The sequence below is a fragment of the Pseudomonas sp. W3I7 genome (assembly GCF_030816095.1).
Classification (GTDB): Bacteria; Pseudomonadota; Gammaproteobacteria; order Pseudomonadales; family Pseudomonadaceae; genus Aquipseudomonas; species Aquipseudomonas salomonii.
In genome coordinates this window covers 1,029,975-1,489,186 of sequence record NZ_JAUSXP010000001.1, presented here as the reverse complement: position 1 = coordinate 1,489,186, position 459,212 = coordinate 1,029,975, and the positions used below count along the sequence as shown (strand labels likewise).

Sequence of the window (459,212 nt, the reverse complement as noted above, 5' to 3'; positions counted from 1 at the left end):
GGACAAAAACGGCGGGCAGGAAAAAAGAAAAACAGACAGCCAAGCATCGCCCACCGTGATGCTGTTGGATGATCCAGGCCGGTCTCCGGGCTCATAAGTGGCGCTCTGCTTATAGCGCGAGCAGGCCAACGGCGCGCCTTCCCATATCACGCGGATACAGTGGCAAAAGGCACCGTTTTGACTCATTTACCGTTGCGGGGGCAGCGCCGGAATTGCGGCTGCGCTGTGTACAAGCGCGCTCACTCACCGGCTTCCCTGTTTCACTCTGTCGGCACAATGGCCACAGAGCACCTGGAACAAGCCGCGAAGGTTAGTGGGTTGGGGGTGGAGCGTCAATTAAAGCTGGCCTTGCACTTGAACCATCCGACTGCCGCGCTTCTCTACCTTTACAGGTATTAAGGAGAAAACCATGCACAAAACCAGACTCGCCTTACTGATCATGCTGGCAGGCACCCTCGCCGCCTGCGGTGAAAGCTCTACCTTGCAGGTCTCGGACGGCACCGGGCCATCGCCCAAACTGCCGGAGCCGAACAAAACCCTGATCCCCACCGTCAACATCGCTCCGGCGGTCGGCTGGCCGGAAGGCGTCAAGCCGACAGCCGCCGCCGGCACACAGGTGGCAGCGTTTGCCGAAGGCCTGGATCACCCGCGCTGGCTCTACGTGTTGCCCAATGGTGATGTGCTGGTCGCCGAAACCAATTCGCCGCCCAAGCCGGACGACGCCACCGGCATTCGTGGTTGGGTGATGGAGAAAGTCATGGGCCGCGCCGGCGCGGGCGTGCCAAGCCCGAACCGCATCACACTGCTGCGCGATGCCGACCATGATGGCGTGGCCGAGACGCGCACGGTGTTTCTGGAGAACCTCAATTCGCCGTTTGGCATGACGCTGGTGGGTAACGACCTGTACGTCGCCGATTCGGACAAACTGCTGCGCTTCCCTTATCAGCCGGGTGAAACCGCGATCAAGGCAGCCGGCACCAAGGTGGTGGACCTGCCGGGCGGCAGCATCAACCACCACTGGACCAAAAACGTGGTGGCCAGCAAGGACGGCAGCAAGTTGTATGTGAGTGTCGGCTCCAACAGTAACGTCGGCGAAAACGGCCTGGACGCGGAACAAGGCCGCGCAGCGATCTGGGAAGTTGACCGCGCCACGGGCCAGCACCGGATTTTTGCCTCCGGCCTGCGCAACCCCAACGGCATGGCCTGGGAACCGCAGAGCGGCAAGCTGTGGACGGCGGTCAACGAGCGCGATGAGATCGGCAGCGACCTGGTGCCGGACTACATCACCTCGGTGAAAGACGGCGCGTTTTATGGCTGGCCCTTCAGCTATTACGGCCAGCATGTGGACGTGCGTGTCTCGCCGCAAAACCTCGACCTGGTCGCCAAGGCCATCGCCCCGGACTATGCCGTGGGGCCGCACACTGCGTCATTGGGGCTGACGTTTGCCGAGGGCAGCAAACTCCCGGCGCAGTTCAGCAACGGCGCATTTATCGGCCAGCATGGTTCGTGGAACCGCAAGCCGCACAGTGGCTACAAGGTGATTTTCGTGCCGTTCGAGGGTGGGCAACCCAAGGGGCAGCCGGTGGATGTGCTGACCGGGTTTCTCAATAAAGACGAGAAAGCCATGGGCCGGCCGGTGGGCGTGGTGATTGATCAGCAGGGGGATTTGCTGGTGGCCGATGATGTGGGGAATAAGGTGTGGCGGGTGTCGGCGGCTAAGTAACTGCCTTGTAGGGGCTCATGTGGGAGCTGGCTCCCACAATTAAACCTGTGCAGCCTATGGATTACGCGCCAGGCTCGCCGGCAACACGCGCTTGGCGCTCAGGTAGGCATTTTGCCAATAGGCCTTGGACAAGGTGTCCAACTTCACCGTACCGCCCGTTTGCGGCGCGTGTACGAATCGCCCTTCACCCACGTAGATACCTGCGTGGCTGACTCGCGAGCCGCCGCCGGTGGCGAAGAAGATCAGGTCGCCGGTTTGCAGGTTGTTTTCGCTCACATCCTGAGCGCGCATCACGATCAGTTCGCGGGTAGTGCGCGGCAGGCTGATGCCGGCGGCGTCACGGTAGACAAAGCCGATCAGGCCACTGCAATCAAACCCGGAGTCCGGCGTATTGCCGCCCCAACGGTAAGGGGTGCCGACCAGGCCCAGCGCACGAAAGAGCACGTCTTCGGCTGCCGGCGAGAAATTTTGGGTGGAATAGTTGAACACCGGCTTGGGCTTGACCGCGACAGGCGCTGGCGGCGGTGGACGGCTTGCGCAGGCGCTGAGGAGCGCGGCACATACCAGCAAAATGAGGCGTGCTGAGGTCGACATGGGCAGAACAATCCTGATCTGGATGCGGCTTTCGCTGCCGAACGCTGAAAACCAGAACGCGCAAGCAAAGCTCGCGCGAACGGATTACAACAATGTCCAGGGATTCTAGCGCTTACACGTCAAACTTCAAGTATCACTTTAACTTTACTTACTAGCGGTAACCGTAGTCGGGGCCATGGCGAGTGCGCGCTTGGCTTCGATGAAGGTTTTGCTCCAGTAGCTGTCGCCCAGGTTGTCGACTCGAACACCGCCACTGCGACGGCTGCTGGAGTGGATAAACTGGTTATCGCCCAAGTAGATACCGGCGTGGCTTACACGACCGCGACCTGCCGTACTAAAGAAAAGCAGATCACCGGGCTTGAGGTTGTTGCGTGCGACCAACGGTGCGTCCACGTTGATCATTTCGCGTGTCGAGCGTGGCAGGTTCATGCCGGCTTCTTCACGGAACAGGTAGCCGATAAAGCCGCTGCAGTCGAAACCGGCTTCAGAGGTACCGCCGAAACGGTAACGGGTACCGATCAGGGACATGCCGCGTTCGAGGATGCTGTCGGCCAGAACGGGAAGCTGGTAAGGCTTGCTGCCGGCGAAGTTGGCCAGTTCTTTCTCGGTTGCCTGCTCTTCTTTATAAAGAGCTTCCTGATAGACAGTGGAAGACTGCGCTGCAACGAACTTTGCCTGATTTTGAACCTGTGGTTTTTGCTGCTCAGCCACGTTTTGAGTGTGGGTGGCGCAACCAAACAACAGGGTAACGAGTGCGAGAGGCACGAGGGGTGCGAAGCGATTTAGCATGGGCACGACCGTGGCTGATGTGTAAAGAAGTCGAGACTATGCCTTCTATCACATCGATTTGCAAATTCAATCGTGATCTATGTGACTTCTTGTTTGGACTATGACATCTAAGCCCTTAACACCCTATTGATGCCTGTTGCGTGGCCAAACCGGCCCAAACGCAGGTTTTCTGACGCCTGGAAGTTGCCGAAAAGCTTGCTGGACAAGGGCTGGCTACCAGCCGAGGGTTTCCTTGAGAAACGGAATGGTCAGCTTGCGCTGGGCCTGCAGCGAGGCTTGATCGAGCTGTTCGAGCAAATCGAACAACGCGCTCATGCTGCGGGTGCCACGGGTGAGGATAAAGTGCCCGACTTCGTCGGTGAGGTGCAAACCACGACGCGATGCGCGCAATTGCAGGGCACGCAGCTTGTCTTCATCGGAGAGTGGGCGCATCTGGAAGATCAGCGCCAGGGTCAGGCGTGACTTGAGGTCAGCCAGTTTCACCGGCAGCTCACGCGGCGAGGTAGAGGCGGCAATCAACAGGCGCCGGCCGCTGTCACGCAGGCGGTTGAACAGGTGAAACAGCGCCTCTTCCCAATCTGCCTTGCCGGCGATGGCCTGCAGGTCATCCAGGCACACCAGTTCGTATTGCTCAAGGTGGTCGAAGATGCCGATGCCACGGTCCATCAGCTCAGCCAGCGGCAAATAAACTGCCGGCTCGCCCATCTGCTCGAAGCGCAGGCAGGCTGCCTGCAACAGGTGGGTACGCCCCACGCCGTGTTTGCCCCACAGATAGATCAGGCTTTCAGTCCACCCGGCGTCGGCTTCGCAGAGCCGCTCGACATAGCCGAGTGCAGCGGCATTGGCGCCTGGGTAGTAATTGATAAAGGTGGCGTCGTCACGCAGACGCACACCCAAGGGCAGCTGAATCGGTTTCATGCTGACTGAACGGCTCCAAACGAACCGTTAGTGGCCTCTGTGTAAAGTTTGCAAAGTTTATACCCGTGAAGCCGGGCGCACAATGCAGCAGACCACAAGCAAAATCAAAGGTTTGCGTTAACTTGTGGCGATTTGCGCAAATTGTTTGACACCCTGCCCCAGAAACAACAAACCCGGCTTAGGCCGGGTTTGTTGCGAAACGGTTACAAATCCGGGTCTTCAACCCCGGTATACGCATCCGAATCCTTATACAGATCATGCACGTGGCGCACCAACACCATGATCACCGCCGCCACGGGCAGCGCCAGCAAGATGCCGGTAAAACCAAACAGCTCACCGCCCGCGAGGATCGCAAAGATCACCGCCACCGGGTGCAAGCCAATCCGGTCGCCCACCAACAGCGGCGTCAGCACCATGCCTTCCAGTGCCTGGCCGACCATGAACACCGCGACGATCCCAAGCATCGGGTACAGGTCGCCGCCAAACTGGAACAACCCGGCCACCAACGCCGCACCGATACCAATCACAAAGCCCATGTACGGCACGATGGCCGCCAAGCCTGCGATCAAGCCGATCAACAACCCCAGCTCCAAACCAATCGCCATCAGACCCGCGGCATAGATGATCCCCAGCGCCAGCATCACCAGCAGCTGGCCGCGTACGAACGCGCCGAGCACCTCGTGGCACTCTTGCGCCAGGGACACGATGCGCTCTTCGTTGTTGCGTGGCAGCAGGCTGCGGATCTTGGCCATCATGATGTCCCAATCACGCAGCAGGTAGAACGCCACCACCGGGATCAACACCAAATTGGTCAACCAGCCGATCAATGCAAGGCTGGAGGCCGTGGCCTGGCTGAGCACCACACCGACAATATCGGTGGTCTGGCCCATATGTTCACTGATCGCGGCCTTGACCTTGTCGAACTTCCAGAAACCATCTGCCAGCCCCAGCTTGGCCTGAGCCCACGGCATCGCCGTGTGCTGCAACCAGTCGAGCATTTGCGGCGCCAGTTCATAGAGGCGAAACAGCTGCTTGGCCAGCATCGGCACCAACACCAGCACCAAGGCGGTGATAATCAGCGTGAACAGTGCAAACACCGCGACCACGCCCAAGGTTCGCGACAAACCAGCTTTCTCCAGGCGATCCACCACCGGATCGAACAGATAAGCGAGCAGCAACGCGACCAGGAACGGCGTCAGGATCGAATGCAGCAAAAACACAAAAACGCACAGCAGGACAACCCCACCAAGCCACACCCAACGACGCGTATCCGCCATAAACCACTCCATCTATCATTTGCTTCCTTCTATCTATATAGAAGGAAGATCACCTACCAACGAAAACGTAACTGCGCCTGAGGCGCCGGGGCCGCCGGCGGCTGCGCGCCATCGGTTACCGAAGGTTGAACCGGCGCTTCGCCCGCAGGCACTTCCTGCAACTTGGCCAGGCTCAACTGAGTGCGCAACTGATCGGCACTGCCGTTGACCCGATACACAATGCGATTGCCGTCCACCCACTGCGGCTGAGCGCCAAAGGGTTCAAGCAGATGGCCCAAAGCGGCATAGCGCTCCAGATTCATGCCCTGCACTTCGAGCAGCTGTTCGGTGCTCACACCTGGCTTGACGGCAAAGCGCGGTGCCAGTTTTTGGCTGACCGCCAACATCACGGCATCGGCCACCGCGCCAGTGTCAGCGCCCTGGGCGGTGCCCTGCTCGCTCTTATCGCCCAACCACAGGCGCCATTTGGCCTGCCACTGGTTGCCTTCCTGGCGCGCGTGCACGGCCAGCAAGGCGTCGGCGCCGTAGCGTTCGGAAGCGGCGCGCAAGGGCGTGGCGTCGGCACTTTCCAAATTCGGTGCCGTGGCGACGACTTGCTCATCCAGATCACCCAGCGGCAAACGCAACGGCAAGCCGCGGTGTTGCGCGGCACGGCGCAGTGCACCGGCTATCGCCTGGCCATCACCGACCAGGCTGCTGCCGTCAGTGGAATCGTTGAGCCACCAGCCGAGGATCGACGGCCGATTGCTGCCCCAGATCGACAGGCCCGCTTCACGCAGGGCGCGATCGGTGCTCACGGGGTCGAAGTCTACTTGCAGGCTTTCCGGCGGGCCGGCGTCGTAGCCGTATTGGCTGATGATTTGCTGCGGGTCTTTGCGGATCGCCGCCAGGCCTGGGCCTTCGGCGGCTTTGGCATCGCCGGTCAGGCGGATCACCAGGGTTTGCACGGCGCGCTGGGTGGCCTGGTCACGCTCTTGGGGCGACTGGCTGGCAACCGGTTCAAGTACTTGATAGAGGCCATTGAGGGTTTCGGCATGACTCGCCAGGCTGACTAACGACAAGCAGCCTACAAAGAAGACATTACACAGACGCATGGAAGATTCCCGAACGACAAATTTAGCGGCTGGAACAGACCGCGTGAACTCGGCTTGGCAAGGCTGTGACCACAGCAGCCGGTAAAACATTCACAGGGTCATGGCAGTTTTTGTACTGTCATAACGATAGCGGGTTAAAGGCTATACCTTAATACACGCCATTACCGGCTCGATGAGCATTTTTTTAACCGGCTTTTTTAACCTATATGGCCCTGCCCGTCGGCCCGAGGATGGCCGCTGCCCCTCAAGCCTGATAAAATCGCGCGCCTTCGCAGACCGTCAGCGGCTGGGCCTTTTATCAAAAGCGCCTGCCGGCTCGGTCGTTACCCAGAAATCCCCCCTAAAGGCCTGGATCATGAGCAAGCAACCCTCCCTGAGCTACAAGGACGCCGGTGTAGACATCGACGCCGGTGAAGCATTGGTCGAACGCATCAAGAGCGTCGCCAAGCGCACTGCGCGCCCCGAAGTCATGGGCGGCCTGGGCGGTTTTGGCGCCCTCTGCGAAATCCCGGCCGGCTACAAGCAGCCTGTGCTGGTGTCCGGCACCGACGGCGTGGGCACCAAGCTGCGCCTGGCGCTGAACCTGAACAAGCACGACACCATCGGTATCGACCTGGTTGCCATGTGCGTCAACGACCTGGTGGTGTGTGGCGCAGAGCCGCTGTTCTTCCTCGACTACTACGCCACCGGCAAGCTGAACGTGGACACCGCGGCTCAAGTGGTCACCGGCATCGGCGCCGGCTGCGAACTGTCGGGTTGCTCCCTGGTCGGCGGCGAAACCGCTGAAATGCCGGGCATGTACGAAGGCGAAGACTACGACCTGGCCGGTTTCTGCGTCGGTGTGGTCGAAAAAGCTGACATCATCGACGGTTCCAAAGTCGCAGCCGGTGACGCCCTGCTCGCCCTGCCATCGTCCGGCCCGCACTCCAACGGCTACTCGCTGATCCGCAAGATCATCGAAGTGTCCGGCGCCGACATCGAGAACACCCAGCTCGACGGCCAACCGCTGACCAACCTGCTGATGGCCCCGACCCGCATCTACGTGAAGCCTTTGCTCAAGCTGATCAAAGACACCGGCGCCGTCAAAGCCATGGCCCACATCACCGGCGGTGGCCTGCTGGACAACATCCCGCGCGTGCTGCCAAAAGGCGCACAGGCGATTGTCGACGTGGCAAGCTGGACCCGTCCTGCCGTTTTCGACTGGCTGCAAGCGCAAGGCAACGTCAACGAAACCGAAATGCACCGCGTGCTGAACTGCGGCGTGGGCATGGTCATCTGCGTGGCGCAAGAACACGTTGAAACCGCGCTGAACGTACTGCGTGAAGCGGGCGAGCAACCTTGGGTTATCGGCCAGATCGCTACCGCTCCAGAAGGCGCGGCCCAGGTTGAACTGAAGAACCTCAAGGCTCACTGATGCCTGAGACCTGTGATGTCGTGGTGCTGCTCTCCGGCACCGGCAGTAACTTGCAGGCCCTGATCGACAGCACGCGCACCGGCGATAGCCCGGTGCGCATTGCTGCGGTGATCTCCAACCGCAGCGACGCCTACGGCCTGCAACGCGCCAGGGACGCGGGTATCGACACCCGCTCGCTGGATCACAAGGCTTTCGAAGGTCGCGAGGCCTTCGACAGCGCCTTGATCGAACTGATCGACGCCTTCAATCCCAAACTCGTGGTGCTTGCCGGTTTCATGCGCATCCTCAGCGCCGATTTCGTGCGGCACTACCAGGGGCGCCTGCTCAATATCCACCCGTCCCTGCTACCCAAATACAAAGGGTTACACACGCACCAACGCGCTCTCGAGGCCGGCGACACGGAGCATGGCTGCAGCGTGCACTTTGTCACCGAGGAACTCGATGGCGGGCCTCTGGTCGTACAGGCAGTGGTTCCGGTAGAGTCTGCAGATTCGGCGCAGACACTTGCGCAACGGGTTCACACCCAGGAACACAGGATTTACCCGCTGGCTGTTCGCTGGTTTGCCGAGGGACGATTGATTCTCGGCGAACAGGGTGCATTACTGGACGGTCAGTTACTCGCGGCCAGCGGCCACTTGATTCGAACCTAGGAGATTTTATGCGTCGCGCCCTGCTCTTCGCTTTTGCGCTGTTCGCCTTGCCCGCCGTGCAAGCGGCAGACCTTCACCCTTTCTCCGCCAGCTACACCGCCGACTGGAAACAGTTGCCCATGAGCGGTTCGGCCGAACGCAGCCTGGTCAAGAATGACAACGGCTCGTGGACCTTGAATTTCAAGGCGTCCATGATGATCGCCAGCCTCACCGAGACCAGTGTGATCCGTCTTGACAAAGATGCCCTGCAGCCCGTGAGCTACAGCTTCGAGCGTGGCGGCCTGGGCAAGTCGAAGAAGATCAACCTGGACTTCGACCAGACGGCCAAGAAAGTCACCGGTTTTGAGAACAAAGACCCGGTCAACGTCGCCCTGCAAAGCGGCATGCTCGACAAGTCGACCTATCAGCTGGCGTTGCAACGCGATGTGGCGGCCGGCAAGAAGAGCATGAGCTACATCGTCGTTGAAGGCACCGACACCGACACCTACGACTTCCGCGTGATCGGCCCGGAAAAGGTCCAGACCAAGGTCGGCGCCATTGATGCGATCAAGGTTGAACGTGTACGCGACCCGACTCAAAGCAAGCGCATCACCCAGATGTGGTTTGCCAAGGACCTGGGCGGTATTTTGGTAGCCTTGCGCCAAGTGGAAACCGACGGCAAGGAATACAACATCATGCTGTTGGACGGTACCGTTGATGGCCAGGCTATCAAAGGTAGCTGATACCGTGATGTGATTTAAAAGAGCCTCGCGGAACGCGGGGCTTTTTTTCGCCTGCTGTTTTTTGTTAAGGCAGCTACCGCCATCGCAGGCAAGCCAGCTCCCCCCCTGGAATGCATTTCAAGGGTGGGAGCTGGCTTGCCTGCGATGAGGTCGACACGGTCAGCACAAGGCTTTAGGCCTCACTCGAACATGAAACTTTTGTCATAAAACTCAGCACCCTGCGACGTAATGTCGCGATTTGCGTGGCCTGCAGCACTGTTGCGTTTCCTGCAATAAATAGTTGCGCGCAAAATCGGTTTACTTAGCAAGCTAACAAAACATATAAAAGAGGCCTGCGACGACTTGCCGCAGATCAACCAGAGATTGGAGCAAGCAGATGACTGTAAAAGTAACTGAACGCGACGATGCACACATGTCTCACGAAGCACTGGGCCATGGGATTCACATCTGGGATGTACATCAACAAGACCAACTGGTCGGCATGTTCCACAATGAGAACGAAGCCCACAATTATAAAAACGAGCTCGAATCTCTAGAGATGAAACGCCAAGCGCAAGGCTCCTGAAACTCTGAAATCTGGTAGCCACCCAGCCCCACACAGCAGCTGGTGTGCCTGCACACAAAAACCCCGCCTTTGAGCGGGGTTTTTCGTTTCTCACCTGCGTCGTTTTCCTGTGTTCTGCCACGACCGCGTGAAAACAGACACCTCCTACAAAGCCTCAGGCCGCGTATTACAAGCCATCTCAAAGACACTGAACTAGCCTGACTTAGACGCTTCAAGCCCTGACTGCAGACCTGCATGGTTGCTCTGTCCGTCTTCGAACCGCCCTCCTTTCACCCCCTGAATAATCGTTTCCGCAAAAAGCGTAACAACAAATAGACATTTGGTAATGATTCTCGATAGTATCCGTTCGCTTTTCACTCAGCCCCACGGATAAGGAGTTCGAATTAATGCACGGACACGTCGCCACACCGGAAAAACTACTGCTTGAACGCTGGGGTGAAGCACTCTCCACTCGCCAATTCCAGGCTAAGCACGTCACGCTTGATGCCCTGATCGATACCCTTGCACCCGCCGCCGAACGCAGCTTCCAGCGCTTGATCCAGGCCTTGTTCCGTGAAGGTCTGCTCAACCCCGCCACGCGCACCTATGACGAACACACTCGTTGCTGGCTGGAGCTACCCGACCACACCCGCCTACGCTTTGATCACCTGCGCCCGGGCCGCATGGCCAGCTGGGATTTGCGCGGCTCGGTGAGTGTCCTGCGCGCAGGCCAGCCAGAACAGAAAATCCGATTCCCCTCACAGTTGCTGACATTACTCAACAGCAGCCTGGAATCACCTGCCGCCCCCGACGTCCTAAGCCGCCTCAACAGCGAGATAGATGACAGCGTTGTCAACGATACGCTGTGCCTCGCTTTCCACGAGCAGTGGACCCTCGAGCTGCACGCCGCAATGGCCCCCGCGCATCAAAAAAACTTGCTCAGCTTCCTCAAGAACAACCCAAGCGTTTCCAACCCGACATCAGTACTTGAGCAGTGGGGCACCCTGGGCCATCCATGGCACCCCAACTACAAGACAAAGCTGGGCCTGGGAACAGAGCAGGTGATTGAATTCTCGCCGGAGTTCGAAGCGCGCTTCCCGGTTTTGCTCTGCGCGCTGCACCGCCAGTTCGCCCATGTCGAAAGCCTGGCCGGTACTGCAGATTACTGGCAGTGGTGGCAAAACCACTTCCCGCAGGCGGCCGGCCAATTGACGGCGCACCTGACCGCTCAAGGCCTTGAGGCCGGCGACTACCTGCCAATGCCCGCTCACCCTTGGCAGGCTCGCCAAGAGCTGCCGCAACTGTTCGCCAATGAAATCGGCGACCGGCTGCTGGTGCTGACCGACATCGTCGCGTTCACCGCCCACCCCACCATGTCGTTCAGGACCGTGTTGCCCGAAGGCCGGTGCGACGCGCCAATGGTTAAACTTCCAGTATCGCTGCGCTTGACCAGCGTGCAGCGCACCGTGTCGCCACGCTCCGCGCGCATGGGCCCACGGATCAGCCATTTGCTGCAAACCATCCTGGCACGCGAGCCACACATTCAAAAAATCCTGAGCATCGTGCCCGAACGACTCGGCGTGCATTTCCAACCACAACCTGCCAATGACGAACACTCGCGGCACCTGGCCGTCCTGTACCGGGACAACCCGCAGAGCCTGCTTGAACCGGGCGAAATGGCCATTCCGGTAGGCAGCCTGTTTGCCATCGATCAGCATGGGCAACCCCTGCTCAAGCAGTGGGTACGCCTGAGCAAAGGCACCGACGACGCGCAGGCCATGCAGGCGTTTTTTAAAGACTATGCATCCATCGCAGTGCCGGCGCTGTTGGGCATGTACCTGCGTTATGGCGTGGCCTTCGAGGCCCATCAGCAGAACTCCTTTATGGTCATGGGCACCGACGGGCAAGCAAGCCGTCTGTTGCTGCGTGATTTCGGTGATATCCGCATCGACCGCAAGACCTTGCACGCCCACGGCCTGGACATCGAACTGCACGACCCGAAGATGACCTTGTACGACGATGCCGGTTTCGTGCGCGACAAGTTGCTGCACACGGTGTTCATGTGCCACTTGGGCGAACTGGTATTGCTCAGTGCGCGCCACTTCGATATTCCGGAGGGGCGGCTGTGGGACGAACTGTCAGCCCAGGTCCGCGAGTGTTTCGATGATCTGCGCAGCCAGGTCGAGCCCCAGCGTTGGCAGACCGAGCGTGCCGCGCTGCTGGAGCAGGACTGGCCAGCCAAGTCGTTTATGCGCATGCGCCTGATGGAAAGCCACGCCGATATCGTCGGCCGCCTGCCGAACCCGCTGAGCACTGCCGCCAATGTCGACTAACAGCACGGCACTGCGCCTGTTGGTGGTGATTCAGCTGGTGTCGATGGGCGCCATGGAAATGAGCGGCCCCTTCTGGCCGTTGCAGATCCAGAAGCTGCTGGGCGTTGCCAACGCGCAGTACACCGGCCTGCTGTCATCGCTGGTGTATGCCGGGCCGATGATGGCGGCGATGATCCTCACGCCAATGTGGGGGCGCCTGGGTGATCGTACCGGCCACAAGCCGATGATCATTCGCGCGCTGCTGGCCCTGGCGGTATGCCAGGCGCTGGCCGCTGTCACCACCGATCCGTGGCTGCTGGTGGCCATTCGCGTGGCGCAAGGTGCGCTGGCCGGCTTTATTGCCGCCGCCCAAGCCTATGCGCTGGCGTACTGCGCCGAAGGTGGGCGCGGGCACATTCTGGCGCGACTGCAATCGGCCACCGCCGTGGGCTCGCTGGCCGGGCCGGTGCTGGGTGGCTGGCTGATGGATATTTCCGGCTTCGCATTGCTGTGCTACAGCGCCACGGCGGTTTGCCTGCTGTGCGCGCTGATCAGCCTGTTTCTACCCAGCGATGCGCCGCGCTCAAGACCGGCACGTGCCTCAACGCCTACGGCACTGCCCAAAGGCTGGCTCGGCGCAATGCTCGCCATCATCGTGCTGATCCAGGCAGCCAAGATGATGCCCCAACCGTTTTATGCCCTGTACGTCGCCGATGTTCTGCACGCCCCTGCCTGGCTGATCGGCGCCAGCTACGCCGCCAGTGCACTGACGCTCGCGCTGTCCGCGCCGCTGTGGGGCCGCCTGTTTGACCGACACCCGGCGGCGCATACGCTGCGCATCATCGAATGGGTCACCTGGCTTTGCGCCTTGACGCTGGCCTTCACGGCGATGGCCGGCGAATGGCTGGGGTTCCTCGCCAGCCGGCTGCTGTGGGGCGTGTGGCAAGGCGCGCTGCTGCCGGTCGCCTACACGTTGATCGCCAACACCGTCGCTCCCAGCCAGCAGGGGTTTGCCTTGGGCCTGGGCAATAGCGCCGCAAAAGGTGGCGCGTTGTGCGGCGCACTGCTGGGTGGCGTCGGCATGGCAATGGTGGGCTTGGCGCACAGCTTTTGGCTGGTGGCACTGACCTATGCCTTGGCGGCCCTGGGTATCCGCGCCATCCGTTCGTTCACCCGAACACCTGAGACTTCCGATTTTTCTGTCAATACTTCTAATAACTCAAAGGCAAGATCATGAACAAATCACAATGGGCCGTGCTGCTGCCCCTGCTCGGTTCGATAAGCGCGCCGGCCTGGGCCGATCAACCTGAAGACGCGCCAGCGGCGGCTACCAACCTGCAATTGCAGGCGACGGTCGTTTCAGCCACTCGCAGTGAAACCAGCATTGCCGCGATCCCAGGCTCGGTGCAGGTTATCGACGAAGCACAGATCCGCCAGCAGACAGCAGCAGGACGCCGGGTTGCCGATATCCTCGGGCAACTGGTCCCGGGCATAGCGCCCTCCAGCGGTGGCATGAGCAACTTCGGCCAGACGCTGCGCGGGCGCAACACGCTGATCCTGATTGATGGCGTGTCCCAGAACGCCACGCGTGACAACTTCCGCCAGCTCAACAGCGTGGCACCGGAAAGCATCGAGCGCATCGAAGTGATATCCGGCGCCAGCAGCGTCTACGGCGCCGGCGCGTCAGGCGGCATCATCAACATCATCACCAAGCGCAACAAAGGCGAAGACCTGGCCTTCAGCAGCAAGATAGGCATGACCGCCGGCAACAACTTCAGCCATAAAGGGTTCTCCTACGAAGCCTTCCAGAGTGCCACCGGCCGCAAGGGCCCGGTGGACTGGTACGTGTCGGGCAATACGGTGCAACGCAACGACCAGTTTGACGGTAACGGCAAACGCATTCCCCAGGACACGTCCCAGGGCAGCAACATGGACACTGACACCTACGACCTGCAAGGTCGCTTCGGCTACGAGCTGGACGACGACAAGAAGATCAGCCTGTCGCTGCAAGACTATAAAGATGAACAGGACACCCGCTACACCAAGAACCCACGCATCACCAGCACTGCGGTCGCGGTAAAAGGCCTGGACCTGGATGACCAACCGTTCACCCATAACCAGGCGGTCAACCTCAATTACGCCGACAAGGACTTCTACGGCCAGGGCTTGCAGGTCGAAAGTTACTGGCGGCGTGCCGACGCACTGTTCTTCCCCGACCTGTCTCGCGGCCGTGCCGGGGTGTCCGACAACAACAGTGTGCAAGACGTCTATGGTGTGCGGGCAGCGATCGATACACAAATGCCGGACATCGGCCCGGCGACCGGCAACCTGGTCTGGGGCGCCGACTATGACCATGAAACCTCGCGCCAACGCGGCGACCAATACCGGGTCAATGGCCTGAGCTATACCAAGACCGGCACCACCTTCGAGATGGGCCCGGACATCGCAACCACCACCAAAGCCATTTTTGGTCAGCTGTCCTACGATATCGATGACTGGACCTTACGTGGCGGCATACGTCGTGAGTGGATTGAAAGCGAAGTGTCCGACAGTATTGCCTACGGCGAGATCGTGCAGACCGGCAACCGCGCCACACTGCCGGGCGGCACCCTCAAATACGATGACACGCTCTACAACCTGGGTGCGGTGTACCACCTGAATGAAAACCAGGATGTGTTCGTCAATTTCAGCCAGGGGTTTTCCCTGCCGGATATCCAGCGCTTCCTGCGTGACGTCAACAGCAAGTACGACATCCAGGACCTGAACGCCCAAGCCCTCAAGGTCGACAGCTACGAGCTGGGCTGGCGTGGCAACTGGGACAAGTGGCTGGCCAACGTCACCGCCTATGAAAACACCTCGGACGTCACCCAGTTCTATGATGCCAATGACCGTGTGTTGCGCCTGATCAACCAGAAAGAGCGCGTGCGCGGCATCGAAACCAGCCTGACCTACAACGTCACCGATCAATGGTCGGTAGGCGGCACTTATGCCTACGCCAAAGGCGAGACCCAGCAAAACGGCAAATGGATCGACCTGCCCGCCACGCGTATCTCGCCTGCCAAGACCACCGCCTTTGTCGGCTATGACCGTGGCGACTACAGCCTGCGCCTGCAAGGCATGCAACTGGCCGACTATGACGCCGCGTCCAAAGACAACAACGGCCGCGATATCAAAGGTTATACGCTGGTTGATCTGCTCGGTTCGGTCAGGTTGCCAGTCGGTCGCCTGGAAGGCGCGATCTACAACCTCAGTAACCGCAATTACCAGAACATGTTTGCCCAGGCCAACGCCCGTGCGCCGTACCCGAACGCTGAAGGGCGTACCTTCAGCGTGAGTTATGCAGTGGATTGGTGATCGGCTGAAACTGCAGGTTAAAAACACAAACCCCGCCTTTTGAGCGGGGTTTGTTGTTTTTAACGCCTTACCACATCAGATCATCCGGGATCTGGTAGGCGGCGTATGGATCATCCTCATCCGGCACCTGGCTTTCGGTGAGGATATTGAGCTGCACGATACGCTCCGGTGCGCGCTCCTGAATCTTCAGCGCCGCTTCACGCGGGATCACCTCGTAGCCGCCACCGTGGTGCACGATCGCCAGGGAGCCGTTGCTCAGCTTGTTGCGCATCAGCGTGTTAACCGACAGGCGCTTGACCTTCTTGTCATCCACGAAGTTGTAGTAGTCCTCGGTGGTCAGCTTGGGCAGGCGCGAGGTCTCGATCAATTGTTTGACCTGGGCCGTGCGCGCCTTGGCCTCGGCTTTTTCCTGCTGCTGGCGGTTCAGTTCCTGGTCGCGCTTGACCTTTTCGGCGTGCGCTTCGGCGGCCAAACGCGCCTGCGTGTCATCGGCCTCGATCTGGCCTTTGTGGACCAGACGCTGCTGTTTCTGTTTGTCTTTGCCGACCTGCTTGGCCTGCTTTTGGTTGACCAGACCTGCTTTGAGCAACTGGTCGCGAAGGGAAAGGCTCATGGTGCTTACTCACTTAGGCAACTGCTCAACCGCAGCTGGACACATTCTTTTCCTGGCGTTTGGCTTCGCCCCACAGGGCGTCCAACTCTTCGAGGGTGCAATCTTCTATGGGTTTGTGCGTGTCGCGCAATGCCTGTTCGATAAATCGGAAACGTCGCTCGAACTTGGCGTTGGCACCACGCAGCGCGGTTTCCGGGTCGACCTTGAGGTGACGGGCCAGGTTAACCGCCGCAAACAGCAGGTCGCCGACTTCATCAGCGATCGCCACCGAGTCGTTATCGGCCATGGCTTCGAGCACTTCATCCAGCTCTTCACGCACGTTATCGACCACCGGCAAGGCAGACGGCCAGTCGAAACCGACCTGGCTGGCGCGCTTTTGCAATTTGGCGGCGCGGGATAATGCGGGCAGGGCCGTGGGTACGTCATCGAGCAGGGACAGTTGCTCGGGTGCGTCGGATTTTTCTGCGCGCTCCTCGGCCTTGATCTGCTCCCAGCGTTCTTTAACCTGCTCTTCGCTCAACTGGGGAATATCCAGCGGCGCATACAGGTCACCAGTGGGGAACACGTGGGGATGGCGACGGATCAGCTTGCGCGTGATGCTGTCGATCACGCCGGCAAATTCAAAGCGCCCTTCTTCCCGCGCCAACTGGCTGTAGTACACCACCTGGAACAACAGGTCGCCCAACTCGCCTTGCAAGTGATCAAAGTCGCCGCGCTCGATGGCATCGGCAACTTCGTAGGCTTCTTCAAGGGTGTGCGGCACGATGGTCGCGTAGGTTTGCTTGATGTCCCACGGGCACCCGTATTGCGGGTCGCGTAGGCGGTTCATCAGGTGCAGCAGGTCTTCAAGTGAATACATCGGTCAATCTCTGCCCATTTTCTGGAACCACTGAAGATCTAATGTGGGAGCTGGCTTGCCTGCGATAGCCTCGCCTCGGTCTATCAAACAGACCGAGGCGAGGCTATCGCGGGCAAGCCCGACTCCCACACAAAGCAGTCCACACAGGTTTTCAAACCGTGTCATGGCGTGCGATTACGCCGGGTCTCGATGATATTCGGCAACTGGGAAATCCGCCCCAGCAACCGCCCCAGCGCGTCCAACCCCGGGATCTCGATGGTCAGGGACATCAACGCGGTGTTGTCCTCTTTGTTCGAGCGGGTGTTGACCGCCAGCACGTTGATGCGCTCGTTGAGCAGCACTTGCGACACGTCACGCAGCAAACCGGAACGGTCGTAGGCACGGATGATGATGTCCACCGGATACGTGAGCACCGGCACCGGGCCCCAGCTGACCTGGATGATGCGCTCGGGTTCGCGCCCGCCCAGTTGCAGCACCGAGGCACAATCCTGGCGGTGAATGCTCACGCCACGCCCCTGGGTGATGTAGCCGACGATGGCGTCGCCCGGCAATGGCTGGCAGCAGCCGGCCATTTGCGTCATCAGGTTGCCCACGCCCTGGATCTGGATATCGCCGCGCTTGCCGGGCTTGTAGCCGGTGGCTTTGCGTGGAATCAGTTCCAACTGCTCGCTGCCGCGCTCCGGCTCGACCAGTTGCTGGGCCAGATTGACCAATTGCGCCAGGCGCAAGTCGCCAGCACCGAGGGCGGCGAACATGTCTTCGGCGATCTTCATGTTGGCTTTTTCGGCCAGCTTGTCGAAGTCCACCTGTGGCAGGCCCAGGCGCGCCAATTCGCGTTCAAGCAAGGTCTTGCCGGCTGCAACGTTCTGGTCGCGCGCCTGCAATTTGAACCAATGAACGATCTTCGCCCGCGCCCGCGACGTGGTGATGTAGCCCAGGTTCGGGTTCAGCCAGTCGCGGCTCGGCGTACCGTGCTTGCTGGTGATGATCTCGACCTGTTCACCGGTTTGCAGGCTGTAGTTGAGCGGCACGATGCGCCCGTTGATTTTGGCGCCCCGGCAGTTGTGGCCGATTTCGGTGTGCACGCGGTAGGCGAAGTCCAACGGCGTGGCGCCCTTGGGCAGGTCGATGGCATGGCCGTCGGGGGTGAAGATATAGACCCGGTCGGGCTCGATATCCACCCGCAGCTGTTCGGCCAGGCCGCCGATATCGCCCAGCTCTTCGTGCCATTCCAGCACTTGGCGCAGCCAGGAGATCTTCTCTTCGTACTGGTTGGACCCGGCTTTGACGTCGGTGCCCTTGTAACGCCAGTGCGCGCAAACCCCAAGCTCCGCCTCCTCGTGCATGGCGTGGGTGCGGATCTGCACTTCCAGCACCTTGCCCTCGGGACCGATCACTGCAGTGTGCAGCGAGCGATAGCCGTTTTCCTTGGGGTTGGCGATGTAGTCGTCGAACTCCTTGGGAATGTGCCGCCACAGGGTGTGCACGATGCCCAGCGCGGTGTAGCAGTCGCGCATTTCCGGCACCAGCACGCGCACGGCGCGCACGTCGTAGATCTGGCTGAAGGCCAGGCCCTTGCGCTGCATTTTGCGCCAGATGGAATAGATATGCTTGGCGCGGCCGCTGATGTCGGCATCGACGCCGGTGGCCTGCAACTCGGAACGCAACTGGCCCATCACATCGGTGATAAAGCGCTCGCGGTCGAGCCGCCGCTCGTGCAGCAGCGTGGCAATCTGTTTGTATTGATCGGGTTCGAGGTAGCGGAAGGACAAGTCCTCCAGCTCCCACTTGATATGGCCGATGCCCAGGCGGTGCGCCAGCGGCGCATAGATGTCGAACACCTCGCGGGCCACGCGGTTGCGCTTTTCGTCATCGGCAGTCTTGACCGCACGGATCGCGCAGGTACGTTCGGCCAGCTTGATCAGCGCGACGCGCACGTCGTCGACCATGGCCACCAGCATTTTGCGCAGGTTTTCGACCTGGCCCTGAGTGCCCAGCACCATGGACTGGCGCGGGCTGAGGCTGGCGCTGATGGCGGCCATGCGCAGCACGCCGTCGATCAGCTTGGCCACCACCGCGCCGAAACGCTGGCTGACCGTCGGCAACGGGATATGCCCTTCACGCACGCCGCGATATAGCACGGCGGCGATCAGCGAATCCTGGTCCAGCTTGAGATCGGCGAGGATCTCGGCGATTTCCAACCCGGTGCGAAAGCTTGAAGTGCCTTCGGCCCACAGGTTCTTGGCCGCATTGTCTTGCTGTTCAGACTCACGAGCGAACTCGCAGGCTGCTTTCAAGGCTTCACGGTCCAGTGCCGGGTCGACACTGACGGCATGATCCAGCCATGCCTCGAGATTGATACTGCCGTCGGTGTTGATCGGCTGGTGTGCTCTCACCTGTACCATCTTGCTTACCTTCCCTACGACGCACCTTGGATGCGCCAAAAATCATCGCTGACCTGCTGCGTAACCCTAGCGGTGCAACCATTAGGCTAGGTACCACTCCCTGACAGGTCACGGCCCAGGAGACGACAGGCCAGTCGGATTAAACGGGCATCCTAGCCCGCTTCAAATAACGCCATGGCCTCGACATGCGCTGTCTGCGGAAACATGTCGAGGATCCCGGCACGTTTTAGCCGGTAGCCTTGCTTGACCAACTCAACCGTGTCCCGCGCCAGCGTGGCCGGGTTGCAGGACACATACACCAGACGCTTGGCTCCCAGGGTGGCGAGCTTGCGCACAACCTCCAGGGCACCGTCACGGGGTGGGTCCAAGAGTACCGCAGAAAAGCCCTGTTTGGCCCATTCCGCGTCGCTCAAAGGCTGGGACAGATCGGCCTGAAAAAACTGCACATTATGCAAATTGTTGCTGAGGGCGTTCAGCGCCGCACGCTCGACCATGGCTTGCACGCCTTCTACCGCCACCACTTCGCGCACCTGTTTGGCCAGCGGCAGGGCAAAGTTGCCCAGCCCGCAAAACAGGTCCAGCACCCGATCTTCGAGCTGTGGCGCCAACCATTTCAGGGCCTGGGCAACCATCGCATCGTTGACGCCTGCGTTGACCTGGACAAAATCTCCCGGACGGTAAGCCAGTTCCAGATCCCACGCCGCCAGTCTAAAACCAAGCGCCTGACCCGGTTCTACCGGCTCCGGCTGGCCCTCGCCATGCAGCCACAACTGGGCTTGATGGAAGGTGCAAAATTCGTTCAATACCTGCAGGTCCGCTTCGGACAACGGCGCCATATGCCGCAGCAATACGGCAATCGACGAACCACTGAACAACTCCACATGCCCCAACGCCTGAGGCTTGCTCAGGCGGCGCAGCATGTTCGGCAAACGCTGCATGATCGGTTGCAAGGCTTGTACCAGCACCGGGCAATCATCAATGGCGACGATATCCTGGCTGGCCACCGCGCGAAAACCCACCTCAAGCTGTTTGGCCCGGGCATCCCAGCGCACGGCCACACGGGCGCGGCGACGGTAGCCCAATTCCGGCCCGCTCAACGGTGCCGCCCACTCTTGCGGTTCGACACCGGCCACGCGGGACAGTTGCTCGGCGAGCATGCGCTGTTTCAGGGCAAGTTGTTCGTCATGGGGCAAGTGCTGCACGCTGCAACCGCCGCAGCGGCCGAAGTGCGCGCACGGTGCCGGGCGACGCAGCTCGCTGGCCTTGAACACACGCTCGGTGCGGGCCTCGACGATTTTTCCGTGGGCGCCCAACACCCGCGCTTCGACTTCTTCGCCGGCGAGCGCGCCATTGACGAACCAGGTGCGGCCTTCAAAAAACACAATGCCGCGGCCATCGTTGGCCAGGCGCTCGATGGTCAGGCGTTGTTTCTTGCCCACCGGAATCTGCGGGGCGCGGCTGCCGCCCGTCGGCTGAAAGCGCAGGCCTCTCTCGTGCTTGGCCATCAGTTGGGTTCGTCGAAGATGCCGGTCGACAGGTAGCGGTCGCCTCGGTCACAGATGATCGCGACGATCACCGCGTTTTCAACTTCTTTGGACAAGCGCAACATACCGGCCACAGCGCCACCGGAGGACACGCCGCAGAAAATGCCTTCTTCGCGCGCCAGACGGCGAGTGGTGTCTTCGGCTTCACGCTGGGCCATGTCGATGATGCGGTCTACACGCGTCGCGTTGTAGATCTTCGGCAGGTACTCTTCAGGCCAACGACGGATACCGGGAATGGCCGCGCCTTCCATCGGTTGCAGGCCGACGATCTGGATCGCCGGGTTCTGCTCCTTGAGGTAGCGCGAATTGCCCATGATGGTGCCGGTGGTGCCCATGGAGCTGACGAAATGGGTGATGGAGCCGTTGGTCTGGCGCCAGATTTCCGGGCCGGTGCTGGTGTAATGCGCCTCGGGGTTATCGCCGTTGGCGAACTGGTCCAGCACCACGCCACGGCCTTCGGCGGCCATGCGCTCGGCGAGGTCGCGCGCACCTTCCATGCCCTCTTCCTGGGTGACCAGGATAAGTTGGGCGCCATAGGCGGTCATCGCCGCCTTGCGCTCGGCACTGCCGTTGTCGGGCATGATCAGCACCATCTTGTAACCCTTGATCGCCGCGGCCATGGCCAGGGCGATACCGGTGTTACCCGAGGTGGCTTCGATCAGGGTGTCACCGGGCTTGATCTGCCCGCGCAACTCGGCGCGGGTGATCATCGACAACGCAGGGCGGTCCTTGACGGAACCGGCCGGGTTGTTGCCTTCGAGCTTGAGCAACAGGGTATTGCTGGTTTCACCCGCCATGCGTTGCAAGCGGACCAGGGGTGTGTTGCCGACGCAATCGGCGATTGTAGGGTACTGCAAGGTCATGGCGTATTCGCAATCCAGACTGCGGGGGCGAACATCATACCGGGAAAGGCCGGCGGGCCATATCACGCAAAGTGCGGTGCTTATGGCTTAAAGGCATAAGAAGTGAGTTACCCGTTCACGAAAGCGGTCCATTCCTCGAGGGTCAATTCTCTAATCAAGTCAGCCTCGGCGTTGCTCGCCGGCACAACAAGGCTTTTTGCGTAGTTGTTGTACGCATCTTCGCTCATGCTGCCAGTTCCCACTTTTTCGTCCGCCTTCTCCAACGCAAGCTGGTATGGCTTGAGCGCTGCGTCAAAACGCTGCGGATACTTATGCTTCAGAAACCCCACCCAATACTCCTCACTTGCGAGTCGCTCAGGCTCATTGAGGGGCAGCTCCTCACGCATAATACGTTGACGCAGTTCATTCACGGACCTGGCATTGGGTACTGCCATAGCCGCGTCAAACCGCCCGGGCAATGCCAGAGGCAAGTCCAGGCTGGAGGCCAATGCGATCCGATACGCCAGGATCTGCATGCAGAGCTCTGGAGCGGATAACTGCGCAAATTCCCGTAACAGGTGATAGGCGATGGAGCTCATCCTGCGCAGAGCCCGAAAATAATTCACAAAATCCGCGCCTGCGACGTCAACGTTTCCAGCCAGCATCTTCACCGGCAGCATCGCCAGTTCGATGTCATTGAGGCACAACAACCAGCCATCAATACCACCGTTCATGTAATTCAAGGGCGTCCGAAAAAGGATCTGCTGCAAGTCCCGGTTGTGATTTGCACCTTCAATCACCTGCCAGACTCGCTGCGTAACGTCCTGGCGCAGGGCTTGATGCTCCGGCGCAATCAACAGCGGATGCGAAGACAGGTTCCACAACAAATTAAAAAAACGATCTGCCATCTGCTCACCCACCAACAACGCCCACTCAGCCCGCCACAAAGCCACTTGATTCAAAGGGACCGACGTCAGCCAACGTTCAATCGAAGGGAGCGGCAAGGCACCGTCGTGCCACAGGCCAAAATCAATATTCTGATAACCCGGCCGCGTCCGATATTGGCTGAGCAGCCGCAAGCTGGCCTGAGAAAGAGCATTGCCATGCAGGTTCATCGCGCGCAGCACGTTTTCATTGATGTAGAGATCAGCATCGGTCAAGACCCCGAATCGGTTATCGCGCAGGTCGAAGGTGCGCAGTTGTTCGAGCGTCACTGCACCCAGGGGCAGCACATCAAGCCTGGCATCTCTGAGTATCAGTTGTCTGAGCAGTTTGAGGGGATACAACTTTAACCTTTGGCCAAACCCGATCGGATTGTAGGACAGATCGAGTACCGTCAAGCCGGTCAATTCCTGAAGACTCATGACATCCGAAATATTGGGTTTGATACGGTTATGGGACAACGTAAGTCGATGCAGATACATCAGTTGCCCCAAACCTCGCGGCAAATTATTCAGCCGGTTACCGTCAAGCTGAAGCACACGCAACGCGGGGAAACACCGCAGGAATTTGGCCGGCAAATCTTGCAGCTGATTGTTCCTGACACTCAATTTCACCACATGGCCAAAATGCGCACTCAACTCGGGCAGGCCGTTGAGAGACAAGCCGTCGAGGTACAACTCGAATGGCACACCTCGAGGAGAGTCTTCTTTGCGCCAGCACTTCAGAATGCGCTCGGAGGCTTCAAGTTGCGCCTTCAGGTTCGCGGGTTCGCCCAACAAACACCAACGCTCAAGGCGGGCCTTCAAGGTGTCTTGTTCCTTGAACAAATAAGTGATTAAGTCCTCGCGCTCCTGGAAGGAATCACTCACGTCCTGGAGTATCTCGGCGGCCTCGGTATCGGACTTTGTCGGAAATAACTGGCGAAACCGGGCTACTTGTCCACGGTTCACGCCGCCTGACCTGCCCTCGCCGCTCAGCGGATAACCCACTCGCCCGTCGGCCACGCGCCTGGGTGGGTTGTGCCAAGTGGGCCAGCCAATGTTGAGCACGTTGTCCGCCAATACCTCATTGCCTCCCAAGCGCTGACCAATTTCCTGCACCAGCTCTTCGACGCCGGACGCATGGGTGTAGCCAAATGCCTGACGTTCCAGGGCCGGCAGCGCGCCTAACAGAACAGGCAGGAGATGCCCAGGCACTCCCACTGGTTGCCGACTGCCATCCGTTTGTGGGATATACGCCTGGTAATGACCCGCCACTGGCTCCAGTACGCGTTTGAGAGGCCCAGCGGTGGGGCCGATACTGTCGATCAGCACTGCGCGCTCCCACACCTCAACCCGCAAATGGGAGGGCCACCCGGATATATCCGGCAATGTGTGCAGGATTAACTTCGCACTGTCTTCATTCATCGCCGCTGGCAGATACACACCCTCCACAGCCCTGGCTCTGCGCAACGCTTTGAGATACCAGCGGATATAAGGCGTAAGGCTCAAGGGTACGCGGCCGGCCTCCAGGCTCTGCCTCTCATCAGCCGAGGCTTGACGCGTCAGGCTCTCGGCAACTGTCGCAGACACGCTGGGAAAATCACGCTGCAGCACCTGCGCCAAAGGCTCGGACGACTGCTCACTCTTATGACACAACGCCTTGAAAAAAAGCCGCTCCATCTGTGGCTTGTCCTTGATCACCCTGGATTCCAGCAGCGCGACTTGATCGGCACGAGACGCCCCCGTCACCCCGGCCAATGCGTCGGCAGCCTCAGGCCCGACCTCACCGAGCAGCTCGTCGTAAAAGTCCCGCCCGACCTCAACACCCGATTTGACCCGCTGATGAATCGTGAAACGCTCAACCGTCTCGCGCAGGATGACCGGGGGGCGCTCGTTACGCACATGCACCCGGCGCAGGATGGCCGGCGTCACGCCACTGATCTGCTGGACCTGCACGATGGCATCCGGCGTCAATTCACGCACCCAAGGCCCGAGACGCTGAAACGGTTTCTGCCCGTCCCAGGTCAGCGGGTTCTCCCATTCATGCCGCCAGGCGCCCGCGCCGTTGTGAGTCAGCACCGGCGCATAGGCAAGTTCCAGGGACGGGTGCTGAATACGCCAGGGGCCAAGCCCCTGCTCCTGGGCGACCTTGAAATACTCGCCGTCGATAAACAGGTAGCGATCGGCACCCAGGCTGTAGAGGCCGAGCGCGTCAGGCTCGGGCACAATATTTGACGTCTCGACCACGCTGGCGTATCGCCCGATCTCACGGCGTGACGGATAAAACCTGCCATCGGGCCTAAGGTGGTTGAGCAAGGTCCGGGCCACTGCGTGACGGAACTGAGAGGCGGCGCTCTGCGCGTCCCACTTCAACCGTAGCAGGTCGTTTTCAGAAATCTGGCTCACGACCGTTTGGTATAAATCATTGGTTTCGGTCGCCCTTGGGTTGGGCGATTGAGCGTCATACAGTGAGAACTGTCCGCGCCCGTGGTCGATCACGACAATGGTTTTGTCCAGCGGTCCTCGCGAAACATAAGGTATCGCTTGCGCTTGAGGGCTGATGACCAGTACCTGGCCGGTCAGGTCACGCAGTGCCCCGGCGGCAAACTCCGTGGCCCAGCCCTGAGTTTTTTGACTGAAGCGCCGAGGATGGAGTACGCCGTCAACCATGGCTTCTGCGCGTGCCCTCTGACCGGCAGAGCGTAGCGCGGTGTAAAGCGCTTCGGGTTGAAATTGCGAGTGCAGGAGTTGCGTCTGCTGATGTTCCGACAACGGGTGTTGGCGCACTACCTCCAGCAAGCGTGCGCGGCTCAATCGCGGGTGCAATCTGTGAAGCTGCTCGATCACCGCGTGCGCAGGGGTATCGTCGGCCACACTGTCAGGCAGTAATCGAAGCACTGACTGAGACACGGTCGGGGCCGTAGAGCGACTGGCATTGGCATATTCCGTGAGCGCCTCAAACAGATCCAATCGCAACGCGTCGGCCTTGCCGGCCAGTTGTTCGGCCAACGTCGACTCGCCCGATAAAAAAACCTCGGGGAGCAAATCGATAATGGCCTGAGGCAAACTCAGGGTAATCCGTCGTGGCGTTGAATGAGCAAACAGATCGCCTTCCAACGCGGTTACCGTGACCACCGCCCTGGTCTTATGATCCGCTCGTTTGCTGTAGCGCCGCACTTGCACACCTTGCGGATTTTGAATGCTCAAGGCAGTGCTTTTCGGCCAATCCTTATGCTGGGTGAGCAGCGGAGCGAGAATCTCAACGGCCCCCACCGCCTCGGGACGTCTGGCGTCGGCCCCCTGGGCTGCCCAGTCGATCAGTTGGTCGACGTTAAACCGATGCACCGCCTCAACCAGCGATGCCGAGGGCGGTGCGCCATCCCAGACCTGGTCCAGGTCGGCTCTCGAGCTGTTGCTGAGGGTGACGATCCGCTCCAGCTTTTGTGGCGGCACATCTGTAGCGCCCAGCATTTTTTCCAGCAGTTGGCCGTCAGTCTGGCGCTCGCGCTCGGCGGCGGTCAGCGGTTTGCTTTGCTGGGCCAGCCGCTCATACAACGCTTGATGCCGGCGCCTGACAGTCGGGGCCAAACGTGCGTGCAGGAACCTGCTGCTGAGCAAGTCAGCGACATCCATCGCCGCTTGCACCAAGTCGCCACGGCCATCCTTCTGCAGCCCCTGGAAAAGTGTCTGCCCTATTGAAGTGAACATGGCGAACGCTCTCAACCGCCCCAGACCTTTCAAAGGCCCTGGCACCGCGATCAACAGCAGCTTGATGATTTCACCGAACAGCGTCTGGGAAAACTCAAGCAAGGTGGCCATGATGCCCGGCGTTTCATGCGCCAATACCTTGAGGTTGGCTCGGCAACGCTCGATGTAAAAACGATAGAGGCTGACGGTAGGTGCGTTGTTAACGCTCTCGCGCCTGTAGCCGATGTTGTTGACCTGGGTAAGCTCGCGTGCACGCCCGAACAACCGGTGCAAGAACTGCGCAAATGCATTGAGCTCCTCCGGCCGGCTCTCTTTCGCTGGCCTGGCGCTCAAGCGCGCGTAGTCTGACAACGACATGGACTGATACAACCACCCCATTTCCTTTCGCGCATGAAACGCCTTGAAGCCGACGTAAAACTCTTCGGCCGCCTCCGAAAATTTGTCGTAGTGCCTGAAGGCACCTCCAGGCCGGTTGGGGAAATAGCTGAATGCACCTTTGCAGCCTTTGACGGAAAAAATCACATAGGGAATGCTCAGGTAGTCGCCTCTTGGCGGGTCCGTGTAGACGCCAAGCAGGCCATACCGAACGGTCCCGTTGGTATTGTTCGGGCCATGGGGAATGAACATTTTCACTTCTTCAGTGGCCTCCCAAGGCGACTCCCCTGACAACGCACTCACCACAGCCTGGTACTTTTCCCGGTCAACGCGGCTTAGTTCAGTAGTCCTCAAGGCCTCTATCAGCGCGAATTCAAGCTCCGCGGTTGCCAGCGCCATTACCTGCCCACCCAATAGCGTGGAGCTCTGCAGCGCGCTATCGAGGCGCTTGCGCAACAGGGCGCCAAGATTGAGGTCGCGCACCAAGTCGATAAAATCCCCCGCGCTGATTCCGACATTCGAATCCAGGTAGCTGGCCTCCTTCAGGCTGACATGCCCCGGAAAACCCCAACCCGACAAACCGCTGTAGTTCATGCACGCGGCCTCCCACAGCGTGACGCTGGACAGCCCCGGGCTGTCTACGCGGTCATCCGCAGCGCGGGGAAGCCTCAGAGGCGGGTTGTTTGGCGTCGATGTATCAGCCGGTTTCACGTAACGGGTATGGATACGGGCGACCTTGGGGTCGACCTCTTTACCGGCGAGTTTTTTCAGCGCTGCCGTCAGCGTCGACAACGAGGTGGCTTCAAGCTCGGCACCGAGTTGATCAATGGCCGCTTCGAAAGTGGTTTGTGCGCGGATGCAGGCCTTTTGCAAACGGACGTAGTCTTGTTGCTGTTGCACATCGAGGCAGCCGTAAAAGCGCTCGAGGGTCTTTCGCAAAGGCATCAGGACGCGCGTCATGGACCACTCGGCGCCAGACATCAGCGGCCCTAGCGCTTGTTGTTCCTCGATATACGCAGATAACGTATCTGGGGCTGGGGGTGTCACGTCAGGCTCTGTCATGTTTCCCCTCGGGGAGTGTGATAAATGACGAGCCTATTCAATGGCGCTTACGCCGGGCGGTAGCTATGTAGCCTCTACGTGATTACGCTGGTAGACCGCCTCCCCCATCGCCGCAATCTGGCCTTCGATCAATGCATCGAAAGGCTTGAGCAACGCATCGAATGAAGCCGGGGCTTCGAGTACCTGCAACGCTTGCACGATCGCTTCCACCGTCGACAACGCCCCTGGGCCGGGTGCCTTGCGCAACCGATAACGCGAGACGCGTTCGCCCGCCAGGGTCACGCGCGGCAAAGCCGCCAACAGCGGGTTGAGGTGCAGCAGCTTGCGCGCCTTGCGCCAAGTGCCATCGGGCACCACCAGTAACAGCGGTTGAGCGCTCGGCGTGTAGGTTTGCAACGGCTCAGCATCGTCCGCCGGGAACAGCAGGCGTGCCTGATAACCCGCCGGGCTCAATAGCGTGGCCAGGTCGTCAAACACCTCGCCCACCACCAACTGCGCATTGTTCAAGCCCAGTGCCGCCAACCGCGCGGTATTGAGCGCGTGATTGACCTCACTCGGGTGCTGCAACAGCAAAATGCGGGTACGGCTGTCGAGGCTGGGGATCAGCGCGCACAGACAGTGAGTGGCGGGCCGCAGGCAGCGAGGGCATTGGGGTCTGGACATGGTTTATCAGGCCTGGTTGAGCTGGGCTTTGAGCAGATCGCGGAAAGTCTGGATCAGCGGTTCGCGGCTGCGACCACGGCGCATGATCATCGAGAACGGCGCCTGGTAGCCGAAGGTTGCCGGCAGCAAGACGCGCAGGTCGCCCTTGTCGGCCCAGGCCTGGGCGTAGTGCTCGGGCAGGTAACCGATGTAGGCACCGGACAGCACCAGGATCAACTGGGCTTCCATACTTTCCACGGTGGCCGCACTGTGTTTGAAACCATGCCGCGCCAGTTCGGCCTGGCTCCAATAGCCTCGGCCGACCATGCGCTGCTGGGTGATCACCTGCTCGGGGATGCGCCGTTCGTTGAACAACGGGTGGCGTGTACTGCAATACAACCAGTGCTGTTCGCGGTAGAGCGGCATGTAGATCAGCCCGCTCATGCGGTTGGAGAACGCGCCGATGGCCAGGTCCAGGCGGTTGTCCTGCACGCCCAGTTGCAGCTCGTAAGGGCTCATCACCGACAGATGCAGATGCACGGCCGGGTGTTCGAGGCTGTAGGCACCGATCACTTCGGCGAATGGCAAGGCCTTGTCGCTGACGGTGGAGTCCAGCACGCCCAGCTTGAGCGTGCCGCGCAGTTCGCCTTTGAGGGCGGCGGCGTATTGCTCGAAGCCTTCGAGCTCACCTAAAAGACGCAAGGTTTCCTGATGGAACAGCTCGCCCTTGCTGGTCAGGCTGAAACCGCCCCGGCCGCGATGGCACAGCACCAGGCCCAAGGCCGATTCGAGTTGGCTCATGTAGGTGCTGATGGCCGACGTCGACAGGTTGAGTTCGTGCTGGGCATTGGCAAAACCCTGGTGCCGCACGACGCTGACGAAGATGCGCAGGAGTTTCAGGTCGGGCAAGGCGTTGGCCATTTGTTCTCCGCGGAACACAAAAATCCTGTGGGAGCTGGCTTGCCTGCGATAGCACCAGTGAATTCAACGCCGCCATCGCAGGCAAGCCAGCTCCCACATTTGTGGCCGAGTTTAACCCAAGCATTAGTTTAGAAAAATCTGAACTAAGTATTTGCCTCTGCCGATTCTTCCCGCCACGGGCTTTTCGCAGAATCGGCCGCTAATAAACAAAACAACGATGAGGCACTCCCGTGGACAAGATTTTCCACCAACCACTGGGCGGCAACGAAATGCCGCGCTTCGCCGGCATCGCCACCATGATGCGACTTCCCCACCTGCAAACAGCCAAGGGCCTGGACGCTGCTTTTGTCGGTGTGCCGCTGGATATCGGCACCTCGCTGCGCGCCGGCACCCGCTTCGGGCCGCGTGAAATCCGCGCCGAATCGGTGATGATCCGCCCTTACAACATGGCCACCGGCGCCGCACCGTTCGACTCACTGTCGGTTGCCGACATTGGCGATGTGGCGATCAACACCTTCAACCTGCTCGACGCCGTGCGCATCATCGAAGAAGCCTACGACGAGATCCTTGAGCACGACGTGATCCCGATGACCCTGGGCGGTGACCACACCATCACCCTGCCGATCCTGCGCGCCATCCACAAAAAGCACGGCAAGGTCGGGCTGGTGCACATCGATGCCCACGCTGACGTCAACGACCATATGTTCGGTGAGAAAATCGCCCACGGCACCACTTTCCGCCGCGCGGTGGAAGAGGGTTTGCTCGATTGCGACCGCGTCGTACAGATTGGCCTGCGCGCCCAGGGCTACACCGCCGAAGACTTCAACTGGAGCCGCAAACAGGGCTTCCGTGTGGTCCAGGCTGAAGAATGCTGGCACCACTCCCTCGCACCGCTGATGGCCGAAGTGCGGGAAAAAGTCGGCGGCGGCCCGGTGTACCTGAGCTTTGATATCGACGGCATTGACCCAGCCTGGGCGCCCGGCACCGGCACCCCGGAAATCGGCGGGCTGACCACTATCCAGGCGATCGAGATCATCCGTGGTTGCCAGGGCCTCGACCTGGTTGGTTGCGATCTGGTAGAAGTTTCGCCGCCTTACGACACCACCGGTAACACCTCGCTGCTCGGCGCCAACCTGTTGTACGAGATGCTCTGCGTACTGCCCGGCGTGGCGCACCGCTGATGAGCGCCCATGAGGTATTGAAAGCCGCCGCCAAGCTGGTGGCGGCTTTCGCCGCGAACGACCGCGAGGCTTACTTTGGCGCGTTCACGGCCGATGCCAGCTTCGTGTTCTACACCCTGCCCCAGCCACTGCTCAATCGCGATGCCTACCAGGCGTTGTGGGACAGCTGGCGCGCGGACGAGGGGTTTGAGGTGCTGTCCTGCAGCTCAAGCAATGCCGTGATCAGCCTGCAAGGTGACGTGGCGATTTTTATTCATGACGTGGCCACCGAGCTGCGCATGAACGGGGAGCAATTTTTTAGCCAGGAGCGCGAGACCATTGTCTTCAAACGGCAAGCGTCTCACCTAGAACAACAAGGCCTGTGGCTGGCCTGTCACGAACATTTGTCCGCTATGCCGGAAGGGCTGCCGCCCCCTTAGCCAATGTGATCGGAGCTGATCATGAATAATAAAAACAACGAAAACAGTATTCGCAAAATAGAAACCAACGGGGTCGAACAGATCCCGGACCACGAACGTACCGCCGGGCCCAAGGATCTGTTTCGCCTGATCTTCGGCGGTGCCAATACCTTTGCCACCGCCGTACTGGGCTCGTTTCCGGTGCTGTTCGGCTTGTCGTTCCAGGCCGGCGTCTGGGCGATTGTGCTGGGGGTGCTGGTGGGCGCGCTGATCCTGGCGCCCATGGGCCTGTTCGGGCCGATCAATGGCACCAACAACGCCGTGTCTTCCTCCGGTGCGCACTTTGGTGTGCATGGGCGCATTGTCGGCTCGTTTCTGTCGCTGCTGACGGCGATTGCCTTCTTCTCACTGTCGGTGTGGAGTTCGGGTGATGCGCTGGTCGGTGGTGCGAAACGTCTGGTTGGCCTGCCGGAAACCGACCTGACGCTGGGTTTGGCTTACGGCCTGTTTGCCCTGCTGGTACTGACCGTGTGCATCTACGGCTTTCGCTTCATGCTGTGGGTCAACCGCATTGCGGTGTGGGCGGCGAGCCTGCTGTTTCTGCTGGGCATCTTCGCGTTCGCACCGGCGTTCGACAGCCATTTCGCCGGCAGCGTCGCCTTGGGCCAGGCTGGCTTCTGGGCGGCCTTCATCGGCTCGGCACTGGTGGCCATGAGCAACCCGATTTCCTTCGGCGCGTTCCTGGGTGACTGGTCGCGCTACATCCCGCGTGAAACGCCGAAAATGCGCATCATGCTGGCGGTGGTGCTGGCGCAGATCGCTACCTTGATTCCATTCCTGTTCGGCCTGGCCACCGCGACCATCGTGGCGATCAAGGCGCCGGACTACATCGCGGCCAACAACTATGTCGGCGGTTTGCTGGCCGTATCACCGAGCTGGTTCTTCCTGCCGGTGTGCCTGATCGCGGTGATCGGCGGCATGTCTACCGGCACCACCTCGCTGTATGGCACCGGGCTGGACATGTCCAGCGTGTTCCCGCGCTTGCTGTCGCGGGTCAAGGCCACGTTGCTGATCGGGGTGATGTCGATTGCCTTCATCTTTATCGGACGTTTCGCCGCCAACCTGGTGCAGAGCGTATCGACCTTCGCTGTGCTGATCATCACCTGCACCACGCCATGGATGGTGATGATGATCATCGGCCTGATCGTGCGCCGCGGCTTCTACTGCCCGGACGACTTGCAGGTGTTCACTCGCGGTGAAACCGGCGGGCGCTACTGGTTCAGCCACGGCTGGAACTGGCGCGGCCTGGGCGCCTGGATCCCGAGCGCAGTGGTGGGCCTGTGCTTCGTCAACCTGCCGGGGCAATTTGTCGGGCCGCTGGGCAACCTGGCCGAGGGCATTGATATCAGCCTGCCAGTGACACTGGGGCTGGCGTCGGTGGTGTACCTGACCTTGCTTCGTGTGTTTCCCGAACCGGCTGCGGTTTATGGCCCGGCCGTTGTGGCGAGGGAGCTTGCTCCCGCTGGGATGCTTGCTCCCGCTGGGGTGCTTGCTCCCGCTGGGGTGCGGAGCTGCTCCCAAAAAGCCGGCTCCAGCTTCGCTGTCGAACGGGAGCAAGCTCCCTCGCCACAGCAAGCGCCCTCGCCACAGCAAGCTACCTCGCCACAGCAAGCGCCCTTCCAGCAGAAAGCTTCTCAATAGCCAAAAAAAATAATCGGAGACTCGCCGTCATGGCTTTGGATTTATTCGTCGTACTCATCTACGCCGCCGGCATGCTCGTGCTCGGCTATTACGGCATGCGTCGCGCCAAGACCCACGAAGACTATTTGGTGGCCGGTCGTAACCTGGGCCCGTCGCTGTACATGGGTACCATGGCCGCCACGGTATTGGGCGGTGCATCCACCGTCGGCACCGTGCGCCTGGGTTATGTGCATGGCATTTCCGGCTTCTGGCTGTGCGCCGCACTGGGCGCGGGGATCATTGCGCTGAACCTGTTTCTGGCCAAGCCGCTGCTCAAGTTGAAGATTTTCACCGTCACCCAGGTGCTGGAAAAACGCTACAACCCCATGGCCCGCCAAGCGAGTGCGGTGATTATGCTGGCCTACGCGCTGATGATCGGCGTGACCTCGATCCTGGCCATCGGCACCGTGCTGCAAGTGCTGTTCGGCCTGCCGTTCTGGGTGTCGGTGCTGCTCGGCGGTGGCGTGGTGGTGGTGTACTCGACCATCGGCGGCATGTGGTCGCTGACCCTGACCGACATCGTGCAATTCGTGATCAAGACCGTCGGCCTGATGTTTATCCTGCTGCCGATCTGCCTGTACCGCGTCGGCGGCTGGGATCAACTGGTGGCGAAGCTGCCGGCGTCGAACTTCAGCTTCACCGAAATCGGCTGGGACACGATCATCACCTACTTCATGATCTACTTCTTCGGCATCCTGATCGGCCAGGACATCTGGCAACGCGTGTTCACCGCCCGTGACGAAAAGGTCGCCCAGTACGCAGGCACGTTCGCCGGTTTCTACTGCATCCTCTACGGCCTGGCCTGCGCCCTGATCGGCATGGCCGCGCATGTGCTGCTGCCGAACCTGGAAAACGTCAACAACGCCTTCGCCGCCATCGTCAAAGCCTCGCTGCCCGACGGCATTCGCGGCCTGGTGATCGCCGCCGCACTGGCCGCGATGATGTCCACCGCCAGCGCCGGCCTGCTCGCCGCGTCCACTGTATTGACCGAAGACCTGTTGCCACGCCTGCGCGGCGGCAAGCAATCGAGCCTGAACATCAACCGTCTGTTTACGATGCTCACCGGTATCGCCGTACTGGGTATCGCGCTGGTGGTCAACGACGTGATCAGCGCCCTGACCCTGGCCTACAACCTGTTGGTGGGCGGCATGCTGATCCCGCTGATGGGCGCGATTTTCTGGAAACGCGCCACCACCTCCGGCGCCATTGCCTCTATGACCTTGGGCTTTGTGACGGCGCTGGTGTTTATGTTCAAGGACGGCCTGGACGCAAACACGCCGATCTACTACAGCCTGGCGGTTGGGCTGGTGAGTTTTGTAGTGGTGAGCTTGTTGTCACCCCGGCCAGAGGCTTCGGTGGCCAGGGCCATTTGACAGGTAACAGGATTTAGAGCGGTTTCTTCAGCGGGCGCGACGTCGGATGTCGCGCCCGTTTTTTTACCTTGCACAAAACAACTGTGGGAGCGGGCTTGCCCGCGATAGCGGTGTGTCAGTCAAGTATTTATCGACTGATACACCGCTATCGCGGGCAAGCCCGCTCCCACATTATAAAACCTGCTGCGACCAGCGCTTAGCGGCGACGCGGACGACGCTGCTCGTCATCTGTGCGAATCGGTATCGGCTGCAGTGGCGGTTCAATCAGGCCCAGCGCAACGCCGAGGTCGTGGAGCCAGTTTTGAATTTTCTCTTTCATGGTTGCCCCCTTTGAGGGTAATGCGGCTAGGCGGGAGTTCTGTCGCCTTTTCCTACAGTGATAGTAGCTCTAAGTCTTACGTAATGCTTGAACGAAACCACAACGAACTATTACAGGATTGATCCGAATCCTGACGGATCGTTCAAGCAATCGCGCGCGTGTCTTGCAGGAAATCGGCCTTGCCCTCTTGTTGCAGATCGATCCATGCATTGAGGTTAGCGCCGAGCATGCCCTTGCGCCACATCAACCAGGTGGTGGCAGTGGCAAAAGGCCCGGTCAACGGATGAACGGACACGCTGTCCTTGCCTGGCAGGCTGTCGAGCATCGATTCTGACATCAATGCCACGCCGGAACCGGCGATCACGCAGGCGAGCATGCCTTGGTAAGACTCAATCTCGATGGCGCGCCCCATGGCCACACGCTCGTGGGAAAACCAGGTTTCCAGGCGCGCGCGGTAGGCGCAACTGCGTCGGAAGGTGAACACCGAACGGCCGGCGACATCCTGGGGACCACGCACGGGCGGGTGATCCGCCTCGCAAATGATCACCAGGCGCTCTTCGCACAGGGGCACGCCGTCCAGCGTCGCGATCGTTATCGGGCCATCCACAAAGGCCGCGTCCAGACGCCCGGTGATCAAGCCCTCTAGCAACTCGCCGCTGGGCGCCGATTGCACCTGGAGGTTCACCATCGGATAGGCCTTGTGATAGCGCGCCAGCAATTTGGGCAAATGCACGGCGGCCGTGCTGTACATGCTGCCCAGCACAAAATCGCCCGCCGGCTGCCCTCCTTGCACCGCTCCGTGGGCTTCATCATGCAGCGCCAGCAGACGGGTGCTGTAGTCCAGCAGTACTTTGCCCGCAGGAGAAAGCTGCAAGCGCTGGCGTTCGCGCACGAACAGCTCGACGCCAAGTTGCTCCTCCATCTGCTTGAGCCGTGTCGACAGGTTCGAGGGCACGCGATGCAGGCGCTCAGCCGCGCGGGTGATGGAGCCCTCTTCCGCCACGGCCTGGAAGATGCGCAATTGACTGAACTCCATACCTTTCTCCAAAACTGAACAAGTTACTCACTATTATTCATTTTTACAGAAAGTCAATCCACTTTAGCCTACGGTCATTCGCTACCCCGTAGGAAACCTGCACATGTCACCGCTGATTCGCTTAACCGCCAGCTTTATCGCCCTGATGATGGCCATGGGCATTGGGCGCTTCGCCCTCACCCCGCAGATGCCGCATTTGCTCAGCGAGGGGCAGATTGACATGACTGGCGCCGGCCTGATTGCCGCCGCCAACTACCTGGGCTATTTCGTCGGCGCGGTGGACTCGATCTTCGCCCGCAGCCATCACCACATAAAAGCGCGTTTGTATGGCGGGCTGTGGCTGTGCGTGCTGCTGACCCTGGGGTCGTACTGGGCGCATGGGTTCTGGCCGCATTTGCTGCTGCGCTTTGGCACCGGCGTGGCGAGCGCCTGGGCGCTGGTGATGATCACGAGTCTGAGCCAGCCGCTGGCGATCGCCGCCGGGCGTCCACGTTTGGGGGCCTTGGTGTTTGCCGGGCCGGGCTTGGGGATTCTGCTGACCGGGTTGCTGGCACTGGGCTCCAATCTACTGGGCGAAGACTCTGCGACCTTGTGGCTGGTGTATGGCGTGGTGGCATTGGTGATGTTACTGGCCATCCTGCCCTTTTTACCGAAACCGACCGTGACGGTGGCCCATGCCACCCGCGCGGGCAGCAACGCCAGCATCGCGCACCTGGGCTGGATTTACTTCTTGTACGGCTTGGGCTACATCATCCCTGCAACCTTCTTGTCGCAGATGGCCAGCGCGCAGTTCAAAGGCGCCTGGCAAGCCGACCTGTTCTGGCCGTGCTTTGGCTTGGCGGCGGCGCTGGGTGTAGTGGTGGCGAGCCTGCGTCGCAAGGACCCGAACACCACTCGCAGGTGGTTGATGACGACCTTGTGGCTGCAAGCGGCCGGGGTATTCGCCTGCCTGCTGGGCAATGGCTGGGGCCTGGCGCTGGGTGTGTTGCTGTGTGGTGCGCCGTTCCTGGCGTGCATGCAACTGGTGATGGCGCGTTTGCGCGAGGTGGCGCCCCACGGCTACCAGCGCAGCACCGGGCTGCTCACCGCCAGTTTTGCTATCGGCCAATTGTGCGGCCCATTACTGGCCTCGGTGAGCAGCCACGTGAGCGGTGGCCTGCAACCGGCCTTGATCATTGCCGGTTGCGGCTTGGTGGTGGCAGGTGCGGTGTTGGTCAACCGGCAACCAGCGACGTTGGCGCCCGAACCTGCGCACGCCGTGCCAGTACCAGGAAAAACAGCCCTCCCAGGAAACACCCGGTGAACCAGGCGAAATTGGCCATGCCCTGCAACGCGGGCGTGAAGGTGATCGCGACGCCCACCAGCGTCGCCGGCACCAAGGCTTTGACGGCTGTCCAGTTCACGCCGCCGTCGTAGTAATAACGCCCGCTCGGGCTGTCGTCGAACAGGGCATCCACGTCGATTTTCTGCTTTTTGATCAGGTAGAAATCCACGATCAAAATCCCGAACAGCGGCCCGATAAACGCGGCGAGGATATCCAGGGTGTAGTGGATCATCAGCGGGTTGTTGAACAGGTTCCACGGCGTGATAAAGATCGAGGCCACGGCGGCGATCATCCCACCGGCGCGCCAACTGATTTTGCTCGGCGCGACGTTGGCGAAATCAAACGCCGGTGACACGAAGTTGGCGACAATGTTGATGCCAATTGTGGCGGTCACGAAGGCAAAGGCGCCGAGCAGCACGGCCATGCTGTTGTCGATGCGTGAAACCGTGGCGATGGGGTCATGCAACATTTCGCCAAACACCGGCAAGGTGCCCGAAACGATGACGACGGTCACCAGCGAGAACGCCAGGAAGTTAACCGGCAGCCCCCAGAAATTGCCGCGTCGCACGTCGTGCATGCTGCGGCAATAGCGGCTGAAATCGCCGAAATTGAGCGTAGGCCCGGAGAAGTACGACACCACCAGCGCCGTCGCCACAATCACTTGGCCAAACGCCTGCCAGCCCGACAAGGATTTTTCCGCCAGGGTGAAACTGATGTTCGCCCAACCTGCCTTCCACACGATCCAGCCGGCCAGGGCAAACATCACCGCATAAACCACTGGCCCGGCCCAGTCGATAAAGCGGCGGATGGACTCCATGCCCGCCCAGAATACGGCTGCCTGCAATGTCCATAAGCTGAGGAAGCCAAACCAGCCCAGGTAGGACAGGCCCGCAAAGTGCGGCTCTGCATACACCGCCATCTGTGGGAAAAAGCGCAGCACTACGATAATCAAGGCACTCGACGCCAGGTACGTCTGGATCCCGTACCAGGCCACGGCGATCAAACCGCGAATCACCGCCGGAATATTCGCCCCAAACACGCCAAATGCCAGCCGGCAGATGACCGGGTATGGCACCGCCGCTTGCTGGCTCGGCTTGGCCACCAGGTTGGCAATCAATTGCACGATGCAAATGCCGGCGAGCAAAGCGATCAACACCTGCCAACTGGCCAGCCCAAGGGCAAACAGGCTGGCGGCGAACACGTAACCGCCGACGCTGTGCACGTCGCTCATCCAGAAGGCGAAAATGTTGTACCAGGTCCACTTTTGCGGCAGCGGCCCGAGGTCCTGGTTGTACAGGCGCGGGCTGTAGCCTTTGGGCAATTGTTCGGTCATCGCTTGGCTCCTCGAAATACCGGCCTGCGCTGCCGTAACGGTGTGCATACGGGAGGCGGCGTGGTTTGTATACGAGGCATTCAGCAGAATGCGTGCCAATGGCACACAATCTCGCTAAAACGGCGTTCCAAAGGCGTTGGTAAGGGCCTATAGGCGGGGGTTGTGCTCAGCAACGGTGCAGGTCAATCCTGTACACAATCAACGCTGCACCCGATGTGCACACAGATAGCCGACACTGCAGCAGACCGCCGTGAGGAAGGTACCCCAGGCCATGTCCATCAGCGCCAACCCGGCTGACCAGCCTTGCAGCGTGGCCCAGTTGCTCAGGTCATAGGTGCCGTAGGCCACGAGGCCGAGCAGAGCGCCAAGGCGTGCTGCTCGTTGCCAACTGCCGCTGGGCAGGACCACGAACACCACGCAGCCGAGAACATACAGCAGATAAAACAGTACGGCGGGGAGCCAGCGGGGCTGATCAAGCATCAGCGCGCCGAGCAGGGATTTGTAGGTGGGGCCCATGAGGACGCCGAGCCAGAGGCCGTCGAGCACCAGAAACGCGAGTAAGGTGCCGAGGTAAGCGAAGCATAGTTTGCGGGTCATGGTTGCAGCCTCTGTAGGCGCCGAGCGGCACCTACAGAAGAGCAAAACGCGATCAGCTTAGTTCAATGCGATCGGCGTGAATCACAATCTGGCCCTGCTTGTAGAGCGCACCAATGGCCTTCTTGAAGTTGCCTTTGCTGACACCGAACAAATTACTGATCACCGCCGGGTCGCTCTTGTCGCTGACCGGCAGGCTGCCGTTGTTTTCACGCAACTTGGCGAGGATCTTCGAGTTGAGGCTGGAGGCCGCTTCCTGGCCGACCGGCTGCAGGCTCAGGCTGATGTTGCCATCGGCGCGGATCTCTTTGATAAAGCCTTTCTCTTCCTTGCCCGGGCGCAGGAACTTGAACACTTCGTTCTTGTGGATCAGGCCCCAATGCTTGTTGTTGATGATCGCCTTGAAGCCCATGTCGGTGGCTTCGGCCACCAGCAGGTCGACTTCCTGGCCCACCTGGTAGTTGGCAGGCGTCTTATCCAGGTAGCGGTCAAGTCGCGCGGTGGCGGTGATGCGTTTGGTGTGCTTGTCGAGGTAGACGTGCACCACGCAGTATTCACCGGCGGTCAACTGGCGTTTTTCTTCCGAATACGGCAGCAACAGGTCTTTTGGCAAACCCCAGTCGAGGAATACGCCGATGCTGTTGACTTCGACGACTTTCAAACTGGCGAATTCGCCGACTTGAACTTTCGGCTTTTCAGTCGTCGCGATAAGTTTGTCATCGCTGTCCAGATAAATGAAAACGTTAAGCCAGTCTTCATCTTCACTGGGAATATCTTTGGGGATATACCGATTAGGCAAGAGGATTTCGCCATCTTGCGCACCATCCAGGTACAAACCAAAGTTAGTGTGTTTAACCACTTGCAAGCTGTTGTAGCGCCCGACTAAAGCCATTTCCAGATACCTTCGTTACGTGGGCGGCATTCTACCCGAGTTGCGCCCGCCACGCGCGTGCGCCTGAAAAATCGCCGGCCAACGTGGCGTGGTAATGGCACCGCCCCGCTCGTCTGATCAATCGATCGAATTTTGCCGGTGGCCGGCAGCCGAACAAACCCTGTGGTTTCGAGTTAAAACAGTAAGTTAGCGGTTTATTTAAAGGTCAAACTTTGGCCGATTACAGCGGCTCACGTAATTCCCAGGGGATATTTGCCAAGCAATTGTCAAGTATTTCCTGTACGATGCCTGGCCAAGTTAATTTTCTACAGGTTAGTGGCCGCCATGCGCGTAAAAGCATCCAATAGCAAAGCAAAGCCAGCTCCCGCCGTTGAAACCAGCGAATCGATCAACAGCCAAATTGCTGCTTTCCTCAAGTCCGGTGGCGAAATCCAGCAAATTGCCAAGGGCGTGAGCGGCCAGACTTTCGGCCCGTCCAAGCAGATCAGCCTGGGCAAAAAGTAATACCCGCGCGTCGCATCTAGCTCCTAAGCGTCTTGCCTTCCAAGGCGCCAGGACTAGAGTCTGAAACACCCTCCTGCTCCATCTCCTGATGCGCTAATCGACGAACGGGGCTCACCGCGAAGCATTCGCCGGTATGCTTGCACCCGTCTAGCACGGGCATCTGTCCGATTTTTTCGTAACTGCTCCTCGCTTTTCATGGAGTGAAGCATGCTCAAGCCCTGCTTGTTTCTAATCGCTGCCCTTACGGCAAGCCCTCTTGCACACGCGCAGATTTTTCAGCGTGAACTGGGTGACTTCGACCTCAAATTGGGCACCACGCCCAGCCGCAGTATGGCCCAGGGTTTGGTCAAGCCCACCTCGCCGGGCAGCGATTCCTTCCACGGCGGCCTGGACCTGAGCCACGACAGCGGCCTGTATTTCGGCCAGTTTTCGCCCAATATGGGCCTGTCCTCGGCCAACAACCTCGAAGTCGACTCCTACATGGGCTTCAAGCGCCCCTTCGACCAGACCCTGGGCTACGAAGTGGGCATGATCCACTACAGCTACCCCAAGCTCAGCCCGCTCGACAGCCAGGAGTTCTACGGCGGCTTGAACCTGCTGGGCAATCGCTTCGGCGTGTCCTTCAGCAACGATCCGGATCGCCAGGACAGCACGCTGTTTGCCGACCTCGGCGGTACGCAGCCGTTCGGCATCGGCGTCAGCATGAAATACACCACCCACCAACTCGGCACGCCGGCGGCGGTAGAAGGCGGCACCATCAGCAGCTTCAGCGACTGGTCGGTGCAGTTCTCCCGCGCCTGGAAAGGCGTGGACCTGGACCTGATCTATAGCGGTTCCAGCCTCAGTGGCGGCGATTGCTCGGCCTACTCCGGACACAATTCGCAATGCGACGGCCTGTTGACCTTAAAGGCCGCACGGTCGTTTTATTGATGGGCTGAACTGTCGCGCCTCGCGCAGGTTCAGATACATGAACCCTCACTGCGCAAGGACACGCCCATGCTGCGTCGGCTCAAATTACTGGTGGTATTACTGACGTTGAGCCTGGTGCTCGCCGGCTGCAATCGCGTGGGCCTGGCCTACCGCAACCTTGATGTGATCATCCCCTGGACCCTCAACGACTACCTGGACATGAACGCCGGGCAAAAGAGCTGGTTCAATGACACCCTCAAGGAACACCTGGCCTGGCACTGCACCACTCAACTGCCGGGCTACCTGGACTGGCTTGATCGCCTGCAACAGATGGTCGACAACAACCAGATCACCGACGCCGCGCTGCAAGCGCGCACCGTCGAAGCCAAACAAGCCATCGCCGAGGTTGCGCGCGAGATCACGCCGTCAGCCACCCAGTTGCTGCAGGGCCTGGATGATCAGCAAGTCAAAGACATGGGTGAGGCGCTGGCCAAAGACCTGCGCAAGCGCCAGAACGAATACCTCAAACCGCCACTGGCTCAGCAGATCAAAGAGCGCGCCGAGCGCATGAGCAAACGCCTGGATGCGTGGATGGGGCCGTTGAGTCCCAGCCAGCAGAACCGAGTGACGGCGTGGTCAATCGCGCTGGGTGCACAGAATCAGGAATGGATCGGTAATCGCGCCCATTGGCAGGCGCAATTTATCGACGCCTTGCAGCAGCGTCACAGCGCTGACTTCCCACAGAAAATCCAACAGCTGCTGGTCGACCGCGAGAGCCTGTGGACCCCGCAATATCGCGCCGCCTATGCACAGACCGAAGCCGCGGCGCGCGGCCTGATCATCGACCTGATGGCCGAAAGCACGGCGCAGCAGCGCCAGACACTCACACAAAAAATCGGCAAGGTTCGCAGTGACTTCCAGGCCCTCAAATGCCTCAAGGCCGCCTCGATTTAAAAATGTGGGAGCGGGCTTGCTCGCGAATGCGGTGAATCAGTCGATGAATCTATTGACTGACACACTGTATTCGCGAGCAAGCCCGCTCCCACATTTTGGTTTGGGGTGTGCTCTTTCAGGCAATCTGCGCCTTGGAAGCCACCTCGGCGAACGTCGCCGGGTCCAGCGCGTCGGCCTGCTCGTCCAGCACTTGGCGCGGGTGGTCATTGCCCGGGATTGAGCTGTCGATCAGGGCCAGCAGCTGCGCGCCCAGCGCCGTGAGGATGAAGTTCTCACCATTGCCGCCCTCTTCTTCCGGGCGCGATTCAATGAAACCACGCTTGAACAACAGAGCTTCGTAATCGGCGGCGGTCTTTTTCAACGCGTCCAGATTACCGGTGGATTCCCCCGCCGTGGCCTTCTCGGCCGCTTCCTGCTCGGCGTATTTGCGCGGCGCAAAGCTGCCTTCACCGTTCTGCACTTCATGCAGCAGTCGCTCGATCAGATCCCAGTTGTAAGTCGTCATCCTGATTCCTCCTGCGGGCAGATTAAAAAGTGGCCCGTTAGAGGTAATGACACGACCGAGCACTGGCCGTTCACCCGAATAGACGAGCGTCATTTCTCTGAACTTTCCAGACGTTCGCCCCCTCAACTGAACACTACTGCCAAGGAGGTCCGACCATGAAAACCCTGATGAAACTGGCCATCGCCGCCACCCTGCTGAGCGCCCTGCCTGCCTGGGCCTGCACGCCGGAAGAGGCCACGGCCAAACGCGAACAACTGGCCAAGGAAGTGACCCGGCTGACCCAGCAAAATCCGGCCAAGGCCAAGGAAATCAACGATGAGCTGCAGAAAATGGACCTGGAAACCGCCAGCGCGGACCTGCCGGACAAGTGCCAACTGATCGACCAGCGCCTCAAGGAGCTGGATGAGGCGGCCGAAAAGGCGAAAAACTGAGGGCATAAAAAAACCGGACAGCGTCCGGTTTTTTCATATCTGCGGCCTTATTCGGCAGCTGGTGCTTCTGGCTTGCGGCGCTTGAGCGGCGCCATGCCGTCCTTGCTGACGAGCGACAGGTTGTCGGTCTTCGGCCGGTTGGCGATCTTGCGCTTGGTCGGCGACTTGGCGCCGGTTTTCTTCTTGTCGCCCTTGGCGTCGGTCTTTTTCTTCTTCACGCCAACGGCTTTGCCCGACGCCTTGACCTTCTTCGGCCCGGTGTAGGTGCCTTTGACTTCCTTGATGGTGCGGCGCTCGAACGACTGCTTGAGGTAGCGCTCGATACTCGACATCAGGTTCCAGTCGCCGTGGCAGATCAGCGAGATGGCCAGGCCATCGTTGCCGGCACGCCCGGTCCGGCCGATACGGTGTACGTACTCGTCGCCGCTGCGCGGCATGTCGAAGTTGATGACCATGTCCAGGCCATCCACGTCCAGGCCTCGGGCGGCAACGTCGGTGGCGACCAGGATCTTCACGCCGCCGGCCTTGAGGCGGTCGATGGCCAGCTTGCGGTCCTTCTGATCTTTCTCGCCGTGCAGCACGAACGCCTTGTATTCCTGAGCCACCAGACGACCGTAGATGCGGTCGGCTGCTGCACGGGTGTTGGTGAAGACGATGGCCTTCTGATAGGTCTCGTTGGCCAGCAACCAGTTCAGGATCTGTTCTTTGTGTACGTTGTGGTCGGCCATCACGATCTGCTGACGCGTGGTCGCGTTCAGGTCGCTGACGTTGTTGACCTGCAAGTGCTCAGGGTTGTTCAGCACCTTGGCAACCATGTCGCGCAAGGTCGAACCGCCGGTGGTGGCAGAGAACAGCATGGTCTGCTGACGGTTGACGCACTCGGCCACAAGGCGCTGCACGTCGTCGGCAAAGCCCATGTCGAGCATTCGGTCGGCTTCGTCGAGCACCAGCACTTCGACTTCCTTGAGGTCGAGGTTGCCGGCGTTGAGCTGCTCGATCATCCGGCCTGGAGTGCCGATCAGGATGTCGGGCACCTTGCGCAACATGGCGGCCTGGACCTTGAAGTCTTCACCGCCGGTGATGATGCCGGACTTGATGAAGGTGAACTGCGAAAAGCGCTCCACCTCCTTCAAGGTCTGCTGGGCCAGCTCGCGGGTCGGCAGCAGGATCAGGGTCTTGATGCTCACGCGGACTTTGGCCGGGCCAATCAGGCGGTTCAGCACCGGCAAGACGAAAGCGGCGGTTTTACCGCTGCCGGTTTGCGCCGTCACCCGCAGGTCACGCCCTTGGAGCGCGAGCGGGATGGCCGCTGCTTGCACAGGCGTAGGCTCGACAAATTTAAGCTCGGCCACGGCTTTGAGCAGGCGTTCGTGCAGGGCGAATTGGGAAAACACGGGTGCTACCTCGAAGAAATACAAAATATCAGCTGCATAGGGTAACGGTTTCGGGCGCTCAAACCGAGTTTCTTTACGCGAACGGCGCGAATCAGCTGCTTTTTTGTCAGCAGATTTGTCCACAAAACCAACTTTGTTGCACATAAATGCTCTAATCGGCCCGTGTTGTCTTACAGAAGAATCGGTTTTACCCATGGATATCAAACAGCTCTGGCTTAACGTCCAAGACCTTTGGGGCGCTCTCGATGAACACCCACTGCTGCATTCCAGCCTGGGTTTGCTGATATTGCTGGTAGTCGCCTTATTGGTCGGACGGGTAGCGCGCTACCTCATCCTCCACGCCATCAAACTGCTCGGCCGGCAACCGGCGCTGCACTGGCTCAATGACCTGCGGCACAACAAAGTCTTTCACCGCCTGGCGCAGATGACGCCCTCCCTGGTGATCCAGTTCGGCCTGTACCTGGTGCCCGACCTGAGCAAGACCGCCACCTTGTTTATCGGCAACGTCGCGCTGGCGTTCACCATCCTGTTCATGACGCTGGCCGTAAGTGCACTGCTCAACGCCTTGCTGGATATCTACGCACGCACCGAACATGCCCGCACCCGCTCGATCAAGGGCTACGTGCAATTGGCAAAGATGGTGCTGTTCGTGTTTGCCGCGATCATCATCGTCGCCACCTTGATCGACCGTTCGCCGCTGTTGCTGCTCTCCGGTTTGGGTGCCATGTCGGCCGTGATTTTGTTGGTGTACAAGGACACCCTGCTGTCGTTTGTGGCCAGCGTGCAGCTGACCAGTAACGACATGCTGCGGGTCGGCGACTGGATCGAGATGCCCCAGGTCGGCGCCGACGGTGACGTGGTGGATATCACCCTGCACACGGTCAAGGTGCAGAACTTCGACAAAACCATCGTCTCGATCCCGACCTGGCGCCTGATGTCGGAGTCGTTCAAGAACTGGCGCGGCATGCAGGCGTCCGGCGGGCGCCGTATCAAGCGCAGCCTGTATATCGACGCCAGCGGCGTGCGCTTTTTGCGCGACGACGAAGAAGTGCGCATGACCCAGGTACACCTGCTCACCGACTACATCAGCCGCAAGCAGGCCGAGCTCAAGGCCTGGAACGAAGCCCAGGGCCACAGCGCGCAACTGTCGGCCAACCGCCGCCGCATGACCAACCTCGGCACCTTCCGCGCCTACGCCCTGGCCTACTTGAAAAGCCACCCGGATATTCAACCCAACATGACCTGCATGGTGCGCCAGATGCAAACCACCGCGCAGGGCGTGCCGCTGGAGATCTACTGTTTCACCCGCACCACGGCGTGGGCCGATTACGAGCGCATCCAGGGCGATATCTTCGATTATTTGCTGGCGGTGTTGCCGGAGTTTGGCTTGAGCCTGTATCAGCAGCCGAGTGGCAATGATTTGCGCGCGGGGATGGTGCCGGCGGTGTTGGGGGCCAGCCATTTGCCAGCCCTGGAAAACGAATCTGCCTGATGCCATCAACCCCCTGTGGGAGAAGGCTTGCCCTAATGTCAGTCAGTTAAGACATAGCCGGTAATTGTGGCGAGGGCGCTTGCTCCCGTTGGACTGCGTAGCAGTCCCATGTATTTAAAGCAAAGAGCAGGGGCCGCTTCGCGCTGGAGCGCCAGCCCGGCCCAGCGGGAGCAAGCGCCCTCGCCACAGGTTACTGGTTGTCAGTTCCAGCTCTTAACTGGCTGGCATTAGCGCAAGCCCACACTAAGGTCAGCGTTAGGCCGCTTGCTGACGCACACCCAAGCGACTGATCCACACCGCCCCCAGAATCACCAATCCACCCAACGCCAAGCGCCCCAGCGGCTCGTGCTGATTCCAGATCAGCAGGTTCAGCAGCAACCCCACCGGCACATGCAGGTTGTTCATCACTGCCAATGTGCCGCCGTTGACCAGGCAGGCGCCTTTGTTCCACCAGTACATGCCCAGCGCCGTGCTGACCAGCCCGAGAAACAGCAGCACGCCCCATTGCAGCGGCGCTTCGGGCAGGAAGTTGGTTTTGCCGAACAGCAGGAATGCCGGCAGCACCACGATCAAGGCGCCCACGTAGAAGTAGCCAAAGCGCCGGTAGTGCGGCAAATCGCTCGGATAACGCGCCACCAAATGCTTGTACATCACCTGCCCGGCGGCGTAGGTGAAGTTGGCCAGTTGCAGCAGCAAGAAGCCCATCAGAAAGTTCGGCGTGATCTGGTCGAAGCGAATCACGGCCGCGCCGCCCACGGCCACCAGCGCAGCAACCAATGCCCACGGGTTGAAACGGCGGTTAAGCGCATCTTCAATCAGGGTCACGTGCAACGGCGTGAGGATGGTAAACAGCAATACTTCCGGCACCGTAAGTACACGAAAGCTCAAGTACAGGCACACATACGTCACGCCGAACTGCAGCGCGCCGATCAGCAACATGCCGCGCATGAAGGGTGGTGCCACCGAACGCCAACGGGTCAGCGGGATGAAGATCAGCCCGGCCAATACCACGCGCACCAGCACGGCGAAGTAGCTGTCGACGTGACCGGCGAGGTATTCGCCGATCAAGCTGAAGGAAAATGCCTGAATCAGGGTAACAACCAGTAAGTAGCCCATGCGCGCCTCGTTTCGAATGGGCGGGACATTAAAGGTTTTCGGCGTTTACTGAAACTCAAGGCAAAAAAAACCCGACCTCGCTATAGCGGCAGTCGGGCAGGAGCACTCAGGAGCAACAAGTGCAAAGGGAGGTTCGATACGCGTACTTGAAGGGTTTGCGTGGAGCGATATAAACACCACACGATTATGTGACGATTAAAGCGTTAAGCGACCTGTGCCAGCAGCGCTTTGGCATGGTTGATGCCCTTCTCCTGGAAGTCACCGCTCAGGTTCACACCTTCGGCATGAATGAAAGTGACGTCATGAATCCCGATAAACGCCATGACCTGGCGCAGGTACGGTTCCTGGTGATCGGAGGTGGCGCCGGTGTGGATGCCACCGCGGGCGGTCAACACAATGGCGCGCTTGCCGGTCAGCAAACCCTGCGGGCCGGTGGCGGTGTACTTGAAGGTCACACCGGCGCGCAGCACGTGGTCCAGCCAGGCTTTGAGGGTGCTGGGAATGGCGAAGTTGTACATCGGCGCGGCCATCACCAGCACATCGGCGGCGAGCAACTCGTCAGTCAGTTCGTTGGAGCGGTCCAGGGACGCCTGTTCGATGCCGCTGCGCTGGTCGGCAGGTTTCATCCAACCGCCGAGCAGGTTGGCGTCCAGGTGCGGGACCGGGTGGAGGGCCACATCACGCACAGTGATCTGATCCGCCGGGTGGGCGGCCTGCCATTGGCTGATGAACTGTTGAGTCAGCTGGCGGGAGATCGAATCCTGCTGGCGAGCGCTGCTTTCGATGATCAGAACATTGGACATGGCAGGGTAGGCTCCATCTGTAAATGCTGTAAGGCGATGGAGTGAAGATTAAACAGAGCCAATTCGATAAAAAAGCGTAAAAAACTGCTATAACCCATCTATAAATTTGTTTATAAGCGGAGTATTGCTGTGGGCATGCTCCGCTGCCGCGTTATTTTGGGGCGCACGCCAGGGCGATACGCATCTTGATAATCGAGCGGGTGAATTTGACCGTGGTGTTGGTGCTCTTACCTGCCGGCACCGTGACCGTTCGGCGACGCGGCGATTCCGGGCCGTTGGTGAAGGTTACCGAGCACACCGCGTCATTGGTGCCGTAGTTATTCAGCTGTATCGAACTGATGTCGTTGGCGACGTCGGACGCCGTGTAGTCAATGCTCACGCCCTCGATCTTTTTAGTCACGTCGGTGGGATAGGCAAACGCGCTCATCGGCAGCAGCGCCAGCAACACACAACAGAATTTTCTCATTCGGCAGTCTCCAATAAGGACCGCCAGCTTAGGACAAGAGGAGCTCATCTTGAAAGCGCCCCGCGTTACCCTCGATCAATGGCGCACGCTGCAGGCCGTGGTCGACCACGGTGGCTTCGCCCAGGCGGCTGAAGCACTGCACCGTTCGCAGTCCTCGGTGAGCTACACCGTGGCCCGCATGCAAGACCAGCTTGGCGTGCCATTGCTGCGCATCGACGGGCGCAAGGCCGTGCTCACCGAGGCTGGTGAAGTGCTGTTGCGCCGTTCGCGGCAACTGGTCAAAAACGCCAGCCAACTGGAAGACCTCGCCCACCATATGGAACAGGGCTGGGAAGCCGAAGTACGCCTGGTGGTGGACGCCGCCTACCCGAATGCGCGCCTGGTGCGGGCCCTCACCGCCTTTATGCCGCAAAGCCGTGGCTGCCGCGTGCGCCTGCGTGAAGAAGTGCTGTCGGGGGTTGAAGAGCTGTTGATAGATGGCATGGCTGACCTGGCCATCAGCAGTTTCATCATTCCGGGCTACCTGGGCACCGAAATGAGCGACGTGGAATTTATTGCCGTGGCCCATCCCGACCACTCGTTGCATCGCCTGAACCGCGACTTGAGCTTCCAGGACCTGGAGAGCCAGATGCAAGTGGTGATCCGTGACTCCGGTCGCCAACAGCCGCGCGATGTCGGCTGGCTTGGCGCCGAACAGCGCTGGACCGTCGGCAGCTTGCCCACCGCCGCCACCTTCGTCAGCAGCGGCCTGGGCTTCGCCTGGCTGCCCCGACACTTGATCGAACGCGAACTCAAGGATGGCCTGCTCAAGCAGCTGCCATTGGAAAAGGGTGGCAGCCGCAACCCGACGTTCTACCTGTACTCGAACAAAGACAAACCCCTGGGGCCGGCCACGCAGATTCTTATCGATTTGTTGCGCACCTTTGACACCGCTCCCCTGGACGCACCTTTCGCCGCTCCCCAGCAAGCCTGAAACGGAGTTCACCCATGGCCTGGTTCGACCACGAAGGCTGCAGCCTGCATTACGAGGAATACGGCCACGGCACCCCGCTGATCCTGATCCACGGCCTGGGTTCCAGCAGCCAGGATTGGGAATTGCAGATTCCGGTGCTCGCCCGGCATTACCGCCTGATCGTGGTGGATGTACGCGGTCACGGGCGCTCCGACAAACCCCGCGAACGCTACAGCATCCAGGGTTTTACCTTCGATCTGCTGGCGTTGATCGAACACCTGAACCTGCCGCCCGCCCATGTCGTGGGCTTGTCCATGGGCGGCATGATCGCGTTCCAGCTGGCCGTGGACGAGCCCGCGCGGGTCACGAGCCTGTGCATCGTCAACAGCGCACCGGAGGTCAAGGTGCGCAGCGCCGATGATTACTGGCAATGGGCCAAGCGCTGGAGCCTGGCGCGCGTGCTCAGCCTGGCCACCATCGGCAAGGCCCTGGGCGATCGGCTGTTCCCAAAACCCGAGCAAGCCGACCTGCGGCGCAAAATGGCCGAACGCTGGGCAAAAAACGACAAACGTGCTTATCTCGCCAGCTTCGATGCGATTGTCGGCTGGGGCGTACAGGAACAACTTTCCCGAATTACCTGTCCTACCCTGGTCATCAGCGCCGACCACGACTACACCCCCGTGGCGCAGAAAGAAAACTATGTAAAACTGCTGCCCGATGCGCGGCTGGTGGTGATCAAGGATTCCCGCCATGCCACGCCCTTGGACCAACCCGAAGTCTTTAACGCTACCTTGCTCGATTTTCTAAAGACAGTCGAAACCACTACCCAGGATCACTGACCCATGCTGAAAAAAATCGCCTTCTTTGCCGGCTCCTTTCTGTTCGCCGCCAACGTGATGGCCGCCACGGCCGTTGCACCGGCCAAACCTGCGGCACCGGCCAAGTCCAGCGCGCCCCACGTCCTGATCACCACCACCAACGGCGACATCGAAATCGAACTGGACCCGGTCAAGGCGCCGATCAGCACCAAGAACTTCCTGGCCTATGTCGACAAAGGCTTCTACACCAACACGATTTTCCACCGCGTGATCCCAGGCTTCATGGTCCAGGGCGGCGGTTTCACCGCGCAGATGTCGCAGAAGCCGACCGAAGCGCCGATCAAGAACGAAGCCAGCAACGGCCTGCATAATGTGCGCGGCACCTTGTCGATGGCACGCACCAATGATCCAAATTCGGCCACCAGCCAATTCTTCATCAACGTGGCCGACAATGCCTTCCTCGACCCGGGCCGCGATGCGGGTTATGCCGTGTTCGCCAAAGTGGTCAAGGGCATGGACGTCGTCGACGTTATCGTCAACTCGCAAACCACTACCAAGCAAGGCATGCAAAACGTGCCAATCGATCCTGTTGTGATCAAGTCGGCCAAGCGCATCGACTGAGGTCCGCAGCAAGCTCCGCACGCGGCCCACAACGCCGCGTGCGCATTTGAAAGGAGAGCCCGCAACGCGGGCGTCAGACTGAATGCTCTATCGTCGCTTTGAACAACTGATCGACATCTTCCGCGACGCTCCCAGCGCCGCCCCTCCTGATAAAGTCCTGCCTTTCTACCTCTACTACCTGCGCCAGGTGTGGCCAAGCTTTGCCGCCTTGCTGGTGGTCGGCCTGATCGGTGCGTTGATCGAAGTGGCGCTCTTCAGCTACCTGAGCCGCATTATCGATTTGGCCCAAGGCACACCGCCCGCGAATTTTTTCCAGATTCACAGTGCCGAACTGATCTGGATGGCCGTGGTGGCCCTGCTGCTGCGTCCGATCTTCAACGGCCTGCATGACTTGCTGGTACACCAGACCATCAACCCCGGCATGACCAGCCTGATCCGCTGGCAGAACCATAGCTACGTACTCAAGCAGAGCCTGAATTTTTTCCAGAACGATTTCGCCGGGCGTATCGCCCAGCGCATCATGCAAACCGGCAACTCCCTGCGCGATTCGGCAGTGGCGACGGCGGAGGCCATCTGGCACGTGTCGATCTACGCCATCAGCGCGCTGGTGCTGTTTGCCGAGGCGGACTGGCGCCTGATGATCCCGCTGATCACCTGGATCATTCTCTACAGCCTGGCGCTGCGTTACTTCGTGCCCCGCGTGAAAGAACGCTCGGTGATCTCCTCCGAAGCGCGCTCCAAACTGATGGGCCGCATTGTCGACGGCTACACCAACATCACCACCTTGAAGCTGTTCGCCCATACGCAAAATGAGCAGGAGTACGCCAAGGAAGCGATCATCGAGCAGACCGAAAAAACCCAGTTGGCCGCGCGCGTGCTCACCAGCATGGACGTGGTGATCTGCACCTTGAACGGCGTGCTGATCGTCACCACCACTGGCCTGGCCTTGTGGCTGTGGACGCAGTCGCTGATTTCCGTAGGCGCCATCGCCCTCGCCACTGGCCTGGTGATCCGTATCGTCAACATGTCCGGCTGGATCATGTGGGTGGTCAACGGCATCTTCGAAAATATCGGCATGGTGCAGGATGGTTTGAAAACCATCGCGGCGCCGCTGGCGGTGACCGACCGCGAAAACGCGCCGCGCCTGCAAGTGCCCCATGGCGAAGTACGTTTCGAGCAGGTGGATTTCCACTATGGCAAGCAGAGCGGGATCATTGGCGGCTTGAACCTTCAGATCAAGGCCGGTGAGAAAATCGGCCTGATCGGCCCCTCCGGTGCGGGTAAATCTACCCTGGTCAACCTGCTGCTACGCCTGTACGACCTGCAAGGCGGGCGCATCCTCATCGACGACCAGAACATCGCCGAAGTCGCCCAGGAGTCCTTGCGGGCACAGATCGGCATGATCACCCAGGACACCTCGCTGCTGCATCGTTCGATCCGTGACAACTTGCTGTACGGCAAGCCGGATGCCAGCGATGAAGAACTCAGCGCCGCCATCCACAAAGCCCGCGCCGATGAGTTCATCCCGCTGTTGTCGGATGCCGAAGGCCGCACCGGGCTGGATGCACACGTGGGCGAGCGCGGGGTGAAACTCTCCGGCGGGCAACGCCAGCGCATTGCCATTGCGCGAGTACTGCTCAAGGACGCGCCGATTCTGGTCATGGACGAAGCGACGTCGGCGCTGGATTCGGAAGTGGAAGCGGCGATCCAGGAAAGCCTGGAAACGCTGATGCAAGGCAAGACCGTGATCGCGATTGCGCACCGCTTGTCGACCATTGCCCGCATGGACCGCCTGGTAGTGCTGGAAAAAGGCCAGATCGCCGAGACCGGCAGCCATGCCGAACTGCTGGCCCATGGTGGCTTGTATGCCAGGTTGTGGCAGCACCAGACGGGTGGGTTCGTCGGCATCGACTGACCATAGCCGGGATAAACACACATCAAAATGTGGGAGCGGGCTTGCTCGCGAAGGCGGTGCATCAGCCAACCTATTTGGTGACTGACACTCCGCCTTCGCGAGCAAGCCCGCTCCCACACTCGATCAGCGCCAGGCATCCCAACCCACGGGCCCCTGGCGCTTTTTTATGGCCTGGATTTGTATCAAAAGCGTGCTGTAATCAGTGCAGTGCCCAGAAGGGCGCTGAAGTAAATCTGCAGGGAGCATCATTGATTTACTGATTCGGTAGAGCTATCTATCAAGGACGTGTCGCATGTCTTTGTTCAAACGTTCAATCACAGAGGGGTTAGGTACGTTTTGGCTGGTGTTAGGCGGTTGCGGGAGTGCGGTGTTGGCCGCAGCGTTTCCCGCCGTCGGGATCGGGTTGCTCGGTGTGGCCCTGGCCTTCGGGCTGACGGTACTGACCATGGCGTTTGCCATCGGGCATCTCAGCGGGTGCCACCTCAACCCGGCAGTGTCAGTGGGGCTGGTCGTGGGCGGGCGGTTTCCGGCCAGGGAGTTACCGGCCTACATCGTCGCGCAGGTAATCGGCGCCACCGTCGCTGCTGCACTGTTGTACTTCATTGCCAGCGGTAAACCGGGCTTTGAGCTAGCCGGCGGCCTGGCCTCCAACGGCTACGGCGAGCATTCGCCAGGGGGCTACTCGATGGCTGCGGGGGTTGTCTGTGAGCTGGTGATGACAGCGATGTTCGTGCTGATCATTCTCGGCGCCACCGACCGTCGTGCCCCGCCGGGTCTTGCACCTATCGCCATCGGCCTGGCCCTGACCTTGATCCACTTGATCTCCATTCCCGTGACCAACACTTCGGTCAACCCGGCCCGCAGTACCGGCCCGGCATTGATCGTCGGCGGGTGGGCGATCCAGCAGTTGTGGATGTTCTGGCTGGCACCGATCCTCGGCGCTGTAATCGGTGGTGTGACCTATCGATGGCTGGGCAAGGAGCAGCCGGCCTGAGGCAAACGGGTTCAGCCCTGCCGATAAGGCAGGGCTGCCCTCGCCTCTTCGGCATACGCCAGAATCCCAACCCGCTCGCGTTCCAGGAAGTCTTCGACGGCATTCTTCAAACCGGGATGGCGCAGGTAGTGCCACGACCGTGTGATCACTGGCTCAAACCCGCGAATCAACTTGTGTTCGCCCTGGGCGCCGGCGTCGAAACGTTGCAGGCCGTGGGCGATGGCGTAGTCCATGCCCTGGTAGAAGCAGGTTTCAAAATGCAGGCGGTCGAACTCGGCCAGGCAGCCCCAGTAACGGCCGTAGAAACTGTCGCCACCGATCAGGCTGAAGGCCATGGCCACCGGGCGTGTGCCTTGTTTGGCCAGCACCACGCGAATCGCCTCGGGCATGCGCTCGGCCAGCAGGCTGAAAAAGGCGCGGGTCAGGTAAGGTGCCTGGCGACGCACCGCGTAGGTGTTGGCGTAGCAGGCGTAGACAAAATCCCACTGCGCCTCGCTTAACTCATGGCCTTGCAACCATTCAAAATCGATGCCCTGCCCGGCCACTTGCTCGCGTTCTTTGCGCATCTGTTTGCGCTTGCGTGAACTCAAGGCATCGAGAAAGTCCTGGAAGTCGCGATAACCGCGATTTTGCCAGTGAAACTGGCAGCCCAGGCGCTGCAACCAACCCGCCTGCCCAGCCAGTGCAGCATCGGCCAACGGGTCGGTGAAGTTGATATGGGCACTGGAGAGCCCTTCGATTTCCAGATAACCGGGCAGGCTACCCAGCAGTTCAAACCCGTCCTCGGCATTCCTGGCCAGCAAGCGCGGGCCACTCACCGGACTGAACGGCACCGCCGTCAGCAACTTGGGGTAGTACTCGATGCCCGCGCGCGCACAAGCGTCTGCCCAGCCGTGATCAAACACGTACTCGCCATAGGAGTGCCATTTGCGGTAGCTGGGCAGGGCCGCCACCAGGCGTTCGCCTTCCCAATGCAGCAAATGCTCGGGCTGCCAACCGGACTGCGGGCCCAGGCTGGCGCTGTCTTCCAGCGCACTCAGAAAGGCATGCCGCACAAAGGGTTGGGCCTGCGGCACCAGGGCATCCCAGACGTGCGGGGCGATTGCAGACAGCTTGTCCAGGCGTTGCAGCGGCATCGGCATCCTCTCTGTTTCTTGGCGTGAAAGCCTGGCGAGTATCGCCTATCGCGGCGCCAGGCACACCTCGAAACGAGCGGGACAAACCTCGAAACAATTAGTTCCAGATTAAATAATTTGTCATCTAGGTGAAATCACTTAGCCACTACTCCGTCATAAACGATCGTGATACTGACGCCTGTTTTTAGAGCGCCTGGTTCTACCAGGCGGCTATTTTCCGTCCGTCATCGGTCGGTTGTGTCCTGGATGGTTTGCCATCCCTCCTCACTTTCGGAGATTGATATGCGTCTTGCTTCCACTAAAACTGCGGCGGCCCTGTGTGGCGGCCTGTTGCTGGCCCTGAGCGTTCCGGCCAGCGCTGCAGTCGACGCTAAATTGCTCGACATGCTCAAGGCCAACGGCCAGATCACCGCTGCGCAGTACACTGAACTGCAAACGGAATTAGCCAAGGACCAGAAAGAAAAGCAGATCGCACAGCAAGCTCAACAAGAGACCAACGAGCAGATCGCGGCCACCGCGAAAAAAACCAACGACCTCAGCGTCTTCGATCAGAAGCTGGCCTGGGCCGCGCGTACCCAGCTCAAGGGTGATGTGCGCTTCCGTCAGGAAACCGTGAAGATCCAGGGCGAATCCAACAACGGCGGCCGCGACAAAGACCGTCAGCGCATCCGTGCCCGCCTGGGCGCCTACACCGAGATCAACTCCCAGGTCGACACCGGCATCCGCGTGGCCACCGGCAGCAGCGACGATGCGCGCTCCACCAACCAGGACCAGGACAACTACTTCGACAAGAAGTCGATCTGGCTGGACCTGGGCTACATCGACTACCACCCGGACCAGATCAAGAACCTGCACGTGATCGGCGGCAAGATGCTGCAACCGTGGGTGAACATGGGCGACGTGATCTGGGATAGCGACATCAACCCTGAAGGCCTGGCCGTCACCTACAAGTACCCATTGGGCGGCAGCGCCGAGCTGTTCGGCAGCCTGGGTAACTACAACCTCAAGGACAACGTGGACGGCGACGGCGTGCAATTTCGCCATGACCTGCGCCTGACGTCCGGCCAGCTGGGCACGCGCTTCTCGCTCACCGACAACCTTAAAATGACCCTGGGCGGCAGCGTCTACGCCTACCAGAACGACAAGGACAGCCGCTGCACAACCACCACCACGCCATGCGCGCTGGCGGTCAACGGCAACTCGGCCAACAACGAATTCCGCCTGTATGAAGGCTTTGCCCAAGCCGACATCGGCGGCCTGGCCGTGCCTTTGGCGTTCTACGGCCAGTACGTGAAAAACAACGATGCAGTGACCGACCAGGACACCGCCTGGTTGATCGGTGCCAAATCCAAGGTGTTCGGTTTCAACCTGGACTACAACTACCGCGATACTCAGCGTGATGCAGTGGTTGGCGCGTTCACCGATTCGGACTTCGCCAACGGCACCACCGGGTCGCGCGGTCACAAGCTCAAAGTCAGCTACGACATCGACAAGAACTTCGCCCTCGGCGCCACGTACTTCCTGACCAAGGCTGACTACGCCAGCCGCACGCAGCGTGATGCCAACACCAACACCCTGCAGCTGGATGCTGAAGCCAAGTTCTAAATGTGTGTGCAATAACCCTTGGGCCAGGACGGCCCGAGGGGGTTTAACAGCCTTGCGTGGGTGGGTCGATCCCCATCATCCGTTCGACTCACCCACGCGAGCCTGGCTCTTTCCCGCCGTTACTGATCCTTGAGCCTTTCGGCCACCAGCCGATCAGCCAGTGCATCAACATCCTTTACCGGCTCCTGCGGCATGATCTTCAACGTCGCCTGCATCAGGCGCATCTGACGAATAAATCGCCGGCAGTTGGGGCAGAACATCAAGTGATGACGCACCAGCAAACGCTCTCGAAAGGTCAATTGCCCATCGAGGTAGTCACTGGACCGCGCCACTTGTTCCTTACAGGTCAACATTCACCCGTTTCCTCAAAATGCTCCACCGTGGCGAAGACTTTAAGCCGTGCTCGATGCAACAGCACACGGACATTGGAGAGCGAGAGGGTCAGAAGATTACAAATCTCCTCCAACTCCAGGCCTTGGCGTTCACGCAGCACCAGCACGCTGCTTTGCAGCTCCGACAAACTCAGGATTGTATGCTCCAGGCACTTGCGCAGCTCATCCTCGGTCAGCAAGGCTTCCGGGGTGTCCTGGTGCCAGGCGTAAGGGTGCTACAGCCCAGTGGCCGTCGTCGGGGACGAAGCGGTCATCACCAATGGTGCCGTGGGGCGAAGGCAAATCATCGAGCAATACTTCCCGGCGATTCTGTTTGTAGCGGCCCTTGGCGGAGTTGGCGGTGATGGTCAGCAACCAGGTCTTGAGGCTGGAGCGCCCTTCGAACTTGGCCAGGTTACGCACCACCGACAGCCAGGCGTCTTGCACCACTTCATCGGCGTGGCGCTGGCCGACAATGGCATAGGCAACCGCGCGCATGGCGCTCTGGTAGGTGGTGACCAGTTCCTTGTAGGCCCGCTGCTCGCCCTTGAGCAGCCGTTCAAGCAGGTGCGCGTCGTCGGCTGCTGCCATTGTTTACCTCAAATCACCTTGGAATTCGGTCGATGTGGGCGCTGGCTTGCCTGCGATGCAGGCACCTCGGTGGATCAGTCACACCACAGTGATGCCATCGCAGGCAAGCCAGCTCCCACAGGATCAGCGCTTGCGCAGGATCACGCTGCCAATCGAGTAACCCGCGCCGAACGAGCTGAGCACTGCAACCGAGCCCTTGGGCAGATCGTCCTGGTAGGTGTGAAACGCAATCACCGAACCTGCCGAGCTGGTATTGGCGTAAGTATCAAGGATCACCGGCGCTTCCTCCACCGAGGCTTCGCGGCCCAGCAGTTTCTTCACAATCAGGTGGTTCATGCTCAGGTTGGCCTGGTGCAGCCAGAAGCGCTTCACGTCGGTCACGTTCAGCTGGTTTTCTTCAAGGTGTACACCGATCAACTCGGCAACCATCGGGCAGACATCCCGGAAGACTTTGCGGCCTTCCTGCACGAACAGTTTGTCCGGCGCGCCGATGCCTTCTTCGGCGGTACGGTTGAGGAAACCGAAGTTGTTGCGGATGTTATTGGAGAACTTGGTCAGCAGCTTGGTGCTGACCACGTCGAACTGGTGCTCGGAGGTCGCCAGATCAGCGCGCTCGAGGATCACCGCCGTGGCCGCATCACCGAAGATGAAATGGCTGTCACGGTCGCGGAAATTCAAGTGGCCGGTGCAGACTTCCGGGTTGACCATCAGGATCGCCCGGGCCTGGCCCAGCTGGATGCTGTTGGCGGCGTTCTGGATGCCGAAGGTGGCCGAGGAACACGCCACGTTCATGTCAAAACCGAAACCTGCGATGCCCAGGGCTTCCTGGACTTCAATGGCGATGGCCGGGTAGGCGCGTTGCAGGTTGGAGCAGGCGACGATTACGCCATCAATGTCGGCGGCGGTCTTGCCGGCGCGTTGCAGGGCTTGTTCGGCGGCACCGATGGCCATCTGGCAGAGTACCGACCACTCGTCGTTGCTGCGCTCGGGCAAGCGCGGGGCCATGCGTTGCGGGTCAAGGATGCCGTCCTTGTCCATCACAAAGCGGCTCTTGATGCCCGAAGCCTTCTCGATAAAGGCCGCGCTGGACTCGGTCAGCGCCTGCACCTCACCGCGCTCGATGGCCGCGGCGTTATCGCTGTTGAACTGTTGCACGTAAGCATTGAAAGACTGCACCAGCTCTTCGTTGGAGATGCTGTTGGCCGGCGTGTACAGGCCAGTGCCGCTGATGACGACGTTATGCACGGTCGTTCCTCTAAATCTGTCAGGCAGAGAAGAAATTGGTACCGTCGTACCAAACTTTAAGGCGTTCGATGCCTTCCAGCGAGCATCAAACTGGCAACGCTTTATCCCATCGCGCCACAGCGTTTCGCGGCGTTACCGGTCTTTATGACTGCGAAGTTTGCCACAACCTCGCGCATTTGGCGCCATCCCCAGGATTAACCCCCGCAATCCACTGTGGGAGCTGGCTTGCCTGCGATGCAGACACTGCGGTGTATCAGCCAAACGGTGGTGATGCCATCGCAGGCAAGCCAGCTCCCACAGGGATTGGGCGTTGCCTGGAGGATCGAGGAAGAACTCAGGCTTCGACCAGGCTCCACTGCTTGCTCAAACGCTTATCGGAAATCGGCACCTTGGTGCCCAACTGCTGAGCAAACAGTGACACCCGGTATTCTTCCAGCCACCAGCGATAGAGTTCGAGCTGCGGGTCGCGCTTGCCTTCCTGGGCGTGTTTGTTCAGGCGGTTCTGGTACTGCGCCCACAAGCCACCCAGCTCAGTGCTCCACACGCGATCTTTTTGCACCTGGCTCGGCAGTTTCTCCAGGCGCAGTTCGATGGCTTTGAGAAAGCGTGGCAATTCCTTGAACCAATGCGCCGGGGTTTCGCGCACAAAACCTTGATACACCAGGTTGCTGAGCTGCTGTTTGATGTCGTTCAACGCCACGGCCTGGGCCAGGTCGATCTTGCCTTTGAAGCGTTTGTGCAAACCATGCCAGAGTTTCAGCACGTCCAGGGTCAAGCGCGCCAGGCGCTCGGCGTGCTCGGCCCAACTGCCGCGCTTGCGTTCGGCCAACGCAGCCAGACCGGCACCGTCACGCGGCAGGCTGGCTTCACCTTCGAGCACGCAGGTGTCGAGGCTGGCCAATAGAATGTCTTCCACCAGTGCATCAATGCGCCCCAGCTCGCGGTACATCAGGCCCAATTCGGTCAAACCGGGCAGTTTGCCCCGCAGGAATTTTGCCGGTTCCGCCAGTTGCTGCATCAGCAAGCGCTGCAAGGCGCGACGGTGCTGGAACTCGGCTTCGGCGGCAGTGGAAAAACGCCCTTCCTTGACCGTGCCGTTTTCTTCGACCAGGGCCGGGTAGACCGTCATCGAGAGGCCGGCAATCTTTTGCTGGGTCTTTTCCGCCACGGCGGCAAACACCTTGGCTTCCACCGGCTGCTGGCTTTTTGCAGTTTGCGGCACCGCCAATGCGGCCTGGCTGGCTTCGGCGAAACGCGCGGTCAGCTCGGCCAGATCGCGGCCTTCGCCCAGGAACTTGCCCTGGCCATCGACCACTTCAAGGTTCATCTTCAGGTGGCTTTCCACCTGCTGCGCCGCCTCGGCCCAGGCCTCATCGCTGACCCGCGCGCCGGTCATGCGCAGCAATTCGCGGCCCAGTGCCTGGGGCAGCGAGCCCTGACCAAATTCGATACGTTGCAGGGCGGCCTTGACGAAATCCGGCACCGGCACAAAGTTCTTGCGCAGCGCCTTGGGCAGGTTGCGCACCAGCGCGATGCACTTGGCTTCGATCACACCCGGCACCAGCCACTCCAGACGCTCCGGCGGCAATGCCGGCAACAATGGCGCCGGTACGCGCAGGGTTACGCCGTCGCGGGGGTGGTTGGGTTCAAAGTGGTAACTCAGGGCCAGTTCCAGGTCGCCCAAATGCAGCGTGTCCGGGTAATGCGCGGCGGTGACTTCACTGGCCTCGCGGGCCAGCACGTCTTCTTCACGCATGATCAGCAGTTGCGGATCTTTCTGGCTGTTGACCTTGTACCAGCTGTCGAACGTGGCGGTCTGGTGGATCTCTGCCGGCAAGCGCGCGTCATAGAAGGCGTACAGGGTTTCTTCATCCGCCAGAATGTCACGACGCCGGGCCTTGGCCTCCAGCTCATCGAGCTGTTCCAGCAGTTGCTGGTTGGCCGTGAGGCACTTGGCGCGGGATTGAATCTCGCCGCGTACCAAACCTTCACGAATAAACAACTCGCGGGACACCACCGGGTCAATGGGCCCGTAATGCACCGGCCGGCGCCCGACCACAATCAGCCCGAACAGGGTGATCTGCTCAAACGCCACCACTTGGCCGCGCTTCTTTTCCCAGTGCGGCTCGAAGTGGTTTTTCTTGATCAGGTGCCCGGCCAGCGGCTCGATCCAGTCGGCATCGATCTTGGCGACCATGCGCGCATACAGTTTGGTGGTTTCCACCAGTTCGGCGGCCATCAGCCATTGCGGACGCTTTTTGCCGATGCCCGAAGACGGGTGAATCCAGAAGCGCCGCTGCCGTGCGCCGAGGTAATCGCCGTCTTCGGTCTTCTGGCCGATCTGGCTGAGCAGGCCGGACAGCACCGCCTTGTGCAGTTTCGCAAAATCGGCCGGCTCCTTGTTGACCGTCAGCTGCATGTCGCGGCAGATCAGGCTCAACTGGCGATGGGAGTCACGCCACTCGCGCAGGCGCAGGTAATTCAGGAAATTCTTGCGGCACCAGTTACGCAACGGGCTGGCGGTCAGTGCCTGGCGCTGTTCTTCAAAGCCACGCCACAGATTGACCAGCCCGGCGAAGTCCGAATCGGCATCCTTCCATTGCGCGTGGGCCTGGTCGGCGGCTTGCTGGCGCTCCGGCGGACGCTCGCGCGGGTCCTGGATCGACATGGCGCTGGCCACAATCAACACGTCCTGCAAACTGCCAAGCTTGGCCGCTTCGAGCAGCATGCGGCCCATGCGCGGGTCCACCGGCAGGCGCGCCAATTGGCGGCCCAGCGGCGTAAGCTGGCTGTTGCGGTCCACCGCCGAGAGTTCTTGCAGCAGGTTGAAACCGTCGCTGATCGCCTTGCCATCCGGCGGCTCGATAAACGGGAAGTCGGTGATTTCGCCCAGGCGCAGGTGCAGCATCTGCAGGATCACCGCAGCGAGGTTGGTGCGCAGGATCTCCGGGTCGGTAAATTCCGGGCGGCCGATAAAATCTTCTTCGCTGTACAAGCGAATGCAAATGCCCGGCTCGACCCGGCCGCAGCGGCCTTTGCGCTGGTTGGCACTGGCCTGGGAAATCGCCTCGATCGGCAGGCGCTGCACTTTGGCGCGGTAGCTGTAGCGGCTGATGCGCGCGGTGCCGCTGTCGATCACATAGCGAATGCCCGGCACCGTCAGCGAGGTTTCCGCGACGTTGGTGGCCAGCACCACGCGGCGGCCTGGGTGGGACTGGAAGATGCGCTGCTGTTCGGCCGGCGACAGACGCGCGTACAGCGGCAGAATTTCAGTGTGCTTGAGCTGGGCCTTGCGCAGCATGTCGGCGGCGTCGCGAATCTCGCGTTCGCCGGGCAAAAACACCAGCACATCGCCGGGGCTGCGACGTTCGCTGCGCTCATAAGCGGCAATTTCGTCGAGGGTGGCGAGAATCGCCTGGTCGACGGTCAAGTCATCCTCGACGCGGTTGCCCTCCTCGTCCTGCTCCAGCGTCAGCGGGCGGTACCAGGTGTCGACCGGGAAGGTACGACCCGAGACCTCGACAATCGGCGCATCGTCGAAGTGCTTGGAAAAGCGCTCCAGGTCGATGGTCGCCGAGGTGATGATGACTTTAAGGTCCGGGCGACGCGGCAACAGGGTTTTCAGGTAACCGAGCAGGAAGTCGATGTTCAGGCTGCGTTCGTGGGCTTCGTCGACGATGATGGTGTCGTAGCGCTCGAGGTAACGGTCGTTCTGGGTTTCGGCCAGCAAAATACCGTCGGTCATCAGCTTGATCAGGGTGTTGGAGTCACTCTGATCTTCGAAACGCACCTGATAGCCGACCAGCGCCCCCAAGGGCGTAGCAAGCTCTTCGGCAACCCGGCTGGCGACGCTGCGCGCGGCAATCCGGCGTGGCTGGGTGTGGCCGATCAGGCCGTACTGGCCGCGACCGATTTCCAGGCAGATCTTCGGCAACTGGGTGGTTTTACCCGAGCCGGTTTCGCCGGCAATGATCAGCACCTGATGCTTGAGCAACGCTTCTTTGATCTCGTCGCGCTTGGCGGCAATCGGCAGGCTGTCGTCATAGCGAATCACCGGCAGGCTGGCGCGCCGCGCGGTGACCTGGGCGCAGGACGCTTGCATACGCGTAACCCACTGCGCCAGCTTCTCCTCGTCAGGCTTCTTGCGCAGCTCAAGCAACTGGCGCCGCAAGCGGTGGCGGTCGGCGAGCATGGCGTGATCGAGGTTCTTGAGCAGTTGGTCGATAGCGGGCGCTTGGTCAGTCATCAGGTACTTTGCAGGTCGTCTATTTATGCACGGCCGGCAAGTGTGGCAGAAAAGCGCCTCATCTGGCAGACGGCTAAGTAAACCGGATCAAATGTGAGAGCGGGCTTGCCCGCGAATGCGGTGCATCAGTTGACCATTAAGGTGACTGGCACACCGCATTCGCGAGCAAGCCCGCTCCCACAGGAGTATTCGTTTACAGCGGGTCTTTGCGCCGATACGGAAACACATCAATCACCTTGCCGGCGCGAATCGCTTCCTGCAGGCCTTTCCAGTAGTCGGCGTTGTACAACTCGCCATGCAACTCGTCGAACAGCTTGCGCTGGCCGGCATCGGCGAACAGGAACGGCGGGAACTCTTCCGGGAACACGTCCAGCGGGCCGATGGAGTACCAGGGCTCCGAGGCCATTTCATCTTCGGGCGTGCGCGGTGCGGGGATATGGCGGAAGTTGGCTTCGGTGAGAAAGCAGATCTCGTCATAGTCATAGAACACCACACGACCGTGACGGGTGACGCCGAAGTTCTTCAGCAGCATGTCGCCGGGGAAGATGTTCGCCGCCGCCAGTTGCTTGATGGCCAGGCCATAGTCTTCCAGGGCTTCGCGCACCTGGGCGGGGTTGGCGTTGTCCAGGTAGAGGTTGAGCGGGGTCATGCGCCGCTCGGTCCAGCAATGGCGAATCAGTACCGTATCGCCCTCCACCTGCACCGTGCCGGCGGCGACTTCAAGTAACTCGGCCAGGCATTCGGGCTCGAATTTGCTCAAGGGAAAACGGAAGTCGGCAAACTCCTGGGTGTCGGCCATGCGCCCCACCCGATCAACGCTTTTAACCAGCCGGTACTTCTCGATCACCGTGGCGCGGTTGACGTTTTTCGACGGCGAAAAGCGGTCCTTGATAATCTTGAATACGGTGTTGAAACCCGGCAGCGTGAACACGCTCATGACCATGCCGCGCACGCCGGGCGCCATGATGAATTGATCATCGGTGGTGGCCAGGTGGTTGATCAACGCGCGGTAGAACTCGGATTTGCCGTGCTTGTAGAAACCGATCGAGGTGTACAGCTCGGCAATATGCTTGCCGGGCAGGATGCGCTTGAGAAAGCCGATAAACTCCGCCGGCACCGGCACATCGACCATGAAGTAAGAGCGCGTGAAGGAAAAGATGATCGACACATCGGCTTCGTCGGTGATCAGCGCATCGATCTGGATGCCGCGCCCTTCGCGGTGCAGCAACGGGATCACCAGTGGCCACTGCTCGTCGCGGGTAAAAATGCGCCCGACCAGGTAGGCACCTTTATTACGGTAAAGCACCGATGAAAACAGCTCGATACTCAGCTGCGGGTCTTTGCACACCCAATCCGGCAGATTTTCGCGCAGCTGCGCCTGGAGGCGGCGCAGGTCGCCGTCGAGGTCGGCGTAGGCTTCGCTGAAGCGGTAATCGGCGAAGATCTGCGCCAGCGTCGCCGCCAGGTCGCCCGCAGGTTGATAGGTGCGGGTTTGCGCCGCACGCGCCCGGCGCAGGCTCGGCCGCGTGGTGTGGATGAACATGCAGCCGTCGCTGATCAGGTCATGGCTGAACAGCCCGCAGAAGATCGAGTTGTACCAGGTCTCGGACAGCTCATCGTCAAAACGCAGATCGATCAGGCCGATGTACGCGCTTTTGACCAATGGCCACTCGTCCACTGCCAGCAACGCCGCCTCATCGAAGTGGGCACGCAGACGCGCCGTGACTTCAGCGACCTTCTCTTCATACAAATTGATCCGCGCCGCCGATGCCGCCTGCCCTTGTTGCCACTGAGCCTTTTCGAAGCGCTCGCGAGCGCCGTCGGTGATCTGGCGAAAGTGCTCACGGTAATCGTCGAAGCCATCGAGGATCATGCGGGCAATGGCAGGGGCGGAAGACGACATGCGGGAAACCTCGAACGGGTATCTGGATGCCTGAGCTTAGCCAGTGAATCGAGGCAGGAGAAGGATGATTTGCACAGCCTGACTGTACAACATCATGCATTTTGTACATTTAGTTTCAGTTTTTAATAAGTAGACCACTCGGTCAATAAGTGCACCAAAAAGTCACCTCACTCACCGCTACAGGCTTGGAACTGCGTGGCCCTGCCCTCGCCGAGCGCAAAGCGTACCCACCTGCGAATTCATAACTGATGTAACAACCTCGACACCGCTTAGGGGAAACCCCGATTACTACCTTGATGGCACTTTGATATACAGCGCGCCCTTTCCCAACCGAACAAGGTCTGAAGACCGACCCGGGAACCGGTTCAAATCGCCTAAGGAGCACTGAGATGTCATTGAGGAATATGCCGATCGGTCTGCGCGCCAGCCTGAGTTTCGGGGTGTTGGCCAGCATGCTGGTGATCGTCGGAATGTTTGGCCTGGGGCAGATGGCCAAGCTGCGCGAAAGCGCGTTGGTGATGGAAGAGTCGTGGATGCCGAGCATCGAGAATATCCACGACGCTGCAGCCTGCATCGCCAGCATCCGCCTGGAGTCGATGCGCATGGCGACCACCGACGAATCAAGGATCCGCGACAACAGCAAAAGCCTGATCGCCCGCCAGCGCAACGAACTCAACACCCTGCTTGAGCACCACACCGAGCTGCTCAGCGGCGACGAAGAGCGCGCCATGCTCAAGCAACTCAACAGCGATGTGAGCACCTACAACAGCATCGTCAGCCAGATGATGGCGCTGGTCGACAAGGACCAGCAGCAAGACGCCATCGACCTGCTCAACACACGCATCGGCCCACAGGGCACGGTCTTGAATAAAAGCCTGGAGGACATGATTACCTTCAATCAAAAAGGCGTGGAAGCCGCAGCGGACGCGGCGGCGCAGATGTACACCCGCGCGCAGTGGGTGGTCGGCCTGATCATCCTGTGTGCACTGATCGCGACCTTGTTGCTCGCCTGGCTGCTGACCCGCAGCATCACCGCCCCGCTGGGCCAGGCCCTGGCCGTGGCGCGCACCATTGCCGGTGGTGATCTGAGCCAGCCCATCGTGGTCAAAGGCAGCGACGAACCGGCGCAATTGCTGACGGCCCTGGCCACCATGCAGGATCAGTTGCGCACCACCATTCATGGCATCAGCGAGTCGGCCCAGCAACTGGCGTCCGCAGCCGAAGAGATGAGTTCGGTGATGGAGCAGAGCACCCGTGGCCTGCAAGCGCAGAACGATGAGATCGAACAGGCCGCCACCGCCGTCAACGAGATGAGCGCGGCGGTGGACGAAGTAGCGGCCAATGCAGTGTCCAGCGCCGAGGCGTCCACGGCCTCCGACGAAGACAGCAAGCACGGTCATTACCAGATCAGCGAAACCATCAGCTCGATCCAGAGCCTGGTAGACGAAGTGCTCGGTGCGTCCAACAAGGCCGAAGGCCTGGCGGTGCAGGCCCAGGACATCAGTAAAGTGCTGGAAGTGATCCGCGGCATCGCCGGGCAAACCAACCTGCTGGCGCTCAATGCCGCCATCGAAGCCGCCCGTGCAGGCGAAGCCGGGCGCGGGTTTGCAGTGGTGGCCGACGAAGTACGCTCGCTGGCACAACGCACCCAGGACTCCACCGAGGAAATCGAGCAGATGATCAACGGCATCCAGCAAGGCACCCAAGGCACTGTCGAAGCGCTTAACAGCAGCGCCGAGCACGCCGGCCAGACCTTACAACGGGCCAACAGCGCCGGCAGCGCGCTGGAAAAAATCACCGCAGCCATCTCGCAGATCAGTGAACGTAACCTGGTGATCGCCAGCGCCGCCGAGCAACAGGCGCTGGTGGCCCGCGACGTCGACCGCAGCCTGGTGAACATTCGCGACCTGTCGACCCAGACCGCCGCCGGTGCCACCCAGACCTCGGCGGCCAGCCAGGAGCTATCACGCCTGGCGGTGGACCTCAACGGCATGGTCACGCGGTTTGTCCTGTAATTAGCGATTGTGTCGCGCAGGCCACTGGGCAACACTCGCCGCCTTATTGATGTAGGAGTGTTCCGTGAGACCTGTCGACACCCTGTACCTGTTGGGGCTGGCTGCCATTTGGGGCGCCAGCTTCCTGTTCATGCGCATCATTGCGCCGGAAATCGGCACGGTACCGACGGCGTTTTTTCGCGTGTCAATCGCCGCCGCCGGGTTGCTGGTGATCCTAACGATGATGCGCGTGAACTGGGACTTCCAGGGCAAGTTCAAGACCGTGCTGCTGCTCGGCGTGATCAACTCCGGGATTCCCGCGACTATGTATTCCGTGGCCGCCCAGGTGCTGCCGGCGGGTTACTCGGCGATCTTCAACGCCACCACGCCGTTGATGGGCGTGTTGATTGGCGGGCTGTTCTTCAGTGAGCGCCTGACGCCTTCCAAAATCGCAGGTGTGTGTTTGGGCCTGTTTGGCGTAGGAATCCTGACCCGTGCCGGGCCGGTAGCCTTTGATATGGACCTGTTGATGGGCGCACTGGCCTGTCTGCTGGCCACCACGTGCTACGGCTTTGCCGGTTTCCTTGCGCGGCGCTGGCTCGATCAGCGTGGCGGCCTGGACAGCCGGCTTGCGGCATTGGGCAGCATGCTCGGCGCTACCCTGTTCTTGCTGCCGCTCTTTGCCTACAGCGCCATCAGCCATCCACCGGCGAGCTGGGGTGGCTGGCAGGTGTGGTCGTCATTGCTGGGGTTGGGGCTGGTGTGTACGGCGTTTGCCTACATCCTGTACTTCCGCTTGCTGTCGTCGATTGGGCCGGTGAAGTCAATGACCGTGACCTTTATGATTCCGCCGTTTGGCGTGTTGTGGGGCGCGTTGCTGCTCGATGAACCGTTGTCGATGGCCCATCTGTATGGCGGGGTGTTGATTGCGGGCGCCCTTTGGCTGGTGCTGCGACCAGGGAAATTATCGACCCGCTAGGCGCCCGTCATCATTTGGTCACGCAGTAAACGCTTGAAGTTTTGGCCGTAGCCATTCTTACAGGGTGACGTGGAGGTTTCGCACACCATGTCGTCGCTATTTGCAAAATACAAACAAAACACATAACAAAAAAATACAAATAATGTATTTTACGCAGCACAATTGGACAGAATCGCAAAATGCGACAAAGGTCATCATGCCCAATCAAGACTTTTTCGGCTTGGATGCCCCCGTTGTATGGGATACGCACTCGGCTTATCAACACCTTCATGCGCTCGAACAAGCGGACACCAAACGCACGGCCGAACGCCGCCTGCACGAATTGGGCTTGCTGCCCGCCGAACTCACGGTGCACACCCTTGAAGATGAGTGGGGACGCCCGCCGACCCCTGTCGTGCTGGCCTGGGATATAGAAAGGGCGCGGGCCAAGCGCAAGCTGGTGATCTTCGCGCAATTGTTCCGTACACCGGACGGCCAAGACTGTTTGCACGCCAATGACGCCAGGGGCGCACGCTACTGGCTGCCGCTCGGGCCGGTGCCGCTCAATTCCCAGGCCCTGGCCAATGCCCTGCAGCGCTTGCAAACCCACATTGGCAAATACATCGTCGTGTTTCCCAGCGGACGTCTCACTGCCATGTGCAGGCAAGTCAGCCCACCGGCCAGCGTCGAACTCGGGCTGCTCAGTTATGCCCCGGTACTCGACGAAAGCCCATTGCGCACGCCGCATTCCCCGGCAAAGTCGCTCACGCCTCATCTCAAGCGACTTGAGTCAGAGAGCGTGCAAATCATCCGCGAAGCGGTGGCCGAATCCGAAAACCCAGCCATGCTGTATTCGATGGGCAAAGACAGCGCGGTCATGCTCCACCTGGCCCGCAAAGCCTTTTACCCTTCGGTGCCGCCCTTCCCGCTCTTGCACGTCGATACGCGCTGGAAGTTTCAGGAGATGTACATGTTCCGCGATTTCATGGCGCGTGAAAGCGGCATGGACCTGCTGGTGCATATCAACCCCGAAGCGATCAGCAAGAACATCAACCCCTTTGACCACGGCTCGGCGCTGCACACCGACCTGACCAAGACCGAAGGCCTCAAGCAAGCCCTGGATAAGTACAAATTTGACCTGGTGTTTGGTGGCGCACGCCGCGATGAAGAGAAATCCCGCGCCAAGGAGCGCGTGTTTTCCTTCCGCAGCAAAAGCCATCAATGGGATCCAAAAAACCAGCGTCCCGAGGTATGGAACCTCTACAACACCCATAAAAATCCTGGCGAGAGCATTCGCGTTTTTCCGCTGTCCAACTGGACAGAACTCGATATCTGGCAATACATCCACCAGGAAAACATCCCATTGGTCCCACTCTATTTCGCAAAACAAAGGCCTGTCGTTATCCGTAATGGCGTGGCACTTATGGTGAATGATTCACGCATGAAGTTGCTCCCGGACGAGAAAATTGAAGCGCGCAATGTGCGTTTTCGCACCCTGGGCTGCTACCCACTGACCGGCGCGGTGGAGTCAAACGCCGTCACCGCCGCCGATGTCATCCTTGAATTGCTGGGCTCCACCCGCTCCGAGCGACAAGGCCGAGCGATTGACAGTGACAGCGCGTCAAGCATGGAGAAGAAGAAAAAGGAGGGCTATTTCTGATGGCACTCGAACCTACTGCGCTCGCCACTGATGCAACGATCGAAGCCTTTCTGGCGCAACAGGGTAACCAGGACCTGCTGCGTTTCATCACTTGCGGCAGCGTCGACGATGGCAAAAGCACACTGATCGGCCGCTTGCTGTGGGATGCACGGCAACTCACCGACGATCAGCTGGCGGCGCTGCACGCCGACTCGAAAAAACATGGCACCCAGGGCAAGGATCTCGACTTTGCACTCTTGGTCGATGGCCTGTCCGCCGAGCGTGAACAGGGCATCACTATTGACGTGGCCTACCGTTTTTTCTCCACCGCCAAACGCAAGTTCATCGTCGCCGACACCCCAGGCCACGAGCAGTACACACGCAATATGGTCACGGGTGCATCGACCGCCGATGTCGCGGTGATCCTGATCGATGCCCGCCAGGGCGTGCTGACGCAAACCCGCAGGCACGCCTACCTGGTGTCGTTGATGGGCATTCGCCAGGTGGTCGTGGCCGTGAACAAGATGGATCTGGTCGGGTTCGACGAGGGCGTTTTTCGCCAGATTACCGAGGAGTTCCGCGAGTTTTCGCAAAGCCTGGGGTTCGAGAAGATCATTCCGATCCCTCTCAGCGCGCTCAAGGGTGACAACATCACCCAACGCTCCACCCACACGCCTTGGTACAACGGCCCGACCCTGATGGGCTGCCTGGAAACCCTTGAGATTGCTACGCCTGCGTCCGAGCGCCTGGTATTTCCGGTGCAATGGGTGAATCGTCCGGATGCCTCGTTTCGAGGGTTCAGCGGCTGTGTGGCAGAAGGTCAGGTCAGCGTCGGCGATGAGGTGCGCGCAAGCCTCTCGGGCCACACCGCTACGGTCACCGACATTATCGGCATGAACGGCTCCACCCAGTGCGCCACTGCCACCGACGCCGTTACGCTGACACTGAGCAAGGAAATCGACGTCTCACGCGGTGACATACTGTCCCTGAGCCACAGCCCGCTGGAGGTTACCGACCAGTTTGAAGCCGTGCTGATCTGGATGAACGAAGACGCGGGGCTCAACGGCCGCAGCTACGACATCAAACTGGCGACGCAATGGGCATCGGCTTCAATCACCAACATAAAATATCGCATCGACACCAACACCCTTGCCCGTGATGCCAGCCGCCATCTGTCCCTGAATGACATCAGTGTCTGCACCCTGGCAACCAGCAAACCCTTGGTATTTGACAGCTATCAACAGTCCAGAACCCTGGGAAGCTTCATTCTGGTGGATCGCGTTACCCACGCAACCGTTGCGGCAGGGCTGATCAACCACAGCCTGCGGCGGGCGCAGAACGTGCACCGGCAGGCCCTTTCGATTACCCGTGAAGACCGGGAAAAGCTCAACGGCCACCCAGGCAAAGTCATCTGGTTTACCGGGCTGTCGGGGTCGGGCAAATCAACGCTGGCCAACGCACTGGAATTGGAACTGCATGCCCAAGGCTATCGCACCTATATTCTCGATGGCGATAACGTACGCCAGGGCCTGAACAGAGACCTGGGCTTTACCGATGCGGACCGCGTGGAAAATATCCGGCGTATCGCCGAAGTGGCCAAACTGATGATGGATGCCGGGCTTATCGTCTTGACGGCCTTTATCTCGCCGTTCAGGAGAGAGCGGCAAATGGCGAAAGAACTGATTGGTGAGGAGCGGTTTGTAGAGGTGTACGTCAGTACAACCCTTGAAGTGTGTGAAGAGCGGGATGTGAAAGGGTTGTATAAAAAGGCCAGGGCCGGGCAACTGCCGAACCTGTCAGGGGTGGGCAGCCCTTATGAAGCGCCCGTCGAAGCGCAGCTTGAAATCGATACGGCGCATACCGACCTCGCATTGGCACTTGAACGGCTGCAGGACATCATCAAGTAATCAATGTGACACCCTACGGCAACACCTACCTTGTTGGCGACAGGGTAGGTGTTTTTCCCGGTCATTAATGCAGCTATCCATTAATGACGAATGCTCACAACCCGCTCAACGCCGAGTTGTGTGTGCAGCTCAAGCCGAATTCAATCAGGCTTTTTTGGCCTGGATCTTGAATTTGGTTGGGGACGTGCAGTTGTAGCGGAAGTTGCCTTCCTGCTGGATTACTTTGATCGAGTAGGTACCCGCGTCCAGCTTGCTGATGTCGATCTTGCCGACGAAGCCGGAGTTCGCCAGGTCAGGCTTGGAGAACGCCTTGGCTACGTCCGGACGCGGAACGCGTGCAACCGGCGAAGTCAGCACAACGTCGTTCTTGGCGTTGATGATCTGCAGCGTCACGTCTTTTGGAATGGTGCTGGCTACAGCGTTGTATGCCCAGCCCCATGGCTCGAACGGAACATTGGACATGACTTCACTACCGTTGACCGGGCTGTCCAGCGAGCACGAATCATTCGCCGCAACATCTTTCATCTTGTCTGCATCGCAGCCAGCAAGAAGACCCAGTAAAGCAACAGCCGGTAGCAGATAGAGAGAACGCATAAATATTCCTTTTTAAGTTACTATTTTCAAACAATTAAGACTTGAAAAGCTTCAAACAGAGGCTTTTCAAACCCGCGATTTTATTGCCAATCACTGCCAGAAATTTCGGGCGCAGCACATCGACTTCCTGCATCTTGCGATGATACCAACCGGCATCGATCTTGTAGTCCCTTGCCAGCACTTCCCGATGCTCATCGGCGCTGAGAAGCCGATTGAGTTCGAGAATACCGACCATCTCGTATGCCTTGCCCAAGGCTCTGTTTGGCACGAAAAAAAGCAGTGCTTTCTCGATATCCAAGTGCTTGTCACCCGGAACGTCAGGATATCTCAGCAAGTCAGAAAAACCATCCTTGAGATGTTGAGTTCCGACGTGCTGGAAAAAACCACTGGCAATCAAATAATGCTCATTCATCGTGCGCACAGCGTTGGCCACCGTTTGACTGCTGGCGCTTTGCCCTGGTAGCACGCGGAAGTTGATCAGTTCGCGCTCAGAGATGTGAATAGGGAAGCGTTTGACCAGTCGGACCCACATATCAAAGTCAGGCAGCTGTCGAAGGTTATTATCGTAGACACCCACCTGATCAAAACATTCACGCCGAATAAGCATGGTCGGATGGCAAATGCAGTTGCCCCGATCGAAGAAAAAGCGCAACCACTCGCCCTGGGAACGGTTCGGCTGATCAAATACCGATCCAAAGGTCAAACGCCCCTTGCTGATGACTTCGCCACGCTTGTCAATGAAACGGGCACGGCCAAAGGTTGCCCCTAACTGAGGGTTCTCAAGCAATATCTGCAGTTGATAGATCAGCTTGTCGTCATCACACCAGGCATCATCCGAGTTGATCAGCGCGATGTATTGCCCCTGCGAACGCGCAATCAACTCATTGGTTACCGCGCAGGCGCCGCGATTTTCTTCATAGGGGAAAAAACGGATTCTAGGGTCGACAATCGACTCGACGACCTTAGGAGTGCCATCGGTGGAACCGTCGTCGGCAATCAAGAATTCCAGTTCGACCCCGCGCTGCTTCAATACACTGGCAATCGCTTCTTTCACGTATTCAGCGTGATTGAAGGTTGCCATTATCACGCTGATCAGAGGCCCGCTCATACACCTCCACCGCGGCGGATGAGTCTCAGGAAGACTTTTTTAACCACTGGCGGCGTCAAGGCGTTGAACAGCATGACCACAACAGGCGGCAGGAACTGCTCAACGTTGGCTGCACACCAGGCAACCGCACGCGCAACGGTACCCAGTGAATGGCCACGTCGCGACATCACAATCGCCTTGCGCAAATGGCGCTGCAGTTTGACAAAGCTGGTATGAAACAGCTGATGGGTCAGTTGGTCATAAGCGGGAATCAAGCTCAGTTGCAGCTCCAATTGCCCGGCATGGGCGACGTGGGACCACGCCCCGCCTGAATGCACGCGATACACCGACATCGGCTCTTCGATAAACCCGATCAGGCTGCTTCTGGCCACGCAAATATTGACGATCCAGTCATACGACTTGATATCGAACAATGCTTGCGGCAGTGCGTCCAAGGCGGACTTTCTATACAGACAGGTCGAAAAGTTACCGACCAGGTTGTCCGCAATCAGATCACGCGCACTTAACAACCGATAACCGTCGCCGCGCTCGACCCGGCTGACGAAGCTGGCGTCCTCTTCATTAAAAACGAAGTAATTGACCGAGCACAGGCCACATTCCCCATGTGCATCAAGAAACCGGGCCTGGCGCGTCAACTTATACGGGCTGCTCCAGTAATCATCACCTTCGAGCACCGCCACATAGGTAGCGGAGCACGCCGAAAAACCGCGCTGATAATTCCTGGTAATCCCAAGGTTAGCCGACGGCGCCAGGTACTTGAAGGTAAACCGCGCGTCGCGCCCCTCATAACGCTGGACACAGGCCAACGTCGAATCCGATGAAGCATCGTCCGCGATAACCAGTTCAATAGCGCCGCAGAAGTCCTGGCTGAACAGCGAATCCAGCGCCCGCTCGATATACCGCTCATGATTATAGGTAACCAGCAGCACCGATAATTCGAAGCGCGAACTTGCGTCTGACATTACTTCACCAACAGCCGGGCCGGGTTACCCACTACCGTGGTGTAGGGTTCAACGTCTTTGACCACAACCGCGCCCATGCCCACAACCGCTCCCGCTCCAATCTTCAAGGGAGCCCCATGCCTGCCTTGTTTGATCAGTGCACCGGCGCCTACGTAAGCATGATCACCAATTGTGACATTGCCGTTGCACTTCACGCCCGGCCCGAACGTGACAAAATCGCCAATCACACAGTCATGGGAAATGTTGCACTGGTTGTTGGCCTGAAAAAAACGACCAATCTTTACATTCGAAGTAATGATCGTTTGCTCGGAGATCATCACCCCTTCACCGATCTCATTGCTGTCCAACAAGATTGCACTGCCGGCAATTAATGAGAACGGCTGTATATCGTTCGCCAGACACGCGTCAGCAATCCGCTGACGAGCCTCGGAGTTGCCAATCGCGATGTTGAATCGCTTGACCCCCTCGAGCGCGAAGAAGGCCTCCAGACTGATCGCCCGGTACCCATTGATCTGGGTTGGCGCCTCTAAATTTTCCACAACGAATAACAATTCAGCGTTCAATTCGGCGGGCGTGCCCTTGATCATTGATCGCAGCATCGGCATGACTTCCCTGCCATGCCCGCCTGCACCAATAAGACCAAAAAATGTTTTCATAATGCTCTCTGAACGATTATTCGCTGTTTCGACAGGAACGTGCCGATGCACCCTCCTGCCAGTCCACCTTCAACCCGCTGGCCTACGCACTGATACGCTGTAATTCTCTGCGCAAACGGCGCACTACCCGCTTTAAAAAGTAGATAACACGGCTCTGACCCGACGGGCTTGCAAGTGTCCCGCCTACCGAAGCCGGCGCTGGGGCAGCAGCATGATGGGCAGCCATCAGGAAATGCCCGAACCCGGTTTGTCCGGTTATGCGGTAGAAATCAAACACCGAGAACATGTACTCATCGCGCAGCACACGCTCGAACTCCGGGTCCGCACACCGTTTGATAAACAAGGACAAGGCCGCGGCTTTGCCCGATGCTTGAACGAATGCGCTGTCCAACAGCAGAAAGAACTTCTCGGCTTCCAGTCTGGCCGGGGTCAGCGACACACCTTTGAGGCGAAAGTATTCAGAAAACCCGTCGATAAAGACGTGATCCGGCAGCGACTCGAAGAAGGAGGCAAATATCTCGACCAGTTCGGTCAAGTTTCGCGCCGAGTTTTCCGGCGACACTGCACTGGTATTGTTGCCATCGCGAAGATGCGCAACCAGGTTCTCCTGGATCACATGAATCGGGAACTGTTTAACCAGCCGAATCCACATATCGAAGTCCGGCAGCTGCCTTAACCCAGGGTTGTAATAGCCGAGGGTCTCGAACACTTCCTTGCGCGCCAGCATGCTTGGGTGGCAAATACAGTTGCCCTTCAAGAAGAAGTGCTTGAGCCACTCACCCTGCGTGCGGTTAGGCTGCCTGAAGACATCGTTCCAGATCGCCTCAGGGCCGGAAATCTCCTGCCCCGTGCCGTCCACCAGGTCGGCCCAGGTAAAGCACGCGCCCAACTCAGGCTGAGCGTCCAGGATCGCAACCTGCTTGCTGAGCTTGGACGGGTACCAGGCATCATCGGAATTGAGCAGCGCTACATACCGACCGCGTGCCTGCTGGATCAGGAACACCAGGTTCCCCACAGGCCCGAGGTTTCGTTCCTGCCGGAACGTGCGAATACGCGGATCCGTGAAGCTGGAAATCACTTCCCAGCTATTGTCCGGCGAGCAATCATCGGAGATCAGCAATTCAAAGTTCGAAAAGCTCTGGCCCAGGACACTGTCGATGGCCTTGCTGATATGTTTTGCGTGGTTATAAGACGGCACCACAACGCTGACCAATGGCATCTCGTCAGCGCCCGGTACTGCATCCACTTGCTTAAGAGACATGGCGAGCCTTCCAAAGGCGATACACTTTTTTGAGCGGTTCAGGGCAGTACTTGCGCAGCGTACCCAATCTGCCACGGGGGGCCGACGCTACCGGTAAGGAAGCCACTTGCTGCACACCCTCGTTCGCCGGCACGACGTTTTGCATGCCCAGCGGCAACGGGTCGACACTCACCGACGAAATCACCGGATTGCGAATGACCTCACGCAGTATTTCGATGCGCGGGGCAAGCTGTGCGTCATAGCTGTAAAGCGCACGGACACGGTCGATGCCCGCCTCGCCGACCGCTTTCAAGGCGGCAGGATCGGCATGGTACTTCTCAACCAGCCCAACGATATCCCACAGGTCGTACTTGATCAGTACGATATCTTCGCCGTCGGTGAACCGCCCCTTGGCGGAGTTGAACTCGTCAAAGGCGAAAATCGCGGTACCGCGCAGCGCAGCTTCAGTGCAGCTGGCCGTTGGGAAACCATCGAAAGAGCCGGGGAAGATTTTGCCGCTGATGTTCGGCGACATGATGATGTCCATGTCCTGGAAGAAGCCATCAAACTCATCCGGGTTCAGCGAGCCATGGAACTTGATCCGGTCACTGAACAAGCTGACGTCGATGACCGTCTTGTTAAACGGGCCGACCACGTGGAAGAAGATGTTGTCATAGCGCTGGCACAGAATACTCGCCGTGTTGATAAAGACGTCGTAACCCTTGTCTTCACCGTAGGTCGTGTATTTATGCGCCATGAAGCAGATGTCCAGACGCTCCTTGCCGAACCCCCAACGGTTTTTCTCCAGGCGCGGTCGCTCGCCGACGGGTTCAGGCATCACCACGCCGAAAATCATCTCGATCTTGTCAGCCGGGCACAGGTGCTTTTCAGTGATGTAGTTATAAATCACTTGCTGGGTAACGATGACTTTCTGGAAGCAAGGCGAATCAAAGATGCGCTTGAGCTTCTTGTCACATTCGATGCTGTTCAGGGCAAAACCGGCGCCCGGATACAGGGTGAAGACGAACGGAATATTCAGCGCTTCAGCATGCGGCAACAACGAAAAAGCGTTGGAGATGAAGTTGGCGTACAGCACCTTGCCGATGGTCAATGGGAACGACTCATCCGCGACCATGACCCGATTGCCCAGCTCCGGGTAGCTGTGCTGGTAATCGCGAACCACGCTGTTGATCGACGCGTTTTCAAGCACGTGCAAGGTAGCGCCGGTGGTCAGTACCAGCGAACGCTTGAACGCCTTCAAGTAGGCGGTGAACTCGACATGGCGGAAACCGCTACGACGCGAGGGGAACACATCATCGACAACAATCAAGTCAAGCTTTTCAAAGCTGTCGGAGTAGTTGCCGTTTACCCACGCATACAGCTTCCAGTTGTACTTCTGGTAGCCTTCGTTGTAGTTGAAGTCGATAAAGGCGTTGTATTCATCGATCAGGCCGAGCAGCGCAGTGGCCTTGTCCAGTTCTTTACGCGCACTCCACTCGCCACCGATATGCTGACGGTAAACCGACAGCGGCTGCTTGAGGTGCGCAATACTGCCAAACTGCGCGCAGTACGTATTGAAGAACCAATCCACTGTATAAATATCAAATATTTCTGCAGGGATAACGTCCAGAATCGGGCCGCGATAGAAGCACGCGGTAAAGTTGCCGATGACATTGTTTTCGGCCAGTTCCAGGCCGCTGATCGTGTCACTCGCCAGCTGCTTGTGTTCCGAAAAAATCTCGCGCGAAGAGCCATCAGACACACACAGCTCGATCGAGTTGAACGACATGACCGATTCCGGGTGCTTCGCCAGGAAATCAATATGCTGTTGAATACGCGTGTCTGAGGTCCAGAAATCGTCGCCTTCACAGAACGTCAGGTAGTCACAGCCCTTGGCCAGGTTCACCGAGGTCGCCAGGTTCGCTACAACGCCAACGTTCTTGGTGTTGGCATGGAACTCAATGGAGATACGGTCGTTTTGCTGGTTCTCGATGGTGGAACGAACCACCTGGGCAGTGTTATCCGGCGACACATCGTCAATCACGATAATGCGCATACGGAACGCGCCTTTCTGGCGCAGTACCGAGTTGATGCACTCTGCAATGTAAGCTTCATGCTTGTAAGTCAGGACCACCACGGTCACCAACGGCAGGTGCTCAGGGCCTTTGGCAATCAAGCAGCTTTTCTGAAAATGCAGCTTTCTGAGAAACAGATCAACTTGATAGCGCGCACTGCGAACGGAACGCTCACCTTCCTGTTTCGCGAAGATCGAAAAACCGGGCGTGGTCAGAATCGGCTCAAATGCCTGCTGCAGGCTGTTCAGCACTTCAGGCGCGGCGCCTTTGGACTCAACACAGACAAGCCCTCTGCCCGACAGCAGTTCGAAGAGCTTGGCCACCGAGGCGTCAGCCTGCTGCACGAGGACGGCATCCAGCAACAGCAGGTCGATTTTTTTGCCGCGAAGTGAATACTGCTTGGCAATGAACCGGGCCGACACCGCAGCGTCGGCCCCTTTCAACACGAGTGGCTGCTCGAGACCGAACTCCTGCATGAGAAAATTCAGCAAACCGAGCTTATCCTCGTCGCTGAAATAATCACGTTTAAAGACTTCAGTACCACTCACGTTCGTGTCCCCGCCTGCGTATTCACTAGTATTGACAGCCATTTCAAATGTCCCTATTTATACAAAACTGCCGGTCACGACAGGTCTTGTTTTACCAGCCGGCAGATCATGTCCACCTCTTCCAAAGAAAGGGTGTGATACAGCGGCAAGCAAAGAATTCTGCGAGAAATATCTTCTGCGACGCTGGCGCTCTGCCCGTGTACATACGGCAGTTTTGTCAGCGACGGGTAGAAGTAACGACGCGGGTAAATGCTGTTCAGGTTGAGAAATTCAACCAGTTTCAAGAGCACCGCTTCGCTTTGAAACACCACCGGGAAATACGCGTGGTTATATTCAGTCTTCGGCAGGATCTTCTGGAAAGTGACAGGCAGCCCTTCCAGGTTTTGCACATAACGCTCACACAGTTGGCGGCGCACCTTCAAGATATCGGGGACATGCTTGATGTTGCACAGGCCCATCGCCGCATGAAACTCGGAGTTCTTGCCGTTGATACCCACATCGCCGAAATCAGTCGCCGAGGAGTGGCCGAAGTTTCGCATCATGGCCATGCGCTTGGAGACGTCTGCGTGCGGGCTGATGACGGCACCGCCTTCCACTGTATGGAAGAGCTTGGTGGAGTGGAAACTGCACGTCGACACGTCACCGTAGGCCAGCAAGGATTTGCCTTTGTGCTGTGTACCAAAAGCGTGCGCCGCATCGTAGATCACTTTCAAGTTATGCTTTTTGGCAATAACCGCAATCGCTTCGACGTCACACGGGTTACCAAACACATGCGTGGCAAGGATCGCTGTGGTCTTTTCGGTAATGGCCTGTTCGATCAGGGTCACGTCGATGTTCAGCGTGTCCCGGCAGATATCGACCATGACCGGCTCGCAATGCTCCCAGACAATGCTGGAAGTGGTCGCAACATAACTGAACGGCGTAGTGATGATTTCGCCTTGAAGTTCAAGCGCACGGATTGCAATCTGCAGCGCGACGGTGCCATTGCTCAAAAACAGCAGATTATCAACCGACAGGCATTCTTTGAGCTTGATTTCCAGCTCGTTCAGCAAAGGGCCGTTGTTCGTTAACCACTCGCGAGACCATATGCCTGCCAGATAGCTCTGATAGTCGGCGTACGGCGGCATAAAGGGTTTGGTGACTGTAATATTCATGAAGTTCTCAAGCGAAAATTAATAACATCTCATTTAGAGAGACGTTTTCTTAGGATTCCATACCACGAACTCTCAAATTCATTAAGACGGCCTTCCAAATCCTCGATCAATAGTTTTTGATCGGTGATTTCCTGAACGAGTTGGGAATTCGTATTAGCACTGACAACAGCATCGAACATCAGTTGTTCGATTTTTTCCGCCTGTTGCGTGCTCGTTGAATTCAACGCGTCAACAGAAGCAGTCAGTTGTTGAATCAAACGCTCTCGGGTAGCGAGGTGTTTTTCCGCAACTTCAGACTGTTGTCTCTGTTCGGCCAGCGATTGTTCAAGCACATTGATGCGCTCGCCACGATCTGCACTGTCTTTTTTCAAAGCCTCATTGGCTTCGCCTGCCTGCTCAAGCAAGCGTTCACGTGCCTGCAACGCTTGCTCAAGTATCACCCGCTGCTCTGCATGAGCAGCCAGGGCCTGCTCAACCTGCAGTACCTGATGTGTACGGTTATCAATTTCTTGCTTCAAACCGTCGATCGTCTGCCTAAGCTCGCTCAGCTCGTGTTCCTGAGCCTCCCGGCTGTGCTGCATAGCTTCTACTTGCTCAGCCTGGGCGGCAAGTGTTTGCTGCAGTGTCTCGTTCAATTCAGCGCCGGTTGCATACTCCTGCTCCAGCGAGTGGAATTTTTCACCCAACTCGTCTATCAAGTTGCCGCGGGCTTGCCACTCATCTTTGATAAACGCCGCGTGCTCGGTGTGGCCGGCGAGCGTCCTTTCCAAGGCGTAAATCGTCTCCAGACGCTCGGCATTGTCCTGTTCCAGGCGATGAATGGTACTGCCCAGATGCTCCAGCAACTCACCGCGAGCAGCCCAGTCCTTCTCGACCAGGCTGGCATTGCCGATATGCTGAGCGTAATCAGCCACCGTTTGCTCAAGCTTTTGAATATGCTGGGACTTTTCCTGATTGTCCTGCTCCAGCGCATTGAGGCTGTACTCACGCAGGTGGAAGTTCTCCGGCCCCTCTTCATCTGGACCACCGACCGGGTAACCGTAACGAGACAACCAATGGGCGATCTCTGGCGGCAGGCTCTTGTCAAAAGCACTGTCATTTTTGCGCCAGGCTTCAACGTTGTCCGAAAACACGGTTTTGGTCTTTTGTTTACGCCATGCCGAATAGGCCTGGGACGATACTTGCCCCATATCGAACTTGCAGAACTGGTCGTAATCAATGAACCCCTGAGGGTCCAGCATCGTCGGGTCAAAGTCGACGCCGAGGAATGTGCAAATTCTTTTCAGCTCTGCTGTCGTATCCGACACCAGGCTTTCATATTTAACTTCGAGGTAATTCGAAGGTTTCACGAAGAATTGCGCATCCAACGCGATTTTCTTGATTTCCCGCTGCCACCTTGAAAGGTTCAAACGCGCCGAGCGGTGCCACCAGGTAGTCCGCGAAAACGACAGTGCGACATCACGCCCATCACGGACAACATGAATGAACTTTGCAGTGGGAAACAAACTTGTGACTAAATCCAGGCGTTGCCCGTACCACGGCGTCTGCTCGATAAGCCAGCGTTTACCGTGGCTTCGAGCGACGGCCGCGTAAAAGGCGGTGACAAACTCGCGCAGTGAGCGCTTGGGTGTCGTGCCTTGACGGCAGAAGCCGGGGTAGTCAAAAAACTGATCAAGGTTATGCGGGCAGCCGCGCTCAATGATCGAGATCAATTGATCGCTGCCGAGCCCCTGCTTCTTGGCGAGCAGGTACTCTTCATACAGCCGGTTGCCGTTGCCGGAGTATTCGAACAGCAACTGGATTTCCGGCGGCACGCACAGCGCCGGGTTGCTGTTCAGCATCTGGGCCAGCCAGGTGGTGCCGCAGCGCCCGGTGCCGATGATAAAGGCCTGTTTGATTTTCTCGCTCACTGCAGTTCCTCAAGCCTCAACTCTGCGAACTGATGGACTTGGGACCACACCCGGGCCTTCTCCCAACGCGCAACGCGGAAGACCACGGCATCATTGATCAAGTCAATGAACTCTGCCGATTCGTTATCCACAATCGGCGAAGAAATGTTGATCCGCAACGAGTAATAGCCTTCCTGCAAAGGCATCGTGAACACATATTCAGCGACGTATTTGCTGCCCGGCTTGGTCAGCAGGTAAGGCTGATCAACATGCTGGAACCCACAGCCGGTAATGTTGTTTTTCTTTTCGTCAAAGACACTGACATTCAAGGTAATGGATTTCTCGGCGTAAGCCTCGAAATTTACCCTGATCTTGACCTGCTGGTTGAAATCCAGAAAGGTCGTGGGCTCATCGTCCATATCCAGCAATTCGACAGCGCGGGCCTTGACCTCGCCCGTACCGTAGCGGAACTGAGCGACGCGTGCTTCGAACGCGTGGTCGATCTGGAAGGCCTTCTGCTCAACCATTGGCAGCCCTAGCGGCGGCTCAACCGCCTGGGCCCCCTCAGTCCCCTCAGTCGATTCAGCAAACGACTTGGACACGCGCGCAAACTTGCGGTGTTCCGCGTTCATTTCCTCGCGCATCGAGCGAACATACAACTCGGTCACATCGGCCGATGGCCCCACGGCAACCACTTTACCGCCGTCCAGGTACACGCAGCGCGAACACAGGCTTTTAACCGTGCCCACATCGTGGCTCACAAACAGAATGGTGGCCCCACGCTCTTTGATCTGCGTCAGCGCGGTCATGCACTTGGCCTGGAAATTCATATCACCGACGGAAAGCGCTTCGTCGACAATCATGATTTCAGGGTCAGACATGATGTTGCAGGCAAAGGCCAGCCGCACGAACATGCCGCTGGAGTAGGTTTTTACCGGCTGTTCAAGGAACGCACCAATGTCGGCAAAGGCCGCAATTTCATCAAAACGGTCTTCGATTTCCTGACGGCTAAGCCCCAGGATCGCGCCGTTCATATAGACGTTTTCGCGCCCGGTGAACTCCGGGTTGAACCCGGAGCCGAGCTCCAGCAAGGCTGCGATGCGGCCATTGGTCTGAATGGATCCCGCCGTCTGGCTGAGCGTTCCGCAAATCACCTGCAACAGCGTGGACTTACCACTGCCGTTGCGGCCGATGATGCCTACCGTCTCGCCCTTTTTGATCTCGAAAGACACGTCCCGCAACGACCAGAACTCGTTGAAATACTGCTTTCTCTGCAGACCGAAAGCCCCTTGAAGACGGGGGTAGAGCGACTGCTTCAAACGGTCATGGGGCTTAGCGTAAATCTGATAGCACTTGCTAAGATTTTGTACGGTGATCGCGTTATCAGAGGACATCTGCAAACCCTTTGCGAGTTTTCTGGAACCAAGCAAAACCCAGCCAAGCAATAAAGAGGGAGCTGACAAAGTAAATGGCAAGGAACTGCAGATCAGGCACCACACCCCAGAACAGCACGTCGCGCCCGCCTTCTACCACGGAGGTCAGAGGGTTGAGCAGCAGCAGGATCTGAAACCGCTCTGGCAGCGCACTTGCCGGATAAAAGATCGGTGACAGAAACATGGTCACGGTGGTCAGGATGGCGACGAACTGCGTGACATCGCGCAGATAGACCCCCAAAGAGGCCAGGAACCAGGTCAGACCCATGATCAGAAACAGCAACGGCAGCACGACGATTGGCAGCAACAGCACGGTCAAATGCGGCACACCGAACAGGAACACATAGGCCGTCAGCCACACCAGCACACTCACGGCGGCATGGAACAGTGCGCAGCCCAACGACACCCAGGGCAGCACCTCAAGCGGAAACACCACTTTCTTGACGTAGTTGACGTTCGCCAGAATGAGCGCCGGGCCTTTGTTGATGCATTCGGCAAAAATATTGAAGACGATCAAACCCACAAACAGGACCATGCCGAATTCCGACATCGAAGTACTGCCCGAGCTCCAGCGGGCCTTGAAGACCACGCTGAAGACAAAGGTGTAGACCGCCAACATCAGGATTGGCGTGATGAACGACCAGAGCACGCCCATGATCGAACCCCGATAGCGCCCTAACACATCGCGCTGAATCAGGGTCCGGATCAATTGACGGTTGCGCCAGAGGCTCCCCACCATCTCCCGGGGAGACACAGAAAAATTCTGCATCAGTCAAACACCTCGGCAGCCGAGAGCAACTGCCCTTTGGTGTCTTTTTCCGAAAGTGTCGGGGTGCCGTCGATCGGCCACTCGATTGCCAAGCTCGGATCATCCCAAGCAATGCAACGCTCATGAGTCGGAGCGTAGTAATCCGTGCTCTTGTAAAGCAGCTCCGCAGACTCGCTCAGCACCACAAACCCGTGGGCAAAACCTTCCGGAATCCATAGCTGGCGTTTGTTTTCGGCGCTCAGCACTTCACCCACCCACTGCCCGAACGTCGGGGAGCCTTTGCGGATATCGACAGCCACATCAAAGATCTCGCCCGACACCAACACGCACCAACTTACCTTGCGGCTGACGGACTTGGTAATGAAGACCACGCAATACGTTTCTCACAGAGCGAGAGTGATTATCTTGAACAAACTTGACCGAGCGGCCGATGGCGCTCTCAAACTGCTCTTGATTGAAACTCTCAAAAAAGAACCCACGCTCGTCGCCGAACACTCTGGGCTCGATTAGAACGACGTCTGATATCGCTAGCTCTGTGTGCTTCATTAATAAATCTTCTCGGTCAGCAGACGTTTCAGGTATTGGCCATAACCATTTTTGAGCAACGGTGCGGCCAGGCGCTCCAGTTGCTCGGCATCGATCCAGTTCTGACGGAAGGCGATCTCTTCAGGGCAGGCTACTTTCAGGCCCTGACGGTGCTCCAGGGTGGCAATGAAGCTGCTGGCTTCGAGCAGGGAATCGTGAGTGCCGGTGTCCAGCCACGCGTAACCGCGACCCATGATCTCGACCGACAGCTTGCCGCGCTCCATGTAGATGCGGTTCAGGTCGGTGATTTCCAGCTCGCCACGCGGCGACGGCTTGATGCTCTTGGCAATCTCGACCACGTCGCGGTCATAGAAGTACAGGCCGGTTACCGCGTAGTTCGACTTGGGCTTGAGCGGCTTCTCTTCCAGGCTGATGGCCTTGCCCTGGGCATCGAACTCGACAACGCCGTAACGCTCCGGGTCGTTGACGTGGTAGGCAAATACGCTGGCACCCTCTTCGCGCGTCATGGCACTGGAAAGCAATTGGTTGAAGTGGTGGCCGTGGTAAATGTTGTCACCCAGCACCAGCGCCGACAGGTCGTTGCCGATAAAGTCTTCGCCGATGATGAACGCCTGCGCCAGGCCATCCGGGGAGGCCTGCACCGCGTAGGAAATATTCAAGCCCCAGTTGCTGCCGTCACCCAGCAGTTGCTCGAAGCGCGGGGTGTCCTGCGGCGTGGAGATGATCAGGATGTCGCGAATCCCCGCCAGCATCAGCGTGGTCAGCGGATAGTAGATCATCGGCTTGTCGTAGACCGGCAGCAATTGCTTGGAAATCGCCAGGGTCGCAGGATGCAGACGGGTGCCTGAACCGCCGGCCAAAATAATGCCTTTACGTTTTTGCATGTTTATTTCTCTAGAATTTCTACGAGCATCCGTGCCACGCCGTCCTGCCATTGAGGCAAGCGCAGTGAGAAGGCATTCTGCAGTTTTTGAGTGTTGAGTCGGGAATTGCCAGGGCGCTGGGCGGGCGTGGGGTACGCGGCGGTGGTGATCGCGCCCACATTGGCCGGTTCGACCTTGAGCTGCACGCCGGCCGCTTGCGCCTGTTCCAGCACGAAACGGGCATATCGGTGCCAGGTGGTCTCGCCCGCTGCTGCCAGGTGATAAATCCCGCTCAGTTGCGGGTTCGAACCCAGGGTGCGGATCGCGTGGGCGGTGATGTCGGCCAGCAGGTCGGCGCCGGTGGGCGTGCCAAACTGGTCGTCAATCACGTTCAGGCTGTCGCGCTCGCGGGCCAGGCGCAGCATGGTCTTGGCGAAGTTGTTACCGCGCGCGGCATAGACCCAGCTGGTACGGAAGATCAGGTGCGCACAGCCGCTGGCCTGGATGGCCTGCTCGCCTTGCAGCTTGGTCGAACCGTACACGCTCAGCGGGCCGACCGGGTCGCTTTCCAGCCACGGCGTGTCGCCGGTGCCGGCGAACACGTAGTCGGTGGAATAGTGCACCAGCAACGCATTCAGCTTCAGCGCTTCGGCGGCCAGCACTGCCGGGGCTTCTGCGTTCACACGCAGGGCCTGGGCAGGCTCGCTTTCGGCCTTGTCGACGGCAGTGTAGGCGGCGGCATTGACGATCACGTCAGGCGCAAAGCGCTGCACGGTGGCGGCCAGGCCTTGCAGGTCGTTGAGGTCGCCGCAGTAGTCCTGGCTTTTGGAGTCGAGCGCCAGCACTTGGCCCAAAGGGGCCAAGCTGCGTTGGAGTTCCCATCCCACTTGGCCATTTTTGCCAAGCAGAAGGATCTTCATGCCGTACGCTCGGCGTAGTTCTTTTCAACCCACTCGCGGTACGAGCCGGATTGGATATTGCTGACCCAACCCTGGTTATCCAAGTACCACTCGACGGTCTTACGAATACCGGTTTCGAAGGTCTCAGCCGGCTTCCAGCCCAACTCACGCTCCAGTTTGCGCGCGTCGATGGCATAGCGGCGGTCATGGCCCGGGCGATCGGTCACGTAAGCGATCTGATCGCTGTAAGGCTTACCGTCCGCTTGAGGGCGCAGTTCGTCGAGCAATGCACACACCGTGTGAACGATATCCAGGTTCGGCTTCTCGTTCCAGCCACCGACGTTGTAGACCTCGCCCACAGTACCGGCTTCCAGTACACGACGGATGGCGCTGCAGTGGTCTTTTACGTACAGCCAGTCACGAATTTGCTGACCATCGCCGTACACCGGCAGCGCTTTGCCCGCCAGCGCGTTGACGATCATCAGCGGAATCAGTTTTTCCGGGAAATGGTAAGGACCATAGTTATTCGAGCAGTTGGTCGTCAGCACCGGCAGACCATAGGTATGGTGATAGGCGCGGACCAAATGGTCGCTCGCGGCCTTGCTCGCCGAGTAAGGGCTGTTAGGCTCGTACTGGTGAGTTTCGGTGAACGCAGGGTCGTCCTTGGCCAGGGAGCCGTAGACTTCGTCAGTCGACACGTGCAGGAAACGGAAAGACTGCTGCGCTTCGCTTTCCAGGCCTTTCCAGTAGGCACGTACCGCTTCCAGCAGACGGAAAGTACCGACGACGTTAGTCTCGATAAAGTCTTCCGGGCCATGGATAGAACGGTCGACGTGCGACTCGGCAGCGAAGTTCAAGATCGCGCGCGGCTGGTGCTCTGCGAGCAAGCGCTGGACCAGTTGGGTATCGGCGATATCGCCCTGTACGAACACATGGCGCTTGTCACCCTCGATCGAGCTGAGGTTCTCCAGATTGCCGGCATACGTCAGCTTATCCAGGTTAATGACCGGCTCATCTGTCTGAGCTACCCAGTCCAATACAAAGTTTGCACCGATAAAGCCCGCACCGCCGGTTACTAAGATAGTCATTGAGTCAGATCTTTTTCAGTAGTGTTGCAAAAATTAGCCCGAGGTTCCCCATGAACGTCTGCCGATATAAACCGGCAGACCAGAACCCCAGCACTCGTCTAAATAACGTTTGACTGCGTGCACCTTTAAAGCGCGCAAGCGTCGTTCGATGTTCTTCACAAAGACGATGCTCCATGGCTTCGAGGGCACGAATGTTCTGTTCGTTCCACTCGTAAAAACGTCCTTGAAAGATCATCCGCAGCCGAACCAGGCGTGCTGCCCAGCTGGAGTTGCTGCCAATCAGATTTTCATCATGCTGGCGGTACTGCATTCTAGGCTCGGGATCGTAGTGAACGATACCTCCCGCGCCCGTAACGAGTTGATACGCCCACCAATCATGAGAGGGGACGACGACATCCGCACCCGCCTCCATGATCAGCTTGCGAGCGGCCTGATTGAACACCATGGTATTGCCGCCCGCAATGCTCTGAACGAGTGCGTTCGAGAAGTGCGGAGGCAAGGAAAACCGCGGTGAAAAACCCAGTGCAACGCCCGAGTCACTGACCAGCTGCGTGCGGCCACAGTAAAGGGCCGGCACATCCGAAGGCTGGCTCTGCAGCCACTCAACGGCCACCTGCAGTTTATCTTCGTTCCAGATATCGTCCTGATCACACCAGGCAAAATAATCGGCCTGGATGTCGGCGCGACACGTCAACGAAAGAAAATTGGCAACAAAGCCCTTTTGCGGGCCACGCACCACGCTTAAGCGGTCGCTGCCCCAGCGATTGCAGTACTGCTGAAAGATCGCCGAGGAGCCATCTTTGGAGCCGTCATCCGAAATGACTAACGTCCAGCCACGGTAGCTCTGCCGCTCAATGGAGTCGAGCTGATCCGCAAGGAACGCCTCCCCATTGTACGAGCACATCAAAACCGCAACATTTGCCAGGCAAACGTCGTTCGGCAGAGCATTGGAAAGGCTACGCGATGTGAAAATAGACACGATATCCCTTTGAGATGTACTACATATCCTGCAGGGAGGTAGGATATTGGCCGCAATAAGGTCGGAATTATTACAGTATTGGACTGTAAGAGCAATCTTACTTGTGACCGACGGTCAAGCATGCTGAACCTGCCACAGCGCTCTAAGATGGGGCCTTGCACCGCCAGCCCGCCACTTGCATTTTTGCCGTGCCAACCGACGGTTTCAGGCCGGCTGCGGACAACGCTGATACGCCCAAGTTCCAACGCCGCCAACTAGCCCGACGAACGACTGCGCACCACTGCGTCCGGCAGCGCGCACCGCCCAACTCACTGCGCAGTCATCAGCGCGAAAGGTATAGTTCATATTCAGTTATGATGCGTCGACAACTTCGAGTATGCGTACCAACTGATCTATATCAACGAACGCTCAATAGCGGCAGTTACGTGCTGGATGACGTACCGGAACCACTTCATTATTGCGCTCATAACAACCCTTCGGTCGACGCTACACAACTCAAAAGAGTATTAGAACTACTTTGTCAAATAAAATATGAGCCGCGTTGAAACTGGAGCTGGAATGATTACCAAGACCCTCGCGATTATCGGCGCAGGCTTCTGCGGTTCGACGCTGGCTGTGCATTTGCTGCGCCACCCGCCGGTCACACCGCTGAAAATCCTGCTGATCAGCCGGCCAGGCAGCATGGCTCGGGGTATCGCCTACAGCACGCAGGCCCGCGCGCACGTGCTTAACGTGCCGGCAGGCAGGATGAATGCACTGGCCGGTGAAGACGATAGCTTTTATGACTACGTAAAACGCACCCACCCCAACGCCACTCCCGCACTCTTTGCCGAGCGACGCCTTTACGGTGATTACTTGCAGGCATTGCTGCAACAGGCGTCCGACAACGCGGCGCCAGGTTGTGAAGTGCAGGAGGTTATTGGGGAAGTGGTCAAGATAATCCCTGAGCCAAATACTCAGGGTGGCCTGCTGTTGATGGATAACGGCGAACATTTTCGCGCCGACGCCATCGTTTTGAGCATTGGCAGCTGTGCACGCCAGGCGCCTTCCATTGCTCCCGAATATCGACCGTTCTACGAAAGCCCAGGCTATGTACACGACCCATGGCAGCCTGGCGCACTCGATCGTATCGGCACAAACGACCCGGTCTTCCTGATCGGTAGCGGGCTGACGATGCTGGATGTGGTACTCGACCTGCGCGACCGTGGGCACACCGGTTCTATTCAAGCCGTGTCACGCCGTGGCCTGCTGCCACAGCCCCACCGCGAACTGAACGCGCACCCCGACTACGACGAAGGGCTGGCAAAGCACATGCTCAGCGATTGCAGGGTGCGTCACTATGTACGCGCAGTGCGTGATGCGATTCGCCAGCATGCGCAAGCGGGCGGAGACTGGCGAGATATCATCGGCGGGCTGAGATCTGCCACCCGGCAACTGTGGCACGCCTTGCCACTTAATGAACGCCTGCGTTTCCTGCGACATGTACGCCCCTACTGGGATGCCCATCGCCATCGTTGCGCCCCACAGCCGGGGGCACGCATGCAGGAGGAACTGGCCAGTGGCAAACTCAAGCTGATGGCCGGTCGCATCGTCGGCTACACCTCGAACCCCGGCAGCGTGAGCGTTTGCGTACGCCGTCGTGGTACCCGCGTCGAAGAACAGCTGGAAGTCAAAGCCGTGATCAATTGCACGACGCCAGCACTGGACCTGCGTCAATTGGACGACCCGTTGCTCAAGTCCCTGCGGGCTGATGGCCTGCTGGTGCCTGACGCGCTCGGCACCGGTATGGCTATCGCACCGTCCGGCGCGCTGCTTGATTGCCATGCAGCACCGTCAGACTGGCTGTATTACGTCGGCCCCTTCCTCCAGGCGCGCGACTGGGAGGCCACCGCTGTCCCGGAATTGCGCGAGTACGTGAAGCAGATGGCACAGACGTTGGCCACGCCCCTCAGCCGAGCATGAATCGCACGCTGACGGGGCTCGTTTTGGCGAGCCCCGTCAGCGCCGACTCAATGGTCAGTGCCCGGCTCAGCTTCGGCGAAACACAAACCCCAACCCGACAATGATCAACCCCATCCCCAGCACGCTCAACAGCGCAAGCCGATTGCCGAAGATCAGGTAGTCCATCACTGCCGTCACGGCCGGTACCAGGTAAAACAGGCTGGTGACATTCACCAGATTGCCACGCGCGATCAGTCGATACAGCAGCAGCGTCGCCAGCACGGACACCACCAGACCCATCCACAGCACTGGCAGATAAAAGCTGGCGCTTTGCTCAAAGTGGAACGGCTGGAACGGCACAAACACCGCGCACAGCAGCAGCCCTGCCACGTACTGCACCGGCAGCGTGCCCAAGGGGTTGTCGGTGATACGTTTTTGCATGATCGAACCGAGCGTCATGCTGGCCAGCGCCAGCAAGCCGAACAGCATCCCGGCCAGGGACATACCCGACAGCCCGATGCCCTGATAGACCACCATGATCAACCCCGCCAACCCCAGCCCCAGGCCGAACAACCGGCTGAGCGAGCGCTGACGCTCCATCAGCACCACCGTGAGGATCGGCTGCACGCCCATGATGGTGGCCATCATCCCTGGCGTGACTTTGAGGTCCAGCGCCAGCAGGTAGAAAATCTGATACGCCCCCAACAACACCAGGCCGGTCGCCGCCGCGTACAGCATGGGTTTGCCGGGGCGCGGCAGTTTCAGCTTGAGGATCGGCACCAGGATCACCAAGCCCGCCAGGGCGATGGCAAAACGGATCAATAAGAAGGCAAAGGGTGAAGCATGGGCCAGGCCCCACTTGGAGAAAATCGCCCCGCTGCTCCACAGCAGGACAAACAGACTCGTCGAGGCCGCCGCGGCCACGGATTGTTTCGAAAAAACAGACATAGTTACCACCTGTCATCAGGCAAAAAAAGCCGATTCAGCAGACGCTGAGATTCAATGGTTTTTTTTCAGGCGGGCAGACGGGAACAGCGATTCGCTGAGCAGCCCGAAATGCCAACACCCGGCGGTGATACGACTGCGTACACCGGCGTGCTACTGACAGGTGGGGGATAGTGACTGATCTGCGCAGGCTGCTTGCTCCCACACGGCGCGACCACAGCGTTGACCGCTGAATCGACTACCGCTATGCGCTGGGAAGCTGGCATGTGCTGATCTTTTTGAAGGGATAAAGACGCAGGAACTATAACCAGCCGCCAACCGTTTTTGCAATCACTTCACCCAAGCGTTTTGCGTGGCAGAGTTTTCATGCCGGCAACGAAAGTCGCTCGTTATAATGCTGGCCGGTTTTTCTTCAAGGATTTCACATGTTTGCTCTGCCCTGGCTGTACCTCGTGCTGCTTTCCATTGGCTATGTACTGGCCTTGACCTACGGGCAACTGGGCATGCTGGCGGCGGTCTCTGTGGTCATGCTGCTGATCGCGGGTTACGCCGTGCGCCAGCAACGTAACCCGTGGGCGCGTTACCTCGGGCACGGCTTGTTTATCGTACTGGCACTGGGCCTGGCGATGCATTGGTTGCCAGGCTTCTATAACGGCCGTGGCATCGCACCTCAACGCTTTACGCCTGATTCGGTGCCCTTCTCGATGTACCTCAACCAGGACAAACCGTTGATCGGCTTCTGGCTGTTGCTGGCCTGCCCCTGGATCGTGGCACGCAGGTCATTGCGCCTGTCGATCTGCGTCACGGCGTTGGCCTTGACCTTGACGGCAGTCGCGGCGTTGGGCGGCGCAATGTTGCTGGGGATGATCAGTTGGGCGCCCAAATGGCCGGAACAGGCGTGGCTGTGGGTGTTGAACAACCTGCTGCTGGTGACCCTGGTTGAAGAGGCGTTGTTTCGTGGCTACATCCAGGGCGGCCTGAGCGAGCGCTTCAAACACCTGCCTTACGGCGAGAATGTGGCACTGCTGCTGGCCTCGCTGTTATTCGGTTTGGTGCACCTGGGCGCGGGTTGGCATTGGGTATTGCTGGCCAGCATCGCCGGGGTCGGTTATGGCCTGGCTTATCGCTTTGGCGGGTTGGGCGCGGCAATCGCCACGCACTTCGGGCTGAACCTGCTTCACTTCGGGCTGTTTACCTACCCGATGCTGGCCGGCTGATTATTGCAAAAATAAGTTAAATAAAAGCCCGCAAGCGCCGATAACCCCTGAAAGCCTTGCGGATTGAACAACCATGCGTAATAACCAACCCGTTACCCAGCGCGAACGTACCTTCCCCGCTCAGCAACGGTTGATCTCCACCACGGATGCCAAAGGGGTCATTACCTACTGCAACGACGCCTTTGTCGAAATCAGTGGGTTCACCCGCGACGAACTGGTCCGAGCACCGCACAACCTCGTGCGTCACCCGGATGTTCCGGCGGCTGTGTTCGCGCACATGTGGTCCACGCTCAAACAAGGCTTGCCATGGATGGGCATCGTCAAGAACCGCTGCAAGACCGGCGATCACTACTGGGTTAACGCCTATGTGACACCGGTCTTCGATGGCAACCAGGTGATCGGCTACGAATCGGTGCGCATCAAGCCCACCGCCGAGCAGATCCGCCGGGCCGAAGCGCTCTATCAACGCATCAACCAGGGCAAGTCGGCCGTTCCGCAGCGCGACAAGTGGCTGCCGGTGTTGCAGGACTGGCTGCCGTTTATCCTGGTCAGCCAGTTGAGCTTCATGATCGGTGCATCGCTCAACTCCCACTGGGGCTTTGCCCTGGCGGCGGGCCTGTCGGTGCCACTGGGTCTGTTGGGGCTGAGCTGGCAACAGCGCGGCCTGAAGCGTTTGCTGCGTTTGGCCGAACAGACCACCTCCGACCCGCTGATCGCGCAGATGTACACCGACAGCCGGGGCGCGCAGGCGCGACTGGAGATGTCGATTCTCAGCCAGGAAGCGCGTCTGAAGACCTGTCTGACCCGTTTGCAAGACACGGCCGAGCACCTCAACGACCAAGCGGCGCGGTCCAACACCCTGGCGCATAACAGCTCCAGTGGCCTGGAACGCCAACGCGTGGAAACCGAGCAGGTGGCCACGGCGGTCAACCAGATGGCAGCGACCACTCAGGAAGTCGCCAGCCATGTACAGCGCACGGCGGACGCCACCCAGGAAGCCAATCGCCTGACCGGTCGCGGCCGCGACATCGCCGGGGAAACCCGCGAGGCGATCCAGCGCCTGTCGGTGGCCGTGGGCGAGACGGGTGTGACCGTCACCCAACTGGCCAAGGACAGCGATGAAATCGGCGGCGTGGTCGATGTGATCAAAGGCATTGCCGACCAGACCAACCTGCTGGCACTGAACGCGGCCATTGAAGCGGCGCGCGCCGGTGAGATGGGCCGAGGTTTTGCGGTGGTGGCTGACGAAGTTCGCCAACTGGCGCAGCGCACCGCCGAGTCCACCGGGCAGATCCATACGCTGATCGCCAAGCTGCAACACACCGCAGCGGCGGCCGTACAAACCATGGACGCCGGGCATCGCCAGGCTGAAGAAGGTGTGGCGCGGGTGATGGAGGCGGATCAGGCGCTGGTGGGCATCAGTGAGGCGGTGGCCAATATCACCGACATGACCACGCAGATTGCCGCCGCGACCGAAGAGCAAAGCGCAGTGGCCGAAGAGATCAGCCGTAACATCAGCACGATTGCGCTGTTGGCGGACCAGACCTCGGAGCAGGCGATGAACTCGGCGCAGTTGAGTGAAGAGCTGACGCATACAGCCACTACCCAGTATTCGCTGGTAGAGCGTTTTAACCGGTAAATCGCTATCGCAGGCAAGCCAGCTCCCACATTTGAAGGTATTCACAATTCAAAATGTGGGAGCTGGCTTGCCTGCGATGGGGCCCTAACAGGCGCCCAAAAACTCAGCCACTTTCACCGCAGCCGCCTCCAAATGCTGCTCATGACTAAAGCCCGAAGCCTTTAACGGCTTCAAATCATGATCCCCCGCCACCAGCCACATCACGTCGATGCTCGGCGATAACACATACCCCTCCACCGCCGCCCGATTACCCAGCGCATCGCGCTCGCCCTGCACAATCAACGTCGGCACCTTCAACCCGGCCAGATGTTCGACCCGAGGTTTTTCCGGCTTGCCCACCGCATAAAACGGATAACCCAAACACACCAGCCCGTCAGCCCCCAGCTCATCGGCCAACAAACTGGCCATGCGCCCACCCATGGACTTGCCGCCAACCGCCAGCTTCCCAGCGACATGACGTCGCACCTCGGCATACACCTCACGCCAGCATTCGAGCAGTTTCGGCGCCGGGTTCGGCGGGCGTTTACCGCCGTCCACGCGGCGTTGAGCCATGTACGGGAACTCGAAGCGCAACACGTTCACACCATGCCCGGCAAGGCGTGCAGCCATGTCGTTCATGAAGGACGAGTCCATCGGTGCACCGGCGCCGTGGGCAAGGATCAGCGTCACAGGGTTGCGTGCGATAGCCACGGTCGCGGCATCCCACAACCAGCCTCGCTCGCGCACACACTGCGCCCATTGATCCCCGTCAATACTGGCCTTGTGCTCTTTGCCCATGCTTGCCTCGCTTTTTAGTCTGCCTATAACTCCAGCCCAAGTGCCGCATTTGCTTGGGTTGAACCGTGGATGGGGAACCATGAACACTACTTTAAGTACCGCCTACAACTACAAGGTGGTCCGCCAATTCGCCATTATGACGGTGGTGTGGGGCATCGTCGGCATGGGGCTCGGGGTTTTTCTCGCCGCCCAATTGGTTTGGCCTGCACTCAATTTCGATTTGCCCTGGACCAGCTTCGGAAGACTGCGTCCATTGCATACAAACGCAGTCATTTTCGCCTTTGGTGGCTGCGCGCTGTTCGCCAGCTCGTTCTACTCGGTGCAGCGTACCTGCCAGACGCAGCTGTTCGCGCCAAAAATCGCCGCGTTCTGCTTCTGGGGCTGGCAGTTGGTCATCCTCCTGGCCGCGATCAGCTTGCCGCTGGGTTACACCAGCTCCAAGGAATACGCCGAGCTGGAATGGCCGATCGACATCCTCATCACCATTGTCTGGGTGGCCTACGCCATCGTGTTCTTCGGCACGGTGATGAAGCGCAACACCAAGCACATCTACGTGGGCAACTGGTTCTTCGGTGCGTTCATCATCACCGTGGCCATCCTGCATATCGTCAACAACCTGGAAATCCCGGTCAGCCTGACCAAGTCCTACTCCCTCTACGGCGGTGCGACGGATGCCATGGTGCAATGGTGGTATGGGCATAACGCGGTAGGCTTTTTCCTCACCGCAGGCTTCCTGGGGATGATGTATTACTTCGTGCCCAAGCAGGCCGAACGTCCGGTGTATTCCTATCGTTTGTCCATCGTGCACTTCTGGGCGCTGATCACCCTGTACATCTGGGCCGGCCCCCACCACTTGCACTACACCGCGTTGCCGGACTGGGCACAGTCGCTGGGCATGGTGATGTCGCTGGTACTGCTGGCACCCAGCTGGGGCGGCATGATCAACGGCATGATGACCCTCTCGGGCGCCTGGCATAAGTTGCGCAGCGACCCGATTCTGCGCTTCCTCGTGGTCTCCCTGGCCTTCTACGGCATGTCGACCTTCGAAGGGCCGATGATGGCCATCAAGACGGTCAACGCCCTCTCCCACTACACCGACTGGACCATCGGCCACGTACACGCCGGCGCCCTCGGCTGGGTGGCGATGATTTCCATCGGCGCGCTGTACCACATGATCCCGAAAATCTTCGGCCGCGAGCAGATGTACAGCCTTGGCCTGATCAACGCGCACTTCTGGCTGGCCACCATCGGCACCGTGCTCTACATCGCTTCGATGTGGGTCAACGGCATTGCCCAGGGCCTGATGTGGCGTGCGGTCAACGAAGACGGCACCTTGACCTACTCCTTCGTCGAAACCCTGGTGGCCAGCCACCCTGGCTTCATCGTGCGGTTGGTGGGCGGTGCGATCTTCCTCAGCGGCATGTTGCTGATGGCTTACAACACCTGGCGCACCGTGCGCTCGGCGCAACCTGCCGAAGTCACCGCTGCGGCGCAGATGGCCTGAGGAGTCGATGATGAAACACGAAACGATTGAAAAGAACGTCGGCCTGTTGATGCTGCTGATGGTGCTTGCCGTGAGCATCGGCGGCCTGACCCAGATCGTCCCGCTGTTCTTCCAGGACGTCACCAACAAACCGGTGGAAGGCATGAAGCCCTACACCGCACTGCAACTGGAAGGGCGCGATATCTACATCCGCGAAGGCTGTGTGCAGTGCCACTCGCAGATGATCCGCCCGTTCCGCGCCGAAACCGAGCGCTACGGCCACTACTCGGTAGCCGGCGAAAGCGTGTGGGACCACCCGTTCCTGTGGGGTTCCAAGCGCACCGGGCCGGACCTGGCACGCGTCGGCGCACGCTACTCGGACGACTGGCACCGCGCGCACTTGTATAACCCGCGCAACGTGGTACCGGAGTCAAAAATGCCGGCCTACCCGTGGCTGGTCACCGCGCAGGTCGACAGCAGCCACACCGAGACCAAGTTGAAAGTGATGCGCACCCTCGGCGTGCCGTACACCGACGACGACATCAGTGGCGCCGTCGCCAGCCTCAAGGGCAAGACCGAGATGGACGCGCTGGTTTCGTACCTGCAAGTGCTCGGCACTGCCATCAAGAGCAAGAGGTGAGCCATGGGATTTGAATTCGATGCGGGCACCATCCGCGGCCTTGGCACGCTGGTGGTCGCCATCGCCTTTATCGGCCTGTCGCTGTGGGTGTTCAACAACCGGCGCAACGCGGACTTCGAGCAGGCCCGCCTGCTGCCGTTTGCCGATGAACCTTCCCTATCCGACGCTCAAGAAGAGCCTGCAACAAGGAGCACCCAGCCATGACTACCTTTTGGAGTACATGGATCTGCGTATTGACCCTCGGCAGCCTGATCGGGCTGACCTGGCTGTTGGTCGGCACCCGCAAGGGCGAAACCAAAGGCAGCGTGGACCAGACCATGGGCCATGCCTTCGACGGCATCGAGGAATACGACAACCCGCTGCCCCAGTGGTGGTTCATGCTGTTCGCCGGCACCCTGGTGTTTGCGGTCGGCTACCTGATCCTCTACCCGGGCCTGGGCAACTGGAAAGGCGTGTTGCCGGGCTATGAAGACGGCTGGACCCAGACCAAGGAATGGGACAAGGAAATGGCCAGGGCGGACGCCAAGTTCGGGCCGATCTTCGCCAAATTCTCGGCCATGCCGGTGGAAGAAGTGGCCAAAGACCCGCAGGCGCTGAAAATGGGCGGGCGCCTGTTCGCCTCCAACTGCGCGGTGTGCCACGGTTCGGACGCCAAGGGCGCGTATGGTTTCCCGAACCTGGCGGACAACCTCTGGCGCTGGGGCGGCTCGGCTGAAGCGATCAAGGCCACGATCATGAACGGGCGCCATGCGGCGATGCCGGCCTGGGGTGAAATCCTCGGTGAGGACGGCGTGAAGAACGTGGCTGCCTATGTGCGGCATGACTTGGCCAAGCTGCCATTACCGGCCGACAGCACCGCCGACCTGGTGGCCGGCCAGGCCGCGTTCAACACCACCTGCGTGGCGTGCCATGGCCCACAAGGCCACGGCATGGAGCCCATGGGCGCGCCGAACCTGACCGAGCCTGCCGGTTTTATCTACGGCACCAGCCTGGCCCAGTTGCAGCAGACCATCCGCCACGGTCGCCAAGGGCAGATGCCGGCGCAGGAGGTACTGCAAGGCAATGACAAGGTGCATCTGCTGGCGGCCTATGTGTACAGCTTGTCCCACACCGCTGATGGCGCAACGCCAGAAAGCCAACCTGAGTAACTGCTGAATGCCTCCCCCTGATCAGGGGAGGCCCGCTTAACTGTGGCGAGGGAGCTTGCTCCCGCTGGGCTGCGAAGCGGCCCCAAAATCCTGGGAGCGCTACGCACTCCAGCGCGAGCAAGCTCCCTCGCCACAGGTTCAGCGTTCGCTCTCGAAATTACGCGACCAAGTGTCGCACCCTTCCCAAGTCCAACTTTCCCCCCCTCACTTTCGGGTCTACGCTTGTTCCCACAGTGGACCAATCCTGGCCTACGCGACGGTATCCGTTGCGCCCCTGAAAATTCCTGTCCACTTGATCAGCTTTCCATTTCCGATTTTGTCCCTACGCAAAACATGGAAAGGGCGCAGAATCTGGCTCGGAACGCATTGATACAGGTCAGTCATTGCGTTGCAATGGCCCCTCGCTTTCTACATACTTGCGGCCGATTTTACCTATAAAAAAACCTAAACCGTGGAACCTTAGAATGAGCACAGCAATCAGTCCGACTGCTTATAACTATAAGGTAGTCCGCCAGTTCGCCATCATGACGGTGGTCTGGGGGATCCTTGGCATGGGGCTCGGGGTGTTTATCGCCTCGCAACTGGTATGGCCGGAATTGAATTTCGGTTTGCCATGGACGACCTTCGGCCGCCTGCGCCCGCTGCACACCAACCTGGTGATTTTTGCCTTCGGTGGTTGTGCGCTATTTGCCACCTCCTACTATGTCGTGCAGCGAACCTGCCAGACGCGACTGATCTCCGATGGCCTCGCCGCCTTCACCTTCTGGGGCTGGCAAGCCGTAATCCTCGGCGCCATCATCACCCTGCCGCTGGGCTACACCACCACCAAGGAATACGCCGAGCTGGAATGGCCGATCGCGATTTTGCTCGCCATCGTCTGGGTGACCTACGCCGTGGTGTTCTTCGGCACCATCGTCAAGCGCAAGACCAAGCACATCTATGTGGGCAACTGGTTCTACGGCGCCTTCATCCTGGTGACGGCGATGCTGCACATCGTCAACCACGCGTCCTTGCCGGTGAGCTGGTTCAAGTCTTACTCGGCCTATGCCGGGGCGACCGACGCAATGATCCAGTGGTGGTACGGCCACAACGCCGTGGGATTCTTCCTCACCACCGGTTTCCTGGGGATGATGTACTACTTCGTGCCCAAGCAGGCCGAACGCCCGATCTACTCGTATCGCCTGTCCATCGTGCACTTCTGGGCACTGATCACCCTGTACATCTGGGCCGGTCCCCACCACCTGCACTACACCGCACTGCCGGACTGGGCGCAGTCGTTGGGCATGGCCATGTCGATCATCCTGCTGGCCCCAAGCTGGGGCGGCATGATCAACGGCATGATGACGCTGTCGGGCGCCTGGCATAAATTGCGCACCGACCCGATCCTGCGCTTTTTGGTGGTATCGCTGGCGTTCTACGGCATGTCGACCTTCGAAGGGCCGATGATGGCCATCAAGACGGTCAACTCGCTGTCCCACTACACCGACTGGACCATCGGCCACGTACACGCCGGCGCCCTCGGTTGGGTAGCGATGATCTCCATCGGCGCGCTGTACCACATGATCCCCAAACTGTTCGGCCGTGTGCAGATGCACAGTGTCGGGCTGATCAACGCGCACTTCTGGCTGGCCACCATCGGCACCGTGCTCTACATCGCGTCGATGTGGGTCAACGGCATCACCCAGGGCCTGATGTGGCGCGCCATCAACGATGACGGCACCCTCACCTACTCCTTCGTCGAAGCGCTGCAAGCCAGCCATCCGGGTTACATCGTGCGCGCCCTGGGCGGCGCATTCTTTGCCTCCGGCATGTTCCTGATGGCCTACAACGTCTGGCGCACTGTGCGTGCTTCCGACCCGGTAGAAGCCGAAGCCGCCGCCAAGATCGCCGTTGTGGGAGCTCACTGATGAAGCATGAAGTAGTCGAGAAGAATATCGGCCTGCTGGCCTTCTTCATGGTCATCGCCGTGAGTATCGGCGGCCTGACCCAGATCGTTCCGTTGTTTTTCCAGGACGTGACCAACAAGCCGGTCGAAGGCATGAAGCCGCGTACCGCCCTTGAAGTCGAAGGCCGCGACGTCTACATCGCCAACGGCTGTGTGGGTTGCCACTCGCAGATGATCCGCCCGTTCCGTGCAGAAACCGAACGCTACGGCCACTACTCGGTAGCCGGTGAAAGCGTGTGGGACCACCCGTTCCTGTGGGGCTCCAAACGTACCGGCCCGGACCTGGCCCGTGTCGGCGGGCGTTACTCCGATGACTGGCAGCGCGCGCACTTGTACAACCCGCGCAACGTGGTGCCTGAGTCGAAAATGCCGGCGTACCCGTTCCTGGTGGAAAACAAGCTCGACGGCAAGGACACCGCCAAGAAGCTCGAAGTCTTGCGCACCCTGGGCGTGCCCTACACCGATGAAGACATCGCCGGTGCAGCCGCTGCCGTGAAGGGCAAGACCGAAATGGACGCACTGGTGGCCTACCTGCAAGGCCTTGGCACCATCATCAAAAGCAAACGGTGATCTTCATGGATATCGGGATGATTCGTGGCCTGGGCACCGTTGTGGTGATGGTGGCCTTTGTCGGCCTGGCGCTGTGGGTGTTCAGCCCGCGCCGCAAGTCGGAGTTTGACGACGCGACCATGCTGCCCTTTGCAGATGATCCCGAGGCCATCAAGCACGTCGAGCAAGCTTCTAGGAGTAACAAAGAATGACTACGTTCTGGAGTCTGTACGTCACAGTCCTCAGTCTGGGTACCATTTTCGCCCTGACCTGGCTGCTGCTGTCGACCCGCAAGGGCCAGCGCACCGAGCAGACGGACGAGACCGTCGGCCACTCGTTCGACGGCATCGAGGAGTACGACAACCCGCTGCCAAAATGGTGGTTCATGCTGTTTGTCGGCACCATCATCTTCGCCCTTGGCTACCTGGCGCTGTACCCCGGCCTGGGCAACTGGAAAGGCCTGTTGCCGGGCTACAACTACCTCGACAACGACAAGCAAACCCCTTTCGCCAACGGCCAGACCGGCTGGACCGGCGTGCACGAATGGGAAAAGGAGATGGCCAAGTCGGACGCCAAGTTCGGCCCGATCTTCGCCAAATTCGCCGCGATGCCGATTGAAGAAGTCGCCAAAGACCCGCAAGCCTTGAAGATGGGCGGCCGTTTGTTCGCCTCCAACTGCTCGGTGTGCCACGGCTCCGACGCCAAGGGCGCCTATGGTTTCCCCAACCTGACCGACGCCGATTGGCGCTGGGGTGGCGAGCCGGCTACCATCAAGGAAACCATCATGAAAGGCCGCCACGCGGTGATGCCGGCCTGGGCCGACGTTATCGGCGAACAAGGCGTGGCCGACGTGGCGGGCTTTGTGGTGACGAACCTCGATGGCCGCAAACTCCCGGAAGGCACCAAGGCCGATGTGGCCAACGGCGCGAAACTCTTCGCCGCCAACTGCGTGGCCTGCCACGGCCCGGCCGGTAAAGGCACCCCAGCAATGGGCGCGCCGGACCTGACCCACCCGGGTGCATTCATCTACGGTTCAAGCTTCGCGCAATTGCAGCAGACCATCCGTTATGGCCGTCAAGGCCAGATGCCGGCGCAGGAGTTGCTGCAAGGCAATGACAAGGTGCACTTGCTGGCAGCGTATGTTTACAGTTTGTCCCATGGGGATAAGCCCGCCGACCCCGAGTAAGCCTGCGAAACATCAAAAGCCCCGCTTCTCGAAAGAGAGCGGGGCTTTTTTGTGCAGCATGGCAATAAACACTCACTACCTGTCAATACAGTTAACTTTTTAAATCGTGGTGCGACGCCCCAGGATGAGCCATTCCCTCAATACGGTCTGGGAGATCAAGTTTTCAAATCCAGACCCACCTAACCCATCCAGTATCTTACTGACCAGCGACGTACGCGCTAGCAGCTCGCTGGCAAACTTTCTGTCTTCGTTCGTGTACCTACTCTGGCTACTTGAATTTTTGACCCGTTCAAGCGACTGCCGTGTCACGACATTTTCCACTTCCCCCGAATCGAACTCATGGGGCTGGGAGAAGGTTCTGAAGTTGTTCAACAAATGCCGCGTAAGTTCGATATTCGACTGCCGGCTAAATTGCCCATTACTCATCTGAACATAACGAGTGACACTCGCCTGGGGAATCTTGCCATCATGCCCAATCTGGTCCATGAGGCCCTGGTTTTCCAGGAGCGCGCGAGCGAATGCCGAAGTATCAGCACTGACACCTTGTTGTGGGCTGCCGCCGGCCAATCGTTGGAGCGATGCGCGAGTAATGTTGCCGGGCGATGCCGGGTCGACAAACGTGGAAAAGTGACTATTCAAATAAGTCGCCATACCCACATTGCTAAGGGCCTTGAAAGGATTTTGTGGCGCAGCCGCGGGCGCTGCCGCAGCGACTGATAACTGGCCGTTCCCAAGGTTTGAAGTTGTTACAACAGAACTTACATTCATAGCGACTTCCTCAACTTACATCATTATTAAAGGCCCTTCGGACGACCTTATAAAAGAAAGTCTCCCGCCACGCCCCCTCCAGACTCCAAATCAAATCCGGCGGTTAATATGTGGTCATCGCAAGAAAGCCGTTCCTACAAGAAACCTTTCAATGTATGTAAAAAAATACCGTTTCGCTCACAAGAATTGGCAATATCTCACCAGCAGACTTATTTCCTTTGTACGTAAGAAAAAGCCACCAATGCGCAGGAGAGCGCTCAAAATCAGGCTGTGTGAAAACGCAGCCTGAATAAAGGCTCGGTTTTCATCACCGATCGCGGCACGCCTGCCCAGGGACTGCCAAGCATTGAGGACCACCAGAAACTGGCAAGCCAGTGGCACTGCGTTGTGCCCATTTGCCTGTACCCGACCAATCTAATGAAAGTAACCCCCTGATTGCCGCAACTGCGCGGGCCCCGGGCTCACGGTGGTGACGCGCAACGTCAGTGACTTCAAGCCCAGCGGTGTTCCACTGATAATCCATGGGACGAATGACCTGCCTGGGGGAAAAAACAGTCCATACTTCCCAAGTCAATTGATCCAGATCACATATACCATCAATTGATTTACCCCAACGCGACCAAAGGTCGCACCCGTTGAGCAGCATCGCAGGCGTATCATTACGCCACTGCAACAGCCTATTTTTGACCCCGGTTGGCACGTACTGACCGAGGCAAATCTCCACCGCCGTGGGATGCAATGATGAGCAACCAAATACCGGTACATGACGTTACCCCGCCTGCCAAAACCGTCGACCTCTACGCTTCGCGTGAGAAGATCTACACCCGCGCCTTCACCGGTTTGTTCCGCAACTTGCGTATGCTCGGCGGCGCCGGTTTGTTCCTGCTCTATTTCGGCACCGTGTGGCTGAACTGGGGCGGTCATCAAGCTGTGTGGTGGAACCTGCCGGAGCGTAAGTTCTTTATTTTTGGCGCGACCTTCTGGCCTCAGGATTTCATCCTGCTCTCAGGCATCCTGATCGTTGCCGCGTTCGGCCTGTTCTTTATCACCGTGTACGCCGGGCGCGTGTGGTGTGGTTATACCTGCCCGCAAAGCGTATGGACATGGATCTTCATGTGGTGCGAGAAGGTCACCGAAGGCGACCGCAATCAGCGCATCAAGCTCGACAAGGCGCCCATGGGCGCGAACAAATTCCTGCGTAAATTCAGCAAGCACACGCTGTGGCTGTTGATCGGCTTTGCCACCGGCATGACCTTCGTCGGCTACTTCTCGCCCATTCGCGAACTGGTGTTCGACTTCTTCACCGGCCAGGCCGATGGCTGGTCGTATTTCTGGGTCGGTTTCTTCACCCTGGCCACCTACGGAAACGCCGGCTGGCTGCGCGAACAGGTGTGCATCTACATGTGCCCGTATGCGCGCTTCCAGAGCGTTATGTTCGACAAAGACACCTTGATCGTGTCCTACGACCCGCGCCGTGGCGAAGTACGTGGCCCACGTAAAAAAGGGGTCGACTACAAAGCCCAGGGCCTGGGCGATTGCATCGATTGCACGATGTGCGTGCAGGTGTGCCCCACCGGCATCGACATCCGCGACGGCCTGCAAATCGAATGCATCGGTTGCGCCGCCTGTATCGACGCCTGCGACAACATCATGGACAAAATGGACTACCCACGCGGCCTGATCAGCTACACCACCGAGCACAACCTGTCCGGGCAGAAAACCCATAAGCTGCGCCCGCGCCTGATCGGTTACGCGTTGGTGCTGCTGGCGATGATCGGCCTGTTGGCCGGTGCATTTTTCATGCGCTCGCTGGTGGGCTTCGACGTCAGCAAAGACCGCGTGCTCTACCGCGAAAACGCCGAAGGCCGCATCGAAAACGTCTACAGCCTGAAGATCATGAACAAGGACCAGCGCGACCACACCTACGTGCTCGACGCTTCGGGCCTGCCCGACCTCAAGCTGCAAGGCCGGCGCGAGATCAAGGTCGCCGCCGGGGAAATTTTCAGCATGCCGGTAGAGCTGTCCAGCGCCCCTGAGCAACTGCCGTCGAGCACCAACGAGGTGAAATTCATCCTCAGGGATGCCGATGACGACAGCGTCCACATTGAAGCCAAGAGCCGATTCATCGGCCCACAAGTCCGCTAATTAAAAGAGAGCACAACAATGCCCGCAGCTACTGCCGCAAGCCCTTGGTACAAGCACCTCTGGCCCTGGATCATCATTGGGATCCTGGCCTGCTCGGTGACCTTGACCTTGTCCATGGTGACCATTGCGGTGAAGAACCCGGACAACCTGGTCAACGACAACTACTACGAGGCCGGCAAAGGCATCAACCGCTCCCTGGACCGTGAGCGGCTGGCCCAGACCCTGCAATTGCGCGGCAAGCTGCACCTGGACGAACTCACCGGTGAAGTCGAACTGCAACTCACCGGCTACAGCAACCCCAATACCCTTGAGCTGAACCTGATTTCCCCGACCCAGCCGCAGAAGGATCGCAAGATCAACCTGACCCGCAGCGACAGCGAACCCGGCCGCTACATCGGCCAGGTCACCGACAAGGTAGAGGGCCGGCGCTTTGTGGAATTGCTCGGCGTAGAGGGCGACAAGACCTGGCGCCTGTTCGAAGAAGAAGAGGTCAGCCACGACAAGGACTTGCTGTTGGGTGACGAACCGTTGCAGGGTGCCGAAGACCTGAAAAAGTAAAACCCTTGCGCTTCGCGCATCGCGGGCAAGCCCGCTCCCACAGTGGATCGCGGTCTCCTGTGGGAGCCGGGCTTGCCCGCGATGAGGCCCACCCAGCCGATATAGATTTCACACCATGACCAGCCCAACCCCCTGCTTCCACTGCGCCCTGCCCGTCCCGCCCGGCAGCCGGTTTACCGCCGACATCCTCGGCGAGCGCCGCGAACTCTGCTGCCCAGGCTGCCAGGCAGTGGCCGAGGCGATTGTGGCCGGCGGGCTGGAAAGCTATTACCAACACCGCAGCGAAGCCTCGGCCAACCCGGAGGCGCTGCCGGTGCAACTGGTCGACGAGCTGGCGCTGTACGACCGCGCCGACGTGCAAAAACCCTTTGTGCGTCACGAGGGCGATCTGGCCGAAGCCACCCTGTTGATGGAAGGCATCAGCTGCGCCGCCTGTGGCTGGCTGATCGAGAAACACCTGCGCAGCCTGCCCGCGGTGGCCGAGGCGCGACTGAACCTGTCCAACCACCGCCTGCACGTGCGCTGGGCCGACGGCCAATTGCCGCTGAGCCAGGTGCTCAGCGAGCTGCGCCATATCGGCTATGCCGCCCACCCTTACCAGGCCGATCGCGCCGCCGAGCAATTGGCCAGCGAAAACCGCCGAGCCTTGCGCCAACTGGGCGTGGCGGGGCTGCTGTGGTTTCAGGCGATGATGGCGACCATGGCCACCTGGCCGGAATTCAATATCGACCTGAGCCCGGAGTTGCACGTGATCCTGCGCTGGGTGGCGATGTTTCTGACCACGCCCATCGTGTTCTACAGCTGTGCGCCGTTCTTCAAAGGTGCACTGCGCGACCTGCGCACGCGCCATCTGACCATGGATGTGTCAGTGTCCCTGGCGATTGGCGGCGCGTACCTGGCGGGCATCTGGACCGCCATTACCGGCACTGGCGAGCTGTACTTCGACGCGGTGGGCATGTTCGCGCTGTTCCTGCTCGCCGGGCGCTATCTGGAGCGTCGGGCACGGGAACGCACCGCCGCCGCCACCGCACAACTGGTCAACCTGTTGCCTGCTTCATGCTTACGGCTTAAAGGCGACGGTCAGAGCGAGCGCATCCTGCTCAGCGAATTGGCCGTGGGCGACCGCGTGCTGGTGCATCCCGGCGCCGTGCTGCCGGCCGATGGCGTGATTCTCGACGGCCAGTCGAGCATTGACGAGTCGCTGCTCACCGGCGAATACCTGCCGCAGCCGCGCAACGTCGGCGATGCGGTCACCGCCGGCACACTCAACGTCGAAGGGGCGCTGACCGTCGAGGTGCGCGCCCTGGGGCATGACACCCGCTTGTCTGCCATTGTGCGCCTGCTGGAACGTGCCCAAGCCGAGAAGCCGCGCCTGGCGCAAATCGCTGATCGCGCTGCGCAATGGTTTCTGCTGTGCTCGCTGATCGCGGCCGCGCTGATCGGCCTGCTGTGGTGGGAGTTGGACGCATCACGTGCGTTCTGGATTGTGCTGGCGATGCTCGTGGCAACCTGCCCTTGCGCGTTGTCCCTGGCCACACCGACCGCGCTCACCGCCGCCACCGGCACACTGCACAAACTCGGGTTGCTGCTGACCCGCGGCCATGTGCTGGAAGGCCTGAACCAGATCGACACAGTGATTTTCGACAAGACCGGCACCCTCACCGAAGGCCGCCTGGCCCTGCGTGCCATCCGCCCTTTAGGCTCGCTGAACAGCGATGATTGCCTGGGCCTTGCCGCCGCGCTGGAAAACCGCTCCGAGCACCCGATTGCCCGCGCATTCGGGCGTGCGCCGCTGGCTGCCGAGGAAGTCCTGAGCTTTCCCGGCCTGGGCCTGGAAGGTCGCGTGGGCGAGCGTCAATTGCGCATCGGCCAACCGGGTTTTGTATGCCAATTGAGCGGCTGCGCGATTCCCGCCTCGCCGGACGAAGCGGGCCAATGGTTGCTGCTGGGCGATCATGAAGGCGCCCTCGCCTGGTTCGTGCTCGATGACCGCCTGCGCAGCGATGCGCCCGCCCTGCTGGCCGCGTGCAAAGCGCGAGGCTGGCGCACGCTGCTCTTGTCGGGCGACAGCTCGCCGATGGTTGCCAGTGTGGCGCTGGAGCTGGGGATCGACGAGGCCAAAGGCGGCTTGCGCCCCGACGACAAACTGCAGGTGCTGCAACAGCTGCACAAGCAAGGCCGCAAGGTGCTGATGCTCGGCGACGGCGTCAACGATGTGCCCGTGCTCGCCGCCGCCGATATCAGCGTGGCGATGGGCTCGGCCACCGACCTGGCAAAAACCAGCGCCGATGCCGTGCTGCTGTCCAACCGCCTCGACGCGCTGGTGCAGGCGTTTACCCTGGCGCGACGTACACGGCGGGTAATCATCGAAAACCTGCTGTGGGCCGGGCTGTACAATGGCCTTATGCTGCCGTTTGCCGCCCTCGGCTGGATCACGCCGATCTGGGCCGCGATCGGCATGTCGCTCAGCTCGTTGACCGTGGTGCTCAACGCCTTGCGCCTGACTCGCCTGCCGAGCCCGCAAGTAAACAGTGCCACCCTAGTAACCCGTCCGCTGCCGGCTTGAGCCGCGTGGGCCTGGAGTACCGATGCCAGCTCTTTACGTGATGATTCCGGCGGCGCTGCTGTTAGTCGGCGTGGCCATTTACATTTTCTTCTGGGCGGTGGACAGCGGTCAGTACGACGACCTCGACGGCCCGGCCCACAGCGTGCTATTCGACGACCAGGACCCAAACCACCTGGCGGGCGTCGACGAAGCCAACCGGGCCGAACAACCGCCCAAAGACCCGCCCCATGCTTGAGCTGGCGCCACTGCTGGTTTCGGCCTTGATCCTCGGGCTCCTGGGCGGCGGCCACTGCCTGGGCATGTGCGGAGGGCTGATGGGCGCGCTGACCCTGGCAATCCCCAAGGAACAACGCAGCCGCCGTTTTCGCCTGCTGCTCGCCTACAACCTGGGGCGCATCCTCAGCTACGCCGTCGCCGGGTTACTGATCGGCCTGGCCGGCTGGGCAGTGGCCAACAGCCCGGCGGCGATGTTCATGCGCGTGCTCGCCGGGCTGCTGTTGATCAGCATGGGCTTGTACCTGGCGGGCTGGTGGAGCGGCCTCACCCGCATCGAAAGCCTGGGGCGCGGCCTGTGGCGCTCTATACAGCCGGTCGCCAACCGTTTGCTGCCGGTGTCCAGCCTGCCACGCGCACTGCTGCTGGGCGCGCTGTGGGGCTGGTTGCCATGCGGTTTGGTCTACAGCACGCTGCTATGGGCGGCGAGCCAGGGTAATGCGCTGGACAGTGCACTGCTGATGCTGGCCTTCGGGCTTGGAACTTGGCCCGTACTACTGGCCACTGGCTTGGCGGCAGAACGTGTCACCGCGCTGCTGCGCAAACGGAGCGTGCGCGTGGCCGGTGGCGTGCTGGTGATTGTGTTTGGGGTATGGACGCTGCCAGGCCCGCATCAACATTGGCTAATGGGCCATTAAATCGCCATGTGGCATAGCGCCGCTCCCCGTTGATGCAAATCAAGATGGCACCTGCGACGCGCCCCTAGACTCGGCCCACTAGCCAATCCGGGGGACCGCCCGCATGCTCGACGCCATTCGTTGGGACACAGATCTGATTCACCGCTACGACTTGGCGGGGCCGCGCTACACGTCCTACCCCACCGCTGTACAATTCGACAGCCAGGTCGGCACTTTCGACCTGCTCCACGCCCTGCGCGACAGCCGCAAGGCCGTACGGCCCTTGTCGCTGTATGTGCATGTGCCGTTTTGCGCAAACATCTGCTATTACTGCGCCTGCAACAAGGTCATCACCAAGGACCGTGGCCGTGCCCAGGCCTACCTGCAACGCCTGGAGCAGGAAATCCAGCTGGTGGCTTGCCACCTCGACCCGAAACAGCCCGTGGAGCAACTGCACTTCGGCGGTGGCACCCCAACCTTTCTCAGCCACGACGAACTGCGCCAGGTGATGACCCGCCTGCGCCAGCACTTCAACTTGCTCGATGATGATTCCGGTGACTATGGCATCGAGATCGACCCGCGCGAAGCTGACTGGGCGACCATGGGGTTGCTGCGCGAACTGGGCTTCAACCGCGTAAGCATCGGCCTGCAGGACCTGGACCCCGAGGTGCAGCGTGCGGTCAACCGCCTGCAAAGCCTGGAAGAAACCCGTGCAGTGATCGATGCGGCGCGCACCCTGCAATTTCGCTCGATCAATATCGACCTGATCTACGGCCTGCCCAAGCAAACGCCGCTGAATTTTGCGCGCACCGTCGAAGAGGTGATCAACCTGCAACCGGATCGCCTGTCGGTGTTCAACTATGCGCACCTGCCCGAGCGCTTTATGCCGCAGCGGCGCATCAACACCGACGAGTTGCCCTCGCCGGCAGAAAAGCTGCTGATGCTGCAAACCACCATCGAACAGTTGACCCGTGCCGGCTACCGTTACATCGGCATGGACCACTTTGCCCTGCCGGATGACGAACTGGCCGTGGCTCAGGAAGAAGGCACGCTGCAGCGTAACTTCCAGGGCTACACCACCCACGGGCATTGCGATTTGATTGGGCTGGGGGTTTCAGCAATCAGCCAGATCGGCGACCTGTATTGCCAGAACAGCAGTGACCTCAATCACTACCAGAACGCCCTCGCCGGGGCGCAACTGGCCACCAGCCGTGGCCTGGTCTGCACCACGGATGATCGTTTGCGCCGGGAAGTGATTCAGCAGTTGATCTGCAATTTCAGCCTGGCATTCGAGCGGATCGAACAGGCTTTCAACATCGATTTTCGCGGCTATTTCGACGAACTATGGCCACAGCTGGAGACAATGGCCGCCGACGGCCTGATTGAACTGGATGCCCACGGCATTCGCGTTTTACCGGCCGGGCGCTTGCTGGTGCGCTCGGTGTGCATGGTGTTCGATGCCTACCTGGAGCACCAGAACAGGCAGCGATTCTCGCGGGTGATCTAAACGGCTTTATTTCGCCATCAGGCTCATGGCTTCCATCTGAGCTTCAGGCGACTCATCTTTCAGCGATTTGGCCAGTTGTGTTTGGGCGGTCATTAAACCGGCCTGTATCGTCGCCACGTCGCCCTGCAAACCCGCCACTTTGGCTTGGCGTGCTTCTGGGGTCAACGTGGTGTCATTCATGGCTGCCGAGAGCTGAGCCATCTTTTCGGCAAGCTGCTTTTTCAACTCGCGGATCATCTTCAGCAACTGTTTGATGTTGTCTTTCAGATTGCTTTCATCAATATCGCTATTGGAGGATTTCTCAGCCGAAGCCATGCCCATCCCCGCGCCGGAAATGACCACCTTCACGCCTTCAGCCGCATTAGGTTCAGCGGGCTTGGCCTCGATGGCAGCCTTGGGCGCGGCGTCTTTATCCTTGGCCGCATCGGTGGCCTTCCAGACCGATACCGCTGCAACGTTGATTGATGGGTTTGAGACAGTGCTGACTGACATGATTCGAGCTCCAGCTCATAGAGAGACACCTGTGTATCGGCACCGATACAAAGAGCTTTATACCGTTGCTGCTTTTTTGTACACGCTGGCCTCAGCTACCCTCGGTGCGTTACCCTTACGTCTTATGTGTGTTTTCCCACAAGGATTTAAGAAATGTCCGAGCCAGTCAAACTGCGCGCTCACAGCCAGGCTCACTGCAAGGATTGCAGCCTGGCCCCCCTCTGCCTGCCACTTTCGTTGAATTTGGAAGACATGGAAGCGCTGGACGAAATCGTTAAACGCGGTCGCCCGCTGAAAAAAGGCGAGTTTCTGTTTCGCCAGGGTGACAAATTCGATTCTGTCTATGCAGTACGTTCCGGCGCGCTGAAGACCTTCAGCCTGAGCGACGGCGGCGAGGAGCAGATCACCGGCTTCCACCTGCCCAGCGAACTGGTCGGGTTGTCTGGCATGGACACCGAGATTCACCCGGTATCGGCCCAGGCCCTGGAGACGACCTCGGTGTGCGAAATCCCTTTCGAGCGCCTGGATGAATTGGCCCTGCAACTGCCGCAACTGCGCCGCCAGTTGATGCGGGTGATGAGCCGCGAGATCCGTGACGACCAACAGATGATGTTGCTGCTGTCGAAGAAAACCGCCGACGAGCGCATTGCCACGTTTTTGGTCAACCTGTCGGCGCGCTTCCGTGCCCGTGGGTTCTCGGCCAACCAGTTCCGCCTGAGCATGTCGCGCAATGAAATCGGCAATTACCTGGGCCTGGCGGTGGAAACCGTGTCCCGCGTGTTTACCCGTTTCCAGCAAAACGAGCTGATTGCCGCCGAAGGCAAGGAAGTGCATATCCTCGACCCGATCCAGCTCTGCGCGCTGGCCGGGGGCTCGCTGGAAGTCTGAAGCGCACGCTTGCGGCCGCGCCAATCGGCAAGGCCGCAGGTATACTTCGAGTCCGTTTTCCGCTCCCAGGACTCTTCGACGATGACTTTCGATTCGTTCGACATCAAATCCCTGATCCGCCCCGTCATCGACTTCCCCAAGCCTGGGGTGATCTTTCGTGACATTACCCCGCTGTTCCAATCGCCCCGCGCCCTGCGCCTGGTCGCCGACAGCTTTGCCCAGCGTTATGTCGAGGCCGACTTCACCCACATCGGTGCGATGGATGCCCGTGGCTTCCTGATCGGCTCGATCATCGCCTACCAGTTGAACAAACCGCTGATCCTGTTCCGCAAACAGGGCAAGCTGCCGGCTGACGTGCTGGCCGAGGGTTACCAGACCGAATACGGCGAGGCCTTCCTCGAAGTGCACGCCGACAGCCTGTGCGACGGCGACTCGGTGCTGATGTTCGATGACCTGATCGCCACCGGCGGCACCTTGATTGCCGCGGCAAACCTGGTGCGGCGTATGGGCGCGAAAATCTTCGAAGCGGCGGCGATCATTGACCTGCCGGAGCTGGGTGGCTCGCAACGCCTGCAGGATATGGGCATTGCGACGTTTTGCCTGACGCAGTTTGGGTTGACCGAAGTTTAAAAGTTGCCTGGACCGGCGCTATCGCAGGCAAGCCAGCTCCCACACTGGAATGCGATCACCTGTGGGAGCTGGCTCGCCTGCGATAGCGCCCCAAAAAACACCACCGATCAAAGCCCCATCTGCTTGCTGATGATCTCGTTCATCACCTCACGCGTGCCCCCGCCAATCGACAGAATGCGGTTATCCCGAAACAGCCGCTCCACCAGGCTGCCTCGCATATACCCCTGCCCCCCCAGAATCTGCACCGCGTCATAGGTCACCCGATCCGCCGTATCAGTGGCCAGGTTTTTGGCCATGGAAATCTCCTTGATCACACTCTTGCCGGCCGCCATCTTCGCCGCCTGGCGGTAGGTGAACTCGCGGGAGACTTCCACTGCGGTGGCCATTTCCGCCAGCCGATGCTTGAGCACCTGGAATTTGCCGATGGGTTTGCCGAAGGCTTCGCGCTGGCTCGCCCACTTGAGGCTTTCTTCCAGGGCCAACTGCGCGGTCATGTTCGCCATCAGCGCCAGCGCCAGGCGTTCGCTCTGAAAGTTGCCCATGATGCAGGCAAAGCCCATGTTCTCGACGCCGATCAAGTTGCCTGCGGGTACTCGGCAATCGTCGAAGAACAGCTCAGCCGTGTCTGACGCCCACCAGCCCATTTTCTTCAACGGTTGGCCGACGGTGAAACCTGGCGTGTGTTTTTCGATCAGCAACAGGCTGATGCCGCCGAAGCCCGGCCCGCCGGTGCGTACGGCGACCGTATAGAAGTCGGCGCGGATGCCGCTGGTGATAAAGGTTTTGCTGCCGCTGACGCGATAAAAGTCGCCCTCTCGAACAGCGCGGGTTTGCAAGTTGGCCACATCGGAGCCGCCACCGGGTTCGGTGACGGCCAGGGCGATGATCTTTTCACCGGCCAGCACTTGAGGCGCAACCCGCTCACGTACCTCGGGCCGAGCCCATTTGACGACAGGCGGCAGGCCGATATCCAGCGAGCCCAGGCCTGCGACCACGCCACCCGAACCGCAACGCATCAACTCTTCGCTGGCGGCGACCTTGGCGAACACGTCGCCTTCGTGGCTGCCGCCCAGGCTTTCGGGGTAGCCGATGCCCAGGATCCCCGCCGCGCCCGCCTTGAGGTACAGCTCGCGGGGGAAGCCCTCGGCCTCCTCCCATTGTTCGATGCCCGGCAACATCTCGCGCTCGACAAAGCGGCGCACGCTGTCGCGGACCAATTGGTGGCTGGGGTCGAAGTAGTCCTGATAGGCAGACATCGGCAAGCTCCACGGTGAGGTGGAGAGAACTTACCAAGCGCTTGCTTGGTTATCAAGACAGCGCTAACAACACAAAACTACGGTGGGAGCGGGCTTGCTCGCGAATGCGGAGTGCCAGTCACAGATTTATTAACTGACCCACCGCATTCGCGAGCAAGCCCGCTCCCACATTTGAACAGTGTGGTTATTTAAAGCGCGATCGGTTTACGACCGGCAAACGAATGCGCCAACGTGCCGCCATCCACCAATTCCAGCTCGCCGCCCAACGGCACGCCATGGGCGATACGCGAGGTGATCAAGCCTTTGTTGGTCAGCAATTGGGCGATGTAATGCGCGGTCGCCTCGCCTTCCACCGTCGGGTTGGTCGCCAGGATCACCTCGGTAAACGTGCCCTGTTCTTCAATGCGTGTCACCAGTTGCGGGATGCCGATGGCTTCCGGCCCCAGGCCGTCCAGCGGCGAAAGATGCCCCTTGAGCACGAAGTAGCGCCCGCGATAGCCAGTCTGTTCAACGGCGTACACGTCCATCGGCCCCTCCACCACACACAGCAGCGTGTCGTCGCGGCGCGGGTCGGCGCATTGCGGGCACAGATCTTCTTCGGTCAAGGTGCGGCACTGGCGGCAGTGACCCACGCCGGTCATGGCCTGGCTCAAGGCCTGGGCCAACCGCGTGCCGCCGCTGCGATCACGCTCCAGCAGTTGCAGCGCCATACGCTGGGCGGTTTTCTGGCCCACGCCCGGCAAAGTGCGCAGGGCGTCGATCAGTTGGCGAATCAGGGGGCTGAAGCTCATGGGCGAAGGGTCCGACAAAACAACGAGACGCGGTTTATACCCGCGCCTCGGATTAGCGTCAAATGCTCAATCCTGCGCGACACGCACCACCAACTTGCCGAAGTTGCGCCCCTCGAGCAAACCGATAAAGGCTTCGGGTGCCTGTTCCAGGCCATCGACCACGTCTTCGCGGAACTTGATCTTGCCGTCGCGCACCCATGGCGCCATGGCGCTGAGGAATTCCGGCTGGCGATCGCCATAGTCATCGAACACGATAAAGCCCTGGATGCGCACGCGCTTGGTCAACAAGGTGCGTTGCAGTGCCGGCAGCCGATCAGGGCCGCTGGGCGCTTCATGGGCGTTGTAGCCGGCGATCAAGCCGCACAGCGGAATGCGCGCCTTGGGGTTGAGCAGCGGCAGCACGGCGTCGAAGACTTTGCCGCCAACGTTTTCAAAGTAGATGTCCACACCGTTGAAACAGGCCAGCGCCAGCTGTTGGGCAAAATCGGCGCTCTTGTGGTCGATACAGGCGTCAAAACCCAGCTCGTCGACCACATAACGGCACTTGTCCGCACCGCCGGCAATCCCCACCACGCGCAAGCCTTTGAGCTTGGCGACCTGCCCGACCACCGAGCCCACCGCACCGGAGGCAGCTGCCACCACCAGGGTTTCCCCGGCCTTGGGCTGGCCGATATCCATCAGGCCCATGTACGCGGTCATGCCGGGCATGCCCAAGACGCCCAGTGCCATCGAGGGGCTGGCCAGGCCATTGGGCACCGGGATCAGGGTGTGCCCGTCGCAGATGCTATGGCTCTGCCAGCCGGTGGACCCCACTACCAGGTCACCGACACCGAACTTCGGGTTACGCGATTGTTCCACACGGCTGACGGCACCACCGGTCATCACTTCGTCGATTTCCACCGGAGCTGCGTAGGACGGCGCGTCACTCATGCGTCCACGCATGTAGGGGTCGAGGGACAGGTACAGGGTTTTGAGCAGCACTTGGCCATCGGCCAATTCCGGCAGGTTCACGCGTTCCAGGCGAAAGTTTTCCGGGGTCGGCGCGCCTTGCGGGCGCGAGACCAGGACAATGCGTTGGTTAAGAATGGGTTCTTGAGGCATGAGGGGCTCCTTTAACGAATCTTTCGGTATAGGGTGCAGACCCTGCGTGCCGCGCCAGGGTTCGATCGGATTAGCACAAACAAAAATGCCAGGCGCGATGCCTGGCATTTGAGTCTAGCTAACGCTGCACAATCAGAACGGCAGCTTCATGCCCGGCGGCAGTTGCATGCCGGCAGTCACGCCACCCATTTTTTCCTGGCTGTTGGCTTCGATCTTGCGCACGGCGTCGTTGACGGCCGCGGCGAACAGCGCTTCGAGCATTTCCAGGTCATCTTCGCCCACACCTGGCAACACGCTTGGGTCGATGCTTACGCGCTTGATGTCGTGACGACCGGTCATCACCACACTGACCATATCGCCACCAGCCTTACCGGTGACTTCGGCGTTGGCCAGTTCTTCCTGCATCTTGGCCATCTTTTCCTGCATCTGCTGCGCCTGCTTCATCAGGCCGGCCATGCCACCTTTCATCATGGGAATCACCTCAAAGTACGTGGATCAATCAATTAGTAGCCCGGTTTTATGACGCCTGGGGCACCGGGGCTTCGACAGGTTCAATAGTATCGTGACGCACCACCGCACCGAACTGTTGCATCAACTGCTGGATGAGCGGATCGCCATGGATCGAGTCTTCGGCCTCACGCTGACGGTTGATGCGCTTACGGGTCGCCGCCTGGGCCGGGGTTTCCTGCTCCGGCTTGATCAGTTCGATGGCGACGGTCAGCGTGCGTTCATGGTACTGGTTCAGCGCATCGTTGAGTCGGCGTTGCTGGGTCGCGTTGAACAGGGCGCTGTGGGCCGGGTCCAGGTGCAACAGCCAGTGGTCGCCCTCGATGGAAATCAAGGTGCAGTTGGCGGCGATGCTGCCGGTCATGCCGGAGATTGGCAATTTAGGAAACAATTCCAACCATTGCAACGCCAGGCCGGTGGCCGGGGCGGCAGCGGGTTCCGCTTCGGGCTCGGGGGCCGGCTCGGCGGTGTGCTCGCTGGCCAAGTCGTCCAGATAGCTGTAGGCCGAATCCATGTCCGGCTCAATGTAATCTTCGTCCAGCGGCGGCTCGTCATCAAGGTCGATGCCCGGCGTGGCAGCGTCCACCTGCGCGACAGTCGGCTCGGGGGCCGGTGCCGACACACATTCCGGCGCGTCCGGCACCGCGCTGTCCGGGGTCGGCGTGGGCATCGGCGTCAACGCGGGCTGCTCGCCGGCGGTTTCCAGCACGGGCTCCACGGCAGGCACTTGCTCGACTTCAGGTTCAGGCTCAGGTTCAGCTTCTGTGTCGACCGGATCGTTCCAGGGCAGGTCAACCACGGGCGCAGGAGCAGGTTCAGGCTCAACCACCGGCGCGGGCTCGATCACCGGCGCGGCAACCACAGGCTCGGCCGCCGGCGCAGGCGCAACCGGCGCAGGTTCAGGTGCAGCCACTACTGGCGCGACTACCGCCGCGCCAGCCACTGGTTTGGCGGAATCAACTGTGGCCTGGCTGATCCCCACTGGCTTTAGCGGCTGTCTCGGTGCATCTGCCGAGTCGGCGGGCCGGAAGGCCAGCATCCGCAGCAAGACCATTTCAAAGCCGCCGCGCGGGTCTGGCGCCAGAGGCAGATCCCGGCGACCGATCAGGCCCATCTGGTAATAAAACTGTACGTCTTCGGCCGGCAACGCCTGGGCCAGCGCCAACACGCGGTCGCGGTCGCCATGGCCGTTGTCGACACCTTCGGGCAACGCCTGGGCGATGGCCACGCGGTGCAGCACATTGAGGATTTCCGAGAGCACGCCGTTCCAGTCCGGGCCTTGCTCCGACAAGTGGCGCACGGCTTCGAGCAACGCCTTGGCGTCACCTTCGATCAGCGCATGCAGCACGTCGAACACCTGGCCGTGGTCCAGCGTGCCAAGCATGGCGCGCACATCCGCGGCCATGACCTTGCCTTCACCAAAGGCGATGGCCTGGTCGGTGAGGCTCATGGCATCACGCATCGAGCCATCGGCAGCGCGGCCAAGCAGCCACAACGCGTCGTCTTCGAACGGTACGTTCTCGACGCCGAGCACATGGGTCAAATGCTCGACCACGCGCTCAGGCGTCATGTTTTTCAGGGAAAACTGCAGGCACCGCGACAAAATCGTTGCAGGAAGTTTCTGCGGGTCGGTGGTGGCCAGGATGAACTTAACGTAGGGCGGCGGCTCTTCCAGGGTTTTCAACAGCGCGTTGAAGGAATGGCTGGAGAGCATGTGCACTTCGTCGATCAGGTAGACCTTGAAGCGCCCACGGCTCGGCGCGTACTGCACATTGTCGAGCAGCTCGCGAGTGTCTTCGACCTTGGTGCGGCTCGCGGCGTCGATCTCGATCAGGTCGACAAAACGCCCCTCGTCGATCTCGCGGCATACCGAGCAGGTGCCGCAGGGTGTCGACGTGATGCCGGTCTCACAGTTCAGGCACTTGGCAATAATGCGCGCGATAGTGGTCTTGCCGACCCCGCGTGTACCGGTGAACAGGTAGGCGTGGTGCAGCCGTTGGCTGTCCAAGGCATTGATCAGAGCCTTGAGCACATGGGTCTGGCCGACCATTTCGCGGAACGAGCGCGGACGCCATTTACGTGCAAGAACCTGATAACTCATCGAAAACCGTCGCAACTGGGAAGCGGAAGCCGGTAATGCTAGCGGAGCAAGGGGGAAATTGCATCCGGCACGCTCGTCTAATCTGACTAAGCTTGCCTGACTGGCCCCTCAAAGGCCTGAACCCGGAGAGTGTATGCGCGTAGTCCTGGGCGCTTTATGGATGATTTCCGTTGCTTGCCTGGCGGCGCCCGCACCGTTGCGTTTTGCGGTTTCCGACAGCTGGGCAATGCCCATGGCCCAGTTGGAAGGTGACCGGCCCACCCAGGGCATTTTGTATGACTTGATGTTGAGCCTGGCCACCCAGGTCGGGCGCCCTGCCGAGTTCCACGTGCTGGCCCGGGCGCGACTCGCCGGCGCCATGGCACGTGCAGAGGTCGATGTGCGTTGCTATGTCGCCCAGGATTGGCTCGACAACCTGTCCGGCGACTACACCTGGAGCGTGCCTTTGATGGTGCAGCGCAATGTATTGGTCAGCGCCCACGCGCCGCCTGTACTGATGGCCAAGTTGGCACCCCAGGCCATTGGCACGGTGCTCAACTACCGCTACGCCGTGCTCGAACCGCTGTTCGCCAGCGGCCAACTGACCCGCGACGATTCGCGCAGCGAGGAGTTGGTGCTGCACAAGCTGGTGGCCGCGCGCTTCGAGTACGCCGTGATCAACGAATGGACCCTGGACCGTTTCAACCTGAAAGTGCCCCCAAGCCTGCGGCTGCACAACGTCGCGGTGATCGAAGAGCAAAACCTGGGCTGCATCGTGCGCAATGACCCGAACGTGCCGGTGCAGCGGATCTTGCGCACGCTGCTGCGGATGAAAATGTCGGGCGAGATCGACGACCTGATCAAACTCTACACCGGGGAAAATGCGCGGCCGCTGCGCACTCCTGACAAGAACTGACAGTGCCGCGCCATAGACTGGGCTCCCTTAACCGTCCGTTCTCAAGGAGCCTGCATGCACACCGTCGCCCATTACTTCCTGCTCTACGTCGACAGCCCGGCCACCAGCGCCAACTTCTATAGCCGCCTGCTGGGCAAGCCGCCCGTGGAGCTGAACCCGACGTTCGCCCTGTTCATTCTCGACAACGGCGTCAAGCTGGGGCTGTGGTCGCGTCATACCGTGGAGCCTGCGGCCCACCTCACCGGCGGCGGCGGTGAGGTCGGTTTTTCGCTGCCGGACCCAGCCGCCGTGGACGCCCTGCACGCTCAGTGGGTAGAACGCGACGCGACCATCGTCCAGTCACCGACCCACCTGGACTTCGGCTACACCTTTGTCGCCGAGGACCTCGACGGCCACCGGCTGCGCGCGTTCAGCCTGAGCGATTGAGCGCCAGCGCCCTTCAAGGCTGATGGCGGCGACACTGGCCAGCACGATCACCGCGCCCAGTATCACTTGCAGGGCAATGTGCTCGCCCAGCAGGGTCGAAGCCATCAGCATGGCCACCGGCGGTATCAGGTACATCGCCACCGAGGCGCGGCTGACGTCCACGTGTTTGAGTACGTAACCCCAGGCCAGGTACGCCAGGGCGCTGGGGAAAACCCCCAACACCAGCACCGACAGGTTCTCCGGCAACGGCGCCTGGGCCACAGCGGCCGGCAAGCCCGGCAGGTTCACGCACAGCATCAAGGTGCCCGCCCACACCATGTAGCACGCCATGGTCAGTGGGCTGTAGCGATGGGCGTAGTGCTTCTGGATGGCGAAATACACGCTCCACGACACGGCAGCCAGCAGGATCAGCAAGCCGCGCGGGTCGATGTCACCGACGCCATGATCGCCCCAGATCACCACCAGCACACCGAACAAGCCGAGCAACACGCAGCCCCAACGCCAGGCGCTGACCCGTTCTTTCAAACAGAAAAACGCGATCGCCACACTGAACAGCGGCGCCGACTGCGCCAGCACACTCGATGCTGCCGCCGTCACCCACTGTTGCCCGTAGTTGAGGCTGGTGTGGTGCAGGAACACGCCGAAAAAACCCAACACCAGCAACCACGGCAAATCCCGCACACGCGGCCGGCCGATGCCTGCCGCCAGGGCGATGCCGCCCATGAACACCGAGGCGATCAGAAATCTTAGCAGCGCCAATTGGCCTGGGCTGTAGCTGTGCAGCCCCATGTGCACGCCAATCGGCGAATAAGCCCAACAGAGAATCACGCCAGCGATGACTAGCGTAAGCTTTACGGGTGACGGGGCATTCATCGACGGCATCCAGAGACTGAGAGGGAATACCGTCAGTCTTGAGCCGCGCAAGGCGCAGGACAATTAAGCGTTTCTGACTTCTGAAATCATTGGAACTGAGCAATGGAACTGGCCCAACTGAAAATGGTGCGCGCCGTGGCCCAAACCGGCAGCGTGGCCCAGGCCGCGCTGCAATTGCACTGCGTGCCATCCAACATCACCACGCGCATCAAGCAGCTGGAAAGCGAGTTGGGCACGCCGCTGTTTATTCGCGCAGGCCGTGGGCTGGCCATCAGTGCCGCCGGGGAAATCTTCCTCGATTACTGTGAGCGCATCCTGGCCCTGGTGGATGAATCCAAGCGCGCAGTGGATGCCAACGCGATTCCACGCGGCACCTTGCGCATCGGCGCGGTGGAATCCAGCGCCAGCGGCCGCCTGCCGCCGCTGCTGGCCGAATACCACCGGCGCTACCCGGATGTCAGCCTGGAGTTGGTCACCGGCGCCTGGGCGCAACTGCTCGACGACCTGCAACACCACCGCCTCGATGTGGCGTTGGTGGCCTCGGGCGGCAAGCGTGCCAAGCTCGAACACAGCGTGGTCTACAGCGAACGCCTGGTGCTGATCGCTAGCGCGTCCAGCGCGCCGATCAACAGTGCCGAAGACTTGGCGGGCCGCACCTTGCTGGTGTGGCCGCCCGGTTGTCCGTATCGCGCGGCGCTGGAGAACTGGATCAAACCGCACGCCTTCAAACCAAGCATCGCCAGCTATGCCAGTTGGGGCACCATCATTGGTTGCGTCAGTGCAGGGATTGGCGTGGCGTTGGCGCCGGAAGGCATCCTGGCCCGCTATGAGCAGGCCAATCAACTGGCGTCCTACCGATTTGATGAGCTGCAGGCCGTGGACAACCTGCTGTTCTGGCACACGGACACCCAGCGCCACCTGGCGCGGGATGCGTTTGCCGGGCTGCTGCGGGAGACGTTTGGCTAGTCGGCTTGCGGCGCAGCCAAGCGTGCGTACTGGTTTTGGCTGATCCAGCCGGTGTAGGTATGGTCTTTGGCATTGGTGAATTCGACCTCGGCCCAACCGTCCTTGAACGCCAGCACGCCGACCACATCGTCCTTGACGATATACGCGCGCTTGGCGGCTTCAGCGCCTGGTTTTTTCAGCAGGTAAGCCTTGTCGGCCGTCACGGTCACCAGGCCGATCCATTGCTTGCTGGCGGTTTGGGTCAGGTCCAGGCCGGTGGCGATTTCCGGCATCAGCACGCTGATGCAGCCGGGATGCTCGCGCCCCTGTTCTACCGTCAAGGTCACGCCGTCGGAGGACGCTGCCACGCTGCCGGGGTAAGCCTTGTCGAGCCAGGTGGTGAGCGCTTCAGGCTGGCCTTGCAGGTAGAACGTGCAGCTGCGGGTCACGCCCTCGCCCAGCTCTTCTGCGTAGTAGCCTTCGACCTGATGCTCAGGCGTGACCGCCAGCATCAGCCCTTCGTATTTGCCGGAATGCAGCTCGGCGGCACCTGCCAACGTTGGCGCCAAGGCGCAAAACGACAACACGCTCATCGCTAGAAAACGGCTCATCTTATTTTTTCCCTTCCAATGCTTCGTAGGCCTTTTTGATACGGCTGTCGTAGTCGCCGTAATCCTTGCCGTTATAGTTACGCGCCATGGCCACGTAGTCTTTATCTTTCATGGCCTTGATCAGGGCCGGGCTCTGGCTGCAAAAACCGATAAACGCTTTTAATTGGTTACCGGCATTGATCTTCAGGGCGGCGACGAATTCAAACACTGTCTTGTAACCGCAGGAGGTGTAGTTGAACCCCATTATTTGAAACATGCCCCAGGACGCCGACATCAATGCCGCCTCCTGATCCAGCGCAAACGCGGTAGCCATGGTCTCCCAGGCCTTGGTCTGGTCCTTGTTATTGACCTGCCACTGCGGTCCGGCCTTTCTCACGTAGATATACGACAGCAGCGGGTGCGCCTGGTCGTAGATGTGCTTGGTGTACTTGCGAAACAAGTGGCCTTCAAAGGCAATCACCGGCAACTTGGCCGGCCCGAACCCGGAACGCCCGCCGGATTCGACCGTAGCGAACGCCTTGATGATATTCACCGAAATGCCGCTGCCCAACTGGGTGGCAGCGCTCTGAAAGTCGGTATCGGTCAGCGTCATGCCGCCATCGCACGTGGCCTGGAGCATCAACTGCCGGTTGCGCCGCTCGGCTTCGATCATGGCGCGCATGCGCTCCAGGTACACATTGACTGTGGCCTGGACCGCATCGCCGCCGTTATTGCCAAACGCGTTGAGAAAGCTGGGAATGCGCATCGCCGGGAAGGCTTTTACCGGCACTTTCACCGCTTCTTCGATCAGGCTGTTGAAGGTTCGGCCGGTGGGGTCGATCACGCCATCGGGGTGCGCATATTTGAGATGCCGGAACTGATACTGGCTGATGCACTGCACCAATTGCCCATCGCACTTACCGTTTTCGGCCAGCGCAAAGCCCATCTTGGGAATGATCAAATTGAATAAATACTGAATGCACTGAACATCGGCGGGCAAATTGCGCGCTTTACCCGGCGCGCCCACTGAAGCACTGATAAGACGTGGCAACCCTGGCAGGCTTTTCATCACAGACATCCCTGTTAGTTAAGGAAGTGATAGCACTTCAATATCAGCGCTGCACACTTGTCATAACACACTTGTCATAACTTGAAACAAGTGGCTGGCGGAAACTAACAAGATGGTTTTGGCTTGTCCAGTGGGCCACCTCAACGGTGTGAGGCAGCCAGCAGGTGCGGCTATTTTTTTTGTTCCAGCGCCTCGAAGGCTTTTCGGATGCGCCGGTCGTAGTCGCCATAGTCTTCGCCGTTGTAATGACGCGCCATGCCGATGAAGTCCTTGTTCCTCATGGCTTTGAGCAACGCAGGGGTTTTGCGGCAAAACCCGACGAACGCCATCAATTGTTGGCCGGCATTGAGTTTCTGTGCGGTAACAAACTCGAACACGCTTTTGTAACCACACAGGGCAAAGTTGAACCCCATGATCTGAAACATGCCGTAGGACGCCGACATCAACGCTGCCTTCTGGTCCAGCGTGAACGCAGCGACCAGTGTCTGCCAGGCCTTGGCTTGATCCTTGTTATTGGCCCGCCATTGCGGCCCGGCCTTTTCCAGATAGGGGTAGGACAAAAAGGGATAGGCCCTGTCGTACTTATGTTGAGTGTACTTGCGGAAGATATGACCCTCGAAGGCGATAACCGGCAACCTGGCCGGCCCGAACCCGGAACGCCCACCGGACTCGACCGTCGCGAACGCCTTGATCAGATTCACTGAAATACCGGTGCCCAGCACTGCGGCCGCGTTCTGAAAGTCAGCCTCGGTCAGGGCGATTTGACCGTCACAGGTGGGCCTGCTGATTAACGGCGGGTCGGCAGGGGCAACGGCATGGGCTTTGGCTGCATCGTCGACCAGGCTCTTGAACGTGCGACCGCCTGGGTCAATCACACCATCAGGTTTGCTGACCTTCAGGCGATTCGCCTGGTAGTCACTGATGCGCTGCAACAACAGCGGGCCGCACTTGCCGTCTTCCACCAAGGGCACTGCGGGCTCAATCAGATTAAACAGGTGCTGAATGCATCGGACATCGGCAGGCAGGTTCTGCGCCTTGCCCGGGGTGCCGACTGAAGCACTGATAATGGCGGGTAAAACTGGAAGGCTGGACATGGCAATCATCCTTGTTGATCAAAGGAGTGCCATCACTTCTTTACTACTCCAGCACCGGGTCGCTTACAAGAATGACGCTAGCAGGCCGATGAAGGTTTTCAAGCACAAAGCCGTCATCGCTGCGCAAAAATGCCAGATGAACGAGTAAAAGAGAGTTTGATTTGATACAGGGAGGGTCGTAGCAAGGTCGTAGCAAGAGAAGAGCGTTATGGAGGCAACCCCACCAGCCACACCCCGGCACACAATGTTCCCGCTGTGGCTGCTGCCTTCCGGCTCTGACCAGGTTCACGGGTAATCGTTGCGGGGGGACCGATGGGGTCACCATAACGACGCTGGCCTCTCGGCAAGCCGCGCCATTGTACCGATCTCATCGGAAGTTACAACCATTGGTTCCGGATTAAAAATATCAAGGGGCTCAAGCACTTGTCCTCAACCTCGATAACCTGCCAGAACCCTGTGGGAGCCGGGCTTGCCCGCGATTGCGGTGTATCAGTTGAGGCATTGGTTGACTGACACAGCGCAATCGCAGGCAAGCCAGCTCCCACATCGAGCAAATTACTGTGCTTGCACTACTTCATCGGCCCTGCCGCCCTCCTCCTGAATCACCAAGTGAATGAAGTGCAGCTTGGCGATCACCGCCGGCGGCAACACAAAGGGGTAAAAATCCGGTTGCCCCATGCTGCGTGACAGTTCGTTGAGCATGCCGGCCAGTTCGATCCAGGCGTTGACGAACGACAGGAAGGCCGGGCCGCCAGGGTGTTCGGCGTCGTAGAGTGTGGTCAGCGGGAACGGCTGGTAATCCAGGTCCATCTCGCGGGCGCTCATGCCAAAGCCCAGCGCGGTATCGACGGCGTCCATCATGTGCAGGTAGTGAGCCCAGGTTTCGGCCCAGTCTTCCCAAGGGTGCATGGTCGCGTAGGCGCTGACGCAGGTTTGCTGCCAGTCGGGGCGCGGGCCGTTTTGGTAATGCTGGTCGAGTGCCTCGGCGTAACTGGCGCGTTCATCGCCGAACAGGCTACGAAACGGTTCAAGCCAATGGCTGTTGGCGATCAGCCGGTCCCAGTAATAATGGCCGACTTCGTGGCGAAAATGGCCAAGTAACGTGCGATACGGCTCGCGCATTTGCACACGGACTTTCTCGCGGTGGGCGTCGTCGGCTTCCTTGATATCGAGGGTGATCAGGCCGTTGGCGTGGCCGGTGGTGGGTGCGTTGCCTTCCAGGTCGATGCCGACGAAATCGAAGGCCAGGCCGCTGTCTTCGTCAACACTTTTGGGCACCACTTGCAGGCCCAGGCTGATCAGTTGCGCCACCAACCGGCGCTTGGCGGTTTCGACTTTGCGCCAGCGTTCGGGGTTTTCCGGGATCGACAGGTCAGGGATGGTGCGGTTTAGGCTACAAGCCACGCACAGCGGCGCGGTGCTGTGGGCCGGAATCAGCCAGTTGCAGGCGGCTGGGGTGTCGAGGTTGGCGCAGCGACGGAAGGCGCCGGCGTCGAGATTATCGTCCTGTAGCCATGTGCCAGCGACTGGGCCGGGCTGTAGCGACGACAGCCGGCTTTGCTGGGGTTGATAGCCCAACAGCGCAGAACAGGCCAAGCACTGGCTGTTGCGAAAGAACAGCGACTGGCCGCAGCGGCATTGCCACACCTTGCTGCTGCGCGAGGATCCGGCCACGAACGGTGCGGCGATGCGCGTACTGAGTTGCTCGAAGTAACGGAACATGGCGATCTCTCCCTGGGTGACCAAGACTAGATCATTTCCGGATTGAAATCGTTCCAATGGCCTCGGGGCTGCTACGCAGCCCAACGCGGGACAAGCCCGCTCGCCACAACAAGCTCCCTCGCCACAAAAGCTGTCAGACGCTGATGTTGTGTTTGGCCAGGAAGGCGACGAAGGCCTCTTCGTCCAGCACCTCAAGGCCCAGCTCGGTGGCCTTGGCCAGCTTGGAACCCGCGCCCGGCCCGGCGACCACGCAGTGGGTCTTGGCCGAGACGGAACCGGCCACTTTGGCGCCCAGGCTTTCGAGCTTGTCCTTGGCCACATCTCGGCTCATCAGCTCCAGGGAGCCGGTCAGCACCCAGGTATGCCCCGCTTCCGGCAAGCCTTCGACGACCTTCTTCTCGCTCTGCCAATGCATCCCGAAGTCTTTGAGCTGCCGCTCGATGGCCAGGGCATGGTTGGCATTGTCCGGGTTATCAAAAAACTCGCGTACCGCCTTGGCCTGCTTCTCGGGCAGCGCCTGGCGCATGTCCAGCCAGTCGGCCTTGATCACGCCTTCGAGGCTTATAAACTTGTCGGCAAGCTTTTGCGCAGCGCCAGGACCTACGCTGGGTACGTGCAGCTTGTCGAGCAAGCCGCCCAGGGTGGTGCTGGCGGCGAATTCAGCGCTCAGGTCGCCCTGATCCTGCAATTGCAGGCCGCACTCATCCGGCGACAGCAGCGCGCCAATCACGTCCTGGTTATGGCTGTCTTCAAAGAAGCTGTGAATCTCGTGGGCCACTTCCAGGCCCACGTCCGGCAAGTACGTCAGCACTTCGGGCAAGGCCTGCTGCACGCGCTCCAGGGACGCCAGCGAGCGCGCGAGTACCTTGGCGGTCTCCTCGCCCACATCCGGAATACCCAAGGCGTAGATAAACCGCGCCAGGGTCGGGGTCTTGCTGTTTTCGATAGCGGTGATCAGCTTTTTGCTGGAAATATCGGCAAAGCCTTCCAGGTCGATGATCTGCTCGTATGTGAGCTTGTAGAGGTCCGCCGGCGAGCCGATAAGCTTTTCATCCACCAACTGCTCGATGGTTTTGTCGCCCAGGCCGTCAATGTCCATGGCGCGGCGCGACACAAAATGGATGATCGCCTGCTTGAGCTGCGCGCCACAGGCCAGGCGCCCGACGCAGCGGTACACCGCGCCTTCGCTGACGGTTTCCTTGCCCTTGCTGCGTTTGACCAGTTGCGTACGCTCCACATGGGAGCCGCACACCGGGCAGCTTTCGGGGATTTGCACGGCGCGGGCGTTTTCCGGACGGCGCTCGGTGACCACCGAGACGACTTGCGGGATCACATCACCGGCACGGCGAATGATCACGGTGTCACCGATCATCAGGCCCAGGCGCGCGACTTCGTCCATGTTGTGCAACGTGGCATTGGACACGGTGACTCCGGCGACCTTGACCGGCTTCAAGCGCGCCACCGGCGTTACCGCGCCGGTGCGGCCGACCTGGAATTCCACGTCGAGCAGTTCGGTCAGCTCTTCCATGGCCGGGAATTTATGCGCGATGGCCCAGCGTGGTTCACGGGCGCGGAAGCCCAACTCCCTCTGGGAAGCAATGCTGTTGACCTTGAACACCACGCCGTCGATTTCATACGGCAGGCTGTTACGCCGCTCGCCGATATCGCGGTAATACGCCAGGCAATCCTGAATGCCCTTGGCCAGCTTCAGCTCATGGCTAATCGGCATGCCCCACTTCTGCAGTTGCTGCAAGTTGCCGATATGGGTGTCGCTGATGTCGGTAGTCACGCCATAGCAGCAGAATTCCAGCGGACGGCTGGCGGTGATCTTCGAGTCCAACTGACGCAGGCTGCCGGCGGCGGCATTACGCGGGTTGGCGAAGGTCTTGCCGCCCACTTCCAGCTGCGAGGCGTTCAGGCGCTCGAAGCCGGCCTTGGACATGAACACTTCGCCGCGCACTTCCAGAGTTGCCGGCCAGCCGCTGCCGTGCAGTTTCAACGGGATATTGCGCACGGTGCGCACATTGACGCTGATGTCTTCACCGGTGGTGCCATCACCGCGCGTGGCGCCGCGTACCAGCTCGCCGTCCTGATACAGCAGGCTGACCGCCAGGCCGTCCAGCTTGGGCTCGCAGCTGTATTCCACCGCCGCGCCACCGCCAAACAGATCGCCCACCGGCAGGTCGAGACCTTCGGTCACCCGGCGATCAAATTCGAGCATGGTGGTTTCATCGAAGGCGTTGCCCAGGCTGAGCATCGGAATCTCGTGCTTGACCTGGGTGAACGCCGACAGCGCCGCACTGCCGACCCGCTGCGTCGGTGAATCACGCGTCACCAATTCCGGGTGCTCGGCTTCCAGAGCCTTGAGCTCATGGAATAACCGGTCGTACTCGGCGTCGGGAATGCTTGGCTCGTCGAGAACGTGGTAACGGTAGTTGTGCTGATCCAGTTCAGCGCGCAGTTCGAGGATGCGGGTGTGGGCGGCGGTCATGGGTGTTCTCTCATAAAGCAAAAGAGCAGCCGAAGCTGCTCAATATGTTAGTGCGCTTATTCTACTGACAACGCTGAAGACCAATCCTCAGCGTTTCTGTGTCAGGGCGCGACGCTCGAACTCGACGATGCGCTGACGGTAATGCTCGATGGTCTGGGCAGTCAGAACGCTGCGTTGGTCGTCCTTGAGCTCGCCGTTGAGTTCCTGGGACAGCTTGCGGGCCGCGGCCACCATCACGTCAAACGCTTGTTTCGGGTGACGCGGGCCTGGCAGACCAAGGAAGAAGCTCACCGCCGGCGTGCTGAACAGGTCGATATCGTCCAGGTCGAAGGTGCCCGGCTTGACCGCGTTGGCCATGGAGAACAGCACTTCGCCGTTACCGGCCATGCTTTCGTGGCGGTGGAAAATATCCATCTCGCCAAAACGCAGGCCGCTTTCGAGAATGTTCTGCAAGAGTGCCGGGCCTTTGAAGCCGGCGGCATCGCGGCAGATCACACTGATCACCAACACCTCTTCGGCGGCCGGCTGATCGTTTACCGACTGGCGCGCTGCAGGCTTGCCGACGTTTTCATCGGGGAAGTCATCATCACGGCTGCTGAAGCTCGGGCCTTCGTCGACGTCGAGGTTCAGGTCGCCCTGATGCGGCTCGGCCACAGCGGCACTGGCGCGCTTGCCACGCTTGGACGACGGCTCGCGGGCTTCACGCACCGGCGCACTCATCGACGGCAAGTCGTGCTCGTCCAGTTGTGGTTCTTTATGGGTATCCAGCACACGGGGCGGCCCCAGCAGCTCGGCGCTGCCGTCGTCGTCGGGCAAGTTGGACAGGTTACGGTCCAGACGGAATTTGAGCTTGCCCTTGCCACCGCGCATGCGGCGCCAGCCATCAAAAAGAATACCGGCAATGACAATAATGCCGATGACGATCAGCCACTCGCGCAGACCGATTTCCATGTAATCCCGTGCCTCTAATAAAAAATGCTGAAAAATAAGGGGTTTAGCAACGTCCAAACCGCTTTAAAACGTGGCGCCAACTCTATGTTCTGACTGACGTTTTGCCCACGCATACGAGGAATTGACAATAAACTAGCACGACCTTCGATAACTTTACACAGTTGGCGCGAAATGTGTCGATTTGCCATCTTTCAGCGACCTGAAAGATCTCTTACACCAGCCGCCAACTGTGAGCTTCGAGTCGCAAGCTATAAGCCTCAAGTACATACGGCTTGTAGCTGACAACTAGCGACTCGCCACTAGGCGTCCACCATCGCCATCGCTTCTTCGACATCCACCGCCACCAATCGCGAACAACCCGGCTCGTGCATCGTCACGCCCATCAACTGATCGGCCATTTCCATGGCGATCTTGTTGTGGGTGATGTAGATGAACTGCACGGTCTGGGACATCTCTTTAACCAACCGAGCGTAGCGTCCAACGTTAGCGTCATCCAGCGGCGCGTCAACTTCGTCGAGCATGCAAAACGGCGCCGGGTTCAACTTGAAGATCGCAAATACCAGGGCCAATGCGGTCAGGGCCTTTTCGCCACCGGACAACAAATGGATGGTGCTGTTCTTCTTGCCTGGCGGCCGCGCCATGATCGTCACCCCTGTATCGAGTAGATCTTCGCCCGTCAGTTCCAAGTAGGCGCTGCCTCCACCGAAAACTTTCGGGAATAACGCCTGTAAACCGCCATTAATCTGATCAAAGGTATCTTTGAAGCGGTTACGGGTTTCCTTGTCGATCTTGCGAATCACGTTTTCCAGGGTGTCCAGCGCTTCGACCAGGTCGGCGTCCTGAGCGTCCAGGTAACGTTTACGCTCAGACTGTTGCTGGTATTCGTCGATGGCTGCGAGGTTGATCGCGCCGAGGCGCTGGATACGCGCGGCGATGCGCTCAAGTTCTTCTTCGGCGTCTTTTTCGTTGGCCTGGGCGGTCAAGGTGGTGAGCACGCCGTGCAGGTCGTAGCCGTCTTCCAACAACTGGTCTTGCAGGGTCTTGCGGCGCACGGTCAGGGCTTGCCACTCCATGCGCTGTTGTTCGAGCTGGCCGCGAATCAGCTGGGATTGCTGCTCGGCCTGAGTCCGGCGTTTCTCGGCGTCGCGCAGTTCGCGGTCGGCGTCTTCCAGGGCGATTTGCGCGGTCTTGAGTTCTTCGTCGACGGTCATGCGCTTGTCGAGCAACTCTTCGAGCTTGAGGCGCAATTCTTCCAGCGGCGCTTCGCCCTCCTCCAGGTTGAGGCTCAGTTGCTCACGCTTTTCGGTCAGGCGTTCAGACTGCATCTCCAGACGCTCAAGGGCCTGGCGCGTGGAGGTGTGCTGGGCCTGCAACGAGCCCAGGCGCACCGCCAACTGATGGGCGTGATCTTTGTGCTGACGGGCTTCCTGGCGCACGCGGTCGAGGCGTTCACGCAGGCTGTCGCGCTGGGCCAGCAGCAGTTCGCGCTGCTCGGTATCCAGCGCCATGCTGTCGAGGGCTTCCTGCAAGTGCAGGCGCGCTTCGCCGATCTGTTCGTGTTCGAGGGCGCGTTGCTCGCCCATCTCGGCCACTTCTTCGTCAAGGCGGGTGCGGCGCAGGGTCAGTTGCTCGGCCTTGGCCTTGCTCGCCGACAGCTGGGCTTTCAGTTCGCCTTGCTGGCGCGCTTCGTCCTGCAACAGGCGGCGCAGGTGTTCGCGGCCGGTCTCTTGCTGGCGCTGGGTGGCACGCAGGGTTTGCAGTTCGGTTTCCAGGCTTTCAAGGGTGGCCTCGCGCTCTTCGCGTTCGGCGCCCAGGTTGACGATCTCCTGGCCACGGGCCAATACGCCGCTCTCGGCCTCACTGGCACGACGCACGCGCAGGAAGTGCCGGCCAATCCAGTAACCATCCCGGCTGATCAGGCTTTCGCCGGCGCCCAATTGGCCACGCTGGGCCAGGGCCTGTTCCAGTGATTCAACCGGTTTGACCTGGCCCAGCCACGGCGCCAGATCAACCGCCGCCTCAACCTTGTCGAGCAAACTGCCCGGCACTCGCGTGCCATCGGCTGCGGGGCTGAGCAAACGCAAATCGCCCTGAGCAAAACCGGCCAGGTCGAAACCGCCAAAATCATCCACCAAAACGGCTTGCAGGTCGGCGCCCAACACGGTCTCGACCGCCAGCTCCCAACCCGCTTCAACTTTTAAGCCTTCGGCCAGGCGCGGACGCTCAGCCAGGTGCTGGTCACGCAGCCATTCGGCGGTGCCGGTGCCTGGGTCCAGCGCGGCCTGCTGCAAGGCTTCAAGCGACGCCAAGCGCCCGTTGAGACGCTGCAAATCGCCCTGGGCCTGCTGCTGGGCCTGGGTCGCCTGTTGCAGTTGCTGACGCAATTGCTCCAGGCGCTCCACTTGTTGTTCTTCGCTGGCCTCGAGTTCTTCCAGGGTCATTTCACTTTCGGCCAGCTGCTCGCTCAGCGCCATGATCGCCGCATCTTCCGGGTCGGCGGCGAGCAACGCGCGCTCCTCCTGCATGCGGCGCTGGCGTTCGGCGAGGCGCTCCATGCTGGTTTCCAGTTGCTGGATGCGCGATTGCTGCACCTCAGCCTGGCGGCGCGGCTCGGCGGATTTCAGGTTGAATGTGTCCCACTGCTCCTGCCAGCCGTGCATGGTGGTTTCGGCTTCTTCCAGGGCGGCGGCGGCCTCTTCGGCGGCGGCGCTGGTGATTTCCTGCTCGGGCGTGAGCATGTCCAGCTCTTCGCCCAACGTCAGCAGCAACGTGCGGTCGTGGCCCAGGTGCGACTCGGTTTCCAGCCGCGCGCGTTCGGCCTCTTTCAAATCATCCTGCAACTGGCGCAGGCGCTGCTGGCCGTGCTGGATGCTCTGCTCGACCCGGGCGATATCGCCGCCTACCGAGTAGAACCGCCCCTGCACTAAATTGAAGCGCTCGGACAGGTCATGGTGACCGTCACGCAAGCGCTCGATGCTGGCGTCGGCATTACGCTGCTCGGCCACCAGTGCTTCAAAGCTGATTTCCTGGGTGCCGATGATCGCTTCGCGCTGGCCGACCTGATCATTGAGCGCCTGCCAGCGCAGGGCCGAGAGCTGCGCCTTGAGCTGGCGCTCCTCGCCCTTGTATTCCTGGTACTTCTCGGCGGCCTGGGCCTGACGGTGCAGGCGTTCCAGTTGACGCTCCAGCTCTTCACGCAGGTCGGTCAAGCGGGCGAGGTTTTCGTGGGTACGGCGGATACGGTTTTCGGTCTCGCGGCGGCGCTCCTTGTACTTGGAGATGCCGGCCGCTTCTTCGATAAAGTTACGCAGGTCTTCGGGCTTGGCTTCGATCAGCTTGGAGATCATGCCCTGCTCGATGATCGAGTAGCTGCGCGGACCTAAGCCTGTGCCGAGGAAAATATCGGTGATATCGCGTCGACGGCATTTGGTGCCGTTGAGGAAGTAACTGTTCTGGCTGTCGCGCGTCACTTTGCGGCGAATCGAGATTTCCGCGTAGGCCGCATATTCGCCGATCAAGGTGCCATCGGAGTTATCGAACACCAGTTCGATGCTGGCCTGGCTCACCGGCTTGCGGCTGGTGGAGCCATTGAAGATGACGTCGGTCATCGACTCGCCACGCAGGTTTTTTGCCGAGCTCTCGCCCATCACCCAACGTACGGCGTCGATGATGTTCGACTTGCCGCAACCATTGGGCCCGACCACCGCCGCCATGTTACTGGGGAAGTTCACCGTGGTCGGGTCGACGAAGGATTTGAACCCCGCCAGTTTGATGCACTTGAGCCGCACGCTTAGGCGCCTGCCAACGCAGCGATGACCAGCGAGCTGCTGCGCTCGCAGTAGGCCGACAGCACCTGGCGGATCTGCGGCAGGTCACGGGCGAGCACCGCCGCGAGCAGTTGCTCGAACAGCGCCAGGTACTCACTCATCTCCGCCTTGCGCTGATCCAGGGCCAGGTAATAGGCACGGTTCATCGCCGGCTGCAGGTTTTCGACGGTTTCCTGCAAATACGGGTTGTTGGCGAAGGGGTACGCGGCGCGCATCACACTGAAGCTTTCTTCGACGAAGGAACGTATGTCCTCACGCTCGAAACTGGTGATCAGGCGTTGCTGGATCTGCAGAAACGGCGCCATGTCGGCCTGAACCTTCCAGCCCTCAGCCACCGAATTGCCGAGCAGGATGTACAACTCGCCCATCAGCGTGCACAGGCTCTGCACCTTGTGCGCGGTAAGTTCGGTGACGTGGGCGCCACGGCGCGGCAGGATCGCGATCAGGTGGCGACGCTCGAGGATCAGCAAAGCTTCACGCACGGAGCCACGGCTGACATTCAATGCCAGCGTGACTTTCTGTTCCTGGATCCGCTCCCCAGGCTTGAGATCGCCGCGAATGATACGTTCGGCGAGGTGGTGAGCAATTTGCTCGGCGAGACTGTCCGGCGCCTTGAACGTCATGTTTTCCCTTCAAAATCTGCTATCGGTACAAGCGCGGCAGTGTAGCGCATTGGCTGGCTGATGGCGCTACGCCCACAGGCGCGAATTTGGCATGAAATAAGCAACGCTGAAAAGCCAAAAGCCAGCAAAAACACCGGTTCCAGAAGACTGGACCATAATTGAAAGTGTTGCGATCGCAATTTCTTGACCTTCTGGTCAGAAAATCGTTGACCGAAAAGTCAGACATGACTAGATTCGGCGCAAAGCGGTTAACAACAATAATGAGTCTGCGAGGCCTTCCGTGATCCAGTTTTTACTTAACCAGGAACTCCGTAGCGAGCACGCCCTGGACCCCAACCTGACCGTGCTCAACTATTTGCGCGAGCATTTGGGCAAATCCGGTACCAAGGAAGGCTGCGCCAGCGGCGATTGTGGTGCATGCACCGTGGTAGTCGGCGAATTGCACACCGACAATCAAGGCGCGGAGCAGATCCGCTATCGCAGCCTCAATTCCTGCCTGACGTTTGTGTCGTCATTGCACGGCAAACAACTGATCAGCGTCGAAGACCTCAAGCATCAAGGCCAACTGCACAGCGTGCAACAGGCCATGGTCGAGTGCCACGGCTCGCAATGCGGCTTTTGCACCCCAGGCTTTGTGATGTCGCTGTTTGCCCTGCAAAAGAACAGCGACGCCCCCGACAGCCAGAAAGCCCATGAAGCGCTGGCCGGCAACCTGTGCCGTTGCACCGGTTACCGCCCGATTCTGGCCGCCGCCGAACAGGCCTGCTGCAACAAGCCGGCGGATCAGTTCGACAGCCGCCAGGCCGAGACCATCGCCCGGCTCAAAGCCATCGCGCCCACGCAAACCGGTGAACTCAACAGCGGTGACAAACGCTGCCTGGTGCCGCTCACCGTGGCCGACCTGGCCGACCTCTACGACGCCTACCCGCAGGCGCGTTTGCTGGCGGGGGGCACTGATCTGGCGCTGGAAGTCACGCAGTTTCACCGCGTGCTGCCGGTGATGATCTACGTCGGCAACATCGAAGAGATGAAGCGCATCGAGTCGTTCGACGACCGCCTGGAAATCGGCGCAGCCACACCGCTGTCCGATTGCTACGGCGCGTTGCACCACGAATACCCGGACTTCGGCGATTTGCTGCACCGCTTCGCCTCGCTGCAAATCCGCAATCAGGGCACCCTGGGCGGCAATATCGGCAACGCCTCGCCCATCGGCGATTCGCCGCCACTGCTGATCGCCCTCGGCGCGCAAATCGTGCTGTGCAAGGGCAACACCCGTCGCACTTTGGCGCTGGAAGATTACTTTATCGACTACCGCGTCACAGCGCGCCAGGACAGCGAGTTTATCGAGAAGATCATCGTGCCCAAGGGCCACGCGCTGTTCCGTGCCTACAAGGTTTCCAAACGCCTGGACGACGATATTTCCGCCGTGTGCGCAGCGTTCAACCTGAAGATCGACAACGGTGTGATCACCGACGCACGCGTGGCGTTCGGTGGCATGGCGGCCACGCCCAAGCGCGCGAACAGCGGCGAAGCCGTGCTGGTCGGCGCCACCTGGAACGCCGCCACGGTGGAGAAAGCCTGCGCCGCCCTCGCCCAGGATTTCACCCCGCTGTCGGACTTCCGCGCCAGCAAGGAATACCGCCTGCTCAGCGCGCAGAACCTGCTGCGCAAATACTTCATCGAATTGCAAACACCGCACATCGAGACTCGGGTGACCGCTTATGTCTAACCATCACGCCGTCGTTAAAACCCAGGCCGAACTCGCCGAGCTGTTTGCCCAGGACCTGACCACCGGAGTCGGCCGCAGCGTCAAGCATGACAGCGCCGCCAAGCACGTCAGCGGTGAAGCGCAGTACATCGATGATCGCCTCGAATTTCCTAACCAGTTGCACCTGTATGCGCGCATGTCCGACCGCGCCCACGCACGCATCATCAGCATCGACACCGCGCCCTGCTACGCCTTTGACGGCGTGCGCATCGCCATCACCCACGAAGATGTGCCGGGCCTCAAAGACATCGGCCCGCTGATGCCCGGCGACCCGTTGCTGGCCATCGATACCGTGCAGTTCGTCGGCCAAGTGGTGTTGGCCGTGGCCGCCCGCGACCTGGAGACCGCACGCCAAGCGGCCATGGCGGCGGTGATCGAATACGAAGACCTGGAACCGGTGCTGGATGTGGTCGAGGCCTTTCGCAACAAGCACTTTGTGCTCGACAGCCACACCCACCAACGCGGTGATTCGGCGGGCGCACTGGCCACCGCGAAAAACCGTATCCAGGGCACCCTGCATATCGGCGGCCAGGAACACTTCTACCTGGAAACCCAGATTTCCTCGGTAATGCCCACCGAAGACGGCGGCATGATCGTCTACTGCTCCACGCAAAACCCCACCGAGGTGCAAAAGCTGGTGGCCGAAGTACTCGACGTGTCGATGAATAAAATCGTCGTGGATATGCGCCGCATGGGCGGTGGTTTTGGCGGCAAGGAAACCCAGGCCGCCAGCCCCGCGTGCCTGTGCGCAGTGGTCGCGCGCCTGACCGGCCAGCCGACCAAGATGCGCCTGCCGCGTGTCGAAGACATGCTGATGACCGGCAAGCGCCACCCGTTCTATATCGAATACGACGTGGGCTTTGACGACAACGGCCGCCTGCACGGCATCAATCTGGACCTGGCGGGTAACTGCGGCTGTTCGCCGGACCTGTCCAACTCAATTGTCGACCGCGCGATGTTCCACTCCGACAACTCGTATTACCTGGGCGACGCCACCGTCAACGGCCACCGCTGCAAGACCAACACCGCGTCCAACACCGCGTATCGCGGCTTTGGCGGCCCGCAAGGCATGGTCGCCATCGAGGAAGTCATGGACGCCATTGCGCGCCATCTGGCGCTGGACCCGTTGGCGGTGCGCAAGGTCAATTACTACGGCAAGACCGAGCGCAACGTCACCCATTACTACCAGACCGTCGAGCACAACATGCTCGAAGAAATGACCGCCGAGCTTGAAGCCAGCAGCCAGTACGCCGAGCGTCGCGAAGCGATCCGCCTGTACAACGCCCACAGCCCGATTCTGAAAAAAGGCCTGGCGCTGACGCCGGTGAAATTCGGCATTTCGTTTACCGCCAGTTTCCTCAACCAGGCCGGTGCGCTGATCCACATTTACACCGACGGCAGCATCCACCTGAACCACGGCGGCACCGAGATGGGCCAGGGCTTGAACATCAAGGTCGCGCAGGTGGTGGCTGAAATATTCCAGGTCGAGATCGACCGCGTGCAAATCACCGCCACCAACACCGACAAGGTGCCCAACACCTCGCCAACCGCCGCCTCCAGCGGTGCCGACTTGAACGGCAAGGCCGCGCAGAACGCTGCCGAAACCATCAAGCAACGCCTGGTGGAATTTGCCGCGCGCAAGTACGACGTGAGCGAAGCGGACGTGGAGTTCCACAATGGCCACGTGCGCGTGCGCGATCAGATCCTGACCTTTGAGGCGCTGATCCAGCAGGCGTATTTCGCTCAGGTTTCGCTGTCGAGCACCGGCTTTTACAAGACCCCGAAAATCTTTTACGACCGCAGCCAGGCGCGTGGTCGGCCGTTCTACTACTTCGCGTTCGGCGCGGCCTGCTGCGAAGTGATCGTCGACACCCTCACCGGCGAATACAAAATGTTGCGCACCGACATCCTTCACGATGTGGGCGCCTCGCTGAACCCGGCCATCGACATCGGCCAGGTCGAAGGCGGCTTTATCCAGGGCATGGGCTGGCTGACCATGGAAGAGCTGGTGTGGAACAACAAGGGCAAGCTGATGACCAACGGCCCGGCCAGCTACAAGATCCCGGCCGTGGCGGACATGCCGCTGAATTTGCGTGTGAAGCTGGTGGAAAACCGCAAAAACCCGGAAGACACGGTGTTCCATTCCAAGGCCGTGGGCGAGCCGCCATTTATGCTCGGGATTGCTTCGTGGTGTGCGATCAAGGATGCCGTGGCGAGTTTGGGTGACTATCGCCATCAGCCGAAGATTGACGCGCCGGCGACGCCGGAGCGGGTGTTGTGGGGCTGTGAGCAGATGCGGCAGTTGAGCGCTGCGAAAGCCGTTGAGACTGAAACCGAGATGGCTTCGCTTTAGGACCGAGGTGGTGCCATCGCAGGCAAGCCAGTTCCCACATTTTGATCGATGAATGCCTTCAAATGTGGGAGCTGGCTTGCCTGCGATAGCGGCCTGATTGACAACAGCAATGTTGAGGTAGACATGAACAACTGGATCAGCGCCCTCGCCGACCTGCAGAACCAGGGTGAACCCTGCGTGCTGGTGACCATCATCGAAGAGCTCGGCTCCACGCCGCGCAATGCCGGCTCAAAAATGGTGATCAGCACCGCGCACACCTTCGACACCATCGGCGGCGGGCACCTGGAATACAAAGCCATGCAGATCGCCCGCGACATGCTGGGGCGTGGCCAGCAGAACACCCATCTGGAGCGCTTCAGCCTCGGCGCCAGCCTGGGCCAGTGCTGCGGCGGCGTGACGGTGTTGCTGTTCGAACCCATGGGCCAGGTGCAGGCGCAGATCGCGGTATTTGGCGCCGGCCATGTCGGCCGCGCCCTGGTGCCGTTATTGGCGAGCCTGCCGTGCCGGGTGCGCTGGATTGATTCGCGAGATCAAGAGTTTCCGGAACATATCCCTCAGGGCGTGCGTAAAATCATCAGCGAAGAGCCGGTGGACGAAATTGCCGACCTGCCGGTGGGCAGTTACTGCATCGTGATGACCCACAATCACGCGTTGGACCTGGAACTGACTGCCGCGCTGCTCAAGCGCAATGACTTCGCCTATTTCGGCCTGATCGGTTCAAAAACCAAACGGGTCAAGTTCGAACACCGCCTGCGTGATCGCGGCTTCGACACCGCGCACCTGCAACGCATGCGCTGCCCCATGGGCCTCACCGAGGTGAAGGGCAAACTGCCGGTGGAGATCGCCATCTCCATCGCCGGCGAAATCATCGCCACCTATAACGCGAATTTCGGCCAGCACAGTGCGAGCGCCGAACCTGTTGCCAAACTGCTGCCGGCCTCGCGTCGCAGCCAAGCTATCTAAAACATTGAGATCACCATGCCTTTGACTCGCAAAGCCTACCGTGCCGCCATTTTGCACAGCATCGCCGACCCCGCCGAAGTGGGGATCGAAGCCTCCTATGAGTATTTCGAAGACGGCCTGCTGGTGATCGATAACGGCCAGATCAGCGCCCTGGGCCACGCCAGCGATTTGCTGCCAACGCTGCCGGCCGACATCGACGTGACCCATTATCAGGATGCGCTGATCACGCCCGGCCTGATCGACACCCACATTCACCTGCCGCAAACCGGCATGGTCGGTGCCTATGGCGAGCAATTGCTGGATTGGCTCAACACCTACACCTTCCCGTGTGAAAGCCAGTTCGCCGACAAGGCCCACGCCGAGGAAGTCGCGGGTATCTTTATCAAGGAACTGTTGCGCAATGGCACCACCACGGCGTTGGTGTTCGGCAGTGTGCACCCGCAGTCGGTGAACGCGTTCTTTGAAGCCGCCGAGAAACTCGACCTGCGCATGATCGCCGGCAAAGTGATGATGGACCGCAACGCGCCGGACTACCTGACCGACACCGCCGAATCCGGCTACCAGGAAAGCAAGGCGCTGATCGAACGCTGGCACGGCAAGGGCCGTTTGCACTATGCCGTCACGCCACGTTTTGCGCCGACCAGCACTGCGGAACAACTGGCGCTGGCCGGGCAACTGCTGGGCGAATACCCGGACCTGTACATGCAGACGCACATCAGCGAGAACAAGCAGGAAGTCGAGTGGGTAAAAGAGCTGTTCCCGGAGCGCAACGGCTACCTGGACGTGTACGACCACTACAAACTGCTGGGCGAGCGCTCGGTGTTTGCCCACGGCGTACACCTGTGTGATGACGAGTGCGCACGGTTGGCCGAGACCGGTTCGGCCGTGGCGTTCTGCCCGACCTCGAACTTGTTTCTTGGCAGTGGCTTGTTCAACTTGCCGATGGCCGAGAAGCACAAGCTGAATGTGGGCCTGGGCACTGACGTGGGCGGCGGCACCAGCTTCTCGCTGCTGCAAACCCTGAATGAAGCCTACAAGGTCATGCAACTGCAGGGCGCGCGTTTGAGCCCGTTCAAGTCGCTGTACCTGGCCACCTTGGGCGGTGCGCGGGCACTGCGCCTGGAAGACAAGATCGGCACGTTGCAGCCGGGCACGGATGCGGACTTTTTGGTGCTGGACTACAACGCTACGCCGCTGCTCAGCTATCGCTTGAAGCAGGCCAATAACATTGCCGAGACGTTGTTTGTGTTGATGACGCTGGGGGATGACCGGACGATTCTACAGACCTACGCGGCCGGCAACCTGGTGCATCAACGCTGATCTGAGCCACACCATAAAACAAATGTGGGAGCCAGCTCCCACACAAGCCCAGCGCCCACCTACTGTTCGGGGTGAGTCAGCAATTACAGTTTGACTGAAGAACGCCCTGGCTTCTTGGTCTGCAGCAAATGCGAGAACACCGCGTGCAAATCATCCGACGCGCTTTCCTCGTCGAGGTTGAGCTTGCTGTCGATGTGATCCATGTGATGCATCATCAAATTCACCGCCAGCGTTGCGTCGCGTGCTTCGATCGCATCGATCAGCTGGGTGTGCTCATCGTAGGAACAGTGCGAGCGGTTGCCGCTTTCGTACTGGGCGATGATCAACGAGGTTTGCGACACCAGGCTGCGCTGGAAGCTGATCAGCGGCGCATTCTTTGCGGCTTCGGCGAGCTTCAGGTGGAATTCGCCGGAGAGGCGGATACCGGCACCGCGATCACCCCGTGAGAAGCTGTCGCGCTCATCGTTGACCATCTGGCGCAGTTCGGCCAATTGCTCGGCGGTGGCGTGCTGCACCGCAAGCTCAGTGATCGCGCGCTCCACCAGCCGCCGGGCAAGAAATACCTGACGGGCTTCTTCTACACTTGGGCTTGCCACCACCGCACCGCGATTGGGCCGCAGCAGTACCACGCCTTCATGGGCCAGGCGCGAGAGCGCGCGACGGATGATGGTGCGGCTGACGCCGAAGATTTCGCCCAGTGCTTCTTCACTCAATTTGGTACCGGGCGCCAGGCGTTGTTCGAGGATCGCCTCGAAGATATGCGCGTAGACGATATCGTCCTGGGTTCCGCTGCGACCGGCCTTGCCGGCTCGCGGTTGTTTCTTGAGAGGTTGCAACTGTTCGTTCATGGGCACTCGGGTTTGGAGAACGGCGGCGAATTAACGGTAATACGTCAACAGCGTGTTGCTGGCAAGTATCACCTAAAAACAGGGCACATTGTACACAACCCAATGCGCCAACACACTGTACGGCTATTTGCGGTGGCGGCTGTATTGCAATGAGTGGTTACGTTTGAGTTTAGGCTTGAATTCGCTTTTTCCCAGGTAAAAGGAACACCTCTCCATGACCGACGCCACCCAAGCGCCTTTGCGCCCGTTGGCCGACACTTCTGCGTCGGCCGTCGCCGCCGGCTTCATCGCCATGATGACCGGCTACACCAGCTCCCTGGTGCTGATGTTCCAGGCCGGCCAGGCCGCCGGCTTGACCACCGCGCAGATTTCTTCGTGGATCTGGGCGATCTCCATCGGCATGGCGGTGTGCAGCATCGGCCTGTCGTTGCGCTATCGCACGCCGATCACCATCGCCTGGTCCACGCCCGGCGCCGCGCTGCTGATCACCAGCCTGGGCGGCGTGAGCTACGGCGAGGCCATTGGCGCCTACATCACCTGCGCCGTGCTGGTGACGCTGTGCGGGCTGACCGGCAGCTTTGAAAAACTGGTCAAGCGCATTCCCGCCTCGTTGGCAGCTGCCTTGCTCGCGGGGATTCTGTTCAAGATCGGCAGCGAGATATTCGTCGCCGCGCAACATCGCACCGGGTTGGTGCTGGGGATGTTTTTCACTTATCTGGTGATCAAGCGCCTGTCGCCGCGTTATGCCGTGCTGGCCGCGCTGGTGATCGGCACCCTGTTGTCAGGGCTGATGGGCTTGCTGGACTTCAGCGGTTTTCATCTGGAAGTGGCCACACCGGTGTGGACCACGCCACACTTCTCGCTGGCGGCCACGATCAGCATCGGCATCCCTTTGTTCGTGGTGGCGATGACCTCACAGAACATGCCCGGCGTCGCCGTGCTGCGCGCCGACGGCTACACCGTGCCCGCCTCGCCGCTGATCACCGCCACCGGCCTGGCCTCGCTGGTACTGGCGCCGTTCGGCTCCCACGGCATCAACCTGGCCGCGATCAGCGCGGCGATCTGCACCGGGCCGCACGCCCATGAAGACCGCAACAAGCGCTACACCGCCGCCGTGTGGTGCGGGGTGTTCTACGGGATTGCCGGGGTGTTCGGCGCAACCTTGGCGGCGTTGTTCGCTGCACTGCCCAAGGAACTGGTGCTGTCGATTGCGGCTCTGGCGCTGTTTGGCTCGATCATCAATGGCTTGAGTATCGCCATGAATGAGCCGAAGGAACGGGAAGCGGCGCTGATCACCTTTATGGTCACCGCGTCTGGCTTGACGCTGTTTTCCATCGGCTCGGCGTTCTGGGGGATTGTGGCGGGGGTGTTGACGCTGCTGATTCTGAACTGGCGCAAGGCATAAAAAAACGGCGACCCTAAGGTCGCCGTTTTTTTAGTATCACTTAGCCGCGTTGATCGGCTTTTCCGGATACCACACGTCCAGCAACAGGCTGACTTCAGCGCTTTTCAGCTCGCTGCGGCCTTTGAGCCAGCTTTCGACAGCTACGCGTTGCTCTTCGTTGACCGAGCCACGCTTCTGCAGGCAAACCAGACCGAAGTCATCGCCGCCGACATAGCCCAGACCGTTGGCTTCCATGGCTTCTTTGATGAATGCTTCGAGGAAAGCATCGGTAGCTTCTTCACTCAGGTCTTCTTTGAAGTCCAGGTTCAGTTCGAAACCCAGCTCTTGAAATTCATCAACGCACAGTTTTTTGCGCAGACGCTGGGAACGGTTAGTCGCCATTGGAACAATCCTCTTAAGTAATAACGGCCGGCACTTTAGCAGTTTAAGCCGACCTTTGCCCGACTCTATGGGACGGGCGGCCATTGGTCTGCAAAAAAACCCGAAATACCCGCTATCGTTCAGCTACAACTGGATGCACCTTGGGGCATAATGCCGACACTTTCGTGACCAATGAGGGATTTTCTTCCATACCCCTCACCTTTTTCACCCTTCTCAGCAGTAGGGTTTTATTCCTTATGATCAACTCTTTTCGTTCAGTACTCCTTGCCGGTTTTCTTCTACCTCTGGCCTTTTCCGTCACCGCCGCGCCGATCAACAACACCCTGCCGCCGAATGTTCAGCAGGCGCTGCAGAAAGCCAAGATACCCAATACTTCGCTGTCGTTGGTGATGCTGCCCCTCACCGGGCCTGGCACGCCGACCGTGTTCAACGCGGATGTTTCGGTAAACCCGGCCTCCACCATGAAGCTGGTCACCACCTACGCAGCCCTGGAAATGCTCGGCCCCAACCACCAGTGGAAGACCGAGTTCTACACCGACGGCACCCTCAGCGGTGGCGTGTTGCGCGGCAACCTCTACCTCAAGGGCGGCGGTGACCCCAAGCTGAATATGGAAAAACTCTGGCTGCTGATGCGTGACCTGCGCGCCAATGGCGTGCAGCAAGTCACCGGCGACCTGGTGCTGGACCGCAGTTTCTTCAACCAGCCGCAATTGCCTGAATTCAATGACGACGGCAACGACGAGAACAAGCCGTTCCTGGTCAAGCCGGACGCCCTGCTGGTCAACCTCAAGGCCCTGCGCTTTGTCACTCGTAATGACTCGGGCCGGGTGATCGTGTCGGTCGAGCCGCCGATTGCGAGTATTCGCATCGACAACCAAGTCAAAGTCTCCAACGCCAAGCAATGCACCGGGGACGTGCGCTACAGCCCGGTCACCGCGGCCGATGGCAGCGTCACCGTGACGGTCAGCGGCCAGTTGGGTGATGGCTGCAGCTCGCAGACTTACCTGTCGCTGCTCGACCACGCCACCTACACCGCCGGCGCCGTGCGTGCGATCTGGCAGGAGTTGGGCGGCACCATCCAGGGCCGTGATATCCAGGCACCGGTGCCCAAAGACGCTAAAGTGCTGGCCCGTGCGTTCTCGCCGGACCTGGCGGAAATCATCCGCGACATCAACAAATACAGTAACAACACCATGGCCCAGCAGTTGTTCCTGAGCCTGGGCGCGCAGTTCCGTAACGACGCCGATGGCGACGATGCCAAGGCCGCGCAACGCGTGGTGCGTCAGTGGCTGGCGAAAAAAGGCATCACCGCGCCGCACCTGGTGATGGAGAACGGCTCCGGCCTGTCCCGTGCCGAACGCGTCAGCGCCCGCGAAATGGCGGCCATGCTGCAAGCGGCGTGGAAAGGCCCGTACGCGGCGGAATACATCAGTTCGCTGCCGATTGCCGGCACCGACGGCACCATGCGCAAACGCCTGAAAACCACGGCCCTGCGCGGTGAGGCTCACGTCAAGACCGGCACCTTGAACACCGTGCGCGCCATTGCCGGGTTCAGCCGCGATAACAACGGTAATAGCTGGGTGGTGGTAGCAATCCTCAACGACTCGAAGCCATGGGGTGCTTCGTCGGTGCTCGATCAGGTGCTGCTGGACCTGTATCGCCAGCCGAAGCTGACAGCCGCAGCGCCCGTGCTCTAAAGGCCACACAGAGCAAATGTGGGAGCTGGCTTGCCTGCGATAGCATCAACTCGGTGTACCTGATGTACCGAGGTGCCTGCATCGCAGCGGTGCGACGATTCGACAAGCCAGCTCCCACCTTCAGGCGCGCAAACGCTCGGCCTCCACCCGGTCGCGGCCCGCCTGCTTGGCCACATACACCGCCGAGTCTGCGCGCAGCAGCAGCCCGTCAATCCCTTCATCGATCCGCCAGCTGGCCACACCGAAGCTGGCGGTCACCACGCCCACCGCCTCCATCGGTTCGGTGCGCAGCGACTGCCACAACTCCATCGCCAGGTGATAAGCCTGCTCGGCATCGGTATGCGGGCACAGCACCACAAACTCTTCGCCGCCCAAACGACAAAACACATCCGTGCGGCGCAGGCGCCGGCCAATGCGTTTGCACACTTCCTGCAACACCCCATCGCCCACCGCATGCCCGTGCTGATCATTGATGCGCTTGAAGTGATCAATATCGAGCATGATCAACGACAATGTGCCCGTGGTTCGGTTGAGCCGGAGCATCTCGGTCTTGAGGCGATCCTGAAAATAACGGCGGTTATGAATGCCCGTCAGCGAGTCGGTAATCGACAGCGCGCGCAGCTCCTCTTCGACCCGCTTCAGATCGGAGATATCCGACACGTAGCCATGCCACAACGTGCCACCGCCGGTTAACTCCTCCGGCGTGGCTTCGCCACGAATCCAGCGCAGGCCGCGTTGCGGCAACACCACCCGATACTCTTCGCGCCAATGGCTCAACTGCAGCGCCGACAGCCGGATCGACAGACGCACCCGTTCCACGTCTTGCGGATGAATGCGTTCGAACACCTTGTCCGCGTTTTGCTGCAATACGCCCGTGTCGATTTCATAGATATCGCGCATACCATCGCTGGCATAGATGAAACGCCCTTTCCCCTTGGGTTCAAGGGTGAACTGAAAGATCCCGCCAGGCACGTGGGCACTGAGTTTTTTCAGTAGACGGTCGCGCGCAGCCAACGCCTCGTAGGCGCGTTTCTGTTCGGTCACATCCAGGTAGATCGCCAAGTGCCCGATCCACAGGCCGTAGTCGTCCAGCAACACGGTGGTGAGCATATTCACCGTCAGGTAGCTGCCATCCTCGCGCAATATTGTCCACTCGCGCGCCTCGTGCAGGTTGTCCGGGCTTTCCACCAGCATCGCCTGGCTCGCCGGAATACGCTTGCCCAGGGCCACACTCAAACTGGCCGCGCGCGCTTCGAGTTCATGGGTCAGATGCAGGCTTTCCAGGGTCAGTCGCCCCACCACCGCCTCGGATTTGAACCCGAGCATTTTCTCGGCACCGGCATTGAAGGTGTTGATCACACCCCGCAGGTCAGTGGCAATGATCGCAACATGGGTGGCGGCGTTCAGCACACTGCGCAATTGCCCGTGGGCGGCGCGAAGCTCCTGCTCACGCAGGTGCAACTGCTGCGTGCGCTGCTCCACCAGCTTGAGCGCACGCTGGCGCTGGCTGACCAACACATACAGCAACGCACTGAGCAGCAGGCTGAGGAGCACGCCCATGGCCAGGATGGTGTGCATCGACGAGTGATTGGCCTGGTCGAACACCTGGCTGGCGCGAATGCTCAAGGCATACACATGGTCGCCGAGGGTGAGGCGGCGCGTGGCGACAAGGCCGCTGTCGCCCACCGCGTTGCTGGACGCGTACAGCACACGCTGCTGCGTGTCGGAGGTGTCGACGATCTGCATCACCAGGTTGTCGCGGCCGGGCTTGGGCAAACCATCGGCGACCAGTTGGCGCATGCTGATCACTGCCATCACATAACCATGGGGCTCGGTGTCGGCGGGTTTACTCACGGGCGCCACCAGCAAAACGCCGGCAGCATAAGCCGGTTCTACGCCCACCAACTGCATGGGCTGGGACACCGCAGGCCGGCCGCTGCTTTGCACCCGCTCAAGCACCGAACGGCGCAGGGGCTGGGCCAACAGGTCGAACCCCAAGGGTGACCCCAGCAAGCTTTGGGTCTGGCTATACAACACCGGCACATACTCGTCGCGCTCGGGCGCAGGCGCCAGTTCACCCGCAGCGTTCAACTCTCGAATGGCGAAAGGTGTACCCCGCTGACGCGAGATTTCCTGTTCAAAAGCACTGCGCTGTTCGCGAAATATACGCGGCGCCCAGGCATAGGCGCGGGCGCGCAGAAGCAAAGGCTTGGCGAAACCATCGAACTCGGCGCGGGACACGTCACTGGAATTGACGAAGAAACGCTGCAGGCTGGCCAGGCGTTGCTCCTGGTCTTCGAAACGCTCCTGAAGGCGGATGTAGCGCTCGTTGACCAACAACTGGAAACGCTGGCGCACTTGCTGCTGGTAGAGGTCGGCGGCCGCCCAGGCGACGATGACCGTCAGCGCCACACCTGCCAATAACACCACCAATGCCACCAGCCAAGCCGACGCCTGCTCACTGATAAAGCCTAGTATTTTCGGGCGAACGGCTTGCATCGGCATAGGCAACACTCACAACGCCAGCGTGCGGGGGGGTGTCACTTTGGCTAGGCGTTAAGTTATAGCCATGAGGCCGGCGTTTGACCAGTGCAAAAAAGCCGCAAGCCCGGAATAGTCCGGGCTTGCGGCTTTTTGGTGCAGCTTGAGTGTGGCGATCAGCGCGCGGTGATTTTCCACGCCCGGTGAATCTTCGCGTTACGTGCGAAATCCGGGTCCAGGGTCTTGTCGCTGATTTCCTCGACCGCGTAGCGCTCGCTGAGGTTGTCCTCCAGCACGAACTTGCGGAAGTTGTTCGAGAAGTACAGCACGCCGCCAGGCGCCAGGCGCGCCATGGCCAGGTCGAGCAACTGCACGTGGTCACGCTGCACGTCGAAGATGCCTTCCATGCGCTTGGAGTTGGAGAAGGTCGGCGGGTCGATGAAGATCAGGTCGAACTCATCACGGCTCGCCTCCAGCCAGGCCATCACGTCACCCTGCTCCAGGCGGTTCTTGTCAGAGAAACCGTTAAGGGAGAAGTTGCGACGCGCCCAGTCCAGGTAAGTCTTGGACAAGTCGACGCTGGTGGTGCTGCGCGCGCCGCCCTTGGCTGCGTGCACACTCGCGGTGGCGGTATAGCAATACAGGTTGAGGAAACGCTTGCCGGCCGCTTCCTTCTGGATGCGCATGCGCATCGGGCGGTGGTCGAGGAACAGGCCGGTGTCCAGGTAGTCGGTGAGGTTGACCAGCAGCTTAACGCCGCCTTCGCTGACCTCGGTGAACTTGCCTTGGGCGCTTTGACGTTCGTACTGTTTGGTGCCGCTCTGACGTTCGCGACGCTTGACCACCACGCGGCTCTTGTCGACGTTCAGCGCCTGGGGAATCGCGGCCAGCGCATCGAACATACGCGCAGAAGCTTTTTCCGGGTCGATGGATTTAGGCGCTGCATATTCCTGCACATGCACCCAATCGTGGTACAGGTCGATGGCCATGGAGTATTCCGGCATATCGGCGTCGTACACACGGTAGCAGTCCACGCCTTCGCGCTTGGCCCACTTGCCCAGTTGCTTGAGGTTCTTTTGCAGGCGGTTGGCGAACATCTGCCCGCCTTCGCTGAGGCGCGCCTGCTCAACCACCGGGGCGGGAGCCGGCTTGATCGGGTTGCCGTTCTTGTTGTACTGGCGCTCGACCGGCTCGGTCGGGGCTTGATCGTAAGCGGCTTGCTCACGCTCGGCCTGACGCTGTTCCGGGGTGCGACGCTCGCCAGTGACGAACTGGTCCGGGTTGACCTTGATCAGCAGCAACTTGCACGGCAACGCGCCGTTCCAGAACGAATACTGTTTGTGGCTGCGGATGCCCATGCGCTTGCCCAGGTCCGGCGCGCCGGTGAACACCGCCGCTTCCCAGCCCATGCACGCCTGGCGCAAGCGCTCACCAAGGTTCTGGTAGAGGTACAACAGGCTGGCTTCGTCACCCAGGCGCTCGCCGTAGGGCGGGTTGCAGATCACCAGGCCTTTCTGGTTCTGGTCCGGGCGCGGCTCGAAAGTACCGACTTCGCCCTGGTACACCTTGATCCAGTGGCTTAAGCCTGCGCGTTCGATGTTGTTACGCGCGGGTTGGATCAGGCGCGGGTCGGCTTCGTAGCCACGTACCCACAATGGCGGTTTGTTCATGCCGATGGCAGCACGCTCGCTGGCCTCGGTGTGCAGCTTCTTCCACAGCGCCGGCACGTGACCGAGCCAGGTGGTGAAGCCCCACAATTCACGATTCAGGTTGGGCGCCATGTCGGCGGCGATCATTGCGCCTTCCACCAGGAAGGTGCCCACGCCACACATCGGGTCCGTCAGCGCGCCACCTTCGGCCGCAATGCGCGGCCAGCCGGCGCGGATCAGGATCGCGGCGGCCAGGTTTTCCTTCAGCGGTGCGGCGCCCTGCTGCAGGCGATAACCGCGCTGGTGCAGGCTGTGGCCGGACAGGTCAAGGGAAAGGATCGCTTCGCCACGGTCCAGACGCAGGTGAATGCGCAGGTCCGGGTTGATCTTGTCGATGGACGGACGTTCGCCGGTCGGGGTGCGCAGTTTGTCGACAATCGCATCCTTGACCTTCAGCGCGCCGAAGTGGGTGTTGTCGATGCCCGAGCCGTGGCCACTGAATTCAACGGCCAGGGTGCCATCCGGGACCATGTGGTCAGCCCATTCGATATCCAGCACGCCGTGATACAGGTCTTCGGCGTCCTTCATCGGGAAGCGCTTGAGTACCAGCAGCACGCGGTTGGCCAGGCGCGACCAGAGGCACAGGCGGTAGGCGGTTTCCATGTCGGCCATGCCGCGCACGGCCGAGGTGTGCTCGCGCGCGTCTTCAAGGCCAAGCCCGACGGCTTCCTCGATCAGCAGGCCTTCGAGGCCCTTGGGGCAGGTGAGGAAGAGTTCAAAACGGTCCGACATGGGGCATTCCAGGCTTTTCAGCAATAAATGAACGGGCGACGCATCGCCGGCTCGGTTTTCAATCAAGCACTTTTCTTGAAGAGTGCTCGCGTGGCACGAATGTGCCGTTCCCACCCCGGCTGCCGGGCGTTTGAGCCTTAATTGCCGGGGCAGATAAATAAATCATCGCAACAAAAAGAAATATTCCGACCCTTCGTCGAATAATAACCGACTGCAACGGGTGGGCATTCTCACTAAAGGATTAAACCCATCCTCTATGCAGGGCACATCATAGCTGGGTTTGCCTATTAAATGGGGCGAAAAGCCATCCCAGCTTATGGCTATAGCATCGTTATCGTTACGTGCTTATGACAAAACGATCATTGAATCCATGTGACCTATTGGTTAGAACTCAACACAGGTTGGCGCCGTAACGACGCCGACACCTAGGCTCGCCACGCCGGCAGCGAGCCCACCAACGGCAGGAAAACCCTGCCCGGCCCCACACGGGGCCGAAGGATATCTAGACAGTCAACAAGTGAGGGAAACACCCTATGAGAAGACTTAAGCGTGATCCGTTGGAAAGAGCATTTTTACGCGGATATCAATATGGCGTTCATGGTAAATCCCGTGAGCTTTGCCCATTTACTCTACCGTCGGTACGCCAAGCCTGGATCAACGGCTGGCGAGAAGGACGCGGCGACAACTGGGACGGTATGACTGGCACTGCGGGAATCCACAGACTCAACGAACTTCACGCCGTCGGCTGACACGGGGCACTTAATCCGACAACCACCTTGAAGAATTTGTAACGACTTAACCACGCACGTCCTATCCGGGCGGCGGGCTTCGGCCCAGGGGGCTCCTTTTGGAGCCCTTTTTAATGCTCGGAAATTGGCTGATCTACTGATCGTTCCTACGCTCTGCGTTGGAATGATCTATGAGCGCAACGCCGCGATGGCATCCACCGACTCGCGAATCAACGCCGGGCCTTTGTAGATAAAGCCGGAATAGAGCTGCACCAGGCTTGCGCCGGCGGCGATTTTCTCGGCGGCGTGCTTGCCTTCGGTGATGCCGCCAACGGCAATGATCGGCAAACGCCCCGCCAGCTCGGCCGCCAGCACCTTGACGATATGGGTACTCTGGTCCCGTACCGGGGCGCCCGACAGCCCGCCCGCTTCGTCACCATGCGCCAGCCCTTCAACGCCGACGCGGCTTAAGGTGGTGTTGGTAGCGATCACCGCATCCATACCCGAATCCACCAGGGCCTGGGCGACCAGCACGGTCTCTTCATCGCTCATGTCCGGGGCAATCTTGATGGCCAACGGCACACGCTTGCCATGGCGCACGGCCAGGTCTTCCTGGCGCTGGCGCAAGGCTTCGAGCAATTGCTTGAGGGAATCGCCAAACTGCAGGCTGCGCAGGCCCGGTGTGTTGGGCGAACTGACGTTGACCGTGACATAGCTGGCGTGGGCGTAGACCTTGTCCAGGCAGGTCAGGTAATCATCCACAGCGCGCTCGACCGGCGTGTCGAAGTTCTTGCCGATATTGATGCCGAGAATGCCTTTGTACTTCGCGGCTTGAACCCGCGCCAGCAAATGATCAACCCCCAGATTGTTGAAGCCCATGCGGTTGATGATGGCCTCGGCTTCGGGCAAACGGAAGATGCGTGGCTTCGGGTTACCCGGCTGCGGACGGGGCGTCACGGTGCCGATCTCGACAAAGCCGAACCCCAGCTGCGCAAAGCCGTCGATGGCTGCGCCGTTCTTGTCCAGGCCGGCAGCCAACCCGACCGGGTTGGGGAAATCGAGCCCCATCACCGACACCGGCATTTTTGCCGGCGCCTTGCATACCAGGCCATTGAGCCCCAGGCGACCACCGGCACCGATCAGGTCCAGGGACAGATCGTGGGAGGTTTCCGGGGAGAGTTTGAACAACAGCTGGCGGGCCAGGGTATACATGGGCGGGCTAGACTCGGATGGCGGCGAAAGGTGGCGCGATTATAGCCGGGGTGGCACGCCGGGTGCGAGGCGTGCCGTCCATTCGTCACTGGCGTTGTGCGACCAACGCTTCGTACTGCGCCCAGATTTTTTCTGCATAACGCAGGCGCAATGCCTCGCGCCCAGGTGCCGGCCCGGCATTATAGGAACCCACGGCTGTCCAGTTGTAACCGAAGCGCTGGATGAAGTCGGCCAGGATCGAAGCGCCCACTTCGACCGATAAACAAGGGTCGCTCAGCAACCGTTCTTCGGTAATCCCCTGCTTGGCCAGACGCGGCAAGTGCATGCTATTGATTTGCATCAGGCCTATATCCCGCGAGCCATCACTATTGCTCTGGTTCATCGCGCCGCCGCGTGCGCCCGACTCCACGACAGCGATGGCCTGCAACAGCTCCGGCTCGATGTCGTAGCGACGGGCAACGTCATCCCAACAACTGGCCCAGGCCTGATGACTGCCCATCAGCAGGCTCAACAGCACGCCCTTGCCCAGACGCCTAATCATGTTGCACCTGGCCACAGGCTGAACAGACGCGCTGCAAACGCCCCGCCCCTGAGTGGTGTCGGACGGTGACGGCACAGGTAAAGCGATAACCCCTGCCGTATATGGTCTTAATAAAGCCCTTGTCTTTCCTCAAGTGCTTGCGCAATTCGTAGATACAACGGGTGAGTGACTCCTCCGCGACTTCGCCACGGGACCAGGCCTGCTCAAGTAAACGATCCTTGGTCATCAGCACACCATCGGATGCCAGCAGCAACCGCAGCACCTGCCACTCCTTGGGCGGCAGCTGAATATCCACACCCTCGCCCGTCAAACGGCCATCTGCATGCAAGGTCCACCCGGCAAAAAACCATGCGACCGTCAGCCCTTCATCCACGAGGGTCATATTCACCTCTGCACCTGACTACTGACATTGAATTCCTTGTTTCCAGAAACGGCCGATACGCCAACCCCGCGACTATAAAAAGCTGGCCTTGGAACAACGTTAGGAAAAAACCCATGTAATCGAGGTTTTCGGTGGGCATTGCGTAGGACTTTTCACCATCGCCGACAGCAAACGTTCTGGAATACGTCGATTGGCGCTCAAAAGGGCTAATGGGTTTCCGGGGCTTCACGGCTTTCACGCATGAATGCACGTTGCACACGCTCATATTGGCGTTGTGTCAGCGGTGGTGGCCCAACGGCACCGGCCAGCATGCGCGGTTCGGCCCCTACCGCGCGGGCCTGGATCACAAACAACCGAACGGCGGCCCGTCGGCTTTGACCCGCGCCGCCCTCACGTGGAAAACCACCCAGCCACAGGCGCCTGCCTTGGGGCACCCGCACCACCGTGCTGATCCCCACTCGCCCCACAGCGCCGGCCGAGCCTGGCTCGAGCTTGCTGTCCAATTGACGGCCATCCTCAAGCGTCAATTGCATTTCAATCTGATTGGCCGCCGCAAAGCGTGGTAGCACGCTGGCTTCGGTGCCATACCCAATGGGCTGCCACTCGCCACTGTCAGCGCCAGGCTTGGGCAGGTAAAAGGTATGGTTGTCGTGGAAAACCGCCGGCACATTCTCCTGGGTAAGGATCACCGGGAACGCAGTGACCTTGGCTTTACGCCGACGCTCAAGCACACCAAGCTGAGCCATCAAACGATTGTCGTCCAAAGGTTCCAATACCCGCGTCACGGTGGCCCCGGTGCTGGCTTCCTGAGCGAACGCTGCCCCCATCCTGTCGAACTCGCTGCGGTCCACATCGACCTGCCAAAGCGCTACTTCAATCGGCCGCTTGGGCTTGTCCAGTTCCGCTACCAGCTCTTCGATCGCCTTGACCTGAGCAGGCTTGCCTTTGATCAATAAACTGTTGGAGTCAGGATAAGCCATCACCAAAAGGCTCTTGTCGGCCAGTAACCCCGGAGGACGCTGCGTGGCATCCTGCTGCTCGATGGCCAGCAGCTTTTCGATCATCGTGGCCATGCCCGGTACATTGACCTTGTCATCGCCCATGACGTACTGACGGTCGGCCACGTGGGTGTTGAACACCTGAACCACACCGAAAGCCTGTTTGCCCACACGCACTTCGGTGCGCGGCCTGTCCATCAATTGGGCCAGGTGCAGCACCTGGTCGACATAATTAGGTGGCCCGGACACATAGAACGTGCGCGCGCCGCTCTCTCTGAGTGGGTAACGTGATTCATCCAGCCCCGAACGGCGCATGAACCCGCGTAACCTGTCGACCGGAATGTGCCGCAGCACCACCGCCGAGCTTTTCGCTTCGCCGGCGTCATACAGATAAAATGCCTGCCCGTCGCTGTACCAGATCAGGCCCTGCTGCTCGGCCACTGTCGTCAGGGTTTGCTGCGCCGCTTCCAGATCGAAAGTGCCAGAAAGGCGTTTACGCGCTACTTCACGGCTGACAACCACAGGCAACCCCAAGGGCAACGACAACGCGGTGAAAAAGGTATGCAGGCTTTCATCCCGTGCCTGATAGCTTTCCCCCCAAGCGGGAACGCTGGCCCACAGCACGGCACAGCACAGCAGCCAGCGGCACAGGCGGGCGCTGCTCATCGGTGGTCACTCATCAGGGTCGGTGAATCGATAGGCACCTTGGGTGTTCCTGGCAGTCGGGCGCAAAGAAGCGGCCATACTGAAAGGCACTCGAGTTTCAATCTTGATGGAAAGGTGACGGCAGGCCCCATCCGCCGCCCCGTGGCATGTGCCTTGCTACGGACTCTGCATCAGAGCCCGCGCCAACGTCGGAGCAGGCTTACAGACAAAGGCGTCGTTACCCGGCAATGGCTTGTACTGCCATGCGAAGGAGCGATGCTTTTTTTTTGACAGAATAGGTAGATGTTAATGAACGACTCGGTCGGCAACAGCCCGGTGAACATCCCACTGGCGTGGGTCAACGGCAGTGACGCCCCGGAAAAGAGCAGCCTGGACCTGGGTTTCATGGCGCTCACCGACTGCGCTTCGCTGGTGGTCGCCGCCACCCAGGGGTTTGCCCAACCTTACGGGTTGACGCTGAACCTCAAGCGCCAATCCTCCTGGGCCGGCCTGCGCGACAAACTGGTCAGCGGTGAACTGGACGCCGCCCACAGCCTGTATGGGTTGATCTATGCCGTGCACCTGGGCATCGGCGGGGTAGCGCCCACCGACATGGCCGTGCTGATGGGCCTCAACCAGAATGGCCAGAGCATCAACCTGTCCCACGGCTTGCAACAGCAGGGCGTGACCACTCCTGAGGCACTCGACCGCCATGTGCACCAAAGCCGGACAAAGCTGACGTTCGCCCAGACATTTCCCACCGGCACCCACGCCATGTGGCTGTATTACTGGCTGGCGAGCCAAGGCATTCACCCTTTGCAAGATGTCGACAGTGTGGTGGTGCCGCCGCCGCAGATGATCGCGCACCTGCAAGCCGGGCGCATCGACGGTTTTTGCGTCGGTGAGCCTTGGTGCGCCAAGGCGGTCCAGCAAAACCAGGGGTTCACCCTGGCCACTACCCAGTCGATCTGGCCGAATCACCCAGAAAAAGTACTCGGCTGCACCCAGGCGTTCGTCGATCAATACCCGAACACCGCCCGCGTACTGGTCATGGCGATCCTCGAGGCCAGCCGTTTCATTGAACAAAGCCAGGAAAACCGCCGCTCCACCGCACAACTGCTCAGCGCCCGCGAGTACCTCGATGCGCCGCTCGACTGCATCGAACCCCGCTTGCTCGGAAATTATGACGACGGCCTCGGCAACCAGTGGCAAGACCCGCACGCCCTGCGTTTTTTCGCCGATGGCGAGGTGAACCTGCCCTACCTCTGCGATGGCATGTGGTTCATGACCCAGTTTCGCCGCTGGGGCCTGCTGCGCGAAGACCCGGACTACCTGGGCGTGGCCCGCCAGGTGCAGCAACTGGACCTGTATCGCCAAGCAGCCGCCGCGGTTGGCGTCCCGGCCAACGCCCAAGACATGCGCAGCAGCCAGTTGATCGACGGCAAGATCTGGGACGGCTCCGACCCCGCCGCCTACGCCCGCAGCTTCCGCCTGCATGCCCTGGCGGACCTTACCAACCGCCAGGCACTGCGCTGACAGGACCACGACTATGTTACGAATCCTGTTGATCAATGACACCCCGCGCAAGGTCGGGCGCCTCAAAGCCGCCTTGACCGAAGCCGGTTTCGAGGTGATCGATGAGTCCGGCTTGACCATCGACCTGCCGGCGCGCGTCGAAACGGTGCGCCCGGACGTGATCCTGATCGATACCGAGTCACCTGGCCGCGATGTGATGGAGCAAGTGGTGCTGGTCAGCCGCGACCAGCCGCGCCCAATCGTGATGTTCACCGATGAGCACGACCCAAATGTGATGCGCCAGGCCATCAAGTCCGGGGTCAGCGCCTACATCGTCGAAGGCATTCAGGCCCAGCGCCTGCAGCCGATCCTCGACGTCGCCATGGCCCGCTTTGAAAGCGACCAGGCCTTGCGCGCCCAGCTCCAGGCCCGTGACCAACAGTTGGCCGAGCGCAAGCGCATCGAGTTGGCCAAGGGCATGCTGATGAAAATGAAGCACTGCAATGAGGAAGAGGCCTACACCCTGATGCGCCGCCAGGCCATGAGCCGCCAGCAGAAACTGATCCAGGTGGCCGAGCAGATCATCGCCATGAGCGAGCTGCTCGGCTGAACTGGCGCAGCTCTTGCTAAGCATTCAACACAGGTAGCCAACGGCGGTTGCCCCTTCTACGACAAAGACGTCGCCCATCCGGTTTGCACTCGCGAACTCGATGGCGGCGTTTTTTTTCGTTTTGGCCCCGGCGATTGGGGCCAACAGGCCTTCTGACAAGACCCCCAACCGTTGAGGTGCGTGATGAAATCAAGCTTCTGGAAATCCGGGCACACCCCGACCCTGTTTGCCGCGTTCCTGTATTTCGACCTGAGCTTCATGGTCTGGTACCTGCTGGGGCCCCTGGCGGTGCAGATTGCCGCCGACCTGCACCTGACCACCCAGCAACGCGGCCTGGTAGTGGCCACGCCAATCCTGGCAGGCGCGGTGCTGCGCTTTTTGATGGGCATGCTGGCCGACAAGCTGTCACCCAAGACCGCCGGGCTGATAGGCCAGGTGATTGTGATTGCCGCGCTGTTCGGCGCCTGGAAACTCGGCATCCATAGCTACGAACAAGCCCTGTTGCTGGGCGTGTTCCTGGGCATGGCCGGTGCTTCCTTTGCCGTTGCGCTGCCCTTGGCCTCCCAGTGGTACCCCGCCGAGCACCAGGGCAAAGCCATGGGCATCGCCGGCGCCGGCAACTCCGGCACCGTGTTTGCCGCGTTGCTGGCGCCGGTGCTGGCCGCCGCATTTGGCTGGAGCAATGTGTTCGGCTTCGCGCTGATCCCACTGGTGCTGACACTGATCGTGTTCGCCTGGTTGGCGCGCAATGCGCCCGAGCGCCCGAAAGCCAAATCCATGGCCGACTACTTCAAGGCCCTGGGCGACCGCGACAGCTGGTGGTTCATGTTCTTCTACAGCGTGACGTTCGGCGGCTTTATCGGCCTGGCCAGCGCCCTGCCCGGCTACTTCAACGACCAGTACGGCCTGAGCCCGGTGACCGCCGGTTACTACACCGCAGCCTGTGTATTTGGCGGCAGCTTGATGCGCCCATTGGGCGGCGCGCTGGCCGACCGCTTCGGCGGGATTCGCACCCTGCTCGGCATGTACGGCGTGGCAGCGATCTGCATCGCCGCTGTGGGTTTCAACCTGCCCAGTTCCTACGCTGCACTGGCGCTTTTCGTCTGCACCATGCTCGGCCTTGGCGCAGGTAATGGCGCGGTGTTCCAGCTGGTGCCCCAGCGTTTTCGCCGCGAGATTGGCGTAATGACCGGCCTGATCGGCATGGCGGGCGGCATCGGCGGCTTTGCCCTGGCGGCAGGCATGGGCGCAATCAAACAAAGCACCGGCAGTTATCAGCTGGCCTTGTGGTTGTTTGCCAGCCTGGGCGTGTTGGCCTGGTTCGGCCTGCACGGCGTCAAGCGTCGCTGGAGAACGACGTGGGGCTCGGCCGCCGTGACCGCCGCACGCGTCTGATGAGCCTGCAACTGAGCGTTGCCCACGCCAGCGCCATCGGCCCGCGCGCACAAAACCAGGACGCTCTGCGGGTGGTCACGCCCATGCCGGAACTGGCCGCGAGCAAGGGTTATCTGTGCGCCATCGCTGATGGTGTCAGCCAATGCGCCGACGGTGGCCTGGCCGCCCGTTCGACCTTGCAGGCGCTGGCCCTGGACTACTACGCCACGCCGCAAACCTGGGGCGTGGCCCAGGCCCTGGAGCGCTTGTTACTGGCGCAGAACCGCTGGTTGCAGGCCAACGGCGGTGGCCAGCCGTTGCTGACCACCCTCAGCGCCCTGGTGTTTCGCGGCCAACGCTTCACCCTGGCGCATGTAGGAGATTGCCGGGTGTATCGCTGGCTGGATGGCGAGCTGCAGCGCATAACGCAAGACCATGTGTGGGAGCAACCGGGCATGCAGCATGTGCTCAAGCGTGCCCTCGGCCTGGATCAACACCTGGTATTGGATTTTCTCGACGGTGAGCTGCGCGAAGGCGAATGCTTCCTGCTGCTCAGCGATGGCGTGTGGGCCACGTTGGCTGACCACAGCATCAGCGCGATCCTGCGCGAACAAACCGATCTCGACGCGGCGGTGAACACGCTAGTGAATGCCGCGCACCTGGCCGCCAGCCAGGACAATGCCAGCGCGCTGCTGGTGCGTATCGACCAGCTCGGCGCCGCGACCCTGGGCGATGCGCTGGTGCAGTTGCAGCAATGGCCGCTGCCACCGCTCCTGAAGGCCGGGCAACGCTTTGAAGGCTGGCAGGTTGAAAGCGTGCTGGCGCAAAGCCGACAGTCGTTGCTGTACCGCGTGCGCGATGCCCAGCAGCAAGCTTGGCTGTTGAAAACCTTGCCGCTCAACCGCGACGATGACAACGACGCCGGCCAGGCCTTGCTGTCGGAAGAATGGTTTCTGCGCCGGGTGGCGGGCCGCGCATTTCCTGAAGTGCATGCAGCCAGTGGGCGTCAGCATTTGTACTACGTGATGCGTGAATATTCAGGGCGGACCCTCGCCCAGCTGTTCCAGCAACAAGGCCCGCTGCCCCTGGCGCAGTGGCAGTCCATTGCCGAGCGTTTGCTGCGGGCAGTGGGCCTGCTGCATCGACGGCAGATCCTGCACCGTGACATCAAGCCGGAAAACCTGCTGCAGGGCGATGATGGCGAGTTACGTGTGCTGGATTTCGGCCTGGCTTACTGCCCGGGGCTTTCCGAGGACCGCGCCCATTTGCTGCCGGGCACCCCAAGTTTTATCGCGCCCGAAGCCTTCAGTGGCGAACGTCCTACGCCGCAACAGGATTTATACAGTGTCGGTGTCACGCTCTATTACCTGCTGACCGGGCATTACCCCTACGGAGAAATCGAAGCTTTCCAGCGGCCACGTTTCACCCAGCCCGTCAGCGCCAGTCGTTACCGCCCCGATTTACCCGACTGGTTGCCCTTGAGCCTGGAACGCGCTGTGGCCGTACAGCCCGCAGAGCGTTATGAAACCGCCGAGGAATGGTTGCTGGTGCTGGAACAGGCCGACCGCCGTGAATTGAGCGTACGACCCAAACCCTTGCTGGAGCGCGAGCCGCTCAAGGTCTGGCAAACCCTGGCGACCGCCTCGCTGTTGATCAATCTGGTGCTGCTGTACTGGCTGCTGCACCACTAGGGGGCGATTTCCCAAACAGTATCGATGGCAATCCCAATAAAGCGGGCGCCAGGCGACTTGGCACAACCGCTGCATTAGCTTCATCAACAACGCACATATAGCCGCCCCTTCAACGTCGAAGGGGCGAGTTTCCCGAGAGAACGGGACCGGACAAAGGTGTCCTCGCCAGGTAACTGGTGGGGGCGCCTTTTTTGTTTGCGCACGATTTGTCGAGCCATTGCGGAGAACGACATGAAAAAACTCAAATTGGTGATGATCGGCAACGGCATGGCCGGGGTTCGCACCCTTGAAGAATTGCTCAAGCTGAGCAGCGACCTGTACGACATCACGGTGTTCGGCGCCGAGCCCCACACCAACTACAACCGCATCCTGCTGTCACCGGTGCTGGCCGGCGAGCAGACCTTCGAAGAGATCGTGCTCAACGACCTCGACTGGTACCTGGACAACCACATCAAGCTGTTGCTCAACCGCAAAGTGGTGCAGATCGACCGCGTAAGACGCATCGTCATCGCTGAGGACGGCAGCGAGGCCGAGTACGATCGCCTGTTGATTGCCACCGGCTCGACGCCTTTTATCCTGCCAATCCCCGGCAATACCTTGCAGGGCGTGATCGGCTACCGCGACATCGCCGACACCCAGGCCATGATCGACACCGCCAAAACCCACAAGCACGCGGTGGTCATCGGCGGTGGCCTGCTCGGCCTGGAAGCCGCCAACGGCCTGATGTTGCGCGGCATGCACGTGACCGTGGTGCACATCGGCGAATGGCTGCTGGAGCGCCAACTGGACAAGACCAGCGGCCAGTTGCTGCAAACCGAACTGGAAAGCCGTGGCCTGGTGTTTCGCCTGTGCGAGCAAACCCAGGCCCTGCACGACGCCGGCAATGGTCGCGTCGGCTCGGTGCAGTTCAAGAATGGCGACATCATCCCCGCCGACCTGGTGGTGATGGCCGCCGGCATCCGCCCCAACACCGAACTGGCAGAGAAATCCGGCATTCCCTGCAACCGCGGGATCCTGGTCAATGACACGCTGCAAACCTACGACCCGCGCATCTATGCCATCGGCGAGTGCGCCAGCCACCGTGGGATCGCCTACGGCCTGGTGGCGCCGCTGTTCGAACAGGCCAAGGTCTGCGCCAATCACCTGGCCCAACTGGGCTTTGCCACTTACAAGGGCTCGGTGACCTCGACCAAACTGAAGGTCACCGGCATCGACCTGTTTTCGGCCGGAGACTTCATGGGTGGCGAAGGCACTGAGACCATCACCCTCTCCGACCCGATTGGCGGCGTGTACAAGAAGCTGGTGATCAAGGACGACATCCTGGTCGGCGCGTGCCTGTACGGCGATACCGCCGACGGTGGTTGGTATTTCCGCCAGATCCGTGAGAACCACGCCATTGGCGAGATCCGTGATCACCTGATGTTTGGCGAAAATGCTTTAGGCGATGTCGGCCACCAAGGCCAGGACAAAGCCATGAGCATGGCCGACAGCGCTGAAGTCTGCGGCTGCAACGGCGTGTGCAAAGGCACCATCGTCAAGGCGATCCAGGAACACGGGTTGTTCAGCGTTGACGATGTGAAGAAGCACACCAAAGCCGCCAGCTCCTGCGGATCCTGCGCCGGGCTGGTGGAACAGATCCTGATCAACACCGTGGGCGGCGCCGCCGACGTCAAACCCAAAAGCGAAAAAGCCATCTGCGGCTGCAGCGACCTCAACCATGGGCAAATCCGCCAGGCCATCCGCGACCAGCACCTGCTGACCATCGCCGGCACCATGAGCTACCTTAACTGGCGCACCCCCAACGGCTGCGCGACCTGCCGTCCGGCCCTGAACTATTACCTGATCTCCACCTGGCCCGGCGAGGCCAAGGACGACCCGCAATCGCGCCTGATCAACGAGCGCGCCCACGCCAATATTCAGAAAGACGGCACCTACTCCGTAGTCCCACGGATGTGGGGCGGTGTGACCAATCCGTCGGAGCTGCGGCGCATTGCCGACGTGGCCGACAAGTACAACGTGCCGATGGTCAAGGTCACCGGCGGCCAGCGCATCGACCTGCTGGGCATCAAGAAACAGGATTTGCCCGGTGTGTGGAAGGACCTCGACATGCCCTCCGGCCACGCCTATGGCAAATCCATCCGCACCGTGAAGACCTGCGTGGGCAGCGAGTTCTGCCGCTTCGGCACGCAGAACTCCACACAGTTGGGCATCGAGCTGGAGCACGACCTGTTCAATATGTGGTCGCCCCACAAGGTCAAGCTGGCGGTGTCCGGGTGCCCACGCAACTGCTCGGAAGCGGGCATCAAGGACGTCGGCATTATCGGCGTCGACTCCGGCTGGGAGATGTACATCGGCGGCAACGGCGGGATCAAGACTGAAGTCGCGGAGTTCTTCGTCAAGCTCAAAACCGCCGAGGAAGTGCGCGAATACAACGGCGCGTTCCTGCAGCTGTATCGCGAAGAGGCTTTCTACCTCGAGCGTACCGTGCATTACCTGCAACGGGTGGGCATGGAGCACATCAAAAAAGCCGTACTGGAAGACCCGGCCCGGCGCCAAGCCCTCAACGAACGCCTGCAATTCTCGCTGTCATTCGAACAAGACCCGTGGAAAGAACGCCTGGAACAGCCGCTGCTGAAAAAGGAATTCGAGGTCATCCCCGTCAAGCAGTTGGAGGTGTCGGTATGAACTGGCTGGATATCTGCGCCCTCGATGAGATCAACGCCCTGGGCTCGCGCATCATCAATGGGCCAAAAGGCGATATTGCGATTTTTCGTACCAGTGACGATGAAGTTTTCGCACTCGATGACCGCTGCCCACACAAAGGCGGGCCGCTGTCCCAAGGCTTGATCTACGGCAAACGTGTGGCCTGCCCGCTGCACAACTGGCAGATCGACCTGGCGTCGGGCGAAGCCCAGGCGCCGGACATCGGCTGCGCCCATCATCACCCCGCCCGTGTGGAAAACGGCCGGGTGATGCTGGCCCTGCGGGACGCCGGTTGATGAACCGCCAGACCACCGCGTCCACCTGCTGTTATTGCGGAGTGGGTTGCGGCGTGCTGATTGAACATGACGGCACGCAGATCCTGGGTGTGCAAGGCGACCCAAGCCACCCGGCAAACTTCGGCAAGTTGTGCAGCAAGGGCGCCAGCCTGCACTTGACCGGCGACCTGGCGGCCCGCGCCCTGTACCCGGAACTGCGCCTGGGCAAAGGCCTGGCCCGTGCCCGCACCGACTGGGACAGCGCCCTGGACCACGCGGCCAACGTGTTCGCCGACACCCTTGCCGAACATGGGCCGGACAGCGTGGCGTTTTACATCTCCGGCCAATTGCTGACCGAGGACTACTACAGCTTCAACAAGCTGGCCCGCGCACTGGTGGGCACCAACAATATCGATAGCAATTCGCGGCTGTGCATGTCTTCGGCGGTGGTCGGCTACAAACGCAGCCTGGGTGCGGATGCGCCGCCATGCAGCTATGAGGACCTGGAGTCGAGTGACTGCGTGATGATCGTCGGCAGCAACATGGCCTACGCCCATCCGGTACTGTTCCGACGCCTCGAGGAAGCCAAGGCACGGCGCCCGCAAATGAAAGTGCTGGTGATCGACCCACGGCGCACGGATACCTGCGATTTGGCCGACTTGCACCTGGCGATCCTGCCGGGCACCGATGTGGCGCTGTTCCATGGGATCTTGCACCTGTTGCTGTGGGAAGACTGGATCGACCGCGACTTTATCCAGGCACATACCGATGGCTTGCTCGAGTTGAAGCGACTGGTGCATGACTACACGCCGCAGATGGTCACGCAGTTGTGCGGCATCAGCGTTGAGCAGTTGCGCCTGTGTGCAGAGTGGGTCGGCACCTCCAGCAGTTTTCTCTCGCTGTGGTGCATGGGGCTTAACCAGTCCACCGCCGGCAGTGCCAAAAACAGTGCGCTGATCAACCTGCACCTGGCCACCGGCACTATTGGTCGGCCGGGTTGCGGGCCGTTTTCCCTGACCGGCCAACCGAATGCCATGGGCGGGCGCGAAACCGGCAGTTTGTCGAACCTGCTGCCGGGGCATCGCGAGGCGGCCAACCCTGAGCACAGGGCGCAAGTCGCGGCTTATTGGGGCGTCGAAACGTTGCCAGCGCCTACCGGGCTCACGGCTATCGAACTGTTCGAACAGATCCAGGCCGGCAAGATCAAGGCCGTGTGGATTGCCTGCACCAACCCCGCGCAATCCTTGCCGGACCAGAACAGCGTGCGTGCGGCATTAGCGGCGTGCCCATTCGTGGTATTGCAGGAGGCTTTTCGCACTACCGAAACCGCCGCCTACGCCGACCTGCTGTTACCCGCCGCCAGTTGGGGCGAGAAGGAAGGCACGGTGACCAATTCCGAACGGCGGATTTCCCACGTACGCCGCGCCATTGCCCCACCTGGGGAAGCACGGCCGGACTGGGCGATTACCGTGGATTTCGCACAGCGCCTGGAGCAACGCTTGCGTCCGGGGTTGCCGAGCTTGTTCGCCTTCGAGCAACCGGCGCAGATCTTTGATGAATACAAGGTGCTCACCCGCCACCGCGACCTTGACCTGTCGGGTATCAGCCATGCCCTGCTCGACCGGCTCGGCCCGCAGCAATGGCCATTTCCAGAGGGCGCACACGCCGGCACGCCGCGCTTGTACACCAAGGGTGTGTTCCCGACAGACAGCGGCCGCGCGCACTTTATCGCCGAGCCTTACCGCGCCGCCAAAGAACAACGTGATGCACGCTTCCCACTGACCCTGATCACCGGGCGCCTGCGCGATCAATGGCACGGCATGAGCCGCACCGGCACGGCCGCGCAATTGTTCGGGCATGTCAATGAAGCCTTGCTGAGCCTGCACCCGGATGAGCTGCGTCGGCATCGTTTCAAAGAGGGCGACCTGGTCAGCCTGAAAAGCCGTCGCGGCAGTGTGATTGTCGCCGTCAGCAGTGATGACAGCGTGCGCCCAGGCCAGGCGTTTCTGCCCATGCATTGGGGCGATCGTTTTCTCAAGGGCGGTGTTAATGCCCTTACCCAGCCGGCGTTTGACCCCTTGTCCAAACAGCCCGAACTCAAACACAGCGGCGTGCGCCTGGAGGCTGTGCAACTACCTTGGCAGTTGTTCGCGTTGATCGAAGGAAATGTGCAGCAACACTTTGACGCCTTACGCCCGCTGTGTGAGGGCTTTGCCTACGTCAGCTTGAGCCTCGCCGGGCGTGAACGGCCGGCTCTTCTGGTGCGCGCAGCCCATACCGAAGCGCCCGACTTGCAACTGTTAACCCGTATCGACGAACTGCTGGGCCTCAATGACGGCCCGGTCATGGCCTATGACGATCCGCGCCGTTCGATTGGCAAGCGGGTAAAAATCGAAAAAGGCCGCATTACCGCGCTGCGCCTGGCCGGCGAAACCCTGGCGCGGCATTGGCTGCAGAGTTTGTGGCTGGAAGGCCGTGCCGACGATCAACTTCGGCGCTGGTTACTTGCGCCGCTCAGTGCACCACCGGGAGGCGCAGCGGCCAGCAGCAAAATTGTGTGTAACTGCAAGAACGTCAGCGAAAGCGCGGTATGCGCCGGTATTGGCCGTGGCCTCGACCTGGCCGGGCTTAAACGGGAACTGGGGTGCGGCACGCAATGCGGCTCCTGCGTTCCGGAAATCAAACGTCTTTTGGCCAGCACGTCGCTGCCAATCGCAATCAGTGTGTGAGGGGATAAACATGAGCGCAAAAGTCTGGCTGGTAGGCGCAGGCCCCGGTGACCCGGAGCTGTTAACCCTCAAGGCGGTACGCGCCCTGCACGCGGCCGATGTGGTGCTGATCGATGACTTGGTCAACGCTAGGGTGCTGGAACACTGCCCGGACGCCCGGGTAGTCACCGTGGGCAAGCGCGGCGGCTGCCGTTCGACACCCCAGGATTTTATCCAGCGCCTGATGTTGCGCTATGCGCGCCAAGGCAAATGCGTGGTGCGACTCAAAGGCGGCGACCCATGTATCTTCGGCCGGGGCGGCGAAGAGGCGATGTGGTTGCGCGAACACGGGATAGAGGTGGAATTGGTCAACGGGATTACCGCGGGCCTGGCGGGTGCAACGAACTGCGATATTCCCCTGACGCTGCGCGGGGTCAGTCGCGGCGTGACGCTGGTCACTGCGCATACCCAGGATGACAGTCGCCTGAACTGGCGCGCCTTGGCCGAGGGCGGGACGACATTGGTGGTGTATATGGGCGTGGCGAAGCTGGAGGAGATTCGTCAGCAATTGCTGGAGGGCGCAATGGCAGCGGATATGCCGGTGGCGATGATCGAGAACGCCTCATTGCCTCAGCAACGCGAGTGCCGCAGCACTCTGGCGCACATGCACACCGATGCACAGGTATTTGCTCTGAAAAGCCCGGCGATCCTGGTGATCGGCAGCGTTGCTGGCGCAGCGCAAGCCGCCTGCATCGCCGTTCCAGCGAGCGCCTGAGGCAAATTTCAGGCAAAAAAAAGCCCGGCCTAAGCCGGGCTTTTTTCTACCACTCAGTAATTACTGAGCTTGAGCTTCAACCGACGCTTCTACACGACGGTTAACAGCGCGACCAGCTTCAGTTGCGTTGTCAGCAACTGGGCGGGATTCGCCGTAACCTACCGCGGTGATGCGGCTAGGAGCAACGCCGTCTTTAACCAGGACTTGCTTAACAGCGTCAGCACGACGCTGGGACAGCTTCTGGTTGTAAGCGTCTGGACCGATGGAGTCAGTGTGACCAGCAACTTCTACGTTGGTAGCTGGGTACTGAGCCATGAAGTCGGCCAGGTTTTTCACGTCGCCGTAGCTGTTAGTCTTAACAACCGCCTTGTCGAAGTCGAACTTAACGTCCAGCTCAACACGAACAACCTGAGCAACTGGAGCTTCTGGCTCTGGAGTTGGCTCTGGAGCTGGTGCTGGAGTAGGAGCTGGAGCGACTGCGCCGGCGTTGCCGCCGAAGTTCACACCCAGGCCAACCAGTGCGGAGTAGTCCCACTTGCCGTTGTCGATGCCGTAGTCAGCTTCAACGCCAGCACGAGCGAACAGGTTGTTGGTGAAGTAGTACTTCACGCCAGCGCCAGCGATTGCCTGAGTGGTCTGGTCACGACCTTTGTGGCCATCAGCTTCAACGTTGGTACGGCTCTGGTGACCGAAACCACCTTCTACGTATGGACGCAGGGAATCAACACCAGCCTGACCGAAGTGGTACTGAGCAGTTACGCTGCCAGTGTCACCTTTGATCTTCTGGGAACCAGTACCGTCGTTCGAACGGGTGTGGTTGGTGGTGTCGTAGTTCAGGTTGATCGACACGTCGTCGGTCAAGAAGTAACCGATGCTAGCGCCAGGGTTGAAGCCGTCTTCGATGTGCTTGACGCTATCGTTGAACTGCTTCTTGTAGAACAGCTGGCCTTCAACTGCGCCTTGGCCTTGTGCCAGAGCGCCGAAAGAAGTGGCAGCAATAAGAGAACCAATGGCAAAGCCCAAGGTGTTTTTCAGTTTCATCCGTTAAATCCCCATCTGGTGATTGTAAAGCAGTCCCACAAACCGGGGGACAACTCGGCGACAAGTCTAACAGAACTTGCCTACACGTAAGAGATATTTGCCACGCACTAAGTTTCAGTCTCGCCCGCAAATTTCTCACGTAATTTATCAAGAGCACGCTTGTAACGCATTTTTGTAGCACTCAAACCCATGTGCATGATGTCAGCAATTTCCTGAAACTCCAGCTCTGCGACAAATCGTAGCACCAAAATTTCCCGGTCAATCGGATTCACATGCACCAACCAGCGATCAAGTCCGGCCTTTTCCTCGGGTACCGGCGCCTTTTCTTCAGACGCTTCCTCAAGGGGGTCCAGACTCAAAGCGTCCATCAAGCGACGCTTTCGCCGTTCCTTACGATACTGCGTGATGCACTCGTTGTACGTGATGCTATAGAGCCATGTCTTGAACTTCGATTTTCCCTCAAAGTTCTTCAGGCCGTATAGCACCTTGAGCATCACTTCCTGACAGACATCATCCGCATCTCTATCGTTCCCCAAATACCTTGAACAAACGTTGAACAGAGTGCGTTGATATCTGCGCATCAATTCTTCGTACGCGCGTGTTATGTGAAACAGCTCCGTGTGCGAGCGCGCGACCAACTCCTCATCAGAGAGCTCACGGGGGTCATAGCGCGTGGACAGCGTTTGGGCTTTATTCAAAACAAGTCGTGCCGACAGTCAGGTCAATGTCCGCTACAGCCCGGTCACCCGGGTTTGCGGCGGCGTACATTAGCAGGATTTGCCGGGTTAGCGGCTACTGACCTGCTGCTCGAGGAGAATCCGATTGGACAGCGATACCAGCTCACCGTCATCGGTCAGCACCGTCGTCTTGACCGTGCCGATCTCCTCGATTTGCCCTTCGACCTCGCCCACACGCACCTGTTGCCCAACCTGATACAGCTCACGCACATAGATTCCCGCAAGAATCTGACCGGCAATTTCCCGGCTTCCCAACCCCATGGCCAGTGCAACGGCCAGACCAACGGTAATCAAAACAATCACAATCACGTGGTTTAGAAGGTCGGTTTTGACCTCCAACTGGCTGATCGCGACGGAAATACTGATGATGATCACCAGTCCCTGGGCGATTCGCCCCAGGCCCGCAGCATAGTCCAACCCCACGCCTTCAGCGGCCCCGCGCACCAGCCCGTTGGCCAGTTGCGCCAGCAAAACACCTACCAGCAACACCAGCGCGCCGCCGAAAACCTTCGGCAAATACAGCGCCAGCATGTCGAGCGTAGCTGAAACTCGCTCAAGTCCAAGGGATTGAGCCGCAGAAACCAGAAAAATAAGCAGAACAAACCAATAAACGATCTTCCCGATGAGGGTGGAGATCGGTACTTGCAACCCGGCGCGGCCCAGCAGCTTAGTCAGGCCCGTGCCTGCCATCAAGCGGTCCAGCCCCAATTTTGCGAGCAATTTGGACAGCAGGGTATCGAGCAACTTGGCCACGACAAAGCCCAGCAACACCAGAACCAGAGCACCAAACAGGTTGGGAATGAAATTCGCCACCTTGGTCCACAATGCGGTCATCGCGGTGACCAGGCTCTGGGTCCAGAGATCAAGTTCCATATTCAATCAGCCTTATCAGCAGTGCGAGCAAGAGGTTTACGACGCGAAACCGGCGATACGTGGGCCGAACCATTGTTCAGGGCCATCATCAACGCCGGCAACCAACGACCCAGCAGCCCGAACAGGTCCCCCGCCCCTACCTGACGGTTGGCGGTTTTCAACACGCGGCCCAGGCAGGCATCGTCATCACGGTTGGATGGCGAAGCATTGAGCATGTCACGCAAAGACTGTTCGAACGGATCGTGCATAAAGACCTCTCGCAAGTGAGTTAAAAGACGAGGGTTAAATTCTTGGGGTCACATATGCCCCTGTTTGTGTTCAGGTCATATTCAGGTCAAACCCAGCGCAATCGTCGAAATAACCACCATTGTCCGAGCGCTACCGAGACCATCAACAAGCAGGCGATCACAAATCCATAGGGGCTGGCGGAGAACGGAATCCCGCCCACATTTATGCCCAGCAAACCGGTCAGAAAACTCATCGGCAGGAAGATCCCGGTGATAATCCCGAAGCGGTACATCGTGCGATTCATGCGCACGCTCAAGCGCCGGTCTTCGGCCTCAAGCACCAGCCCCACGCGCTCCCGGGTCAGTTCGAGCTCTTCCAGGTAGCGGGTCAGGCTGTTGTTCAATTCGTTCCAGTAGTCAGCATCGTCGTCACAAAACCACGGCAATTTGATCCGCGTCAGCTGGGCAAAAATATCCCGCTGCGGGGCCAGAAAACGCTTCAATCCGGCAGCCCGTCGGCGGATCTGCAAGACGTTGCCGTGCTCTGGGGTATACCGTTCGTCGGCATCGAGTTTTTCTTCCTCTAAATCGACGACTTCGGACAAATCGGTGACCAGATCCTGCACTTTATTGGTCAGGTACTGCGCCATATAAAGGATGAGTTCAGAGGCGGTTTTTGGCCCTTTGCCCTCCGCCAGTTGCACCAGCAGCTCGTCGGTAGCCCGCAATGGGCGCAGGCGCAGGGAAATCACGCGACTGGCGGCCGCAAAAATACGCACCGAGACCATGTCTTCCGGTTCGGCGCCCGGATTGAGGTTGACCCCGCGCAGAAACAGCAGCAATTCGCTGTCCGGCAGCGGCAACAGGCGCGGTCGAGTGTTCTCCTCCAGCAACAGGTCGCAGGCGAATTCGCTCAGACCGCTGGATTTACGCAACCAGGTCTGGGTCTGTGGATGGCTGCGATCCCAATGCAGCCACAGGCTTTCCTGGGGCTGCAGCTGTAAATCGTCGAGCTCAGTCCGGGCAATCGAACGCGCACCGCCTTTACCGTCCAGCACCAGAGCATGCACCAGCCCCCATTGCGCGTTTTCTTCCTCGAACATCCTCACCCCTTTCGGCTACCGCGGTTTATTCAGGCATTTTCAACGGGCTTGGCGAAACGATCACGCCATTATTGTCGGCATAGATGTACTCGCCCGGGCGGAAGGTCACGCCGGCAAACGTCACTACCACGTTAAGGTCGCCAATGCCGCGCTTGTCGGTCTTCATCGGGTGAGGCGCCAACGCCTGCACACCCAGGTCAGTCTGGGCGAGGACATCGACATCACGCACGCAACCGTAGATCACCAGCCCTTCCCAGCCATTTTTTGCAGCTTTCTCGGCGATCATGTCGCCCAGCAGCGCGCGACGCAGGGAGCCCCCGCCGTCGACCACCAGCACCTTGCCGGCGCCTGGTTGGTCGGCTTGTTCCTTGACCAGCGAGTTGTCTTCGAAGCACTTGATGGTGACGATTTCACCGCCAAAGGAGTCTCGGCCACCGAAATTACTGAACATCGGCTCAACTACCTGCACCAGCTCCGGGTAGGCGTCGCACAGATCGGGCGTCACGTAATGGATCATCGGGAAACTCCTGTCATCAAGGAAGAGGTCGAACATCCCACGGTGTACATCAGAAAAACGCGTCACAACGGTCGAACTTTAAGTGCGCTCTCGTCAGTCGCGGCCATGATCAGACTCACACCGTCGCAACGCAATAGCGACTGCACGACTGAATATGACCAGAAACGTTTGCCGCGTCATATCTTAGCCGCAACCTCGCGCGAGTGAAACGCCCCTGGCAGAGCGGCTGCGTCAAACCATTGCGATGACCTGCGGCTCTGCCGCGAATAACGGTGTCAGCGGGTCTTTCAACCACTGCGCCACCAACGGCCACACTTCAGCCTGCGCGGCCTTGCTGACCAGCATCTCGACGTGCCCGAAATCCCCGCTGAAGCCTTGCTTGCGCCCCAGGCACAGGTATTGGCGGTGCTCAGAGCCCACTTGTTCAAATAATTTGCGACAAGCCCAGTCCGGGTCCTGTTGATCGCCGGCAGCGCTGACCGCCAGCAGCGGCACGTCGACATCGGCCAGGCCTTTCCACCAGTCCTGCTTGCCATCGCCAAAACGACCGAACAGGCCATTCCAGCGCATCGCTTCGATCATCACGCCCGCCGGCTCATCCTCGGGGCCGCGTTTGAGCCGTACGCCGGATACTTCACCAAAACGTTTCAAGAGCAACCGGCCGGTCCACTCCAGCGGCGGAATCTTCAACGGCCAGTGGGTGCGGCTGACCTGGCAACCAAACAGCGCCACCGACGCCACGGCTGGCGCGCCAAGGTGCTGACCGCCCAGGGCCGCTGCCAAGGCGGTGCCGCCCAGGGAGTGGCCGATCCAGCGCGGGATTTGTGCGCTTTGCTCACGGACAAATGCGCCGATCGCCGGCAAATCGTAACGCGCGTAATCGGCGACGCGATTTCTGGCGTAGTCCTGATTGCGCTTGGACAGGCCATGGCCACGCATTTCCGGGATCCATACATCAAATCCCTGACGCGCCAGGTAAGCACCCAGTCCGATACCTTTGGGCGAATACCAGAAGCGCCGATTGGAAAAACTGCCGTGCAATAAAATAACCGGCGTGCCCCGGTTTTCCGGGACATCCGCCAGGCCCAAACGGGTCACAGCCAGCTCGACGGTGCCGTCGGGGCTGTTACCGGGTTTGAGGCGGTACACATCTTCACTCAGGTCGCCACGACGTTCAGCACTGATCAAGGCGACGGGAAATAGGTTGCTGCTGCTTTGCATAATGTTCTTGCACAAAAAAGGGCGGCGTCCGGATGGAGTTCCGCCCTGTACAGATAAGAATGCCGGTCACCCAGGCTGGGGGACCGGCACTTTTGACGTGACGACCTTAGGCGGACGCTTGGCCTTCCGCCAGGAAGAACCAGGTTTCCAGCACGGAGTCGGGGTTCAAGGAAACGCTTTCGATACCCTGTTCCATCAGCCATTTGGCCAGGTCCGGGTGGTCGGAAGGGCCTTGGCCGCAGATGCCGATGTACTTGCCGGCCTTGTTACAGGCCTGGATGGCGTTGGCCAGCAGCTTCTTGACCGCAGGGTTACGCTCATCAAACAGGTGCGCGATGATCCCCGAGTCACGGTCCAGGCCCAGGGTCAGCTGGGTCAGGTCGTTGGAGCCGATGGAGAAGCCGTCGAAGAACTCCAGGAATTCTTCGGCCAGGATGGCGTTGGACGGCAGTTCGCACATCATGATCACGCGCAGGCCGTTTTCGCCGCGAGTCAGGCCGTTTTCAGCCAGCAGGTCGACGACCTGGCTCGCTTCGCCCAGGGTCCGTACAAACGGCACCATGATCTCGACGTTGGTCAGGCCCATCTCGTTGCGCACGCGCTTGAGGGCACGGCATTCCAGCTCGAAGCAGTCGCGGAAGGCTTCGCTGATGTAACGCGAAGCGCCACGGAAGCCCAGCATCGGGTTTTCTTCTTCGGGCTCGTAGAGCTTGCCGCCGATCAGGTTGGCGTACTCGTTGGACTTGAAGTCCGACAGGCGCACGATGACCTTTTTCGGGTAGAACGCCGCCGCCAGGGTGCTGATGCCTTCCACCAGCTTCTCGACGTAGAAACCCACTGGGTCGTTGTAGCCGGCGATGCGTTTGTCGACGCTTTCCTTGATCTCCAGCGGCAGGCCGTCGTAGTTCAGCAGGGCCTTGGGGTGCACGCCGATCATGCGGTTGATGATGAACTCGAGACGGGCCAGGCCCACACCAGCGTTCGGCAACTGTGCGAAATCGAAGGCGCGGTCGGGGTTACCGACGTTCATCATGATCTTGAACGGCAGGTCCGGCATGGCATCGATGGAGTTTTGCTTGATGTCGAAGCCCAGCTCACCTTCAAAGATGAAGCCGGTATCGCCTTCGGCGCAGGACACAGTCACGCCCTGGCCGTCTTTCAACAGTTGGGTGGCGTTGCCGCAACCCACAACTGCCGGGATCCCCAGTTCGCGGGCAATGATCGCTGCGTGGCAGGTACGCCCGCCACGGTTGGTGACGATGGCGCTGGCGCGTTTCATCACCGGCTCCCAGTCCGGGTCGGTCATGTCGGAGACCAGCACGTCGCCGGGCTGGACTTTGTCCATTTCGGACACGTCCTTGATGATCCGCACCTTGCCGGCGCCGATGCGCTGGCCGATGGCGCGGCCTTCCACCAGCACGGTGCCGGTTTCTTTCAACAGGTAGCGTTCCATCACGTTGGCCGAAGTGCGGCTCTTCACGGTTTCCGGGCGCGCTTGCACGATGTACAGCTTGCCGTCGTCACCGTCCTTGGCCCACTCGATGTCCATCGGGCACTTGTAGTGCTTTTCGATGATCATCGCTTGTTTGGCCAGTTCGCTGACTTCAGCGTCGGTCAGGCAGAAACGCGCGCGTTCGGCCTTGTCGACTTCAACGGTTTTCACCGAGCGACCGGCCTTGGCCTCGTCGCCGTAGATCATCTTGATGGCTTTGCTGCCCAGGTTACGGCGCAGGATGGCCGGGCGGCCGGCCTCAAGGGTGTGTTTGTGGACGTAGAACTCGTCCGGGTTGACCGCGCCTTGTACGACGGTTTCACCCAGGCCGTAGGCGCCGGTGATAAACACCACGTCACGGAAACCGGATTCGGTGTCCAGGGTAAACATCACGCCGGCGGTGCCGGTTTCCGAACGCACCATGCGCTGCACACCGGCAGACAGGGCCACCAGCTTGTGGTCGAAACCCTGGTGTACGCGGTAGGAAATAGCGCGGTCATTGAACAGCGAGGCAAACACTTCCTTGGCGGCGCGAATCACGTTTTCAACGCCGCGGATGTTCAGGAAGGTTTCCTGCTGGCCGGCAAAGGAGGCGTCCGGCAGGTCTTCGGCGGTGGCCGAGGAGCGCACGGCAACCGCCATGTCCGGGTTGCCGGCCGACAGTGCAGCAAAGGCGGTACGGATTTCTTCGTTGAGCTTCTCGGGGAACTCGGCGTCCATGATCCATTGGCGGATCTGGCTGCCGGTTTTCGCCAGGGCGTTGACGTCATCGACGTCCAGAGCGTCCAGCGCGGCGTGGATCTGGGCGTTGAGGCCGCTCAGCTCGAGGAAGTCGCGGTAAGCCTGGGCCGTGGTGGCGAAACCACCGGGCACCGAGACGCCAGCGCCTGCAAGATTACTGATCATCTCGCCGAGGGATGCGTTCTTGCCCCCCACATGCTCTACATCCTGGACGCCGAGCTTATCGAGGGAAACTACGTACTCTACCAAGGTGATCTCTCCACTTTCTGTGTTGGAAAAGCTCAGGACGCCGGCGGCTCAGTAGGAGCAAACGCCAGCGCTTGTGGCCTGGACCTGGAAAATAAGTGAGAATGCGGCCCACTGCGGGACGGCAAAATCGCGCCTATCATATCCAAGATTCGCCATCAGCTTAAGGCCCAGGGCTCAAATGAAACGATCTGCTTTCTTTATTTCCGACGGCACCGGCATTACAGCCGAAACATTGGGCCAGAGCCTGCTCGCGCAGTTCGAAAACATTACCTTCGCCAAATTCACGCGGCCGTATATAGACAGCGTGGATAAAGCGCGGGCCATGGTACAACAAATCAATCTGGCGGCCGAAAAAGACGGTTTTCGCCCGATCATTTTCGACACCATCGTCAACCAGGACATTCGTGAGATCCTGGCAACCTCCAATGGTTTCATGATCGACATCTTCTCCACGTTCCTGGCGCCATTGGAACAGGAGCTGAGTGAACATTCCTCTTATTCCGTGGGCAAGTCCCATTCCATTGGCCATAACTCCAACTATATGGAGCGTATCGAGGCGGTGAACTTCGCCCTCGACAACGATGACGGCGCTCGCACCCACTACTATGACAAGGCCGACCTGATCCTGGTGGGCGTGTCTCGCTGCGGAAAGACCCCGACCTGCCTGTACATGGCCATGCAATTCGGTATCCGCGCGGCCAACTACCCGCTCACCGAAGACGACATGGAGCACCTGACGCTGCCCGCCGCCCTGCGTGCGCATTCCCACAAGCTGTTCGGCCTGACCATCGACCCGGACCGCCTCACCGCCATCCGCAACGAGCGCAAGCCCAACAGCCGCTACTCCAGCTACGCCCAGTGCGAATTCGAAGTGCGCGAAGTGGAAAATCTGTTCCGTCGCGAGAATATTGCGCACATCAATTCCACGCATTTTTCGGTGGAAGAGATTTCGGCGAAGATTCTGGTGGAGAAAGGTGTGGAACGCCGCTTCAAATAGTGGGCGCCTGCACGGGCGCCATCGCAGGCAAGCCAGCTCCCACAAGGGAATGCATTCCAAATGGGGGAGATTCTGGTGGAGACCTGAACTGGCCCCAGCAAGCCAGCTCCCACAGGGGAGTGCATTCCAAATGTGGGAGCTGGCTTGCCTGCGATGAACGATAACGCGGTAAACCTGCCTACAGCTGAAACCTGTCACCGCCCTGCCCCAGCGCGGTGGCGAGCGCGTCAAAGCCCTCACGCAGCAACTGATCGTCACCTGACGTATTACAGATACTCGCCCGAATAAACTGCGGCACCGCCGTCTGCCCTACGGCAAACGCCTCTGCGGTGGCGATCAGGTAATTATTCTGCTTGAGCTCTGCCTCGATTTCCGACGCACGCCAGGGCTCCGGCACTTCAATCCAGAAGTGTGGGCTGTTGAGGTGAGTGCGGTATTCCAGACCCACCAGCAGATCACGCACCAGGGCCTTGCGCCGGCTGATCTCGTTGATTTGCTGGCGCAGCAGGTATTCCGCCGTGCCGTTTTCGATCCACTGTGTCGCCAGCTCCAGCGTCACCGGCGTGGCCATCCAGCAGGTCGAGCGCAAGGCCGCCGAAATCCGGCTGACCAATGCCGGTGGCGCATGCACATACCCCACGCGCAAACCGGCAGACACCGCCTTGCTCAGGCTGCTGATCAAAATCGTACGCTCGGGCGCGAAGAAACTCAGCGGCGGCGGGCGATCTTCCACCAACACGCCGTGGGCTTCGTCTTCCAGAATCAGCAGATTATGCTCGCGGCACACCTTGGCCAGCGCTTCCCGGCGCGCGACCGACAGCACGGCCGTGGTCGGGTTCTGGATCGTCGGGGTGCAGTACAACGCCGAAACCCGGTGATTACGACAGACTTCATCCAGCGCACCCGGCAGCACGCCTTCGTCGTCCATCTCCAGGCCGATCAGCCGTACACCGAGCATGCGTGCGGCGGTGATAAGCCCTGGGTAAGTCAGTTGCTCAGTGACCACCGTATCCCCCGCCCGCAGCAACGCCATCATGGCGCAGAGCAGGCCATGCTGGCCGCCATTGACGCAGATGACCTGCTCGGGAATCGGATGAAAATCGCGCTGCACCAGCCATTGCGCACCGGCCTCGCGGTAGCGCGGCAGACCGGCGTCCGGCGTGTAGGCGCTGATGTCCTGGAGGAACTTGGCGTTGGTCGACAAGGTTTGGAAGCTTTGGGCCAGGAACACCGTTTCTTGCCCTGGAATGTGCATGTTGCGGCTCATGTCGAAGTACTGGCGCGGCTCTTCGCTGACGTTACGAAAGCCTTCATCACGCTGACGCTCCATCCCACGCTTGCGCACGAAGGTGCCGTCACCGACACGCGCCACCACTAACCCCAGTCGCTCCAGCTCGCCGTAGGCGCGGCTGATGGTGCCGATGGTCACGCCGAGATTATCGGAAAGAACCCGATGGGGCGGCAGTTTGCGTCCCGGTTCAATCAAGCCTTCAAGGATGCCCCGCTCCATCACATCGGACAGGCGTTTGTACTTCACGCCCTGACCGCTGGCCAACCCCTCACGCATAATTGACACCATGTCAATATTTGTTTTGACAGCCATCATTCGCCCTAATAGTGTGCTTTTACGGGTTCAATCACCGGATGAAACAACTTAATACACAGTCAATATAGAGTTCAATTCCGGCTCAGGGAAGCAATAAACGATGCCAATGTCCGCCGTTCTTGAAAACACTACAAAAACAAAAAATCAGAAACAGTGGTTGGCTGGTCTGGTCACCAGCGTGATGTTTCTTATCGTGTGCCTGAGTTGGGGCACCACCTGGCTGGGCATCAAGATCGCCGTCGAAAGCGTGCCGCCGCTGACGTCTGCCGGGCTGCGCTTTCTGATCGCGTTCCCGCTGTTCCTGTGTTTTGCCCTGGTGCGCCGCGAGCCGATCCTGTTCCCGCGTGAAAGCCGCTGGTTCTTCGTATTTGTGACCCTGTCGTATTTCAGCGTTCCCTATTACTTGCTCAACTACGGCGAAATGCATGTGTCGTCCGGCCTCACCGCGCTGCTGTTCAGCTGCATGCCGGTGTTCATCCTGATTTTCTCCGCGCTGTTTTTGCGCGAACGCATCTACTTTTCCCAGGTGGTCGGCATCGGCATCGGTTTCGGCAGCCTCTACATGATCATCAAGAGCCAGGGCCTGCACCTGGACCACGCCGAATTCTTCGGCGTGCTGGCGATTCTGACCGCCGCGATCATGCATGCCTTGTGCTACGTCATCACCAAGCAAAAAGGCAGCGCCATCAGCGTGATTACCTACAACACACTGCCCATCGGTATCGCCGGGCTGATGCTGTTCGTGGCCGGCCTGTGGTTTGAAACACCGACCTTCGAAAACATCACCCTGCGCTCCTGGAGTGCGCTGTTCTACCTGGGGCTGGTGGCGTCGGTGGGCGGGTTTATTGTGTATTTCATGTTGCTCAAACGTTTGAGCCCGATCATTTTGTCGTTCGTGTTCATTATTTTCCCGGTGTTCGCGGTGATCATCGGCGCCTGGTACGAAGGCGTAGAAATTTCCCGTGACCTGATGCTGTACTCGGCCATCCTGCTGGCGGGTTTTGCGATCACCAAGTTGCCGGTTGAAAAACTCCTGGCCAAAAAAAATTGACCCTTAAACCACAACGACAACAACGCGAGAGAAACATGGAAGTCCTCCGCCCCACCGCTCTGGAACAGATTTATGCCCACGCCAGCCGCAGCTACCCGGACGAATGCTGCGGTTTTGTCTTCGCCGATGGCAGTGTGTACCTGGGCAACAATATCCAGAATGAGCTGCACCACAAGAACCCCGAGATGTACCCGCGCAGCGCGGCCAATGGCTATACCTTTTCGGTGGCCGACACCCTGCTGCTGAACAAGGCGTTTCGCAGCGACAACCCGGTGGTGGTGATCTACCACTCCCACCCGGACGTCGGCGCCTATTTCAGTGATGAAGACCAGGACAAGGCACTGTTCCTGGGTGAGCCGATCCACCCCGTCAGCTACCTGGTGGTGGACGTGCGCCAGGGCCAGGCCCTGGGCTCAAAGCTGTTTGCCTGGGATGGCAAGCAATTCGCCCTTAAACCCTTCAACGACCTGCACACGGAGTTGTCCATGAACGCTGTCTCTTTCCCCGATATCCTGGTTCGCGTGGCCAAGCTGCCGGAATCGACCCTTGAGGGCACTGGATCGACATTGCGCGAAGTCATTGAAAACCTCTGCAGCAGCCACCCACAGCTGCGCTCGCACCTGTTCCACGAAAACAACAACCAGCTCAAGGAACACTTCCTGTTCACCGCCGAGGAAGCATTGATCGGCGCCGATGAACCCTTGCCGAAAAAGGCCAGGATCGAAGTGCTGCTGGCCACCTCCGGCGGTATGGACGTCGACGCACTGAGCAACGAAGAAGTCCAGCGCTACGTGCGCCACATCACCCTGCCCGGCGTTGGCCGTGAAGGCCAGTTGAACCTGAAAAAAGCCAAGGTGCTGATCATCGGCACCGGCGGCCTGGGCTCGCCCATCAGCCTGTACCTCGCGGCAGCCGGCATCGGCACCCTGGGCCTGGTGGATTTCGACGTGGTCGAGAGCAGCAACCTGCAACGCCAGATCGTGCACGGCAACAGCACCCTCGGCATGCCCAAGGTCGAGTCAGCCAAGCGGCGGCTGCAAGACCTCAACAGCCATATCCAGATCAATGCCCACAACACCGCCCTCAACGCCGACAATGCACTGGAGTTGGTCGGCGCGTATGACCTGGTGATCGACGGCACTGATAATTTCGACACCCGCTACCTGGTCAACGATGCCTGCGTGCAATTGGGCAAGCCGTTGGTGTACGGCGCCATCTACCGTTTCGATGGGCAGATCAGCGTGCTCAACTACAAAGGCGGGCCGTGCTACCGCTGCCTGTTTCCTTCAGCACCGCCGGCCGAATTGGCACCCAATTGCAGCGCCGGTGGCGTGATCGGTGTGCTGCCGGGTGTAGTCGGAATGATCCAGGCCACCGAAGCGATCAAATTACTCATCGGCATCGGCGAACCGCTGTCGGGCCGCCTGATGCGCTTCGACGCGCTGGCCATGAAGTTCAGCGAGATCCGCTTCAAACGCCGCGCCGACTGCCCATGCTGCTCAGACCTGCGCCACAGCGAAAACGTCGCGCCAGCCGTGTGCGCGGATGCCGTCCCGAGCCAGCCCGCGTTGGCCGAAGAGCGCTACATCAAACCGCGCGTGCTCAAGCAACTGCTCGAACACCCACGCAGCGCCGACGTGTTGCTGGATGTGCGCGACGCCAGCGAGCTGGAAGTGTGCAAGTTGCCGGGCGTGGTGCATATACCCCTGGCCGAACTGGACGGGCAATTGGGCAGCCTGAGCCGCGACAATACCCATTACCTGATCTGCTACGCCGGAACCCGCGCCGAGCAAGCGGCCAGCACCTTGCTGGCCGCCGGCTTTGCCAATACCAAGGTCCTGCAGGGCGGCATGAAACATTGGGTTCGCGACGTCGAACCCGACATGCCTTTGTACTGATCCGGGGGCTGAGCGATGTTGCATAACTCCATTCTCGACGTGATCGGCCATACGCCGATCGTGCGCCTGGCGCAGTTTTCCGAAGACCTCGGCATCGAGGTTTATGCCAAGCTCGAATCCCTCAACCCTGGCGGCAGCCACAAGGCGCGTATCGCCCTGGGCATGATCCTCGACGCAGAACGCCGCGGCGTGCTGATTCGCGATTCCGGGCAAACCATCATCGAGCCCAGCGGCGGCAATACCGGCATTGGCCTGGTGATGGCCGGCAATGTGCTGGGCTACAAAGTGGTGCTGGTGATCCCTGACAACTACAGCCCCGAAAAGCAGAAACTGCTGCGCTTGTACGGCGCCAAGGTGGTGTTGTCGGACAGCCGCCTCGGGAACAATTCCCACGGCGAAAAGTGCATGGAACTGCAGTTGGAAAACCCCAATTTCGTGATGCTCAACCAGCAGCGCAACGGCGCCAACCCGCAGACCCACCGCGACACCACCGCACCGGAAATCCTCCGCGCCTTCGGTGAACAGCGCGTGGACTATTTCGTCAGCGGCATCGGCACCGGTGGCCATATCACCGGCATCGGCGAAACCCTCAAGGCGGCCTGGCCTGCGATGCGCGTCATGGGTGTGGAACCGGAGGAGTGCGACCTGCTCAAGGACCAGCACGCGCCGCACCATATCCAGGGCCTGTCGATCGGCTTGATCCCGAGCATTCTTAACGTGGGTGTCATTGACGGCATGCTCAAGGTCTCGCGCCTGGCGTGCATCGACATGATGAAACGCATCATGCGCACCGACGCCATCAGCCTGGGTTTGTCTTCGGCCGCCAACATGGTAGCCATCGCCCAACTCGCCCCCGAACTCCCGCCCGAAACGGTGGTGTTGACCATGGTCTACGACAATGCCGACAGCTACCTGCCCAATTTCGAATAACCGGTTTTCCAACCATCAAGACTGTGGGGGTGCCTCCATGGGGGGCTTTATCGACATGCAACAGCTGCACGATGAGTTGCTGACCCACCTCATCCAGACTCTGACGCCGGCGCAGATGAAGCAGTTGGAACCGCATTTGGCGCCATTGATCCAGAATGCCGCACAGGCCGTGGCAGAGGACTTGATTGCCTATGCCTACCGCGACCCGGCGTCCCGTGGGCGGGGCGAGCTGATCCTGGAGTCCTACGCCTCGTTCAAGGCGGTGTTGTTCTACCGGCTGGCACACTTGGTGTGGAATTTTCCCGACCAGGCCAATGGTCTGTTCTCACGCATGGCCCTCAAGCTCAGCAACCAGGGCAAAATCCTCTCCGGCGCCGAAATCCACCCTGCAGCCCGGATCGGCCGGCGCTTTGTGCTGGACCACGGTTTCGGCACCGTAATCGGCGAAACCTGCGAGATCGGCAACGATTGCTACATCCTCTGCGGCGTGACCCTCGGTGCCCGAGGCATTGCCAACAACCCGGACGGCAAACGCCACCCGCGCCTGGGCAATAACGTCGAGGTCGGCTCCGGCGCGCGCGTACTGGGCTATGTGCAAATTGGCGACAACGTGTTTATCAGCCCTTCGTGTGTGATCACCCAGGATGTGCCGGCGGGCACCAAGGTCAAGGTGGTCAACCAGATCCAGTTACAAAAGAACGCCGAATCGGATCACAGCAATTACCTGGGGGCTTTCGCGCTGGATGAGCGTTTGCACGTGGTCGGCGAAGTCAGCGCCAGCCACAAGGTCACGGTGCTGGATGCCGACTTTCACCCTTTGCACGGGCTGATGCTGGAGCCCACGGTAAAGGAGCGTCATCACTTGCAGTTTCGCCTGCGTCGCCTGGACACCGGCGACCATCTGCCACGCTTGCCGCTGAACCTGAAAGTCTGTGGCCCCGAATTTGAGATCACCCTGCTCTCCCCGCCTGGCTTGAGCGCAATGGTGCGTCACCTGCTGCAAGCCAGCCCACTGATCGTCGGAGGTTGAACATGTCCGTGCATACCATGGAAACCCTGGCGCTGTTTGACAGCGCGCCCTACCAGAACGCTTTCAGCGCCCGGGTGATTGCCGTCAGCGAACAGGGCATTGCCCTGGAACACACGCTGTTCTACCCCACCGGCGGCGGGCAGCCGGGCGATACCGGGCACCTGACCCTGGCCGATGGTACGCGGGTCAACGTGACCGGCACCGTGCGCGACCCGGTGTTGCGCTCGATCATCTGGCACCAGGTTGAACACTGCCCCGAGCCATTGACGGCCGGCGTACAGGTGGATGCCGGCCTGGATTGGGAGCGGCGTTACCAGCACATGAAAATGCACACTTGCCTGCACCTGCTGTGCTCGATCATTGATGCGCCGGTCACCGGCTGCAGCATCAGCGCAGACAAAGGCCGCCTGGACTTCGACTTGCCGGAAATGACCCTCGACAAGGACAGCATCACCCGCGACCTCAATGCCTTGATCGAACAAGCCCATGCAGTGAAAACCCTGTCGATGCCCGCTTCGGAATACTCGACCCTGCTGCAGATCACCCGCACCCAGGCGGTGGCGCCCCCGGTCATCCAGGGCTCAGTGAGGGTAATAGAAATCGCCGGGATCGATATCCAGCCATGCGGTGGCACCCATGTGATCAACACCGAAGAAATCGGCCGGGTGTACTGCGAAAAAATCGAGAAAAAGAGCAAGCACAACCGCCGGGTGATCCTGCGGTTTGAGGGATGAATTACCCGAGTCAGCTAAGCGTGGGCGCTGTAGACCACGCTTGCCGACGTAAAGCTAAGCCCTACTGCTTCGCCTCATTGAGGTGTTTTTTCAACACCTGAACCTGTTCTTCAAGCATTGAAATTTGTGTGCTGTAGTAGGACTTCATCTCAGCAATACCCGCTTCGATATTAGCGTTGTCCACCCTGAACTGCTCAGCGGTGGGCACCGACTGCGTGGGTGACTCGTTGGTCGGATCTGCCGGGGTATCGCTGGTGGTCATAGTGGACTTATTCGCCGGCGCCGTTGGCGTCTGGATCTCAGGTTTGGTCACCTTCTTGACGTGCTCAATCATACTTTTAAGCTCCTTGGCCAACGCTTCAAAGGCCTCCGTCATCTGCTGCATCAGCCTGTTGATATCTGCGCGCAACTGCGTATTCAGCTTGAGTGGCTCCTCAAGATCTTGATTCTGGGCAACTTCAGGTGTCTGAGCGTCTTGACCAACAGGGTTAAGCGTCTCTTGAGATGTTTGAGGCAGTTCGACGGGGGCCTCGTCTGCGCCTTTGCGTGGAGCACTCAGTTGCTCACGCAGTTCGACAATTTCGTTTTTGAGTTTGACGATTTTCTCCTGGCATTCGGTGATAAACGCCTTGAAGTCGATCAGGAGCTGGTTATTTTTACCCACCAATTCCAGGGTCTCGTTCTGTGGCCCGACCTTTTGCGATTGCGGCGGGTTAACGAGGGCGTTGTGGCTCGATAACTGACCGCGCTGCTCTGGCGTCATGGGGGGCCGAGGAGCTGCAGCATCGCCCTGTGTGCCGACACCACTTGAGGTATCGGCCTTGCTTTCCTGACGGGGCGGCTTCGAATGCTGAGACGCTTCGTAGCCCACAGGGTAATTCGTTTGTGGCGGGGTATTTACGCTAATCATAAGATGCTTTCTCAAATCCAGATAATGCTGAGGGGTGGGTTGGCAGAGACTTGCTGCGGCAAGCGATCTGACCCATTGATTGGCATTTATCTGAAAGCGGTTCCTGGAATACAGGATGTGTGGGTAGCTAATTGTGTCGGCAGCGCTATCAGCCTTTTCCTGAAGGTTGATCAGCGCACGCAAAACGGATGCCCAAGCCGCAGTTCGTACAGGAAACTGACAGCAAATTTATGCGCTTGTAACATTCAGAAACGTACAATCCCGCCAGCAACGTCGCGTTGCCCCTGACTCACGAACACAGCGCCCGCCCTCCTCGGTGGGTCATTCGTGCAGCAGCTGAGCTCACCCCCACTACGCCCCTGAACCTGAACGCTGCAGGACTGAATGCCTATGAACAAAGTGTTCCGCGATTACCTGCCGGCATCCACCCTGCGCTTGCTGCCCAACCGCTGGGACCTGGTCGCGCTGCCGCTGGTGATCGGCTTTCTGCTGTTTTTCTCCCTCACGGCCCGGGAAACCTGGGCGCCCATCGCCACGTTGCAGAGTGAAGTCATTTCCCTGGACCCGGCCAACCTGCCGGAATACGCGATGCGCACCACGATGCGCATGCTCGCGGCCATGGTCGCGGCGCTGGTGTTCACCTTGCTGTACGGCACCCTGGCGGCCAAAAGCCGGCGCGCTGAAAAGCTGCTGGTGCCGGTGCTCGATATCCTGCAATCGGTGCCGGTGCTCGGCTACATCTCATTCACGGTGACGTTCTTCCTGCTGCTGTTCCCCGGGCGCGTACTCGGCGCCGAGCTCGCGGCGATCTTTGCGATCTTCACCAGCCAGGCCTGGAACATGACGTTCAGCTTCTATCAGTCGCTGCGCATGCTGCCCCACGACTTGGTGGAGGTGTCGACCAACCTGCGGCTTTCCGGCTGGCAGAAATTCTGGAAGCTCGACGTGCCATTCGCCATGCCGGGGCTGGTGTGGAACATGATGATGAGCATGTCCGGCGGCTGGTTCTTCGTGGTGGCTTCCGAAGCCATCACCGTCGGCGACAAGACCATCACCCTGCCGGGCGTAGGTTCGTACCTGGCCTTGGCGATCGCTCAGAAAGACCTGCACGCCGTGGGTTACGTGATTTTGGCGATGATTGTGGTGATCCTGCTGTACGACCAGTTGCTGTTCCGCCCACTGGTGGCCTGGGCTGACAAGTTCCGCATGGAAACCACCGCGTCCCAGGGCGCGGCGCCACAATCCTGGCTGTTGAACCTGATCCAGCGCACGCGCATCGTGCAGCGCATCCTGCGCCCCATCACCCGTGCCTTCAGCCGGATCGGCAACCAACGCTTCAGCCTGGCGGGTGGCGCGTTCAAGGCGTTGCCGGCCGAAACACCGGCGGCGTCAAAAGTGATCGACTGGGTGTGGGGCACGCTGATTGCGCTGCTGGCCGCGTATGCGCTGTACCACATCGTGCAATACGTCGGCACCGAAGTGACCTTCGCCGAAGTCGGCCATGTCTTTGTACTGGGCCTGATCACCTTGCTGCGGGTGGCCGGGCTGATCCTGATCGCCTCGCTGATCTGGGTGCCGTTGGGCGTGATGATCGGCTTGCGCCCTGCGCTGGCGGAAAAAATCCAGCCGTTGGCGCAGTTTCTCGCGGCCTTTCCGGCGAACCTGTTGTTCCCGGTGTTTGTGATCGTGATCCTGCACTACAACCTCAACCCGGATATCTGGCTGAGCCCGCTGATCGTGCTGGGCACCCAGTGGTACATCCTGTTCAACGTGATTGCCGGCGCCAGTGCCTTCCCCAATGACTTCAAGGAAGCCGCCGCCAATTTCCGTATTCGCGGCTGGCTGTGGTGGCGCAAGGTGATGCTGCCGGGGATCTTCCCCTATTACGTCACCGGCGCCATTACCGCCTCGGGCGGTGCCTGGAACGCCAGCATCGTGTCCGAGTACGTGTCCTGGGGCCAGGACAACGTGGTCGCCCATGGGCTGGGCGCCTACATCGCGCAAACCACCGCCGCCGGCGACTTTCCGAAAATTGCCCTGGGCGTGGTGGTGATGTCGATTTTCGTGGTGGCGTTCAACCGCGCGGTCTGGCGGCCGATGTACGCCATCGCTGAAAACAAACTTCGTCTGAATTGATGGGATTCGCTGTGATGACTACCTACACCGAAAACACTGCCGATACCCCGCAAATCTACTCGCTGAAAAACGTCAACCGGGTGTTCGGCAAAGGTAAAGACGAGCTGCAAGTGCTCAGCGGCGTCGACCTGAGCCTGCACGAAGGCGAGATCGTCGGCATGCTCGGCCGCTCCGGCTCGGGCAAATCCACCTTGCTGCGCATTATCGCCGGGCTGATCCAGCCGTCCTCCGGCGAAGTCCGCTACAACGGCGCGCCGCTCAACGGCCCGGCCGAAGGCGTGGCCATGGTGTTCCAGACCTTTGCGCTGTTCCCCTGGCTGACCGTGCTGGAAAACGTCGAAGCCGGCCTGCAAGCCTTGCAAGTCGAGCGCAAGGAAACCCGTCGGCGCGCCCTGGCGGCCATCGACTTGATCGGCCTCGACGGCTTTGAAAACGCCTACCCGCGCGAGCTGTCCGGCGGTATGCGCCAGCGCGTGGGGTTTGCCCGTGGCCTGGTGGTCAACCCGACATTGTTGCTGATGGACGAGCCCTTCTCGGCCCTCGACGTGCTCACCGCCGAAACCCTGCGTACCGACCTGCTGGACTTGTGGAGCGGCAAGCAGCTGCCGATCAAGTCGATCCTGATCGTGACCCACAACATTGAAGAAGCGGTGTTGATGTGCGACCGCATCCTGGTGCTGTCATCCAACCCCGGCCGCGTGGTCGCCGAGATCAAAGTGCCGTTCGCGCACCCGCGCAACCGCCTGGACCCGACGTTCCGGCAAATGGTCGACGACATCTACGCGCTGATGACCGACCGACGCAGCGCCGATGCCAGCCGTGGCATACCCGAGCTGAAAATGGGCAGCCTGCTGCCGGAGGTGTCCACCAACCTGATGGCCGGCCTGATTGAAACCCTGGCCGCCGAGCCTTACAACGGCCACGCCGGTTTGCCGACCGTGGCCGAACGGCGCTTGCTGGAAGTCGATGACCTGTTCCCGGTGGCCGAGATGCTCGAGCATTTGGGCTTCGCTGAACTCAAGGGCGCCGACATCACCCTCACCGACGCCGGCAAGCTGTTCGCCGACTACGGCACCCAGGAACGCAAAACCCTGTTCGCCGAGCATTTGATCAAACACGTGCCGCTGGCCGCGCGGATTCATCAGGTGTTGCTTGAGCGCAGCGGGCACCGCGCGCCACGGGTGCGTTTCGAGCAGGAGCTGGAAGACTCGATGACCGAAGCGTTCGTGGAAAAAACCCTCGAAAGCGTGATTGCGTGGGGGCGTTATGCGGAGATTTTTTCGTATGACGACCATACCGAGACGTTTAGCCTGGATGATGTGGAAGGCAGTATGTAACAAACCAAGTGTGGGAGCCGCTTTTGTGGGAGCTGGCTTGCCTGCGATGCAGACAACTCGGTCTTTCAGCTACACCGAGGTGATGCTATCGCAGGCAAGCCAGCTCCCACACAAGCCAGCCCTCACACAAGCCAGCCCCCACATTGGTTTTTGGGCGCTTGTCAGATCACAAACAGGTCCACAAACCGATTCACCGGCGTGGCCTCAAGCCGCGCCTGATCCTTGCACAACGCAAAAATCTCGCCACTGCGCTGCGCGGTAAACCGCGTGGCCAGGTTGGCTTTGAACTTGTCCTCCAGCAACGGAATGCCATCCACCCGACGGCGGCGATGCCCAATCGGGTATTCCACCGCGACCTGCTCGGTGTGGGTACCGTCTTTGAAAAACACCTGCACGGCATTGGCAATGGAGCGCTTGTCGGCCTCCAGGTATTCGCGGCTGTAGCGCAGGTCCTCAACGATCTCCATCTTTTCGCGCAGCTCATCGATGATCGGGTGCGCCGCGTGGAATTCATCCTCGTACTGCTCGGCCACCAGATTGCCGAACGCCAACGGTACCGCAGTCATGTATTGCAGGCAGTGGTCGCGGTCGGCGGCATTGGCCAGTTTCCCGACTTTGGAAATGATGCGAATCGCCGACTCGTGGGTGGTGATCACGATGCGTTCGATTTCATGCAGACGATCCTTGACCAGCGGGTGCAAGGTCACCGCCGCTTCACAGGCCGTTTGCGCATGGAACTCGGCCGGGAAGCTGATCTTGAACAACACGTTTTCCATCACATAGGTGCCATAAGGCTGGGGCAGGCTGAACCCACGCTTGTCCTCAGGCTTGAGTGCGAGGTCTTTGTTGGTGTGGCTGAACAGCACGTCATAAAAACCCCATTGCGGCGCGCTCAGCACACCGGGGATGCCCATCTCTCCGCGCAGTGCGATATCGGCCAGGCGCACGCCACGGCTCGATGCATCCCCGGCCGCCCAGGATTTGCGCGAACCGGCATTGGGTGCGTGGCGATAGGTGCGCAGCGCCTGCCCATCGACAAAGGCGTGGGACAACGCCGACAGCAGCTGTTCACGGTTGGCGCCCATCAGCTTGGCGGTGACCGCCGTGGAGGCGACTTTCACCAGCAACACATGATCGAGGCCGACGCGGTTGAAGGCGTTTTCGAGGGCAATCACGCCCTGGATTTCGTGGGCCATGATCATCGCTTCCAGCACTGCACGCACGGTCAGTGGTGCGTCGCCGTTGGCCACACGTTTTTGCGACACGTGATCGGCCACGGCGAGGATACCGCCGAGGTTATCCGAAGGGTGGCCCCATTCGGCGGCAAGCCAAGTGTCGTTGTAATCGAGCCAGCGCACGATGCAGCCAATGTCCCAGGCGGCCTTGACCGGGTCCAGGCGCAATGAGGTACCCGGCACACGCGCGCCGAACGGCACGACGGTGCCCTCGACAATCGGCCCCAGGTGCTTGGTGCACTCGGGGAAGCGCAGGGCCAGCAGGCCGCAGCCGAGGGTGTCCATCAGGCAGTTGCGGGCGGTGTCCAGGGCGTCCCGGGAATCGATGCGGTAGTTGAGGACATAGTCGGCAATGTCCTGCAGGACCTGGTCGTAGTCGGGGCGGTTATTCTGGTCGACGTTGGCGCTCATGGCAGTACTCCAAAGTGGGTTGGGGTTAGTCCTCGGGCTCACGGTTGATCATGTTAAGGCCGGTCTGGTTGCCCGCCTTGGTAGTGCGGATAGTGTTGAACCCCTGTGGGAGCGGGCTTGCTCGCGAATGCGGTGTGTCATCTACACATAAGGTGACTGATACACCGCATTCGCGAGCAAGCCCGCTCCCACACAAGCCCACTCCCCAAAAGGGATTGTGTGGGTCTTTAGAACGCGTCGCCGGGGACGCGCACGAAACCTTCCATCAGCACCCGTGCGCTGCGGCTCATGATGGCTTTTTTCACCACCCATTCGCCGTTTACCTGGGTGGCCTCGGCGCCCACGCGCAAAGTGCCGGACGGGTGCCCGAACCGCACCGCGTTGCGCTCCACACCACCGGCCGCGAGGTTGACCAGGGTGCCGGAAATCGCCGCCGCCGTGCCAATCGCCACCGCCGCCGTGCCCATCATCGCGTGGTGCAGCTTGCCCATGGACAGTGCGCGTACCAGCAAATCCACATCACCGGCCTTGATTGCCTTGCCACTGGACGCCACGTAATCCAAAGGTCTGGCCACAAACGCGACCTTCGGCGTGTGCTGGCGCTGGGCGGCTTCGTCCAGGTGTTTGATCAGGCCCATGCGCAACGCGCCATAGGCCCGCACGGTCTCGAACATCGCCAGTGCTTTCGGGTCGCTGTTGACCGCACCTTGCAGCTCGGTGCCGGTGTAGCCGAGGTCTTCGGCGTTGATGAAAATGGTCGGGATGCCGGCGTTGATCAGCGTCGCCTTGAAGGTGCCGACACCCGGCACTTCCAGGTCGTCGATCAGGTTGCCGGTGGGAAACATCGAGCCACCGCCGCCCTCTTCTTCCGCTGCCGGGTCCATGAACTCCAGCTGCACTTCGGCGGCCGGGAAGGTCACGCCGTCGAGCTCAAAGTCACCGGTTTCCTGCACCGCGCCGTCGGTGATCGGCACGTGAGCGATGATGGTCTTGCCGATATTGGCCTGCCACACCCGCACCACCGCCACACCGTTGTGCGGCACGCGGGCCGGGTCAACCAGACCGGCGCTAATGGCAAACGAACCCACCGCCGCCGAGAGGTTGCCGCAGTTGCCGCTCCAGTCGACAAACGGCTTGTCAATGGAGACCTGGCCAAACAGATAGTCCACGTCGTGATCGGCGCGGGTGCTTTTGGCCAGGATCACGGTTTTGCTGGTGCTGGAGGTTGCACCGCCCATGCCGTCGATTTGCTTGTCGTAAGGATCGGGGCTGCCGATGACCCGCAACAGCAAGGCATCGCGAGCAGCACCCGGCACCTGCGCCGATTCGGGCAGGTCCTTGAGGCTGAAAAACACGCCCTTGCTGGTACCGCCACGCATGTAGGTGGCGGGGATCTTGATTTGCGCTGCATGTGCCATGCTTATCCCCTTAAGCGGTCGCCGCCGATTCCAGGAAGTCCTGGGCGAAACGTTGCAACACGCCGCCCGCCTCGTAGATCGACACTTCTTCGGCGGTGTCCAGGCGGCATGTCACCGGCACTTCGACACGTTCGCCATTCTTGCGGTTGATCACCAGCGTCAGTTGCGCACGCGGGGTGCGTTGGCCGACCACGTCATAGGTTTCGCTGCCGTCGATCTTCAGTGTGTGGCGGTCGGTGCCCGGTAAAAACTCCAGCGGCAACACGCCCATGCCCACCAGGTTGGTGCGGTGGATGCGCTCGAACCCTTCGGCGGCAATCGCCTCCACCCCGGCCAGGCGCACGCCCTTGGCCGCCCAGTCGCGGGACGAGCCCTGGCCGTAGTCGGCGCCGGCGATGATGATCAGCGGTTGCTTGCGCTCCATGTAGGTTTCGATGGCTTCCCACATCCGCGTGACCTGGCCTTCGGGCTCGATGCGCGCCAGGGAACCCTGCTTGACCTTGCCGTTTTCCACGACCATTTCGTTGAACAGTTTCGGGTTGGCGAAGGTCGCGCGCTGGGCGGTCAAGTGGTCGCCGCGGTGAGTTGCATAGGAGTTGAAGTCGACTTCCGGCAGGCCCATTTTCGCCAGGTATTCACCCGCTGCGCTGTCGAGCATGATCGCGTTGGACGGCGACAGGTGGTCGGTGGTGATGTTGTCCGGCAGTACCGCCAGCGGGCGCATGCCCTTGAGCGGCCGCGCACCGGCCAACGCTCCTTCCCAGTACGGTGGGCGACGGATATAGGTACTTTGCGGGCGCCAGTCGTACAGCGGCGCGACTTTGGGGCCGGTGTCTTCGTGGATCGCGAACATCGGGATATAGACGGCGCGGAACTGCTCCGGCTTGACCGAGGCCTTGACCACGGCGTCGATTTCTTCGTCGCTCGGCCAGATGTCTTTCAGGCGGATTTCCTTGCCGTCGGCATCCAGGCCCAGCACGTCCTTTTCGATGTCGAAACGGATGGTACCGGCAATCGCATAGGCCACTACCAGCGGCGGCGACGCCAGGAAGGCTTGCTTGGCATATGGGTGAATACGCCCGTCGAAGTTGCGGTTACCCGACAAAACGGCCGTGGCGTACAGGTCGCGGTCGATGATTTCTTGCTGGATCAGCGGGTCGAGCGCGCCGGACATGCCGTTGCACGTCGTGCAAGCAAACGCCACCACGCCGAAGCCGAGCTTGTCCAGCTCATGGCCCAGGCCGGCTTCTTCCAGGTACATGGCCACGGTTTTCGAGCCCGGCGCCAGCGAGGATTTGACCCACGGTTTGCGCGTGAGCCCAAGCTGGTTGGCATTACGCGCGAGCAAGCCTGCGGCAATCACGTTGCGCGGGTTGCTGGTGTTGGTGCAGCTGGTAATGGCGGCGATGATCACCGCGCCGTCGGGCATTTGCCCCGGCACTTCGTCCCACTGACCGGAGATGCCTTTGGACGCCAGATCGCTGGTCGCCACGCGTGCATGCGGGTTGCTCGGGCCGGCCATGTTGCGCACGACGCTGGACAGGTCGAAGGTCAGGCCACGCTCGTATTGCGCGCCCTTGAGGTCATCGGCCCACAGACCGGTGTGGCGGGCGTATTGCTCGACCAGCGTGACTTGTTCGTCTTCACGGCCGGTGAGTTTCAGGTAGGCAATGGTTTGCTGGTCGATGTAGAACATCGCGGCGGTAGCGCCGTATTCCGGGGCCATGTTGGAGATGGTCGCGCGGTCGCCCAAGGTGAGTGCCGAAGCGCCTTCGCCGAAGAACTCCAGCCAGGCACCCACGACTTTCTGTTTGCGCAGGAACTCGGTCAGCGCCAGCACCATGTCGGTGGCGGTGATGCCCGGTTGCAGCTTGCCCGTCAGCTCCACGCCGACGCTTTCCGGCAGGCGCATCCACGAGGCGCGGCCGAGCATTACGCTCTCGGCTTCAAGGCCGCCGACGCCGATGGCGATCACGCCCAGGGCATCCACATGGGGCGTGTGGCTGTCGGTGCCGACACAGGTGTCGGGGAAGGCCACGCCATCGCGCACCTGGATCACCGGAGACATTTTCTCCAGGTTGATCTGGTGCATGATGCCGTTGCCCGGCGGGATCACGTCGACGTTCTTGAAGGCCTTTTTGGTCCACTCGATAAAGTGAAATCGGTCTTCGTTGCGACGGTCTTCGATGGCGCGGTTTTTCTCGAAGGCCTGCGGGTCAAAACCACCGGCTTCGACGGCCAGGGAGTGGTCGACGATCAGTTGGGTCGGTACCACCGGGTTGACCTGCGCCGGGTCACCGCCTTGCAGGGCGATCGCGTCGCGCAGGCCGGCGAGGTCGACCAGCGCGGTCTGGCCGAGGATGTCATGGCACACCACACGCGCCGGGAACCACGGGAAGTCGAGGTCGCGCTTGCGTTCGATCAGTTGGCTCAGGGACGCGTTGAGGGTGGCCGGGTCGCAGCGGCGTACCAGGTTTTCGGCGAGTACGCGCGAGGTGTACGGCAAGGTGGCGTAGGCGCCGGGGGTGATTGCCTCGACAGCCGCGCGGGCGTCGAAGAAATCCAGGCGGCTGCCGGGCAGCGGTTTGCGAAATTCAGTGTTCATCGTCAGGACTCGGTCACGGTAGGTTCACAAGGTGCCGGCTGACTCCGAGGTGGAATGCGATCAAAATGTGGGAGCGGGCTTGCTCGCGAAAGCGGTGGAACAGTCGCCGGATGTGTTGAATGACACACCGCATTCGCGAGCAAGCCCGCTCCCACATTTTGCTTCGGTTATCACTTCAGAATCGCCGGTGTCCTAATTCAGCGACGTTCGATTGGCACGAACTTGCGCTGTTCTACGCCGATGTACTCGGCGCTTGGGCGGATGATGCGGTTATTGGCGCGCTGCTCGAACACATGCGCAGCCCAGCCGGTCAGGCGCGAGCACACGAAGATCGGCGTGAACAGCTTGGTCGGGATGCCCATGAAGTGGTACGCCGAGGCATGGTAGAAGTCGGCGTTGGGGAACAACTTCTTCTGCTCCCACATGGTCTTGTCGATAGCCTCCGAGACCGGGAACAACACCTTGTCGCCCACCTCATCGGCGAGTTTTTTCGCCCAGCCCTTGATCACTTCATTGCGCGGGTCGCTGTCTTTGTAGATCGCGTGGCCAAACCCCATGATTTTGTCTTTGCGCGCCAGCATGCCGAGGGTGCCTTCGACGGCTTCTTCGGCCGAGCCGAAACGCTCGATCATCTCCATCGCCGCTTCGTTGGCGCCGCCATGCAACGGGCCGCGCAGCGAGCCGATGGCGGCGGTCACGCAGGAATACAAATCGGACAGGGTTGAAGCACACACGCGCGCGGTGAAGGTCGAGGCGTTGAATTCGTGCTCGGCGTAGAGGATCAGCGACACGTTCATGACTTTTTCATGCAGCGCGCTGGGCTTCTTGCCATGCAGCAGGTGCAGGAAGTGGCCGCCGATGCTTGGCTCGTCGGTCACGCAGTCAATCTTCTTGCCGTCGTGGCTGAAGCGATACCAGTAGCACATGATCGCCGGGAAAGCGGCCAGCAGGCGGTCGGTGACATCGTGCTGGGCGCTGAAGTCTTTCTCGGGCTCGATATTGCCCAGGAACGAGCAACCGGTGCGCATCACGTCCATCGGGTGGGCGTCGGCGGGGATGCGTTCCAGCACTTCCTTAAGCGCTTCCGGCAGGTCGCGCAGTTTGCTGAGTTTGGCGCTGTAAGCGGCCAATTCGGTTTTGCTCGGCAATTGGCCGTAGAGCAGCAGGTAGGCGACTTCTTCAAATTGCGCATCGGCGGCCAGTTCGCGCACGTCGTAGCCGCGATAGGTCAAGCCGGCACCGGCCTGGCCGACGGTGGACAGTGCAGTCTGCCCGGCCACCTGGCCACGCAGGCCGGCGCCACTCAGTACTTTTGCTTCAGCCATGGTTCTTCTCCAATTTTGTAGTTATTCAGGGAGGCGCGTTCGTTACTTTTTCGCGGCGAACAGCGCGTCGAGCTTCTGCTCGAAGGTGTGGTAGTCGATGCGATCGTAAAGCTCCATGCGGGTTTGCATGGTGTCGATCACTTTCTGTTGCGTACCGTCGCGACGGATCGCGGTGTAGACGTTCTCGGCGGCCTTGTTCATGGCGCGGAAAGCCGAGAGCGGGTACAGCACGATGGAAACATCGGCAGATTTCAGTTGATCGACTGTATAAAGAGGGGTTGCACCGAACTCGGTAATGTTAGCCAGGATCGGGGCCTTTACCTTTGACGCGAAGAGCTTGTACATCTCAAGCTCCGTGATGGCTTCCGGGAACACCATGTCGGCGCCGGCTTCGATGCAGGCGGCGGCACGCTCCAGCGCCGACTCCAAGCCTTCAACCGCCAGCGCGTCGGTGCGCGCCATGATCACGAAGCTGTCGTCGGTGCGTGCGTCCACGGCGGCCTTGATGCGGTCGACCATTTCCTGTTGGGACACGATTTCTTTGTTCGGGCGATGCCCGCAACGCTTGGCGCCGACCTGATCTTCGATGTGGATGGCGGCGGCGCCGAACTTGATCATCGACTTGACAGTGCGCGCCACGTTGAACGCCGAGGAGCCGAAACCGGTGTCGACGTCGACCAGCAACGGCAGGTCGCACACGTCGGTGATGCGGCGTACGTCGGTGAGTACGTCATCCAGGCCGGTGATGCCCAAGTCCGGCACGCCCAGGGAACCGGCGGCAACGCCCCCGCCTGACAGATAAATCGCCTTGAAACCGGCGCGCTTGGCCAACAGGGCGTGGTTGGCGTTGATCGCACCGACCACCTGCAAGGGCTGTTCACTGGCGACGGCGTCACGAAAACGCTGGCCTGGAGTGGTTTTATTGTTGGAACTCATGACTCACCTCGTGATGAAGGAGCGCCGTCCGGGAAGTGACGGGCAATATTGCGTTTGGAAGCGCCGATATGGCGGCGCATCAACAACTCGGCCAGTTCACCGTCGCGATCGGCAATCGCGTCAAGAATGCGGTGATGCTCGGCAAAAGCCTGGCGTGGACGATTAGGGGTGGCGGAGAACTGGATGCGGTACATGCGCACCAACTGGTACAGCTCGCCGCAGAGCATTTGGGTAAGGGTGCGGTTACCGGCGCCTTGAATTATCCGGTAATGAAAATCGAAGTCGCCCTCTTGTTGGTAGTAGCCCAGGCCTGCCTGGAACGCTTCGTCGCGCTCATGGGTGTGCAACACCTGGCGCAGCTCTTCGATTTCCGCGTCGGTCATGCGCTCGGCCGCCAGGCGGCAAGCCATGCCCTCCAGGGATTCGCGGATTTCATACAGCTCGATCAGCTCGGCATGGCTCAAGGACACCACTCTTGCGCCGACGTGAGGCACGCGCACCAGCAGGCGCTGGCCTTCGAGCCGGTGGATAGCCTCACGCAACGGGCCACGGCTGATGCCGTAGGTGCGCGCCAACTCCGGTTCGGAGATTTTGCTGCCGGGAGCGATCTCACCTTTGACGATGGCGGCCTGGATACGCCGGAAAACGTTCTCGGACATGGTCTGGGAATCGTCTTGCGCCACCACCGGCGTTTCCAGTTGATCCAGCATATTGTCGACACCTTTAAAAGCAATGCCGCAAAAACTAGCCAATCAAGCCCTGTTAGTCAAAGAATAAATACACATTGTCGACAATCGTCTAATAACCCTTGCCGCACCTTCACGGGGCATGGCCGCCTGCCAGCGCTGGCGCCAGAAAAGCATCATGTTAGAATGCCCGCCGCTTTTGCCTGACATCACTTGATGAAACGGCGCACGAGGGAGTTTGCGCAGCAATGCCAGTCGCCTTGAATTGAACATCGCACTGCACCGCGTCAGGATCTATGAGACTCAAGCCCTTCCTTCTTATTTGCCTACTGTGCATACCTGGCCTTGGCGTTGCCGCCGAGAAGACCGTGTATGGCCTGAATGAATACGCCAAATTGGCCGGCATCGACCTGGAAGTGGCCGCCAAACTCGATACCGGCGCCAAGACCGCCTCGTTGAGCGCCCGCGATATCAAGCGCTTCAAGCGCAACGGCGAATCCTGGGTACGCTTTTATCTCGCCATCGACACCGCCCATTCCCACCCCATCGAACGCCCACTGGCACGCGTGAGCAAGATCAAGCGTCGCGCCGGTGACTACGACCCCGATGAGGACAAGAACTACACCGCCCGCCCAGTGATTGCCCTGGATATCTGCATGGGCACCGCTTTACGCAGCATCGAAGTGAACTTGACTGACCGCAGCGCCTTCCAATACCCGCTGCTGATCGGCTCCGAAGCGTTGAAACGCTTTGATGCGCTGGTCGACCCCAGTCTTAAATACGCAGCGGGCAAACCCGCCTGCGCCGCCGACGCTCATACCGCCGAGTAAACCGAATGCGCTCTTTGACCCTGCACCTGAGAATCCTCATCACCATCCTGGTGGTATTGGGTATTTCGGTCACCGCTTACCAGATTTTCGTGCTGGGGATCCCCGTCACCGAAGACGCCACCGACGACTTGTGGAACATCGACGCCAAGGTCGAATTCGTCGCCAACCCCAAGGACCCGGTAAAAATCTCGATGTTCGTGCCGCCCCTGAGCCGCGACTTCGTCAGCCTTAACGAGAGTTTTATTTCCAATAACTACGGCGTGAGCGTCAACCGCGCCGACGGCAACCGCAAGGTCACCTGGTCGGCGCGCCGCGCCAAGGGCAACCAGACGTTGTATTACCGCCTGGTGTTGACCAAGCGTTACAGCGGCGAAAAGGTCAAGGTCAAAGGCCCGACCTTCCGCGACAGCATTGCCGTCGAAGGCCCGGAAAAAATCGCCGCCGAAGCCCTGCTGGCGCCGATCCGCCAGCATTCGGCCGACGTCGAGACCTTTATCACCGAAGCGATCAAGCGCACCAACAACCTCAACGACGACAATGTAAAGCTGCTGCTGGCGGGCGACCCGTCCACGCCGCACAAAGCCAAGATCGTCGAACTGTTGCTGTCCATCGCCCATGTGCCGGTGGAAAAAGTCCACACTATCCGGCTCGTCGCCGACCAGCCGCAAACCCCGGAACTGTGGCTGCGCAGCTTCAACGGCAATGATTGGCTGTACTTCAACCCGGAAAACGGCGAGCAGGGCCTGCCTGCCGACCGCCTGCTGTGGTGGACCGGTGATGAAAACCTGATTTCGGTGGAGGGCGGCAAGAAAGCCATGGTGACCTTCAGCCTGAACAACAGCGAGATGAACGCGATTCGCCTGGCCAAGCTGACCGACGAAAACACCGACGCCAATTTCCTCGAATACTCGTTGTACGGCTTGCCGCTGCAAACCCAGCAGACCTTCATGATCATGGTGATGATCCCCATCGGCGTGCTGGTGATTCTGATCCTGCGCAACCTGATCGGCCTGCAAACCCTGGGCACCTTCACTCCGGTGCTGATCGCCCTGGCGTTTCGCGAGACGCAGTTGGGCTTCGGCATTGCGCTGTTCACCATCATCACCGCGCTGGGCCTGTCGCTCAGATCGTATCTGGAGCATTTGAAGTTGCAGATGCTGCCAAGGCTCTCGGTGGTGCTGACCTTTGTGGTGGTGCTGATTGCGGCCATCAGCCTGTTCAGCCACAAGCTGGGCCTGGAACGCGGGCTGTCGGTGGCGCTGTTTCCGATGGTGATTCTGACCATGACCATCGAGCGTCTGTCGATCACCTGGGAAGAACGCGGCGCCAACCATGCATTGAAAGTGGCCGTGGGCACACTGTTCGCCGCGGCCCTGGCGCACATCATCATGAGCGTGCCGGAGCTGGTTTACTTTGTGTTCACCTTCCCGGCGATCCTGTTGATCCTGGTGGGTTTCATGCTGGCCATGGGTCGCTATCGCGGCTATCGCCTCACCGAGCTGGTGCGTTTCAAGGCCTTCCTCAAGGCTGACTCGTAATGTTCGGCTTCTGGAAAACCTGGAAGGCCCTCGAAGCGCGAGGGATCATGGGCATCAACCGGCGTAACGCCGACTACGTGCTCAAGTACAACAAGCGCAGCCTGTACCCGATCGTGGATGACAAGATCATCACCAAGGAACGGGCGATTGCGGCGGGCATCCATGTGCCCGAGATGTACGGGGTCATTTCCACCGAGAAGGAAATCGACAAGCTCGACGAAATCATCGGCGGGCGCAGCGACTTCGTGATCAAACCGGCCCAGGGCGCCGGCGGTGATGGCATCCTGGTGGTGGCCGACCGGTTTGAAGGGCGCTACCGCACGGTGTCCGGCAAGATCATCAGCCATGAAGAAATCGAGCACCAGATCTCCAGCATCCTCACCGGTTTGTATTCCCTGGGTGGCCACCGCGACCGCGCACTGATCGAATACCGCGTGGTGCCCGACCAGATCTTCAAGAGCATCAGCTACGAAGGCGTGCCGGATATCCGCATTATCGTGCTGATGGGCTACCCGGTGATGGCTATGCTGCGCCTGCCGACCCGCCAGTCCGGCGGCAAGGCCAACCTGCACCAGGGCGCGATTGGCGTGGGCGTAGACCTCGCCACCGGCCTGACCCTGCGCGGCACCTGGCTGAACAACATCATTACCAAACACCCCGACACCACCAACGCGGTGGATGGCGTGCAGCTGCCCAACTGGGACGGGTTCATGAAGCTCGCGGCCGGCTGCTACGAGCTGTGCGGGCTGGGCTATATCGGCGTGGACATGGTGCTGGACCAGGAAAAAGGCCCGTTGATCCTGGAGCTGAATGCGCGGCCGGGGCTGAATATCCAGATCGCCAATGACTGCGGTTTAACCTTGCGTACCCACGCGGTGGAAGCGCGACTGGACGAACTCAAAGCGGCTGGGGTGACGGAAACTGCGGAAGAACGCGTGACGTTTGTGCAGGAAATGTTTGGGCATATTCCTGCGGTAGAAGGCTGATGGCCTCATCGCAGGCAAGCCAGCTCCCACATGAGAACACGATCAACCAGTGGGAGCTGGCTTGCCTGCGATAGCTTTCTGACAAGCAAGACCTCTATCCAGCTATCACCGACATCCCTCTAGGACCAAACTCTTCAGGGGACTACAATCGCCCACCCCCACGCCAACAGCTGATCCACCCCGCAATGTCGACCTGCTCCGTACACCCGCTGCCCTACCTGGCCAACCCCGCCGACTACTTTGCGGCGATTCGTCATGCCCCTGGCGCCGTGCTGCTCGACAGTGGCCGCCCGGCTGCCGAACGCGGGCGTTATGACCTGCTCAGCGCCTGGCCGCAAGCGACATTGACGGTAGCGCCTGACGAAAGTGGCGGTGATTTCCTGCAACGCTTAAGGACAAACCTGACGCAGTTGGGCGAAGCGGAGCTGCCGGCAGGTTATGCGCTGCCCTTTGCTGGCGGCCTGATTGGCTACTTGAGTTACGACTTTGGCCGGCACCTGGAGCACCTGCCTGATTGGGCCGTGGATGACCTGCACCTGCCGGATGCGCGCTTCGGGCTGTATGCCTGGGCGCTGATCAGCGATCACCAGGTGCAGACCAGCCAGTTGGTATTCCACCCCGCGTTGGCCGACAGCGAACGGCTACGGTTGCTCGACCTGTTTGGGCAACCAACGGCTGAGTCATCTGGCAGCTTCAAGCTGAACGGTCCCATGGCGCCGGACCTCACGCCCGAGGCCTACCGACAGGCCATCGTGCGTATCCAGGCCTACATCCAGGCGGGCGACTGCTACCAGGTCAACTTTGCGCAACGTTTTCGCGCGCCCTGTGCCGGTGATCCCTGGGTGGCGTATTGCGCGCTGCGAGAGGCCTGCCCTACACCGTTTTCCGGGTTTCAGAGCCTGCCGGATGACGGCGCGGTGCTCAGTCTGTCGCCGGAACGCTTCGTGCAGATCAGCGAACGCCAGGTGGAGACCCGCCCGATCAAAGGCACCCGCCCGCGGGGTCTGACGCCCGAAGAGGATGCCGCCAACGCCGCCGAACTCCTGGCCAGCCCCAAGGATCGCGCCGAAAACCTGATGATTGTCGACCTGCTGCGCAACGACCTCGGCCGCACGTGCCGCACCGGCTCGGTGAAGGTGCCGGAGTTGTTCAGCCTGGAAAGCTACCCCAATGTGCACCACTTGGTGAGCAGCGTGACCGGGGTGCTGGCCGACGACAAAGACGCCCTCGACCTGATCGCCGGCAGCTTCCCTGGCGGCTCCATCACCGGCGCGCCGAAGATCCGCGCGATGCAGATCATCGATGAGCTGGAGCCGACCCGACGCGGGTTGTACTGCGGCTCGCTGGTGTATCTGGATGTACGCGGCGAGATGGACAGTTCCATCGCCATCCGCAGTCTGCTGGTCAAGGATGGGCACGTGAACTGCTGGGGCGGCGGCGGAATTGTCGCGGACTCGCAGTGGGAGGCGGAGTATCAAGAGTCACTGACCAAAGTACGGGTCTTGTTACACACGTTGGAAAACCTGTAGCACCCCGCCTTTCCTGGCGCTCGTACGCGGCGCGCAGCGACAGAAAAAACCTGAATCAGAACGGCTGTGGACGGAGCATGAGCGGGCGGATAGCGTCCGGCTCAGACCGTCCACCCGCCACCTGTGAAGGATCACATGAAGCGCATGCCTATTCGTCAGAAATTAATTCCGAGATTGCATCTCACACTAACCCCACCTAATATCTCCCAAATTGGGAGGGTACAGCGATGCGGATAATAGCCCTCTCTACCTTAAGGACATTCTGGGAAAGCCATCCCGCTTATACCGATGCCAAAACACCGCTGGTCGAACTGTATCGCCATATGGAGAAGACCACTTACCCTACGCCACAGGCTCTCAAGGCAGCGCTTAGAACGGCGAGCATTATCAAGGGCGGCAGGGTTGTTTTTAACGTGGGCGGCAACAAGTATCGAGTGATCATGGCGATCGACTATCAACGACAACTGGGGTTCGTGCGCTTCGTGGGAACCCATGTGCAGTACGACCAGATCAACGCGGAGACCGTGTGATGAACATCAAACCGATTCATTCCCAGGAAGACCTGACTGCCGCCCTTGCGCGTGTGGAGCAGCTTTGGGGCGCGGACATCGGCTCGCCTGAGGGTGACGAGCTGGAAATTCTCGCCGTGCTTATCGAAAAATACGAGGCGGAACACTTTCCCATGCCACCTTCGGACCCGGTGGAGGCGATCAGATTCCGCATGGAGCAATTAGGCATGACAGCCCGTGATCTGGAGCCCTTCATTGGCACCAGTGGGCGGGTGTCAGAGGTGCTGAACCACAAACGCAAGCTGAGCCTGTCGATGATCAAGCGGCTGCATGATGGCTTGAGCATTCCCTATGAGCGGTTACTGGCCGGGGGTTAGTCAACGGCCGCAAGGGCCTCATCGCAGGCAAGCCAGCGCCCACAGACTGACCGCATTCAGGTGGGAGCTGGCTTGCCTGCGATGGGGCCATCAACAGCGCTGGGTGTATTACAGGCTCAACTGCCGATTCGATGCCTTGATAAACTCTTTCTTCAAGTCCTCAAAGGTGTGCACCGCCGGGAACTGCGGGAACTCGCGAATCACATTTTCCGGCGCATGAAACAGAATCCCACGGTCAGCTTCACCCAACATCGTGGTGTCGTTGTAGGAATCTCCAGCGGCGATCACGCGGTAGTAAAGGGTCTTGAACGCCAGCACGGACTGGCGCTTAGGGTCTTTCTGACGCAGTTGATAGCTCACCACTCGATCATTCTCATCAGTGATCAGGCGGTGGCACAACAAGGTCGGGAAACCCAGCTGGCGCATCAATGGCTGGGAAAATTCGTAGAAGGTGTCCGACAGAATCACCACCTGGAAGCGTTCGCGCAGCCAGTTGACGAACTCGATGGCACCGTCCAGCGGCTTGAGGGTGGCGATCACTTCCTGGATATCGGCAAGTTTGAGCCCATGCTCGTCAAGAATGCGCAGACGCTGCTTCATAAGCACGTCGTAGTCGGGAATGTCACGGGTGGTGGCCCGCAGGGATTCAATACCGGTTTTTTCGGCGAAGGCGATCCAGATTTCAGGGACCAGCACGCCTTCCAGGTCGAGACAGGCAATTTCCACAAGACACTCCTATTGGATGTTATTAGTTGAGCGAGCAAAAGGACTGCCGAACTCTAGCGATTCAAGCGCGGCGCCGCAACGCAGAGCGGATTTTGATACCATCGCTCCCCTATAGAGCGCTCAGCGCCACTGACCTGTAGGAACCGTCCTGATGAACCAAGCCTTCGATGTCGCTGAACTCGCCGCGACTTATGCCAACAAATCCGCCCAGGAGATTCTCAAGCTGGCATTCAGCCAGTTCGGTGATGACCTGTGGATTTCCTTCAGCGGTGCCGAGGATGTGGTGCTGGTCGATATGGCTTGGAAGCTGAACAAGAACGTCAAGGTGTTCAGCCTCGACACCGGCCGCCTGCACCCGGAGACCTACCGGTTTATCGAGCAGGTGCGCGACTTCTACAAGATCGACATCGAGCTGATTTCGCCGGACCAGAGCAAGCTGGAACCCTTCGTCAAGGAAAAGGGCCTGTTCAGTTTCTATAAGGACGGTCATGGCGAATGCTGCGGCGTGCGCAAGATCGAGCCGCTGCGGCGCAAACTGTCCGACGTAAGCGCCTGGGCCACCGGCCAACGCCGCGACCAGAGCCCCGGCACCCGCAGCCAGGTGGCGGCGCTGGAGATCGATACGGCGTTTTCGACTCCGGAACGTACGTTGTACAAATTCAACCCGCTGGCGCAGATGACCAGTGAGGAAGTCTGGGGTTACATCCGCATGCTGGAGCTGCCCTACAACAGCCTGCATGAGCGCGGGTTTATCAGCATCGGCTGCGAGCCCTGCACCCGCCCGGTATTGCCTAACCAGCACGAGCGCGAAGGGCGTTGGTGGTGGGAAGAGGCCACGCAGAAGGAATGTGGCCTGCATGCTGGGAATATCATCAGCAAGGCTTGAGATATAACGCGGTAAAAAAGTGTGGGAGCGGGCTTGCTCGCGAAGGCGGTGGATCAGTCACTTATAAGTCGACTGACACACCGCCTTCGCGAGCAAGCCCGCTCCCACATTTTGTTTTTGGCAGTCCATAGAAATGTACACACCAATGTAACCATAAGTGCCATTTATGTGTGCAATCCGTATTCTCCCGCACCAAAACGTAACACTCACTTCCTAACGCCGCTTCCCGCTTAAATAAAGCGCCTCCCCACAAAAAATAAATACCTGTTCAATCGGTCAATTTATATTGCTTTTAATTCAGCTAGTTATTTATCAAACCGATAAAAACGAAATTAACCCTGATTTTCATAGATCCAAAACTGGCACACATGTGGCTTAAGGTGAATGACTCTTTGTATACAATAAATACAAAACATACATACACTTTGCCATCTGCAGTGTTCCTGCAGATGCGCCGGAGCCTGCCGGAATGCGTACAAGCCTCTCGAATGACATCGCACTGGATCTGCCCTCCTCCGCCCTGAACCCCGAGGCGGCAAGCCCCGGCCCATTGGTGCTCAGCCCGCGCCTGCACAACAAGGACCTGGCGCCCACCAAAGCCGAAGGCCGACGCTGGGGGCGTTACAGCATCTTCGCGTTGTGGACCAACGACGTGCACAACATCGCCAACTATTCATTTGCCATTGGCTTGTATGCGCTGGGCCTCGGCGGCTGGCAGATTCTGTTGTCCCTGGGGATCGGCGCAGCGCTGGTGTACTTCTTCATGAACTTGTCGGGGTTTATGGGCCAGAAAACCGGCGTGCCGTTTCCGGTGATCAGCCGTATCAGTTTCGGCATCCATGGTGCGCAGATCCCGGCGTTGATCCGGGCGGTGATTGCGATTGCCTGGTTTGGTATTCAGACCTACCTCGCCTCGGTGGTTTTCCGTGTGCTGCTGTCGGCGATTCATCCAGGATTTGCCGATTATGACCACAACTCGATTCTCGGGCTGTCGACTCTGGGCTGGGCGTGTTTTATAACGATCTGGTTTGTGCAGTTGGCGATCCTGGCCTACGGCATGGAAATGGTGCGCCGCTATGAAGCCTTCGCCGGGCCGGTGATTCTGGTGACTGTGGCGTCGCTGGCCGGCTGGATGTACTTCCAGGTTGGCGGCAATATCGCCTGGTCGATCCGCGAGCCTTTGAGCGGCGGCGAGATGTGGCGCAACATCTTTGCCGGTGGCGCGCTGTGGCTGAGCATCTACGGCACGCTGATCCTCAATTTCTGCGATTTCGCCCGCTCCTCGCCCTGCCGCAAGACCATCCTGGTCGGCAACTTCTGGGGCTTGCCGGTGAATATCCTGGTGTTTGCCGCGATCACCGTGTTGCTCTGCGGCGGGCAATTCCAGCTCAATGGCCGGGTGATCGAAAGCCCGACCGAAATCATCGCGGCCATCCCCAATACCTTCTTCCTCATGCTCGGCTGCCTCGCGTTCCTGATCGTTACCGTGGCGGTGAACATCATGGCCAACTTTGTCGCGCCGGCCTTTGTGCTCAGCAACCTGGCGCCCAAGTACCTGAACTTCCGGCGGGCCGGGCTGATCAGCGCCACTGTGGCGGTGCTGATCCTGCCGTGGAACCTCTACAACAGCCCGCTGGTGATCGTGTATTTCCTCTCCGGGCTGGGTGCGCTGCTGGGGCCGCTGTATGGGGTGATCATGGTCGATTATTGGTTGATCCGTAAAAGCCAGGTGGATGTACTGCAACTGTATAGCGAAGACCCGAATGGCGTTTATTACTACAGCCGCGGGGTCAATTTACGCGCGGTAGCGGCGTTTATTCCGGCGGCAGTCATCGCGATTCTGCTGGCGCTGTTGCCGGGTTTTGCCAGTGTGGCACCGTTTTCCTGGCTGTTTGGCGCCGGTATTGCAGGGCTGTTGTACTTGCTGATTGCCAAGCGCCAAGGGTTCTACGCCGATGTCAGCGGCGAAAGCATTGCAGTCGATAACGTCAGTCATTAATCAAGGACATTCCATGCGCATCCTCGTGGTCAACGTCAACACCACCGCATCCATCACCGACACCATCGCCCAGCAGGCGCGGGCCGTGGCTTCACCGGGCACCGAGATTATCGGGCTCACCCCGTTCTTCGGTGCGGAATCAGTCGAGGGCAACTTTGAAAGCTACCTGGCCGCCATCGCCGTGATGGACCGGGTGATGGCCTACGATCAACCGTTCGATGCGGTGATCCAGGCCGGCTACGGCGAACATGGCCGTGAAGGCTTGCAGGAATTGCTCAACGTGCCGGTGGTGGACATCACCGAAGCGGCGGCCAGCACGGCGATGTTTCTGGGGCATGCCTATTCGGTGGTGACTACCCTGGACCGCACCGTGCCGTTGATCGAAGACCGCCTTAAGCTCGCGGGTCTCTATCAACGCTGCGCCTCGGTGCGCGCCAGCGGCATGGCGGTGCTGGAGCTGGAAGAAGACCCGCTGGCCGCCATGGAAGCCATCGTGCGCGAGGCGGAGCTGGCCATCCGCGACGACAAGGCCGAAGTGATCTGCCTGGGCTGCGGCGGCATGGCCGGGCTGGATGAGCAGATTCGCCAGCGTACCGGCGTGCCGGTGGTGGATGGCGTCACGGCGGCGGTGACCATTGCCGAATCGCTGGTGCGTCTGGGGTTGTCGACGTCGAAGATCAGGACTTATGCAACGCCCCGGCCGAAGAAAGTGATCGGCTGGCCAGGTCGGTAGACCGAGGCGTCTGCATCGCGGGCAAGCCCGGCTCCCACAGTTGCTCGCATTCCTCTGTGGGAGCCGGGCTTGCCCGCGATGGCCGCGACTCGGTAGAGGGGTCGTGATCAAATCGCGCTGAATGCTTGCCCCAGTTTCTGCTCGGCAAACTGCTCGATGATGAAGTCCACAAACGCCCGGGTTTTGCCGGGCAGCAGTTTGTGTTCGGCGTAGTAGAGGGAGATGTTGCCATCGTCGACGTACCAGTCGGGCAGTACGCGTACCAACTTGCCGCTCGCCAGCCAAGGCACGGCAAACGGCATGCTCACCAGCGCGATGCCCAACCCTTGGTCCGCCGCGACGCAGGCCGCCTGGGAATCGCTCATGGTCATGCGCGCCTTGAGGTTCAGCGGGGCGTGCCCGCCGTGGCGACCGGTCAGTTGCCAGGAACGCACGCGGCCGGTTTGTGGCGAACGAATCAGAATGCCTTCGCAGTGCTCAAGGTCTTCGGGCTGCAACACCCTCGCGCGTGCCGCCAGATAATCCGGTGAGGCCACCAGCACCCGATGCGCCGGCGCGAGCTTACGCGCGACCACGCCCTGAGGCAGTTCAAACCCACCGCCCAATGCGGCGTCGAACCCTTGGCCAATCAGATCAACCTGGCGATTATCAAAATGCCAGTCGGGGCTGATATCGGGGAAGCGCTTCAGAAACTCGCCCAGCAACGGCACGATGTATAAACAGCCGACCACCGTGCCCATGCTGACTTTCAAGGTTCCCACCGGCCGCCCTTCAGCGCTGGCAAGGTTAGCCACGGCGTTCTGGATGGTGGTGAGGCTGGCGCTGACTTCTTCGAGGAACAGCTTGCCGGCTTCGGTCAGCGTCAGCCGCCGGGTACTGCGCTGAAACAGCCGAACCCCCAGGCGCGCTTCCAGCTTGGCGACGCTTTTACCGACTGCCGCCGGGGTCAAACTCAAATGCCGGGCCGCTTCGGCGAAGCTGCCACCTTCGGCGCTGCGCACGAAACATTCGATACTGCCAAAGCTCTCCATGTCGACCACTCTAAACTTTTGGTTTACACAGACTATAGCAATCACGGTCTACCGACGTGGCTGGGTGAGGCCGATACTCGGTCCATCAACTACTTGGAGATCGACATGACCACACACACCCTCAGCGGCAAAGTTGCATTGATCCAGGGCGGTTCTCGCGGCATTGGCGCTGCCATCGTCAAACGCCTGGCAGCGCAAGGTGCGGCCGTCGCCTTTACCTACGTCAGTTCGGCCGCGAAGGCCGAAGAACTGCAAAACAGCGTGATCAGTGCAGGCGGCAAAGCCTTGGCCATTCAGGCCGACAGCGCCGATGCCACAGCGATTCGCAACGCCGTCAACGCTACCGTCGAAGCCTTTGGGCGCGTGGATATCCTGGTGAACAACGCCGGTGTGCTCGCCATCGCGCCACTGGAAGACTTCAAGCTGGAAGACTTCGACCAGACCCTGGCGATCAATGTGCGCAGTGTATTTATCGCCACTCAGGAGGCGGCCAAACACATGGGCGACGGCGGCCGCGTGATCAATATCGGCAGCACCAATGCCGAGCGCATGCCGTTTGGCGGTGGCGGGCCGTATGCGATGAGCAAGGCGGCGCTGGTGGGGCTGACCAAGGGCCTGGCACGGGATCTGGGGCCGCGTGGCATCACCATCAACAATGTGCAGCCTGGGCCGGTGGATACCGATATGAACCCGGCGGACAGTGAGTTTGCGGCGAGTTTGATTGGGTTGATGGCGGTTGGGCGGTATGGGCAGGTCGAAGAGATTGCCAGCTTCGTGGCTTACCTGGCCGGCCCGGAGGCGGGCTACATCACGGGTGCGAGCCTGACCATCGATGGTGGTTTCAGCGCTTAAAACTTCTGTAACACTGCAAAACCAAATGTGGGAGCTGGCTTGTCGGGTCGCCGCATCGCTGCGATGGCGATCTTGAGGACGCTATCGCAGACAAGCCAGCTCCCACATTTTTTTGAGCGTATTTTGCTCAGGCCATTGGCGGCAAGCCGTAGGCCGCCAGGTCAAAGTCCGCCAGCTTGCGGATGATCTGGTCGGCATGCTGGTACTTACTGTCGGCCATGGCTTCATCGGGCACGGCGATGGCGGTCATGTGGGCGGCCTTGGCGGCAGTCACGCCAAACGGCGAATCTTCGAACACCAGGCAATCTTCGGGCGCTACACCCAAGCGGCGGGCGGCAGTGAGGAAGATATCCGGTGCGGGTTTGGCAGCACCAACCTCCGGGTCATCCGCTGTGACGATAGTGCCGAACAAGCCAAACCACTCACGGTGCAACGTAGTCTTGTGGCCAAACGAATTACGCGAGGAACTGGTGCCCACGGCAATCGGAATATTGTGCGCCTTCAAATGCCGCACCAGCGCTTCAGCACCGGGCATGCCCAGGGCCTTGGGGAAACGCTCGCTCATCAAAGGCTCGCGAATCTCCAGAAATTCCGCCGGGGTGATCGGCAAGTCCAGCGCCTTCACCACATAGTCAGCCAGGTCCTGGGCGCCCCGGCCGATGATGTGCTGCTTGATGCCCCAATCGTAGGTGCGGCCGTAGCGTTCGGCGATGATCTGTGTGACTTCGGTGTAGATGCCTTCAGTGTCCAGCAACAACCCGTCCATATCGAAAATCACGGCCTTGATCGGACCGACTGGAGTACGCGGTACATTCATCGCAACAGAACCTTGGGGAAGGACTAAAAGGTTTCAGCACAATAGCGGCCTACAGCGTAGGTAAGCAACCTTGGCGGCCCTTCACCCTGCGGCGCTGTTCAGGGTGCCCACAGTGCGCTGTACTTGTATGACTTCAACCGCAGCAACCCGCCAAAAAAACTGTGCGTGTTCATTGATTACCTGCAAGCTCAACGCCAGCCCTGATAAAAGCGAACCTCTTCATGCTCTATCGCATTGCCGCCGACAGCCTGGTGCTGTTCCACCTGTGTTTTATCCTGTTCGTGCTGTTTGGCGGGTTACTGGCGCTCAAGTGGCGGCCAGTGATGTGGCTGCACCTGCCCGCCGCAGCCTGGGGCGTGGCAGTGGAAGTGTTCCACCTGCCCTGCCCGCTGACCCGCTGGGAAAACCTGTTGCGCCACCTCGCCGGGCAGGACGGTTATGGCGGCGGCTTTATCGAGCATTACATCCTTACGCTGATCTACCCGGCCGGGCTGACCCCAGAGATTCAACTGGGGCTGGGTGCCCTGGTGCTGCTAGTGAATATCGCCGTGTATGTGCGCTTGATCAGACAGCGTCAGGCAAACAACCCAGACCGAGCAATGTAGCTTCCACCGCCTGTTCCAGCGGCGTGTGCGGCTCGCGCCCCAAAGCCGCGACCAAACGCGTGTTATCCAGACGCAATGGGGTTTGCCACAGGTAATGCATCTCCTGCATCTCGCGAAGGGTGACGACAAAGGGCGCGGCCACTTTCAGCAACCACCATGGGAAACGACCTACGCGTGGTTGCTGGCCCGTCCTGCGCAGCACCACCTGCTGGATCGCCCGGGCCATCTGCGTGCCGTCAGTGTCCATATGCCCGGCCATGTGAAAGCGCGCAAAAGCCTCCAGGGTTGACCGGCGTTCAAGCAGCTCGACCATGGTGCGCGCCACGTCCGGCAAATAAGCCCATTGATGGGCCACACCCGGTGCGCCCGGATAGCTCACGGCGTGTACCGGTTTGCCGGGCTTGATCAAGCCTTGGGCAAACCAGTTATTGGCCAGCCGAGCGCCGAAAAAATCCCCGGCGCGCACAATCAGCACACGGGCGCCACGGCGGCACGCCTGTTCCAGACGCTGCTCCAGTTGTACGCGGATAGCCCCCTTGCGTGTTCGCGGGTGCTGCGGCGAATCCTCATACAGCACCGGAAACACATCCGGCCCGAAGTTGTAGACCGTGCCCGGCAACACAATCGTCGCGCCCTCGGCGATGGCCGCCGCAATGCTGTTGTCGATCATCGGCATGACCAGCTCAGCCCAATTGCGATAACCCGGTGGGTTGACGGCATGCACGATCACCGCACAACCACGGGCGGCGGCGCGTACCTCATCACGGTTGAGCGCGTCGCCCTCGATCCAGGAAAAATCGGCATTCGCCCGGCGGGCCTTGCCCACATCGCGCGTCAGCGCACACACTTCCCAGCCTAACGCGTGCAACTGCCGCGCCACTTCACCGCCGATCCCGCCGGTTGCACCCAGCACCAAAACCTTGCTCATCACCTTCTCCTACACGGGTTGGTGAAGCCATTGTGTGCGCAGCCTTGCTATAGATAAATTGCCGAAGACCATCCAGCCGCTATACATTTATGCATGGCATCGACAATTGGATGGGAGCTCTACCGGTCGTTCCTCGGCGTACTCAAGGAGGGATCGTTATCGGGTGCCGCGCGGCAGCTCGGTATCACACAGCCTACGGTGGGCCGGCACATCGCTGCGCTGGAAGCCGAGCTGGGCGTGGTGCTATTCACCCGCTCGCCCGCCGGGTTGCTGCCGACGGCGGTGGCCCACACCTTGCGCGCCCATGCCGACACCATGGAGCGCACCGCCGCCGCCCTGGAGCGCACCGCGTCTGCCCACGGCGAGGAAGTGCGCGGCGTGGTGCGGGTGTCAGCCAGCGAAGTGGTCGGCGTGGAAGTACTGCCGCCGATCATCACCCAACTGCGCCGCCAACACCCACGCCTGCGGGTTGAGCTGGTGCTGAGCAACCGCCTCAGCGACCTGCTGCAACTGGAAGCCGACATCGCCGTGCGCATGGTTCGACCCAGCCAGGAGCAACTGCTGGCGCAGCGTATCGGTCTGATTGAGGTCGGCTTGCACGCCCGCGACGATTACCTGCAACTGCATGGCATTCCTCTGCACATGCAGGATCTGGTCAACCATTGCGTCATCGGTTTCGACCAGGAAAACGCGTTTATCCGCAGCCTGGCCATCAAGGGCTTTGAACGCAGCGCCTTCGCCATCAGCAGCGACAGCGACCTGGCGCAACTGGCGCTGATCCGCGCCGGTGCCGGTATCGGCGGTTGCCAGGTGCAACTGGCCCAGCGCGACCCGCGTTTGCGCCGCGTGCTGCCCGAGGGCTTTGCGCTCAAATTGGACACCTGGGTGACCATGCACGAAGACCTGCGCAACAGCCCGCGCTGCCGCGTGACATTCGATGCGCTGGTGCAGGGTTTGCAGCGTTACGTACAGGCTTGAGACAGCTTCACTGGTAAAGAATCAGACTCCCTCAGTCCCTTCATAGACGCCCCCATGTCCGAAGCCTTCGAAGTCCCCAGCCCCCACGAAAAACACATTGAACACACCACCGAACATGCGCACGGGCGCGGTGACAACTTTGCCAGCCGCATCGCCGTAATGACCGCGTTGATGGCCACCCTCGGCGCCATGCTCAGCTACCAGGCCGGCTCCACCGAAAGCGAAGCGGCGATGGATAAAAACAACGCCGCCATCATCAAGACCGAAGCCGCCAACCAGTGGAACTACTACCAGGCCAAATCCAGCCGGCAGAACCTGGCGGAGCTGGCCACGCACATTCCGGGTGTGGATGCGGCGCATTACAAGGACGAGATCGAGCGCTACAAGGGCCAGAAGGAAGAGGTGCGCAAACAGGCCGAGAAGCTTGAGGCGACATCCAAGGAATGGGACCAGAAATCCGAAGAGGCGCTGCACCAGCATCACCGCTGGGCGCAGGCGATGACCGCGATTCAGATCGCGATTTCGTTGGCGGCGATTACGTTGCTGACGCGCAAGGAGTGGCTCAAGCGCCTGTCCTACACCGCCGGCGGAGTGGCGGTGGTACTGGGTAGCCTGGCGTGGCTGCATTTCTGACAGCATGTGGGAGCTGGCTTGCCTGCGATGGCGGTGGGCCAGGCAACATCAATGTTTACTGAACCACCGCCATCGCAGCGGTGCGACGATTCGACAAGCCAGCTCCCACATTTGATCTCTGGTGTTTTTGAGATTGGGCTGTGCCACTGCATCGCTCTATAGTAAAACGCACAACGACCAGCACAGCCTGACTGCGAGGGAACAGCCGGTGACCGCACAACCCAAAGAAGCCGTGGGCGCCGCCTACAGCATCGATGCCATGGGCTGGCGCTTGAACCTCGACATCAAGGGCCACCGTATCAGCGACTTCCCCCACGCCATCCATCGCGGCGGCGACCTCGGCGATTTCGAGCATTACCCGAATGCCGGGCTGTGGATTCTGGAAATCCAGATCGCCCACCCGAGCAAGCCCTACGGCGCTTTTTACGAAGACCTACTCGTTTAAGGAACATCCATGGAACGCTCCACCCAATTTCCCGAGCTGCTGTTTTCCTACGGCACCTTGCAGGACAAGGCCGTGCAACTCGCCAACTTCGGCCGGGAACTGGTCGGCCAGCACGAGCTCGGCTATGCGCAAAGCTGGGTAGAGGCGGCAGCGGATGCGTATGAGGTGTCGGACTATAAGCGCGTGTCCGTGGCGCTGGCTTCGGGGCTGACGGCTTGGGTTTACGTGCAAGCTCAATAACGCGCCTGCCGTCGTAGCATGGGCCACCTGGCGAGGGCGGCCCATGAACCCAAGCATTGCCATGCGCATGCGCCGGGTGGGTCAGTCGCTGTCGTCAAGCAAGTTATTCAATGCAACGGCCCGTAACTCGCGAACCTTATTGATACTTTTGTCCGGCGAAGACCTCACCACATCCCGGGGATCATTGATGCGCACCCGCCCGTAACCATCGATGATGAACTGCAAGTCCTCAATATGTACGTGGTGAGCTTTGAGCTTGTTGATTATAAAATCGCAGTCCTTTTGAACGTTGGTATTAAACTTCTCATCGCTCGGAAGGCTCTGGCGGTTATGAATCACATCCTCAGAATCCAGCGCATGGTGAATATAGTCTTTGGTAAGGCCCACTTGGCCGTTATAGGCAACCAACGCATGCGCATCGACCACTGGAAAACCCAGGTCTTTAAGCTGCTTGGTCAGTTGCATTTCTTTTTCTGCATAATCACTCGCAGGGATGTTTCCCGTCGTACCGGGGCGAATCAGGCAGACACATTGCCTGGCATCCTGCTGAGAGTGATAAACGTCTTTTTGGCTACCGGTTCCAAGCTTCACACCTAACGACGCGATAGCATTGAATTTAGATGCGCTCACGTCGGCACTGTGACCCAGGCCATCAGAGCGGGATACTGCATTAGCGTTTACTTGCAACACGTTAACCACCTTGCTCATCATTTTGATTGGTCAGACTTGGGATGGAACGCATCGAAGTCTGAAAGAGTGAGTGAACAGGTGGCTAAGTCGGTTCCCTTTTTTCATGCGCTGCTTGGGCAGCTACAGTGAAGGGCGATCAGCGCATGTCCGTGGCATTTGCTTCGGGCTCAGGGTTTGGGCATACACCTAGGCCTGAAAATGAAACATCCGGGTAATTGATTTCAATCTGCCAATGTAGGAATTAAAGTAGCCCCCCCTCGAGAATTGAATCCCGAGGGTCAGTCCATGGAGTTTCACAGTGAAGTACGTCAGTAAAGTAGTAGCAGCAGCTGTTCTCGGTTTCACCCTCGCAGGCTGCACCGGCACCGCCATCAAATCCCCGCAGTACGACAGCAGCCAATACACCGTTTTGGGCCACAGTGAAGGCAGCGCCACCGGCGTGATGTTGCTCGGCGTCATCCCGATCGGCCAGAACAGCCGCTTCGTGCGCGCCCAGGATGCCGCCATCAAGGCCAAAGGCGGCGACGCGCTGATCAACACTCAAGTGCAGGAAAAATGGTTCTGGGCCTGGGTACTGAACGGTTACACCACCAAGATTTCGGGTGATGTGATCAAGCTGAAGACCGCGCAGTAAGTCTCAAGTTGTCAGGGCGCTGACCCTGGCAAGCGACGTATCATGGGTCAACCTTTCGAGGATGGCCCATGAACCTCAGCATCGTTTACGCACTCGCCGCCGCCGCCCTGTTCGGCGCCAGCACCCCGCTCGCCAAAAGCCTCGGCCTGAACCTTTCGCCCGTACTGCTCGCCGGCCTGCTCTACCTCGGCAGCGGCCTCGGCCTGGCCTGCGTGCGCCTTATCCGTGATCGCGGCTGGAAACCCAGCGGGCTGACTCGCCCGGAATGGCCCTGGCTGCTCGGCGCCATCGCCTTCGGCGGCATCCTCGGCCCGGTTGCCTTGATGTTCGGCCTGACCCGCACCGCCGGCGCGACCGCCTCCCTGATGCTCAACCTTGAATCGGTGCTGACCGCCGTGATCGCCTGGCTGGTGTTCAGAGAAAACGCCGACCGCCGCATCGTGCTCGGCATGCTCGCGATCGTGCTGGGCGGCGTGGTGTTGTCATGGTCTGACGGCGGCAGCGCCAGCCACGACTGGACCGGGCCGTTTGCCGTGGCGCTGGCGTGCGTGTGCTGGGGGATTGATAACAACCTGACGCGCAAAGTCTCGGCCTCAGACGCGCTGTTTATCGCCGGTGCCAAAGGGTTGATAGCCGGGCTGGTGAATTGCAGCCTGGCGCTTTACCTCGGCGCGCAGATTCCAGAAATGGCACAGCTGGCGCCCATCTTGCTAGTTGGTTTTTTGGGATATGGCATCAGCCTGGTCATGTTCGTGCTGGCGTTACGCGGGCTGGGCAGTGCGCGCACGGGCGCTTACTTCTCGACGGCGCCATTCCTCGGCGCGGCTGTTGCCCTGCTGATGTTTGGGGAATCGGTAACGGTGGCGTTCTGGATTGCATCAGCGCTGATGGCCGTGGGCGTGTGGCTGCACCTGACGGAGCGGCATGCCCATGAGCATCTGCATGAAGCGACGGAACATGGGCATCGGCATGTGCATGATGAACATCATCAGCATGAGCACGGGTTTGAGTGGGACCCGGCGCAGCCGCACAGTCATGTGCATGTTCATAGTGTGATGCGGCATAGCCATGCGCATTTTCCGGATGTGCATCATCGGCATCGGCATTGAGGGCCTGACAACAGAAGTCTGCCGGATGACGTTTTGGGAAAGGGGCGAAAGACAGTCGCCCTTTCCCATGGAGGACTAGTCGCTAATAAAAAACCAGCTGATGATAAGACCGAAAGCGGCGAGACAGGTAACCAGTGTAGGTATGACCATCCAGTACTTCAGGTGCCTCGGTATTTTTTCAACATCCTCAACCAGTACCATGCCCCTCCATTCAATGACTTTTGGCATAAGAATGACGGTGGCCATGGCGTAGACGCGTTGGGGCCTTCCTTCAAAGGGGGCATTACGAAAAGTGTGCCTGCACCCGACTATAAAGCTGCTGTATTGCATATAACGTTCAGCAGCATCGAGTTTTTTGAACATGGCAGAAAAGACGATCGGAAAACTCAGTAGTAGGAGGACACCTGAGCTCAAAGCAAAATATTCCAAGTACATTCAATCCTCCATGGACGTATAGAGAAATTTACCAATAAATTCTCCGACAATGCTTCCTGTCTTGCCCAAGGCGAGTCCTCCTGCGGCGCCACCGACAATGGCGCATGCCAACCCCCCAGCACCTGCTGTAGGTATGCCAAATACAATTGCGCAGGCACCGGTGCTGGCAAGAACGCCAACTGACCCGCCTGCGGCTGCACCACCAACGCCCAGCACCAACTTGCCTCCTTCAACATATTTCGCCTGCGTACACTCTTGCTCACGCCCCGTGGAACACGCCTCCGTTATCTCCAGCGCCGTCGCCCCAACATCCAGCGCTATGCCAATGTAAGTCCCCTTCTTCAATATTTGCGAGGCCTTGGCTAAACGTTTAACCCTTTCCTCATACCCACGAATGTCTCCATGGTGCCAATAGCTTTTACTGGAAATCCCCAACATCTTTTTAATCGAACCTTCGTTTCTCAATCCCGTACCAAAGCGCGCCATGCCCGAGATTTGGCTATCCAACGTGGCAAACAGCGCTCTTCGCTTAACCAAAAACTCCTCCCTTGCCCCCGTGGTGCCTTTGCTCAAGTACTGCTTATGCAAACTCTCGATTTCGATAAGGGTCTTCTCAACTTGCGCCAAATGCTTGCTCCATGCGCTGCTGGCACTGCCGATGCCAAGGGACGAATAGGTCAAGATGGCCTGCAACTGATCATAGTTTTTGATCAGAAATTGGTCAGTTGCGGAGTGCGCCAACAGGGCGAGCTTTATATTTTGCGCCGAGCGCATCAGCTGTGCCTCTTCAGCGGTGCAAGCGGCGGTTCGACTATCCCCGATGATCACCAATTGCCCCGGCAACACCACCGTGTTGCGGATGTGCTGGTTGAGGGTGTCGAACTTGGTGTGTGTATACGGATCAAGCGCCAGGCTTAGTTTAAGCAATAGATAAGGCTGGGGATGTTCATTGATAAATGCGTAGGGTCCCTGCATGCGTGCACCTCCAAGTGGCTGAGGCGCAGGACTATAAGAAAGCGTAACGGCGCAGGTAAGACGTGCAGAGGGGTGGTTTTAATGTTTCAGAAATGGACTACTTTAATTCAGGTATGTGCCTACGCATGCGCGCGTCTACTGATCATGTGTACACATCGCACAGGATGGTAGCTTTTCAACAAAATGAATTAGAGCGGCTCAATTGACCGCCCTTTTTTGCGTAATACCGGCACCTTCAGGCGTAGTGCCCTTTGTAACCTTTATGCTCGTACTCCCAGCCCTTGCACGCCAGCCCCACGTGCTTGGGAATCAAAGCAGCACCGCTGCTATATGCGGTGATGGTCCTGCGAGAGAACCCCAACTCCACAGCTGCTGCGGAAAGGGACAGGTTGTTACTGAGCATCCACTGCCGGAAATCCTGTGTCAGCATCACCTCACCGGATTGCTCCAATGCTAGACGGTGCAGCGTGACAGCTGACAGCTCGATGTCGTTACCCCATGTCACATCAAACCCCCACTCACCGACTTGTACTTGGCCGAATCGAGCCAAATCCAGAAGAGGTTTGAGGACCGGAAAGGCATTTATATGATCGAGAAGATCAACGGTATGCCGCTTGCCGTTATTCCATTCGATCTGTAAGGCATGCTTGCCGGCAACTGGTTGCACAGCAGAGATGCGAAGCTTGCTGGTCATAAGCCAGTTCCTCCGGTTTTGTTCATCCCATACGCGCTTGAGATCCGCGATATGAGCTTTTGCCCAAAGCAGGTCGTCGGAATGGATTTTTATTTTTAGCTTCGTTCACTGTGAAGGGTCGCCATGGAGACGGACGCTAGAGAAAAAATTTCCCTAGCACAATTGTAATTTCAAACGTTTACTCAAATTGCCACTCTCGAGGTCGCAGGGTTCGTAGGTAGGACTGCCCATGCCCAGCAATCCAGGCAACGTCCTACAGACCGTTCAGAAGCGTCGGCCTCGCACTTCAAAATCGTCGAGCCTATAGTCACTCGGTCGCCCACATGGCGGCCGGGTTTGGCGACTCGATGATAAGACGGAATGTAAACGACGTTATTTCAGGCGACTGCCATTTTTGGCTGTAGACCATGAAAGCTCCGTCGTTATTATCTTTGTCTCAATGGACTTAACGCATGAACCAATACATAGCCCTCACCAGCAACGACAGCGCCACCCCCGCCCTTTTTGTCGATACCACCGTCCCTCTGGAAATCCTCCTCGACGCCGCGAGTTTTCGGCTGCGTGCCGTCACCCAGGTCCTTGAGAACCTTGCACTGCGTAGCGAGATCAGCAGTGATGCCGTTGTTCTTAGTGATTTTGCCTTGCTGTGTTCAATCCCGTTGCGCGACGGCTGCGATTTGCTGGACGTCTTAGGCAGGCGCATGGATGTGCCTTGCGCATGATTTAAAAAAGACACGTTTTCAAACGCCAGAAACTATAAAACCCCTGACTTCTCACGAAACCAGGGGTTTTGTTGTCACAGGGGTGCTTGAAGAATAAAAAAACTGTCTCCCGTTTCGCTTTTTCGATTCCTCAGTGCGCTTGCTAGCGCAGCCCTGTCTGGCGAGGTGTATTCCCAGGCATGTTCCCAAACGGCTCTTTTTCAAACGCCAAAAACCACAAACCCCCGACTTTCACTAGGAAAATCAGGGGTTTGTGTTTGTAGAATGTGGCGGTGAAGGAGAGATTCGAAACTACCCGCAAAGTCACTTTCATTATGCAAGTGCCCGGTTTACGCGGGCTGCAGCGATGCTCTCACTCTAAAAAATCGGCTTTCTCAGTCCCATGGTGGTCCCATGGGCTTTGCACCAAGTTAGTGCACTAGGATTGGAAGGGGGTAAAAAACGGGGTGTCGCCCGATTTATGTTGAGGCATGGGAAAAAGGTAATATTGGTAATAAGCTTGATAAATCAGGATAAAACCCTTTAATTTCAATAGCTTGATAGACATTTAGAAAGGTAATAATTTGGTAATTTATAGGTTAGGTCATTACCTTTTCATCGGGTAATTACTGACAGGCTCAATCCCCAACAAAACCGGGGACTTGGACGAATATTACCTTCACCATTACCAAATATTACCCCTCAAGGTAATGCGTCAAACCCACGAACTACGCGGGCTGTGGCGGATTTAATGCCTTTCCTAACCAAAATTACCTTTTTCCCAGCCCTGGTTCCAAAATCGCCATCTGTTTGGCGAGTCCTTCAGCTTGGGGCTAGTCTGAGAGCTCACAATAGGAACCCCTTGTATGGCGCATGAATATTCGCTCTCAGATGTACTTGAAAGGATGTATGAAAATCAGTTGGCACTTGAAGCCGCTGTGATGGAACTCACGCTACGCCTGGAACAACATGGCTCCGTAGAAGTGGGTGACAACGTGCGTGGTGCCTTAGAGGCAATCGGTGAGAACGCGGGGCATATCAAGCAAGGTTTGGCCAGATTGAGAAGGCCAGGCGCCAGCTAATGAATCGAGACAAATTGTGAAATGCCACAATCTCGGCAAACCCAAAAGATTCATGGCTTATGACAGCTTTCGACCTCATGGACGGCAGCCACGGCCGGCGAGAAAAAAGACCTATCTCGTTTTGGAAAATACCCTTACTCCTGTATTTTTCTGTACACATACCAATGAATCCTGGGCCTCCAGCCCTGCCCCGTCCGTGATCGTCAGCTGCACCTCCGTGCAGTCGCCCTGCACTTCTCTTCAAAACTTTGCAATCTGTGAAACTGCCGGCACCCTGAAGAGCCCCCCGGCCCGTCTGGGCTGCCGGTTCGTTTGCACTACATCTGGATTTGCACAAAAAAAGGACGCAAACCCCGTCGGCGGGAGGGGGATAAGTGCTTTTTAGCTGGTTTTTTCTTTCTTCACTCAAATTACTGATCGGCAATTGAGCCAACGATCGCCCAGCTAGCGATAGCCGGCGCGATCCGTTCATGGCCCCTACCAAATCATGCTCACAGCACCACATAACGCATAATGTGGATCCAATAAAAATATCAAAAAGCCATCACCCAAAACCTATAGACCCATGCTAGAGTGCGTTTGAAGGCGTTTTTTGACATTTTTTGTCAAAAAAATCAGTCTAAAAGCGAGGAGAACCATGTTAATTCAATTTAGTGTCAAAAACTGGCGTTCTGTTAGGGATGAGCAGACCTTAACTATGGTTAAGGCAAAAGGAGTTGAGCTAGGTGAGGCTAATAGTTTTAACCCGGAAGTTTCTTCAGTAGGTGAATTATTACGAACTGCGGTTATTTATGGCGCTAATGCTGCTGGAAAGACAAACTTAATCAGCGCACTTCGTGCCATGAAGGATATCGTCTTAGATTCTGCTAAAGCGCAACCTGGCGACGAGCTTCCACTGACTCCATTTTTATTGGATGAGGAAACCGAGGATAAACCTTCTGAGTTTGAAGTTTTTTTTGTAGCCAAAGGTATCAAATTTCAATATGGATTTTCTGCTACTAAAAAACAGATTTTTGAGGAATGGTTAATTGCATATCCAAATGCTCGCCCCCAACGCTGGTTTTCACGCGTTTGGGATGAGGCTACCGGTGACTTCGACTGGTCATTTGGAGCGGCCTTCCTTGGACAGAAACAAACATGGGTTGAATCTACTCGTCCCAATGCGTTGTTTTTATCTACCGCAACGCAGTTAAACAGCCAACAGTTAAAACCTGTACTTGGGTGGTTCAAAGTAACTTTGCGCCTTGGAAGAGTATCCGGCTGGAGCCCTTCTTATACCGCCTCACTATGCGAGAAAGAGGAGTCCCGAGGAAAAATTCTGGCCTTCTTAAAGGCAGCAGATCTCGATATTAAGGAGATCGACATTAAAGCAGAACTGGCATCTCTAAAACACTTTCCGGATTCCTTCCCGGAAGAGATGAAAAAGCAGATGTTAGAAAACATGAAAGACACCCAAATTTACAACATCAAGACTATTCACGAAGGAAAACAAGGACAGTCTATCGAGTTTGATTTCGAGAATGAGTCGGACGGTACAAAAAAACTTTTTTCATTTGCTGGCCCTTGGCTTGACGTACTATCGAAGGGTAGAGTTCTTTTGGTAGACGAACTGCATGACAACCTTCACCCAAAGCTTGTAAGCTTCTTGGTAGGCCTATTTCATAGTAAAGAAACAAACCCGAACAATGCTCAGCTCATTTTTACAACCCATGAAACGTCAATCTTGAATCAAGATGTATTTCGAAGAGATCAGATCTGGTTCTGCGAGAAAGATCGCGATCAGGCTACAAGGCTATATCCCCTAAGTGATTTCAGCCCTAGAAAAGGCAGGGAAGACTTGGAAGCGGCATATCTTGCCGGCCGATATGGGGCTTTGCCTTACGTGCGAGCGATTAAGGCCATGGAGTTCAATTGAAATGGGGAGCGATGACTTACATCATAAGCGCAAAGCAAAACAAGCTAAGGACTTAGAGCGTCGCAGAGCACAACGCAAACGCTATGATAAAGTTCTAATTGTTTGTGAAGGCAGCAAAACAGAACCTCTCTACTTTGAGGAGCTAAAAGATCATTACGAATTAGATACAGCTAATATTAAAATCAGTGGAGACTGTGGTTCTGATCCATTAAGCGTAGTAGAGCACGGCGAGGAACTTTATCAGAACGAAATCAAGAACTGCAATGAGCCGTTTGATAAAGTATATTGCGTCTTTGATAAAGACACTCATCACACCTACAATCAAGCACTACTTAAAATCGCGACCCTTAAACCGGCGGGCACTTTCTTTGCAACCACGTCGGTTCCTTGTTTTGAGGTGTGGCTGCTATTGCATTTTCGATACTCAGCAGCGTCAATTACGGCTTCAGGAAATAAATCTGCTGGAGATCGCGCACTTAGCGAACTCACCAGATACATGCCCAATTACAAAAAGGGTGCTGAGGGAACATTTCTGGAACTATTCAATAAATTAACATTAGCTAAAACGCACGCGGAAAGGCTCAATCAACAATCACAAGCTTCAGGGACCGATAATCCAACCACAACGATTGTTGAGCTTGTAGAGTACCTACAAGCTATAAAAGATTAAGTGACTTGCGACATCGGAAGTGGAAAATTTCGATTTTTCACTTACTCCCTTGAGGAAAGCCTCAATCATAATATAACCGGATGCAATTTTGCGCGTAGGTCATAACAAACTTCCGCGCCATTATTAAATATGGCCACATCGACCTGACTTGGTTTCTGAGTAGGCAGATGAGTATGCAGCGCTAACTGCCTACTCAGCTGCTGTACTGTTTCAATTAATATACAAAGAATCTGCAGCACATTAACTTCCTCAGACCCTAGCCAAGTTTTCGGAGCAACTAGCGCTTGGTTGACACCTGCAACACTCTTACGCAGCCCCTGGATCCTTTCCTCCATGTCCCCACCTACCGTGGCGTTGTGCTTCTGCCCCACCACCAGGTTCAAGTCCCGCCCGGTCGCTTGGTGCAGATCATCCACCGCCGCCAGGCTCGCAGATCCGCCCGACAGCAGTTTGAGCGCGCCCAGAGCTTCAAGCGTCTTGATGCCCCCTACCGACTCGGTTGAATGATCCTCTACCGTCCTGATGTCGCTCTGGAACCGCTCGGTGTTGCCCATCGCCTCCACTTCCCGCTCGATCGCCTTGTCCAGGATCTTGCCGTCAGTCTGGCGCAGCCAATTGCCGTCGGCGTCGACACGTTGCTGACAGGCCTCGCTGTGCTGCCATACCTGGTCCCCCTTCGGTACGCTGGGCATGCTCAGGCTGTGGGGCAGAATCGTTTGGATATAGGGCTTGTGTGGCAAGCCGTAGGCGAAGCACACCACAACCTGGGTGCCTTCCTGGGGGAATGCGTAGATGCCCATTTCCTCGCCACCGGTGGGCAGCGGCAACGGCACGCCGGCAAGGATCGGCAGCTTGGTGTCTGGCTCGCCTTCCGGCCCCAGGACCTCGATGTCGACGGCATAGCGCGGCCGGAAATCGTCACAGATGCCGGCGCCGGCCGGGGCATCGGCTACGGCGACAACACGGGCAAAGCGTGGCAGGTGGTAACCGCCGGTAAGTTCGGGGAATTGTCGTTCTACGCTGCGGCGGATTGCGTCGTCCATCGGATGGCCATCTGATTGTCGATGAGCGCCACACTGGTGATGCGCTCGCCGTGGTTGATTGTTGCACCTGGTCGCAACCCGGGAAGGGCCGCAATCATCGCGCTTTGGTTGCCTTGGTAGTCGTCGAACAGCTCCACCGGGAGCTGCAGCGACGAGCGAAGGCCGAAGAAGCTGTCGGCCCAACTGCCCACGAATACTTCCCCGTCGCCCTGCTGCTGCCAGATAAAGTCGGGGATGTTGAAAACCCGTGCCAGGCTGTCCATGGCCTGATAGCCGGCAGCCAAGCTGTAGAAAAACGGCGCCTTCACGCCGGCATACGGCCGGTCCGGTACGCGAAAGCGCAAACCGGTGTGCTGGCCGATCTCGACCAGGACCGCGCGCAGGTCGACGTGTCGCAGATTCAGCGGCAATGGGTTGGCCAGGACCGCGGCAAGCTCCCGGCAGAAAAGCACCTGCTGGCCACTGCTGGCGGTAGTGGAGCGTTCAACGTAGCCAATGAAGTGTCGCTGCAGCGTGCTGTCGTTGTAGCCGATATCGAGCGTCACCAGCCCCTTGACCGGTGCAGTAGCCTGAATGGTGAACGTCGCCCGGCCAGGGCTTTTCGCATCCAGCCGAACTTCGTTTTTGACCAAGACATACGGTTTCCCGTTGATGGCCAATTCCTTGTGCAGCTTCATTCCTTTTTGCTCCCGCCAAGCCAGGTATCAACTTTTTTCAACGTTGCTTCAAATCCGGTCAGTTCCTCGGGCCCATCAGGTGAATCGCCACCGGCGCCGCCAACTGCCCCGCCAGGGCCAGACTGTGCGGTAACCGCGTTGCCCGATCGCCGCCCCTCGACCTTCTCAGGGTTGGACAGTTTTTCAGCCAAGGTGAACTGAATCAGCCAAGCGCGCAGGTTGTCGTCTTCCCGGGCGCTCACGCCCTCGGTGAAAGTCACCTGGCGCATGCCGAACGCGGCAGCAGTGTCGTTGACGATTCGGTAGGTCTTGAGCTGGCCACCGCCGGCGGTCGCTTCCACCAGGCGCATCAGGTCGCGCAGTTGCACCTGGTCAACGAAAGGAATCATCAGGCTGACGGTCAGGGTCTTGGGCTTGAAGCCTTTGTGCCCCTTGTCGGTGTTGCTGGTCTGGCCTGACAGGTCGTCGCTCTCGATACGCAAATTGCCGGTGACCTTGAGGTTTTTCCCGCGCACCTGTTGCCCGTCAAGTAGCAGAGTCATAGGCCCACCAGTTCGCGGACGAAGCTCAAACCCTTTTCAGATCCCACCAGGAGCGCGCCCGCGCACAGCACCCATTCATGCCCCGGGGCATCGCCCGTCAACAGCGCCTCGCGTAGCTCGGTGGCGTTGCCAGGGCCGATCATGCGGGCACACATGCTGCTGTCCGGGTTGCCATGGGCCAATAGCGCTTTCAGGTCGGCCAGTTGCTGATCCCGGCCCTTTTGCTGGGCGGCTTTGCGGCTGGCCAGCGCGGCAAGGTCAGCCATCGGCGAGCTGTCAGCGGCGTAACCCTCCAAAACGGCAAGCTGGCCGGCCATGGATTGCTGCGCGGCCTTTACTACGGTGCAGCGCTCCAGGGGCAGCGCCTGCCAACGCGGCAAAGTGCCGGCGGCGGGGATCTCCCACTTTTCAGTCTCCAGCTTCGATAAGTGCCGTGCGCGTCGTTCAGTCCGCACCAGGTCAGGCATCGGCAACAAGGCGTTAAAGCGTGCCAAGCTCGCTGCCAACTGATCAAAGCGCGTCGATAGGAACATCACGCACAGGGCGAACTGGGGGCCGTCCGGCCGGCCGGTGTCACTCACATCCACCAGTTTGCCGGCCAGCTGCTGCAGCAAGTTTGGCGCGGAAAGAAAACGCTGGTAGCCACTTCCCTGACCAATGCCGCTTTGAAAAGGCGTCACAACCAAACAGGTCGGAACCTCGCCCATTTGGTCAGCGAGTGCAGCTCGACCGGCCGCTATCGCGCCCTGGGCGGCATCACCCACTGGCCCTGGGCTTGTTGAGGTTTTCCCACTGAGGTCAGCCAGGCGCTTAGCTGTGCTGGCCAGCTCGCCGCCGGCAAGTCCTTGGGCCGCTGAAAGCTGCCCCATCCACTGCGTAGCCTCCGCAGGCCAACGCATGGTTACCGGCGCCCAATCACTGATCATTTTTCAGAACCGCGCTCAACCATTGTGGGGCATCGGGCCGGCTAGACTCCGCCGGATACCGTTTTGCCTTGGGCCACTCCCTTACCGCCTGACGCCAGGTCAGCAGAGCCGTGAACTGTTCAGCCGTAATGGGGGCAGTCCCGCCCAAGTCCCGGGCGTCGCGGTATTGAGCAACGAGCGTTTCCGTATTCTGCAAACTTGTTTCAGCCCAAAGCCGGGCAAGTACAAGCGGATCTGACTCGACAACAACATCTTCCGCATATTTTGAAAACTTCCCACCCTCATCCAGGTAAGCGCGAACAGCTTGATATAACGGGGCGTTATAGTCCTGGGTAACATGACAACGATTGCCAGCAACGGTGACAACAAAAGTTTTATCAGCTTTAACTGAGACGTTACTGAACGTCACCATTACCTCTGCTGGCGGGACCACTGGTGACTCAGCGACAGGAACGACTAGCTCATCTGTGTCAAATTCTTTTACTTCAATCACGGTGCATATCTCCACGCGAAGCCGTAAATAGTTGCTCCGCCACTAAATGAAATTACGGTCCCACCAGGTGCATGACCACTTTTACCAATAACACCCTGACCCGCCGCGTAGTAATGCATGAGCGAATAACACCATGAGCCGCCAGGTGGGAGCTGTACTGACGTACCGGTTACTCCGACAGGCATAAAGTTACTACTGTCCGGTCGGTAGAAGTTCATCTCCCCCCATTGCAGCCCCATGTCGGAAGTATCAACCTGAACACGCATACCACGGCCTTGCCCATCCCAGCCGTATTTAATCTTGTTAGAGGCTTGGCCGGCACCGCCGCCCTGTTCGACAGGGGTAAATTCAAGCTGTGTCTGTAAGTAGTAAACCTGCCCATTCTCTTTATGACGCAAGTACGGATAAATAGGATTCCCACTGGCAAATCCGACCGTGGAAACTGAGTCGCCCACTGTTCTCAGTAAAAGCTGTTGATTCGTTTGCTCAACTGTATAGGCATTAGTAATTCCATATGCGGCAAGCGTACTACCTTTGTTTGCCTTATCATCAGGGTTAAAATTATGAGAAGACCAGACAACACCGAGATCCAAACCGTCAACGGTAGCTTTTAGCCCCACGGAACTCCACCCAATGCTAATAGCGTTGTCCAGCTGCCCTATTCCGCCACCTTGCCGCACGGGCGTAAACCCCAGCCTTGTTTGCAAGTATTGAACAAGCCCGTCTGACTCTCGGCGAAAGTATGGGAGCTTCGCGTCATTCCCGGCAAAGCCAGCGCTAGTTATTCCGTCCCTAATAACTCGGTAGTTGATCTGTTGATTTGTCTGATCGATTGTGTAGGCATCGGTAATCCCATAGCCCGCAAGAGTACCTGCTTTATCCGCCTTAGAACTTGGAGTAAAGTTGTTTTCAGTCCAGATACGCCCCAAGTCGATATCATCGACGCTCGCCTTTAAACCGATCGAAGACCAGCCGATACAAACTCTGTTGTAGGTCTGACCAGCCCCACCACCCTGCTTTACAAAGCCGTTGGCCACCTCTCCTCGGGTGTAGGCGTCAGTGATACCGTATCCAGCCAATGTGTTCGGGTTAGTGCCTGCGAACACAATACCTTTGGCGTTAACTGCGACTTTTGTATAGGGACCAGGCGTCACCCCGCTGTCAGCCAGCGTCAGCGCAATTTCCGGGTCCGCCGTGCCGTCAAACGTCGCGCTACCTGTCGCCGCGCCACTAAATTTAAACGTGCGCGCCGTGGCCAGCTTCAACGCTTTGCCGGCCGCTGTTGTGCCGGACACCAAAGCGTTGATGCTGGCGGAGAGGTTGTGTCGCACCCTCTGGACCATGTGCGTGGTAGCCAGTACCCAAGGGTCATCAGACTCAGGTTCAGTACTGATGGCGTTCGGAATTTGCCCCAGCCCCACGTCAGCCTTTGTCGTGGATCGAGCGCGCAAGCCCGGATAATCGCCAGTACGAGCGGCCAGGTGCTTGATCAGTTCGCCGGCGATCGGCTCAACGGCTCGCAGATCGCTGATCGAGGCCGTTGTTGGCAGCTCTGCAATGGGCACCAGGTAATGCCGTACACCTGCGCTGTCGGTGTAGTCCTGCTTGTCCCAACCAAATACAACCTGGAACGTACCGACCACATCACTCAATTCGCGCTGCAGGCGTACGTCAAGCCAGGCCACGTTCGGGATTGAAGGAACAGCAACAGCTTGCGCGCCTTTTAGCTCCAGCCGAACACCTTCAACATAGGCAATACCGGGTTTCAGGCTGTACGCATTGCCTACTTTTTGCAGTTCAAGCGCACTGCCGTGGAAGCAAGCGCGCCCGAAAACGTCGCGATTGCTCAAGCGCTCGCGCTCATCAATGCCGCTCAGTCGTACAGTAAAGTCATGCTGCCAGGTGCTGGCATCGATCTTGATCCCGGTCAGCGCCTGGGCACCGTCGAACACCACCAAAAAGTTACGCGTGACGTTGTTGCCGATCTGACGCGGCGGGATGTTCCGGCGCTTTTGCTGTACCGGCAAATACGCCACGGCCAGCAACACGTTTTCAGTGGTTTCAAGGCCAATCCAGTTGAAGTCAAAGTCCCCAATATCGCTACCCAGCATCAGGCTATAGACCACCTGGTTCGGGTTCACGAAACCTTTCTGGGTAACGTCATAGGTGCCGACGATTTGCGCCGGCACTGGCTTGCCCGCTGTTCGATCCACACCGGCATTCGGGTCAAGTCCTGGCACGTTGGCCAGGACAAATCGGGCAACGCTTAGCGATTGTTGTGCGCCGAGTTTCTGCGCGATCAGGCTTTCACCTGCAAGGGTAATGCTGGCTCCCATGGGGGCTCCTACAGGCTGGCAACCAGCGTTTGCTGGTCGTCGTTGAAGTCCACCGCGACGATGCGCAGTGATACGGGGGTGATGGTCACGAAGTCATAGCGCCGGCAGGTGCGGCCGTACTGTTGAATCAGTACTCGCATCAGCTCGGGGTTTTGCGACAGTTGGGAATCGGAGAGGCGCAACAGCACTACGTCCCAATCCCGATCGGGCAGCCGCTCGTTGATCTCGACATAGCCAACGCCCAGTCGCTGCAGGATGCGTTTGAGCCCGGCCGTGCTGCCGGCATCGACCGCGTTTATGAAGGCGAACTTCACCCGCAGCCGGTAGAGGCTTTCCGGCTCGTCTTTGAAACGGCTGATATCGCGCTGCCAGGCCAGCAGATCGAGGACGGTCAGGTGGCAGGTGTCCGCGTCCATCTGCAGGAGCGGCCACTGCAGCCAACCTTCGACCTTTTCCCACCAGGACTGGGCGGCGGCTTTCAACTTGGCCAACTGCGGGCCGTCCAGCCAGAAAGGCAAACTTAGCTTGATCATGCCGGCACCACCTGCAGGGTTTTGATCCTGGGAATGCTCAGCTCTGACACGATGTCGGCATTGTCAAAATGTAGCGACTCGATGCCGGCGAACTGCTGGTGAAGCTCTTCGCCCAAGCGGCTGAACGAAAACCGCGACTGGGGATAGGTCAGCGTCGGCTGATAGTCGCCCGTGCCGCTCTCGCGAAAGGCCGCCCGGATGAACTGCCCAATTTCCGCCTGCAGCTTTTCGCGCTGCTCGACGGTCAGCAACGATCGTGGCCACCAGGTGAGGCTTAGCGCGTGCTGTGTCTCAGGCATGACCATCACCAGCAGGTCATCACCGTGGCCATGGTTGCCCTGGTCGCGGATATGCGCGTTGATTTGCTCCAGGTAAGTGGCCGCCGGCACATCCGCATCAAACAGCACATAGGCATTGGCGCTGCCCGGGCCACGTGGCGCGCCGTGCAGGAAATACACGCCATCTGGCCGCACGCCTGGAAAGGCTGAAATCATGGCGCGGTATACGGAGTCGGTGTGCCACTGGTTGACCGCCGAGAACTGGTTGCGTGTGCGCAAACGCAGCTGATCGTCCGGTTCAGGATCTGCACCTGGTGCAATCAGCCAGCCGTCCGCGTTCACCACCTGGGCAATGCCGGCAATCGGGACGGGCAGAATGGCGTAGTAACCTGGGGCCAGGTTGTACCCGCTGCCCACTTCCTGGGCTTCTACCGGGACTTCCAGCTGCAGCACGCCGTCCGCGAAGGTCACGGCCTGGGTGGTGATCAGTTGGTAAATATGGCCGTTGATCGCAGCCGATTGCACCAGGACGCCGGCGGGCAGCTCCAGCACGCCACCGGCGACATCGCGGGTAAACAGCAGCACGCCTTTGGCCTTGGTCGCCCCTTTGCGCTCGACGTTGACCGCCCAGGCCAGCATGTCCAGCCACTTGCCCACAGCGGTTTTAACAAAGAAGTTGGGCAGGACGGTGCCGCTGACAAAGTTGATCAGCCACAACACCGGTTTGGTCACCAGCGCGGTGATCAGCCGCCAGAACGGCGAGTAGGCGCTGGTGTTGCTCAGCTTGCTACCTTGCGCGGCAACTTCGCTTTCCCAGGCCTTGCGCAAGCCGTCCTCAGTCACCGGAATGCCGCTGTCTGCCAGCGCCTGTTTAAAATCTACGTCGCTCACAACGTCACCTCGATATCGCCAAATTTCAGCGTTTTCGCCGTGACCAGGTAGCGGCCAGACTCCACTTGTTTAATCAACGCCGTGCCCGGCACCAGGCGCGCGTCGGCCTCTACCAGCAGTTCCAGTTGTTGGATGCAGTCGCGCTGACGCAGACGGCTGCGCTCGGCCACCAGCGTGACCAGCAACCCGCTCTCGCGGATCATGTGCGCGATGTCCTGAGCGATGCTGGCCCGGTCCTCGATCAGCAGCGGCTGACGCGATGGGTCCAGTACCAGGTCGTTGTCCATGATCAACAGGTCGATGTATTCGCTCATCCGCCCACCGCCATGGCCAACATGCCTTCCAGTTCGAGCGGATTCATTTGCTTGGCGGTGTGAATGTTGACGTTCTCCACATGAGTGCCCTTGTTCTGGGTTTGATTGTTGTTCTGGATGCTGGCCAGGAAGCCGCCCCGGGGCACGGCGTCAGGCCGTTTCGGAGACAGGCTTGATACCGATCCGTTGATGCGCTGCTGGCTTTGCTCAGCCTTTTCCGTTGGAGCGGGAGCGGTGACCAGGGGCGGCGTCTGCAGCAGCTGCGGGACAGTCAGCTGCGGCCCGATCGGCGCCGGCGTTTGCACCGGTGGCACTGCCACCAGCTTGGGCAACGTGCGCGGCAATTCCTTGGGCGTGTGGGGTTGTGCCACCGGTGCCAGGACCTGGGGCGGAAGCCGCGCCGGCGGCTGCAACGCTGCAGGTGCGGCCATGGCCGGGGCTGGGGCCAATACCAGTGCCGGTGCCTTTGCCGGGGGCTGCAACGCTTCCAGCGTCGGCATCACCGGCGCCGGTGCTTTTGGCGTAGGAGCCAGCACCAGGGGTGGTGCCTGGATCGGTTGCTGGGGTGCGCTCACCAGTTGCGGCAACAACGGCGCTTCCACTTGCGGGGCACTGATGGTGGGTAGCTCTGGCGCCGCCGGCATGTCCCCGAACGCCGCTTCAATGTTCACGCCGGGGATCTTGTTCAACATCTCGATCAAGCCATTGATAGCGCTTTTAAAGACGTTGACGATGGCGTCCCACGCGGCGCTGGCCATATTCGACCAACCGCCCATCGAGTCGAACCACGCCGACAGCGCAGCCAGTTGCCCGCTAACCCACTGGAACGCCTCGCTGTTGAGTAGCGCGCTGGTCCAGTCGTCCCAATAGATGATCGCGGCCGCCACGGCCGCGACCAGGGCCACAATGCCGATCACTATCCAGGCCACCGGGTTGGCCAGCAAAGCGGTGTTGACCAGCCAGATCGCGCCCTGCCAAAGCAGCATCGCGCCTTTGACCAGGCCCATCCAAGCGACCATCAGCACCAGGCCGGCCACAAACCCCACCACCATGACGGTGTGGTACAGGAACATGGCGATGCTGCGGTAACCCGACCAGGTGAGGGCATTCCACACCACAACGGCTCCCAGCCATGCCATTTTCGAAAGCCCCACGGTCAGTGTGAGCAACGACATGGCGGCGGTAATCGCCAGGAACGACAGGGTTACAATTCCAATAAGGCGGGTAATGTTGGGGAACAACTGGGTCCAGCGGGTCAACGTGCTGGCAATCCCTACCAGGCGCTCCATCAGCGGGGTAAGGATCGGAATCAACGCCTGGCCAAACGCGATACGCAGCGCCTCTACAGCGGCCCCGAACTGCTGCCACGGGTCCACCATGTTCTTGGCCATGCGTTCGGCGTTTTCTAAACCACGCACATTGCCCAGCCGTTCCATCCCGTTTTTCAGGCGCTCGGTGTCGCCCATCAGGCTGGTGATCAAGCGCGCCGCTTCACCGCCGAACGCATCGCGCAGTTGTTTACCGTTCGCCTCAATCGACAGATCGCCAAACTTACCTTTCAGCTTGTCCAGGATGTCCATCATCGGCAGCAACTTGCCCTGCTGATCCACGAACTTCATGCCGAGTTTTTCAGAGGCCGCGCTGACGTTTTCAAAGAACGATTTGTAGAGGCCGCCGGCCTCCCCGCCGTCCATGGTGCTGCCCAGCGTGCCCAGCACGGCCATTTGCTCAGCCAGGCTTACGCCGGCGGTGCTAGCCAGGCCACCGGCAGCCTTGAACGCCTCGCCGATCTGCTCACCACTTGTGCGAAACAACTGCACAGCCGTAGCGGTCTGACCCACCAGGGTCTCGACCCACTGGCCCTTCCCCATGGCGTCGGCCTGGCCTTTGAACAGGTTGTACATCGTGCCGACGTAGGTGCCCATGGTCGCCGCATCAGACTTGGTGGCCTTGGCCAACACGTTGCTGGCATTGGTGAAGGTAGCCAACTGGCTGCCGACCATCCCCTTAATGGCGCCCTCGATCTGATACGCCGAGGCGACAAAATCCCGGGCGTTCTCTCCGTACGCCACGGAAAACTCCAAGGACTTGCGGTTTAGCGAGTTCAGCGCATCTTCGGCCACGTTCAGCGATCGGACTTCGCCTAGGGCGCGGTTCATTTCCAGCGCAGGTTCCATGGATTGGGTGATACCGACATAGGCGCCCGTGATGCCAGCCAGACCAAAACCCATAGTCTTGATGTGCTTTTCGCTCTGTTCGGCCAAGTCGGAAAACCCGGTTTTGACCTTGCCCAGCGGGGCGGTAACCTTATCGGTCAGGCTCAAGATGAAAGCCAGGCGGGCGCTTTTGTCAGCCATCAGTCGTTATCCGTTGAGTGCGTATGCGATGCCGTTAGCAATGGCGATTTCCATGCGGCGCCAATGCTCGTCCTCCAGCCACTTGGCCGTGCCCATGACTTCGGCGGTGGGCTCGGCACTTGGTAGCCAGCGGCCGGCCAAGGCCACCAGTTGGCCCAGGCCGTTTTCGGTCAGTCGTTCGGCGTGGTCGAGGGCTTTTTTACGGTGATTTCAACGTCCGGGCCGTACTCTTCCAGGAGCGCGCCCGCCAGCTGCATGACCAGCACCGGATTGCCCAACAGGGACTTGAGGGTGGCGCGCTCTTCCTGCTTAACGGTTGTCACCAGCAGGTTGTTGGCCGGCGAAACCTTGTTGGCCTGAGTAACGGCGTTGAAGTACTTCGTCACGTCCTGCGGGGTCAGTGCGAAGGTGAATTCTTTGTCGCCTACTTCCAGGGTGATATCGCGTGTATCGGTCATGGTGTTGCTCCGTTCAGGGTTAGAAAGTGGGTGAATCAGCGCAGGCAAACCCTGCGCACGTGGTCCTGCAGGCCAAGGATCATTTGCCGGCTGAGGGCGAGCTGATCTCTGAGGGTGAAATAATCTTGTCGAGCGTCTGCTGTGAGTTCGGCGGCGGCGCCATCATCCAAGCCGCCGGCGCCGTTCTCTGATTCGGCTGGGGCGCTGCAGGTGGCGTTGAGGCGCAACCGCTTACGGCCAGCAGCAACATCGAGACGCAGAACATCGTTTTCAGCACGTTCATCGTTCAGTTCCTGGGTACGTTTGAGGTCGATAGCGTCACGTTCAGCCAGCATTTCGCCGCTGATGCGGGCCGCTTCGCGAAGGCCGCTCACTTCGCCCTGCGCGGCGTCACGCTCAGCACGTGCGGTGTCGCGCTGGCCCTGCAGCAGGTCAAAGCCGAACCAGGCCAACAGGCACAGCAGCAGGATGAAAGAGCCCTCGCGCATCACAGACCCGCCTGACACAGAGCGGCTTCCGCCAATCGGCGGGCGTGCAGGCCTGGCACAAACACCTTCTTACCTTGGCCGGTCGTCACAAAGGCCCACACCGGAGTCCTGCCATCAGGCGCCCAGGCAAGCGCCTGGCAGCCCTCTTTAATCCGGCCGGTATTGATCAGGCCCACGGCACGACTGGCGCACGTGCTGGCCGTGCCGAAGTTGTGGCCATGGCTGCTCAGGGCGTCGAACGTGTCCTGGCCCACGTCCTGGTTGGTAACGCAGTCGGCCAGTTGCAATTGGCCTTTGCTGATCACCAGCTGCTCCACCTCGTTGCAGCGTGCATCCGACCAATAGTCACCAACTACCACCGGATAGGGGCTGGTATGGCGTGTGATGCCTTTGCATACGGTTGGCAGCCCACGGGCCAACTTGTCGGCATAAACCGTGTTCTGGCCGTTGCCTTCCCAAGTGCCCAGGAACAACACCAGCGCGGAGCTGCAGAGCGTGATAGCGCCGGCGGCGATCTTGCCGCGCAGGCTCATGGCCTCACCTTCCAGTCGCGCAACATCTGGCGATACTTAGGAACCAACAGCAGGATCTGCAGCACCATGTAAACGGCAGTCAGCATGTAGGCGACAGCCGACCAGTCGACGGCCCCTGTCGCGCCAGTGGCGGCTACACCGATCGCAGGTGACGCTTTCGCCAGTGCAATGGCGGTGTCCTGGGCCGCCTGATTAGTGCTCATCGCTGCACTCCTTTTTCGAAAAAAGACTGGCACGGGACACAGCGGGTTTTGCCGCCGAGCGCCTGGCGCGCTGCCGGTATCTCGTTATCACAGTCCTGGCAGTGAGTAAGGCTTGGGCCCGCTGACTCACGCCGGGCCTGGGCCAACTGGGCGTTGATAGCCTGGTCCCGCTGACGTTGTTCCAGGGCTTGGGCGCGATCGAACGGGCATACCATCAGCTAATGCCCTCGATCTCGGTGGAGTCCAGGTAAGGCACGCCGTTGATGCGGATAAAGTCCGGGCTGGTCACCTCGAACGGCACCTTGTGCTTGGTCTTCTCGCCGCCCTTCGGATCAATGCTCAGCAGGCTGGAAATCTTCAACTTGCAGCCGAACGCCTCGATGCGCAGCTCGTCGTCGCCAGCCTTGGCGAAAAACACCACGTCGAACGCATCCAGTTTGCGGAAGCTGCCGGCAGTGCGCGCCGCTTCGACCACCAGGTTAAAGTTGGTCGAGTCCAGCTCAACTTCACCAGCCGCCGCCACGTCGCCGTCGACGTAGCCATCAGGCACGCCCCGGGTTTGCGCAGTCTTGCTGTTGTCGGTGATATCCAGGGTGCAGCTCTCAACGTGTACCTGCAGATCGCCCAGGTTCACGTCAAAGTTCTTGCCGCCAATACGTGACATGGGGGGTTACTCCGAATCGTCGTTGGAAAGATCCAGGGCGATGTTCGCCGTGAGGTCTTTCGGGCAGTTGTGGGGCTTGAGCTTGATGTACGCCTCGACGGCGGTTTTGCTCTTCCAGGTCAGCACGATGTCGCCGTCTTTCGGCGTCTCGATCTCTCCCGGGAACACTTGGCCGGCGAACTTGACCGACTTGGCCATCTGGCGCAGTGGCGCCATCAGCGCGTTGACGTTCACGGCCATGCTGTTGGGGGTGTTGTTCAAGCGACGATCAGCCACACGACGGATCAGCAGCGGCCGCACCTGGCGCGCCGCCTTGTCCGTCAGGCGCAGATATTCGATTACCTGGTAGTCGCTGCCTGGGGTGTCCAGCATATTGCCGTCGCCCCAATAAACACCCGGATAGTCCGGGTAGGTCTGGGAAACAGAAAAGCGGGACTTGTCCAACTCGGCGCGGATTGCGGACGGCAGCGGCACGCCATCTTTATCGACCGGCACACTGCCGAGACCGGTTACGGCACCGGTGGCCACACGCATTGGGCTGTCGGCAATACTCACGGCAGCGTTGGCCAAGCGACCGGCCAACACGCCCAGGTCATTGCCGTGCAGCTGCGGCACCACCATCACACGCGGCGCGGCCACGTTGGCGGTAATCGCCTTTTGCTCGGCCACATATTCCGACCAGGACTGCAGCACTGTCGGGCTGGCAGTTGCGGCCATGACAAACAAGCGGCGGCCGTAGACGTTATTAACCAGCACAGCCGCGTCGTGCATGGCCGTCAGGTCGTCGCCCTTGGTCACAGGCTGTGTGATAACGACCGCCTCGACCGAAAAGCCCTGCTGCTGGCAAGTCTCCAAAGAGGCGCGCCAGTCGGTATCGGCCAGGATCGGTGCCGCCAGACAGGCCCAGCGATCGCCGCCGTTCAATCGTGCGGCGGTGATCTGGGTTTTCAGGTCGCTTGCAGCAGTACCCAGGGCGGCATCGAGGTCGCTTTCGGTATTGAGCGGCACCAGTTTGCCGATGTTTTTGGGAGCGGTTTTCGGGCCTGGCCCGATGTATAGGAAATAGCGCTCGATCTCAGTCACGGCGCCTTGGCCCAGATTGAGATTGTTAACGCTGACTTTGCCAAGTGCCATGCTGTGCCTCGTTAGCGGGGTGAATTAAGGATTTGTTCGAAGACCTGGTTAACCAGCTCGCGGGTTTCGCCGTTGGTTTCCACGCCGAGGAACTGGCGTTTTGGCAAGGTGATGTCCCAGCTTTGCGCGCCCGTTTTCTCTGTTAGTTCGTCGTTCAAGATGCGGATCAGCAAGCCGGCCTTGGCGTAGTTCACATGCTCTTGAATCCATGCCACCGACGGCCTGGCCAGCGCCTTTTTGCCCTTCTGGCGAACACGGAAGCCCAGCCGGCGCAGGCGCTTGGCCTGTTTGTCGGTGCATGCAATACCGGGCGGGACTTTGTTCCAGCGCCGCATCTGCGCAGCGGTACGTCGCTCGCTGACGCCGTTGTGCTGCTGGGCAGCGACCCAACGGGTCAAGGCGTTTTTCCAGCCCAGCTCGGCTTCATCCGAACTCACGCGGGTGACCTGCAGCAGCTTGGCCAGGCCGGCTTCCATCTTCTTTTTGCCTTTGGCGCTGCCCTTGCGTTCAGCGAACGGGGTGCCGTCGGTGTTCTTCTGCTCGCGCACACGCTTACGGCTCATCGTCCGCACGCGTGTGGTCACTCTGTTCAGCAATCGCCGGCGCAGCTGCGGAGGCAGTTCAAGCAACGCCAACTGGGCGTCGACGTCGAGCAAGCCCCTAATATCGAGGTCGAGAGGGTTAGCGGCCATTGCTGCCCACCTCGCCATGCTCGGCAACCCACAGATCGAACGGCACGAATGCCCAAGTCTTGCCGAACGCCTCGATCTCGCCGTCAGGGTCCTGAGCCAGGTATTGCGGCTCGACGAACTCCAGGGACAGGTCCACGTCGAAGCTGTCCTGGTCGAGGGGTTCAACGGCAAACAGTGGTGCCGGCAGTTCGTGGCGGTCCCGATCGGGATCGTGGGTTTCCAGCCAACTGCCCACCAGCGCCATCAGCCTGGCCGGGTTGCCGGTGAAACGCTCCAGGGAGAACACCGCGCGATAACGCATGTCAGCCATGTGCAGGCCGTCGCGGTCAGGCTTCCAGATCAGCTCAAGGCTGACCTGTTCGGTCCAGCTGTCGAACTGCTCAGGCTCCACCAGGTTGCGGGCCATCAGATAGGCAGTCAGCGCCTGCAGCTGGATCACAACAGCGCCGCCGTGATGCGGCCACGGCCCTGCAGGGCACGCACGGCTTGCTGGCTGAAAGCCAGGAAGGTTTCGGCACGCTCGGGCGCTTCCTTACCGGTGTTCTCAGCGTTTTCACGCCGGGTGACGGTGGCGAACTGCGGCAGCAAGTTGCCCTTAGCGCGGCAGTACACGGCGCGCTTGTACAGCTTCACCTGGAAGGAACGTTCCGGCAGCAGCGTGGAATCTGCGGATTCGACACGCGCAACGCCGTTGGCTTGCCAGCGGGATTTGCACTTGGCCAAGTCCGTATTGACCTCGACCATGGCGGTGTTCAAGGCGTCGGCCAGCAGCTCTAACAGGTACTCCGCCGGCAGGCGTTGTTCCTTTTGGAATTCGGACACAGAGAGGTCTGGCCAGAAGCCGTCGTTCTCAATCGTCAGTTCCACAAAGGTGGTGGGTTTCCCGGAAAAGCTCATTGCTGGCCGCTCAAATAGGGCGGGAAGCCTGTTTTCAGTAGGACGGTCCATAAATGGGCGGCTCACTTCCACAGGTTCCCGCTGGGGGGGGGTAGTCGGTTATTCGGAAGCCGGGTTAGCGGCCGCTTGTTTTGCCAGGGCCTTGCGGACCTTTTCGATACGGGTGTCGTTGCCGGCCTGGGCGTACAGTTCCGTCGAACGCTCCAGGTGCTTGAGTGCTACCTCAAAATTCCCGGCCTCCATGGCACGCATACCGATCAACTTGTGATACTTGCTCGGGATCTGCTCCGTCAGTTGCCATGCACCGTCAACCAGGGGCAGCAGGTCGGAGAGGTAAGGCTCTGGGCTGCGATTGGCTTTGTATTCGGCGTAGGCCCACTCGCACACAGCGTCGGCGACGAAGGTCTGGATATCGCGCCGCTTGAAGCGCTCCGGCATCTGCTGGCCCTGCTCGATCAGGAAGTCGGCCAGCTCCAGGGCGTCTTCGAACTGGGCGGTGTCGAACAGCCAGACCATGACCTGCACCGCAACACGGTTGGGGAAGTTCAGACCCGATTCGCAGTAGCGTTGGACGTATTCCTGGTACTTGGGTAGCAGCTCTTCACGCTTGAGCGCCTGGCGTCCGGCCAGGCCGTTGATAGCGCTAATTCGCGCCAGGTCCTGATCCAATGCCGCTTCCTGCAACAGCAGGTGTTTACGCGCATTGGCGGGACTGCTCAGCGCATCAGCCGGGGAGTAGGCCATGCCTGCCGTAGCGGCGAGTGCCGCCACTGCAGTGCTGCCCAAGGCGATAGTGCGGCGCTTGTGCGCCAGGGCCAGGCTCACGCGACCACCAGCTCAACGTTTTCAGTGAACGCGATCTTTTCAAGCTGCTCGATCACGTAGCCTTCGTTGCGGCTGTTGTAGTCCTCGACGCGGGAGCGTTTTGGGTTCTCGATCGTCTGCTTACGCCAGCTGGTGTCCTGGAAGTAAATCGACAGGTTGTCCCAACTGGTGACCAGCACGGCGTTGACCGGGAAGTTCGGCACGCTGTACGCCGGCAGGCCGCCGTAAGTCGCAATGACCTGCGCATTTTCGATGCGCTCTTTTTCGGTCGGGGTGTCGCCCTGCTTGGTGTACAGCTTGGCCTTGTCAGCGGCGAGCAAATCGGTGCCGATGATCGCAACCAGGTCGCCGTCTTCGCGCAGAATCTCGTCCACCATCTGCTTGGTGTCGTGCACCAGGGCATCAAGGTTGGCGTAGTCGCCACTGGCGCCGAGCGTGACCTTGCCAGCAGTGGTTCCCTCTTTCAGAACCTGCTGCGGGGCCTGCTCACGCAGTTGCTGCAGCCAGCCCTTGTTCACGTCCTGCAGCTTGGGGAATTTCGCCAAGTCGGTCTGCGTGGCGGCGTGGGTACCATGGAAACCGATAACGATTCGGTCCTGCGCGATACGCTTCTGCACTGCAGCGGAATAACGCTCTTTGAAGTCCGTAAACTTCGCCCAGGCGTCGATTTTGGCGTACGGAAGACCAACGTCCGACTGGGTATCAGCCAGTTCGTATTGGGTGTTATCCAGCGCCGATGCGTCCTTGGCTTCGCGATCGGTGGTCTTGGTGTTAGTGCGGCCAGTGACCGGACCGTTCACGCCGATGAAGACCTTTTCACCCTTGATCTCACTCACCGGAACGACGTTGATACGCTCCAGGAAATCAGCCTTGGCGGTGATCGCGTCGTTCAGTTCCTGGGCAATCGTCGGGTCCACACTGAACATGCGGCTCGATCGCTCGACGCCGTACGCTTCGGCCATCGCTTCCTGCAGCTCGGCATATTGTTTGGCGCCACGGGCGCTTAATGGCTGGGCCATATCAGAGCACCCGCTTTTTGGTGGTGGTCACCGGGCCGGCGTTGCGGGGCAACTGGCGACCGGTCGAGGTGTTCTGCAGTGCGGAGAACTGCTTTTGCAGCTTCTCCAACTGAACCAGAACGGCCTTGTTCGACCCACCGCTACGGCGGAACTCACGTTCCTCCTCGGCGGTTGTGACGATATCGTCCACGGCCGCGCTCACGTCGTCGATGGGTGCTTGGTCTGGTTCTGGCGCATCAGCGGCGGCGGGTTCAATCACAGCCTGAATGCCGGCAGCGACGACAAGCAGCTGCTCCAGCAGAGCCTTGAGGGCCGTTGCGGTAGCTTCATCCATTGGGGTTTTGCTCTCAGTTGGGGTGGTGGGTTCGGCGGGCTCGGCATTCGTGGCAAAGCGCTTGAATAGGCCAGTGAGCAAGCCGATCAGCTTGCCGACCTCGCTCTGCGGTTCGGCTTCAAAGGAGCCCAGCTCGACGGAGGCGGCATAGAAGGAGTTTTGGTGGGTCTGCTTGGAAAAATAGAGTTCCTGGGTGCCCAGGCTGGCGGGCTCATCGGTGACGCCAAGACCTGTCAGGTAGGCTTTTCCGCTGCCGGCGAAGTTCGGGGTGATCTCGATGCTGGAAAAGAGCTTTTGGCCCTGATCATTCAGCTGCAGTAGGCGATCATTGGGCTTGAGCTGTGCCTCCAAGGCGATTTGCCCAGGCTCAAGGTCTTCGCCCTCTTCCACCAGGCGCACCGCAAAGACGGTACCGTGGGAACCGCTCCACCGTTCGTGGTCGCACCAGATCACCGCCGTGTATTTCGATGGTTTGTAGGTTTCAGCGATATCGCGCAGTTCCTGGGGAAGGATCTCGCGACCATCGGCGGTGGTGCCGCTGGTGGCGACACGTTTCCAGTACGAAACAAGGGAACGGGGCATGGGCGATAACTGCGCTCAATCGTTGAATGAGCCGCCACGATAGGGAGCCGCCAAGCCCCAAACAAACGGTTCAAATGCGCGTTTCTCCTATATTCGACATATAGGTGGATCACGGAATTTAACCCCGCGTTTCCAGCGTTTTCGCCGCATAGACTGCGGCCCATGTACTACTCGACCGAAGTCAAAGAAGCCGCCAAACGCCTGTTTCTGCGCCGCTATAAGGCCAAGGAAATTCAGGCGCAGCTCAACCTGCCCAACATCCGCATCGTCTACTACTGGATACGCCAGGGCGGTTGGGAAGACATGCTGTCGGATGAAGAGCCGCTGACTGCCGTCGGCCGTCGAATCACCCTCCTCCTGGACAAAGCCGGTAGCCTGACCAAGGACGAACTCAACGAGCTGGACCGGCTGACCACCGTGCGCGAGCGTCTATTAAAGCAAGCGGCCAAACCGCTGCCAGCGCAGATCGGGGAAACTGCCAACGAGCCACAGAAAGGCCGTCAGCGGCTGCGTGGCGAACGCTCGGCCGGGGGGGATAGCGGCGGAAAGAAACGCGAAAAGAAAGCCAAGAACGACATCAGCGGGCTAACCGAAGTCGACTTCCTGGATAAGTTCATCAGCAAGATGTACCGCTATCAGCAGGAGCTGTTCGCAGCCAAGCAAAACCCGCTGACGTGCCGAATCCGCAATATCCTGAAAAGCCGCCAGGTGGGCCTGACGTACTACTTCGCCGGCGAAGCCTTCATGGACGCGGTGCTGACGGGTGACAACCAAGTATTCCTGTCAGCCAGCCGCTCGCAGTCGGAAATCTTCCGCAGCTACATCATCCAGTTTGCCAAGCAGTGGTTTGACATCGAGCTGACCGGCAACCCGATTACGCTCAGCAACGGCGCCGAGCTACGTTTCCTGTCGACCAACAGCAGCACCGCCCAGGGCTACCATGGCCACGTCTACGTCGATGAGTATTTCTGGATACGTGACTTCGACAAACTCAGCACCGTGGCCAGTGCCATGGGCACCCACAAGAAGTGGCGTAAAACCTACTTTTCGACGCCCAGCGCGGTGTCGCACCAGGCGTACCCGTTCTGGTCGGGCGAGGAATTCCGCAACAGCAAGCGCGGCAAGAAGGCCGGCGGCACCTGGCCCACCGAGGCGTCCTACACACAGGGCGCGCTGTGCCCGGATGGCCAATGGCGCAAGACAATCACCCTGGACGATGCCATCGCCGGAGGCTGCGATTTGTTCGACCTCGAGCAACTGCAGCTGGAGTACGACGAGGACAAATTTCAGCAACTGTTCTACTGCAAGTTCATCGACAGCAGCCAGAGCGCCTTCGGGCTCAAGGATCTGGAGCGATGCTATTCCGACCTGTCGTTGTGGGAGGACTACAACCCGGATCTGGATCGGCCCTTCGGCAACAGCCCGGTATGGCTTGGATACGATCCGAGCCGCACCCGCGACGACGCAACGTGTGTGGTGGTCGCCCCGCCACTGGAACCCGGGGCGAAATTCCGCATTCTGGAAAAGCACAGCTGGCGGGGGCATTCGTTCACATACCAGGCCGCTCAGGTCAAAAAGCTCACCGAGCGTTTCAACGTGCAACACATCGGTATCGATATCACCGGTGTGGGATACGGCGTGTTCGACCTGGTGCGCGACTTTTACGCGAAGGCCACGCCGATCCACTACAGCCTTGAGACTAAAAACACACTGGTACTCAAGGCCCAAGACACGATCCAAGGCAGTCGCATTGAGTGGGACGCCGGATGGACCGATATCGCCCAGGCATTCCTGACCATCAAACGCGGCACCACCACCAGCGGCCAGGTGACCTACAGCGCTTCGCGCACGGACGCCACCGGCCACGCCGACATCGCCTGGGCCGTCATGCACGCCCTGGCCAATGAACCCCTAAACTACAACAAGCGGCGCCGCAGCCGCTACGTCACGAGCGGAACCAATGCCCAAGCCACGACGCAGAAAATCCCAGGCCAACCAGCAGGCGCAACAGCCACAGCCCATGCGGGCGTTCACGTTCGGGGAACCCGAACAGGTGCTGTCCGGCAACATCGGCGAATACCTGGGGGTGTTTCTCAGCGACGACGGCGAAATCTACAAGCCACCGGTGTCTCGGGCGGGCCTGGCCAAGCTGCTACGCGCCAACGCACACCACGGCGCCATTCCCAAGTTCAAGCGCAACCTGCTGTTGCGTGAGTTCATCCCATCAGAGGGCTGCAGCACGCAGACGATGGGCCGGGCAAGTTTGGACTACATGGTGTTTGGCGAGGCCTATTTTTACCGCGATACCAACGCCTTTGGCGAAGTGCTGGAGATGCAGCACCTGCCGGCGATCAACATGCGGGTGAAGGTCGACGGCGGATTCAGGGTGCTGCTGCCAGACAGCAAATACATGGACTTCGACCAGGACGAAATCGAACACGTCCTAGACTACGACGTGGAACAGAACATCTACGGCGTGCCCGACTACCTGGGCGGTCTGCAGGCGCTGTTACTCAACGAAGCCGCGACCCTATTCCGCCGGCGTTATTACAGCAACGGCGCACACGCGGGATACATTTTCTACACCAACGACCCGGACCTGACCGAAGAAGACGAAGAAAACCTGCGCGCCCAGATCAGCGCTAGTAAGGGCGTGGGCAACTTCCGCTCGATGTTCGTCAACATCCCCAACGGCAAGGAAAACGCGATTCAGATCATTCCCGTGGGGGACTTCCAAGCCAAGGACGAGCTTGAGAAGGTCAAGAACATCACCCGCAACGACGTGATCGCCGCCTGGCGGATGAACCCAGCTTTGGCCGGGATCATCCCGGAAAACAACGGCGGGTTTGGGGATATCGAAAAGATCGATCGCGTTTACACCAGCAACGAGATTAGGCCGATCTGTCAGCTGTTCAGCCAGCTCAATGAGGTACTTCGACGGGACAGGCGCATCAACTGGAAAAAGATCGATAACGGAGGGGAAACCTCTACCTGACGCCTCAAAGATAGAGAAATATACTGCACTACGTGCGAACATAGTGGCAATAAGCTGCACCCTGGGGAGGGGATATGAGAGTTACTTGCAAATGCGGACACAAAGGGCGAATTGCATCACGCGAGGTACTTTCAGCCGACTTTGCGAAACTTTACTGCCAGTGCCTCGATGCGAAGTGTGGGCACACCTGGGTTGCGAATCTCACGTTTTCTCATACGCTTAGCCCCTCCGCTCAGACGTTCGACAGGCTGTTGATGGATCGGCTGAGAGATATGCCCAGGGCCCAACAGCGGGAGCTGTTTGAAAAGCTCGGATCGCAGGCCGTCGCATGACGCGCGCCGCCGACAATCGAGTGCCGGCGGCGCTGGATTCAGTCTTCGTCGGAATGATCCGGGTTGCTTATCAGCGCTTCGGTCAGTCTGCTCAACTGCTCTTTGTCGCGAGGGCTCAACTGACGATACAACCCAATCAGACGTCGCTCAATGTGCGAAAGCTCATACCGCGCAGATGCCGCAATTTCAACGTAAACAACATCCGCGTTTGTGCGATCCAACATGCTTACCACTCCATAAAATCCATTGCTGTAGCAATGATATGGGGGCAAGCCGCTAGTAAGACGCGAGCAGAGGGGTTAGCTCACTCATTTGGCAGCATCGTCAGCCATGGCCTGAATAAACCGCCGAATCGCTCTTTGATCATCCGCAGGGATACTGCGGTATTGCTGAACAATTCTGTCCTCAATCTCATTCAGCGAATCAAGGGCCAGGGTGCTACGCCGTCCAGTGAGGATGTAGGGCACATCGAATTCGAACTGGACCGCCACCTTACTCAGGTAGGACGCCGTAGCATCGCTAGATCCCGCCTCGTAGTTCGCCTGTGTGCGCTTTGCAATCCCAAGTGCTTCCGCGACCTGGTTCTGTGTCATGCCGCTTCGCTTCCGTTCTTCTTGCAGCCGAGAACCGATATCTTCAGAAAGATGCACTTTTTTTCATCCTTACTATTTACAAGTGCACCTAAGTGCATCATTGTGCATCTCACACCACATGAAATTGCACGGATCTGCACTATGCCGAACACCAGCGTTACCGAGCAAGCCCGTTATCAAGCACGGGAAGCATTAGAAAAACGGGGCCAGTCAGCCAAAGACTTCGCAGCCCAACATCAACTCAACCCCAGCACCGTCTATGCGGTACTGAGCGGGCAAAGCCAATGCCGTCGCGGGGAGGCTCATCGCGCAGCCGTATTACTCGGAATCAAAGACGGCGTGATCGAACAGTAATGGCCAAGCCCCTGAGGGAACAGCAGAAGATGAAAAGTCAGGTTCTGAAAACACGCCGTGAAGTCGTCAGTGCAATTATCTGCACCTTCGAAGGTGGCCGCGAACGCGCCGCCGCTCGCATCGGCCTACCACTTAAGAAGTTCGATAACCACGCTTACGAGAACAACAACTGCCGACCGCTGACGGACCTGCAGATCTTTCAACTGGAGCAGGTCACAGGAACCCAGCACCTGGCCAACTACGTTGCAGCGATGTACGGCGGCATGTTCGTGCCGGTCATCCAACCGGAGAACCTGGACAACGTTGAGATGTATGCGCGGGCCGTACAGACGTCGGCCAAACAGGGCACGGTCGATCAGGTTATCGCTCAGGCGATCGAGGACGGCGTAATCACCGAAGAAGAGGCCGAGCTGATCCTCAATGCGCACGTCTTGCACATAGCCGCGCGCACTGCCGAAATCCATGCCGCCATCGATCTCTACCGCGCTAAGTCAGGGAAAGGCCAATGAGCACTCAAACCAATGCTTTGGACTACCAACAGTGCGTGCAGAACGCTGCACTGGCATTCCTTAATCGCCACCAAGCCGAACACCTGGGCGACTCGTCGGCACTACTTAAGCGGGCAGTTATTCATCTGGTGGAGAACCTCGACGTGGCCGAACCGGTTGCAACAAAACTGACCGACCTTGCCCACATCGAGTTGCTGGACCTGCCAAAGCGCCAACGCTCCGCAAACTCGTAACACCCAACCCAACCAATCGCCGGCCCCACGTCCCGTGGGTTTGGGTGAGCTGCGCCCGAAATTGAGGTTTAACGATGGCAAACGCCGTAACTGTCACCACACAACTGCCCCCAGCCGAGGCCGAAGCGTTGCTGGCCAACCTGCGTGAACAGTATCGCTTGAGCCTTAACGAACACTGGTACGCCGACCAATTCCGCCTTGTTACGGCCGGTCTGCGCCACGGCGCGATTCTCGCCCACATCCCGGTCATGGCTGCGCAAAAACGCCTCATGGCAGCCCTGTCCCACAGCCTCAAAGCAGTGAAGTAACCCATGAAAGAAGACCTACGTCACGACGTGCTGCAACGCCTTCAGGCCGACTTCGGGCTCAAGCACCGCACGGGTACCGACTACATGCGCGGCGGCACCTGCCCGAAGTGCAAAAAGAAAGAACTGTATTCCCGCTTTGATACGCCATGGATGGTGATTTGTGGTCGCCCCGAAAAGTGTGGTCACACCCTGCACGTAAAAGAGCTGTATGACGATCTGTTCGAAGACTGGAGTAAACGTGCCCCGGCAACGGACCAGCACCCCAACGCCACGGCACGCGCTTACCTTGAGTACGCCCGGGGTTTTCGGTTTGAGCTGATCCACGGCTGGTTCTCCCAGGAAACGTTCTACTCCGCTGAACACAACGCTGGCAGCGCAACGGTGCGCTTCGCCCTGGAAAAAGGCGGTTGGTGGGAACGTCTGATCGATCAGCCGCACCGCTTCGGCAAGATGAAAGCGCGCTTCAAGTCCAAGGGCAGCTATTGCGGCGTCTGGTGGTGCCCGCCCTGCGTCGACCTTCTTGAAGCCAAGGAAATCTGGATTGTCGAAGGGATCTTCGATGCCATCGCTTTGGTGCACAACGACATCGCGGCTGTCTCGGCCATGTCCTCTAATGCGTTCCCAGGGGATTCGCTTAAAGCGTTGGTCAAGATCCGCGATGGAGGGATGTTGCCCAAGCTGGTTTGGGCGCTTGATAACGAACCCAGCGCCAACGCATACACCCGGCGCTGGGTACGCGAAGCCCGTGCTCTGGGCTTTGTTTGTGAGTCTGCGCAGATCCCGCAACGTGACGGCCGCAAGTCAGACTGGAACGACCTTCATCAGCGTTGGGGCTTCATCCAGGACGATACCAAGCGCGCCGAACAGATCGCTACTGACCTCAAGCAAGCCCGCCACCAGGGCGCCCTGCTGCTGGCCGAGAGCGCAGCGGAAAAGGCCTTGTTGATGTACGACTGGAACAAGCGCGGGGAATTTCACCTGGGCTTCGGTAGCCGCCTGTACTGGTTCAAGTTGGACATGGAGAAATTCAACCGGGCCATGTCCGACATCGAGGACAGCGAGAATCACGACGACCAGTTGCTTAACCAGGCGCAGCAACGCGAAAAAGCGCTGCAGCAGTCCGGCAGTGTTGTGGAGATTGCCAACTGCTACCCACAAGCCCTGTACTTCCAGCGTAACGAGGTAACGGACGAATCCTGGTACTACCTGCGCGTGGACTTCCCGCACGACTCCGAAAGCGTGAAAAACACCTTCACCAGCGGCCAGCTGTCGGCCGCAAGCGAATTCAAAAAGCGGCTGCTCGGCATGGCGGCGGGCGCAATGTTTACCGGCAGTGGCCAGCAGCTCGACAAGCTCATGAAGGACCAACTGTTCGGTATCAAAACCGTCTCAACCATCGACTACGTGGGCTACAGCAAGGAATACGCCTGCTACGTCTACGGTGATATCGCGATCAAGGACGGCACCACCTACAAGGTCAACAGCGAAGACTATTTCGAGTTCGGCAAGCTGCGCCTAAAAACGCTGCAGAAAGGTGTCCCCATCAAGCTGCAGCGCGAAGCAAAGGGCTTTGATGAAAAGTGGGTGCAGTTGCTGTGGACCTGTTTCGGTGCCCAGGGCTTTGTCGCCCTGGTGTTCTTCTTCGGCTCGCTGTTCTGCGAACAGATCCGCGCTCGCTACCAGTCCTTCCCGTTCCTGGAAGCTACGGGTGAAGCCGGCGCCGGCAAAACAACCCTGCTGAACCTCCTTTGGAAACTCCTCGGCCGTGAAGGCTATGAGGGCTTCGACCCAATGAAATCGACAAAGGCCGGACGCTCTCGTCTGATGGGCCAAGTGTCCGGCATGCCGGTTGTTTTCCTGGAAGCCGACCGCCACAGCGATGATCGGGCACACGCTAAAACCTTCGAATGGGACGAGCTGAAAGACTTCTACGGCGGCGGCACACTGGCTACAAAGGGCGTCAAGACAGCGGGCAACGAAACGTATGAACCGCCATTCCGGGGAACGATCGCAATCAGCCAGAACGCGGCCGTGGTCGCCCACGAAGCGATCATGACGCGCATCGTAAAACTGCACTTCGTACGCCCCAGCGTCACGCCGGAAAGCCGCGCTGCAGCTGATCAGTTAAACGCTTTGGACGGCGGCACCCTCAGCCACTTCCTATTACGGGCTGTAGGCAAAGAGTCCGCGGTGCTTGAGCTGTTCGCCAAGCGTATGCCCGAACACGAAGCGAAGCTGCGTCGCCTGCATACCCAATGTTTTGCCTGCGGCACCGCCTATACCAGCGATCAGGGCAACTGCAGCAGTTGCGGTTATGACTTGCGCGGGTACATCCGTGTCGAGCGCATCAGCAAGAACCACGCGCAGTTGCTCTCGTTGCTGGATTGCCTGCGTCTGGTGCTGAAACTGAGTGATCCCCAGGTCGCTGCCACCCAGCGCCAGATCGTGCGGATGGCCATCGAACGCCAGGCTTCGATCAGTTCCGACCATTCGGCCGTGGCCGAGTTTTGGGAGGTCTACGACTACCTCGAATCCTTGAGCGAAGACCCGGTGGTCGACCACAGCAGTGACCCCACCGTGATCGCTATCAACCTCAACGAATTCTGCGAGCGCGCCACCGAACACAAACAGAAGTTGGCCGACGTGGCCACGTTGCGCGATCTGCTCAAAGAGTCCCGTTCCCGCAAGTTTCTAGACAGCAACAAGGCGGTACATAGCGCTGTGCGTGCTGCCTTCAACAACCGCAACCCGTGTTCACAACCCCGGCCGACGACAGTTAAGTGCTGGACATTCAAGGCGTAAAGGAGAGTAAGACCGATGCAAATCCAAGTGTTTCTGGGCAGTGCCAGCGACGGCAAAGCCAGCAAGCTCCAGTCAGTTCAGGACCGTTTGGACTTCACGGGAGAAAGCGCGCCGATCATCCAGGCCGGGGCATATGGAGAGGATGGTTTGCTGGAGATTTTGGAGGTGCGCGCAGCCGGTGGCCAACGCGAAATACTGGTGGACGACTGCAGCCGGCAACAGATTTTGAGGGTGCTGGAATGGCAATCATGCAGTGAACATGAGCCGAAGTTTGATGGCCTGGTGATCCACCTGGCCCGCAAGGACTGATCTTTAAAAAACAGTGCCGAGGAGTTGCAGCTCCTCGACACCCGACCGCAACAGAGGGCTATACCATGCAAGCACAGAACCTAAGCAGCAGCGCCGCGAAGGCTACCACACCAGCCCGGCACCTGGTGGCCACCGCGATTATCGGGGCGGCCGTCATTGGCTACCTGGTGCACAAAACCCCTGAATCACGCACCCGCCTCGAAAGCCTCAGTCAGATGGCCAGCACTCTGGGCGAACTGAGCGAAACGGATGCGGCTGTCGTCGCGCATCTGCTCGCTAACTCCGCATCCCGAGGGACGGCGCGCCATGCCTAAGCAAGCCCATGCAACACGCGCACGACGCTTTCCCTGGAACATCGACTACACCAGCGTTTGCGACCTGTGCGGTCGGTGGCGCGCCCAGGGCAACCACGAGCAATGCAGCCGGCAACGCCAACGGCTGAATGCCCATCTACGCACCTACAAGCCCAAGTCATAGGCCGCGTCCACCAGAAGATGCGCTTCCAGATACTTGGCCCGGAAACGGGCCTTTTTTTTTCCGATCGTCAGACTGTCGATACACAAGCACAGCATTAGGGGTTTACATGAGTGGGGTCGAAGCTCGCGGGAAATCCGTGAGAATCTATTTTCAATACAACGGGGAGAAATGCCGGGAAGCAATCCCGGGAGGTAATACGCCTGCCATCGTGGCCCAGGGAAAGCGCCTGGTCGAAATCATCGAATACGAAATCCAGGCCGGCACGTTCGACTATGCCCGGCACTTCCCCAACTCGGCCAAACTGGTCGAAAACACTTTCGGGCACTACCTGGACCTATGGTTAAAGATCAAAGCCAATAGTGTGGCGGCGTCGAGCTATCGGGGTTACGCCAATAAGGCAGAAGTTCACGTGCGGCCGCGCTGGGGAAAGGTTCAGATCGAGAACATCGATCACCTGGACCTGCAGGAGTGGATTCAGGGAACCCTGTCTAAAACGCTCAAAAACAAAACCATCCGCGACATCATCAGCAACGTACGCCAAGTGTTTAGGTTGTATCGCACCAGGATGAAAGTCGCGCACGACCCGACCGAGGGTTTGATGGTGCGGCTGCCAGATCCCGAGGCACCGGACCCTTTCACTCGGGCTGAAATCAAACAGATCCTGGAAACCCACACCAGCCGCACGCAAGAGCTGTTAATGGTTCAGTTCATGATATGGGCCGGCCCCCGGGTATCCGAGACCATCGCCCTGGCTTGGGAGGATGTCGACCTAGAGCAAGGCACCGTGACCTTCCGCAGGTCGAAGGTGCGCGGGGCCTACCGGGTGACGAAAACCCGACGATCGACGCGCAAGGTTCGCCTACTACCCCCTGCCTGGGACGCGCTGCAGAAGATCGATGCGCTGAATAGAAATCGGAAGGCGGAAACGGTTGATATCGTTGAGCGGGACAACAAGACGGTGCGAAAACACAAACTGCATTTTGTCTTTCTGAATACGAAAAGCGGCCTGCCGCATGCAAACGATTTTGTTGTTCGCGACAGGTTCTTCAAGGCTCATTTACTCGCCGCCGGGATTCGCTATCGTGGGCCTGGCCAATGCCGCCACACGTACGCCAGTCAACTACTGACCACCGGTGTTGCGTCGATAGACTGGATAGCCGAACAGATGGGGCATACCAACGGTAATATGATCCGTCAACACTATGGAACATGGATCAATGAGGATGGGCCCGACGTTGTTGGAATACTGCAACTGGCACTAAAATTATAGAGTGTGGGGCCGCTCCGGTGGCGCCACCTAAAAATGCCCCATACCAAAAAAATCAACAAACGCATACTTATTGATTTTTCACATCAATGTGAGAGTAAATTTTTTCACATAATTCAATCAGCTCCGCAGACAGATCCCAGCCCACTTCGCTCATAACCTGAATGGCCTGATGGCAGAATTTGACCTTATCATTAATTGTTCCGCTTTCATCAGCAAAAACGCGGCGCACCATCTTCCCCTTACCTTTGAGCCCAAGCGCTTGGTCTAAATGAAACCCAATTCCTTGTTTCGACACAACCAAATTCACTTTTAATATTCCTGAAAGAGCCTCAACGTCTAACCCCTCCTTAGTTTTTAATATTTTCCTTCCAAATATTTTTTTCGCACTTTCAAGCAATACGTTGGCAGGCAAGAGATTTTCAATTTCCTTACCCGGAAGCAGATGAAAACGATCTTGCAACTCCAAAGTTAACTTCTGAGCCCTCTCAGACTTACTCAAAATATCCCCATCAGCTATCAGGAATGCATCTGAGCATAATCTTGATGCTTTCAAACGGTCGGTAGTATCATCATCATCATCAAAGCCCCAATGCCCCAATGTTCCACCCTGATACTCAACAAAAACGTAATGATAGTTCTCCAAAAAACCTTCAAATCGAGTTTTTTTATCACCTATACATTTTGAATCCAAGTACTTCTTCATAATTACTTTCAGGTATTTTCTATCAGTAATCCCTTCCACCCAGATAGTGGAATTAGCAAGATAAACCGAAGAGGCCCGCACACCAAGATCGGCTAAGATATCTCGATCCTTCGTACACTCCTGTATATAAAAATCACTACCATCCTCGCCACCTCTCTTTGCTACCCGATGAATCAAAACATCTTCACAGCTTTCAGCTAAGTCGAGCAGGTGATTTGAGTGCGTAGTTGCAACATACTGATGATTTGTGTGATTCAATAAAAAAAGGGCTAGCTTTCTAAGCAGGCCTGGGTGCAAACAGGATTCGGGCTCTTCCACAAAGAAAATTGAATTTTCTTGTTCCAAATAAGCAGCAGACGTAATAATAATTACTTGCTGGAGGCCATCTCCTATATCAAAAATAGAAAACTGCGCATCATCACCGATTTTAACAGCAACTGTATCCTTACCATACTGAGGAATAAGAGTAATATCAGCCCCACCAAAAAACTCGTCACCTAGTATCTTTTCGTACTCACGCACTCTGTTTCGTTCATCAGGCTGACCAAGCAAAAATTTCGCCAGCAGACTGTATAAATCAAAACCCGTAATTACATTAAGCCCATCGATGCCAGAAAAATAATCCCGTCGCGTCCGTTCAAGAAATAAATCCTTACCATCGTCAAGCGGCCTCATACCTCTCAATATCGGAATGTAATGCTTCTTGATATTCAAAAACTGATTATTCAAATCAGCCAACCCACCAATTATACTTGATACATCTTCATCCTGAAGACACCCCCTTATATAATTAAACTCTCGCAAACCTTGCCCACCACTAACTCTAAGATTAGAGTTTGAAGCCTGCTGCAAAAGTTTCACCAAACCTGAAACTGCCGCGCATACATCTTCAACACCCTTGCACTTTCCGTTATAAACCTCCAAAAACTCTCGACAGTTAAAGTCCACTATATTGGTAGGGCAATTTTTAATTACAGATATTATCTCATCAATTCCACTGACCGCAGACCGAGTAATTATACCCGCTCCAATGCTCATATGTTTCGTCTGAGACGAGAATAGCGCCCTTAATAGCCTACTTTTACCACTATTATTGGGACCCACGATTAAATTTAATTTTCTCAAATTAATCCATTTCTCACCCGACGTAACATTAGAATAACCACCGAGTTTTTTCGACCACATCTTTTCCATATACATTAAGGCAAAACTCCATTCACCATTTAAAAATCTATATAACCGCATTAAGATCTTAAGTTATTGATCCAGAAACTATTGAACCCCACACAAAACCTCATACATAAACTCTAATAAGGAGGCGTTTGACGTAAATTGATGTCATCGTGCCACCCGGCGATCATAGTGTGGGTTTAATCGATTGAATAGCGGAATAATGGGGCATCTGAACACGGGCATTTCCATAAGCTTTATGTGGCCTAGGTCATAACGCGAGATCTGATCTCGTGCGACCTTCACGGTCGCGCTCGGGCTATAGAACTTAAGCGATCATAGCTACGCGATTTAAGCCCTGATTTCGAGCTCCGCGTAGCCCAGCAAAGGTAGAACTGATCTGTAGCGCCCCCATAGATCAGTGAAGACGATGCACCTTTTAGCCAATGCGCATCAGCGATAGAAATTTAGTATCTGTCCCAGATCTGTCCCATATTGCTTTTTTTCAGACACAGAAAACCGAAAACCCCCGACTTTCTCTAGGAAAATCAGGGGTTTGCGGTTTCAAAATGTGGCGGTGAAGGAGAGATTCGAACTCTCGATACAATTTCTTGTATACACACTTTCCAGGCGTGCTCCTTAAGCCACTCGGACACTTCACCGTATCTCGTCAAACCAGTTCAGTCTGTCGAGGCGCGCTAATGTAGTCGAAAGCCTTTCTGATGGCAAAGGTTTTTTTCAGAATTTTCATGTGCTTAGACGGTTATGCCGTGACTCGCCCGGTGAGGGGCGGTGAATCTGCCATTCTTGGGCATCGGTGGCGGGCGTCTGGCGCGGCGGCTGCGCCCTGCTGCGGGCCGTCTACCCTTGGGAATGCGGGAAAAGTCTGACTGTGTAGTCAGTCACGGCGCTTTACCGGGGCGGGCGTGGTGGGTAACGTTTGCGCATGCGCTTCTATTAACAGCCTATCTATAACAATTCCTACAAGGAACCGCGTCATGAGTGAGTTGATTACCTACCACTTCGAAGACGGTATCGCGACCCTGACCTTGAGCAACGGCAAGGTAAACGCCATTTCTCCGGCAGTGGTTGCTGAGTTCAACACTGCGCTGGATCAGGCCGAGAAGGATCGGGCGGTGGTGATCATCACCGGCACGCCGGGGATTCTGTCGGGTGGTTATGATTTGAAGGTGATGACGGCCGGGCCTAAAGAAGCCATCGGTTTGGTGACGTCGGGCTCGACCTTGGCGCGGCGCCTGTTGTCGCACCCGTTCCCGGTGATTGTGGCGTGCCCTGGGCATGCGGTGGCCAAGGGTGCGTTCCTGCTGTTGTCGGCCGATTACCGAATTGGTGTGGAAGGCCCGTTCAGCATTGGCCTGAACGAAGTGGCGATCGGCATGACCATGCACCACGCCGGTATCGAGTTGGCGCGGGATCGTCTGCGTAAATCTGCGTTTCATCGTTCGGTAATCAATGCCGAGATGTTTGACCCGCAGGGCGCTTTGGGTGCGGGCTTCCTGGATAAGGTGGTGGCGCCAGAAGAGTTGCACGCAGCGGCCCTGGAAGCGGCGCGGCAGTTGAAGAAGATCAACATGAATGCCCACAAACACACAAAGCTGAAGGTGCGTAAGGCACTGCTGGAAGCCTTGGATGATGCAATTATTCAGGATCAGGGCCACAACCTGGGCTGATGCCCTGTAGCTGAGTAGCTATAGGCAACATCTGTTCTGAGCGGGCTGTTGTGGCGAGCGGGCTTGCCCCGCGTTGGGCTGCGCAGCGGCCCTTTCTCCTGAAAGAACTCGGTGCCTGGTTTTGGGGCTGCTTCGCAGCCCAACGCGGGGCAAGCCCGCTCGCCACAGAATAGGTGGCCGCCGTCAATAATTGTGTAGATACCTACAGCTGATGAGCTAAAGCCCGACCTTGAGTCGGGCTTTTTCTTACGAATAAGTCCGAAACGTCTTTAGCCGCTCTAGTTGGGCTATGTCGGCATACGTTGAAACATGTGCTTAAACATCGCCTATCTCCTAGGTCTGTAGGGGCAATTGCCGAATACAGTGCACATCCGTACACTGCGCCACCTTTTGTCCCGATGGGCTGTGTCGATGCTTTTTCTGTTACGTATGTTGTTGATGGGCCTGCACTTTATGGTCGCCGGGTTATTGGGCGTGCTTTTGGGTGCGTGCCGGCCGTTCAACCCGGACAACAGCCGCCTGTGTGCTCGCCTCTATGCGTTGCCTGCCATGCGTATTCTGGGCTTGCGCCTGAAGGCCGATGTCGACTCGCTGCGTAACAAGCCCGGCACCTGTGTGGTCATCGCCAACCATCAGTCCAACTATGACCTGTTTATATTCGGCAATGTGGTGCCCCATCGCACCGTGTGTATCGCCAAAAAGAGTCTGAAGTGGGTGCCACTGTTCGGCCAATTGTTCTGGCTGGCGGGCAATGTGTTGATTGACCGCGGCAATGCGCACAAGGCGCGCCGGGCGATGCTCACCACCACACAGACCTTGCAGCATGAGGACACCTCGATTTGGGTGTTCGCCGAGGGCACGCGCAACCTGGGTAACGGCTTGCTGCCGTTCAAGAAAGGCGCGTTCCATATGGCGATTGCGGCCGGTGTGCCGATCGTTCAGGTGTGTGCCAGCACTTACGTCAAGCATATGCAGCTCAATCGCTGGAACAGCGGTGATGTGCTCATACGCTCGTTGCCGCCGATTCCTACCTGTGGGCTGACTTCGGATGACATCCCGGCGTTGATGCAGACGTGTCAGGCGCAGATGGAGGCATGCATTGCCGAGATGGACCGTGCACTGCAAACCGCTTGGGCACCTGCGCCTTTGTGATTGATGGGGGGCTTCGCCCCCAGCGCAAGCAAGCTTGCTCGCCACAAAAAGCCGACCTCTGCACCGCAACAAGGGAACGCCATTCAGGCTAAGCTGCCCAACACCTGTCCTCCTAATAAGAAGTGATCAGCACCATGGGTAGAGTTGTTGCGGCAGCCGTTTACAGCGCCGGTAAGAAAGTCACGGATATCACCCTTGATGAAGGCGCCGCCTGGGCCGCCAAACCCGACCATTTTGTATGGATCGGCCTGGAAGAACCCAGCGCTCTGGAGCTGGCCAACCTGCAGCGTCAGTTCAACCTGCATGAACTGGCCATCGAAGACGCCCTGGAAAAACACAGCCGCCCCAAGCTTGAAACCTTCGGCGATGCGCTGTTTATCGTCACCTATTCACCGGTGCGCGAGAACGGCAAGCTGGAGTTTATCGAAACCCATATTTTTGCCGGCAACGGCTACATCATCACCGCCCGCAACGGCCACTCGGCGTCCTACGGTTTTGTGCGCCAGCGCTGTGAGGCGCGGCCATTGTTACTGGAGCACGGGGAAGATTTCGTACTCTATGCGCTGCTGGATTTCGTCACCGAAAACTACCAGCCGGTGAGCGAAGCGATCCACGCCGAAATTGATGAGCTGGAGCGCAACGTGCTGTGCAGTTCCCTGAGCGAGCGCGATATCCAGAACCTGCACGGCCTGCGCCGCGATGTGCTGCGGCTCAAGCGGTATGTAGCACCGATGGTGGAGATCAGCCAGGAGCTGCAGAAGCTGAGTTTCCCGTTTATCGACAAGAATATGCGCCCGTATTTTCGCGATGTGCAGATCCACGTGACGCGGCAGATGGAAGACCTCACCACCCTGCGCGACATCGCCAGCCAGACCATCGAAATCGGTGTGTTGCTGGAGGCTTCACGGCAAAGCGTGGTGCAGCGCAAGTTCGCCGCGTGGGCGGCGATTCTGGCGTTCCCCACGGCGGTGGCGGGGATTTACGGGATGAACTTCCAGAACATGCCCGAGCTGCAATGGCACTACGGCTATTTTGCGGTGCTCGGGTTTATCGCGGTGGGCTGCACCAGTTTGTGGGCCAGCTTTAAACGCTCGGGCTGGCTTTAAACCCCAGCCTCTGGCTTGTGGGCAACAAAGCGCATCATCCATTCCGCCACGGTGGCGCCATGGTGGTCACGCGCCAGGCTGGCCACGCCGTGGGTGTAGACCTTTTCGCCCAGAGTTGTCTGAAGAATCTCCAGCAGCTCGCGGGAATAGTCGTGGATAAATTCCGGATGGCCCTGGAAGCACAGCACCTGGTCTTCGATGTGGTACGCGGCATACGGGCAAAAATCGCTGGAGGCGATCACGGTGGCGTTGGCCGGCAACGTGGTGACCTGGTCCTGATGGCTGATCAGCAAGGTCAGTTCTTCCACCACCGGGCTCATCCACGGCGCTTTCGCGTTGAGCTTGTAGTCGTGGATGCCCATGCCCCAGCCTTGGCTGGCGCGCTCGGTCTTGCCACCCAGCAGCAGCGCGAGTAGCTGGTGACCGAAGCACACGCCCAGCAGCTTGTCGCCACGCTCGTAGCGCTCGAGCACGTAGGTTTTGAGGGTCTGGATCCACGGGTCGGTGCCGAAGGAGTCGGCCTTGCTGCCGGTGATCAGGTAGGCGTCAAACACCTCGTCAGCAGGCGGGTATTCGCCCTGCACCACGTTGTAGATGACAAATTCGGCGGCAATCGGTTGCTTGGAGAACAGGCGCTTGAACATCTGCCCGTACCCTTGGTATTGATCGATCAAGCCCGGACGCAGGATATCGGTTTCCAGGATACAGACGCGTAGCGACATAAAAAATACCTGACACGGTGATGGGAATAATGCACAGCCCAGAGCCTGCCTTGAAATGTGCCTGCAAAGCAAGTCTCCTGTGGGAGGGCGGTGTGCCAGTCGACATCAGCCTTATCTGACCCACCGTCTTCGCGAGCAAGCCCGCTCCCACATTTTGATCACCGGAAGGCTTCGTCCCGTGCAGCCTTATCAAGCAACAACGCTGGCGGCGAGAACCGCTCCCCGTATTGCTCGGCCAGGTAGCGCGCCCGGGCAATAAAGTCGTTCAGGCCATACTGGTTGATGAACTGCAACGCACCGCCACTCCACGCGGCAAAACCTATGCCGAAGATCGACCCGACGTTGGCATCCGCCGTGGACAGCAACACGCCCTCCTCCACGCACCGCACGGTTTCAATCGCCTGGATAAACAGTAAACGGTCGCGCACATCCTGCGCTGAGATCTGTTTGCCGGCTTGTTCAAAGCGGGTTTTCAGCTCGGGCCACAGATGCTTGTGCCCGCCCGCGGGGTAGTCGTAAAAACCGCCGCCTGCCGCCTTGCCCGTGCGCTTGTATTCATTCACCAACAGATCGATCACGGCCGTGGCCGGATGAGTCGGCAGCGCTTTGCCTTCGGCTTGCAGATCCTTCGCCGTCTGCTGTCGGATATGGCTCATCAAGCTGAGGGATACTTCATCCGACACCGCCAACGGCCCCACCGGCATACCGGCCTTGCGCGCCTCGGTTTCGATCATCGGCGCGGCCACGCCTTCGCCGAGCATGGCGATGCCTTCGTTGGTGAAGGTGCCGAACACCCGCGAGGTAAAGAAGCCGCGGCTGTCGTTGACCACGATCGGGGTTTTCTTGATTTGCAGGACGAAATCAAAACCTCGGGCCAGGGTTTCGTCGCGGGTGTGGGCGCCCTTGATGATTTCTACCAGCGGCATCTTGTCGACGGGGCTGAAGAAATGCAGGCCAATGAATTGGCCTTGATCGGGCACCGCTTTCGCCAGGCCAGTGATGGGCAAAGTGGAGGTGTTGGAGGCGATCACAGCCTCGCTGCCGACCACGCTTTGCGCCGCCGCCGTGACCTTGGCTTTGAGATCCCGGTCTTCATATACGGCTTCGATAATCAGGTCGCAACCGGCCAGGTCGGTATCGGAGGCCGTAGGATGAATCCGCGCCAAGGTGCTTTCCCGCTGTTCGGCGGTCAATTGCCCACGGCTGACTTTCTTGTCCAGCAGCGCCACCGAATGCGCCTTGCCCTTCTCGGCCGCCGCCAGGTTGATGTCCTTAAGCACCACCTCGACGCCCGCACAGGCACTCACATAAGCAATGCCTGCGCCCATCATCCCGGCGCCCAGCACGCCCACCTTGCGCGTGACATAAGGTGCAAAACCTTTGGGCCGTGAGCTGCCGGCGTTGATTTCATTGAGCTGGAACCAGAAGGTGCCAATCATGTTTTTCGCCACTTGCCCGGTGACCAACTCGGTGAAGTAGCGGGTTTCGATCAGGTGCGCGGTGTCGAAATCCACTTGGGCACCTTCCACAGCCGCACAGAGAATTTTCTCCGGCGCGGGAAAGCAGCCATTGGTTTTACTGCGCAAAATCGACGGGGCGATGGCCAGCATTTGTGCAACTTTCGGGTTTGACGGCGTGCCGCCGGGGATCTGGTACCCCTTGTTGTCCCAGGGTTGTTTGGCCTCGGGGTTGGCCAAAATCCAGGCACGAGATTTGGCCAGCAGTTCATCGCGATCTGCCGCCAGCTCATTGATCAAACCCGCCTGCAACGCCTGCTGCGGCCGCACTTTTTTACCTTCCAGCAAATACGGCAAAGCCTTCTCCAGCCCGAGCATGCGCACCATGCGCACGACCCCGCCGCCGCCCGGTAACAGGCCCAGGGTGACTTCCGGCAGGCCAAGCTGGGTGGATTGGTCATCCAGCGCCACGCGGTAATGACACGCCAGGCAAATCTCCCAGCCGCCGCCCAGCGCGGCGCCATTGATCGCAGCCACCACCGGTTTGCCAAGAGTTTCCAGGCGCCGCAGTTGCGCCTTCAACACCAGCACGCTGTCGTGGAAATCCCTGGCGTGGGCTCTGTCGACTTTGATCAGTTCATTGAGGTCGCCACCGGCAAAGAAAGTCTTCTTCGCTGAGGTGATAACGACGCCGGCGATGTCGGGCTTTTCCGCCTCAAGGCGTGTGACGATGGCCGCCATGGCCTCGCGATACACGCCGTTCATGGTGTTGGCGCTCTGGCCGGGCATGTCGAGGGTCAGCACCACAATCTGGTCCTGGCCTTTTTCGTAACGAATGGCTTCGGTCATGACAAATTCCTTGGGCTCAGAGGCGTTCGATGATGGTGGCGATGCCCATGCCACCGCCGACACACAGGGTGACCAGGCCATAGCGCTGCTGGCGTGCTTCCAGCTCGTCGAGCAGGGTGCCGAGGATCGCGCAACCGGTGGCGCCCAACGGGTGGCCCATGGCAATGGAGCCGCCGTTGACGTTGACTCGGGCGGCGTCGATGCCCATGTCTTTGATGAACTTGAGAACCACGGATGCAAACGCTTCGTTGACTTCGAACAGGTCGATGTCTTCAACGCGCAAACCGGCTTTGGCCAAGGCCTTGCGCGTCGCCGGTGCGGGGCCGGTGAGCATGATGGTCGGGTCGGTGCTGGTGACTGCCGTGGCGACGATGCGCGCACGTGGTTGCAGCCCCAGCTCGCGGCCCTTGGCCTCGGAGCCGATCAGCATCAACGCGGCGCCGTCAACAATGCCGGAGCTGTTGCCCGGCGTGTGTACATGGTGGATACGCTCCACATGGCTGTAGACCCGCAACGCGGTGGCGTCGAAGCCCATCTGGCCCATCATTTCGAAGCTTGGCTTGAGCTTGCCGAGGCCTTCGAGGGTGGAGTCGCTCCGGATAAATTCGTCGTGGTCCAGCAGCACAATGCCGTTCTGGTCCTGCACCGCGATCAGCGACTTGTTGAAGGAACCGTCTTCACGAGCCCTGGCCGCTTTCTGCTGGGACTGTAGGGCGAAGGTGTCGACGTCCTGGCGGGTGAAGCCTTCCAGTGTGGCGATCAGGTCCGCGCCGATGCCCTGAGGCGTGAAGTGGCTGTGCAGATTGGTCTGCGGGTCGAGTACCCAGGCGCCGCCGTCGCTGCCCATGGGCACGCGGGACATGGACTCGACACCGCCGACCACCACCAGGTCTTCAAAGCCCGAGCGCACTTTCATTGCGCCAAGGTTCACCGCTTCGAGGCCCGAGGCGCAGAAGCGATTGATCTGCACGCCAGCGACGCAGATGTCCCAGTCGGCCACCAGCGCGGCGGTCTTGGCAATGTCGGCGCCCTGGTCACCCACCGGGGTGACGCAGCCGAGGACGATGTCATCCACCTGGCGCGTGTCGAGGTCGCTGCGTTGCGCCAGCGCCGTCAGCAGGCCCGCCACCAGGTTTACCGGTTTGACGCTGTGCAGGGCACCATCGGCCTTGCCTTTGCCACGGGGCGTACGTATCGCATCAAAGATCAAAGCTTGGGTCATGACATCCTCGAGCAGCCAGTGCGTGTGTGCCTACCTTCAGGCCCGATTGACACGGTTTCAATGACGGATGCGCTCATTGCTTTTGACCCCCTCGCTCGGACGAACGGTAGGTAGCTATGGAAAACCGCTGATTAATCGTTTTAGCTGTCTAGCCCTAGGGTTGGCGCCAAGATGGCAATAAGCCTCATGCCGTTTTTAGCGCAAATAATGATTAGCTGATATGAAATGGATCTAAGCCGCGAAGAACGAGGGCTCTAAGGTTGAATCAGTAGGAAGCTGCTGCCGGGTTTTGCTGGAGCAGTTGTAAGAAAAGTGCAACGTCACATCGCGATACTGAAATACATCGGCACGCATTTGACGCTCAGGAATAACAACAAAAGGCAGTCAGCCATGTTTAAACATTCGAAAGTACGTCAGGCGGGACTTATTCTGTTCGCCACCACACTGATTCTGATCTTGCCCAATTTAACCAAGGTTATCGGGTGACGATTCAGCCTCCGGGTTCCGTGCACACACAGCCTCAGGACTGCAGTTTTTGGCAGCACCTGCCGGGACATTGCGCATAGCGGTCCTGTTGCAGGGGCTGTCTTTTTGCGCGCCGATTTCCGGTATTGTGGGCGCAACCGCCACTTCGAACCGGGCTCTCCCTTGAAACCGATCCTAGCCTTCCTCGCCTTGCTGTTGGCCCTGCCGGCAACCGCCGCGCAATTGACCATCGAACTCGACCACACCCGCAAGACCTGGCAGACCGCCGACCTGCTCAAGCACCCGGATGCGCAGACGGTGCAGATCGTCGATGACGTTTCCTACAAGCGCACTATGACCTATCGCGCCGTGCCGCTGGCCTCTCTGCTACCGGGTCTGAAGCCTGCGAACCATCTGCAAGCCGTGGCCCTGGATGGGTTTGCCGCCGAACTCACCGCTGCGCCGTTGCTGGAGAAACACGGCGCCCGCGCCTGGCTGGCAGTCGAAGATCCGGCCCAGCCATGGCCTGCGCTGGCAGACGGCAAACCGAGTGCCGGGCCGTTCTACTTGGTATGGACCCACCCGCAAGCCGGGCATATCAGCCCTGAACAGTGGCCGTTCCAGGTGTCGGCGATCAAGCAATTGAAGACGGTGGCGGAGCGTTTTCCGGCCTTGTTGCCTGACCCGAAGTTGGCCGCGAATGACCCGGTCAACCAGGGCTTTGCGCTGTTCCAGAAGAATTGCCTGGCATGTCACCGTCTCAATGGCGCCGGTGATGCGCAGGTGGGGCCGGACCTGAATATCCCCTACAACCCCACCGAGTATTTCAGCGGGGATTTTCTCAAGCGCTACATTCGCGACCCGCAGAGCTTGCGGCATTGGCCACAGGCGAAGATGCCGGCGTTTACCGCCAGTGTGTTGCCGGACGGCGAGTTGGATATGCTGGTGGGGTACTTGAAGCATATGGCGGGGCGTAAACAGCAACCCTGAGCCCATCACACATCCAATGTGGGAGCTGGCTTGCCTGCGATAGCGGTGGGTCAGCTACACCTGTGCTGGCTGGCAGACCGCTATCGCAGGCAAGCCAGCTCCCACACTGAAAGTGCTGTGCCTATTGTTGCTGCACCAAAACCACCGGCGTCGGCGCCACGAACACCTTGGCATGCATCTGCTCATGCCCGCCGCCTCTGCGCATGCCGCGCACCGGGCAGGCGTCGAGGTAATCCAACCCCACCGCCAGTTTCAAATGCCGCTCCGGTCGGGCCAGTTGGTTGGTCACGTCAAAGCTGTACCAGGCGTCATCCAGCCAGGCTTCGGCCCAGGCGTGGCTGGCCAGGTGCGTACTGTCTTCGGTGTACAAATACCCCGACACATAACGCGCCGGAATCCCCAGGCTGCGTGCGCAGGCCAGGAACGCGTGGGTGTGGTCCTGGCACACGCCCGCCCGACCGGCAAAGGCTTGGGCGGCGCAGGTGTCGACTTCGGTGGCGCCCGGCGTGTAGACCATGGATTGGTTGAGCGCGTGCATCAGGTCGATCAACGCGCTGCGGTCGCGACGTTGCCGGCAGTGCTGTTGCGCAAACCCAAGCAATGCCTCATCGGGTTCTGTCAGGCGCGTGCTGCGCAGGAACGGAAACGCTGACTGGCTCTCGTGTTCCGCCTCGCGCAACTCGTCGATGTCCACCTGGCCACGGGCGCCAATGATGATCGCATCGTGGGGCTCATCCAGGGTCAACACGTGCAGAATATTGCCGAACGGGTCGACTTGCGCGCGCACCGGGCGCGGCAAGTCCAGCTGCCAACTGATCACCTGCTGGCGCTCGCTGTCGTGGGGCGTAAGGCGCAGGTACTGAATGCTGGCGCGCACCTGGTCTTCGTAGTGGTAGGTGGTTTCGTGGCTGATGGAGAGTCTCATGCGGCCTCCAGGTAGGAACTGTAGATGGCGTCGCCCAACTGGCGCACCAAGGGGATGAAGTCGGTCAGCCAGGCGTGCAGGCCTTCCTCGAGGATTTCGTCAATCGCAGTAAAACGCAGGCGCGCGTCCATCTCAGCGGCCAAGCGCTGGGCTGGTCGGCCGTTGATGCCCGGCAGGCTGGCGAGGATCTGGTCGATCTCTTCGCTGCACGCCCTTAACGAGCGCGGGACGTCGGCGCGTAGCAAGAGTAATTCAGCCACTTGCCGGGCGCCGGGCGCGTCGCGATAGATCTCGGTGTAGGCCTCGAACGACGACAAGGCGCGCAGCAAGGCGCTCCACTGATAGTAGGCATGGGCCGTGCCGTCGGTGACGGCGGCGGCTTGGTCGCCGGCCATTTCGTAGCGCGCATCAAGCAGCCGCAAGGTGTTGTCGGCACGCTCGATGAAGGTGCCCAGGCGAATAAAGCGAAACGCGTCGTTACGCATGATGGTGCCGTAGGTGGCGCCGCGGAACAGGTGCGAGCGCTCCTTGACCCATTCACAAAACCGGCTCATGCCGTAACGGCTCAGGCCTTGCCGGGCAATATCGCGAATATCCAGCCAGGTGGCGTTGATGTTTTCCCACATGTCAGCGGTAATTCGCCCACGTACCGCATGGGCGCTGGCCCGCGCGGCACCGAGGCAGCTGTAGATGCTCGCCGGGTTGGCCGCATCCAGTGCAAAAAAGTGCAGCAGGCGCTCGGCGTGCAACTCGCCGTGACGCGCGTGGTAATCGTCCAGAGTGCCGGTGATCAGCAGCGGCATGGCCAGTTCGTGCAGGCCATCACCGCGCCCGTCCTGGGGCATCAGCGACAGCGAATAGCTGACATCGAGCATGCGCGCGAGGTTTTCCGCGCGCTCCAGATAGCGCGACATCCAGTACAAATCCGAGGCAGTTCTACTCAACATGGTTCAATCCTCGACCACCCAGGTGTCTTTGGTGCCGCCGCCCTGGGACGAGTTGACCACCAGCGAGCCTTCGCGCAGCGCCACACGGGTCAGGCCGCCGGGGACCACGCGGGTTTCCTTGCCGGACAACACGAATGGGCGCAGGTCGATATGCCGTGGCGCGATGCCGTTTTCAACAAAGGTCGGGCAGGTGGATAAACACAGGGTCGGCTGGGCGATATAGGCGTGGGGCTTGGCCTTGATGCGTGCGCGGAAGGCTTCGATTTCCGCCGCCGTGGCCGCCGGCCCTACCAGCATGCCGTAACCGCCGGAGCCTTGGGTTTCCTTGACCACCAGGTCCGGCAGGTTGGCCAGCACGTGGGACAATTCATCGGGCTTGCGGCATTGAAAGGTCGGCACGTTCTGCAGAATGGGCTCTTCATCCAGGTAAAAACGGATCATCTCGGTGACGAACGGGTACACCGATTTGTCATCCGCTACCCCGGTGCCGATCGCATTGGCCAGCACCACATTGCCCGAGCGGTAAGCGGCCAGCAGGCCGGGCACGCCGAGCATCGAGTCGGGGTTGAAGGCCAGCGGGTCGAGGAACGCGTCGTCGAGGCGACGGTAGATCACGTCCACCGCCTTGGGGCCGTCGGTGGTGCGCATGAACACACGGTCATCACGCACGAACAGGTCGGCGCCCTCCACCAGTTCCACGCCCATCTCACGCGCCAAAAAGGCATGCTCGAAAAACGCACTGTTAAAACGCCCCGGCGTCAGCACCACCACGCTGGGGTTATCCAGTGGGCTTGAGCTTTTCAGAGTGTCGAGCAGCAGGTTGGGGTAGTGATCGATGGGCGCAATGCGCTGGGCCGCAAACAGTTCGGGGAACAGGCGCATCATCATCTTGCGGTCTTCGAGCATGTAGCTCACACCGCTCGGCGTGCGCAAATTGTCTTCCAGCACGTAGTACGTGCCGTCGCCGTCACGTACGAGGTCGACACCGGAGATGTGCGAATACAGATCGCGGTGCAGGTTCAAGCCCTGCATGGCCAGTTGGTATTGGTCATTGGCCAGCACTTGTTCGGCGGGGATGATGCCGGCCTTGATGATGCGCTGCTCGTGGTACAGGTCGGCCAGGAACAGGTTCAGCGCCTTGACCCGTTGAATGCAGCCACGCTCGACCATCCGCCATTCGCTGGAGGGAATGCTGCGCGGGATGGTGTCAAACGGAATCAGGCGCTCGGTGCCCTGCTCGTCCCCGTAAAGGGTGAAGGTGATGCCGGCGCGGTGGAACAGCAAATCGGCTTCACGCCGACGTTGCGCCAGCAATTCTGCCGGCGTGTCGGCCAACCAGCGGGCGAACTCGCGGTAATGGGGCCGGACCTGCCCTGCCCCGTCGTACATTTCATCGTAATAAGTGCGGGTCATGCCGTACTCCTTGTCACTTGGACGCAAGCAGTGTTGCAAGGCCCGCGCCATCGGCATAAACACTTAAAAATCAGTGAGTTGAATAAACAACGGATTCCGCTCGCACCTTCCTGGTGCACAGAATGCCCGCCGTCGCGCCCCGCGCTTCATCACAATGCGGGTTTTGACTATCAACAGCATAGTCAGAGTTGATTTCACTGCCCGCCCCGCCTTGCGGATAATCACCTCCATCGGCTGAACAGGACGCGTCCTGCTGCTTCAGCGAACCGCTCTTCCCTTTGGGCCACCCTGTTTGGGTGGCTTTTTTTTGCTGCAAGAAAAGTGAGGTACAGGGTTAGGCGATTTCATACAGCACACACAAAATCGGCCGACCCGAAGGTCAGCCGATACGTTGCTTTACTCATAACAATTGCACTACATGGGTAACCCACGCACCTCCTGCTTGACGCCCCATCCTTCGATGATGCCGCCCAGCGGTTCCACCACCGCTTCAAAGTCTTGCTCGAAGTCTCCTATGCCGTCGTAGGTTGCGAACATGATTTTGCTCAGTTCCAGGTACCAGGCGCCGTCATCGCGCGCGCTGACCTGGGCATTCAGGGATTCCCCGCGAAAGCGACCCGCAGCCCTGCGCGCACGTTCCTCATCCGGGAAAATGGCGTAGAACTCGATGGGGTGAAAACGCGAGAAGTCGAACCCGCCTTCTTTCATCCGGCGCAGTACGTTGGTGCTGATGTCTTCTTGATAGGCTGTGCTCATGAAACGTCCTCCTCAAACTGATGGATAGACTTTCCGTGCTTCCCGAAGCCCGCGCCCTACTGACGCGGGTACTACGGCAATAACAACACCGAGGGAAAACAAGCATGTAGCTGACAAGACCAGACCTTAGCGATTCATTCGCTGATCTCAATTGCAGAGTAGCGCGAAGCTATCACCTCCACCAGAGGGGTTTCGTGGTCCTACAGGAAATGTTCAGGCGGCGGGTGAGATGTCGAGGATCTGGATGCTGTTCTGATCTTTGAGGATCTTGACCGTAGGCTCGGGCTTGCGGCCCTCCAGGTCATTGAGGTCAAGTTCGGCGGCCACGGGCACCAGCTTGTTGCGGATCATGTGCGCCGCGTCTTCGAGGCTGGGCTTTTGCGCGCAGGCGAACTGCTCCACGGTCTTTACACCGTGATCATCTACGAAGGTAATCTGCCACGTTTGCATCGGTGCCTCCTCGATAAAGCCCCTGTGTGGGCTCACATCTATCTGGACCTTGAGCGGTCGGCAAACGTTCCACTCAAGGCCTGAGGCACCGGATCAACCGCACTTATTTTTCAGCGTGTTCTTTCAAGGCTTTCAAGGTGTTAAACGGTGCGTCGACCACGAACTTGTTGGCCAGCCACGAGGGCACGCTGCCGCCTGGCTCGGTGTGCACCTGATAGGTGACTTCGGTCTGGTTATCGCCTTTTGGCACCAGTTTCCAGTAACCGTCTACCTGGGCTACACGCACGTAACCTTTGACTTCGGGCTGGTAGGTCGGCACTTCCAGCAGCTTGCGCGTCACGGTGCCGTCGGCGGCCTTGGAGGTGGTGATCTCCAGGATCGAGTCGCGGTCGGTCACCGGGAACGGCGCCTTGAACTGGGTGTAGGTCCAGCTCTTGTCACCTTCGGTCTTGAGCAGTTTTTGCGATTTGCATTCGTGAATCCAGGCGCAGGCGCCGGTCACGTCTTCCTGCAGGGCCTGGATCTTGGCGATGGGGGCTTTGATCACGGTGACGCCGCGATAAGCCTTGTACTTGGAGCCGGCGACTTCGCTCAAGGACACTTTGATACCGTCTTCGTCCTTGGCGACTTGCCAATCTTCAGCCTGGGCAGTGGCAGCAAACAACACCGTAAAACCGCACACCACAGCCAATCGTTTCAGCGAACCCATTGTGTATTCCTTATTTTTGAAGTTCCGATAGTAAAGCCCATCAAGCCGCCGTCATCTGCTCCCACCAGCCGATCAAACGGATCGCATCGGCCTGATCGTTGCCGCACACCTCAAGGTCTGCCTTGAAATCACTGCACACCGCCGGCCGCTCCGGTTGCCCGAACAGCTGGCATAGCTGTTCGACCGACAGGTGCAGGCAACGTTCTCCCGCCGGTTTGCCATTGGGCATTCCCGGTAATGGCGAACTGATGGAGGGGGCAATGCAGCATGCGCCACAGCCTTCACGGCATTTCATGACCAGCAGGTCCTCGACGACTCAATAGGGATGGCCGGGCTAGAGTACGCCCTTAAACAGCCGTTTTAAAATGGTCTAACAGGGGTTTTTCGCACAAAACAAAAGTGACCGACCAGTCTGCGACAGATGGTCGAAGGCGTACGTCACCTAAGCGCGCAATTTTATTGCTTGAACTCGAAATCCAGCGCCGCGCCTTCGATGTCGCGGCGCTCTTCGTTACGCAGTTGCAACTGCATCTGGTTGCTGAGCAGGCGGCCATTGATCTGGAACGCGCTGTTGTCGGTAGGTTTTTCCGCAAACATCGGCGGCAACAGCGGCACGCTCTTGGGTTTAGGCATGGTGCCGATGGGTTGCAAGTGCCTGACCATTTCGGTTGGCAGGGACAGGTCCAACTGTGCCGGTGGCAGTTTGGTCTGGGCCACTTCGTGGGCAGATTTGGATTTGCTCGCCATCGGTGCACGTTTTTTCACGACGGCGGTTTTTTTCTTGGCCGCCGGGGCTTTTTTAGCCGACGCCGGTTTCTTCGCGGGAGCCTTCTGCTCAGTGCTGGCGGTGGGCTTGCTTTGAGTCACGGGGGCTGCCGCCAGGACGGTGCCGACGTTACACAGGCTTAACAGGACAATCACCACAACAGCGCGAAAAATAGAGGTCATATTGCCTACAGCATTAACGGCAGAAGGCCATATGCTCGCTTGTTGAGCGCGGCATGACAAGCCTGGTGATCAGCCAGTCAATGTAAGTGTCCCCTTTTCGCGCCTCAGCCCAGGTTCAAAAACCGGCCGCGGTTTCCTGGCACAGCTGGCTGGCCAACATCCCCAACGTCATCAGCGCCCGCTCTGCCTCGCGGTTCCACGGCGTGCCGCAGTTAAGCCGAATACAGTGGTTGAACTGTTCCGTATTACTGAAGATGACGCCCGGTGCGATGCTGATGCCCTGCTGCAGTGCGCGCACGTGCAGTTCCTGGGTATTGACCCTTCCCGGCAAACTGACCCACAGGATAAAGCCACCGGTCGGGCGGGTCATCTGCGTGCCTTCGGGGAAATACTGCTGCACCGCCAGCTGGAATGCGCTGAGGTTCTTGCGGTATTCCTGGCGGATGTAGCGCAGATGCCGGTCGTAGCCACCGTTTTCCAGGTACGCCGCCACACCCATCTGGGTGACGCTGCACGCCGAGTGGGTGCTGAACATCTGCAGCCGCTGGATTTCCTGCTGGTACTTGCCGGCAATCATCCAGCCGATGCGCACGCCAGGCGACAGGGTCTTGGAGAAACTCGAGCAGTAGATCACCCGGTCCAGGCGGTCATAGGCTTTAAGGGCCTTGGTACGACCCAGCTCGAACATCAGCTCGCCGTAGATATCGTCCTCGACGATCTGGATATCGAAATCCGAAGCCAGGCGCAGCAACTGTTTCTGCCGCTCCTCGGGCATGGTCGCGCCCAGCGGGTTGCTCAGGCGCGTGGTCAGCACCAAGGCTTTGATCGACCATTGGTTGGCCGCCAGTTGCAGCGCCTCAAGGCTCATGCCCGTCGCCGGGTCGCTGGGGATCTCGATAACCTTGAGGCCCAGCAGGTCGGCCAGTTGCAGCAAGCCGTAATAGGTCGGCGACTCAGCGGCGATCAAGTCGCCTGGACGCGTCAGCACACGCAACGACATCTGCAACGCATCAACACACCCGTGGGTGATCACCACTTCGGACGGGTCCACCACCACGCCGGCATCACGCATGCGAATCGCCACCTGGCGGCGCAGCGGCTCGAAACCGGGGCTGAACATGTAGCTGAAGGCCCGCGGGCTCTGGAAACGCGTGACCTTGGCCAGTTGCTGATGCAACGCGCGCACCGGCAAGTAGTCGACACTCGGCACCGCCGCGCCCAGCGGGAACACCCCTTCGCGGCGCGACTCGACCAATACCTGCTGGATAATGCTGCTGCGGGTGACCAACCCAGGGCGCTCAACCCGGGCGATATCCGGCGTCGGCGCCGTCAGTGCAGGCGTCTGGTGCACGTAATAACCCGACTGCGGCCGTGCACGAATCAGCCCCTGGTCTTCCAGGTTGGCGTAGGCCTGCAACACCGTGGCGTGGCTGACGTTGAGCTGTGAACTCATCTTGCGCACCGAGGGCACACGCTCGCCGGGTTGATAGACACCGCGCCGGATGTCCTCAGCCAGTTGCTGGGCGATACGTTGGTAAAGCAACAGATTGGTCATGACGCAGCACTCGATTTCACGGGTATTTTATTTTTGTGTGAAACATACCGGCACAGTTTAGAAGTGTACGGGGACAGTTGCCACAATAGTCGAGCGCGGGCGGCAGTGATAGAGAAAACTACAGGGTATAAGTCGGGCAAAAATGTGGGAGCGGGCTTGCTCGCGAATACGGTGGGTCAGCCAGCACATGCATTGACTGACTCGCCGCATTCGCGAGCAAGCCAGCTCCCACATTTTGATCTGCGTCAGGCGTTATTAGCGAGCGGCGCCCAGTTGGCCTTTCTCGTCGGAGAACACAATTTCCACCCGACGGTTCTGCGCGCGGCCGCGCTCTGAGGCGTTGGCCTCTACCGGGTACTGGTCACCGTAGCCCTCGACCTGGATGCGTTTTTCATCAATGCCCAGGTCCATCAGCACATCAGCCACCGATTGCGCACGGTCGCGGGACAGCTTGAGGTTTTCCTGCTCGCCGCCGGTGTTGTCGGTATAACCCTCGATGCGCACCACGCGCTTGGGGTTCAACTGCAGGAACTGCACGATCTTGAGCACGGTGCGGTTGGCCGAGTTTTGCAGCTCGGCGTCACCGGTGTCGAACAACACATCGCCCAACGTCATGACCAGGCCGCGATTGGTCTGGGTGGTGGTGAGGCTGGCGATTTGCTCTTCGAGCCACTTGCCTTGCTGCTGCACGCTGGCCAACTTGCTCTCACGCAAGGCCAATTGCAGGCGCTGGCGTTCCAGTTCGAGCTTGATGCCGCGCTCGGCGTTGAGCCCCTGCTCGGTGTGTTCGCGGGCGATTTCACTGTAGCGCTGGCTCAGGTAGGCGTAATGCACCACGTCGGGGCCGCTGCCCCAATAGCTGGACAAGCGATCGGCGCGGGCCAGGGACTCACCGGCACGAATCACGTCCTTGGGCGCAAAGCGCAGCACATTCGCGTCTTCCTTGACCTTCTGGAAGTCGTTGCCGGCCTGTTGCAGCGCTTGCTCGCTGTTGGGATGGCTGGCGCAACCGCCCAACGCCGCGCTAGCCAGCAGCAACGCACAGCTCAAACCACGGATCAGCGGGCTCATTGGGCTTCTCCCAGCTGCAATTGTTTGCGCAGTCGGGCGATGCGGGTGTTGAGCACGTTCAACTGTTCCTGGCTTTTGCGCGTCAATACCCGCGCTTCAGCCAGACGCGCGTCCAGCTCGGCCTGTTCGGCCTGCATGCGCGCATCCTTATAAGATTGGTCGGCCATGTCGGCCCGCGCTTTGGCGAACTTGTCTTCAGCCAGTTTCAGTTCAGGCGATTCATCGGTGCTGGCACCCACGGCATTGGCCTGTTCCAAGGCCTGCTGGGTGAGGCGTATTTGTTCATTCGGCGCAGGATCAGCTGCACATCCCGCCAGAGCGACAACGGCGAGGGCCGCGAAAAGAGGTCGAAGAGTCACTGAAAATCCTTACTTTGCTGGGGTGCCGACGGGTTGCTGCAATTGCGCTTTCCAGCGTTCGAGGTTGCGCTGCAAGGCGGCTTGCGCGACACCGGACGCGGGCAATTCTGTCATCTTTTTCGCCAGCTGTCCGCGCAGCCACGGATCGTTGCAGGCGGAGTTGTGGGAAATCGCCAGGTACAGGCCGGGCTGATCGACGGGTATTTCGCGGGCGACCAGGTCGTTGCTCATGCCCAGCGTCTGGGCCATGGCCATGCCCGAGTAACGCCCGGCCAGCACGTAGTCGACTTCACCCAACAGCAGTTTCTGGAACGCCGGAGTCAAGCTGGGCAGACGCTGCAGGCTCAGCTGCTGGCCGGCGAAGGTGTCGAAACCAGCGCTCAAGCGCGCACGCTCGGAGACCGCGCCTTTATGCCCGTGCAAGTCTTCAGCGCGGGTGTAGACCAGCGGCGAATCCTTGCGCGTCCATACCAGGTAGTCGATCTGCACCAACGCCGGGTGGATGTAATCGAGGGTTTCCAGCTCGCCGAGGTTCAGCGGCGCATCGGCGAGAATGTCCATGCGCCCACTGCGCACTTCATCCAGGGCCAGCGAACGTTTGCCGCCGTAGAGCAGGTCGATTTTAACGCCCAGGTCCTTGCCGACTTGTTGCAGTACATCGGCAGTGGCGCCGATCAGGTGCGTTGGGTCTTGAGGGTCGCGCCACAGCAACGGCGGCGCGTCCGGGCTGCCGGTGATCACCAGGCGATCACACTTGCCGGCGGCTGACGCAAGGCCGGGCAATAGCGACAAAACCAGCAATACGCGACGCAGATCCATGGCGCTTTCTCCGATATTCAAAAAAGCCGGGCAAAAAAAACCCGGTCACAAGACCGGGCTCTTTATAAGTGAAGCGGCTGGATTAGACCAGCTTCTCCAACTCGGGTACGGCTTCGAACAAGTCTGCCACCAGGCCGTAATCAGCCACCTGGAAGATTGGCGCTTCTTCGTCCTTGTTGATCGCAACGATCACTTTGGAGTCTTTCATACCGGCCAAGTGCTGGATCGCGCCGGAGATACCGACGGCGATGTACAGCTGTGGCGCAACGATTTTGCCGGTCTGGCCGACCTGCATGTCGTTGGGTACGAAACCTGCGTCGACGGCCGCGCGGGAAGCGCCGACCGCAGCGCCCAGCTTGTCGGCCAGGGCGTACAGGTGCTTGAAGTTGTCACCGTTCTGCATGCCACGACCGCCGGAAACGACGATTTTGGCAGCGGTCAGCTCAGGGCGATCCGACTTGGCCAGCTCTTCGCCAACAAAGCTGGAGGTGCCAGCGTCGTGGGCAGCGGAGACGGCTTCAACGGCAGCCGAACCACCTTCAGCGGCAACCGGATCGAAACCGGTGGCACGCACGGTGATGACTTTTACCGAAGCGTTGGACTGTACGGTGGCAATGGCGTTACCGGCGTAGATCGGGCGCTTGAAGGTGTCAGCGCTTTCGACCGAGATGATCTCGGAGATCTGGTCAACGTCCAGCTGCGCAGCAACGCGTGGCAGGATGTTTTTGCCGTTGGAAGTGGCGGCGGCCAGGATGTGGCTGTAGCCAGCGCCCAGCTCTGCAACCAGCGGGGCAACGTTTTCCGGCAACTGATGCGCGTAAGCAGCATTGTCAGCGTTCAGGACTTTGCTCACGCCCGCGATTTTCGCAGCGGCTTCAGCCACGGCGCCAGCGCCCTGACCTGCGACCAGCACGTGAATGTCGCCACCGATTTTGGCGGCAGCGGCCACGGTGTTCAGGGTAGCCGGAGCCAGCACCTTGTTGTCGTGTTCGGCGATTACGAGGATAGCCATGATCAGATCACCTTCGCTTCGTTTTTCAGTTTCTCGACCAATTCAGCCACCGACTTGACCTTGATGCCCGCGCTGCGTGCAGCCGGTGCTTCAACCTTGACGGTCTTGTTGGTAGAGGCGGTGGAAACGCCCAAAGCTTCTGGAGTCACCGACTCAAGCGGCTTCTTCTTGGCTTTCATGATGTTGGGCAGGGACGCGTAGCGCGGCTCGTTCAAACGCAGGTCGGTGGTGACGATGGCCGGCAGTTTCAACGAAACGGTCTGTGCGCCGCCGTCGATTTCACGGGTCACAGCGACGCTGTCGCCGCTCACTTCGACTTTGGAAGCGAAGGTGCCCTGGCCGTAACCGGTCAGCGCAGCCAGCATCTGGCCAGTCTGGTTGTTGTCGCTGTCGATGGCCTGTTTGCCGAGGATCAGCAGCTGAGGCTGTTCCTTGTCGACAACGGCTTTGAGCAACTTGGCAACGGCCAGGGAAGTCAGCTCTTCAGCCGACTCAACCAGGATGGCGCGGTCGGCGCCCAGGGCCAGGGCGGTACGCAGCTGCTCTTGAGCAGTGGTCGGGCCGATGGAAACCACCACGATTTCAGTCGCCACGCCTTTCTCTTTCAGGCGTACAGCTTCTTCCACAGCGATTTCGCAGAAAGGGTTCATCGACATTTTGACGTTAGCAAGGTCGACGCCGGAATTGTCCGCCTTGACGCGAACTTTCACGTTGTAATCGACAACGCGTTTGACAGCTACAAGAACCTTCATGGATTCCTCGTTACTCTCCGGTGAAAAGAAAGTCGCCTAGGCGAACCTGGCGGTTGATGCTCATCGGCACACAAGGGCACCTCCAAAAACGTCGGCGGATGACCTTGCTCACGGGAAATGATGACCGTTCGTCAGGGGTGACTGAGAGGTCATTCTTTATCGCAGCGTGTAAACTGCGCGCCATCGCTTGGGCGCGCGTCACCTGTCGTGCTTTTGGACGTGCTCTTGAAACCTGCTGTCTGCCTACGGTAAGCGCAAAACCGACCGTATATTGACCGGAACGCCTATTCTGGTCAATACGCCAAAATAGCCAGTCATAAGCCGCGTTGCTTTGATTTACCTAGCCTGCAAGCAATTCAAACAAACGTTTGTATTGGACGCTGCTAGTGGTGTAGATATAATGCGCCACCTAGAGAGAAAGGTGGGTCTTGCCGTTGTTGCAAGACGACACCGAACCTCCACCCATTAGAAAAAAAAGCCTGTTGAGCCTTGAGTAGGAGATAGCCTGTGGAACGCGAATACATGGAATTCGACGTGGTCATCGTCGGCGCTGGCCCGGCAGGCCTGTCTGCCGCCTGCCGACTGAAGCAGAAGGCCGCCGAAGCCGGTAAAGAAATCAGCGTCTGCGTGGTCGAGAAAGGCTCCGAAGTCGGCGCCCACATCCTCTCCGGTGCCGTGTTTGAACCACGCGCCCTGAACGAACTGTTCCCGGACTGGAAAGCACTCGGCGCCCCGCTCAATACCCCGGTAGTGCGCGATGACATCTATGTACTGCGCAGCCCCGACGCCTCCACCAAGGTGCCTGACTTCTTTGTGCCCAAGACCATGCACAACGAAGGCAACTACATCATCTCCCTGGGCAACCTGTGCCGCTGGCTGGCCCAGCAGGCCGAGAACCTGGGCGTGGAAGTCTACCCAGGCTTCGCCGCCCAGGAAGCGCTGTTCGACGAGAACGGCGTGGTGCGCGGGATCATCACCGGTGACCTCGGCGTCGACCGCGAAGGCCAACCGAAAGAAGGCGTCTACACCCCAGGCATGGAGCTGCGTGGCAAATACACGCTGTTCGCCGAAGGTTGCCGTGGCCACATCGGCAAGCAACTGATCCAGCGCTTCAACCTGGACAGCGACGCCGACGCCCAGCACTACGGCATCGGCCTCAAGGAAATCTGGGAAATTGACCCAGCCAAGCACCAGCCAGGCCTGGTGGTACACACCGCGGGTTGGCCGCTGGACATCATGAGCGCCGAGAACACCGGCGGCTCGTTCCTCTATCACTTGGAAAACAACCAGGTGGTCGTCGGCCTGATCGTCGACCTGTCCTACAGCAACACTTTCCTGTCGCCGTTCGATGAGTTTCAGCGCCTCAAGCACCACCCGGTGCTGGCCCAGTACCTGGAAGGCGGCAAGCGCATCAGCTACGGCGCGCGTGCCATCTGCAAAGGCGGCCTGAACTCGCTGCCGAAGATGGTCTTCAAGGGCGGCGCACTGATCGGTTGCGATCTGGGCACCCTGAACTTCGCCAAGATCAAAGGCAGCCACACCGCGATGAAGTCCGGCATGCTCGCCGCCGACGCCGTGGCCGACCGTCTGTTCGCCGAATCCGAAGGCGGTGACGAACTGACCGCTTACGTCGACAGCTTCAAGTCCAGCTGGCTCTATGAAGAGCTGTTCGCCAGCCGCAACTTCGGCCCGGCAATGCACAAGTTCGGCCCGATCATCGGCGCCGGCTTCAACTGGTTCGACCAGAACATCCTCGGCGGCAAAATGCCGTTCACCTTGCACGACACCAAGCCGGACTACGCCTGCCTGAAGCTCGCCAAGGACAGCAAGAAGATCGACTACCCCAAACCCGACGGCAAGCTGAGCTTCGACAAGCTGAGCTCGGTGTTCATCTCCGGTACCAACCACGAAGAAGAGCAGCCGTGCCACTTGAAGCTAAAAGACCCGAGCATCCCGATCGGCACCAACCTGCCGCTTTACGATGAGCCGGCGCAGCGCTACTGCCCGGCCGGCGTGTATGAAGTGATCACCAAGGAAGACGGCGAGAAGCGCTTCCAGATCAACGCCCAGAACTGCGTGCACTGCAAGACCTGTGACATCAAGGACCCTTCGCAGAACATCACGTGGGTGACGCCGGAAGGCGCGGGTGGGCCGACTTACCCGAATATGTAAGGCAGTTGCTTGAAAAATGAGGCCCCCACACGGGGCCTTTTTTATGAGCAGGAAAAGACCAATCGACTCGGTCAAATGTGGGAGCGGGCTTGCTCGCGAATGCGGTATATCAGTCACAGATATTTTGGCTGAACCACCGCATTCGCGAGCAAGCCCGCTCCCACATTTAGATTGTGTGTTGCCTGAAATAACTACGCCGCCCGCTCTTCACCGGGGTTACGCAAGAAGTAACGCTTATATTCCCGACTGAACTGCGACGTACTCTGGTACCCCACGTTGTGCGCCGCCTGCGCCACGCCCAAGCCCTCCACCAGCAGCAACTGCTGCGCCTTCAACAGCCGCAAGCGCTTCAAATACTGCACCGGCGACAACAGCGTGCAACGCTTGAAATGCTCGTGAAAGGTCGACGCACTCATATGCGCATACCCGGCCAATGTCTCAATGTTCAGCGGCTCGGCGTAATGGGCATGCAGGTGATGCAACGAGGTGGCAATACGTGAGAATTGCCCTTGTTGTTCCACCAAGGCACGCAGCACGTCCGCCTGTGGCCCGCGCAAGGCGGTAAACAACACTTCCCGGACCCGCGCCGGGCCCATGATCCGGCTTTCCAGCGGATCGTGCAGGCACTGCAGCAGCCGCTCGACGCTGCCGCGCATTGCATCATCGAGCATCACCGAACTCATGGATTCCAACGTCTGCGCCGTCGGCGGCGGCCCGGCCTGCATGCCCATGGCCATGACCAATTCACCCAGCACCACGCGATCAATCCCCACGGTGACCCCGTACAGCGGCGCGTCGGGCGCCATGGCAAAGGTCTCGCATTCGAACGGCACCGGCATCGCCTGGATCAGGTAATGCCCGGCGCCATACTCCAGTGTGCGCGGGCCCAGATAGGCGACTTTGCTGCCCTGGGCCACAAACATCAGGCTCGGCTCATAGATCTGCGGGCCGCGTGCCACGTCGCAACTGGCGCGCAATACCTTCACGCCGGGCAGGTTCGTCGGGGAGAAACCGTCGCAGGGCGTGAGGTCCTCAATCAAGGCAACCAGCGTGGCATTGGCATCGAGATGGCGGGTCAACAACATGGCAAAAAACTTCGTTAAAAAGGGATAAGAGCATCATCGCAGGTCTGAGCGCACATGAATCCAAACACAGGGCACTCCCGGACGAATAGGCATGAGGTTCGGAGCAATCGCCATAGCCGCATCCCGGCCCTGTGCGGAAAATGCGCCACCTCCCTAGTCAATTCTTTTGCGAGGTTTCTGCATGTACACCGCCATCGGTTATGCCGCCCAGTCGGCCACCACTCCCCTCGCCCCTATGTCTTTCGAACGCCGCAGCCCGCGCGCCGACGATGTAGCCATCGAGATTCTCTACTGCGGCGTGTGCCACTCCGACATCCACCAGGCACGCAACGAATGGGGCATCGCCGTGTACCCGCTGATGCCGGGCCACGAGATCGTCGGCAAAGTCACCGCCGTCGGCGCCAGCGTGACCGCGCACAAAGTCGGCGACCTGGTGGGCGTAGGCTGCATGGTTGATTCGTGCCGCCACTGCGACGCCTGCCATGCGGACCTTGAGCAATACTGCCTCGAAGGCCCGACCATGACCTACGCCACCCCGGACCGGGTAGATGGCAGCAACACCATGGGCGGCTACTCCGACAGCATCGTGGTCAGCGAACACTTTGTGGTGAAGATCCCGGCCAAGCTCGACCTGGCCAGCGCCGCGCCGATCCTGTGCGCAGGCATCACCACCTACTCGCCGCTCAAGCACTACGGCGTCAAGGCGGGCGACAAAGTCGGCGTGCTGGGCATGGGCGGCCTGGGCCACATGGGCATCAAGTTCGCCAAGGCCATGGGCGCGCAAGTGACGCTGTTCACCCGCTCCGCGAGCAAGGCTGAAGAAGGCCGTCGCCAAGGCGCCGACCACGTGATCGTGTCCACCGATGCCGAGCAGATGAAAGCCGCCGCTGGCAGCTTTGACTTCCTGCTGGACACCATTCCGGTGCAGCACGACCTGAACCCCTACCTCGACGTGCTGCGCTTTGACGGCGTGCATATCCTGGTCGGTTTGATCGAGCCGGTCGACCCGCCGGTGAACGCCGCCAAACTGGTGCTGGGCCGTAAAGTGCTGGCCGGCTCCTTGATCGGTGGCATTGCCGAAACCCAGGAAGTGCTGGATTTCTGCGCCGAGCATGGCATCACCTGCGACATCGAGATGCTCGATATCCGCCAGATCAACGAGGCTTACACCCGCATGATCGCCGGTGATGTGAAGTACCGCTTTGTCATCGACATGGCGACCTTGAAGGCCTGATCAGGCCTTCGCGCCCAACTCCGCTGACAGCCGCGCTGCGACCTGTTTGATCACAGGAATCAGCTCGGCCATCTTTTCCAGCGGCATGTAGGGCACGGTACTGGCGATGCTGATGCCGGCGACGATTCGCCGGCTGGCATCGCGCACCGGTGCCGCCACACAACGGATCGACGGTTCGTTGTCTTCCAGGTCGAACGCATACCCGCCCACCACGTATTCGCGCATGCGCTGCTCGAACTGCGCCCAGGATTGCTCCGGGTGCGACGGCCATTGCTGGCTCTTGCCCTCGGCGGGCAGGCTGGCTTCATACAGGCGTTGCCACTCCTGCACAGAGTCATCCAGCAACATTGCCTTGCCCACGCCGGTGCGCGCCAACGGCATGCGATGGCCGACTCGCGAGCGCATTTCCGGGCCGTAGCGGCCGGGGTTCTTGTGCAGGTAGAGCACGTCGTCGTATTCACGAATCGCCAAGTGGATGGTGTCGCCGGTCAATGCCGACAGCTCATCCAGATACGGCACCGCCAGGGTCACCAGCGGCAGTTCGTCACGGGCCTGAAAACCCAGTTCGATCAGCTTCGGCCCGAGCAGATAACCCACTTGCGGCACCACACGCAGGTAACGCTCCTCCACCAGGCAGCTGGCCAGGCGGTGGGTGGTGCTGCGGGTGGTGCCGATGCGCTTGGCGATCTCTTTCAAGTCGCGCGCACCCGCCGCCACCGCTTGCACCACGCCCAGGCCACGCAGCAGGGTCTGGGTGCCGGTGGGGGCGGCGTCTTTGACGGGGTTGTGGGCGTTTTCCTGCATATCGGGCCTATAAGTATGAAAGCGAGCGCATTATGGCAAATACCGCCCTGCTGAACAGAGGAGATCCACTGTGGGAGCTGGCTTGCCTGCGATAGCGGTGCATCAGCCTACAAATAATTAGCTGACCCACCGCTATCGCAGGCAAGCCAGCTCCCACATTTTGATCCTCATAAGGCCGGAGATTAACGTTGCTTCATGCGGTCGATGATGACCGCCAAGAGCAGGATCGAACCCCGAATCACATACTGGTAAAAAGTGTCGATGTTCTTCAGGTTCATCGCGTTCTCGATGATGGCCAGAATCAACACCCCGGCAATCACATGACGGATCATGCCGATACCACCACTCAACGACACACCGCCCAGTACACACGCCGAGATTACCGTCAGCTCAAAGCCCTGGCCGATCATCGGTTGGCCCGAGGTCATGCGTGAGGCGAGGATCACTCCGGCCAGTGCGCCGATCAAGCCGTGCACGGCAAAGATGATGATCTTGGTGCGGTCGACATTCACCCCGGCCAGCAACGCCGCTTCCTGGTTGCCGCCGATGGCCATGGTGTTGCGCCCATAGGTGGTGTAGTTGAGCAGCCAGCCGAAGAACACAAAGCACAACACGGTGATGATGATCGGCACCGGCACGCCCATCAGTTGGCCGTTGCCGAACACGAAGAAGCGTTCGTCCATCACACCGACGGCTTTGCCGTTGGAGAAGATATAGGCCAGCCCGCGCACGATCTGCATGGTCGCCAAGGTGGTGATCAAGGCGTTGATGCGCAACTTGGCGATGACGATGCCGTTGATCAGCCCTACCACCAGGCCCATGGCCAGGGCCGCCGACACGCCGAGCACCACGCTGTCGGTGTCGCGGATCACAATCCCTGCGACCACGCCGGCACAGGCAATCACCGAACCCACCGACAAGTCGAAGTGCCCCGAGGCCAGGCAGAACAGCATGGTGCACGCCGCAATGCCCACCGTCGAAATCGCCAGGCCCAGGCCGCGCATGTTCAGAGGTGACAGGAAGTTGTCGATAAACAACGCGCTGAGCACAAAGATGCTCAACGCGGCGAGCAGCATCACCCAGTCATCGAGAAATTTGCGTTGGTTGAAGCCCGGCCAAAAGCCCTTTGCAGTTTTTACCTGTGACATACCTATACCCTCGAATTCTTCAAGCCCGCGAACGCGGGAGAGCCAGTTGCAACAGCTTCGCTTCATCCGCCTGGTCGCGGGTCAACTCGCCAGTCAGCGCGCCTTCACTCATCACCAGGATGCGATCAGAGATGCCCATCACTTCCATCAGGTCGCTCGACACCACAATCACCGCAATGCCACTGGCCGCTAGGTTATGGATGATCTGGTAGATCTCCGACTTGGCGCCGATGTCGATGCCGCGTGTGGGCTCATCCAGCAGCAACACTTTCATCGGCATCGACAGCCAGCGGCCAAGAATGGCCTTCTGTTGATTGCCGCCGGACAGGTACATGATTTTCTGTTCGGCGTTCGGCGTTTTGACTTTCATGGCCGTGATTTGCTTGTCGGCATTGCCCTTCTCCCAGCCTTCACGCAACAGCCAGCCAAAGGTGGAATGCGCGCCACGCGCACTGATGTTGATGTTCTCGGCCACGCTGGACAGCGGGATGATGCCTTCCTTTTTACGGTCCTCCGGGCACAGCAGTACGCCGGCGGCGATGGCATCGCGTGGTGAATGCAGTTGCAGGGTTTGCCCCAACAACTCCAGCTGCCCGGCCGTTGCGCGTTCCAGGCCACTGAGCAAACGAAACAGCTCGGTACGCCCGGCGCCCACCAACCCGAAAAGGCCGAGAATCTCGCCCTTGTGCGCCTGCAGGCTGACCGCTTCGCGCAAGCCAGGCCCAAGCAACCCCTTGACCGTGAGTGCCACCTCCCCGCGCTCACGCGGGCGATAGTCATAGATATCCTGAATATCGCGCCCGACCATGCAGGTCACCAGCTGGTCGTGCGTCAGTGTGGCCATGTCGTCAAAAGTGCGCACATAACGGCCGTCCTTGAACACCGTCACCGCATCGCAAATACGGAACACTTCTTCCATGCGGTGCGACACATACAGCACCACTTTGCCCTCATCGCGCAGGCGGGTGATGATCGCCATCAAGCGGTCGATTTCCCGCGCCGACAAGCTGCTGGTGGGTTCGTCAAAAGCAATCACATGGGCACCACGGGACAACGCCTTGGCGATTTCCACCAGTTGACGCTGGCCCAGCGACAAGCGCCCGAGCTTCTCTTGGGGATCGATTTCATCGGCCAGGCCTTTAAGGCACGCCAACGCCTGCTTGCGCAGCTGGCCGCCGTTGACCACGCCGAAACGTGACGGCAAATGCCCGAGAAACAGGTTCTCGGCCACGGTCATTTCCGGCACCAGATGCAGCTCCTGGTGAATCACCGCCACGCCGTTGGCGATGCTGTCGGCAGCGTTCTTGAATGCCATGACCTGCTCGCCGATCTGCACCGTGCCGCTGCTGGGCGTGTAGGCACCGCCGAGAATCTTGAGCAGCGTGGACTTGCCCGCGCCGTTCTCACCCATCAGCGCGTGCACCGAGTGCGGCCGCGCTTCAAAGCTGATCTGCGCCAGCGCCTTGACCCCGGGAAACTCCTTGCCGATGCCGTTGAAACGCAACGCCGCGCCGGTCATTTCCACAGTCCGATTTTGCTCAACTCTTCCTTGAAGTTGGCGCGGGTGATCAGGGTTACGTTATCCAGGGCGGTGAACTTGGCAGGCTCGGTGCCTTTGGTGACCCACTCGAACATCGCCGTGGCGGTTTTGTAGCCGGATGCATCGGGGCTGAGCAGCATTGAGCCGTAGAAGCCGGTGTCGGTTTTCTTCAACTCTTCAATCGCATCAGTGCCGTTGATGCCGACGCCAATCACATTGGCCGCCTTGAAACCGGCGCTTTCGGTGGCGCGCACGCCGCCCAGCACGGTGCTGTCGTTCATGCCGCCGATGATCAGGTTTTTCGCGGTGCCCGGCAGCTTTACCAGCGCCGAGTTGGTGGCGTCCATGCTGCCTGGCACGTCGAGGGTTTTCTGTGCGCTGAACAGGATGTGGTCAGCGGGCAAGCCGGCAGCCTTGAGGCCTTCGACCGAACCGTCGGTGCGTTTCTTGCCGGTTTCCAGCTCGTCAAAGGTGTTGATGACGGCGTAGGTGTCCTTCCAGTCCCAGTTGCGCTGCTTGGCTTCGGCGGCCATGGCCTCGCCTTGTTTCTGGCCGATCTTGTAGGCATCAAGGCCCACATAAGGCACGTCCTCCATAGGCTTGCCCTTGGCATCGACAAACCGGTCATCCACCGCCAGCACTTTCAAGCCGTTGAGTTTGGCCTTGGCCATGATCGCAGGGCCGAGGGACACGTCCGGCGGGCAGATCACAAACCCCTTCGCGCCGTTGGCGGCGAGGGTGTCGATGGCGGACAAGGTTTTCTCGCCGTCGGGCACGGCGATCTTGATCACGGTGAAGCCCTGGTCCTTACCGGCCTTTTCGGCAAAGGCCCATTCGGTCTGGAACCAGGGCTCTTCGGCCTGCTTGACCAGGAAGCCGATCTTCACTTCTTCGGCCGCTGCAAAACCGCTGAAGGCTACCGCCAGCGCCACGGCGCCTAACGTCTTCTTGAACATGAACCACCTCTCTTGATTGTTGTTAGTTGTGGTACATCACGGAACGCCCGCCATCGATCATCAGGCAGGTTGCGTTGATAAAGGGCGCCTCGTCGGTGGCCAGGAACAGCGCCGTCATCGCCACCTCGACCGGTTGGCCGATGCGCTTGGGCGGGTGCAAATCGAAAGCGCGCTGGCGCTCGGCATGCGGGTCAGGGAAACCGTTCCAGTAATCGACGTTGAGCTGGGTTTCGATATAGCCCGGCGCGATGGCATTCACGCGGATGCCTTTGGGCGCGTATTCGATGCCCAGGGCGCGGGTCAAGCCGAGCAGGCCATGCTTGGCAACCGGATAGGGAAAGCAGCCGGGAATAATGTGGCTGGAATGGGTGGAGGCGATGTTGATGATGTTGCCGATGCCCTGCTCGATCATGTGCGGCAGCACAGTGCGGCAGCCGAACCAGGCGCCGTCGAGGTCGATGGCGAAGCAGCGGCGCCAGTCTTCGTCGGTCATCTGCAGCGGGTCACGGAACACGTTGACGCCCGCGCAGTTGATCAACACATCCACGCGACCAAAACGCTCGATGGCCACATTGACCAGCGCCTGCCATTGCTCTTTGGAGGTGATATCGACGCCCTGCGCAACGATTTCAGCGCCGCGTTCGCGCCAGTGGGCGGCGACATGCTCGACCTTTTCGGCCTGGATATCCGCAATCACCAGCCGTGCCTGCTGGGCCTGGAAGCAGGCGACGATCGCCTCGCCTATGCCTTGGGCGGCGCCGGTGATGATCACCACTTTGTTTTTCAGCCGCTCGCCATAGGTGGGTTCGGGCACGGCGGGTAATGACAACGGTTGGGGCTGCATCGCTTCACCTGTTTTATTTTTGGTAGTGAGTGCTGATGCCGCCGACTATAAACCCATCTTTTGAAATATCTCAATATATAAATTTGCATCCCATATAGTGAGACTTAACACAAAAAAAGTGGGAGCTGGCTCCCACAGTTGATCTCCAATGCTTTCAGCCCTGGGCAAAGTCGCGCAGTGCATTACCTTCCATGCGATAGCGCACCCACTCTTCCTGCGGCTGGGCGCCGATGGACTTGTAGAAGGCAATCGCCGGCTCGTTCCAGTCCAGCACGCTCCACTCGAAACGCCCGCAACCATTGTCGCAGGCGATCCTGGCCAGGTGGCGCAGGAGCTTCTTGCCCGCCCCGCCGCCGCGTTGCTCGGGGTTGATGTAGAGGTCTTCAAGGTACAGGCAGTTGCTGCCCAGCCAGGTGGAGTAACTGAAGAAGAACACCGCAAAGCCAATCGGCAGGCCATCCCGTGAGCAGATCAGGCCATGGGCGGTGGCGCCCTCGCTGAACAGGCTGCGCTCGATATCCACCACACTGGCGATCACTTCATGGCGGGCTTTCTCGTATTCGGCCAGCTCGGTGATGAAGGTCAGGATCTGCGCAGCATCGCTGGGCACGGCAGGGCGAATCTCGATGGTCATGGGCGGGCCTTGGGCAATGTCAAAGGCCACATACTAAGGCGCTTTGATGACTGATTGCAGTGCAATTTGATTACTCCGGCCACGCGTAAAGCAAGCACCACCAACCACAGAACAAACCCGGCGTGTGCGCATGGTAAACAGTTGGGCATAACGCTAATAACTGCACGCCAATAACCGCAAGGTCGCCCTATGCCCTCCACCGCTGCCGTGAATACCAAACTGTTCGCCCTGTTCTGCCTCGCCAGCTTCTTGCTGTCACTGTCCTACGGCTCGACGTTTTTGCTGTCGCTGCTGATTCATTCGCGCGGCGGCAATGAACACGACGCCGGCAGCGTAATCTCCATGGCGATGCTCAGCACGTTCGTGGCGGTGCTGTTCTGTGGGCACTTGGCCGATGCCGTCGGTGCGGCGCGCGCCATTGCGGGCATGGGCGTATTGCTGGTGGTGGCGTGCCTGGGGTTTGCCCTGACACCCGGGTTTGGCCTGGGGTTGATGCTGTTCGGTCTGTCCCTGGGGTTGGGCTGGGGCGTGTTCTACACCTTGGGGCCGATCATCGTGACGCTGCTGGTGCAACCGGCGCAGCGGGCCAAATATTTTGCGCTGCTGTCGGGCAGTATGTTGAGCGGGATCGGTGCCGGGCCCTTGCTCGGCCGCGCTGCCGGCGCGCTGGGCCTGCCGCTGACAGCGGCCTTCTATATTGCCGGAGTGGCCAGCCTGGTCGGCGTGCTGCTGTTCTGGCGAATGGGCGCCCACCTCAAACACCACGCGAATGCGCCCACTTCGAAGATTTCCTGGGCGTCGAGCCGCCGCGTGCTGTCATCCAAAGCCGCGTTTGCGATCCTGATGGTTGGCTTGGGCGGCTGTGTGTTTGGTGGGCTTTCATCGTTTCAGACCAGCTATGCCGCTGCGCATGGGTTGGACTATTCGCTGTTCTTCGGCGGCTTCCTGAGCGCCGCCATTACCAGCCGGCTATTGATCGCGGGCTACGTGGTCAAGCGCGATGCGTACTGGGCCGCCTGCGTGCTGTCCGGGATCATGCTCGGCTCGATCGCGCTGTTTGCGTTTGGCGTGAGTGGCAACCTCAGTTACCTGTTGGCAGCCGCCACGCTGGGCGTGGGTTATGGCCTGACGTATTCGGTGATCAATGGGCTGGTGGCCAATGAAGCGCCGCCCGGTACGACGTCACAAGCCTTGCTGCTGTTCAGCCTGGCGTACTTTGTCGGGGTGTTCGGCTTTCCGCTGCTGGCGGGCAAGCTCATCGTCGATTACGGCTTGCCGACGCTGCTGGCAAGTGTGCTGGGCGTGGCCCTGTTCAACTGGTTGATCACGGTGGCGCGATTGATCTGGCGCCAGCGTTCGGCACACAAAATCTTACAGGTGAGTTAAGACCGTTCGTCGCCATCAAGGCACGAACCGCAAACCGGGGCGGACCAATAAGGGGTAAGGACATTAATCATATGGAGACACCCCTCATGAAGAATTCCAAGTTTGCTGCCCTCGCCCTCACCGGCCTGCTGTCCGCCGCTTCGTTGAGTGCAGTTGCCGCCACTTCGTCCACCGGCCCGACCAACCCGGCTACCCAAGAGTCCCAGGACTCGATGGGCACAGGGGTGGAAACCAACGGTGGCGCGGTTATCGATAATGGCGCAGACCCTCGCACCAAAGGCGCCGACACCCAGCGCCAGGCACCGGCTGCCGTTGGTAACGGCAAAATGGGTCCAGGCGTCAATAGTCCAGGCGTTAACAATGAACCCAAAATCAACAAAGGCGATGACAGCAACATCCCGGGCGCTCCGAAACAGCCTGCGCCTTGATGCATCGATAGCCGCACCGACACCCGATCATTTCCCAGTGAAGAGGTACGCATGAACGTCGATAGAAACCTTGAAAAAGAAGTCCTCACCCGCCTGCTGCACGCCCACCCCAACGGCCTGGGCAAGGAGGTGCTGGATAACTACCGCGGCGAAAAAGAGGTCGCCAGTGTGCTGGCGTTTTTGCAGGACCGCGGGTTTATCAAGGATGGGCATGTGACCACCGACGACGCCGGTGAATACGCGTTGAACCTGCCGATCAAGCTGACCGCCTCGGGTGTGGATGAGGCGCGTAAGCTGGAAGGTCAAAGCACTGAGTAATCCATTTCTGGTCTGGCCCTGAAACTTGGGCCAGAAGGAGTTTTAGCGATGCCTCGTGGAAGCAAAGCCAAATACACCGCAGAACAGAAACGCAAGGCCGCTCATATCGAAAACAGTTATGAGCACAAGGGATTACCCAAGGAAGAAGCCGAAGCCCGAGCTTGGGCCACCGTCAACAAGCAGTCTGGTGGTGGTGAAAAACCCGGTGGATCAGGCCGTAGCCAGCCGCCGGAGAAGCAAGCCAAGGCACGCAGTGAGTCAGCCAAAAGGGCTGCTTCGAGCCGTGAAGGTCATTCACGCAACAGCAAGGCTTCATTGGGTACGCAAACCAAGGAAAGCTTGCTGAAGGAAGCGCGGGCCAAGGATATTCCAGGCAGGTCGAGCATGCGTAAGGATCAACTGGTCGAAGCGCTGCGCAAGGCTGGATGACGACGGTCTTCCAGATACAAAAACCCAATGTGGGAGCGGGCTTGCCCGCGATGGCGGTGTGTCGGCAGCCGATGTAGTAGCTGGCGCACCGCTATCGCAGGCAAGCCAGCTCCCACATTTTTATTCGGGTTTATTCAGCCAGCAATGCGTCGACTTCGGCACTGCCAGGCGACGTCGCCGGCCCCCAGCGCGTGACCGCCAACGCCGCCGCCGCGTTGGCTCGACGCGCCGCGACTGCGGGGGTTAATCCCTCGGCCAACCCGGCCAGGAACACCCCGGCATGGGCATCGCCCGCGCCGTTGCTGTCCACCGCCTGCACCTTGAAACCCGGTACATGCTCGGCCTTGCCGTGGCGACTCACCCAGCAGCCATTCGGCCCATCACGCACTACCAATAATGCTTCGGCCGGCAGGTGACGATTGAGTTCGCGCAGCGCTTCGGCCAGCGTACTGGCGCCGCTGAACGCCAGGGCTTCCGGGCCATTGCTGGTCCAGATATCGATACGCGGCAGCAAGGCAACCATCAAGGCCGAATCCGGCGCCTTGACCAACGGCCCCGGATCGAACACCACGGTGATCTCCCGTGGCAGCACCAGCAACCACTCGAGCAGCGCCTGGGCCTTGCCTTCGAGCAACAGGCTGTAGCCGCTGACGTAGACATAGTCGTCTGCGCGCGGCACCACGCCTGCCAGGTCCTCGGCGCTCAAATCCCCTTCAGCGCCGATATGCGAAATGAACGTGCGCTCGGTGCTGGCTTCGGTGAGCGACACGCACAAACCGGTGTCCTTGCCCTCGCTGGCCGCCTGGGCCATCTCCACGCCTTCGGCCTGCATGGCCGCGCGTGCCAGATCGCCGAAACGCCCGCTGCCATGGCGGCCAAGGTAAACCACCGGCAAACCATTACGCCGGGCGGCAGCCATCACGTTGAAGCCCCCGCCGGCTTCGAAACTGGCGGATTTTGCCAGCACGTCGCCGCCGGTTGCAGGCAGTGTATCGAGGGCCATGACCAGGTCGACGATGACCTGGCCGGTATGCAGCAGTCTAGACATTAGCGCGCTCTACCAAAGCCGGACGACGGTCAGCTGCGCCGCCCAGTACCGCATAAATCCCGCCGGCCACCAGGAAGGTGACGATCCAGCCGAGGCCGTTGTGGCCCAGCCAGGAGTCGGACAAAGGCCCGGCGAACCAGATGTTCTCGGCGGTGGTGCCGATGGTGGTGAAGCTGAAACCCAGCACGATCGCCACGGCCCAGGCGCCGAATGCACGCCATTCCACACCGCCGCGATACCAGTAGGCGCTGCTCGGGCTTACGTCCAGCAGGTCTTTGGGGCTGTAGTAGTGACGGTGAATCAGGTCGACCACAAAGATCCCCACCCAAGCGGTGATGGGCACGGCCAGCAGTGAGATGAAGGTGATGAACGGGCCGTAGAAACTGTCCGCAATCAACATGAAGTAGATGGAGCCGGCGAAGATCGCCACGATGTCGACGATCACGGCATGCACGCGTTTGACCTTAAGGCCCAACGTCAGCGTAGTGAGGCCCGCCGAGTACACCGAGAGATTGTTGGAGAGCAGCAGCCCGCCGAACGCAGTGATCAAGTACGGCACTGCCATCCAGGTCGGCAGCATGTCGCGGATCGCGATGATCGGGTCGGTGGCCGACGCCAGGTCATTGTTGCCCACCGACAGCAGGCCGCCGAGGGTGATCAACAACACCAGCGGAATGCCCGCACCAAACGCGGCAGACGCCACCAGACGCACGGCCTTGACGCTGCGGTGCTGGTAGCGCGACATGTCGGCACCGGCGTTGGCCCAGCCAATACCGGTACCGGCGGCCATGGTGCCGACACCGATGATCATGGCGCTCAGTGGCGCCGGAGTGGCGTTGAACACCGCGCTCCAGTCGATGGTGGCACAGAGGAAGCCGCCCACCAGGATATTCAACGCGCCGAACACGTAGGTAGCCCACTTCTGGATCACCAGCAAGGTGGCGTGGCCTAGGCCGGATACGGACAAGGTCAGCAGCACGAAAATGGCGATAAAGATCAGCGTGAGCACCGGTGCGCTTTTGGCTTCGACCGGCGAGCCGAACAGGATCGAACACAACGACAGCAGCACAAAGGCAGCGGTGGTGGTGTTGACGGTTTCCCAGCCCAGCCGCGACATCAGCGAGACCAGCGTGGGGCCGATATTGCCGCGCACACCGAAGATGGCGCGCGACAGCGTCAGGCTCGGCGCACGGCCGCGACGGCCGGCAATCGAGATGATGCCCACCACGGCAAAGGAGCCGGCGGCGCCGAGGATCGCCACAATGATCGCCTGCCAGATCGCCAGGCCACGGAACGCCACCAGGGTCGCGCCGAGCGGCAAGCCAAGGATGCTGATGTTAGCCGCGAACCACACCCAGAACAGTTGCAGCGGATGCCCATTGCACTCGCCTTCGGGGACCGGTTCGATGCCGCGTGTTTCCAATTGCCCGGCGCTTTGGCCGGAAGAAGTGCTGCTCATGAGGGGTGCTCCTGGTGCCTGTATTGTTGTGGTTGTGGCAGATAGTCAAAGCTTTAATCGGTCGTCCTGACTCAAACACGATTTAATGTGGGAGCTGGCTTGCCTGCGATAGCGGTCTTTCAGTGAGTGCATCAGTGGCTGGCACACCGTTATCGCAGGCAAGCCAGCTCCCACATGTTTGCTTAGTGGTGTTCAGCGCAATGGCAGCAGCCCTTGAACCAACGCCTGCAAATCCAGGCCATTGACCTGCTTGACCTGCTCAATCATCGCCTCAGGCCAGCACTGCATGCCCAGGCACGCGCCCAACATCGCGCCCAGCATGGCGGCAATGGTGTCGGTGTCGCCGCCAAGGCTGGCCGCCAGGCACAGCGCCTCAAAAGCATTCATGTCGCCCACCGCCACTTGCTGGGCGAGGGCAAAGGACACCACGACCGACTCTTGGGAGGCGACGGAGGTGCCGATCAGTTCGTAAAGCAGGTCGGCAAACAGGGCTTTATCGCCGCTGCCGACGCTCAAGGTGCGCGCCCAACTGATGCGTGTGGAAATCCGCCCACCGGCAACCCAGTGGCCATGGCCTTCGGCCTGCTGCGCGAGCTGGGTGCCGATGTTCAGGGCCTCGCCCAAATCCACACCGTTGATACCCGCCGAAACCACCGCAGCAACTGCCGCCGCGCTGGAGATACCCAGGTTGGTGTTATGGGTGACCTGGCAGGCCTGGATCACCGCCTGGATAAACCGCGCCGGGTCGCTGACGTCGGCGGCAATGCCGACCGGCGTAATGCGCATCGCGGCGCCATTGGTGGTGCCGTAGCGCCCGGATTCTTCCGGGGTGTGGCCGGCGAGGATCATGTCGATCGCACGTTTGGTCGATGGCCCCAGCAAGTCCTGGGAGCCTTTGGCGCGCATCGCCGCTTCCCAGTCGATCAGGCGCTGGGCGAGCACCGTGGGTTCGATTTTGCCCTGGCCTTGCACCAGCAACTCACCCACCAGAATCGCCTGCTCGGTGTCATCGGTGATGGAGCCTGCCGGCATGTTCGGCGCGATGGGTTGGTCGGCGTCGGCGTCTTCCAGAGCGGTGATGGCCCCGAAGCGCTGCTGCACCTGCTCGCGGCTCAACGACTGGGTGGGCATGCCCAATGCATCGCCCAGGGCCAGGCCGTAGAAGGCACCGAGGGCGCGATTTTGCGCGTTCATTTCGAAGCTCCAAACTGCAGGTGCAGGCGAAAGTGCAAAGGGTCGAGCAGGCTTTCGACATGCTCCATGAGACGCTCGCGGCGATCGTAGGTAGTGCGCGTGGCTTTGAGAAACACCGTACCGGCTGGGCGGCCTAGCAACTCGGCGTCTTCATCGCTGAGAGGCTCGGCACCGATCCATTGATCGCCTTCGGCACCCACGTAACCGTAGGCGGCCAGGGTGATGGTGAGGGAATTATCAATCAGGCCAACGCGCGGCAAGCTTTCCAGGCCGCCGGTGGCGGGCATCAACGAACGCTCGAGGGACACGGCGGTGCCATCGGGGGTGCGCCGACGTCGGTCGAGGGCGATAAATTGGTCGCTGCCAAAACGGCTGAGCAGGTCCGGTCGTGTCACGGCTTCCAGGCGCAGGGTGTCGGTGATGACCAATGCGCCAGTATCGGCCAGCGCCTGTGCCCAACCGCTGCGTTGGTCGAGCACCATGCCGTCAAAGGTGACGATGGAGCCGACCCCGCTCTGCGTGGCGATGTAGTTGCGCCGTTTGAGCTCAGCCAGGGCTTCGCGCAAGGTGCCACGGCTGACCGCAAACTCCTCGGCCAGTTGATGCTCGCCCGGCAAAAGGAAACCGTCGGCCATCACTCCACCTTCGATACGGCGGATGAGCTCGTCGACGACGCGTTTTTTCTTATCAAATCGGACATGTCTAATCATGTACAAATTGATAACCGAAAGCGCCCGATCTCAGCAAGCAAAATTATTTCAGGGTGATGAAAAAATCGGCCTCAGGGCTCCAGACCAATACGGAAAAACTCCCCGCCGCTCCATACGCCAAGCCAGTTCTGACCGTTGATCGGACGGCTGACCGCCAACTCGACCAATTGGTAAAACACATTGCGATGCACAAGGGCTTCGAGGTTGGTGCGCACTCGCAGGTAAGGCGCGGGTTCTTGGGTGATCGGGTCGATCACCACGCGCAAGGGGTGTTCAAGGCCCGCTTCAATGTCCTCGTCGACATTGGTGGTAAAGCGCAGCACCTGGCTTTCGCCCTGCCCTTCGACTTCCAGCGTTACCGCGACAAAAGGCGCATCATCGACGCTGATACCGACCTTTTCCACGGGAGTCACCAGAAAATAATCATCGCCATCGCGGCGAATGATGTTGGAGAACAGCTTGACCATCGGCTTACGCCCGATCGGCGTGCCCTGGTAAAACCAGGTGCCGTCACGGGCGATGCGCATGTCGATGTTGCCGCACAAATCCGGGTTCCACAGGTGTACCGGCGCCGGCCCTTTGCCCTTGGGCAGTTGGGCCAATAGATCATTGGCCTTGGCGGAATCGGTCATAGGGTTCTCCTCTGGATGTTTACTGATCACCCATCCCCAACAGGCCGCGGGCGTATTGGGCCAGCGGGCGGGCAATCAAGTCTTCTGGCTTGGTGTCGTGGAACGTCAGTAAACCGCCACGACTGCGAATGCGTGCAGTATCAATCAAATACTGGGTGCTGGTCTCGATCAACATGATCTGAATCACGCCGTTGTCCAGGCCAACACGATCCAACGCTTGCTGGTCGGTCCACTCATCGGCATTGCCGATTCGGTCATCGGCTGCCGCAAAGCGGCAATACAGCAGGTAGTGAGCGCCCGCGGCACGGGCTTCGGCCATGGCCTGTTCGAGGCCTTCCGGCTTACGGGCGCGACGTACCATAGGGAAATATTCGACAAAGCCGTTGAAGGCCTCCTCGGCCACCACGTTGGGACGTGGATAGGCGCTGCCGGGCGGCACAAAGGCGCCCTGGGCGATAAACACAAAGGAATCCGGCTGTATGCGCACCGAGGCAGTACGGCGGGTATCACTGTGGTCCAGCAGCCCGGCGTCGCTCATCTGATAGCGGGTGCCTTCGGCCATATCGCTGACGGTCATGCAGCCACTCAGCGCCACTGACGCCAGCAACAAAACCAGACTACGCATCCTAATCCTCCAGAAGCCGGTGACGGAAAACCGGCGAATGGGCACTTAATGCAGAATCCGCGCCATTCAAGAAGGGTGCATAACCAAATGTGGGAGCTGGCTTGCCTGCGATGCAGACACCTCGGTCCTTCAGCAAGACTGAGGTGATGCTATCGCAGGCAAGCCAGCTCCCACAAAAAGCCTGCTCCCACATTCGATTGTGTACGGTGTTAGCCGCCGATGATCTTCATGACCGTGGCGCCGCCGGAGAAGGCCACTTCCTGCTTGTCGCCCAGGGCCTTCATCAACAGCCCTTGCAAGGCCGGCAGTGCCTGATGGCGCGGTTGGTCCAGCAGGTCGCCCACATAGTGGCGGTTGCTCGACGACAAACAGCCATGTAACCAACCGGTCGACGACAAGCGCAGGCGCGAGCAGGTGCGGCAGAACGGCACGCTTTCATTCGCGATTACGCCAAAGAAGCCTTTGCCCGGCACTTCGTAGCGCACTGCCGTGGCATCAATCGGCGCGTTGGCTTGCAGGTATTCGTGATGCTCGCCGATCAGGCTGAGCAGTTGTTGCAGGCTGACGAACTGCTGCAAAAACGCGTTGGAGTCCTTGGCCAGGTGGCCCATGCGCATCAGTTCGATAAAGCGCAGCTCGTAGCCACGCTCCAGGCAGTAGTCGAGCAGTGGCATCACCTGGTCGAGGTTCTGCCCGCGCAACGGCACCATATTGACTTTGATCTTGATGCCAGCAGCGCGGGCCTGGTCCATGCCATCGAGCACGGTGGCCAGGTCGCCACCACGGGCGATGCTGCGGAAGGCGTCAGCATCCAGGGTATCGAGGGACACGTTGATGCGCCGAATACCCGCGTCGACCAGCAGTGGCAACTTGCGCGTAAGCAGTTGGCCATTTGTGGTCAGGCTGATATCACTCAGGCCCATGCCGCCCACGGCGCCCATGAAGGCTTCCAGCTTGGGGCTGACCAACGGTTCACCGCCGGTGATGCGCAAGCGCTCGATGCCGGCCGCTTCGATCAGGTAGGCAACGCCGCGCGCCATGGCCTCGGCCGAGAGTTCGTCCTGGGCAGCCACCAGCCGCTTGCCGTTGGGCACGCAGTAGGTACACGCGTAATTGCAGGCTGAGGTCAGGCTGATCCGCAAATTGCGAAATCGCCTGCCTTGACGATCAACGATCATGGAACACTCCGGCAGAGGATGGTTCAGGCGCGCTAAAAGCTGACTGAAAAATCAGCTTTAAGCAAGCGTCCTTGCCTGAGTATATTCCTGGGGTACTGCAAGCGGCAGCAAAATCATTGCGCCATCACTGTCGGGAATGGCTTAAACAGCAGGAGCGTCGCTGCCCTTGGGCTCAGCACTCGGCAGCTCAGTGCTGTGCTTGCGCTTGTTGCCCATGCGCACGCCGATGTCCATCAGGAACTGGAAGAAGCCTTCCTGATCTTCCAGCACATTGCTCCAGAACGGCGAGTGGTACAGCGCAACAGCGCCATGTACCAACGCCCAGGCGGCGCAATAGTGGAAATACGGCGGCACGTCTTCGAGCTTGCCTTCGCTGATGCGGCCCTTGATCAGCAGGGTGAGGCGCTCGAAGTTCGAGGCGCGGATCTTGTGCAGCTCCTCGACCATTTCCGGCACTTGATGGCCCTTGACCACCTTTTCTTCCAGGCGGTCGAACAGGCGGTAGCGCTGCGGGTCACGCATGCGGAACTCGAAATAGGCGCGTGACAGCGCCTCCTTGTCCTTGTCCACATCAGCCGAATGCAACAGCTCGTTCAAATCGCGCTCGTAGTCGAGCATCAGCCGCAGGTAGATCTCGGCCTTGGATTTGAAGTGTTTATAGATCGTGCCTTTGCCGATACCCACGGCATCCGCAATCATCTCGACGGTGACGCTGTCTTCACCTTGTTCGAGGAATAACTTGAGTGCAGTGTCGAGAATTTCCTGCTCACGGCGGCGAAACTCACGGACCTTACGGGGTTCTTTGTGCATGAGGAAGAGGTCTGCAGAGGTCGGAATTAGGGAGGGTTACGAGGGCCACGACTTCATGGCGATACGATTTACCCGATGCGAGGGATTATCCCGACTGAACGGTCGTTGGGCAACGCCTATGTGAACCCATGGCGCACTTTAGTTTCAGCGCGTCAACGAATGGATGGATTTCAGTCAGAAACAATACATCACAATGGCAGCCGTGCTTGCGCTCAATGAGAACTCAAGCGAAGCGCGCGTATTCCAAATCTGTTTAAAAAACGACCAATCGCCACTGGACTGAATCGGATACTGATCAATACTTGAATTGTCGGCGCGACATCTCCCCCAAGTGACGCGTCGACCTGGGTACCGACGGACTGTGTGCCCTTGTTTTACTCCTAATGGTCTTAGCCCGGATTCACCCCCCCAGAACCCGGGTTTTTTTTGCCTGCGATTTGACCGCCTCAGCCAGCCACGTGGGCCAGCGGGAACAGACGCTTGAAGTTCTCGGTGGTCTGCTCGGCAAAGCGCTCATAGGATTCACCGCGCAGCATCGCCAGGTAATCGGCCACATCACGCACGTATTCCGGCAGGTTCGGCTTACCGCGATGGGGGATCGGCGCCAGGTAAGGCGAATCGGTTTCCACCAGCAGGCGGTCGGCCGGCACCTGACGCGCCACGTCGCGCAAGGCGTCGGCGTTGCGGAAGGTAACGATACCCGACAGGGAGATATAGAAGCCCAGGTCCAGCGCGGCCTTGGCCATGTCCCAGTCTTCGGTAAAGCAGTGCAGCACACCGGCCTGGGGCAAGGCCGCTTCGCGCAACAGTGTGAGGGTGTCAGCGCGGGCGCCTCGGGTGTGGACGATCACGGGTTTGCCGGTCTGCCGGGCGGCTTGCAGGTGCAGGCGGAAGGAGGCTTGCTGCAACTCGGCGGCTTCAGGCTCGTAGTGGTAATCCAGGCCGGTTTCGCCAATCGCCACCACGCGTGGGTGATTGAGCTCAGCCAACAGCCAATCCAGGGCCGGCGCTTCACCCGGTTTGAGGTCCAGCGGGTGGATGCCGACCGAACAATCGACATCGGCATAGCGATCAGCCAAGGCTTTGACGTCGGCGGCGTTGTCGGCGCTCACGCCGATGCACAGGAAGTGCCCTACCCCACGCTGGCGTGCCGCTTCCAGGGCAGCATCGAGGGAGCCGCCGTGCTGGGCAAGGTCGAGGCGATCAAGGTGGCAGTGGGAATCTACGAGCATAGGAAAGTACAACTTAATTCATGGGAAGTGTCTGGCCGACGATACACCCGTCGGCCACGAAAATTAACGCCGGCCGAGCAAGCCAACCCATTGCACCAGCAGTGCTTCGAGCAACAGCACGCGGTTGAGGTTGGCTTTGCCGAGGACTTTCTGGCGCTGGGCCAGGATCCAGTCCTGGATGTTCAATACCTTGTCCTGCGCACTTTTTTGCGCCAGGTACTGCACCACTTTGCGCATATCCGGCAGGCCCAGGCCGTTTTCGTCCTGGGTCAACTGGTAGCGCAGGATCAGGCTCGACCAGTCGCAGAACCAGTCGAACAGCAGCAGCAACGGAATATCCTTCCAGGCGCCTTCGGCCAGTTGCGTGGCGGATTGTTCCTGTTTGAGGAGCTTCTTGACGCCGTCCACCACCAGCGCCCTTTGCTCACGCACGCCTTGGGCCTGCAGCTTCACCGCCGCCAAGGGTGAACCGGCAGCCAGGGTAAGCAACTCGACCCGTTCGTCGGCGGAACATTCCGGCAGCGCCTGCGCCAGCCATTGCAGGCTCATGGCCTCGCTCGGCAGCGGACAGGCCTGCTGCACGCAACGGCTGCGGATAGTCGGCAGCAAACGGCTGGACTGATGGCTGACCAGCAACAGCACGGTGTCGCCCGACGGCTCTTCCAGGCTCTTGAGCAAAGCGTTGGCGGCGTTGATGTTCATCGCCTCCACCGGCTCGATCAGTACCACCTTGCGCCCGCCCATCTGCGCGGTCTGCACCACAAAGCTGACAAGGTCACGTACCTGGTCGACCTTGATCGCCTTGTCGGCCTCTTCAGGTTCGAGCAGGTAGTTGTCGGGGTGGCTGCCGGCCTTGAGCAACAGGCAGGATTTGCACTCGCCGCAGGCCTCCAGGTTGACCGGTTGCTTGCACAGCAGACTGGCCATCAGGCGCTCAGCCAGGGCGCGCTTGCCGATACCGATGGGGCCGTGCAACAAATAGGCATGGGCATGCTGGGCACGCCCGGCCAATTGCTGCCATAGGCTGTCCTGCCACGGGTAGGCTTCAGCCACGGGCGCGCTCCAGGAGTTTGGGCAGCAGAGCATCGATGGCCTGCTGTACCTGCACCAGTGGCTGGGCTGCGTTCAATAAGGAGTAACGCGCAGGCTCAGCCTTGGCACGCTGCAGGAACGCGCTACGGACCGCATTGAAGAATGTCGAACCTTCCAGCTCGAACCGATCCAATCGGCCACGGGCACTGGCGCGGGCCATACCGACTTCCACCGGCAGGTCGAACAGCAGGGTCAAGTCGGGGCGCAAGTCGCCTTGGACGAAGGCTTCCAGGCTGGCGATGCGCTCAACGGACAAGCCGCGCCCGCCTCCTTGGTAAGCATAAGTGGAATCGGTAAAACGGTCGCAAATCACCACCGCGCCCCGTGCCAGCGCCGGGCGAATCACTTCGGCCAAATGCTGGGCACGGGCAGCAAACACCAGCAGCAGCTCAGTGTCCGGATTCATTTGCTCTTCACCTGGAGCCAGCAACACTTCACGGATGCGCTCGGCCAGCGGCGTACCGCCGGGCTCGCGGGTCAGCACCACCTCGATGCCTTCAGCGCGCAGACGCTCGGCCAGGTAATCGCGGTTGGTGCTTTTGCCGGCGCCTTCCGGGCCTTCCAGGGTAATAAACAAGCCAGTCACAGGCGGTCCTTAGTCAGAGTCATTGCGGGCTTTGCGGCGCGGCGGTGTCCGGCGCAGGTTCGGCGGGTTTTTCAACCGGTGCGGCATCGGTCGCTGGCGTCGCATCTTCCGGCGGTTTTACCGCCGGTGCCGGGCTGGAGCGATAATCGGCGCGGCGCTTGAGTTGGAACTCACGCACGGCGGCATTATGCGCATCCAGGTCATCGGAGAAAATATGGCTGCCATCGCCTCGGGCGACAAAGTACAGGCTACTGCCGGCCACCGGGTTCAACGCCGCATGGATCGCCTCGCGGCCGACCATGGCGATTGGCGTCGGCGGCAGGCCAGCAATCATGTAGGTGTTATAGGGATTGGCTTCCTTGAGGTGCGCGCGGGTCAACTTGCCGGTGTAGCGCTCGCCCAGGCCGTAGATCACCGTGGGGTCGGTCTGCAGCAGCATGCCGATTTTCAAACGACGCACGAACACTCCGGCGATCTGCCCGCGCTCTTGCGGCACACCGGTTTCCTTTTCTACCAGGGAGGCCATGATCAGCGCCTGGTAAGGGTCGGTGTACGGCGCATCGGCGGCGCGCTGGCTCCATTCCTGGGCCAGTACCTCGTCCAGGCGGTTGTAGGCTTTTTTCAGGAATTCGACATCGGTCATGCCGCGCACGAAGCGATAGGTGTCAGGAAAGAACCGCCCTTCGGGAAATACCCCAGGGTGGCCGAGCTTATCCATCACTTCGCCGTCGCTCAGGCCCGACAGGGTCTGCACGATCTTTTCGTGTTTGGCCAACGCTGAACGCACCTGGCGGAAGTTCCAGCCTTCCACCAATGTCAGGCTGTATTGCACCACTTCGCCGCGCTGCCACAGGCCGATCAGGCCTTCGGCCGTCAGGCCTGGGGTCATGCGGTATTCGCCGCTGTGCAGCGGCTGACCGTCGAGGTTGAAGCGCCAATAAAGGCGCAACCAGAAGGCGCCATCCAGCACGCCTTCGGTTTCAAGGCGATTGAAGGTGCCCGTCGGGGTCGCCCCGGCGGGAACATCGAGCAATTGTTCCTGGGTCAGATTCAGGGGCTGCTTCAGCGCAGAGTCGAGCTTCCAGGCCGAAAAGCCCAGTAGCAAGCCTGCCGAGACCAGGCCGATCTGCAGCAGTAAAACCAGTTTTCGTATCAACTCAAATTTCCAATAGCGCGCGAACAATGCCCTGCAGTTTACGGGTGAGCAGCCCAACCGACCAGCTCATCCCGGCGCAACCACGTACGGGCCAAATGCCATAAACGCTGTTGCACACGAAAACTTCGTCGGCCTGTTGCAACTGGTCCATGCTGATGTCGGCCACGGCCACCGGGACGCCCAGGGTTTGCGCCTGGGCCAGAATCTCCGCACGCATGACGCCGGCAACCCCGCAACGATTCAGATCAGCGGTTAGTAACAAGCCATTGCGCACCAGGAACAGATTGCTGAACACGCCTTCGATGACGCGACCGGACCTATCCAGCATCAAGCCCTCGGCATGTTCGGTATCCTGCCATTCGGCGCGAGCGATCACTTGTTCAAGACGATTAAGGTGCTTGAGACCCGCCAGCAACGGCTGCTCGGCCAAGCGAGTGGCGCACGCAAACAGGCGGATGCCATCGGTTGCATGGGCCAGAGGATAAGCAGCGGGCGGATTGCCCTGCAAGATACGGCGCACGGGGACGCCAGGGTTGATGCCATAGCCGCGCAGGCTGTCGCCACGGGTGAGGATCAATTTGAGTACGCCATTGCCCATGGCAGCGGCGTAAGCCAGCACTTCGCTGCGGATCAGGGTTTGATCCGCAATCAAGGCGAGGCGCCTGCACCCCTCTTCAAGGCGTTGCAGGTGACGGTCGAGCAGCACCGGCTGCCCGGCCTTGACGGCGATGGTCTCAAACAGGCCATCGCCGTACGCCAGGCCACGATCTTTCAGGGGCACGCTGCCCGCTGGCTGACCGTCGACCCAGCTGTGCATCACTCGGCGAACCGGCGGAACACCAGGGAACCGTTGGTGCCACCGAAACCGAACGAGTTGGAGATCACCACGTCGATCGGCATCGGTTGCGCTTCGTGAGGCACGAAGTTGAGGTCGCAGCCCTCGTCCGGCTCATCAAGGTTGATGGTCGGCGGAGCGACCTGATCCTTGATGGCCATGACGCTGAAGATCGCCTCGACCGCGCCCGCCGCACCCAACAGGTGGCCGGTCATGGACTTGGTGGAACTGACCGCCAGCTTGTAGGCGTGCTCACCGAACACCGACTTGATGGCTTCGGCTTCCGCCAGGTCGCCCGTCGGGGTCGATGTGCCGTGGGCATTGATGTACTGCACCTGGTTGGCATTGACCTTCGCATCGCGCAAGGCGTTGGTGATGCAACGTGCAGCACCGGCACCGTCGGACGGCGGCGAGGTCATGTGGTACGCGTCACCGCTCATGCCGAAGCCGATCAGCTCGGCGTAGATAGTGGCACCGCGCGCCTTGGCGTGCTCCAACTCTTCCAGCACCAGGGCACCCGCGCCGTCAGCCAGCACAAAGCCGTCACGGCCCTTGTCCCACGGACGGCTGGCACGGGTCGGCTCGTCATTGCGCGTCGACAGCGCACGGGATGCGCCGAAACCGCCCATGCCGAGGCCGCAGGCAGCCATTTCGGCGCCACCGGCGATCATCACGTCGGCTTCGTCATAGGCGATATTACGCGCCGCCATGCCGATGCAATGCGTGCCGGTGGTGCACGCCGTGGCAATGGCGTAGTTGGGGCCCTGTGCGCCCAGATGGATCGACAGGAAACCGGAAATCATATTGATGATCGAGCCCGGCACGAAGAACGGCGAAATTCGACGGGGGCCGGAATCGTGCAGCGTGCGGCTGGTTTCTTCGATATTGGTCAAACCGCCAATACCCGAACCCATGGCCACGCCGATGCGCTCACGGTTGGCGTCGGTGACTTCCAGGCCGGCATTACGCACCGCCTGAAAACCGGCTGCCAGGCCGTATTGAATGAACAGGTCGAGCTTGCGGGATTCTTTGACCGAGAGATATTCCTCGACATTGAAGCCCTTTACCGAGCCGCCAAAACGGGTGGAATAGGCAGAAAGGTCCGTGTGTTCGATCAGACCAATACCACTGTGGCCAGCCAGAATGCCCTGCCAACTGCTCGGCACATCTGTACCCAGTGGCGACAACATACCCATACCGGTGACTACGACGCGTCTACGCGACACAGCACTCTCCTTTTTCTAATGACGACACTTTGCTTCGCAGCTTATTTTTCATCACCGCTTAAAGAAAAAACCGCACGCCGTTACAGCAGTGCGGTTTTTCCCTGACAGCAAGCGACGACTACAAACTATTACGCCTGGTGGGCAGTAACGTAGTCGATAGCAGCTTGAACAGTAGTGATTTTTTCAGCTTCTTCGTCCGGGATTTCGGTCTCGAATTCCTCTTCCAGAGCCATCACCAGCTCAACGGTGTCAAGGGAATCGGCACCCAGGTCTTCAACGAAGGAAGCGGAGTTGGTCACTTCTTCTTCTTTAACGCCCAGTTGCTCGGCAACGATTTTCTTGACGCGCTCTTCGATGGTGCTCATACCTTGTTTAACTCCTAATGGACAAATTCAGGCAGCTGGCCAGTGGGTAAGTGTATAGAAAGCCTTTTCAGCTTTTCAACTGAAAGCTTCACCCTCGTACCCGACCGGCCACCTGCCTATAAATTAAGTTGCAGCTTTATAACGGATTTTAGACAGCTCGTATGACATTTTTTTGAAGCGATCCGTCACAATTTAACTCATGTACATCCCGCCGTTCACCGGGATTGTAGCCCCAGTCACGTATGCCGCACCGTCGGATGCCAGGAAAGTGACCACATTTGCGATCTCTTGAGCCTGGCCCAAACGGCCCAGCGGAATCTGGGTCAGCAACGCTTCACGCTGTGCTTCCGGCAGTTCGCGGGTCATATCGGTGTCGATGAACCCTGGGGCCACCGAGTTGACCGTAATCGAACGCGAACCGACTTCACGGGCCAATGCACGGCTGAAACCCTCCAGACCGGCCTTGGCCGCTGCATAGTTTACTTGGCCTGCGTTGCCCATGGCACCCACTACGGAGCCAATATTGATAATTCGGCCCCAACGCGCCTTGGTCATGCCGCGCAAAACACCCTTGGACAGGCGAAACAGACTGTTCAAGTTGGTATCGACCACGTCGTACCACTCGTCGTCTTTCATGCGCATCATCAGGTTGTCACGGGTGATACCGGCGTTGTTCACCAGAATAGCCGGTGCGCCGAACTGTGCAGTGATCTCAGCCAGCACAGCAGCAACAGACTCGTCGCTGGTCACATTCAGCTCAAGACCGGTGCCCTGCACGCCGTTTTCCTTCAAGGTCGCAGCAATACGCTCAGCGCCCGAAGCGGAAGTGGCGGTGCCGATCACAACGGCGCCTTGACGGCCCAGTTCCAGGGCGATCGCCTGGCCAATGCCACGGCTTGCGCCAGTAACCAGTGCAACTTTACCTTGCAGACTCATGCAGGCTTCTCCTAAAGGGTTTCAGGCCAGTGCCGCGCGCGCGGCAGCGAAGGCATCCGGGGTATTGAGGTTGGCAGTCGACACGCCGTCGGCGCAGCGCTTGTTCAGGCCGGCCAGGACTTTGCCGGGGCCGCACTCGACCAACTCAGTGGCACCATTGGCAGCTAGGGTCTGTACCGACTCAACCCAGCGTACCGGCTTGTAAAGCTGCTCCAGCAGGTCGCGCTTGAGGGTATCGAGGTCGGCGGCAACGGCCGCGCTGACGTTCTGCACCAGCGGGATCTGCGGCGCCTGCCAATTGATGGCGGCGATGGACTCGGCAAAACGCTCGGCAGCCGGGCGCATCAGCTCGCAGTGCGACGGCACGCTCACCGGCAACGGCAAGGCGCGCTTGGCACCAAGGGCCTTGCAGCCCTCAATGGCACGCTCGACAGCGGCCTTGGCGCCGGCGATGACCACCTGGCCAGGGGAATTGAAGTTCACCGCGCTGACCACTTCGCCCTGAGCCGCTTCGGCGCAGGCCTGGATCACCACAGCGTCGTCCAGGCCGAGGATAGCGGCCATGCCGCCCTGCCCGGCTGGAACAGCCTCTTGCATCAGCTGACCACGGCGCTCGACCAGCTTGACCGCTTCAGCGAGGGTCAGGCTACCGGCGGCCACCAAGGCGCTGTACTCGCCCAGGCTGTGACCGGCCACATAAGCCGGGCGCGCGCCGCCCTCGGCCAGCCACAAGCGCCACAGGGCAATCGAGGCGGTCAGGATCGCCGGCTGGGTTTTGTCGGTTTGATTGAGTTGCTCTTCCGGCCCCTGCTGGGTCAGTGCCCACAGGTCGTAACCCAGGGCATCGGAAGCTTCCTTGAAGGTTTCCAGGATCAGCGGATGTTGCGCGCCCAGCTCGGCCAACATGCCGAGGGACTGCGAACCCTGCCCTGGAAAGACGAATGCGAGGGATGTAGACATGTAACAAGCCCCTAATGATCTGGTCGTCAAAAATGCTCGCACCGACGGTGGGCGCGAACGAAACTGACAGATTGGATGGTCAATTGAACTGGCCGGTCACATTTAAGCACTCCCGGGCCGATTCGCCTAAGGCAACAGATCCTCAAGACGCCCGTGCAAACGTTGCGGCAGGTTTTCCTGGATCTCGATCAACGCTCGCGCAATCGCACTTTGAAAGCCCTGCACACCGGCCGAGCCGTGGCTTTTTACCACAATGCCCTGCAGCCCCAGAAAACTCGCGCCATTATGCCGTGCTGGCGCAAGGTCAGCCTGCAGGCGGCGCATCAACGGTAACGCCAGCGCGCCGACCATGCGTGAGGCCAGGTTCTGCTTGAACAAGGCTTCGATACGCGTGGCGATCATGGTCGCCAGGCCTTCGCTGGACTTGAGCAGGATATTGCCGACAAACCCGTCGCACACCACCACATCCGCCTCGCCCCGGTACAAGCCGTCACCTTCGACAAAACCGATGTAGTTCAAGCCCCGCGCACCTTGCAACAAGGTGGCAGCCAGCTTGACCTGCTGGTTGCCCTTGATGTCCTCGGTGCCGATATTGAGCAACGCCACGCGTGGCCGGGCCACACCCAACGCCTCAGCGGCCACAGAGCCCATCACGGCGAACTGGAGCAGGTGCTCGGCACTGCAATCGACGTTTGCACCCAGGTCCAGAAGTTGGCAATAGCCTTTTTGCGTCGGAATCGCCGCAACCATGGCCGGCCGATCAATACCCGGCAACGTCTTGAGCACATGGCGCGACAACGCCATCAACGCCCCGGTATTGCCGGCACTGACACAGGCTTGCACCTTGCCATCACGCAACAACTCAAGGGCCACCCGCATTGAAGAGTCGGGCTTGCCACGCAAGGCTGCCGCGGGCTTTTCATCCATGCCGATGGTTTCGCTGGCCGCAGTAACGGTCAGGCGCGCGCGATCCACCGCCGGATGGCTGGCAATCAGTTCTTCAAGTAGGGAATGTTGACCGACGAGGGTCAGGTGCAGCGAGGGCGTAGCGGACAGGCTGGCAATGCAAGCCTGAACAATGCTGCGGGGACCGAAGTCCCCGCCCATTGCGTCAATCGCGATGACTTGAGCAGACAAGTGATTACTCGTCAGCGCCCTTGTCGATCACTTTACGGCCACGGTATACGCCTTCTGGCGATACGTGGTGACGCAGGTGAATTTCACCGGTGGTTTTTTCTACGGACAGAGTGCTTGCCGTCAGGGCATCGTGCGAACGACGCATGTCACGGGCAGAGCGGGATTTTTTGTTCTGCTGAACAGCCATAATTGATTAACTCCTAAACGTTTGGGTCACGCTTTAACTGCGCCAATACACTGAACGGGTTGGACCGCGTTACCTCGTCCTCGCTCGGCTCGGCCTCGTCATCAAGGCCCTCCGGCTGCTGGCATTCTTCCGGATGATGAGCAGGCACAATGGGCAAGGCGAGCAAAAGCTCCTCCTCGATCAGTGCATGCAGATCCAATGGATCTTCGCCCAGTTCCAGCACGTCATAACCTTTCGGCAACGACTGGGTATTCGCACCCTCTTTCACCACAGCATAACTGCATTCGCTGTGGATCGGCAGGGTGACCAGCTCAAGACAACGCTGGCAAACCATTTTGACTTCGGTGTCGATAAAGCTGTGGATTACCACAGACTTACGTTCATCTCGTTCAAAAACGAATTTAGCCTGCACCGTACCGACAGTGTCGGAAAGCGGGTCGCAGAGTCTCTCCAAATCGGCCAGCAGCACTTCACCTTGAAGGGTGGTGCCACGATCAGCCAATTTGCGCGGGTCAACGTGAGGTGGAATCGGGTCATTCAACATAGGCGCAGCATTATAGGGATGCACCCAGCCATGTCAAAGGAAATTCAGCCCTGTGCGTCAGCGGGTCGCCCCGCTAGAATCGGCGGCTGCCTCGAGGAGACACCCATGCTGCCTTTATTACTCGCTTCCAGCTCGGTTTATCGCCGGGAATTGCTGGCCCGCCTGCACCTACCGTTCATCTGCAGCTCGCCGGATATCGACGAAAGCCATCGCGCAAATGAATCGGCCATTGAGCTGGTCAAGCGCCTGGCGCAAGCGAAAGCCCGCGCCCTCGCCGCCAGCTATCCAGGGCATTTGATTATCGGCTCCGATCAGGTGGCCGCACTCGATGGCCGCATTATCGGCAAACCCCACACCTTTGAAAACGCCCGCGAGCAATTACTGGCCGCCAGCGGCAAACGGGTGAGTTTTTTAACCGGCCTGGCGCTGCTCAACAGTGAGACGGGGCATTGCCAGGTAGATTGTGTGCCGTTTACCGTGCAGATGCGCGCATTGGACGTGGAACGCATTGAGCGTTATCTGCGCATCGAGCAGCCTTATGACTGCGCAGGCAGCTTCAAGGCCGAAGGGCTGGGTGTGAGCCTGTTTCAGAGCACCGAAGGGCCGGATGCGACCAGCCTGGTCGGCCTGCCGCTGATTCGACTGGTGGACATGCTGCTGGCTGAAGGCGTGCAAATCCCCTAGGCCCCACCCCAAAACCAAATATGGGAGCGGGCTTGCTCGCGAAAGCGGAGTGTCAGCCAACATATCTGTCACTGACCCACCGTATTCGCGAGCAAGCCCGCCCCCACATTTCGATCTACATCAGGGCCGAAATATCAGCGCAGTGTCGGGCCCTGGAAGCCCATGTAGTAGGCCAGCTTCTCCGCCACACTGGCACCCAGCTTCTTGGAGAAGCGATCAAACGGCGATTCCTGAACAGTGAAGTCCACCAGTTCCTTCTCGCCAATCACATCGCGCGCCACCGAGCTGGCACTGCCCAGGCCATCGATCAAACCCAACGGCAATGCCTGCTCACCGGACCATACCAGGCCGGAGAACAGCTCAGGATGGTCCTTGTCCTTCAGACGATCGCCACGCCCCTGTTTAACGCTGGCAATGAACTGACGATGGGTGGTGTCGAGCACGCCCTGCCAGAACTGGGTTTCATCAGCCTTTTGTGGCTGGAACGGATCGAGGAACGACTTGTGCTCACCCGAGGTGTAAGTGCGACGCTCCACCCCCAACTTCTCCATGGTGCCGACAAAGCCGTAACCAGCCGCCGTCACACCAATGGAACCCACGAGACTGGCCTTGTCGGCATAGATCTGGTCAGCGGCGCTGGCGATGTAATAGGCACCCGAGGCGCCCAGGTCGGAAATTACCGCGTACAGCTTGATGTCCGGGTGCAGGCCGCGCAGGCGGCGAATCTCGTCATACACATAGCCAGACTGCACAGGGCTGCCGCCCGGGCTGTTGATGCGCAGGATCACGCCCTTGACCTTGGGGTCTTCGAACGCTGCACGCAGGCCACCGACGATATTATCGGCGCTGGCGGACTCCTTGTCGGCAATCACCCCGCGCACGTCGATCAAGGCGGTGTAGTTGTTGCCACGGGTCGCGCTTTTTTCCATGTCCATCAGCGGGCTGAACAACGCCAGCATGGCGATAAGCCAGATAAACGTCAGCAACTTGAAGAAAATCCCCCAGCGACGCGCACGGCGTTGCTCCTGGACACTGGCCAGCAGGGTCTTCTCCAACAGCTTCCAGCTTTTATCATCACCGCTTTCGGCCTTTTCGGGCGCTTTCCACTCGTCACTCATGCCATTAACCCCAGCAAAGACTTATCAGGCCCGGCTGAGCCAGGCTTGCAGTTCAGAAAAATGATCAATCGTCAGCCTGGGCTCGTATGCCTGCAAGGCTTCGGCAGCCTGGGCACCGTAGCTGACCGCCACGCTGTCCATGCCGGCATTGCGCGCCATCATCAGGTCGAACGAAGCGTCACCCACCATCAACGCCTGACGCGGCGCTACGCCGCAATGCGCCAGGATCTGCTCCAGCATCAGAGGGTGAGGTTTGCTGGCGGTTTCATCCGCTGCACGGGTGATATCGAAATAATCTTCAAACCCGTGGGCCTTGAGCACCCGATCCAGCCCGCGACGGGCCTTGCCGGTAGCCACGGCCAAGTGATAACCCTCGGCGCGAAACGCCTCCAGAGATTGCCTTACGCCGTCAAACAGCGGCGAAGGCGTGGCCTCCAGCCCTATGTAGTGATCGGCGTAATGGTCACGAAAAGTCACCAGCTCTGCGTCGCTGATCCGGGGGTACAAGGTACGGATCGCCTCGGGCAGGCCCAGGCCGATAATGCCTTTTACCGCCAGATCCGTGCACAACTCGAAGCCCGAACGGGTCGACGCCGCGTGCATCGAGTCGACGATGCGCCCCAATGGAATTGCACAGCGTGCCGTCCCAATCAAAAATCAGCAGCTCGTAGTCAGGGTGCGACACTCAAACGCTCCACGGTCTTGGCCCACATCTCATCGACCGGCGCCTGCAACTTCAACTCGCCGCCATCGGGCAGCGGCACGGTGAGCATGTAGGCGTGCAGGAACAGGCGTTTGCCGCCCAGGTCACGAATTTCCTTGGAGAAATCCTCATCGCCGTACTTGGTGTCGCCGGCGATGCAGTGGCCCGCGTGCAAGGTGTGCACACGAATCTGGTGGGTACGCCCGGTCACCGGCTTGGCCTCGACCATAGTGGCGAAGTCACCGAAGCGGCGCAGCACCTTGAACAGGGTCAGGGCTTCTTTGCCCTCCTCGTCCACTTCGACCATGCGCTCGCCGGAGCGCAGGTTGCTCTTCTGCAACGGCGCACGCACGCTCTTGATGGAGCTTGCCCAGTTGCCACGCACCAGTGCCATGTAGCGCTTGTCCACGCCATCGCCACGCAAGGCGGTGTGCAGGTGACGCAACATGCTGCGTTTTTTGGCGATCATCAGCAGGCCGGAGGTGTCGCGGTCCAAGCGGTGGACCAGTTCCAGCTCCTTGGCATCGGGTCGCAACTGACGAAAGGCTTCGATCACCCCGAACGTCAGGCCACTGCCGCCGTGAACCGCAATGCCGCAAGGCTTGTTGATCACGATCAGCTTGTTGTCTTCGTAGACAATCGACGCTTCGAGGCGCTGCAACAGGCCCTGGGCCAATGGCACCGGCTCGTCACGCTCAGGCACGCGCACCGGCGGCACACGGACGATATCGCCCGCCTGCAGCTTGTACTCGGGCTTGATCCGGCCTTTGTTCACGCGCACTTCACCTTTACGCAAGATGCGGTAAATCAAGGTCTTGGGCACGCCTTTGAGCCTGGCCAGGAGAAAATTGTCGATGCGTTGGCCGGCATATTCCGGCGAGACCTCGAGCAGCTGGACGCTGGGGGTCTGGGGGGCGGTAGTCGTCATGGCGGCGATGATAACAATTTTTTATGGAATTGAAGCACTTAATCATTGCTGCTATAGTCGCGAACGCCGCCAAAAGCGGCCTGGACAGAGGACTTGCGGCAAACTGCCGGCCCTGACCATCGCAATTCATCAGGACGCGAGGCCGTCCTACGGGGCTTTCGCCACCTTGGAAGGCTCAGGATTGTAACAAGCGCAGGTGACATGAGGCCTGAAGCGAGTGCAGAAAGCAGAGTGAATACTCGCGTTTTGCGCCGATATTTACGGCCAGTTCACAAAGTGCAGTCAGTCTTGAGCCAGACCACGGCGAATGCTTCGGAAACAACGCCTGTTAAGAGCTGAGTGAGAGCGCAGTCGCCCACACCTAGTCTTGTTTAGCCATGAGCGTGGACTCCCCATTGGAGTACACGGTAAATGCCAACCCGCTGCGGATTCTGCGCGCGGCAGCACCCGAATTATCAGGGATACGTGTAGGGTGGAGATGCACAACCGTCGGACCGTGTAGCATTAGGCTTATAAGACGCTTCATCTCGTCCACAGTCGCCGGTTGATTCCTCCTCCTGACCTTAGCTTTTGTTGAAGTGGTGCCTTTGTCACCACCGCTAACAAGCAGGACGCGTCCGTCGCGATACCGGCCCAATTGGCTCGTTATTGCTGGACACTGGAGTGGCCAACCACTCTTGACGCACCTGACACCGACCGTGAGAAGTCGTGTGTGCCGAACGCCGTTTCCGGCAGCCCGGAAACCGACGGTACAACATGAAAAGAATGCTGATTAACGCAACTCAACCCGAAGAGTTGCGTGTTGCACTGGTAGATGGCCAACGCCTCTATGACCTGGATATCGAATCCGGTGCGCGCGAGCAAAAGAAGGCCAACATCTATAAAGGCCGTATTACTCGCATCGAACCAAGCCTTGAGGCTGCCTTTGTCGATTTCGGCTCCGAGCGCCACGGCTTCCTGCCCCTCAAAGAAATCTCCCGCGAATACTTCAAGAAAGCCCCCGAAGGCCGCGTGAACATCAAGGACGTCCTGAGCGAAGGCCAGGAAGTCATCGTTCAGGTCGAAAAAGAAGAACGTGGCAACAAAGGCGCAGCCCTGACCACCTTCATCTCCCTGGCCGGCCGTTACCTGGTGCTGATGCCGAACAACCCGCGTGCCGGCGGCATTTCCCGTCGCATCGAAGGCGAAGAACGCAACGAACTGCGTGAAGCGCTGAACGGCCTGATCGCCCCTGCCGACATGGGCCTGATCGTGCGCACTGCAGGCTTGGGCCGCAGCAGCGAAGAAATGCAGTGGGACCTCGATTACCTGCTGCAACTGTGGACCGCCATCAAAGAAGCCTCCCTGGATCGTTCCGCGCCGTTCCTGATCTACCAGGAAAGCAACGTGATCATCCGCGCCATCCGCGATTACCTGCGCCAGGACATCGGCGAAGTGCTGATCGACAGCGTTGAAGCCCAGGACGAAGCCCTGACCTTCATTCGCCAGGTGATGCCGCAATACGCCAGCAAGATCAAGCTGTACGAAGACAGCGTTCCGCTGTTCAATCGTTTCCAGATCGAAAGCCAGATCGAGACCGCCTTCCAGCGCGTGGTCGAACTGCCTTCCGGCGGCTCCATCGTGATCGACCCGACCGAAGCCCTGGTGTCCATCGACATCAACTCGGCACGTGCCACCAAAGGCAGCGACATCGAAGAAACCGCCCTGCAGACCAACCTGGAAGCGGCTGAAGAAATCGCCCGCCAGCTGCGCCTGCGTGACATCGGCGGCCTGATCGTGATCGACTTCATCGACATGACCCCCGCCAAGAACCAACGCGCCGTGGAAGAAAAAGTCCGCGAATGCCTGGAAGCTGACCGTGCCCGCGTCCAAGTGGGTCGTATCTCGCGCTTCGGCCTGCTGGAAATGTCCCGTCAGCGCCTGCGTCCTTCCCTGGGCGAGAGCAGCGGCATCGTCTGCCCGCGTTGCAACGGCACCGGCATCATCCGTGACGTTGAATCGCTGTCCCTGGCGATCCTGCGCCTGATCGAAGAAGAAGCCCTCAAAGACCGCACCGCCGAAGTCCGCGCGCAAGTGCCGATCCCGGTAGCCGCGTTCCTGCTTAACGAAAAACGCAACTCGATCACCAAGATCGAACTGCGCACCCGTGCCCGCATCGTCATCCTGCCGAACGATCACCTCGAGACGCCGCACTTCGAAGTGCAACGCCTGCGCGATGACAGCCCGGAAGCCCACAGCGGCCAGTCCAGCTACGAAATCGCTGCTGCCGCTGCCGAAGTGGAAGAAGTCCAGCCAGCCGCTGCCACCCGTACTCTGGTTCGCCAGGAAGCCGCCGTGAAGACCGCACCGGCGCGTGCCAACGCACCGGTCCCGGCTGAAGTTGCTGCACCGGTTGCCGCACCGGCGGCCATGCCCGAGCCAAGCCTGTTCAAAGGCCTGGTGAAGTCGCTGGTCAGCCTGTTCGCCAGCAAAGAAGAGCCTGCTGCGCCGGTTGTGGTTGAAAAGCCTGCTACCGAACGCCCGGCCCGTAACGAAGAACGTCGCAACGGCCGTCAACAGAGCCGTAACCGCAACGGTCGCCGTGACGAGGAGCGCAAGCCGCGCGAAGAACGTGCACCGCGTGAAGAACGCGCGCCACGTGAAGAGCGTGCACCTCGTGAGGAACGTGCACCTCGCGAAGCCCGCGAAGAGACCCCAACCGTAGCCCGTGAAGAACGTGCACCGCGCGAAGAGCGCGCACCCCGTACTCCGCGTGCCCCGCGTGAAGACCGCAAGCCACGTGGCGAGCGTGAAGAACGTGTGCGTGAACTGCGCGAGCCGCTGGACGCCGCACCGGCAGTAGCTGCCGTCGCTGCCGAAGCCGCCAGCGAAGAACGCCCGGCCCGCCAGCCGCGTGAAGAACGCGCCCCACGTGAAGAGCGCCAGCCGCGCCCACCGCGTGAAGAGCGTCAACCACGTGCCGAGCAAGCCGCTGCCACCAGCGAAGAAGAAGTGCTGACCGGTGAAGAGCACCTGCAGGAAGACGGTCAGGACAACGCCGAAGGCGATCGTCCACGCCGCCGCTCCCGTGGCCAGCGTCGTCGCAGCAACCGTCGTGAGCGTCAGCGTGATGCCAACGGCAATGTGATCGAAGGCTCGGAAGAGACCGGCGAGAACAGCGAAGCGGCCACCGCAGAGCCAACCAGCGCCGAACTGGCTGCCGGCCTGGCGGTGACCGCCGCCGTAGCCAGCAGCGTGATCAGCGCACCGGCTGAAGCCCAGGCGCATGAGCAAGCTGAACGCGCTACTGCTGCTGTTGAAGAAACAGCGGCTGTAGAAGCGCCGGTTGCCGAGACCCCAGTGGTTGAAGCGCCGGTTGTTGAAACGCCAGTCGTCGAAGCCACTACCCCGATCGAAGCCCCAGTGGTTCCGGAAGTGGAAGTCGCCTCGCCAGTACGCGAAGTGCGTGAAGTGCGTGAAGTGCGCGACGTTCAGCCAGAAGTCGAAGTGGCTGCTGTCGAGCCTGCACCGGTAGCCGAGCCTCAGCCAGTGGTTGAAGCCCCGGTTGTCGAAGAAGCTGCCCCGGCAGTGCGTGAAGTTCGCGAAGAACAGACCGCCTTCCAGTGGACTGCCGAACCAACTGCACCGGTTGAAGCGCCAGCACCTGCCCCTGTGGTAGAAGAAGCGCCTGCACCGGCTGCCGAAGTGGTTGCCGAGCCAGCCCCAGTGGTTGAGCCTGCACCCGTGATTGAAGCGCCCGTAGTTGTTGAAGCACCAGTGGTTGCCGAAGTCGCAGCGCCCGTGGTTGAAGCCGCGCCTGCCAGTGCCCTGACCGAAAACGGCCGTGCGCCGAACGACCCACGTGAAGTGCGTCGTCGTCGCAAGGAAGCTGAAGCCGCCGCTGCTGCAGCCGCTGCCGCACCGGCTGCCGAAGCGGTCGAGGCACCAGCCCCTGCCGCAGAAACAGTGGTTGAACATGCCCCACAGGCACTGGAAGCAGAGCACGAGCCTAAACCTCTCGTCTGATCGCCAGCGCTACTAAAAAGCCCCGTCAGGTAACCCTGGCGGGGCTTTTTTTTGGCTACTGCTCTGCAAGCATAAATAATGCACGCAAGGGTTGATCACGCTACTGAGCGACAGGCACTACTCATTCACAGGCACCAAGTCGAAACGATTGACCTGGTATTGAAAGAGCAAACAATCCGGGCCCGCTCTACACCCACTGAAGTGCTCTAGCCGCGCAGGCAGCCAATAATAAGAGCCTGGGGGATAGTCAACTGTTTTGCCGTCGATAATTGCGTAGAACGTCCCCTGAAGCACCACTGTCGGCAGCGCTTGCGTGTGACGATGGTAAGGATTATCTCTGCCACCGGGAAACCTTACGAAGGCCTCATAAGGCCCATTGCCCAAGAGATCGCCTTTCACATTGGCATAATAAATCCCCTGACTACCCGGAACCTCCTTCCACACAAGAGCAGAGACGGGCTCAGAAATAGGGTCGTTCGGTTCTGGGGGCGGAATATAAGCCCATGCCGCCGTAGAGAGCGTGAGGGTTGCGACAGCTACTTTAATTTTTGTCATAAAGGCACTCACCGTAAATTAATTACGCCTCAGCCTAAACGGGGAAATACTGCCACTTCAGACCCTGGACAGTCAGACAATAAAAGCTTTCCGCCTCTGAACTGACGGCAGGAAGTATGACTAATAACAGACCTTGTCAGCGACCCTCTTCATTAGTCACCTGGAAGTCTAGAAGAGCAAAAAACAAACGCCACTGTCGATCACATCCCGTAGTGCAACAACGTGGGTACATCGACATCCCACAGGATCCCTGGGTCATCGACGGCAACTTCTCGCAGGCCCGCGTTGGCAAACAGCGGTTTGGCCCCACGGTCTCCGGTCAGCGCCATCAAAGCAGGGCCGAACGAACGTCCAAACGCGACGGGATGCCCATACTGACCGCAATGTACAGGCACCCTGATGTCAGCCTCCTCCAGCGCGTCGATCACGTGCTCAATACTGGAAGGCAAGATAAACGGCATGTCTCCCAGCACTATCAGCCACCCCTCAGCCATAGCGCTGGCCACGACGGCTGCCGCAATACTGTCGCCCATGCCGGATGAATGCAGCAACAACACCTCACACCCGTAGAGCTGCGCCAGGCGAATCACTTCAAGCCGCTCTGGCGTGGTCACCACCCACCGCGCTGCGACACGTTCAGGCAAGGTCATCAGCACCTGCTCGATGACCGGCCGCGTCACGCCATCGCGCCCCACGCAACGGGCCAGTAACTTATCCTGATCAACGCCAGCTTCAGCACGAAAGCGGCTGCCCTGCCCCGCTGCCAGCACAATCGCCGTGACCATTACTCAGCCGCCACCGGCAGCGGTTTCTTCTGCACCGGCGCCACGCCATTTTTGATCGCGACAATTTCCGCCATCAGTGACAGGGCAATTTCCGCCGGTGTGTGGCTACCGATATGCAGACCGATCGGCCCATGCAGACGCGCGATCGCCTGCGCCGACAACCCCAGCGCCGCCAGGGTTTCCCGGCGCTTCTGCGTATTGACCCGCGAACCGAGGGCGCCAATGTAGAACGCCGATGAGTTCAGCGCCGTCAGCAGTGCCATATCGTCCAATCGAGGGTCGTGCGTCAGGCAGACGATGGCTGTGCGCTCATCCGTCTTGATATTCAGCACCGCCTCATCCGGCATGCCGGGCACGAAGCGGCCATGCTGCTCTTCCCAGCCGTAGACGAATTCTTCGCGCGGGTCGCAGATCAGCACTTCGAAATCCAGCAGGCGCGCCATTTCAGCCACGTAGCGCGACAGTTGCCCGGCGCCGATCAGCAGCAAACGCCAACGCGGGCCGTAGATGGCCCGCAGGCGCTCGCCATCAAAGGTCACGACATCGGTCTTGGCCGCGCCGCTCAAGGTGACCTTGCCACTGCTCAGGTCCAGCTCACGCGCGACAATCTGATGGTCTTCACAGCGCGCCAGCAACTGCGAGACCCAGCCGAATTCATCCACGCGTTCCTCAGTCAGGCGTAACGTGCCGCCGCACGGCAGGCCAAAACGCGCCGCCTCATCGCGGGTGACGCCGTAGGTCACCAACTGCACCGGCGGGCCGCCCTCCGGCAAGCGGCCATCCTGCAAGCGCGCGATCAAGTCGTCCTCGATGCAACCGCCCGACACCGAGCCGATCACCACGCCATCGCCACGCAAGGCCAGCATTGCCCCTGGCGGGCGCGGCGCGCTGCCCCAGGTCTGTACCACGCTGTACAACACCACTCGGTGCCCGGCACGGCGCCATTCGAGCACGCTGCGCAGGACATTCAGATCCACACTGTCCATCAGGTCTCCTACAGCGGATAAAGTATTCACTTACTGTAAAGCAAGCAAAACCCCAAGCGCCACGTCAGAAACGCAAACGCCCCGAACCAGTCGGGGCGTTTGCAGGCTTTGGGTGTTGTTCACACCCTGGGCAATTTACTTGATAGCAGGCGCAGGGCCTTCGGCCACGCCCAGGTCATCTTCCGGACGGGTATCGGAGATACCGGTGCCGCCGGATGCCAACTCGCTGTGCAGTTTGTCGGTGTCCAGTTCTTTAACCCACTTGGCCACAACGATGGTGGCAACCGCGTTACCCACCAGGTTGGTCAGTGCGCGGGCTTCGGACATGAAGCGGTCGATACCCAGGATCAGCGCCAGACCGGCAACCGGCAGGTGGCCTACGGCCGACAGGGTGGCAGCCAGCACGATGAAGCCCGAACCGGTCACGCCTGCAGCGCCTTTGGAGGACAGCAGCAGCACCAGCAGCAGGGTGATCTGGTGGGTGATGTCCATGTGGGTGTCAGTCGCCTGGGCGATGAACACGGCAGCCATGGTCAGGTAGATCGAAGTACCGTCGAGGTTGAAGGAGTAGCCGGTCGGGATCACCAGGCCTACTACGGATTTCTTCGCGCCCAGACGCTCCATCTTGATCAGCATGCGTGGCAGTGCGGATTCGGAGGAGGAAGTACCCAATACGATCAACAGCTCTTCACGGATGTAGCGAACCAGCTTCAACACGCTGAAACCGTGGGCGCGGCAGATGGCGCCCAGCACCACCACCACAAACAGGATGCAAGTGATGTAGAAGCAGATCATCAGCTGGCCCAACTGCACCAGAGAACCTACACCGTAGGCGCCGATGGTGAACGCCATGGCGCCCAGGGCACCGATTGGCGCGAGCTTCATGATCATGTTGATGATGTTGAACATCACATGGGCGAAGCGATCGATGAAGTCCAGCACCGGCTTGCCGTAGGCACCCAGGCGATGCAGGGCGAAACCGAAGATCACCGAGAACATCAGCACTTGCAGGATGTCGCCGTTGGCGAAAGCGCCGACGATGGTGTTCGGGATCACATTGAGGATAAAGCCAACCACGCTCTGGTCTGCACCGGCGGTCACGTAGGCCGCGACTTTAGAGGCGTCCAGGGTCGCCACGTCGATGTGCATGCCGGCGCCCGGTTGCACCACGTTGACAACGATCAGGCCGATCAGCAGGGCGATGGTGGAAACAACTTCGAAGTACAGCAGCGCGTAGCCGCCGGTTTTGCCCACCGATTTCATGCTTTGCATGCCGGCGATGCCGCTGACAACGGTGCAGAAGATGATCGGGGCAATGACCATTTTGATCAGCTTGATAAAGCCGTCACCCAGTGGCTTGAGGGCCACGCCGGTCTGCGGGTAGAAGTGACCGAGCAAAATACCGATAACGATTGCGACGATCACCTGGAAATACAGGGATTTGTAGATTGGCTGACGAGTCGTCATTGCAAAGTTCCTCAATCGCACCGTGTGGCAAAGATCCGCCATTGCCCACGACACTTGAATTGCGAACCCTCCTGCACTGGAGGGATTTGTTGTTTGCGAGGCCTGTAGGAACATTCCTGCGCTGCAATCCTTATCGCAAACGCCGTGCCACTTTGCACAAATCGCCTGAAGGCCTTTAGACATCAGGGCTCAGGACCAACACCACGCCCTCGCCACTGTGGATGAGGTGGCGGAATTCCGCCCACTCACCCCATCTCGTCCTACAATTTGGCGGATATCCGCCTTGTCGCCCCACCCGGTGATGGCTAACATCCGCCACTCCATGGACGAGGCCCTAACATGCGTGAACGTACCATCGCCAGTCACTACGCCCGCGCCGCTCTGGGCGGTGCGCGCCGCGCGGGCTACGACTATTCGGGCGTGCTGCTGCAAGTGGGCATCACCCCGGAACTGCTGAGCGAACCCCGCGCCCGCATCGCCCCCGAGCAATTTACCCGGTTGTTGCAAATGCTGTGGCTGGGGCTGGACGACGAATACCTGGGGTTTGCCGAAGGCCCGAGCAAGCGCGGCACCTTCGCCATGATGTGCCACGCCCTGATTCACTGCCGCACCCTGGAGAAGGCTCTGGAACGCGGCTTATTATTTTATAGCCTATTCCCGCAGGGTCCGCGCTGGCAGCTGACCAGAGAGGGCGACTTGGCCCGCTTGAGCCTGGACGATTCGCAGCTGTGGGACCCGGACCACTTTCTCAGCGAGTGCCTGCTGGTGATCTGGCATCGCCTGGGCAGTTGGTTGATCGGCCAGCGTATCCGGCTGCAGCAGGCCACGTTCAGCTACCCGATGCCGGCCCATGCGGGCGAATACGACCTGCTGTTCCCCTGCCCTCAGGTATTTGGCGCACCGAACAGTAGCCTGGTGTTTCCCGCTCGATACCTGAGCCTGCCGTTGTTACAGGACGAGCGCACCCTCAAGCACTTTCTCGAGCGCTCGCCCGCAGACCTGTTGTCGCGGCCTGATGAAGGCGACAGTTTAAGCAGCCAGCTGCGCCGCCTGCTCAGCCGCGACCGCACGCCCTGGCCCGACCTGGAGGCCGTCGCCCAGCATCTGCACATCAGCCCGCAAACCCTGCGCCGGCATTTGCGCGAGGAAGGCACCAGCTTTCAGGCGCTCAAGGATGAGTTGCGGCGGGACATCGCCATTTATCATTTGGGGCGGGCGGATTTGTCGTTGCAGGAGATTGCCGAGCAGTTGGGGTTTTCGGAACCGTCGGCGTTTCATCGGGCGTTCAAGAAGTGGACGGGGCTGACGCCGGGGGCTTACCGCGCGCAGGAGAGTTAGAGGTGCAGTGCCTGGGCAGGCCTCATCGCGGGCAAGCCCGGCTCCCACAGTTGATCGGGTTCACACCATCAAAAAGGTGGGAGCTGGCTTGCCTGCGATGGGGCCTGTAAGGGCAATAAAGATCAAGCCGCCGGAAAGTGAATCTTGAACGCCGCGCCACCCAACGGCGAATCTCCAAGGGTCAGCCGCGCGCTGTAGCTTTCAATGATGTCCTTGACCACCGCCAAGCCGATACCCTGCCCCGGATGCTGACGGTCCAGCCGCTCGCCCCTTTGCAGAATCCGCGCACGCTGATCGGGCGGCACGCCAGGGCCGTCATCTTCGATGCACAGCTCAGTGCCTTCAAAGTTCTCCGTCAGGCTGATGCGCACTTCACTCAGGCACAGGCGATAAGCGTTTTCCAGCAGGTTGCCGAGCATTTCAAGCAATGCGCCCTTCTCGATCGGCACATCACACTCGGGCGGCAGCTCAAAGGTCACGGTCACGCGCTTGTCGCGGTAAACCTTGTCCAGCGTGTCACACAGGCTTTGCAACACCGGTTCCAGGCGCACCTGGTGACGCACCAGGCCACTTTTACGCAGGCTGGCGCGCTGCAATTGGTAGCCGATCTGCTGGCTCATGCGTTCGATCTGCGATTGCAGCACCCAGGCCTGGCCTCGCTCCTCCGGGCGCTGGGCCATGTCTTCGCTCACGCCCTGCAACACTGCCAGCGGGGTTTTCAGGCTGTGGGCCAGGTCGTCGAGGGAATCGCGGTAGCGTGCCCGTTGCTCGCGCTCGCTGTGCAGCAAACGGTTGAGCGAGCCGGTCAGGCGTAGCAGTTCGCGCGGGTGTTCTTCGGTGAGGCTTTCGCGGGTGCCGCCTTCGATCTGGTCAAGTTCCTGGCTCAGGCGGCGCAAGGCTTGCAGGCCCCAGGTCAGGCCCAGCCACAACAGCGTCAGCAATACCAGCAAGGCCGCGCCGAAACCCAGGTAGAGGTTTTCCTGCAGGCCTTCGAGGGTCAGTTGGTACTCACGCACCGGTTGCAGCGCGACGATACTGAACGCCGCGCTCTTGCCGCCCAGCAGCTTGACCTCGACGTCATACACGAAGAACTCCTGGCCATTGGCTTCGCGAATCCGCGCAAACTCATTACCGCGCCCGTCGTAGCGCGGCTTGTAGTTGATGTTTTCTTCCTGGGTCGCCCGCGAGCGCCAGACCAGATGGCCTTCACGGTCGTAGATGTAACCGAGCAGGCGGCTGTCAGTGAGGTTGAAGCGTTCGTCCGGCAACTGCGCCGGCATCAACAGACGGTTGTTTTCCACCCGCGCGGCGGAAATCAGCGTAGTCACATCCGAGGCCAGGCGCTGCTCGATGGAATCCTGCAGCGCCAGGCTGAACGCGCCTTGCATGGCGGGCAACAAGCCCAGCATAAACAGCACGGCCAGGGTGGTGGCCGCGAGCATCAAGCGCACACGTAGCGAGCGAATCAACGGCAGCGCTCATTGAACAGGTAGCCCAGGCCACGCACCGTGTCGATCGGCTTGAACCCGGCCGGGCCTTCCAGCTTGCGGCGCAGGCGACCCACCAGCACTTCGATCACGTTCGGATCACGCTCGTCGTCATCGGGGTAGAGCTGTTCCATCAGGCGGTCTTTGGCGACCACCTGCTGATGGTGACGCATCAGGTATTCGAGAATCCGGTACTCGTAGGCCGTCAGCGCCAGCGGCTGCTCATCCAGCGAGGCTTGCTTGCGGTTGAGGTCCAGCAGCAACGGCCCGGCGACGATGGTCGACTGGGTGAACCCGCTGGAGCGGCGCAGCAAGGCGTTCATCCGCGCCTCCAGTTCTTCGAACTGGAACGGCTTGACCACGTAATCGTCGGCACCGGCGGCCAGGCCTTCGACCTTGTCCTGCCAGTTGCCGCGCGCGGTGAGAATCAGGATCGGAAAGGTCTTGGCCTGGCTGCGCAGTTGGCGGATCAGGTCCAGGCCGCCCATGCCGGGCAGGCCCAGGTCGATAATCGCCAGGTCATGGTTGAATTGGCCGGTCTGGTACAGGGCTTCCTCGGCATTGACCACGGCTTCGACCACATGGCCGCTGTCGGTCAGGCGGGTGAACAGGTGATGGCGCAGCAGCGCCTCATCTTCCACGACCAGCAATTTCATAGAGCTCTCCAAGGCAATTCAACTGTCCGACAGGGGGATATCATAGCGGCCCTGCAAGTCTTGCGGGCGCAGTTTAATGCCATTGTATTGGCCCGTCAGGTGTTCGTAGCCGGTACGGTAGGCTGGTTGCGGCGTGGTCATGCCCAAAGACTGGCCCCACGGCGCGGCCTGGTCGCCCACCTCTTCGAAGCTCACACGCTGGATCAGGTTGCTGGATTTCCTGGTTTTCTCGCTGCCGAAACCGGCAAAAGCACCGTCCGAAGCCTGAACTCCAGCAGTGGCACCGAGCATGCTTAAGGCCAGAATCAGCTTTTTGATCGCAGTCATGGGGCTTACCTCTACGCGTTTTGGCTGTTAAAGCCAGACTACGCAGTCGCCCCTGAACTCCCCCTGAACGGGCTCTGAACCTGGCCTGAACCGCTGCGGGCTATGCACTGGCGCGCCAACTGACGCAAAATACCGCGCATGACGCCTCTACCCGCTTGCTGCACCCCACTCGATGCCCATTGGCCACTGCCCATCCCGCTGCCGGGCACGGTGTTCTTGAGCACGCGATTCGACCCGGCCTTGTTGCTCGCCGATGACTTCCAGCGCAGCGCCGTGCCGCCGCCGGCCAGCATCCAGCGCTCGGTGGCCAAACGCCAGGCGGAGTTCCTCGCCGGTCGCCTGTGCGCCCGTGCAGCGTTGCAACAGCTTGACCAACTGGACTGCGTGCCGGCCATTGGCGACGACCGTGCGCCGGTGTGGCCTGGGCATATCAGCGGCTCCATCACCCATAGCACCGGGCATGCAGCGGCCATTGTCGGGCACAAGGCGCAATGGCGCGGGCTGGGGATGGACCTGGAGAACCTGCTGTCATCGGAGCGAGCGGAGCGTTTGGCTGGGGAGATTCTGACGCCCGACGAACTGCAGCGCATGGCACTGGGGCCACGCGAGCAGGTTGCCCTGCTGGTGACGCTGACGTTTTCGGTCAAAGAGAGCCTGTTCAAGGCGCTCTACCCGATTGTGCAGAAGCGCTTCTACTTTGAGCATGCCGAAGTGCTTGACTGGTCGCAGGCTGGGCGCGTGCGGTTGCGGTTGCTGACGGATCTGTCTGCTGAGTGGTGTTATGGCAAGGAGTTGGAGGGGCAGTTTGCGGTGGACGGGGAGCAGTTGTTGAGTCTGGTGGCCGTCAGCGCCTGATAGATCGCTATCGCGGGCAAGCCCGGCTCCCACCTTTGATGTGCGAATACATTCAAAATGTGGGAGCTGGCTTGCCTGCGATGGCGGTCTTAAGTCTTGTCCTGATCCCTGGGCCAACTCAGACTAAAACACGCCCCGCCCAGGTTGTTGCTCTTGCTGATCAACGCCCGCCCGCCGTGCCAATAGATAATCCGCCGCACAATCGACAAACCCAGACCATGCCCACCTGAAGCTCGCGTGCGACTGTCGTCCAGTCGCAAAAATGGCGTGAAGATCCGCTCCCAGGCGCTTTCCGGCACACCCGGCCCGTCATCCTCCACATCAATGCGGCAGCGCACCTGACCCACTTGATAACTGATCAACACCTGGCTTTGGGCATGGCGCATGGCATTGCCCACCAAATTTTGCAGGGCGCGGTGCAGGTAGCGCGGTTCGGCGTCGACCCAGGCGTCATCCCAATGTGCCGAGGACAGGCAGATACCCCGGGCAACACTGACCTGCGGGCGCAGTGGCGATAATTCGCCGATCACCTGATCGAGCAACGCATCGAGGTCGACCCGCTGGAAGTTCAGCTCCGGCGCGCCTTGCTCCAGACGGGCGTAGGTGAGCATCTCGTCGACCAGGCCGTCGAGGTCCTGGATATCGCTGTCCATGCCTTCCATGTATTTACGCCGCGCTTCTGGGGTGGCGGCGTCGCCGATCATCTCCAGGCCAAAGCGCAGGCGCGCCACCGGGGTGCGCAACTCGTGGGAAACCGCGCGCACCAGCTCGCGCTGGATCGCCAGCAATTGCTGCAAGTGCTCGGCCATGCCATTAAAGGCGGCGGCCAAACGCCCTACCGAATCGGCGCCGCGGGCGGGTACACGCACTTCCAGGTTGCCTTTGGCAATGCGCGTGGCCGCTGCTTCCAGGCCTTTGAGGCGCCGTTCGAGCTGACGCACCAAGAGGTACACGATCAACCCGATCAGCGTGAGGCTGATCAACGCGATCAGGATCAGCCACTGCGGCGGGTACGGGTTCATTTGATACAGCGGGCCGATTTCCAGCACCCACGGCGTGCCGACCATGCCGGCGAATACGCGGATGGAGTCGCCGCCCTTGCCCAGGGCCATCACCGTATCGCCTTCCGCGACGCGGCGGCGCTGGTCGTCATCCATGTCCGCCTGATCCAGCGTCATCAGGTGCATCTCGAAGCCAAAGCCCTTGGCCTCTTTTATATCCGCCAGGCGTTGCGGCTGCTCGGCCACCGGGAAGCGCACCAGTTCGTCAGCCAGCAGGTAAATCGTCGCACGCGCCAGCTGCTCGCTGATCTGCTGCACTTCACCGGTGAGCACAAGCTGCGACTGTTCGCTGACCAGGCGCAGCACGCGCGCGGCATGTGGGCCGGTCTGCTCCACCAGCACCTGGCCACGTTGCAGGCGATTGCGCTGGGTCAGGTCCAACTGCGCGTCCGCCAACGGCCGCAGTTCCAGGGGAATGCCGAGCAAGCGCTCCCACACCGCCAGGGCGCGCTGGCGCTCGATTGCGCTCATCGGTTGCAGGTTGTCGCCCATCAGCGCGAAGGTGCCGTGGGCCAGGCGCTCACGGTACTGGCCGCTGCGCACCTCATTAAGCAGGTGCAGGGCCAGCACGCCGAGCAACGCCACCAGGACCAGCGCCGCGCACATGCCGCCGTAGATACGCAGGAAGATCGAGTTCACAGCGGCAGGTCGGCGGCAGCTTCGGGGACGAACAAGTAGCCTTTGCTGCGAATGGTCTTGATCAGCCGTGGGTGAATCGGGTCGTCGCCGATCTTGGGCCGAATACGCGAGATGCGCACATCAATGGAGCGGTCCTGGCCGTCGTAGCCAATCCCGCGCAAGGCAATAAAGATTTCTTCGCGGGACAGGATGCGCCCGGCATTCGCCACCAGCAGCCACAACAGGTCGAACTCGGCGCTGGTCAGCTCGATGCTGCCCTCGTGCAGCCAGGCTTCGCGCAGGGCGTTGTCCACCACCAACGGGCCGAACTGCAGGCGCCGCTGGTTTTCCACGGCGGCAGGTATTGCCGGCTCGCTGCGCCGCAACAACGCCTGGATACGCGCGAGCAACAAGCGCGGGCGCACGGGTTTGCACACGTAGTCGTCGGCGCCCATGTCCAGGCCCTGCACCTGGTCCATATCGTCGGTGCGCGCGGTCAGCATCAGGATCACGCCGTCGTAGCGCTCGCGGACTTTGCGGCAGATGCTCAGGCCGTCCTCGCCGGGCAGCATCAGGTCGAGGATCACCAAGTCCGGTTGTTCGGCGATGATGCGCGCCGCCGCCTGGGCACCGTCGCTCTCCACGGACACCTGCAAGCCGTTGCTCTCCAGGTAATCACGGGTCAACTCGGCCAATCGCTCGTCGTCTTCGACGATCAATATCTGCCAGGCTTCTTGCTCCATGCGCTACCTCGCTTCTCATTATTGTCATGTGCGGGAAGCACAATGTGGCCGCTCTATAGGGGCCGATTGTAGCCATGGGCCAGCCCTCCAGTACACGCCTGGAAATCCATTCGGTGATCGCGTTTTTTTGTGATAGGGTTCGCGCCCTCAAAAATCCAACCGGCGGTTTTTGCCTTGGAATATTCGGTGACAAACGGCGTAATCCAGCAACACTGCGGCCTACACGGGCGTTCCACGTTTCATACACATTTTACCCACAGCGTTATCCACAGGTAGTGCGTTGCTAAGCCCCCCAAAACGCATTATCTTGTACCTCGGCGCTAAAAAAACCCTACATGTAGGGTTTTAAGCGAAAAACCAAACACAAATCAGACAAGAAACTCAAGCGCTTTCTTGCTCCTGTTTGGTTGAACCAAAGCATTTTTTAAAAGCCCAAACCGCGCACGCGGATGGCAACCGTTTTCCCCGCCCAATTGGCAGAAAACGGTACGGGTGTTGCAGTGCTTGGAGAGAGCCACTGTCACCCGGCAGGAATACGGCCAAGGGCTCTTTCAGGCCCCGAACCGAAGACTTCGGCATGGAAGCGGCGCGATGAGCTCCCTTCCTCCTGTCCCGAAGTTGTTATGCCAGGCCCAGGCCTGTTGTAAGTGCTTCAGGACGGAACGGTGGGCACCTTGATGGTGCCCAAATAAATATAGAATGTGGAGACAACCCCCCATGCAAACCGACACAACTCGCGAGAACCCGCAGGGCTCCGTGCCGCAGGCCGCTGATTCGAACCTGGATCTGTCCGCCACCGCACCTGGCCAACTGCGCGTGATCAAGCGTAACGGCACTGTCGTTCCTTACACCGATGACAAAATCACCGTCGCCATCACCAAAGCGTTTCTTGCAGTTGAAGGCGGCACCGCTGCTGCCTCGTCGCGCATCCACGACACCGTTGCCCGCCTGACCGAACAGGTTACCGCGACCTTCAAGCGTCGCATGCCGTCGGGCGGCACCATCCACATCGAAGAAATCCAGGACCAGGTTGAACTGGCCCTGATGCGTGCCGGCGAGCAGAAAGTAGCCCGCGACTACGTGATCTACCGTGACTCCCGCGCCAAGGAACGCGCCGTGCGCACTCCGGCTGAAGAAGCCGCCGTACAAGCTCACCCGTCGATCCGCATTACCCTGGCTGACGGCAGCTTCGCTCCGCTGGACCTGGGCCGCCTGAACACCATCATCACCGAGGCCTGCGAAGGCCTGGAAGAAGTCGACGGTGACCTGATCCAGCGCGAAACCCTGAAGAACCTGTACGACGGCGTAGCCCTGACCGACGTCAACACCGCCCTGGTGATGACCGCCCGTACCCTGGTCGAGCGTGAGCCGAACTACTCGTTCGTGACCGCGCGCCTGCTGATGGACACCCTGCGTGCCGAAGGCCTGGGCTTCCTGGGCGTGGCCGACAGCGCCACCCACCACGAGATGGCTGACCTGTACGCCAAGGCCCTGCCGGCCTACATCGCCAAGGGTATCGAATTCGAATTGCTGAACCCGATCCTGGCCACCTTCGACCTGGAAAAACTCGGCAAGGCAATCAACCACGAGCGCGACCAGCAGTTCACCTACCTGGGCCTGCAAACCCTGTACGACCGTTACTTCATCCACAAGGACGGTGTGCGCTTCGAACTGCCGCAAGTGTTCTTCATGCGCGTGGCCATGGGCCTGGCGATTGAAGAGAAGCACAAAGAAGACCGTGCCATCGAGTTCTACAACCTGTTGTCGTCCTTCGACTACATGTCGTCGACCCCGACCCTGTTCAATGCCGGCACCCTGCGTCCACAACTGTCGAGCTGCTACCTGACCACCGTGCCGGATGACCTGTCGGGCATCTACCACGCGATCCACGACAACGCCATGCTGTCCAAATTCGCTGGCGGCCTGGGCAACGACTGGACCCCGGTGCGTGCCTTGGGTTCGTACATCAAGGGCACCAACGGCAAATCCCAGGGCGTTGTACCGTTCCTGAAAGTGGTCAACGACACCGCCGTTGCGGTCAACCAGGGCGGCAAGCGCAAAGGCGCTGTGTGTGCCTACCTGGAAACCTGGCACATGGACATTGAAGAGTTCATCGAGCTGCGCAAGAACACCGGCGATGACCGTCGTCGTACCCACGACATGAACACCGCCAACTGGATCCCTGACCTGTTCATGAAGCGTGTCTTCGATGACGGCCCGTGGACCCTGTTCTCGCCATCCGAAGTGCCGGACCTGCACGACCTGACCGGCAAGGCCTTCGAAGAGCGTTACGAGTACTACGAAGCCCTGTCCCAGTACCCAGGCAAGATCAAGCTGTTCAAGACCATCCAGGCCAAAGACCTGTGGCGCAAAATGCTGTCCATGCTGTTTGAAACCGGCCACCCATGGCTGACCTTCAAAGACCCGTGCAACCTGCGCAGCCCGCAGCAGCACGTGGGCGTGGTCCACAGTTCGAACCTGTGCACCGAGATCACCTTGAACACCAACAAGGACGAGATCGCCGTTTGCAACCTGGGTTCGATCAACCTGCCGAACCACATCGTCAACGGCAAGCTGGACACCGCCAAGCTGGAACGCACCGTCAACACCGCCGTTCGCATGCTCGATAACGTGATCGACATCAACTACTACTCGGTGCCACAGGCGCAGAACTCCAACTTCAAGCACCGTCCGGTCGGCCTTGGCATCATGGGCTTCCAGGACGCCTTGTACCTGCAGCACATTCCGTACGGTTCGGACGCTGCGGTCGAGTTCGCCGACAAGTCCATGGAAGCGGTCAGCTACTACGCGATCCAGGCTTCCTGCGACCTGGCCGACGAACGCGGCGCCTACGAGACGTTCCAGGGTTCGCTGTGGTCCAAAGGCATTCTGCCGCTGGACTCGCAACAGATCCTGATCGAGCAGCGTGGCCAGAAGTACATCGACGTTGACCTGAACGAAACCCTCGACTGGGCACCGGTACGTGCCCGTGTGCAGAAAGGTATTCGTAACTCCAACATCATGGCCATCGCACCGACCGCGACCATCGCCAACATCACTGGCGTGTCGCAGTCGATCGAACCGACTTACCAGAACCTGTACGTGAAATCGAACCTGTCGGGCGAATTCACCGTGATCAACCCGTACCTGGTTCGCGACCTCAAGGCTCGCGGCCTGTGGGACTCGGTCATGATCAACGACCTGAAGTACTACGACGGTTCGGTGCAGCAGATCGAGCGCATCCCGCAAGAACTCAAAGAGCTCTACGCGACGGCCTTCGAAGTGGACACCAAGTGGATCGTTGACGCCGCCAGCCGTCGTCAGAAGTGGATCGACCAGGCGCAGTCGCTGAACCTGTACATCGCCGGCGCCTCGGGCAAGAAGCTTGACGTGACCTACCGCATGGCCTGGTACCGTGGCCTGAAAACCACTTACTACCTCCGTGCCCTGGCCGCGACCAGCACCGAGAAGTCGACCATCAACACCGGTAAGCTCAACGCTGTTTCCAGCGGCAACCACGGTGATGATTCGGTGCTGGCTGCTCCAGCCGGCCCGGCGCCAGTGCCAAAGGCTTGCGCGATTGATGAGCCGGATTGCGAAGCTTGCCAATAAGCTGAGCGAGTCCTGGGCTTGAACGCCCAGGATGTAAAAAACCGATAAACCTGGCTGCATTTGGGTTTATCGGTTTTTTTTTGCTACGTGAATGCGTAGGCGCTACCTTCCTGGGGCCTGCCGCCGCGTCCCCCCCACAATTCTACGCGCCCGCCAATCACCGCCATTGAATGGCCTCCATACGCCACAACCCCGAGCTTGCCACTTGCCAGCTCGGAGCTCGAAGACTCCCTGTAGAGGCCCCTCAGCCCAAGCCGATCCATCGCCTCCCAAGCCGCTTCGCCATTGTTCAAACTTTGCATTGCATGAGCGAAACTCTGTTTTGCAGCATTGGGGTTATCATCTACACCATTGCCCTCTATTTGTGCCCGCTTGGCGCTCGCGGCAAACATGAAGTTTGCGTCGGTAAGCATGCCCGGATTATCCCCCTTGAACTGCGCGTAAGCGGCTGCGTGCCTTAACTCGCCCTTAGATAAAGTAAGCTCGAAACCGTCTCGCATTTTCACGTAGTAACCATCTCCCGTCTCTCTCACCTCCTTGAAGACGTCCGTAGGTTTTTGACCAAACTTCATCATCGCGCCCTTTATCGCCGACACGGTGACACAATTGCCGTCAGGGCCCTGGCTGAAGCCACTCCAGATATTGTCCGGTTTTTTTCCTGGGTTGCTTGCATCCGGCTTGTAGTTGAAATGCTTGGAGCCCTCGGTAATCGGCAGATTACTCATGGGCTCGCTACCGCCGAAATCCTTCGGACTAACCCCGCCACCACCACCACCACCACCACCACCGCCACCGCCACCATCTGACGGCTCATCCGGGAACAAATCCGGAAACAACCTCTTCAACAGCGCGAGCAAATCGCTGGAGGCGTCCCTCTTCAACGCCTCAAGGATCTCCTTGAACTTCTCCTCCCCCAGCTCCTTGCGTTTTTCATTGAGCTTGTCCCGCAAGTCCCGGGCGGTTTGGTTTTTATTGCCCTTTTCGGCCTCATCCAACTGTTTGAGCATCTGGGCGACGGTTTTTTTATCGGCCTCTGCGTCATCCTTTTTTTCCTCTGCACGGCTTACGCCCCCCAGGTTTTGCCCCACACCGCCCACGTCATAACGCACACCTCCAGCCCCATGGCCAGACACCGACAGATCCCACATACCCAACCCCCGTAAGAACCCACACCTTTAAGCCCGATAAGTGGAAAAAACGGCGTGGTCGGTTCCAACAAAGGCCTGTCGGCTGGCAATCGCGCGCAAAGTGGGAATTGTTTCCGGTCAAAAAACACGCAAAAAAAAGCCCCTCGCAGGAGGGGCTTTTGTTCGCAACAGCGTCAGGTCATCTGAATGATGGTCTGCATGATGGTGCTTTGGGTGGAGATGGTCTTGGCGTTCGCCTGGTAGTTGCTCTGGGCCTTGATCAGGTCCACCAGCTCGTTGGTCAGGTTGACGTTGGAGTTTTCCAGGGACTTGGACACGATCGACCCCAAGGTGCCGGATTGCGGGGAGTCGTAACCCGGCTGGCCCGAGGCGAAGGTCTCTTTCCAGGTGGTGCCACCCGACGGCTGCAGGCCCTGTTCGTTATTGAAGCTGGCCAGGGAGAGCTGGCCAATGGACTTGCTCTGCTGGTTGCTGAAAGTGGCGAACAGCACGCCGTTACCGTCGATGTTCAGGCCGGTGATCTGGCCGGTGGCGTAGCCATCGGTGACCGGAGGGTTACGGTAGGTGGCCGAGTTGTACTGGGTGATGTTGCCCATGTTGATGGCAATCCCGCCAGGGTTGGCATTCGCGCCGTTTTGGGTCCACACACCATTGGTCACGGTACCCGGCACCCAGCCGGTCAGCTGCAAGGTGGTGCTGGAGGTGGTGCCGGTCACAATCCCGGTGAGTTTGCCGGCGCCGTCAAAGCTCAACGTCGATGCCACCGGTGGCGTCGAGCCTGTGCCGGTAGGTGCCGAACCGTCAGGGTTACGGCCGTCGATCAGGGTGTAGGACTTCCAGGTGTTGGAGTCGGTTTTGACCAGGTACTGCACCATCGGGTGCGCGTTACCCTGAGTGTCATACAACGTGGTGTTGTACTGGGTGCTGAACGAGCTGGACTCGGTTGGATCGAACGGGTGGGCCGTCTGGTCGATGACCGGCGACGAGGAGTTCAGGTTACTGGTGGAGTCCACTTTGGTGGACGCCTTGGGCGGCAGGTTCGACAGGTTCAATTGCAGGTCGGTCAGCGCGCCTTTGACGATGTTGCCATCAGCATCCGCTGCGTAGCCTTGCAGGCGCGAGGTGCCGGTGTTGTTGGTGATATAGCCGTCTTTGTCCGCACGGAAGGTGCCGCTGCGGGTGTATTCCAGCGAACCGTCACTGCCCTTCTGCACGAAGAAACCGCCGCCCTGGATCGCCATGTCCAGCAAGCCGCCAGTGTTGTTGACGTCACCCTGGGTGAACTGCTGGGACACTGCCGCCAGGTTCACGCCGCTGCCGACACTGTTCTGGCCGGTGCCCAGCTTGGACGCTGCATAGATGTCGGAAAATTCCGCACGGGACGCTTTGAAACCGGTGGTCGCAACGTTGGCAATGTTATTGCCGGTCACGTCCAGTTGTTTGTTGGCCGCATAGAGGCCGCTAAGGCCGATGTTAAAAGACATGTTTCTCTCCTTCTGCCGTATTTAGCCGGCTCTATGTACCGATAGTCTGAATTTGCGACAGCTTGACGCTGCCCATGCCGCCTGCAAGGTTGAGCAGCATTTCGCCGCCGGTCTTGCTCAACGTCACGCTCGTGACCGTTGCCGGCAGCGACGTCAACAGGGCAACCGAGTCGCCTTTGTCATTCTTGGTGCTGGCCGCGAAGGTGTAAGTGCCGGCGGGGGCGACTTCGCCTTTGTCGTTCTTGCCATCCCAGATAAAGCTTGAATCGCCGGCGCTTTGGGCGCCCATGTCGATGGTGCGCACCACGTTGCCGTCTTTGTCGGTGATTTTCACCGAGACGTTGCCCGTCGCTGCCGTCACTGCCACCGAGCCGGTCATGCTTTTGCTGGTATCCACCATGGCCTTGTCGGTCTGGGTGATGATCGAACGCCCGACCAGCGACGACGCCTGCAGCGCTTGGGAAGAGCTGAAGTTACTGGAGATCGCATTCACCGAGTCGTTCAGGGTGTTGATGCCTTCCAGGCTGCTGAATTGCGCCAACTGCGCCACGAAGGCGCCGTTGTCTTGAGGCGACAGCGGGTTCTGGTTTTTCAGCTGGGTGACCAGCAATTGCAGGAACGCGTCCTTGCCCAGCGCCTGGTTGCCCGTGGCCGCCTTGGCGGCACCATCAAGGCCGCTGTTATCTGTAGCAGTCTTGACCTTGGAGTTGAACAGGTCCTGAACCGCCGAGTTGGGTGTAGAAGTGGTATCAACAATGGCCATTATTTGGCGCCCCTTATCACTGACCCAGGGTCAGGACCTTCTGCATCATGGTTTTGGCGGTGTTCATCATTTCCGCGTTGGTCTGGAACGAGCGGCTGGCGGAAATCATGTCGGCCATTTCCTCGACCACGTTGACGTTGGGGTAGTACACATAGCCCTTTTCGTTCGCGGCGGGGTGGTTCGGCTCGTAGCGGGCTTCCAGGTTGCTCTGGTCCTCGACCACACCGAGCACCTGCACACCTTGGCCGGCCGCATCCTGATTCTGGAACAGCGAATCACCGCTGCCGCTCTGGCCGGCCTGGCCACCCTGGAACATGGTGGCGAACACCGGGTGACGGGCGCGGTAGGTCTGGTCAATGCTCGAAGACACGGTCTCGGCGTTGGCGATGTTACTGGCGACGGTGTTCAAACGCGTGGTCTGCGCGCTCATGCCACTGCCGGCAATATTGAAAACACTGGCGAGGGACATGGCTTACTCTCCGCGCAGGGCTGACATCAACCCTTTGAATTTGCTGTTAAGCAGGGTGAAGCTGGCCTGAAAGTTCACCGAGTTTTCGGCGTAGGCCGATTGCTCCAGCTGGGCGTCGACGGTGTTCTGGTCGATCGATGGCTGCATCGGCGTGCGATACAGCAGCGACTCATCACCATTGCCCAGGCCTTGCGCTTCGATATGACGGCTGTTGGTCATGTTCAAGGCGAAGGTGCCGTTTTTAGTCTTGTCCTGCTGCGCGGCGAGCACAGCGGAAAAGTCCAGGTCCCGAGCCTTGTAGTTCGGGGTGTCGGCGTTGGCAATGTTATTGGCCAGGACTTCGGCACGCTGGGCGCGGAAGCCCAGGGCTTGTTCGTGGATACCGAGCGCTTTATCGAAGCTGATGCTCATGGCGGAAACCTTTAGGCTGACCTGCTGTTCGTATCTGGGTTATAGCAAGGCCCATGCCAATTCGCTGCACGCCCGTAAATCAAGGGGTTGCGCGGGGTTTGCCGGCGGCAATGCCAGAAAAGCGGCAATGGGCTTCCGCGTGGCGCCAGTAAAGCGGCAATGGCGGTTGCCGCTTTTACACCCGGAGGCAATCCTTCAACAGGCCGGCCGGGCGCGGCGGCTACCTTGACCGTTCGTCTGCACTGTCATTTCTGACAGTTGTCGCCGCTGCCGCTCTGCGTGCCTCATTGCTGCTAATCCCTACATGCGTAAAAGCAGAGGCACACCATGCTGACTATTCCTCCCCTCAGATTCGTGCTGCAAGACAGAACACAACCTATTCCCAACCTGAATACCAGCCTGGTTGTGGGTGACATAGTTGAGTTGCTCTGTGATTTCGCCGTCGAACGCTCGGACTTCATCAATGTGAACATGATCAGTCGTGTCGTCGGCGGCTCTTACAATCTGAGCTTCGAAGTGGGAGCTGACGCCAAGTCACTCAAGATGTACCTGCCAAAAAACGTTGTGGTTGCCAACTCAGGCAATAATGTTCAGTTACTGATGCGCATCCGGCGCGGCATGTCCTACCCCGCACCAGACGCAACCGTGTCCATCGACGCAGGCGGCATTGTTGTGCCCACCCCGGGTTTTGTTTGGGATTTCAGCGATGGCACTGCCCAAGGGTGGACCCCCCAATCGGTTTATGCGGGCAATCAGTTGGCGGTGCAAAACAGAAGCCTGGTCTTTAATGTGCGCAGCAACCGCCCGGGGGTGATCAGCTCCCACATCATTTCCCACCCAGTGCTGGTGAGCGCAGGGCGTACCTATACATTCAGTTTTGACGCCATAGGTGGTGCGGCCACCAGCGATGGCTCGATCCTCTACATGACCGTTAATGGCAGCCCGCTCACTAAAAAAGTCAATGTAGAAAACCTTACTCAAGCTAATCCGCAAACCGGAAGCGGGGAATACACAGCCACCACGACCGGCTCCGTGCAACTGGGTATTTTCAACCAGGCGGTCCCCACCGGGCCTCACCTCATTTCTCTAGGCAATATTAAAATGACCCCCGGCCCTGGGCTAAGCTAGCGAAACAACGATAATCCTGCGCACATAAAAAACGGGAAGCCTTTGCGGGGCTTCCCGTTTTTTTATGCTCAAGCCACCGTCACTTGGCCTGATAAATGATGCCAGGGCTGCATTGCACCATCTGGTAATGGTCCGGTAGCCCGTTGAGCGCTTCGGACGCTCCCAGGAACAAATAACCACCACGCTTGAGCGTACCGTGAATGCGCAGCAGGATGTCCTTCTTCACCTCTGCCGAGAAGTAGATCAGCACATTGCGGCAGAACACCATGTCGAACTTGCCGAGGCTGGCATAGCTGTCGAGCAGGTTGAACGAGCGAAATTCCACGCGGCTCTTGATCGGCGCCTTGACCGCCCAGCGCCCGGCCCCTTTGGGGTCGAAGAAGCGTTGCAGGCGCTCCTGGGACAAACCACGGCCCAGGGCCAGGCTGTCGTACTCGCCGGTTTTGCAGTTGGTGAGCATGGTGCCGGACAAATCGGTGGCGACAATTTGCGCGCCGGCCTTCAATTGGCCCATGTTCGTGCGCTCGAACTCATCGATCGACATCGAGATCGAGTACGGTTCCTGCCCCGAAGAACAAGCGGCCGACCAGATGCGCAGGCGCTGGCCGGGGCTGGCCTTGATGGCCTCCGGCAGCACTTTGTTCTTGAGCACTTCAAAGGGGTAGGTATCACGAAACCACAAGGTTTCGTTGGTGGTCATGGCATCTACCACCATTTCCTTAAGCCCACTGCGCGGTTGGCCCTGGATGCGCTGCACCAACTCGCCCAGGGACTTGATGCCCTGCTGCTCCATCAGTTTGTTGAGACGGCTGGATACCAGGTACTGCTTGTTTTCACCGAGCAATATGCCACAGGCTTTTTCCAGGAAGACCCGGAACTGTTCGAAATCCAAATTACCCGTAGACAATGATACCGCCTCTTAAATCGTGTGACCGCCAGGAGGAAATCCCCCTAGCCGTGATCTGCAGCCTTGATCCGGTCGACTACCCGGGATGCCAGGTCATCAGGGCGGAATTTGGCCAGGAAGTCATCGGCACCGACTTTCTTGACCATCGCCTGATTGAATACGCCCGACAAGGAAGTATGCAGGATGATATGCAATTTTTGCATGCGTGGGTCGTTACGTATCTCGGCCGTGAGCGTGTAGCCGTCCATTTCCGGCATTTCAATGTCGGAGATCATCATCAGGAACTCTTCTTCCGGCTTCTTGCCTTCGTCCACCAGCTTGCGCAGGTAATCCAAAGCCTGGCGACCATCGTTCAAGGCCACCACTTCCACGCCGACGGTTTGCAGGCAACGGCTGACCTGCTTGCGCGCCACCGAGGAGTCATCCACCGTCAGCACACGCAGTGACACTGCCTTGTGCGCGGTTTCGGCGTCTACCACGCCAACCGAGATGGTTTCCGAGGTGGGGGCGACTTCGGCGAGGATCTTTTCCACGTCGATGATTTCGACCAATTGGTTGTCGACCCGCGTCACCGCCGTGAGGTAGTGATCGCGCCCGGTGCCCTTGGGCGGCGGATGGATCTCCTCCCAGTTCATGTTGACGATGCGTTCCACCGAGCGCACCAGGAAACCCTGGGTCTTGGTGTTGTATTCGGTGATGATCACAAAGGGGCTTTCGCGGTCCTGCAACCCCGAGGACCCGGTGGCCATGGCCAGGTCGAGAATCGGAATGGTCGCGCCTCGGATATTCGCTACGCCGCAGACCACCGGGCTGGATTTGGGCAATATGGTCAGCTTGGGGCACTGCAGCACTTCCCGCACTTTAAACACATTGATGCCGTACAGCTGCTTGCCGTCCAGGCGAAAAAGCAACAGTTCCAGGCGATTCTGCCCTACCAGCTGTGTGCGCTGGTTTACTGAGTCCATTACTCCTGCCATGCCTTGACTCCTACGCTAAAACCTTTGGCTATACCTACAAGGGCAACGACGCTCACCCAACACTAAACGGCACGGGCTTTGCTATTTATTGGTCTATGAACCTTAAAACGACAGTTTTCCGACGCATCCCACGGTATCGCAGATTGCTCTGCGCAACGCTGGCTTTGCTTGCCTTGGGCTCGGGCACCACGGCTCGCGCAGATAATGTCACCTTGCCTGATCTCCTTATCGGCGTCACCCAAGGCTTTCTTGAGTTCACTGTAGAAGATTATCTGGCGACCACCCAAACGCCGGGGCGTTACGAAATCCAGGTCAACCAACTGGACCCGCGCCTGCGCATGCCCATGTGCGACAAGGAATTGACGGCCAGCCTCGAAAGCCCGGCCCAGCCCATCGGCCGCGTGACGGTAAAAGTGCGCTGCGAGGGCGCCTCACCCTGGACCGTGTTTGTGCCGGCGCAGGTCAAACTGTTCCGCGACGTAGTGGTCGTCACGCGCCCGCTCAAACGTACCGGCATCATTGGTTTTGAAGACGTGGCCCTGCGTGAACGCGACATCAGCCAGATCAACCAGGGCTACCTCACCGCTGTGGACCAAGCCATCGGGCAAAAACTGACCCGACCAATGGTCGCCGACCAGGTCATTACGCTGGTGCATCTGGAACAGGCTGAGGTGATTCGCAAGGGCGACCAGGTGGTGATTTCCGCCAGCAGCGGTGGGCTGACGGTAAAAATGCCGGGAGAGGCGTTGTCCAACGGCGGGATGAGCGAGCAGATCCGGGTCAAGAACCTCAATTCCAACCGTGTGATCAAGGCACAGGTGACGGCGCCGGGCCAGGTCGAGGTGGCACTATAGATCACTGGTGTGAAACGCCAGGTTTTCCTACACTGTGCGTGGGATGTCGACCTGTACAGGTTTATTGTCAATCGGGCCTAAAGTTTGTCCGGGTATGGCCGAAAACATGGCAAGCGTCCAAATACCCAGAGGTTTTTTTAACATGGTCATTGATTTCAGTCGTTTAAATAACACCCAGGCTTTGCCGGGCAATACGCGCACCAGCGGGGCAAAGGACGGCGTAGAAGCCAAGTCCCAGCCAGCACCTGCCGCCAAGGCAGAACAGGCCAGCGCCAGCCAGAGCGGGGAATCGGTACACCTGAGCAATGAGGCTCAACAGTTGCAGAAGGTCACTGACTCGTTGCGCGATCAAACCCGTTGTCAATAAAGCCCGCGTGGCCGAATTGAAGCAGGCAATCGCTGATGGCAGCTATAAAGTCGACAGCAACCGTGTAGCCAGCAAGCTGCTTAACTTCGAAGCCGAGCGCTAGGCAAAGGCCTGCGCAGGGCTTGTGGACGCTTAAAACCCAAGGCCAGCCATGCACCACGACGAACATTTGCTTGAACTGATCATTGATGATCTGGCGCCGACGCAACTTTTGCTCGAGCTGCTCAAAGAAGAATCCCTGGCCCTCTATGGCCGGGATATGCGCTTGCTGGAGGAAATCCTGGCGCGCAAACAGTCGCTGATCGTGCTGCTGGAGCAGCATGGCAAGAAGCGCAGCGAAATTCTCATCAGCCTCGGCCTGCCGGCTGATCATGATGGCCTGGCACAACTGGCCAGCCACTCCTCGGTAGGCGATCAGTTGCTGGCGCAGAGCACCGCACTCAATCAATTGCTGGCCCAGTGCCAGGAAGCCAACCTGCTCAACGGCCAGTCGATCCAGCTGCAGCAGGCTACGACCGCCAACCAGTTGCGCATACTCCACGGCGGAGAGCCTCCGGCGCTGTACAACGCCCAGGGTTCCACCTCGCGCCTGGTCAAGCCAAGCACCCGCAGCCAAGCCTGACACCGGTTTACAGCGCGCCCTATCCAAGGCGCGCTACATACTGGCAAAATGCCGGTTCTTGCGTGTAGTCGTATTTTGCCTGGAGATGGAAGAACCGTGTTCAACGCCCTTAATGCGGAAGATGCTCCGCAGCCACCCAAGGTGCTCACCACGCCTCTGGAAATCGCCAGCACGTTGCGGATGCTGCAAGAAAGCCATGACCCGCTGATCATCACTTTTCATGAACGCAGCCAGCGGTTCCAAAGCTATCTGGTGGATATTGATCGGGACAGCAAAACGCTCGCCCTCGACGAAATGATCCCCCGCGACGGAGAACGCTACCTTGAGAGTGGCGAACCGTTTCGCATTGAAGGTTTCCATGATGGCGTGCGAATCGCCTGGGAAAGCAACGGCACGCTGACCATCAGTGAAAAAGGCGGCCACCGCATCTACACCGGCAGCATGCCCGACGAAGTGGTCTACCATCAGCGTCGCAATGCCTTTCGCGCCGCATTGAAGCTGGCCCAACTGGTCAGCATCGAGCTGGGTGGCGAAAAGCTCAAGGCACCGATCAGCGGCAAGCTGCTGGACATCTCCGCCACCGGATGCAAGCTGCGTTTTGAAGGCGACATCACCGATCGCCTGCAACTGGGCCAGGTTTATGACCGCTTTATCGCCGCCCTGCCCTTCGGCAGCATGACCACCTCGGTGGAACTGCGTTACCTGCACTTCGAAGACAAGATCAACACCACCTTCGCCGGCGTGCGCTTTCACAACATGAGCGGCTTGGTACAGCGCCAGGTTGAACGTTTTGTGTACCAGCTGCAGCGCGAAGCGCGGCGCTTTGACAAGGACGACGACTTTTAAACCTTAAAGGTCGCGTCAATAAAAACGGGCAGACCCTGATGGGATCTGCCCGTTTTTGCTTTCAGGGGCGTGCCCTGCTCAAGTCATGAGGATGCTCGTCCGGCCCCAGAGGCTCCGGCGGCCCTTCAAAAGCGGGTTCATCCGCGGGTTGTTGCGGGTCAGTTTCGGTTTCAGGTTCCGGGTCAGGCACGATGCTCTGCATTTGCTCCTGCACCACCGCCTCATCCACCCGCGGGTCGAGGCACGCCACCAGCGGCGAGCTGGACATACTGTCAGGCATCGCCACGTGATGCAGCGGCGCATCGTCCACCTGATGCAGGTTGGTTACCGCCTTCGGCCGGATCCGCCACACAAGGATCAATGCACACAGGCTGAAAAACGCATACAGCATGTGGCTGCCGAACAGCTTCATCACCACACCCGCCAACAGCGGCCCGACACTCGCGCCGATGCCGTAGGTCACCAGCAACATGGCCGTCAGCGACACGCGGCGATCACCTTCCACATGGTCATTGGAGAACGCCACCGCCAAGGGATACAGGCAGAACTGCACCAGGGAACACAAGAAGCCGGCCACGAACAGGACTTCCAGCGGCACCCGGGTCATTACGGCCAACGGCAACGCCGCCACCGCCAGGCACAAGGCAAAGCAGCGAATCAGCAAGGCGCGGTCATAGCGGTCCGACAACCAGCCCAATGGCCACTGCACCAACAGACCGGCAAAAATGCAGCTCCCCATAAACAGACCGACCTGCTCGGTGCTCAAGCCTTGCTGCGAAGCATACAGCGGCGCCAGGCCGTAGAACGAGCCGACGATCAGCCCCGCGCCCAGCACCGTGCTCAGCGACTGCGGCACACGTTTGATAAAGAAGCGCGGCTCCATGGGCGCCGGGTGCAGCGGCGCCGGGTGAATGCGTCGGGTCATGGCCACCGGCACCAGGCACAAGGCAAAGCACAACGCCACCAGCATGAGCAACTCAAGGCCAAGCTCAGGGTGCATGACCAGGATCAACTGACCCAGCACCAGCCCGAGATAAGACGCGATCATGTAACCGCTGAACACCACGCCACGCTGCTTGGCGTCCGCCTGCTCATTGAGCCAGCTTTCGATGACCATGTACTGGCACATCATCCCCAGGCCCACGATCATCCGCAGCACAATCCAGGCCGGCAGCCAGTTGATAAGGCCATGGCCTAACACCGCCGCGCCGACAATCCCGGCACAGGTGGCATACGCGCGAATGTGGCCGACGCGGGCGATTAGCCGATGGCCGATCTTGCCGCCCAGCACCAGGCCGAAGTAGTTGGCCGCCATCAAGGCACCCACCCACAGGCTGTCGACGTGGTCGGCTGCCAGACGCAAGGCAAGGTAAGTGCTGAGCAGGCCGGACCCGATCAACATCATCAAGGAGGCGAAATAAAGGGCTCGAAAAGATTTCCAGATCTGGCGCATCGGCGTTCCGAGCGGCTCCTTGAAGTGAGGGACAGGGCTATCAGCATGATAGTCCGGGGTTGCCGGGAGCGGACAGAAGCAGCGGGCCGTTTTCCGGGGAATATTTTTGCTTAATCGTTCAGACGCTGCCTGGTCGCATGCAAGGTACATATGCACCGTACAAAAGTACGCGAAACACACGGCGCCCCTGCTGTGAACCCTGACAGGCGGCAAGGTTCGACCGGTGTTACCGGCGCGCACAAAAAAGCCCTGCCAGGACAACCTGTGCAGGGCTTTTGAAGATGGTGTCCCAGGGCCGGTTCGAACGGCCAACCTTCCCCTTAGGAGGGGGATGCTCTATCCAATTGAGCTACTGGGACAAATGACAGCCATCGGGCACGGGGCACTGCGACGGACGGCGTGCATGTTAACGGCCAAGGTGGGTTTTGTCATGTCGTCCGTGGGCTTTTTGAGTGTAGGCCGATCCTTGTTCCGCCGATGCGCGCTTTGCCCTGCAACCACGGGGCCCGAACCCTGTCGTGCAAAATGCACTCCCCCAAAATGCCATCATTGCAAATTGCAACCTGGCGATGCTTTCGAGTAGACTCAAGACATTGATTTTATTGAAATAATAGATTGGCACGGGACCTGCAATACTTCTCCTACAACCCCATTCAGCCACGGCGTTTAGCGGAGAACATGACCATGAACAGTGCCCTTCTGTTAGCCCTCAACACCATAGCCCTGGCTGCACTGGTGATGTTTCATTTCCAATCGACCGGCGATAATGATCCTGCGCAGATCAGCCAGGCCGTGCCGCACCACCTGCAACAACGCCCGCAATTGGCGGTGATGACGCCCAACGCGCAATCACCGGTACGCCTGACCCAAGGCACCCAGACTGCACCGGCATCCGAACATTGGGTTTTCTAAGGAAGCCATTCATGAGCAAATCCGCCTGGCTGTTTTTGTGCCTGACTATCGCCACTGGCGTTCTGGGCCTGGGCGCTACTTCTGAAGATGGGCAAACCGCTGCAACTGTTGCTGTGGGCGTGTTCACAAGCCTGCTCCTGGTGACGCTTTTCATGGGTCGCAAAATCAAATTCGATCCAGTTTTGCGCTGACCCCTGCGCCGCACCTTCCCCCTTCGACCTTATGTCGCCCCGCCCTCGCAAATCGGCAAATTGCCACTAGTCTTAAAGATAAGGGCAAAAGGCCACTTTGCTTTAGGATGTGCGGCCTCATCCCCTGTGCTGGCCTGGACTTACGGGAAGTTCCATTGCGGAATGACCCGTTTGAAAGTTTTCCAACCAGTCCGCAAAAATACAAATGAGTGCTGGCATTAAGCCTCTAGGCAGTTCAATATTTGTCACAGAATTGACGCCAAGGAACTGTCAAATCTGAGGCATGATGCGGCCTCTTTGCAATTCGGGTTGAACTTTGGTCGTGAGCCTTGTCTTAACACTCATCTTGCGGCCAATTCCAAAAACCGCTCCCCTGAACTAACCGGTTAAATATATGCGCCCATTGAAACAGGCAATTTATTCCAGCCGTACGGCTGACAAGTTCGTCGTACGTCTGCCAGACGGAATGCGGGAACGCATTGCCGAGGTGGCTCGCAATCATCACCGCAGCATGAACTCCGAAATCATCGCGCGCCTGGAACAGAGCCTTATTCAGGAAGGTGCGTTGGGCGAAGAGTTGAGCATGCGCCTGGACAGCCCTGAGCTGTCACTGCACGAACGCGAACTGCTGCAGCGTTTTCGTCAGCTCTCCCATCGCCAGCAAAATGCTCTCGTCTCGCTTATCGCGCACGACGTTGAGGCGGCCGCAGAAGCCAATTGATCTGCAACTGAAAGCCGAAGCCAGCACTATGCTGGCTTTTTTTTGCGTGAAATTTGAGGGGTACGGCAGAGAGCATTGTGGGAGCTGGCTTGCTCGCGAATGCGGTGGATCAGTTCGCAGACATTTCGACTGCTACACCGCATTCGCGAGCAAGCCCGCTCCCACAAGCGATCAGAGCAGAAAGATCGTCGCCAGGCCCAGGAAGATGAAGAAGCCACCGCTGTCGGTCATGGCTGTGATCATCACACTGGCACCCATGGCCGGGTCACGCCCAAGGCGCGCCAGCGTCATGGGGATCAACACGCCCATCAGCGCCGCCAACAGCAGGTTGAGGGTCATGGCTGCCGTCATCACCACGCCCAGTGACCAACTGCCATACAGCAAGTAAGCCACCACACCAATCACGCCGCCCCACACCAAACCGTTGATCAGGCCCACGGCCAACTCTTTGCGCAACAGGCGCGAGGAATTGGCCGTACTGACCTGGTCCAGCGCCATGGCACGCACAATCATGGTGATGGTCTGGTTACCGGAGTTGCCCCCAATACCCGCCACGATCGGCATCAACGCCGCAAGGGCGACAAGCTTCTCGATGGAGCCTTCGAACAGCCCGATCACGCGCGAAGCAATGAACGCCGTGATCAGGTTGATCGCCAGCCACGCCCAACGGTTATGCAGGGAGCGCCAGACTGACGCAAAAATATCTTCCTCTTCACGCAGACCCGCCATGTTGAGGACTTCGGTTTCACTCTCTTCACGAATCAGGTCGACCATTTCATCGATAGTCAAACGGCCAATCAGCTTGCCGTTCTTGTCGACCACCGGCGCGGAGATCAAGTCATAACGCTCAAAAGCCTGGGCGGCCTCGTAGGCGTCTTCATCCGGGTGAAAACTCACCGTATCGCTGGCCATCAGATCCGCTACTTTCTTGTCCGGATCATTGACCAGCAGACGCTTGATCGGCAACACGCCCTTGAGAATGCCTTCGTAATCGACCACGAACAATTTGTCAGTATGGCCCGGCAGCTCTTTGAGGCGACGCAGGTAACGCAAGACCACTTCCAGGCTGACGTCTTCGCGGATGGTGACCATCTCGAAGTCCATCAGTGCGCCAACCTGATCCTCGTCATAAGACAACGCAGAGCGCACACGCTCGCGCTGTTGGCTGTCGAGGGCCTCCATCAATTCATGGACAACATCACGCGGCAGCTCAGGCGCCAGGTCAGCCAGTTCGTCGGCGTCCATCTCCTTGGCGGCGGCCAGGAGCTCGTGATCATCCATGTCGGCGATCAGGGTTTCACGGACCGAGTCGGATACTTCCAGGAGGATGTCGCCGTCGCGGTCGGCCTTGACCAGCTGCCACAGGGTCAGTCGATCATCCAGCGGCAAGGCTTCAAGAATATAAGCGACGTCGGCAGAGTGCAGGTCATCGAGCTTGCGCTGCAGCTCAACGAGGTTTTGCCGGTGAACCAGGTTTTCGACGCGGTCGTGGTGCGGACCTTCCTGGCGATGCGTAAGGTCTTCGACCACGCGCTGACGCTGCAGCAGCTCGATGACTTGAGCCAGGCGATCCTGCAGGCTGTCTTGTGTTTTCTTTACTTCTACTTCGGTCATAGGCGAACTCCACTCCCAGCAGCGGGGCACGCCGGAAGGATCAATCAGTCAATTCATGATTGGTAAAGCGGGGTACTGAGCAACTACTGGGTAAGTCCATGGAGGTATTCCACAAGCCCCGGCGGGGGCTGACGGGCGCAATGATACACGCTGCGCACGCTTTTAACGTTAAAAAACTGGAAAGAACAAGCGCTTGCGAGCCAAAGCTGAGCATCGGCTGCATCTATGAACTGCGACGACACAGCCCGGAAGGAAAACACATGAGGCAGGAAGAAAGAGCTGAAATCCTACACAAACCCCAGACGGCAAAAAGCCCGCACTAGGCGGGCTTTTTGTTTGTATGGTGCACTCGACAGGATTCGAACCTGTGACCGCTCGGTTCGTAGCCGAGTACTCTATCCAGCTGAGCTACGAGTGCAGATTGTGTTTTTAGACCAGATCACAACTGGTTGAAGCCAAGTCACCTGCATCGCTGCAACTGACTCTTAAATGGTGCACTCGACAGGATTCGAACCTGTGACCGCTCGGTTCGTAGCCGAGTACTCTATCCAGCTGAGCTACGAGTGCATTTGTTGCCGCGCATTATAGGCCGTTCAATCTCTATGTAAAGCTATTTTTTCGTTTAATTTCAACAACTTAGCGAAAAAACCAGATTGCAACGTACTAAGCAAATAATGGCGGAGAACGGGGGATTCGAACCCCCGACACCCTTTTGAGGTGTACTCCCTTAGCAGGGGAGCGCCTTCGGCCACTCGGCCAGCTCTCCGCAACACGGGGCGTATATTAACCACGTTCATCCCCGTTTGCAAACATAAAAAACGATAAAAATTAAAGGCTTGGTTCTTCGTCCTTCTCTTTCTTGATCCGCAGGTAGATTTCCTCGCGGTGGACCGCTACCTCTTTCGGAGCGTTAACCCCGATACGCACTTGATTGCCTTTGACGCCGAGCACAGTCACGGTGATTTCGCCATCACCGATAATCAGGCTTTCTGCGCAACGACGAGTCAGAATCAGCATACCTTTCACCTCACGCATTTCAGTTCAGGAACAACAGTCTGCAAAAAAAAGGCGTTCGACCCATGACCTGACGGCCATAGCCCTAACGGCCTAAGTATTGTCGAGCGCACGCAAAAGACCATGCGCCCCACAAAAAAATGAAAGGCGCGGTAAACCGCGCCTTCCTGGCATTGCCTTACTCGCCTTGTCGCGCCGGCGCGTCCAGCTCAAAAGCGGTGTGCAGCGCGCGTACAGCCAGCTCCAGGTACTTCTCCTCAATCACCACCGAGACTTTGATTTCCGAGGTGGAGATCATCTGGATGTTGATGCTTTCCTTGGCCAGCGCCTCGAACATGCGGCTGGCAACGCCGGCATGGGAACGCATGCCCACGCCCACGATCGACACCTTGGCAATCTTGGTGTCGCCGACCACTTCACGGGCGCCAATCTCGCTCGCAGTGTTCTGCAGGATACGCTCGGCTGCATCGTACTCGTTGCGGTGCACGGTGAAGGTGAAATCGGTGGTGTTATCGTGCGAAACGTTCTGCACGATCATGTCGACTTCAATGTTCGCGCCGCTGATAGGGCCGAGGATCTTGAAGGCCACGCCCGGGGTGTCTGGCACGCCACGGATCGTCAGCTTGGCTTCATCGCGGTTGAAAGCGATGCCGGAAATGATCGGCTGTTCCATGGATTCCTCTTCATCAATAGTAATGAGGGTGCCCGGACCCTCTTTGAAGCTGTGCAATACGCGCAGCGGAACGTTGTACTTGCCGGCGAACTCCACCGCGCGGATCTGCAACACCTTGGAACCGAGGCTGGCCATTTCCAGCATCTCTTCAAAGGTGATCTTGTCCAGGCGCTGGGCCACGGACACCACACGTGGGTCGGTGGTGTACACGCCGTCCACGTCAGTATAGATCTGGCATTCATCGGCCTTGAGCGCCGCTGCCAGTGCCACACCGGTGGTATCCGAACCGCCACGCCCGAGGGTCGTGATGTTGCCCTGCTCGTCCACACCCTGGAAGCCTGCTACAACTACCACGCGGCCGGCTTTCAGATCTGTGCGGATTTTCTGATCATCGATCTGCAGGATGCGAGCCTTGGTATGCGCGCTGTCGGTGAGGATGCGCACCTGGCTGCCCGTGTAGGACACCGCCGGCACGCCACGCTTGTTCAGCGCCATGGCCAGCAAGGCGATGGTCACCTGCTCGCCGGTGGACACGATCACATCCAGCTCACGCGGCAGCGGCTGTTGATCACCACTGATTGCCTTGGCCAGATCGATCAGGCGATTGGTCTCGCCGCTCATGGCCGACAGCACCACCACCAGGTCATCGCCGGCGTCGCGGAATTTCTTAACCTTGTCGGCGACCTGCTCGATTCTTTCGACGGAACCGACCGAAGTGCCTCCAAATTTCTGTACGATCAAAGCCATTTCTAAGCCGCCTCAGCCCGTAAAGGGGCGCCCAATAAACAAATCTTCCAGCACCCAAACGAGCCCATGACTAGACCATGGGCCCGTTAACAGTGCCTTAAATGCCGGCCTCGACAAACGGCACGGTCAGGGCCAGGGCCGCGTCCAGGGAGCCTGCGTCTACACCACCGCCTTGCGCCATGTCCGGACGACCACCGCCCTTCCCGCCCACTGCCGCAGCGGCTTGCTTCATTAAATCACCGGCCTTGAGTTGGCCAGTCAGGTCTTTGGTTACACCGGCAACCAGAACGACCTTTTCCTCATGGACACCGCCGAGCAGGATCACTGCGCGGCCGAGCTTGTTCTTCAACTGATCGACCAAGGCCAACAGCGCCTTGCCGTCCTGGCCGTCCAGGCGCACAGCCAGCACTTTCACGCCCTTGACGTCCAGCGCGGAGGCCGACAGATCGTCGCCCGCTGCGCTCGCCGCCTTGGCCTGCAACTGCTCCAGCTGTTTTTCCAGTGCGCGGTTGCGCTCCAGTACGGCCGACAGCTTGTCGATCAGGTTGTCACGGCTGCCCTTGACCAGGCCGGCCGCTTCCTTGAGTTGTTCTTCCGCCGCATTGAGGTAGGCCAGGGCCGCAGCACCGGTGACCGCTTCAATACGACGCACACCGGAGGCCACACCGCCTTCGCTGATGATTTTCAGCAGGCCGATATCGCCGGTACGGTTGGCGTGGATACCGCCACACAGTTCCACCGAGAAGCTGCCGCCCATGCTCAGTACGCGCACTTCGTCGCCGTACTTCTCGCCAAACAGCGCCATGGCGCCTTTCTTCCTGGCGGTTTCGATGTCGGTTTCTTCGGTTTCAACCGGGGTGTTCTTGCGAATCTCGGCGTTGACGATGTCTTCCAGTGCCTTGATCTGCTCAGGCTTGATCGCTTCAAAGTGGCTGAAGTCGAAACGCAAGCGCTGGCTGTCCACCAACGAACCCTTCTGCTGCACGTGCTCACCCAATACCTGGCGCAACGCAGCGTGCAGCAAGTGAGTGGCGGAATGGTTCAAAGCAGTTGCATGCCGCAGGTCGGCATCGACTTGTGTGTCAACCGGCGCACCGACCGTCAGGTTGCCCAACACCAGCACACCGTGGTGCAGGAACGCGCCGCCGGTCTTGGTGGTATCACGCACTTCAAAACGCCCGGAGGTCGAACTGAGGAAACCGCAGTCACCCACCTGGCCACCGGATTCGGCGTAGAACGGCGTCTGGTCCAGCACGACTACCGCTTCTTCGCCTTCGCTCAATACGTCGACCGACTTGCCGTCTTTGTAGATGGCCACGATCTTGGCCGCGCCCACGGTCGCCGCGTAGCCGGTGAACTCGGTGGGTACGTCAACCTTGACCAAGGTGTTGTAGTCCAGGCCAAAGGAGCTGGCGGAACGGGCACGCACACGCTGGGCTTCCATCTCACGCTCAAAACCCGCCTCATCGACGGTCAGCTCGCGCTCACGGGCGATATCGGCGGTCAGGTCCATCGGGAAACCGTAGGTGTCATACAGCTTGAACACCACGTCGCCCGGCACCACGGTACCTTTAAGCTCAGCCAGGTCTTGCTCGAGGATCTTCAGGCCGTGCTCCAGGGTCTTGGAGAACTGCTCCTCTTCAGCCTTGAGCACGCGCTCGATGTTGGCTTGCTGCTGCTTGAGTTCCGGGAAGGCATCGCCCATCTCGGCGACCAGCGCGGCCACGATCTTGTAGAAGAAGCTGCCGGTGGCGCCCAGCTTGTTACCGTGACGGCAGGCGCGACGGATAATACGGCGCAGCACATAGCCACGGCCTTCGTTGGACGGCAGCACACCGTCGGCGATCAGGAAGCCGCAGGAACGGATGTGGTCCGACACCACCTTGAGCGAAGACTGGTTGTCATTGGCGCAGCCAATGGCGGCAGCCGAGGCGCTCAGCAGGTGGGTGAACAGGTCGATTTCGTAGTTGGAATGCACGTGCTGCATCACCGCACTGATCCGCTCCAGGCCCATGCCGGTGTCCACCGACGGCGCCGGCAGCGGATGCAACACGCCATCGGCGGTGCGGTTGAACTGCATGAAGACGTTGTTCCAGATCTCGATGTAACGGTCGCCGTCTTCTTCCGGCGAGCCCGGTGGGCCGCCCCAGATGTCGGCGCCGTGATCGTAGAAAATCTCGGTGCATGGGCCACATGGGCCGGTATCGCCCATGGTCCAGAAGTTGTCGGACGCGTAAGGCGCGCCCTTGTTGTCGCCGATGCGAATCATGCGCTCGGCTGGCACACCAATTTGCTGGGTCCAGATGTCGTAGGCTTCGTCGTCGGTCGCGTAGACCGTAACCCAGAGCTTTTCCTTGGGCAGCTTCAACACGCCGGTCAGGAAGGTCCAGGCGAAGGTAATCGCATCTTTCTTGAAATAGTCGCCGAAGCTGAAGTTACCCAGCATCTCGAAGAAGGTGTGGTGACGGGCGGTGTAGCCGACGTTTTCCAGGTCGCTGTTCTTGCCGCCGGCGCGTACGCACTTCTGGCTGCTGGTGGCGCGGGTGTAGGCGCGCTTTTCCTGGCCCAGGAAGCAGTCCTTGAACTGGTTCATCCCCGCGTTGGTGAACAGCAGGGTTGGGTCATTGCCTGGGATCAAGGAGCTGGAGGCTACACGGGTGTGGCCTTGCTCTTCGAAGAAGCGAAGGAAGGCTTCACGGATTTCTGCGCTTTTCATTAGGTTCTTCCACGGAGTCTGCGGCCAAAGGCCAGTGCGCAACATCATCAGACGGAGCGACGGCAAAGGGCCGCATTATATCGGCCCTTTGCCGGTGGTACAGCGTGTTTATGTGATAGAAACAGTCAATTAGACGGTCTGCACGATCATTTTCGGGAAAACTCGACAAATGTCTGCACCACGCGCTCCATCTGCGCCCGGCTGACATCCAGGTGAGTGACCATGCGCAGACGTGGCGCGGCGCTCAACTTGATCCCGCGTTCGGCGGCAAAGGCCTTCAGCGCCTGGGCCTGATCGCCAATCTGCACGTACACCATATTGGTTTGTACCGGCTCCACCTCAAAGCCGGCGTCGCGCAGCGCATCCCCCAGCCATTGGGCGTTGGCATGGTCATCCGCCAGACGCTGCACCTGATGATCCAGGGCATACAAGCCCGCCGCCGCCAGCGAGCCGGCCTGGCGCATGCCGCCACCGACCATCTTGCGCAGGCGCCGCGCCTTGGTGATCAACGCCGTGGAGCCGCACAGCACCGAGCCGATCGGCGCGCCGAGGCCTTTGGACAGACACACCGATACCGAGTCGAAATGCTGGGCAATCTCTCGCGCATCCACGCCGAGCTTGACCGCCGCGTTGTAGAGTCGCGCGCCGTCCAAGTGCAACGCCAGGCCGTGTTCACGGGTAAACGCCCGCGCGTTGGCCAGGTACGCCAGCGGCAGCACCTTGCCCTGCATGGTGTTCTCCAACGCCAACAGGCGGGTGCGGGCAAAGTGGAAGTCATCCGGCTTGATCGCCGCCAGTACGTGGTCCAGTTCCAGCGAACCGTCGGCTTGCACCTCCAGCGGCTGCGGCTGGATCGAGCCGAGTACCGCCGCGCCACCGCCTTCGTATTTGTAGGTGTGGGCCTGCTGGCCGACGATGTATTCCTCGCCGCGCTCACAGTGAGCCATCAAGGCGAGCAGGTTGCTCATGGTGCCCGTTGGCACAAACAACGCCGCAGCGAAGCCCAGGCGCTTGGCCAGCTCGGCCTCCAGGAGGTTGACGCTCGGGTCTTCACCGTAGACATCATCACCGCTGACGGCAGTGGCCATCGCATCGAGCATGCCGGCAGTGGGTTGGGTCACGGTGTCGCTGCGCAGGTCTATGACGGTCATACGCGGGCCTCTGAACAGGGTTGTCGAATTGATGATTACTGCGGGCAAAGCCACGCAATATCAAGCCCCACGTGCATTCAATCGAATACCAACCAAACAAACCGATATAGGTTATCGATACGGCGATCGTGCAGTTTCTGAAAAACCATGTTAAAAACTCTCCGCCGCCAGGGTTCTGGTGGCAACGTTCTCAGGGCGGGGTGCAATTCCCCACCGGCGGTAATTGCACGCAATGTGCATAGCCCGCGAGCGCTTGGCGCCTCGAACTGCTCACGCAGGACGGCGACAAGGTCAGCAGACCCGGTGTGATCCCGGGGCCGACGGTCATAGTCCGGATGAAGAGAGAACGGGATTGGCACCCAAGGGCCGCGCGCTGAACTCATGCCTGCTTGACGCCGCTGTTCGTACCCTTGAAATCCCATTCGATTCATAACGCCCTGTTTTTTTCTTAAACAGGAGTCAGAACATGCAACCCACCGCAATCGACAGCAAAAGCAAAAACCACCACGGCGAGCGCGTCGCGTTTATCCAGGCCTGCTGGCACAAGGATATTGTCGACCAATCGCGCAAAGGCTTCCTCGCCGAAATGATCGCCCAGGGCTACCAGGAATCGGACATCGATTTCTTCGAAGTCGGCGGCGCCTTTGAAATGCCTCTGCACGCCAAGCTGCTGGCCAAGACCGGCCGTTACGCCGGCATCGTCGCCGCCGCGCTGGTGGTGGACGGTGGCATCTACCGTCACGAATTCGTCGCCCAATCGGTGGTCAGCGGCCTGATGCAGGTTCAGCTGGAAACCGAAGTGCCGGTATTCTCCGTGTCCCTGACCCCGCACCACTTCCACGCGGGCAGCGAGCACCACACCTTCTTCTATGAGCACTTCGTGCACAAAGGCCAGGAAGCCGCGCGCACCTGCGCCGACACCCTGCACAAGGTGCGTGCGATCCGTCGCAGCGAGCCGCGTGCTGTAGCGGTCTAAGCAACAATACAAAACCAATGTGGGAGCGGGCTTGCTCGCGAAAGCGCAGTGTCAGTCAATACATAAATGACTGACAGACCGCCTTCGCGAGCAAGCCCGCTCCCACATTTGGATCCCTGCAAGCCTTAAGATTTAAGCCAACCCAGCATCCGTGGTCGGCACAATCAATATCCCCGCTCGCAAACCATTCTTGACCTTCGGGTTCGGGAAAATGATACGCGCACCCTCCTCCTCGATCACCCAGCGGGTCTTGGCCACGTCCTCGGCCAACAGGTAACCCTTGGCCAACGGCGAGAAGTTTTCCACCTCCGCCGGCAGGTGCAGCACGAAGGCATCACTGTGCTTGATCACTTCGCGGGAGACGGCAAACAGTTGCAGGCCATCGAGGCTCTCGGTTTCGGGTTCATTGCCCTCGATGATCTGCTTGAGGCGCGTTTCCAGGCGTGACACATCCACGCCCTGGTTTTGCCCGAACGGCCGGGCCTTGCCCAATTCCAGGGTAAAGGCCTCAGCGTCCAGTTGCTCGTAGGTAAACGCGGTGAAGGTGATCGAGGTTTTGTTCTGCAGCAACACTGCCTGCATACCGGCAGCGTTCAGGCGCGCCAGCTCATGGCGCGAATGCTGGCGCCCTTCTTTCCACGGGTACAGCGCGAACTGTTCGATCTTCGAACCGCGAATGGCCGTGTGCAGGTCGTAATGCAGGCGCGAACGGCCTGGCTGGCTGAAGAAGCTGCGAGCCAACTGCTCAAGCTCGGCAGCGCGCATGGCCTCCGGGCCGATGTTTTGTTCGTGACGGCCATTGAACAGCCGGTTGACGTCCAGCTCCAGGTAACGCTCGCCGCGGCGCATGGCCTCGGGGTTACCGAACAGGAACAAAATACGATGGCGGGGTTTGATCTCCCCACGGGCGATGCCATGCAACAGGCGGTCGAGCAATTCGATCGGCGCGGTTTCGTTGCCATGGATGCCGGACGACAGCAGCAGGTCGCCGCCGCTGTCCAATGCCAGCGGAGGGCGCACTTCAAGCGCGCCTTCGCTGAGCCAGCGCATCTGCACGCCGTCGACAGTCAGTTGAATTTTTTGCGCCGGTTCACGACCGGCGAGGGTCAGTTCAAGCAGTTTGCCGAGGGCTAGCATAAGCAGCTTCCTTAGTGGTTGCAGCCAGGGCCGTGAACGTGATCGTCGTCATCACCTTCAACGTCGGCCGGTTCCATTTCCAATTGCAGGCTCATCAGGTTGGTGGCCAGCGGGCGCATCAGCAGGTTGGCGTATTCGGCGTCACCCTCTTCCACGTCCACGCCGATCAGCAGCTGGCCACGGCCGTCGTGCTGGATCCAGATTTCCTTGCCCTGCCACACCACGGCGACGCGGGTGCAGGAGGTTTCCAGCTGGGTGCCGTCGGTGTCTTCAAGGATCAGTTTCAGGGTGTCGGTGGTCATAAATTGTTCTCAGCATAGGGTGTAAAAAGAGGCAGATTTAATTGATCTGGAAAGGATAAACCGAGCCCAGTTTAAGGATTTGCGTCAGTTCATCCAGTGCCGTCCGGCACTCAAGCAGCAATTGCGGGTCAGCCAGGTCGCTTTCACGCAGGCTGTCGCGGTAGTGCTTGTCGACCCATTGGGTCAGGGTTTCGTACAACGGCGCGGTCATGATAACGCCTGGGTTCACCGCCGCCAGTTCCGTTTCATTCAAGGCCACGCGCAAGCGCAGGCACGCCGGGCCACCGCCGTTCTGCATGCTTTGCTTGAGGTCGAACACTTTCACTTCGCGGATCAGCCCACCGGAGGCGGTCAGGCCTTGCAGGTACTGCCAGACACGCTCGTTGGCGCGGCATTCTTCCGGCACGATCAGCAGCATCGAGCCGTCGGCGCGGGTCAGCAACTGGCTGTTGAACAGGTAGGAACGCACCGCGTCCTCGACGCTGACCTGGGCACGCGGCACACACACCGACTGGAAGTTGCCCCCCAGCTTGCCCAACTTGCCTTGCAGTTCGGCGAGCATCTGCTCGGTATTGAGGAACGCGTCCTCGTGATAGAACAGCACTTCGCCGTTGCCCACCGCGATCACGTCATTGTGGAACACACCGGCATCGATCACCGCCGGGTTCTGCTGGCCGTACACCACGCCGTCATCTTTCAAACCGTGCAGGCGTGCAACCGCCTGGGACGCTTCAAGGGTCTGGCGCGCCGGGTATTTTTGTGGGGCCGGGTAACGGGTGTCGAACGCACTGCGGCCGAACACGAAAAACTCAACCCCGGCCTCGCCGTATTCACGGCAAAAACGCGTGTGGTTGGCGGCGCCCTCATCGCCGAACTGCGCCACCGCCGGCAACGCGGCGTGATGGGCGAAGTGCTTGCCATCGGCAAACATCGCCCCCAGCACACGGCTGGTGGTCGGGTGCTCGATGCTGCGGTGGTATTTGCAGTTGAGGTTGGCGGCGGTGAAATGCACGCGGCCATCCGCGGTGTCGGCACTCGGGCTGACCGTGGCGGCGTTGGCCACCCACATGCTCGACGCCGAGCAGCTGGCCACCAGCAACGGCATGGCGTGCTTGGCGGCTTGCTGGATCACTTGGGCGTCAGTGCCGCCAAAACCGAGGTTGCGCAAGGCCGCCACATCCGGGCGCTCTTGCGGCGCCAGCACGCCTTGCACAAAGCCCATGTCCATCAGGGCCTTCATTTTCTGCAGGCCCTGCAACGCCGCTTCCTTGGGGTTCGAAGACTGCTGGCTGTTGCTCTGGGACGCGACGTTGCCGTAGGACAAACCGCCGTAGTTATGGGTCGGCCCCACTAGACCGTCAAAATTGACTTCACAGGATTTCATCGGCGAGGCTCCACGAACATCTGTTTTTATAGGCATCAAATTACTTGAACACACCACAAATCAACTGTGGGAGCGGGCTTGTGTGGGAGCGGGCTTGCTCGCGAAAGCGGTGGTTCAGTCGCCAGATGTATTGACTGACACACCGTATTCGCGAGCAAGCCCGCTCCCACATGGGCCGCACCCACATTTAGATTAGCGTTACCCCTGGCGTCAGCGTTGCCGGGACCACCAAACTCGGGGTCTCCAGCGACGCCACCGGGTACGCGCAATAATCCGCCGCGTAATAGGCGCTGGCGCGGTGGTTGCCCGAGGCGCCCACACCGCCGAACGGCGCAGTACTGGCAGCGCCGGTCAGCTGTTTGTTCCAGTTGACGATACCGGCACGGCTTTCCAGCCAGAACTGCTGGTAGCGCGCTTCGGAATCCGACAACAAACCCGCCGCCAGGCCATATTGAGTGTTGTTGGCCTCGGCAATCGCCCCGGCAAAATCAGCGTAGCGGATCACTTGCAGCAAGGGGCCGAACAGTTCTTCATCCTCGCGCTCGCTCACGCCAGTCACGTCGATGATGCCCGGCGTCAGCAACGCGGCCTGCGCCTGCGGCTGAGTCATTTCCAGCAGGGCCACAGCGCCATTGGCCAGCATCCGCTCCTGGGCGTCCATCAAGGCTTTGGCTGCGCCGAGGGAAATCACCGAGCCCATGAACGGCGCCGGCTGTTGATCGAATGCACCGACTGCAATCGTCGCGCTGACCGCCACCAGACGCGCCAGCAACGCATCGCCCCAGGCGCCTTGCGGCACCAGCAAACGACGGGCACAGGTGCAACGCTGGCCAGCCGAAATAAACGCCGACTGAATAATGGTGTAGACCGCTGCGTCCACGTCGGCCACTTCGTCGACCACCAGTGGGTTGTTGCCGCCCATTTCCAGGGCCAGGATCTTGTCCGGGCGCCCGGAGAACTGCTGGTGCAGCTGATTGCCGGTACGGCTGGAGCCGGTGAAGAACAACCCGTCAATGCCTGGGTTGGCCGCCAGGGCCATACCGGTTTCCCGCGCGCCTTGCAGCAGGTTCAACACGCCCGCCGGCAAACCGGCTTCGACCCAGCATTGCACGGTCAGCTCGGCGACTTTGGGGGTCAGCTCGCTCGGTTTGAACAGCACCGTGTTACCCGCCAGCAAGGCCGGGACGATATGCCCGTTCGGCAAATGGCCAGGGAAGTTGTACGGGCCGAACACCGCCACCACACCGTGGGGCTTGTGACGCAATACGGCCGTGGCATCGCCTAATGGGCCGCTCTTCTCGCCGGTACGCTCGCGGTAGCTTTGCACCGAGATGGCAATCTTGTTGGCCATGCTGGTGACTTCGGTGGCCGACTCCCACAGGGGCTTGCCGGTTTCTTCACCGATGCAACGGGCGATTTCATCGGCGCGGCTTTTCAAGGTGGCGGCGAAGGTTTCCAGCACGCTGATGCGTTCTTCCAGCGGGCGGCGCGCCCAGCCTGGAAACGCCTGGCGCGCGGCTTGCACGGCCGACTCAACCTGCTCGGCGGTGGCGCCGTTGCCAGTCCACAACACCTGCTGGGTCACCGGGTTGCGCGACTCAAACAGTTCACCCTGGCCAGCCAGCCAGCTACCTGCGATATACAACGAATTCATTATTTCGACTCCCGAGCAGCAGACAACGCAACAGCGCGCACTTGATCACCCACCACCAGTTGCAGGCGTTTGGCGGTGTGCGGATCGACCACCAAAGTGCCTGCCGCCAGCCGGGCCGGAGCGGCGGTAATACGGCACTCCTCGCGCTTGCGGTTATGGATCAGGAACGGCGTGGCGTCGTCCCCCGGCGTGCCGATGGCCAACACCAGCGATTGGCTGTCACGCACCGCACGGATTTTGCTGGTTTCACACTCCACCGCCGGGCCGGCGTCGAAAATATCGACATAGCCCTGGTAGCTGAAGCCTTCACTCTTGAGCATGCTCAATGCAGGCTCGGTGTCCGGGTGGACCTTGCCGATCACATTGCGCGCGTCTTCCGACAGGAAGCAGCTGTACAGCGGAAACTTGGGCATCAGCTCAGCGATAAACGCCTTGTTGCCCACGCCGGTGAGGTAATCCGCCTGGCTGAACTCCATCTTGAAGAAGTGCCGGCCCAGGCTCTCCCAGAACGGCGAGCGCCCGGCATCGTTGGACACGCCACGCATCTCGGCAATGATCTTGTTGCCGAACAGCTGCGGGAACTCGGCGATAAACAGCATGCGCGCCTTGGCCAGCATGCGGCCGTTAAGGCCGGTGCGGTAATCGGCGTGCAGGAACAACGAGCACAATTCGGAATTGCCGGTGAGGTCGTTGGCCAGGAACAGCGTCGGAATCTCGCGGTAAATGTTCAGTTCCTGGGAGGCGCTGACGGTCAGGCCGACCCGGAAGTTGTACCAGGGCTCACGCAAGCCGACGGCACCGGCAATGGCAGAAATACCCACCACACGGCCTTCGTCGTTTTCCAGCACGAACAGGTAGTCGGCATCGCCCCGCCCGGCTTCGCCACGGAAGGTTTTTTCCGCCCAGCCCACCCGGTGGGTCAGGCGCTCTTCGTTGGCCGGCAAGGTGGTGAGGCCGGTGCCGGTGCTGCGCGCCAGATCAATCAGGGCCGGTAAATCGCTGCTGCGTACGGGACGAACGATCATGCTATCTCCTCAGACGGGCCGCTGTTACCAGCCACCCGCGAAACTCAGTCTTAAACAGCCACCAGGCGCACACTCGCGCCTTCGCCGACGCCCAACGCTTCGGCCGCTTCCAGGTCCAGGGTCACTGGCTTGCCCGGCGCGTAGTCCAGCTCCAGCATCACCGCACGGTAATCCTGCAACTGCGCGTTGCTCACCAGGTACTGGCGACCGACACCCTTGACCATCTCGCCGATTTTTACCGGCACCACACGGCTCTGGGCGATCGAGCGAATGCCCGAGACCCGTGCGTGCAACGTCGGGCCACCGTCGAAGATGTCGATGTAGTGGTCGGTCTCGAAGCCTTCGCGCATGAGAATGTCGAAGGTGATCTGCGCACGCGGGTGCACTTGGCCCATGGCTTCCTGGGCTTCGTCCGGCAACAGCGGCACGTAGATCGGGTAATGCGGCATCAGCTCGGCGAGGAAGGTGCGGCTTTTAAGCCCGCACAGGCGCTCGGCGGCAGCGTAGTTGAGGTCGAAGAAGTTGCGGCCGATGGCGTCCCAGAACGGCGAGTCACCGTTCTCGTCGCTGTAGCCGACGATTTCGGTCACCACCGAGTCGGCAAAGCGCTCGGGGTGGCTGGCGACGAACAGCAGGCGGCCACGGGAATTGAGTTCCGACCACGGCGAACCGACCAGCGCAGGCTGCACGTAGAAACTGGTGAGCAGGCTGTTGCCGGTGAGGTCGTGGCACTGGGAAAGCACGTGGATCTTGTTGTGGATCTTCAGCTCGCGGGAAGCGTGCACGAAGGTCTCGTTACGGAAGCTGTAGAACGGCTCCGAGTAACCGGCCGAGGCGACGATGGCCGAACAGCCGGCAAGCTTGCCGGTCTCGGTGTCTTCGAGCACGAAGAAATAGCTTTCTTCACCGTTGAAACTCACCTCGGCCGCGAAGGACGCTTCGCTGGCGGCGATCTTGTCGCTCAGGCGTTCAACATCGTCCGGCAAGGAGGTGACACCAATCGGGCTGTCCGCAGCCAGACGCTGTACCTCGCCCAGATCAGCCATTTGCGCGGGGCGCATCACCAGCATGGTGTCACTCCTTAACTCGAAAAACTCACAGAGGGAAAAATGCCGGACAGGTTTTGAATCAACACAGCGTGTAAGTGGGCTTGTGTGGCGAGGGAGCTTGCTCCCGCTGGGCTGCGCAGCGGCCCCAAGATGTTGGGAGCGCTTCGCACCCCAGCGGGAGCAAGCTCCCTCGCCACACAAGCAGGTCCCACATTTGATCCGGTCCGGCCTTTAGAATTTTTGTTCGGCACCCGGATCGCCAGGCACCGAACGGTCCATCACGCTTGCGTCAGCGTCTTCACAGCACGTTCGAAGCGGTCCAGGCCTTCGTTGATGTCCGCCTCTTCCACCACCAGACTCGGGGCGAAACGCACCACGTCAGGGCCGGCTTGCAGGATCATCAGGTTTTCTTTTTCGGCCGCGTTGAACACGTCCTTGGCTTTGCCTTTGAATGCATCGCTCAGCACACAACCGATCAGCAGGCCCATGCCGCGCACTTCGGTGAAAATGCCATATTGCTTACCGATCTGTTCCAGGCGCGCCTTGAACAGGTCGTGCCTGGCATTCACGCCAGCCAGCACTTCTGGGGTGTTGATCACGTCGATCACCGCTTCAGCCACCGCACACGCCAGCGGGTTGCCGCCGTAAGTGGTGCCGTGGGTGCCGACCACCAGGTGCTTGGCCAGGTCTTCACGGGTCAGCATGGCTGCGATCGGGAAACCACCGCCCAGGCTCTTGGCGCTGGTGAGGATGTCCGGCGTCACGCCGTAATGCTGGTAGGCGAACAGGTGGCCGCTGCGGCCCATGCCGGTTTGCACTTCGTCGAACACCAGCAGCGCGTTATTGGCGTCGCACAGTTCGCGGGCGCCTTGCAGGTAAGCCAGCTCGGCTGGCAATACGCCGCCTTCGCCCTGGATCGGCTCCAGCACCACGGCGCAGGTCTTGTCCGACACGGCGGCTTTGAGCGCAGCCAGGTCGTTATAAGGCACGTGGGTGATGCCGGTGATTTTAGGCCCGAAACCATCGGAGTACTTGGACTGGCCACCGACGTTGACGGTGAACAGGGTACGGCCGTGGAAGCTGTTCAGCGCGGCGATGATCTCGTACTTCTCGGTGCCGAAACGGTCGAACGCGACACGACGGGCCAGCTTGAATGCGGCCTCGTTGGCTTCGGCGCCGGAGTTGCAGAAGAACACGCGCTCGGCAAAGGTGGCATCGATCAGCTTGTGCGCCAGGCGCAGGGCCGGCTCATTGGTGAACACGTTGGAGACGTGCCACAGCTTGTTGGCCTGTTCGGTCAGTGCACCGACCAGCGCCGGGTGGGCATGGCCCAATACGTTAACCGCGATGCCGCCGGCAAAGTCGATCAGCTCGCGACCGGCCTGGTCCCACACGCGCGAACCTGCGCCACGCACGGGGATAAAGGCGGCAGGTGCGTAGTTAGGCACCATCACCTGGTCGAAATCGGCACGTTGCACCGGGGCTTGCTCAACGGACATCGGAGTCTCCTGAAGAGGAACGCCTGCCTGGAACTGGCGGGCGATGCAGGGATTGTAAGGACAGTTTTCAGTGCGGCCTTGCCGCCAAGCGACAACTTCTTATAGCGCCAACCCGCGTTTTTGGCGGGTTTACGCCAATGCGACAAATAGCGTCGCAATGGCGCAGTTTAAACGCTGCGTCGCTTCAGAGGCAGGGGCGTTGCCGGTTGATTTTAGCCGGTTGCATTAACTATCTGCCTCCCTGGCGCCGATCAGGCTTGCTGTGATGTCGGGGACGCCACTCACTGAAGGATCAGCCCCGTGACCACCCTGACTCAAACCACGCTCATCCCACACCTCACCCGCGCCGCCGAGAGGGTGCCCGCCGGGGTTCACACCCGCCTGCCGCAATGGTTGGGCAACGCCTCAAGCGCACGGCGCGAGACCTTGAAAAGCACCCCGCTTGAATTTGCCGATTGGCAGGCCGACACCCGCCGCCAGCAACAAGCGCCCCTGCAGCAAGCCATGGCCGAGCACTGGGCCGCGCAAAATCAGCTCGACAGCGCCCTGGCGGCGCTGCAGACGCCGCAAGCGTTCGCGGCGCCCTTGCTGCAACAGGAACTCAAGTCGCGCTTTGGCCTTGAGCTGGATGTCAGCGCCACTTACCTGCGCCTCTACGCACCCTTGACGATACCGTTGTTCCCTGTGGACTCGGGAGGCGTCAAGGCCTGGACCGTGTCGCTGGTGGACGCAGCGCTGCACAATTTCGACGCCGCCGAAGGCGAAAAAGCCGCTTACACCACCGACTCCACCTTCGTCACCCAACCCTCAGCCGCTGGGCAATTCGACACCCTGCCCGCTGTCACCGAAAAAATCAGCATCGCGCAATTCGTCGGACTGTGCCGCGAGCTGGACATCGGCGCGCAGTACCAACGCTACCTCAAAGGCTTTTTCGGCTTCCAGAACACCACGCTGCAGGCATCGCTGCGCAGCAAGGTGATCGCCAATCTCAAAGCCGAGGCGCAAACCTGCGTGCACATGGCGCGCCTGAAAAAAGACGCGAACGAATCGACGCTGCGCACACTCCAGGCACAACTGGACGGCATCAGCGGCTTGACACTCCAGGGCAAGATCCTGCTCAACCACGACCTGAGCCTGATGGGCGCACCGCTGACCGGCATCGTCCTGTTCGCCGCCGACCTGGAACTGCACCAGAGCGCAGTGCCCATGGTGGCGTACATTCCGGGCGACCCACTGGCGCCCCTCAAGTATTACGCCGATGGCACCGCGTTCATGCGCGACCTGGCCGACAAGCTGCGCGACACCGACTACCAGGCGTTTTTCAGCCGCTTCGTCAACCATGAACAGCGTGGCTACTTCTTTGCAGACCTCAACAGCCGACTGTCCAAGGTCGTCTGGCACTCGCCGCAGCCCGGCGACCCGCGCCCCATCTGGCGCGATGAACCTGTGACCCGCCCCAACCTGCAGTTTTATGCGACAAAAATCACCGGTGGGCTTTACGAACACCTCTACGAGGCCAAGCTCGACAAGCTGCTCAATGACGCGCGGGTGATCGCCGTCCCCACCGCAGACGCCGACAGCAAGGCACGCTGGCAACGCTGGGACGCTGTGCAGAAGGTCGCTAAGGCCATTTTCGAAGTCGCCGCCTTTATCGTGACCCCTTTTCTGCCGCCCCTGGGCGCGCTGATGCTGGGCTACACCGCCTACCAACTGCTCGACGACGCATTCGAGGGCATCGTCGATTGGGCCGAAGGGCTCAAGCGCGAGGCCTTCGGGCACTTGATGTCGATCCTCGAGCAAATGGTGCAACTGGGCCTGTTCGCAACCGGCGCACCGATTGCCGAAGGGTTGCTGCGACCGGCACTGCCCGCACAGCTGTGGAGCTTTTTTGACGCGCTCACCCCGGTCACAACCGACGGCAAGACCCGCCTGTGGAGGCCCGACCTGGCGCCCTACGCCCATGACATTCAACTGCCGCCTGAATCGCGCCCCAATAACGAGGGGCTGCATGCCCATGCGGACAAACAGGTGCTGGCCCTCAATGGGCAACACTTCTCCATCCAGCAGGAATCGGGCAGCGCCTTTCTTGCCCATCCCAGCCGTGCACACGCGTATCGCCCGCCCATCAACAGCAATGGCCAGGGCGCCTGGCTGACAGCGGCAGATCGCCCGTTGACCTGGGATCGCAGCACCTTGCTGCGTCGACTCGGCCCACCCGCTGACACCCTCAGTGAGGCGCGGCTGGAGTGGGCGCATCGCATCAGCGGCTCCGAGGATGCCGCCCTGCGCAAGCTGCATATGGACCGTCAGCCCACGCCGCCACTGCTGGCTGACACCCTCAAGCGCGTCGCTATTGACCAGCAGCTGCAAGACTTTATCGACCAGATGAGCAGCGACGACCCTGTGCAGTACCAAAAAGCCGACCCTCAAACCCAACTGTGGCTGCTGAGCCAGACGGGCCTTTGGCCCGAGACCAAGACCTTGCGCTTTCTCAACGCCAAAGGTGAGACCGTCTGGGAGCATAAAGGCCAGGAAAACTCGGCGGTGGCGCAAGTCCATGAAGCCCAGATGAAAAACGGTGACTTGCTCAAAACCCTGCTGGAAACCCTGGACGAATCGGAACGCAAAACCCTGCTTGAGGAAGCCTTCGGTACGCCTGCCGCCCACCTGTCTGTGCGCGCGGCCAAACTGCGTAAACAACTGGCACGCCAAGCCCAGGCCAAGCGCGCTTCATTGTTTGACTCGCGCTACCGAGGGCTGGAAACCACCGATGACCCGCGCCAGCAAAAACTCATCGACAATGCGCCCGGCCTGCCCACCAGTGCGGCGCGCGAGGTGCTGTTCGGCGCCAGCGGCCAAGACTTGCTGGCCATGGATCAAGGCAACCTGCCAGCGCACCTGGCGGAGCGTGCACGCTGGGCCGCGCACCAGGCCAGGATCAGCCGAGCGTACGAAGGCTTGTACATGGATGCCCTGGAAAGCAGCGACACACAACGACTCGCGCTGCACTCGCTGGAAAAACTGCCGGGCTGGTCGCCACAGGTGTGCCTTGAAGTGCGCGACTTCAGCCGCACCGGTACGGTACGGGACACCATCGGCCCGCTGCAGGCACCAATCCAGCGCACCTTGGTGCGCACGATCGACGGTGATTATGTGCCCGAAGACGGCAAGGGCACCCTGTTCGGCGAAACCGACCTCTATACCGCCGTGCTCCAGGCACTGCCCGACGCGCAACGCAACGCGCTGGGTATCCACATTGGCCAAGGCCCACTGCTGAAACAGACCTTGCGTCAGTACGCGCTGGCCCGTGAGCCGCTGGGGGAGCTGCTGGCAGCAACGCCTGTGCGCAAGCCCTTTTACGACCCCAGGCTGATGCGCCTGCCCGGCGGCATGGAGGGTTACAACGCCAGCGCCGCTGATCACAGCAGCACCCCTGAGGCGCTGTTATTACATGATCTGTACCCCAGCCTCGACCCGGCAGAAGTGAACTATGTACTGAGCGTCATGCGAACCCACCCCGGCTCGCCCCTGCAGACGCTGCACTATTTGAAAAATGAATACTCACAGCTGGAAACCGACCTGGCGACCTGGCGCTCCAACCTGTCCCAAACGTTCCTCAACACCGACGTACCGCTTTTTTCCTCAACGGTTGCCGAAGAGAAACTCCATCGCTGGATCTGGACCCACCAACTGCTCCGTGCCTGGCGACACGAGATCCCGCAGGACAGCGAATTTGCCCCTGGCCGCCACTTGCAACTCAACGCGCCCTTGTACGGCGAACTGCCCACCATCAACGCCAACTTCGATCACATCGCCCACCTGAGCTTGAAGGGTTATCACACCACCCAGGGCGCTCCCGCCTTTTTGGCCCACTTTCCCAATCTGCGCATTCTGGAGATGAGCGATATAGCGCTCAATACGCTGCCTCCCGAGGTCATGGCGTACCCCCAACTCAATCGTCTGACGCTGAGCAATTGCAACCTCAACCTGACCACACAGACCCGCGCACAACTGGCCACTTTGAGCCAATTGAGAAGCCTGGACCTTTCCCGCAACTTCCAGCTGTCACTTTCCCCCAACCTTGGGCAAATGCCTGAGCTGCAGACGCTGAACCTCAGCCAGACGCACATTTCACTATTCCCCGAACACCTTATCAATCGCCCTCAGCTCACGAGCGCCGACCTCAGCGGCAACTACCTGAGCAGGCTGCCGGAGGCCCTGTTCAGCCTGCCCGCCGAACGAGCCAGAGCGTTTGACTTGTCGGGCAATCCCCTTTCACGCGCCACCCTGGAAAAGATCAAACGCTATTGCCAGAGAACCGGCGAACACTTCGGCGCAGACGCCAACCCCTTCGAGCGCCGCCTGGTCAATGAGCTTTACCCCACCTTCACTGACGACGAGGCCAATAATTTTATTTTCAGGTTACCCGGTGGGCTGGATGACTCAATGCCCGCACTCGTGCGCTTGAAAGCCGACTACGAACGACTGCAAACAGACGTGCAGGCGTGGGCACTGGATATACCTGACCGCTACCCGTTCATAGACACGCCCATGGACGAAGGCGTGCGAGCACAACAGCAACTGCTTCGCCACCGGCTCAAGGCCTTGCTGGAAAAAAGCTGGCGACGGGAGACCCGCCTGGATTCAAGCCAGGAGTCGCCGACCACCGACCATGAAATGGCGGTAAAACTACCGTTATTCGGCGATTTACCGGTGCTGAATGTGGACTTTAAACATGTGACAAAGCTGGAGTTGAGAGGAGAGCAAGCCACCTCAATCCCCGAAGGCTTTCTTGTGCGTTTCCCCAACCTGGCAACCCTGCACATCCATCGTTATGCCCTGCCGGACATTCCTGCCGATGTGTTCAAGCTGCCCAAGCTCAAGACACTGATCATGTCCCATAGCCGTATGCAGTTGACGGCAACCAGCGCCGACGCCTTGAGCGACCTGCAAAACCTTGAGTACCTGGACCTCAGTGGCAACCCCTTGGGCATCACGCCCGACGTCAGCAAGATGTCCGGGTTAACCAGCCTGTTCATCGAAAATGCCGGCCTTACCGAGGTGCCCAACGGGACGTTCAACCTGCCATCCCTCGATCAACTGGACCTGAGAAACAACCGGATAACCGAGCTTCCCACCGACCTGCTTGAGGTGGAGCCGGACCGGGCCAAAAGTTTTGTTCTCGGCGGCAACACGTTCTCGCCTGAAACGATCACCCTGCTGGTGCCGTATTACAACCGCACCGCCGTGGACTTTGGCATCCCGGAGGTCAGGCAACGCGCGCAACTCAGCCCAACGTCGTCAACCGACGCATCAGAAGAAGAAACCGAACAATAAAGGCCACTCAACCGCGCTCGGACGGCACCGACGACAATTCAAACGGGCTGCTGCTGCGCCGCTGGTTGCGGTCTTCACGCGGAGTGGCGCCAAAGAAGTTGCGGTAGGCGCTGGAGAAGTGCGGCCCCGAGGAGAAGCCGCACGACAAGCCGATCTGGATGATCGACTTGCTGGTTTGCATCAGCATCTGGCGCGCCTTGTTCAGGCGCAGTTCCAGGTAATACTGGCTGGGAACGCGGTTGAGGTATTGCTTGAAGATGCGCTCGAGTTGTCGTCGTGACACGCACACATGCTGGGCGATTTCGTCGGTGGTCAGCGGCTCTTCGATATTGGCTTCCATCAGCAGCACGGCCTGGGTCAGCTTCGGATGGCTGGAACCCAGGCGGTTTTGCAGGGGGATGCGCTGGCGCTCGCCGCCTTCGCGGATGCGCTCCACCACCAGTTCTTCGGAGACCGCACCCGCCAGTTCGGCGCCGTGATCACGGGCCAACACCGCCAGCAACAGGTCGAGTACCGACATGCCGCCACAGGCCGTCAGGCGGTCGCGGTCCCAGTCGAACAGGTGGCTGGTGGCGATCACCTTGGGGAAACGCTCGGCGAAGTCATCCTGCCAGCGCCAATGCACGGCGGCGCGGTAGCCATCGAGCAGACCCAACTGAGCCAAGGGATACACGCCCGCCGACAAGCCACCAATCACACAGCCAGCCCGCACAAGCTGCTTGAGCGCGCTGCTGAGCTGGGAGGCGATGACGGTCGGCGGTTCGTCCGCCAGCAGGAACAGCTTCTGGAAACCTTCGAGCTTGCCGGCCCAGGGCTCGCCCGGCAATTGCCAGTCGCCCTCGGTGCGCGGTTCGGCCTGCAAAAACGACAGTTCGTACACCACGTCCGGATGCACCCGCTGAGCAACGCGCAAAGCCTCCTCAGCCAGCGCAAGCGTCAGTGCTTTTGTGCTGGGCCAAATCAGGAAACCAATTTTATGGGCGGTCATGGAGTGCTATCCGAAACGAAGAACGGTGATGAAGACAAGGGCCAATGCTAGCCCGGAAACCAACACAAATCTCAAACCATATGAGATCTAATGTGGGAGCTGGCTTGCCTGCGATGGCGGCGTGTCTGTGCCAGAGAGGCAAACTGACCCACCGCTATCGCAGGCAAGCCAGCTCCCACAGGGGATCGAGGCCAACCTTAAAGCTGCGCAGCATGCACTAACTCGGTGCATAAAAGCAGTCTTGATTATTTCAAGCTACCCGAAAGGAACTGCTGCAACCGCTCGGACTGCGGGTTCACCAGCACTTCACGCGGGTTACCCCGTTCTTCAACGATGCCTTTGTGCAAAAACACCAACTGATTCGACACTTCACGGGCAAAGCCCATTTCGTGGGTCACCACCACCATGGTGCGGCCTTCCTGGGCCAGGTCCTGCATCACCTTGAGCACTTCGCCCACCAGCTCCGGGTCGAGGGCCGAGGTGGGTTCGTCGAACAGCATCACCTCCGGTTCCATCGCCAGGGCACGGGCAATGGCCACGCGCTGCTGCTCACCACCGGACATGTGGCCGGGGAACGCATCCTTACGATGGCCCACGCCGACCTTGGCCAGGTAATGCTCGGCCTTCTCACGCGCGTCTTTTTTCGACATGCCCAGCACATGCACCGGCGCTTCCATCACGTTTTCCAGCGCGGTCATGTGCGACCACAGGTTGAAATGCTGGAACACCATGGACAGGCGCGAACGCATGCGCTGCAATTGTTTAGGGTCGGCGGCCTTCATGGCGCCGTCCTTGTTGGCCACCAGTTTCAGCTCTTCGTTATTGAGCAGAATCTTGCCGGCGTGGGGTTGCTCCAGCAGGTTGATGCAGCGCAAAAAGGTACTTTTGCCCGAACCACTGGAACCGATGATGCTGATCACATCACCGGCCGCGGCGGCCAGGGACACGCCTTTGAGCACTTCATGACTGCCATAGCGTTTATGCAGGTCTTGGACTTCAAGTTTGTACATGCGGTCGGTTCTCACAAAAACAGGTGGTCAGTCGTTGAGCAAGCGCCCGTGACGCAGCGCTTCGCGCCCCGCCACCTTGGCCAGCCAGAAACCCGCTTGGGCATAACGTAGCCGTTCAACGGCAAACAACACCCCGGACGTCCCCGCGCAGACAATGCTGACGCGGTCGGTCAGAGGGTCAATCACTTCAAAAATCTCATCGCCCGCTTCTACCCGGTCACCGGCTTTACGCAGGTAACTGATCACACCGGCATGGGGCGCAAACAGCAACTCGGTGCCTTCGAAGGGCAGGCCTTCGCACGCGTCGTATTGCGGCGCCGGCCATTGGCCGGTGATCAAGCCCTGCTCGGCCAGGAACGCAAGGATGCCCTCGGCGTGGAAAATCGCTTCATCACGGCCGGTGTCGGCCTGGCCGCCCAATTCCAGGGTAGTCGCCAGGCACGCCAGCGGAACCTGTGCCTCGGGGAACGCCTGCGACAGACGCAACCACGGCAGCGAGCAGGCCTCATCAAACGAACTGCCGCCGGAGTCTTCCGCCAGCAGGCCGACTTTCACATTCAAATGCGCCGACAACGAGCGCCACTGCGGCCAGTGCTGGGGCAACGCATACATGTGCAACGCGGCTTCGGCGTCGCAATGCAGGTCAAGGACGATATCGGCGGTGCAGGCGTGGCTCAGCAAGATGCGCTGCATGCCTTGCAGCTGGCTGCTCGGCGCGGGCAGTGCGTTGAGTGCGTCGGTCATCGCCTGGCGGATCATGCGCACATTGGCGTGCGGGTCATCGCCCAGCTTGCCCTTGAGCAACTCGGCAACCGGCGCGCTCAGCTCGACGAAATCACGGTTGAAGTTCTTGCCGCTGCCGACTTCGAAACGCCCCTGGTGGCTGCCTTGCAGCAACTGGCCCAGGCCCATCGGGTTGGCCACCGGCACCAGCTCGATCACGCCGTTAAGCGCGCCTTGCTGTTCCAGTTCGGTGAGGCGCTTTTTCAGCTCCCACGCCGCGCGCATGCCCGGCAATTCGTCGGCGTGCAGGCTGGCCTGGATGTAGGCCTTGCGCTCGCCACTGCCGAAACGAAATACGCTCAGTTGGCGTTCACACCCCAGGTGGCCCCAGGGCAACAGGTGATCGATACGTTCCATATCAGTGCTTCCGTGGAGCCAGGTAGCTCAGCCAGCGGCGCTCGGCCAACTTGAACAGGCGCACCAGGATAAAGGTCAGGCACAGGTAGAACACGCCGGCGGTGATATAGGCTTCGAACGGCAAGTAGTACTGGGCGTTCACGGTGCGTGCAGCACCGGTGATGTCGATCAAGGTGACGATGGACGCCAGGCTGGTGGTTTGCAGCATCATGATCACTTCGTTGCTGTACTGCGGCAGCGCCCGGCGCAGGGCCGACGGCAGCAGGATGCGGCGGTACAGCTTGTAGCGCGACATGCCCATGGCCTTGGCCGCTTCGATCTCACCGTTCGGCGTGGCCTTGAGGCTGCCGGCGATGATTTCGGCGGTGTAGGCGCTGGTGTTGATCGCAAACGCCAGGCACGCGCAGAACGTGGCGCTCGACAGCAGCGGCCACAGGAAGCTTTCGCGCACGGCTTCGAATTGCGCCAGGCCGTAGTAAATCAAAAACAGCTGCACCAGCATCGGCGTGCCGCGGATCACGTAGGTGTAGAGCCAGGCCGCACCGTTGATGACCGGCTGCTTGGACACGCGCATCAAGCCCAGGGGCAAGGCAGCAAGCAGGCCGAAGAACAGCGAGATGGCCAGCAGTTTCAGGGTGGTTACCAGGCCGCCAAGGTACAGCGGCATGGCTTCCCAGATGACGTTGTAGTCGAAGATCATAGATCAGCCGCCCTTACGCCTACCGAGTAGCGCTTCTCGAGATAACGCAGGGCCAGCAACGACACGCTGGTGATCACCAGGTACATCGCCGCCACTGCGAGGAAGAAGGTAAAAGGCTCACGGGTGGCGTCTGCCGCCTGTTTGGCCTTGAACATCATGTCTTGCAGGCCCACCACCGAGATCAGCGCGGTAGCCTTGGTGAGTACCAGCCAGTTGTTGGTGAACCCAGGGATCGCCAGCCGAATCATCTGCGGCACCATCACCCGGAAAAACACCTGGAAACTGCTCATGCCATACGCAAGGCCGGCCTCGGCCTGGCCCTTGGGAATGGCCATGAAGGCGCCACGGAAAGTTTCCGAGAGGTAGGCGCCAAAGATGAAACCCAGGGTGCCGATACCGGCGGCCAAGGGGTTCAAGTCGATATAGTCGTCATAGCCAAGCATCGGCGCGACGCGGTTTAACAAGTCCTGGCCGCCGTAGAAAATCAGCAGAATCAGCACCAGGTCGGGGATCCCGCGGATCACCGTGGAGTACAAGTCACCCAGCCAAGCCAACCAGCGCACCGGCGACAGGCGTAACGCGACCCCGATCAGACCCAGAACAATGGCCAAGGCCATGGACGACAAGGCGAGCTGAAGCGTCAACCATGCGCCATCGAGGATGACAGCCCCGTAGCCGTTCAACATGATTCAGGTCCTCGAAAAGGGGGATGAAAAAATGGCGCAAACTTCAGAATCTTCTGTTGCTTGCGCCATTCTGGACAGACAGCTGCGACGAGTTACTTAGGGTCAGCGCCGTAAATATCGAAGTCGAAGTATTTGTCCTGGATTTTCTTGTATTCGCCGTTGGCACGGATCGCGGCAATCGCAGCGTTGATCTTGTCCAGCTCGGCCTTGTCGCCTTTACGCACAGCGATACCGATGCCGTCACCGAAGTACTTGGCGTCGGTGAACTGTGGGCCCACGAACGCGTAGCCTTTACCGGCCGGGGTTTTCAGGAAGCCGTCTTGCAGCAGGGTAGCGTCAGCCACGGTGCCATCGAGGCGACCGGCTTCCACGTCCAGGTAGATTTCGTTCTGCGAGCTGTAAGGCACAACCGTGACGCCTTTAGGGGCCAGGACTTCCTTGGCGAAACGATCATGGATCGAACCGCGTTGCACGCCGATTTTCTTGCCTTTGAGTTCATCCAGGCTGTCGCTGACGGTGGTGCCTTCCTTCATCACCAGCTGCGCTGGGCTCAGGTAGTAGCGGTTGGTGAAGTCCACGGACTTCTTGCGGTCTTCAGTGATGGACATGGACGACAGGATCGCGTCGATCTTGCGCACTTTGAGCGCAGGGATCAGGCCGTCGAATTCCTGCTCGACCCATACGCACTTGACCTTCATCTCGGCGCACAGCGCGTTACCGATGTCGTAGTCAAAACCGACGATGCTGCCATCCGGCGCCTTCGAGGCAAACGGAGGGTAAGCCGCTTCGATACCAATTTTCAGAGGCTTTTCATCAGCGAAGGCCTGCATGGACAGCACGGACAGCGCCAGGGCGCCCAACAGCACAAGTTTCTTCATCTTGGGACTCCATCGGTATAGGGCAAAAAGCAGAATGAGCCGTGGCCCACGATGCGACTTAAGTGAAACCGAATAGCGGTGCTGCGTCCTACCCCGAATTGATACAGGAGACGACGAGCGAGTGATCGGCATTCTAACGACAGGCCGGAAGCCGATATTTCCTCAATGCGACAACAATTTACAGAAGCACCGAGAAAGCGGTTCCAGCACATTGACAGCCTCTGAATTTTATGCAGAGACAAAAGATATTAAACCTGTTGATGCTGCAAATTGCGGGCCTATTATTCGCAAACCCTTCTAGCACGGCAAGTCTGGCGTTTAATCTTATTTGTGAGGGTGTCTAAAACGCGGGTTTTCGGGGCGCGGGCGTAGCACATTGCCTCAGGATTGGGCGTGGGGTTACACATTTAGGCTGGACGGTAACATTCAGAAACCTCCTACGAAAGAAACCGATATTTATTGGCTTGGTGGTGATGCCGGGCCGTCAGACACCACCTTCATCCGCCCTGAAATACATTCAAAATGTGGGAGCGGGCTTGCTCGCGAATGCGGTGGATCAGTGAGCAGATAGGTAGCTGACCGACCGCATTCGCGAGCAAGCCCGCTCCCACAGGGGATTTCCATCGTCTTCGAGACCCACAAAAAAGCCCCACCCGGCTCACGCCGAACGGGGCTTTATCTGACCCAGCCCGCCTTACGCGACGTTCATGGTCTTGTGCGTCTCAATCAAATGCGCCACTACACCTGGGTCGGCCAGGGTGGAGATATCCCCCAACCCGTCATACTCGGCCGTGGCAATCTTGCGCAGAATCCGGCGCATGATTTTCCCCGAACGTGTCTTCGGCAAGCCCGGCGCCCACTGGATCACATCCGGCGAGGCAATCGGCCCGATCTCTTTGCGCACCCAGTTTTTCAGTTCCAGGCGCAGCGCTTCGTTTGGCTCTTCACCATTCTTGAGCGTGACATACACATAGATGCCCTGCCCCTTGATGTCATGGGGCACACCGACCACCGCCGCTTCGGCGACTTTCGGGTGCGCAACCATCGCGCTTTCAATCTCGGCAGTGCCCATACGGTGGCCGGACACGTTCAACACGTCGTCCACCCGCCCGGTGATCCACCAGTAGCCGTCTTCATCACGGCGCGCACCGTCGCCGGTGAAATACATGCCACGGAAGGTCTTGAAGTAGGTGTCGACAAAACGGTCATGGTCGCCATACAGCGTGCGCGCCTGGCCCGGCCACGAATCGAGGATCACCAGGTTGCCTTCGGCAGCGCCCTCGATGATGTTACCGAGGTTGTCCACCAGCGCCGGCACCACACCGAAGAACGGGCGTGCCGCCGAACCCGGCTTGAGTGCGTGGGCACCCGGCAGCGGGCTCATCAAGGTGGCGCCGGTTTCGGTTTGCCACCAGGTGTCGACGATCGGGCAACGGGATTGGCCGACGTTCTTGTAGTACCAGTCCCAGGCTTCCGGGTTGATCGGCTCACCCACCGAACCGAGCAAGCGCAGGCTGCTGCCATCCACACCTTCACAAGCAGCGGTGCCCGAAGCCATCATCGCGCGGATCGCAGTCGGTGCGGTGTAGAGGATATTGACCTTGTGCTTGTCGACGATCTTGCCCACCCGCGTGATATCCGGGTAGTTCGGCACGCCTTCAAACAGCAGCGTGGTCGCGCCATTGGCCAGCGGGCCGTAGACGATATAGGTGTGGCCGGTGACCCAGCCGACGTCGGCGGTGCACCAGTAGATTTCGCCCGGGCGATAGTCGAACACACGCTCGTGGGTCAGGGCGGCGTACAGCAAGTAGCCGCCGGTGGTGTGCTGCACGCCTTTAGGCTTGCCGGTGGAGCCCGAGGTGTAAAGGATGAACAGCGCTTCTTCGGCGCCCATCTCTTTTGGCGCACACACAGTGCCCGCCACTTTCATCAGGTCTTCGTACCAGATGTCGCGATGCTGGTTCCACTTGATGTGGCCATTGGTGCGCTTGCACACGATGACTTTCTGGATGCTGCTGGTTTCCGGGTTGGTCAGCGCGTCGTCGACGTTGGCCTTCAGCGGAATCTTCTTACCGGCGCGAATGCCTTCGTCGGCGGTGATCACCACCTTCGACTTACAGTCGATGATGCGACCGGCCAGGGCTTCCGGTGAAAAACCGCCAAATACCACGGAGTGAATCGCACCGATGCGGGTACAGGCCAACATGGCGACCACGGCTTCGGGGATCATCGGCATATAGATAGTCACCACGTCGCCGCGATGCACATCCTGGCCGCGCAGGGCGTTGGCGAACTTGCAGACTTCTTCATGCAGCTCGCGGTAGGTGATGGTGCGGCTTTCGGAAGGGTCATCACCCTCCCAAATGATCGCCGCCTGATCACCACGCTCGGCGAGGTGGCGGTCCAGGCAGTTGTAGGAAACGTTGAGGGTGCCGTCGGCGAACCATTTGATGTCGACATGGTGGTCGTCGAAAGAGGTCTGCTTGACCGCAGTGAAAGGCTTGACCCAGTCAAGGCGCTTGGCTTGCTCGCGCCAGAAGCCATCGGGGTTGACCACCGACTGCTGGTACATGGCCTTGTAGGTCGCCTCGTCGGTCAGCGTGTTGGCTGCTACTTCGGGGCGAACGGGGTACAGGGAAGCCGCACTCATCTTTCTTACCTCGGTGACATAGTTGTTGTTGTATGGCCCCTGTTGTAGCCGGGGCGCCCCCATAGAACCATTCGACGATGGTAGTAACAAGCCCCTACAAATTGCCCTGCTATGCCCTTTCAGGGCTCTGGCCCACGGCCTGCGCGGCTTTGGCGCCGGATGAAAAAACCTTTACCACGGGATTGTTACAAAAACCGCCAATAGTGTTTATCAAAAGCACGGGTATATGAATATAAGCCGCAGGCCTAAAATCAACTCCGCCAACAAGGCAACGTGATTAACACCGTAACAGCCCCCACCAAGGCAACGTTAATCCGAACTTCCCAATTTTATAGTTACACACGTGGCCTCATAAGGGCCCCGTGACCCCTTTCGCCCTGAAGAAGGTAAATACAGAAATGAAAGCGTTAGTAGTTTTGGCCCTCAGCAGCTTGTGCGCCACCGCCGCCCTGGCCGACGAAGCCCCGACTGAGCTGGCCGGACAGAACCCACCAATAGTTGAAGACTACACTTACAGCACACACTTGGATGTGGCCAAAGTATTGTCCATGAGCAACATCCCGGATGTCTGCAACGTTGTACCGGTACAAATGGAATATGAAGACTCACAAGGTCAGCGGCATATTCTTAATTATCAAGTGATGGGCAATGGTTGCTCTAACGGGTAATAACTTTTTCAGAAAGATTTAAACCCGGATCTTGGTCGCCGCAAGAAATCGTTCTTGCGGCCAAGAACCGCCCTCTGGCCCACCGCCACCCCAATGTGGGAGCTGGCTTGCCTGCGATGGCGATCCCAGCCAAACACACCCCCTACAGCCCTCCTCAATTACCCCTCCCACAGCCCTACAAAAACTATCCCACCGCCCGTCAAAAAATTCCTACCCCAGCAAAGCCTTGCAAACACACGCTCTGGCCGAAAACCACAGCATTTTGGCCCTGCATCGTGACCATCCGCCGCAACACAAAGCCGATTTTTTCCCTATAATGCGCGGGTAAATCGGGCCTGCAATATCCCTTTACACTGGGATGAAGAGCCAGACCTGGGGCCTCCGCGCGAGCCTGCATCTGTTGCTGCGCACCTCAAGCCTCAAGCAGAACCCGTAACCCTATTCCGTTTAATTGCCTGCGCGAGCTGTTGCAACAAACGATTCCTTAAGATCCACCGCGGCCTCTGGGCCGTGTGAACACCCAACCATCCGGTTTCACACGGGCACCTTTGAGCCCTCACGCAGGAGACGACACGTCATGCTGAGCTGGGACGAATTCGACAAAGAAGAAGAAGGCGAAGTAGCCGCCAAAGGCGCCAACGCCGGCCACGCCACCGAAGCCAACATGGACCGCCTCGACGGTGCTGGCGCCGCCGCCGCCATCGAAGCCCGCGCCGTCACCGCCAGTGACTCCGCCGCCATCGTGCGCGCCAAGGCCGCCCTGGACAAACTCGACGTCGCCGAAGGCCTCGCCGAACTCGAAGGCTCCGCCGCCCGCGTCGCCGTCGACGAAAAGCGCATGATCAACTGCCGCGCCGACCTCAACCAACTCGTACCCTTCAAGTACGACTGGGCCTGGCAAAAGTACCTCGACGGCTGCGCCAACCACTGGATGCCGCAAGAGGTCAACATGACCGCCGACATCGCCCTGTGGAAAAACCCCGAAGGCCTGACCGACGACGAACGCCGCATCGTCATGCGCAACCTCGGCTTCTTCTCCACCGCCGACTCCCTGGTTGCCAACAACCTGGTACTGGCCGTGTACCGCCTGATCACCAACCCGGAGTGCCGCCAATACATCCTGCGCCAGGCCTTCGAAGAAGCGATCCACACCCACGCCTACCAGTACTGCATCGAATCGCTGGCCATGGATGAAGGCGAGATCTTCAACATGTACCACGAGATTCCATCGGTCGCTAAGAAAGCGGCTTGGGGCCTGAAGTACACCCGTTCGATCTCCGATCCGAAGTTCGAAACCGGCACCGTCGAAACCGACAAAGAACTGCTGCGCAACCTGGTCGCCTACTACTGCGTCCTGGAAGGCATCTTCTTCTACTGCGGCTTCACCCAGATCCTGTCCATGGGCCGTCGCAACAAAATGACCGGCGTGGCCGAGCAGTTCCAGTACATCCTGCGGGATGAGTCGATGCACCTGAACTTTGGTATCGACGTGATCAACCAGATCAAAATCGAAAACCCGCACTTGTGGGATGCCGAGATGAAGGAAGAAGCGACTCAGATGATTCTGCAGGGGACGCAGCTGGAGATTGAATATGCGCGCGATACCATGCCGCGCGGTGTTCTCGGCATGAATGCGGCGATGATGGAGGATTATCTGAAGTTTATTGCTAACCGTCGTTTGTCGCAGATTGGTCTTAAAGAAGAATACCCAGGGACGACTAACCCGTTCCCGTGGATGAGCGAGATCATGGACTTGAAGAAAGAGAAGAATTTCTTTGAGACTCGTGTGATCGAGTACCAGACCGGCGGCGCGCTGAGCTGGGATTGATTCCTAAGCCTCGCAACATTAAGAAGCCCTGAATTGTTCAGGGCTTTTTTATGCCCCTTGATCTGTATAGGAGCCGTCTTACACCAAAATCATCCATAGAAAGGTTGATACGAATTTGGATGCTAAGTAGCCTCGTCTACCGGTGCCTAAGAAACGCCCAACGTAGCTGCTAGCCTCACTCACACAGTCAAGAAATCGCATGGCTAATCATGCGGATTGAATACTGTATCGAGGCCAAGCAAGTTGGAGCTTCTTAAAACCCGCTCTCTACGTTGGGGTTCCCACCCTTCTTTAAATCACGTAGAGGTCATAGGAAGTGTCTAGCCAATATCTACTCAACTTGCCTAACGCTGAAGGTATGCTCACATCCGAGCTTTCAATCGCCTTAGTTTTTACTCGTCATAATCTTCAATTACATGCCCTCCTTCTAGAGGGCCAAGCGTGGTTCTGTGCCCGTGACCTTGGACGTTTGATGGGGTGGTTCTTAGATGAGCGCACGACTCGCAAGCTCGATGAAGACCAACGAAGAACCGTCAAGCTGCTATTTCATGGTCAACCGGAAGAAATGCTGATGATTAGCGAATCCGGTGCTTACGCGTTGTTGGTCTACCACTACACACCAGGAAATCGCCTGCTACGTAGCTGGCTCACTCATGAAGTGGTTCCAACGTTGAGGGACGAGCACCAGCCACGATCGGTGGAGCGACCGTTGCTGAGCATGCTGGACTGGCCGGAGATGTCGTTGAACCTGCTGCATTGGCAAGATGAAGGCTGGATAAGGCTTCGGGATATGCCGTATCTACTGGTTAACCGGACGTACCGGAGGGAATCCGTAAAGACTCCATGGTGGCGAAAGCTCACCCAAGTTTTCCGAATAAAGCAGCGAATGTACTGACGCAAGCGAGCGGTAAGTCCCACCTACTCGTAGGAAATTTCGTAGACGCAATAAAGGCTACTCAGTATCGTCCGAGGGTTTTCTACCCTCGGCGGCTGTATGGATATTGCGAAAGACAAAACGGACTGGAGCGACTCGGAATTGGCAGCGGCGGTCGAGGCGTACCTGAAGATGTTGGCCTGGGAGAAAAACGGCCAGCCTTTTAACAAAGCCCTCGAAAACCGCCTCCTGCGCGAAGGCCCGGTGGCAGGCCGTGCGAAGGGTTCCATTGAATTTCGCATGCAAAACATCTCCACCGTGCTTGTGCGTATGGGCTGGGACCGTATCGAAGGCTATAAGCCTGCAAAGAACGTGGGTACGGGCGTGGAGCAACGCATCCGCCAAGCGCTTGCCGCGCAGGGTGTATTCGAATCCGAAGACGCAGCCCAAACGGCAGATGAGCAAACGCTTATCCGCCGCGCATCCAAACTGCAGCAGCAACCTTTTCAAAAGCTACCGGATGGCATCGCCAACCCGCAGAAAGTGTCGACCATCAGCACCACCTTTGTCCGCGATCCAAAGGTACGCGCCTGGGTACTAAAAGAAGCCAACGGCATCTGCGAAGGCTGCGGCTCTAACGCACCTTTCGAGGTCGATGGTTCGCCATTTCTTGAAGTACATCACGTCAAGCACCTCGCCCAGAAGGGTTCGGATCGCACGACCAATGCTGTAGCCTTGTGCCCCAATTGCCATCAGCGTTGTCACCGGTCGAGTGATCGGGAGGCTTTCACTGAAGGGCTTTACTCCAAAGTCGGAAGATTGGCACGGGAGTAAACTCCAGTGGTCACACCTGATGAACGCTCAAAAAATACTAGATAGGACCGAGGCCAACCCGTGAACCCAGACATGCTCGAAGCCGGCCCCATCGACGCCAAAGTACTCTCCGTCTTTGACTTCGACGGCACCCTCACCCACCACGACAGTTTCGTGCCCTTCCTCAAATTCGCCTTCGGCCCCGGCGAGTTTTACGGCCGGATGGTCAAACTCGCCGTGCCGGGGCTGCGCTTTTTGCTGCAGCAGATCAGCCGGGATGAGTTGAAGGCGCAGTTGATCCGCACCTTTATGACGGGCGTGGAGAAGGCGTGGGTGCAGCAGCAGGCTGAGGCGTATTGCCAGCGCTATTGGACCAAGTTAATGCGCCCCAAGGGCTTGCAGTCGGTGGAAGATGAGGTGAAGTCCGGGGCGGTGGTGACGCTGTGTTCGGCGTCGCCGGCGTTGGTGTTGCAGCCGTTTGCGAATCGGCTGGGGATCAAGTTGATCGGCACTGAGCTTGAGGTGGTCGACGGGGTGTTGACGGGCAAGCTCACGGGGAATAATTGCCGCTGTGAGAACAAGGTGCTGCGCCTTGAGGCGGTGTATGGGGATTTGGGCGAGTATCGGCTACGGGCCTGGGGCGATACGCGTGGCGATCGGGAGTTGTTGGCGGCGGCGCAGGATGCGCATTTTCGGCATTTTCATTCGAAGAAGAAGCAGGGCAAGTTGCAGCGGTGATGTGGGTGGGTGGGGTCGGCGGGGAAACCGAGTCGATCCCATCGCTGCCTCGCTGGGGCTCGAGAGCTCCCACAGATTGATTGGCGTTAGGCTGGTTAGCGCACTTAGCATGGGTGCCAAGAGGTCAGCTCATACCCAGTCTTCTACCCGCAAGCCTGGCACGCGATCGAACTCGCGTCGATTATTCGTGACCAAAATCAGACCCTGCGAACGGGCATGCCCGGCGATCATCTGGTCATAGGGACCTATCGGAGTACCCGCTCTAGCCAGCTCTGCGCGAAGCTGACCTGTATGTATCGCGGCGTCCTGGTCGTATTTTAATACCTCCAGGCGCGCAGCAAACCCTTCTACGTCGGCTAGGTTTCGCTCCGGGTTAGCCGACTTTTCGGCACCGTAAATCAACTCCATCAGGGTCACTGTACTAATGCCCAATTGGCCATGGTGCCTTTTGAAGGTTTCGCGCACCTGTTGGGGTTTGTTTTTGATGGTGAAGATGCAAATGTTGGTATCCAGCATGAACTTGAGCATTAAAAAGATTCCCGCTCTTGTTCCGCTGGTTGCTCGCGGTCTGTCATGAAGTCAGGCGTGACGCCCTCGCCATCAAACCAGCTGTCCCATGACTCACCTGCGGGAGTAATGATTCTGGCTCTTCCAATAGAGATGACATCTACGCGCTTTACGTCGTCCGGCATGGCAGCAGCTTTTGGCAAACGTACCGCTTGGCTGCGGTTGCTTTGGAATACAGAACCTTGGTCCATGATGGCCTACCTCTAGTGATCATTTAATATCGCAACGCTACACCACAGCCTGGATATGTCAACGGGATATACATTTCGTTACGGGTCGAACCGCTGGTCATACCCTGCATTCACGAAAACGCCAAAGAGCATTTGAATTTGATAAAAAATTCACTCTTCGCACCAAAAACGTTAATGGCTTACTGAGAGGTGATGCAGGTAAATGGGTTCGGCAGGTTGACCGAGGCGATCCCTTCGCAGCCTCGCTGGGGCTCGACAGCTCCCACATTTGAGCTTTGTTGAGGCTTAGGCTGGCGTCTTCAGGTCCACACCAAGCGCTGTTGCAAACGCTTTTACCATCGGGCTTCTCGGCGCGTTGTGGCGCAGGATCAGGTTAAATGCCGTGCTCAGGTGGACTTGTTCCGGGCACAGCACACGCAAGCGCCCTTCCCTTACCAGCGACGCGGCGTAGTGTTCCGGCAAAAACCCTAAGAAGCGGCCAGTGAGGACCAGGATGGCGACGGCTTCCACCTGTGAGGCCGAGGCGGACTGGCTGTCGTAGGTGACGAAGTTGGCTTTGTCGCGGTGGATCGCGTACCGGTGGTTGACCACTTCGTATTGGCGCAGCACGTCGGGGGTGATGTCGCTCGCGTTGAACAGCGGGTGTCCTACGGCGCAGTAGGCGTGGGCTTTTTCTTCGTAGAGGGGGAAGTAGTCGAATTCTTCACGGCGCTGGTACACCGGGACGATGCCGACGATCAGGCGGCCTTCCACCACGCCGCGTTCAACTTCGTCGAGTTGCGAGGCATGCAGGCGCAATCTAATTTTCGGCGACTCGCTGTGTAATTTCCCCAGCGCGGTTATTAGCGGGGAATTAACGTCGGACACGGTGTTATCAATAACGCCGACACTAAGGTCGCCAATCAGCTCGTTTTGCGCCGAACTAAGCTTGTCGCGAAAACTGTCTACCGAGGTAAATAACTCGATGGACGCTTGATACACCAACTTGCCTTCTTCGGTCAGGCCGAACCCTTCGCGGCCCCGTGTGCACAGGCGCATGCCGATGCGAATTTCAAGGTCGGAGATCTGTTTGCTGATGGCCGCCAGGCCCACATTCAGCTCGTTTTGCGCGGCGCTGAAGCCGCCGGCTTCGACCACGGCCATGAACACGCGCAGCAGTTTGAAGTCCAGCCCGCTCAGTTGCAGGGGAGGTCGTGTACCGGGTTTGGGCGGTATGTTTCCAGAAGTGGAAAGTGGGGTTTCCATAATACGCGTTGACCTCAAGTGCCATATTCAACAGGCTTCAACCCAATCCTTGAACATAGCCAGGCGGCGATAATGAACATAAACATCCGCCCTTGGCAACCTTGAATACGGCGCGTCAGACGCTGGTTCAGTCTAGTTGAAATCTTATTTTTACTGCCTCCGACTCTTCTAAAAACAAGCGTGAGGAATACCGATGTCCCAGCCCACCGATCGCCTTTGGGGCGCTCGTTTCAAGACCGGTCCGTCTGCTGCCTTGGCGGCGTTGTCCCGCTGCCCCGAGCGCTATTTCCGCCTGACGCCCTACGACCTGGCCGGCTCCCGCGCCCATGCCCGTGAATTGCAGCGCGCCGGTTTGCTGGATGAGTCGGAGACCTTGCGCACCCTCGAAGCCCTGGACCGTATCGGTGACGATTTCGCCGTCGGGCGCCTGCATCCGACCCTGGATGACGAGGACGTACACACCTTTATCGAACGCGTCTTGACCGAGCGCCTGGGCGCCTTGGGCGGCAAGTTGCGCGCCGGGCGTTCGCGTAACGACCAAACGGCCAACGACCTGCGCCTGTTCCTGCGCGACCATGCGCGCACCATTACCAGCGAGGTGCTGGGTTTGCAGCAGGCGCTGGTGGAGCAGGCCGAGCAACACATCGACAGCATTTGCCCAGGCTTCACCCATTTGCAGCAGGCGCAACCGATTGTGTTTGCCCATCACTTGCTCGCCCATGCGCAGTCGATGTTGCGTGATGTGCAGCGTCTTGTGGATTGGGATGCGCGCACGGCGTTGTCGCCGTTGGGTGCGGCGGCGATGGCCGGTTCTGCCATTGCACGCCAGCCGGAGCATTCGGCCAAGGAAATGGGCTACACCGGGCCGTGCGAAAACTCCATCGATGCTGTCGCCAGCCGTGACCATGTGGCGGAGTTTCTATTCGTGGCGGGCATGCTCGGGGTAAATATTTCGCGGCTGTCGGAGGAGTTTTGCCTGTGGTCGTCGCGCCAGTTTCGCTGGGTGGTGCTGGACGATGCTTACGCCACCGGCAGCTCGATCATGCCGCAGAAAAAGAACCCGGACATTGCCGAATTGGCGCGGGGCAAGGCTGGACGTTTGATTGGCAACCTGACCGGGTTGATGTCGACGCTCAAATCCTTGCCGCTGTCGTACAACCGCGATTTGAGTGAAGACAAACACAGCGTGTTGGACAGCGTCGACACCTTGCTGCTGGTGCTGCCGGCGATGGCCGGGATGGTGGCGACCATGCAGGTGCAGGTTGAAGAACTGCGACGCCAGGCACCGATGGGCTTCACCTTGGCGACCGAGGTGGCGGATTGGTTGGCCACTCGCGGTGTGCCGTTTAAAGAGGCGCATGAGATTACCGGCGCGTTGGTGCAGGCCTGTGAGCAGCATGAAATTGAGCTGTGGGAAGCCTCGCCGGCAATGTTGGCGCAGGTGGATGCTCGGTTGTTGCCGCAGGTGCGTGAGTGCCTGACATTGGAGGCGGCGATTGCGGCGCGCAGTGGTTGGGGTGGCACGGCGCCGGAGCGGGTTCGGGAGCAGATTGGGCGGTTGAAGCTGGCGTTGGCTGAGCAGCAGAAGTGGGTTGAGGGTTATCAGGGGTTTCGGATTTAAGCCTGGGCTTTTTTGGTGAGTTTGCTGGCGCTTTCACAGGCAAGCCAGCTCCCACATTTGGACCGTGTTTTAACAGTTGGATCGAGTACAGCAGTGGAGTAACAGCATGAACCAAACCCCGGCGGAGCGCTTGGAAGCCGAGCGCAAGTTGTCCGAGAACCAGTTCGATATCACCCAGTACGAGCACGTGCCGCGGCGGTATTACGGACGGATGTTTTTTGCCACGTTGATCGTGATCGCCCTGGCCGCATTGTTGCGCGCATTTGCCAATGGGCAGATCGAATGGTCCTACATCGGCCAGTTCCTCACGTCTGAAGCCATCCTCTGGGGCCTGGTCAACACCATCGTCATGTCGATCCTGGCGATGGCGCTGGGCGTGGTGATCGGGGTGATCACGGCGATCATGCGCATGTCGGCCAACCCGATCCTGCGTTATGTGGCTATCACTTACACCTGGCTGTTCCGGGGCACGCCGCTGATTCTGCAACTGCTGTTGTGGTTCAACCTGGCGCTGATTTTCCCGGTGATCGCAATTCCCGGCGTGTTCAGCATCGACACCGTTGACCTGATGACCCCGTTTGTAGCCGCCCTGCTCGGCCTCAGCATCAACCAGGGCGCGTACACCGCCGAAGTGGTGCGCGCCGGTTTGCTCTCGGTCGACACGGGCCAGTATGAAGCCGCCAAGTCCATCGGCATGCCGAGCTTGCAAGCACTGCGTAGGATCATTCTGCCGCAGGCCATGCGGGTGATCATTCCACCTGTAGGCAACGAGTTCATCAGCATGGTGAAAATGACCAGCCTGGCGAGTGTGATCCAGTACTCGGAGCTGCTGCACAACGCACAAAACATCTACTACGCCAACGCGCGGGTCATGGAGCTGCTGATTGTGGCCGGTATCTGGTACCTGGCGGTGGTGACTGTTCTTTCATTTGGTCAAAGCCGCCTCGAGCGTCGTTTTGCCCGCGGCGCCGGCAAGCGTTCGTAAGTTTGGGTTGAGGAGATTTGCCCCATGAGAAGCATCGTCAAGGCCGTCAACCTGAACAAGTATTACGACCAGTATCACGCGCTGCGCGACATCAATATCGAGGTCGAGCAAGGCGAAGTGATGTGCATCATCGGCCCGTCCGGTTCGGGCAAAAGCACGCTGCTGCGTTGCGTCAACCAGCTGGAAAAAATCGACAAGGGCGGCCTGTGGGTCGACGGCGAGCTGGTCGGTTACCGAGTGGTCGGCAACAAACTGCATGAGATGAATGAATCGCAGATTGCCCGCCAGCGCCTGGCCACCGGCATGGTGTTCCAGCGTTTCAATTTGTTCCCGCATATGACCGTGTTGCAGAACATCATCGAAGGCCCGGTGCAGGTGCTCAAGCGCTCGCCCAAGGAAGCCATCGAAGACGCGCTGGAGTTGCTGGCCCGCGTGGGTCTGGCGGACAAGCGCAATGCCTACCCGGTGGAATTGTCTGGCGGCCAGCAACAGCGTGTGGCTATTGCCCGTGCATTGGCGATGCGCCCCAAGTTGATGCTGTTTGACGAACCCACGTCAGCCCTCGACCCGGAGCTGGTAGGCGAAGTGCTGTCGGTGATGCGCGACTTGGCCACCACCGGCATGACCATGATCGTGGTCACCCATGAGCTGGGCTTCGCCCGCGAAGTCTCCAACCGCATGGTGTTTATGGATGCCGGCCAGATTGTGGAAGCCGGCAGCCCTGAAGAAATTCTAATAAGCCCACAAAACCCGCGTACCCAAAGCTTTATTTCTGCCGTTCGCACTTAACTAAAAAACTAACGAGAACGCCCCCATGAAAAAATTGTTTATCCCCACGTTGCTCGCAGGCCTGATGGCCTCCACGTTTGTGTTCGCGGCATTGCCGGCGGCAATCAAGGACAAGGGTGAGATCAGCGCGGCCATCGTGCCGAACTACCCGCCGATGGATTTCAAGGACACCGCCACCAACAAGCTCACGGGCCTGGATTTCGACCTGGGCAATGCCCTGGCCGAGCGCCTGGGCGTGAAGATCAAGTGGCAGGAAACCGGCTTCGAGCAGATGCTCAGCGGCCTGACCACCAAGCGCGTCGACATTGTGCTGTCGGGCATGAGCGACACCGCCGAACGCCAGAAGTCCGTGACCTTCATCGACTACTTCACCAGCGGCCCGCAGTTGTACACCCTGGCCAAGCGTGAAGACCTTAAGGAGTTGACTGACCTGTGCGGTAAAAAAGTCGGCACCAGCCGCCGTACTACCTGGCCGTCGGAAATTGCCGCGTGGAGCAAGGCAAACTGCGAAGCAGCCGGTAAGCCAGCCATCGTGGTGATCGGCACCGAAGGCTCGGCAGATGCGCGGGCGCAGTTGCAGCAGAACCGTCTGGATGCGGCGATGCAGGGCAGCGAGACGATTCCTTATTTGATGTCGCTGGATAAGGGCAAGTACAAGCCGGTCGGGCTGGCGATTTCCAAGCAGTTCACGGGGCTGGGGATTGAGAAGAGCAACACTGAGTTGGTCACGGCGATCAGTGAGGCGTTGCAGGGCATGATAGATGATGGCACGTACGGCAAGATCCTGAAGAAGTGGGATCTGGAGCAGGGTGCGTTGGAAAAAATCTCCATCAATGCCGGCCAGTAAATACACGATCTAAAAATGTGGGAGCTGGCTTGCCTGCGATGGCGGTGGGCCAGTGAACAATATTCAAGCTGACCCACCGCCATCGCAGGCAAGCCAGCTCCCACATTAGCTCTGTGTTCACAGTTGAGCTGTTTTCACAGTTGATCTGTGTTGTCTTGACGCAATAACAAGGACGCTCGCCCCCATCGTGGCCACCTACTCCCTGGTAATCCGCCGCCTGATGATCTGCTCGGTGACCATTGTGGTCAGCCGCGCCATGACCAGCCCCTTGCTGGCCTTGCTCTTGAGTACCCGACTGGGCCTCAACCAGCAGGACATCGGCCTGTTGATGGGCATTGCCGTGTTTATCGCCACGTTGCTGGGCCTGTATGGCGGCTACATCATCGACCGCCTGGAAAAGCGCAAGCTGTTGATCCTCGCCATGCTCTCCAGCTCCATCGGTTTTCTGTTGCTGACGTTTGCCAGCAACCTCTATCTCACCACCCTGACCCTGGTGATTACCGAAGCCGCCTCGGCGCTGTTCCTGATTGGCTCCAAAGCCATCATCAGCGAGAACCTGCCGGTGGGTGATCGCGCCAAGGTGTTTTCCCTGCGTTACACCCTGACCAACGTCGGCTACGCCACTGGGCCGATGATCGGCGTAGTGATTGCAGGGCATATGCCACTGGCGCCGTTTGTGATCGCCAGCGCCATTGCGTTTGGCAGCCTGTTCCTGATGATCGGCATCCCACCGACCCAACGCGATGACAGCCACAAACCCTTGAGCTTCCTCAGCACCCTGCGCACTTTGCGCAGTGACCGCACGCTGATCCTGTTCACCAGTGGCAGCCTGTTGAGCACCATTGTCCACGGGCGCTACACCCTGTATCTGTCGCAGTTTCTGCTGGTGGCCTACAAACCTGCCGAGGCGCTGAAGATTCTGTCGGCAGTGCTGGCCTGCAACGCCATCACCGTGATTGTGATGCAGTACCAGATTGGCCGGTTTCTCAAGCGCGAACAGTTGCGCTACTGGATCGTGCTGGGCACGTTGCTGTTCATTGCCGGGCTGGTCGGTTTCAGCCAGGCTCACAGCCTGCTCACGTGGTGCCTGGCGATGTTCGTGTTTACCCTGGGCGAGATGATCATTTACCCGTCGGAATTCCTGTTTATCGACACCATCGCCCCCGACGCATTGCGCGGCAGTTACTACGGCGCACAAAACCTGGCGGCGTTTGGCGGAGCGATGAGCCCGGTGATTTGCGGCTATTTGCTGATCAACGCTGCGCCGACCAGCATGTTCTATGCGTTGGGTGCATTGACGGCTATCGGTGGAAGCCTGTGTTTCTTAAGCGGACGACGTGTCGCTGGCACGCCGCTTATCTAATGTGGGAGCTGGGTTGCCTGCTCCCACATTTTGCTCTCAGTAATGTCTGATATTTGCGTAGTATCCAGCTATTCATCTCACGGACCCGAGCCCCATGAAATTCGACACGGCCTACAGCCTGAGTCTCGACGACAAGCTGTCGATCTACGACGTTCGAGACCTGAATTTCGACGAAACCGCCGACTTCGACTCCGACAAGGACAGCTTCCTGTGCCCCAACGATGACTGCCGCGCAGCATTCGAAACGGGCAATACGCTGAGCACCTTCAACGCGAAAAACGTCAACTATCAGCGCACGCCCCACTTCAAAAACAAAACCAGCACCCGGCATATCGACGGCTGCCGCTATGCCAGCACGCATAAGACGGCAACGGGTGAAAGCGACGACGAGCGCGAGGACAACTTCCCATCGGAATTTGTACTGACCCGGCGTCAGTACCAGCGCAACACTGCACTTGTCGGCAGCGAGGGAAGCGTCCCACAAGATTCAGCGAAGGCGCCTTCGACAAGTACCCGTTCATCCCACGTCACCAGTGACACAACCCCGGACAAAACCAGCGTCTTCGCACACCCGGTCGAGTGCTATGTGTCGAATATCGACGACAAGGACAAGCTCAAGTCCATGCCGCTGAAGATTGGCGAGCACTCTGCTACCTACTGGACGTTCTTCAAGAAGATCGAATACCTGCAGGACAACAAAGGCCTGATCTACTGGGGCAAGATCAAAGCGATCAAGGATTACACCAGCAGCTTTCGTATCGACTTCGAAAAAAAGGTGTGGCTCGACAAAAAACCTTATTCAGTCAATGTCTACCTGAGCAAAAAACTCATCGAGAACTACCGCAAGCGCACGGCGTTCCTGGAGCAGATCAAGGCGGCAGCCAGTAGTGAACGGGCTTTGTATTGTTTCTTTTACGGCGTGACGCCGGCGCTCAAACAGGTGCCCAGCAAGAAGAACCCCGAGCAGACATTCGGGGTGTTCAGCGCCAATATCGAGAACCTGGACCACTTGATCATTCGTGAGGCACCGGGGTTGGAGTAATGGCTCGCTTGGCAGCCATCAAAAAAATCCAGTTGATGAACGGCGCAAACAACTGTACAAAAACACAGTATAGTTTGCCTTCCCCCGTCGAACCTGGAGAAACCCCATGTCCTCTCTGGCAATGAGCTCTTTCGTAGAACAGCAGATCGTCCTGCACCAATTCACCGCCAAACACAGCGCACAGGCCCGCGTGATGCTGGGCTGGAGCCGTGAAGACCTGGCCCGTCAGGCCGGTTTGGCGGTGGAGGTGGTTCAGCGCTTTGAAAGCCTGGGTGAGGTGGAGGATCAAGCTCGGTTAGCCCTCGCGTTCCGGCTGGAGGCTGAAGGCCTGGTGTTTTTTCCAGGGTTTGCGCCGGGCTGGGGGATGAGCGCACGCAGGTTTGAGGCCGCCCCAGCCGAGCCCGCCGCACCGGGCCTCATCTCGCGGTTGATGGGCTCAGCAGCGGCATCAAATGACTCACCAACGCCTCAGCCGAATGGTGCGTAGAGTCCAACCGGATCACCGGGCAGGTCAGCGGTTTCAACCAGCTTTCATGCCGGCGCAGGCTGCGTAGGCTGTGGTTGCCGCCATCGTAACGAGCGGCCCAGGCCAGGAATGCGACGCTGTTGGCGTGGCGGCTGCCGCCTTCCAGAATCTGCTCGCCGTAGCGTTGCACTTCGCGCAGTTGCAAGCGTTTGAGCCGTACGAGTGGGTCCAGGCGCAGGAACACCACATGGGTGAACTGCGCGATCATGGCATCGCCCCAGCCACAGAGTGAACCGGAAAGTACCCAGCCCTCAAGGCCGGCACTCTGTTCCTGCAACAGGCGGATGCGTTCACCCTTGGGCCGGGCGACCGTGAAAGGCTCTGATGTTTGTTGCCAGTAGAAATAGTCGGAGTCGAAATAGGCGACGCCCAGGCGTTTGGCCAGGGCCTGGCCCAGGGTTGAAGTACCAGCGCCAGCAGCGCCGAGAATGTGAACTTTGTAAGCCATGCATGCCCTCCTTGGCATTGAGTGTAATCGCTCGGACGTGCACTGCGCCGTGAGCCGTTAAAACCCAGGTCTTGTGCCCGCCTGGGCCGCCTGCTCGTACCCATAAGCCACCGCCAACAGGGTGGGTTCGGCCCAGCGGGTGCCGAAGAAGTAGGCGCCGGTCGGCAAGCCCTCCTCAGTTGTCCCCGAAGGCACGGTGAGCCCAGGGTAACCTGCGGCGGCAACCCCGAAATAGCTGTTGGTTTCGAAGTCCGACACCATGGCATCCAGGTTTTGCGCTTTGATCGGGTCGTCGATGGTGCTGCGAAAATCCTGGATAAGCGCCTCCCACAGCGTCTTGCGTTGTTGCGGTGTGAGGTGGGAGGCGTTGACGTCCTCAAGTACCGGCTGGTGATCCGATTCCGTTCCATCACGGTCCTGGTTGAAGGCGATCAACTCTGCCAGTGATTTGACCGGCAGGCCGGGACGCTTGGCCAAGTAGGCATTGAATGCTTCTTTCACGTCCGAGAGCAGCAACTCGTCATAACGTGAAGCATCTGCCAGCCGCAAGTTGATCGGCACCAGAATGGCACCCTGCTCACGGAGCACTTCCAGTGTCTTGTCAAATTGCACACTGTTTTTCACCGTCAAGCTTCCACCGTTGGCCGTAAACGTCGCAGGATAGCCAATACGTTTACCCTTCAATACACCTGGCACCAGCAGTGCGGTGTAGTCGATACCTTGCGGCGCCCCTTGGCTTTCGGGGTCGCGTGGGTCATGGCCCGACATGGCATTGAGCATCAATGCCACGTCATACACCGAGCGCGCCATGGGGCCAGGTGTGTCTTGCCGTGGGCTGGCGGGAATAATCCCATTGCGATCCAGCAGGCCGACGCTGGGTTTGAGCCCCACCACCCCGTTGAGCGCCGCCGGCACGATGATCGAACCATTGGTTTCCGCACCGACCGCCAAGGGTGCCAACCCGGCCGCTATCGCTGCGGCAGAGCCTGAGCTGGAGCCGCCGACGTCGGCCTGCGGGTGGTGAGGGTTACGTGTTTGCCCGCCCCGACTACTCCAGCCATCGGGGCCACCGCGAAAGCCTGCCAGTTCGGTCATATTGGTTTTACCCAGGATCACCGCACCTTGCTTGATCAGGTAATCCACAAGCGGGGCATTCCTGTCGGCCGCCATCCCCACCAGCCCGAAGGCACCTGCACTGGTTTGCATACCTGTGGTTTCGATGGTGTCTTTGAGCAAAACGGGGATGCCATGCAGCGGGCCGCGCACCTTGCCACTCGCGCGTTCACGGTCCAGCTCGCGCGCGGCCTCGAGTGCCTCAGGGTTGAGTTCGATGACAGAGCGCAATTGAGGGTCGAGCGTGCGGATGCGCTCTTGCAGGAAATTCACCAGATCGACCGACGTGAGCCCCTGCGGCCGAGCCATGTGTTCGCCCAATTCGAGAACGCTGGCGTATTCAACCCCTGGCGCCACGGGTTTCGGCGCTGCCGGTTCCTCAGCCAGGGGCTGCGCCGACACGGTTTGCGCGGCCTGTCGGATGATCGAATACACGCCGTAAGCAACCGTCATAAAGGTCTCTCCTGAGTTCAAAAATCATGCGGGATAAAGTCCGCCATTCTAAGAACCCCAGTTGCTCAAGACCTTCAGGCAACCTCCACGCACATCGTAGGAGCGTTCTGTACACTCCGTGGCTGTTACGCGCGCCCTGGCGCGCAGGCGCTGATCTGGCGAAAGGCACGCACCAATAGCGGCAATGCATCACGCGACCACTGCGCGCCGTAAAACCACAGCGTCGCCCCGTCCCCCAAGGGTTCGCAAAGTGAGGGATAGCCGCTGACGCAAGCACGGTGAAAGGCGACGCTCTCGCTGTCAGACACCAGCGCATCCAAGCGATGTGCAGTCACCAGCTCATCTATTTCATTGCTTTGCAGGGTAAATTGCAGGGAGTGGTCTTCGCGACGCGCGTCCACCGGCACCAGTTGCGCACCGGCCTGGCGCAGGATGTCGAAGGCTGCGCACAAGGCTTCGCTGTGCGCGACGCCTTCGCGGTGCTCACCCTTCACATAGCGGTCAGCAAAGCCGATACGCCAGCCCGATAGCAACTGGCTAGCCGCGAAGCGGGTGTTATTCAGCACCAGGGGCACTTCCACCATCACTGGCCCAGTGGGGTCGATACCGCTTAAAGCCGTGAGTGATAACGCGGGATCGCGCGCGGGTTTTGCCGGCAGTGCCGGCGCGTTATAGCCGGGAATGGGCGCAACGCCCACCGCGTGCGCGGCGCCGAACACAATACCTGCGGGGCTCAGGTTCTCGGGTTTGGCAGGGGCGGGCTCGGACTTCACACAGCCCCCGTCCCCGGCCACAAGCAAGGAAAGCTCCGGGCGACACAGGCTGCCCAACCGCCAATGTTCCCTACAGTTTTTTTCCATCAATACCCGATCCCCGACAATTAATTGCGCGGGATCATCGCACCCTTATCTGGCGTTTGTCGCAGCCCTGAAACACCCTGAAAATCCTTTTCCAGTCTGCAATGCTTCAACCCGCGGCGTGTTCTTTTACACCTTGAGTTTCCACCTCCAGCCACCACGCATGCCCGCGCTCCGGCTGGTTCAGGCTGAACGCCTGCCCCATCGCCGGCGTGGTGATCGACACATTGCGCTCCCAGGCCAGGGCCATGATGCGGTCGAACGGTTCGTGCCAGGCGTGGAAGGCCAGGTCGAAGGTGCCGTTGTGGATCGGCAGCAACCAACGGCCTTTGAGGTCGATGTGCGCTTGCAGGGTTTGCTCAGGCTGCATATGCACATGGGGCCAGTCGACGTTGTAAGCACCTGTTTCCATCAGCGTCAGATCAAACGGGCCGTATTGTTCGCCGATGCGTTTGAAACCGTCGAAATAACCGGTGTCACCGCTGAAAAAGATCCGCCGCGCGCCGTCGATCATCACCCAGGAACACCACAAGGTCTGGTTGCCATCAAACAGGCCACGCCCGGAAAAATGCTGGGCCGGTGTAGCAATAAAACGGATGCCCTCGACCTCGGTGCCTGCCCACCAATCCAGTTGCCGGACTTTGCTGGCATCCACACCCCACTTGACCAGCGTGTCGCCCACGCCCAGCGGCGCGAGAAAATAGCGGGTCTTGTCGGCCAGTTGGATCACCGCGTTGCGGTCAAGGTGGTCGTAGTGATTGTGGGACAGGATCACCGCTTCCAGTGGCGGCAACTCTTCAAGACTGATAGGCGGCTGATGAAAGCGCTTTGGCCCGGCCCAACTGAAAGGCGAGGCACGTTCGGCAAACACCGGGTCGGTGACCCAGAACTTGCCGCGCATTTTCAGCAGCACGGTGGAATGCCCCAGGCGATACACACTGTGATCGGGCGCCGCCAACAGTTGCTCACGCGTCAGCGGTTGCACCGGGATCTTGCCTACCGGGCGCGTGCTACGTGGTTTGTTGAACAGCATGTTCCAGAAAATGCGCAAGGTTTTGCCAAAGCCACCGTGCTGCACCGGAGCATCGTTGCTGAAATGCCCTGGCGCTTGCTCGGCAGACTTTGGCGCAGCAGGCGCGGGGTCGAGACGGGTTGAAATCGTGGCCATTGCAGAGTGGCTCCAGGGTCGGCTCATAAAATACACCGTGCAGACCAATTACACTGCACAGTGTAGTTTCTAGATTGCAACAAAACCCTGAGCAAGTAAACTACCGAGTGTAATTTCCTTTTAGAGCCGACCATGACTGTACCTCTGCGCCTCACCGACCGTAAACGCGAAGCCATTGTGGCAGCCGCTATCGCCGAGTTTCGCGCGAATGGGTTCGAGGTCACCAGCATGGACAAAATCGCCGCCACCGCCAGCGTTTCCAAGCGCACGGTGTACAACCACTTCCCCAGCAAGGAAGAGTTGTTTGCCGAAATCCTCCACCAGTTATGGGCCAGCAGCGTTGCCCAACTGGACGTGAGCTACGCCAGCGACCGCCCACTGCGCGAGCAATTGCGCGGGCTACTGGAGGCCAAGATGTTGATGATGTCGGACGCCAACTTCCTCGACCTGGCCCGTGTGGCGATCGCCGCCACCATCCATTCGCCGGATCGCGCCCAAGACATGGTCAACCGCCTGAGCAAGCGCGAAGAAGGCTTCACCCAGTGGGTGCGCGCTGCGCAGGAAGACGGCCGGCTGTCCTGCACCGACCCCGCTTTCGCCGCCCACCAGATACAAAGCCTGCTCAAGGCCTTCGCGTTCTGGCCGCAGATCACCCTGGGCCAACCTGTGCTGGACGCCGCCTGCCAGGCCAGCGTAATCGAGTCGGCCATCGACCTGTTCCTGGCCGGTTACGAAGTGCGCGCACCTGGGCCGCAATAAACCCTGTTGCAGGCGCGACATTCCAGGTCGCTTTTGGCGTATTCCCACGCGGTGCTGCGCAAATGGCCTGGAAGGACACTGATTATTCCTACGCGAATAACTGACAATATTCACCGTTAATATCCGATCAACGGTTCTACCCGCTGACGCACGCTGTCGTACCCGCAAAACAGAGCTGACCCGGAACACTATGGAAAACAGACGAGGCAAAGGGCTTTCATTTGCCAGACGTATCTACAAGCCAAGGATCATCGGCCTGGGTATCGGTTGTATCAGTGTGGCCGGCGCCCTTTACCCCCTGGCGATGCCGGGCTGGGTGTGGGCGTTCATGCTGTTCAATGGCTTTGCCTGGGCGCATGTGGCGTATCAGCTTTCAGCCCGATCACAATTTCCCTATCAGGCGGAACAGCGCAACCTGCTCTATGACTCGTTGTTCGGCGGCTTCTGGGCCGCCGCCACCCAGTTCACGCCTCTGACGGCCGTGACCGTGCTGTCGATGATGACCATGAACAATGTCGCCGCTGGCGGCAAGCGCCTGTTTCTGCGCGGGCTGCTGGCGCAAGCGGCGGGTATCGCGGTGGCATGGGGCCTGTTCGGGGTCAAGTTCAACCCCAATGTCAGCCTCAGCCAGGTCTACACCTGCCTGCCGATGCTGACGCTCTACCCGATGGCCATTGGTATGGTCTGCTATCAGTTGGCAATCAAGCTCTCGGAACACAAACGCGCCCTCAGCGCCCTGAGCCGTATCGACAGCCTCACCGGCCTGCTCAACCATGGCTCGTGGAAAGACCTGCTCCACCTCAAGTTCCATAAGTGCCAGCAGCAAGGCAGCCACGCCACCATCGCGCTGATCGACATCGACCACTTCAAGCGGATCAATGACACCTACGGCCATATCGTCGGTGATGCGGTGTTGCGCCAACTCAGCCAGGAATTACGCCGGCACCTGCGGGAAAACGACTTGGCCGGCCGCTATGGCGGCGATGAGTTCTGTGTGATTTTGCCGCAAATGCCGCTGGAAGAAGCCGCGCAAGTCATGGAACGCATGCGCGAAACGTTCGGCAACTATCGCAATACCCAGATCCCGGAGCTGCGCGTGAGCCTGAGCATTGGCCTGGCCGATTTTCAACGGTTGTTCAGCGATGCCGCGATGTGGCTCAACGCGGCGGACCGCGCGCTGTACACCGCCAAGGAAACCGGGCGTAACCGGGTGAATGTCAGCGATTACGTGGTCGCCCACTCCGCCTGAGTTGTCTGATAACACCTCGTCTGAATCTTCCGCCCGCGCCTCGCAGCGATAGCATAATGCCGCCACTGGTCGCCTGCCCAATAATGGTCCTGCCCTAACGGCGAACTTCTTGGCAGGCTGATCACTCTGAACCCCTTGTTCCGCCCCCTCTGTCAGCATCAGGAAGCTGACAATGAGCAAGTCAACCGTAAGGCCCAGGGCCATACGGGGTCAGGCGCCTATTCATGGATACCTCTGACGCGTGCTTCCCCGAGCCCTCGAACATGCTATTTAACGCCCATAAAAAAACCATCAGTACCCTGCAACACACCAATGCCCAGCAGGCCAGCCTTCTCGACGCGATTGAGCGCTCCATGGCCGTGATTGAATTCGACCTGCAAGGCAGCGTGCTGCGCGCCAATGACAACTTCCTCAAGACTATGGACTACCGCGCCGAGCAGATCCTGGGGCAGCCACATCGGATGTTTTGCACACCCGCATTCGCCCGCAGCGCCGAGTACAACCAGTTGTGGACGCAACTGCGCAACGGCCAATTCCAGTCCGGTACCTTTGAGCGGGTGGCCGGCAATGGCCAGTCAGTGTGGCTGGAAGCCAGCTACAACCCGGTGCGCGACGAGGCCGGCCAAGTGGTCAAAGTGGTGAAGTACGCCATGGACGTCACCCCACGCCTGCAGGCCGAAAGCGAAGCCAACGCCAAACTGGGCGCCATTGACCGCGCCATGGCAGTCATCGAGTTCAACCTCGACGGCACCATCATCACGGCCAATGACAATTTCCTGCAGCGCATGGGCTACAGCCTGGCGCAGATCCAGGGCAAACATCACCGCCTGTTCTGCACGCCGGAGCTGGCCAACAGCACGGCGTATAGCGATTTCTGGAAACGCCTGAACCAGGGTGAACTGTTCAACGGCCAGTTCGAGCGTGTCGATAAACACGGCCAGATCCTGTGGCTCGAAGCCAACTACAACCCGGTATACGACGCCAGCGGGCGCCTGTGCAAAGTGGTCAAGTTCGCCTCGGACGTCACCGCCAGGGTGCAACAGCATGCTGCCGACGCTGCAAGCGCGGCCCAGGCTTATCATATTTCCCTGAACACCCGGGATGTGGCGGAAAAAGGCGCTGACGTGATTCAGCAAACTGCCAGCGGCATGCGCGAAATTGCCGCCGACATCGACACCTCCTCGCAACTGATCGCCAAGCTGGGTGAGCGTTCGCAGCAGATCACCGCCATCGTCAACACCATTCGCGGCATCGCCGACCAGACCAACCTGCTGGCACTCAACGCCGCCATCGAGGCGGCACGCGCGGGCGAGCAAGGCCGTGGTTTTGCCGTGGTGGCTGACGAAGTGCGGCAACTGGCAGCCCGCACCAGCGGCTCGACGGCGGAAATCTCCAGCATGATCGCGATGATCCAGGACGAAACCCGCCAAGCCATCGAGAGCATGGACAGCACCCGCGACCGCGCGGCGCTCGGGGTCGACCTGGCCAACCGTGCGGGCACGGTGATCCTGCAGATTCGCCAAGGCACCACCGAGGCGGTGCAGGCGGTGAGCGCGTTTGCCAACGAGCGCGGCAACAACTGACCGGTTCTTCATGTGTCTGTCGGGGGGCCCGGTCTATAGTGCTAGCTTGTCTTAACGCTTAGGATTCGAGCCCGCCATGACCCCCGACAAGCCAGAAGCCGTACCTGTCGATCACCTGCGCTTCCACCGCGGCCACGCCCATCTGGCGCCGACCTTTGGCAACGACACCTTTGCCCTCAAGGCCGAAGCCTTCGCACGCTTCTTTGGCACGCCGACCTTTCTCGGCGCGCAAACCGCGATCGTGGTGTTGTGGGTGGTGCTGAACATCACCGGCGTCACGCACTTTGACGTGTACCCGTTCATCCTGCTCAACCTGGCATTCAGCCTGCAGTCAGCCTACGCCGCGCCGCTGATCCTGCTGGCCCAGACACGCCAGGCCGCCCGCGACAAAGCCCAGTCCGACGCGGATGCGCAGCACCGCGAAGCCCTGGCCACCGCCAATACCGAACGCCAGGCCCAGGCCGCGCAAACCACCAAACAGTTGCTGGAGTTGCTGGAGCAGAACACCCGGCTGACGGAAATGACCAAGCAACTGACCGAGCGTATCGAGACGTTGACGTGCGAAATGCACGAGCAGTTTGTGCGAAAAACCTGAAGGCAGACCAAAGAACCCTTGTGGCGAGGGAGCTTGCTCCCGCTGGACTGCGTAGCACGCCCGCTCTTTAAAACCAAAAGCAGGGCCGCTGCGCGCCCCAGCGGGAGCAAGCTCCCTCGCCACAGGTAACCGGTTCATCCTTGGCTGATAGCCCGGCTCAAGGCAACCGAATATGCCGCCCCAACTCATCAAACAAGGTCACCACCGAGCGCAGTGCCCGGCAGTCCGGGCGAGTCAGCAACCACAGCGCGGTCTCACGCCCTGCCAGCGCGGGGCCGAGTGGTTGCAAACCGTCCTCCAACAGAAAGTCCGGCAGTGCCGCCACACCCAACCCTGCCCGCACCAGCTCGGCGACCGACAACATGCTGTTACAGCGATAACTGGGGCGCACGCCCGGCAGGTGTTCACGCCGCCAAGCCACGGTGGAGTGATCGGGCAAGAAGTCATCCGGCGCGATCCACGCCAGTTCGGCCAACTCACGCCCCTGGTTTTGGCGGGCATAACCGACGCTGGCGCACACCTGATAAGCCACGCTGCCCAGGCGGCGCCCCACCAAGTGCTCCGGCGGCGTCTTGGTCAGGCGCAGGGCAATGTCCGCGTCGCGGCGGCTGAGGTTGGCAAAATCATTGGATGTGCTCAATTCCAGGGTCAGCGCCGGGTAAGCCGGCATGAACTGCGCCAACGCCGGCAACAGCAAACCCTGCAACACCGAGTCGGTGCAGGTCAGGCGCACGGTGCCGCTGATCACTTCACCGCCCTGCTCCACCCCGATGCGCGCGGCTTCCAGCGCCTGCTCGGCCTGTTCGGCCTGCTGCGCCAGGTGGCTGGCCAAACTGGTGGGCAGGTAGCCGGCGCGGCTTTTTTCGAACAGGGTTTGGCCCATGGCCGCCTCCAGCCGGCGCACGGCACGGAACACCGTGGACACATCCACCCGCAGCAGCGCCGCCGCCCGCGCCAAGGTGCCGCCACGCACCAGGGCGAGAATCAGCGACAGGTCCGGGTAATCGAGTTGATAGTGCGTGGCTGCATTGAGCATGTGGGCAAACGCCAATGTTGATTGCGTGAGCGCCAATCTATAGTGCACCTCAGGACACCACAAGCCATGGGATGTACACGATGAAAACCAACCCCCTGCACCTCGCCCTGATCGGTGATTACAACCCTGACGTAACGGCCCACCAGGCCATCCCCGTGGCACTGCAACAGGCTGCCGACACCTTGGGGCTGAGCGTGCAGTTGCACTGGCTGGCGACCGACTCGATCACCCCGGCCACCGAGCTGCAGGCCTTTGACGGCTTCTGGTGCGTGCCCGCCAGCCCCTACCGTGATGCCGACGGCGCCCTGCGGGCGATTCGTTTTGCCCGCGAGCAAAAACGCCCATTCCTGGGCACCTGCGGTGGTTTTCAACACGCGGTCATCGAATATGCCCGCAACGTGCTCGGCTGGACGGATGCGGAGCATGGCGAACTGGCGCCCGACGCCCGGCGCGCGGTTATCACGCCGCTTGCGTGTTCCCTGGTCGAGGCCACCGGCAGCATCCGCCTGGCGCCCGACACACGCATCGCCCAGGCCTACGCCAGCCTGGACACCCACGAAGGTTACCGTTGCAGCTACGGCATCAACCCCGCGTTCGCCCATGCGTTGCTCGAAGGCGACCTGATCCCCAGCGGCCACGATTCGGCGGGCGATCTGCGCGCTGTCGAACTGCTGGACCACCCGTTTTTCGTCGCCACCTTGTTTCAGCCCGAACGCGCGGCACTTAAAGGGCTTACGCCGCCACTGGCGGTTGCCCTGCTCAACGCCTGCCAGGCGCAATCGCTATGATCGCCAACACGCCCGCCCCACCCTATTACGCAGTGATTTTCAGCTCGCTGCGTACCGAAGGCGATCAAGGCTATGGCCAGGCCGCCACGCGCATGCTGGAACTGGCGCGCGAGCAACCGGGGTTTCTGGGTGTTGAGTCAGCCCGGGAAGACGGCTTGGGCATTACCGTTTCCTACTGGGCAAGCGAAGCGGCGATTTTGGCCTGGAAGCAACAAGCCGAACACAGCCAAGTGCGCGAGCAAGGCCGTGCCCATTGGTATTCGGCGTTTCATACGCGCGTGTGTAAGGTCGAGCGGGCTTACACCTTCCAGCGTTGAAACACAGCCTCAAGTCCCCTGCAAAACCCTGTGGGGGCTGGCTTGCCTGAGATAACTATTGGCATCTACACAAATATTGGCGTCTGTGGTGTTGGGCTGTTTTATCTTGGGGGCATATCCGTTATTTAGGTCACGGCGGCTTATGGTTCCGCTCTTACAGCGGGTCACTTTTGGCAAACGCCCCAAAAGTAACCAAAAGGTCTGTGCCCCACCACTCGGTGCCTCGCCTAGGCTCGGCATGCCCGCACTCCGGCTTGAATCCGTGGGCCGCCGCGATGGGCCATCCTTGGCCCAGCGCGGCTAACCCGGCGTCCTGCCGGGTTACCCACGGATTCAAGCCTGCGTTCGGCCATCGTGGTTGACGGGGCGCCTCAGATCAAAAGCAAGATCAAAAGCAGAGCACGGCGGCCTGAAAGCCGACCTGAGTGGTTGAATCAAAAGCCAGATCAAGTGCAAAGCAACAGCCTATCTACCTGATGCAACACAGTCTAAATGTGGGAGCGGGCTTGCTCGCGAATGCGGTGGGTCAGTCAATTCATCTGTCACTGACCTACCGCATTCGCGAGCAAGCCCGCTCCCACAGTTGACCGCATGCATTTTTGAATATGAGGTCGGCTGCGGATTTGCATGCACTGAAGAGCTGCTTCTCTGTGGTAGCTGGCTTGCCTGCGATGCAGACACCTCGGTACATCAGGTACACCCAGGTGATGCCATCGCAGGCAAGCCAGCTTCCACCTTTGACCGAGTATGGCTCTGCTGTTGCTGTTGCTCTGGCCCTTACATCCTTTTCGATGACGAAGTCAGCGGTCTTTTGATCTGCGCTTTTGATCTTGATCTTGATCTGAAATCGCCCCGTCAAACACGATGGCCGGAATCTGACAGGGATTTGGGGGGTAAACCGGCAGGGATGCCGGTTTAGCCGCCCCGCGCCATGGATGGCGCGTGGCGGCGGCCCCCCAAATCACTGTCGGATTGCGGGCATGCCGAGCCATAGCGAGGCACCGAGTGTTGGGGCGAGGACCTTTTGGTTACTTTTGCGTCCTTGCAAAAGTGACCCGCTGTAAGAGCGGAACCAATGTGAGCCGTTACCGCAGCAACGGATATGTACACCACCAACAAGCCAGCTCCCACAGGTTGATCTCCACCTGCCTGGACCTAACTCACCAAACTGCGCAACGCACTGATCTGCGGGATCTCCACCCGGCGCATATACACGCGCAACGGCTCGGTGATGTTGATACGGTCATCGATATTCTGGTCCAGCAGCAACTGCAGGCGCTCGCGCGACAGGGTCATGGTGTGGTCGGCGGCCGGCAGCCAGACGAATTCGGCAGTGGGAATGATGCCGTCATCGGCCACGTCCATGCCAAAGGCGTCTTCGCTGAAACGCACGATGTAGTGGCCGGTTTTGCGGTTCAGGCCGACAAAACCCTGGAGTTGGTCGGCGGCCTGGCAGATAAGCTCGGAAGTGATGCGCATGGTAAACCTCACTGAAAAGTCCCACAGGGACTGGAAAGATGGTTTACACGCGTGGCAGAAATTACTGCCCTCTGACGGGGCAGCTTCGGCCAAGAATACTGCAACGCAGCACAAAAAAACCCACAAAAATGCCTCGTGAGTACCTTAATGTCGGTTTGGTGATAGCGCCTTTCGCAATCAATTGTTAAAAAGGACGCCTTCTCAAAGTTACCTCCACGAAAGGACTTCGCATATGCCTGTTACGTTTACCAAGAGCGCCCTGCTGCTCGCTCTGATGCTCGGCCTTGGTCAGGCACAGGCTGCCGACCCGATCAGCCCGGCTGAATTGGCGACAAACGAAGGCATTCCGTACCCGGCTGTCATTGCTCACCGTGGCGCATCCTACGATGCCCCCGAATCCACCGCCGCTTCCTACAAGCTCGCCCGCGACCTGGGTGCCGACTACCTGGAAATGGACCTGCAACGCAGTAAAGACGGCGTGCTGTTCGCTTTGCACGACAACAACCTGCAACGCACCACCGACGTGGCCACCAAGTTCCCCGAGCGTAAAGACGCCCCGGCCAACGAGTTCACCTGGGCCGAACTGCGCACCCTGGACGCCGGCAGCTGGTTCAACGCCGCCTACCCGGACCGCGCCCGCCCGGCGTTTGTCGGCCTGAAAATCCAGAGCCTGGACGAGATCATCAAGATCGCCGAAGGCAACCCGCAGCACAAACCTGGCCTGTACATCGAGACCAAGGAGCCCAAGCAGTTCCCGGGCATCGAAGCCGATCTGAAAAACAAGCTGCTGGATAAAGGCTGGTTGAGCTCCGCCGGTTCCAAGCTGGGCAAGAGCAACACCGGCGTGGGCCAGGGAAGAGGCCGCGTGGTGCTGCAGACGTTTGAAAAAGACAGCTTGAAAGAGCTGCAAAAAGAAATGCCCAACACCCCGAAAATCCTGCTGTTGTGGGTCGGCCCAGGTAGCATCGAGCCGAAATCGGCACAAACCTTCGCCGAATCCGGCGAAACCACCAAGGCCGCCTACTACGCCAAGCAAGAGCCAAAAGACGCCGCCGAGTTCGAAAAATGGGTGGACGAAGCCAAGAGCCTCGGCGCCATCGGCACCGGCCCTTCGGCCGAGCTGACCAACCATGGCGACCAGAGCTACACCGACCTGGTCAAGCCTGAGATGAACAAGCTGACCCACGACAAGGGCCTGCTGGTGCACGTCTACACCGTCGATGAGCCGGTGGACTTCGAAAAAGTCATGAAGGCCGGCGTGGACGGCATCTTCACCAACCGCGCCGCCGAACTGCTGAAGTTCTACAAGCGCTGGCCTTCGTCGAGCGTGCAGGACCTGCTCAAGGACAACGGCTACTGAGTGAAACCCGAATGGTCAGGTCGCCTGTGGTTGGGGCATGACTACGGCCTGATCTTTGGCGAGCTGGGGCGTACCGCGCCCCATGCGCACTATGCCCATCAGCTGGTGTTCTGCCCCGGCAAGCCGGTCACGGTGAGCCTTGATGGCCGTGTCACCACGGCCCATCGCCTGTTTATCCCCTCGCAACACCCCCACGCCATTCTCGCCAGCGACGGTAACGTGCTGATGCTGTATGCCGAACCCGCCGCCTTTGCCGCCCCGACCCTGGAACGTCTGCTGCTCGACGCGCAGCCGTGCCTCGAGACGCTGCAATCGCAACTGGGCCAGCTACCCCGGCGAGCCCTCATTGACCCGCGCGTGGAAAGGGCACTGTCGGCCCTGGATCAACAGCTTGCCGGCAAGGTTTCAGCCCAGGCATTGGCCGAAACCGCGCACCTGTCATTGAGCCAGTTGGAGCGCCTGTTCACGCATCAGTTGGGCGTGCCCGTGCGCCGCCTGGTCTTATGGCGGCGCTTGCGGGTAGCGCTGCAATTGGCCCTCGGCGGCAGCCCGTTGACCGAGGCCGCCCACGCGGCGGGGTTTGCCGACTCGGCGCACTTTTCGCGCACCATGAAGCAGTTGTTTGGCGTGACGGCCGGCGTGTCATTGCGTCAGCTGGACGTGCGGCTGCTAACGTAGCGCGCCCGGCAACTTTGGTTCTTGGCTCAGACGCGTCGGCATGAACGGGTCACGTAACTGCGCCGCATACGCCACCGGAAAGTCCGGCCGGCTGCCAATGCCCAGGTCGCCAGGGCCCATGTGATAGTGCTCACGATAAAACGCCGTGCCCAACAGCCAGTCCCACAGGTTGAAGAACAAACCGAAATTCACATCCCCGGCGCGCCCGTACTTCATGTGATGGAAGCGATGCACCGGCGCCCAGGCAAATACCCAACGCAATGGCCCTAGACGCATATCGACGTTGGAGTGCTGCAACAACAGCTGGATCGCAATCGCCAGGGCCAGCAATTGCGCAACCTCCACGGGAATGCCCAAGAGCACCAGCGGCAACAAGCCGGCCGTCGCCTCCAGCATCTGATGCAAAGGGTGCTTCATCAGCCCATTGAACCCATACAGCCGTTGCACACTGTGGTGCACCGCATGCAGGCGCCAGAGCGGCGCCATACGGTGGCTGGCGTAATGCATCAGGGTAATGCCGGCATCGGCCAACACGATCGACACCAGCAGTTGCGCCCACACCGGCCAGTCGCGCGGCCAAATGCCTTCGAACGCCAGTAGGGCCGTGAGCCCTGGCAAAATCAACAGGCCCATGGCGTTGAGGCTCTCGTTGACCAACGCGTGAAGCGTATCCCGGCGCCGGTCCCCGAGGCTGCGATTCCATTGCGGCTGATAGGGCAGCCATTGCTCCATCACAAATGACACGGCGACGGCTGTCGCAAACACCACCACCAGCCAACCGGGCTTCCATAGCCCCCAGGCTAAAAAACCCACCAGAAATACAGGCGCATAAAGCCAAGCCACTAAACGTTTCATCCGAGTCTCCCTTGCAGTGAGCCCCCAGCATGAAACCCTCCACTCCCAGCGAATTGAACAAACGGCGCAACCGTTTGAAATAATTAAGGGTGAGTTAAGTTGCGCTGGATAACCTGAGGCCACTTAAACAGCTCACCGAAGAAGGACACACACTATGAAAACCCTGACCGCCCTGTTCGCCGCCACCGCCCTGACCCTGACTGCCGGCTTGGCCCAGGCCGATGTTCGCCCCGACCAAATTGAAGGTTTGCTCAAGTCCGGCGCTGTGATGCCGTTCGAAAAACTCAACGCCGCCGCCTTGGCCAAACACGCCGGCGCGACCATTAACGACACCGAGCTGGACCACAACAACGCCGGTGTTCTGGTCTACGAAGTTGACCTGACCGACACCGCAGGCAAGAAGTATGAAGTGAAGCTCGACGCCAAGACCGGGGCCGTACTGGAAGACAAGCAGGACACATGATTATTTGATCGCAAAAAAACCGCGCCACCTCAGGGTGGCGCGGTTTTTTTATGCCTGTTCATCCGCCAATCGCAGAAAAGGTCTGCAAATAGTTAATGAAATTACACCTACAAAGCGCAAGGTCGCTAGAATTCCCACTATTGACCTGAGCCGAACGCTCACCACCTTCCGTATCGAGATCGCTGCATGGGGCACAAAGCCGCCGACATCGCCACCATTGGCCGCATCAGCGCGGTACCCGCGATGCTCCAAGTCATCAGTGACATGACCGGCCTGCGCTTTGCCGCCGTAGCCCGGGTGACCGACGACACCTGGACCGCCTGCGCCGTGCTCGACCAACTGGAGTTCGGCCTGGGCGTTGGCGGCGAACTCGACCTGACCACCACCATTTGCCATGAAATTCGTGGCTCCCACGTATCGGTGGTGATCGACAAAGCCAGCGAAGATCCGCTTTACCACGACCACCACACCCCGCGCATTTACCACTTTGAGAGTTACATCTCAGTGCCGGTATTTCGCACCGACGGGCGTTTCTTCGGCACCCTCTGCGCCCTCGACCCCAACCCGGCACCGCTGCGCAGCAGCAGTATTCAATCGACCATGGAGTCGTTTGCCCGCGTATTGTCGTTGCAGATTGAAGCCGAGGAAGCCTTGCAGCAGACCGAAGCGCAATTGCAGGAAGAACGCAGCACCGCCGAGTTGCGCGAGCAATTTATCGCCGTGCTGGGGCATGACCTGCGCAACCCGCTGTTCGCGATCAATTTCGGCGCCGAGCGCTTGCTGCGCAAACACCCGGACCCCGCGACCGACACGCTGATACGCCATATCCTCACCAGTGGCCGGCGCGCCGCGCAACTGGTCGAGGATGTGCTGGACTTCGCCCGTGGCCGCATGGGCAGTGGCATCCCGTTGCACCTCAAAGACTGCCAGGACCTGCAAGCCGCTTTGCAGCATGTGGTGTCCGAAGTGCAAAGTGTTCACCCGCAGCGGCTGATCCAGGCCGATATCGGCGACCTGCGTGGCGTGTATGGTGACCGCGATCGACTGGCGCAATTGCTCTCCAACCTGGTGGCCAACGCCATTCACCACGGCAGCCATGACGGTGCGGTACAGGTCACGGCGCAGATCGAGCAAGACCACTTCACCTTGGCCGTCAAAAACCCCGGGCAGATCGACGCACTCGCCCTGCCACGGCTCTTTGAGCCCTACGCGCGACCGCTTAAAGACGCACCGCAAGCCGGCCTGGGCCTGGGTTTATATATCGTCAAACAGATTGCCGATGCCCACGGCGGGCAGCTTAAGGTGTCCTCCTGCGAGCAAACCGGCACTCAGTTCACCTTCAGCTTGAAAATACGCTGAGCAAGTTTTCAAACTGTCACAAAATCGTCATCCCGCCTTGCAATGATTCGCCCACGCGAACCTGTGAAACGTCCTACAGGCGCTTTCTCTGCGAGCCGCCATGAACCACAGCATCGACCACAGCCACCAGGATCCTGATCTGTTTGGCTTGCTTTACGGTTTTCGTTTTCGGCCCGGTGACAAGGGCGAGCAGATTGATTCAGCGACCGCGCTGGCCGCGTTAAAAGCACCACAAGACCCGGATGAGTTCCTGTGGCTGCACCTGAACCTGGCCCACGCCGCCTGCGAACGCTGGATGCAGGCCAACCTGTCATTGCCCGACGAGTTTTTCGAAGCGCTGCACGAAGGCTCGCGCTCCACGCGTATCGAACACGTCGACTCGGCCTTGCTGGCGGTGGTCAACGACGTGGTGTTCAACTTCAGCAGCATGGTTTCGTCGGATATCTCCACGCTGTGGGTGTGCGCACGCAGCCGTTTGCTGGTGAGCGCACGCCTGCAACCGTTGCACTCGGTGGATAAATTGCGCTCATCGGTAAAGGCCGGTGAACGCTTCCGTTCGCCGCTGGAGCTGCTGGTGCATCTGTTGCGCGACCAAGGCGAAGTGCTCACGCAGATCGTGCGTAAAACCAGCATCAGCGTCGACCATATCGAAGACCAGTTACTGTCCTCACGCCTGTCCACCAACCGCGCCGAACTGGGTGCGGCGCGCCGGGTGCTGGTGCGCCTGCAACGCCTGCTGGCACTGGAGCCGGGCTCGCTGCTGCGCCTGCTCAACCGCCCGCCGCAGTGGCTGCAGAAAGAAGACGTGAAGGAGTTGCGCAAATCCACCGAGGAGTTTGCGCTGATCATCAACGACCTCACGGCCCTGGGCGAACGCATCAAGCTGTTGCAGGAAGAAATCGCCGCCAACCTCAACGAACAAAGCAACCGCACGCTGTTTACCCTCACGGTGGTGACGGTACTGGCGTTGCCGATCAATATCATCGCCGGTTTTTTCGGCATGAACGTGGGCGGCGTGCCGCTTTCCACCGACCCGGAAGGGTTCTGGATCCTGGTGGCGCTGGTGGCGACGTTTACCTTGATTGCCGGGCGCTGGGCGTTCCGTAAGCGCAAAGACTATTGAACTGAAACACAGTCAAAATGTGGGAGCGGGCTTGCTCGCGAATGCGGTGGATCAGTTAAAAATAAGCTGACTGACACACCGCATTCGCGAGCAAGCCCGCTCCCACATTGGTTTTGCGGCATTTATTGGACCAGCGGCAAACTGAATCCCATAAACACTGACCTGCCGCAGCATCTCTGTAACATTCTGCAATGATCATCTAGACCATCCTCCCCACACTGGATGCTCCGGCATGGCCACCCCTTCCCTGACCGCTTCCGACGTCGTCTCACCCGCAGACCCCAAACCCCGGCTGGATAAAAAACCCGGCCTGCTCACGGTGATCATGTTCTTCGCCGTGCTCGCCATGGGCTTGTTGTTCACCGCCTACAGCCTGATGCACGACATGCACGAACTCGGCACGGTGGTTACCACCTGGACGCCGTTCCTGCTGTTGGGCGTGGCGCTGTTGATCGCCCTGGGCTTTGAGTTCGTCAATGGTTTCCACGACACCGCCAACGCCGTGGCGACGGTGATCTACACCAACTCGCTGCCGCCGCATTTTGCGGTGGTGTGGTCGGGCTTTTTCAACTTCCTCGGCGTGCTGCTCTCCAGCGGCGCGGTGGCGTTCGGCATCATTGCCTTGCTGCCGGTCGAACTGATTTTGCAGGTCGGTTCCTCGGCCGGCTTCGCGATGATCTTTGCGCTGCTGATCGCGGCGATCCTGTGGAACCTCGGCACCTGGTGGCTGGGCCTGCCGGCCTCGTCGTCGCACACCTTGATCGGCTCGATCATCGGCGTCGGCGTTGCCAATGCCCTGATGCACGGGCGTGATGGCACCAGCGGTGTGGACTGGAGCCAGGCCACCAAGATCGGTTATGCCCTGCTGCTGTCGCCGCTGATCGGTTTTGCGTTTGCCGCCCTGCTGTTGCTGGCCTTGCGCGCCTTTGTCAAAAACCGCTCGCTGTACAAGGCGCCCAAGGGCGACACCCCGCCGCCGTGGTGGATTCGCGGCGCGTTGATCGCCACCTGCACCGGTGTGTCGTTCGCCCACGGCTCCAACGACGGGCAAAAAGGCATGGGCCTGATCATGCTGATCCTGGTGGGTACGCTGCCGATGGCGTACGCGCTGAACCGCACCATGCCCGCCGACCAGTCCCTGCAATTTGCGGCAGTGGCGGAAGTCACTCAGGCCGCGCTGGTCAAGTCGGCGCCGCAACCGGCCCCGGCCGATTCACGCGCGGTCCTCTCGACCTACGTGCGCACCAAGGAAGCGACCCCGGAACTGGTGCCTGCACTCGCCGCCATCACCGGCCATATCGGCGCAGAAGTAAAAGGCTACGGCTCCCTCGCCGCCGTGCCGGCCGAAGCCGTCGGTAACGTGCGAAACGACATGTACCTGACCAGCGAAAGCATTCGCTTGATGGACAAGGGCAAGGTCGGCAACTTCGACGCCGACACCCAAGGCAAGCTCAAACTGTTCAAAGACCAGATCGACGCGTCCACGCGCTTTATCCCGCTGTGGGTGAAAATCGCCGTGGCCATCGCGCTCGGGCTGGGCACCATGGTCGGCTGGAAGCGCATCGTGGTCACGGTGGGCGAGAAGATCGGCAAGACGCACCTGACTTACGCCCAAGGCGCTTCGGCCGAGACGGTGGCGATGCTGACCATCGGTGCCGCGGATATGTTCGGGCTACCGGTGTCGACTACCCATGTGTTGTCGTCGGGTGTGGCAGGCACCATGGTGGCCAATGGCGGTGGCTTGCAGATGAAGACCATCCGCAATCTGCTGATGGCCTGGGTGCTGACGTTGCCGGCGGCGATTTTGCTGTCGGGCAGCCTGTACTGGCTGTTCACCCAACTGTTCTGACCTCGGTGGGAGCTGGCTTGCCTGCGATGGCATCACCTCGGTTCAACTGACAGACCGAGGCGCTTGCATCGCAGGCAAGCCAGCTCCCACACAAACCTGTTTCCACATGGGTTTTAGGGTGTGTCAGTGATTGAACAGCCCAGCCATGGCCTTCAAGCGCTTTTTGTAGATCCGCCGCGCCTCCAATGCTTCTTCCAATGTCACCGCCACAAACCCCGCCCGCTGGTTCGGCTGCATCTGCCCGATCAAGTCCAGGTCGGCACTGATCACTGTGCCGATCATCGCGTAGCCGCCACCCGACACCGCATCGCGGTGCAGCACAATCGGTTCCAACCCCGCTGGCACCTGGATCGAACCGATCGGGTAGCAACTGTCGACGATATTCGAGGGATCCGAGCCCGCGCCAAACGGTTGTTCGCGCGCCTGAAAACTCAAGGCACTCCCGCCCTTGAAGCGATAGCCGATGCGATCGGCCTCGGAGCCGACCGTCCACGGCTCGGCGAAAAAGCTGCTTTTTGCCGCCTCCGTCAGGCGCTCGTAATACAGCCCTGGCACCACGCGCAAGGTCACATCACCACCGACCGAACGGCGTAAGGCCATCGGTAAACTATCGCCCGCGCGGCCTGTTCCACTGGCGTCACCGATCGGCAGTTCATCGCCTTCCTGCAAGCGCCGCCCTTCAAACCCGCCGAGCGCGCCAAGGGTGTACGTCGAGCGGCTGCCGAGCACCAGCGGCACGTCGATGCCACCGGCCACCGCCAGGTACGTGCGCGCACCGGCCTTGGGAAACTCAAAGCGCAGCACCTGCCCGGCGCGGACCTGAAAGGCGGTGTCTTGATGCACCACTTCGCCGTCCAGACGCGGCGACATCAGCGCACCACTGAGCGCCACCAATGCGTCCTGGCGAAACTCCAGTTCCGGGCCGATCAGCGTGCACTCCAGGCCCGCAGCACCGGCTGGGTTGCCGACCAAATGGTTGGCCGCACTCAACGCGTACTGGTCCAGGGCGCCCGAAGGCGGAATGCCCAGGTGGTAATAACCTTCACGGCCCAGGTCCTGCACGGAGGTGGCGAGGCCGGGTTTGAGCACCTTGATCATGCCAGCGCCTCCTGCAGGGTTTTCGGGTAGCCGATGGGGTCGGCGAGAAACGCATCCAGGGAAAATTCCACCGGGCGGATACGCAGGTCGAAACGCCCTGCCTCCACGTCGGCCACCGCCAGGTCGTAGGCGTCGCGATCAATCGATTTGAATTGCACGATGTCACCGGGGCGGAAGAACACCATGTGTTCCTTGAGGTACGCCAACTGCTGCGCCGGGTCGTAGATCGGCGCCGGGGTTACGCCAAACATCTGGTAGCCACCCGCGCCGCGTACCGAATAAATGCAACCGAAACAGCCGCCATGGCCGAGGGTCAGTTTGGGCGTGTCGGTGCGTGGGCGCAGGTATTTGGGCACCTGCAATTGCCGCTCGCGCTCGACCATCTGGAACATGAACGGCAGGCCCGCAACAAAGCCGACCATCGACACAAACCACGGCGCGCCACTGTGGGCGGCGATAAACGCGTCCACATCGGCCAGGCCGTTGATGCGTGCAGCGTATTCCAGGTCGGTGCCGCTGGGGTCTTGATGGCGGTCGCGAAAGCGCATCAGGGTTTCATGGGTCCAGGGGTCGTTGTAGAGCACCGGGATTTCGATGATGCGCGTGTGCAAGGTGCGTTCGGCAACCGCCTGGGCTTCGGCGCTTTGCACCGCGTCAAGCAGCACATGCGGCGCGATACGGTCGGGGTCGAAGCGAATCTGGAACGATGCATTGGCCAGGCACACATCCAGCACGCCCTCCAACGCCAGGCGCTCCACGGCGCGGGTCACGGCCATGCCTTTGAAAAAGGCTTCCAGGGACATGCTGTCGCTGACCTCGGCAAACAGGTGCTCATCACCGCCGAAGCTGTAGCGGATGGGGGTGGTTTCAGCCATGTCTGTTCCTCTTGGAATCATTGTAGAAAGGCAGGCAAAAAGTGCTGTTGCGATATTTTTATTGGGGTGCTTATTGAGGTGATCTGACTTCAATCCCAGCCTGGTCCAGGGCTTCGCGGGTGGCTTCCACCAATTCCAGTGCGCCGGGCGTGTCGCTGTGCAGGCAGATGGAATCGAATTCGATCAACAGGTCTTCGCCTTCTACGGTTCGCACCCGGCCCGTCTGACAAGCACGCAGCACACGCGCCGCAACGGTTGCAGGGTCAAGTGCGCGCACATTACGGGTAAACACAATGGACCCGCTCAAATCGTACTCACGGTCAGCGTAAAACTCGCGCACCACCGGTTGCCCAAGCTCCTTGGCCACGCGCCAGATCACCGAGTTGGGCATGCAATACAGCAACAGCGTCGGCTCGATAATTTGCAGGTTCTGCACCAGCAGCCGCGCGGCTTCTTCATCGCGGGCCAGGTGCATATAGAGCGCGCCGTGGGGCTTTATATGTTGCAAGACCAAACCTTGGGCGCGCGCGATTTCGCGCAGGGCGCCGAGTTGGTAGAGGATGTCGTCCACCAGTTCCTGGGCCGGTGCATTGATGTGCCGACGGCCGAAACCCACCAGGTCACGAAAGCCCGGATGCGCGCCGATGCCCACGCCCAGTTGCTTGGCGCGTTCGACGGTGCGGCGCATGGTGCCGGGGTCGCCGGCGTGGAAGCCGGTGGCGATATTGGCTGAGCTGATATAGGCCATCAGGTCAAAGTCGACCCCATCGCCGATGGTCCAGGGGCCGAAGCCTTCGCCCATGTCCGAATTGAAATCCACTGCCTGCATCGAGGTCGCTCCGCCAAAAGAAGATGACTGAAAGTAGGCTGGGGCTTGACCCCTTGGGAAGATCTATTATCAGATGGCCCATCTTCTGAAAAACCGATAAAGCCATGTCCCTGACCTTGCGCCAAGTCCGCTACTTCGTCGCCACTGCCGAAATCGGCCAGATTTCCCAGGCGGCCATTCACCTGAACATCTCCCAGTCGGCGGTGACCACCGCCATCAAGGAGTTGGAAGCGATGCTCGGCGTGCAGTTGTTCGTGCGCTCGGCCCAAGGCATGAACCTCACTGACGCCGGGCGGCATTTTCTCAACCGCGCCTATGTGATCGTGCGCAGTGTGGACGACGCCCTTAACAGCCCGCTGCCCGACTACCGCGCCAGCGGCGTATTGCGTGTAGCGGCCAGCTATACGGTGCTCGGTTACTTCCTGCCGCATCACCTGCAACGCATGCAACACTGGCACCCGGACGTGACCATCGACGTCTTCGAGCAGGAACGCCAGGCCATCGAACACGGCCTGCTCGACGGCCAGTTCGACATGGCCGTGGTGCTCACCGCCAACCTGACTCACGCGGATATCGTCTCGGAAATCCTGTTCAACTCCGAACGCCGACTGTGGCTGCCCAGCCATCACCCGTTGTGCGAACGCGGTGCCGTGAGCCTGGCGGACGTGGCGCAAGAGCCTTACATCCTGCTGACCGTCGACGAAGCCGAGCACAGTGCCATGCGCTACTGGGAACAAGCCGGGCAAACGCCCAACGTGCGGCTGCGCACCAGTTCGGTGGAGGCGGTGCGCAGCATGGTCGCCAATGGCAGCGGCGTGGCGATTTTGTCGGACCTGGTGCACCGGCCGTGGTCGCTGGAAGGCAAACGCATCGAAACCCTGACCGTCACCGACCCGGTCACGCCCATGAGCGTCGGCCTGGCCTGGCACCGCGAGCGCGCATTTACCCCGGCGATGCAGGCGTTTCGTGACTACTTCCACGACGCTTTCCTGGCGCCGCAGCAGTTGTCGGCGCGGCGTTAAATATGGGCCTGCAAGGTCGCCGCCAGCCACTCCATGAACACCCGCACCCGCAACGGCAAATGCCGCTGGCCGGCGTAGAGCATGGAGACGTCCAAGGGCGGCGCGAGGTAGTCCGCCAACACCGAAACCAACTCGCCACTGGCCAATAAATCGCGAACGCCGAGCAGCGGCACCTGGATAATCCCCAAACCGCCGAGACACGCCGCCTGGTAGGCATCGGTGCTGCTGACGGTCACGCGCCCGGCCATGGCCAGGCGCTGCACCTTGTTGCCCTGCAGGTATTCGAACCCGGCCGAGCGCGCACCGAGCGGGCGCACGTAATGCACCAGTTGATGCTGCGCGAGGTCGGCAAGGGTTGCGGGCACGCCATAGCGTTGCAGGTACGCAGGGCTTACGCAGTTGACCATCGGCATGCTGCAGACCTTGCGTGCAACCACACTTTGGTCGGGCTGCGCGCCCACGCGCACCACGCAATCAAAGCCTTCAGCAATCACGTCCACCTGGCGATCCGAACTGCTGATTTCCATCTCCACCAGCGGGTGGCGCGCCATAAACGAAGGGAGCTGCGGCATCACCAGGCCGCGCGCCATGGCATTGGGCATGTCCACCCGAATGCGCCCGGCCAATTGCGCTTCGTCCTGGCGAAACAGGCCTTCGAGCTCTTCCATGTGCGCGAGCAAATCCTTGCTGCGCTCATACAGCACGCGGCCGTCCTGGGTGGCTTGCACGGTGCGCGTGGTGCGCTGCAACAGGCGCGCGCCCAGCAACGCTTCCAGCGCCTGCACATGCTCGGACACGGTGGAGCGCGGCAGGCCCAGGCTCTCGCCGGCCTGGGTGAAACTCGACAGCTCGGTAACGCGCAAAAAGGTGCGCAGCAGCTCAAGTTTGTTCATGGGATTGTTCGCTTTATCCGGCCAGTGATTCCGATATCAACCTGTTTATCACGTTATGGGCGGACAAATACACTCAGTCCCACTGATCACCCCTGAGGACTACCCCATGACTCGTAAAATCGCACTCATCACCGGCGCCAGCCGTGGCCTTGGCAAAAGCGCCGCTTTGCACCTTGCCGCACAAGGCGTGGACATCATCGGCACCTACCACAGCGCCGCAACCGAAGCCCAAGCAGTAGTGGCACAGGTTGAAGCGCTGGGTGGCCGCGCCGCCATGCTGCAACTGGATGTCAGCCAGAGCGGCAGCTTCGAAGCTTTTGTCGGGCAAATCGCTACGGTGCTCAAGGACGTTTTCGCCCAGCAACATTTCAATTTCCTGATCAACAACGCGGGCATCGGCGCTCACGCAAGCTTTGCTGAAACCACCGAAGAGCAATTCGACAAGCTGGTGGCCATTCACTTCAAAGCGCCGTTTTTCCTCACCCAGAAACTGCTGCCGCTGATCAGCGATGGCGGGCGCATCATCAACATCTCCAGCGGCCTGGCGCGGTTCAGCCTGCCGGGTTACGCCGCCTATGCGTCGATGAAAGGCGCCGTGGAAGTGCTGTCGCGTTATCAGGCCAAAGAACTCGGCCCGCGTGGCATCACCGTCAACACCCTGGCACCCGGCGCGATTGCCACCGATTTCAGCGGCGGCGCAGTGCGCGATAACCCACAGGTGAATGCGATGGTGGCCGACAACACTGCCCTGGGCCGTGCCGGTTTGCCGGACGATATTGGCGGCGCGATTTCGATTCTGCTGGCCGATGGCAGCAACTGGATCACCGGGCAGCGCATCGAAGCCTCGGGCGGCATGTTTCTGTAAGCATTCTGCGCTAGCATCAATGCCTTCAGATCACTGACGGGCAATCACCGATGAGTTTTGATCCAGGCTTGGCCGGCGGTATGGGCGTATTGGCCGCCGTGGTCGACAGCGGCAGCTTTGCCCGCGCCGCCAACAGCCTGGAGATGACGCCTTCGGGGGTTAGCCGGGCGATTTCCCGTCTGGAAAAGCGCCTCGGCATTCGCCTGTTCGACCGCACCACCCGCTCGGTGCAATTGACCGACGAGGGGCGACGTTTCTACCAGGAAATCGCCCCGCTGTTGGCCGGGCTGGAGGAAGCCGCCGATTCGGCGGCCGACAGCGCCCTCACCGTGCGTGGGCGTTTGCGGGTCAACATCGACCCGTATTTTTCGCGGCTGGTCCTTGGCCCGGTACTCGGCGACTTCATGCGCCAATACCCGCAACTGCAACTCGACCTGCACACCCGCGACCAACTCGGTGACCTGGTGGCCGACGGCTTTGACTTGGCCATTCGCTTCGGCATTCCACAGTCCTCTTCGCTGATCGCCCGCAAGCTGATGGAAGTGCGCGTGCTCACGGTGGCCTCCCCCGCTTACCTTGAGCAATACGGCCGGCCCACGATGCCGCAAGACCTGGAAACCGGGCACATGTGCCTGGATTTTCGCGACTCGCAAACCGGTCGCCCGTTTGCCTGGGAATTCCACCGGCCCGGCGAGCAAGTGATGGTGCGCACCAACGGTCGCTTGGTGGTCAATGACGCCAGCACCTTGTACAGCGTGTGTGAACACGGGCATGCCGTGGCGCAGATGCTCGACCTCGGCCTGGCGTCGGCGATCAAGGCCGGCAGCCTGGTGGAGCTGTTTCCCGACTGGCCGGACGAGCGTTTCCCGTTGTACGCCTACTACCCGTCGCGGCACTTGCCCGCCGCCAAGGTGCGGGCATTTCTGGAGTTTGTCGCCTCGCTCAAGCTTGGCTAGGCACACGTGGCTGTACGAATTTTTCCCGCAGCACGTCATAACCCCAGTGGTACACATAGGTGTACGGCAGGAAGAACAACAGCACGCCGATGTCGAGGATGAAGGCTTCCAACAGGCTGATCTTCATCAACGCGGCGATCAACGGCACCGCCAGGATGATCAGGCCGCCTTCGAACAACAGCGCATGCACGATGCGGGTCCAGCCGCCGTCGGTCCATTGCAGGCGGGCTTTGAGGCGGTCGAACAGGCTGTTGAAGATGACGTTCCAGCTCAGCGCCAACAAGCTGATGCCCAGGGTTACCGCGCCCATTTCCAGGGCCGGCCTACCGGTGATCCAGACCAGCAGCGGTGTACAGATCAACAAGGCCAGCCCTTCAAAACCAATGGCCTGGCACACACGTTCAGTAATCGACTTGGTAGGGTTCATGACCCGGCTCCTTGAGTGACGATGGTTGCCATGGTTACCCTTTGACTCGATACTTCATAACTAATAACCATCGATAAAGGCGATAGTCATGGCCTCCAATGAAGTGCTGCAGGCGTTTGTGCAGGCGGCTACCCAAGGCTCGTTTTCGGCGGCGGCGCGCAAGCTGGGTAAAAGCCAGTCCACCGTCAGCGCGGCCGTGGCGAGCCTGGAGATTGACCTGGATGTGGTGCTGTTTGACCGCAGCAGCCGCAAGCCGACGCTCACGCCCGCTGGGCATGTATTGTTGCTGCGCGCCGAGCAGGTGCTGGAGGCCAGCAGCCGCCTGGAGTTGGCGGCGAGCCAGTTGTCACAGGGTTTGGAACCCAAGCTGACCATCGCCATGTCCGATACTTACCAGTCCGACCGGTTTGAGGTCGCCCTCAAGGCCTTTGAGCAGCGCCACCCGGACCTTGAGCTGGAATGCCTGATCGCCGAATGCGAAGACCTGATCGCCCTGGTGCAAAGCGGCCGGGCGCAGATTGCGTTTATCGAAAAACAAGACACTTACCCGCCCGACCTGACCGGCGCGCCGGTCGAAGAACGTACCGAAATTGCCCTGTTCGCGGCGCCTACACACCCGTTGGCCAAACTGAAGAACATCCCCGCGCAAACCTTGCAGCAACACCGTGAACTGCGCCTGGCCAGCATCATCAACCCGACCGAAACCCGCCCCAGCGGGCGGGTATGGTCGGCGCCCAGTTACTTGATGCTGATGGAGATGGCGCAGCTGGGGTTTGGCTGGGCACCGATTCCGCGCTGGTTGGTGGAGCGTTTTGGCGGCGACCACCTGGTCGAACTCAAGGCCCGCAGTTGGCCGCGCTCGGTGGCGGTGGATGCGCTGTGGTCACGGCACCATCCGCCGGGGCCGGCGGGGAGTTGGTTGCTGGGCAAGATGTTGGAGTGATGACCTCCAAACAATGAAGATCAAAACTGTGGGAGCGGGCTTGCTCGCGAATGCGGAGTGTCAGTAGATACATCTGGCACTGAAACACCGCATTCGCGAGCAAGCCCGCTCCCACAGTTTGCCCTGCGCCTATCCGGGAGATTTGAGTTCGGCCAGGCGCCTCTCTATAAAGCGTTTTTCCGGGGTTTGCTGGGTCAGTGAGAGGGCTTTTTCATAGGCTTCCCGCGCCTCTTCCACCCGCCCCAACTGCCGGCAAAACTCCCCACGCGCCGAGTGCGCCAGGTGGTAATCCAGCAACTCCCCGCGCTGCAAAATGCCCTCCACCAATTGCAACCCCGCCAACGGCCCCTGCCCCATTGCCACCGCCACCGCCCGGTTCAGCTCGATCACCGGCGACGGCACTTCGCGCAGCAACACATCGTAAAGCCCGACAATTTGCAGCCAGTCCGTGCCCTCAGCCTCGGGCGCTTCGGCATGCACCGCCGCAATCGCTGCTTGCAGGCAATACGGGCCAAAACGCCGTGTGTTCAATGCCTGCTCCACCAGTGCGCAGCCCTCAGCAATCAAGGACGCGTCCCACACTGCGCGGTTCTGTTCATGCAACAACACCAACTCACCGTCGGCCGAGGTGCGCGTTGCTCGGCGCGACTCGTGCAGCAGCATCAGCGCCAGCAGGCCCATGACTTCCGGCTCTGGCAGCAACTCCAGCAGCAGGCGCCCCAAACGAATGGCTTCGCGGGTCAGGTCTTCGCGGGTGAGGTCGGCGCCCATGGACGCCGAATAGCCCTCGTTGAATACCAGGTAAACCACGCGCAACACGCTGTCCAGTCGCTCGGGCAACTGGTCCAGCGATGGCACCTGGTAGGGGATTTTGGCTTCGCGGATCTTGCCCTTGGCGCGCACGATGCGCTGGGCGATGGTGGTGGGCGTGGCCAGAAAGGCGCGGGCGATTTCTTCGGTGGTGAGGTCGCAGATCTCACGCAAAGTCAGCGCCGCCTGGGCGTCGGGCGCCAGCGCCGGGTGGCAGCAGGTGAAGATCAGGCGCAGGCGGTCGTCTTCCACGTCTTCCTCACTCCAGTCAGCCGCTTCCAGCGTGTCGGCCTGCTCCTGTAATAACGGGGTGAAACGTGCCTGACGGCGCAGGCGGTCGATGGCTTTGAAGCGGCCGGTGGAGACCAGCCAGGCGCGTGGATTGTCCGGCACACCGTCTTGCGGCCAGCGCTGCATGGCAATTAAAAACGCCTCGTGCAGCGCCTCTTCAGCCAAGTCGAAATCACCCAGCAAGCGAATCAGCGTCGCCAGTACGCGGCGTGATTCGCTGCGGTAAATCGCCTCGACCTGCGGGGTCAATCCGGCATGCCCTGGGTCACCAGCGTCACCAGGCGGTCGAGGCTCTGGCCCCAGCCGTCATGGAAACCCATGGCTTCGTGGGCCTGCTTGTCGGCTTCGCTCCAATGCCTGGCGCGGGCGGTGTAGCGGGTTTTGCCGTCGACGGCTTCGAAGGTCACTTCGGCGGTCATGAACGGCTTGCCCGACGGGACCCAGCCAGGCGCATAGGCATCGGTAAACACCAGCCGGCTCGGCGCCTCGATTTCCAGGAACACGCCAGAGGTCGGGTACTCGGCGCCATCCGGCGCGCGCATCAAGGTGCGAAACAGGCCGCCGACCCACAGGTGCATTTCGCACTCAGGCGTGGTCATGCCGTGTGGCCCCCACCATTGCTGCAACAGCTCGGGCGTGGTCCAGGCGCGAAACACCTTGCTTGGCGGTGCGTCGATCAGACGGCTGATGGACAGTTCAAATTCAGCGGGTTGGGTATTCATGGGTAAACCTCCTTTCTTGTGGTTGTTGTGTTCAGAGATTCAATTGACGCACCGGGCGCACCTCCACACTGCCGACTCGCGCCGCCGGTATGCCGCCAGCGACCTGGAGCGCTTCGTTCAGGTCCTTGGCCTCGATCAGGTAAAACCCGGCGAGCTGCTCCTTGGTTTCGGCAAACGGCCCGTCGGTGATCGACAGCTTGCCATTGCGCATACGCACCGTGGTGGCGGTGCTCACCGACTCCAGCGGCTCGGCGGCGAGCATCCGACCGCTGGCCTGGACGGCCTCGGCGTAGGCAAAACACTCCGGGTCTGCCGGGCTGTCGGGCGAGGTGTGCAACACCTCTTCGTTGCTGTAGATCAGGCAGAGGTATTTCATGGCGCTCTCCGTTTTCGGACTACTGACTATAGTTCGTGGCGGTCAAGGTTTCAGGTCGAACAATGCCGTGCCGCTTTCCATGTCGAACGGCGCCGACCAGTGCTCATGCACCACCTTCCACTGCCCGTTGATGCGCTGGTAGCCGGCGGTCACGCGCATCCAGCACGCCTTCACCACGCCATCCGGCCCGGCGCCACCGCAGTGCGCCAGCCAGTGGGCAAACGCGCTGTCGGGTGCTTCGACGATATGCAGCTCATGGAACTCGAAAATGCCCGGGCCGGGGCAATGCTTCATGCATTCATCCCAATGGGCGCGGTAGGCGGCTTTACCTTTGAATTGCAATGCGGTGACGGCGTCGAACGAAACGATATCGTCAGCGTAATAGCTGACAATTTTGTCGATATCACGATCAAGTACGGCTTGTTTCCATTGCTCGATCAGGGTGTTGATTGCGGTGCTCATGGCGATACTCCTGGGGGTTGGAAATCACAAAGGACACCCTTAGTCGAACGGCCTCAGCGCAAATCGACAGGCCGCTGAAAAATAAATTCGCCTGCGGCAAACCCGCTAGAATCCCCACCTCTTTGTAGGATTTCGGATGCGCCCTCGATGGAAACCCGCCTCGTCGCCTATGAGACGCTGAGCCTTGTGCAAAAACAGCAGCTCGACACCCTGCAAGTGCACCCCGAGCAGCTGGCGTATTCCGGCGATATCTACTGCGCGCTCAACAGCCTGCTGGTCAACCCCACGCCCGGCGCGATCAAAGGCTTTGCGCTACTGGCCGACGAAATGCCCGTGGCCTTCCTGCTGCTCAAACGCCCGCCCTGCCTGCCCCATTGGGCCGATGAACACAGTGCCACGCTGCACGCGTTGCAGGTGGACCGGCATCAGCAAGGGCGCGGGTTTGGCAAAGCGTGCTTGCAAGCATTGCCGGCGGCGGCCCTGCAGGCGTGGCCGCAGATCAAGGCGCTGGAGTTGTCGGTGGACACCGACAATGTGGCGGCGATGGGGTTGTATCTGGCGGCTGGGTGGGTGGACAGCGGGGAGGCGTATAAGGGGCGGGTTGGGTATGAGCGTAGGTTGAGTTGGGTGTTTGGTCGGGATGGCATTGACAGCTAAAAATGTTACGTATATATGACTTAACCAATTAAAAGTAATGAATACGTGACATGGACACTTCGATTATCACCCAACGCTTAGGCCAACAAGTTCGCTCCATGCGCCTCAATCGTGGCTATAAACAAGCGGACCTGGCGAAACTTGCGGGCGTTACCCGGCAAAAACTGATCGAAATCGAGAAGGGCAGCCTCTCTGTTTCCATGAATGCCTATGCTCGCGTGATTGCCGCCCTGGGCAGTGAGGTCAAATTAGTGCCCGTGACCCTGCCGACGCTTGAAGAGTTAGAGGACTTGTTCAATGAATAGCCCCGCTCTTAGCGTTCATACGCCTCAAGGCGATAGCGGCAGCGTAAGGGTGGGCGCTGATGATTACCTGTTTCGCTACGATGCTAAGGCACAGGCCCAAAGCGCTGTCAGCCTTACCATGCCCGTGCGCGCAGAAGAATATCGCCGCCGCGAATTGCATCCAATCTTTCAAATGAATTTGCCCGAAGGCTACGTACTGGAACAGTTGCGTAACCGACTGGCTAAAACGGTAAAAGTGGACCCGATGCTGTTGCTGGCCTTATCAGGTAGCAGTGCGCCGAACAGAAGTACACCAAGAGCTATGCCGCCATCGCCAAGGCTGTGCGGGCGTTTTGCTCACCGGAAAACCAACGCAGCTCGTTGAACCAATTGTTCGATAGCGTTGCCCTGAGTTGCATCGTGGGAAATGGCGATGCTCACCTGAAAAACTTCGGTGTGCTCTACGGTGACCCGATTAAATTTGATGCACGCCTGGCCCCCGCTTACGACATTGTGAATACCACCGCGTATATCCCTGAAGACACACTCGCGCTGGACCTGTCCGGTAACAAATCAATGTTTGCCTCACGTTTGGGCATTCTTGAGTTTGCAAAAACCTGCGAGATCGAAAAACCTGAGGCGCGTATTCAGGCGCTGCTTCAAACCCTTGAAGTCGTACTCAAGCGCGAAGACGATTACTGTCGGTTAGCGCCCGATGTTGCAAAAGCCATTCGACAATCCGCCCAGAACTACCAGCGTAGCTTTGGTAGCTGAGAGCCCCTGTATTCATCCAAGGACTAGGTGACGCCCATGCTGACAACCCTCGAACAACTCGAAACCCTCTACGGCCTCCCCCACGAACGGGCGGTGCGCAAGGAGATCGCGTTTCTCAACGAGGATTACCAGGCCATGGTGCGGGCGTCGCCCCTGGTGGTGGTGAGTTCAGCCGGGCCGGAGGGCATTGATGGCTCGCCACGCGGTGATGTGCCAGGGTTTGTGCGGATTGTGGATGAGCGCACCCTGGCGATCCCGGATCGGCCGGGCAATAACCGGGTCGATACGTTGCGCAATCTGCTGCAAGACCCACGGATTGCCTTGCTGTTCATCATCCCGGGCATTGGCGAGACGTTGCGCGTGAATGGCCGCGCGCAGATTTCCATCGAGCCCGAGCTGCTGGAGAGTTTTGCGGTGAATGGCAAACCGGCGCGTTCGGTGATTCTGGTGCAGGTGGAGTCGGCGTTTTTCCACTGCTCCAAAGCCTTTGTGCGCTCGGATTGCTGGAACCCCGAGAAGCACCTGGACCGCTCGGCACTGCCGTCGGCCGGGGCGTTTCACAAGCGGCTCAATGCTGGGCAGTTTGATGCCGAGGCCTATGACCGAGAGATGCCGGAGCGGGTCAAAAACACGCTGTATTGATACTTCTGGCGGCGCCGTCTTGTCGGCGCCGCCAGTGCGCCGTCAGCCTTTTTCGCCAACCGGCAGCCAGATCTCCACCGTCCCCGTGCCCTTGCGCGCGTCGAAGTCAGCGCTGTAGCGTTCGAAATCCGCGCCCATCACCTTGTAGCCCGAGTGCGGTAACCACTCGAACATGATGCGCTCATAGGTTTGCTCAAGTGCCTGCACCGGCCCGTCATGCGGGAACACGGCATAGTTGAGCGGCGCAATTTCGATAGATTCAAAGTTGCTCGGCACGTCGCTTTTAGTTGGCACTTCAACCCCGGCCATGTAGTCGAATTCGCCATGCTTGGGATTATGGCAAACGCCATAGGTCACGCCCCCAATACGTTGTTTGATGTCTTTGATGCAGGTGTCGAACAATTCCCACAGCTTTGGGATATCACCCACTGTGGCCTTCGAATAACGCCCTTGCACCCCAGCGATTACCAAGGCTTTACCGGCTTCCATGCGTGGCGCTAACGGTTGTTTTGTCTGCTGATCCATACGAACAGTCTCCTTCTTATGAGGGAACAAACCCGCGTCGAGTATAGGGGCATATCCACGCTTCACTCCAAGTAGAAATTTTTCCTACGCATCTGGACAACTGGCCATCATCGACCGTATTGTCTGCCCCGCAGGCCACCGCAGTGGCCGACGTCGCTCGGACGGTTCCGGGCGCTTACGTACCTCGAGGCAACAATGGCAGACCAAGGTTCGCCGCGCCGCTTTGCGCGCATAGATCGACTCCCCCCTTACGTTTTTAATATCACTGCCGAGCTGAAGATGGCTGCGCGTCGGCGCGGCGAAGACATCATCGACTTGAGCATGGGTAACCCTGACGGCGCCACGCCTCCACACATCGTGGAAAAAATGGTCACCGTCGCCCAGCGTGAAGACACCCACGGTTACTCCACCTCCAAAGGCATTCCGCGTCTGCGCCGGGCGATTTCGCGTTGGTACAAAGACCGCTACGCAGTGGATATCGATCCGGAAACCGAAGCCATCGTAACCATCGGTTCCAAGGAAGGCCTGGCGCATTTGATGCTGGCCACCCTCGACCAAGGCGACACCGTGCTGGTGCCCAACCCGAGCTACCCGATTCACATCTACGGTGCCGTGATTGCCGGCGCCCAGGTGCGTTCGGTGCCGCTGGTGCCGGGCGTGGATTTCTTCGACGAGCTGGAACGGGCGATTCGTGGCTCGATCCCCAAGCCGAAGATGATGATCCTCGGCTTCCCGTCCAACCCCACCGCGCAGTGCGTGGAACTGGACTTCTTCGAACGCGTGATCGCCCTGGCCAAACAGTACGACGTACTGGTGGTGCACGACCTGGCCTACGCCGACATCGTCTACGACGGCTGGAAAGCCCCCTCGATCATGCAAGTGCCAGGCGCCAAGGACATTGCGGTGGAATTTTTCACCCTGTCCAAGAGCTACAACATGGCCGGCTGGCGCATTGGTTTTATGGTCGGTAACTCGGAACTGGTCAACGCCCTGGCGCGGATCAAGAGTTACCACGACTACGGCACCTTCACCCCGTTGCAAGTGGCGGCAATTGCGGCGCTGGAAGGCGATCAGCAGTGCGTGAAAGACATTGCCGAACAGTATCGCCAACGTCGTAACGTGCTGGTCAAAGGCCTGCATGAGCTGGGTTGGATGGTGGAAAACCCCAAGGCATCGATGTACGTCTGGGCCAAGATCCCTGAGCAGTATGCCGCCATGGGTTCGCTGGAGTTTGCCAAGAAACTGCTGCTGGACGCCAAGGTGTGTGTGTCGCCGGGGATTGGCTTTGGTGAGTATGGCGATGATCACGTGCGCTTTGCGCTGATCGAGAACCAGGACCGGATTCGTCAGGCGGTACGCGGGATTCGCGGGATGTTCCGGGCGGATGGCTTAGTCACTAAAGCCTGACCCTGAACGACCTGAAGAAACCGAATCAATGTGGGAGCTGGCTTGCCTGCGATGGCGGTGTTGGATCCACCATCGCCATCGCAGGCAAGCCAGCTCCCACATTTGATTGGGTTACCACATAGGTTTTGTGGTGCGCCTGTTACACCACCAACGACAGCAACATGATAAAGATCAGCGCCACCACCGACAGAATGGTTTCCATCGCCGTCCAGGTCTTGAACGTCTCGACCACGGTCATATTGAAGTACTGCTTCACCAGCCAGAACCCCGCATCGTTGACGTGAGACAACACCAACGAACCCGCCCCCGTCGCCAACACCAGCAGTTCACGGTTAACCCCTGGAATCATGCCCACCACCGGCACCACAATGCCTGCGCCGGTAATGGTCGCGACCGTCGCGGAACCTGTGGCCACACGAATCACCGCCGCCACCAGCCACGCCAGCAAAATCGGGTTGATCTGCGCGTTCACTGCCATATGGCCGATCACGTCACCCACGCCGCTGGTCACCAGCATCTGCTTGAAACCACCACCGGCGCCGATGATCAGGATGATCGCGGCGGTCGGCGCAAGGCTGGCGTCGAGCAGCTTGAGAATTTGCTTGGAATGAATGCCCTGGCGATGGCCAAAGGTGTACAGCGACAGCAGCAATGCCAGCAGCAACGCGGTGATCGGGTGACCGATCATGTCCATCCAGTTGCGGATGGCGTGGCCGTCCGGCAGCGCGACGTCGGCGAAGGTTTTGAGCAGCATCAGGAACACCGGCAGCAGCACGGTGATCAGGGTGATGCTGAAGCTCGGCAGGCTTTTGGATTCCGGCTCACGGGCCAGTTGGTCGACCAGTTCCTGGGACGGGTTGCCCGGAATGTACTTGGCGATAAACGTACCGAAGATCGGACCGGCGATGATGGCGGTCGGCAGTGCGACGATCAGGCCGTACAGGATGGTCTTGCCAATATCGGCACCAAACACGCCGATGGCCAGCAGCGGGCCAGGGTGCGGCGGCACCAGGCCGTGTACCGCCGACAGGCCGGCGAGCAGCGGGATGCCGATCTTGATCAGCGATACGCCGGTACGGCGCGCGACGATAAACACCAGCGGAATCAGCAGTACAAAGCCAATTTCGAAGAACAGCGGAATGCCCACCAGAAACGCGGCGAACATCATGGCCCACTGGACTTTCTCTTTGCCGAAGGCGCGGATCAGCGTCTGCGCGATCTGATCGGCACCGCCGGATTCGGCCATCATCTTGCCGAGCATCGTGCCCAGCGCGAGGATGATGCCGACAAAACCGAGCACGCCGCCAAAACCGTCCTGGAACGCCTTGATGATCTTGTCCACGGGCATGCCCGAGGTCAGGCCGAGGAAGCCGGCCGCGATGATCAGTGCAATGAACGGGTGCACCTTGAACTGGGTGATCAGAACGATCAACCCGATGATTGTGACCACTGCGTCTAGCAGCAGGTAGGACTCGTGGGACATGCCAAACATGGGGGGTTTCTCCTGTTTGTTGTTGTTATTAAAGCCGGTGTTGAATCTTTCGCCGGGGGTAGCGCTACCTTTCCGGCAAAAAATTAATGAGTAGGTTCAAAGCCGTGTTGCAGCCACCAGGCATTGGTTTGCTCGGCCAAGTCCTCGACGCTGTCTTCGCTGGCGTTGAGCGCCAGGGTCAGCGGCTCGCCCACGGGCGATTCAAGGGTGGCGAACTGGCTGTCTATGAGGCTTGCCGGCATAAAATGGCCGGGGCGATGGGACACGCGGTCGGCGGCCACGGCGCGGGTCAGCTCCAGGAACACAAAGCCCAGGCCCGGCGCGGCTTCGCGCAGGTGGTCGCGGTATTTCTTTTTCAGCGCTGAACAGGTGAGCACCGGATGCTCGCCGGCTTTGAGCGAGCGGCGCAGTTCATCGCAGAGGATGTCGAGCCAGCCGGCGCGGTCGTCGTCGTTGAGGGGGTGGCCGGCGCTCATCTTTTCGATGTTGGCGGCAGGGTGAAAGCTGTCGCCTTCAATGGCGGTGGCGCCGTTCAGGCGGCACAGGGCTTCGCTGACGCTGGACTTGCCACAGCCGGAAACACCCATGATGACCAGGGCGGTAACAGGTTGACTCATGAAACACCTCAGGACGCAGATAGCGCTACCTTTGCACGCTGTAAGGCTAGTGCAAAAACAGGCTTTTCCCGCGCCGACTTGTCATTTTTATGGAGTGACGCGTGCATCCTCTCCAACCGTTTGAACAGGATCAGGCAACCCAACGTTCAAGTATTTGCAGCTGTTTGGAGACAGCGCTACCTTAGTGCCTCGATTTTTGTTTGGCAACAACCTGATGACCTCCAAGAACGATAAAAAATTACGCACCACCGGTCGCCCGACCCTCAATGAAGTAGCGCGTCTGGCGGGCGTCAGCCCGATTACCGCCTCCCGCGCACTGCGTGGCGTCAGCACAGTTGCTACCGAGTTGGTGGAAAAAGTGCAACGGGCAGCCGCCGAACTCAACTACGTCGTCAACCCCGCCGCCCGCGCCCTGGCCTCGGCGCAAAGCCATTCGGTGGTGGTCATCGTGCCGTCGCTGTCCAACCTGTTGTTTATCGAAACCCTCGAAGCCATCCACGCAGTGCTGCGGCCCAAGGGCTTTGAAGTGCTGATCGGCAACTCGCACTATTCGCGTGATGAAGAAGAAAATCTGCTGCGCAACTATATGGCTTACCAGCCACGCGGTTTGCTGCTGACCGGGTTTGACCGCACCGAAAGCGCACGGCGGATGGTCGAGGCCAGTAATGTGCCCTGTGTGTACATGATGGATCTGGACCCGAACGCGGGCGTGAATTGCGTGGGGTTTTCGCAATTGAGCGCAGGCGAAACGGCGGCAGCGCATTTGCTCTCCCGTGGGCGCAAGCGCCTGGCGTATATCGGCGCGCAGTTGGACCAACGCACGTTGCTGCGCGGTGAAGGGTTCCGCCGCGCCCTGCAACAAGCCGGTCTGTACGACCCGGCGCTGGAACTGCTGACACCGCGTCCCTCCTCCGTGGGCTTGGGTGGTGAGTTGTTTTTGCAGTTGCTGGCGGCGCATCCGGATGTGGATGCGATTTTCTTCGGTAACGACGACCTGGCCCAGGGCGCGCTGCTGGAGGCCATGCGCCACGGCATCAATGTTCCGGAGCGCGTGGCGGTGCTGGGCTTTAACGATTTGCCGGCATCGTCTTTTATGGTGCCGCGTTTGAGCAGCATCAGCACGCCACGGGAAGCGATCGGGCGGCGCTCGGCGGAGCATTTGTTGACGATCATGGCGGGCAACAAGATTGCCAAGCCGGTGGTGGACATGGGGTTTGCGTTGCAGGTGCGCGAGAGCACTTAACCTTTCAAGGCCTAAACACAATCCAACTGTGGGAGCTGGCTTGCCTGCGATGGCGGTAGACCTGTCGGCACATCGTTGCCTGACACACCGCTATCGCAGTTCAAGCCAGCTCCCACATGAGATGTGGGACGCCTGTAGGACGAGGCTGACATTGCCGTAAGCGCCTTGCCCGGTTGCCTACGCTTACGTCAGAATCCGCCGGCTTGTGCGCTTGGGGGGTGGAAACTAAGGTGGGTCGGTCACTGAATTTCTCGGTGATCGGGTTTAGTAGCCCGAACTTCCCAACACAATATGCACAAGCCAATTATGGCGGCTGTGCGTAGGGCGCCTTCGGGCGCGCCGGGTTTGTGTGGGATTACCGGTCTACTAACCTGCGCACAGCTGCCACCCAACTTGTTTAGTAGCGATGCGGGTGTTGGCACAAACCAGGTACTTCAACCATGCAAAGCGTCAATCCCCCAACTACGCTCTTCACCCTCACACCCGACATACCCCTCGAATCCCTACTGATCAACAGCTACGAAACCGTGTGCTCCGTCAGCACCTTGTTGCTCGACCTGTCCAATGACCTCAGCGGCAAACACCGCGACGTGGCACTCGCCATTCATCAACTGAGCGAGTTGTCAGTGCTGATGGTAGGCAAAGCCATGGACCAGCAGACACTCCGGGCCTAAAGCCTAACTCGGTTAACCCTGTGGGAGCTGGCTTGCCTGCGATGGCGGTAGACCTGTCGGCACATCATTGCCTGACACACCGCTATCGCAGGCAAGCCAGCTCCCACATTTTTTTACCGTGCTCGCTTGAGATGTAGGAAGGCTGTAGGACGCGGCTGACATTGCCGTAAGCGCCTTGCCCGGTTGCCTACGCTTACGTCAGAATCCGCCGGCTTGTGCGCTTGGGGGGTGGTCTCTAAGGTTGATCGGTCACTGAATTTCTCGGTGATCGGGTTTAGTAGCCCTACTTCTGGACACTCTTAGTGCACAAGCCTCATCTGAGTTTGATGGCGGCTGTGCGTAGGGCACCTTCGGGTGCGCCGGCTTTGAGTGTCCACCGGTCTACTAACCTGCGTACAGCTGCCACCCTTCGTTTAGTAGCGATCCGGCGGCGGCTTATTCCAGGATGCTCAAATGATCAAAAAAACTGAAAAACCGCCAACTACGCTCTTCACCCTCACACCCGACACACCCATCGAATCCCTACTGATCAACAGCTACGAAACCGTGTGTTCCGTCAGCACCCTGTTGCTCGACCTGTCCAATGACCTCAGCGGCAAACACCGCGACGTGGCACTCGCCATTCATCAACTGAGCGAGTTGTCAGTGCTGATGGTAGGCAAAGCCATGGACCAGCAGACACTCCGAGCCTAAAGCCTTACTCGGTTAACCCTGTGGGAGCTGGCTTGCCTGCGATGGCGGTAGACCTGTCGGCACATCATTGCCTGACACACCGCTATCGCAGGCAAGCCCGCTCCCACATGTTGCCCGTGCCCACTTAAGCTATCGCCGTAAAGTCCTGCCCCTGCTAGATTGACCACTCGCCATCGTCAGGGAAGCACCATGGGACACTCACTGAAAATCCTCGGCCGCACATCCTCCATCAACGTGCGCAAAGTGCTCTGGACCTGCCAGGAACTGGGCATCGACTACGTGCGCGAAGACTGGGGCATCGGCTTCAAGCCCACCCAGTCAGCCGAATTCCTGGCCCTGAACCCCAACGCCCAGGTACCTGTGCTCATCGACGACCACGGCGTGTTGTGGGAATCCAACACCATCTGCCGCTACCTGATCGGCCTGTACCAACGCACCGACCTGCTACCCGCCGAACCCGCGCCACGTGCGCGAGTCGAGCAATGGGTAGACTGGCAAGCCGTGGAACTCAACCGCGCCTGGGGCGATGCCTTCACCGCGCTGGTGCGCAACAACCCCGACAACCTCGACGCGGCGCAGATTGCCGCCGCCGTGCAGGTGTGGAATGACAAGATGGGCCTGCTGGAACAGCAGCTGGCCAAAACCTGCGCCTATGTGGCCGGCGATGAATTCACCCTTGCCGATATTCTTATCGGCCTCTCGGTGCACCGCTGGCAGAACACGCCCATGCAGCGCCCGCCCTACCCTGCCATTGCGGCGTATTACCAACGCCTGAGCCAACGCCAGGGCTTCAAGACTTTCGCCCTCGACGGCCATAACTAAAACAAGGACTCCACCGTGAACGGACTCAACATACTGCTTACCGGCGCCTGCGGCAGAATCGGCAAGACGTTTTTCGAAGCCTCGAAAGACCGCTACCGCTTCACCCTCACGGACCGCATCGCGCCGGCGTTTGACCTGGGCGAGCACCGTTTCATCCACGCCGACCTGAGTGACAAAGCCAGCCTGGCCGCGCTGCTCGACGGCATCGACGTGGTGGTGCACCTGTCGGGCATCCCCAACGCCAACGCGTCATTCGACGAGGTGCTGCCGAACAATATCCTCGCCACCACTTACCTGTTCGAAGCCGCCGTAGCCGCCGGCGTGAAACGCCTGGTGTTCGCCAGCAGCGCACAAACCATTGAAGGCTACCCGGTGGACCGGCAGATCACGCCGGGCATGCAGGTGATGCCCGCCAACCTGTACGGCGTGAGCAAATGCTATGGCGAGGCGCTGTGCGGCTACTACGCGGCCAAGACGCCGCTGTCGACCATTGCCCTGCGCATCGGCGCCTTTGAATTCCCCGAAACCCACGACCTCAACAACGCCCGCGACCTCAGCGCCTGGCTCAGCCCACGGGACGCGGTGCAATTGCTGCAACGCTCGGTGGAAGCAGAAGGCGTGAAGCACCTGATCGCCCATGGCATTTCCAATAACCGTTTCAAGCGCCTGGACCTCGGCGAAACCACGCGGGTGTTGGGTTACCATCCGGTCGACGATGCATTCCAGGCATTTGAAATCCCGATTACTTATTGAGTTCTGCCCATGCCCGCACTCTCCACCGCCGACGGCATCGACCCGATCCGCGCTGCCCACATCAGCGCGCGCATTGACCGCCTGCCCGCCGTCGCCACCGTCTGGCGCCTGGTGGCGCTGCTGTCGATCGGTGGTTTTTTCGAGCTGTATGACCTGTTCCAGACCGCCTATATCAGCCCCGGTTTGATCAGCGACGGGATCTTCCACACCGGCAGCGAAGGCGTGTTCGGCTTCTCGGACCAGGCCGCGTTCGCCTCGGCGACCTTTCTGGGCCTGTTCCTCGGCGCCAGCCTGCTCAGCCCCATCGCCGACCGTTTCGGGCGCCGGGCGATCTTTACCTTTGCGCTTGTCTGGTACACCGTGGCCACGGTGTTGATGGGCATTCAAACCTCGGCACTGGGCATCATCGGCATGCGTTTTCTGGTGGGTATTGGCCTGGGGATCGAGCTGGTGACCATCGATGCCTACCTGTCGGAACTGGTGCCCAAGCGCATGCGCAGTTCGGCGTTTGCCTTCGCGTTTTTTATCCAGTTTCTGTCGGTGCCGGCGGTGGCGTTGATGTCGTGGTGGCTGGTGCCCCAGGCGCCGTTCGGGGTGTCCGGCTGGCGCTGGGTGGTGCTCAGCAGTGCAGTGTTTGCGCTGTTTATCTGGCAACTGCGCAAGCGCCTGCCGGAATCACCGCGCTGGCTTGCGCAAAAAGGCCGCTTTGATGAGGCCGGGCAAATCATGGACAGCCTGGAGGCGCGCTGCCAAAAGGATCACGGCAAACCGCTGGATGAACCCGAACCGCAAGCCGTCAGCGTGCAAGGCAGCGGCCGTTTCGCCGATATCTGGCAACCGCCGTACCGCCGCCGTGCGTTGATGCTGATTGTGTTTCATGTGTTCCAGGCCATCGGCTTTTTCGGCTTCGGCAATTGGTTGCCGGCATTGCTGTCGGGCCAGGGCGTGAGCGTGACCCACAGCCTGATGTACGCCTTTATCATCACCCTCGCCTACCCGCTGGGGCCGTTGCTGTTTGTAAAAGTGGCCAACCGCTTTGAAAACAAATGGCAGATCGTCGGCTCAGCCATGGGCGCAATGATCTTCGGCAGCCTGTTTGCCCTGCAAACCACGGCGGTGGGGCTGGTGATCTGCGGCGTGATGATCACCTTCTGCAACGCCTGGCTGAGCTTCAGTTATCACTCGTATCAAAGTGAACTGTTCCCGACCAATATCCGCGCGCGGGCGGTGGGGTTCTGCTATTCGTTCAGCCGCTTGTCCACGGTGTTCAGCAGCTTGTTGATCGGCTTTATCCTGGAGCACCTGGGTACGCCAGGCGTGCTGGCGTTTATTGCCAGCAGCATGTTGATTGTGATGATCACCATCAGCTGGTTCGGGCCACGCACACGCAATTTGGCGCTGGAGAATATTGCGCACTGACGCGTAACACACTGGTCGGATAGACGCCTGAACCTGTGAAATGTGACAGTAGACGGTTTGTTTTATAAGTCACTAAATGGCCTTACTGACTTTGCCGGATGCAGGGTCGATAAGGAGTTCACAATGACCACAGGTACTTTTAACGTCACAAAATCGATTTACGGCGCCTTTACTGCGTCCACTTTAGAGTTTTATGACAGCAGAGAAACACTCACCATCGGAGCATGGCATCCTAAATTAGCTGATAAAAAAGTAAATATTGAGCTCGCCGTAAAATCTATACCTGGCCACTCGAACGGTGCGTTCAAAGGAGACGGTAAGGTTCCCTTATCGCATTTCGGCATACACAAAGATGGCACTTCAATCTTTTACTCTTCAGCCACCGGCAGCTATGAAGTGACTTATGACAAAGCAAAGCAGCACGTAAAGGGCAAGGCTCATTTCCAATCGCGCGAATTGGACGAACAGGGCAAGCCGATCGAGTTTGCCTTCGATTTCGACCTCGCGGGCTTCAGCTCATAAAACTGCCTGCCAACTGGCTCCCTGACGGCTAAACGTAGCCGCGCAGCGGACAATGTTTGCCGCAGCCGCCACGCCATCCCCAACAAAATCGGGGGTGGCGCACTCGGCATGCTATTTGCTGCACCTGACGCACCGAACACATCCCAGGTGAGCAATCATGCTGATCAACAACAACACCCAAGCCGTGTCGACCGTGCAACAGCTCAAGCGGCCCGACATGGACCCGGCCAACGCGGCCGCCAGCACGCTGTACAGCGGCGCCCTGCAAGCGGCGCAGCAGAGCGTAACCGTACCGGCCGCGCAAAAGGATTTGGACAAGGCCAACGACCGCATCGACGAAGCCTTCGCCAAGACCCGCGTGCAGTTGCAAGCCACCGCTGCCGCCCCAACGGCCTCGACGGATGTGCCGGCAGCCGGTTCGGGCACCAGCACCGCACGTGCTGACTTCACCGATTACATGAACAAATCCCCGGCCGAACGCATCCGCGAGCAGTTGCTCAAGGAACAGGGTTTGACCGAGGCGCAAGTGCAGGCAATGCCGCAGGAAAAACAGGACGCGATTGCCAAGCAAGTGGCTGAGCGTGTGAAGCAGCAGCAAGAGCAGCAGGTCGCGGCGAAAGCCACTGATCCGGCGCAGGCGGTTAAAGAAACCCTGGCGGCGATCTGACAGACACCGCTGGATAAATGTGGGAGCCAGCTCCCACATGGATCGTGCTCACTGCGCTACAGCGCTTTGCCGGGCTGATCCGTCGGGGCGCTGAAGATCTGCTCCATCTGCGTGGAAAAAGGCACTTCGAGATTAAGCGTCTTGACCACAATCGGCGACTCAAACCATTTGGCATACAGCGTCTTGGCGTCCCCGGACGCCATTAAGGCAGCCAGGGTCTTGTCCACGGTACGTTTTAACGCGGGGTTATTTTTCGGCATGATCAACCCCAGGTGTTCCACCACCAGCACATCTTTCAAAAACTGATAACGCGCAGGTTCGGCGGCACTTGCCATCAGCGGCGCCACTACCACTTCATCGAACACCAGACTGTCGGCTTGGCTATCAACCAACATGTTGAAGCCCTCAGTCAGGTTTTTGGCATGTACCTTTTTAAGGGTCCACCCTTCGCGCTTTTCAAGTTGTTGAACCACCTCGCCAACGGTGGTGCCATCAACAATCACCACGGATCGACCATTGAGGTCCTTCAAGCTATCCAACTTTTCACCGACCCTGGAAACCACTTTAATCGAGGCCGCGAAGGTTGAAACGCTGAAATCAACCTGCTTCTGGCGCTCCAGTGTGTTGGTGGTAGAGCCACACTCGAGGTCTACCGCACCGCTGCTGACGGCAGTGAGACGGTCTTTGAAACTCAAGGGTTTGAAGCTCAAGGCCAGTTGATCAAGCTTGAGGTTTTTCTTCACGTCATCGGCAATGCGCCGACACAGGTCGATGGAGTAACCCACCGGTTCACCCGCGCCGGTCTGATAGGAAAAAGGCAGCGCTTCCGCCGGATACCCAATGACCATTTGTTTCTTATCGCGGATTTTTTCCAGAACGGCATCGTTTGCCAGCGCGCTGGCCGACAGCATGCATAACGACAGGAATAAGGCGCCTTGCAACTTCATAGTTCGTCTCACGCATTGAATAACCTGCGCTCTTATACCGACGCCGTTGAAGCTGCTCTGTAGGGCAAATCTGCGCTCGCTGGCGAACCTGTCTCGACAGCAAGCGCGATGATGTCTATTGCAGTTGCAACGTCGAGTTGAATTGGCTGATGGCATCCACCACATGCCGTGAGCCTTCCTGAATCTCCAGGATCACCTGCCCCGCCTCATTCGCCAATTCCACACCCAGCCCGGTGCGGCTCAGGCTCGACTGCATGCTCGACACCGCGCTCAACGACAGGTCGTGGTTCTTGCGCACCACATCCACGATCTCCACCGTCGCCTGACTGGTGCGTGCGGCCAGGCTGCGCACTTCATCGGCCACCACCGCAAAACCACGCCCGTGCTCGCCGGCCCGCGCCGCTTCAATGGCGGCGTTAAGCGCGAGCATATTGGTCTGTTCGGCGATGCTGCGGATGGTCTGCACGATGGAGCCGATGATGTCCGATTGCTTGCTCACCGCATCGATACTCTGGGCCGCCTGGTTCAAGTCGCTGGAAATCTCTTCAATGATCTGTACGGTTTGCTGCACCACCTCCGAGCCTTTGCGCGCGCAGGCGTCGTTTTGCACCGAGGTGGCATGCGCCGAATCGGCGGCGGTGCGCAGGGTGGAGACCTGGTCGGTGATGTCGCTGGCGAACTTCACCACTTTGTAAAGGCGCCCGTTGGTGTCGAAAATCGGGTTGTAGGACGCTTCCAGAAACAGGGTCTTGCCGTATTTATTCTTGCGCTCGAAGCGATGGGAGTGATATTCCCCCCGGTTGAGCGAGGCCCAGAATGCCTTGTAGGCCGGCGATTCAACCTCGGCACGGTGGCAGAACATGCTGTGGTGCTGGCCGATGATTTCTTCCCGTGAGTACTGCACGGTGCGCAGGAAGTTGTCATTGGCGTTGAGGATCTGGCCCTGCGGGGTGAACTCGATCACCGCCATGGAACGGCTGATGGCGTCGATCAGGCTCTGGTTCTCATGCTCATGGTGGACCCGCGCAGAAATATCCGAGGCCACTTTGATCACGCTCTGCACCTGATTGCTACTGTCGAGCACCGGCATATAACTGGCTTCCAACCACACTTCTTCGCCACGCTTGTTCAGGCGCATGAAGGTGCCGCTGAGGGCTTCGCCGCGCGCCAGGTCGCGCCATAGCTGGGTGTAGGCCTCGGTATGGGTGTAGGCCTCTTCGCAGAAAATACGGTGATGTTTGCCACGGATCTCTTCCACGTTGTAGCCCATGGCTGTGCAGAAGTTGTGGTTGGCATCGAGGATCACGCCATTGCGGTCGAACTCGATCATCGCCATGGAACGGCTGATGGCGGCGAGTTTGGCGTTGGCTTCGGTGAGGGCGCAGGAGAAACGCTCGATTTCTTGCAGGTCGGATTTGTGATGGCGGTTGAACATGGTCAGATCACCCTTGATTCCCGGCGCCCGAAAGGCGCATTCCTTTTATTTTTTGGACAGTGCTGGCAAACCTTCATGGGGAAATAACCATCCGAAACGCTTTATATGCCAAACGTCATCAATGGTTCTGGGTGAGCATAGACAGGGCTTCGCGCTATGCAAGGCCACTAGTCAGCCAGCATTTTCAACAATGCATGCGCAGCCGCGCACAGCGGGCGGGTAGTTGAGGCAACCAACGCAAATTCACGATACAGCGGGACGGTCAGCGGCATCACGCGCAAGCCATTACGCTTTACCGGCAGCGCCATTTCAGGCACCAGCGTAACGCCGACGCCTTCGCGCACCAGGCTGTAGGCGCTGCTCCATTCGCGTACTTCCACGCGAATATCGCGCAGCGCCAGCCCCGCAGCGCTGGCCAAGCTGCGGGCACTGGCGGTGCAACCGCCGGTGGCAAGCACGAAGGGTTGTTCCAGCAGCTCCTCGAACGACACGCCGGCGTTGGCCGGGCGCTGCGCCAAGGGATGATGGGTCGGCAACACGGCCATCCAGCAATCTCGCCCCAATACGGTGGCGTTGCGCTCGGGCTTGGGGTTGAGCACCACGCCCAGGTCGATCAGGCCGGCGTCGAGCAAGGTGAGCACTTCGCTGTCCGTGACATCCAGCGCGGTCACTTCAATACCGGGGTTCAACTGACGAAAACGCTGCAGCAGCGGCGTCAGAAAAGCCGCCATCACCATCGGGAAACTGGCGATACGAATACTCCCACGCAGCAGCGGCCGAGCGTCGTCGACCGTGCTACGAATCGCCTGCAACGCCCCCATCATCACCCGCGCGTGTTCGATCACACTCAACCCGAGCGCGGTGGGCAAGGTCTTGCGCGGCTCACGCGTGAACAATTGCGCCCCCAAGGTCGCTTCCATGTTGGCCATGGCCTGGCTGGCCGCGGACTGGGTCATGCCCACCTGCTCGGCAGCCGCCGTAATGCTGCCGTGATCGGCCACGGCCACCAGCAAGCGCCAGTGCATCAGGTTCATCATGGCAGTAGCTGTCCTTATGGATGGGGTCTGAAGGTTTAATTTTACGCAAGGTGCCATGCCCGCGAGACTGGCGCAAATTCAACCGAGTAGCCCCACATGAAAACTGTATTTTTCCCCGAATGCCTGTTCCCTCGCCCCCCACATCGTGCTGCGCGAACTGGCGCTGCCGTTCGACTTGGTGCGCGTCGATAACCAGGCCAAAACCACTGCCGATGGCGAAGACTTCCTGCAAATAAACCCCAAGGGCTATGTGGCGGCGCTGCAACTGGATAACGGCCAGGTACTCACCGAAGCCAGTGCGATTGTGCAATACCTGGCCGACCTGAAACCCGCCGCCCAGTTGGCCCCGGCCAATGGCAGCTGGGAGCGTGTGCGTTTGCAGGAATGGCTGAATTTCATCGCCAGCGAGATTCACGGCGGGCTGGGGATTTTCTTCAACCCGGCGATTCAAGGCGAAGTGCGAGCCACGTTTGTGGCCAAGTTGTTCAAGCGCTTTGCGTTTCTGGTGCAGACGCTGGAGCGTCAGGATTATTTGCTGGGCGAGCAGTACTCGGTAGCGGATGCGTATTTGTTTGTGCTGCTGCGCTGGGCGGCGGTTCATGACATTGATCTGCAGCCGTGGCCGGCGCTGACGGCGTTTATGCAACGCGTTGGCGCACGGCCTGCGGTGACTGCGGCGCTGGCTGCTGAAAATCCATGACCTGAAATGCACTCCACTGTGGGAGCTGGCTTGCCTGCGATGGCGGTGTGTCAGGCAATGATGTGCTGTCTGGACTATCGCCTTCGCAGGCAAGCCAGCTCCCACATTTTGATCTTCATTGGTGTAGAGAAAGGGTTTCAGGTGGCCATCGAGGATGAAAGTGCTCAGTGCCAACACATCCACCGACCCCGAACGATCCTGATCCAGAAACGCCACCTGACTGCGCACCGACGCATGAATCCCAGGCCGTTGATAAAGTCGATGTAGATCGGTTGCATGGTCTGCTCACTGATAGCTTTCGTGGCGAGGGAGCTTGCTCCCTCGCCACAGATAAATAGGTGCTTATGGCGCTTTGAACACGATTTGCTGCACCTCGACCTTTTTCGGGATCAGGCCGTTGGCGAAGAACAGGTCGGCGGTGCGCTGCTGGTTGGCGATGTCGATGGCTTGCAGCGGGCGAATCGGCTCCGGCGAGCGGTGTTCGAAGTAGCTTTTGACCACCGCCGGTTGCAGGCCCAAGGTCTTGGCCATCAAGGCGATGCTTTCTTCGGGCTGGTCCAGGGACAGGCGCTGGGCCTTGCCGAGCGTCTTGATGATGGTGGCGACGGCGTGCGGATACTGTTTGGCAAATGGGCCGTTGACCACAAAGAAACTGCCGGCCGGGTTAAGGCCTTGGCCGTCACCCAAGACGCGGGCGGAGCCATCGACCACGGCCGCCGAATAGTACGGGTCCCACACCACCCAGGCGTCGACTTTACCTTGCTCAAACGCCGCGCGGCCGTCGGACGGCGACAGGTACACCACGTTCACATCCTTCCACTGCAAGCCCGCGCGCAGCAGGCTCTTGAGGAATAGGTTGTGCGCGCTGGAGCCCTTGAGCAGCGCCACGCGCTTGCCCTTGAGTTCGGCCACGCTTTGGAGGCTGCTGGCTTTGGGCACCAGCACCGCTTCGGTCTTGCCTTCATTGGGCTCGACCGCGAAGTACTGCAAGTCGATACCGGCGGCCTGGGCGAAGATCGGCGGGATGTCGCCGATATTGCCGATGTCCAGGCTGCCGGCGTTCAGCGCCTCGATCAGCGGCGGGCCGCCGAGGAATTCGGTCCATTGCACCTGAGTGCCGGGCAGCGCCTCTTCGAACAACTTGTGTTCACGGGCCAGCACCATGCTCACCGAACTTTTTTGGTAGCCGATGCGCAAGGTGGAAGGTTCGGCGGCCAGCACGTTGCCGGCCACCAGCGAAAAAACAACAGCAGCGAGGACTTTGAACATCAGAGCGCTCCCTTGACCTTGGCCGCGACATCCGCAGGCACCCATTGCTGCCACACGTGCGGCTGCTCTTTGAGGAACGCCAGCGCGACCTGGCGCGGCTGTTCACGTTTCTCGCTCATCTGCGCGAGGATGCCGTTGAGCAGGTCGATCGGCAGGTCGACTTTTTCAAAGAAGGTGACTAACTGCGGGTACTGCGCCTTGAACGGCGCCGACACGCCAATCGCCAAATGCGCAGGCATCGAGCGCGTGCCAATGGGGCGCGGGTTGTTGGCGTCGGCCAGGGTTTTCCAGGCGTCGGCGTTAAACGGCGGCTCTTCGAGCTTGATCAGCTTGAAGCGGCCGAGCAGTGGCGTCGGCGACCAGTAGTAGAACAACACCGGTTTGCCACGACGGATCGAGGAGGCCACTTCAGCATCCAGTGCCGCGCCGGAGCCGGTGCGGAAGTTGACGAAGGTGTCGGTCAGGCCATAGGCCTTGAGCTTCTGGCTGTTGACGATTTCCGAGGTCCAGCCGGTGGGGCTGTTGAGAAAGCGGCCTTTGCTCGGGTCTTCCGGGTCGCGGAACACGTCTTTGTAGCGCGCCAGGTCGGCCACCGACTTGAGCTGCGGCGCCAGCGGTTTGATGCCGCGCTCGGCATCACCCTTGATCACGTATTCGGGCACCCACCAGCCCTCGGTGGCGCCTTTGACCGTGTCGCCCAGGCCGAATACTTTGCCTTCGGCCTCGGCCTTGACCCACGCCGGACTGCGCCCGGCCCATTCTTCGCCGATTACCTGGATGTCATCCTTGGCCAGGGCGGCTTCCAGGCTCACGGTACTGCCGGGCAACGTGTCGGTAGGCAGGCCGTAGCCTTTTTCGACGATCAGACGCAGCACTTCGGTGATCAGGCTGCCGCTTTCCCAGGTGATGTCACCGAAGTGGATAGGTTTGATGGCGTCGGCGGCCTGGGCTGGCTGCGTCAGGACAGCAAGTGCCAGCAGCGAGCCACCGAGCAGGTTTTTAATTGTTTTCATGCAGAACCTCATTTTCCGGAACACAGGAGATCAACGGTGGGCGCTGGCTTGCCTGCGATGGCGAGGGTGGCTTCAACATCGCTATCGCAGGCAAGCCAGCTCCCACACGGGATCGGTGTGCTACTCAAGTTGTTTAAAAGTCATAACTGAGCCGCGTGGAGTAGAACGCCCCTTCCGACGCGGTCGGTGACCGGTAGCTGTATGGCTGGCCTGGCGTCTGGCGCAGGCAACGGTTGAGCGCACGGGCCATGTAGTCGCTGACCGAGCGCTGGGAAATGCCCAGCTCGGCGGCGATCTCGGGATAGGTCAGGCCATTGAGCTGCGAAAGCAAAAAGGTCGCCTTGACCTTGGCCGGCAGGCCGTCGAGCAATTGGTCGATGGCCTGCAAGGCCTCAAGTATTTGCGCAAGGTCTTCGGGCGACGCTGCGTTGGGGGTTTCGTCGTTGTCCAGGGCGTCGAGGTAAGCGCGTTCCAGATCACGGCGACGCCACAGTTGGTACATCAAACGCTGGGCGATGGTGGTGAGCAAGGCGCGAGGCTGACGAATCGGCAGCACGCCGGGTGAAGTCAGCAGGTGCACGAAGGTGTCGGCGGCGATGTCTTCGGCGTGTGCGCGGGAATCGAGGTGGCGGTGCAAACGGCTGCACAGCCAGTCGTAATGACTGCGGAACAATCCGCCCACGTAATCGCGGTGAGAAGTGTCGGCGCCGGACATAGTGGCTCCATCTGAGAGGGTTGCGCGTTATGTCCGGTGTTCCGGTGGAGCGATCCTAGCAAGGCTGCTTATTCTTTAATAATATTTAAAAGGTATTTTTATATAACCTTATTGAAGCTTCGGATAACCGGCATCGACGGCTGTTTGCTGGTAGCCCAGAAGCACCTGGTAGTCGTCTTCGCTGGCAGGCAGGACTGCCTGGATGCCGAGGGTTTCGACCACGTGCGGTAGATCCTGTAACGCTTGATTCATCACGTCACGAATGTGTGCGGCTTGCTCATCGTTCAAGTGCAGCGCGCCGATGAAGGGCAAGGTCGGGCTCGGCGCGCTGTGGCTGATGATGCGCAGCCCCGCCACTTCTTCGGCGGCGAAACGGGCGAGGTAGTCGTAGGTCACGCTGTCGATGGCGGCAAGGTCGGCGCGGCCTTCGCGCAGCCAGCGCAGGCTTTCACGATGGGCGCCGCTGATGCCGACGCTGGCGAAGAAACGGCCTTCGCGGTGCAGCGGTGCAAGGCGCTCGCGCAGCAGGTTCATGCCGCTGTTGGAGTCGTGGCCGTTGATCACGCCGCGGCTGTCGTAAAAGTCCGCAAGCTGAGTGCGCGGGTTGTCGTCGCGGGTCAGCAGCAGGCTGCAATGTTCGCCCTGGCCGCTGTGGGCCAGCTCATAGCGCGGGCGGCCGATCACGCGCACTTTGCCGCGCAGCTGGGTCATCAGCGGGTAGCCGCAGGTTTGCGTCACCAGCAGTTCGGGCGCCAGCCACAGGCCTTCCAGGTCGAGGTGGTCAGCGTTGCGGCGCGTCAGGTTCAGGCGCTGGAAAATGCGCGCCAGCCACGCTTGGTTGGCCTGTTGCACCGCTGCGGGCGCGACGTACATCAACAGCTCGGCGTAGTGGTCACTCATGGTCGTCTCTCACGCAAAAGGGTGCCGAGGGCTGTCGATGGCCTTGAGCCCGTGGCGGCTGATCAACTGGCCATAACCCTGCACCAGGAAACCACCGCTGCGCGCCACCCATTGTTCACGTCGCGCCCGGTAGACCGTGGGCAGCAGATACCAGGGCAACTTGGGCAAGTCGTGGTGCACCAGATGCAGGTTGTTATTGAGGAACAGCCAGGTCCACGGCCAGGACGCTTCGTTGAGCACCGTGCGCTGTTCCGGCTGCAGGTGTGGGCGGTGTTCATAGTAGGAACGGATCGACGCCAGGGACAAGGCCGGCGCGGTCACCAGCAACAGGTAATGCCACACCGGAATGGTGCTGTAATGGTCAATAAAGCTCAGCATCAGGATTGTCACGCCGCCGTGGGCCAGCCACATCGGCCACACCTGGGGCAGGCGCTGGAGTTGATGACGCGCCAACCGCGCGATGGCCAGCGGCGATGCCAGCAGAAAGCGTCCGAGTACAGTTTTGGTCAGCCAATGCACCCCGCGTTTGAATAACGAGCTGTTATCCCATTGGTATTGATTAAGGTAGCGGCTTTCCGGGTCGATGCCCGGCAGGGTCAGGTCTTCGTCGTTGTGGTGCAGCAGATGGCTGTCGCGGTACAGCGTGTAGGGATACCACACGGCAAACGGTGCGTAGCCGAGCAGTTTGTTGATCAGGGGCGAACGGGTGGGATGGCCATGCAGCAATTCGTGTTGCACCGACAGCCAGAGTGTCACCAGCGGGACCAGCAACACCGTGCTCAGCCACAGGCCCAGCCAGTGGCTGGCGAACAGCACGGCGAACCAGCCGGCGTACACGCCGACCAGCAACAGCCAGGTCGGCCATTCGGTGAGTGCGGTAAAACTGCGTGCCAGGGCTTCGATTTCCCGGCGGTGGGTCAGATCAAGGTAGTTGGCCATCGGCAGCTCAGAGCAGGTGTTTCCTGCTCTGTGCAGTGAGGTGCAAAAATCTTGCAGATCGTTTGGTTCTAAGCTTGTAACTCAGTGCCCGAACAGGCCGGCTTCGGACTTCTTGGTTTTTTTCTCGGCGCGTTTTTCATCGGCGGTTTTTGCCGGCTTTTTCTTCGCGGCTTTCTTTGAATCCATACCTTTGGCCATGATGCATGCTCCACGTGAAGGGGATGTAACACTGGGTATACCACCTATTGCCCGGCAGAAGGCGCTTATAATCGGCGGCCCTTGATTACGTTGCCCAAACACCATGCCCGAACTGCACCTTCAACTGCTGGCAGAGCCGCTGTGGCCGCTGCTGAACAAGTTTTACCGCAGCCATAATTCGTCGATGAAGGCGCTCAAGGGCGGGCGCTTGTGGGTGGCGCGCGACGGCGAGATTGTCGCCGGGCTGTGCCTGACACCTGTGGTGGGTGGGCAATGGTTGACCGGCGTGTTTGTCGACCCGGCCTATCGCGGCCACGGGCTGGCGGCGCGGTTGATCGCTGCGGCAGTGGCTGATGTGGAAGGTAGGGTGTGGCTGCTGTGTCATCCAGAGCTGGAGGGCTTGTATCAGCGTATGGGTTTCACCCAGGAAACCACCCTGCCTCAATCCCTGGGTGAGCGTCTGGTGCGCTATAAACGCAACAAACCAATGATCGCCATGGGCTTAGAACCGTTAGTGAGGACCCCTGCAGATAATGTGTGATCGCCCCGTGCAAGGCCCGTGCTAGCCTCGACAGCACAGTGGCCCCTTACAGGATGATCATGAAAAACACGTTTGCAGCGCTGTCTCTTACCGCCCTCCTCGCTCCGGCTTTAAGCCAGGCAGCGCAGGCGCCGATTACCGCCGAGCAGTACGCCAGCGTGCTGGCCGGCAGTTGGCGCGACCCGGCCAATAGCGCGCGTGACGGTTACCGCCACCCGCAGCAAACCCTGGAGTTCTTTGGCCTGAGCGCCAAACAGAGCGTGATCGAAATCACCCCGGGTGGCGGTTGGTTCAGCGAAATACTCGCACCGCTGCTCAAGGACCACGGGCATTACATCGCCGCCGTGCAAGCCGCCAGCAGCAGCGCTTATGCTGCGACGTCCGAACAGAACCTGAAAAACAAATTCGCCGCCGACCCTGCGCGCTATGCCAGGGCCGACGTCGTCGAGTTCAACCCCAAAGCCCCGGTGTTCGGCAAACCGGCTTCGGTGGACGCCGTGCTGACCTTTCGCAATGTGCATAACTGGGTAGACGCGGGCACCGCACCGGCGACCTTCAGCGCTTTTTACACCGTGCTCAAACCCGGCGGTGTGCTGGGCGTGGAAGATCACCGGGCCAAAGACGGCGCGGACCTGGAAGCGATCAAGGACAGCGGCTACCTGACCACGGCGCAAGTGGTGAAGCTGGCAACGGACGCCGGGTTCAAGCTGGCCGGCCAGAGCGAGGTGAATGCCAACCCCAAGGACACCAAGGACTACCCGGGCGGCGTGTGGACGTTGCCGCCATCGTTGCGGTATGGGGAGCAGGATAAGGCCAAATACCTGGCGATTGGCGAGTCGGATCGGATGACGTTGCGGTTCATAAAACCCGCCCGATAACTCTGTTTGGAATGCATTCCAAATGTGGGAGCGGGCTTGCTCGCGAATGCGGTGTGTCAGTTGATGGATTTACTGACTGATCCACCGCATTCGCGAGCAAGCCCGCTCCCACATTTTTTGATCGCATCCCGTCAGTGACTCACTCGTCAGCGTTTGGGTCCATATCCGGGAACATCACTTCGATAAACCCGAACTTGCTGAAGTCGGTAATTCGCGAGGGGTACAGCCGGCCGATCAGGTGATCGCACTCGTGCTGCACTACTCGCGCATGGAAGCCGTCGGCAACGCGCACAATCGGCTCGCCCTTGGGGTCGAAACCTTCGTAGCGAATCTGCTGGTAACGATCCACCGCACCGCGCAAGCCGGGCACCGACAGGCAACCTTCGTAACCTTCTTCGAGCACCGGGCTGAGCGGCGTGATCAGCGGGTTGATCAGAATGGTCTGCGGCACCGGCGGCGCATCCGGGTAGCGTTCGCTGGCCTCGAAACCGAAGATCACCAACTGCAGGTCCACACCGATCTGCGGGGCGGCCAGGCCGACACCGCCGACGTGCTCCATGGTCTGGAACATGTCATCAATCAATTGCCACAGCTCAGGGCTGTCGAACATTTCCGGCGGAACCGGTGGCGCGATACGCAGCAGGCGCTCGTCGCCCATTTTCAGGATTTCACGGATCATCGATCAGACTTCATCGGTAGTGGGCTTGGAGTGGTCCCGGCCGAGGCCTGAGACGTGCTGTTTTTCATCCGTGTGGCTGTCTTCATCGAATTCCTTTTCCCCTGGGTCCTTGCCTTCAGCCGACATATGCTCGATCACGGCATTCATCTCCGCGCCGAGCAACAACACGGCGGCGGAAATATAGAAGTACAGGAGCAGGACGATGATCGCACCGATACTGCCATACATGGCGTTGTAGTCGGCGAAGGTTTTGACGTAATAGCCAAAGCCCAGTGAGGCGATGATCCACACCACCACGGCCAGTACGGAGCCTGGGGTGATAAAGCGGAATTTCTGCTCAACATCGGGCATCACGTAGTACATGAGGGCCACGGCGAACATCAGCAGAATCACGATCAGCGGCCAGCGCAGGATGGTCCACAGCGTGACCACGAATTCCTGCATGCCGATCTGCCCGGCGAGCCATTCCATTACCTGCGGCCCGAGCACCATCAACGCGGCGGCGGCAAGCAGCATGCCGGCAATGCCGACGGTGTAGAAGATCGACAGCGGGAAGCGCTTCCAGATCGGCCGGCCTTCGACCACGTCGTAGGCGGCGTTCATTGCGCTCATCATCAGGCGTACACCGGCCGAGGCGGTCCACAGCGCGATCACGATACCCACCGAGAGCAAACCGCCCTTGGACTGCTGCAACTGGTCGATCACCGGGTTGACCTGCTCCAGCGCCTGGGGCGGCAACACCAGTTCCGACTGCATGCGCAGCCAGGTGAAAAAGTCCGGCAGGTGCAGGAAACCGATCAGGGCAATAAGGAACAGCAGAAAAGGAAACAGCGAAAACAGCATCTGGTAGGCCAGTGCCGAGGCGTAGGTGGGCATTTCGTCATCGACGAATTCCTTGACGGTGCGCACCAGCACTTTGTGGAGCTTGAGGCCGTCTAGTACCGGAAAAATCATAGCGTCTCCTTTCGCCGCAAAAGGGTGAGGTCGTGGGCGACTCAGGGGCCGTTTTCTACATCAAAGTAGCCCATTTGGCGACTTTGAAACAATTTCCAAACTTTAGTTGCACGTTTTACACAAAAACGGCCATCCGTGGATGGCCGTCGGGCTGCATGAATCCAGCCGGCGATTGGGTCTTACTTGACGGCTTTTTTTACCGCATCTTTGGTGTCGCCGACGGCTTTCTGGGCTTCGCCTTTCTTTTCCTGAACCACGCCTTCTGCGCGCAGTTTGTCGTTGCCCGTTACCTTGCCAACGCCTTGCTTGACGTTACCAACGGCTTCGTTGGCCAAACCTTTTGCCTTATCCGATGTGCTGCTCATGGTATTTCTCCGAAAGAACAATCAAGGGTTTTGGTCATTACCTAAAGATTGACCGGCGGCCGTTCGGCAGAGTTTCAATTATTTTTCAGCGCGCATTTCATCGCAGCGAACAGGTTTGGCTTTATGTTTTGCCGCCAACCCACGAGAATGCCCGGCACATTCAGGCTATAACGCTGAATAACAGATCCCGTAGGAAGGTTATGAAACTCAATAAAGCACGGGCCATTGCCCGTAGAAACCAGGAACTGGGCGGTGCCGTACTCGGCGTCAACAACTGCCACTTCACCGACCTGGACAGCAAACGCAACATCTGGTGGTTCGACCTGCCGCTGGTGCGCATTGGTGTGGGCCAGTACGAGTGGGTTCACTTGTTGATGCACAACGCTGAAACTGACCAGTTGCTGCACCTGAAGGTGCCGACGGCGTTCCTGCGCGAACACATCGAAGGGCTGGTGGTGCGCAATGCGGGCAAGCGCAAGCCGGAGATTACCCTGGAGCTGAGCGCGGATAAGGATTCGTTCTTGAAGGATGTACGCCCGGCCGGTGCTGGCGTGGGTTTTGCGCAGTTTGCCTTGTAGGGCAACGGAGCAAAATGTGGGAGCGGGCTTGCTCGCGAATGCAGAGTGTCAGTCACCGGCTGTGTCGCTGACACACCGCATTCGCGAGCAAGCCCGCTCCCACATTTGGAATGTATTTCAATGCTGAGAGATCAGCAGCTATAAAAAACCCCGCATCAGCGGGGTTTTTTATCGGTTACTTTTTAAGGCCGAGCTTCTTCAGCTCTTCATCACGCAACTCACGGCGCAGGATCTTGCCCACGTTGGTGGTCGGCAATGCATCACGGAATTCCACGGCCTTGGGCACTTTGTAGCCGGTGACGTTGGCGCGCATGTGTTCCATCACCTGGTCCTTGGTCAGGGTCGCCCCTGGCTTGACCACGATAAAGATCTTGATGTGCTCACCGGATTTTTCATCCGGCACACCGATGGCCGCACATTGCAGCACGCCCGGCAAGGTCGTCAGCACGTCTTCCAGCTCGTTGGGGTAGACGTTGAAACCGGAGACCAGAATCATGTCTTTCTTGCGGTCGACAATGCGGATGTAGCCGTCTTGCTGGATGATCGCGATGTCACCGGTCTTCAACCAGCCTTCGCTGTCGAGCATTTCGGCGGTGGAGTCGTCGCGCAACCAGTAGCCCTTCATCACCTGCGGGCCTTTCACACACAGCTCGCCGGTTTCGCCCAGTGCCAACTCGGTGCCGTCGTCGGCGATGACTTTGCACAGGGTAGAAGGCACCGGAATGCCGATGGTGCCGATCTGGATGTGCTGAATCGGGTTGACGGTGGCCACCGGGCTGGTTTCGGTCATGCCGTAACCTTCACAGATGCCACAGCCGGTCACGGCTTTCCAGCGCTCGGCCGCCGCCAGTTGCAGGGCCATGCCGCCCGACAAGGTCACTTTGAGCGCGGAGAAATCCAGCTTGCGGAACGCTTCGTTATTGCACAGCGCCACGAACAAGGTGTTGAGGCCGACAAACCCGCTGAACTTCCACTTCGACAGTTCCTTGACCATCGCCGGCAGGTCGCGCGGGTTGCTGATCAGGATGTTGTGGTTGCCGATCAGCATCATCGCCATGCAATGAAAGGTAAACGCATAGATGTGGTACAGCGGCAGCGGCGTGATCAGGATCTCGCAGCCTTCGTTGAGGTTGGAGCCCATCAGTGCCTTGCACTGCAGCATGTTGGCGACGAGGTTGCGGTGGGTGAGCATCGCGCCCTTGGCCACGCCGGTGGTGCCGCCGGTGTATTGCAGCACGGCCACATCGCCGCTGGCGGGGCTGGCATCGTTGACCGGTTGACCGTGCCCCTTGGCCAGCACGTCGTTGAACTTAATCGCCTTGGGCAAGTGATAGGCCGGGACCATTTTCTTCACGTACTTGATGACGCTGTTGATCAGCAGGCGCTTGAACGGCGACAGCAAGTCAGCGACTTCGGTGACGATCACGTGCTTGACGGCGGTCTTGGGCACGACTTTTTCAGCCAGGTGCGCCATGTTCGCCAGGCAAACCAGGGCCTTGGCCCCGGAATCATTGAATTGGTGTTCCATTTCCCGCGCGGTGTACAGCGGGTTGGTGTTGACCACGATCAGCCCGGCACGGATGGCACCGAACACGGCCACCGGGTATTGCAGGACGTTGGGCAGTTGCACGGCGATTCGATCGCCCGGCTTCAAGTCGGTATGCTGTTGCAGGTAGGCGGCGAACGCGCCGGACAATTCGTACAGTTCACCGTAGGTGATGGTCTTGCCCAGGTTGCTGAAAGCCGGTTTGTCGGCGAAGCGCTGGCAGGACTGTTTCAGTACCGCCTGAATATTCTGATACTCGTCTGGATTGATGTCTGCAGCAATCCCGGCGGGGTACTTATCCTTCCAAAAGTCTTCGTTCATGGAAGCCCACTCCTCAGCGACGCGAATTCATCATCGCATTTGATGCGATTATTATTGGTGTATGTTTTTTTAGGTGAGTCTGGCGCTTTCAAGCAGGCCGAGAAGTCACAAAGCGCGCCGAGAGTAGCAGCTTTGCCAGGGGCCGCCTAGAGCCAAAAGAAGGCCCTACAGTCATAAACATGACTCAAGAATATCTAGTGGTCATTTTTAGAGCAAAGATTCTATAAACAAGGAAATGGCTCTGGAATGGGCTATACAGAGCGATAAACAGCAATGTGGGAGCTGGCTTGCCTGCGATAGCGGTGATTCAGCCGATAAATCGGGTGACTGATACATCGCTATCGCAGGCAAGCCAGCTCCCACATTTTTTATTGCATTTCACATCAGGCGATGTCGCGCAGCTCCCTGCGCAAAATCTTGCCCACCGGCGTCATCGGCAGCGACTCACGCAACACAATGTGCTTGGGCACTTTGTACCCGGTGAAGTTGGTTTTGCAGTACGCCTTCAACTCTTCAACGCTCACGCCCTGGGCGCGCGCCACCACAAACAGCTTCACCGCCTCGCCGGTGCGTTCGTCCGGTACGCCGATTACTGCGCAGTTGGCCACGGCTGGATGCGCCATCACCACGTCTTCAATCTCGTTGGGGTACACATTGAAGCCCGAGACGATGATCAGGTCTTTCTTGCGATCGACGATGCTGACAAAACCATCGGTGTCGATCACCGCAATATCACCGGTTTTCAGCCAGCCTTCGGCATCCAGGGCTTCGGCGGTGGCCACGGGTTGCTGCCAATAGCCCTTCATCACCTGCGGGCCTTTGATGCACAGCTCGCCGCGCTCGCCCAAGGGCAGCTCGCGGCCTTCATCATCAATCACTTTCATCGCTGTGCCCGGCACCGGAAGGCCCACGGTGCCCAGCCGCGACTGGTTGCCGTAGGGGTTGGTGCTGGCCACCGGCGAGGTTTCGGTGAGGCCGTAGCCTTCGCCGATGGAGCAACCGGTGAGTGCCTTCCAGCGCTCGGCGGTGGCCTTGACCAGCGCGGTGCCACCGGAGTTGGTGATTTTGAGGTGGGAGAAATCCAGGGTCTTGAAGTCGGGATGGTCCATCAGCGCCACGAACAGCGTGTTCAGCCCGAGCAGGCAGGAGAACCGCCACTTTTTCAGCTCCTTGATAAACCCGCCGATGTCACGCGGGTTGGTGATCAGCACGTTGTGGTTGCCGGTCACCATCATGCACATGCAATTCGCGGTGAAGGCATAGATGTGGTACAGCGGCAGCGGCGCGATCATCACCTCCTGCCCTTCCTTCACCAGCGGCTGGCCATCGTCAGTGACCTGGGACATGCACGCCCGCGCCTGCTGCATATTCGCCACCAGGTTGCCGTGGGTGAGCATCGCGCCCTTGGCCAGGCCGGTGGTGCCGCCGGTGTATTGCAGCACGGCGATATCATCCAGGGTCACCGGGTGGCGAACCACCGCCTGGCCCGCCCCCATGCGCAAGGCGCGCTTGAACGACACCGCACGGGGCAGGCTGTAGGCCGGGACCATTTTCTTGACCTTGTCGACCACGATATTGACCAGCCAGCCTTTGGCGGCGGGCATGAAGTCGCCCATCCTGGCTTCGATCAGGTAGTCGATCTCGGTGTCGGTGCACACGTCCTGCACCCGCGCGCCGAACAGGTTGAGGTAGACCAGCGCGCGCACGCCGGCGTCCTTGAACTGGTGGCGCATCTCACGCGGGGTGTACAGCGGGTTGGTGTTGACCACGATCAAGCCGGCGCGCAGTGCGCCGAACACCGCAATCGGGTAATGCAGCACGTTGGGCATCTGCACCGCGATGCGCTCGCCAGGCTTGAGGTCGGTGTGGTTTTGCAGGTAGCCGGCGAACGCGGCACTTTGGCGCTCAAGCTCGGCGTAGGTCAGGGTGATGCCCATATTGCTGAATGCCGGACGGTCGGCAAAGGCTTTGCAGGAGCGTTCAAAGACTTCGATCACCGATTTGTAGGTAGTGAGGTCGATGTCATTGGGAACGCCCGCCGCGCGTTTGTCATTCCAGAAATCAGGTTGCATTATTCTTGTCCTCGTACCTGAGTGTGTCCGGCCGCTTTCTCATTGATATAAAAAGCGGAGCTTTGGGGACGTTAGCAGCTATGGCCAAACAGGCAAATACGCGCAACCGTGTCATTTATTGTATGAATCTTGCCCCTAACGTGTAGGCAGATACACCAGACCCGGCCAGATGAGCTATACACTGCAACGACCCTGAGCAAAGGAAGCGCTATGAACCACAGCACCTTCTGGCTGACCGCGAATGACCGCAGCCGCCTGTACGTCAATCAATGGCTGCCGGACGGGCCCGCCAAGGCCATGATCATGCTGTCCCACGGCATGGCCGAACACAGCGGGCGCTATGCGCGCCTGGCCGAAGCGCTGTGCGCAGCCGGCTACGGCCTGTACGCACTCGACCAGCGCGGCCATGGCCGCACCGCCGACGAAGGCACGCTGGGGCTGTACGCCGAAAAGGATGGCTGGAACAAAGTGGTGGGCGACCTCGCCAGCCTGAACCAGCACATCGGCCAGCAGCAGCCGGGCCTGCCGATCATCTTGCTGGGCCACAGCATGGGCAGCTATATCGCCCAGGCGTACCTGTTGCACCACAGCGCGAGCCTGGATGGGGCGATTCTCAGCGGTTCGAATTTCCAGCCGGTGGCGCTGTACCGCGCCGCCGGCGTCATTGCCCGCCTGGAGCGCGCGCGCCAAGGCCTGCGCGGACGCAGTGCGCTGATCGACTTTCTGTCGTTCGGCTCATTCAACAAGGCGTTCAAGCCCAACCGCACCGCATTTGACTGGCTCAGCCGCGACCCGCTGGAGGTGGACAAGTACATCAACGACCCGCTGTGCGGCTTTCGCTGCACCAACCAGTTGTGGATCGACTTACTGGGTGGCTTGCAGCAGATCAGCAAGGCGTCCAACCTCGCACAGATCGATCCGGGCCTGCCAATTATGGTAATGGGCGGCGAATGTGATCCGGTGAGTGAGGGCAAACGTCTCAAAAGCCTGGCCCATGCCCTGCGTGAGGCCGGTTGCCAGAACCTGCAATTGACTATCTACCCGCAGGCGCGTCATGAAGTGTTCAACGAAACCAACCGCGATGAAGTGACAGCGGATGTGCTGAAGTGGCTCGAGCAGGCCCTGACGTTACGCAGGCCGGCGCGCTGCGAATAAACTTTTCCTTTAAAATCAGCTTATTAAATTACCGATTAGCCACAGGATGCACCTTTAGATGACCCAGGTTACCAACACCCCATACGAAGCCCTCGAAGTCGGCCAGACCGCCAGCTACAGCAAGACCGTTGAAGAGCGCGATATCCAGCTGTTCGCGGCGATGTCCGGCGACCACAACCCGGTGCACCTGGATGCGGAGTACGCCAAGGCGACGATGTTCAAGGAGCGTATCGCCCACGGCATGTTCAGCGGCGCACTGATCAGTGCGGCGGTAGCCTGCGAGCTGCCTGGGCCGGGCACTATCTACATCGGCCAGCAGATGAGCTTCCAGAAGCCGGTGAAAATCGGCGACACCTTGACCGTGCGCCTGGAAATTCTGGAGAAATTGCCCAAGTTTCGCGTGCGCATCGCCACCCGCGTATTCAACCAGCGCGACGAGCTGGTGGTGGACGGCGAGGCGGAAATTCTCGCGCCGCGCAAGCAACAGGTGGTGACATTGACCGAGTTGCCGCCGATCAGCATTGGCTGATAGAAATCTCAAAATCAATACAAAACAAATGTGGGAGCTGGCCAGCTTGCGATACAAACACCTCGGTGTATCAGTTACACCGGGGTGATGCTATCGCAGGCGAGCCAGCTCCCACATTCAGTTACAGCATAGGCAGTTACAGCAATGTGCTTACGACTGAGCGCGAGCCTCGTTGCGCAGGGCTTTCACCTGGTCGTGGTTACGTTGTGCGCCGTGGTACTGACGCTCAACCAGGTCACGAATACCCAGCAGGTTGTGCTTGTTGATCTTCTCGATCGCTTCCTTGTAAGCCTTCAGGGCGTGGTCTTCACCGCGCTCGGCTTCGTTCAGCACCGCTTCTTCATCCTTACCGGTGACCATCGACTTCACGTCAACCCAGCCACGGTGCAGAGCGCCAGCAACCGAACCGGATTTTTCCGGATCGCCACCCAGAGCACGTACGGCGGTTTGCAGCTCGGCAGCTGCGGCGGCGCAGTCAGCAGAGCGCTTGGTGAACAGCGCTTTCAACTCTGGGTGCTTGATATCTTCAGCGCAGGTTTTGAAGCCTTCCTGGCCGTCTTTGCTGGTCTCGATCAGGTCGTTGAGTACGGAGATCGATTCTTTATTGATGTCAGTCATTTTTCAATTCCTTGTGCGGGTTAGAAGGTTGTCTTAATGATTGCAGCGCCCGTGCCAGGTTTTGAAAAATTACTTTATTGATATATTTCAGTTACTTACGAAATATTGAACCATCTGTATCTACGTTATTTGCATGATCTGTCATTTGGCCTTCATGCAGAATGCCTGTATTTTCCAAGGACTGACGCCAACCCTTGAAGCCCATGAACCCCGAAAAACTCGAATTGCTGATTACCCGCGAAATGCCCTTCGGCAAGTACAAGGGACGCATCATCGCCGACCTGCCCGGCCCTTACCTGAATTGGTTCGCCCGTGAAGGCTTTCCTCACGGCGAGTTGGGCGGTTTGCTGGCCTTGATGCAGGAAATCGACCACAACGGCCTGTCCGAACTGCTGGAGCCGCTGCGCGTAAAACACGGCAAACCTGCCCCCCGTCATTAAAGAGCGCACGCTATGCCAAGGAATGCAGACAACGAACGTCACTGGCACGCCATCGCCCAGCGCTACGAGCTGGAGCCCGGCCCGATCAACCTGGAAAACGGTTACTTCGGGCGCATGAGCCGTGCTGTACAGGCGCAGTATCTGGAGCATGTTGCGTTTATCAACCGCAGCAACTCGCTGTATGTGCGCCAGCGCTTCGAGCAGGGTGAAAACGTCGAGATCCGTCGCCAACTTGCCGGGCTGATCGATGCGGACCCGGACGCGATCGCCTTCACGCGCAACGCCACCGAGGCTCTGCAATCGCTGATCCGCAACTACAACGGCCTGCGGCCGGGCGATCAGGTGCTGATCAGTGATCTGGAGTACGACACGGTCAAAGGCGCCATGCGCTGGTTGGCCGGTGTTCGCGGCGTGGAAGTCGTCGAACTTGCCCACGCCCACCCGGCCAGTTTCGACAGCCTGATGCAGACCTATCGCGACGCGTTTGTGCAGTACCCGCGCCTCAAGCTGATGGCGCTGACCCATGTCACCCACCGCACCGGCCTGGTGATGCCTGTCGAAGCGATTGCCAAGGCAGCGCGTGAGCATGGCGTGGACGTGATTCTGGATGGCGCCCATGCGTTGGGCCAGATTGAATTCAACCTGGCCGAGCTGGGCATTCAGTTCGCCGGATTCAACCTGCATAAATGGATCGGTGCACCGCTGACCCTGGGCTTTCTGTATATCGCCCCGGAGCGCCTGGCCGATATCGACCCGGACATGGGCGAGTTTCACTACCCCGCCAGCGACGTGCGTGCGCGCACGTCCTACAGCACGCCGAATTTTCCAGCGTTGATGACCTTGCCGTTGGTGCTGGAGGAACATCGCAACCTGGGCGGCTCGGCGGCCAAGGGCGCACGGGTTAATTACCTGCGTGATCGTTGGGTGAGCCAGGTGCGCGGGTTGCCGGGGATTGAGGTGCTGACGCCGGATGATTCGCGGCTGTATTGCGCGATTACGGCGTTCAAGTTTACTGGGCGGGATCAGCAGGAGATGGCGGATCGTTTGCTCAAGGAGTACGACCTGTTTACCACCACGCGCACGGGTGCGGCGTTTGGAACCTGTATTCGGGTGACGCCTGGGCTGGTGACCTCAGTCGCGGACATCGATGTGCTGGTCAACGCAATAACTGAGTTAAGCACGGACTAAAACTGTGGGAGCTGGCTTGCCTGCGATGGCGGTGTATCAGTTAATACATCCTGACCTGCCCCACCGCCTTCGCGGCATGGCATCTACACAAATAGTTTTTTTGGGGGGGTTATCGTCGCAGTGGGTGTGTATATCCGTTGTTGCGGTAACGGCTACTTAGGGTTCCGCCCTGACGGCGGCTCACTTTTGGCAAACGCCCGGAATGCCGGCCCAGCCAAAAGTAACCAAAAGGTCCGTGGGCCGCCGCGATGGGCCATCCCTGGCCCAGCGCGGCTAACCCGGCGTCCTGCCGGGTTACCCCCGGATTCAAGCCTGCGTTCGGCCAGCGTGGTTGACGGGGCGCCTCAGATCAAAAGCAAGATCAAAAGCAGAGCACGGCGGCCTGAAAGCCGACCTGAGTGGTTGAAGCAAGAGCCAGATCAAGTGCAAGGCAAAAGCCTATCTACCTGATGCAATGCGGTCTAAATGTGGGAGCGGGCTTGCTCGCGAAAGCGGTGTGTCAGTTGATTCATCTGTCACTGACCCACCGCATTCGCGAGCAAGCCCGCTCCCACAGTTGACCGCATGTAGTTTTGAATATGAGTTCGGCTGCGGATTTGCATGCACTGAAGAGCTGCTTTCTGTGGGAGCTGGCTTGTCGAATCGTCGCACCGCTGCGATGCAGACACCTCGGTACATCAGGCACACCGAGTTGATGCCATCGCAGGCAAGCCAGCTCCCACAGTTGATCGGCGTTGAATGTGAGGTTTTTTGCAGGCAAAAAAAAGCGGTACACCGACCAAGTGCACCGCAAAAATGCCGTTAAGCACAGCAACAACGATTCGGTAAATTCAGATCAGTCCAGCAGCGCCAGCGCCTGTGCGGTGACTTCCTGGATACGGGCCCAGTCGCCGTTCTTGACCCATTCAGGGTCCAGCATCCAGCTACCGCCCACGCACATCACGTTTTTCAACGCCATGTAGTTTTTGATGTTGGCCGGGCCAACGCCGCCGGTTGGGCAGAATTTGACTTCGCCGAACGGGCCGCCAAGGGCCTTGATGGCAGCCACGCCGCCGCTGACTTCAGCCGGGAACAGCTTGAAGCGGCGATAACCCAGGCCATAGCCTTCCATGATGCCGGAAGCATTGCTGATGCCGGGCAACAGCGGGATCGGGCTGTGCACCGAGGCTTCCAGCAGGTCGCGGGTAATGCCGGGGGTGACGATAAATTGCGAACCGGCCACCTCGGCCGCTTCGAGCATGTGGCGGTCGAGTACGGTGCCGGCACCGGTGCACAGTTCAGGGCGTTGCTCGCGCAGCACCTGAATGGCCTTGAGGCCGAACTCGGAGCGCAGGGTCACTTCCAATGCGGTCAAACCGCCGGCTGCCAGGGCATCGGCCAGCGGCAGGATGTCCTGTTCGCGGGCGATGGTGATCACCGGCAGGATCCGCGCCTTGGCGCAGAGGCTGTCGATCAGGGCAACTTTGTCCGCCATGGACACGGTCGGTTGAGGGCTTTTCATAGCGGCTGATCCTTGGCTCATGGGCACCAGTAAATCTCTAAAGTAGGTTGCAAAAACGCGCGAATCGGCATGGCAGCAACGTCATCACTGGCCAGCGCGGCGCTCAAGGTGGTCAATTTCGAACTGCCGGAAATCGACAGTACGGTGTAATGAGCCGTGGCCAGCAGCGCGCGACTCATGGTCAGGCGCTGGTGCGGCACGGTCGGGGCCAGCATCGGCCAGCAACGGCGCGTGCCGTCGGGCTTGAGCGCCTCGCCCAGGTTGGGGCTGTTGGGGAACAGCGATGCGGTGTGGCCGTCATCGCCCATACCGAGTACCAGCACATCAATAGCAGGCAGCTCCGCCAACTGGCGATCGGCCAGTTCGGCGGCGTCTTCAAGGTTCGCGGCAACGTTGTACAGGCTGAGGAACTTGGCCTTGGCCGCCGGGCCCTGGAGCAAATACTTTTTCAACAGGCCGGCATTACTGTCGGCGTGTTCTACCGGCACCCAGCGCTCGTCGGCCAGGGTGATGGTGACCTTGGACCAGTCCAGGCCTTGTTTGGCCAGGTTCTGGAAAAACGCCACGGGGCTGCGGCCACCGGACACTACCAGGGTCGCTTCGCCACGGGCACTGATGGCCGCGCGCAGTTGCTCGGCCACGTCATTGGCCAGGCCATCGGCCAGCAACACCGGCGTGCGGTACTCATGGGCTGTCACGCCCTGAGGCAGTTTCAATTCAGATATCGCCATACCACGACCTCCCATCCCGCGTGATCAGTGCAATCGAGCTCATCGGCCCCCAGGACCCCGCCGCATACGGCTTGGGCGCATCACCGGATTTTTTCCACCCGGCGATCAACTGGTCACACCACTTCCACGCGGCTTCGATTTCATCTTTGCGAACAAACAGGTTCTGATTGCCGCGCATTACTTCCAGCAACAACCGCTCGTAGGCATCGGGAATCCGCGCGCTGCGATAGGTGTCGGAAAAATTCAGTTGCAGCGGGCCGCTGCGCAGTTGCATGCCCTTGTCCAGGCCTTGCTCTTTGGTCATCACACGCAAGGAAATACCTTCGTCCGGCTGCAGGCGGATGATCAGTTTGTTGCTGATCTGCAGGCGCTGCTCGGGGGCGAAGATGTAGTGGGACGGTTCCTTGAAGTGAATGACGATCTGCGACAGCTTTTGCGGCATGCGTTTACCGGTACGCAGGTAGAACGGCACGCCGGCCCAACGCCAGTTGCGGATATCGGCACGCAGGGCGACAAACGTCTCGGTGTCGCTCTGGGTGTTGGAATTTTCTTCTTCCAGATAGCCCGGCACCGGCTTGCCGGCGCTGTAGCCGGCGATGTACTGGCCGCGTACTACCTGGGTCGTCAGGCCTTCCGGGCTGATCGGCGCCAGCGCCTTGAGCACCTTGACCTTCTCGTCACGGATGCTGTCGGCGGACAGGTCGGCCGGTGGGTCCATGGCGATCAGGCACAGCAGCTGCAGCAGGTGGTTCTGGATCATGTCGCGCAGTTGCCCGGCCTTGTCGAAGTACCCCCAACGGCCTTCGATACCGACCTGCTCGGCCACGGTGATTTCCACGTGGGAAATGTAATGCTGGTTCCACTGGGTTTCGAACAGGCTGTTGGCGAAACGCAGCGCGATCAGGTTCTGGACGGTCTCTTTGCCCAGGTAATGGTCGATGCGATAGGTGCGGTTTTCCGGGAAAAACTGCGCCACGGCGTCGTTGACCTTGCGCGAGGATTCCAGGTCCGAGCCGATGGGTTTTTCCAGCACCACGCGGGTGTTGTCCGCCAGGCCGACCTTGGCGAGGTTTTCGCAGATCGCGCCATACACCGCCGCCGGGGTGGCGAAGTAGGCGATCAGGCGTTGTTCGGCCCCGACCTTTTCGGCCAGGGCGACATAATCGGCGGCGTTCATGAAGTCGACGTGCACATAGACCAGACGCGCCAGGAAGCGCGCGGCCACGGCCTCATCGAGTTCCTTGCCGACGTATTTACGCAGTTCTTTTTCGATATGGGCCAGGTGCTCCTGCTCGGAACCGGCTTCCCGGGCCAGGCCCAGGATGCGCGTATCGTCGTGCAGCAGCCCGGCGCCATCGAGTTGGTAGAGGGCAGGAAATAACTTGCGCAGCGCCAGATCACCCAAGGCGCCAAACAGGGCAAAGGTGCAGGGTTCTACGGTTATCGAAGGCATGATGTTTGTTCTTTTATCAAGTTAAGCTACAAATACCTTTTTTCAAGGCATCACTCAAGGAAAAATGTAGTAATAACCACAACATTTTCCCGAAATACGCATTCCGAGTGGTGGTGTTCAGCTACCCTCAGTAGGATAGGCCACCGCAAAGGGCCACTCGTCGATTGGTTACCGCCCTTTATTTGCATCGTCGCCCGAAGGAAAGACTGAATGGACCGCGTGCGAAATCTTCTGGAACAGATCCGGAACCGCCTCGAAGAATTGAACAAGGCCGAGAAAAAAGTCGCCGAGGTCATCCTGCAAAACCCTCAGCAGGCAACCCGCTTCTCGATCGCCGCCCTCGCCCAAGCCGCTTCGGTCAGTGAACCGACGGTCAACCGTTTCTGCCGTTCGTTCGGCGTCAGCGGTTACCCTGAACTTAAATTGCAACTGGCGCAAAGCCTGGCCAGTGGTGCGGCGTATGTCAGCCGCGCCGTGGAAGCCGATGATAACCCTGAGGCCTACACCCAGAAGATCTTTGGCAGCGCCATTGCCTCCCTGGACAGTGCGTGCCAGGCCCTCGACCCGGCACTGATCAGCAAGGCCGTGGATTTGTTGATCCAGGCGCGGCAGATCCACTTCTTCGGCCTCGGCGCTTCGGCACCGGTGGCCATGGATGCGCTGCACAAGTTCTTCCGCTTCAACCTGGCCGTGACTGCCCATGCCGACGTGCTGATGCAACGCATGATCGCGTCTGTAGCGCATACGGGCGAGCTGTTTGTGATCATTTCCTACACCGGGCGCACCCGGGAGCTGGTGGAAGTGGCGCGCATCGCCCGGGAAAACGGCGCGTCGGTGCTGGGCGTAACTGCCGAGAATTCGCCGTTGGCCAAGGCCAGTACTGTGAGCCTGAACATCCCGCTGCCGGAAGACACCGACATCTACATGCCGATGACGTCGCGGATCATTCAGCTAACGGTGCTGGACGTGCTGGCAACCGGCATGACCTTGCGCCGCGGGGTGGATTTCCAGCCGCATCTGCGCAAGATCAAAGAGAGCTTGAATGACAGCCGGTATCCGGTGGGGGATGAGTTTAACTAAGGCCACACCGGCCTTCTGTGGCGAGGGAGCTTGCTCCCGCTGGGCTGCGTAGCGGCCCCAACAAGGTCATCGCACTCCTTCAGAAAGAACTCGGCGGCCTGTTTTGGGGCCGCTTCGCGCCCCAGCGGGAGCAAGCTCCCTCGCCACAAGGGCCCTCAGGCTCCAGCCCGCGCCTGCAAACTCAAATGCGCCCGCTCCCCCGGCGCCAGGCTGGCTGCCGCCATCGCCGACTCCACACACACAAACCCCGACGCCTCGTTAAAGCTCACGCCCAACAACGGCCGGCTGCCTGGATGCCATACCACGGTGTCAGCGCTGTCGCCGGTATCGATGCACAGCTCGCGTTGCCAGGCGTGGTCCTTGAGCTGCAACTCACCCTCATGCTGGAACACCCGCTGGCAGCCGCCGTCTACCCGCAGCTCACCTTCCTGCTGGCAAACCTGACGGCTGAGCTGGTCATAACCTTGCGCACCGTCAAGCCCAGACAGCGCTATCTCGTCGACGTGACCAATACGCCAATAAGCGTGCAACGCATGGCTCAACTGGCACGGCAACTCGTCCTGGTGCTCGGTGCTCAAGCGCAACTCAAGGGTTTCGCCCAGGTGCGCGTGCAGGTCGACCTGCCAGTCGCACAGCTGCAATTGCCAGTGCAGGCGCACGCCGTCGTCGTCGGTGCTGCTGTCGAGCAGTTTCCAGTCGATCAGCCGCGCCCAACCATGGGACGGCCACGCGTTCTCGCTCGGATGGCGCCCATACCAAGGCCAGCACACCGGCACGCCACCCCGGATGGCGCCGACCTGCGGCCACTTGGCCGCGCACCACAGCCAGGGTTTCTGGCCGGTGGGCTGAAAATGCAGCAATTGCGCCCCCTGACGACTGAACACCGCCTGGCACAGCGGATGGTCGATCACCAACACGTCGCGCATCTGAAAGCGCTCCCAGGCGAACACCGGTTGTTCACGCAAGGATTTGAAAAAACGTTGCAGCGGATGCTCATGCATGTGCCACGGTCCTGGAATTCAATGTCGCTCAAACCTTGGTTCCCCTTGTGGGAGCTGGCTTGCCTGCGATGCGGGCGACTCGGTTTGTCTGAACGACCGAGGCGATGCGATCGCAGGCAAGCCAGCTCCCACAAAGGTTGTGCCGTGCTGCCCAAAAAAAGCGGGTAGCCATGGCTACCCGCAAAATGCGCACAGAGAGAAGGAGCTTATCGCAACAGCGTTAGAACGTAGACTGAATTTTCAGGCCCGCTACCAGCGCGTTGTCGACTTCTTTCACACCGCCCGGGTTTTTGACGTATTGCAGGTTCGGGCGGACGGTCAGCCAATTGGTGACGTGGAAGCCATAGTTGAGTTCGACGTTGTACTCGGTGTTACGCAGCGGGGCGAAACCCGCCTGGTCGTAATCGGTAAAACCGCCTGAAGCATTGAGCAGTTCAGCGGTTTTCTTCACGTCGCTGTTGGCATGGATACGCGAAACACCGATACCCACGTCATCTTTGGCACGCGCGTCAAATGGCCCTTTATACACAAGCATCAACGACTGGTAGTTGTCGACCAGGTTGGTGTCTTTGTCGTGGAAGGTCACGTTGGCCGCGATATTCAAGCCGCGCGAAGCATCGCCATTGTGAGTGGTGAGTTGCTGTTGCAGAACGCCCCAGTAACCGCTTTTGCTGCTGCGAACGCGGAAGGCTGCGCCAGTGGTGCCAGCATCGTTACCGTTGACGTCTTCACGTACGTCGGTAGCGTCGGCGGTGCTCTTGTAGTAACCCACACGGTATTCGCCTGGCAGGCCATTGACCTTCGGCGACCAAACCAATTCCACCGGCAATACGGTGCCCTTGGTGCCACTGCCGCTGAGTTTGAAGCCGTTGCCGTGTTCCAGCTGCGACGGGTTCTGGTTGTACGCACCGATTTGCGCATACAGCTCAGGGGTGATGTTGTACTTCACGCGGATCGCCGCCTGGCTGACCGGCCAGTTGTACCAGGTGTTTACGTAGTTACCGACTTGCGAGCCGCAGAACGACAGGTTCTGGAAGTCGCACGGGAAGGTGTTGAAGTCTTCGCCTTCGCCGAAGTAACCGAGTTTCACGTCCAACTTGTTGTCGAACATCTGGTGCTGGATCCAGAACTGGGTCAGACGCACCATGTGGCCACGGCCATCGACTTCTTGAGACGAACTCAAGGTGCCGGCACGCGGGTCACCAATACGGTCATTGGAGATGTTCGCACCGTTACGATTGGTCAACTGGATCTTGGCCTGGGTGTTATCCCAGCCCCACAGCTTTTGCAGATCCAGCGCTACGCCCAGACCAAACTGGTCAGCGTAACGAGCAGTTTTGTCGTTGTTGTAGCCACCGTGCAGGTTGCCACCGACTTCCCCTACGTAGTCAGCCTTGATATCGATACCTTGCTCGATCAGCTTGGTACGCTCGCCACCCCAATCGCCGGTCATCCACTTGGAATCGGCGCTGAATGCATCGGCCGCCATCGCATTGGCGGACAATACCAGGGCTGCTGCTGCTGACAGTTGGCAGATCAGCCGAGTGTTGTTGTGTTGCTTTTTCATCCCTACATCCTCGTCTTTATTGTTATTAAACTGTTTTTATCTAACGCGGGTTACATTTTTATCTAAAACAATAACTTATCTGCTTCAGCGGCCTTTGAATTGGGCCACATTGTCGGCATGCCCGTGTGCAGGCAATGAGGCAGCAGTGCCCAGGCGTTCGCCGGTTTTGGCGTCGAACAGCAAGACCTTGGACGGGTCCAATTGCAGGGTCAGCGTCTCGCCCACCTGCGGTGCCACATCGGGCGCCAGGCGGCAGCAGACTTTGGTGTCGTTAAGCTGCACGAACACCAGAGTGTCCGGGCCGGTTGGCTCGGTGACCTGGACTTCGGCACGAATGCTCGAAGCACTGTCGCTGTCGCTGGTCGCCAACATGATCTGCTCCGGGCGCAGGCCCAGGATCACGTCGCGGTCTTCAAGGCCGGCATCGCTAACGTTAAGTGCCAGTTCGCAACGCGCCTGGCCGCTGTCGAGCAGCGCCACCAAGCGACCGTCCTTGCGCTGCAGGCGCAGTGGGACGAAGTTCATCGGCGGCGAGCCGATAAAGCTCGCCACGAACTGGTTGGCCGGGTTGGTGTAGATATCTTTGGGCGTGCCGAACTGCTGGATGATGCCATCCTTCATGACCGCCACTTTGTCGCCCAGGGTCATCGCTTCGATCTGGTCGTGGGTGACGTACACCGTGGTGGTTTTCAGGCGCTGGTGCATCAGTTTCATTTCGGTGCGCATCTCGACGCGCAGTTTGGCGTCGAGGTTGGACAGCGGTTCGTCGAACAGGTAGATCTTCGGCCGCCGTGCCAGGGCGCGGCCCATGGCCACACGCTGTTGCTGGCCACCGGAAAGCTGGCCCGGCTTGCGGTTAAGCAGGTGCTCGATCTGCAGCAGCTTGGCCACGCGCGCCACTTCGGCATCGATATCGGCCTGGGGCATCTTGCGGATCTTGAGGCCGAACTCGATGTTTTCGCGCACGCTCATGGTCGGGTACAGCGCGTAGGACTGGAACACCATGGCGATGTCACGGTCCTTGGGGCTCATGCCGCTCACGTCCTGGTCGCCGATCATGATGGCGCCGCCGGTGATGGTCTCAAGGCCGGCGATGCAGTTCATCAAGGTCGACTTACCGCAACCCGAAGGGCCGACCAGAATCAGGAACTCACCCTCTTTGATCGACAGTTCGATGTTCTTCAAGGTGTCGGGCAGGCCGGCGCCATAGGTCTTGTTTACATTGCGAAGTTCAAGCGTAGCCATGATTACCCCTTGACCGCGCCGGCCGTAAGGCCGCGCACGAAATACTTGCCTGCGATCACATAGACCAGCAGGGTCGGCAGCCCGGCGATCATCGCCGCCGCCATATCCACGTTATATTCCTTGGCCCCGGTGCTGGTGTTGACCAGGTTGTTCAGCGCCACCGTAATGGGCTGCGAGTCGCCGCTGGAGAACACCACACCGAACAGGAAGTCGTTCCAGATCTGGGTGAACTGCCAGATCAGGCAGACCATGATGATCGGCGTCGACATCGGCAGAATGATCTGACGGAAGATGGTGAAGAAACCTGCACCGTCCAGCCGCGCCGCCTTGATCAGCGCGTCAGGAATGCTCACGTAGTAATTACGGAAAAACAGTGTAGTAAACGCCAACCCGTAGACCACGTGCACAAACACCAGGCCCGTGGTGGTACTGGCCAGGCCCATCTTGCCGAGGGTGAACGATGCCGGCAGCAGCACGGTCTGGAACGGCAGGAAGCAGCCGAACAGCAGCAGGCCGAAGAACAGTTGCGAACCTTTGAAGCGCCAGAACGACAGCACATAGCCGTTCAACGCGCCGATGGCGGTGGAGATCAGTACCGCCGGAACGGTGATCTTGATCGAGTTCCAGAAGTAACCGTCAACAGTGGCCCAGGCCTTGACCCAGCCAATGCCGGTGACCACGGTCGGCCAGCTCAGCAGGTTGCCGGTGCTGATGTCTTCGGGGGTTTTGAAGCTGGTCAGCAGCATCACCACCAGCGGCACCAGGTACAGCAGCACGGCGAGGATCAGCACCGCGTAGATCGCGATGCGACTCAGGCTGATGGCAGGTTTGGAGGCGAGACTAGTCATTGCGCTTGGTCCTCAGCTCGGAATACAGGTAAGGCACGATGATCGCGAGGATCGCGCCGAGCATCAGGATTGCACTGGCCGAGCCCATGCCCATCTGGCCACGGCTGAAGGTGAACGAGTACATGAACATCGCTGGCAGGTCGGACGAGTAGCCCGGGCCGCCGGCGGTCATGGCCGCTACCAGGTCGAAGCTCTTGATCGCGATGTGCGCCAGGATCATCACCGCACTGAAGAACACCGGGCGCAGGCTTGGCAGCACCACGCTCCAGTAGATACGCGGCAGGCTGGCACCGTCGATCTGGGCGGCGCGCACGATCGACTGATCAACGCCACGCAGGCCGGCCAGGAACATCGCCATGATGAAGCCCGAGGCTTGCCACACAGCGGCAATCACCAGGCAGTACACCACGCGATCGGGGTCGATCAGCCAGTCGAGACGGAAGCCTTCCCAGCCCCAGTCACGCAGAAGTTTGTCCAGGCCCATGCCCGGGTTGAGCAGCCATTTCCACGCGGTACCGGTCACGATCATCGAGAGCGCCATCGGGTACAGGTAAATGGTGCGGATAAAACCTTCGCGGCGGATCTTCTGGTCGAGGAAAATCGCCAGCGTCACGCCGATCACCAAAGTGATGCCGATAAACATCCCGCCGAACAGCGCCAGGTTCTTGCTCGCCACCCACCAACGGTCGTTGTCGAACAACCGCGCGTATTGCGCAAGGCCGGCCCATTTGTAGCTGGGCAGGAACGTGGACGTGGTGAACGACAGCACGAATGTCCACAGGATGTAGCCGTAGAAGCCCACCAGTACGATGAACATGCTCGGTGCCAGCACCAGTTTAGGGAGCCAGCGCTGTAGCGCATCGAACGGCGAGGCCTTGCTGAACACAGCAACAGAACTCATGGGAAAATCCAGTACAGGGAAAAAAGACTACAGAAGCAAGCCTTGTGAGGGGTCAGGGGGTTTCCCCTCACAAGGACCAGCCGTGCTAACCGTTACTTGGCAGACTTGATCGCAGCGCCGAGTTTCTTGGCGGTGTCGGCCGGGTCGGCTTTCGGGTCGTTGATGTAGTTGGTCACGACATCAAAGAACGCACCTTGTACCGCCAGGGTAGTGGCCATGTTGTGGGCCATACTTGGCTGCAGGCCACCGGATTTGGCGTCCGCCAGGAAGTCTTTGGCAGCGGTCTGGGCGCAGGAGTCGAAACCGAGCTTGTCCATTTCATTGAGCATGTCGGTACGAACCGGGATCGAGCCTTTGTTGATGCTGAAGACTTTCTGGAAGTTTTCGCCCAACACGACTTTGGCGATGTCCTTCTGACCTTCCTGAGTGCCTTTGTCTTTAACCTTGAACACCGCCAGGGAGTCGATGTTGTAGGTAAAGGCTTTGTCGGTGCCCGGGAAGGCTACGCACTCGTAGTCTTTGCCGGCGACTTTCTTGGCGGCAGTCCACTCGGACTTGGCCCAGTCACCCATGATCTGCATGCCGGCCTTGCCGTTGATGACTTTGCCGGCTTCCAGGTTCCAGTCCTGGCCTTTGCCGTCGACGTCCATATAGGTCGCGACTTTTTTCAGCTCAGTCAGGGCCTTGACCATTTGCGGGCCGGTCAGCGCGTCGTTATCCAGGTCAACCAGGGCTTTCTTGTAGCCATCAGCCCCCATCACCGACAGAACGACGGCTTCGAATACGGTGCTGTCCTGCCAAGGCTGGCCACCGTGGGCGAGCGGGATGAAGCCTGCAGCTTTGAGCTTGTCGCCGGCTGCGTAGAATTCTTCGAGGGTGGTCGGGTTTTTGGTGATACCGGCTTTCTTGAAGACTTCCGGGTTGATCCACAGCCAGTTAACGCGGTGAATGTTGACCGGTACGGCAACGTAGTTACCTTCGTACTTCACGGTATCGGAGACTTTTTTGTCGAGCAGCGAGTCCCACTTTTCTTCTTTGGCGACGTCTTTGAGCACGTCGGTGTCGAGCAAGCCAGTGGACGCCCATTCCTGGATGTCCGGGCCTTTGATCTGGGCAACGCCTGGAGGGTTACCCGCGACTGCGCGGCTTTTCAGCACAGTCATTGCAGTGGCGCCACCGCCACCGGCTACGGCACCGTCTTTCCAGACGAAGCCATCTTTCTCAACTTGAGCCTTCAGTACGTCCACTGCTGCTTTTTCACCGCCTGAGGTCCACCAATGCACAACTTCAACCGTCCCTTTCGAGTCGGCGGCAAATGCACTGAGGGGAAACAACGAGGCAATGGAAATAGCAACGGCGAGGCGATTAATCGCGTTCATCTGAATACCTTTTCTTGTTGTTATGCATGCAAGTCTAGAGCTTGCGCTGCACGGAGTTTAAACATGGATTTTTAGCGCGCAGGTAACAAAGGGACGCACAAATGTCACCACTTGGTGACATAACACCCTTGGCCCAACGCACTGGTCATACTCGGTGCCAAGGGCAGTACCGGCAGTACGACCGCTTGCCAGGCATGGTACAGGTCCGGCTTGCCACCCCAGATCTTGCTGCTGGGCTGGTTGTGCGGGCTGAGTTCGTGGTGCCAGCTGCCGTTGATACGGTCGATAAACCGGGTTTCGCAGAATTCCCAGAAGCGCCGATACCAGGTTTCGTAATGCAGCTCGCCGGTGCGCTTGAGCAAGGCCTGGGCCGCCGCGCTGGCTTCCGCGTGGGTCCAGTGCAAGCGTTCGCGCACCACCGGGCGGTGGTTCCAGTCCAGGGTGTAGACAATACCGGGAGCGCCGTCCACGGCCCACGCATATTCGCAGGCGCTGGCGAACAGGCCACGGGCGTCGGTCACCAGCCAGTCCGGTGTGGCCAGCCCGGCTTGCAGGCGTGCGGCTTCCAGATGCAGCACCAACCGTGCCCATTCGAAACCATGGCCGGGGGTGATGCCATACGGGCGGAAGCCATCGGCAGGGTTGTCTTCGTTGTAGCCGAGCAAGGGTTGCCAGTGGGTGTCGAAATGCTCGATCACCATGAACTGGTTGCCGGCGGCATGAGTATGGATAACGCGCTCGACAATGCGCAGCGCGCGGTTCAGCCAGCGTGTTTCACCGGTGACATCGGCCAGTGCCAGGAAGGCTTCGGTGGCGTGCATGTTGCTGTTGGCGCCGCGATACGCTTCGACGCCGCTCCAGTCCTGGGCGAAGGACTCGAGCATCACGCCCTCCTCCTCGCTCCAGAAAAACTGGTCGATGATATGCACGGCGTCGTTGAGCAGGTTTTGCGCACCGGGCGCACCGACTACCACGGCAGAGCTGGCAGCCAGGGCAACAAACGCATGCAGGTAAGCGGCTTTGCCACGGTTGCCATCCAGGGCGTTGGGCGCGGCGAACCAGCCGCCGTGTTCACTGTCGCGCAAGGGGCCACTGAGGGCGGCAACACCATGGGCAACCAGGTCGGCATAACCCGGCAAACCCATGGCGTGGGCCATGGCAAAGCTGTGGGTCATGCGCGCAGTGTTCATGGTTTCGGCGTGGGCGTCGGCCGGCAGCTGGCCTTTGTCGTCAAGGTTGCCGAAGCCGTCCGGCAGGCGTGAAGCTTTGGCGAACGCCAGCAGGCGTTGGCCTTCACTGGCGAGCCAGGCGTGATGGGCAGGTGC

General features: G+C 59.6%; 424 protein-coding genes, 5 tRNA genes, 1 other RNA gene, 10 pseudogenes and 2 riboswitches (1 of these 442 only partly in view). Of the genes and pseudogenes, 183 read left to right on the top strand and 257 right to left on the bottom strand.

Annotation, left to right across the window (positions count from 1 at the left end; genetic code table 11):
- Positions 1–58: 58 nt before the first annotated feature.
- Positions 59–310: riboswitch (cobalamin riboswitch) on the bottom strand.
- Between the two features lie 99 nt (positions 311–409).
- The gene (locus tag QF043_RS07025; protein WP_307417960.1) at positions 410–1,723 is read left to right on the top strand and encodes a sorbosone dehydrogenase family protein; all 1,314 of its coding nucleotides are present in this window, start codon (positions 410–412) and stop codon (positions 1,721–1,723) included.
- Between the two features lie 54 nt (positions 1,724–1,777).
- Here the strand turns inward: QF043_RS07025 and QF043_RS07020 are convergent, their stop codons facing one another.
- The 5 genes from QF043_RS07020 to QF043_RS07000 form a co-directional block, all read right to left on the bottom strand.
- Complete coding sequence (locus tag QF043_RS07020; protein ID WP_056861462.1) at positions 1,778–2,317, bottom strand: C40 family peptidase; 540 nt, start codon at positions 2,315–2,317, stop codon at positions 1,778–1,780.
- A gap of 144 nt (positions 2,318–2,461) precedes the next feature.
- Positions 2,462–3,106, bottom strand: coding sequence for a C40 family peptidase (locus QF043_RS07015; RefSeq protein WP_305454726.1), 645 nt, complete (start codon positions 3,104–3,106; stop codon positions 2,462–2,464).
- Positions 3,107–3,319: 213 nt separating this feature from the next.
- Positions 3,320–4,024, bottom strand: a complete 705-nt coding sequence (gene hda, locus QF043_RS07010) for a DnaA regulatory inactivator Hda (RefSeq protein ID WP_017134884.1) — start codon at positions 4,022–4,024, stop codon at positions 3,320–3,322.
- A gap of 203 nt (positions 4,025–4,227) precedes the next feature.
- Positions 4,228–5,301 carry an AI-2E family transporter gene (locus QF043_RS07005; RefSeq protein ID WP_056861686.1) on the bottom strand — a complete coding sequence of 358 codons (1,074 nt, stop codon included), beginning with the start codon at positions 5,299–5,301 and terminating at the stop codon, positions 4,228–4,230.
- A gap of 53 nt (positions 5,302–5,354) precedes the next feature.
- The gene (locus QF043_RS07000) at positions 5,355–6,395 is read right to left on the bottom strand and encodes a DUF2066 domain-containing protein (protein WP_307417959.1); all 1,041 of its coding nucleotides are present in this window, start codon (positions 6,393–6,395) and stop codon (positions 5,355–5,357) included.
- A gap of 355 nt (positions 6,396–6,750) precedes the next feature.
- Between QF043_RS07000 and purM the strand changes: the two genes are divergently transcribed.
- From purM to QF043_RS06965, 7 genes are all read left to right on the top strand, one after another.
- Positions 6,751–7,809, top strand: coding sequence for a phosphoribosylformylglycinamidine cyclo-ligase (gene purM, locus QF043_RS06995; protein WP_307417958.1), 1,059 nt, complete (start codon positions 6,751–6,753; stop codon positions 7,807–7,809).
- Positions 7,809–8,459: a phosphoribosylglycinamide formyltransferase gene (purN, locus tag QF043_RS06990; RefSeq protein ID WP_017134880.1), complete on the top strand. Its 651-nt coding sequence runs from the start codon at positions 7,809–7,811 to the stop codon at positions 8,457–8,459. The genes purM and purN overlap by 1 nt, the downstream gene beginning before the upstream one ends.
- 8 nt (positions 8,460–8,467) lie before the next feature.
- Positions 8,468–9,181 (top strand): DUF3108 domain-containing protein, encoded by a 714-nt coding sequence (locus QF043_RS06985; RefSeq protein WP_305454735.1) that lies wholly within the window; start codon positions 8,468–8,470, stop codon positions 9,179–9,181.
- Positions 9,182–9,557: 376 nt separating this feature from the next.
- Positions 9,558–9,746 (top strand): hypothetical protein, encoded by a 189-nt coding sequence (locus tag QF043_RS06980; protein WP_305454737.1) that lies wholly within the window; start codon positions 9,558–9,560, stop codon positions 9,744–9,746.
- A 386-nt stretch (positions 9,747–10,132) separates the two neighbouring features.
- The gene (locus tag QF043_RS06975; RefSeq protein WP_307417957.1) at positions 10,133–12,058 is read left to right on the top strand and encodes an IucA/IucC family siderophore biosynthesis protein; all 1,926 of its coding nucleotides are present in this window, start codon (positions 10,133–10,135) and stop codon (positions 12,056–12,058) included.
- A complete protein-coding gene (locus tag QF043_RS06970) occupies positions 12,048–13,274 on the top strand; it encodes an MFS transporter (protein ID WP_307417956.1) in 1,227 nt (408 codons plus the stop codon). Before QF043_RS06975 ends, QF043_RS06970 begins: the two co-directional genes overlap by 11 nt.
- Positions 13,271–15,391 carry a TonB-dependent receptor gene (locus tag QF043_RS06965; protein WP_307417955.1) on the top strand — a complete coding sequence of 707 codons (2,121 nt, stop codon included), beginning with the start codon at positions 13,271–13,273 and terminating at the stop codon, positions 15,389–15,391. Before QF043_RS06970 ends, QF043_RS06965 begins: the two co-directional genes overlap by 4 nt.
- Before the next feature lie 67 nt (positions 15,392–15,458).
- Here QF043_RS06965 and QF043_RS06960 read toward each other — a convergent pair whose 3' ends face one another.
- The 8 genes from QF043_RS06960 to QF043_RS06925 form a co-directional block, all read right to left on the bottom strand.
- Positions 15,459–16,004, bottom strand: coding sequence for a DUF2058 domain-containing protein (locus QF043_RS06960; RefSeq protein WP_017134874.1), 546 nt, complete (start codon positions 16,002–16,004; stop codon positions 15,459–15,461).
- Between the two features lie 25 nt (positions 16,005–16,029).
- The gene (gene mazG, locus QF043_RS06955; protein ID WP_056861472.1) at positions 16,030–16,863 is read right to left on the bottom strand and encodes a nucleoside triphosphate pyrophosphohydrolase; all 834 of its coding nucleotides are present in this window, start codon (positions 16,861–16,863) and stop codon (positions 16,030–16,032) included.
- A gap of 161 nt (positions 16,864–17,024) precedes the next feature.
- The gene (gene relA, locus QF043_RS06950) at positions 17,025–19,268 is read right to left on the bottom strand and encodes a GTP diphosphokinase (RefSeq protein ID WP_017134872.1); all 2,244 of its coding nucleotides are present in this window, start codon (positions 19,266–19,268) and stop codon (positions 17,025–17,027) included.
- Positions 19,269–19,420: 152 nt separating this feature from the next.
- Entirely contained in the window at positions 19,421–20,773 is a 1,353-nt protein-coding gene (gene rlmD / locus QF043_RS06945) for a 23S rRNA (uracil(1939)-C(5))-methyltransferase RlmD (RefSeq protein ID WP_307417953.1), read from the bottom strand.
- Positions 20,773–21,675 carry a cysteine synthase CysM gene (cysM, locus tag QF043_RS06940; protein WP_138814445.1) on the bottom strand — a complete coding sequence of 301 codons (903 nt, stop codon included), beginning with the start codon at positions 21,673–21,675 and terminating at the stop codon, positions 20,773–20,775. The genes rlmD and cysM overlap by 1 nt, the downstream gene beginning before the upstream one ends.
- A 107-nt stretch (positions 21,676–21,782) precedes the next feature.
- The gene (locus QF043_RS06935; RefSeq protein ID WP_307417952.1) at positions 21,783–27,620 is read right to left on the bottom strand and encodes an NEL-type E3 ubiquitin ligase domain-containing protein; all 5,838 of its coding nucleotides are present in this window, start codon (positions 27,618–27,620) and stop codon (positions 21,783–21,785) included.
- Between the two features lie 165 nt (positions 27,621–27,785).
- The gene (locus QF043_RS06930; protein ID WP_307417951.1) at positions 27,786–28,385 is read right to left on the bottom strand and encodes a tRNA-uridine aminocarboxypropyltransferase; all 600 of its coding nucleotides are present in this window, start codon (positions 28,383–28,385) and stop codon (positions 27,786–27,788) included.
- A gap of 6 nt (positions 28,386–28,391) precedes the next feature.
- Complete coding sequence (locus QF043_RS06925; protein ID WP_017134867.1) at positions 28,392–29,285, bottom strand: LysR family transcriptional regulator; 894 nt, start codon at positions 29,283–29,285, stop codon at positions 28,392–28,394.
- Between the two features lie 230 nt (positions 29,286–29,515).
- On the opposite strand from QF043_RS06925, the gene speB reads away from it, so the two are divergent.
- Genes speB through QF043_RS06905 form a run of 4 tightly spaced genes read left to right on the top strand, consistent with a single transcriptional unit; the run spans position 29,516 to position 33,977 of the window.
- Positions 29,516–30,466 carry an agmatinase gene (gene speB, locus QF043_RS06920; protein WP_056861477.1) on the top strand — a complete coding sequence of 317 codons (951 nt, stop codon included), beginning with the start codon at positions 29,516–29,518 and terminating at the stop codon, positions 30,464–30,466.
- Complete coding sequence (locus QF043_RS06915; protein WP_307417950.1) at positions 30,466–30,885, top strand: nuclear transport factor 2 family protein; 420 nt, start codon at positions 30,466–30,468, stop codon at positions 30,883–30,885. Before speB ends, QF043_RS06915 begins: the two co-directional genes overlap by 1 nt.
- Positions 30,886–30,906: 21 nt before the next feature.
- On the top strand, positions 30,907–32,565 hold the full coding sequence (locus tag QF043_RS06910) for a cytosine permease (protein ID WP_307417949.1): 1,659 nt from the start codon (positions 30,907–30,909) through the stop codon (positions 32,563–32,565).
- A gap of 29 nt (positions 32,566–32,594) precedes the next feature.
- A complete protein-coding gene (locus tag QF043_RS06905; RefSeq protein ID WP_307417947.1) occupies positions 32,595–33,977 on the top strand; it encodes a sodium:solute symporter in 1,383 nt (460 codons plus the stop codon).
- 196 nt (positions 33,978–34,173) lie between these two features.
- On the opposite strand, the gene QF043_RS06900 is transcribed toward QF043_RS06905, so the two are convergent.
- On the bottom strand, positions 34,174–34,296 hold the full coding sequence (locus QF043_RS06900) for a PA1414 family protein (RefSeq protein WP_017134862.1): 123 nt from the start codon (positions 34,294–34,296) through the stop codon (positions 34,174–34,176).
- 142 nt (positions 34,297–34,438) lie between these two features.
- A complete protein-coding gene (locus tag QF043_RS06895) occupies positions 34,439–35,332 on the bottom strand; it encodes a LysR family transcriptional regulator (RefSeq protein WP_056861481.1) in 894 nt (297 codons plus the stop codon).
- Between the two features lie 103 nt (positions 35,333–35,435).
- Between QF043_RS06895 and QF043_RS06890 the strand changes: the two genes are divergently transcribed.
- Complete coding sequence (locus QF043_RS06890; RefSeq protein ID WP_307417946.1) at positions 35,436–36,635, top strand: MFS transporter; 1,200 nt, start codon at positions 35,436–35,438, stop codon at positions 36,633–36,635.
- Here QF043_RS06890 and QF043_RS06885 read toward each other — a convergent pair.
- The 3 genes from QF043_RS06885 to QF043_RS06875 all read right to left on the bottom strand — a co-directional run bounded on the left by QF043_RS06885 (position 36,547) and on the right by QF043_RS06875 (position 39,475).
- Complete coding sequence (locus QF043_RS06885; protein WP_307417945.1) at positions 36,547–37,989, bottom strand: NCS1 family nucleobase:cation symporter-1; 1,443 nt, start codon at positions 37,987–37,989, stop codon at positions 36,547–36,549. The two genes, QF043_RS06890 and QF043_RS06885, sit on opposite strands and share 89 nt — an antisense overlap.
- Before the next feature lie 198 nt (positions 37,990–38,187).
- Positions 38,188–38,586 carry a DUF2177 family protein gene (locus tag QF043_RS06880; RefSeq protein ID WP_307417944.1) on the bottom strand — a complete coding sequence of 133 codons (399 nt, stop codon included), beginning with the start codon at positions 38,584–38,586 and terminating at the stop codon, positions 38,188–38,190.
- Between the two features lie 52 nt (positions 38,587–38,638).
- A complete protein-coding gene (locus QF043_RS06875) occupies positions 38,639–39,475 on the bottom strand; it encodes a S1 RNA-binding domain-containing protein (protein WP_028617391.1) in 837 nt (278 codons plus the stop codon).
- Between the two features lie 324 nt (positions 39,476–39,799).
- Here QF043_RS06875 and QF043_RS06870 point away from each other — a divergent pair, with 324 nt between their 5' ends.
- The 3 genes from QF043_RS06870 (at position 39,800) to QF043_RS06860 (ending at position 41,842) form a co-directional block, all read left to right on the top strand.
- Complete coding sequence (locus tag QF043_RS06870; protein WP_003193095.1) at positions 39,800–39,979, top strand: hypothetical protein; 180 nt, start codon at positions 39,800–39,802, stop codon at positions 39,977–39,979.
- Between the two features lie 207 nt (positions 39,980–40,186).
- A complete protein-coding gene (locus QF043_RS06865) occupies positions 40,187–40,909 on the top strand; it encodes a TorF family putative porin (protein ID WP_138814433.1) in 723 nt (240 codons plus the stop codon).
- Positions 40,910–40,975: 66 nt separating this feature from the next.
- Positions 40,976–41,842, top strand: a complete 867-nt coding sequence (locus tag QF043_RS06860) for a DUF6279 family lipoprotein (protein ID WP_307417943.1) — start codon at positions 40,976–40,978, stop codon at positions 41,840–41,842.
- Between the two features lie 115 nt (positions 41,843–41,957).
- Here QF043_RS06860 and QF043_RS06855 read toward each other — a convergent pair whose 3' ends face one another.
- Positions 41,958–42,347 carry a hypothetical protein gene (locus QF043_RS06855; protein ID WP_017134854.1) on the bottom strand — a complete coding sequence of 130 codons (390 nt, stop codon included), beginning with the start codon at positions 42,345–42,347 and terminating at the stop codon, positions 41,958–41,960.
- A gap of 155 nt (positions 42,348–42,502) precedes the next feature.
- On the opposite strand from QF043_RS06855, the gene QF043_RS06850 reads away from it, so the two are divergent.
- Positions 42,503–42,778: a hypothetical protein gene (locus QF043_RS06850; protein WP_307417941.1), complete on the top strand. Its 276-nt coding sequence runs from the start codon at positions 42,503–42,505 to the stop codon at positions 42,776–42,778.
- 47 nt (positions 42,779–42,825) lie between these two features.
- On the opposite strand, the gene QF043_RS06845 is transcribed toward QF043_RS06850, so the two are convergent.
- Entirely contained in the window at positions 42,826–44,172 is a 1,347-nt protein-coding gene (locus QF043_RS06845; RefSeq protein WP_026013512.1) for a DEAD/DEAH box helicase, read from the bottom strand.
- Between the two features lie 193 nt (positions 44,173–44,365).
- Here QF043_RS06845 and QF043_RS06840 point away from each other — a divergent pair, with 193 nt between their 5' ends.
- Positions 44,366–45,664, top strand: a complete 1,299-nt coding sequence (locus QF043_RS06840) for a mechanosensitive ion channel family protein (protein ID WP_058422117.1) — start codon at positions 44,366–44,368, stop codon at positions 45,662–45,664.
- 255 nt (positions 45,665–45,919) lie between these two features.
- Here the strand turns inward: QF043_RS06840 and QF043_RS06835 are convergent, their stop codons facing one another.
- The 3 genes from QF043_RS06835 to QF043_RS06825 all read right to left on the bottom strand — a co-directional run bounded on the left by QF043_RS06835 (position 45,920) and on the right by QF043_RS06825 (position 48,049).
- Entirely contained in the window at positions 45,920–46,780 is an 861-nt protein-coding gene (locus QF043_RS06835) for a carboxylate/amino acid/amine transporter (RefSeq protein ID WP_307417940.1), read from the bottom strand.
- 203 nt (positions 46,781–46,983) lie between these two features.
- On the bottom strand, positions 46,984–47,583 hold the full coding sequence (locus QF043_RS06830; protein ID WP_307417939.1) for an FMN-dependent NADH-azoreductase: 600 nt from the start codon (positions 47,581–47,583) through the stop codon (positions 46,984–46,986).
- A 151-nt stretch (positions 47,584–47,734) separates the two neighbouring features.
- A complete protein-coding gene (locus tag QF043_RS06825; RefSeq protein WP_307417938.1) occupies positions 47,735–48,049 on the bottom strand; it encodes a 3-phosphoglycerate kinase in 315 nt (104 codons plus the stop codon).
- Between the two features lie 49 nt (positions 48,050–48,098).
- Between QF043_RS06825 and QF043_RS06820 the strand changes: the two genes are divergently transcribed.
- The 5 genes from QF043_RS06820 to aqpZ all read left to right on the top strand — a co-directional run bounded on the left by QF043_RS06820 (position 48,099) and on the right by aqpZ (position 53,349).
- Entirely contained in the window at positions 48,099–49,022 is a 924-nt protein-coding gene (locus QF043_RS06820) for a LysR family transcriptional regulator (protein ID WP_307417937.1), read from the top strand.
- A gap of 14 nt (positions 49,023–49,036) precedes the next feature.
- Positions 49,037–49,840 (top strand): alpha/beta fold hydrolase, encoded by an 804-nt coding sequence (locus tag QF043_RS06815; protein WP_307417936.1) that lies wholly within the window; start codon positions 49,037–49,039, stop codon positions 49,838–49,840.
- Positions 49,841–49,843: 3 nt separating this feature from the next.
- Complete coding sequence (locus QF043_RS06810; protein WP_307417935.1) at positions 49,844–50,440, top strand: peptidylprolyl isomerase; 597 nt, start codon at positions 49,844–49,846, stop codon at positions 50,438–50,440.
- Between the two features lie 82 nt (positions 50,441–50,522).
- Positions 50,523–52,355 carry an ABC transporter ATP-binding protein gene (locus tag QF043_RS06805; protein ID WP_307417934.1) on the top strand — a complete coding sequence of 611 codons (1,833 nt, stop codon included), beginning with the start codon at positions 50,523–50,525 and terminating at the stop codon, positions 52,353–52,355.
- 292 nt (positions 52,356–52,647) lie between these two features.
- Positions 52,648–53,349: an aquaporin Z gene (gene aqpZ / locus QF043_RS06800; RefSeq protein ID WP_307417933.1), complete on the top strand. Its 702-nt coding sequence runs from the start codon at positions 52,648–52,650 to the stop codon at positions 53,347–53,349.
- Positions 53,350–53,360: 11 nt separating this feature from the next.
- Here the strand turns inward: aqpZ and QF043_RS06795 are convergent, their stop codons facing one another.
- Complete coding sequence (locus QF043_RS06795; RefSeq protein WP_307417932.1) at positions 53,361–54,485, bottom strand: GNAT family N-acetyltransferase; 1,125 nt, start codon at positions 54,483–54,485, stop codon at positions 53,361–53,363.
- A 282-nt stretch (positions 54,486–54,767) separates the two neighbouring features.
- Between QF043_RS06795 and QF043_RS06790 the strand changes: the two genes are divergently transcribed.
- Positions 54,768–56,090, top strand: a complete 1,323-nt coding sequence (locus QF043_RS06790; protein ID WP_017134842.1) for a putative porin — start codon at positions 54,768–54,770, stop codon at positions 56,088–56,090.
- 119 nt (positions 56,091–56,209) lie between these two features.
- Here QF043_RS06790 and QF043_RS06785 read toward each other — a convergent pair whose 3' ends face one another.
- The 5 genes and pseudogenes from QF043_RS06785 to aceK form a co-directional block, all read right to left on the bottom strand.
- The gene (locus tag QF043_RS06785; protein WP_056861494.1) at positions 56,210–56,443 is read right to left on the bottom strand and encodes an anti-sigma factor; all 234 of its coding nucleotides are present in this window, start codon (positions 56,441–56,443) and stop codon (positions 56,210–56,212) included.
- Positions 56,437–57,052 (bottom strand): annotated as a pseudogene (locus QF043_RS06780) (RNA polymerase sigma factor). Before QF043_RS06780 ends, QF043_RS06785 begins: the two are co-directional and overlap by 7 nt.
- 123 nt (positions 57,053–57,175) lie before the next feature.
- A complete protein-coding gene (locus QF043_RS06775) occupies positions 57,176–58,297 on the bottom strand; it encodes a beta-ketoacyl-ACP synthase III (protein WP_307417930.1) in 1,122 nt (373 codons plus the stop codon).
- Positions 58,298–58,631: 334 nt separating this feature from the next.
- Complete coding sequence (gene hrpA, locus QF043_RS06770) at positions 58,632–62,543, bottom strand: ATP-dependent RNA helicase HrpA (RefSeq protein ID WP_307417929.1); 3,912 nt, start codon at positions 62,541–62,543, stop codon at positions 58,632–58,634.
- Positions 62,544–62,736: 193 nt separating this feature from the next.
- Positions 62,737–64,446, bottom strand: a complete 1,710-nt coding sequence (gene aceK, locus QF043_RS06765) for a bifunctional isocitrate dehydrogenase kinase/phosphatase (RefSeq protein ID WP_305454802.1) — start codon at positions 64,444–64,446, stop codon at positions 62,737–62,739.
- A gap of 389 nt (positions 64,447–64,835) precedes the next feature.
- Here aceK and QF043_RS06760 point away from each other — a divergent pair, with 389 nt between their 5' ends.
- The 4 genes from QF043_RS06760 to cysN all read left to right on the top strand — a co-directional run bounded on the left by QF043_RS06760 (position 64,836) and on the right by cysN (position 70,944).
- Positions 64,836–66,461, top strand: a complete 1,626-nt coding sequence (locus QF043_RS06760; RefSeq protein ID WP_307417928.1) for a methyl-accepting chemotaxis protein — start codon at positions 64,836–64,838, stop codon at positions 66,459–66,461.
- Positions 66,462–66,525: 64 nt separating this feature from the next.
- Complete coding sequence (locus tag QF043_RS06755) at positions 66,526–67,419, top strand: DMT family transporter (protein WP_307417927.1); 894 nt, start codon at positions 66,526–66,528, stop codon at positions 67,417–67,419.
- A 100-nt stretch (positions 67,420–67,519) separates the two neighbouring features.
- Positions 67,520–69,058, top strand: coding sequence for a sulfate adenylyltransferase subunit CysD (gene cysD / locus QF043_RS06750; protein ID WP_307417926.1), 1,539 nt, complete (start codon positions 67,520–67,522; stop codon positions 69,056–69,058).
- The gene (gene cysN / locus QF043_RS06745; protein WP_307417925.1) at positions 69,058–70,944 is read left to right on the top strand and encodes a sulfate adenylyltransferase subunit CysN; all 1,887 of its coding nucleotides are present in this window, start codon (positions 69,058–69,060) and stop codon (positions 70,942–70,944) included. Before cysD ends, cysN begins: the two co-directional genes overlap by 1 nt.
- Before the next feature lie 144 nt (positions 70,945–71,088).
- Here the strand turns inward: cysN and QF043_RS06740 are convergent, their stop codons facing one another.
- From QF043_RS06740 to QF043_RS06670, 15 genes and pseudogenes are all read right to left on the bottom strand, one after another.
- Positions 71,089–71,538, bottom strand: coding sequence for a hypothetical protein (locus QF043_RS06740; protein WP_058422503.1), 450 nt, complete (start codon positions 71,536–71,538; stop codon positions 71,089–71,091).
- 34 nt (positions 71,539–71,572) lie between these two features.
- Complete coding sequence (locus tag QF043_RS06735; RefSeq protein WP_307417924.1) at positions 71,573–72,646, bottom strand: glycosyltransferase; 1,074 nt, start codon at positions 72,644–72,646, stop codon at positions 71,573–71,575.
- On the bottom strand, positions 72,643–73,608 hold the full coding sequence (locus QF043_RS06730) for a glycosyltransferase (RefSeq protein ID WP_307417923.1): 966 nt from the start codon (positions 73,606–73,608) through the stop codon (positions 72,643–72,645). Before QF043_RS06730 ends, QF043_RS06735 begins: the two co-directional genes overlap by 4 nt.
- Positions 73,608–74,264, bottom strand: coding sequence for an acetyltransferase (locus QF043_RS06725; RefSeq protein ID WP_305454819.1), 657 nt, complete (start codon positions 74,262–74,264; stop codon positions 73,608–73,610). The genes QF043_RS06730 and QF043_RS06725 overlap by 1 nt, the downstream gene beginning before the upstream one ends.
- An 82-nt stretch (positions 74,265–74,346) precedes the next feature.
- Entirely contained in the window at positions 74,347–75,525 is a 1,179-nt protein-coding gene (locus tag QF043_RS06720) for a glycosyltransferase (RefSeq protein WP_307417920.1), read from the bottom strand.
- Positions 75,515–78,169 (bottom strand): glycosyltransferase, encoded by a 2,655-nt coding sequence (locus QF043_RS06715; RefSeq protein WP_307417919.1) that lies wholly within the window; start codon positions 78,167–78,169, stop codon positions 75,515–75,517. The genes QF043_RS06720 and QF043_RS06715 overlap by 11 nt, the downstream gene beginning before the upstream one ends.
- Before the next feature lie 32 nt (positions 78,170–78,201).
- Positions 78,202–79,281 carry a DegT/DnrJ/EryC1/StrS aminotransferase family protein gene (locus QF043_RS06710; protein WP_058422497.1) on the bottom strand — a complete coding sequence of 360 codons (1,080 nt, stop codon included), beginning with the start codon at positions 79,279–79,281 and terminating at the stop codon, positions 78,202–78,204.
- A gap of 29 nt (positions 79,282–79,310) precedes the next feature.
- Positions 79,311–81,191, bottom strand: coding sequence for a sulfotransferase (locus QF043_RS06705; RefSeq protein WP_307417918.1), 1,881 nt, complete (start codon positions 81,189–81,191; stop codon positions 79,311–79,313).
- Positions 81,188–82,564, bottom strand: coding sequence for an ABC transporter ATP-binding protein (locus tag QF043_RS06700; RefSeq protein WP_307417917.1), 1,377 nt, complete (start codon positions 82,562–82,564; stop codon positions 81,188–81,190). Before QF043_RS06700 ends, QF043_RS06705 begins: the two co-directional genes overlap by 4 nt.
- On the bottom strand, positions 82,554–83,372 hold the full coding sequence (locus QF043_RS06695; protein WP_058422494.1) for an ABC transporter permease: 819 nt from the start codon (positions 83,370–83,372) through the stop codon (positions 82,554–82,556). Before QF043_RS06695 ends, QF043_RS06700 begins: the two co-directional genes overlap by 11 nt.
- A pseudogene (rfbC, locus tag QF043_RS06690) lies at positions 83,372–83,918 on the bottom strand (dTDP-4-dehydrorhamnose 3,5-epimerase). The gene QF043_RS06695 and the pseudogene rfbC overlap by 1 nt, the downstream one beginning before the upstream one ends.
- Positions 83,918–84,802, bottom strand: coding sequence for a glucose-1-phosphate thymidylyltransferase RfbA (gene rfbA / locus QF043_RS06685; protein ID WP_305454834.1), 885 nt, complete (start codon positions 84,800–84,802; stop codon positions 83,918–83,920). Before rfbA ends, rfbC begins: the two are co-directional and overlap by 1 nt.
- A gap of 2 nt (positions 84,803–84,804) precedes the next feature.
- Positions 84,805–85,701: a dTDP-4-dehydrorhamnose reductase gene (gene rfbD / locus QF043_RS06680; protein WP_305454836.1), complete on the bottom strand. Its 897-nt coding sequence runs from the start codon at positions 85,699–85,701 to the stop codon at positions 84,805–84,807.
- Positions 85,698–86,768 (bottom strand): dTDP-glucose 4,6-dehydratase, encoded by a 1,071-nt coding sequence (gene rfbB, locus QF043_RS06675; RefSeq protein ID WP_307417915.1) that lies wholly within the window; start codon positions 86,766–86,768, stop codon positions 85,698–85,700. Before rfbB ends, rfbD begins: the two co-directional genes overlap by 4 nt.
- A 4-nt stretch (positions 86,769–86,772) precedes the next feature.
- Positions 86,773–87,747 (bottom strand): glycosyltransferase family 2 protein, encoded by a 975-nt coding sequence (locus tag QF043_RS06670; protein ID WP_307417914.1) that lies wholly within the window; start codon positions 87,745–87,747, stop codon positions 86,773–86,775.
- Positions 87,748–88,305: 558 nt separating this feature from the next.
- Between QF043_RS06670 and QF043_RS06665 the strand changes: the two genes are divergently transcribed.
- Positions 88,306–89,709: an FAD/NAD(P)-binding protein gene (locus QF043_RS06665; RefSeq protein WP_307417912.1), complete on the top strand. Its 1,404-nt coding sequence runs from the start codon at positions 88,306–88,308 to the stop codon at positions 89,707–89,709.
- Between the two features lie 66 nt (positions 89,710–89,775).
- Here the strand turns inward: QF043_RS06665 and QF043_RS06660 are convergent, their stop codons facing one another.
- Entirely contained in the window at positions 89,776–90,636 is an 861-nt protein-coding gene (locus tag QF043_RS06660; RefSeq protein WP_305454844.1) for a DMT family transporter, read from the bottom strand.
- 422 nt (positions 90,637–91,058) lie between these two features.
- On the opposite strand from QF043_RS06660, the gene QF043_RS06655 reads away from it, so the two are divergent.
- Together QF043_RS06655 and QF043_RS06650 are read left to right on the top strand one after the other, a co-directional pair.
- On the top strand, positions 91,059–91,850 hold the full coding sequence (locus QF043_RS06655) for a CPBP family intramembrane glutamic endopeptidase (RefSeq protein WP_307417910.1): 792 nt from the start codon (positions 91,059–91,061) through the stop codon (positions 91,848–91,850).
- Between the two features lie 73 nt (positions 91,851–91,923).
- A complete protein-coding gene (locus tag QF043_RS06650; RefSeq protein ID WP_307417909.1) occupies positions 91,924–93,489 on the top strand; it encodes a PAS domain-containing methyl-accepting chemotaxis protein in 1,566 nt (521 codons plus the stop codon).
- 84 nt (positions 93,490–93,573) lie between these two features.
- On the opposite strand, the gene QF043_RS06645 is transcribed toward QF043_RS06650, so the two are convergent.
- The gene (locus tag QF043_RS06645; protein WP_307417908.1) at positions 93,574–94,266 is read right to left on the bottom strand and encodes an alpha/beta family hydrolase; all 693 of its coding nucleotides are present in this window, start codon (positions 94,264–94,266) and stop codon (positions 93,574–93,576) included.
- 79 nt (positions 94,267–94,345) lie between these two features.
- Here QF043_RS06645 and ccoN (QF043_RS06640) point away from each other — a divergent pair, with 79 nt between their 5' ends.
- The 8 genes from ccoN (QF043_RS06640) (at position 94,346) to ccoP (QF043_RS06605) (ending at position 101,217) form a co-directional block, all read left to right on the top strand.
- On the top strand, positions 94,346–95,770 hold the full coding sequence (gene ccoN, locus QF043_RS06640) for a cytochrome-c oxidase, cbb3-type subunit I (protein ID WP_056861517.1): 1,425 nt from the start codon (positions 94,346–94,348) through the stop codon (positions 95,768–95,770).
- Between the two features lie 10 nt (positions 95,771–95,780).
- Positions 95,781–96,389, top strand: coding sequence for a cytochrome-c oxidase, cbb3-type subunit II (gene ccoO / locus QF043_RS06635; RefSeq protein ID WP_034108140.1), 609 nt, complete (start codon positions 95,781–95,783; stop codon positions 96,387–96,389).
- Between the two features lie 3 nt (positions 96,390–96,392).
- On the top strand, positions 96,393–96,593 hold the full coding sequence (locus QF043_RS06630) for a CcoQ/FixQ family Cbb3-type cytochrome c oxidase assembly chaperone (protein ID WP_307417906.1): 201 nt from the start codon (positions 96,393–96,395) through the stop codon (positions 96,591–96,593).
- Entirely contained in the window at positions 96,590–97,537 is a 948-nt protein-coding gene (ccoP, locus tag QF043_RS06625) for a cytochrome-c oxidase, cbb3-type subunit III (protein WP_307417904.1), read from the top strand. The genes QF043_RS06630 and ccoP (QF043_RS06625) overlap by 4 nt, the downstream gene beginning before the upstream one ends.
- A 464-nt stretch (positions 97,538–98,001) precedes the next feature.
- Positions 98,002–99,444 carry a cytochrome-c oxidase, cbb3-type subunit I gene (gene ccoN, locus QF043_RS06620; protein ID WP_138814388.1) on the top strand — a complete coding sequence of 481 codons (1,443 nt, stop codon included), beginning with the start codon at positions 98,002–98,004 and terminating at the stop codon, positions 99,442–99,444.
- A complete protein-coding gene (gene ccoO / locus QF043_RS06615) occupies positions 99,444–100,052 on the top strand; it encodes a cytochrome-c oxidase, cbb3-type subunit II (protein ID WP_056861521.1) in 609 nt (202 codons plus the stop codon). Before ccoN (QF043_RS06620) ends, ccoO (QF043_RS06615) begins: the two co-directional genes overlap by 1 nt.
- Positions 100,053–100,057: 5 nt before the next feature.
- Positions 100,058–100,243 carry a CcoQ/FixQ family Cbb3-type cytochrome c oxidase assembly chaperone gene (locus QF043_RS06610; RefSeq protein WP_005790274.1) on the top strand — a complete coding sequence of 62 codons (186 nt, stop codon included), beginning with the start codon at positions 100,058–100,060 and terminating at the stop codon, positions 100,241–100,243.
- The gene (gene ccoP / locus QF043_RS06605) at positions 100,240–101,217 is read left to right on the top strand and encodes a cytochrome-c oxidase, cbb3-type subunit III (protein ID WP_307417903.1); all 978 of its coding nucleotides are present in this window, start codon (positions 100,240–100,242) and stop codon (positions 101,215–101,217) included. The genes QF043_RS06610 and ccoP (QF043_RS06605) overlap by 4 nt, the downstream gene beginning before the upstream one ends.
- Positions 101,218–101,316: 99 nt before the next feature.
- Here ccoP (QF043_RS06605) and QF043_RS06600 read toward each other — a convergent pair whose 3' ends face one another.
- A complete protein-coding gene (locus QF043_RS06600) occupies positions 101,317–101,985 on the bottom strand; it encodes a hypothetical protein (RefSeq protein WP_307417902.1) in 669 nt (222 codons plus the stop codon).
- A gap of 374 nt (positions 101,986–102,359) precedes the next feature.
- On the opposite strand from QF043_RS06600, the pseudogene QF043_RS06595 reads away from it, so the two are divergent.
- From QF043_RS06595 to hemN, 7 genes and pseudogenes are all read left to right on the top strand, one after another.
- A pseudogene (locus QF043_RS06595) lies at positions 102,360–102,519 on the top strand (VapC toxin family PIN domain ribonuclease); the annotation flags it as partial.
- Between the two features lie 207 nt (positions 102,520–102,726).
- Positions 102,727–104,130 (top strand): cytochrome c oxidase accessory protein CcoG, encoded by a 1,404-nt coding sequence (gene ccoG / locus QF043_RS06590; RefSeq protein WP_307417901.1) that lies wholly within the window; start codon positions 102,727–102,729, stop codon positions 104,128–104,130.
- An 18-nt stretch (positions 104,131–104,148) separates the two neighbouring features.
- A complete protein-coding gene (locus tag QF043_RS06585) occupies positions 104,149–104,688 on the top strand; it encodes a FixH family protein (RefSeq protein ID WP_017134808.1) in 540 nt (179 codons plus the stop codon).
- 115 nt (positions 104,689–104,803) lie between these two features.
- Positions 104,804–107,254, top strand: coding sequence for a heavy metal translocating P-type ATPase (locus QF043_RS06580; protein WP_307417900.1), 2,451 nt, complete (start codon positions 104,804–104,806; stop codon positions 107,252–107,254).
- 22 nt (positions 107,255–107,276) lie between these two features.
- A complete protein-coding gene (gene ccoS / locus QF043_RS06575) occupies positions 107,277–107,489 on the top strand; it encodes a cbb3-type cytochrome oxidase assembly protein CcoS (RefSeq protein ID WP_017134806.1) in 213 nt (70 codons plus the stop codon).
- A complete protein-coding gene (locus QF043_RS06570; protein ID WP_307417899.1) occupies positions 107,482–108,165 on the top strand; it encodes a sulfite exporter TauE/SafE family protein in 684 nt (227 codons plus the stop codon). Before ccoS ends, QF043_RS06570 begins: the two co-directional genes overlap by 8 nt.
- A 103-nt stretch (positions 108,166–108,268) precedes the next feature.
- A complete protein-coding gene (hemN, locus tag QF043_RS06565; RefSeq protein WP_236369627.1) occupies positions 108,269–109,651 on the top strand; it encodes an oxygen-independent coproporphyrinogen III oxidase in 1,383 nt (460 codons plus the stop codon).
- A 6-nt stretch (positions 109,652–109,657) separates the two neighbouring features.
- Here hemN and QF043_RS06560 read toward each other — a convergent pair whose 3' ends face one another.
- A complete protein-coding gene (locus QF043_RS06560) occupies positions 109,658–110,143 on the bottom strand; it encodes a hypothetical protein (RefSeq protein WP_307417898.1) in 486 nt (161 codons plus the stop codon).
- 153 nt (positions 110,144–110,296) lie between these two features.
- Between QF043_RS06560 and fnr the strand changes: the two genes are divergently transcribed.
- Both fnr and QF043_RS06550 read left to right on the top strand, forming a co-directional pair.
- Positions 110,297–111,031: a fumarate/nitrate reduction transcriptional regulator Fnr gene (gene fnr / locus QF043_RS06555; protein ID WP_056861531.1), complete on the top strand. Its 735-nt coding sequence runs from the start codon at positions 110,297–110,299 to the stop codon at positions 111,029–111,031.
- An 81-nt stretch (positions 111,032–111,112) separates the two neighbouring features.
- On the top strand, positions 111,113–111,661 hold the full coding sequence (locus QF043_RS06550) for an adenine phosphoribosyltransferase (RefSeq protein ID WP_056861532.1): 549 nt from the start codon (positions 111,113–111,115) through the stop codon (positions 111,659–111,661).
- Between the two features lie 107 nt (positions 111,662–111,768).
- Here QF043_RS06550 and QF043_RS06545 read toward each other — a convergent pair whose 3' ends face one another.
- From QF043_RS06545 to dnaX, 5 genes are all read right to left on the bottom strand, one after another.
- Positions 111,769–112,917: an acyl-CoA dehydrogenase family protein gene (locus tag QF043_RS06545; RefSeq protein WP_307417897.1), complete on the bottom strand. Its 1,149-nt coding sequence runs from the start codon at positions 112,915–112,917 to the stop codon at positions 111,769–111,771.
- A 188-nt stretch (positions 112,918–113,105) separates the two neighbouring features.
- Positions 113,106–113,708 carry a recombination mediator RecR gene (gene recR, locus QF043_RS06540; RefSeq protein WP_017134798.1) on the bottom strand — a complete coding sequence of 201 codons (603 nt, stop codon included), beginning with the start codon at positions 113,706–113,708 and terminating at the stop codon, positions 113,106–113,108.
- Between the two features lie 66 nt (positions 113,709–113,774).
- Positions 113,775–114,809 (bottom strand): NADP-dependent oxidoreductase, encoded by a 1,035-nt coding sequence (locus QF043_RS06535; RefSeq protein WP_307417896.1) that lies wholly within the window; start codon positions 114,807–114,809, stop codon positions 113,775–113,777.
- Positions 114,810–114,941: 132 nt separating this feature from the next.
- A complete protein-coding gene (locus QF043_RS06530) occupies positions 114,942–115,280 on the bottom strand; it encodes a YbaB/EbfC family nucleoid-associated protein (protein ID WP_003175481.1) in 339 nt (112 codons plus the stop codon).
- Between the two features lie 46 nt (positions 115,281–115,326).
- On the bottom strand, positions 115,327–117,417 hold the full coding sequence (gene dnaX / locus QF043_RS06525) for a DNA polymerase III subunit gamma/tau (protein WP_307417895.1): 2,091 nt from the start codon (positions 117,415–117,417) through the stop codon (positions 115,327–115,329).
- A gap of 133 nt (positions 117,418–117,550) precedes the next feature.
- Between dnaX and QF043_RS06520 the strand changes: the two genes are divergently transcribed.
- A complete protein-coding gene (locus QF043_RS06520; protein WP_307417894.1) occupies positions 117,551–118,312 on the top strand; it encodes an amino acid ABC transporter substrate-binding protein in 762 nt (253 codons plus the stop codon).
- Positions 118,313–118,366: 54 nt separating this feature from the next.
- Positions 118,367–118,738: a VOC family protein gene (locus tag QF043_RS06515; RefSeq protein ID WP_307417893.1), complete on the top strand. Its 372-nt coding sequence runs from the start codon at positions 118,367–118,369 to the stop codon at positions 118,736–118,738.
- Here the strand turns inward: QF043_RS06515 and QF043_RS06510 are convergent.
- On the bottom strand, positions 118,652–119,611 hold the full coding sequence (locus tag QF043_RS06510; protein ID WP_307417892.1) for a DMT family transporter: 960 nt from the start codon (positions 119,609–119,611) through the stop codon (positions 118,652–118,654). The genes QF043_RS06515 and QF043_RS06510 overlap by 87 nt on opposite strands.
- A gap of 102 nt (positions 119,612–119,713) precedes the next feature.
- On the opposite strand from QF043_RS06510, the gene QF043_RS06505 reads away from it, so the two are divergent.
- Positions 119,714–120,577 (top strand): LysR family transcriptional regulator, encoded by an 864-nt coding sequence (locus QF043_RS06505; RefSeq protein WP_307417891.1) that lies wholly within the window; start codon positions 119,714–119,716, stop codon positions 120,575–120,577.
- Here the strand turns inward: QF043_RS06505 and QF043_RS06500 are convergent.
- From QF043_RS06500 to QF043_RS06460, 9 genes are all read right to left on the bottom strand, one after another.
- Positions 120,574–121,167, bottom strand: coding sequence for a hypothetical protein (locus QF043_RS06500; protein WP_307417889.1), 594 nt, complete (start codon positions 121,165–121,167; stop codon positions 120,574–120,576). The two genes, QF043_RS06505 and QF043_RS06500, sit on opposite strands and share 4 nt — an antisense overlap.
- A 1-nt stretch (position 121,168) precedes the next feature.
- Positions 121,169–122,215, bottom strand: coding sequence for an N-acetylmuramidase family protein (locus QF043_RS06495; RefSeq protein WP_058422082.1), 1,047 nt, complete (start codon positions 122,213–122,215; stop codon positions 121,169–121,171).
- 170 nt (positions 122,216–122,385) lie between these two features.
- Entirely contained in the window at positions 122,386–123,309 is a 924-nt protein-coding gene (locus QF043_RS06490) for an N-acetylmuramidase family protein (RefSeq protein WP_307417888.1), read from the bottom strand.
- Between the two features lie 218 nt (positions 123,310–123,527).
- Positions 123,528–123,624, bottom strand: an RNA gene (gene ffs, locus QF043_RS06485) — signal recognition particle sRNA small type.
- A 240-nt stretch (positions 123,625–123,864) separates the two neighbouring features.
- Positions 123,865–125,031, bottom strand: coding sequence for a putative zinc-binding metallopeptidase (locus QF043_RS06480; RefSeq protein ID WP_307417887.1), 1,167 nt, complete (start codon positions 125,029–125,031; stop codon positions 123,865–123,867).
- Positions 125,032–125,164: 133 nt separating this feature from the next.
- On the bottom strand, positions 125,165–127,522 hold the full coding sequence (ligA, locus tag QF043_RS06475; RefSeq protein WP_307417886.1) for an NAD-dependent DNA ligase LigA: 2,358 nt from the start codon (positions 127,520–127,522) through the stop codon (positions 125,165–125,167).
- Positions 127,523–127,609: 87 nt separating this feature from the next.
- A complete protein-coding gene (gene zipA, locus QF043_RS06470; RefSeq protein ID WP_056861545.1) occupies positions 127,610–128,473 on the bottom strand; it encodes a cell division protein ZipA in 864 nt (287 codons plus the stop codon).
- A 299-nt stretch (positions 128,474–128,772) separates the two neighbouring features.
- On the bottom strand, positions 128,773–132,261 hold the full coding sequence (smc, locus tag QF043_RS06465) for a chromosome segregation protein SMC (protein ID WP_307417885.1): 3,489 nt from the start codon (positions 132,259–132,261) through the stop codon (positions 128,773–128,775).
- Positions 132,262–132,263: 2 nt separating this feature from the next.
- On the bottom strand, positions 132,264–132,923 hold the full coding sequence (locus tag QF043_RS06460; protein WP_307417884.1) for a GntR family transcriptional regulator: 660 nt from the start codon (positions 132,921–132,923) through the stop codon (positions 132,264–132,266).
- Between the two features lie 280 nt (positions 132,924–133,203).
- Between QF043_RS06460 and xdhA the strand changes: the two genes are divergently transcribed.
- The 4 genes from xdhA (at position 133,204) to guaD (ending at position 139,327) form a co-directional block, all read left to right on the top strand.
- Positions 133,204–134,652: a xanthine dehydrogenase small subunit gene (gene xdhA / locus QF043_RS06455; RefSeq protein ID WP_307417883.1), complete on the top strand. Its 1,449-nt coding sequence runs from the start codon at positions 133,204–133,206 to the stop codon at positions 134,650–134,652.
- Positions 134,645–137,044, top strand: a complete 2,400-nt coding sequence (gene xdhB / locus QF043_RS06450; protein ID WP_307417882.1) for a xanthine dehydrogenase molybdopterin binding subunit — start codon at positions 134,645–134,647, stop codon at positions 137,042–137,044. Before xdhA ends, xdhB begins: the two co-directional genes overlap by 8 nt.
- A 123-nt stretch (positions 137,045–137,167) precedes the next feature.
- Positions 137,168–138,007, top strand: a complete 840-nt coding sequence (gene xdhC / locus QF043_RS06445) for a xanthine dehydrogenase accessory protein XdhC (protein ID WP_307417881.1) — start codon at positions 137,168–137,170, stop codon at positions 138,005–138,007.
- 15 nt (positions 138,008–138,022) lie between these two features.
- On the top strand, positions 138,023–139,327 hold the full coding sequence (guaD, locus tag QF043_RS06440) for a guanine deaminase (RefSeq protein ID WP_305454889.1): 1,305 nt from the start codon (positions 138,023–138,025) through the stop codon (positions 139,325–139,327).
- An 83-nt stretch (positions 139,328–139,410) separates the two neighbouring features.
- Here the strand turns inward: guaD and QF043_RS06435 are convergent, their stop codons facing one another.
- Positions 139,411–140,175 (bottom strand): GntR family transcriptional regulator, encoded by a 765-nt coding sequence (locus QF043_RS06435; protein ID WP_017134778.1) that lies wholly within the window; start codon positions 140,173–140,175, stop codon positions 139,411–139,413.
- Positions 140,176–140,389: 214 nt separating this feature from the next.
- Between QF043_RS06435 and QF043_RS06430 the strand changes: the two genes are divergently transcribed.
- The gene (locus QF043_RS06430) at positions 140,390–141,580 is read left to right on the top strand and encodes a benzoate/H(+) symporter BenE family transporter (RefSeq protein ID WP_307417880.1); all 1,191 of its coding nucleotides are present in this window, start codon (positions 140,390–140,392) and stop codon (positions 141,578–141,580) included.
- Between the two features lie 36 nt (positions 141,581–141,616).
- Here QF043_RS06430 and QF043_RS06425 read toward each other — a convergent pair whose 3' ends face one another.
- Complete coding sequence (locus tag QF043_RS06425) at positions 141,617–141,961, bottom strand: YggL family protein (protein WP_307417879.1); 345 nt, start codon at positions 141,959–141,961, stop codon at positions 141,617–141,619.
- 236 nt (positions 141,962–142,197) lie between these two features.
- Here QF043_RS06425 and dacB point away from each other — a divergent pair, with 236 nt between their 5' ends.
- On the top strand, positions 142,198–143,658 hold the full coding sequence (gene dacB / locus QF043_RS06420) for a D-alanyl-D-alanine carboxypeptidase/D-alanyl-D-alanine-endopeptidase (protein ID WP_307417878.1): 1,461 nt from the start codon (positions 142,198–142,200) through the stop codon (positions 143,656–143,658).
- A gap of 120 nt (positions 143,659–143,778) precedes the next feature.
- On the opposite strand, the gene QF043_RS06415 is transcribed toward dacB, so the two are convergent.
- Together QF043_RS06415 and rlmKL are read right to left on the bottom strand one after the other, a co-directional pair.
- A complete protein-coding gene (locus tag QF043_RS06415; RefSeq protein ID WP_307417877.1) occupies positions 143,779–146,163 on the bottom strand; it encodes a diguanylate cyclase in 2,385 nt (794 codons plus the stop codon).
- Positions 146,164–146,315: 152 nt separating this feature from the next.
- Positions 146,316–148,580, bottom strand: coding sequence for a bifunctional 23S rRNA (guanine(2069)-N(7))-methyltransferase RlmK/23S rRNA (guanine(2445)-N(2))-methyltransferase RlmL (gene rlmKL, locus QF043_RS06410; RefSeq protein ID WP_307417875.1), 2,265 nt, complete (start codon positions 148,578–148,580; stop codon positions 146,316–146,318).
- A 533-nt stretch (positions 148,581–149,113) separates the two neighbouring features.
- Here rlmKL and rmf point away from each other — a divergent pair.
- Positions 149,114–149,329 (top strand): ribosome modulation factor, encoded by a 216-nt coding sequence (gene rmf, locus QF043_RS06405; protein WP_002553055.1) that lies wholly within the window; start codon positions 149,114–149,116, stop codon positions 149,327–149,329.
- 168 nt (positions 149,330–149,497) lie between these two features.
- Here rmf and QF043_RS06400 read toward each other — a convergent pair whose 3' ends face one another.
- The 4 genes from QF043_RS06400 to sctC all read right to left on the bottom strand — a co-directional run bounded on the left by QF043_RS06400 (position 149,498) and on the right by sctC (position 153,107).
- Complete coding sequence (locus tag QF043_RS06400; RefSeq protein WP_307417874.1) at positions 149,498–150,520, bottom strand: quinone-dependent dihydroorotate dehydrogenase; 1,023 nt, start codon at positions 150,518–150,520, stop codon at positions 149,498–149,500.
- A gap of 85 nt (positions 150,521–150,605) precedes the next feature.
- Positions 150,606–151,061, bottom strand: a complete 456-nt coding sequence (locus QF043_RS06395; protein WP_305454894.1) for a transglycosylase SLT domain-containing protein — start codon at positions 151,059–151,061, stop codon at positions 150,606–150,608.
- Positions 151,054–151,443: a winged helix-turn-helix domain-containing protein gene (locus tag QF043_RS06390; protein WP_307421320.1), complete on the bottom strand. Its 390-nt coding sequence runs from the start codon at positions 151,441–151,443 to the stop codon at positions 151,054–151,056. The genes QF043_RS06395 and QF043_RS06390 overlap by 8 nt, the downstream gene beginning before the upstream one ends.
- A 206-nt stretch (positions 151,444–151,649) precedes the next feature.
- Positions 151,650–153,107, bottom strand: a complete 1,458-nt coding sequence (gene sctC, locus QF043_RS06385; protein ID WP_373460659.1) for a type III secretion system outer membrane ring subunit SctC — start codon at positions 153,105–153,107, stop codon at positions 151,650–151,652.
- 288 nt (positions 153,108–153,395) lie between these two features.
- On the opposite strand from sctC, the gene QF043_RS06380 reads away from it, so the two are divergent.
- From QF043_RS06380 to cobA, 8 genes are all read left to right on the top strand, one after another.
- Entirely contained in the window at positions 153,396–154,622 is a 1,227-nt protein-coding gene (locus QF043_RS06380) for a CmpA/NrtA family ABC transporter substrate-binding protein (protein WP_307417873.1), read from the top strand.
- 13 nt (positions 154,623–154,635) lie between these two features.
- Entirely contained in the window at positions 154,636–155,211 is a 576-nt protein-coding gene (locus tag QF043_RS06375; RefSeq protein WP_053257467.1) for an ANTAR domain-containing response regulator, read from the top strand.
- Between the two features lie 183 nt (positions 155,212–155,394).
- Positions 155,395–156,606: a NarK/NasA family nitrate transporter gene (locus QF043_RS06370; RefSeq protein WP_058422064.1), complete on the top strand. Its 1,212-nt coding sequence runs from the start codon at positions 155,395–155,397 to the stop codon at positions 156,604–156,606.
- Positions 156,606–158,276 (top strand): bifunctional protein-serine/threonine kinase/phosphatase, encoded by a 1,671-nt coding sequence (locus tag QF043_RS06365; RefSeq protein ID WP_307421319.1) that lies wholly within the window; start codon positions 156,606–156,608, stop codon positions 158,274–158,276. Before QF043_RS06370 ends, QF043_RS06365 begins: the two co-directional genes overlap by 1 nt.
- A gap of 231 nt (positions 158,277–158,507) precedes the next feature.
- Positions 158,508–160,961 (top strand): nitrite reductase large subunit NirB, encoded by a 2,454-nt coding sequence (gene nirB / locus QF043_RS06360; RefSeq protein ID WP_058422063.1) that lies wholly within the window; start codon positions 158,508–158,510, stop codon positions 160,959–160,961.
- Positions 160,958–161,275 carry a nitrite reductase small subunit NirD gene (nirD, locus tag QF043_RS06355; protein WP_017134764.1) on the top strand — a complete coding sequence of 106 codons (318 nt, stop codon included), beginning with the start codon at positions 160,958–160,960 and terminating at the stop codon, positions 161,273–161,275. The genes nirB and nirD overlap by 4 nt, the downstream gene beginning before the upstream one ends.
- Positions 161,275–163,983 carry a nitrate reductase gene (locus QF043_RS06350; RefSeq protein WP_307417872.1) on the top strand — a complete coding sequence of 903 codons (2,709 nt, stop codon included), beginning with the start codon at positions 161,275–161,277 and terminating at the stop codon, positions 163,981–163,983. Before nirD ends, QF043_RS06350 begins: the two co-directional genes overlap by 1 nt.
- Positions 163,984–163,993: 10 nt before the next feature.
- Positions 163,994–164,737, top strand: coding sequence for a uroporphyrinogen-III C-methyltransferase (gene cobA, locus QF043_RS06345; RefSeq protein WP_307417871.1), 744 nt, complete (start codon positions 163,994–163,996; stop codon positions 164,735–164,737).
- Between the two features lie 60 nt (positions 164,738–164,797).
- Here cobA and QF043_RS06340 read toward each other — a convergent pair whose 3' ends face one another.
- The 8 genes from QF043_RS06340 to ppsA all read right to left on the bottom strand — a co-directional run bounded on the left by QF043_RS06340 (position 164,798) and on the right by ppsA (position 172,938).
- Positions 164,798–165,778, bottom strand: coding sequence for an OmpA family protein (locus tag QF043_RS06340; protein ID WP_307417870.1), 981 nt, complete (start codon positions 165,776–165,778; stop codon positions 164,798–164,800).
- Positions 165,779–165,885: 107 nt separating this feature from the next.
- Entirely contained in the window at positions 165,886–166,476 is a 591-nt protein-coding gene (gene sigX, locus QF043_RS06335) for an RNA polymerase sigma factor SigX (RefSeq protein WP_305454902.1), read from the bottom strand.
- Positions 166,477–166,563: 87 nt separating this feature from the next.
- Complete coding sequence (locus QF043_RS06330) at positions 166,564–167,388, bottom strand: mechanosensitive ion channel domain-containing protein (RefSeq protein WP_003193288.1); 825 nt, start codon at positions 167,386–167,388, stop codon at positions 166,564–166,566.
- A 2-nt stretch (positions 167,389–167,390) separates the two neighbouring features.
- Positions 167,391–167,636, bottom strand: a complete 246-nt coding sequence (locus tag QF043_RS06325; RefSeq protein ID WP_005790375.1) for a hypothetical protein — start codon at positions 167,634–167,636, stop codon at positions 167,391–167,393.
- 86 nt (positions 167,637–167,722) lie between these two features.
- Positions 167,723–168,718, bottom strand: a complete 996-nt coding sequence (locus tag QF043_RS06320) for a zinc transporter ZntB (protein ID WP_017134759.1) — start codon at positions 168,716–168,718, stop codon at positions 167,723–167,725.
- 25 nt (positions 168,719–168,743) lie between these two features.
- Positions 168,744–169,232 carry a ribonuclease E activity regulator RraA gene (gene rraA / locus QF043_RS06315; protein WP_170875840.1) on the bottom strand — a complete coding sequence of 163 codons (489 nt, stop codon included), beginning with the start codon at positions 169,230–169,232 and terminating at the stop codon, positions 168,744–168,746.
- Positions 169,233–169,466: 234 nt separating this feature from the next.
- Positions 169,467–170,456 carry an alpha/beta fold hydrolase gene (locus tag QF043_RS06310; RefSeq protein WP_307417869.1) on the bottom strand — a complete coding sequence of 330 codons (990 nt, stop codon included), beginning with the start codon at positions 170,454–170,456 and terminating at the stop codon, positions 169,467–169,469.
- A gap of 106 nt (positions 170,457–170,562) precedes the next feature.
- On the bottom strand, positions 170,563–172,938 hold the full coding sequence (gene ppsA / locus QF043_RS06305; protein ID WP_307417868.1) for a phosphoenolpyruvate synthase: 2,376 nt from the start codon (positions 172,936–172,938) through the stop codon (positions 170,563–170,565).
- A 178-nt stretch (positions 172,939–173,116) separates the two neighbouring features.
- Between ppsA and QF043_RS06300 the strand changes: the two genes are divergently transcribed.
- A complete protein-coding gene (locus tag QF043_RS06300) occupies positions 173,117–173,935 on the top strand; it encodes a pyruvate, water dikinase regulatory protein (protein WP_003193298.1) in 819 nt (272 codons plus the stop codon).
- 178 nt (positions 173,936–174,113) lie between these two features.
- Here QF043_RS06300 and QF043_RS06295 read toward each other — a convergent pair whose 3' ends face one another.
- Positions 174,114–175,538, bottom strand: coding sequence for a PLP-dependent aminotransferase family protein (locus QF043_RS06295; RefSeq protein ID WP_056861688.1), 1,425 nt, complete (start codon positions 175,536–175,538; stop codon positions 174,114–174,116).
- A 160-nt stretch (positions 175,539–175,698) separates the two neighbouring features.
- On the opposite strand from QF043_RS06295, the gene QF043_RS06290 reads away from it, so the two are divergent.
- The 5 genes from QF043_RS06290 to QF043_RS06270 are packed head-to-tail and all read left to right on the top strand — an operon-like array spanning position 175,699 to position 181,184.
- Positions 175,699–176,592, top strand: a complete 894-nt coding sequence (locus tag QF043_RS06290) for a DMT family transporter (protein WP_017134754.1) — start codon at positions 175,699–175,701, stop codon at positions 176,590–176,592.
- 35 nt (positions 176,593–176,627) lie between these two features.
- Complete coding sequence (gene moeB / locus QF043_RS06285) at positions 176,628–178,490, top strand: molybdopterin-synthase adenylyltransferase MoeB (protein ID WP_307417867.1); 1,863 nt, start codon at positions 176,628–176,630, stop codon at positions 178,488–178,490.
- A 15-nt stretch (positions 178,491–178,505) separates the two neighbouring features.
- Complete coding sequence (locus QF043_RS06280; protein ID WP_099486696.1) at positions 178,506–179,420, top strand: PLP-dependent cysteine synthase family protein; 915 nt, start codon at positions 178,506–178,508, stop codon at positions 179,418–179,420.
- Between the two features lie 37 nt (positions 179,421–179,457).
- Entirely contained in the window at positions 179,458–180,450 is a 993-nt protein-coding gene (locus tag QF043_RS06275; protein ID WP_056861570.1) for a serine O-acetyltransferase, read from the top strand.
- A gap of 2 nt (positions 180,451–180,452) precedes the next feature.
- Positions 180,453–181,184, top strand: coding sequence for an alanyl-tRNA editing protein (locus tag QF043_RS06270; RefSeq protein WP_307417866.1), 732 nt, complete (start codon positions 180,453–180,455; stop codon positions 181,182–181,184).
- 61 nt (positions 181,185–181,245) lie between these two features.
- Here the strand turns inward: QF043_RS06270 and QF043_RS06265 are convergent, their stop codons facing one another.
- The gene (locus tag QF043_RS06265; protein ID WP_307417865.1) at positions 181,246–182,277 is read right to left on the bottom strand and encodes a hypothetical protein; all 1,032 of its coding nucleotides are present in this window, start codon (positions 182,275–182,277) and stop codon (positions 181,246–181,248) included.
- A 207-nt stretch (positions 182,278–182,484) separates the two neighbouring features.
- Between QF043_RS06265 and QF043_RS06260 the strand changes: the two genes are divergently transcribed.
- Together QF043_RS06260 and QF043_RS06255 are read left to right on the top strand one after the other, a co-directional pair.
- Entirely contained in the window at positions 182,485–184,230 is a 1,746-nt protein-coding gene (locus tag QF043_RS06260) for an ABC transporter permease subunit (protein WP_307417864.1), read from the top strand.
- A gap of 14 nt (positions 184,231–184,244) precedes the next feature.
- Positions 184,245–185,567, top strand: coding sequence for an AAA-associated domain-containing protein (locus QF043_RS06255; protein WP_065929890.1), 1,323 nt, complete (start codon positions 184,245–184,247; stop codon positions 185,565–185,567).
- Positions 185,568–185,728: 161 nt separating this feature from the next.
- Here the strand turns inward: QF043_RS06255 and prpD are convergent, their stop codons facing one another.
- From prpD to QF043_RS06225, 6 genes are all read right to left on the bottom strand, one after another.
- Positions 185,729–187,213: a 2-methylcitrate dehydratase gene (gene prpD, locus QF043_RS06250; RefSeq protein ID WP_307417863.1), complete on the bottom strand. Its 1,485-nt coding sequence runs from the start codon at positions 187,211–187,213 to the stop codon at positions 185,729–185,731.
- 227 nt (positions 187,214–187,440) lie between these two features.
- Positions 187,441–188,631 carry a 2-methylaconitate cis-trans isomerase PrpF gene (prpF, locus tag QF043_RS06245; RefSeq protein ID WP_307417862.1) on the bottom strand — a complete coding sequence of 397 codons (1,191 nt, stop codon included), beginning with the start codon at positions 188,629–188,631 and terminating at the stop codon, positions 187,441–187,443.
- A 10-nt stretch (positions 188,632–188,641) separates the two neighbouring features.
- A complete protein-coding gene (gene acnD, locus QF043_RS06240) occupies positions 188,642–191,236 on the bottom strand; it encodes a Fe/S-dependent 2-methylisocitrate dehydratase AcnD (protein ID WP_307417861.1) in 2,595 nt (864 codons plus the stop codon).
- A gap of 197 nt (positions 191,237–191,433) precedes the next feature.
- Positions 191,434–192,561 (bottom strand): 2-methylcitrate synthase, encoded by a 1,128-nt coding sequence (gene prpC / locus QF043_RS06235; protein WP_307417860.1) that lies wholly within the window; start codon positions 192,559–192,561, stop codon positions 191,434–191,436.
- 42 nt (positions 192,562–192,603) lie between these two features.
- Positions 192,604–193,497 (bottom strand): methylisocitrate lyase, encoded by an 894-nt coding sequence (gene prpB / locus QF043_RS06230; RefSeq protein ID WP_307417859.1) that lies wholly within the window; start codon positions 193,495–193,497, stop codon positions 192,604–192,606.
- A complete protein-coding gene (locus QF043_RS06225) occupies positions 193,494–194,207 on the bottom strand; it encodes a GntR family transcriptional regulator (RefSeq protein ID WP_056861578.1) in 714 nt (237 codons plus the stop codon). Before QF043_RS06225 ends, prpB begins: the two co-directional genes overlap by 4 nt.
- A gap of 272 nt (positions 194,208–194,479) precedes the next feature.
- Between QF043_RS06225 and QF043_RS06220 the strand changes: the two genes are divergently transcribed.
- The 6 genes from QF043_RS06220 to QF043_RS06195 all read left to right on the top strand — a co-directional run bounded on the left by QF043_RS06220 (position 194,480) and on the right by QF043_RS06195 (position 199,952).
- Positions 194,480–195,013 carry an ATP-dependent zinc protease gene (locus QF043_RS06220; protein ID WP_058422048.1) on the top strand — a complete coding sequence of 178 codons (534 nt, stop codon included), beginning with the start codon at positions 194,480–194,482 and terminating at the stop codon, positions 195,011–195,013.
- A 5-nt stretch (positions 195,014–195,018) separates the two neighbouring features.
- Positions 195,019–196,551, top strand: coding sequence for an inactive transglutaminase family protein (locus QF043_RS06215; protein ID WP_307417858.1), 1,533 nt, complete (start codon positions 195,019–195,021; stop codon positions 196,549–196,551).
- A complete protein-coding gene (locus QF043_RS06210; RefSeq protein ID WP_307417857.1) occupies positions 196,551–197,537 on the top strand; it encodes an alpha-L-glutamate ligase-like protein in 987 nt (328 codons plus the stop codon). Before QF043_RS06215 ends, QF043_RS06210 begins: the two co-directional genes overlap by 1 nt.
- Positions 197,538–197,722: 185 nt before the next feature.
- Positions 197,723–199,066: an aminodeoxychorismate synthase component I gene (pabB, locus tag QF043_RS06205; RefSeq protein ID WP_307417856.1), complete on the top strand. Its 1,344-nt coding sequence runs from the start codon at positions 197,723–197,725 to the stop codon at positions 199,064–199,066.
- A 227-nt stretch (positions 199,067–199,293) separates the two neighbouring features.
- Positions 199,294–199,596 carry a type II toxin-antitoxin system HigB family toxin gene (locus QF043_RS06200; RefSeq protein WP_307417855.1) on the top strand — a complete coding sequence of 101 codons (303 nt, stop codon included), beginning with the start codon at positions 199,294–199,296 and terminating at the stop codon, positions 199,594–199,596.
- Positions 199,596–199,952, top strand: a complete 357-nt coding sequence (locus tag QF043_RS06195) for a type II toxin-antitoxin system HigA family antitoxin (RefSeq protein WP_305454916.1) — start codon at positions 199,596–199,598, stop codon at positions 199,950–199,952. The genes QF043_RS06200 and QF043_RS06195 overlap by 1 nt, the downstream gene beginning before the upstream one ends.
- A 108-nt stretch (positions 199,953–200,060) precedes the next feature.
- On the opposite strand, the gene thrH is transcribed toward QF043_RS06195, so the two are convergent.
- Positions 200,061–200,678, bottom strand: coding sequence for a bifunctional phosphoserine phosphatase/homoserine phosphotransferase ThrH (thrH, locus tag QF043_RS06190; RefSeq protein WP_065929901.1), 618 nt, complete (start codon positions 200,676–200,678; stop codon positions 200,061–200,063).
- 151 nt (positions 200,679–200,829) lie between these two features.
- Here thrH and QF043_RS06185 point away from each other — a divergent pair, with 151 nt between their 5' ends.
- From QF043_RS06185 to QF043_RS06175, 3 genes are all read left to right on the top strand, one after another.
- A complete protein-coding gene (locus tag QF043_RS06185; protein WP_307417852.1) occupies positions 200,830–201,564 on the top strand; it encodes a phosphoadenylyl-sulfate reductase in 735 nt (244 codons plus the stop codon).
- Positions 201,565–202,033: 469 nt separating this feature from the next.
- A complete protein-coding gene (locus tag QF043_RS06180) occupies positions 202,034–203,563 on the top strand; it encodes an NCS1 family nucleobase:cation symporter-1 (protein ID WP_307417851.1) in 1,530 nt (509 codons plus the stop codon).
- Positions 203,564–203,576: 13 nt separating this feature from the next.
- A complete protein-coding gene (locus QF043_RS06175) occupies positions 203,577–204,296 on the top strand; it encodes an aspartate/glutamate racemase family protein (RefSeq protein WP_307417850.1) in 720 nt (239 codons plus the stop codon).
- 107 nt (positions 204,297–204,403) lie between these two features.
- Here the strand turns inward: QF043_RS06175 and QF043_RS06170 are convergent, their stop codons facing one another.
- The gene (locus QF043_RS06170) at positions 204,404–205,327 is read right to left on the bottom strand and encodes a LysR family transcriptional regulator (protein WP_307417849.1); all 924 of its coding nucleotides are present in this window, start codon (positions 205,325–205,327) and stop codon (positions 204,404–204,406) included.
- Between the two features lie 105 nt (positions 205,328–205,432).
- On the opposite strand from QF043_RS06170, the gene QF043_RS06165 reads away from it, so the two are divergent.
- Positions 205,433–206,179 (top strand): 3-oxoacyl-ACP reductase family protein, encoded by a 747-nt coding sequence (locus QF043_RS06165; protein WP_307417848.1) that lies wholly within the window; start codon positions 205,433–205,435, stop codon positions 206,177–206,179.
- Positions 206,180–206,306: 127 nt separating this feature from the next.
- Here the strand turns inward: QF043_RS06165 and QF043_RS06160 are convergent, their stop codons facing one another.
- A complete protein-coding gene (locus tag QF043_RS06160) occupies positions 206,307–206,996 on the bottom strand; it encodes an HAD-IA family hydrolase (RefSeq protein WP_307417847.1) in 690 nt (229 codons plus the stop codon).
- Positions 206,997–207,217: 221 nt separating this feature from the next.
- On the opposite strand from QF043_RS06160, the gene QF043_RS06155 reads away from it, so the two are divergent.
- Complete coding sequence (locus QF043_RS06155) at positions 207,218–207,601, top strand: DUF2784 domain-containing protein (RefSeq protein ID WP_307417846.1); 384 nt, start codon at positions 207,218–207,220, stop codon at positions 207,599–207,601.
- Here the strand turns inward: QF043_RS06155 and QF043_RS06150 are convergent.
- Positions 207,561–208,529 carry an NAD-dependent epimerase/dehydratase family protein gene (locus QF043_RS06150; RefSeq protein ID WP_307417845.1) on the bottom strand — a complete coding sequence of 323 codons (969 nt, stop codon included), beginning with the start codon at positions 208,527–208,529 and terminating at the stop codon, positions 207,561–207,563. The genes QF043_RS06155 and QF043_RS06150 overlap by 41 nt on opposite strands.
- 93 nt (positions 208,530–208,622) lie before the next feature.
- Between QF043_RS06150 and QF043_RS06145 the strand changes: the two genes are divergently transcribed.
- The 4 genes and pseudogenes from QF043_RS06145 to QF043_RS06130 all read left to right on the top strand — a co-directional run bounded on the left by QF043_RS06145 (position 208,623) and on the right by QF043_RS06130 (position 210,825).
- Positions 208,623–209,507 (top strand): LysR family transcriptional regulator, encoded by an 885-nt coding sequence (locus QF043_RS06145; RefSeq protein ID WP_307417844.1) that lies wholly within the window; start codon positions 208,623–208,625, stop codon positions 209,505–209,507.
- 54 nt (positions 209,508–209,561) lie between these two features.
- Positions 209,562–210,140 carry a DUF4337 domain-containing protein gene (locus tag QF043_RS06140; protein ID WP_307417843.1) on the top strand — a complete coding sequence of 193 codons (579 nt, stop codon included), beginning with the start codon at positions 209,562–209,564 and terminating at the stop codon, positions 210,138–210,140.
- 253 nt (positions 210,141–210,393) lie between these two features.
- Positions 210,394–210,585: pseudogene (locus QF043_RS06135) on the top strand ((Fe-S)-binding protein); the annotation flags it as partial.
- 9 nt (positions 210,586–210,594) lie between these two features.
- A complete protein-coding gene (locus QF043_RS06130) occupies positions 210,595–210,825 on the top strand; it encodes a hypothetical protein (RefSeq protein ID WP_307417842.1) in 231 nt (76 codons plus the stop codon).
- An 81-nt stretch (positions 210,826–210,906) separates the two neighbouring features.
- On the opposite strand, the gene hopBF1 is transcribed toward QF043_RS06130, so the two are convergent.
- Complete coding sequence (hopBF1, locus tag QF043_RS06125) at positions 210,907–211,515, bottom strand: T3SS effector protein kinase HopBF1 (RefSeq protein ID WP_307417841.1); 609 nt, start codon at positions 211,513–211,515, stop codon at positions 210,907–210,909.
- A 298-nt stretch (positions 211,516–211,813) separates the two neighbouring features.
- On the opposite strand from hopBF1, the gene QF043_RS06120 reads away from it, so the two are divergent.
- Together QF043_RS06120 and QF043_RS06115 are read left to right on the top strand one after the other, a co-directional pair.
- Positions 211,814–212,149 (top strand): hypothetical protein, encoded by a 336-nt coding sequence (locus QF043_RS06120; protein WP_305454931.1) that lies wholly within the window; start codon positions 211,814–211,816, stop codon positions 212,147–212,149.
- 68 nt (positions 212,150–212,217) lie between these two features.
- On the top strand, positions 212,218–213,258 hold the full coding sequence (locus tag QF043_RS06115; RefSeq protein ID WP_307417840.1) for a DMT family transporter: 1,041 nt from the start codon (positions 212,218–212,220) through the stop codon (positions 213,256–213,258).
- A gap of 75 nt (positions 213,259–213,333) precedes the next feature.
- Here QF043_RS06115 and QF043_RS06110 read toward each other — a convergent pair whose 3' ends face one another.
- From QF043_RS06110 to QF043_RS06100, 3 genes are all read right to left on the bottom strand, one after another.
- Positions 213,334–213,693: a hypothetical protein gene (locus QF043_RS06110; protein WP_307417839.1), complete on the bottom strand. Its 360-nt coding sequence runs from the start codon at positions 213,691–213,693 to the stop codon at positions 213,334–213,336.
- Positions 213,694–214,668, bottom strand: coding sequence for a hypothetical protein (locus QF043_RS06105; protein WP_307417838.1), 975 nt, complete (start codon positions 214,666–214,668; stop codon positions 213,694–213,696).
- A 235-nt stretch (positions 214,669–214,903) separates the two neighbouring features.
- Entirely contained in the window at positions 214,904–215,362 is a 459-nt protein-coding gene (locus tag QF043_RS06100) for a DUF2442 domain-containing protein (protein WP_307417837.1), read from the bottom strand.
- 452 nt (positions 215,363–215,814) lie between these two features.
- Here QF043_RS06100 and QF043_RS06095 point away from each other — a divergent pair, with 452 nt between their 5' ends.
- From QF043_RS06095 to QF043_RS06080, 4 genes are all read left to right on the top strand, one after another.
- Positions 215,815–216,084 carry a short-chain dehydrogenase gene (locus QF043_RS06095; protein ID WP_307417836.1) on the top strand — a complete coding sequence of 90 codons (270 nt, stop codon included), beginning with the start codon at positions 215,815–215,817 and terminating at the stop codon, positions 216,082–216,084.
- 845 nt (positions 216,085–216,929) lie between these two features.
- Positions 216,930–217,145: a hypothetical protein gene (locus tag QF043_RS06090; protein WP_138814306.1), complete on the top strand. Its 216-nt coding sequence runs from the start codon at positions 216,930–216,932 to the stop codon at positions 217,143–217,145.
- A gap of 637 nt (positions 217,146–217,782) precedes the next feature.
- A complete protein-coding gene (locus tag QF043_RS06085) occupies positions 217,783–219,060 on the top strand; it encodes an ATP/GTP-binding protein (protein ID WP_307417835.1) in 1,278 nt (425 codons plus the stop codon).
- Position 219,061: 1 nt separating this feature from the next.
- Positions 219,062–219,730, top strand: a complete 669-nt coding sequence (locus tag QF043_RS06080; RefSeq protein ID WP_307417834.1) for an RloB family protein — start codon at positions 219,062–219,064, stop codon at positions 219,728–219,730.
- Positions 219,731–219,795: 65 nt separating this feature from the next.
- On the opposite strand, the gene QF043_RS06075 is transcribed toward QF043_RS06080, so the two are convergent.
- The 24 genes from QF043_RS06075 to QF043_RS05965 all read right to left on the bottom strand — a co-directional run bounded on the left by QF043_RS06075 (position 219,796) and on the right by QF043_RS05965 (position 237,949).
- A complete protein-coding gene (locus QF043_RS06075) occupies positions 219,796–220,773 on the bottom strand; it encodes a hypothetical protein (RefSeq protein WP_307417833.1) in 978 nt (325 codons plus the stop codon).
- On the bottom strand, positions 220,746–221,450 hold the full coding sequence (locus tag QF043_RS06070) for a hypothetical protein (RefSeq protein WP_307417832.1): 705 nt from the start codon (positions 221,448–221,450) through the stop codon (positions 220,746–220,748). The genes QF043_RS06075 and QF043_RS06070 overlap by 28 nt, the downstream gene beginning before the upstream one ends.
- Positions 221,447–221,992: a DNA-binding protein gene (locus QF043_RS06065; RefSeq protein WP_307417831.1), complete on the bottom strand. Its 546-nt coding sequence runs from the start codon at positions 221,990–221,992 to the stop codon at positions 221,447–221,449. The genes QF043_RS06070 and QF043_RS06065 overlap by 4 nt, the downstream gene beginning before the upstream one ends.
- A complete protein-coding gene (locus QF043_RS06060; protein ID WP_307417829.1) occupies positions 221,989–222,918 on the bottom strand; it encodes a hypothetical protein in 930 nt (309 codons plus the stop codon). Before QF043_RS06060 ends, QF043_RS06065 begins: the two co-directional genes overlap by 4 nt.
- On the bottom strand, positions 222,908–223,411 hold the full coding sequence (locus QF043_RS06055) for a hypothetical protein (RefSeq protein ID WP_307417828.1): 504 nt from the start codon (positions 223,409–223,411) through the stop codon (positions 222,908–222,910). Before QF043_RS06055 ends, QF043_RS06060 begins: the two co-directional genes overlap by 11 nt.
- Positions 223,408–225,747: a phage tail protein gene (locus QF043_RS06050; protein ID WP_307417827.1), complete on the bottom strand. Its 2,340-nt coding sequence runs from the start codon at positions 225,745–225,747 to the stop codon at positions 223,408–223,410. Before QF043_RS06050 ends, QF043_RS06055 begins: the two co-directional genes overlap by 4 nt.
- A gap of 8 nt (positions 225,748–225,755) precedes the next feature.
- Entirely contained in the window at positions 225,756–226,280 is a 525-nt protein-coding gene (locus QF043_RS06045) for a phage tail protein (protein ID WP_069553413.1), read from the bottom strand.
- A complete protein-coding gene (locus tag QF043_RS06040; RefSeq protein WP_138814297.1) occupies positions 226,277–227,449 on the bottom strand; it encodes a baseplate J/gp47 family protein in 1,173 nt (390 codons plus the stop codon). Before QF043_RS06040 ends, QF043_RS06045 begins: the two co-directional genes overlap by 4 nt.
- Positions 227,446–227,763: a DUF2590 family protein gene (locus tag QF043_RS06035; RefSeq protein ID WP_069553415.1), complete on the bottom strand. Its 318-nt coding sequence runs from the start codon at positions 227,761–227,763 to the stop codon at positions 227,446–227,448. The genes QF043_RS06040 and QF043_RS06035 overlap by 4 nt, the downstream gene beginning before the upstream one ends.
- Positions 227,760–230,120: a phage tail tape measure protein gene (locus QF043_RS06030; RefSeq protein WP_307417826.1), complete on the bottom strand. Its 2,361-nt coding sequence runs from the start codon at positions 230,118–230,120 to the stop codon at positions 227,760–227,762. Before QF043_RS06030 ends, QF043_RS06035 begins: the two co-directional genes overlap by 4 nt.
- Positions 230,121–230,126: 6 nt before the next feature.
- On the bottom strand, positions 230,127–230,270 hold the full coding sequence (locus QF043_RS30730; protein WP_373460776.1) for a hypothetical protein: 144 nt from the start codon (positions 230,268–230,270) through the stop codon (positions 230,127–230,129).
- Positions 230,271–230,290: 20 nt separating this feature from the next.
- Positions 230,291–230,578, bottom strand: coding sequence for a putative phage tail assembly chaperone (locus QF043_RS06025; protein WP_122527447.1), 288 nt, complete (start codon positions 230,576–230,578; stop codon positions 230,291–230,293).
- A gap of 35 nt (positions 230,579–230,613) precedes the next feature.
- Positions 230,614–231,066, bottom strand: a complete 453-nt coding sequence (locus QF043_RS06020; RefSeq protein ID WP_307417824.1) for a lysis protein — start codon at positions 231,064–231,066, stop codon at positions 230,614–230,616.
- The gene (locus tag QF043_RS06015) at positions 231,066–231,599 is read right to left on the bottom strand and encodes a lysozyme (protein WP_307417823.1); all 534 of its coding nucleotides are present in this window, start codon (positions 231,597–231,599) and stop codon (positions 231,066–231,068) included. Before QF043_RS06015 ends, QF043_RS06020 begins: the two co-directional genes overlap by 1 nt.
- Complete coding sequence (locus tag QF043_RS06010) at positions 231,596–231,802, bottom strand: hypothetical protein (RefSeq protein WP_122527444.1); 207 nt, start codon at positions 231,800–231,802, stop codon at positions 231,596–231,598. Before QF043_RS06010 ends, QF043_RS06015 begins: the two co-directional genes overlap by 4 nt.
- Positions 231,799–232,017, bottom strand: a complete 219-nt coding sequence (locus QF043_RS06005) for a TraR/DksA family transcriptional regulator (RefSeq protein ID WP_003235240.1) — start codon at positions 232,015–232,017, stop codon at positions 231,799–231,801. The genes QF043_RS06010 and QF043_RS06005 overlap by 4 nt, the downstream gene beginning before the upstream one ends.
- On the bottom strand, positions 232,017–232,466 hold the full coding sequence (locus QF043_RS06000) for a phage protein (protein ID WP_053253844.1): 450 nt from the start codon (positions 232,464–232,466) through the stop codon (positions 232,017–232,019). Before QF043_RS06000 ends, QF043_RS06005 begins: the two co-directional genes overlap by 1 nt.
- A gap of 6 nt (positions 232,467–232,472) precedes the next feature.
- Entirely contained in the window at positions 232,473–233,600 is a 1,128-nt protein-coding gene (locus QF043_RS05995) for a DUF2586 domain-containing protein (protein ID WP_307417822.1), read from the bottom strand.
- A gap of 11 nt (positions 233,601–233,611) precedes the next feature.
- Positions 233,612–234,292: a virion morphogenesis protein gene (locus QF043_RS05990; protein WP_307417821.1), complete on the bottom strand. Its 681-nt coding sequence runs from the start codon at positions 234,290–234,292 to the stop codon at positions 233,612–233,614.
- Entirely contained in the window at positions 234,282–234,731 is a 450-nt protein-coding gene (locus QF043_RS05985; RefSeq protein ID WP_078734281.1) for a phage tail protein, read from the bottom strand. The genes QF043_RS05990 and QF043_RS05985 overlap by 11 nt, the downstream gene beginning before the upstream one ends.
- Positions 234,728–235,189: a head completion/stabilization protein gene (locus QF043_RS05980; protein WP_307417820.1), complete on the bottom strand. Its 462-nt coding sequence runs from the start codon at positions 235,187–235,189 to the stop codon at positions 234,728–234,730. The genes QF043_RS05985 and QF043_RS05980 overlap by 4 nt, the downstream gene beginning before the upstream one ends.
- A gap of 99 nt (positions 235,190–235,288) precedes the next feature.
- A complete protein-coding gene (gene gpM / locus QF043_RS05975; protein WP_307417819.1) occupies positions 235,289–236,014 on the bottom strand; it encodes a phage terminase small subunit in 726 nt (241 codons plus the stop codon).
- Positions 236,011–237,033: a phage major capsid protein, P2 family gene (locus QF043_RS05970; RefSeq protein ID WP_307417818.1), complete on the bottom strand. Its 1,023-nt coding sequence runs from the start codon at positions 237,031–237,033 to the stop codon at positions 236,011–236,013. Before QF043_RS05970 ends, gpM begins: the two co-directional genes overlap by 4 nt.
- Before the next feature lies 1 nt (position 237,034).
- Positions 237,035–237,949, bottom strand: a complete 915-nt coding sequence (locus QF043_RS05965) for a GPO family capsid scaffolding protein (protein WP_073638019.1) — start codon at positions 237,947–237,949, stop codon at positions 237,035–237,037.
- Positions 237,950–238,111: 162 nt separating this feature from the next.
- Between QF043_RS05965 and QF043_RS05960 the strand changes: the two genes are divergently transcribed.
- From QF043_RS05960 to QF043_RS05950, 3 genes are all read left to right on the top strand, one after another.
- Positions 238,112–240,163 (top strand): terminase large subunit domain-containing protein, encoded by a 2,052-nt coding sequence (locus tag QF043_RS05960; protein ID WP_307417816.1) that lies wholly within the window; start codon positions 238,112–238,114, stop codon positions 240,161–240,163.
- Positions 240,075–240,944: a phage portal protein gene (locus tag QF043_RS05955; protein WP_307421316.1), complete on the top strand. Its 870-nt coding sequence runs from the start codon at positions 240,075–240,077 to the stop codon at positions 240,942–240,944. The genes QF043_RS05960 and QF043_RS05955 overlap by 89 nt, the downstream gene beginning before the upstream one ends.
- Positions 240,945–241,018: 74 nt before the next feature.
- Positions 241,019–241,276 carry an ogr/Delta-like zinc finger family protein gene (locus QF043_RS05950; protein ID WP_073638021.1) on the top strand — a complete coding sequence of 86 codons (258 nt, stop codon included), beginning with the start codon at positions 241,019–241,021 and terminating at the stop codon, positions 241,274–241,276.
- A gap of 38 nt (positions 241,277–241,314) precedes the next feature.
- Here the strand turns inward: QF043_RS05950 and QF043_RS05945 are convergent, their stop codons facing one another.
- Together QF043_RS05945 and QF043_RS05940 are read right to left on the bottom strand one after the other, a co-directional pair.
- The gene (locus QF043_RS05945) at positions 241,315–241,500 is read right to left on the bottom strand and encodes a hypothetical protein (protein WP_242196029.1); all 186 of its coding nucleotides are present in this window, start codon (positions 241,498–241,500) and stop codon (positions 241,315–241,317) included.
- 84 nt (positions 241,501–241,584) lie between these two features.
- On the bottom strand, positions 241,585–241,869 hold the full coding sequence (locus tag QF043_RS05940; protein ID WP_307421314.1) for a helix-turn-helix domain-containing protein: 285 nt from the start codon (positions 241,867–241,869) through the stop codon (positions 241,585–241,587).
- Between the two features lie 141 nt (positions 241,870–242,010).
- Here QF043_RS05940 and QF043_RS05935 point away from each other — a divergent pair, with 141 nt between their 5' ends.
- The 9 genes from QF043_RS05935 (at position 242,011) to QF043_RS05895 (ending at position 248,131) form a co-directional block, all read left to right on the top strand.
- A complete protein-coding gene (locus QF043_RS05935; protein ID WP_307417815.1) occupies positions 242,011–242,223 on the top strand; it encodes a DNA-binding protein in 213 nt (70 codons plus the stop codon).
- 29 nt (positions 242,224–242,252) lie between these two features.
- The gene (locus tag QF043_RS05930) at positions 242,253–242,732 is read left to right on the top strand and encodes a YmfL family putative regulatory protein (RefSeq protein ID WP_306110107.1); all 480 of its coding nucleotides are present in this window, start codon (positions 242,253–242,255) and stop codon (positions 242,730–242,732) included.
- Positions 242,729–242,965, top strand: a complete 237-nt coding sequence (locus QF043_RS05925; protein ID WP_138814282.1) for a hypothetical protein — start codon at positions 242,729–242,731, stop codon at positions 242,963–242,965. The genes QF043_RS05930 and QF043_RS05925 overlap by 4 nt, the downstream gene beginning before the upstream one ends.
- 74 nt (positions 242,966–243,039) lie before the next feature.
- Entirely contained in the window at positions 243,040–243,273 is a 234-nt protein-coding gene (locus tag QF043_RS05920; protein ID WP_307417814.1) for a hypothetical protein, read from the top strand.
- A gap of 3 nt (positions 243,274–243,276) precedes the next feature.
- Entirely contained in the window at positions 243,277–246,075 is a 2,799-nt protein-coding gene (locus QF043_RS05915; protein ID WP_307417813.1) for a toprim domain-containing protein, read from the top strand.
- A gap of 15 nt (positions 246,076–246,090) precedes the next feature.
- On the top strand, positions 246,091–246,384 hold the full coding sequence (locus QF043_RS05910) for a hypothetical protein (protein WP_307417811.1): 294 nt from the start codon (positions 246,091–246,093) through the stop codon (positions 246,382–246,384).
- 65 nt (positions 246,385–246,449) lie between these two features.
- Complete coding sequence (locus tag QF043_RS05905; protein ID WP_307417810.1) at positions 246,450–246,698, top strand: hypothetical protein; 249 nt, start codon at positions 246,450–246,452, stop codon at positions 246,696–246,698.
- On the top strand, positions 246,691–246,861 hold the full coding sequence (locus tag QF043_RS05900) for a hypothetical protein (protein ID WP_307417809.1): 171 nt from the start codon (positions 246,691–246,693) through the stop codon (positions 246,859–246,861). Before QF043_RS05905 ends, QF043_RS05900 begins: the two co-directional genes overlap by 8 nt.
- A gap of 106 nt (positions 246,862–246,967) precedes the next feature.
- Positions 246,968–248,131, top strand: a complete 1,164-nt coding sequence (locus QF043_RS05895; RefSeq protein WP_307417807.1) for an Arm DNA-binding domain-containing protein — start codon at positions 246,968–246,970, stop codon at positions 248,129–248,131.
- Positions 248,132–248,198: 67 nt separating this feature from the next.
- Here QF043_RS05895 and QF043_RS05890 read toward each other — a convergent pair whose 3' ends face one another.
- Positions 248,199–250,034: an AAA family ATPase gene (locus QF043_RS05890; RefSeq protein WP_307417806.1), complete on the bottom strand. Its 1,836-nt coding sequence runs from the start codon at positions 250,032–250,034 to the stop codon at positions 248,199–248,201.
- Between the two features lie 542 nt (positions 250,035–250,576).
- Positions 250,577–250,666 (bottom strand) — tRNA-Ser (locus QF043_RS05885).
- Between the two features lie 336 nt (positions 250,667–251,002).
- Between QF043_RS05885 and QF043_RS05880 the strand changes: the two genes are divergently transcribed.
- The 3 genes from QF043_RS05880 to QF043_RS05870 all read left to right on the top strand — a co-directional run bounded on the left by QF043_RS05880 (position 251,003) and on the right by QF043_RS05870 (position 253,953).
- Positions 251,003–251,695, top strand: coding sequence for a crotonase/enoyl-CoA hydratase family protein (locus tag QF043_RS05880; RefSeq protein WP_307417805.1), 693 nt, complete (start codon positions 251,003–251,005; stop codon positions 251,693–251,695).
- A 411-nt stretch (positions 251,696–252,106) separates the two neighbouring features.
- A complete protein-coding gene (locus QF043_RS05875) occupies positions 252,107–252,847 on the top strand; it encodes a 1-acyl-sn-glycerol-3-phosphate acyltransferase (RefSeq protein ID WP_307417804.1) in 741 nt (246 codons plus the stop codon).
- A gap of 134 nt (positions 252,848–252,981) precedes the next feature.
- Positions 252,982–253,953, top strand: a complete 972-nt coding sequence (locus QF043_RS05870; protein ID WP_307417803.1) for a magnesium and cobalt transport protein CorA — start codon at positions 252,982–252,984, stop codon at positions 253,951–253,953.
- Here the strand turns inward: QF043_RS05870 and QF043_RS05865 are convergent.
- The 3 genes from QF043_RS05865 to QF043_RS05855 all read right to left on the bottom strand — a co-directional run bounded on the left by QF043_RS05865 (position 253,950) and on the right by QF043_RS05855 (position 258,203).
- A complete protein-coding gene (locus QF043_RS05865; protein ID WP_307417801.1) occupies positions 253,950–254,675 on the bottom strand; it encodes an amidotransferase in 726 nt (241 codons plus the stop codon). The two genes, QF043_RS05870 and QF043_RS05865, sit on opposite strands and share 4 nt — an antisense overlap.
- Positions 254,676–254,833: 158 nt before the next feature.
- Complete coding sequence (locus QF043_RS05860) at positions 254,834–256,981, bottom strand: 3-hydroxyacyl-CoA dehydrogenase NAD-binding domain-containing protein (protein ID WP_307417800.1); 2,148 nt, start codon at positions 256,979–256,981, stop codon at positions 254,834–254,836.
- A gap of 16 nt (positions 256,982–256,997) precedes the next feature.
- Complete coding sequence (locus tag QF043_RS05855; RefSeq protein WP_307417798.1) at positions 256,998–258,203, bottom strand: acetyl-CoA C-acetyltransferase; 1,206 nt, start codon at positions 258,201–258,203, stop codon at positions 256,998–257,000.
- A 648-nt stretch (positions 258,204–258,851) separates the two neighbouring features.
- Here QF043_RS05855 and QF043_RS05850 point away from each other — a divergent pair.
- Positions 258,852–259,658, top strand: coding sequence for a cytochrome c (locus QF043_RS05850; protein WP_307417797.1), 807 nt, complete (start codon positions 258,852–258,854; stop codon positions 259,656–259,658).
- Between the two features lie 121 nt (positions 259,659–259,779).
- Here QF043_RS05850 and QF043_RS05845 read toward each other — a convergent pair whose 3' ends face one another.
- From QF043_RS05845 to QF043_RS05780, 14 genes are all read right to left on the bottom strand, one after another.
- Complete coding sequence (locus tag QF043_RS05845) at positions 259,780–260,583, bottom strand: transglutaminase family protein (RefSeq protein ID WP_307417796.1); 804 nt, start codon at positions 260,581–260,583, stop codon at positions 259,780–259,782.
- Positions 260,580–261,530, bottom strand: a complete 951-nt coding sequence (locus QF043_RS05840; protein WP_056861611.1) for an alpha-E domain-containing protein — start codon at positions 261,528–261,530, stop codon at positions 260,580–260,582. Before QF043_RS05840 ends, QF043_RS05845 begins: the two co-directional genes overlap by 4 nt.
- 3 nt (positions 261,531–261,533) lie before the next feature.
- Positions 261,534–262,943: a circularly permuted type 2 ATP-grasp protein gene (locus tag QF043_RS05835; RefSeq protein ID WP_307417795.1), complete on the bottom strand. Its 1,410-nt coding sequence runs from the start codon at positions 262,941–262,943 to the stop codon at positions 261,534–261,536.
- Between the two features lie 414 nt (positions 262,944–263,357).
- On the bottom strand, positions 263,358–263,699 hold the full coding sequence (locus QF043_RS05830; protein WP_003193463.1) for a ribonuclease E inhibitor RraB: 342 nt from the start codon (positions 263,697–263,699) through the stop codon (positions 263,358–263,360).
- A 213-nt stretch (positions 263,700–263,912) separates the two neighbouring features.
- Complete coding sequence (locus QF043_RS05825; protein ID WP_026013791.1) at positions 263,913–264,149, bottom strand: hypothetical protein; 237 nt, start codon at positions 264,147–264,149, stop codon at positions 263,913–263,915.
- Between the two features lie 103 nt (positions 264,150–264,252).
- Positions 264,253–264,858, bottom strand: a complete 606-nt coding sequence (locus tag QF043_RS05820; protein ID WP_307417794.1) for an START domain-containing protein — start codon at positions 264,856–264,858, stop codon at positions 264,253–264,255.
- 40 nt (positions 264,859–264,898) lie between these two features.
- Positions 264,899–265,153 (bottom strand): YkgJ family cysteine cluster protein, encoded by a 255-nt coding sequence (locus tag QF043_RS05815; RefSeq protein ID WP_017138333.1) that lies wholly within the window; start codon positions 265,151–265,153, stop codon positions 264,899–264,901.
- 161 nt (positions 265,154–265,314) lie between these two features.
- Positions 265,315–265,806: a translation initiation factor 2 gene (locus QF043_RS05810; protein ID WP_307417793.1), complete on the bottom strand. Its 492-nt coding sequence runs from the start codon at positions 265,804–265,806 to the stop codon at positions 265,315–265,317.
- A 115-nt stretch (positions 265,807–265,921) separates the two neighbouring features.
- The gene (locus tag QF043_RS05805; RefSeq protein WP_017138335.1) at positions 265,922–267,361 is read right to left on the bottom strand and encodes a PLP-dependent aminotransferase family protein; all 1,440 of its coding nucleotides are present in this window, start codon (positions 267,359–267,361) and stop codon (positions 265,922–265,924) included.
- Positions 267,362–267,616: 255 nt separating this feature from the next.
- Positions 267,617–268,432 carry an OmpA family protein gene (locus tag QF043_RS05800; protein WP_307417791.1) on the bottom strand — a complete coding sequence of 272 codons (816 nt, stop codon included), beginning with the start codon at positions 268,430–268,432 and terminating at the stop codon, positions 267,617–267,619.
- Positions 268,429–268,791: a DUF4398 domain-containing protein gene (locus QF043_RS05795; RefSeq protein ID WP_017138337.1), complete on the bottom strand. Its 363-nt coding sequence runs from the start codon at positions 268,789–268,791 to the stop codon at positions 268,429–268,431. The genes QF043_RS05800 and QF043_RS05795 overlap by 4 nt, the downstream gene beginning before the upstream one ends.
- A gap of 9 nt (positions 268,792–268,800) precedes the next feature.
- Complete coding sequence (locus tag QF043_RS05790; RefSeq protein ID WP_307417789.1) at positions 268,801–269,610, bottom strand: ABC transporter substrate-binding protein; 810 nt, start codon at positions 269,608–269,610, stop codon at positions 268,801–268,803.
- An 82-nt stretch (positions 269,611–269,692) separates the two neighbouring features.
- Entirely contained in the window at positions 269,693–270,622 is a 930-nt protein-coding gene (locus QF043_RS05785; RefSeq protein WP_056861617.1) for an electron transfer flavoprotein subunit alpha/FixB family protein, read from the bottom strand.
- 2 nt (positions 270,623–270,624) lie between these two features.
- Positions 270,625–271,374 (bottom strand): electron transfer flavoprotein subunit beta/FixA family protein, encoded by a 750-nt coding sequence (locus tag QF043_RS05780; RefSeq protein ID WP_307417788.1) that lies wholly within the window; start codon positions 271,372–271,374, stop codon positions 270,625–270,627.
- A gap of 507 nt (positions 271,375–271,881) precedes the next feature.
- Between QF043_RS05780 and QF043_RS05775 the strand changes: the two genes are divergently transcribed.
- Complete coding sequence (locus QF043_RS05775; RefSeq protein WP_307417787.1) at positions 271,882–273,546, top strand: electron transfer flavoprotein-ubiquinone oxidoreductase; 1,665 nt, start codon at positions 271,882–271,884, stop codon at positions 273,544–273,546.
- Between the two features lie 191 nt (positions 273,547–273,737).
- On the opposite strand, the gene QF043_RS05770 is transcribed toward QF043_RS05775, so the two are convergent.
- A complete protein-coding gene (locus QF043_RS05770) occupies positions 273,738–274,631 on the bottom strand; it encodes an AraC family transcriptional regulator (protein ID WP_307417786.1) in 894 nt (297 codons plus the stop codon).
- 181 nt (positions 274,632–274,812) lie between these two features.
- On the opposite strand from QF043_RS05770, the gene QF043_RS05765 reads away from it, so the two are divergent.
- Entirely contained in the window at positions 274,813–275,865 is a 1,053-nt protein-coding gene (locus QF043_RS05765; protein ID WP_307417785.1) for an NAD(P)-dependent alcohol dehydrogenase, read from the top strand.
- On the opposite strand, the gene QF043_RS05760 is transcribed toward QF043_RS05765, so the two are convergent.
- From QF043_RS05760 to QF043_RS05735, 6 genes are all read right to left on the bottom strand, one after another.
- Positions 275,866–276,669, bottom strand: coding sequence for an IclR family transcriptional regulator (locus QF043_RS05760; protein ID WP_065929302.1), 804 nt, complete (start codon positions 276,667–276,669; stop codon positions 275,866–275,868). It abuts the gene before it with no gap.
- A gap of 182 nt (positions 276,670–276,851) precedes the next feature.
- Entirely contained in the window at positions 276,852–277,817 is a 966-nt protein-coding gene (araH, locus tag QF043_RS05755; protein WP_056861621.1) for an L-arabinose ABC transporter permease AraH, read from the bottom strand.
- A gap of 19 nt (positions 277,818–277,836) precedes the next feature.
- Entirely contained in the window at positions 277,837–279,336 is a 1,500-nt protein-coding gene (gene araG / locus QF043_RS05750; protein ID WP_307417784.1) for an L-arabinose ABC transporter ATP-binding protein AraG, read from the bottom strand.
- Positions 279,333–280,313: a substrate-binding domain-containing protein gene (locus QF043_RS05745; RefSeq protein ID WP_307417783.1), complete on the bottom strand. Its 981-nt coding sequence runs from the start codon at positions 280,311–280,313 to the stop codon at positions 279,333–279,335. The genes araG and QF043_RS05745 overlap by 4 nt, the downstream gene beginning before the upstream one ends.
- A gap of 22 nt (positions 280,314–280,335) precedes the next feature.
- Entirely contained in the window at positions 280,336–281,157 is an 822-nt protein-coding gene (locus tag QF043_RS05740; protein WP_307417782.1) for an SDR family oxidoreductase, read from the bottom strand.
- A gap of 154 nt (positions 281,158–281,311) precedes the next feature.
- Entirely contained in the window at positions 281,312–281,791 is a 480-nt protein-coding gene (locus QF043_RS05735) for a GNAT family N-acetyltransferase (protein WP_099486893.1), read from the bottom strand.
- A 189-nt stretch (positions 281,792–281,980) separates the two neighbouring features.
- On the opposite strand from QF043_RS05735, the gene QF043_RS05730 reads away from it, so the two are divergent.
- The 4 genes from QF043_RS05730 to QF043_RS05715 all read left to right on the top strand — a co-directional run bounded on the left by QF043_RS05730 (position 281,981) and on the right by QF043_RS05715 (position 284,352).
- On the top strand, positions 281,981–283,177 hold the full coding sequence (locus QF043_RS05730) for an MFS transporter (protein WP_307417781.1): 1,197 nt from the start codon (positions 281,981–281,983) through the stop codon (positions 283,175–283,177).
- An 86-nt stretch (positions 283,178–283,263) separates the two neighbouring features.
- Positions 283,264–283,605 carry a hypothetical protein gene (locus QF043_RS05725; protein ID WP_307417780.1) on the top strand — a complete coding sequence of 114 codons (342 nt, stop codon included), beginning with the start codon at positions 283,264–283,266 and terminating at the stop codon, positions 283,603–283,605.
- A gap of 51 nt (positions 283,606–283,656) precedes the next feature.
- Entirely contained in the window at positions 283,657–283,923 is a 267-nt protein-coding gene (locus QF043_RS05720) for a hypothetical protein (RefSeq protein ID WP_307417779.1), read from the top strand.
- 48 nt (positions 283,924–283,971) lie between these two features.
- A complete protein-coding gene (locus tag QF043_RS05715) occupies positions 283,972–284,352 on the top strand; it encodes a termination factor Rho (protein ID WP_307417778.1) in 381 nt (126 codons plus the stop codon).
- Between the two features lie 130 nt (positions 284,353–284,482).
- Here QF043_RS05715 and QF043_RS05710 read toward each other — a convergent pair whose 3' ends face one another.
- The 20 genes from QF043_RS05710 to QF043_RS05615 all read right to left on the bottom strand — a co-directional run bounded on the left by QF043_RS05710 (position 284,483) and on the right by QF043_RS05615 (position 302,264).
- A complete protein-coding gene (locus tag QF043_RS05710; RefSeq protein WP_307417777.1) occupies positions 284,483–285,400 on the bottom strand; it encodes a PfkB family carbohydrate kinase in 918 nt (305 codons plus the stop codon).
- Positions 285,393–286,859 (bottom strand): cytosine permease, encoded by a 1,467-nt coding sequence (locus tag QF043_RS05705; RefSeq protein ID WP_017138354.1) that lies wholly within the window; start codon positions 286,857–286,859, stop codon positions 285,393–285,395. Before QF043_RS05705 ends, QF043_RS05710 begins: the two co-directional genes overlap by 8 nt.
- 192 nt (positions 286,860–287,051) lie before the next feature.
- Positions 287,052–288,053 (bottom strand): ADP-ribosylglycohydrolase family protein, encoded by a 1,002-nt coding sequence (locus QF043_RS05700; protein WP_307417776.1) that lies wholly within the window; start codon positions 288,051–288,053, stop codon positions 287,052–287,054.
- Positions 288,050–288,763 carry a GntR family transcriptional regulator gene (locus QF043_RS05695; RefSeq protein WP_307417774.1) on the bottom strand — a complete coding sequence of 238 codons (714 nt, stop codon included), beginning with the start codon at positions 288,761–288,763 and terminating at the stop codon, positions 288,050–288,052. Before QF043_RS05695 ends, QF043_RS05700 begins: the two co-directional genes overlap by 4 nt.
- A gap of 71 nt (positions 288,764–288,834) precedes the next feature.
- On the bottom strand, positions 288,835–289,395 hold the full coding sequence (locus QF043_RS05690) for a DUF1285 domain-containing protein (protein ID WP_307417772.1): 561 nt from the start codon (positions 289,393–289,395) through the stop codon (positions 288,835–288,837).
- Positions 289,396–289,414: 19 nt separating this feature from the next.
- A complete protein-coding gene (locus tag QF043_RS05685) occupies positions 289,415–290,020 on the bottom strand; it encodes a DUF4823 domain-containing protein (protein ID WP_307417771.1) in 606 nt (201 codons plus the stop codon).
- Between the two features lie 209 nt (positions 290,021–290,229).
- On the bottom strand, positions 290,230–291,198 hold the full coding sequence (locus QF043_RS05680; protein ID WP_056861634.1) for a GTP 3',8-cyclase MoaA: 969 nt from the start codon (positions 291,196–291,198) through the stop codon (positions 290,230–290,232).
- Between the two features lie 141 nt (positions 291,199–291,339).
- Positions 291,340–292,008: a TetR/AcrR family transcriptional regulator gene (locus QF043_RS05675; protein ID WP_056861635.1), complete on the bottom strand. Its 669-nt coding sequence runs from the start codon at positions 292,006–292,008 to the stop codon at positions 291,340–291,342.
- Between the two features lie 446 nt (positions 292,009–292,454).
- Positions 292,455–293,240, bottom strand: a complete 786-nt coding sequence (locus QF043_RS05670; RefSeq protein WP_307417770.1) for a TatD family hydrolase — start codon at positions 293,238–293,240, stop codon at positions 292,455–292,457.
- 63 nt (positions 293,241–293,303) lie between these two features.
- Positions 293,304–294,293, bottom strand: a complete 990-nt coding sequence (locus tag QF043_RS05665; RefSeq protein ID WP_138814240.1) for a DNA polymerase III subunit delta' — start codon at positions 294,291–294,293, stop codon at positions 293,304–293,306.
- The gene (tmk, locus tag QF043_RS05660; protein ID WP_305454990.1) at positions 294,286–294,918 is read right to left on the bottom strand and encodes a dTMP kinase; all 633 of its coding nucleotides are present in this window, start codon (positions 294,916–294,918) and stop codon (positions 294,286–294,288) included. Before tmk ends, QF043_RS05665 begins: the two co-directional genes overlap by 8 nt.
- A 19-nt stretch (positions 294,919–294,937) precedes the next feature.
- Positions 294,938–296,074, bottom strand: coding sequence for an endolytic transglycosylase MltG (gene mltG / locus QF043_RS05655; protein ID WP_307417768.1), 1,137 nt, complete (start codon positions 296,072–296,074; stop codon positions 294,938–294,940).
- Between the two features lies 1 nt (position 296,075).
- Complete coding sequence (gene pabC, locus QF043_RS05650) at positions 296,076–296,891, bottom strand: aminodeoxychorismate lyase (protein WP_307417767.1); 816 nt, start codon at positions 296,889–296,891, stop codon at positions 296,076–296,078.
- Positions 296,891–298,135: a beta-ketoacyl-ACP synthase II gene (fabF, locus tag QF043_RS05645; protein WP_056861643.1), complete on the bottom strand. Its 1,245-nt coding sequence runs from the start codon at positions 298,133–298,135 to the stop codon at positions 296,891–296,893. The genes pabC and fabF overlap by 1 nt, the downstream gene beginning before the upstream one ends.
- A 128-nt stretch (positions 298,136–298,263) precedes the next feature.
- Complete coding sequence (acpP, locus tag QF043_RS05640; RefSeq protein ID WP_016973676.1) at positions 298,264–298,500, bottom strand: acyl carrier protein; 237 nt, start codon at positions 298,498–298,500, stop codon at positions 298,264–298,266.
- Between the two features lie 192 nt (positions 298,501–298,692).
- Positions 298,693–299,436, bottom strand: a complete 744-nt coding sequence (gene fabG, locus QF043_RS05635) for a 3-oxoacyl-ACP reductase FabG (protein WP_015885432.1) — start codon at positions 299,434–299,436, stop codon at positions 298,693–298,695.
- A 21-nt stretch (positions 299,437–299,457) separates the two neighbouring features.
- A complete protein-coding gene (gene fabD / locus QF043_RS05630) occupies positions 299,458–300,396 on the bottom strand; it encodes an ACP S-malonyltransferase (RefSeq protein WP_307417766.1) in 939 nt (312 codons plus the stop codon).
- A 126-nt stretch (positions 300,397–300,522) separates the two neighbouring features.
- Positions 300,523–301,533, bottom strand: coding sequence for a phosphate acyltransferase PlsX (plsX, locus tag QF043_RS05625; RefSeq protein WP_082463689.1), 1,011 nt, complete (start codon positions 301,531–301,533; stop codon positions 300,523–300,525).
- A gap of 4 nt (positions 301,534–301,537) precedes the next feature.
- Positions 301,538–301,720: a 50S ribosomal protein L32 gene (gene rpmF / locus QF043_RS05620; RefSeq protein ID WP_008152339.1), complete on the bottom strand. Its 183-nt coding sequence runs from the start codon at positions 301,718–301,720 to the stop codon at positions 301,538–301,540.
- A gap of 13 nt (positions 301,721–301,733) precedes the next feature.
- Positions 301,734–302,264 carry a YceD family protein gene (locus QF043_RS05615; protein ID WP_005790551.1) on the bottom strand — a complete coding sequence of 177 codons (531 nt, stop codon included), beginning with the start codon at positions 302,262–302,264 and terminating at the stop codon, positions 301,734–301,736.
- 105 nt (positions 302,265–302,369) lie between these two features.
- On the opposite strand from QF043_RS05615, the gene QF043_RS05610 reads away from it, so the two are divergent.
- Positions 302,370–302,948, top strand: a complete 579-nt coding sequence (locus tag QF043_RS05610; protein ID WP_307417765.1) for a nucleoside triphosphate pyrophosphatase — start codon at positions 302,370–302,372, stop codon at positions 302,946–302,948.
- Positions 302,949–303,082: 134 nt separating this feature from the next.
- On the opposite strand, the gene QF043_RS05605 is transcribed toward QF043_RS05610, so the two are convergent.
- The 3 genes and pseudogenes from QF043_RS05605 to rluC form a co-directional block, all read right to left on the bottom strand.
- Positions 303,083–304,066 carry a S49 family peptidase gene (locus QF043_RS05605; RefSeq protein WP_056861647.1) on the bottom strand — a complete coding sequence of 328 codons (984 nt, stop codon included), beginning with the start codon at positions 304,064–304,066 and terminating at the stop codon, positions 303,083–303,085.
- Between the two features lie 24 nt (positions 304,067–304,090).
- A pseudogene (locus tag QF043_RS05600) lies at positions 304,091–304,751 on the bottom strand (HAD-IA family hydrolase).
- Positions 304,738–305,697 carry a 23S rRNA pseudouridine(955/2504/2580) synthase RluC gene (rluC, locus tag QF043_RS05595; protein ID WP_307417764.1) on the bottom strand — a complete coding sequence of 320 codons (960 nt, stop codon included), beginning with the start codon at positions 305,695–305,697 and terminating at the stop codon, positions 304,738–304,740. The pseudogene QF043_RS05600 and the gene rluC overlap by 14 nt, the downstream one beginning before the upstream one ends.
- A 756-nt stretch (positions 305,698–306,453) precedes the next feature.
- On the opposite strand from rluC, the gene rne reads away from it, so the two are divergent.
- Positions 306,454–309,702, top strand: coding sequence for a ribonuclease E (gene rne / locus QF043_RS05590; RefSeq protein ID WP_373460658.1), 3,249 nt, complete (start codon positions 306,454–306,456; stop codon positions 309,700–309,702).
- A gap of 117 nt (positions 309,703–309,819) precedes the next feature.
- On the opposite strand, the gene QF043_RS05585 is transcribed toward rne, so the two are convergent.
- The 4 genes from QF043_RS05585 to QF043_RS05570 form a co-directional block, all read right to left on the bottom strand.
- On the bottom strand, positions 309,820–310,257 hold the full coding sequence (locus tag QF043_RS05585) for a cupin domain-containing protein (RefSeq protein WP_307417762.1): 438 nt from the start codon (positions 310,255–310,257) through the stop codon (positions 309,820–309,822).
- Between the two features lie 200 nt (positions 310,258–310,457).
- Positions 310,458–311,042: a nucleotidyltransferase family protein gene (locus tag QF043_RS05580; protein ID WP_307417760.1), complete on the bottom strand. Its 585-nt coding sequence runs from the start codon at positions 311,040–311,042 to the stop codon at positions 310,458–310,460.
- On the bottom strand, positions 311,042–312,028 hold the full coding sequence (locus tag QF043_RS05575; protein WP_307417759.1) for an XdhC family protein: 987 nt from the start codon (positions 312,026–312,028) through the stop codon (positions 311,042–311,044). The genes QF043_RS05580 and QF043_RS05575 overlap by 1 nt, the downstream gene beginning before the upstream one ends.
- A 135-nt stretch (positions 312,029–312,163) precedes the next feature.
- Entirely contained in the window at positions 312,164–313,495 is a 1,332-nt protein-coding gene (locus tag QF043_RS05570; protein ID WP_017138374.1) for a dicarboxylate/amino acid:cation symporter, read from the bottom strand.
- 339 nt (positions 313,496–313,834) lie between these two features.
- On the opposite strand from QF043_RS05570, the gene QF043_RS05565 reads away from it, so the two are divergent.
- Entirely contained in the window at positions 313,835–314,833 is a 999-nt protein-coding gene (locus QF043_RS05565) for an AraC family transcriptional regulator (protein WP_307417758.1), read from the top strand.
- A 122-nt stretch (positions 314,834–314,955) separates the two neighbouring features.
- On the opposite strand, the gene QF043_RS05560 is transcribed toward QF043_RS05565, so the two are convergent.
- The 3 genes from QF043_RS05560 to QF043_RS05550 are packed head-to-tail and all read right to left on the bottom strand — an operon-like array spanning position 314,956 to position 317,303.
- Positions 314,956–316,302: an ATP-binding protein gene (locus tag QF043_RS05560; protein WP_305455011.1), complete on the bottom strand. Its 1,347-nt coding sequence runs from the start codon at positions 316,300–316,302 to the stop codon at positions 314,956–314,958.
- Positions 316,299–316,976 carry a response regulator gene (locus QF043_RS05555; protein ID WP_307417757.1) on the bottom strand — a complete coding sequence of 226 codons (678 nt, stop codon included), beginning with the start codon at positions 316,974–316,976 and terminating at the stop codon, positions 316,299–316,301. Before QF043_RS05555 ends, QF043_RS05560 begins: the two co-directional genes overlap by 4 nt.
- 18 nt (positions 316,977–316,994) lie before the next feature.
- Entirely contained in the window at positions 316,995–317,303 is a 309-nt protein-coding gene (locus QF043_RS05550; protein WP_305455012.1) for a hypothetical protein, read from the bottom strand.
- A gap of 138 nt (positions 317,304–317,441) precedes the next feature.
- Here QF043_RS05550 and QF043_RS05545 point away from each other — a divergent pair, with 138 nt between their 5' ends.
- Positions 317,442–318,158: a 4'-phosphopantetheinyl transferase gene (locus QF043_RS05545; RefSeq protein WP_307417756.1), complete on the top strand. Its 717-nt coding sequence runs from the start codon at positions 317,442–317,444 to the stop codon at positions 318,156–318,158.
- An 89-nt stretch (positions 318,159–318,247) separates the two neighbouring features.
- On the opposite strand, the gene QF043_RS05540 is transcribed toward QF043_RS05545, so the two are convergent.
- Positions 318,248–319,858, bottom strand: a complete 1,611-nt coding sequence (locus QF043_RS05540; RefSeq protein WP_307417755.1) for an ATP-binding protein — start codon at positions 319,856–319,858, stop codon at positions 318,248–318,250.
- Positions 319,855–320,580, bottom strand: coding sequence for a response regulator (locus QF043_RS05535; protein ID WP_305455015.1), 726 nt, complete (start codon positions 320,578–320,580; stop codon positions 319,855–319,857). The genes QF043_RS05540 and QF043_RS05535 overlap by 4 nt, the downstream gene beginning before the upstream one ends.
- A 717-nt stretch (positions 320,581–321,297) precedes the next feature.
- Between QF043_RS05535 and QF043_RS05530 the strand changes: the two genes are divergently transcribed.
- Entirely contained in the window at positions 321,298–324,192 is a 2,895-nt protein-coding gene (locus tag QF043_RS05530) for a ribonucleoside-diphosphate reductase subunit alpha (protein ID WP_307417754.1), read from the top strand.
- A gap of 83 nt (positions 324,193–324,275) precedes the next feature.
- On the opposite strand, the gene QF043_RS05525 is transcribed toward QF043_RS05530, so the two are convergent.
- The 5 genes from QF043_RS05525 to flgB form a co-directional block, all read right to left on the bottom strand.
- Complete coding sequence (locus QF043_RS05525) at positions 324,276–325,340, bottom strand: hypothetical protein (protein WP_307417753.1); 1,065 nt, start codon at positions 325,338–325,340, stop codon at positions 324,276–324,278.
- 173 nt (positions 325,341–325,513) lie between these two features.
- Positions 325,514–326,824 (bottom strand): flagellar hook protein FlgE, encoded by a 1,311-nt coding sequence (gene flgE / locus QF043_RS05520; protein ID WP_307417752.1) that lies wholly within the window; start codon positions 326,822–326,824, stop codon positions 325,514–325,516.
- A gap of 31 nt (positions 326,825–326,855) precedes the next feature.
- The gene (gene flgD / locus QF043_RS05515) at positions 326,856–327,587 is read right to left on the bottom strand and encodes a flagellar hook assembly protein FlgD (RefSeq protein WP_305455019.1); all 732 of its coding nucleotides are present in this window, start codon (positions 327,585–327,587) and stop codon (positions 326,856–326,858) included.
- 16 nt (positions 327,588–327,603) lie between these two features.
- Entirely contained in the window at positions 327,604–328,056 is a 453-nt protein-coding gene (gene flgC / locus QF043_RS05510; RefSeq protein ID WP_017138385.1) for a flagellar basal body rod protein FlgC, read from the bottom strand.
- Between the two features lie 3 nt (positions 328,057–328,059).
- A complete protein-coding gene (flgB, locus tag QF043_RS05505; RefSeq protein WP_003214246.1) occupies positions 328,060–328,467 on the bottom strand; it encodes a flagellar basal body rod protein FlgB in 408 nt (135 codons plus the stop codon).
- A gap of 327 nt (positions 328,468–328,794) precedes the next feature.
- On the opposite strand from flgB, the gene QF043_RS05500 reads away from it, so the two are divergent.
- Positions 328,795–329,595, top strand: a complete 801-nt coding sequence (locus tag QF043_RS05500) for a hypothetical protein (protein WP_307417751.1) — start codon at positions 328,795–328,797, stop codon at positions 329,593–329,595.
- Positions 329,596–329,674: 79 nt separating this feature from the next.
- Here the strand turns inward: QF043_RS05500 and cheR are convergent, their stop codons facing one another.
- Both cheR and QF043_RS05490 read right to left on the bottom strand, forming a co-directional pair.
- A complete protein-coding gene (cheR, locus tag QF043_RS05495) occupies positions 329,675–330,502 on the bottom strand; it encodes a protein-glutamate O-methyltransferase CheR (protein ID WP_017138387.1) in 828 nt (275 codons plus the stop codon).
- Positions 330,503–330,546: 44 nt separating this feature from the next.
- Complete coding sequence (locus QF043_RS05490) at positions 330,547–331,479, bottom strand: chemotaxis protein CheV (protein WP_017138388.1); 933 nt, start codon at positions 331,477–331,479, stop codon at positions 330,547–330,549.
- Between the two features lie 95 nt (positions 331,480–331,574).
- Between QF043_RS05490 and flgA the strand changes: the two genes are divergently transcribed.
- The 4 genes and pseudogenes from flgA (at position 331,575) to QF043_RS05470 (ending at position 334,168) form a co-directional block, all read left to right on the top strand.
- Positions 331,575–332,333: a flagellar basal body P-ring formation chaperone FlgA gene (flgA, locus tag QF043_RS05485; RefSeq protein WP_307417750.1), complete on the top strand. Its 759-nt coding sequence runs from the start codon at positions 331,575–331,577 to the stop codon at positions 332,331–332,333.
- 142 nt (positions 332,334–332,475) lie between these two features.
- A pseudogene (gene flgM, locus QF043_RS05480) lies at positions 332,476–332,803 on the top strand (flagellar biosynthesis anti-sigma factor FlgM).
- 48 nt (positions 332,804–332,851) lie between these two features.
- Entirely contained in the window at positions 332,852–333,322 is a 471-nt protein-coding gene (locus tag QF043_RS05475; protein ID WP_017138391.1) for a flagella synthesis protein FlgN, read from the top strand.
- Positions 333,323–333,418: 96 nt separating this feature from the next.
- Positions 333,419–334,168, top strand: a complete 750-nt coding sequence (locus QF043_RS05470) for a flagellar brake protein (RefSeq protein WP_307417749.1) — start codon at positions 333,419–333,421, stop codon at positions 334,166–334,168.
- 61 nt (positions 334,169–334,229) lie between these two features.
- Here the strand turns inward: QF043_RS05470 and QF043_RS05465 are convergent, their stop codons facing one another.
- Positions 334,230–335,621, bottom strand: coding sequence for an MFS transporter (locus QF043_RS05465; RefSeq protein ID WP_307417748.1), 1,392 nt, complete (start codon positions 335,619–335,621; stop codon positions 334,230–334,232).
- Between the two features lie 282 nt (positions 335,622–335,903).
- Positions 335,904–335,980 (bottom strand) — tRNA-Arg (locus QF043_RS05460).
- Between the two features lie 325 nt (positions 335,981–336,305).
- On the opposite strand from QF043_RS05460, the gene QF043_RS05455 reads away from it, so the two are divergent.
- From QF043_RS05455 to QF043_RS05445, 3 genes are all read left to right on the top strand, one after another.
- The gene (locus QF043_RS05455) at positions 336,306–336,533 is read left to right on the top strand and encodes a hypothetical protein (protein WP_307417746.1); all 228 of its coding nucleotides are present in this window, start codon (positions 336,306–336,308) and stop codon (positions 336,531–336,533) included.
- 11 nt (positions 336,534–336,544) lie between these two features.
- Positions 336,545–336,724 carry a PA3371 family protein gene (locus QF043_RS05450; RefSeq protein WP_307417745.1) on the top strand — a complete coding sequence of 60 codons (180 nt, stop codon included), beginning with the start codon at positions 336,545–336,547 and terminating at the stop codon, positions 336,722–336,724.
- 394 nt (positions 336,725–337,118) lie between these two features.
- The gene (locus tag QF043_RS05445; protein WP_003193592.1) at positions 337,119–337,445 is read left to right on the top strand and encodes an Arc family DNA-binding protein; all 327 of its coding nucleotides are present in this window, start codon (positions 337,119–337,121) and stop codon (positions 337,443–337,445) included.
- Positions 337,446–337,616: 171 nt separating this feature from the next.
- Here the strand turns inward: QF043_RS05445 and mgtE are convergent, their stop codons facing one another.
- From mgtE to ltaE, 8 genes are all read right to left on the bottom strand, one after another.
- Positions 337,617–339,059, bottom strand: a complete 1,443-nt coding sequence (gene mgtE, locus QF043_RS05440; RefSeq protein ID WP_053257609.1) for a magnesium transporter — start codon at positions 339,057–339,059, stop codon at positions 337,617–337,619.
- Between the two features lie 341 nt (positions 339,060–339,400).
- Positions 339,401–339,477: transfer RNA gene (locus QF043_RS05435), tRNA-Arg, on the bottom strand.
- Between the two features lie 72 nt (positions 339,478–339,549).
- A tRNA-Arg gene (locus QF043_RS05430) sits at positions 339,550–339,626 on the bottom strand.
- A gap of 108 nt (positions 339,627–339,734) precedes the next feature.
- Positions 339,735–339,825, bottom strand: a tRNA-Ser gene (locus tag QF043_RS05425).
- Positions 339,826–339,887: 62 nt separating this feature from the next.
- Positions 339,888–340,076, bottom strand: a complete 189-nt coding sequence (csrA, locus tag QF043_RS05420; RefSeq protein WP_003175645.1) for a carbon storage regulator CsrA — start codon at positions 340,074–340,076, stop codon at positions 339,888–339,890.
- A 175-nt stretch (positions 340,077–340,251) separates the two neighbouring features.
- Positions 340,252–341,493: an aspartate kinase gene (locus QF043_RS05415; RefSeq protein WP_056861669.1), complete on the bottom strand. Its 1,242-nt coding sequence runs from the start codon at positions 341,491–341,493 to the stop codon at positions 340,252–340,254.
- Positions 341,494–341,590: 97 nt separating this feature from the next.
- Entirely contained in the window at positions 341,591–344,209 is a 2,619-nt protein-coding gene (alaS, locus tag QF043_RS05410; RefSeq protein WP_307417744.1) for an alanine--tRNA ligase, read from the bottom strand.
- A gap of 146 nt (positions 344,210–344,355) precedes the next feature.
- Positions 344,356–345,360 (bottom strand): low-specificity L-threonine aldolase, encoded by a 1,005-nt coding sequence (gene ltaE, locus QF043_RS05405; protein ID WP_307417743.1) that lies wholly within the window; start codon positions 345,358–345,360, stop codon positions 344,356–344,358.
- Positions 345,361–345,542: 182 nt separating this feature from the next.
- Positions 345,543–345,712, top strand: a riboswitch (FMN riboswitch).
- 114 nt (positions 345,713–345,826) lie between these two features.
- On the opposite strand from ltaE, the gene QF043_RS05400 reads away from it, so the two are divergent.
- On the top strand, positions 345,827–346,336 hold the full coding sequence (locus QF043_RS05400; RefSeq protein ID WP_003233516.1) for a 6,7-dimethyl-8-ribityllumazine synthase: 510 nt from the start codon (positions 345,827–345,829) through the stop codon (positions 346,334–346,336).
- A gap of 132 nt (positions 346,337–346,468) precedes the next feature.
- Here QF043_RS05400 and astE read toward each other — a convergent pair whose 3' ends face one another.
- The 7 genes from astE to QF043_RS05365 form a co-directional block, all read right to left on the bottom strand.
- Positions 346,469–347,473, bottom strand: coding sequence for a succinylglutamate desuccinylase (gene astE / locus QF043_RS05395; RefSeq protein ID WP_307417742.1), 1,005 nt, complete (start codon positions 347,471–347,473; stop codon positions 346,469–346,471).
- A gap of 11 nt (positions 347,474–347,484) precedes the next feature.
- Entirely contained in the window at positions 347,485–347,775 is a 291-nt protein-coding gene (locus tag QF043_RS05390) for a hypothetical protein (RefSeq protein WP_003214319.1), read from the bottom strand.
- A 37-nt stretch (positions 347,776–347,812) separates the two neighbouring features.
- The gene (gene astB / locus QF043_RS05385; RefSeq protein ID WP_305455027.1) at positions 347,813–349,159 is read right to left on the bottom strand and encodes an N-succinylarginine dihydrolase; all 1,347 of its coding nucleotides are present in this window, start codon (positions 349,157–349,159) and stop codon (positions 347,813–347,815) included.
- Between the two features lie 187 nt (positions 349,160–349,346).
- The gene (gene astD / locus QF043_RS05380; protein WP_307421312.1) at positions 349,347–350,816 is read right to left on the bottom strand and encodes a succinylglutamate-semialdehyde dehydrogenase; all 1,470 of its coding nucleotides are present in this window, start codon (positions 350,814–350,816) and stop codon (positions 349,347–349,349) included.
- Positions 350,813–351,838, bottom strand: coding sequence for an arginine N-succinyltransferase (gene astA / locus QF043_RS05375; RefSeq protein ID WP_056861677.1), 1,026 nt, complete (start codon positions 351,836–351,838; stop codon positions 350,813–350,815). Before astA ends, astD begins: the two co-directional genes overlap by 4 nt.
- Before the next feature lie 50 nt (positions 351,839–351,888).
- The gene (aruF, locus tag QF043_RS05370; RefSeq protein WP_017138424.1) at positions 351,889–352,908 is read right to left on the bottom strand and encodes an arginine/ornithine succinyltransferase subunit alpha; all 1,020 of its coding nucleotides are present in this window, start codon (positions 352,906–352,908) and stop codon (positions 351,889–351,891) included.
- 257 nt (positions 352,909–353,165) lie between these two features.
- On the bottom strand, positions 353,166–354,386 hold the full coding sequence (locus QF043_RS05365) for an aspartate aminotransferase family protein (protein WP_307417741.1): 1,221 nt from the start codon (positions 354,384–354,386) through the stop codon (positions 353,166–353,168).
- A 300-nt stretch (positions 354,387–354,686) separates the two neighbouring features.
- Here QF043_RS05365 and QF043_RS05360 point away from each other — a divergent pair, with 300 nt between their 5' ends.
- A complete protein-coding gene (locus tag QF043_RS05360) occupies positions 354,687–359,723 on the top strand; it encodes a leucine-rich repeat domain-containing protein (protein ID WP_307417740.1) in 5,037 nt (1,678 codons plus the stop codon).
- A gap of 7 nt (positions 359,724–359,730) precedes the next feature.
- Here the strand turns inward: QF043_RS05360 and QF043_RS05355 are convergent, their stop codons facing one another.
- The 7 genes from QF043_RS05355 to acs form a co-directional block, all read right to left on the bottom strand.
- Positions 359,731–360,711 carry a GlxA family transcriptional regulator gene (locus QF043_RS05355; protein ID WP_056861681.1) on the bottom strand — a complete coding sequence of 327 codons (981 nt, stop codon included), beginning with the start codon at positions 360,709–360,711 and terminating at the stop codon, positions 359,731–359,733.
- Positions 360,712–360,956: 245 nt separating this feature from the next.
- Positions 360,957–361,721 carry an ABC transporter ATP-binding protein gene (locus QF043_RS05350; RefSeq protein ID WP_003214336.1) on the bottom strand — a complete coding sequence of 255 codons (765 nt, stop codon included), beginning with the start codon at positions 361,719–361,721 and terminating at the stop codon, positions 360,957–360,959.
- Positions 361,722–361,748: 27 nt separating this feature from the next.
- Positions 361,749–362,861, bottom strand: coding sequence for a succinylglutamate desuccinylase/aspartoacylase family protein (locus QF043_RS05345; RefSeq protein WP_177023588.1), 1,113 nt, complete (start codon positions 362,859–362,861; stop codon positions 361,749–361,751).
- Position 362,862: 1 nt separating this feature from the next.
- Complete coding sequence (locus tag QF043_RS05340; RefSeq protein WP_099548200.1) at positions 362,863–363,561, bottom strand: ABC transporter permease; 699 nt, start codon at positions 363,559–363,561, stop codon at positions 362,863–362,865.
- A complete protein-coding gene (locus tag QF043_RS05335) occupies positions 363,558–364,247 on the bottom strand; it encodes an ABC transporter permease (protein WP_017138431.1) in 690 nt (229 codons plus the stop codon). Before QF043_RS05335 ends, QF043_RS05340 begins: the two co-directional genes overlap by 4 nt.
- A 92-nt stretch (positions 364,248–364,339) precedes the next feature.
- On the bottom strand, positions 364,340–365,125 hold the full coding sequence (locus tag QF043_RS05330) for an ABC transporter substrate-binding protein (RefSeq protein ID WP_017138432.1): 786 nt from the start codon (positions 365,123–365,125) through the stop codon (positions 364,340–364,342).
- Between the two features lie 694 nt (positions 365,126–365,819).
- Positions 365,820–367,775: an acetate--CoA ligase gene (gene acs, locus QF043_RS05325; protein ID WP_065929366.1), complete on the bottom strand. Its 1,956-nt coding sequence runs from the start codon at positions 367,773–367,775 to the stop codon at positions 365,820–365,822.
- Positions 367,776–368,173: 398 nt separating this feature from the next.
- Between acs and QF043_RS05320 the strand changes: the two genes are divergently transcribed.
- The 5 genes from QF043_RS05320 to QF043_RS05300 all read left to right on the top strand — a co-directional run bounded on the left by QF043_RS05320 (position 368,174) and on the right by QF043_RS05300 (position 372,696).
- Entirely contained in the window at positions 368,174–368,443 is a 270-nt protein-coding gene (locus QF043_RS05320; RefSeq protein ID WP_058422476.1) for a DUF2790 domain-containing protein, read from the top strand.
- A 577-nt stretch (positions 368,444–369,020) separates the two neighbouring features.
- Positions 369,021–370,271 (top strand): ribonucleotide-diphosphate reductase subunit beta, encoded by a 1,251-nt coding sequence (locus QF043_RS05315; protein ID WP_032879817.1) that lies wholly within the window; start codon positions 369,021–369,023, stop codon positions 370,269–370,271.
- 358 nt (positions 370,272–370,629) lie between these two features.
- Entirely contained in the window at positions 370,630–371,166 is a 537-nt protein-coding gene (locus tag QF043_RS05310) for a Bro-N domain-containing protein (RefSeq protein WP_307421310.1), read from the top strand.
- 99 nt (positions 371,167–371,265) lie between these two features.
- Positions 371,266–371,979 carry an HNH endonuclease gene (locus QF043_RS05305; protein WP_307417739.1) on the top strand — a complete coding sequence of 238 codons (714 nt, stop codon included), beginning with the start codon at positions 371,266–371,268 and terminating at the stop codon, positions 371,977–371,979.
- Between the two features lie 72 nt (positions 371,980–372,051).
- Positions 372,052–372,696: an HAD-IB family hydrolase gene (locus tag QF043_RS05300; protein ID WP_138815354.1), complete on the top strand. Its 645-nt coding sequence runs from the start codon at positions 372,052–372,054 to the stop codon at positions 372,694–372,696.
- A 129-nt stretch (positions 372,697–372,825) separates the two neighbouring features.
- Here QF043_RS05300 and vapC read toward each other — a convergent pair whose 3' ends face one another.
- From vapC to QF043_RS05285, 3 genes are all read right to left on the bottom strand, one after another.
- Complete coding sequence (vapC, locus tag QF043_RS05295) at positions 372,826–373,224, bottom strand: tRNA(fMet)-specific endonuclease VapC (protein ID WP_017134653.1); 399 nt, start codon at positions 373,222–373,224, stop codon at positions 372,826–372,828.
- On the bottom strand, positions 373,224–373,454 hold the full coding sequence (gene vapB / locus QF043_RS05290; RefSeq protein WP_017134652.1) for a type II toxin-antitoxin system VapB family antitoxin: 231 nt from the start codon (positions 373,452–373,454) through the stop codon (positions 373,224–373,226). Before vapB ends, vapC begins: the two co-directional genes overlap by 1 nt.
- Before the next feature lie 285 nt (positions 373,455–373,739).
- Positions 373,740–374,699 (bottom strand): LysR family transcriptional regulator, encoded by a 960-nt coding sequence (locus QF043_RS05285; protein WP_307417737.1) that lies wholly within the window; start codon positions 374,697–374,699, stop codon positions 373,740–373,742.
- Positions 374,700–374,892: 193 nt separating this feature from the next.
- On the opposite strand from QF043_RS05285, the gene argH reads away from it, so the two are divergent.
- The 7 genes from argH (at position 374,893) to QF043_RS05250 (ending at position 381,833) form a co-directional block, all read left to right on the top strand.
- Entirely contained in the window at positions 374,893–376,320 is a 1,428-nt protein-coding gene (gene argH / locus QF043_RS05280) for an argininosuccinate lyase (protein ID WP_307417736.1), read from the top strand.
- Positions 376,321–376,426: 106 nt separating this feature from the next.
- The gene (locus tag QF043_RS05275; protein ID WP_078738727.1) at positions 376,427–377,305 is read left to right on the top strand and encodes an amino acid ABC transporter permease; all 879 of its coding nucleotides are present in this window, start codon (positions 376,427–376,429) and stop codon (positions 377,303–377,305) included.
- Positions 377,306–377,329: 24 nt separating this feature from the next.
- Positions 377,330–378,094: an amino acid ABC transporter ATP-binding protein gene (locus QF043_RS05270; RefSeq protein WP_017134648.1), complete on the top strand. Its 765-nt coding sequence runs from the start codon at positions 377,330–377,332 to the stop codon at positions 378,092–378,094.
- A gap of 25 nt (positions 378,095–378,119) precedes the next feature.
- Positions 378,120–378,941 (top strand): ABC transporter substrate-binding protein, encoded by an 822-nt coding sequence (locus tag QF043_RS05265; protein WP_307417735.1) that lies wholly within the window; start codon positions 378,120–378,122, stop codon positions 378,939–378,941.
- A 187-nt stretch (positions 378,942–379,128) separates the two neighbouring features.
- Positions 379,129–380,304, top strand: a complete 1,176-nt coding sequence (locus tag QF043_RS05260; protein WP_307417734.1) for an MFS transporter — start codon at positions 379,129–379,131, stop codon at positions 380,302–380,304.
- 94 nt (positions 380,305–380,398) lie between these two features.
- On the top strand, positions 380,399–381,346 hold the full coding sequence (locus tag QF043_RS05255; RefSeq protein WP_307417733.1) for a hypothetical protein: 948 nt from the start codon (positions 380,399–380,401) through the stop codon (positions 381,344–381,346).
- A gap of 106 nt (positions 381,347–381,452) precedes the next feature.
- The gene (locus tag QF043_RS05250) at positions 381,453–381,833 is read left to right on the top strand and encodes a transcriptional regulator (protein WP_081321533.1); all 381 of its coding nucleotides are present in this window, start codon (positions 381,453–381,455) and stop codon (positions 381,831–381,833) included.
- Here the strand turns inward: QF043_RS05250 and QF043_RS05245 are convergent.
- From QF043_RS05245 to QF043_RS05230, 4 genes are all read right to left on the bottom strand, one after another.
- The gene (locus QF043_RS05245) at positions 381,763–382,320 is read right to left on the bottom strand and encodes an AAA family ATPase (protein ID WP_307417732.1); all 558 of its coding nucleotides are present in this window, start codon (positions 382,318–382,320) and stop codon (positions 381,763–381,765) included. The two genes, QF043_RS05250 and QF043_RS05245, sit on opposite strands and share 71 nt — an antisense overlap.
- A gap of 57 nt (positions 382,321–382,377) precedes the next feature.
- Complete coding sequence (locus QF043_RS05240) at positions 382,378–383,886, bottom strand: amidase family protein (RefSeq protein ID WP_307417731.1); 1,509 nt, start codon at positions 383,884–383,886, stop codon at positions 382,378–382,380.
- A gap of 125 nt (positions 383,887–384,011) precedes the next feature.
- Positions 384,012–384,659 carry a hypothetical protein gene (locus tag QF043_RS05235; protein WP_307417729.1) on the bottom strand — a complete coding sequence of 216 codons (648 nt, stop codon included), beginning with the start codon at positions 384,657–384,659 and terminating at the stop codon, positions 384,012–384,014.
- Between the two features lie 193 nt (positions 384,660–384,852).
- On the bottom strand, positions 384,853–385,911 hold the full coding sequence (locus QF043_RS05230; RefSeq protein WP_307417728.1) for an MBL fold metallo-hydrolase: 1,059 nt from the start codon (positions 385,909–385,911) through the stop codon (positions 384,853–384,855).
- A 132-nt stretch (positions 385,912–386,043) separates the two neighbouring features.
- Here QF043_RS05230 and QF043_RS05225 point away from each other — a divergent pair, with 132 nt between their 5' ends.
- The 5 genes and pseudogenes from QF043_RS05225 (at position 386,044) to QF043_RS05210 (ending at position 390,097) form a co-directional block, all read left to right on the top strand.
- A complete protein-coding gene (locus tag QF043_RS05225; RefSeq protein ID WP_307417726.1) occupies positions 386,044–386,670 on the top strand; it encodes a TetR/AcrR family transcriptional regulator in 627 nt (208 codons plus the stop codon).
- 190 nt (positions 386,671–386,860) lie between these two features.
- Positions 386,861–387,919 carry a diguanylate cyclase gene (locus QF043_RS05220; protein ID WP_307417725.1) on the top strand — a complete coding sequence of 353 codons (1,059 nt, stop codon included), beginning with the start codon at positions 386,861–386,863 and terminating at the stop codon, positions 387,917–387,919.
- Between the two features lie 224 nt (positions 387,920–388,143).
- Positions 388,144–388,953: pseudogene (locus tag QF043_RS30725) on the top strand (PAS domain-containing protein); the annotation flags it as partial.
- 114 nt (positions 388,954–389,067) lie between these two features.
- Positions 389,068–389,502: a methyl-accepting chemotaxis protein gene (locus QF043_RS30720; RefSeq protein ID WP_373460775.1), complete on the top strand. Its 435-nt coding sequence runs from the start codon at positions 389,068–389,070 to the stop codon at positions 389,500–389,502.
- A gap of 76 nt (positions 389,503–389,578) precedes the next feature.
- Positions 389,579–390,097, top strand: coding sequence for a DUF1003 domain-containing protein (locus tag QF043_RS05210; RefSeq protein ID WP_307417724.1), 519 nt, complete (start codon positions 389,579–389,581; stop codon positions 390,095–390,097).
- Between the two features lie 157 nt (positions 390,098–390,254).
- On the opposite strand, the gene QF043_RS05205 is transcribed toward QF043_RS05210, so the two are convergent.
- Positions 390,255–391,133 (bottom strand): LysR family transcriptional regulator, encoded by an 879-nt coding sequence (locus QF043_RS05205; protein ID WP_307421306.1) that lies wholly within the window; start codon positions 391,131–391,133, stop codon positions 390,255–390,257.
- An 80-nt stretch (positions 391,134–391,213) separates the two neighbouring features.
- On the opposite strand from QF043_RS05205, the gene QF043_RS05200 reads away from it, so the two are divergent.
- The gene (locus tag QF043_RS05200) at positions 391,214–391,921 is read left to right on the top strand and encodes a CTP synthase (RefSeq protein ID WP_307417723.1); all 708 of its coding nucleotides are present in this window, start codon (positions 391,214–391,216) and stop codon (positions 391,919–391,921) included.
- Positions 391,918–392,238 carry an antibiotic biosynthesis monooxygenase gene (locus tag QF043_RS05195; protein WP_305455070.1) on the top strand — a complete coding sequence of 107 codons (321 nt, stop codon included), beginning with the start codon at positions 391,918–391,920 and terminating at the stop codon, positions 392,236–392,238. Before QF043_RS05200 ends, QF043_RS05195 begins: the two co-directional genes overlap by 4 nt.
- 1,155 nt (positions 392,239–393,393) lie before the next feature.
- Here QF043_RS05195 and QF043_RS05190 read toward each other — a convergent pair.
- A complete protein-coding gene (locus tag QF043_RS05190) occupies positions 393,394–393,717 on the bottom strand; it encodes a DUF2025 family protein (protein ID WP_056859595.1) in 324 nt (107 codons plus the stop codon).
- Positions 393,718–393,949: 232 nt separating this feature from the next.
- Here QF043_RS05190 and QF043_RS05185 point away from each other — a divergent pair, with 232 nt between their 5' ends.
- Together QF043_RS05185 and QF043_RS05180 are read left to right on the top strand one after the other, a co-directional pair.
- Positions 393,950–395,077: a glycerophosphodiester phosphodiesterase gene (locus QF043_RS05185; protein WP_056859596.1), complete on the top strand. Its 1,128-nt coding sequence runs from the start codon at positions 393,950–393,952 to the stop codon at positions 395,075–395,077.
- Positions 395,078–395,755, top strand: coding sequence for an AraC family transcriptional regulator (locus QF043_RS05180; RefSeq protein WP_307417721.1), 678 nt, complete (start codon positions 395,078–395,080; stop codon positions 395,753–395,755). It abuts the gene before it with no gap.
- Here QF043_RS05180 and QF043_RS05175 read toward each other — a convergent pair.
- The gene (locus QF043_RS05175; RefSeq protein ID WP_307417720.1) at positions 395,747–396,610 is read right to left on the bottom strand and encodes a sterol desaturase family protein; all 864 of its coding nucleotides are present in this window, start codon (positions 396,608–396,610) and stop codon (positions 395,747–395,749) included. The genes QF043_RS05180 and QF043_RS05175 overlap by 9 nt on opposite strands.
- 154 nt (positions 396,611–396,764) lie before the next feature.
- On the opposite strand from QF043_RS05175, the gene QF043_RS05170 reads away from it, so the two are divergent.
- The 4 genes from QF043_RS05170 (at position 396,765) to QF043_RS05155 (ending at position 401,404) form a co-directional block, all read left to right on the top strand.
- Positions 396,765–397,073 carry a PepSY domain-containing protein gene (locus QF043_RS05170; protein ID WP_307417719.1) on the top strand — a complete coding sequence of 103 codons (309 nt, stop codon included), beginning with the start codon at positions 396,765–396,767 and terminating at the stop codon, positions 397,071–397,073.
- A 186-nt stretch (positions 397,074–397,259) separates the two neighbouring features.
- Positions 397,260–398,432 (top strand): GAF domain-containing sensor histidine kinase, encoded by a 1,173-nt coding sequence (locus QF043_RS05165; RefSeq protein WP_307417718.1) that lies wholly within the window; start codon positions 397,260–397,262, stop codon positions 398,430–398,432.
- A 100-nt stretch (positions 398,433–398,532) separates the two neighbouring features.
- Positions 398,533–399,555 carry a transporter gene (locus QF043_RS05160; protein ID WP_307417717.1) on the top strand — a complete coding sequence of 341 codons (1,023 nt, stop codon included), beginning with the start codon at positions 398,533–398,535 and terminating at the stop codon, positions 399,553–399,555.
- 232 nt (positions 399,556–399,787) lie between these two features.
- A complete protein-coding gene (locus QF043_RS05155) occupies positions 399,788–401,404 on the top strand; it encodes an inorganic phosphate transporter (protein ID WP_305455082.1) in 1,617 nt (538 codons plus the stop codon).
- A gap of 123 nt (positions 401,405–401,527) precedes the next feature.
- On the opposite strand, the gene QF043_RS05150 is transcribed toward QF043_RS05155, so the two are convergent.
- The 3 genes from QF043_RS05150 to QF043_RS05140 all read right to left on the bottom strand — a co-directional run bounded on the left by QF043_RS05150 (position 401,528) and on the right by QF043_RS05140 (position 404,206).
- Positions 401,528–402,502, bottom strand: coding sequence for a biotin-dependent carboxyltransferase family protein (locus QF043_RS05150; RefSeq protein WP_307417716.1), 975 nt, complete (start codon positions 402,500–402,502; stop codon positions 401,528–401,530).
- Positions 402,499–403,377, bottom strand: a complete 879-nt coding sequence (locus QF043_RS05145; protein ID WP_307417715.1) for an allophanate hydrolase subunit 1 — start codon at positions 403,375–403,377, stop codon at positions 402,499–402,501. Before QF043_RS05145 ends, QF043_RS05150 begins: the two co-directional genes overlap by 4 nt.
- Before the next feature lie 70 nt (positions 403,378–403,447).
- The gene (locus QF043_RS05140; protein ID WP_307417714.1) at positions 403,448–404,206 is read right to left on the bottom strand and encodes a 5-oxoprolinase subunit PxpA; all 759 of its coding nucleotides are present in this window, start codon (positions 404,204–404,206) and stop codon (positions 403,448–403,450) included.
- Positions 404,207–404,310: 104 nt separating this feature from the next.
- On the opposite strand from QF043_RS05140, the gene QF043_RS05135 reads away from it, so the two are divergent.
- Entirely contained in the window at positions 404,311–405,228 is a 918-nt protein-coding gene (locus QF043_RS05135; RefSeq protein WP_017137886.1) for a LysR family transcriptional regulator, read from the top strand.
- On the opposite strand, the gene QF043_RS05130 is transcribed toward QF043_RS05135, so the two are convergent.
- Positions 405,225–406,121: a LysR family transcriptional regulator gene (locus tag QF043_RS05130; protein ID WP_307417713.1), complete on the bottom strand. Its 897-nt coding sequence runs from the start codon at positions 406,119–406,121 to the stop codon at positions 405,225–405,227. The two genes, QF043_RS05135 and QF043_RS05130, sit on opposite strands and share 4 nt — an antisense overlap.
- Positions 406,122–406,227: 106 nt before the next feature.
- On the opposite strand from QF043_RS05130, the gene QF043_RS05125 reads away from it, so the two are divergent.
- Together QF043_RS05125 and QF043_RS05120 are read left to right on the top strand one after the other, a co-directional pair.
- On the top strand, positions 406,228–406,986 hold the full coding sequence (locus tag QF043_RS05125; protein ID WP_307417712.1) for an SDR family NAD(P)-dependent oxidoreductase: 759 nt from the start codon (positions 406,228–406,230) through the stop codon (positions 406,984–406,986).
- A 50-nt stretch (positions 406,987–407,036) separates the two neighbouring features.
- Complete coding sequence (locus QF043_RS05120) at positions 407,037–407,942, top strand: LysR family transcriptional regulator (protein WP_307417711.1); 906 nt, start codon at positions 407,037–407,039, stop codon at positions 407,940–407,942.
- On the opposite strand, the gene QF043_RS05115 is transcribed toward QF043_RS05120, so the two are convergent.
- Positions 407,929–408,369, bottom strand: coding sequence for a multidrug/biocide efflux PACE transporter (locus QF043_RS05115; RefSeq protein WP_307417710.1), 441 nt, complete (start codon positions 408,367–408,369; stop codon positions 407,929–407,931). The genes QF043_RS05120 and QF043_RS05115 overlap by 14 nt on opposite strands.
- A gap of 88 nt (positions 408,370–408,457) precedes the next feature.
- On the opposite strand from QF043_RS05115, the gene QF043_RS05110 reads away from it, so the two are divergent.
- The gene (locus QF043_RS05110; RefSeq protein WP_307417708.1) at positions 408,458–409,312 is read left to right on the top strand and encodes a LysR family transcriptional regulator; all 855 of its coding nucleotides are present in this window, start codon (positions 408,458–408,460) and stop codon (positions 409,310–409,312) included.
- Between the two features lie 129 nt (positions 409,313–409,441).
- On the opposite strand, the gene QF043_RS05105 is transcribed toward QF043_RS05110, so the two are convergent.
- The 4 genes from QF043_RS05105 to QF043_RS05090 are packed head-to-tail and all read right to left on the bottom strand — an operon-like array spanning position 409,442 to position 411,973.
- Positions 409,442–410,662 carry an RNA polymerase sigma factor gene (locus QF043_RS05105; RefSeq protein WP_307417707.1) on the bottom strand — a complete coding sequence of 407 codons (1,221 nt, stop codon included), beginning with the start codon at positions 410,660–410,662 and terminating at the stop codon, positions 409,442–409,444.
- The gene (locus QF043_RS05100) at positions 410,659–411,135 is read right to left on the bottom strand and encodes an SRPBCC family protein (RefSeq protein WP_305455108.1); all 477 of its coding nucleotides are present in this window, start codon (positions 411,133–411,135) and stop codon (positions 410,659–410,661) included. The genes QF043_RS05105 and QF043_RS05100 overlap by 4 nt, the downstream gene beginning before the upstream one ends.
- Before the next feature lie 31 nt (positions 411,136–411,166).
- On the bottom strand, positions 411,167–411,511 hold the full coding sequence (locus tag QF043_RS05095) for a YciI family protein (RefSeq protein ID WP_305455110.1): 345 nt from the start codon (positions 411,509–411,511) through the stop codon (positions 411,167–411,169).
- Positions 411,512–411,553: 42 nt separating this feature from the next.
- Positions 411,554–411,973, bottom strand: coding sequence for a nuclear transport factor 2 family protein (locus QF043_RS05090; protein WP_169985084.1), 420 nt, complete (start codon positions 411,971–411,973; stop codon positions 411,554–411,556).
- 147 nt (positions 411,974–412,120) lie between these two features.
- Here QF043_RS05090 and QF043_RS05085 point away from each other — a divergent pair, with 147 nt between their 5' ends.
- The 4 genes and pseudogenes from QF043_RS05085 (at position 412,121) to QF043_RS05070 (ending at position 414,330) form a co-directional block, all read left to right on the top strand.
- The gene (locus QF043_RS05085) at positions 412,121–412,630 is read left to right on the top strand and encodes a GNAT family N-acetyltransferase (protein WP_307417706.1); all 510 of its coding nucleotides are present in this window, start codon (positions 412,121–412,123) and stop codon (positions 412,628–412,630) included.
- A gap of 50 nt (positions 412,631–412,680) precedes the next feature.
- On the top strand, positions 412,681–412,935 hold the full coding sequence (locus tag QF043_RS05080; RefSeq protein WP_307417704.1) for a helix-turn-helix domain-containing protein: 255 nt from the start codon (positions 412,681–412,683) through the stop codon (positions 412,933–412,935).
- Positions 412,928–413,688 (top strand): annotated as a pseudogene (locus tag QF043_RS05075) (HipA domain-containing protein). Before QF043_RS05080 ends, QF043_RS05075 begins: the two are co-directional and overlap by 8 nt.
- Before the next feature lie 36 nt (positions 413,689–413,724).
- On the top strand, positions 413,725–414,330 hold the full coding sequence (locus QF043_RS05070) for a pyridoxamine 5'-phosphate oxidase family protein (protein WP_307417703.1): 606 nt from the start codon (positions 413,725–413,727) through the stop codon (positions 414,328–414,330).
- A 42-nt stretch (positions 414,331–414,372) separates the two neighbouring features.
- On the opposite strand, the gene QF043_RS05065 is transcribed toward QF043_RS05070, so the two are convergent.
- Positions 414,373–414,855: a GyrI-like domain-containing protein gene (locus QF043_RS05065; protein ID WP_307417702.1), complete on the bottom strand. Its 483-nt coding sequence runs from the start codon at positions 414,853–414,855 to the stop codon at positions 414,373–414,375.
- 195 nt (positions 414,856–415,050) lie between these two features.
- On the opposite strand from QF043_RS05065, the gene alaC reads away from it, so the two are divergent.
- Positions 415,051–416,262: an alanine transaminase gene (gene alaC / locus QF043_RS05060; RefSeq protein ID WP_307417701.1), complete on the top strand. Its 1,212-nt coding sequence runs from the start codon at positions 415,051–415,053 to the stop codon at positions 416,260–416,262.
- Positions 416,263–416,401: 139 nt separating this feature from the next.
- Here alaC and QF043_RS05055 read toward each other — a convergent pair whose 3' ends face one another.
- A complete protein-coding gene (locus QF043_RS05055; protein WP_058421449.1) occupies positions 416,402–417,754 on the bottom strand; it encodes a GntP family permease in 1,353 nt (450 codons plus the stop codon).
- Between the two features lie 83 nt (positions 417,755–417,837).
- Positions 417,838–418,371, bottom strand: coding sequence for a gluconokinase (locus QF043_RS05050; RefSeq protein ID WP_017139216.1), 534 nt, complete (start codon positions 418,369–418,371; stop codon positions 417,838–417,840).
- 211 nt (positions 418,372–418,582) lie between these two features.
- Between QF043_RS05050 and QF043_RS05045 the strand changes: the two genes are divergently transcribed.
- The 8 genes from QF043_RS05045 (at position 418,583) to QF043_RS05010 (ending at position 425,164) form a co-directional block, all read left to right on the top strand.
- Positions 418,583–419,614 (top strand): LacI family DNA-binding transcriptional regulator, encoded by a 1,032-nt coding sequence (locus QF043_RS05045; protein ID WP_162238850.1) that lies wholly within the window; start codon positions 418,583–418,585, stop codon positions 419,612–419,614.
- Between the two features lie 440 nt (positions 419,615–420,054).
- Positions 420,055–420,288 (top strand): DUF6124 family protein, encoded by a 234-nt coding sequence (locus QF043_RS05040; protein WP_307417700.1) that lies wholly within the window; start codon positions 420,055–420,057, stop codon positions 420,286–420,288.
- A gap of 453 nt (positions 420,289–420,741) precedes the next feature.
- The gene (locus tag QF043_RS05035) at positions 420,742–420,981 is read left to right on the top strand and encodes a DUF6124 family protein (protein WP_307417699.1); all 240 of its coding nucleotides are present in this window, start codon (positions 420,742–420,744) and stop codon (positions 420,979–420,981) included.
- A gap of 189 nt (positions 420,982–421,170) precedes the next feature.
- A complete protein-coding gene (locus QF043_RS05030; RefSeq protein ID WP_236370542.1) occupies positions 421,171–421,803 on the top strand; it encodes a glutathione S-transferase family protein in 633 nt (210 codons plus the stop codon).
- A gap of 15 nt (positions 421,804–421,818) precedes the next feature.
- Positions 421,819–422,556, top strand: coding sequence for an NAD(P)-dependent oxidoreductase (locus QF043_RS05025; RefSeq protein ID WP_307417698.1), 738 nt, complete (start codon positions 421,819–421,821; stop codon positions 422,554–422,556).
- Positions 422,557–422,565: 9 nt separating this feature from the next.
- Positions 422,566–423,975 (top strand): MFS transporter, encoded by a 1,410-nt coding sequence (locus QF043_RS05020; RefSeq protein ID WP_305455134.1) that lies wholly within the window; start codon positions 422,566–422,568, stop codon positions 423,973–423,975.
- Between the two features lie 123 nt (positions 423,976–424,098).
- On the top strand, positions 424,099–424,497 hold the full coding sequence (locus QF043_RS05015; RefSeq protein WP_307417697.1) for a hypothetical protein: 399 nt from the start codon (positions 424,099–424,101) through the stop codon (positions 424,495–424,497).
- Between the two features lie 157 nt (positions 424,498–424,654).
- A complete protein-coding gene (locus tag QF043_RS05010) occupies positions 424,655–425,164 on the top strand; it encodes a hypothetical protein (protein WP_307417696.1) in 510 nt (169 codons plus the stop codon).
- 56 nt (positions 425,165–425,220) lie between these two features.
- Here QF043_RS05010 and QF043_RS05005 read toward each other — a convergent pair whose 3' ends face one another.
- From QF043_RS05005 to QF043_RS04995, 4 genes and pseudogenes are all read right to left on the bottom strand, one after another.
- Positions 425,221–426,276 (bottom strand): amino acid ABC transporter substrate-binding protein, encoded by a 1,056-nt coding sequence (locus QF043_RS05005; RefSeq protein ID WP_307417695.1) that lies wholly within the window; start codon positions 426,274–426,276, stop codon positions 425,221–425,223.
- A pseudogene (locus tag QF043_RS30715) lies at positions 426,227–426,643 on the bottom strand (methyl-accepting chemotaxis protein); the annotation flags it as partial. The gene QF043_RS05005 and the pseudogene QF043_RS30715, both read right to left, overlap by 50 nt.
- Positions 426,644–426,775: 132 nt before the next feature.
- Positions 426,776–427,546, bottom strand: a pseudogene (locus tag QF043_RS30710) (PAS domain-containing protein); the annotation flags it as partial.
- Between the two features lie 167 nt (positions 427,547–427,713).
- Positions 427,714–428,583 carry a LysR family transcriptional regulator gene (locus QF043_RS04995; RefSeq protein WP_307417692.1) on the bottom strand — a complete coding sequence of 290 codons (870 nt, stop codon included), beginning with the start codon at positions 428,581–428,583 and terminating at the stop codon, positions 427,714–427,716.
- A gap of 145 nt (positions 428,584–428,728) precedes the next feature.
- On the opposite strand from QF043_RS04995, the gene QF043_RS04990 reads away from it, so the two are divergent.
- Entirely contained in the window at positions 428,729–429,283 is a 555-nt protein-coding gene (locus tag QF043_RS04990; RefSeq protein ID WP_307417690.1) for a glutathione binding-like protein, read from the top strand.
- Positions 429,284–429,625: 342 nt separating this feature from the next.
- Here QF043_RS04990 and QF043_RS04985 read toward each other — a convergent pair whose 3' ends face one another.
- The 5 genes from QF043_RS04985 to QF043_RS04965 all read right to left on the bottom strand — a co-directional run bounded on the left by QF043_RS04985 (position 429,626) and on the right by QF043_RS04965 (position 434,119).
- Positions 429,626–430,552 carry an aliphatic sulfonate ABC transporter substrate-binding protein gene (locus QF043_RS04985; RefSeq protein WP_307417689.1) on the bottom strand — a complete coding sequence of 309 codons (927 nt, stop codon included), beginning with the start codon at positions 430,550–430,552 and terminating at the stop codon, positions 429,626–429,628.
- Positions 430,552–431,565: an ABC transporter substrate-binding protein gene (locus QF043_RS04980; protein WP_307417688.1), complete on the bottom strand. Its 1,014-nt coding sequence runs from the start codon at positions 431,563–431,565 to the stop codon at positions 430,552–430,554. Before QF043_RS04980 ends, QF043_RS04985 begins: the two co-directional genes overlap by 1 nt.
- A gap of 133 nt (positions 431,566–431,698) precedes the next feature.
- On the bottom strand, positions 431,699–432,280 hold the full coding sequence (locus QF043_RS04975) for a sigma-70 family RNA polymerase sigma factor (protein WP_307417687.1): 582 nt from the start codon (positions 432,278–432,280) through the stop codon (positions 431,699–431,701).
- A gap of 108 nt (positions 432,281–432,388) precedes the next feature.
- Complete coding sequence (locus tag QF043_RS04970; protein ID WP_307417686.1) at positions 432,389–433,180, bottom strand: phosphate/phosphite/phosphonate ABC transporter substrate-binding protein; 792 nt, start codon at positions 433,178–433,180, stop codon at positions 432,389–432,391.
- 9 nt (positions 433,181–433,189) lie between these two features.
- Entirely contained in the window at positions 433,190–434,119 is a 930-nt protein-coding gene (locus QF043_RS04965; RefSeq protein WP_307417685.1) for a fatty acid desaturase, read from the bottom strand.
- Between the two features lie 301 nt (positions 434,120–434,420).
- On the opposite strand from QF043_RS04965, the gene QF043_RS04960 reads away from it, so the two are divergent.
- Positions 434,421–434,858 (top strand): GNAT family N-acetyltransferase, encoded by a 438-nt coding sequence (locus tag QF043_RS04960; RefSeq protein WP_307417684.1) that lies wholly within the window; start codon positions 434,421–434,423, stop codon positions 434,856–434,858.
- A 59-nt stretch (positions 434,859–434,917) separates the two neighbouring features.
- On the top strand, positions 434,918–435,736 hold the full coding sequence (locus tag QF043_RS04955) for a class I SAM-dependent methyltransferase (protein ID WP_307417683.1): 819 nt from the start codon (positions 434,918–434,920) through the stop codon (positions 435,734–435,736).
- Positions 435,737–435,875: 139 nt separating this feature from the next.
- Here QF043_RS04955 and def read toward each other — a convergent pair whose 3' ends face one another.
- From def to QF043_RS04940, 3 genes are all read right to left on the bottom strand, one after another.
- On the bottom strand, positions 435,876–436,415 hold the full coding sequence (def, locus tag QF043_RS04950) for a peptide deformylase (RefSeq protein ID WP_017139199.1): 540 nt from the start codon (positions 436,413–436,415) through the stop codon (positions 435,876–435,878).
- Between the two features lie 3 nt (positions 436,416–436,418).
- Positions 436,419–437,369: a YihY/virulence factor BrkB family protein gene (locus QF043_RS04945; RefSeq protein WP_056858638.1), complete on the bottom strand. Its 951-nt coding sequence runs from the start codon at positions 437,367–437,369 to the stop codon at positions 436,419–436,421.
- 179 nt (positions 437,370–437,548) lie between these two features.
- Positions 437,549–437,734 carry a CsbD family protein gene (locus QF043_RS04940; protein ID WP_307417681.1) on the bottom strand — a complete coding sequence of 62 codons (186 nt, stop codon included), beginning with the start codon at positions 437,732–437,734 and terminating at the stop codon, positions 437,549–437,551.
- Positions 437,735–437,934: 200 nt separating this feature from the next.
- Here QF043_RS04940 and QF043_RS04935 point away from each other — a divergent pair, with 200 nt between their 5' ends.
- The gene (locus QF043_RS04935; RefSeq protein ID WP_307417680.1) at positions 437,935–438,312 is read left to right on the top strand and encodes a hypothetical protein; all 378 of its coding nucleotides are present in this window, start codon (positions 437,935–437,937) and stop codon (positions 438,310–438,312) included.
- A 175-nt stretch (positions 438,313–438,487) separates the two neighbouring features.
- On the opposite strand, the gene fadD1 is transcribed toward QF043_RS04935, so the two are convergent.
- Positions 438,488–440,179 (bottom strand): long-chain-fatty-acid--CoA ligase FadD1, encoded by a 1,692-nt coding sequence (gene fadD1 / locus QF043_RS04930; protein WP_305455167.1) that lies wholly within the window; start codon positions 440,177–440,179, stop codon positions 438,488–438,490.
- A 383-nt stretch (positions 440,180–440,562) separates the two neighbouring features.
- Positions 440,563–442,251 carry a long-chain-fatty-acid--CoA ligase FadD2 gene (gene fadD2 / locus QF043_RS04925; protein ID WP_307417678.1) on the bottom strand — a complete coding sequence of 563 codons (1,689 nt, stop codon included), beginning with the start codon at positions 442,249–442,251 and terminating at the stop codon, positions 440,563–440,565.
- 210 nt (positions 442,252–442,461) lie between these two features.
- Here fadD2 and QF043_RS04920 point away from each other — a divergent pair, with 210 nt between their 5' ends.
- Both QF043_RS04920 and QF043_RS04915 read left to right on the top strand, forming a co-directional pair.
- Positions 442,462–443,406, top strand: coding sequence for an alpha/beta hydrolase (locus QF043_RS04920; protein WP_236370504.1), 945 nt, complete (start codon positions 442,462–442,464; stop codon positions 443,404–443,406).
- A 58-nt stretch (positions 443,407–443,464) separates the two neighbouring features.
- Positions 443,465–443,935, top strand: a complete 471-nt coding sequence (locus QF043_RS04915; protein ID WP_003175719.1) for a MaoC family dehydratase — start codon at positions 443,465–443,467, stop codon at positions 443,933–443,935.
- A gap of 150 nt (positions 443,936–444,085) precedes the next feature.
- Here QF043_RS04915 and QF043_RS04910 read toward each other — a convergent pair whose 3' ends face one another.
- A complete protein-coding gene (locus tag QF043_RS04910) occupies positions 444,086–444,553 on the bottom strand; it encodes a PA2169 family four-helix-bundle protein (RefSeq protein ID WP_307417677.1) in 468 nt (155 codons plus the stop codon).
- Between the two features lie 203 nt (positions 444,554–444,756).
- On the opposite strand from QF043_RS04910, the gene QF043_RS04905 reads away from it, so the two are divergent.
- Positions 444,757–444,993, top strand: coding sequence for a DUF3820 family protein (locus tag QF043_RS04905; RefSeq protein ID WP_017139191.1), 237 nt, complete (start codon positions 444,757–444,759; stop codon positions 444,991–444,993).
- Positions 444,994–445,005: 12 nt separating this feature from the next.
- Positions 445,006–446,181, top strand: coding sequence for an aminotransferase class V-fold PLP-dependent enzyme (locus QF043_RS04900; protein ID WP_307417676.1), 1,176 nt, complete (start codon positions 445,006–445,008; stop codon positions 446,179–446,181).
- An 835-nt stretch (positions 446,182–447,016) separates the two neighbouring features.
- Here the strand turns inward: QF043_RS04900 and QF043_RS04895 are convergent.
- From QF043_RS04895 to zwf, 3 genes are read right to left on the bottom strand one after another with little or no spacing between them, the layout of a single operon-like run.
- Entirely contained in the window at positions 447,017–447,682 is a 666-nt protein-coding gene (locus QF043_RS04895) for a bifunctional 4-hydroxy-2-oxoglutarate aldolase/2-dehydro-3-deoxy-phosphogluconate aldolase (protein WP_026013852.1), read from the bottom strand.
- Between the two features lie 17 nt (positions 447,683–447,699).
- Complete coding sequence (gene pgl / locus QF043_RS04890) at positions 447,700–448,413, bottom strand: 6-phosphogluconolactonase (protein ID WP_200434275.1); 714 nt, start codon at positions 448,411–448,413, stop codon at positions 447,700–447,702.
- Complete coding sequence (zwf, locus tag QF043_RS04885) at positions 448,400–449,866, bottom strand: glucose-6-phosphate dehydrogenase (protein WP_307417674.1); 1,467 nt, start codon at positions 449,864–449,866, stop codon at positions 448,400–448,402. Before zwf ends, pgl begins: the two co-directional genes overlap by 14 nt.
- A gap of 219 nt (positions 449,867–450,085) precedes the next feature.
- Between zwf and QF043_RS04880 the strand changes: the two genes are divergently transcribed.
- A complete protein-coding gene (locus QF043_RS04880) occupies positions 450,086–450,946 on the top strand; it encodes a MurR/RpiR family transcriptional regulator (RefSeq protein ID WP_169985276.1) in 861 nt (286 codons plus the stop codon).
- A 155-nt stretch (positions 450,947–451,101) separates the two neighbouring features.
- Here the strand turns inward: QF043_RS04880 and QF043_RS04875 are convergent, their stop codons facing one another.
- The 7 genes from QF043_RS04875 to QF043_RS04845 form a co-directional block, all read right to left on the bottom strand.
- Positions 451,102–451,947: a D-hexose-6-phosphate mutarotase gene (locus QF043_RS04875; RefSeq protein WP_305455184.1), complete on the bottom strand. Its 846-nt coding sequence runs from the start codon at positions 451,945–451,947 to the stop codon at positions 451,102–451,104.
- Positions 451,948–452,167: 220 nt separating this feature from the next.
- Complete coding sequence (locus QF043_RS04870; protein WP_065930480.1) at positions 452,168–453,514, bottom strand: carbohydrate porin; 1,347 nt, start codon at positions 453,512–453,514, stop codon at positions 452,168–452,170.
- Between the two features lie 84 nt (positions 453,515–453,598).
- Complete coding sequence (locus QF043_RS04865; protein WP_305455187.1) at positions 453,599–454,759, bottom strand: ABC transporter ATP-binding protein; 1,161 nt, start codon at positions 454,757–454,759, stop codon at positions 453,599–453,601.
- A gap of 2 nt (positions 454,760–454,761) precedes the next feature.
- Positions 454,762–455,607 carry a carbohydrate ABC transporter permease gene (locus QF043_RS04860; RefSeq protein ID WP_058421424.1) on the bottom strand — a complete coding sequence of 282 codons (846 nt, stop codon included), beginning with the start codon at positions 455,605–455,607 and terminating at the stop codon, positions 454,762–454,764.
- Complete coding sequence (locus QF043_RS04855; RefSeq protein ID WP_017139183.1) at positions 455,600–456,508, bottom strand: carbohydrate ABC transporter permease; 909 nt, start codon at positions 456,506–456,508, stop codon at positions 455,600–455,602. Before QF043_RS04855 ends, QF043_RS04860 begins: the two co-directional genes overlap by 8 nt.
- Before the next feature lie 92 nt (positions 456,509–456,600).
- Positions 456,601–457,887: an ABC transporter substrate-binding protein gene (locus tag QF043_RS04850; RefSeq protein ID WP_056858626.1), complete on the bottom strand. Its 1,287-nt coding sequence runs from the start codon at positions 457,885–457,887 to the stop codon at positions 456,601–456,603.
- Positions 457,888–457,991: 104 nt separating this feature from the next.
- On the bottom strand, positions 457,992–459,212 hold the 3' portion of the coding sequence (locus tag QF043_RS04845) for an AGE family epimerase/isomerase (protein WP_307417672.1). It continues 39 nt past the right edge of the window; only the last 1,221 of its 1,260 coding nucleotides appear in the window; its start codon lies beyond the right edge, outside the window — the gene reads right to left on this strand; the stop codon is at positions 457,992–457,994.

Bases quoted from the DNA above. Each gene is read 5' to 3' on its own strand.
- QF043_RS07025 (WP_307417960.1), top strand. From the start codon at position 410: ATGCACAAAACCAGACTCGCCTTACTGATCATGCTGGCAGGCACCCTC.
- QF043_RS07020 (WP_056861462.1), bottom strand. From the start codon at position 2,317: ATGTCGACCTCAGCACGCCTCATTTTGCTGGTATGTGCCGCGCTCCTC.
- QF043_RS07015 (WP_305454726.1), bottom strand. From the start codon at position 3,106: ATGCTAAATCGCTTCGCACCCCTCGTGCCTCTCGCACTCGTTACCCTG.
- hda (WP_017134884.1), bottom strand. From the start codon at position 4,024: ATGAAACCGATTCAGCTGCCCTTGGGTGTGCGTCTGCGTGACGACGCC.
- QF043_RS07005 (WP_056861686.1), bottom strand. From the start codon at position 5,301: ATGGCGGATACGCGTCGTTGGGTGTGGCTTGGTGGGGTTGTCCTGCTG.
- QF043_RS07000 (WP_307417959.1), bottom strand. From the start codon at position 6,395: ATGCGTCTGTGTAATGTCTTCTTTGTAGGCTGCTTGTCGTTAGTCAGC.
- purM (WP_307417958.1), top strand. From the start codon at position 6,751: ATGAGCAAGCAACCCTCCCTGAGCTACAAGGACGCCGGTGTAGACATC.
- purN (WP_017134880.1), top strand. From the start codon at position 7,809: ATGCCTGAGACCTGTGATGTCGTGGTGCTGCTCTCCGGCACCGGCAGT.
- QF043_RS06985 (WP_305454735.1), top strand. From the start codon at position 8,468: ATGCGTCGCGCCCTGCTCTTCGCTTTTGCGCTGTTCGCCTTGCCCGCC.
- QF043_RS06980 (WP_305454737.1), top strand. From the start codon at position 9,558: ATGACTGTAAAAGTAACTGAACGCGACGATGCACACATGTCTCACGAA.
- QF043_RS06975 (WP_307417957.1), top strand. From the start codon at position 10,133: ATGCACGGACACGTCGCCACACCGGAAAAACTACTGCTTGAACGCTGG.
- QF043_RS06970 (WP_307417956.1), top strand. From the start codon at position 12,048: ATGTCGACTAACAGCACGGCACTGCGCCTGTTGGTGGTGATTCAGCTG.
- QF043_RS06965 (WP_307417955.1), top strand. From the start codon at position 13,271: ATGAACAAATCACAATGGGCCGTGCTGCTGCCCCTGCTCGGTTCGATA.
- QF043_RS06960 (WP_017134874.1), bottom strand. From the start codon at position 16,004: ATGAGCCTTTCCCTTCGCGACCAGTTGCTCAAAGCAGGTCTGGTCAAC.
- mazG (WP_056861472.1), bottom strand. From the start codon at position 16,863: ATGTATTCACTTGAAGACCTGCTGCACCTGATGAACCGCCTACGCGAC.
- relA (WP_017134872.1), bottom strand. From the start codon at position 19,268: ATGGTACAGGTGAGAGCACACCAGCCGATCAACACCGACGGCAGTATC.
- rlmD (WP_307417953.1), bottom strand. From the start codon at position 20,773: ATGGCCAAGCACGAGAGAGGCCTGCGCTTTCAGCCGACGGGCGGCAGC.
- cysM (WP_138814445.1), bottom strand. From the start codon at position 21,675: ATGACCTTGCAGTACCCTACAATCGCCGATTGCGTCGGCAACACACCC.
- QF043_RS06935 (WP_307417952.1), bottom strand. From the start codon at position 27,620: ATGACGCGCGTCCTGATGCCTTTGCGAAAGACCCTCGAGCGCTTTTAC.
- QF043_RS06930 (WP_307417951.1), bottom strand. From the start codon at position 28,385: ATGTCCAGACCCCAATGCCCTCGCTGCCTGCGGCCCGCCACTCACTGT.
- QF043_RS06925 (WP_017134867.1), bottom strand. From the start codon at position 29,285: ATGGCCAACGCCTTGCCCGACCTGAAACTCCTGCGCATCTTCGTCAGC.
- QF043_RS06915 (WP_307417950.1), top strand. From the start codon at position 30,466: ATGAGCGCCCATGAGGTATTGAAAGCCGCCGCCAAGCTGGTGGCGGCT.
- QF043_RS06910 (WP_307417949.1), top strand. From the start codon at position 30,907: ATGAATAATAAAAACAACGAAAACAGTATTCGCAAAATAGAAACCAAC.
- QF043_RS06905 (WP_307417947.1), top strand. From the start codon at position 32,595: ATGGCTTTGGATTTATTCGTCGTACTCATCTACGCCGCCGGCATGCTC.
- QF043_RS06900 (WP_017134862.1), bottom strand. From the start codon at position 34,296: ATGAAAGAGAAAATTCAAAACTGGCTCCACGACCTCGGCGTTGCGCTG.
- QF043_RS06895 (WP_056861481.1), bottom strand. From the start codon at position 35,332: ATGGAGTTCAGTCAATTGCGCATCTTCCAGGCCGTGGCGGAAGAGGGC.
- QF043_RS06890 (WP_307417946.1), top strand. From the start codon at position 35,436: ATGTCACCGCTGATTCGCTTAACCGCCAGCTTTATCGCCCTGATGATG.
- QF043_RS06885 (WP_307417945.1), bottom strand. From the start codon at position 37,989: ATGACCGAACAATTGCCCAAAGGCTACAGCCCGCGCCTGTACAACCAG.
- QF043_RS06880 (WP_307417944.1), bottom strand. From the start codon at position 38,586: ATGACCCGCAAACTATGCTTCGCTTACCTCGGCACCTTACTCGCGTTT.
- QF043_RS06875 (WP_028617391.1), bottom strand. From the start codon at position 39,475: ATGGCTTTAGTCGGGCGCTACAACAGCTTGCAAGTGGTTAAACACACT.
- QF043_RS06870 (WP_003193095.1), top strand. From the start codon at position 39,800: ATGCGCGTAAAAGCATCCAATAGCAAAGCAAAGCCAGCTCCCGCCGTT.
- QF043_RS06865 (WP_138814433.1), top strand. From the start codon at position 40,187: ATGCTCAAGCCCTGCTTGTTTCTAATCGCTGCCCTTACGGCAAGCCCT.
- QF043_RS06860 (WP_307417943.1), top strand. From the start codon at position 40,976: ATGCTGCGTCGGCTCAAATTACTGGTGGTATTACTGACGTTGAGCCTG.
- QF043_RS06855 (WP_017134854.1), bottom strand. From the start codon at position 42,347: ATGACGACTTACAACTGGGATCTGATCGAGCGACTGCTGCATGAAGTG.
- QF043_RS06850 (WP_307417941.1), top strand. From the start codon at position 42,503: ATGAAAACCCTGATGAAACTGGCCATCGCCGCCACCCTGCTGAGCGCC.
- QF043_RS06840 (WP_058422117.1), top strand. From the start codon at position 44,366: ATGGATATCAAACAGCTCTGGCTTAACGTCCAAGACCTTTGGGGCGCT.
- QF043_RS06835 (WP_307417940.1), bottom strand. From the start codon at position 46,780: ATGGGCTACTTACTGGTTGTTACCCTGATTCAGGCATTTTCCTTCAGC.
- QF043_RS06830 (WP_307417939.1), bottom strand. From the start codon at position 47,583: ATGTCCAATGTTCTGATCATCGAAAGCAGCGCTCGCCAGCAGGATTCG.
- QF043_RS06825 (WP_307417938.1), bottom strand. From the start codon at position 48,049: ATGAGAAAATTCTGTTGTGTGTTGCTGGCGCTGCTGCCGATGAGCGCG.
- QF043_RS06815 (WP_307417936.1), top strand. From the start codon at position 49,037: ATGGCCTGGTTCGACCACGAAGGCTGCAGCCTGCATTACGAGGAATAC.
- QF043_RS06810 (WP_307417935.1), top strand. From the start codon at position 49,844: ATGCTGAAAAAAATCGCCTTCTTTGCCGGCTCCTTTCTGTTCGCCGCC.
- QF043_RS06805 (WP_307417934.1), top strand. From the start codon at position 50,523: ATGCTCTATCGTCGCTTTGAACAACTGATCGACATCTTCCGCGACGCT.
- aqpZ (WP_307417933.1), top strand. From the start codon at position 52,648: ATGTCTTTGTTCAAACGTTCAATCACAGAGGGGTTAGGTACGTTTTGG.
- QF043_RS06795 (WP_307417932.1), bottom strand. From the start codon at position 54,485: ATGCCGCTGCAACGCCTGGACAAGCTGTCTGCAATCGCCCCGCACGTC.
- QF043_RS06790 (WP_017134842.1), top strand. From the start codon at position 54,768: ATGCGTCTTGCTTCCACTAAAACTGCGGCGGCCCTGTGTGGCGGCCTG.
- QF043_RS06785 (WP_056861494.1), bottom strand. From the start codon at position 56,443: ATGTTGACCTGTAAGGAACAAGTGGCGCGGTCCAGTGACTACCTCGAT.
- hrpA (WP_307417929.1), bottom strand. From the start codon at position 62,543: ATGACTGACCAAGCGCCCGCTATCGACCAACTGCTCAAGAACCTCGAT.
- aceK (WP_305454802.1), bottom strand. From the start codon at position 64,446: ATGTCGTCTTCCGCCCCTGCCATTGCCCGCATGATCCTCGATGGCTTC.
- QF043_RS06760 (WP_307417928.1), top strand. From the start codon at position 64,836: ATGTCATTGAGGAATATGCCGATCGGTCTGCGCGCCAGCCTGAGTTTC.
- cysN (WP_307417925.1), top strand. From the start codon at position 69,058: ATGGCACTCGAACCTACTGCGCTCGCCACTGATGCAACGATCGAAGCC.
- QF043_RS06740 (WP_058422503.1), bottom strand. From the start codon at position 71,538: ATGCGTTCTCTCTATCTGCTACCGGCTGTTGCTTTACTGGGTCTTCTT.
- QF043_RS06735 (WP_307417924.1), bottom strand. From the start codon at position 72,646: ATGAGCGGGCCTCTGATCAGCGTGATAATGGCAACCTTCAATCACGCT.
- QF043_RS06730 (WP_307417923.1), bottom strand. From the start codon at position 73,608: ATGTCAGACGCAAGTTCGCGCTTCGAATTATCGGTGCTGCTGGTTACC.
- QF043_RS06725 (WP_305454819.1), bottom strand. From the start codon at position 74,264: ATGAAAACATTTTTTGGTCTTATTGGTGCAGGCGGGCATGGCAGGGAA.
- QF043_RS06720 (WP_307417920.1), bottom strand. From the start codon at position 75,525: ATGTCTCTTAAGCAAGTGGATGCAGTACCGGGCGCTGACGAGATGCCA.
- QF043_RS06715 (WP_307417919.1), bottom strand. From the start codon at position 78,169: ATGGCTGTCAATACTAGTGAATACGCAGGCGGGGACACGAACGTGAGT.
- QF043_RS06710 (WP_058422497.1), bottom strand. From the start codon at position 79,281: ATGAATATTACAGTCACCAAACCCTTTATGCCGCCGTACGCCGACTAT.
- QF043_RS06700 (WP_307417917.1), bottom strand. From the start codon at position 82,564: ATGTCCTCTGATAACGCGATCACCGTACAAAATCTTAGCAAGTGCTAT.
- QF043_RS06695 (WP_058422494.1), bottom strand. From the start codon at position 83,372: ATGCAGAATTTTTCTGTGTCTCCCCGGGAGATGGTGGGGAGCCTCTGG.
- rfbA (WP_305454834.1), bottom strand. From the start codon at position 84,802: ATGCAAAAACGTAAAGGCATTATTTTGGCCGGCGGTTCAGGCACCCGT.
- rfbD (WP_305454836.1), bottom strand. From the start codon at position 85,701: ATGAAGATCCTTCTGCTTGGCAAAAATGGCCAAGTGGGATGGGAACTC.
- rfbB (WP_307417915.1), bottom strand. From the start codon at position 86,768: ATGACTATCTTAGTAACCGGCGGTGCGGGCTTTATCGGTGCAAACTTT.
- QF043_RS06665 (WP_307417912.1), top strand. From the start codon at position 88,306: ATGATTACCAAGACCCTCGCGATTATCGGCGCAGGCTTCTGCGGTTCG.
- QF043_RS06660 (WP_305454844.1), bottom strand. From the start codon at position 90,636: ATGTCTGTTTTTTCGAAACAATCCGTGGCCGCGGCGGCCTCGACGAGT.
- QF043_RS06655 (WP_307417910.1), top strand. From the start codon at position 91,059: ATGTTTGCTCTGCCCTGGCTGTACCTCGTGCTGCTTTCCATTGGCTAT.
- QF043_RS06650 (WP_307417909.1), top strand. From the start codon at position 91,924: ATGCGTAATAACCAACCCGTTACCCAGCGCGAACGTACCTTCCCCGCT.
- QF043_RS06645 (WP_307417908.1), bottom strand. From the start codon at position 94,266: ATGGGCAAAGAGCACAAGGCCAGTATTGACGGGGATCAATGGGCGCAG.
- ccoN (WP_056861517.1), top strand. From the start codon at position 94,346: ATGAACACTACTTTAAGTACCGCCTACAACTACAAGGTGGTCCGCCAA.
- ccoO (WP_034108140.1), top strand. From the start codon at position 95,781: ATGAAACACGAAACGATTGAAAAGAACGTCGGCCTGTTGATGCTGCTG.
- QF043_RS06630 (WP_307417906.1), top strand. From the start codon at position 96,393: ATGGGATTTGAATTCGATGCGGGCACCATCCGCGGCCTTGGCACGCTG.
- ccoP (WP_307417904.1), top strand. From the start codon at position 96,590: ATGACTACCTTTTGGAGTACATGGATCTGCGTATTGACCCTCGGCAGC.
- ccoN (WP_138814388.1), top strand. From the start codon at position 98,002: ATGAGCACAGCAATCAGTCCGACTGCTTATAACTATAAGGTAGTCCGC.
- ccoO (WP_056861521.1), top strand. From the start codon at position 99,444: ATGAAGCATGAAGTAGTCGAGAAGAATATCGGCCTGCTGGCCTTCTTC.
- QF043_RS06610 (WP_005790274.1), top strand. From the start codon at position 100,058: ATGGATATCGGGATGATTCGTGGCCTGGGCACCGTTGTGGTGATGGTG.
- ccoP (WP_307417903.1), top strand. From the start codon at position 100,240: ATGACTACGTTCTGGAGTCTGTACGTCACAGTCCTCAGTCTGGGTACC.
- QF043_RS06600 (WP_307417902.1), bottom strand. From the start codon at position 101,985: ATGAATGTAAGTTCTGTTGTAACAACTTCAAACCTTGGGAACGGCCAG.
- ccoG (WP_307417901.1), top strand. From the start codon at position 102,727: ATGAGCAACCAAATACCGGTACATGACGTTACCCCGCCTGCCAAAACC.
- QF043_RS06585 (WP_017134808.1), top strand. From the start codon at position 104,149: ATGCCCGCAGCTACTGCCGCAAGCCCTTGGTACAAGCACCTCTGGCCC.
- QF043_RS06580 (WP_307417900.1), top strand. From the start codon at position 104,804: ATGACCAGCCCAACCCCCTGCTTCCACTGCGCCCTGCCCGTCCCGCCC.
- ccoS (WP_017134806.1), top strand. From the start codon at position 107,277: ATGCCAGCTCTTTACGTGATGATTCCGGCGGCGCTGCTGTTAGTCGGC.
- QF043_RS06570 (WP_307417899.1), top strand. From the start codon at position 107,482: ATGCTTGAGCTGGCGCCACTGCTGGTTTCGGCCTTGATCCTCGGGCTC.
- hemN (WP_236369627.1), top strand. From the start codon at position 108,269: ATGCTCGACGCCATTCGTTGGGACACAGATCTGATTCACCGCTACGAC.
- QF043_RS06560 (WP_307417898.1), bottom strand. From the start codon at position 110,143: ATGTCAGTCAGCACTGTCTCAAACCCATCAATCAACGTTGCAGCGGTA.
- fnr (WP_056861531.1), top strand. From the start codon at position 110,297: ATGTCCGAGCCAGTCAAACTGCGCGCTCACAGCCAGGCTCACTGCAAG.
- QF043_RS06550 (WP_056861532.1), top strand. From the start codon at position 111,113: ATGACTTTCGATTCGTTCGACATCAAATCCCTGATCCGCCCCGTCATC.
- QF043_RS06545 (WP_307417897.1), bottom strand. From the start codon at position 112,917: ATGTCTGCCTATCAGGACTACTTCGACCCCAGCCACCAATTGGTCCGC.
- recR (WP_017134798.1), bottom strand. From the start codon at position 113,708: ATGAGCTTCAGCCCCCTGATTCGCCAACTGATCGACGCCCTGCGCACT.
- QF043_RS06535 (WP_307417896.1), bottom strand. From the start codon at position 114,809: ATGCCTCAAGAACCCATTCTTAACCAACGCATTGTCCTGGTCTCGCGC.
- QF043_RS06530 (WP_003175481.1), bottom strand. From the start codon at position 115,280: ATGATGAAAGGTGGCATGGCCGGCCTGATGAAGCAGGCGCAGCAGATG.
- dnaX (WP_307417895.1), bottom strand. From the start codon at position 117,417: ATGAGTTATCAGGTTCTTGCACGTAAATGGCGTCCGCGCTCGTTCCGC.
- QF043_RS06520 (WP_307417894.1), top strand. From the start codon at position 117,551: ATGCGCGTAGTCCTGGGCGCTTTATGGATGATTTCCGTTGCTTGCCTG.
- QF043_RS06515 (WP_307417893.1), top strand. From the start codon at position 118,367: ATGCACACCGTCGCCCATTACTTCCTGCTCTACGTCGACAGCCCGGCC.
- QF043_RS06510 (WP_307417892.1), bottom strand. From the start codon at position 119,611: ATGAATGCCCCGTCACCCGTAAAGCTTACGCTAGTCATCGCTGGCGTG.
- QF043_RS06505 (WP_307417891.1), top strand. From the start codon at position 119,714: ATGGAACTGGCCCAACTGAAAATGGTGCGCGCCGTGGCCCAAACCGGC.
- QF043_RS06500 (WP_307417889.1), bottom strand. From the start codon at position 121,167: ATGAGCCGTTTTCTAGCGATGAGCGTGTTGTCGTTTTGCGCCTTGGCG.
- QF043_RS06495 (WP_058422082.1), bottom strand. From the start codon at position 122,215: ATGAAAAGCCTGCCAGGGTTGCCACGTCTTATCAGTGCTTCAGTGGGC.
- QF043_RS06490 (WP_307417888.1), bottom strand. From the start codon at position 123,309: ATGTCCAGCCTTCCAGTTTTACCCGCCATTATCAGTGCTTCAGTCGGC.
- QF043_RS06480 (WP_307417887.1), bottom strand. From the start codon at position 125,031: ATGTTCCGTTACTTCGAGCAACTCAGTACGCGCATCGCCGCACCGTTC.
- ligA (WP_307417886.1), bottom strand. From the start codon at position 127,522: ATGACCGCCGCCCACACCCGCATCCTCGAACTGCGCGCTGAACTGGAT.
- zipA (WP_056861545.1), bottom strand. From the start codon at position 128,473: ATGGAAATCGGTCTGCGCGAGTGGCTGATCGTCATCGGCATTATTGTC.
- QF043_RS06460 (WP_307417884.1), bottom strand. From the start codon at position 132,923: ATGACGTTCAAGGCGCCGGACAGTCTCGCCGAGCAAATTGCTCACCAC.
- xdhB (WP_307417882.1), top strand. From the start codon at position 134,645: ATGTCTAACCATCACGCCGTCGTTAAAACCCAGGCCGAACTCGCCGAG.
- xdhC (WP_307417881.1), top strand. From the start codon at position 137,168: ATGAACAACTGGATCAGCGCCCTCGCCGACCTGCAGAACCAGGGTGAA.
- guaD (WP_305454889.1), top strand. From the start codon at position 138,023: ATGCCTTTGACTCGCAAAGCCTACCGTGCCGCCATTTTGCACAGCATC.
- QF043_RS06435 (WP_017134778.1), bottom strand. From the start codon at position 140,175: ATGAACGAACAGTTGCAACCTCTCAAGAAACAACCGCGAGCCGGCAAG.
- QF043_RS06430 (WP_307417880.1), top strand. From the start codon at position 140,390: ATGACCGACGCCACCCAAGCGCCTTTGCGCCCGTTGGCCGACACTTCT.
- QF043_RS06425 (WP_307417879.1), bottom strand. From the start codon at position 141,961: ATGGCGACTAACCGTTCCCAGCGTCTGCGCAAAAAACTGTGCGTTGAT.
- dacB (WP_307417878.1), top strand. From the start codon at position 142,198: ATGATCAACTCTTTTCGTTCAGTACTCCTTGCCGGTTTTCTTCTACCT.
- QF043_RS06415 (WP_307417877.1), bottom strand. From the start codon at position 146,163: ATGCCGATGCAAGCCGTTCGCCCGAAAATACTAGGCTTTATCAGTGAG.
- rlmKL (WP_307417875.1), bottom strand. From the start codon at position 148,580: ATGTCGGACCGTTTTGAACTCTTCCTCACCTGCCCCAAGGGCCTCGAA.
- rmf (WP_002553055.1), top strand. From the start codon at position 149,114: ATGAGAAGACTTAAGCGTGATCCGTTGGAAAGAGCATTTTTACGCGGA.
- QF043_RS06400 (WP_307417874.1), bottom strand. From the start codon at position 150,520: ATGTATACCCTGGCCCGCCAGCTGTTGTTCAAACTCTCCCCGGAAACC.
- QF043_RS06395 (WP_305454894.1), bottom strand. From the start codon at position 151,061: ATGATTAGGCGTCTGGGCAAGGGCGTGCTGTTGAGCCTGCTGATGGGC.
- QF043_RS06390 (WP_307421320.1), bottom strand. From the start codon at position 151,443: ATGACCCTCGTGGATGAAGGGCTGACGGTCGCATGGTTTTTTGCCGGG.
- sctC (WP_373460659.1), bottom strand. From the start codon at position 153,107: ATGAGCAGCGCCCGCCTGTGCCGCTGGCTGCTGTGCTGTGCCGTGCTG.
- QF043_RS06380 (WP_307417873.1), top strand. From the start codon at position 153,396: ATGAACGACTCGGTCGGCAACAGCCCGGTGAACATCCCACTGGCGTGG.
- QF043_RS06375 (WP_053257467.1), top strand. From the start codon at position 154,636: ATGTTACGAATCCTGTTGATCAATGACACCCCGCGCAAGGTCGGGCGC.
- QF043_RS06370 (WP_058422064.1), top strand. From the start codon at position 155,395: ATGAAATCAAGCTTCTGGAAATCCGGGCACACCCCGACCCTGTTTGCC.
- QF043_RS06365 (WP_307421319.1), top strand. From the start codon at position 156,606: ATGAGCCTGCAACTGAGCGTTGCCCACGCCAGCGCCATCGGCCCGCGC.
- nirB (WP_058422063.1), top strand. From the start codon at position 158,508: ATGAAAAAACTCAAATTGGTGATGATCGGCAACGGCATGGCCGGGGTT.
- nirD (WP_017134764.1), top strand. From the start codon at position 160,958: ATGAACTGGCTGGATATCTGCGCCCTCGATGAGATCAACGCCCTGGGC.
- QF043_RS06350 (WP_307417872.1), top strand. From the start codon at position 161,275: ATGAACCGCCAGACCACCGCGTCCACCTGCTGTTATTGCGGAGTGGGT.
- cobA (WP_307417871.1), top strand. From the start codon at position 163,994: ATGAGCGCAAAAGTCTGGCTGGTAGGCGCAGGCCCCGGTGACCCGGAG.
- QF043_RS06340 (WP_307417870.1), bottom strand. From the start codon at position 165,778: ATGAAACTGAAAAACACCTTGGGCTTTGCCATTGGTTCTCTTATTGCT.
- QF043_RS06330 (WP_003193288.1), bottom strand. From the start codon at position 167,388: ATGGAACTTGATCTCTGGACCCAGAGCCTGGTCACCGCGATGACCGCA.
- QF043_RS06325 (WP_005790375.1), bottom strand. From the start codon at position 167,636: ATGCACGATCCGTTCGAACAGTCTTTGCGTGACATGCTCAATGCTTCG.
- QF043_RS06320 (WP_017134759.1), bottom strand. From the start codon at position 168,718: ATGTTCGAGGAAGAAAACGCGCAATGGGGGCTGGTGCATGCTCTGGTG.
- QF043_RS06310 (WP_307417869.1), bottom strand. From the start codon at position 170,456: ATGCAAAGCAGCAGCAACCTATTTCCCGTCGCCTTGATCAGTGCTGAA.
- QF043_RS06300 (WP_003193298.1), top strand. From the start codon at position 173,117: ATGAAACGATCTGCTTTCTTTATTTCCGACGGCACCGGCATTACAGCC.
- QF043_RS06295 (WP_056861688.1), bottom strand. From the start codon at position 175,538: ATGGCTGTCAAAACAAATATTGACATGGTGTCAATTATGCGTGAGGGG.
- moeB (WP_307417867.1), top strand. From the start codon at position 176,628: ATGGAAGTCCTCCGCCCCACCGCTCTGGAACAGATTTATGCCCACGCC.
- QF043_RS06280 (WP_099486696.1), top strand. From the start codon at position 178,506: ATGTTGCATAACTCCATTCTCGACGTGATCGGCCATACGCCGATCGTG.
- QF043_RS06275 (WP_056861570.1), top strand. From the start codon at position 179,458: ATGGGGGGCTTTATCGACATGCAACAGCTGCACGATGAGTTGCTGACC.
- QF043_RS06270 (WP_307417866.1), top strand. From the start codon at position 180,453: ATGTCCGTGCATACCATGGAAACCCTGGCGCTGTTTGACAGCGCGCCC.
- QF043_RS06260 (WP_307417864.1), top strand. From the start codon at position 182,485: ATGAACAAAGTGTTCCGCGATTACCTGCCGGCATCCACCCTGCGCTTG.
- QF043_RS06255 (WP_065929890.1), top strand. From the start codon at position 184,245: ATGACTACCTACACCGAAAACACTGCCGATACCCCGCAAATCTACTCG.
- prpD (WP_307417863.1), bottom strand. From the start codon at position 187,213: ATGAGCGCCAACGTCGACCAGAATAACCGCCCCGACTACGACCAGGTC.
- prpF (WP_307417862.1), bottom strand. From the start codon at position 188,631: ATGGCACATGCAGCGCAAATCAAGATCCCCGCCACCTACATGCGTGGC.
- acnD (WP_307417861.1), bottom strand. From the start codon at position 191,236: ATGAACACTGAATTTCGCAAACCGCTGCCCGGCAGCCGCCTGGATTTC.
- prpC (WP_307417860.1), bottom strand. From the start codon at position 192,561: ATGGCTGAAGCAAAAGTACTGAGTGGCGCCGGCCTGCGTGGCCAGGTG.
- prpB (WP_307417859.1), bottom strand. From the start codon at position 193,497: ATGAGTTCCAACAATAAAACCACTCCAGGCCAGCGTTTTCGTGACGCC.
- QF043_RS06225 (WP_056861578.1), bottom strand. From the start codon at position 194,207: ATGCTGGATCAACTGGAAACGCCGGTGGTGGCGCAAGACGATTCCCAG.
- QF043_RS06220 (WP_058422048.1), top strand. From the start codon at position 194,480: ATGAGACTCAAGCCCTTCCTTCTTATTTGCCTACTGTGCATACCTGGC.
- QF043_RS06215 (WP_307417858.1), top strand. From the start codon at position 195,019: ATGCGCTCTTTGACCCTGCACCTGAGAATCCTCATCACCATCCTGGTG.
- QF043_RS06210 (WP_307417857.1), top strand. From the start codon at position 196,551: ATGTTCGGCTTCTGGAAAACCTGGAAGGCCCTCGAAGCGCGAGGGATC.
- pabB (WP_307417856.1), top strand. From the start codon at position 197,723: ATGTCGACCTGCTCCGTACACCCGCTGCCCTACCTGGCCAACCCCGCC.
- QF043_RS06200 (WP_307417855.1), top strand. From the start codon at position 199,294: ATGCGGATAATAGCCCTCTCTACCTTAAGGACATTCTGGGAAAGCCAT.
- QF043_RS06195 (WP_305454916.1), top strand. From the start codon at position 199,596: ATGAACATCAAACCGATTCATTCCCAGGAAGACCTGACTGCCGCCCTT.
- QF043_RS06185 (WP_307417852.1), top strand. From the start codon at position 200,830: ATGAACCAAGCCTTCGATGTCGCTGAACTCGCCGCGACTTATGCCAAC.
- QF043_RS06180 (WP_307417851.1), top strand. From the start codon at position 202,034: ATGCGTACAAGCCTCTCGAATGACATCGCACTGGATCTGCCCTCCTCC.
- QF043_RS06175 (WP_307417850.1), top strand. From the start codon at position 203,577: ATGCGCATCCTCGTGGTCAACGTCAACACCACCGCATCCATCACCGAC.
- QF043_RS06170 (WP_307417849.1), bottom strand. From the start codon at position 205,327: ATGGAGAGCTTTGGCAGTATCGAATGTTTCGTGCGCAGCGCCGAAGGT.
- QF043_RS06165 (WP_307417848.1), top strand. From the start codon at position 205,433: ATGACCACACACACCCTCAGCGGCAAAGTTGCATTGATCCAGGGCGGT.
- QF043_RS06160 (WP_307417847.1), bottom strand. From the start codon at position 206,996: ATGAATGTACCGCGTACTCCAGTCGGTCCGATCAAGGCCGTGATTTTC.
- QF043_RS06155 (WP_307417846.1), top strand. From the start codon at position 207,218: ATGCTCTATCGCATTGCCGCCGACAGCCTGGTGCTGTTCCACCTGTGT.
- QF043_RS06150 (WP_307417845.1), bottom strand. From the start codon at position 208,529: ATGAGCAAGGTTTTGGTGCTGGGTGCAACCGGCGGGATCGGCGGTGAA.
- QF043_RS06145 (WP_307417844.1), top strand. From the start codon at position 208,623: ATGGCATCGACAATTGGATGGGAGCTCTACCGGTCGTTCCTCGGCGTA.
- QF043_RS06140 (WP_307417843.1), top strand. From the start codon at position 209,562: ATGTCCGAAGCCTTCGAAGTCCCCAGCCCCCACGAAAAACACATTGAA.
- QF043_RS06130 (WP_307417842.1), top strand. From the start codon at position 210,595: ATGGAACGCTCCACCCAATTTCCCGAGCTGCTGTTTTCCTACGGCACC.
- QF043_RS06115 (WP_307417840.1), top strand. From the start codon at position 212,218: ATGAACCTCAGCATCGTTTACGCACTCGCCGCCGCCGCCCTGTTCGGC.
- QF043_RS06110 (WP_307417839.1), bottom strand. From the start codon at position 213,693: ATGTACTTGGAATATTTTGCTTTGAGCTCAGGTGTCCTCCTACTACTG.
- QF043_RS06105 (WP_307417838.1), bottom strand. From the start codon at position 214,668: ATGCAGGGACCCTACGCATTTATCAATGAACATCCCCAGCCTTATCTA.
- QF043_RS06100 (WP_307417837.1), bottom strand. From the start codon at position 215,362: ATGACCAGCAAGCTTCGCATCTCTGCTGTGCAACCAGTTGCCGGCAAG.
- QF043_RS06095 (WP_307417836.1), top strand. From the start codon at position 215,815: ATGAACCAATACATAGCCCTCACCAGCAACGACAGCGCCACCCCCGCC.
- QF043_RS06090 (WP_138814306.1), top strand. From the start codon at position 216,930: ATGGCGCATGAATATTCGCTCTCAGATGTACTTGAAAGGATGTATGAA.
- QF043_RS06085 (WP_307417835.1), top strand. From the start codon at position 217,783: ATGTTAATTCAATTTAGTGTCAAAAACTGGCGTTCTGTTAGGGATGAG.
- QF043_RS06080 (WP_307417834.1), top strand. From the start codon at position 219,062: ATGGGGAGCGATGACTTACATCATAAGCGCAAAGCAAAACAAGCTAAG.
- QF043_RS06075 (WP_307417833.1), bottom strand. From the start codon at position 220,773: ATGGACGACGCAATCCGCCGCAGCGTAGAACGACAATTCCCCGAACTT.
- QF043_RS06070 (WP_307417832.1), bottom strand. From the start codon at position 221,450: ATGAAGCTGCACAAGGAATTGGCCATCAACGGGAAACCGTATGTCTTG.
- QF043_RS06065 (WP_307417831.1), bottom strand. From the start codon at position 221,992: ATGACTCTGCTACTTGACGGGCAACAGGTGCGCGGGAAAAACCTCAAG.
- QF043_RS06060 (WP_307417829.1), bottom strand. From the start codon at position 222,918: ATGATCAGTGATTGGGCGCCGGTAACCATGCGTTGGCCTGCGGAGGCT.
- QF043_RS06050 (WP_307417827.1), bottom strand. From the start codon at position 225,747: ATGGGAGCCAGCATTACCCTTGCAGGTGAAAGCCTGATCGCGCAGAAA.
- QF043_RS06045 (WP_069553413.1), bottom strand. From the start codon at position 226,280: ATGATCAAGCTAAGTTTGCCTTTCTGGCTGGACGGCCCGCAGTTGGCC.
- QF043_RS06035 (WP_069553415.1), bottom strand. From the start codon at position 227,763: ATGAGCGAATACATCGACCTGTTGATCATGGACAACGACCTGGTACTG.
- QF043_RS06030 (WP_307417826.1), bottom strand. From the start codon at position 230,120: ATGGCTGACAAAAGCGCCCGCCTGGCTTTCATCTTGAGCCTGACCGAT.
- QF043_RS06025 (WP_122527447.1), bottom strand. From the start codon at position 230,578: ATGACCGATACACGCGATATCACCCTGGAAGTAGGCGACAAAGAATTC.
- QF043_RS06020 (WP_307417824.1), bottom strand. From the start codon at position 231,066: ATGCGCGAGGGCTCTTTCATCCTGCTGCTGTGCCTGTTGGCCTGGTTC.
- QF043_RS06015 (WP_307417823.1), bottom strand. From the start codon at position 231,599: ATGAGCCTGCGCGGCAAGATCGCCGCCGGCGCTATCACGCTCTGCAGC.
- QF043_RS06010 (WP_122527444.1), bottom strand. From the start codon at position 231,802: ATGAGCACTAATCAGGCGGCCCAGGACACCGCCATTGCACTGGCGAAA.
- QF043_RS06005 (WP_003235240.1), bottom strand. From the start codon at position 232,017: ATGGTATGCCCGTTCGATCGCGCCCAAGCCCTGGAACAACGTCAGCGG.
- QF043_RS06000 (WP_053253844.1), bottom strand. From the start codon at position 232,466: ATGTCACGTATTGGCGGCAAGAACTTTGACGTGAACCTGGGCGATCTG.
- QF043_RS05995 (WP_307417822.1), bottom strand. From the start codon at position 233,600: ATGGCACTTGGCAAAGTCAGCGTTAACAATCTCAATCTGGGCCAAGGC.
- QF043_RS05990 (WP_307417821.1), bottom strand. From the start codon at position 234,292: ATGGCCGCTAACCCTCTCGACCTCGATATTAGGGGCTTGCTCGACGTC.
- QF043_RS05980 (WP_307417820.1), bottom strand. From the start codon at position 235,189: ATGAGCTTTTCCGGGAAACCCACCACCTTTGTGGAACTGACGATTGAG.
- QF043_RS05970 (WP_307417818.1), bottom strand. From the start codon at position 237,033: ATGGCCCAGCCATTAAGCGCCCGTGGCGCCAAACAATATGCCGAGCTG.
- QF043_RS05965 (WP_073638019.1), bottom strand. From the start codon at position 237,949: ATGCCCCGTTCCCTTGTTTCGTACTGGAAACGTGTCGCCACCAGCGGC.
- QF043_RS05960 (WP_307417816.1), top strand. From the start codon at position 238,112: ATGTACTACTCGACCGAAGTCAAAGAAGCCGCCAAACGCCTGTTTCTG.
- QF043_RS05950 (WP_073638021.1), top strand. From the start codon at position 241,019: ATGAGAGTTACTTGCAAATGCGGACACAAAGGGCGAATTGCATCACGC.
- QF043_RS05945 (WP_242196029.1), bottom strand. From the start codon at position 241,500: ATGTTGGATCGCACAAACGCGGATGTTGTTTACGTTGAAATTGCGGCA.
- QF043_RS05940 (WP_307421314.1), bottom strand. From the start codon at position 241,869: ATGACACAGAACCAGGTCGCGGAAGCACTTGGGATTGCAAAGCGCACA.
- QF043_RS05935 (WP_307417815.1), top strand. From the start codon at position 242,011: ATGCCGAACACCAGCGTTACCGAGCAAGCCCGTTATCAAGCACGGGAA.
- QF043_RS05930 (WP_306110107.1), top strand. From the start codon at position 242,253: ATGAAAAGTCAGGTTCTGAAAACACGCCGTGAAGTCGTCAGTGCAATT.
- QF043_RS05925 (WP_138814282.1), top strand. From the start codon at position 242,729: ATGAGCACTCAAACCAATGCTTTGGACTACCAACAGTGCGTGCAGAAC.
- QF043_RS05920 (WP_307417814.1), top strand. From the start codon at position 243,040: ATGGCAAACGCCGTAACTGTCACCACACAACTGCCCCCAGCCGAGGCC.
- QF043_RS05915 (WP_307417813.1), top strand. From the start codon at position 243,277: ATGAAAGAAGACCTACGTCACGACGTGCTGCAACGCCTTCAGGCCGAC.
- QF043_RS05910 (WP_307417811.1), top strand. From the start codon at position 246,091: ATGCAAATCCAAGTGTTTCTGGGCAGTGCCAGCGACGGCAAAGCCAGC.
- QF043_RS05905 (WP_307417810.1), top strand. From the start codon at position 246,450: ATGCAAGCACAGAACCTAAGCAGCAGCGCCGCGAAGGCTACCACACCA.
- QF043_RS05900 (WP_307417809.1), top strand. From the start codon at position 246,691: ATGCCTAAGCAAGCCCATGCAACACGCGCACGACGCTTTCCCTGGAAC.
- QF043_RS05895 (WP_307417807.1), top strand. From the start codon at position 246,968: ATGAGTGGGGTCGAAGCTCGCGGGAAATCCGTGAGAATCTATTTTCAA.
- QF043_RS05890 (WP_307417806.1), bottom strand. From the start codon at position 250,034: ATGTATATGGAAAAGATGTGGTCGAAAAAACTCGGTGGTTATTCTAAT.
- QF043_RS05880 (WP_307417805.1), top strand. From the start codon at position 251,003: ATGAGTGAGTTGATTACCTACCACTTCGAAGACGGTATCGCGACCCTG.
- QF043_RS05875 (WP_307417804.1), top strand. From the start codon at position 252,107: ATGCTTTTTCTGTTACGTATGTTGTTGATGGGCCTGCACTTTATGGTC.
- QF043_RS05870 (WP_307417803.1), top strand. From the start codon at position 252,982: ATGGGTAGAGTTGTTGCGGCAGCCGTTTACAGCGCCGGTAAGAAAGTC.
- QF043_RS05865 (WP_307417801.1), bottom strand. From the start codon at position 254,675: ATGTCGCTACGCGTCTGTATCCTGGAAACCGATATCCTGCGTCCGGGC.
- QF043_RS05860 (WP_307417800.1), bottom strand. From the start codon at position 256,981: ATGACCGAAGCCATTCGTTACGAAAAAGGCCAGGACCAGATTGTGGTG.
- QF043_RS05855 (WP_307417798.1), bottom strand. From the start codon at position 258,203: ATGACCCAAGCTTTGATCTTTGATGCGATACGTACGCCCCGTGGCAAA.
- QF043_RS05845 (WP_307417796.1), bottom strand. From the start codon at position 260,583: ATGAGACTCTCCATCAGCCACGAAACCACCTACCACTACGAAGACCAG.
- QF043_RS05840 (WP_056861611.1), bottom strand. From the start codon at position 261,530: ATGTTGAGTAGAACTGCCTCGGATTTGTACTGGATGTCGCGCTATCTG.
- QF043_RS05835 (WP_307417795.1), bottom strand. From the start codon at position 262,943: ATGACCCGCACTTATTACGATGAAATGTACGACGGGGCAGGGCAGGTC.
- QF043_RS05830 (WP_003193463.1), bottom strand. From the start codon at position 263,699: ATGAGCACAGCCTATCAAGAAGACATCAGCACCAACGTACTGCGCCGG.
- QF043_RS05825 (WP_026013791.1), bottom strand. From the start codon at position 264,149: ATGCAAACGTGGCAGATTACCTTCGTAGATGATCACGGTGTAAAGACC.
- QF043_RS05820 (WP_307417794.1), bottom strand. From the start codon at position 264,858: ATGGGTTCGCTGAAACGATTGGCTGTGGTGTGCGGTTTTACGGTGTTG.
- QF043_RS05815 (WP_017138333.1), bottom strand. From the start codon at position 265,153: ATGAAATGCCGTGAAGGCTGTGGCGCATGCTGCATTGCCCCCTCCATC.
- QF043_RS05810 (WP_307417793.1), bottom strand. From the start codon at position 265,806: ATGACCTCTATTTTTCGCGCTGTTGTGGTGATTGTCCTGTTAAGCCTG.
- QF043_RS05805 (WP_017138335.1), bottom strand. From the start codon at position 267,361: ATGACCAATCTGTTGCTTTACCAACGTATCGCCCAGCAACTGGCTGAG.
- QF043_RS05800 (WP_307417791.1), bottom strand. From the start codon at position 268,432: ATGAGCCCGCTGATCCGTGGTTTGAGCTGTGCGTTGCTGCTGGCTAGC.
- QF043_RS05790 (WP_307417789.1), bottom strand. From the start codon at position 269,610: ATGGATCTGCGTCGCGTATTGCTGGTTTTGTCGCTATTGCCCGGCCTT.
- QF043_RS05785 (WP_056861617.1), bottom strand. From the start codon at position 270,622: ATGGCTATCCTCGTAATCGCCGAACACGACAACAAGGTGCTGGCTCCG.
- QF043_RS05780 (WP_307417788.1), bottom strand. From the start codon at position 271,374: ATGAAGGTTCTTGTAGCTGTCAAACGCGTTGTCGATTACAACGTGAAA.
- QF043_RS05770 (WP_307417786.1), bottom strand. From the start codon at position 274,631: ATGTTGTTGACCCGCCATCTCGATGCCAATGCCACGCTGGTTGCCTTG.
- QF043_RS05765 (WP_307417785.1), top strand. From the start codon at position 274,813: ATGTACACCGCCATCGGTTATGCCGCCCAGTCGGCCACCACTCCCCTC.
- QF043_RS05760 (WP_065929302.1), bottom strand. From the start codon at position 276,669: ATGCAGGAAAACGCCCACAACCCCGTCAAAGACGCCGCCCCCACCGGC.
- araH (WP_056861621.1), bottom strand. From the start codon at position 277,817: ATGTCACAGGTAAAAACTGCAAAGGGCTTTTGGCCGGGCTTCAACCAA.
- araG (WP_307417784.1), bottom strand. From the start codon at position 279,336: ATGACCGGCGCGGCGTTGCGTTTCAACGGCATCGGCAAGGAGTTTCCC.
- QF043_RS05745 (WP_307417783.1), bottom strand. From the start codon at position 280,313: ATGTTCAAGAAGACGTTAGGCGCCGTGGCGCTGGCGGTAGCCTTCAGC.
- QF043_RS05740 (WP_307417782.1), bottom strand. From the start codon at position 281,157: ATGCAGCCCCAACCGTTGTCATTACCCGCCGTGCCCGAACCCACCTAT.
- QF043_RS05735 (WP_099486893.1), bottom strand. From the start codon at position 281,791: ATGACCATCGAGATTCGCCCTGCCGTGCCCAGCGATGCTGCGCAGATC.
- QF043_RS05730 (WP_307417781.1), top strand. From the start codon at position 281,981: ATGCCCTCCACCGCTGCCGTGAATACCAAACTGTTCGCCCTGTTCTGC.
- QF043_RS05725 (WP_307417780.1), top strand. From the start codon at position 283,264: ATGAAGAATTCCAAGTTTGCTGCCCTCGCCCTCACCGGCCTGCTGTCC.
- QF043_RS05720 (WP_307417779.1), top strand. From the start codon at position 283,657: ATGAACGTCGATAGAAACCTTGAAAAAGAAGTCCTCACCCGCCTGCTG.
- QF043_RS05715 (WP_307417778.1), top strand. From the start codon at position 283,972: ATGCCTCGTGGAAGCAAAGCCAAATACACCGCAGAACAGAAACGCAAG.
- QF043_RS05710 (WP_307417777.1), bottom strand. From the start codon at position 285,400: ATGTCTAGACTGCTGCATACCGGCCAGGTCATCGTCGACCTGGTCATG.
- QF043_RS05705 (WP_017138354.1), bottom strand. From the start codon at position 286,859: ATGAGCAGCACTTCTTCCGGCCAAAGCGCCGGGCAATTGGAAACACGC.
- QF043_RS05700 (WP_307417776.1), bottom strand. From the start codon at position 288,053: ATGAACGCGCAAAATCGCGCCCTCGGTGCCTTCTACGGCCTGGCCCTG.
- QF043_RS05695 (WP_307417774.1), bottom strand. From the start codon at position 288,763: ATGATTAGACATGTCCGATTTGATAAGAAAAAACGCGTCGTCGACGAG.
- QF043_RS05690 (WP_307417772.1), bottom strand. From the start codon at position 289,395: ATGACCGATTCCGCCAAGGCCAATGATCTATTGGCCCAACTGCCCAAG.
- QF043_RS05685 (WP_307417771.1), bottom strand. From the start codon at position 290,020: ATGCGTAGTCTGGTTTTGTTGCTGGCGTCAGTGGCGCTGAGTGGCTGC.
- QF043_RS05680 (WP_056861634.1), bottom strand. From the start codon at position 291,198: ATGATCGTTGATCGTCAAGGCAGGCGATTTCGCAATTTGCGGATCAGC.
- QF043_RS05675 (WP_056861635.1), bottom strand. From the start codon at position 292,008: ATGCACAAAGAACCCCGTAAGGTCCGTGAGTTTCGCCGCCGTGAGCAG.
- QF043_RS05670 (WP_307417770.1), bottom strand. From the start codon at position 293,240: ATGCTCGTAGATTCCCACTGCCACCTTGATCGCCTCGACCTTGCCCAG.
- pabC (WP_307417767.1), bottom strand. From the start codon at position 296,891: ATGCACAGCTGGGTCGACGGTCAGCCAGCGGGCAGCGTGCCCCTGAAA.
- acpP (WP_016973676.1), bottom strand. From the start codon at position 298,500: ATGAGCACCATCGAAGAGCGCGTCAAGAAAATCGTTGCCGAGCAACTG.
- fabG (WP_015885432.1), bottom strand. From the start codon at position 299,436: ATGAGTCTGCAAGGTAAAGTTGCACTGGTTACTGGCGCAAGCCGTGGC.
- fabD (WP_307417766.1), bottom strand. From the start codon at position 300,396: ATGTCTACATCCCTCGCATTCGTCTTTCCAGGGCAGGGTTCGCAGTCC.
- rpmF (WP_008152339.1), bottom strand. From the start codon at position 301,720: ATGGCTGTTCAGCAGAACAAAAAATCCCGCTCTGCCCGTGACATGCGT.
- QF043_RS05615 (WP_005790551.1), bottom strand. From the start codon at position 302,264: ATGTTGAATGACCCGATTCCACCTCACGTTGACCCGCGCAAATTGGCT.
- QF043_RS05610 (WP_307417765.1), top strand. From the start codon at position 302,370: ATGCTGCCTTTATTACTCGCTTCCAGCTCGGTTTATCGCCGGGAATTG.
- QF043_RS05605 (WP_056861647.1), bottom strand. From the start codon at position 304,066: ATGAGTGACGAGTGGAAAGCGCCCGAAAAGGCCGAAAGCGGTGATGAT.
- rluC (WP_307417764.1), bottom strand. From the start codon at position 305,697: ATGACGACTACCGCCCCCCAGACCCCCAGCGTCCAGCTGCTCGAGGTC.
- rne (WP_373460658.1), top strand. From the start codon at position 306,454: ATGAAAAGAATGCTGATTAACGCAACTCAACCCGAAGAGTTGCGTGTT.
- QF043_RS05585 (WP_307417762.1), bottom strand. From the start codon at position 310,257: ATGACAAAAATTAAAGTAGCTGTCGCAACCCTCACGCTCTCTACGGCG.
- QF043_RS05580 (WP_307417760.1), bottom strand. From the start codon at position 311,042: ATGGTCACGGCGATTGTGCTGGCAGCGGGGCAGGGCAGCCGCTTTCGT.
- QF043_RS05575 (WP_307417759.1), bottom strand. From the start codon at position 312,028: ATGGACAGTGTGGATCTGAATGTCCTGCGCAGCGTGCTCGAATGGCGC.
- QF043_RS05570 (WP_017138374.1), bottom strand. From the start codon at position 313,495: ATGACGACTCGTCAGCCAATCTACAAATCCCTGTATTTCCAGGTGATC.
- QF043_RS05565 (WP_307417758.1), top strand. From the start codon at position 313,835: ATGCGTGAACGTACCATCGCCAGTCACTACGCCCGCGCCGCTCTGGGC.
- QF043_RS05555 (WP_307417757.1), bottom strand. From the start codon at position 316,976: ATGAAATTGCTGGTCGTGGAAGATGAGGCGCTGCTGCGCCATCACCTG.
- QF043_RS05550 (WP_305455012.1), bottom strand. From the start codon at position 317,303: ATGACTGCGATCAAAAAGCTGATTCTGGCCTTAAGCATGCTCGGTGCC.
- QF043_RS05545 (WP_307417756.1), top strand. From the start codon at position 317,442: ATGACGCCTCTACCCGCTTGCTGCACCCCACTCGATGCCCATTGGCCA.
- QF043_RS05535 (WP_305455015.1), bottom strand. From the start codon at position 320,580: ATGGAGCAAGAAGCCTGGCAGATATTGATCGTCGAAGACGACGAGCGA.
- QF043_RS05530 (WP_307417754.1), top strand. From the start codon at position 321,298: ATGCAAACCGACACAACTCGCGAGAACCCGCAGGGCTCCGTGCCGCAG.
- QF043_RS05525 (WP_307417753.1), bottom strand. From the start codon at position 325,340: ATGTGGGATCTGTCGGTGTCTGGCCATGGGGCTGGAGGTGTGCGTTAT.
- flgE (WP_307417752.1), bottom strand. From the start codon at position 326,824: ATGTCTTTTAACATCGGCCTTAGCGGCCTCTATGCGGCCAACAAACAA.
- flgD (WP_305455019.1), bottom strand. From the start codon at position 327,587: ATGGCCATTGTTGATACCACTTCTACACCCAACTCGGCGGTTCAGGAC.
- flgC (WP_017138385.1), bottom strand. From the start codon at position 328,056: ATGTCCCTCGCCAGTGTTTTCAATATTGCCGGCAGTGGCATGAGCGCG.
- flgB (WP_003214246.1), bottom strand. From the start codon at position 328,467: ATGAGCATCAGCTTCGATAAAGCGCTCGGTATCCACGAACAAGCCCTG.
- QF043_RS05500 (WP_307417751.1), top strand. From the start codon at position 328,795: ATGCTGACTATTCCTCCCCTCAGATTCGTGCTGCAAGACAGAACACAA.
- QF043_RS05490 (WP_017138388.1), bottom strand. From the start codon at position 331,479: ATGGCAGGAGTAATGGACTCAGTAAACCAGCGCACACAGCTGGTAGGG.
- flgA (WP_307417750.1), top strand. From the start codon at position 331,575: ATGAACCTTAAAACGACAGTTTTCCGACGCATCCCACGGTATCGCAGA.
- QF043_RS05475 (WP_017138391.1), top strand. From the start codon at position 332,852: ATGCACCACGACGAACATTTGCTTGAACTGATCATTGATGATCTGGCG.
- QF043_RS05465 (WP_307417748.1), bottom strand. From the start codon at position 335,621: ATGCGCCAGATCTGGAAATCTTTTCGAGCCCTTTATTTCGCCTCCTTG.
- QF043_RS05455 (WP_307417746.1), top strand. From the start codon at position 336,306: ATGAACAGTGCCCTTCTGTTAGCCCTCAACACCATAGCCCTGGCTGCA.
- QF043_RS05450 (WP_307417745.1), top strand. From the start codon at position 336,545: ATGAGCAAATCCGCCTGGCTGTTTTTGTGCCTGACTATCGCCACTGGC.
- QF043_RS05445 (WP_003193592.1), top strand. From the start codon at position 337,119: ATGCGCCCATTGAAACAGGCAATTTATTCCAGCCGTACGGCTGACAAG.
- mgtE (WP_053257609.1), bottom strand. From the start codon at position 339,059: ATGACCGAAGTAGAAGTAAAGAAAACACAAGACAGCCTGCAGGATCGC.
- csrA (WP_003175645.1), bottom strand. From the start codon at position 340,076: ATGCTGATTCTGACTCGTCGTTGCGCAGAAAGCCTGATTATCGGTGAT.
- QF043_RS05415 (WP_056861669.1), bottom strand. From the start codon at position 341,493: ATGGCTTTGATCGTACAGAAATTTGGAGGCACTTCGGTCGGTTCCGTC.
- alaS (WP_307417744.1), bottom strand. From the start codon at position 344,209: ATGAAAAGCGCAGAAATCCGTGAAGCCTTCCTTCGCTTCTTCGAAGAG.
- ltaE (WP_307417743.1), bottom strand. From the start codon at position 345,360: ATGACCGTCATAGACCTGCGCAGCGACACCGTGACCCAACCCACTGCC.
- QF043_RS05400 (WP_003233516.1), top strand. From the start codon at position 345,827: ATGCAACCCACCGCAATCGACAGCAAAAGCAAAAACCACCACGGCGAG.
- astE (WP_307417742.1), bottom strand. From the start codon at position 347,473: ATGCTAGCCCTCGGCAAACTGCTTGAACTGACCCTCGCCGGTCGTGAA.
- QF043_RS05390 (WP_003214319.1), bottom strand. From the start codon at position 347,775: ATGACCACCGACACCCTGAAACTGATCCTTGAAGACACCGACGGCACC.
- astB (WP_305455027.1), bottom strand. From the start codon at position 349,159: ATGAAATCCTGTGAAGTCAATTTTGACGGTCTAGTGGGGCCGACCCAT.
- astA (WP_056861677.1), bottom strand. From the start codon at position 351,838: ATGATCGTTCGTCCCGTACGCAGCAGCGATTTACCGGCCCTGATTGAT.
- aruF (WP_017138424.1), bottom strand. From the start codon at position 352,908: ATGCTGGTGATGCGCCCCGCGCAAATGGCTGATCTGGGCGAGGTACAG.
- QF043_RS05365 (WP_307417741.1), bottom strand. From the start codon at position 354,386: ATGTCCGTTGAGCAAGCCCCGGTGCAACGTGCCGATTTCGACCAGGTG.
- QF043_RS05355 (WP_056861681.1), bottom strand. From the start codon at position 360,711: ATGACCGCCCATAAAATTGGTTTCCTGATTTGGCCCAGCACAAAAGCA.
- QF043_RS05350 (WP_003214336.1), bottom strand. From the start codon at position 361,721: ATGTACAAACTTGAAGTCCAAGACCTGCATAAACGCTATGGCAGTCAT.
- QF043_RS05345 (WP_177023588.1), bottom strand. From the start codon at position 362,861: ATGGAACGTATCGATCACCTGTTGCCCTGGGGCCACCTGGGGTGTGAA.
- QF043_RS05340 (WP_099548200.1), bottom strand. From the start codon at position 363,561: ATGATCTTCGACTACAACGTCATCTGGGAAGCCATGCCGCTGTACCTT.
- QF043_RS05335 (WP_017138431.1), bottom strand. From the start codon at position 364,247: ATGTTGAACGGCTACGGGGCTGTCATCCTCGATGGCGCATGGTTGACG.
- QF043_RS05330 (WP_017138432.1), bottom strand. From the start codon at position 365,125: ATGAAGAAACTTGTGCTGTTGGGCGCCCTGGCGCTGTCCGTGCTGTCC.
- acs (WP_065929366.1), bottom strand. From the start codon at position 367,775: ATGAGTGCGGCTTCCCTGTACCCCGTTCGCCCCGAAGTAGCAGCCAAC.
- QF043_RS05320 (WP_058422476.1), top strand. From the start codon at position 368,174: ATGAAAGCGTTAGTAGTTTTGGCCCTCAGCAGCTTGTGCGCCACCGCC.
- QF043_RS05315 (WP_032879817.1), top strand. From the start codon at position 369,021: ATGCTGAGCTGGGACGAATTCGACAAAGAAGAAGAAGGCGAAGTAGCC.
- QF043_RS05310 (WP_307421310.1), top strand. From the start codon at position 370,630: ATGCTCACATCCGAGCTTTCAATCGCCTTAGTTTTTACTCGTCATAAT.
- QF043_RS05305 (WP_307417739.1), top strand. From the start codon at position 371,266: ATGGATATTGCGAAAGACAAAACGGACTGGAGCGACTCGGAATTGGCA.
- QF043_RS05300 (WP_138815354.1), top strand. From the start codon at position 372,052: ATGCTCGAAGCCGGCCCCATCGACGCCAAAGTACTCTCCGTCTTTGAC.
- vapC (WP_017134653.1), bottom strand. From the start codon at position 373,224: ATGCTCAAGTTCATGCTGGATACCAACATTTGCATCTTCACCATCAAA.
- vapB (WP_017134652.1), bottom strand. From the start codon at position 373,454: ATGGACCAAGGTTCTGTATTCCAAAGCAACCGCAGCCAAGCGGTACGT.
- QF043_RS05285 (WP_307417737.1), bottom strand. From the start codon at position 374,699: ATGGAAACCCCACTTTCCACTTCTGGAAACATACCGCCCAAACCCGGT.
- argH (WP_307417736.1), top strand. From the start codon at position 374,893: ATGTCCCAGCCCACCGATCGCCTTTGGGGCGCTCGTTTCAAGACCGGT.
- QF043_RS05275 (WP_078738727.1), top strand. From the start codon at position 376,427: ATGAACCAAACCCCGGCGGAGCGCTTGGAAGCCGAGCGCAAGTTGTCC.
- QF043_RS05270 (WP_017134648.1), top strand. From the start codon at position 377,330: ATGAGAAGCATCGTCAAGGCCGTCAACCTGAACAAGTATTACGACCAG.
- QF043_RS05265 (WP_307417735.1), top strand. From the start codon at position 378,120: ATGAAAAAATTGTTTATCCCCACGTTGCTCGCAGGCCTGATGGCCTCC.
- QF043_RS05255 (WP_307417733.1), top strand. From the start codon at position 380,399: ATGAAATTCGACACGGCCTACAGCCTGAGTCTCGACGACAAGCTGTCG.
- QF043_RS05250 (WP_081321533.1), top strand. From the start codon at position 381,453: ATGTCCTCTCTGGCAATGAGCTCTTTCGTAGAACAGCAGATCGTCCTG.
- QF043_RS05245 (WP_307417732.1), bottom strand. From the start codon at position 382,320: ATGGCTTACAAAGTTCACATTCTCGGCGCTGCTGGCGCTGGTACTTCA.
- QF043_RS05240 (WP_307417731.1), bottom strand. From the start codon at position 383,886: ATGACGGTTGCTTACGGCGTGTATTCGATCATCCGACAGGCCGCGCAA.
- QF043_RS05230 (WP_307417728.1), bottom strand. From the start codon at position 385,911: ATGGCCACGATTTCAACCCGTCTCGACCCCGCGCCTGCTGCGCCAAAG.
- QF043_RS05225 (WP_307417726.1), top strand. From the start codon at position 386,044: ATGACTGTACCTCTGCGCCTCACCGACCGTAAACGCGAAGCCATTGTG.
- QF043_RS05220 (WP_307417725.1), top strand. From the start codon at position 386,861: ATGGAAAACAGACGAGGCAAAGGGCTTTCATTTGCCAGACGTATCTAC.
- QF043_RS30720 (WP_373460775.1), top strand. From the start codon at position 389,068: ATGCGCGAAATTGCCGCCGACATCGACACCTCCTCGCAACTGATCGCC.
- QF043_RS05210 (WP_307417724.1), top strand. From the start codon at position 389,579: ATGACCCCCGACAAGCCAGAAGCCGTACCTGTCGATCACCTGCGCTTC.
- QF043_RS05205 (WP_307421306.1), bottom strand. From the start codon at position 391,133: ATGCTCAATGCAGCCACGCACTATCAACTCGATTACCCGGACCTGTCG.
- QF043_RS05200 (WP_307417723.1), top strand. From the start codon at position 391,214: ATGAAAACCAACCCCCTGCACCTCGCCCTGATCGGTGATTACAACCCT.
- QF043_RS05195 (WP_305455070.1), top strand. From the start codon at position 391,918: ATGATCGCCAACACGCCCGCCCCACCCTATTACGCAGTGATTTTCAGC.
- QF043_RS05190 (WP_056859595.1), bottom strand. From the start codon at position 393,717: ATGCGCATCACTTCCGAGCTTATCTGCCAGGCCGCCGACCAACTCCAG.
- QF043_RS05185 (WP_056859596.1), top strand. From the start codon at position 393,950: ATGCCTGTTACGTTTACCAAGAGCGCCCTGCTGCTCGCTCTGATGCTC.
- QF043_RS05175 (WP_307417720.1), bottom strand. From the start codon at position 396,610: ATGAAACGTTTAGTGGCTTGGCTTTATGCGCCTGTATTTCTGGTGGGT.
- QF043_RS05170 (WP_307417719.1), top strand. From the start codon at position 396,765: ATGAAAACCCTGACCGCCCTGTTCGCCGCCACCGCCCTGACCCTGACT.
- QF043_RS05165 (WP_307417718.1), top strand. From the start codon at position 397,260: ATGGGGCACAAAGCCGCCGACATCGCCACCATTGGCCGCATCAGCGCG.
- QF043_RS05160 (WP_307417717.1), top strand. From the start codon at position 398,533: ATGAACCACAGCATCGACCACAGCCACCAGGATCCTGATCTGTTTGGC.
- QF043_RS05155 (WP_305455082.1), top strand. From the start codon at position 399,788: ATGGCCACCCCTTCCCTGACCGCTTCCGACGTCGTCTCACCCGCAGAC.
- QF043_RS05150 (WP_307417716.1), bottom strand. From the start codon at position 402,502: ATGATCAAGGTGCTCAAACCCGGCCTCGCCACCTCCGTGCAGGACCTG.
- QF043_RS05145 (WP_307417715.1), bottom strand. From the start codon at position 403,377: ATGGCTGAAACCACCCCCATCCGCTACAGCTTCGGCGGTGATGAGCAC.
- QF043_RS05140 (WP_307417714.1), bottom strand. From the start codon at position 404,206: ATGCAGGCAGTGGATTTCAATTCGGACATGGGCGAAGGCTTCGGCCCC.
- QF043_RS05135 (WP_017137886.1), top strand. From the start codon at position 404,311: ATGTCCCTGACCTTGCGCCAAGTCCGCTACTTCGTCGCCACTGCCGAA.
- QF043_RS05130 (WP_307417713.1), bottom strand. From the start codon at position 406,121: ATGAACAAACTTGAGCTGCTGCGCACCTTTTTGCGCGTTACCGAGCTG.
- QF043_RS05125 (WP_307417712.1), top strand. From the start codon at position 406,228: ATGACTCGTAAAATCGCACTCATCACCGGCGCCAGCCGTGGCCTTGGC.
- QF043_RS05120 (WP_307417711.1), top strand. From the start codon at position 407,037: ATGAGTTTTGATCCAGGCTTGGCCGGCGGTATGGGCGTATTGGCCGCC.
- QF043_RS05115 (WP_307417710.1), bottom strand. From the start codon at position 408,369: ATGAACCCTACCAAGTCGATTACTGAACGTGTGTGCCAGGCCATTGGT.
- QF043_RS05110 (WP_307417708.1), top strand. From the start codon at position 408,458: ATGGCCTCCAATGAAGTGCTGCAGGCGTTTGTGCAGGCGGCTACCCAA.
- QF043_RS05100 (WP_305455108.1), bottom strand. From the start codon at position 411,135: ATGAATACCCAACCCGCTGAATTTGAACTGTCCATCAGCCGTCTGATC.
- QF043_RS05095 (WP_305455110.1), bottom strand. From the start codon at position 411,511: ATGAAATACCTCTGCCTGATCTACAGCAACGAAGAGGTGTTGCACACC.
- QF043_RS05090 (WP_169985084.1), bottom strand. From the start codon at position 411,973: ATGAGCACCGCAATCAACACCCTGATCGAGCAATGGAAACAAGCCGTA.
- QF043_RS05085 (WP_307417706.1), top strand. From the start codon at position 412,121: ATGGAAACCCGCCTCGTCGCCTATGAGACGCTGAGCCTTGTGCAAAAA.
- QF043_RS05080 (WP_307417704.1), top strand. From the start codon at position 412,681: ATGGACACTTCGATTATCACCCAACGCTTAGGCCAACAAGTTCGCTCC.
- QF043_RS05070 (WP_307417703.1), top strand. From the start codon at position 413,725: ATGCTGACAACCCTCGAACAACTCGAAACCCTCTACGGCCTCCCCCAC.
- QF043_RS05065 (WP_307417702.1), bottom strand. From the start codon at position 414,855: ATGGATCAGCAGACAAAACAACCGTTAGCGCCACGCATGGAAGCCGGT.
- alaC (WP_307417701.1), top strand. From the start codon at position 415,051: ATGGCAGACCAAGGTTCGCCGCGCCGCTTTGCGCGCATAGATCGACTC.
- QF043_RS05055 (WP_058421449.1), bottom strand. From the start codon at position 417,754: ATGTTTGGCATGTCCCACGAGTCCTACCTGCTGCTAGACGCAGTGGTC.
- QF043_RS05050 (WP_017139216.1), bottom strand. From the start codon at position 418,371: ATGAGTCAACCTGTTACCGCCCTGGTCATCATGGGTGTTTCCGGCTGT.
- QF043_RS05040 (WP_307417700.1), top strand. From the start codon at position 420,055: ATGCAAAGCGTCAATCCCCCAACTACGCTCTTCACCCTCACACCCGAC.
- QF043_RS05035 (WP_307417699.1), top strand. From the start codon at position 420,742: ATGATCAAAAAAACTGAAAAACCGCCAACTACGCTCTTCACCCTCACA.
- QF043_RS05030 (WP_236370542.1), top strand. From the start codon at position 421,171: ATGGGACACTCACTGAAAATCCTCGGCCGCACATCCTCCATCAACGTG.
- QF043_RS05020 (WP_305455134.1), top strand. From the start codon at position 422,566: ATGCCCGCACTCTCCACCGCCGACGGCATCGACCCGATCCGCGCTGCC.
- QF043_RS05015 (WP_307417697.1), top strand. From the start codon at position 424,099: ATGACCACAGGTACTTTTAACGTCACAAAATCGATTTACGGCGCCTTT.
- QF043_RS05010 (WP_307417696.1), top strand. From the start codon at position 424,655: ATGCTGATCAACAACAACACCCAAGCCGTGTCGACCGTGCAACAGCTC.
- QF043_RS05005 (WP_307417695.1), bottom strand. From the start codon at position 426,276: ATGTGGTGGATGCCATCAGCCAATTCAACTCGACGTTGCAACTGCAAT.
- QF043_RS04995 (WP_307417692.1), bottom strand. From the start codon at position 428,583: ATGATGAACCTGATGCACTGGCGCTTGCTGGTGGCCGTGGCCGATCAC.
- QF043_RS04985 (WP_307417689.1), bottom strand. From the start codon at position 430,552: ATGTTCAAAGTCCTCGCTGCTGTTGTTTTTTCGCTGGTGGCCGGCAAC.
- QF043_RS04980 (WP_307417688.1), bottom strand. From the start codon at position 431,565: ATGAAAACAATTAAAAACCTGCTCGGTGGCTCGCTGCTGGCACTTGCT.
- QF043_RS04975 (WP_307417687.1), bottom strand. From the start codon at position 432,280: ATGTCCGGCGCCGACACTTCTCACCGCGATTACGTGGGCGGATTGTTC.
- QF043_RS04970 (WP_307417686.1), bottom strand. From the start codon at position 433,180: ATGAGTGACCACTACGCCGAGCTGTTGATGTACGTCGCGCCCGCAGCG.
- QF043_RS04965 (WP_307417685.1), bottom strand. From the start codon at position 434,119: ATGGCCAACTACCTTGATCTGACCCACCGCCGGGAAATCGAAGCCCTG.
- QF043_RS04960 (WP_307417684.1), top strand. From the start codon at position 434,421: ATGCCCGAACTGCACCTTCAACTGCTGGCAGAGCCGCTGTGGCCGCTG.
- QF043_RS04955 (WP_307417683.1), top strand. From the start codon at position 434,918: ATGAAAAACACGTTTGCAGCGCTGTCTCTTACCGCCCTCCTCGCTCCG.
- def (WP_017139199.1), bottom strand. From the start codon at position 436,415: ATGATCCGTGAAATCCTGAAAATGGGCGACGAGCGCCTGCTGCGTATC.
- QF043_RS04945 (WP_056858638.1), bottom strand. From the start codon at position 437,369: ATGATTTTTCCGGTACTAGACGGCCTCAAGCTCCACAAAGTGCTGGTG.
- QF043_RS04940 (WP_307417681.1), bottom strand. From the start codon at position 437,734: ATGAGCAGCACATCGGATAAGGCAAAAGGTTTGGCCAACGAAGCCGTT.
- QF043_RS04935 (WP_307417680.1), top strand. From the start codon at position 437,935: ATGAAACTCAATAAAGCACGGGCCATTGCCCGTAGAAACCAGGAACTG.
- fadD1 (WP_305455167.1), bottom strand. From the start codon at position 440,179: ATGAACGAAGACTTTTGGAAGGATAAGTACCCCGCCGGGATTGCTGCA.
- fadD2 (WP_307417678.1), bottom strand. From the start codon at position 442,251: ATGCAACCTGATTTCTGGAATGACAAACGCGCGGCGGGCGTTCCCAAT.
- QF043_RS04920 (WP_236370504.1), top strand. From the start codon at position 442,462: ATGAACCACAGCACCTTCTGGCTGACCGCGAATGACCGCAGCCGCCTG.
- QF043_RS04915 (WP_003175719.1), top strand. From the start codon at position 443,465: ATGACCCAGGTTACCAACACCCCATACGAAGCCCTCGAAGTCGGCCAG.
- QF043_RS04910 (WP_307417677.1), bottom strand. From the start codon at position 444,553: ATGACTGACATCAATAAAGAATCGATCTCCGTACTCAACGACCTGATC.
- QF043_RS04905 (WP_017139191.1), top strand. From the start codon at position 444,757: ATGAACCCCGAAAAACTCGAATTGCTGATTACCCGCGAAATGCCCTTC.
- QF043_RS04900 (WP_307417676.1), top strand. From the start codon at position 445,006: ATGCCAAGGAATGCAGACAACGAACGTCACTGGCACGCCATCGCCCAG.
- QF043_RS04895 (WP_026013852.1), bottom strand. From the start codon at position 447,682: ATGAAAAGCCCTCAACCGACCGTGTCCATGGCGGACAAAGTTGCCCTG.
- pgl (WP_200434275.1), bottom strand. From the start codon at position 448,413: ATGGCGATATCTGAATTGAAACTGCCTCAGGGCGTGACAGCCCATGAG.
- zwf (WP_307417674.1), bottom strand. From the start codon at position 449,866: ATGCCTTCGATAACCGTAGAACCCTGCACCTTTGCCCTGTTTGGCGCC.
- QF043_RS04875 (WP_305455184.1), bottom strand. From the start codon at position 451,947: ATGCATGAGCATCCGCTGCAACGTTTTTTCAAATCCTTGCGTGAACAA.
- QF043_RS04870 (WP_065930480.1), bottom strand. From the start codon at position 453,514: ATGAAAAAGCAACACAACAACACTCGGCTGATCTGCCAACTGTCAGCA.
- QF043_RS04865 (WP_305455187.1), bottom strand. From the start codon at position 454,759: ATGGCTACGCTTGAACTTCGCAATGTAAACAAGACCTATGGCGCCGGC.
- QF043_RS04860 (WP_058421424.1), bottom strand. From the start codon at position 455,607: ATGACTAGTCTCGCCTCCAAACCTGCCATCAGCCTGAGTCGCATCGCG.
- QF043_RS04855 (WP_017139183.1), bottom strand. From the start codon at position 456,508: ATGAGTTCTGTTGCTGTGTTCAGCAAGGCCTCGCCGTTCGATGCGCTA.
- QF043_RS04850 (WP_056858626.1), bottom strand. From the start codon at position 457,887: ATGAACGCGATTAATCGCCTCGCCGTTGCTATTTCCATTGCCTCGTTG.